Origin of the sequence: Chryseobacterium sp. ERMR1:04 (assembly GCF_001297705.1) — a bacterium.
Classification (GTDB): Bacteria; Bacteroidota; Bacteroidia; order Flavobacteriales; family Weeksellaceae; genus Chryseobacterium.
Window position 1 is genome coordinate 807402 of record NZ_LIRF01000008.1, and the last position, 400493, is coordinate 1207894.

The 400493-nt window shown below is 34.2% G+C and carries 355 protein-coding genes, 5 tRNA genes, 1 rRNA gene, 7 pseudogenes and 2 riboswitches (1 of these 370 only partly in view); of the genes and pseudogenes, 184 read left to right on the top strand and 184 right to left on the bottom strand.

Going from position 1 to position 400493, the window contains the following annotated elements; genetic code table 11:
- On the bottom strand, nt 1–101 hold the beginning of the coding sequence (locus AMQ68_RS20935; protein WP_054512526.1) for a DinB family protein. The gene continues 397 nt to the left of window position 1, outside the view; the window shows 101 of its 498 coding nt (coding positions 1–101); the start codon lies at nt 99–101; its stop codon lies off the left edge, out of view.
- Nucleotides 102–293: 192 nt separating this feature from the next.
- Here AMQ68_RS20935 and AMQ68_RS20940 point away from each other — a divergent pair, with 192 nt between their 5' ends.
- The 8 genes from AMQ68_RS20940 (at nt 294) to AMQ68_RS20975 (ending at nt 9888) form a co-directional block, all read left to right on the top strand.
- Entirely contained in the window at nt 294–1238 is a 945-nt protein-coding gene (locus AMQ68_RS20940; RefSeq protein ID WP_054512527.1) for a GLPGLI family protein, read from the top strand.
- A 132-nt stretch (nt 1239–1370) separates the two neighbouring features.
- Nucleotides 1371–1625: a FeoA family protein gene (locus AMQ68_RS20945; protein ID WP_262483920.1), complete on the top strand. Its 255-nt coding sequence runs from the start codon at nt 1371–1373 to the stop codon at nt 1623–1625.
- Nucleotides 1625–3658, top strand: coding sequence for a ferrous iron transport protein B (gene feoB / locus AMQ68_RS20950; RefSeq protein WP_054512528.1), 2034 nt, complete (start codon nt 1625–1627; stop codon nt 3656–3658). The genes AMQ68_RS20945 and feoB overlap by 1 nt, the downstream gene beginning before the upstream one ends.
- Nucleotides 3659–3878: 220 nt before the next feature.
- Complete coding sequence (locus AMQ68_RS20955) at nt 3879–4901, top strand: DUF4421 family protein (RefSeq protein WP_054512529.1); 1023 nt, start codon at nt 3879–3881, stop codon at nt 4899–4901.
- A 72-nt stretch (nt 4902–4973) separates the two neighbouring features.
- Nucleotides 4974–6356 (top strand): phosphoglucosamine mutase, encoded by a 1383-nt coding sequence (glmM, locus tag AMQ68_RS20960; RefSeq protein WP_054512530.1) that lies wholly within the window; start codon nt 4974–4976, stop codon nt 6354–6356.
- Between the two features lie 47 nt (nt 6357–6403).
- Nucleotides 6404–6982 (top strand): Crp/Fnr family transcriptional regulator, encoded by a 579-nt coding sequence (locus tag AMQ68_RS20965; protein ID WP_054512531.1) that lies wholly within the window; start codon nt 6404–6406, stop codon nt 6980–6982.
- A gap of 343 nt (nt 6983–7325) precedes the next feature.
- A complete protein-coding gene (locus AMQ68_RS20970; protein WP_054512532.1) occupies nt 7326–8297 on the top strand; it encodes a zinc-binding alcohol dehydrogenase family protein in 972 nt (323 codons plus the stop codon).
- Between the two features lie 211 nt (nt 8298–8508).
- Nucleotides 8509–9888 (top strand): tetratricopeptide repeat protein, encoded by a 1380-nt coding sequence (locus tag AMQ68_RS20975; protein ID WP_054512533.1) that lies wholly within the window; start codon nt 8509–8511, stop codon nt 9886–9888.
- 86 nt (nt 9889–9974) lie between these two features.
- On the opposite strand, the gene AMQ68_RS20980 is transcribed toward AMQ68_RS20975, so the two are convergent.
- The 3 genes from AMQ68_RS20980 to AMQ68_RS20990 form a co-directional block, all read right to left on the bottom strand.
- Nucleotides 9975–10859 carry a DMT family transporter gene (locus AMQ68_RS20980; protein ID WP_054512534.1) on the bottom strand — a complete coding sequence of 295 codons (885 nt, stop codon included), beginning with the start codon at nt 10857–10859 and terminating at the stop codon, nt 9975–9977.
- Nucleotides 10846–11499 carry a leucyl/phenylalanyl-tRNA--protein transferase gene (gene aat / locus AMQ68_RS20985; RefSeq protein ID WP_054512535.1) on the bottom strand — a complete coding sequence of 218 codons (654 nt, stop codon included), beginning with the start codon at nt 11497–11499 and terminating at the stop codon, nt 10846–10848. The genes AMQ68_RS20980 and aat overlap by 14 nt, the downstream gene beginning before the upstream one ends.
- 61 nt (nt 11500–11560) lie before the next feature.
- Nucleotides 11561–11938, bottom strand: coding sequence for a DUF3127 domain-containing protein (locus AMQ68_RS20990; RefSeq protein ID WP_054512536.1), 378 nt, complete (start codon nt 11936–11938; stop codon nt 11561–11563).
- 178 nt (nt 11939–12116) lie between these two features.
- Here AMQ68_RS20990 and AMQ68_RS20995 point away from each other — a divergent pair.
- From AMQ68_RS20995 to AMQ68_RS21005, 3 genes are all read left to right on the top strand, one after another.
- A tRNA-Leu gene (locus AMQ68_RS20995) sits at nt 12117–12198 on the top strand.
- Between the two features lie 8 nt (nt 12199–12206).
- Nucleotides 12207–12282, top strand: a tRNA-Gly gene (locus AMQ68_RS21000).
- Between the two features lie 6 nt (nt 12283–12288).
- A tRNA-Leu gene (locus tag AMQ68_RS21005) sits at nt 12289–12372 on the top strand.
- Between the two features lie 116 nt (nt 12373–12488).
- Here AMQ68_RS21005 and AMQ68_RS21010 read toward each other — a convergent pair.
- Nucleotides 12489–13577 (bottom strand): ImmA/IrrE family metallo-endopeptidase, encoded by a 1089-nt coding sequence (locus AMQ68_RS21010; RefSeq protein ID WP_054512537.1) that lies wholly within the window; start codon nt 13575–13577, stop codon nt 12489–12491.
- Between the two features lie 51 nt (nt 13578–13628).
- The gene (locus AMQ68_RS21015) at nt 13629–14279 is read right to left on the bottom strand and encodes a hypothetical protein (RefSeq protein WP_054512538.1); all 651 of its coding nucleotides are present in this window, start codon (nt 14277–14279) and stop codon (nt 13629–13631) included.
- A gap of 469 nt (nt 14280–14748) precedes the next feature.
- On the opposite strand from AMQ68_RS21015, the gene AMQ68_RS21020 reads away from it, so the two are divergent.
- The 4 genes from AMQ68_RS21020 (at nt 14749) to AMQ68_RS21035 (ending at nt 17164) form a co-directional block, all read left to right on the top strand.
- Nucleotides 14749–14967 carry a hypothetical protein gene (locus AMQ68_RS21020; protein ID WP_054512539.1) on the top strand — a complete coding sequence of 73 codons (219 nt, stop codon included), beginning with the start codon at nt 14749–14751 and terminating at the stop codon, nt 14965–14967.
- Nucleotides 14951–15433 (top strand): hypothetical protein, encoded by a 483-nt coding sequence (locus tag AMQ68_RS21025; RefSeq protein WP_054512540.1) that lies wholly within the window; start codon nt 14951–14953, stop codon nt 15431–15433. The genes AMQ68_RS21020 and AMQ68_RS21025 overlap by 17 nt, the downstream gene beginning before the upstream one ends.
- A 198-nt stretch (nt 15434–15631) precedes the next feature.
- On the top strand, nt 15632–16510 hold the full coding sequence (locus AMQ68_RS21030) for a DNA-processing protein DprA (protein ID WP_054512541.1): 879 nt from the start codon (nt 15632–15634) through the stop codon (nt 16508–16510).
- Between the two features lie 3 nt (nt 16511–16513).
- Nucleotides 16514–17164 (top strand): hypothetical protein, encoded by a 651-nt coding sequence (locus AMQ68_RS21035; RefSeq protein WP_054512542.1) that lies wholly within the window; start codon nt 16514–16516, stop codon nt 17162–17164.
- Nucleotides 17165–17684: 520 nt separating this feature from the next.
- On the opposite strand, the gene AMQ68_RS21040 is transcribed toward AMQ68_RS21035, so the two are convergent.
- The 23 genes from AMQ68_RS21040 to AMQ68_RS21145 form a co-directional block, all read right to left on the bottom strand.
- Nucleotides 17685–18830, bottom strand: a complete 1146-nt coding sequence (locus tag AMQ68_RS21040) for a hypothetical protein (protein WP_054512543.1) — start codon at nt 18828–18830, stop codon at nt 17685–17687.
- 63 nt (nt 18831–18893) lie between these two features.
- Entirely contained in the window at nt 18894–19070 is a 177-nt protein-coding gene (locus AMQ68_RS25385; RefSeq protein WP_160318002.1) for a hypothetical protein, read from the bottom strand.
- Between the two features lie 25 nt (nt 19071–19095).
- Nucleotides 19096–21000, bottom strand: coding sequence for a type IV secretory system conjugative DNA transfer family protein (locus tag AMQ68_RS21045; RefSeq protein WP_054512544.1), 1905 nt, complete (start codon nt 20998–21000; stop codon nt 19096–19098).
- A gap of 12 nt (nt 21001–21012) precedes the next feature.
- Nucleotides 21013–21774, bottom strand: coding sequence for a DUF5712 family protein (locus tag AMQ68_RS21050; protein WP_054512545.1), 762 nt, complete (start codon nt 21772–21774; stop codon nt 21013–21015).
- A complete protein-coding gene (locus AMQ68_RS21055; protein WP_054512546.1) occupies nt 21764–22180 on the bottom strand; it encodes a BfmA/BtgA family mobilization protein in 417 nt (138 codons plus the stop codon). Before AMQ68_RS21055 ends, AMQ68_RS21050 begins: the two co-directional genes overlap by 11 nt.
- A gap of 106 nt (nt 22181–22286) precedes the next feature.
- Nucleotides 22287–23174: a toprim domain-containing protein gene (locus AMQ68_RS21060; protein WP_054512547.1), complete on the bottom strand. Its 888-nt coding sequence runs from the start codon at nt 23172–23174 to the stop codon at nt 22287–22289.
- Between the two features lie 412 nt (nt 23175–23586).
- The gene (locus tag AMQ68_RS21065) at nt 23587–24675 is read right to left on the bottom strand and encodes a hypothetical protein (protein WP_082384239.1); all 1089 of its coding nucleotides are present in this window, start codon (nt 24673–24675) and stop codon (nt 23587–23589) included.
- Between the two features lie 279 nt (nt 24676–24954).
- Nucleotides 24955–25233, bottom strand: a complete 279-nt coding sequence (locus AMQ68_RS21075; protein WP_054512550.1) for a helix-turn-helix domain-containing protein — start codon at nt 25231–25233, stop codon at nt 24955–24957.
- Nucleotides 25234–25372: 139 nt separating this feature from the next.
- Entirely contained in the window at nt 25373–26797 is a 1425-nt protein-coding gene (locus AMQ68_RS21080) for a hypothetical protein (RefSeq protein ID WP_054512551.1), read from the bottom strand.
- Entirely contained in the window at nt 26788–28011 is a 1224-nt protein-coding gene (locus AMQ68_RS21085) for a site-specific integrase (protein WP_054512552.1), read from the bottom strand. Before AMQ68_RS21085 ends, AMQ68_RS21080 begins: the two co-directional genes overlap by 10 nt.
- A 353-nt stretch (nt 28012–28364) precedes the next feature.
- On the bottom strand, nt 28365–28520 hold the full coding sequence (locus tag AMQ68_RS25850) for a tyrosine-protein phosphatase (protein ID WP_160318003.1): 156 nt from the start codon (nt 28518–28520) through the stop codon (nt 28365–28367).
- A complete protein-coding gene (locus AMQ68_RS21090) occupies nt 28517–29263 on the bottom strand; it encodes a tyrosine-protein phosphatase (protein WP_082384203.1) in 747 nt (248 codons plus the stop codon). Before AMQ68_RS21090 ends, AMQ68_RS25850 begins: the two co-directional genes overlap by 4 nt.
- Nucleotides 29264–29410: 147 nt before the next feature.
- Entirely contained in the window at nt 29411–29995 is a 585-nt protein-coding gene (locus AMQ68_RS25750) for a hypothetical protein (RefSeq protein WP_241775194.1), read from the bottom strand.
- Nucleotides 29983–30702 carry a hypothetical protein gene (locus AMQ68_RS21100; protein WP_054512554.1) on the bottom strand — a complete coding sequence of 240 codons (720 nt, stop codon included), beginning with the start codon at nt 30700–30702 and terminating at the stop codon, nt 29983–29985. Before AMQ68_RS21100 ends, AMQ68_RS25750 begins: the two co-directional genes overlap by 13 nt.
- A gap of 58 nt (nt 30703–30760) precedes the next feature.
- The gene (locus tag AMQ68_RS21105; protein WP_054512555.1) at nt 30761–31963 is read right to left on the bottom strand and encodes a hypothetical protein; all 1203 of its coding nucleotides are present in this window, start codon (nt 31961–31963) and stop codon (nt 30761–30763) included.
- A complete protein-coding gene (locus tag AMQ68_RS21110; protein ID WP_054512556.1) occupies nt 31944–36230 on the bottom strand; it encodes a DUF4280 domain-containing protein in 4287 nt (1428 codons plus the stop codon). The genes AMQ68_RS21105 and AMQ68_RS21110 overlap by 20 nt, the downstream gene beginning before the upstream one ends.
- Nucleotides 36231–36247: 17 nt before the next feature.
- Nucleotides 36248–37042, bottom strand: coding sequence for a hypothetical protein (locus AMQ68_RS21115; RefSeq protein WP_054512557.1), 795 nt, complete (start codon nt 37040–37042; stop codon nt 36248–36250).
- A 22-nt stretch (nt 37043–37064) separates the two neighbouring features.
- Nucleotides 37065–37481, bottom strand: a complete 417-nt coding sequence (locus AMQ68_RS21120; protein ID WP_123905750.1) for a hypothetical protein — start codon at nt 37479–37481, stop codon at nt 37065–37067.
- A 97-nt stretch (nt 37482–37578) separates the two neighbouring features.
- Complete coding sequence (locus tag AMQ68_RS21125; RefSeq protein ID WP_054512559.1) at nt 37579–38025, bottom strand: hypothetical protein; 447 nt, start codon at nt 38023–38025, stop codon at nt 37579–37581.
- A gap of 14 nt (nt 38026–38039) precedes the next feature.
- Nucleotides 38040–39383, bottom strand: coding sequence for a DUF3289 family protein (locus AMQ68_RS21130; RefSeq protein ID WP_054512560.1), 1344 nt, complete (start codon nt 39381–39383; stop codon nt 38040–38042).
- 1 nt (nt 39384) lies between these two features.
- Entirely contained in the window at nt 39385–41289 is a 1905-nt protein-coding gene (locus AMQ68_RS21135; RefSeq protein WP_241775195.1) for a type VI secretion system Vgr family protein, read from the bottom strand.
- A 215-nt stretch (nt 41290–41504) separates the two neighbouring features.
- Nucleotides 41505–41909, bottom strand: a complete 405-nt coding sequence (gene tssD, locus AMQ68_RS21140) for a type VI secretion system tube protein TssD (protein ID WP_054512561.1) — start codon at nt 41907–41909, stop codon at nt 41505–41507.
- Between the two features lie 362 nt (nt 41910–42271).
- Nucleotides 42272–43249 carry an AraC family transcriptional regulator gene (locus tag AMQ68_RS21145; RefSeq protein ID WP_082384208.1) on the bottom strand — a complete coding sequence of 326 codons (978 nt, stop codon included), beginning with the start codon at nt 43247–43249 and terminating at the stop codon, nt 42272–42274.
- Between the two features lie 98 nt (nt 43250–43347).
- Here AMQ68_RS21145 and AMQ68_RS21150 point away from each other — a divergent pair, with 98 nt between their 5' ends.
- The gene (locus AMQ68_RS21150) at nt 43348–45732 is read left to right on the top strand and encodes a TonB-dependent receptor (protein ID WP_054512563.1); all 2385 of its coding nucleotides are present in this window, start codon (nt 43348–43350) and stop codon (nt 45730–45732) included.
- On the top strand, nt 45733–46893 hold the full coding sequence (locus AMQ68_RS21155) for a PepSY domain-containing protein (RefSeq protein WP_054512564.1): 1161 nt from the start codon (nt 45733–45735) through the stop codon (nt 46891–46893).
- A gap of 113 nt (nt 46894–47006) precedes the next feature.
- Here AMQ68_RS21155 and AMQ68_RS21160 read toward each other — a convergent pair whose 3' ends face one another.
- From AMQ68_RS21160 to AMQ68_RS21190, 7 genes are all read right to left on the bottom strand, one after another.
- Nucleotides 47007–48860 carry an alkaline phosphatase family protein gene (locus tag AMQ68_RS21160; protein ID WP_054512890.1) on the bottom strand — a complete coding sequence of 618 codons (1854 nt, stop codon included), beginning with the start codon at nt 48858–48860 and terminating at the stop codon, nt 47007–47009.
- A 330-nt stretch (nt 48861–49190) separates the two neighbouring features.
- Nucleotides 49191–51044, bottom strand: a complete 1854-nt coding sequence (locus AMQ68_RS21165; protein ID WP_054512565.1) for an alkaline phosphatase family protein — start codon at nt 51042–51044, stop codon at nt 49191–49193.
- A gap of 178 nt (nt 51045–51222) precedes the next feature.
- Nucleotides 51223–51894: a phosphonatase-like hydrolase gene (locus AMQ68_RS21170; RefSeq protein WP_054512566.1), complete on the bottom strand. Its 672-nt coding sequence runs from the start codon at nt 51892–51894 to the stop codon at nt 51223–51225.
- Between the two features lie 4 nt (nt 51895–51898).
- The gene (locus AMQ68_RS21175) at nt 51899–53053 is read right to left on the bottom strand and encodes a TIGR03364 family FAD-dependent oxidoreductase (RefSeq protein WP_054512567.1); all 1155 of its coding nucleotides are present in this window, start codon (nt 53051–53053) and stop codon (nt 51899–51901) included.
- Nucleotides 53054–53065: 12 nt separating this feature from the next.
- On the bottom strand, nt 53066–54367 hold the full coding sequence (locus AMQ68_RS21180) for a DUF5690 family protein (protein ID WP_054512568.1): 1302 nt from the start codon (nt 54365–54367) through the stop codon (nt 53066–53068).
- Nucleotides 54368–54377: 10 nt separating this feature from the next.
- Nucleotides 54378–57203 (bottom strand): TonB-dependent receptor, encoded by a 2826-nt coding sequence (locus AMQ68_RS21185; protein ID WP_054512569.1) that lies wholly within the window; start codon nt 57201–57203, stop codon nt 54378–54380.
- A gap of 391 nt (nt 57204–57594) precedes the next feature.
- Nucleotides 57595–58170, bottom strand: coding sequence for a helix-turn-helix domain-containing protein (locus AMQ68_RS21190; RefSeq protein WP_054512570.1), 576 nt, complete (start codon nt 58168–58170; stop codon nt 57595–57597).
- A gap of 245 nt (nt 58171–58415) precedes the next feature.
- On the opposite strand from AMQ68_RS21190, the gene AMQ68_RS21195 reads away from it, so the two are divergent.
- The 10 genes from AMQ68_RS21195 to AMQ68_RS21240 all read left to right on the top strand — a co-directional run bounded on the left by AMQ68_RS21195 (nt 58416) and on the right by AMQ68_RS21240 (nt 67798).
- The gene (locus AMQ68_RS21195; RefSeq protein WP_054512571.1) at nt 58416–59123 is read left to right on the top strand and encodes a response regulator transcription factor; all 708 of its coding nucleotides are present in this window, start codon (nt 58416–58418) and stop codon (nt 59121–59123) included.
- A 4-nt stretch (nt 59124–59127) separates the two neighbouring features.
- A complete protein-coding gene (locus tag AMQ68_RS21200; RefSeq protein ID WP_054512572.1) occupies nt 59128–60537 on the top strand; it encodes a HAMP domain-containing sensor histidine kinase in 1410 nt (469 codons plus the stop codon).
- A gap of 273 nt (nt 60538–60810) precedes the next feature.
- Complete coding sequence (locus AMQ68_RS21205; RefSeq protein WP_054512573.1) at nt 60811–61305, top strand: hypothetical protein; 495 nt, start codon at nt 60811–60813, stop codon at nt 61303–61305.
- A 27-nt stretch (nt 61306–61332) separates the two neighbouring features.
- Complete coding sequence (locus tag AMQ68_RS21210; protein WP_054512574.1) at nt 61333–62172, top strand: YoaK family protein; 840 nt, start codon at nt 61333–61335, stop codon at nt 62170–62172.
- Between the two features lie 244 nt (nt 62173–62416).
- A complete protein-coding gene (gene mutL, locus AMQ68_RS21215) occupies nt 62417–64198 on the top strand; it encodes a DNA mismatch repair endonuclease MutL (protein ID WP_054512575.1) in 1782 nt (593 codons plus the stop codon).
- Nucleotides 64199–64203: 5 nt separating this feature from the next.
- Nucleotides 64204–64935 carry a rhomboid family intramembrane serine protease gene (locus AMQ68_RS21220; RefSeq protein ID WP_054512576.1) on the top strand — a complete coding sequence of 244 codons (732 nt, stop codon included), beginning with the start codon at nt 64204–64206 and terminating at the stop codon, nt 64933–64935.
- A 9-nt stretch (nt 64936–64944) separates the two neighbouring features.
- Complete coding sequence (locus AMQ68_RS21225; RefSeq protein ID WP_054512577.1) at nt 64945–65934, top strand: endonuclease/exonuclease/phosphatase family protein; 990 nt, start codon at nt 64945–64947, stop codon at nt 65932–65934.
- Between the two features lie 80 nt (nt 65935–66014).
- The gene (locus AMQ68_RS21230) at nt 66015–66989 is read left to right on the top strand and encodes an endonuclease/exonuclease/phosphatase family protein (protein WP_054512578.1); all 975 of its coding nucleotides are present in this window, start codon (nt 66015–66017) and stop codon (nt 66987–66989) included.
- Between the two features lie 4 nt (nt 66990–66993).
- A complete protein-coding gene (locus tag AMQ68_RS21235; protein ID WP_054512579.1) occupies nt 66994–67353 on the top strand; it encodes a hypothetical protein in 360 nt (119 codons plus the stop codon).
- Nucleotides 67354–67393: 40 nt separating this feature from the next.
- A complete protein-coding gene (locus AMQ68_RS21240; protein WP_054512580.1) occupies nt 67394–67798 on the top strand; it encodes a hypothetical protein in 405 nt (134 codons plus the stop codon).
- 19 nt (nt 67799–67817) lie between these two features.
- Here AMQ68_RS21240 and AMQ68_RS21245 read toward each other — a convergent pair whose 3' ends face one another.
- The 17 genes and pseudogenes from AMQ68_RS21245 to mraZ all read right to left on the bottom strand — a co-directional run bounded on the left by AMQ68_RS21245 (nt 67818) and on the right by mraZ (nt 87525).
- Entirely contained in the window at nt 67818–69341 is a 1524-nt protein-coding gene (locus tag AMQ68_RS21245; protein ID WP_054512581.1) for a GH3 auxin-responsive promoter family protein, read from the bottom strand.
- A gap of 103 nt (nt 69342–69444) precedes the next feature.
- Nucleotides 69445–69855 carry a BrxA/BrxB family bacilliredoxin gene (locus AMQ68_RS21250; protein ID WP_054512582.1) on the bottom strand — a complete coding sequence of 137 codons (411 nt, stop codon included), beginning with the start codon at nt 69853–69855 and terminating at the stop codon, nt 69445–69447.
- A 382-nt stretch (nt 69856–70237) separates the two neighbouring features.
- Nucleotides 70238–70684 (bottom strand): GatB/YqeY domain-containing protein, encoded by a 447-nt coding sequence (locus AMQ68_RS21255; RefSeq protein WP_054512891.1) that lies wholly within the window; start codon nt 70682–70684, stop codon nt 70238–70240.
- Nucleotides 70685–70775: 91 nt separating this feature from the next.
- Entirely contained in the window at nt 70776–72686 is a 1911-nt protein-coding gene (ftsZ, locus tag AMQ68_RS21260; protein ID WP_054512583.1) for a cell division protein FtsZ, read from the bottom strand.
- Between the two features lie 14 nt (nt 72687–72700).
- Nucleotides 72701–74080, bottom strand: a complete 1380-nt coding sequence (gene ftsA / locus AMQ68_RS21265; RefSeq protein WP_054512584.1) for a cell division protein FtsA — start codon at nt 74078–74080, stop codon at nt 72701–72703.
- Nucleotides 74081–74103: 23 nt separating this feature from the next.
- Nucleotides 74104–75090, bottom strand: a complete 987-nt coding sequence (locus AMQ68_RS21270; protein ID WP_054512585.1) for a cell division protein FtsQ/DivIB — start codon at nt 75088–75090, stop codon at nt 74104–74106.
- Between the two features lie 23 nt (nt 75091–75113).
- On the bottom strand, nt 75114–75428 hold the full coding sequence (locus AMQ68_RS21275; protein ID WP_054512586.1) for a hypothetical protein: 315 nt from the start codon (nt 75426–75428) through the stop codon (nt 75114–75116).
- Between the two features lie 3 nt (nt 75429–75431).
- On the bottom strand, nt 75432–76790 hold the full coding sequence (gene murC, locus AMQ68_RS21280; protein WP_054512587.1) for a UDP-N-acetylmuramate--L-alanine ligase: 1359 nt from the start codon (nt 76788–76790) through the stop codon (nt 75432–75434).
- Nucleotides 76791–76795: 5 nt separating this feature from the next.
- Complete coding sequence (gene murG, locus AMQ68_RS21285; protein ID WP_054512588.1) at nt 76796–77914, bottom strand: undecaprenyldiphospho-muramoylpentapeptide beta-N-acetylglucosaminyltransferase; 1119 nt, start codon at nt 77912–77914, stop codon at nt 76796–76798.
- Nucleotides 77915–78008: 94 nt separating this feature from the next.
- Nucleotides 78009–79247: an FtsW/RodA/SpoVE family cell cycle protein gene (locus AMQ68_RS21290; protein ID WP_054512589.1), complete on the bottom strand. Its 1239-nt coding sequence runs from the start codon at nt 79245–79247 to the stop codon at nt 78009–78011.
- 44 nt (nt 79248–79291) lie between these two features.
- Nucleotides 79292–80617, bottom strand: a complete 1326-nt coding sequence (gene murD / locus AMQ68_RS21295) for a UDP-N-acetylmuramoyl-L-alanine--D-glutamate ligase (RefSeq protein WP_054512892.1) — start codon at nt 80615–80617, stop codon at nt 79292–79294.
- A gap of 85 nt (nt 80618–80702) precedes the next feature.
- Nucleotides 80703–82049 (bottom strand): annotated as a pseudogene (mraY, locus tag AMQ68_RS21300) (phospho-N-acetylmuramoyl-pentapeptide-transferase).
- Nucleotides 82050–82063: 14 nt separating this feature from the next.
- Complete coding sequence (locus tag AMQ68_RS21305; RefSeq protein ID WP_054512590.1) at nt 82064–83524, bottom strand: UDP-N-acetylmuramoyl-L-alanyl-D-glutamate--2,6-diaminopimelate ligase; 1461 nt, start codon at nt 83522–83524, stop codon at nt 82064–82066.
- Nucleotides 83525–83719: 195 nt separating this feature from the next.
- Nucleotides 83720–85711 (bottom strand): penicillin-binding transpeptidase domain-containing protein, encoded by a 1992-nt coding sequence (locus AMQ68_RS21310; protein ID WP_054512591.1) that lies wholly within the window; start codon nt 85709–85711, stop codon nt 83720–83722.
- On the bottom strand, nt 85695–86063 hold the full coding sequence (locus tag AMQ68_RS21315; RefSeq protein ID WP_054512592.1) for an FtsL-like putative cell division protein: 369 nt from the start codon (nt 86061–86063) through the stop codon (nt 85695–85697). Before AMQ68_RS21315 ends, AMQ68_RS21310 begins: the two co-directional genes overlap by 17 nt.
- Before the next feature lie 71 nt (nt 86064–86134).
- Nucleotides 86135–87028 (bottom strand): 16S rRNA (cytosine(1402)-N(4))-methyltransferase RsmH, encoded by an 894-nt coding sequence (rsmH, locus tag AMQ68_RS21320; protein WP_054512593.1) that lies wholly within the window; start codon nt 87026–87028, stop codon nt 86135–86137.
- Nucleotides 87029–87066: 38 nt separating this feature from the next.
- Nucleotides 87067–87525, bottom strand: coding sequence for a division/cell wall cluster transcriptional repressor MraZ (gene mraZ / locus AMQ68_RS21325; RefSeq protein WP_054512594.1), 459 nt, complete (start codon nt 87523–87525; stop codon nt 87067–87069).
- 272 nt (nt 87526–87797) lie between these two features.
- Between mraZ and AMQ68_RS21330 the strand changes: the two genes are divergently transcribed.
- The 3 genes from AMQ68_RS21330 to AMQ68_RS21340 all read left to right on the top strand — a co-directional run bounded on the left by AMQ68_RS21330 (nt 87798) and on the right by AMQ68_RS21340 (nt 89690).
- Nucleotides 87798–88559, top strand: a complete 762-nt coding sequence (locus tag AMQ68_RS21330) for an alpha/beta fold hydrolase (RefSeq protein WP_054512595.1) — start codon at nt 87798–87800, stop codon at nt 88557–88559.
- 62 nt (nt 88560–88621) lie between these two features.
- Nucleotides 88622–89245: a ribosome biogenesis GTP-binding protein YihA/YsxC gene (gene yihA / locus AMQ68_RS21335; protein WP_054512596.1), complete on the top strand. Its 624-nt coding sequence runs from the start codon at nt 88622–88624 to the stop codon at nt 89243–89245.
- Nucleotides 89238–89690: a GNAT family N-acetyltransferase gene (locus tag AMQ68_RS21340; protein ID WP_054512597.1), complete on the top strand. Its 453-nt coding sequence runs from the start codon at nt 89238–89240 to the stop codon at nt 89688–89690. The genes yihA and AMQ68_RS21340 overlap by 8 nt, the downstream gene beginning before the upstream one ends.
- 73 nt (nt 89691–89763) lie before the next feature.
- Here the strand turns inward: AMQ68_RS21340 and AMQ68_RS21345 are convergent, their stop codons facing one another.
- The 9 genes from AMQ68_RS21345 to AMQ68_RS21385 form a co-directional block, all read right to left on the bottom strand.
- Nucleotides 89764–90057: a hypothetical protein gene (locus AMQ68_RS21345; RefSeq protein WP_054512598.1), complete on the bottom strand. Its 294-nt coding sequence runs from the start codon at nt 90055–90057 to the stop codon at nt 89764–89766.
- A gap of 26 nt (nt 90058–90083) precedes the next feature.
- Nucleotides 90084–91154 (bottom strand): type I restriction endonuclease, encoded by a 1071-nt coding sequence (locus tag AMQ68_RS21350; protein WP_054512599.1) that lies wholly within the window; start codon nt 91152–91154, stop codon nt 90084–90086.
- A gap of 9 nt (nt 91155–91163) precedes the next feature.
- Nucleotides 91164–91496, bottom strand: coding sequence for a YegP family protein (locus AMQ68_RS21355; RefSeq protein ID WP_054512600.1), 333 nt, complete (start codon nt 91494–91496; stop codon nt 91164–91166).
- A 13-nt stretch (nt 91497–91509) separates the two neighbouring features.
- Complete coding sequence (gene yidD, locus AMQ68_RS21360; protein ID WP_054512601.1) at nt 91510–91791, bottom strand: membrane protein insertion efficiency factor YidD; 282 nt, start codon at nt 91789–91791, stop codon at nt 91510–91512.
- Entirely contained in the window at nt 91763–92026 is a 264-nt protein-coding gene (locus tag AMQ68_RS21365; protein WP_054512602.1) for a hypothetical protein, read from the bottom strand. Before AMQ68_RS21365 ends, yidD begins: the two co-directional genes overlap by 29 nt.
- A gap of 125 nt (nt 92027–92151) precedes the next feature.
- Nucleotides 92152–92817 carry a response regulator gene (locus tag AMQ68_RS21370; RefSeq protein ID WP_054512603.1) on the bottom strand — a complete coding sequence of 222 codons (666 nt, stop codon included), beginning with the start codon at nt 92815–92817 and terminating at the stop codon, nt 92152–92154.
- 12 nt (nt 92818–92829) lie between these two features.
- On the bottom strand, nt 92830–94470 hold the full coding sequence (locus tag AMQ68_RS21375; protein WP_054512604.1) for an ATP-binding protein: 1641 nt from the start codon (nt 94468–94470) through the stop codon (nt 92830–92832).
- A 73-nt stretch (nt 94471–94543) separates the two neighbouring features.
- A complete protein-coding gene (locus AMQ68_RS21380) occupies nt 94544–94726 on the bottom strand; it encodes a hypothetical protein (protein ID WP_054512605.1) in 183 nt (60 codons plus the stop codon).
- 57 nt (nt 94727–94783) lie between these two features.
- Nucleotides 94784–94966 (bottom strand): hypothetical protein, encoded by a 183-nt coding sequence (locus tag AMQ68_RS21385; protein ID WP_054512606.1) that lies wholly within the window; start codon nt 94964–94966, stop codon nt 94784–94786.
- A gap of 385 nt (nt 94967–95351) precedes the next feature.
- Between AMQ68_RS21385 and AMQ68_RS21390 the strand changes: the two genes are divergently transcribed.
- Nucleotides 95352–96191: a hypothetical protein gene (locus tag AMQ68_RS21390; RefSeq protein WP_054512607.1), complete on the top strand. Its 840-nt coding sequence runs from the start codon at nt 95352–95354 to the stop codon at nt 96189–96191.
- A gap of 74 nt (nt 96192–96265) precedes the next feature.
- Entirely contained in the window at nt 96266–98065 is a 1800-nt protein-coding gene (locus AMQ68_RS21395; RefSeq protein WP_054512608.1) for a metallophosphoesterase, read from the top strand.
- Between the two features lie 289 nt (nt 98066–98354).
- Here the strand turns inward: AMQ68_RS21395 and AMQ68_RS21400 are convergent, their stop codons facing one another.
- Nucleotides 98355–99422, bottom strand: coding sequence for a phosphatidylinositol-specific phospholipase C1-like protein (locus AMQ68_RS21400; protein ID WP_054512609.1), 1068 nt, complete (start codon nt 99420–99422; stop codon nt 98355–98357).
- 333 nt (nt 99423–99755) lie between these two features.
- Here AMQ68_RS21400 and AMQ68_RS21405 point away from each other — a divergent pair, with 333 nt between their 5' ends.
- On the top strand, nt 99756–102800 hold the full coding sequence (locus AMQ68_RS21405) for a TonB-dependent receptor (protein ID WP_054512610.1): 3045 nt from the start codon (nt 99756–99758) through the stop codon (nt 102798–102800).
- A gap of 18 nt (nt 102801–102818) precedes the next feature.
- A complete protein-coding gene (locus tag AMQ68_RS21410) occupies nt 102819–104585 on the top strand; it encodes a RagB/SusD family nutrient uptake outer membrane protein (protein WP_054512611.1) in 1767 nt (588 codons plus the stop codon).
- Nucleotides 104586–104735: 150 nt separating this feature from the next.
- Here AMQ68_RS21410 and msrA read toward each other — a convergent pair whose 3' ends face one another.
- The 10 genes from msrA to AMQ68_RS21460 form a co-directional block, all read right to left on the bottom strand.
- Complete coding sequence (msrA, locus tag AMQ68_RS21415) at nt 104736–105290, bottom strand: peptide-methionine (S)-S-oxide reductase MsrA (RefSeq protein WP_054512612.1); 555 nt, start codon at nt 105288–105290, stop codon at nt 104736–104738.
- Nucleotides 105291–105660: 370 nt separating this feature from the next.
- Entirely contained in the window at nt 105661–106629 is a 969-nt protein-coding gene (locus AMQ68_RS21420) for an ROK family protein (RefSeq protein ID WP_054512613.1), read from the bottom strand.
- 87 nt (nt 106630–106716) lie between these two features.
- On the bottom strand, nt 106717–107925 hold the full coding sequence (locus tag AMQ68_RS21425; protein ID WP_054512614.1) for a PepSY domain-containing protein: 1209 nt from the start codon (nt 107923–107925) through the stop codon (nt 106717–106719).
- Nucleotides 107926–108451: 526 nt separating this feature from the next.
- Nucleotides 108452–110563 carry a TonB-dependent receptor gene (locus AMQ68_RS21430; protein ID WP_054512615.1) on the bottom strand — a complete coding sequence of 704 codons (2112 nt, stop codon included), beginning with the start codon at nt 110561–110563 and terminating at the stop codon, nt 108452–108454.
- Nucleotides 110560–111768 (bottom strand): PepSY domain-containing protein, encoded by a 1209-nt coding sequence (locus tag AMQ68_RS21435; RefSeq protein ID WP_054512616.1) that lies wholly within the window; start codon nt 111766–111768, stop codon nt 110560–110562. The genes AMQ68_RS21430 and AMQ68_RS21435 overlap by 4 nt, the downstream gene beginning before the upstream one ends.
- A gap of 41 nt (nt 111769–111809) precedes the next feature.
- Nucleotides 111810–114029, bottom strand: coding sequence for a TonB-dependent siderophore receptor (locus tag AMQ68_RS21440; RefSeq protein WP_054512617.1), 2220 nt, complete (start codon nt 114027–114029; stop codon nt 111810–111812).
- Between the two features lie 37 nt (nt 114030–114066).
- Nucleotides 114067–116268, bottom strand: a complete 2202-nt coding sequence (locus AMQ68_RS21445; RefSeq protein WP_054512618.1) for a TonB-dependent siderophore receptor — start codon at nt 116266–116268, stop codon at nt 114067–114069.
- A 149-nt stretch (nt 116269–116417) separates the two neighbouring features.
- The gene (gene secA, locus AMQ68_RS21450; protein WP_054512619.1) at nt 116418–119489 is read right to left on the bottom strand and encodes a preprotein translocase subunit SecA; all 3072 of its coding nucleotides are present in this window, start codon (nt 119487–119489) and stop codon (nt 116418–116420) included.
- A gap of 126 nt (nt 119490–119615) precedes the next feature.
- Nucleotides 119616–119837, bottom strand: a complete 222-nt coding sequence (locus tag AMQ68_RS21455) for a DUF2795 domain-containing protein (RefSeq protein ID WP_034756280.1) — start codon at nt 119835–119837, stop codon at nt 119616–119618.
- Nucleotides 119838–119979: 142 nt separating this feature from the next.
- Entirely contained in the window at nt 119980–121002 is a 1023-nt protein-coding gene (locus AMQ68_RS21460) for a GDP-mannose 4,6-dehydratase (RefSeq protein WP_054512620.1), read from the bottom strand.
- 88 nt (nt 121003–121090) lie between these two features.
- Here AMQ68_RS21460 and AMQ68_RS21465 point away from each other — a divergent pair.
- Together AMQ68_RS21465 and AMQ68_RS21470 are read left to right on the top strand one after the other, a co-directional pair.
- Nucleotides 121091–121887, top strand: a pseudogene (locus tag AMQ68_RS21465) (DUF2797 domain-containing protein).
- Nucleotides 121888–121924: 37 nt separating this feature from the next.
- Nucleotides 121925–124585, top strand: coding sequence for a hypothetical protein (locus AMQ68_RS21470; RefSeq protein ID WP_054512621.1), 2661 nt, complete (start codon nt 121925–121927; stop codon nt 124583–124585).
- An 89-nt stretch (nt 124586–124674) separates the two neighbouring features.
- Here the strand turns inward: AMQ68_RS21470 and AMQ68_RS21475 are convergent, their stop codons facing one another.
- Nucleotides 124675–125025 carry a hypothetical protein gene (locus AMQ68_RS21475; RefSeq protein WP_054512622.1) on the bottom strand — a complete coding sequence of 117 codons (351 nt, stop codon included), beginning with the start codon at nt 125023–125025 and terminating at the stop codon, nt 124675–124677.
- A 173-nt stretch (nt 125026–125198) separates the two neighbouring features.
- Here AMQ68_RS21475 and AMQ68_RS21480 point away from each other — a divergent pair, with 173 nt between their 5' ends.
- Together AMQ68_RS21480 and AMQ68_RS21485 are read left to right on the top strand one after the other, a co-directional pair.
- On the top strand, nt 125199–125393 hold the full coding sequence (locus tag AMQ68_RS21480) for a hypothetical protein (protein WP_054512623.1): 195 nt from the start codon (nt 125199–125201) through the stop codon (nt 125391–125393).
- 128 nt (nt 125394–125521) lie between these two features.
- On the top strand, nt 125522–126568 hold the full coding sequence (locus AMQ68_RS21485) for a PA0069 family radical SAM protein (protein WP_054512624.1): 1047 nt from the start codon (nt 125522–125524) through the stop codon (nt 126566–126568).
- A 134-nt stretch (nt 126569–126702) separates the two neighbouring features.
- Here the strand turns inward: AMQ68_RS21485 and AMQ68_RS25160 are convergent, their stop codons facing one another.
- The 3 genes from AMQ68_RS25160 to AMQ68_RS21490 all read right to left on the bottom strand — a co-directional run bounded on the left by AMQ68_RS25160 (nt 126703) and on the right by AMQ68_RS21490 (nt 128267).
- Entirely contained in the window at nt 126703–126861 is a 159-nt protein-coding gene (locus AMQ68_RS25160) for a bacteriocin (protein ID WP_123905751.1), read from the bottom strand.
- A gap of 221 nt (nt 126862–127082) precedes the next feature.
- Nucleotides 127083–127244: a hypothetical protein gene (locus AMQ68_RS25440; protein WP_185113412.1), complete on the bottom strand. Its 162-nt coding sequence runs from the start codon at nt 127242–127244 to the stop codon at nt 127083–127085.
- Nucleotides 127245–127316: 72 nt separating this feature from the next.
- A complete protein-coding gene (locus AMQ68_RS21490) occupies nt 127317–128267 on the bottom strand; it encodes an isopenicillin N synthase family oxygenase (RefSeq protein ID WP_054512625.1) in 951 nt (316 codons plus the stop codon).
- Nucleotides 128268–128354: 87 nt separating this feature from the next.
- Between AMQ68_RS21490 and menD the strand changes: the two genes are divergently transcribed.
- Nucleotides 128355–130025 carry a 2-succinyl-5-enolpyruvyl-6-hydroxy-3-cyclohexene-1-carboxylic-acid synthase gene (gene menD, locus AMQ68_RS21495; RefSeq protein WP_054512626.1) on the top strand — a complete coding sequence of 557 codons (1671 nt, stop codon included), beginning with the start codon at nt 128355–128357 and terminating at the stop codon, nt 130023–130025.
- A 2-nt stretch (nt 130026–130027) separates the two neighbouring features.
- Here the strand turns inward: menD and AMQ68_RS21500 are convergent, their stop codons facing one another.
- Together AMQ68_RS21500 and AMQ68_RS21505 are read right to left on the bottom strand one after the other, a co-directional pair.
- A complete protein-coding gene (locus AMQ68_RS21500; protein ID WP_054512627.1) occupies nt 130028–130654 on the bottom strand; it encodes an aminotransferase class IV in 627 nt (208 codons plus the stop codon).
- The gene (locus AMQ68_RS21505; protein WP_054512628.1) at nt 130638–131615 is read right to left on the bottom strand and encodes an aminodeoxychorismate synthase component I; all 978 of its coding nucleotides are present in this window, start codon (nt 131613–131615) and stop codon (nt 130638–130640) included. Before AMQ68_RS21505 ends, AMQ68_RS21500 begins: the two co-directional genes overlap by 17 nt.
- Nucleotides 131616–131662: 47 nt before the next feature.
- Between AMQ68_RS21505 and AMQ68_RS21510 the strand changes: the two genes are divergently transcribed.
- From AMQ68_RS21510 to AMQ68_RS21525, 4 genes are all read left to right on the top strand, one after another.
- Nucleotides 131663–132385: a hypothetical protein gene (locus AMQ68_RS21510; protein WP_054512629.1), complete on the top strand. Its 723-nt coding sequence runs from the start codon at nt 131663–131665 to the stop codon at nt 132383–132385.
- Nucleotides 132386–132454: 69 nt separating this feature from the next.
- The gene (locus AMQ68_RS21515; protein ID WP_054512630.1) at nt 132455–133192 is read left to right on the top strand and encodes a hypothetical protein; all 738 of its coding nucleotides are present in this window, start codon (nt 132455–132457) and stop codon (nt 133190–133192) included.
- Nucleotides 133189–134286 carry an AI-2E family transporter gene (locus AMQ68_RS21520; RefSeq protein ID WP_123905752.1) on the top strand — a complete coding sequence of 366 codons (1098 nt, stop codon included), beginning with the start codon at nt 133189–133191 and terminating at the stop codon, nt 134284–134286. Before AMQ68_RS21515 ends, AMQ68_RS21520 begins: the two co-directional genes overlap by 4 nt.
- 18 nt (nt 134287–134304) lie before the next feature.
- Entirely contained in the window at nt 134305–134559 is a 255-nt protein-coding gene (locus AMQ68_RS21525; RefSeq protein ID WP_054512893.1) for a DUF3820 family protein, read from the top strand.
- A 57-nt stretch (nt 134560–134616) separates the two neighbouring features.
- On the opposite strand, the gene uvrB is transcribed toward AMQ68_RS21525, so the two are convergent.
- The 3 genes from uvrB to AMQ68_RS21540 all read right to left on the bottom strand — a co-directional run bounded on the left by uvrB (nt 134617) and on the right by AMQ68_RS21540 (nt 138443).
- On the bottom strand, nt 134617–136608 hold the full coding sequence (gene uvrB, locus AMQ68_RS21530; protein WP_054512632.1) for an excinuclease ABC subunit UvrB: 1992 nt from the start codon (nt 136606–136608) through the stop codon (nt 134617–134619).
- Nucleotides 136609–136672: 64 nt separating this feature from the next.
- On the bottom strand, nt 136673–138070 hold the full coding sequence (locus tag AMQ68_RS21535) for a M56 family metallopeptidase (RefSeq protein WP_054512633.1): 1398 nt from the start codon (nt 138068–138070) through the stop codon (nt 136673–136675).
- Nucleotide 138071: 1 nt separating this feature from the next.
- On the bottom strand, nt 138072–138443 hold the full coding sequence (locus AMQ68_RS21540; protein WP_054512634.1) for a BlaI/MecI/CopY family transcriptional regulator: 372 nt from the start codon (nt 138441–138443) through the stop codon (nt 138072–138074).
- 108 nt (nt 138444–138551) lie between these two features.
- Between AMQ68_RS21540 and AMQ68_RS21545 the strand changes: the two genes are divergently transcribed.
- On the top strand, nt 138552–139769 hold the full coding sequence (locus AMQ68_RS21545; RefSeq protein ID WP_054512635.1) for a PQQ-dependent sugar dehydrogenase: 1218 nt from the start codon (nt 138552–138554) through the stop codon (nt 139767–139769).
- 48 nt (nt 139770–139817) lie between these two features.
- On the opposite strand, the gene AMQ68_RS21550 is transcribed toward AMQ68_RS21545, so the two are convergent.
- The 6 genes from AMQ68_RS21550 to AMQ68_RS21575 form a co-directional block, all read right to left on the bottom strand.
- Entirely contained in the window at nt 139818–142259 is a 2442-nt protein-coding gene (locus AMQ68_RS21550) for a TonB-dependent siderophore receptor (protein ID WP_054512636.1), read from the bottom strand.
- A 219-nt stretch (nt 142260–142478) separates the two neighbouring features.
- Nucleotides 142479–143855, bottom strand: coding sequence for a tryptophanase (locus AMQ68_RS21555; protein WP_054512637.1), 1377 nt, complete (start codon nt 143853–143855; stop codon nt 142479–142481).
- 86 nt (nt 143856–143941) lie between these two features.
- The gene (locus tag AMQ68_RS21560) at nt 143942–144559 is read right to left on the bottom strand and encodes a DUF502 domain-containing protein (RefSeq protein WP_054512638.1); all 618 of its coding nucleotides are present in this window, start codon (nt 144557–144559) and stop codon (nt 143942–143944) included.
- A gap of 21 nt (nt 144560–144580) precedes the next feature.
- Nucleotides 144581–145159, bottom strand: coding sequence for a tRNA-(ms[2]io[6]A)-hydroxylase (locus AMQ68_RS21565; RefSeq protein WP_054512894.1), 579 nt, complete (start codon nt 145157–145159; stop codon nt 144581–144583).
- Between the two features lie 74 nt (nt 145160–145233).
- The gene (locus AMQ68_RS21570) at nt 145234–146322 is read right to left on the bottom strand and encodes an acyltransferase family protein (RefSeq protein WP_054512639.1); all 1089 of its coding nucleotides are present in this window, start codon (nt 146320–146322) and stop codon (nt 145234–145236) included.
- 114 nt (nt 146323–146436) lie between these two features.
- Nucleotides 146437–147324, bottom strand: a complete 888-nt coding sequence (locus AMQ68_RS21575; RefSeq protein WP_054512640.1) for a metalloprotease — start codon at nt 147322–147324, stop codon at nt 146437–146439.
- A 184-nt stretch (nt 147325–147508) separates the two neighbouring features.
- On the opposite strand from AMQ68_RS21575, the pseudogene rplU reads away from it, so the two are divergent.
- From rplU to AMQ68_RS25390, 3 genes and pseudogenes are all read left to right on the top strand, one after another.
- A pseudogene (gene rplU, locus AMQ68_RS21580) lies at nt 147509–147889 on the top strand (50S ribosomal protein L21); the annotation flags it as partial.
- A gap of 29 nt (nt 147890–147918) precedes the next feature.
- A complete protein-coding gene (gene rpmA / locus AMQ68_RS21585) occupies nt 147919–148176 on the top strand; it encodes a 50S ribosomal protein L27 (protein WP_034701234.1) in 258 nt (85 codons plus the stop codon).
- Between the two features lie 217 nt (nt 148177–148393).
- The gene (locus AMQ68_RS25390) at nt 148394–148546 is read left to right on the top strand and encodes a hypothetical protein (RefSeq protein ID WP_160318004.1); all 153 of its coding nucleotides are present in this window, start codon (nt 148394–148396) and stop codon (nt 148544–148546) included.
- Nucleotides 148547–148724: 178 nt separating this feature from the next.
- Here AMQ68_RS25390 and AMQ68_RS21590 read toward each other — a convergent pair whose 3' ends face one another.
- The 6 genes from AMQ68_RS21590 to AMQ68_RS21615 all read right to left on the bottom strand — a co-directional run bounded on the left by AMQ68_RS21590 (nt 148725) and on the right by AMQ68_RS21615 (nt 154636).
- On the bottom strand, nt 148725–151250 hold the full coding sequence (locus AMQ68_RS21590) for a DUF5686 family protein (RefSeq protein WP_123905769.1): 2526 nt from the start codon (nt 151248–151250) through the stop codon (nt 148725–148727).
- Between the two features lie 309 nt (nt 151251–151559).
- Nucleotides 151560–151633, bottom strand: a tRNA-Asn gene (locus AMQ68_RS21595).
- A gap of 246 nt (nt 151634–151879) precedes the next feature.
- Nucleotides 151880–152431 carry a GNAT family N-acetyltransferase gene (locus tag AMQ68_RS21600; protein WP_198408896.1) on the bottom strand — a complete coding sequence of 184 codons (552 nt, stop codon included), beginning with the start codon at nt 152429–152431 and terminating at the stop codon, nt 151880–151882.
- A gap of 149 nt (nt 152432–152580) precedes the next feature.
- Nucleotides 152581–152654: transfer RNA gene (locus tag AMQ68_RS21605), tRNA-Asn, on the bottom strand.
- Between the two features lie 81 nt (nt 152655–152735).
- The gene (gene rseP, locus AMQ68_RS21610; protein WP_054512642.1) at nt 152736–154091 is read right to left on the bottom strand and encodes an RIP metalloprotease RseP; all 1356 of its coding nucleotides are present in this window, start codon (nt 154089–154091) and stop codon (nt 152736–152738) included.
- A 104-nt stretch (nt 154092–154195) separates the two neighbouring features.
- Complete coding sequence (locus AMQ68_RS21615; RefSeq protein ID WP_054512643.1) at nt 154196–154636, bottom strand: DUF6646 family protein; 441 nt, start codon at nt 154634–154636, stop codon at nt 154196–154198.
- Between the two features lie 105 nt (nt 154637–154741).
- On the opposite strand from AMQ68_RS21615, the gene AMQ68_RS21620 reads away from it, so the two are divergent.
- On the top strand, nt 154742–155491 hold the full coding sequence (locus tag AMQ68_RS21620; protein WP_054512644.1) for a nitrilase-related carbon-nitrogen hydrolase: 750 nt from the start codon (nt 154742–154744) through the stop codon (nt 155489–155491).
- A 140-nt stretch (nt 155492–155631) separates the two neighbouring features.
- Here the strand turns inward: AMQ68_RS21620 and AMQ68_RS21625 are convergent, their stop codons facing one another.
- From AMQ68_RS21625 to AMQ68_RS21640, 4 genes are all read right to left on the bottom strand, one after another.
- A complete protein-coding gene (locus tag AMQ68_RS21625) occupies nt 155632–155931 on the bottom strand; it encodes a co-chaperone YbbN (protein ID WP_054512645.1) in 300 nt (99 codons plus the stop codon).
- A gap of 37 nt (nt 155932–155968) precedes the next feature.
- The gene (locus tag AMQ68_RS21630) at nt 155969–156334 is read right to left on the bottom strand and encodes a rhodanese-like domain-containing protein (protein WP_054512646.1); all 366 of its coding nucleotides are present in this window, start codon (nt 156332–156334) and stop codon (nt 155969–155971) included.
- Between the two features lie 9 nt (nt 156335–156343).
- Nucleotides 156344–157753, bottom strand: coding sequence for a rhodanese-like domain-containing protein (locus tag AMQ68_RS21635; RefSeq protein ID WP_054512647.1), 1410 nt, complete (start codon nt 157751–157753; stop codon nt 156344–156346).
- Between the two features lie 118 nt (nt 157754–157871).
- Complete coding sequence (locus AMQ68_RS21640) at nt 157872–158930, bottom strand: hypothetical protein (protein ID WP_054512648.1); 1059 nt, start codon at nt 158928–158930, stop codon at nt 157872–157874.
- 140 nt (nt 158931–159070) lie between these two features.
- Between AMQ68_RS21640 and AMQ68_RS21645 the strand changes: the two genes are divergently transcribed.
- The 14 genes from AMQ68_RS21645 (at nt 159071) to AMQ68_RS21710 (ending at nt 175403) form a co-directional block, all read left to right on the top strand.
- Nucleotides 159071–160597 (top strand): helicase HerA-like domain-containing protein, encoded by a 1527-nt coding sequence (locus tag AMQ68_RS21645; protein WP_054512649.1) that lies wholly within the window; start codon nt 159071–159073, stop codon nt 160595–160597.
- Between the two features lie 348 nt (nt 160598–160945).
- Complete coding sequence (locus AMQ68_RS21650; protein WP_054512650.1) at nt 160946–162169, top strand: PolC-type DNA polymerase III; 1224 nt, start codon at nt 160946–160948, stop codon at nt 162167–162169.
- Nucleotides 162170–162430: 261 nt separating this feature from the next.
- The gene (lysA, locus tag AMQ68_RS21655; RefSeq protein WP_185113413.1) at nt 162431–163630 is read left to right on the top strand and encodes a diaminopimelate decarboxylase; all 1200 of its coding nucleotides are present in this window, start codon (nt 162431–162433) and stop codon (nt 163628–163630) included.
- 213 nt (nt 163631–163843) lie between these two features.
- Nucleotides 163844–165577: a thiamine pyrophosphate-dependent enzyme gene (locus AMQ68_RS21660; RefSeq protein WP_054512652.1), complete on the top strand. Its 1734-nt coding sequence runs from the start codon at nt 163844–163846 to the stop codon at nt 165575–165577.
- Nucleotides 165577–166821 (top strand): MFS transporter, encoded by a 1245-nt coding sequence (locus AMQ68_RS21665; protein ID WP_054512653.1) that lies wholly within the window; start codon nt 165577–165579, stop codon nt 166819–166821. Before AMQ68_RS21660 ends, AMQ68_RS21665 begins: the two co-directional genes overlap by 1 nt.
- A gap of 97 nt (nt 166822–166918) precedes the next feature.
- On the top strand, nt 166919–167404 hold the full coding sequence (locus tag AMQ68_RS21670) for a hypothetical protein (RefSeq protein WP_054512654.1): 486 nt from the start codon (nt 166919–166921) through the stop codon (nt 167402–167404).
- Complete coding sequence (locus AMQ68_RS21675) at nt 167404–167784, top strand: energy transducer TonB (RefSeq protein ID WP_054512655.1); 381 nt, start codon at nt 167404–167406, stop codon at nt 167782–167784. The genes AMQ68_RS21670 and AMQ68_RS21675 overlap by 1 nt, the downstream gene beginning before the upstream one ends.
- Complete coding sequence (locus AMQ68_RS21680; RefSeq protein WP_123905753.1) at nt 167777–168547, top strand: hypothetical protein; 771 nt, start codon at nt 167777–167779, stop codon at nt 168545–168547. The genes AMQ68_RS21675 and AMQ68_RS21680 overlap by 8 nt, the downstream gene beginning before the upstream one ends.
- A gap of 104 nt (nt 168548–168651) precedes the next feature.
- The gene (gene miaB / locus AMQ68_RS21685) at nt 168652–170100 is read left to right on the top strand and encodes a tRNA (N6-isopentenyl adenosine(37)-C2)-methylthiotransferase MiaB (protein ID WP_054512657.1); all 1449 of its coding nucleotides are present in this window, start codon (nt 168652–168654) and stop codon (nt 170098–170100) included.
- Nucleotides 170101–170162: 62 nt separating this feature from the next.
- The gene (locus AMQ68_RS21690; RefSeq protein ID WP_054512658.1) at nt 170163–170597 is read left to right on the top strand and encodes a hypothetical protein; all 435 of its coding nucleotides are present in this window, start codon (nt 170163–170165) and stop codon (nt 170595–170597) included.
- A gap of 126 nt (nt 170598–170723) precedes the next feature.
- Nucleotides 170724–172019 carry a sigma-54-dependent Fis family transcriptional regulator gene (locus tag AMQ68_RS21695; protein WP_054512659.1) on the top strand — a complete coding sequence of 432 codons (1296 nt, stop codon included), beginning with the start codon at nt 170724–170726 and terminating at the stop codon, nt 172017–172019.
- A 6-nt stretch (nt 172020–172025) separates the two neighbouring features.
- The gene (locus tag AMQ68_RS21700) at nt 172026–172724 is read left to right on the top strand and encodes a glycerophosphoryl diester phosphodiesterase membrane domain-containing protein (RefSeq protein WP_054512660.1); all 699 of its coding nucleotides are present in this window, start codon (nt 172026–172028) and stop codon (nt 172722–172724) included.
- Between the two features lie 8 nt (nt 172725–172732).
- Complete coding sequence (locus AMQ68_RS21705; protein WP_241775196.1) at nt 172733–173248, top strand: LptE family protein; 516 nt, start codon at nt 172733–172735, stop codon at nt 173246–173248.
- A gap of 1 nt (nt 173249) precedes the next feature.
- Nucleotides 173250–175403 carry a hypothetical protein gene (locus tag AMQ68_RS21710; RefSeq protein WP_054512662.1) on the top strand — a complete coding sequence of 718 codons (2154 nt, stop codon included), beginning with the start codon at nt 173250–173252 and terminating at the stop codon, nt 175401–175403.
- A 53-nt stretch (nt 175404–175456) separates the two neighbouring features.
- Here the strand turns inward: AMQ68_RS21710 and AMQ68_RS21715 are convergent, their stop codons facing one another.
- The 4 genes from AMQ68_RS21715 to AMQ68_RS21730 all read right to left on the bottom strand — a co-directional run bounded on the left by AMQ68_RS21715 (nt 175457) and on the right by AMQ68_RS21730 (nt 178068).
- Complete coding sequence (locus AMQ68_RS21715) at nt 175457–176065, bottom strand: DUF4126 domain-containing protein (RefSeq protein WP_054512663.1); 609 nt, start codon at nt 176063–176065, stop codon at nt 175457–175459.
- A 156-nt stretch (nt 176066–176221) separates the two neighbouring features.
- Nucleotides 176222–176605 carry a ribonuclease P protein component gene (gene rnpA / locus AMQ68_RS21720; RefSeq protein ID WP_054512664.1) on the bottom strand — a complete coding sequence of 128 codons (384 nt, stop codon included), beginning with the start codon at nt 176603–176605 and terminating at the stop codon, nt 176222–176224.
- Between the two features lie 118 nt (nt 176606–176723).
- Nucleotides 176724–177449: a ThiF family adenylyltransferase gene (locus AMQ68_RS21725; protein ID WP_054512665.1), complete on the bottom strand. Its 726-nt coding sequence runs from the start codon at nt 177447–177449 to the stop codon at nt 176724–176726.
- Nucleotides 177442–178068 carry a TatD family hydrolase gene (locus AMQ68_RS21730; RefSeq protein WP_054512666.1) on the bottom strand — a complete coding sequence of 209 codons (627 nt, stop codon included), beginning with the start codon at nt 178066–178068 and terminating at the stop codon, nt 177442–177444. The genes AMQ68_RS21725 and AMQ68_RS21730 overlap by 8 nt, the downstream gene beginning before the upstream one ends.
- A 99-nt stretch (nt 178069–178167) precedes the next feature.
- On the opposite strand from AMQ68_RS21730, the gene AMQ68_RS21735 reads away from it, so the two are divergent.
- The 9 genes from AMQ68_RS21735 to AMQ68_RS21775 all read left to right on the top strand — a co-directional run bounded on the left by AMQ68_RS21735 (nt 178168) and on the right by AMQ68_RS21775 (nt 187580).
- A complete protein-coding gene (locus AMQ68_RS21735; RefSeq protein WP_054512667.1) occupies nt 178168–178797 on the top strand; it encodes a TetR/AcrR family transcriptional regulator in 630 nt (209 codons plus the stop codon).
- A 103-nt stretch (nt 178798–178900) separates the two neighbouring features.
- Nucleotides 178901–179896: an outer membrane protein assembly factor BamD gene (locus AMQ68_RS21740; RefSeq protein ID WP_054512668.1), complete on the top strand. Its 996-nt coding sequence runs from the start codon at nt 178901–178903 to the stop codon at nt 179894–179896.
- 42 nt (nt 179897–179938) lie between these two features.
- A complete protein-coding gene (locus AMQ68_RS21745) occupies nt 179939–180262 on the top strand; it encodes a DNA-directed RNA polymerase subunit omega (RefSeq protein WP_027378789.1) in 324 nt (107 codons plus the stop codon).
- 120 nt (nt 180263–180382) lie between these two features.
- On the top strand, nt 180383–181588 hold the full coding sequence (coaBC, locus tag AMQ68_RS21750; RefSeq protein WP_054512669.1) for a bifunctional phosphopantothenoylcysteine decarboxylase/phosphopantothenate--cysteine ligase CoaBC: 1206 nt from the start codon (nt 180383–180385) through the stop codon (nt 181586–181588).
- A gap of 36 nt (nt 181589–181624) precedes the next feature.
- Entirely contained in the window at nt 181625–182536 is a 912-nt protein-coding gene (locus AMQ68_RS21755) for a DUF4835 family protein (protein ID WP_054512670.1), read from the top strand.
- 76 nt (nt 182537–182612) lie between these two features.
- A complete protein-coding gene (locus tag AMQ68_RS21760; RefSeq protein ID WP_054512671.1) occupies nt 182613–184262 on the top strand; it encodes a DNA repair protein RecN in 1650 nt (549 codons plus the stop codon).
- Between the two features lie 158 nt (nt 184263–184420).
- Complete coding sequence (locus tag AMQ68_RS21765; RefSeq protein ID WP_054512672.1) at nt 184421–185887, top strand: DUF5687 family protein; 1467 nt, start codon at nt 184421–184423, stop codon at nt 185885–185887.
- 1 nt (nt 185888) lies between these two features.
- Nucleotides 185889–186611, top strand: coding sequence for an ABC transporter ATP-binding protein (locus tag AMQ68_RS21770; RefSeq protein ID WP_054512673.1), 723 nt, complete (start codon nt 185889–185891; stop codon nt 186609–186611).
- A gap of 33 nt (nt 186612–186644) precedes the next feature.
- On the top strand, nt 186645–187580 hold the full coding sequence (locus tag AMQ68_RS21775) for a Dyp-type peroxidase (protein ID WP_054512674.1): 936 nt from the start codon (nt 186645–186647) through the stop codon (nt 187578–187580).
- Nucleotides 187581–187652: 72 nt separating this feature from the next.
- Here the strand turns inward: AMQ68_RS21775 and AMQ68_RS25165 are convergent, their stop codons facing one another.
- A complete protein-coding gene (locus tag AMQ68_RS25165; RefSeq protein WP_123905754.1) occupies nt 187653–187850 on the bottom strand; it encodes a hypothetical protein in 198 nt (65 codons plus the stop codon).
- Between the two features lie 138 nt (nt 187851–187988).
- Between AMQ68_RS25165 and AMQ68_RS21785 the strand changes: the two genes are divergently transcribed.
- From AMQ68_RS21785 to AMQ68_RS21795, 3 genes are read left to right on the top strand one after another with little or no spacing between them, the layout of a single operon-like run.
- Nucleotides 187989–188555, top strand: a complete 567-nt coding sequence (locus AMQ68_RS21785; RefSeq protein WP_054512676.1) for an RNA polymerase sigma factor — start codon at nt 187989–187991, stop codon at nt 188553–188555.
- The gene (locus tag AMQ68_RS21790) at nt 188536–189150 is read left to right on the top strand and encodes a hypothetical protein (RefSeq protein ID WP_123905755.1); all 615 of its coding nucleotides are present in this window, start codon (nt 188536–188538) and stop codon (nt 189148–189150) included. Before AMQ68_RS21785 ends, AMQ68_RS21790 begins: the two co-directional genes overlap by 20 nt.
- Before the next feature lie 29 nt (nt 189151–189179).
- Nucleotides 189180–190220, top strand: coding sequence for an outer membrane beta-barrel protein (locus AMQ68_RS21795; RefSeq protein ID WP_054512678.1), 1041 nt, complete (start codon nt 189180–189182; stop codon nt 190218–190220).
- A 311-nt stretch (nt 190221–190531) separates the two neighbouring features.
- Here AMQ68_RS21795 and AMQ68_RS21800 read toward each other — a convergent pair whose 3' ends face one another.
- The 4 genes from AMQ68_RS21800 to fumC form a co-directional block, all read right to left on the bottom strand.
- Nucleotides 190532–191176 carry a GLPGLI family protein gene (locus tag AMQ68_RS21800; protein WP_123905756.1) on the bottom strand — a complete coding sequence of 215 codons (645 nt, stop codon included), beginning with the start codon at nt 191174–191176 and terminating at the stop codon, nt 190532–190534.
- A complete protein-coding gene (locus AMQ68_RS21805; protein ID WP_054512680.1) occupies nt 191157–192035 on the bottom strand; it encodes a hypothetical protein in 879 nt (292 codons plus the stop codon). The genes AMQ68_RS21800 and AMQ68_RS21805 overlap by 20 nt, the downstream gene beginning before the upstream one ends.
- A gap of 33 nt (nt 192036–192068) precedes the next feature.
- A complete protein-coding gene (locus AMQ68_RS25395) occupies nt 192069–192236 on the bottom strand; it encodes a hypothetical protein (protein WP_160318005.1) in 168 nt (55 codons plus the stop codon).
- Between the two features lie 237 nt (nt 192237–192473).
- Nucleotides 192474–193868 carry a class II fumarate hydratase gene (gene fumC / locus AMQ68_RS21810; RefSeq protein ID WP_054512681.1) on the bottom strand — a complete coding sequence of 465 codons (1395 nt, stop codon included), beginning with the start codon at nt 193866–193868 and terminating at the stop codon, nt 192474–192476.
- A 332-nt stretch (nt 193869–194200) separates the two neighbouring features.
- Here fumC and AMQ68_RS21815 point away from each other — a divergent pair, with 332 nt between their 5' ends.
- Nucleotides 194201–195808 carry a fumarate hydratase gene (locus tag AMQ68_RS21815; RefSeq protein ID WP_054512682.1) on the top strand — a complete coding sequence of 536 codons (1608 nt, stop codon included), beginning with the start codon at nt 194201–194203 and terminating at the stop codon, nt 195806–195808.
- A gap of 181 nt (nt 195809–195989) precedes the next feature.
- On the top strand, nt 195990–196268 hold the full coding sequence (locus AMQ68_RS21820) for a hypothetical protein (RefSeq protein ID WP_054512683.1): 279 nt from the start codon (nt 195990–195992) through the stop codon (nt 196266–196268).
- Between the two features lie 97 nt (nt 196269–196365).
- Here the strand turns inward: AMQ68_RS21820 and AMQ68_RS21825 are convergent, their stop codons facing one another.
- Nucleotides 196366–197235, bottom strand: a complete 870-nt coding sequence (locus AMQ68_RS21825) for a helix-turn-helix transcriptional regulator (protein ID WP_054512684.1) — start codon at nt 197233–197235, stop codon at nt 196366–196368.
- A gap of 151 nt (nt 197236–197386) precedes the next feature.
- Between AMQ68_RS21825 and AMQ68_RS21830 the strand changes: the two genes are divergently transcribed.
- Nucleotides 197387–199441: a T9SS type A sorting domain-containing protein gene (locus AMQ68_RS21830; protein ID WP_054512685.1), complete on the top strand. Its 2055-nt coding sequence runs from the start codon at nt 197387–197389 to the stop codon at nt 199439–199441.
- 145 nt (nt 199442–199586) lie between these two features.
- Here AMQ68_RS21830 and AMQ68_RS21835 read toward each other — a convergent pair whose 3' ends face one another.
- Both AMQ68_RS21835 and AMQ68_RS21840 read right to left on the bottom strand, forming a co-directional pair.
- Nucleotides 199587–200018 carry an organic hydroperoxide resistance protein gene (locus tag AMQ68_RS21835; RefSeq protein WP_054512686.1) on the bottom strand — a complete coding sequence of 144 codons (432 nt, stop codon included), beginning with the start codon at nt 200016–200018 and terminating at the stop codon, nt 199587–199589.
- A 186-nt stretch (nt 200019–200204) separates the two neighbouring features.
- Nucleotides 200205–201209, bottom strand: a complete 1005-nt coding sequence (locus AMQ68_RS21840; protein WP_054512687.1) for a hypothetical protein — start codon at nt 201207–201209, stop codon at nt 200205–200207.
- 87 nt (nt 201210–201296) lie between these two features.
- Between AMQ68_RS21840 and AMQ68_RS21845 the strand changes: the two genes are divergently transcribed.
- The 5 genes from AMQ68_RS21845 to AMQ68_RS21865 all read left to right on the top strand — a co-directional run bounded on the left by AMQ68_RS21845 (nt 201297) and on the right by AMQ68_RS21865 (nt 208980).
- A complete protein-coding gene (locus AMQ68_RS21845; protein ID WP_054512688.1) occupies nt 201297–202058 on the top strand; it encodes a hypothetical protein in 762 nt (253 codons plus the stop codon).
- 270 nt (nt 202059–202328) lie between these two features.
- A riboswitch (SAM riboswitch) is annotated at nt 202329–202435 on the top strand.
- Between the two features lie 109 nt (nt 202436–202544).
- A complete protein-coding gene (locus AMQ68_RS21850; RefSeq protein WP_054512897.1) occupies nt 202545–204986 on the top strand; it encodes a TonB-dependent siderophore receptor in 2442 nt (813 codons plus the stop codon).
- Nucleotides 204987–205237: 251 nt separating this feature from the next.
- Complete coding sequence (locus AMQ68_RS21855) at nt 205238–206530, top strand: APC family permease (protein ID WP_054512689.1); 1293 nt, start codon at nt 205238–205240, stop codon at nt 206528–206530.
- Nucleotides 206531–207130: 600 nt separating this feature from the next.
- The gene (prfA, locus tag AMQ68_RS21860; protein WP_054512690.1) at nt 207131–208216 is read left to right on the top strand and encodes a peptide chain release factor 1; all 1086 of its coding nucleotides are present in this window, start codon (nt 207131–207133) and stop codon (nt 208214–208216) included.
- 92 nt (nt 208217–208308) lie between these two features.
- Nucleotides 208309–208980 (top strand): hypothetical protein, encoded by a 672-nt coding sequence (locus AMQ68_RS21865; RefSeq protein ID WP_054512691.1) that lies wholly within the window; start codon nt 208309–208311, stop codon nt 208978–208980.
- Nucleotides 208981–209088: 108 nt separating this feature from the next.
- On the opposite strand, the gene AMQ68_RS21870 is transcribed toward AMQ68_RS21865, so the two are convergent.
- Nucleotides 209089–210966, bottom strand: coding sequence for a T9SS type A sorting domain-containing protein (locus AMQ68_RS21870; RefSeq protein ID WP_054512692.1), 1878 nt, complete (start codon nt 210964–210966; stop codon nt 209089–209091).
- A gap of 71 nt (nt 210967–211037) precedes the next feature.
- Nucleotides 211038–215924 (bottom strand): PKD domain-containing protein, encoded by a 4887-nt coding sequence (locus tag AMQ68_RS21875; protein ID WP_054512693.1) that lies wholly within the window; start codon nt 215922–215924, stop codon nt 211038–211040.
- A 359-nt stretch (nt 215925–216283) separates the two neighbouring features.
- Here AMQ68_RS21875 and AMQ68_RS21880 point away from each other — a divergent pair, with 359 nt between their 5' ends.
- Entirely contained in the window at nt 216284–218392 is a 2109-nt protein-coding gene (locus tag AMQ68_RS21880) for a prolyl oligopeptidase family protein (protein ID WP_054512694.1), read from the top strand.
- Between the two features lie 68 nt (nt 218393–218460).
- Here the strand turns inward: AMQ68_RS21880 and AMQ68_RS21885 are convergent, their stop codons facing one another.
- Nucleotides 218461–219264 (bottom strand): T9SS type A sorting domain-containing protein, encoded by an 804-nt coding sequence (locus AMQ68_RS21885; RefSeq protein ID WP_054512695.1) that lies wholly within the window; start codon nt 219262–219264, stop codon nt 218461–218463.
- 222 nt (nt 219265–219486) lie between these two features.
- Here AMQ68_RS21885 and scpA point away from each other — a divergent pair, with 222 nt between their 5' ends.
- Together scpA and AMQ68_RS21895 are read left to right on the top strand one after the other, a co-directional pair.
- Nucleotides 219487–221607, top strand: a complete 2121-nt coding sequence (gene scpA / locus AMQ68_RS21890) for a methylmalonyl-CoA mutase (protein WP_054512696.1) — start codon at nt 219487–219489, stop codon at nt 221605–221607.
- A gap of 289 nt (nt 221608–221896) precedes the next feature.
- Entirely contained in the window at nt 221897–222877 is a 981-nt protein-coding gene (locus tag AMQ68_RS21895; RefSeq protein WP_082384214.1) for a M28 family peptidase, read from the top strand.
- Nucleotides 222878–222917: 40 nt separating this feature from the next.
- On the opposite strand, the gene AMQ68_RS21900 is transcribed toward AMQ68_RS21895, so the two are convergent.
- From AMQ68_RS21900 to AMQ68_RS21910, 3 genes are read right to left on the bottom strand one after another with little or no spacing between them, the layout of a single operon-like run.
- The gene (locus AMQ68_RS21900; protein ID WP_160318006.1) at nt 222918–224078 is read right to left on the bottom strand and encodes an FtsX-like permease family protein; all 1161 of its coding nucleotides are present in this window, start codon (nt 224076–224078) and stop codon (nt 222918–222920) included.
- Nucleotides 224079–224082: 4 nt separating this feature from the next.
- Nucleotides 224083–224730 carry an ATP-binding cassette domain-containing protein gene (locus tag AMQ68_RS21905; protein WP_054512698.1) on the bottom strand — a complete coding sequence of 216 codons (648 nt, stop codon included), beginning with the start codon at nt 224728–224730 and terminating at the stop codon, nt 224083–224085.
- Nucleotides 224723–226177 carry a hypothetical protein gene (locus AMQ68_RS21910; RefSeq protein WP_054512699.1) on the bottom strand — a complete coding sequence of 485 codons (1455 nt, stop codon included), beginning with the start codon at nt 226175–226177 and terminating at the stop codon, nt 224723–224725. Before AMQ68_RS21910 ends, AMQ68_RS21905 begins: the two co-directional genes overlap by 8 nt.
- A gap of 600 nt (nt 226178–226777) precedes the next feature.
- On the opposite strand from AMQ68_RS21910, the gene AMQ68_RS21915 reads away from it, so the two are divergent.
- The 7 genes from AMQ68_RS21915 to AMQ68_RS21945 all read left to right on the top strand — a co-directional run bounded on the left by AMQ68_RS21915 (nt 226778) and on the right by AMQ68_RS21945 (nt 232482).
- A complete protein-coding gene (locus AMQ68_RS21915) occupies nt 226778–227515 on the top strand; it encodes a hypothetical protein (RefSeq protein WP_054512700.1) in 738 nt (245 codons plus the stop codon).
- 27 nt (nt 227516–227542) lie between these two features.
- Nucleotides 227543–228934 carry an RtcB family protein gene (locus AMQ68_RS21920; protein WP_054512899.1) on the top strand — a complete coding sequence of 464 codons (1392 nt, stop codon included), beginning with the start codon at nt 227543–227545 and terminating at the stop codon, nt 228932–228934.
- Nucleotides 228935–229051: 117 nt separating this feature from the next.
- Entirely contained in the window at nt 229052–229639 is a 588-nt protein-coding gene (locus AMQ68_RS21925) for a hypothetical protein (RefSeq protein ID WP_054512701.1), read from the top strand.
- Nucleotides 229618–230316, top strand: a complete 699-nt coding sequence (prfH, locus tag AMQ68_RS21930; RefSeq protein WP_054512702.1) for a peptide chain release factor H — start codon at nt 229618–229620, stop codon at nt 230314–230316. The genes AMQ68_RS21925 and prfH overlap by 22 nt, the downstream gene beginning before the upstream one ends.
- A complete protein-coding gene (locus AMQ68_RS21935) occupies nt 230303–230791 on the top strand; it encodes a hypothetical protein (RefSeq protein ID WP_054512703.1) in 489 nt (162 codons plus the stop codon). The genes prfH and AMQ68_RS21935 overlap by 14 nt, the downstream gene beginning before the upstream one ends.
- Nucleotides 230792–230844: 53 nt before the next feature.
- Nucleotides 230845–231486: a hypothetical protein gene (locus tag AMQ68_RS21940; RefSeq protein ID WP_054512704.1), complete on the top strand. Its 642-nt coding sequence runs from the start codon at nt 230845–230847 to the stop codon at nt 231484–231486.
- Nucleotides 231487–231489: 3 nt separating this feature from the next.
- The gene (locus AMQ68_RS21945) at nt 231490–232482 is read left to right on the top strand and encodes an enolase C-terminal domain-like protein (protein ID WP_054512705.1); all 993 of its coding nucleotides are present in this window, start codon (nt 231490–231492) and stop codon (nt 232480–232482) included.
- Nucleotides 232483–232527: 45 nt separating this feature from the next.
- Here the strand turns inward: AMQ68_RS21945 and AMQ68_RS21950 are convergent, their stop codons facing one another.
- Complete coding sequence (locus AMQ68_RS21950; protein WP_054512706.1) at nt 232528–232818, bottom strand: c-type cytochrome; 291 nt, start codon at nt 232816–232818, stop codon at nt 232528–232530.
- Nucleotides 232819–233247: 429 nt separating this feature from the next.
- On the opposite strand from AMQ68_RS21950, the gene meaB reads away from it, so the two are divergent.
- Nucleotides 233248–234243 carry a methylmalonyl Co-A mutase-associated GTPase MeaB gene (gene meaB, locus AMQ68_RS21955; RefSeq protein ID WP_071254922.1) on the top strand — a complete coding sequence of 332 codons (996 nt, stop codon included), beginning with the start codon at nt 233248–233250 and terminating at the stop codon, nt 234241–234243.
- A 61-nt stretch (nt 234244–234304) separates the two neighbouring features.
- Here meaB and AMQ68_RS21960 read toward each other — a convergent pair whose 3' ends face one another.
- Nucleotides 234305–234829, bottom strand: coding sequence for a DUF4251 domain-containing protein (locus tag AMQ68_RS21960; RefSeq protein WP_054512708.1), 525 nt, complete (start codon nt 234827–234829; stop codon nt 234305–234307).
- A 109-nt stretch (nt 234830–234938) separates the two neighbouring features.
- On the opposite strand from AMQ68_RS21960, the gene AMQ68_RS21965 reads away from it, so the two are divergent.
- The gene (locus AMQ68_RS21965) at nt 234939–235745 is read left to right on the top strand and encodes a M48 family metallopeptidase (protein ID WP_054512900.1); all 807 of its coding nucleotides are present in this window, start codon (nt 234939–234941) and stop codon (nt 235743–235745) included.
- Nucleotides 235746–235837: 92 nt separating this feature from the next.
- Nucleotides 235838–236149 (top strand): hypothetical protein, encoded by a 312-nt coding sequence (locus tag AMQ68_RS21970; protein ID WP_054512709.1) that lies wholly within the window; start codon nt 235838–235840, stop codon nt 236147–236149.
- A gap of 39 nt (nt 236150–236188) precedes the next feature.
- Here AMQ68_RS21970 and AMQ68_RS21975 read toward each other — a convergent pair whose 3' ends face one another.
- The 13 genes and pseudogenes from AMQ68_RS21975 to AMQ68_RS22030 all read right to left on the bottom strand — a co-directional run bounded on the left by AMQ68_RS21975 (nt 236189) and on the right by AMQ68_RS22030 (nt 247200).
- Nucleotides 236189–236806, bottom strand: a complete 618-nt coding sequence (locus AMQ68_RS21975) for an outer membrane beta-barrel protein (protein WP_054512710.1) — start codon at nt 236804–236806, stop codon at nt 236189–236191.
- On the bottom strand, nt 236790–237605 hold the full coding sequence (locus tag AMQ68_RS21980; RefSeq protein ID WP_054512711.1) for an ABC transporter ATP-binding protein: 816 nt from the start codon (nt 237603–237605) through the stop codon (nt 236790–236792). Before AMQ68_RS21980 ends, AMQ68_RS21975 begins: the two co-directional genes overlap by 17 nt.
- Nucleotides 237605–238426: pseudogene (locus AMQ68_RS21985) on the bottom strand (MlaE family ABC transporter permease). The gene AMQ68_RS21980 and the pseudogene AMQ68_RS21985 overlap by 1 nt, the downstream one beginning before the upstream one ends.
- A gap of 35 nt (nt 238427–238461) precedes the next feature.
- On the bottom strand, nt 238462–239832 hold the full coding sequence (locus AMQ68_RS21990; RefSeq protein ID WP_054512712.1) for an exopolysaccharide biosynthesis polyprenyl glycosylphosphotransferase: 1371 nt from the start codon (nt 239830–239832) through the stop codon (nt 238462–238464).
- Nucleotides 239833–239876: 44 nt separating this feature from the next.
- The gene (locus AMQ68_RS21995) at nt 239877–240506 is read right to left on the bottom strand and encodes a 7-carboxy-7-deazaguanine synthase QueE (RefSeq protein ID WP_054512713.1); all 630 of its coding nucleotides are present in this window, start codon (nt 240504–240506) and stop codon (nt 239877–239879) included.
- Nucleotides 240507–240513: 7 nt separating this feature from the next.
- Nucleotides 240514–241398, bottom strand: a complete 885-nt coding sequence (locus AMQ68_RS22000; RefSeq protein ID WP_054512714.1) for a bifunctional 5,10-methylenetetrahydrofolate dehydrogenase/5,10-methenyltetrahydrofolate cyclohydrolase — start codon at nt 241396–241398, stop codon at nt 240514–240516.
- A gap of 7 nt (nt 241399–241405) precedes the next feature.
- Nucleotides 241406–242137 (bottom strand): FkbM family methyltransferase, encoded by a 732-nt coding sequence (locus AMQ68_RS22005; protein ID WP_054512715.1) that lies wholly within the window; start codon nt 242135–242137, stop codon nt 241406–241408.
- 2 nt (nt 242138–242139) lie between these two features.
- Entirely contained in the window at nt 242140–243780 is a 1641-nt protein-coding gene (pgi, locus tag AMQ68_RS22010) for a glucose-6-phosphate isomerase (protein ID WP_054512716.1), read from the bottom strand.
- 219 nt (nt 243781–243999) lie between these two features.
- Nucleotides 244000–244146, bottom strand: a complete 147-nt coding sequence (locus AMQ68_RS25400; RefSeq protein WP_160318007.1) for a hypothetical protein — start codon at nt 244144–244146, stop codon at nt 244000–244002.
- A gap of 5 nt (nt 244147–244151) precedes the next feature.
- A complete protein-coding gene (locus AMQ68_RS22015; protein ID WP_054512717.1) occupies nt 244152–244748 on the bottom strand; it encodes a hypothetical protein in 597 nt (198 codons plus the stop codon).
- Entirely contained in the window at nt 244738–245247 is a 510-nt protein-coding gene (locus AMQ68_RS22020; RefSeq protein WP_054512718.1) for an RNA polymerase sigma factor, read from the bottom strand. Before AMQ68_RS22020 ends, AMQ68_RS22015 begins: the two co-directional genes overlap by 11 nt.
- Nucleotides 245248–245272: 25 nt before the next feature.
- Nucleotides 245273–246142, bottom strand: a complete 870-nt coding sequence (locus AMQ68_RS22025; protein ID WP_054512719.1) for a TraB/GumN family protein — start codon at nt 246140–246142, stop codon at nt 245273–245275.
- 155 nt (nt 246143–246297) lie between these two features.
- Nucleotides 246298–247200, bottom strand: coding sequence for a DUF4349 domain-containing protein (locus tag AMQ68_RS22030; RefSeq protein WP_054512720.1), 903 nt, complete (start codon nt 247198–247200; stop codon nt 246298–246300).
- 295 nt (nt 247201–247495) lie between these two features.
- On the opposite strand from AMQ68_RS22030, the gene AMQ68_RS22035 reads away from it, so the two are divergent.
- Entirely contained in the window at nt 247496–248854 is a 1359-nt protein-coding gene (locus tag AMQ68_RS22035; protein ID WP_054512721.1) for an acyl-CoA dehydrogenase family protein, read from the top strand.
- Nucleotides 248855–248953: 99 nt separating this feature from the next.
- Here AMQ68_RS22035 and AMQ68_RS22040 read toward each other — a convergent pair whose 3' ends face one another.
- A complete protein-coding gene (locus tag AMQ68_RS22040; protein WP_054512722.1) occupies nt 248954–249331 on the bottom strand; it encodes a MauE/DoxX family redox-associated membrane protein in 378 nt (125 codons plus the stop codon).
- A gap of 154 nt (nt 249332–249485) precedes the next feature.
- Here AMQ68_RS22040 and AMQ68_RS22045 point away from each other — a divergent pair, with 154 nt between their 5' ends.
- The gene (locus tag AMQ68_RS22045; protein ID WP_054512723.1) at nt 249486–249731 is read left to right on the top strand and encodes a hypothetical protein; all 246 of its coding nucleotides are present in this window, start codon (nt 249486–249488) and stop codon (nt 249729–249731) included.
- A 54-nt stretch (nt 249732–249785) separates the two neighbouring features.
- Here AMQ68_RS22045 and AMQ68_RS22050 read toward each other — a convergent pair whose 3' ends face one another.
- Both AMQ68_RS22050 and lon read right to left on the bottom strand, forming a co-directional pair.
- Entirely contained in the window at nt 249786–250898 is a 1113-nt protein-coding gene (locus tag AMQ68_RS22050) for an AI-2E family transporter (RefSeq protein WP_054512724.1), read from the bottom strand.
- Nucleotides 250899–251047: 149 nt separating this feature from the next.
- Nucleotides 251048–253453, bottom strand: coding sequence for an endopeptidase La (gene lon, locus AMQ68_RS22055; protein ID WP_054512725.1), 2406 nt, complete (start codon nt 253451–253453; stop codon nt 251048–251050).
- A gap of 259 nt (nt 253454–253712) precedes the next feature.
- On the opposite strand from lon, the gene AMQ68_RS22060 reads away from it, so the two are divergent.
- The 12 genes from AMQ68_RS22060 (at nt 253713) to serS (ending at nt 266588) form a co-directional block, all read left to right on the top strand.
- Nucleotides 253713–255863 carry a SurA N-terminal domain-containing protein gene (locus AMQ68_RS22060; RefSeq protein WP_054512726.1) on the top strand — a complete coding sequence of 717 codons (2151 nt, stop codon included), beginning with the start codon at nt 253713–253715 and terminating at the stop codon, nt 255861–255863.
- A gap of 142 nt (nt 255864–256005) precedes the next feature.
- Nucleotides 256006–256956: an MlaD family protein gene (locus tag AMQ68_RS22065; protein WP_054512727.1), complete on the top strand. Its 951-nt coding sequence runs from the start codon at nt 256006–256008 to the stop codon at nt 256954–256956.
- An 8-nt stretch (nt 256957–256964) separates the two neighbouring features.
- On the top strand, nt 256965–258299 hold the full coding sequence (locus AMQ68_RS22070) for a (Fe-S)-binding protein (RefSeq protein WP_054512728.1): 1335 nt from the start codon (nt 256965–256967) through the stop codon (nt 258297–258299).
- A 20-nt stretch (nt 258300–258319) separates the two neighbouring features.
- On the top strand, nt 258320–258727 hold the full coding sequence (locus tag AMQ68_RS22075) for a hypothetical protein (RefSeq protein ID WP_160318008.1): 408 nt from the start codon (nt 258320–258322) through the stop codon (nt 258725–258727).
- Nucleotides 258724–259344 (top strand): hypothetical protein, encoded by a 621-nt coding sequence (locus AMQ68_RS22080; RefSeq protein WP_054512730.1) that lies wholly within the window; start codon nt 258724–258726, stop codon nt 259342–259344. The genes AMQ68_RS22075 and AMQ68_RS22080 overlap by 4 nt, the downstream gene beginning before the upstream one ends.
- Nucleotides 259334–260113: a (Fe-S)-binding protein gene (locus tag AMQ68_RS22085; protein ID WP_054512731.1), complete on the top strand. Its 780-nt coding sequence runs from the start codon at nt 259334–259336 to the stop codon at nt 260111–260113. Before AMQ68_RS22080 ends, AMQ68_RS22085 begins: the two co-directional genes overlap by 11 nt.
- A 110-nt stretch (nt 260114–260223) precedes the next feature.
- Entirely contained in the window at nt 260224–260712 is a 489-nt protein-coding gene (locus AMQ68_RS22090; RefSeq protein WP_054512732.1) for a hypothetical protein, read from the top strand.
- A 6-nt stretch (nt 260713–260718) separates the two neighbouring features.
- Nucleotides 260719–261834: a glycosyltransferase gene (locus AMQ68_RS22095; protein WP_054512733.1), complete on the top strand. Its 1116-nt coding sequence runs from the start codon at nt 260719–260721 to the stop codon at nt 261832–261834.
- Complete coding sequence (locus tag AMQ68_RS22100) at nt 261834–263480, top strand: asparagine synthase-related protein (protein WP_054512734.1); 1647 nt, start codon at nt 261834–261836, stop codon at nt 263478–263480. Before AMQ68_RS22095 ends, AMQ68_RS22100 begins: the two co-directional genes overlap by 1 nt.
- Nucleotides 263481–263483: 3 nt before the next feature.
- Nucleotides 263484–264731: an oligosaccharide flippase family protein gene (locus tag AMQ68_RS22105; protein ID WP_054512735.1), complete on the top strand. Its 1248-nt coding sequence runs from the start codon at nt 263484–263486 to the stop codon at nt 264729–264731.
- Between the two features lie 18 nt (nt 264732–264749).
- Nucleotides 264750–265253, top strand: coding sequence for a hypothetical protein (locus AMQ68_RS22110; RefSeq protein WP_054512736.1), 504 nt, complete (start codon nt 264750–264752; stop codon nt 265251–265253).
- Between the two features lie 66 nt (nt 265254–265319).
- Nucleotides 265320–266588: a serine--tRNA ligase gene (gene serS / locus AMQ68_RS22115; protein ID WP_054512737.1), complete on the top strand. Its 1269-nt coding sequence runs from the start codon at nt 265320–265322 to the stop codon at nt 266586–266588.
- Nucleotides 266589–266738: 150 nt separating this feature from the next.
- Here serS and AMQ68_RS22120 read toward each other — a convergent pair whose 3' ends face one another.
- The gene (locus AMQ68_RS22120; RefSeq protein ID WP_054512738.1) at nt 266739–267815 is read right to left on the bottom strand and encodes a PLP-dependent cysteine synthase family protein; all 1077 of its coding nucleotides are present in this window, start codon (nt 267813–267815) and stop codon (nt 266739–266741) included.
- Between the two features lie 156 nt (nt 267816–267971).
- Between AMQ68_RS22120 and AMQ68_RS22125 the strand changes: the two genes are divergently transcribed.
- On the top strand, nt 267972–268433 hold the full coding sequence (locus AMQ68_RS22125) for an Lrp/AsnC family transcriptional regulator (protein ID WP_054512739.1): 462 nt from the start codon (nt 267972–267974) through the stop codon (nt 268431–268433).
- A 130-nt stretch (nt 268434–268563) separates the two neighbouring features.
- Here AMQ68_RS22125 and AMQ68_RS22130 read toward each other — a convergent pair whose 3' ends face one another.
- The 6 genes and pseudogenes from AMQ68_RS22130 to ccoO all read right to left on the bottom strand — a co-directional run.
- The gene (locus AMQ68_RS22130) at nt 268564–269331 is read right to left on the bottom strand and encodes a sulfite exporter TauE/SafE family protein (protein ID WP_054512740.1); all 768 of its coding nucleotides are present in this window, start codon (nt 269329–269331) and stop codon (nt 268564–268566) included.
- Nucleotides 269322–269774: a FixH family protein gene (locus AMQ68_RS22135; RefSeq protein ID WP_054512741.1), complete on the bottom strand. Its 453-nt coding sequence runs from the start codon at nt 269772–269774 to the stop codon at nt 269322–269324. The genes AMQ68_RS22130 and AMQ68_RS22135 overlap by 10 nt, the downstream gene beginning before the upstream one ends.
- A gap of 94 nt (nt 269775–269868) precedes the next feature.
- Nucleotides 269869–271323, bottom strand: a complete 1455-nt coding sequence (gene ccoG, locus AMQ68_RS22140) for a cytochrome c oxidase accessory protein CcoG (protein ID WP_054512742.1) — start codon at nt 271321–271323, stop codon at nt 269869–269871.
- A gap of 102 nt (nt 271324–271425) precedes the next feature.
- Nucleotides 271426–272307 (bottom strand): cbb3-type cytochrome c oxidase N-terminal domain-containing protein, encoded by an 882-nt coding sequence (locus tag AMQ68_RS22145; RefSeq protein WP_054512743.1) that lies wholly within the window; start codon nt 272305–272307, stop codon nt 271426–271428.
- A gap of 10 nt (nt 272308–272317) precedes the next feature.
- Nucleotides 272318–272515: a cbb3-type cytochrome c oxidase subunit 3 gene (locus AMQ68_RS22150; protein WP_034740204.1), complete on the bottom strand. Its 198-nt coding sequence runs from the start codon at nt 272513–272515 to the stop codon at nt 272318–272320.
- Nucleotides 272516–272533: 18 nt separating this feature from the next.
- A pseudogene (gene ccoO, locus AMQ68_RS22155) lies at nt 272534–273490 on the bottom strand (cytochrome-c oxidase, cbb3-type subunit II); the annotation flags it as partial.
- Nucleotides 273491–273541: 51 nt separating this feature from the next.
- On the opposite strand from ccoO, the gene AMQ68_RS22160 reads away from it, so the two are divergent.
- Together AMQ68_RS22160 and AMQ68_RS22165 are read left to right on the top strand one after the other, a co-directional pair.
- Entirely contained in the window at nt 273542–273895 is a 354-nt protein-coding gene (locus AMQ68_RS22160; protein WP_054509276.1) for a hypothetical protein, read from the top strand.
- 28 nt (nt 273896–273923) lie between these two features.
- Entirely contained in the window at nt 273924–274868 is a 945-nt protein-coding gene (locus AMQ68_RS22165) for a transposase (RefSeq protein ID WP_054509277.1), read from the top strand.
- Nucleotides 274869–274892: 24 nt separating this feature from the next.
- Here the strand turns inward: AMQ68_RS22165 and AMQ68_RS22170 are convergent.
- The 3 genes and pseudogenes from AMQ68_RS22170 to AMQ68_RS22180 all read right to left on the bottom strand — a co-directional run.
- A pseudogene (locus tag AMQ68_RS22170) lies at nt 274893–276203 on the bottom strand (cbb3-type cytochrome c oxidase subunit I); the annotation flags it as partial.
- A gap of 5 nt (nt 276204–276208) precedes the next feature.
- Nucleotides 276209–276433: a cbb3-type cytochrome oxidase assembly protein CcoS gene (gene ccoS / locus AMQ68_RS22175; RefSeq protein WP_054512744.1), complete on the bottom strand. Its 225-nt coding sequence runs from the start codon at nt 276431–276433 to the stop codon at nt 276209–276211.
- Nucleotides 276434–276542: 109 nt separating this feature from the next.
- Nucleotides 276543–278921 (bottom strand): heavy metal translocating P-type ATPase metal-binding domain-containing protein, encoded by a 2379-nt coding sequence (locus AMQ68_RS22180; protein ID WP_054512901.1) that lies wholly within the window; start codon nt 278919–278921, stop codon nt 276543–276545.
- Between the two features lie 89 nt (nt 278922–279010).
- On the opposite strand from AMQ68_RS22180, the gene AMQ68_RS22185 reads away from it, so the two are divergent.
- The 15 genes from AMQ68_RS22185 to AMQ68_RS22255 all read left to right on the top strand — a co-directional run bounded on the left by AMQ68_RS22185 (nt 279011) and on the right by AMQ68_RS22255 (nt 291010).
- Entirely contained in the window at nt 279011–279724 is a 714-nt protein-coding gene (locus tag AMQ68_RS22185; RefSeq protein ID WP_054512745.1) for a Crp/Fnr family transcriptional regulator, read from the top strand.
- Nucleotides 279725–279787: 63 nt separating this feature from the next.
- A complete protein-coding gene (gene panB / locus AMQ68_RS22190; protein WP_054512746.1) occupies nt 279788–280603 on the top strand; it encodes a 3-methyl-2-oxobutanoate hydroxymethyltransferase in 816 nt (271 codons plus the stop codon).
- A gap of 9 nt (nt 280604–280612) precedes the next feature.
- Nucleotides 280613–280933 carry a hypothetical protein gene (locus tag AMQ68_RS22195; protein WP_054512747.1) on the top strand — a complete coding sequence of 107 codons (321 nt, stop codon included), beginning with the start codon at nt 280613–280615 and terminating at the stop codon, nt 280931–280933.
- 3 nt (nt 280934–280936) lie between these two features.
- Complete coding sequence (locus tag AMQ68_RS22200) at nt 280937–281614, top strand: RluA family pseudouridine synthase (protein ID WP_054512748.1); 678 nt, start codon at nt 280937–280939, stop codon at nt 281612–281614.
- 14 nt (nt 281615–281628) lie between these two features.
- A complete protein-coding gene (locus tag AMQ68_RS22205) occupies nt 281629–282471 on the top strand; it encodes a hypothetical protein (RefSeq protein WP_054512749.1) in 843 nt (280 codons plus the stop codon).
- A gap of 216 nt (nt 282472–282687) precedes the next feature.
- On the top strand, nt 282688–283275 hold the full coding sequence (locus tag AMQ68_RS22210; protein ID WP_054512750.1) for a glycoside hydrolase family 19 protein: 588 nt from the start codon (nt 282688–282690) through the stop codon (nt 283273–283275).
- A gap of 19 nt (nt 283276–283294) precedes the next feature.
- Nucleotides 283295–283672, top strand: coding sequence for a hypothetical protein (locus AMQ68_RS22215; RefSeq protein ID WP_054512751.1), 378 nt, complete (start codon nt 283295–283297; stop codon nt 283670–283672).
- A 138-nt stretch (nt 283673–283810) separates the two neighbouring features.
- Nucleotides 283811–283908, top strand: a riboswitch (TPP riboswitch).
- Nucleotides 283909–283972: 64 nt separating this feature from the next.
- Entirely contained in the window at nt 283973–284179 is a 207-nt protein-coding gene (gene thiS / locus AMQ68_RS22220) for a sulfur carrier protein ThiS (RefSeq protein ID WP_054512752.1), read from the top strand.
- Nucleotides 284180–284203: 24 nt separating this feature from the next.
- Nucleotides 284204–286015: a phosphomethylpyrimidine synthase ThiC gene (gene thiC, locus AMQ68_RS22225; RefSeq protein WP_054512753.1), complete on the top strand. Its 1812-nt coding sequence runs from the start codon at nt 284204–284206 to the stop codon at nt 286013–286015.
- Entirely contained in the window at nt 286012–286596 is a 585-nt protein-coding gene (locus AMQ68_RS22230) for a thiamine phosphate synthase (RefSeq protein WP_054512754.1), read from the top strand. The genes thiC and AMQ68_RS22230 overlap by 4 nt, the downstream gene beginning before the upstream one ends.
- Entirely contained in the window at nt 286572–287315 is a 744-nt protein-coding gene (locus AMQ68_RS22235; RefSeq protein ID WP_054512755.1) for a hydroxymethylpyrimidine/phosphomethylpyrimidine kinase, read from the top strand. Before AMQ68_RS22230 ends, AMQ68_RS22235 begins: the two co-directional genes overlap by 25 nt.
- Nucleotides 287316–287365: 50 nt before the next feature.
- A complete protein-coding gene (locus AMQ68_RS22240) occupies nt 287366–287983 on the top strand; it encodes a thiamine phosphate synthase (RefSeq protein WP_054512756.1) in 618 nt (205 codons plus the stop codon).
- Nucleotides 287976–288752: a thiazole synthase gene (locus AMQ68_RS22245; protein WP_054512902.1), complete on the top strand. Its 777-nt coding sequence runs from the start codon at nt 287976–287978 to the stop codon at nt 288750–288752. The genes AMQ68_RS22240 and AMQ68_RS22245 overlap by 8 nt, the downstream gene beginning before the upstream one ends.
- A gap of 102 nt (nt 288753–288854) precedes the next feature.
- Nucleotides 288855–289973, top strand: coding sequence for a 2-iminoacetate synthase ThiH (gene thiH / locus AMQ68_RS22250; protein ID WP_054512757.1), 1119 nt, complete (start codon nt 288855–288857; stop codon nt 289971–289973).
- A 326-nt stretch (nt 289974–290299) separates the two neighbouring features.
- Complete coding sequence (locus AMQ68_RS22255) at nt 290300–291010, top strand: HesA/MoeB/ThiF family protein (RefSeq protein ID WP_054512758.1); 711 nt, start codon at nt 290300–290302, stop codon at nt 291008–291010.
- Between the two features lie 142 nt (nt 291011–291152).
- Here AMQ68_RS22255 and AMQ68_RS22260 read toward each other — a convergent pair whose 3' ends face one another.
- Together AMQ68_RS22260 and AMQ68_RS22265 are read right to left on the bottom strand one after the other, a co-directional pair.
- Nucleotides 291153–293369 (bottom strand): outer membrane beta-barrel family protein, encoded by a 2217-nt coding sequence (locus tag AMQ68_RS22260; RefSeq protein WP_054512759.1) that lies wholly within the window; start codon nt 293367–293369, stop codon nt 291153–291155.
- A gap of 71 nt (nt 293370–293440) precedes the next feature.
- Nucleotides 293441–294277 (bottom strand): DUF5694 domain-containing protein, encoded by an 837-nt coding sequence (locus tag AMQ68_RS22265; RefSeq protein ID WP_054512760.1) that lies wholly within the window; start codon nt 294275–294277, stop codon nt 293441–293443.
- A gap of 181 nt (nt 294278–294458) precedes the next feature.
- On the opposite strand from AMQ68_RS22265, the gene AMQ68_RS22270 reads away from it, so the two are divergent.
- Complete coding sequence (locus tag AMQ68_RS22270) at nt 294459–295466, top strand: sensor histidine kinase (RefSeq protein WP_054512761.1); 1008 nt, start codon at nt 294459–294461, stop codon at nt 295464–295466.
- Nucleotides 295463–296149 carry a LytTR family DNA-binding domain-containing protein gene (locus AMQ68_RS22275; RefSeq protein ID WP_054512762.1) on the top strand — a complete coding sequence of 229 codons (687 nt, stop codon included), beginning with the start codon at nt 295463–295465 and terminating at the stop codon, nt 296147–296149. The genes AMQ68_RS22270 and AMQ68_RS22275 overlap by 4 nt, the downstream gene beginning before the upstream one ends.
- Before the next feature lie 50 nt (nt 296150–296199).
- Here AMQ68_RS22275 and AMQ68_RS22280 read toward each other — a convergent pair whose 3' ends face one another.
- Both AMQ68_RS22280 and AMQ68_RS22285 read right to left on the bottom strand, forming a co-directional pair.
- The gene (locus AMQ68_RS22280; protein ID WP_054512763.1) at nt 296200–298467 is read right to left on the bottom strand and encodes an aconitate hydratase; all 2268 of its coding nucleotides are present in this window, start codon (nt 298465–298467) and stop codon (nt 296200–296202) included.
- A 319-nt stretch (nt 298468–298786) separates the two neighbouring features.
- Entirely contained in the window at nt 298787–301567 is a 2781-nt protein-coding gene (locus tag AMQ68_RS22285; protein WP_054512764.1) for a bifunctional aconitate hydratase 2/2-methylisocitrate dehydratase, read from the bottom strand.
- A 450-nt stretch (nt 301568–302017) separates the two neighbouring features.
- Here AMQ68_RS22285 and AMQ68_RS22290 point away from each other — a divergent pair, with 450 nt between their 5' ends.
- The 8 genes from AMQ68_RS22290 (at nt 302018) to AMQ68_RS22325 (ending at nt 311558) form a co-directional block, all read left to right on the top strand.
- Nucleotides 302018–302788, top strand: a complete 771-nt coding sequence (locus tag AMQ68_RS22290; RefSeq protein WP_054512765.1) for a WG repeat-containing protein — start codon at nt 302018–302020, stop codon at nt 302786–302788.
- Between the two features lie 263 nt (nt 302789–303051).
- Nucleotides 303052–305166 carry a TonB-dependent receptor gene (locus tag AMQ68_RS22295; protein ID WP_054512766.1) on the top strand — a complete coding sequence of 705 codons (2115 nt, stop codon included), beginning with the start codon at nt 303052–303054 and terminating at the stop codon, nt 305164–305166.
- Between the two features lie 151 nt (nt 305167–305317).
- Nucleotides 305318–306082: a hypothetical protein gene (locus AMQ68_RS22300; protein ID WP_054512767.1), complete on the top strand. Its 765-nt coding sequence runs from the start codon at nt 305318–305320 to the stop codon at nt 306080–306082.
- Entirely contained in the window at nt 306070–306609 is a 540-nt protein-coding gene (locus tag AMQ68_RS22305; RefSeq protein WP_054512768.1) for an acyl-CoA thioesterase, read from the top strand. Before AMQ68_RS22300 ends, AMQ68_RS22305 begins: the two co-directional genes overlap by 13 nt.
- A gap of 377 nt (nt 306610–306986) precedes the next feature.
- Nucleotides 306987–307916 (top strand): 2-hydroxyacid dehydrogenase, encoded by a 930-nt coding sequence (locus AMQ68_RS22310; protein WP_054512769.1) that lies wholly within the window; start codon nt 306987–306989, stop codon nt 307914–307916.
- Between the two features lie 127 nt (nt 307917–308043).
- Complete coding sequence (locus tag AMQ68_RS22315) at nt 308044–309300, top strand: serine hydrolase (protein WP_054512770.1); 1257 nt, start codon at nt 308044–308046, stop codon at nt 309298–309300.
- A gap of 25 nt (nt 309301–309325) precedes the next feature.
- Entirely contained in the window at nt 309326–311092 is a 1767-nt protein-coding gene (locus AMQ68_RS22320; protein ID WP_054512771.1) for an Ig-like domain-containing protein, read from the top strand.
- 7 nt (nt 311093–311099) lie between these two features.
- Nucleotides 311100–311558: a heme-binding domain-containing protein gene (locus tag AMQ68_RS22325; protein ID WP_054512772.1), complete on the top strand. Its 459-nt coding sequence runs from the start codon at nt 311100–311102 to the stop codon at nt 311556–311558.
- A 99-nt stretch (nt 311559–311657) separates the two neighbouring features.
- Here the strand turns inward: AMQ68_RS22325 and AMQ68_RS22330 are convergent, their stop codons facing one another.
- The 5 genes from AMQ68_RS22330 to AMQ68_RS22350 all read right to left on the bottom strand — a co-directional run bounded on the left by AMQ68_RS22330 (nt 311658) and on the right by AMQ68_RS22350 (nt 315919).
- Nucleotides 311658–312173 carry an NUDIX domain-containing protein gene (locus tag AMQ68_RS22330; RefSeq protein ID WP_054512773.1) on the bottom strand — a complete coding sequence of 172 codons (516 nt, stop codon included), beginning with the start codon at nt 312171–312173 and terminating at the stop codon, nt 311658–311660.
- The gene (gene xerD, locus AMQ68_RS22335; RefSeq protein ID WP_054512774.1) at nt 312173–313084 is read right to left on the bottom strand and encodes a site-specific tyrosine recombinase XerD; all 912 of its coding nucleotides are present in this window, start codon (nt 313082–313084) and stop codon (nt 312173–312175) included. Before xerD ends, AMQ68_RS22330 begins: the two co-directional genes overlap by 1 nt.
- Before the next feature lie 8 nt (nt 313085–313092).
- Nucleotides 313093–313515 (bottom strand): dCMP deaminase family protein, encoded by a 423-nt coding sequence (locus tag AMQ68_RS22340; protein WP_054512775.1) that lies wholly within the window; start codon nt 313513–313515, stop codon nt 313093–313095.
- Between the two features lie 42 nt (nt 313516–313557).
- Nucleotides 313558–314325, bottom strand: a complete 768-nt coding sequence (locus tag AMQ68_RS22345) for an enoyl-CoA hydratase/isomerase family protein (RefSeq protein WP_054512776.1) — start codon at nt 314323–314325, stop codon at nt 313558–313560.
- A 106-nt stretch (nt 314326–314431) separates the two neighbouring features.
- Nucleotides 314432–315919 carry a catalase gene (locus AMQ68_RS22350; protein WP_054512777.1) on the bottom strand — a complete coding sequence of 496 codons (1488 nt, stop codon included), beginning with the start codon at nt 315917–315919 and terminating at the stop codon, nt 314432–314434.
- Nucleotides 315920–316051: 132 nt separating this feature from the next.
- Here AMQ68_RS22350 and AMQ68_RS22355 point away from each other — a divergent pair, with 132 nt between their 5' ends.
- From AMQ68_RS22355 to AMQ68_RS22395, 10 genes are all read left to right on the top strand, one after another.
- Nucleotides 316052–317002 (top strand): LysR substrate-binding domain-containing protein, encoded by a 951-nt coding sequence (locus AMQ68_RS22355; protein WP_054512778.1) that lies wholly within the window; start codon nt 316052–316054, stop codon nt 317000–317002.
- 239 nt (nt 317003–317241) lie between these two features.
- Nucleotides 317242–318522 carry a methionine adenosyltransferase gene (metK, locus tag AMQ68_RS22360; RefSeq protein ID WP_054512779.1) on the top strand — a complete coding sequence of 427 codons (1281 nt, stop codon included), beginning with the start codon at nt 317242–317244 and terminating at the stop codon, nt 318520–318522.
- An 81-nt stretch (nt 318523–318603) separates the two neighbouring features.
- On the top strand, nt 318604–319089 hold the full coding sequence (locus tag AMQ68_RS22365) for a hypothetical protein (protein WP_054512780.1): 486 nt from the start codon (nt 318604–318606) through the stop codon (nt 319087–319089).
- A gap of 198 nt (nt 319090–319287) precedes the next feature.
- Nucleotides 319288–319878 (top strand): RNA polymerase sigma factor, encoded by a 591-nt coding sequence (locus AMQ68_RS22370; protein WP_054512781.1) that lies wholly within the window; start codon nt 319288–319290, stop codon nt 319876–319878.
- Between the two features lie 44 nt (nt 319879–319922).
- A complete protein-coding gene (locus AMQ68_RS25855) occupies nt 319923–320057 on the top strand; it encodes a hypothetical protein (protein WP_262483922.1) in 135 nt (44 codons plus the stop codon).
- A 20-nt stretch (nt 320058–320077) separates the two neighbouring features.
- Nucleotides 320078–320773 (top strand): YjjG family noncanonical pyrimidine nucleotidase, encoded by a 696-nt coding sequence (locus tag AMQ68_RS22375; RefSeq protein ID WP_054512782.1) that lies wholly within the window; start codon nt 320078–320080, stop codon nt 320771–320773.
- Between the two features lie 205 nt (nt 320774–320978).
- Nucleotides 320979–321428 (top strand): PepSY-like domain-containing protein, encoded by a 450-nt coding sequence (locus AMQ68_RS22380; RefSeq protein WP_054512783.1) that lies wholly within the window; start codon nt 320979–320981, stop codon nt 321426–321428.
- Between the two features lie 55 nt (nt 321429–321483).
- Nucleotides 321484–321654, top strand: coding sequence for a hypothetical protein (locus tag AMQ68_RS25405; protein WP_160318009.1), 171 nt, complete (start codon nt 321484–321486; stop codon nt 321652–321654).
- Nucleotides 321655–321755: 101 nt separating this feature from the next.
- Nucleotides 321756–322427 carry a response regulator transcription factor gene (locus tag AMQ68_RS22390; RefSeq protein ID WP_054512785.1) on the top strand — a complete coding sequence of 224 codons (672 nt, stop codon included), beginning with the start codon at nt 321756–321758 and terminating at the stop codon, nt 322425–322427.
- A complete protein-coding gene (locus AMQ68_RS22395) occupies nt 322427–323704 on the top strand; it encodes a HAMP domain-containing sensor histidine kinase (RefSeq protein ID WP_054512786.1) in 1278 nt (425 codons plus the stop codon). The genes AMQ68_RS22390 and AMQ68_RS22395 overlap by 1 nt, the downstream gene beginning before the upstream one ends.
- Nucleotides 323705–323775: 71 nt before the next feature.
- Here the strand turns inward: AMQ68_RS22395 and trpS are convergent, their stop codons facing one another.
- The 7 genes from trpS to ileS all read right to left on the bottom strand — a co-directional run bounded on the left by trpS (nt 323776) and on the right by ileS (nt 330704).
- Nucleotides 323776–324744, bottom strand: coding sequence for a tryptophan--tRNA ligase (gene trpS, locus AMQ68_RS22400; RefSeq protein WP_054512787.1), 969 nt, complete (start codon nt 324742–324744; stop codon nt 323776–323778).
- 292 nt (nt 324745–325036) lie between these two features.
- Nucleotides 325037–325681: a vancomycin high temperature exclusion protein gene (locus tag AMQ68_RS22405; protein WP_054512788.1), complete on the bottom strand. Its 645-nt coding sequence runs from the start codon at nt 325679–325681 to the stop codon at nt 325037–325039.
- A 15-nt stretch (nt 325682–325696) separates the two neighbouring features.
- On the bottom strand, nt 325697–326335 hold the full coding sequence (locus tag AMQ68_RS22410; protein WP_054512789.1) for a lipoprotein signal peptidase: 639 nt from the start codon (nt 326333–326335) through the stop codon (nt 325697–325699).
- Complete coding sequence (locus AMQ68_RS22415) at nt 326335–326523, bottom strand: hypothetical protein (protein WP_054512790.1); 189 nt, start codon at nt 326521–326523, stop codon at nt 326335–326337. Before AMQ68_RS22415 ends, AMQ68_RS22410 begins: the two co-directional genes overlap by 1 nt.
- Before the next feature lie 19 nt (nt 326524–326542).
- Nucleotides 326543–326788: a DUF6576 domain-containing protein gene (locus AMQ68_RS22420; protein ID WP_054512791.1), complete on the bottom strand. Its 246-nt coding sequence runs from the start codon at nt 326786–326788 to the stop codon at nt 326543–326545.
- A gap of 80 nt (nt 326789–326868) precedes the next feature.
- Complete coding sequence (locus tag AMQ68_RS22425) at nt 326869–327249, bottom strand: TraR/DksA C4-type zinc finger protein (protein WP_054512792.1); 381 nt, start codon at nt 327247–327249, stop codon at nt 326869–326871.
- A 59-nt stretch (nt 327250–327308) separates the two neighbouring features.
- Entirely contained in the window at nt 327309–330704 is a 3396-nt protein-coding gene (ileS, locus tag AMQ68_RS22430; protein WP_054512793.1) for an isoleucine--tRNA ligase, read from the bottom strand.
- Between the two features lie 506 nt (nt 330705–331210).
- On the opposite strand from ileS, the gene AMQ68_RS22435 reads away from it, so the two are divergent.
- The 4 genes from AMQ68_RS22435 to AMQ68_RS22450 all read left to right on the top strand — a co-directional run bounded on the left by AMQ68_RS22435 (nt 331211) and on the right by AMQ68_RS22450 (nt 335628).
- Nucleotides 331211–332890 (top strand): M23 family metallopeptidase, encoded by a 1680-nt coding sequence (locus tag AMQ68_RS22435; protein ID WP_054512794.1) that lies wholly within the window; start codon nt 331211–331213, stop codon nt 332888–332890.
- Between the two features lie 148 nt (nt 332891–333038).
- Complete coding sequence (locus AMQ68_RS22440) at nt 333039–334331, top strand: phenylacetate--CoA ligase family protein (RefSeq protein WP_054512795.1); 1293 nt, start codon at nt 333039–333041, stop codon at nt 334329–334331.
- 19 nt (nt 334332–334350) lie between these two features.
- Entirely contained in the window at nt 334351–334953 is a 603-nt protein-coding gene (locus AMQ68_RS22445) for a hypothetical protein (RefSeq protein WP_123905758.1), read from the top strand.
- A 69-nt stretch (nt 334954–335022) separates the two neighbouring features.
- Nucleotides 335023–335628, top strand: a complete 606-nt coding sequence (locus tag AMQ68_RS22450; protein ID WP_054512797.1) for a hypothetical protein — start codon at nt 335023–335025, stop codon at nt 335626–335628.
- A 34-nt stretch (nt 335629–335662) separates the two neighbouring features.
- Here AMQ68_RS22450 and AMQ68_RS22455 read toward each other — a convergent pair whose 3' ends face one another.
- Entirely contained in the window at nt 335663–336913 is a 1251-nt protein-coding gene (locus AMQ68_RS22455) for an NAD(P)/FAD-dependent oxidoreductase (protein WP_054512798.1), read from the bottom strand.
- Between the two features lie 99 nt (nt 336914–337012).
- On the opposite strand from AMQ68_RS22455, the gene hutH reads away from it, so the two are divergent.
- The 11 genes from hutH (at nt 337013) to AMQ68_RS22510 (ending at nt 350144) form a co-directional block, all read left to right on the top strand.
- Nucleotides 337013–338536 (top strand): histidine ammonia-lyase, encoded by a 1524-nt coding sequence (gene hutH / locus AMQ68_RS22460; protein ID WP_054512799.1) that lies wholly within the window; start codon nt 337013–337015, stop codon nt 338534–338536.
- Nucleotides 338536–339648, top strand: a complete 1113-nt coding sequence (locus tag AMQ68_RS22465; RefSeq protein ID WP_054512800.1) for a WG repeat-containing protein — start codon at nt 338536–338538, stop codon at nt 339646–339648. Before hutH ends, AMQ68_RS22465 begins: the two co-directional genes overlap by 1 nt.
- 18 nt (nt 339649–339666) lie before the next feature.
- The gene (gene fabG / locus AMQ68_RS22470) at nt 339667–340398 is read left to right on the top strand and encodes a 3-oxoacyl-ACP reductase FabG (protein ID WP_054512801.1); all 732 of its coding nucleotides are present in this window, start codon (nt 339667–339669) and stop codon (nt 340396–340398) included.
- Between the two features lie 97 nt (nt 340399–340495).
- On the top strand, nt 340496–341716 hold the full coding sequence (locus AMQ68_RS22475) for a beta-ketoacyl synthase (RefSeq protein WP_054512802.1): 1221 nt from the start codon (nt 340496–340498) through the stop codon (nt 341714–341716).
- Nucleotides 341717–341720: 4 nt separating this feature from the next.
- Nucleotides 341721–341975, top strand: coding sequence for an acyl carrier protein (locus AMQ68_RS22480; protein WP_054512903.1), 255 nt, complete (start codon nt 341721–341723; stop codon nt 341973–341975).
- A gap of 119 nt (nt 341976–342094) precedes the next feature.
- Complete coding sequence (locus AMQ68_RS22485) at nt 342095–342979, top strand: lipid A biosynthesis acyltransferase (RefSeq protein WP_054512803.1); 885 nt, start codon at nt 342095–342097, stop codon at nt 342977–342979.
- A gap of 162 nt (nt 342980–343141) precedes the next feature.
- A complete protein-coding gene (locus tag AMQ68_RS22490; protein ID WP_054512804.1) occupies nt 343142–344674 on the top strand; it encodes an NAD(P)/FAD-dependent oxidoreductase in 1533 nt (510 codons plus the stop codon).
- Nucleotides 344664–346427 (top strand): C45 family peptidase, encoded by a 1764-nt coding sequence (locus AMQ68_RS22495; RefSeq protein WP_082384219.1) that lies wholly within the window; start codon nt 344664–344666, stop codon nt 346425–346427. Before AMQ68_RS22490 ends, AMQ68_RS22495 begins: the two co-directional genes overlap by 11 nt.
- Nucleotides 346424–346789, top strand: a complete 366-nt coding sequence (locus AMQ68_RS22500; RefSeq protein ID WP_054512805.1) for a hypothetical protein — start codon at nt 346424–346426, stop codon at nt 346787–346789. Before AMQ68_RS22495 ends, AMQ68_RS22500 begins: the two co-directional genes overlap by 4 nt.
- A 225-nt stretch (nt 346790–347014) precedes the next feature.
- Complete coding sequence (locus tag AMQ68_RS22505) at nt 347015–348106, top strand: hypothetical protein (RefSeq protein WP_054512806.1); 1092 nt, start codon at nt 347015–347017, stop codon at nt 348104–348106.
- A 25-nt stretch (nt 348107–348131) separates the two neighbouring features.
- Entirely contained in the window at nt 348132–350144 is a 2013-nt protein-coding gene (locus tag AMQ68_RS22510; RefSeq protein WP_054512807.1) for a CRTAC1 family protein, read from the top strand.
- Nucleotides 350145–350216: 72 nt separating this feature from the next.
- Here AMQ68_RS22510 and AMQ68_RS22515 read toward each other — a convergent pair whose 3' ends face one another.
- The 23 genes and pseudogenes from AMQ68_RS22515 to AMQ68_RS22625 form a co-directional block, all read right to left on the bottom strand.
- On the bottom strand, nt 350217–351389 hold the full coding sequence (locus AMQ68_RS22515; protein WP_054512808.1) for a DUF2062 domain-containing protein: 1173 nt from the start codon (nt 351387–351389) through the stop codon (nt 350217–350219).
- A gap of 4 nt (nt 351390–351393) precedes the next feature.
- Nucleotides 351394–351870, bottom strand: a complete 477-nt coding sequence (locus tag AMQ68_RS22520) for a hypothetical protein (RefSeq protein ID WP_054512809.1) — start codon at nt 351868–351870, stop codon at nt 351394–351396.
- Nucleotides 351867–352247 (bottom strand): 3-hydroxyacyl-ACP dehydratase, encoded by a 381-nt coding sequence (locus tag AMQ68_RS22525; protein ID WP_123905759.1) that lies wholly within the window; start codon nt 352245–352247, stop codon nt 351867–351869. The genes AMQ68_RS22520 and AMQ68_RS22525 overlap by 4 nt, the downstream gene beginning before the upstream one ends.
- Before the next feature lie 4 nt (nt 352248–352251).
- Nucleotides 352252–352848 carry an outer membrane beta-barrel protein gene (locus AMQ68_RS22530; protein ID WP_054512810.1) on the bottom strand — a complete coding sequence of 199 codons (597 nt, stop codon included), beginning with the start codon at nt 352846–352848 and terminating at the stop codon, nt 352252–352254.
- Between the two features lie 8 nt (nt 352849–352856).
- Complete coding sequence (locus AMQ68_RS22535) at nt 352857–353327, bottom strand: hypothetical protein (protein ID WP_241775198.1); 471 nt, start codon at nt 353325–353327, stop codon at nt 352857–352859.
- 130 nt (nt 353328–353457) lie between these two features.
- Nucleotides 353458–354084 carry an outer membrane lipoprotein carrier protein LolA gene (locus AMQ68_RS22540; protein ID WP_054512812.1) on the bottom strand — a complete coding sequence of 209 codons (627 nt, stop codon included), beginning with the start codon at nt 354082–354084 and terminating at the stop codon, nt 353458–353460.
- A 23-nt stretch (nt 354085–354107) separates the two neighbouring features.
- Nucleotides 354108–354977: a hypothetical protein gene (locus tag AMQ68_RS22545; RefSeq protein WP_123905760.1), complete on the bottom strand. Its 870-nt coding sequence runs from the start codon at nt 354975–354977 to the stop codon at nt 354108–354110.
- Between the two features lie 113 nt (nt 354978–355090).
- Nucleotides 355091–355858, bottom strand: a complete 768-nt coding sequence (locus AMQ68_RS22550) for a polysaccharide deacetylase family protein (RefSeq protein WP_054512814.1) — start codon at nt 355856–355858, stop codon at nt 355091–355093.
- 161 nt (nt 355859–356019) lie between these two features.
- Entirely contained in the window at nt 356020–357081 is a 1062-nt protein-coding gene (locus tag AMQ68_RS22555; protein WP_054512815.1) for a beta-ketoacyl synthase N-terminal-like domain-containing protein, read from the bottom strand.
- A pseudogene (locus tag AMQ68_RS22560) lies at nt 357078–358264 on the bottom strand (beta-ketoacyl-[acyl-carrier-protein] synthase family protein). The gene AMQ68_RS22555 and the pseudogene AMQ68_RS22560 overlap by 4 nt, the downstream one beginning before the upstream one ends.
- A gap of 84 nt (nt 358265–358348) precedes the next feature.
- Entirely contained in the window at nt 358349–358606 is a 258-nt protein-coding gene (locus AMQ68_RS22565) for a phosphopantetheine-binding protein (protein ID WP_054512816.1), read from the bottom strand.
- Nucleotides 358607–358712: 106 nt separating this feature from the next.
- Entirely contained in the window at nt 358713–359252 is a 540-nt protein-coding gene (locus AMQ68_RS22570) for a 3-oxoacyl-ACP synthase (protein WP_054512817.1), read from the bottom strand.
- 4 nt (nt 359253–359256) lie between these two features.
- Nucleotides 359257–360411, bottom strand: coding sequence for a beta-ketoacyl synthase N-terminal-like domain-containing protein (locus AMQ68_RS22575; RefSeq protein ID WP_054512818.1), 1155 nt, complete (start codon nt 360409–360411; stop codon nt 359257–359259).
- Nucleotides 360408–360833, bottom strand: a complete 426-nt coding sequence (locus tag AMQ68_RS22580; RefSeq protein ID WP_123905770.1) for a thioesterase family protein — start codon at nt 360831–360833, stop codon at nt 360408–360410. The genes AMQ68_RS22575 and AMQ68_RS22580 overlap by 4 nt, the downstream gene beginning before the upstream one ends.
- Nucleotides 360823–362094 carry an ABC transporter permease gene (locus AMQ68_RS22585; RefSeq protein ID WP_054512820.1) on the bottom strand — a complete coding sequence of 424 codons (1272 nt, stop codon included), beginning with the start codon at nt 362092–362094 and terminating at the stop codon, nt 360823–360825. The genes AMQ68_RS22580 and AMQ68_RS22585 overlap by 11 nt, the downstream gene beginning before the upstream one ends.
- Nucleotides 362081–362836, bottom strand: coding sequence for an ABC transporter ATP-binding protein (locus AMQ68_RS22590; RefSeq protein ID WP_054512821.1), 756 nt, complete (start codon nt 362834–362836; stop codon nt 362081–362083). The genes AMQ68_RS22585 and AMQ68_RS22590 overlap by 14 nt, the downstream gene beginning before the upstream one ends.
- A gap of 1 nt (nt 362837) precedes the next feature.
- The gene (locus tag AMQ68_RS22595) at nt 362838–363833 is read right to left on the bottom strand and encodes a BtrH N-terminal domain-containing protein (protein WP_054512822.1); all 996 of its coding nucleotides are present in this window, start codon (nt 363831–363833) and stop codon (nt 362838–362840) included.
- A 55-nt stretch (nt 363834–363888) separates the two neighbouring features.
- Entirely contained in the window at nt 363889–364293 is a 405-nt protein-coding gene (locus tag AMQ68_RS22600; RefSeq protein ID WP_054512823.1) for a hypothetical protein, read from the bottom strand.
- A gap of 5 nt (nt 364294–364298) precedes the next feature.
- The gene (locus AMQ68_RS22605; RefSeq protein ID WP_054512824.1) at nt 364299–364742 is read right to left on the bottom strand and encodes an ABC transporter permease; all 444 of its coding nucleotides are present in this window, start codon (nt 364740–364742) and stop codon (nt 364299–364301) included.
- Nucleotides 364743–364747: 5 nt separating this feature from the next.
- The gene (locus AMQ68_RS22610) at nt 364748–365179 is read right to left on the bottom strand and encodes a FabZ (RefSeq protein ID WP_054512825.1); all 432 of its coding nucleotides are present in this window, start codon (nt 365177–365179) and stop codon (nt 364748–364750) included.
- Entirely contained in the window at nt 365179–366318 is a 1140-nt protein-coding gene (locus AMQ68_RS22615) for a beta-ketoacyl-ACP synthase III (RefSeq protein ID WP_054512826.1), read from the bottom strand. Before AMQ68_RS22615 ends, AMQ68_RS22610 begins: the two co-directional genes overlap by 1 nt.
- Nucleotide 366319: 1 nt before the next feature.
- On the bottom strand, nt 366320–367234 hold the full coding sequence (locus AMQ68_RS22620; protein ID WP_054512827.1) for a hypothetical protein: 915 nt from the start codon (nt 367232–367234) through the stop codon (nt 366320–366322).
- A gap of 42 nt (nt 367235–367276) precedes the next feature.
- Nucleotides 367277–370930: an MMPL family transporter gene (locus AMQ68_RS22625; protein ID WP_054512828.1), complete on the bottom strand. Its 3654-nt coding sequence runs from the start codon at nt 370928–370930 to the stop codon at nt 367277–367279.
- A 211-nt stretch (nt 370931–371141) separates the two neighbouring features.
- On the opposite strand from AMQ68_RS22625, the gene AMQ68_RS22630 reads away from it, so the two are divergent.
- The 22 genes from AMQ68_RS22630 to AMQ68_RS22735 all read left to right on the top strand — a co-directional run.
- Nucleotides 371142–372278 (top strand): EpsG family protein, encoded by a 1137-nt coding sequence (locus tag AMQ68_RS22630; protein ID WP_054512829.1) that lies wholly within the window; start codon nt 371142–371144, stop codon nt 372276–372278.
- 481 nt (nt 372279–372759) lie between these two features.
- Nucleotides 372760–373683, top strand: a complete 924-nt coding sequence (locus tag AMQ68_RS22635; RefSeq protein WP_054512830.1) for a glycosyltransferase family 2 protein — start codon at nt 372760–372762, stop codon at nt 373681–373683.
- Entirely contained in the window at nt 373640–374149 is a 510-nt protein-coding gene (locus AMQ68_RS22640) for a hypothetical protein (RefSeq protein ID WP_123905761.1), read from the top strand. The genes AMQ68_RS22635 and AMQ68_RS22640 overlap by 44 nt, the downstream gene beginning before the upstream one ends.
- 42 nt (nt 374150–374191) lie before the next feature.
- Nucleotides 374192–375013, top strand: a complete 822-nt coding sequence (locus AMQ68_RS22645) for a hypothetical protein (RefSeq protein WP_123905762.1) — start codon at nt 374192–374194, stop codon at nt 375011–375013.
- 299 nt (nt 375014–375312) lie between these two features.
- Nucleotides 375313–376773, top strand: a complete 1461-nt coding sequence (locus AMQ68_RS22650) for a hypothetical protein (protein WP_123905763.1) — start codon at nt 375313–375315, stop codon at nt 376771–376773.
- Complete coding sequence (locus AMQ68_RS22655) at nt 376743–378836, top strand: T9SS type A sorting domain-containing protein (RefSeq protein ID WP_054512834.1); 2094 nt, start codon at nt 376743–376745, stop codon at nt 378834–378836. Before AMQ68_RS22650 ends, AMQ68_RS22655 begins: the two co-directional genes overlap by 31 nt.
- A gap of 298 nt (nt 378837–379134) precedes the next feature.
- On the top strand, nt 379135–381696 hold the full coding sequence (gene topA, locus AMQ68_RS22660; protein ID WP_054512835.1) for a type I DNA topoisomerase: 2562 nt from the start codon (nt 379135–379137) through the stop codon (nt 381694–381696).
- 140 nt (nt 381697–381836) lie between these two features.
- The gene (locus tag AMQ68_RS22665; RefSeq protein WP_054512836.1) at nt 381837–383297 is read left to right on the top strand and encodes a T9SS type A sorting domain-containing protein; all 1461 of its coding nucleotides are present in this window, start codon (nt 381837–381839) and stop codon (nt 383295–383297) included.
- Nucleotides 383298–383488: 191 nt separating this feature from the next.
- On the top strand, nt 383489–384559 hold the full coding sequence (locus AMQ68_RS22670) for a formimidoylglutamase (RefSeq protein ID WP_054512837.1): 1071 nt from the start codon (nt 383489–383491) through the stop codon (nt 384557–384559).
- Between the two features lie 3 nt (nt 384560–384562).
- The gene (locus tag AMQ68_RS22675) at nt 384563–385567 is read left to right on the top strand and encodes a glycosyltransferase family 2 protein (RefSeq protein ID WP_054512838.1); all 1005 of its coding nucleotides are present in this window, start codon (nt 384563–384565) and stop codon (nt 385565–385567) included.
- A gap of 110 nt (nt 385568–385677) precedes the next feature.
- Complete coding sequence (locus AMQ68_RS22680; RefSeq protein ID WP_054512906.1) at nt 385678–386796, top strand: glycosyltransferase family 4 protein; 1119 nt, start codon at nt 385678–385680, stop codon at nt 386794–386796.
- 36 nt (nt 386797–386832) lie between these two features.
- On the top strand, nt 386833–387699 hold the full coding sequence (locus AMQ68_RS22685) for a polysaccharide biosynthesis/export family protein (RefSeq protein ID WP_054512839.1): 867 nt from the start codon (nt 386833–386835) through the stop codon (nt 387697–387699).
- A gap of 1 nt (nt 387700) precedes the next feature.
- The gene (locus AMQ68_RS22690; protein ID WP_054512840.1) at nt 387701–390358 is read left to right on the top strand and encodes an exopolysaccharide transport family protein; all 2658 of its coding nucleotides are present in this window, start codon (nt 387701–387703) and stop codon (nt 390356–390358) included.
- Between the two features lie 214 nt (nt 390359–390572).
- Nucleotides 390573–391466, top strand: a complete 894-nt coding sequence (locus tag AMQ68_RS22695) for a DUF6089 family protein (protein WP_054512841.1) — start codon at nt 390573–390575, stop codon at nt 391464–391466.
- Between the two features lie 6 nt (nt 391467–391472).
- Nucleotides 391473–392222: an isoprenyl transferase gene (locus AMQ68_RS22700; RefSeq protein ID WP_054512842.1), complete on the top strand. Its 750-nt coding sequence runs from the start codon at nt 391473–391475 to the stop codon at nt 392220–392222.
- A 28-nt stretch (nt 392223–392250) separates the two neighbouring features.
- Entirely contained in the window at nt 392251–394788 is a 2538-nt protein-coding gene (gene bamA / locus AMQ68_RS22705; RefSeq protein ID WP_054512843.1) for an outer membrane protein assembly factor BamA, read from the top strand.
- 8 nt (nt 394789–394796) lie between these two features.
- Nucleotides 394797–395360, top strand: coding sequence for an OmpH family outer membrane protein (locus tag AMQ68_RS22710; RefSeq protein ID WP_054512907.1), 564 nt, complete (start codon nt 394797–394799; stop codon nt 395358–395360).
- A 67-nt stretch (nt 395361–395427) separates the two neighbouring features.
- Complete coding sequence (locus AMQ68_RS22715) at nt 395428–395928, top strand: OmpH family outer membrane protein (RefSeq protein WP_054512844.1); 501 nt, start codon at nt 395428–395430, stop codon at nt 395926–395928.
- Between the two features lie 70 nt (nt 395929–395998).
- Nucleotides 395999–396484 carry a thioesterase family protein gene (locus tag AMQ68_RS22720; protein WP_054512845.1) on the top strand — a complete coding sequence of 162 codons (486 nt, stop codon included), beginning with the start codon at nt 395999–396001 and terminating at the stop codon, nt 396482–396484.
- A gap of 66 nt (nt 396485–396550) precedes the next feature.
- On the top strand, nt 396551–397411 hold the full coding sequence (gene rfbD / locus AMQ68_RS22725; protein ID WP_054512846.1) for a dTDP-4-dehydrorhamnose reductase: 861 nt from the start codon (nt 396551–396553) through the stop codon (nt 397409–397411).
- 11 nt (nt 397412–397422) lie between these two features.
- Nucleotides 397423–398109 (top strand): hypothetical protein, encoded by a 687-nt coding sequence (locus AMQ68_RS22730; protein ID WP_054512847.1) that lies wholly within the window; start codon nt 397423–397425, stop codon nt 398107–398109.
- Between the two features lie 1299 nt (nt 398110–399408).
- A 16S ribosomal RNA gene (locus AMQ68_RS22735) occupies nt 399409–400493 on the top strand; the annotation flags it as partial.

The following is a 400493-nucleotide window of genomic DNA, read 5'->3' on the forward strand; positions in this document are numbered from 1 at the left end:
GGAGCGTATTCATTTTTTCCTTCAGGAAAAAGATCAATGAACTTTTTTGTTGTTTGATACTCGGTCTCCAGTTCGGATTTTAATTGTGATAAAGTGTCCATACTATTTGTTTTTTAGGTAGCTTAAAGTTAGAGGTTTTGATGGCAACAAAAAGATAATGAAATCATAAAGTTTAAATAAGAGGCTTTAATAAAGTATTTCATATCAGCTGTATAAGATTGCACACGGAATAAATTTCAAAAAAACTGTAACAAAATAATACAAGTGCTCACTAATTAATAAACATTTCAAAAATGAAAAAGTTCTTCTCAGTATTTTTTATCGCTCTTGTTACTTTTGTGAGTGCTCAGGATAAGGATTCTAAAGAAACTGCCAACCGTTTTTTCTACGAATTATCTTTTAAGCCTAAAAAAGATTCGGCAAAAATAGATAAGGTCATTACGATCTTAGATATTACAGATAAAAACAGATCTATTTATCAGGATTACACGGTTATTTCTCAGGATTCTATTGCCAAGATTGAAATAGAAGCCATGAAAAAAGCAGGGGCAATGAAAGATTTATCTAAAATCCTTAAAACGCCAAAAATTTCTTCGAGAATATACAAGATGTATCCAAGCATGAAAATTGAGTATGTAGATAAGATCGCAAGTGGATTTACACCTACCAATATTGGATATGATGAAAATTTGAAATTCAATTGGAAAATACAAAATGAAAAGCAAAAAATAGGCGAATACAATACGCAAAAAGCAACAACTGAATTCGGAGGAAAACAGTGGACGGCTTGGTTTAGTGCAGATCTTCCTTTTCAGGATGGACCGTATAAATTTTATGGACTTCCAGGCTTAATTGTAAAAATTGAGGATGCAGATAAAAACTATTCTTGGGTGTTACAAGGAAACAAGAAAATAAAGGATTATACAGAGTATTCTTATATCGAAACCTTAATGCAGGCAAAAGGAGGAAAAGTAAACGTTCTGTCTCGAGAAAAGTTTGAAAAAACATTTAATGACTTCAAAAAAGATCCTTTTGCAACAGTAAGACCAATGATGACACAGGAAATGATGTCTAAATCTATTCCGGGAATGGATGGTACCATTGGAGACATGATGAAGAAAGAAGAGAAGCGATATAAAGACTTTTATAAAGCAAATGACAATCCTATTGAACCGGATTATGGGACATTAAGCGTAGGAAATGTAGAAAAGGTCGGAAAAGAGAAAGAAAAAAAATAAACATTCATATCAACTAAATTATATTTAATAAACCCAAGTGTAGCAATACGTTTGGGTTTGTTTTTTTTAACATTTTCCGTTATTTAGATTAAATTTAAATAGAGTATATTTGCATTCATAAAAGATCAGGCTTTGAAAGAGAAGGGTTTACATAAATTGAGCGGATTTCCTATGAACAAAATGGGAAAAATATTGGGGTATGATGACGACGAGATGAAGATGCCAAGTAAGATCATAGAAATGGGTCTTTTGCCGGATACTGCTTTCAGGATATTGTATCAGGCTCCGTTTAGTGGCCCAATGTATGTGGAATTTGGAGAAGAAAAAAGCCGAATTGCCCTTCGTGAAGAAGAAGGTAATTATATCATTGTTGAAGAATTGAATTAATGCAGGATACTCAAAAAAAACAGGTACTTTTAGTCGGAAATCCTAACGTAGGAAAGTCAACGGTTTTCAATACGCTTTGCAACAAAAAACAGAAAACTGGAAATTATGCGGGGGTAACCGTAGCAAGTCATTCAGGGAATTATGTTTACAAGAATGAAGAGGTTGAGGTAGTTGATTTACCGGGTTCATACAGCATGTATCCAAGTTCGGAAGACGAGGCTATTTTTTCTAAATTCCTTATTGATGAGCAGAAAAATTATGCAGGAGTTGTTTATATTCTGGAAGCTTTAAGTTTAAAAAGAGGACTTCTTCTTTTTCAGCAAATTCAGGATTTAGGTATTCCGATGATCTTGGTGGTAAACCAGATTGATCAGGCGGAGAGAAGAGGGGTGAATATTGCTGTTCAAAAATTTTCTGAAGCACTGGGAATTAAGATCATCCAGACCAATGCTAAAGAGCAAATAGGAATTGATGAAATAAGAGAGGCCGTTTTAAATAATGAGTTTTTAAAAACAGATAAAGCATCCTTTGAAACACCCAACGAGCATGCTGGTTTTATTCAAAAATTAGTTTCACATAAAGGTTTTACTAGCGAATATAAAGCTTGGATATCAGTATCTTCAGGAGTTGAGTTGAGTAAGATCGAATCAATGAAAGATGCATTAAATGATTCTGAGGTTAAAAGTTTAGTACCCAAAAGATTACAGGTTAAGGAAACCATAAGAAGATATCAGAATATTGATAAGATCTTAGCGAATGTAATCACTAAAAAGCCACAATTCAAAGAATTATTGACGGAGAAATTAGATAAAGTTTTAGTTCATAAATTCTGGGGCTATGTCGTTTTCTTATTAATTCTATTGATCATTTTCCAAAGTGTTTTCTTCTTGGCGGAATATCCAATGAATTGGATTGACGATTTCTTTGCTTGGTTCTCTGCCTTCACAGGGAAAAACCTTCCTGAAGGACCTCTAAATTCATTGATTTCTAATGGAATTATTCCTGGATTAGGAGGAATTATGGTCTTTGCACCACAAATCGGAATTTTATTATACTTCCTGTATTTACTGGAAGATTCAGGGTATATGGCGAGGGTTATCTTCCTGATGGATCGTTTTTTACGCCCATTTGGATTAAACGGAAAAAGTATTGTACCCTTAGTTTCAGGAACAGCTTGTGCCATTCCTGCGGTGATTTCTACAAGGAATATTGAGAACGTAAAAGAAAGATTATTGACCATTTTGGTGACGCCTTTCATGACGTGTTCTGCAAGACTTCCTGTTTACAGCATCATCATCGGATTGATTATTTCAGACGGAACCTTCTACGGAATTCAGTATAAAGCATTGGTGTTATTGGGAATGTATCTTTTAGGATTCATGGTAGCCTTGCTTTCTGCAGCTATTCTTAAGGGTTTCATTAAAAATAAAGGAAAGACTTACCTGGTAATGGATTTACCAACGTATAAAAAGCCACTTTTCGGATACGATTTTAAAATGGTATTGGGGAAAGTTTGGGAATTTATAACAGGAGCGGGTAAAATTATCTTCATCGTAAGTATTATTATCTGGTTCTTAAGCTATTTTGGACCGAAGCAGAATCCTAATGAAATAGTGGCAACAAATGTTCACCTTGATCATTCTTATTTGGCAAAAATGGGAAAAGCAATTGAGCCTGCCATTGCACCATTAGGGTATGACTGGAAAATGGGTGTTGGGATTATCACAAGCTTTGTCGCAAGAGAAGTTTTTGTAGGAACCATGTCTACATTATACAGTTTAGATAACGATGCTCCCGAAGGAAAGGTGATTGATAAAATGAGACACGATGTAAAACCAAACGGTGAAAAAGTTTTCAATTTTGCAACCGGGGTTTCCGTACTTTTATTTTATGCATTTGCAATGCAGTGTGTTTCTACACTGGCAGTAGTTTACAGAGAGACCAAAAGCTGGAAATGGACTGGCTTTCAGGTTGTGATGATGACAGGTTTGGCATACTTTGTGTCGATGATAGTATATCAAATATTAAAATAATGAACTCTTCATTAATTTTTCAATATGTAATTGTTTTAGTGGTAGTTGGGTTCGCTTGCTACTCGCTTTTCAATATTCTTAAAAAGAATTTTGCCCCTAAAAAATTTAGCTCTAAAAAAACGGGTTGTGATAAAGATTGTGGATGTTCGTAATCTTATCTTAAGCCGATAATTGCAAAAATTGTAGTATTTTCATTTTTTAAAATTAAAATGAATTCAATTTGAGCCTGAAAGCACTCTTTCTTTTTGTCTGCTGCCTGTGTGTTATTCTTGGAAAAGCGCAGGTTGATACTGCTATTATTAAATCTTACGCAGATCAGGTCATGATCCGTGCTAATTTGGATACCAATATTGAAAGCTATATTTTTTCGGAAGGCGATGCTAAAAATGCAAAGCAGACCATACTTTCAATCAACAACAAGACAAAAACCTCTTTATCTCTGGATTATAGAATTATAAGTGCAACAATATCATTTGCACCACGATTTATTCCCGGGAATAATGACAACGCAAACAAAGGAAACAGTTCTTATACAGACTTAAGGTTTAGGTTTTTCCCAAAAAGATTTACACAAACGCTTTATTATAAAAGGGTAAAGGGGTTTTATATCGAGAATATGAAAGACTTATTGCCTGAATGGCAGGAAGGAAGAGATCCTTATCTTCAGTTTCCCAATTTAAAAATCCAAAGCTTTGGAGGTTCTACTTCCTATACCCTCAATAAAAATTTCTCGTTAAACAGTATTTATACGCAGGGAGAATGGCAGAAAAAGAGCAGCGGTAGCTGGGTGCCATTTTTAGATTACGACCGTACAACCTTCTCTAATGTAGAAGATAACCAGAAAAGTAAAGAAATTCAATATAATATAGGCGCCAATATGGGCTATTTTTATAATTGGGTGATTGCGAAAAAAGTTAATATTTCTCCCTATGCATCCTTAGGGTTTGGGGGTAAATTCTCCAGCTATAGAGATTCTCTTGAAGACGGAACAAAAGGAGCAAAAGAAAATACACAGTATCTAGCCGTAAAATTTACCGGCGGACTTCATGTAGGATATAATACGGATCGGTTTTTGTTTGGAGGTAAAATGAATTTTTATGCGGATGCTTACAATGAGGAGAAGAACTCTACCGTAGAAAACAATAATATCTATGGGTTGCTTTATATTGGCTATCGTTTTGCACCTCCGAAAGTTGTAAAAAGAAACTATGATAAGCTTCAGGAAAAAATACCTATTCTATAAATTGAAAGTCTTTTAAGTATCTTTGCAACGAAAATTTAGAACTAAAATAATTAATCAAAATATAAAAACATAATGTCGTTAATCAAATCTATTTCAGGGATTAGAGGTACAATTGGAGGGAGAGTAAATGATAATTTAACACCCCTGGATGTAGTAAAATTCGCTTCCGCATTTGGAACTTGGCTTCAGAATAATAAGAATAAAAAAGATTTAACTTTAATCATTGGTCGTGATGCAAGAATTTCAGGATTAATGGTTAATTCATTGGTTACCGCAACTTTACAAGGGTTGGGAATCAACGTGATTGATCTTGGACTTTCTACAACGCCAACCGTTGAGATCATGGTTCCTGAGCTGAATGCAGACGGAGGAATTATTCTTACCGCTTCTCACAATCCAAAACAATGGAATGCGCTAAAACTATTAAACGAAAAAGGAGAATTCATCACCGGAGAAAACGGGGCTGAAGTGTTGGCTTTAGCTGAAAGTGAAGATTTCAATTATGCTGAAGTAGATGATTTGGGAAAATATGAAACAAGAGATGACGCTTTTGATATTCATATTCAGCAGATTTTAGATTTACCGATGGTAGATGTAGAAGCAATTAAGGCAAAGAAATTTAAAGTAATTTTAGATGCCGTAAATTCTACGGGAGGGATTGCGATTCCAATGCTTTTAGATAAACTAGGATGTGAAACCGTAAAGCTATATTGTGAACCAAACGGACAGTTTCCACACAATCCTGAGCCGTTAAAAGAACATTTAGGAGATATCTGTGAATTGATTAAAAAAGAAGGTGCTGATGTTGGAGTGGTTGTAGATCCTGATGTTGACAGATTAGCTTTAATCGATGAAAAAGGAGAGATGTTTGGGGAAGAATACACATTGGTTGCTGTTGCAGATTATTTATTGAAAAATAAAAATGGCGTGGCAATTTCAAACCTTTCTTCAAGCCGTGCATTGAGAGATGTTGCACAGAGTCATAACTCAGAATATTTTGCAAGTGCTGTCGGAGAAGTAAACGTTGTTACTTTAATGAAAGAGAAAAATGCAGTAATCGGAGGGGAAGGAAACGGAGGAATTATCTATCCTGAACTTCACTACGGAAGAGATTCTCTGGTAGGGGTAGCCTTATTTTTAACTCATTTAGCAAAAGAAAACAAAACAGTTTCTGAACTGAGAGCGGGATATCCAAGCTATTTCATGGGGAAAAAGAAAATAGAATTAACGCCGGAAATCAATGTAGATGATATTTTATCTAAAATGGAAAAAGAATATCAAAACGAAAATGTTTCTACGATTGACGGAGTGAAAATAGACTTTGAAAACAATTGGGTTCACCTTCGTAAGTCGAATACAGAACCAATAATCAGAATTTATACAGAAGCTAAATCTCAGGAAGAGGCTGATAAATTAGGAGATGATATCATCGCTAAAATTAAAAGTTTGATTTAATATTATAAAAAGAACGGGGCTTTGGTTCCGTTCTTTTTGCTTGCAACATGTTTGAACATCTAAAAAACAGATTCCCTTTTCCGAAAGAAACTTGTGAGAAATTTACAAGAAGCTTCCAACGTATGGAAGTTCCGGCAAAAACGACTCTTCTTAAAGAAGATGAAGTTTCATTAAATGCCTATTTTATTGAAAAAGGAATTGTAAGAGCTTGGTATAATAACGACGGAAAAGACGTAACCTTCCAGTTTTTTATGGAAAACACCATGTTTTCTTCCCTCGAAAGTTTCAGAAAAGGATTGCCAAGTATGGTTTCGTTTGAGACCATTGAGCCTTGTGTGTTATGGCAAATTGATAAAGCTTCTCTAGATTCTATTTTAGAAGAGATTTATGAGATTCCTGAGTTAAGGAGCAAATTCATGGATTCTGTCTTTGAAAGAGTATTCGATTATATGAAACACTTTTTCTCATTCATTAAAAATACACCACAGCAGAGGTATATTGATCTTAGCCAACAGAAACCCGAAATCATCAAAAGAGTTCCCCAGCATTATATTGCTTCCTATTTGGGAATTACCACTGTGCATCTCAGCAGAATAAAAAGCAAGATTTTGAAAGACAGGCTTTGAAAGGCTGGAATATGGAAGTTTCTTTGCGACTGCATATAATTGAATTAATAAAGAACTTTTTCATTTTTAAACGCAAAGTTTTAATTTAAAAATAAAACATATCTAAGTGAGCAAAAAAGAATCAACGAGTTGATTTGATGAAGCGATGTTTTCAAGCTTCGCGAAGCAAATTTATTTGCCTTTGCCCTCTAAAAATAATACACAAAGAAGTATAATCTTTGCGTCAAAAAAGTTATTTTCTAAATCTTCCACCTCCAAGCATCCAACTTTCATCTCAACTGATAACAAATGTTATCGCTTCCTGACAAGCTTTCTCTATAATTTTGTATAAAAATATAAAACAATGAAAGCAGCCGTAGTATTTGAAAAAGGAGGAATTCCACAATATGCAGATTTCTCTGATCCTGAAGTAAATTCTGAAAACGAACAACTCATCTCCGTAAAAGCAGCATCTATTAAACATTTGGATAGAGCAAGAGCAGGCGGAACCCATTATTCAAACGAAAATGAAGTACATCAACCTAAACTTATCGGGAGTGATGGAGTAGGAATGCTCGAAAATGGAGATAAAGTATATTTTTTCAGTAAAAAAGGAACCGTAGCAGAAAAAGCTGTCGCAGATAAAAAGTTTATTGTTCCCATTCCTGATGGTCTTGATTTTCCTACCGCTGCCGCTTTGCCCAATGCGGTGATGGGATCTGCCATGGGACTTAAATTCAAAACAAAACTAAAATCGGGAGAAACTATTTTAATTAATGGAGCGACAGGAATTACAGGGAAAGTTGCGATTCAGGTTGCTAAATTATACGGTGCTAAGAAAGTAATTGTTACCGGAAGAAATGAGGAAGTATTGGCCTCTCTTTATGACCTTGGCGCAGATGAGGTTGTTTCTTTGCAATTAAATGACGAAGATTTTAAACAAAAAATAAAAGAGATCCACAGCGAAACACCAATTGATGTTGTCTTGGATTACATTTGGGGGCATTCGGTGGAACTTCTGTTATCTGCATTAAAAGGAGACGGAACGTTTTCCCACAAAACACGATTGGTTTCAGTGGGAGGTATGAGCGGAGACACCATTCAGCTATCATCCCAAATTTTAAGAGGAACAGATATTCAGATCTCAGGTTCGGGATTAGGAAGCTGGGCACCTGATGAGTTTAAACTTTTGTTAACAGAAATTATTCCCGAAATGTTTCAGGCAGCAGCAAATGGCACCTTAAAAATAGAAACAGAAACTGTTCATCTAAAAGATATTGAAACCATTTGGCAGCATGAAATCAGCAGCAGAAAGAGATTGGTTATATTAATTTAATAATAACTCCAATTTATTTATCCACAATTCTTTCACCTTCGTATTCTTTTCACTATCTTTAGGATAGAAATTAACGAATAATGTATGTCAAAAAAAAATTGCAACTTTGCATACATTTTGAAATAGTGAATTTCAGAAGTAATATTAATTTAAGAAGTTTGTCGATGTTTGCAAGTATATTCAGACGTTGGGCCGACGATAAGACACTATATTGGAAGAATATTTTGGAAATGAACTTGTGAAAAAGTTCGAAGAAATGATGGAAAATAATGATGAATTCTACTTTGATACAGAAGAGTTGGAGGATATCATTGTTCATTATCTGGAGTTGGGCGACTTTAATTATGCAGATAACGCAATAAATTATGGTCTTAAACTTCATCCTAATTCTTTGGACATCAAGATTAAAAAACTTGAAGTTCTTTTAGAATGGGAAGAGTATAATGCTGCAAAAGAGCTTATCGATGAGTTGAAGGCTGCATCTATGGAGAATACAGACTTTTTGGTTTGCTATGCAAAGTATTATTCGAATTTAGGAAATCCCAAAAGATCTATTGAAATCTGTAAAAAAGCATTAGAATTAAAAGAAGAAGAAAATTTTCTTCACAATTTTATTGCAGATGAATATGTGAACTTAGGAGATCCTTTTAACGCTCTTAAACATTACAAAAAAGCATTGAAAGAAGATCCTACGGATGAATATCCGTTGGAAAATGCAATGATATGCTTTAGCGAGTTGAATAAGAGTGAGGAGGCAATTGCCTTTCTTAATGAATATTTAGATGATTTTGCGTATTCTGAAACCGCTTGGTTTGAATATGGACAGTTTTATTTCAATAGAAAGAATTACGAGGAAGCAATAAAAGGCTTTGATTATTTATTGGCAATCAATTCAACCGCGGTTGGAGTATATGCAAATAAAGCGGCTTGTTATGAAGCTTTAAATCAATACAAAAAATCAATTGAAATATATGAAGAGATGCTTGAGTTGGAATATACAAAGGCGTTTACATTTTATAAAATTGGTTTGTGCTATAAAGCATTAAAACAGCCGGTTATGGCTTTGAATTCATTCCAGAAATCATTGAGAGAAGATCCTCAGTTTTATCTTTCTATGATGGAGCAGTCGTATTTATACGAAGAAATGGGCGGAATGTCAGAAGCTTTACATTTTGCACAGGAAGCAACTAATTTGAATGAAACCAATCTTGATTATCAAAAAAGATTAGCATTCTTATTTATTGATTCCGGAAAATTCGAAGAAAGCCTTGTTTGTTTGAAAAAACTGGTTGAAGCTGAGCCTTCAAGATTTTATAACTGGTATGCTTACTCAGAAGTATTGATGCTTTTAGGGGAGTATGATGAAACGGTTACTCTTTTAAATGATGCTGTAGTATTGCATAACAGAGCAGAATTGTATTATCAGTTAAGCAACTGTTATTTCATCCTTAAAAATCAGGAAAAAGGTATTGAATCTCTTCAGCTGGCACTAAGCTTAGACCCTACACTTGCACCGGATATGCAGAAAAAATATCCTTACATCAAAGATGAGGTGAAAAAGGCAAAAGCTAAAGTAAGAAAGAAAAATTAAAAGGCTGAAAGCTTGATGATAGGAGAGATTTCTCCTTCGTCAAAATAACAGACTCAATAAAAGAAAATCCTGCAGCAATGCAGGATTTATTTTTTTATAGCAGGTTTTGCCCTTAAAAAGATCAATCCGGCAATAATAATACTTGCCCCTACAAATTGTAATATGGTTAGCGTTTCACCGTCTAAAATACCCCAGATGATCGCAACAATAGGCATTAACAAAGTAACTGTTGATGCAAACAGTGGAGTAGAGACTTTCAGTAGTCTATAGTTCATCATCATCGCGAGGCCTGTTCCGAAAATAGATAATAAGCTTACAAACATCAATCCTGTCATGGTATCCTTCGAAAAACTGAAGGTAGAAAAGAATCCGGTGAAGCTTAGAGCCAATAATGACGGGATAAATAATACGAATGAGAATACAAAAGCAGAAAGTACCGTAGAAGAAACGTCCATGAGTTTAGATTTTACCGTTGTTGTACTCACGGCATAACATAAAGTTGCCAATAACAGCAAAAGAATAGGAATAAGCTTAAAAGCCGCCCCATCGTCTCCTCCAAAAGCTAATATACATACTCCTGTAAAGCTAATAAACACGCCAATTAACTGTTGTTTTGTCGTTTCAAACTTCCAGACCAGCGCCCCCACAATAATGACGAAAATGGGCATCATTGAGTTCACGATTCCTGCAATGCTACTGGTAATTTCCTTTTCTGCGATGGGAAATAGAAACATTGGGATAAAACTTCCTGTAAATGCTGCTAAAATAAGCCATTTTACCTGTTTCTTCGGGAACAATTTATATTTAGAAATGGCGATTGGCATTAAAACAATTCCTGCGATAAGAACTCGTAAGGCTCCTACCTGAAAGGGATTGAAATGATCTAAAGATTTTTTGATCAAAATAAAAGAAGAGCCCCAAATAAGGCTCAATATGGTTAAAAGAATCCATTTCTCTTTATCGGCGTTCATTGTTTTCGTGTAAAGTTTTTAAAAATTCTTTTTTAGGAATCATCCTGGCGCCCAGGCTTTCCAAATGTTCTGTGTGAGACTGACAGTCAACGAGTTCAAGGTTGTCTTTATTGCTTTCAACAAAATGAATAAAACCTGCTTTTGAAGCATTGCTCACTTTCGCAAACATACTTTCTCCGCAGAATATATTTCCAATCTGTAAACCGTAAAATCCGCCAACCAACTCGCCCTCTTGCCAAACTTCAATGCTTTTTGCCAATCCGTATTCGTGAAGTTTTATAAAAGATTCCATGAGTTCATCAGAAAGCCAAGTTCCGGATTGCCCTTTTCTGCTTATTTCCTGACAGCTTTTAATGACTTCTCTGAAATTTTGATTTTCTGTGAAGGTGAAAACATTTCGATTTAATATTTTCCTCATTGATTTTGATACTTTCAATTCTTCAGGAAATAATACAAACCTCGGATCGGGGCACCACCAAAGAATTTCTTCATCGGGATTATACCACGGGAAAATTCCCAATTGGTAGGCAAACCATATACGCTCGATAGATAAATCTCCACCAAACGCAATAATTCCGTCATGACCATCATACAGAGCAGGGTCGGGAAATGAAATCTCGTTTTCGTCTAATCGAATCATTTTTTGTGAAAAAAAATCCCACTTAATAAAGCAGGATTTATATTTGATCGTTGTCTTTTAATTAAAAAGGTAAATCATCGTCTTCGTCACCAGCAAATGGGTTCTCATTAGAAACCGGAGATGCAGATTGTGATGGGGAAGCTTGAGTAGGTTCAGAACCATTATCTAAAACTTTCTCTATTTTCCAACCTGTAATAGAGTTGAAATATTTAGTTTCACCTTGAGGAGAAGTCCATTCTCTTCCTCTGATGTTGATTCCCACCTTAACATTTTCTCCTTCTCTAAGATTATCAAGTAAATTTATCTTATCAGACAAAAATTCTATGTTTATAGGTTGTGGATACTGTTCTTGGGTTAAAATAACCATTTCTCTTTTTTGAAACCCGCTCGCAAATGTCTGAGCATCAAAAAGTTTCTTTACCGTTCCTTGTAATTCCATATGTAAATATTAACGATGTAAAAGTAAGAAAATGAATCGTAATAAAGGGTACGAGAGAAAAAAAATTAAAATATTTTAATTTTTTTTTGTGAAAAGTTTGGAAGTAAAGGAAAATGTCCTATATTTGCACTCACAAAAACGATACAAGCTCTTTAAAAATATAACTTAACAAAACAATGCGGATGTGGTGTAATTGGTAGCCACGCCAGACTTAGGATCTGGTGCCGTGAGGCGTGGGGGTTCGAGTCCCTTCATCCGCACAGGTTTTGCGAAAATAGCTCAGCTGGTAGAGCACAACCTTGCCAAGGTTGGGGTCGCGGGTTCGAATCCCGTTTTTCGCTCCACTCCATGCCCTGGTGGTGGAACTGGTAGACACGCAGGACTTAAAATCCTGTGTTCGTAAGAACGTGCGGGTTCAAGTCCCGCCCGGGGTACTAAAACCCTCTGTAACTTAGGTTAACAGAGGGTTTTTTATTTTTATGGGTGGTCAAAAGGGTGGCTAAATAAATAAAAAAAACCTTCCAATTCTATTGGAAGGTTTTTTTTATATCTAGTCTAGAACTATTTTTAATTTTGGTTTAAAAGGGATGTTGTCTTTACCGAATAATTCTGCTCTCATTTTCTCTGTAAATCCTAGATGTTTATAGATGCCATGATCTGTTTGTTGTTCTAATACTTGGAACAGCTTTTTTAAAAGTTTAGGGCTGTCAATTTCAAATTCAAGAGGTTCATTTTTTCTAATAGGTGATAGTTTCATCATCCAAAATCGTAATGTTTGTTGTGAGATTGTACCTAAAGTATAAGCCCTGTAAACTAAAGAAGAAATTGACATATTCCATTCAATTTTTAGAGACTTTAGTTTTTCAATATTTAATTGTCTTAAGGAGCTTTTAATATCTTTTGCAGGGGCTAAAAAAGCAGATGCAAAGTTATTAGCTTCGCTTTCTATGTCACGCTCTATAGCGATCATATCATCGAAATGAAGTAGTAAGTGACCAAGCTCATGAGCAATGGTGAAAACTTTTCTAGAGTTGGGTATTTTATTATTAACTAATATAACCGGAATCCCTTTAACATAGAAGCTTACCCCATCAAATTTATTGTTATCGGAAGAAATAAAATCATAGTCAAAAAAGTGTATAATAACACCTTTCTCCTCTAGTAATTTAATAATATTAGGAATAGGACCTCTTCCCATTCCAAATTTTAATCTAACTTCTGTTGCAATATATTCAAAGTCAGTTTTATATTCTCCATCTACGTCTCTGTAGTAGTCATCAATGTCAATTTTTGGAAGCTGATCAGAATCTAAATCTACAATCTCCAATGCTTCTAAGATAGTGTTATAAAATAGATTCAAGCGTGACTCGAACATTCCTAGTTTTGATTTTGTTACAGAGGATAACTTTCTGTAAAATAATTTAGGGTTAACATTTTCGACATTTCTTTTAAAAAAATTTGCTTCAAAATATTCACTAAAATTTTTAATGTGATTTTCTTCAAGGTTTTTATCTCCTTTTTCTAGTTTGCTAATTACAGGTTGTGAAATTCCTAAAAGTTTTGCAAATTGAGATTGGCTAATTCCGTAAAAGTCTCTTACAACTTTTAAAGAGAAGCCGTTGTAAGCTGTATTTTCCATAATGATGTTAGATAGTTTTTGTTCTTTTATTTTCGGTCTCTTCGGTTTATCTTAAACGGCTAGTGATGAAGATTGTTCATCATCATTATTATTATTGTTTTTTGGTTTAATTCTGTCTTTTGAAGTAGAAGTATATTCTTCTCTAATTCCATATTCTAAAGAGATGTTTCCTTCAGAATAATATTGCAGATTAATAAAATCAATATAATCGGTTGTTTTCTTAAATCCAACAAAAATAATTGGAGGCAACCCCTTTAAACTAAGCTTACTAAGCTCCTGATTCATTTTTTTTGATATACTAAAAGGCTTCCCTTGTATTATATCTTCAAATCTTTTTGTCTTCATTCCTTCAATGGTATTTTCCTTACCAAGAGCTTTAAAACATAAAAAGAATTTGTCATCTACTAAAGCAAAAGTCATTCTATAAGTTTCGAAAAACTTAACTCTATGCTTTGTTTTTTCACTCGTTAAAATTTTTGTTCTAAAAATGTCAATCATCGCATTGTTGAGCAATAATGATTTTAACGTATTTTTACTAAAAAGAGTTGGCTCTCTCTTAACGAGATTACTAACCTTAGTATTACCCTCTAAAGCCGATTCGTACGCGGCTTCTAAAATATCCTTGTAAATTTCTGGTTTAAAATTTGCAAGATATCCTCCTAAAAGTGTATTTTTACACTCTGAAAACTTAATATTCTTCATTGAAATTTTTTATTAATGAAGAGACCGAAAATGTAAAAGAACTTAAAAGCATCTTGTTGACGCAAGAAGCTTTTTTTTGTCCATAAAATGAACAATACAAAAATAAAAAATATTTTTGTATTAAACAAATCGGTTAAAATTATTTTAATATTATTTTATCCACATTCTGTTAATTGTTCTTTAGTAAGATTTAATATTTTTAATTAGTTGATATTCAGCGTTTTGTATTTGCTTAAAAAAAAGGAAATGACAGTATTTAAACGGTTGTTTAAATGTCTTGGTGTTTTTTTTGATTGTTTTTCTATAAATTGGAACTCAATATAGAATCTTTCTCTAGTAAAAAGCAAAGTAAATTCTTAAAATACAATAAATAAAATATAATATTTATAATAATAATTGATTTGATCATTATAATGAATTAGGTTAAATCTGGAAAAAACTGTATTTTTGATAGACAGATTATAAAAAAATGAAAAAATTAAATTTTAAAATATCGCCCTCTACCATAAGAAAAGCGAATAAAAATCTAATTTTTAATGGTATTGACGCAAGTGTTAAAGAGGCTTATACTGGTATCATAACTGCTAGAAGTAGATTGAATGGAGTTGTCAAAGTTAGAGAGATAAGCAAAGATAAAATAAGTGAGGCTTATGGTAAATCTCTAAAATCATATGCAGAGAAATTATAACTACATCTACTCTAAGCTGATAGAGAAAGATTCTGACCTTATTGGACACATTGCTTATTCCCTTTACAAAAAAAGTAAAATAGAGTATATTGAACAGCAGCAAACTGGCGGTAATCAATTAACAGATTCCGACTTAGTTCCTTTTAATGCGTTTTCATCTTCAGATAGTTCAATTGATAGCTATAAGCTTAAAGCAGAATTAATAGTACAGGGATTTATTGAAAATGTATTAGAGGAAGAATTGGAAAATTATAAAGAGCAGGCAGTTAATCAACAAGCTGAAATTTTAAAAGGTATTATTAAGCCTTTAACATCGGGATTTTGGGGAAATGTATTAGCAGGATTGGTAAGTGCATTTATATTTGCTGCTATCTTAGCAATAATTGGATTTATCATCCAATTTAATGGTTCTACTTTTTCTATTAATGTAAATAAGGCTGAAAAAGAAAGTGTTCAGAAAAAATAAAATTATTTTTATAAATAATAGAAAAGGCAAGATCTGAATGATTTTGCCTTTTTAAGTTATGTTATATGAAACTAATATTTGCTAAGTTGGATAATTTAAATAAAACGACATAATTTTACGTTATTAAAATATATCTTTGAAATATCATTTCTATATAACTCTATATTTGTTATTTAACACAAATCTAAATTCGTAAAAATGCTTGTATTTAAGGAAGCTAATAAGAGATTTATTAATTATCTTTCACCAGTTGAAGAGATGATTGCTTATGAAGCTATTTGGGATAATTATGATAAAGCAAGTTTTAAAAAGTTATCTCAATTTTTTATAGAACGAGATCATAAACTTCCTACTCAATTAGTTGATTGTAAGAAGGTGGAAGATTATAGGTCAACACTTTTGAAAATAATGAAAGATCATGATTTTGGTATTGTGGTCAATCATACACTTAATTATCCAGAAAAACTTAAAGATGCAAAAGAGCCCTTAGAAGTATTTTATTATAAAGGCAATTTGGAATTGTTGAGAGGGAAATCTCTTGCTATAGTTGGATCCCGTAAGGCTAGTGAGGAGGGGTTAAAACGAACAAGAATGATTGTTCGTGAATTGGTCAAAAATAATATAACTATTGCGTCAGGTCTAGCTGAGGGAATAGATACTATGGCACATTTATCAGCTCTTCATTATCAAGGAAATACTTTTGCTGTAATTGGAACACCAATAAATCAATACTACCCTAAAAAAAATAAAAATCTTCAAGATTATTTAGCAAAACAATTTTTGGTTGTAAGTCAAGTTCCTTTTATAAAATATTCCAAACAAGGAATTCAAGGTAATAGATTGTTTTTTCCAGAAAGAAATAAAACTATGTCTGCACTTACAGAGGGGACTATTATAGTTGAGGCTGGAGAAACTTCCGGTTCACTAATTCAGGCAAAGGCTGCAATTGCCCAAGGAAGAAAGCTATTTATTTTAGAGAGTTGTTTTAACAACAAAAATATTTCATGGCCTTCAAAATTTGAGGAGCAAGGAGCGATTAGGGTAAAAAAAATGAGTGATATAATAGATAATATTTAGATTATGATAATTCAATTGGCTCCTGAATATTACCACCATCATGATTATCTGAATGTAAATGAAGATGAAAATGCAATATATTACTTCTTTGATGATTATGTTCCAAGAGGAACATTCAAAGCAGGGAAAACAAATAGTTTAATTTCTAATTATAAGAAAAGTGTTGATTCTTCAGATAGTGAGTTATGGTACAAGAAAAAAGCGATAAAGGAAGTATCATTATTAATAAAAAAAGATTTTGATGAATTACGAAATGAGTTTACTTTTGTTCCCATTCCTCCTTCAAAAGCGAGAAATGAACCCTTATATGATAATCGAAATCTGAAATGCCTTAATCTTGCCTTAAGCTGCAATGTTAAAGATATTATTTCATTTAGAGAAACACATGAGCCTTTCCATATCACAGGACATAGGCTTCCTCCTGATGATTTAATCCATGGGTTAGAGTTGAATGAAGAAGAAATAACTACAAATAATATTATTCTCTTTGATGATTTTTTAACTTCAGGAAGCCATTTTAAGGCTTGTAAAAATTTACTATTACGATATTATCCAGATAAAGAAGTTTATGGTCTTTTTATTGCCAGACGTAAGAAAGATGAACCATTTCTAGATTTTGATATAGATGATTATTTTACGGATTTTGATGATTAATACTTGTAAGTTAGGCTTTAATTACATTGTATGTTCTATTTGTTGAAATTTCACTTATATAAGACTTCACAAAAAAGATTTATAAAATAAAATCTAAAAAGTAAATAATAATTTAGCGTATGTAATCAAACTTTTTTTTTCGATTATATCAAAATTTAAACTTTCCTTACTTTATGAATGTAATTTTAATATTAGGAAATTTTGAACAAAGAAACAACGAATGACAAGCGTTTTCAAAAAACGAGAAGGCTGAGGAAGTGACGACTGAAAAATTTAAAAGTAAAAAAGAGCTCCTGCATGAGGAGCTCTATATAAAAGCAGTCCCTAAAAATGGTGTATTCAAAATACACTTATGATATGATATCACATTTACTTTAGGATTTACCCGCCATATTTTAATCCAACAATTGTAATAAAATATTGATGGATAATTTGAATTCTATAATTCATACATTTCAAAAAGTGACCGATTGATAATGAATAAAAAAAGTACTCGACGATAGATTAGAAGTAATCAATTCTATCTTATCTTTTTTAAAATAATTCTTTTTTTCACAATTAACGGAACATAATTTATTTTATAAAAATTCAATGAAGTATTGTACTTTTTATATGTTTCTTGCCCATTATTAATTTTGGAAATGAAATTATCTATTAAATTTTCAATATTATGATATTCGTAAAAAGGAATTCTTAAAATATTTATTCCATTTTTTAAAGCATATCTGTTTTTAATCCAGTCGCATTTAATTGTTTTTTTAAAGCTTTTAAACCCTTTAAAATAGTCAACAGGATAATAATGTTGGTGTCCGTCAAACTCAATTATTAAATTCAGTTTTGGAATAAAAAAATCACATTTTAGTTCCTTTTCATTTTTCAATCCAGGAAATTTTTTTTGCTTTTTAAAAGCTAGTTTTAGAAAATTTAAATATTCTATGACTCTACTCTCACCTGTAGTATCATTTGGATAACAAACTTTACATTTTACTGACGAAACATACTTTTCCCTTTCCCATTCGGAGCAACCACAATTTTTACAAATTAAATCATAGAAAATAATACTTTTATCATTTCGATCTATGGAACCGAAGAATGAAAAAGAATTGTTCTTTTCTCTTAAAATATTATTTATTTTTTCAACAAGATTTTGTCCAGCTTTCTTTTTGTATTCTCTCGTTTTAGCACATTCCGGACAGATATTATTTTTTCCTATTGAAACAGCTGTTTGCGGATAAAGATTTTTGTGATGACCAAATAAATTACATTTCACTATAACCATAGTATTTTTTTCATTATGAAGATGATCTTCATATCTGATCACAATTTGCTTGTCTCGGATAACAGGATTTTTGGAATTTTTTATCCTATTATTTAGTTCTGAAATAGTAATACGGTTGTTCCCACTTTGAATTATAGAAAGACACTCAGGACATTTTTTAGAACGTCTCAATATCATTGCATCTTTTATATCCTGCTCAAAAGGTTCACAATAATGATCATTACAAGTAAGTAAAGCCCACTTTTTAAATTGATCACCTGAAGGCTTATAGTAGACATCTACAGGAGTGTAAAAGTGTTGATTTTCAAGGTGTAAAACCTTCAACTCTTCAAGGGATTTTTTACAAATATTTATTTGTTTTTCGGTCATTGTAAACTTATTTTCCATATTAAAAAATTTTTACAAAATTATTTCTTTAAATAAATTTTTTAATTTTTGTCAAAAAAGATTTTAATTATTTTCTGTAGTTCCAAATAAAGCTTTGTCAAGTTCTTTATAATCTATTTTCGGCTTTTCTGCTGCTGTTTTGACTGAATCTTTTCTTATAGCAATTGAGATCAAAAAGATCATTACTATTAATAGGGTTACAATTCCCCAAACTGAAATTTTGCTCTGTAGTATTTTCATAACTTTTTATTTTTTTTATAATGATTTATAGACTCCTGCTTGAAAAATTAAAGTTTCTTTCATTCTCTTCAAGTTCAGCGGATGAATTAGCTTCTTCATCTTCAATTATATTGATTCCGCTAAATTCTTCAGAACTATTATCGGGAGCTGGATTCATTTGCCTAGATCGGTCTTGCTTGCTTTCATTTTTATTAATTTTGCCCTTGAAAAGAGAAATAATTCCATTGACTTCATCCCGAACCTTTTCATAATAATCAGTAATGACGAAATCAGGCTGATTCTTAAATTGACTGTCTATCTTATACGCTAATTTCTTTCTCTTAACAGGTAAAAACTTTTCGTGAATAAAAGATTCAGAGCTTTCGGCGATCCTCCCCACGAATACACCAACCGGTAACTCCATAAAGACAGAATTTCTGAAAACGTCTCTTTCCTGTACAGATCGGCTTTGACCAACATTTCTTTTAAATGGATTTAGAAAATGACGTGAAGTATTATTACTTTCAAAATATTGATCTTTTTTACCAAATTGTTTACTGAGAATATCTGCAGTATGACTACTGGAAACCTGACCGTAAAAATGATTCAGACAGCTTGCAAATAATACATCTGCTTTTTCTTTCGTGTAACCATCAGTAAGTTGTGAAAGATCCTGACAGAAAAACATACTTGCAATTTTATTGCTTCTACCTGTATTTGGAAGAGTTTGGATATCGTTAATAAAAACAGTTGGAAATTCATCCAGTAATACAAAAGAATGGTGTTTATGTGGTTGATTCAATTGTTTTGCAGCAACTGAGATAACCAGACTACACAGGGGAGCTAATGTAGTCGCAATTGAAGGATTATTACCTACCGTTAAAACAATCGGATTATCCGGATTATTAATATTCAGATCAAAATCCTCTCCTCCGAAAATATACATGAACTCCGGAGTATTAATTTGTGCTACTGCGCCCTGTAATGATCCAACTACTCCCGCTAATTGTGAATTTGCTTCACTTTCTAAAGCTGTAGCAAGTGACAATATCATTGCTTTAGTTTCGGAATTTGAAGACAGTAAAGCAATTAAATCAATGTGATTTGTCGCAATCAATGCTAATGTATGCGGAAGATCACAATATTCTGGATATTCTTTCTTCAGAAACCAAATACAGGCTGTCAAAAGATCTGTTGCAGAACGTGACCAAAAATCCTCTTTCTTAATAGATTCTTTCATCAAATTTTTGGTGATGGCAGAAGCGTATTCTCTTGCATACGCTGAATGAGGTAAATATTTTGGATTTAAAGGATTACATCTATGGCTTTTAAGTGAATCATTAAAATTCAAAACATAATGCTTAATACCTGAATCTGAATAAAAAAGCTCTATATCATTTGCAAGTGCCGGATATTTAAAATCATAACAGATACCTGAAAACTGTTTTTGTGCTAACTCTCGTATAAAGGGGACTGCAAAACTTTCAGATTTTCCTGCTCCGGGACCGCCAATTACTAAAATTCCACGAAAAGGATTCTGAATTTGAACGGTTCTTTTTTTGGTTTGTAAAGTTAATCCCTGAAATTTTTTCTTTGAATCTTTCAATAATGAAAAGCCTGTAAATTGTTTATTAATAAAATCAAAAGGGTAAAAAATTAATTTTCTATAAAAATTGAAAGGTGTTTTCAGTGGCGGAATTAGAGATTTTACAATCCAAAATTGAATCATAATGTAAAAAAGTTCTGCATATCCGAAACAAATTCCTACAACTAAAAATTTTAATCTTGAAAAAACATTTGCCTCTGGAGATATCATTACTGAAAATCCGTGTTGAGATATATTGTATAAGAATAAATTAACACCTATAATCTTCACTCCTAGCATATACAATAAAAATAAAGACATTGCAACAATGATAAATTTTATCATTAAGATTGGATCTTTTTCCATGTTTATTAAATTTTATAGGCTAAAGCCCTGGTTATTTTTTTTATTTTGTTCGACTGTTTTTTTAATTTCATATTGCTTTGCGGATTCCTGCTTTATAGCTGTTTCTATAACTTTTTTTCTTTCTTCAATTGTACCATTTATTATAGCATTACAATATTCAAAAGACTGTTTATAGTTTCTTTGGAAGGCGAACTTCTTATCAAAAGCATCTTCGGATTTTTGAATGAAATTTTTACGATCAAAACCTCCTTTAACCTGTCCTCTTGTTGTATTTTTATGGTTCGTCATTGGAGAAAGTTTCATTCTTTTATCTAAAGATTTTCTGCTAACAACTATATGAACATGCATATCAATATTATTTTTCATGTTTCTTTCGTGATGAATTTTAGCGTAGTACATAATATCTTTAGCCTGTAATCCTTTGCCAAAATTTTCAGCATATCTTTGCATTACTTCGTTTCTTACATAATCTTTTAGTGCTTTGCTTCTTTCTTGGGAAGTTTTGCCAATTTGTTGCAATTCTTTTTCTGAAGGACTCACGGTAATGACAAAGAATTTTGCATCTTCTTTTGTCAGCTTTTGTTTATTGTTGTCAAGGGATTCAATAACTTCAGCTGAAGAAACTCTATTCTGGTCATGAGAAAAAAAGTGTTCAACCTGTTTCCCCTCCGTCATTCTTTCCAGGTCTTCATGTTCTAAATAATCAATCAGGTTTGATGAACTTCCGGAATTTGAATATTTACCACTTTCGCCACCCTGAATTTTAATGTTCATTGTGATTGCTTTGATTTAATAATTTCAAAGAATTTTTTGTTTCCATAGCAAAAGAATTAAACCCTCTGATGAACTCATTAAAATGTTCAATTTTCAGAATTTTTGAAAGATCATTTTTAATTCTTTCCTCACTCGAAACGATTGCTTCAAAACTTGGACGTATAGTTTCTTTCTCCTGAGTTTTTATAAAAGCAATAATCTGATCTATTCTTTTTATCACTTTTTCAAGTTCAGCTTTTGGAGATTCATGTTTAACTGGATCAAGTCCGGTTCTCTCAAAAAAATCTAATGAAACCGTAATAAATTCTTTCTTGGAAAGTCCTTTTTTTCTTACAAAGCTCTCCAGTCTTTTCAGGTCTTGTTGAGAAATAGCAATTGTTGTATTTGGCTTTTTAATAGACTCCATTATATTGATTTATATGTAATAACTTAGATGAATAAAGCTTTTCAAGAGATTTATATATCCTTGATATATAGTTTCAAAAAGATTAAATATTGTAATTTATTGACGGTCAGTTATTTCCCCGAAGGGGCAAGATGAAACAGTGGCTCTGCCCAGTTTCGTCTTGCTGGATAAATCCACCTTTATCAGCTACGAAAAACTCATTAAAATCCTTGTAATCTTTATACATGAAACTATAATCTACTGCATTGGAAAAAGAAGACAATAGTTCATCTTTTGTCTTTTTTCCGGCAGGATCATTGTCGAGAAAAAGTAATATTTCCGAATAGTTTTGAAGATAATTTTTGGCTTTGTTTAACATCGAAATTGAGTTGAGAATTAGAATATCTTCTTTCAATTTTTCTTGAAATTCGATATAAGAAAGTGCATCAAAAAAACCTTCAAAAACAACAATTTTATTGCTGTCATTTTTAATTATCGAAATATCCTTTTTCAAAAGTGAACCTTTGTAAAATGAATTTCTAAGCTCCCATCCTCCGGATAAATTTTCAAATCCAACAGCATACAATTTTTTATTATTGATTGTAAATTTTATCTCTTTTAAAAATCTGAATGATCTTTGAGTTAGACCTCTGTCAACTAAATATTTTTTCAGATTCCAATTTTGAATTTCCGCAACTTCAGTAATGTTATAATTTGGCTTCTCAATTTCCGTCTGCTGATGAAAAGAAGAAAAACTTTTCTCGGATGCCCAAGAGAGAATTTCATTGATTGAATAATTAAAATATTTCTTTAAAAAATCGATGTTATTTCCGCCAACACCTTCAGAATGTAAATACCAAATATTTTGGCGCTTATCGAGCTTAAAAGATGCTTCGGTTTCGGTTCCGAAAGGATTGAGAAACCAAGCTTCTTTTTCATTTTGTTTTTTTGGAAGGTGTCCGAGAGAAAGGAGGACTTCTTCCAATTGTACCGAATTGAATTGTTTACAGTTCATTTTTTTTATTTTGATTAGCAAAAATTCCTTTTAATAAAAAAGAAAACTTTTAAATACTTTTAATATATATTTTAGTAATTCCCGCAAACCCTTTACAGATAGTCGTTTGAGTTAAAAATGACAGGAGTGCAATACCGCAATTGACAGGAGCGCAATACCGCAAAAACAAGAGTGCAATACCGCAAAAACATCAATTATGTCCGAGCGCAATACCGCAAACAATTGGTGATTCACCAAGATTTTTCCTAATTGCTGCTTTTCAATTAAAAATTTGATGTGGAAAAGAGTGCAATACCGCAAACCTGATATTTAAAACTTATATTTTAACATTTCCTTAACTTCAGAGAGTGTAATACCGCAATTGGAGAGAGCGCAATACCGCCAACACAGGAGTGCAATACCGCAAACTAAGTTATATTATAACCGGATAAGCATCTGGAAATCTTTTTCCTGTTTCCGATTCCCTATAAATTTCAATGAGGAATTTTTGTAATTCTTGAAGAAAGTAAATACCTCTTACATTAGTAGAAGTTCTTCCTTTAGTCCTATTTTCTTTAATAAATCTTTTATAAGCTTCCTCAATCTGAAGTCTTATTTTTAAAATATTAGAATAACTATACAAAAACCTAGTTAAGTCAATGTTTTCCAAATAATACCTTTTTCTAAAGTATCTTATTCTTTGATTTATAAGTCTAGCATCATTAGCTTTTTCTGTTAGAAGTCCTCTCTCAATATTTTTGTTTAAATAAGGAATAATGGAAATGGCTTCATACTCGTATTTATAATTGAATGATAAATGGTTTAATTTATTGAGGTTTAGCCTGATTGGCTTTAAAAACTTGGTACAGAAATCATTTGGATTCTTATAATTAAGATTAAATTTCTGATTAAAGGTCGAAAGTTTTAAAGTCGTGCCATTTTCAGGGATCTTTGATAGCCATATTGCAAATAAAATATGTTTGTTATTTCGTATTTGATAAACCAATTCATACATTATATGATTATATTCTGTTAAGACAATTAGTTTCTTAAGCCAAAAACTACTTATTAAAAAAGAAGTATATCCTCTTTCTTCATAAGTTGGTAAAGAAATCAGCCCCCCAAAGGTTTTAATGTCCTTGCCTGCTATGTTTTTTGATGTATACCATCCCATTCTAAACCTTGCAAGATATTCATACGCTTCAATAATCTGCTTACTGGATCTTTTTCTTGAAATTTTGTTATTTCTGATCTTCATTGATATGAATACATTGTTTTCAGTTTCAAATTCTTCATCAAAAAGAGTAAGTTGTCTAACCTGCTTTTCAGGCATAAATTGATCATTTCTCAGAATTGAGATTATATTGAAAATAATTCTTAAAGCATTTATGGGTATATCCGTTGCTTTATTATCTTGAAACAAAAAGTCATCGGCAAATTGATTACCTATTCTTATAAATTCAACCTTCTGAATGTCATCATAGCTTTTCTTAACAATTTTTCTACTTTGATCGGAAACCATATGAGTCATTTTTAATTTCTCGTTAACTCTTTAATAATCTTTTGAAAAATTGAAATTGTTTTGAAAAAAATTTCTTCAATATTTCACTTAAACTTTTTTTATAGTACTTCTCTACGAAATTTTCCTGAACCAGAATGTTACAAGCTAATCTACGAAGATGGTGTCTTGATAGTTCCGGATCTCTTTGAATAGAATTCAAAAAATCTTTCCTAACTGTATTATTAGGTAGAGAATCTAGCTGTTTAATCAATTCGTGTAATTCGTTCATTACAAGTTTGACTATTTACGATTTCTTCTACCGTATTCCAGAAGCTCTTTTTTAGAATAGTAAAATCTCCCACTGAAATTATAATAAGGAAGATTCTTATTTTTTCTCCAGTCAATAATTGTAGGAATAGAAACGTGTAGGAATTTTGAAGCTTCTGTCTGAGAAATTAGATCTTCAGGTTGACTTTCTTCATTTTTTGAAGGAATTATAAAATTCTGTGCTTTATTGAGAATAATCTCAACTGCTTTTTCTAAATCACCCTTAGAATGTGAATAAAGTTGTATTGACATTTTAATAAACTTTTATTGGTTTTTCTAATGCCAAAGTTCAAGTTTAAAAAGACAAAAAAATAAATTCCGCTAAAAAACGGAATTTAAAAACATTTTAAAGCAATGATAATCAGATAAATAATTTCATAACATGAAATTACTATCGGACTAATGAGTTTAGCTCATTTTGTGTTTTTCTGTCTAATTTAAATCTATCCATACTATGGGCTTTATATATAGAAGTATTTTTTTCATGCTCAGGCTTATTGGCAAAATGAGTTAACAAATATTGTAAATCAGAAATATTATAATCAAACTCCAAACTTTTATAATTATTTAAAAAGCGCATAATATATTTTATATTTTCAACAGTCAGTTCATTAGTAGTAGGAAATATTTTAATAGATTCATTGGTGACAAACTTAAATAAATCCTTAAAATCTCTTTTCAACTGTTTATTACCAGGTAAAATTTTGTCAACTAAACCTTCGAATAACATAATAGTTTTTTTAAGATCAATATTCACTTTAAGTAAATTTTTGTAATTGCTACTGTTGAGCATATTTTTAATATCATCTTTTAATAAATTCTCATTTTTAACTTCATCATTGTAAATAAGTAATTTCTTATAACCATGAACACTATCGTAAATATTAATATTATCATCACAATAATATTTTTTATCATAGTCTTTTACAAATTCCAAATCAGGTAATTCAAAATCTATCGAAACAATAAAAAAAGTAATATAGTATTGAGGATCATATTTACTAAGTTTTCTTGGAAAAAAGTATTTGTCTAAATATGTTAGCAATTCATCATTTTCATCTGAATAGCTTAATGCACGACTTCTAAAATCAAAGTAGTTATAACACTTAATATAGTTACATTTTGTTCTCGAAGTAATTTCTTCAAAAGCCAAATGAATTTTATTATTAATAATTTGAAAATTATCTATAATTTTATCCTTATCGAAAAAATTGAATTTCTCCGAAATAATCTTCATATGATTCTCTAATTCTTTTGTGCCTTTGAATAAATAAGGATAAAGATTGATTACATCCAAGTCACTAAAAGCAATATCATAGTTTAAAAATTGTGATCTTCCGTAATTAGAATGATCTTGATATCGTTCCATTACTCGTCTCATTATCTTATTAAGTTCTATATTAAAAAACAAATCAATAATACATACAGAACTATCATTATCTGTGAGTCTGTATTCAATATTAACATCTTCAGGAAAAGAATGATCTATAGGAATTACATAACCAAATTCTCCGTATGCTTTTTCAAATATCGAATTATTTTCATGCCTATAACCATAAGTCTCTAACTGGAATAATAGCCCCATGACTGATAATAAATGATCTGAATGCTTATTAAGAATTTCATGGTTCCTATTTATAAATTTTTCATGCTCTTTAAATAAAAAGAAAAATTTTTCTGAAGCACCTAAATATGAAATTTCTTCATATTTTTCTAAAATCGAATATGTACGTGAATCCTTTTCCAAATAAGAGCTTAAAATATTAACAGATTCAGGTGTGATATATTTTAAGATAGTTAAGTCGTTTATTTCCATGCCTTATCCATTTGATCGTCCGTAAATGCTTCAGTAACTTTCATATATTTATCTAAAACTGCATCTTTTTTAATATTTGCAATCTTCTTAATTGCTTTTGGCTCCATTCCTAAAAGAAGAGAATTCGTGATAAATGTTTTCCTAGCTGTATGGCTTGTAATAAATTTACATTTAGGCTGTGTTAAAGATTTTTTTTGATTGCCAACAAACCAATGTATTGTAAAAGGTTGTGTAATTTCAGCTTCTTCACAACACTCTTTTACATATTCATTAAATTTTTGAGATGAAATATGGGGTAATGGTTCGTAAATAGTACCTTTATACTTATTCAAAATCTCTTTTGCGTATTTATTTAGCTTAATCGCATGATTTTGAGTTTTCGTTTTTTGAATTGATAGAATTATATGTTCTTCAGAGATATTTGCTAGGTGAAGTTTTGAAAGGTCTGAAAATCTTAATCCCGTGAAGCATCCCATGCAGTAAAAATCTCTAACATGGCTCAATCGTGCGCTTTCAAATTCTTTATTATAAAGAATCATTAATTCTTCAAAAGTTAGATAAACAATATCGATATCATGCTCAGTGGCAATAAATTTTTCATACTCTCGATTGGAATGATAACCCTTTTCTTCAGACCATTTAAGAAATGATTTTAAGACTTTAATGATTTTGGCAAAGTAGTTTTGTTTAACTTTCTTATCCTGGTATGAATATTCCATTAGAGTCTCAAAGAATGGAGTGTTAACTTGGTCAAAAGAGATAATAAATCCGGAATCATCACAAAAATTTTTAAGATAATTTTTTACTGTAGTTTGCCCCTTGGTTGTATTAGGAGTTTTCGTAAGTTTCCCTTTTTCTATATACTCATCAAAACATTGAAAGAAGTCAAATTTATTTTCAACTAATTCTTGTCTTTTTTCAAAAAGCTCATTAAACTTTTCTGATGAAAACTTAATATCATTGACTTTCAAATAAAGAAAAAGCTTATTCACCTTATCCTCGATCTGTTGTAGGTCGTCATTAATGATCTGGTAATTGTTATCTTTTTCTTTCTTCAGGTTGGGTTTAACTCTATGTCCCGTCCAATGATTTTCTAAGACAGATAAACCGGTATTTTTCCTAATTCTTTTCCCATCATGACGTACAATAAGCTGTATTGGAATTAAGCCATCTTTATTTATTTTTTCTTTTCTTAATTCAAAAACTGTCTTCATTCTTAACTTAAATTAATTTAAACTAGATAAAGGGTGGCTAAATAGGTGGTTAAATTTGATTTTAAATTAGCTAAAAATGATTATATTGACTATTTAGAAATCCTTTATAATTCAAAGTTATTGAATATAAATGAATTAAAGATAAAGAAATTTTAAGAAAATTATATAGTACCCCCGCCCGGGGTACTAAAAACCCTCTGTAATTTTATTACGGAGGGTTTTTTATTTTAAGATGGTTCCTAAAAAGGTATTTTTACACTTTTACTATCTTATTCTAATAGTATCTCATTTCTAAAGATGAGCGTAATCTAAATACTCCTTATAAGAAACTACTTTTCCTTTTTTAATTAATTTTATCTAGAAAGAAGAATATTCTTAATTTTTTCTTGTGTGGCCTTATCAATATCAAGTCCTTTTTCAAAGTAATTTTCTATTGAACCATAATTTTTCTGAACTGTGCTAAAAGAAGCGTCTAAATATTCTTTTTTTACACCAAGTACATCAATCAATATATTTTTTTTCCTCCTGCAGCTACAAAAGAATCGATCTGTTTCTTGTAGGCAGGGATTAAATAGGTATTTGATTCTAAATAATTACTATAAATCTGATCTTTTGGAACTCCTAATAAGCTTAGAAGAGAGGCAGCAGCCCAGCCTGTCCTGTCTTTTCCTGCTGTACAGTGGAAAAGGGCAGGTAAATTATTTTTATTGGCAATAGACAGGAAGAAATCATGATATGCTTTTTTGGCACTTGGTAGTTCTACAAGGTCTACATAAATTTCTTTGAACAACTCTGCAGCCTTGCCATTCCCCATTGCTTTATTGACCTCTGCAGGATTTTTCAATACCTTGGATAGAGTAGCGGCACCTACCGTGCTTTTATCTTTCAAGACATCCAGCCATATTTCTTTTGTGTGGTTGGGTAATTGATCTGGAGATTCTTCTCTTTCTGCAGCTGTTCTTAAATCATAGACGGTTTTTAGGTGTAGCGAATCTAGCTTTGACTGATCTTCCGCAGAAATAGGATTCAGCTGGTTGGAACGATACAATAAACCTTCTTTTATTGTTTTGCCGGTTGTGGTAGAATAGCCTCCCAGTTCCCTAAGATTGGGTACCGAATGGATGTTCAAGTTTGCGCCTGCAATTACGTCTTGGGTAGATTCTATTTTTACGGTCTGGTTGTTATGACAACCTAAAATTGGAATGATCATTAAGGGTAAAATAATTTTTTTAATACTGGTGTTTCTCATCATTTATTTTTTAGATTAAAAAACATTTTTTCTAAAGTCTGGTTGTGACTTCCTTACTAATTTACAATATTATTAAGTTCTGAGAAAAATTTTACAGCCATTTTTTTGGTGTTATCTAAAAAAGCATACCTTTTCAGATATGCTTTTGTGTTATTTTTTAGGATGTTGTTTCCGCCATTCTGTGATGTTTAATGGTTGATTATCTGTTCCACAAGTGCCATTGTATTCACACTCTTCAACAAAGTATTCATCATAGTCAGCATTATCCCACCATTCTTTAAACTTTGGAAGGCTGAAGTAATTATTTTTTTCTAAGATGTCAATATCTTTTTGATTTAGAAAAAAGCGTAGCCTTCCCATTATTTTAGAGTGGCTGTCATAAGAAGGGTTGTATTTATATTGTTCTGCAAAATAGGCTAGATTGGCCATTATTTTTACTCTGTCAGCTTCTGTTAAAATTTTTGATTCTGTGTTTCCGTTATTTCCCAAATATTCTAGATATTGTTTGATATTATTCAGCGTGAATCTATTTTCTGAGGCATCATTTGGAAGGTAAAGCTTTTGTAATACTTTAAATGTATTGGCGTGTAATCTTGCCGTTCCATCACAATCCTTTGTCCAAAATAATTTCCCAAAGTCTGTTGGATTATTTTTATCAAACTTTGTCTTTTCTATTACCCATTTCAATAAATCAGTATCTTGAGTATATCCGTAAGTTTTTACTAAACCTTCCATGAAATACTGTCATTTAATATTAACCATTTGTATTGAGCTTTGTTGTCATTGAACAAATACATATTACGGGCAATAATTGTTTGTATATTATGGTTGCGCTTTACTTTTAGATCATATTCATCTGAGCGATTCTCCAGATCTCGCCATTGCTCAATATTGTATTTCTCTTTGTTATAGATGTATTCTTTAGGTAGCTCTTTTTCTTTATTGGCAATGTTTGGATATTGTGACTGATAGTCTAAAATTTCAGGGAGATAATAAAAATCGGCAATAAATTTTTGATCTTTAATAATATAAGTTCCATTATAATCAATAAAGTTATTAGGTTCCAGAATGAGATCTCTGCTACATGTATCAAGATAATTAAGATAAAGGTATTTCTTATCTGAGTTAGGGATAATTATCCTTCCAAAAACGGTTCTGATCTTTTGATTAAAAGCGTCATTGCTTATAGTTTTATATCCATTATCCTTTAAAATTTTCGCAACTGTTCGAACTTCTGTATCTAATTCTTCTATAGCGAATGATTTTTTCATTATTTCAACACCCGCTTCTTTATTATATTGATTTGCGCCCTGCCTTAATTGCTTTTCTAATATTTTTTCTTCTGTAGTTTGTGATTTAAGTAAGATATTAATGAGCAGAAAAATGAAAAGAATAAGTGGAGGTGATGGAAATGGGGTTTTAAGGCTGATTTTTTTTTTCATAATACTCATTGTCACATTTTTCAAAACACACAGATATACTAATTGTCTGGTTCTTTTATTATTGAGAACTGTGCTCTATTATTCCTTCTACTCTCATACTACTTTCTTTTAAATCAGGGAGTCCATAATAATTGTTTTTCTGGAATACAGGAATGATATTTTTATCACTTACTACACTATTATAAAGTACACTTTCGGCATTCCAAATTGCATTGCCTGAATTAATACCTGCAAAATCTAAGTAAAAAGGATCAACTGTATTACCGATGTACGCTAATATTTTGTATTTTTCATCTTTAGTAAATGTGCTATTATCTTTTAAAGCATATCCAAAATTCTCTAAAGCTGTTAGCAACCTGTTTTCATTAGATTTAGTATGATCTTTGATATATTTTAGTAATTCTGTTCGTATTTCTAATTCTCCTTTGCAATTTTTAACGAAAATAATATCTCCTATATCAGAAGCTGTTTGATATTTTTCAAGATAATCATTCATAGCAAGATCGGTAAATTTAGGCTCTCTAGTATAGCCAAACTGTTTAACTAATGTTTTAACAAATATAGGATCTTGCGTAACCAGCCAGGTAATGTATGTTTTATTCTCATTAAACAGATACATGTTACGGGCAACTATTATTTGAGCATTTTTTTTCTGTTGCTCTTTTAAATTAGGAATGTCTTTCCAGCGTTTTACATGCTGCGGACCATCATTGGTTGTTATATCAATAGTATTTTCTTCCAATTTTTTTAAATCTGGATATAGTTTTTGATAATCAATCAATAAAGGAATAGGATAGAAATAGGATATTAATTTATTTTTTTTTGAAACATATAAATTCTGATTTTCAGAAGAGAAGGGCAAAAAGTTTAACTCTTTATCACATGTATTATAGGTGTCTAATTTTAAAAAATTAGTGTTGGAATTATAATCTATTTTTCTTCCAAATATATTTTCAATCTTTGCTCCGAATTGATTGTTATCTAGGGTTTTATATCCGTTAGATTGTAAAATAGAATCTTCAATTTCAATTAAAGCTTCCAAATCTTTTTCAGAATAATTACTAAAACTTCCATATTCTTCGGCAGCGCCTTTTTTTAATTGTTCGGCCAAAATAGAATTTATTTCCATTTTTTCTGTGTTTTTAGCATTTGCATGTTGATTGGTTATTTCTTGCTTTTTTTGCTGACATTGGATGAGACAAAAAAAACAAGAGGCAATTAAAATCTTTGTTATAACTAGTTTACGTTGAACTTTCGCCATTGTCATCTGATTTAATATCTAAATTTAACGCTTTTTTACTTGCTTCATCAGCGGATGAATAATTATCATTATTATTTAACTTATCAATGTCTTTAATAACGTAACCCTTCGGCTTATAGAAGCCTCTAAATATTTTGTAGTGTACTGTTCCATTTTTTTCTGTCCAAGATACAAACACACTACCGCTGCAATTATAGCTTGACATCTTAAGCTTATCTGATTGATTTCCTCCCAGACACGCATAAACATCAGTTCCTGGCAATTTTCCGAAAACAAATGTTGCATGCCCTGAAGTTTCTATTTTAGATCCTGTAGAATTACAATCAGAAAATATAGCTACAGCGCCAAAAAAGACCTCACATTTTTCTGCTTTTGGACTATCCAAGAACATTCTTGAACCGGCTGAATGAGGGCTGGGAAGATTTTTTTGTTCAATACACCAGCAAACAAATGATGCGCACCATGCAGTACCACTTCCTGCATCTGTACCGCCACCATCTTTATGATAGGTTTTGATTCTGCTGTCAATAGTACTTTCATCTTTTCCTCCATAGGTTTTAGCTTCAGCAATTGCGTTTTCCATCCAAGGACTTCTTCCTGCAAGGTTGATATCTACAGCTTTGCCCCATTCACACTCAGAGGTTTTAAATGTTTTTGAAGTATAATCATCAAATGCTTTTTGCTTTTCCTTATAGTTGTCGGACGCTTTCCCATCTTCATCTTTTGTTGCGACCATTTTCCCTACTTTTTTACTTACGGGTAAAGTGTCTTTTGAACCATTAACGATGGTGTTAATACCTTTCCATTTGAAAAAAGCCATAGAAGATATGACTGATACAGCAATGTTTGTTAAAACCAGATCGGGATCTATAATGATATCTGCTCCTTCTTTTTTTGTATACGTATTGGCATATGCATAGGCTTTTCTCCCTGTCAGCTGTATTAAACCTTTACCTCTGAAGTTCCATCCATCTCCCTCTTGTGTATTACCGATTTCTTTTCCTTTATCACTCGTAGGAGAGTACGCCCAATTGGCTATATTTTTCTGGTTTTCCTGAGTAACTCCTGGGATAGCTGGAGTTTCCACTGGACGTCCCCAAAGCTTTGCATTTTCTCTTCCTTCAGTTGTCTTAAATGCTGCAAAAGTGGTTGGGAGTTTTTCCCAGTACCAGTTAAAGTTTTCTCCCTCTTTCAGATGGAGAGAAGTTCCTGTTTCCACTCTTGCTTGGGCAAACAGGTGAGCTTTATTCCAGCAACTATTCATTCCAATCTCTTTCATATATTTTGTATATGCCGCAGCTACTTGGGCTAATACGGTAGGGTCTGCATTGGGAAATATTTCTTTTAACTGATCAGCAGTTATGGGAGCATTACATCGCGGACATCCTCCTCCTTCTCTTTTCACCTCAGCCATTTCCACCACCACAGGCATCACTTCATTATCTATAGCTTCGGGTGTTGCCTTCTGGGAAACTTTTAAGCAACCAGCTTCATAAAAGATAAACTGTTTGCGGAGCTCCAACATTTCTTCCTGAGTGAAAGGGGTTCCATCTTGTTTGTAAGCTTTGATGCCTAATTTTTCCATGTCTTCGGTACGGACCAAGCTAGCAGGAAGACTATCATTGAGGGTAACCTGCATTTTTTCTGCTTTCCAGATTTTTTTGTTGGGATCAGCAGGATCTTTCAGCTGCCTGGAAACCTGTGCTATATAATAATCGAAATTTTTAGGTGGCGTTTTCCATTCTTCCTTTGCTGTAAAAGAAACTTCTAGTAACCCATCTTTACCTGTTTTTTCCTCTTTGTAAGTTTCTTTGCTTTCATGGGTATAGACGATGTGGTCTCTTTCGTTCAATCCTTCTTTGGGAACTTCCTTGAAGACATCAATTTTCAAAATTTCTTCCGTCATATTAACGGTGTGTACCCAAATTTTATGAGTTTTACCGTAGAAAGTCTGTTCGCGCTGAATACTTTTCCCGTCTTCAGACGAAAACATAATAGAAACAATTTTCTGTTCAGAAGTAATAACTAGCTCTTCATTAGAGTCTAATACTTCAAGATAAGTCGTAGTGGCATCTATCACCACGGGACGTGTTCCTTCTATTGAAATATTGGCAGGGAGTACAACGTCTGTTGCGGTTCCGGATTGTAGCTCTATGGTAAATACCAATCGATAAGTTGGGGTAGGGTTTTCTGTCGTTTTCGGGATGGTCTCGGCTAGTTTTTTCTTATAATCCTCGGTGGTATTGATCATGAAAGAAGCTTTACCTTGGCTGTCTAGCGTTACGCTTTTTTCTTCCAACATAAATTGTTCTTTCTGTTTGTAAAAATCATCACCTTCGCCTTTTACCCAGATTTTTACTTTTAAGGCTTGATTTTGAAGGCCGTCAATTTCAACAAAACCATAGGTCTCTTCCCCGAATCCTGTTTCTGTACGTTTAACGCCCGTTCCGTAGGCCCAAAGTGCCCTTTTTACAGTGGGTTGAGAAACTTTTATTTTGGTCTCTATTTTTTTATTATCCGTATTACTACCGGTTAGATAAGCGGAAATAGTATATTCACCCAATTCGTTGAAGGTGAGGGTACCATCTCCATTGTCGGTCACGTTTTGTGGAACTTCTACTTTTATGGCTTCATTTCCAGCGAGGGTTGCAATTCTTGCGGTACCTGTATATTTTACTTTTGTTCCTTTGGGAATGTTTCCTGCAGGGAGTGTGAATTTATCAATTACATTGTTAATGATCTCAAAATGAAAGGTATCTGATCCTGTGAATGCCGGCTGTTTTGTTGATCCTAAAGGACTGGCATACGCTTCCATTATATATTTTCCGATATATTGTCCGCTAGATAGGTGGGCATCTTGGCTTAGGAAAGCATCTGCTTTTTTATTGATGACAGCAGTTTTAAAGGAAGAGGAGCTTTCAAATGCGGTAATCCTTCCTGATCCTTCTCTCTTCAAATACCAATGCACCGTTTTTCCTGCGGCGGGAAGATAGGCTACATTAAACTTTGAGGCCTGAATTTTAAGCATGTCTCCAGAACGTAGCAATCCGGGCTCGCCGCTCACGCCCATTACACTTAGAGTATTTTCAATTTTTATTTCTACAGATTCAGGCTTGGGATCATTGGGATCAGTGAAAGCTTCCAGTGTATATTTCCCCGCATTTTTAAAGATCAAGCTTGCGGTTCCTCCCAAACTTCCCACTGCGACCAGATGAGGTGAAGCGATGCCTGAATCACTGTTGTGTAGTATGGTTGTCCCTTGTTTAATACGCCATTTTGCCATGGTCGTTAGAGGCATGAATGCGTTTCCATTCAGCATTTTCATCTTATCAGCTTGGCTCGTGAGTTTATATTCTACAGAGACAGGAAAGGGAATATTTACCAACGTAGAATCTCCGGGAACAACTATTTTTTTAACAAAATCTTTTACCACTTCAATAATGATGGCGCAGTTTTTATCACCAGCTTTTTTTCCGTAAGCTTCTATTCTGTATTTTCCTTCAGAAAGATTATCAAAAATTTTACTTAATGATTGGTTGAAAACACTTCCCAACCCGATAAAAGTTTTCACTTTGTCTTTGGTATCTTCGCCTTTGAAAATGGCCCAAATAATTTTTGTAGCGTCACCTTTAAATTGGGCAGTTAACGTTAAATTATCTGAGGATAAAGGATTAAAAAAAGAGGTTAGAGGATTTGATGGAAGCTTGACATAGTAATAAGTTCCAGCTGGTTTAGCAACAGGAATAGGAAGGGTCATTGCAATAGAATTCACTGATGTAGTGGCGGAAGATGTTCCTGAGGTTTCCCATTGCGGAGAAGTGTTGGCTACAGAAAACTCGTCTGCTTCTTTTACATCGATCTGTGAAACATTGTTGGCCTGTCCGGTAGTTGCAAATGCCACCGTTCCGGGAACTCCATAGCCAGGGCATGTAGCGGTAGAAACATCCAATAATACTTTCATACTCTTATTGAATTCTACATTTTCGTAATAATCTTTATATTTAAGGCTGCATTTGGCTTTGCATGGATAAGGCTTGCCGTCCGATCCTTTACAGTTACCGAACCCGTTGCCTCCTCCAAAACTTTCAGCTTTATCATCCAGATAAGTGGCTACAGGTTTACTCTGTGCGAAATATTTGTTTTTGCCGAGTTTCTTTTTCTGGCTTTTTACCTCCATCGGAACAGCTGTTCCTTTAGCATTGTTGGCTACAGAGCTGCTACAATATGCGGTAGCTCCTTCTACAATAATAAATCCTTTATCTGCCATGTCATGTGTTCATGAAGTTAAATAATACTGCTTATTTCCCTGTATACTATTTTATCTCCTTCCGAAAGGGTAAAATCAGCTTTCTTCTTAGAATACTGCTTTTTAGGAGAATTATATTCCATTTGTATGGTAAGTTTTGCTTTATACTGCGCTGCTTGGTGCAGATATTTTTTATTTATTTCTTCTTTAATGTTTTCAGGAACAATAGTTTCTGAGGTAAAGAAAGCATCAAACCCATAATCTCTTTGTTCAGCGTTGATGGTTCCTGTGCATTCTATATTTCCGATTCCTTTGATATTCCAGGTGATGGATTCTTGGTTTTTTCCGCCATTGTCTACATAAGAAGGTGCAAAGAACAGAAGGTTCCAAAATGGTTCTCTGAGTTTATTTTTGTAAAAAAGCTCTTCATCTTCTAATATGGTAAGATATTGACTCCTGAAGACCTCGGCATTTTGATATTTCTCCTGTATTCCGGAGGTTTTCTGTTTCCAGTTTTCTATATGTTTTTTATGGTCTGCAGCATGAAGAAAAACACCTTTTTCATCTACTTTTATTTCTACAGGATAAGATCTTTGCTCAAGCTCATGAAGAATTTCCATAAAACTATTTTCCGATGGGAGCGGGGCTTCTTCTATTTTTTCTATCAGCCAGTTTTTGGTATGATCTTCATTTTCTATTTCCTGTATATTGAGCTTGCAGGAAGAATGGAAGCCTTTAGTTTCTCCAAACCGTACTTCAAGCGAACTTTCAGCATGATAAAGATGCGTTCCTGATGAATATTTCTGAAAAGGTTTTACTTGGTTTTCTTCCATGCTGAGGTTTTGTTATTTTACTTTATAGGTCTTTTCTTACATACTGAAATGAAATTCCATTGGGGTTATATAGCTTACAACAGAAAACAAGTTTGTATTTATAAAACTTTGGATCCAGATCTATTTGGTTAATTTCTTTTGCAATCTGCATTGAACTTTCTTTCACCGAATCGGTTTTAATTTCACAAAAGTTTTTACTGTACAGATATAAAGTATAGGTGGCTGTATCCTTTTCTATAATGTCTTTTTCATATTCTGGTGTACGCTCTATTTCCTGAATGTTATATTTTGTTTTAATTTTTTCTAATACTTTTTTTTCCTGTACATTTTCAATTCTTTTAGGATTGGAGAAATAAATTAGCCAAGAAACTGCAAAAAAGCTAATTCCAAAATAGAGTATCACACAGGTTAAAACTCCTATAAGTATCCATTTTGCCATTTTATTCATTATCTAATGCTATCAGTATTTTAGTATCCTTTAGATTGACCCATCAGAATGTTTTATTTGAAAAGTCAATTATTTATTACTATTCATTTTATTTAGCTTTTTCAAATATTATTTTGCCATTCTTGAAAATGATAAGATGCTCTTCAAGCTGGGTATCCACTATATCATACCATACTTTAATGACCAGATCATCCTGATGTCCTTCAATACCTCCGAATTCATTATCTCTTGCAGATTCCCTCATATTTTTTTTATAATTGGCAAAAAATGAATCTTTATAGAATAATATCATTTTTGCATTTTTCACTATATTTTTATTTTGATCCAGATAATTATGGATGTATAAAGCAAGATCTTCGGACTTGTAATCACTATAGCCGGAGATCGTATAATATTGAATTCCGAATTCCAGTTGTGAATTAAATTCTTTATCTACCGGTTGTATGCTGATATTTTCCATTTTTGTATTGTTATAAATAATGATGCCTGCTATAACGGCCAGTGCAAGAATGATAATGTAAATTTTTTTGCCCATTGCTTTTACTCGTTTTAAAATGTTCCTTTGAGTTCCCCTACAATATCCAGCTTGGTAATAAAGGGTTTATAGCCTCTGAAATGCTGTAAAATAAACCAACTGTAAAAGATATCCTTATCATATTTTTGAATGTCCGGATAATCCAGACCAAAATGATCATAATAAATATATTCCAATCCCATTTCAAAACTGCGTCCGTTTTTTTTATACCGCGTAATATAGATCTGATAAGCCCATACATCATTAATCGTAATACCTAGTCCACTGAATTTATCGCTAAATTTAGGATTGTCTACTCCTCTGTCAACAAGGTATTTATATAAAATTCCGTTTGATGAGTCTGTGATTTCTAAATTCTGAATATCCCCATTGTTTTTAGTAAGATAAGATTGAATTACAGATTTAATAGAAGAAATAAAAGCTTGTGATTTTTCATGTTGAACTACTGCATCAGTAAGATCCTTATCTGAAAATTCACCTCCTGAATTGGACTGCATTTTATCAACCATTTTTTTTGCAACGGTTTCTAATTTACCTTTTGAATACCATTCAATATCGCTTTTGAAAATTTTAAAAAGATCATCGCTAGATTTTTTACAGAATTCTTCTACTTTTTTTAGAGTATAGTCTGCATTTTGTGTTGCATTATCTGCTCTGGAAGTATTATTATACCAGCTATCCTGTTTTTCTGCATCATAGTTTTCTGAATATAGTTCGGCTCTTAGTTTATCAAATCCTGTTTTGTTTTCTGGATAGTCATTATAAAGCATATCAATTGCGGTATCATTACTACTGACTTTTTTCCCATCTTTAACGACTATTTTTTTTCCTTTTCTTCTGGTTCCCTGTAGGATAAGCATTGGGAAAGTAAGACCTTTTACGGCTACATCAACACTTACTTTGTCAATAGGACTTTTGAAATAAGCATATGCGCGCATAGAATAGCATGGAAGTTTTACCTGTATGGTTTCAGTGCTTCCTTCTATGGAAGAATAGTCAAAAGAGAAAGGAATAGAAACTCCATTGATCTTTAATTTCCATAACAGTTTTTTATACTCGTTCTTTGCTGCAGACCTGTTAAAAGTTGCTTTAAACCAATGTTGTTCACCTTCTTTTGGTTTATCTATGTTTCCGCCATTGTCATCTAAAGGACCCTCCACTTTTGTAACGAGTAGAGTATTGTCTTTCTTTGCCTGATAATCATCCAGTTTCTTCCCTCCATTTTTTCCATAAAAGGTGTTTTCCTGTGGAGATTTAAAGTCAAGAGCTCCCTGAGAAGCATCTTTCATGATCTGCTCTGCTTCTTTATAAGACTTTCCAAAGACATTCCGTATGATATTTCCGCCTTCGCCTGCCATTTTACTGCATTTTTACCTGTTTACCACTATTGATGTTCACCTCCTTAGCGCTTTCTACATTAATCGCATCTTTTGTGCTGATGTAAGAGCCTGCTTCCATATTTTCGGTGATGTTTTTAGCTCTTGAGCTTCTTCCTGCTTCTGCGGTTTCAATGATATTGCTTGCTGTTAAGTTATAATCATCATTGGCCGTTTCGGTAATATCTTCACCCGCCATAATGTTGATATTTCTCTGGGCGGAAGCAATAATATTTCGGCCTGCATTCATCTGTATATTTTCGCCTGCAGTGAAGGTCATATTCTTTGGAGCATTCACGGTAATATTTCCTTTTCCGTCCATCAAATAAGTATTTCCACTTGGATCTTCTATAAAAATACTGCCTTCCTGATCATTAAAAATGACTTTATTTCCGCTTCTGGTTTGTATCGATTTAATATGATTGTTTACATTTCCTCCAAGACCTACTTGCCCGTGAAACATACCTCCCATCGCAAAAGGGAAATCTGGATGATGATACTCGAATCCTACCATTACCTGATCTCCAACTTCAGGAATTGCTACAAATCCTCTGTTTTGGGTAATAACGTCTGTTCCTCCTGCATCAGGACTCATCATTCGTATAAAATGAGTGGCATCAGGATTCCTTTGCCAATCAAATTGCACCTGTATCCTTCCCTGGTTGGTAGGATCTGTATTGGATATTACGGTCGCCACCTGAGGCTCAGCTTTAGGAAGGGTAAACTCAGGTTTCGGCATAAATCCTGTTCCTTCAGCAATGGCTTCAAAAGTTCCTGTGTAATATCCTCTGGCATTCACTTCATGGGTAGCTTCTGTAATCGTAAGCTTGGTGAAATAAGAGGTCTGGCTGGTGTCTGGTTTACGCATTTCAATATCTGCATGACAACCGGGATATAGAAATGGAACCGTTGTGTTTCCTGAAACGGTAAATACTTCTACTGCGGCACTTCCTGCGGCGCTTTTCTGCGAATCTCCAACGTCCATAAACATATTAGGATTTACAGGAGCAGGAGAGAGTGATCTTGTTTTGAAGATGTTGTTGTTTAATTCATAGGCTTTTGCCGGAATTTCTCCTAAGTGTCTGATATTGCTTTCAGAACCTGCCATTTTAGTATGACTAGTGCTGCTGTATCCGAAAAATTCAGGTTTAATGTGTACGGCTTTCAGTTCTACCTGAACATCGCTCACATTACTTCCATAAATAAGACGTACCGCTTTTTCAGAAGAGGGTAGTTTTCCAAAATGAAGAACCTCACCATCATAATAAAACTGTTCACCATAAGCTTCTGCTGTTCTGGCGAGATAATTATAGTGCGTTTCGTTATACTGAGAGCTGTAGTTGATGTAGCCATTGTTTTGGGGTTCAACCCTAAAATCAAATTTAGTGGAACCTAGGGTTTCTTTAATAATACTGTCGGCAATAATTCCCGTATTTACAGATTGGCTCCCTCCGAAACTTTGGGTATGGGGAGCAGAATCCATTAAAATAGTCGGACTTTGACCTTTTAATACAATATTCCCTAAGCTCATTTTTTCTTGGCTGAATGCGGCTTTGGTAATAACTCCTACGAAAGTTCTTTCAGGGCTGTCATTTTCATAATCTTTGTATTTAAAAACAACGGTTATACGCTTTCCTAAAAACTGACGGGCTTGTTCTAAGTTATGATTCTGAACTTCTCCTAAAGAATCATGAGCCAGAATCAATTCGAAATTGTGATGTCGTCTTGCGCTCTGTTGCAGGCGGAAGTGTTTGAAATGTTTTACAATTTTCCCTTCGACCACAATATCCAGTTTCACCACACGGTTGATTCCAGGGATGTTATTCTCTGAGATCTTATCTGAATTTGAAGTATTTTTATTCATATTTAAAGTGTTTCTGGGTTTCATTATTTTTAACGCTATTGTAAAAACATACGAGGTGTATTCTATAAAAAGGAAGAGGTAGAATGCATTGGATATGTTGTAAACAGAGTAGGCGTTTCATAACTGCTACCGTTAAGAAGATGATCTTCAGGACGAAAGTAGTAACCAGCGAAAAAAGACAGAAAGGCATCCTTATGCCAGGGGACCTTTCTGTATGAAGTTTTTAAATACAGATATTCTTAAGAAGTAGGCCAGATTCCTTCGTACGCAGAATTACCATAATTAATTTTTTCTGCGCTCACGATAAAACTGATCAACATGCTGTTTTCATCCACTGCATCGAAATCTACTTCGTGCTGAATGACATATCCGTTTTCCCAGTTTAAAGTGATGAGTGTGCCTTCTTCATGTGATTTGTTGAAGGTGATCTCTCCAGAGGTAGGCTTGTATTTGCCATTTAACAAACTTTCAAGAATCTCAGATTTCTCTGTAGCTTCTATTGTTAATTTAATTAATGCATTAGATGGGTCTGATGCCACGCGTCCTGATACATCGGTAGATCTTGAAACGCTGTAGTTAAGTTTAAGAAGTTTTTGACCTTCGCTTCCGTTGAATTTTAAAATTCCTCTTGAATTTGCTGCCATGATTTGTAAATTTTAATTATTAATATTTCAATGAGTTGTAGTTGATTATGTGTCAAATATATATCGTTCGCTATTATCTGCAAAATATTTTACATTAAATCTCAACTTTTGTAGTAGTTCTACTACTTTTGAATTTGAAACAAGAGTAAAAACCTGTAAATCAAAATGTTAATTATTATTAAATCAGGCAAAAAAGAGTGAGAGAAGACCAATTTGTAAGGATTTTTCATCTAAAGAGGAATAATGACAACCAATAGAAATGATAAAAAGCGATGATGCTTTTTAATAAAAACCTTTTGAAGAAATTTAAGCTTTGCGTTTAAAATAAAATAGCATAAAAAACTAAGCTGAACCTACATTCTTCAATGTTTACGGTAATAGCTTGGTCCAACACCTATTTCATTTTTAAAAGCGACACTGAAAGACGATGGGGAAGCATATCCTAAATGATACGCTATTTCTTTTATGGAGAGATCTGAATTTTTAAGCAGATGAAGGGCTTCTTTCATCCTGAGTTTAGCTGCATAATGAAAGACACCGTCGCCAAATAATTCTTTGAACCCCTTTTTTAATTTAAACTCGTTGATCCCAAATCGTATAGAAAGCTGTTCTATTGTATAAAATGATTTCAGGTTTCCTTCAATAAATTCCTTGATCTCCATTAGCGTATGAATGTCAGAAGTATTAATGGAGGATTTATTCTGTACTAAAGGCTTCTCTTCCTGATTTTTTGCAAACTCAAAAATAAGCAGCAACAGGCTTAAAATTTTACTCTTGATAAAATAGTCTCTGTAAAAACCGTCCAGCGTACATTTTTTAATCTCCAGTAAAATACTCATCATCTGCGGGGTTATGGGAAGACCTTCAGGGAAGAGGCTCGCAGACTTTCCTAGATCTACTTTTGCGATGAAATTTTGCAGCATAGGGCTGTCTTCTGCCAGTTGATGAAAATAATCTTTGGAGACGTAAATATCTAGATTTTTATAACAGATTTCTTTTTTAAAGAAAATTTTAATATCAGCATTTTCTGGAGTAAAATAAATATAGTGATGATGAAGCTTATACGCTCCGGGCTTACCATTTACCGAATCTCTGATAACATCTGCACCATCAAGAAAAAAAGCAAGTTCTATATACTTCACTTTTTCCGTTCGGAATTTCATCGTATAATCTGCATGATAAGAATATCGGTATTCTTTTACTAAGAACTCATCATTATTATAATGGGTAAGGGTTTCAAATTTCCCCAAATCATTGGTGAAAACCTCATGTGCTCCATGGCTGTTGTCTTCACCGAAGAAATCTAAAATCTGTTGTGTTATTGTATGTTCCTCTCCCAAAATCTAACGTATTTATCCCAACCTCAAAAGTTTTTCCTGCCCACAAAAACTAATTTTGCGTCAGTAAATTTAATTAAACTAATTCTAAATAACAATTTATGAATAAGAACAAACTCCTTTTTTCAGCGTTGCTTTTTCCTGCTTTAGTTTGGGCGCAGAATACGTCACAAATTACAGGAAAGGTAATGAGCTCTCAGAATAAGCCGGTTTCTGCCGCTAAAGTAATCCTGAATAATGGAGAATCAGAAACTTATACCGATCAGGATGGAATATACCGCTTTAATAATATACCCGCTGGAAATTATGTACTTCAGGTAGACGATCCGGAGGTACCCAAAACATATTCTTTTATATTGAAAGAAAATGACACCATTACCCATAATTTTACACAGTCTTCTGATGTTTATCAGATTATGGAGGTCAATGTAATTGCTAATCGCAAGACGATTCCTTCTTCTACTTTGAGGTTGGGTGAAAACCTGCTTGTTACCCCGCAGAATATTCAGGTAATTGATCAGCGGCTTTTGAATGACCAGCAGATTTTAACTACCGCTGAAGGACTCAGCAGGAATGTGAGTGGTGTACGTACGATTACGCATCAGGAAGAAGGAAGTGTGGGAATTGCTGTTCGCGGTTTTCAGGCCTCTAACCTCCGGAACGGGATGGATGTAAGCGGAAGTTTTGGGCCGCTTCGTGAGGATATGTCTTTTGTGGACCGTGTAGAATTTGTAAAAGGTCCCGCAGGATTTATGATGGGAAATACACAGCCGGGAGGATTTTATAATATTGTAACTAAAAAACCTGTAGGAAGAGAAAGAGGGAATGTTCAACTTACTTTGGGAAGTTTTAATCTGTACCGTGCTGCAGCAGATGTAGAAAGAAAACTGAGTAAAGATGGTAAATTCTGGGGAAGACTGAACGTGATGGGAACCAAAAAAGGTTCGTTCCAGCAGTATGTAGAGCATGAGCAGTATGTCATTAATCCTTCTTTCAAGTACATTGCCTCAGAAAATACAAATGTAACCCTTGAATATATTCTTTCCCAAAATAACTTTCAGGGAGGGTTTGCTAAATATGCCTATGGAATTGACGGTTTTAAAGATGTCAAAAGATCTTTTACCTTCTCCGACCCCATTATGGACCCTACAAGATCATGGGAACATAATGTGTACGGAACCATCAATCATAATTTTAATGATAACTGGATGATCACCGGTCAGTTTGGATATGTACGGTCGGAAATGCAGGGAGAATCGCTGTACGCAAAGTATAATACGATTGCTTTGGCAGATGATTCGGTAAATAAAAAAACGAAAGGGGATGTAAGCCGTGGAATCAGTATTAATGATGCCTTAAATACATCCACAATCGGGCAGGTATTCACACGGGGTAAGTTTTCAACAGGAAATATCAACCATACTATTCTGGCAGGAATCGATATGGGAAAAAAATTCTATGTTGCGGACTGGACGGCTATGCCCCAAACGGTAGGACCGTTATTTAATATTTACAATCCGGTCTATGGAAATCTCAGAAAAGCAGATATCCCGGAATATGATCGTTCCAGATCGCTTCGTGAGCGTGGGGCGAATTATCTCACCAACTATTCTTACACCTCATTCCATATTCAGGATGAAGTCCGCTTCCTGGAAGATAAATTGAGAGTGGCGGGAGGGTTTCGCTATACTTCTACTTCGAAAACGAGTGCTGCAGACAAAGGAGCCGAAGTTAAAAATACAGCGGTAACACCACGTTTCAGTATTACAGGGCTGTTGTCTCCTACTTTCACAGTGTATGGCCTGTATGATGAAACATTTCAAGAGCAGACAGGAAGATTACTGAACGGGAGTACGGCCGATCCTTCTTACGGAAAGAATAAGGAAATAGGAGTTAAGAAAACCTGGTTTAATGGGCAGCTAATGACGAATCTTACATTTTATCACCTTACCAAAACCAATATGCTGACCGCTGCGGGAGTAGATAATCCTGGCCTTTTTGAACAGACAGGAGAAGCAACATCCAAAGGAATTGAGTTTGATCTCAATGGAAATATCAGTAAAAACTGGAGTATCCTTCTCAACTATGCTTATACCGATGCTAAAGTAAGCAAAGACAATAATCCTAAGAATGTTGGAGGCATGCTGTACGGAACGGCTAAACACATCACCAATGGATGGGTGAAATATACCATTGCCGAAGGAGATTTGGAAGGACTTGGTTTCTCATTTGGTTATGAATATCAGGCTAAAAGAGCAGCATGGCCTGTGGTAACAGGGTATCCATATCTTCCGGACGATTATTTTACGCTTGATGTTGGCGTTTCTTACAAAAGAGACAGTTATCAGATCTCTTTCCTTGTCAATAACCTGACAGACCGTTACAATTATGTAGGCTTCTATCCCGGAGCATGGGGCTACAGCCATTACGGATGGAGAGCTACAAACCCAATTAATTTCAGGATGAATATTTCATATAATTTTTAAATGAATACCGGAAAAGCAAAATCTAAAAAGAAATATAACAGAAGCTTATTCTATAGGATTTCGGCCTGGCTGCATTTGTGGCTAGGCCTTGCTTCTGGAATTGTTGTTGTCATTATATGTCTCACAGGAATTACGTGGTCTTTCCGTGATGAAATCAAAGACTGGCTCAATCCTGAATTAAAGGTTGAATATCTTCCCGGAAAAGTAATGCTCAATCCTGCATATCTTTATGGGAAAGCGCAAAAGCTTTATCCCGAGCAGGAAATATCTTTCGTATGGCGTCCTACGGGTAAGGCTGCGATGGTTGGCTTTGGAAAAAGAAATCCGGGTTTTATTATGTATTTTCATCCTTATACCGGGGAAATCCTACGCAAGCCGAGTTTTAAAAAAGAATTTGATTTCTTCGAATGGACGTTAAAAGGACATCGTTTTCTATGGTTACCATCAGAGATCGGACGGCCGATAATTAATTATTCCACTTTTATATTTTTTATCACACTGATTACTGGACTTGTGCTTTGGTGGCCAAAGAAATGGACTAAGGCCATGAAAAAACAGAGCTTTTCTGTAAAATGGGGCGCAAAGACCAAAAGACTGAATTATGATCTTCACAATGTTTTCGGATTTTATTCCATCATTATTCTGTTGGTTATATCAATGACCGGAATGTATTACGGGCTTCCATGGTTTAATAAATTCCTGTATTTTACAACTTCACTGGGGAAAACACCTGCAAAAGAGCAGCAGGAACTCAAAAATATAGCTTCTTATAATCCAGAGAACCTGCAAAGATCAATGCATATTGCTTGGGAAGATGCAATAAATAAGGCAGATGCAAAAGGGTACTATCTGTCTGTTCCTAAAGATTCTACAGGAACTATAGGTTTGTTTCTCTATCAGTCACATCGAAAGTTTTATGACCTGCAGAGTTTCAGCTATGACCGGAATTCTGGTAATTTACTGGCTAATGCTTCTTCATATGCAAACTCATTTGAAAACGCGGATTTTCCGATTAAGGTACAGAAACTTAATTATGACCTTCATGTAGGCTCAGCATTCGGCGGAATATGGGGAAGGGCTTTGTATTTTTTTATAACAATTGTTGGAGCTTCACTTCCGATCACTGGCTTTCTGGTATGGTGGTTCAAGAAGAAGAAATAAATATTTCAAATCCTGTTTATAAATAAAAAAAGATATTAGAACTTGGATCGTTTTATCCTCGTTCTAATATCAAAATTAAATCTACACTGATGATGTATTTAAAAACCTCTTATTTATTTTTTGATAAATGTTTTTGAAATTGATTTTTTGTTTCCGTTAATTTTTATAAAATATACTCCGCTAAAAAGCTTTTCTATATTAATCGTTTGGTCATAGTGACTTGTTGAAGAATTTAATTTTTGAGAGGAAACAATGGTTCCCTTTGAATCAATGATTTCCAGTTTAACCTCTCTTTCCTCTGAGGTAAATTTCACATTAATCTGTTGATTGGCAGGATTAGGATATATAGAGAAGTCATTTGTTGAGGTTTCAAGTTCTTTGCTGGATAAAGTTCCATTAGAACATAGCGGAATTCTATTCACCCCATCTATTCCCCAAGAAGCCTGAACCGGAATGCACAGCCAGTTTAGGACAGTTGGGAAAAAGTCTGTTTCTCTAGGGGTAGACAAATAATTATAAATTTTAAAATTAGTTGTAGTATTCAAATTTCGATTAGGATTACCATTAATGATAGAACTGTTATTGCTGGGGCTAGAATCTATTAAAGTGTTCCCTGAAGTTTCATTACATTTCCAGTTTGCGAGTAATTGCGAGTAATAAGGATGAGAAGTCGTAATATTTTGATTGGCCCAGTTGATTAAAACATCATTAGGAAGTACAGATTTCCAGATTCTAATATCTCTATAAGAAGCAGGAAAGTTTATTCCATAAACAGCCAGACCATCTTGATTAATAGTAAGAGGAAGTCCGGAGTCTATGTTTCCGATGATATTCATTTTTTCAAAAGAGACCACTACACCATTTTCATATAAAGTTACAAACCCATCTCTGTCAAAACTTACGGCAACGTGTTTCCATTTATTGATTTCCATTTTTCCACCCACCATATCTATTCTGTTGGTGCCATCACCTATATTTATTTTATAAGTTTGTCCATAGAATCCAGAAATTACAAAACCTTTATTTTTACCATTTTCCCAGTTTTTATTGCTCATCATTACTGGGTGATCATTGGGAATATTTCCATTGGCTTTTACCCAAAATTCTATTGTAAAATCCTGAGTTGCTCCAAAATTAAAAGGCGCTTGGTTTGTTGGTCTGGCGTAGGTTCCTGCAGGAAAATTAAGTTGATTGAATGTTTTAGTGGATTCAAGAGTGGTTTTGCTAATTTGTTGAGGGGTAAAATTAGGATTAGAAAAAATAGTAAATACATTTCTTTCTGCAATATCTCCTCCGCCATGAGTATCTATTCCGCCATGATCTGTGGCTAGTACTACCATCCATTCTTCGTTATTATAATTTGCTCTGTTTTTCATAGCATTTACAATTTCTCCAATATAAGAGTCCGTTTTCTGAATGGCAGATACATACTGTGGAATGCTTGATGAAAAACCATATCCATGACCTGCATAATCTGTATCAGAAAAATCCAGAAATAAGATATCAGGATTGTCATTTTTTAAAACATTCACGGCTGTGTTTTTCACGGCTAAATCTGTGGTTAATTTAATTTTAACACTGGCATTTTTAATAATTTTATCACTAATATCGTCCCAGGTTGTTAATGAGATGGTTCGTAAATTAGGATTGTAAGCTTTGGCTCTTGTTAAAAAATCTGGATAATTAATAAAATTCGGGTTGCCAAACGCATTATCTCGAACGTTATGTTTGGTATGCCAAACACCGGTTAACATTGTGCTCCATCCATTTCCGCTGATGGTGGGCATAGCAGAAAGTACGTCTACAGAATATATTGATTTTGAAATCAAATTCTTTATATTGGGAACGTTGGACGCCATCATCACATCAGCTCGGCAGCCGTCCATACCAATAAAAAGCACTTTTTTTGTTTTAGCATTTAGTAAGCAGTTTACTGCAATTATGAATAAAAATAATTTTGCTTTCATAAGGTGAATTTTTTCAAATATAAAAAACATTAAATAAATAAAAAGGCATTTTTCTTGTTTAAAATACCGTTTAAGATGTTTTTGTTGTGTTTTGTTTAATTTTATTTGTGTTATGGTGGTAATTTTGTAATTTGAAATTTAAAATAGATGTAGAAAATTATTTATTTGAATTTTTTAACAAATTAATGTTAAAGTGTTAAAATAAAGCAGACGAACAATAAAAATATCCAGGTTGTATATAAAAAAAGATATTAGAACTTGGATCAAACAGATCCTCATTCTAATATCAAAACTAAATCTACTAATGATATGTGTTGAAAAATCTGTTATTTATTTTTTGATAAATGTTTTTGAGAGTGATTTCTTATTTCCTGTTATTTTAATGAAGTAAAATCCTGTGGAAAGGTTATTAATATTGATTTTTTCATCATAATACCCTTTCGAAGAATTGATTTTTTGAGTGGATACTATACTGCCTTTAGCGTCAATAATGTCCACTTTTACTTCTCTTTCGTCTGATTTGAATTTTACATTGATTTCCTGATTGGCAGGATTTGGATAAATAGTAAAATCGTTTGTTGAGGTTTCAAGTTCTTTGGTAGATAAAGTTCCGTTAGAACATAGCGGAATTCTATTCACACCATCAATTCCCCAAGAAGCCTGAACCGGAATACACATCCAGTTTAAAACAGTCGGTAGATGATCTGCTTCTCTGGTAGTAGACAGGTAATTGTAGATCTTGAAATTATTGACCGTTCCCACATTACGAGTCGCAGAACCTGTAACTGAAGCATTATTATTGTTCGGGCTCGAATCAACAAGGGTATTTCCTGATGCTTCATCGCATTTCCAGTTGCCTAATAACTGAGCATAATAAGGATGTGAAGGCGTAATATTTTCATTCGCCCAATTCACCAAAACGTCATTGGGAAGCGCCGATTTCCAAACTCTGATGTCTTTGTAAGATGCGGCTAAATTTTGCCCATAAACATTGGTTCCATCCTGATTGATCGTGAAAGGAAGGCCTGAATCTATATTTCCAATGGTATTCATTTTAGCAAAAGTTACCGGAACTCCATCTTCATATAAAGTCACAAGACCATCTCTATCAAAGCTTACGGCAATATGTTTCCATTGGTTGGTTTCCATTTTTCCTCCCACAAGATCTATTCTGTTGGTCCCGTCACCAATATTTATTTTATAAGTTTGCCCAGAATATCCTGAGATGATTACCCCTTTATTTTTACCGTTTGCCCAGTTTTTGTTACCAATCATTACCGGATCGCTGGAAAAACTTGCATTAGGTTTTACCCAAAACTCAATCGTGAAATCCTGTGTGGCTCCAAAATTAAAAGGGGTCTGATTTGCTGGTTTTGCATATGTTCCTGCAGGAAAATTAAGTTGATTAAATGTTTTATTAGATTCAAGAATTGTCTTGCTGATTTGCTGAGGAGTAAAATTGGGGTTAGAATAGATTGTGAAAATATTCCTTTCCGAAAGATTGCCCCCACCATGAGAACTTTCAATAGCACCGTGATCGGTTGTTAAAACCACCAGCCAATCTTCATTGTTGTAAGTAGCTCTGTTTTTCATGGCGTTTACAATTTCTCCAACGTAAGCGTCTGTTTGCTGAATCGCAGAAACATATTGCGGAACAGATGCAGCGAAACCGTAAGAATGCCCTGCGTGATCTACATCATCAAAATCAACAAATAAGATGTCAGGATTATCGGTTTGTAAAGCATTGATGGCTGCGTTTTTAACCGCTACATCGGAAGTGAAATTACTCTGAACATCTGCATTCTGAACAATTTGATCATTGATTGGAGCCCAGCTTGCTAAAGAGATGGTTCTCAGGTTTGAATTATACGTTTCTGCTCTGGTTAAAAAGTCAGGATAATTTACATAATTCGGGTTGGTGAAACTGTTATCCTGAACATTGTGTTTGGTATGCCAAACGCCTGTAAGCATCGTACTCCAACCGTTTCCGCTCCAAGTGGTTGCTGCGCAAAGTCCATCTGTAGAATAGATTGATTTTGAAACCAAATTCTGAATGTTAGGAATGGCAGACGACATCATCACGTCAGCGCGGCATCCATCGATACCAATAAAAAGAACCTTTTTTGTCTGAGCGTTGAAAAAACTACTCATAATGACAGCAAGAGAAAATAGTTTTGTTTTCATAATAATTAGATCGTTTTAAAAATAAAAAAGTTTACAAATAGTAATTTTAATTTGATAATTGTAAAATTAATTGACTATTTGTAAACATGTATGAACTTAAAATTAATTAATTGATAATTAAAAAGTTGAATGCTAAATCAAAAAAAGAGGCTGAATAAGTAAACTTAGTTTGAAAGAATTAGCAAAGAATTTCTTCAGCCTCAGATAAAGTGTTTAAAATATAATCGGGGTTAGATTTTTCCAGTTCGGCTCTGTTTTGCGCCCCTGAAAGAACAGCAATGGTCAGCCCGCAGCCTGCATTTTTACCTTCTTCAATATCAATAACAGAATCGCCTGCTTTTAATACTCTTTCGGCATCATTAATATTAAACTTCTTCATAGCAAGATGGATCATTTCGGGGCTTGGACGGCTTTCTGAAACATCATTGGCGGTGATTAAAACATCATAATGAATGTTTTCTTTCCAACCCAGTTTGTCTATAAGCTGTTGCGCTATTTCGGAAGTATAGCCTGTATTCAAGGCTATTTTTTTGTCTTTAGCTCTCATTTTCAGCAAGAATTCCTCAACACCAATAATGGGTTTAACCTCTAGGTTTTCGTAAGCATCTTTTAATTGGTCTGAAAAATTTTCAAAAATAGCCAGGGCATCGTCTTCGTTTCCGTCAATCTTTTTTAATAAACTGCTGATGGCTTCCAGTTTCTCCATTCCGGCACACGTGGATAAGACTTTTTCTAAAGAAACCTGATAGCCATAATCATTCACGGCATTTGTTAACGTTTTGTATACTACATTGTCTTCATTGATCGTAGTTCCGGCCATATCCAGAACCAATAATTCTATATTCTTCATTTATTTAAGTGTAAATTTTATCGATGTTAAATTTTGAAAAGCCTCCGCTTGCTGTCATTCCCTTACCGCCAATTGCAGTAATAATGTAGATATTCGGAGAAGGATTGTATTCGAAAATATCTTTTGTTTTGCATTGAGCGTAGACCCCAAACCAACGTCTCTGAATTTCATAAGTCGGCAGGTCTATAATTTTTTTTGCTTCGTTGATCATGAATTCATCAATTTCCATATTCAGATCATATCCTAAATTGTCGGCATCTTTTGCATTAGCATATTCATGGGAGTCGCCTAAAATAATGGAACCGTCCAGCGCTTGTTTGAATAAAATATGAACGCCAAATTTTTTCTCAAAAGAATTCGGATCTTCCTGTGATTTGATTTTTTCAAAAGAAGCACATTCTGCAAAAGCTTCATATCTTCTGATGGATAATCCGGTAAGAATATTTCCCTGTAAAGAATAGATCCCTTGTGGTTTTGTCTGAAGCATTTGAAGCTTACTTACTTCGATATCACTTTCGTTAAAAACGGTTGGATAGAGTGTTTTAAATTCATGTCCGCCACAGATAATAATCTTAGCAGCATTAAATTCGGTTCCATCTGAAGTAACGGCAGTACATTCTCTATCATCTTCATACGTTTCCAGAACGGTGGTGTTATAGAATATCTTTAGTTTGAATTTTTCCTTTAAAAGAGCTTGAAGTTTTACAATCATTTCAATAGGATCTACGGACAGCTCTTGCGGGAAAAACAAACCTCCTTTGCAATAATCTGAACGAAGTCCATCAAATTTATTAATGCATTCGCTCTTTGATAAAAGAACAGATTCGTAGCTGTTATTTTTATTGATTTCGTATAATTCATTGATCAACTGCATTTCTTCATCATTGGAAGCGATGTATACCGAACCGTTTTTTCTTATGGTTAAATTGGTTTGCTCCTGAAGTTCATTATAAATTGCTAAACTTTCTCTTCCGAAGTTTTGCCATTTCAGATCCATTCCGGAAGGTACCACTTGGCCGAAGTTTCTTACGGTAGCCCCTTGAGGCAGAGAATTCTTTTCTAATAAAGCTACGCTAAGACCCCTTTTTAAGGCATGATAGGCGTGGAATGTTCCTAAAATTCCACCTCCTACAACGATTAAATCGAATTTTGTTGTCATTTTTACTGTAATTTATATCCTTTCCGACGTATCGAAATTGATGTATGGTTGATTATTAATCTTATTTTTTCTTGATTTTCTTCTGAACGCGATAAAAGCAATAAGAGAAGAAATTAATGTAACGACTACGATGATGTAGTTCAGTTTAATATAAAAGTTAAGCCACGAGGTTTGTGAAGAGCCGAAGTTCTTATAAAGCAGGATTAAAACACTTCCCAAGTATCCAAAAGAATCTACAAAATAGATGAGAAAGCCCACGTTTCCTTTGATGTTAAAGACAGCAATCATTCGGTCAAAATAAATTCCGTTGAAAGGGATGTAGCATAAATACATTCCAAAACCAGAAAGAACCATCCATGGAAAAGGTGATAACAAGCTGTTTTCAAATAGATAGGTTGAAAAGCCGACTGTTAATATTCCTCCAAAAAGAATGTAATGATAATAGGCAAAGGCTTTTTTGTTGTTCTTCACTTTTACCATGAAGCTCAGGATTAAAAGTACCATGATTGCAATTGGAACTTCCGTTAAGGTAAAAACTGAACTATCAAATTTGATATGTAAATTATCCCAGATTTCCCGATTAAAATTATCTCTGAAATCTCTTAAAATCGTCAAGCTTACATATAAAAAGGTGATGCAAAGCATCGGAACAAAAAACTGTTTGATGATTTTTTTTCTTTCTATGGTGTTGAGAGGGAGTCTTTTGTTTTTTAAAGCAATGTCTTCTTCTGTTGGTTTTGGAAGCTTCTCTAGCATGGTTCCGAAAATTAATAAAGGAATAACAAAGAGTAATCCTGCTGAAAAGGGCATCCAGAATTCTGAAATATTGAAAGTGTCCATTAAAAACTTTCCGACAGATTTTGTAAATCCTGAAGAAACCACAAAGCTTGAACATAAAAATAAACCAATGATCTCTGTTGTTTTTCTTCCTTCGATGTAGGAAAATACAATTCCCCAGATCATTCCTAGCGGAACTCCATTAATAAACATAAAAAGAATATTGTAAGGAGCAGGAACAACTGCAAAGCCTAATAAAGCAAGCTCAGCAACGGCAATAAAAGTGAATAAATAGAAGATTCTTTTCTCTGGTTTTAGTTCTGAAATAAATTTAATTCCGATGAATTTCGAGATAAAATAGCCCATTACCTGAGCAATGATGATCAATACTTTATAATCAACTCCGAGATAAGAAAGACCTTCGAAAGAAGCTACTGTAAAAGGTTTTCTAAAACCGTACATGCAAAAGTAGACCCCAAAAGCAGCGAAAGCCGCTTTTAGAGTTACTCCTGATTTTTTATTATTACTTTCTGCCATGGTGATGAGGTTAGAAATTAAGTTTTATACCCAAATTGCATCGTACGCCATAGTATTCAACCTGCTCCGGACGTGTTTCATCTTTTCCGAAATGATAGATCAAAGGCTTGTTCAGAATGTTGTTTACGTCTGCATAGAGAAGCAGATATTTTGTGAATTGATACGATGTTCCGAAGTCTAAGCTGCTGTATTTTCCGTAGTAAGAATCGTTGATGTCTTGTTCTGCATATTCTACAGCGTATTTTCCTTTATGATTGTAAGCCAATCTTGCATTGAATCCTTTTTTCTCAAAGAAAATCTGGATGTTGTATAATTCTTTTGCCTGATACGGAAGCTTTACTTTTCTACCGCTTGGTTTTTCCATCTCCGAATTCATGAAAGTGGCATTCAGCTGGGTTCCGAAATACTGAAGAAAACCGGGTAAGAAATCGAATCTTCTGTTGATTCCCAATTCAATTCCGCTTAGCCAAGCTGCTTTTCCGTTGTTGGGAGCAGAGAATTGTACACCGCTATTTCCATTGTAAGTACCGATGAAAGAATCTTGGAAGATAGGATCTGTGATTGATTTATAGAAAACGCCACCACTCAAAATCCCTACATTAGAGAAGTAATATTCTCCCATTAAATCGAAGTTTAAAGAGTAGGTAGGATTCAGATTTGGATTTCCTCCTACAAATTTATAATCTGCTTCAATGTAAGTTCCTCCAGGAGTTAAGTCTCCGAAATTGGGTCTTGAGAATGTTCTGGTTGCTGCAAAGCGTAGATTGGTTTTATCATTTAAGGCATATTTAATATGTAGCATCGGTAAAACGGCAAGATAATTCTTGGTGTTTTCTACGGGCGTTAGTACATCATCCAACACGTTATACCCTCTTACTTTAGTATTGGTATTTGATAATCTGATTCCTCCTAAAATGGTCATCTGATCATTTACTTTATAGGTTCCCATTCCATAAGCGTCTGCGTGTTTTTCAAAAACATCGAAGTTTCTTCCTAATGCTTTATTGAATTCAAGAGATTCTGAATCTGCAGGATTTATTTTTAAGTTTCCCTGATTTTGAAACCAAAACTGATTCATTCCCGTTGTTGATAAAACCGGCCCGAAAGTATTCCCAATGTGGGCATTCATTTCGCTTAAATATTTTGTGCCGTTTGGCTGCGTGGTGATAAATTGACCAGAATCTGATAAGTAAGGAGCAGAACCATTATTCCAGTTGTAAAAAATATCAGAAAATCTTGCATTACGCTCCTTGTCTCTGTATTTGAACCCGTATTTTAAGGTCAGCTTATCAGAAGTATTAATTTCATGGTTAAAAGTGGCTACAATTTTATCTTTTTCATCAACAAAAACTTTGTAGAATTCTAAATCGGTGAATTTCATTTTAGAAGCGTCCATTTTGAAATTAGGATCACTATAAAAACCAAATAAGGCATCTGTGTTTTTATAATCTAATTTTCCGCCGTCTGCCTGCCAATATGCTCTTGGTCCGTTTCCATGATCTGAAATGTAATTTGGATTGATACCAACACCAGATTGAGTGTATTTGATGACATAATAAGAATTGTTCTGTTTGTCCGGAATGTTCCCGTATTTGAATCTGTTGTCGTAATAGGATAGGTCCCAATCTATTTTTCCTTTGTTAAGATTATGAACGGCTCCTAAAGAAACAGAAGTTAGTTCGGTAATAAGTTTATTGTGAATGTTTTGTAACTCAACTCTTACCGTATTATCTGCCGAATTGAATTTATCAAATCTGATTCTGTGCTTGTAATGGGTTTCGTCATCAGACAGTGTTCCGTACATTCCTTTTAGGTAAAATGTAGTTTTTGGAGATAAAACATATTCAAAAGCGGTATTGATTCCTGTGGTTTTTCTAACCCCGTTGTAATCGCGAAGTTCAAGCCTGAAAACACCTTCGTCACCACTTCTTCTTGCTTCAAAATTATCTGTTGACCAGTTTCTTGTGAAATGAGCCACATTAAATAGGTAACCAAACTTTTTATCTTTTGTTCTTCCACCGTAAAGTAGCCCCAAATTATATACTCCTTTATCAGCTTTTGCGTTATATCCACTTCCTAACGTAATTTTCAGTTCAGGTTTCATCGGTAGCGTTTTGGTGATGAAATTCACGCCGCCGCCAATTCCATCTGCTTCCATATCTGGAGTAAAAGATTTATTAACATGCACGTAGGAGATCAATTCTGTTGGGAAAAAGTCGAAAGCCGTCGCTCTAGAGGTGGTTTCTTCTTCTGCGGTCGGAAGTCTGTTTCCATTGATGGTTGTAGAAGCCCAAAACGGGGGTAATCCTCTTAAAGAAACGAATCTTCCTTCTCCCTGATCTCTTTCAATAGACACGCCCTGTACACGTTGTACGGTTTCTGCGGCGTTTCTGTCCGGTAGTTTTCCGATTCCGTCAGAAGCAATAACATTGCTGATGTTGATGGCATTTTTTTGAAGATTTAATGCTCTTGCCTCGGTGTTTTTTAAAGTTCCGGTTACTATAACTTCATCAATGCTTTTGTGTTTTTGAGATAAATTGACAGTACCTAGATCTTTAGTTTCTCCCGATGTTACATCTACATCTATATCTTTAGTTTCATATCCTATATAGCTTATTTGCAAATGATACTGCCCGGTTTTTACATCACTGAGGATGAATTTTCCATCAACGTCTGTGGTGGCAGTTTTAGAAGAACCTTTTATTTTGATGGTGGCTCCGGGAAGTGGCTGGCTTTCATCCAGGACAACTCCTATGATAGATTGTTCTTGGGCTGATAGCAGCGTAATACAACAGACAAAAACAAGGATAAATAGTTTCTCAAATTTTGCTCGCATTTTACAAATATTAAATTTCTACTGCAAAACAAGCTAATAATTTTAATATATGTAATAATTTGAGATTAAGTAATAATTAACAAATTCATGAAAATATAACCAGTATGTTGGTGTAAATATTTCTATGAATACAATGTTTAAATAGTGTTATATGAGTCTATTTAATTGATTCTGATGTGTTTTATTAATTTAAATGAAATTAACTGTTAATAAAATTAATTAATAATCTGAGTGGCTTTTAATTAATTCTACGTTAATTTTGAAATGCCTCTAAAAAACAAAAGTTGAGTATTTGTAAACTTTTGGATTTGAAATGGCACTTTGAAAAGGGTGTAATTAGTCAGAATAAGGACGAAAAAACACTTAAAAGTTGTCTTATAGTAAAAAGGGATTAATGTTTGTCAGAATAAAAATAAAGAACAAGCATGATGCAGCTTTCATTGCTGATGCTTACAGGAACATGAGGAAATTTCCCATTGAAATACAAAGAGTCTCCTTCTTTTAGGATGATTTCTTCGTTATCGATTACGTATTTTACCTCTCCCTTTAGAATGTATTTAAATTCCCAGGCGTCGGTGATTACTTTTTCTCTTTTCGCATGAGGTTCAATGGTTAATAAAACGGCTTCAAAACCTAATGAATGAAGACTTTTACTGAAAATATGCATATACTTGAAACCTTCTGCTTCAACTTCTTTTTCAATAACTTGTTGGTTTTCTTTAGGTAAGTGGATGAATTTTGCGTGTGATTTTTTCTCTACGCCTTCAAAAAAGTAGCTGGCATCAATTTCTAATGACTGAATAAGATCCAAAAGAACGGGAAGAGAGGGAATGGTTCTTCCATTTTCGATTCGGGAAATAAGTCCATTGCTTACATCTGCTCTGAGAGCCAATTCGTTAATGGTTAAATTATTTTTTTTTCTAATATCCTTTAATCTTTTTCCGACACCTATTAAAAAATCGTTCATAGTATTTAGAATTTAACCCGAATTGTTTTGAATGTTATTAATTGAGAACAAATTTAGTATTATTATATAGAGTGTAGGCTACGTTTAAAATCAATTAACTGAAAATTTTTATTGTTATTTTAAAATGTCGGAGCCATTAAATGGAGTCCAAATAAGAAAATCTATCCTCTAAATCTTGCTTTCTTCTCACATCAGGCTTCCGGCTCAAAATAAAAAACGCTATTTTTGTGAAATTCGTTACTCTTATGAAAAAAATTATTCTGATCGAAGACGAAACCAGTGTAGTCTCTTTTATAAAAAAAGGACTTCAGGAAAAAGGCTATGAAATTTCAGTAGCCTTCGATGGCCGTACCGGAGTTCAATTGGTGCAGGCTAATGATTTTGATCTCGTAATTCTGGATATCATGCTGCCGGAAATGAACGGGTTGGATGTCTGTAAAGAAATCAGAAAAACGAATAAACATGTTCCTATTCTGTTTTTAACGGCGCTGGGAACTTCCGAAAATATCGTTTTGGGATTAGAAAATGGGGGAGATGACTATCTGGTAAAGCCATTTAAGTTTATTGAACTGGTGGCTCGTATTAAATCCTTATTAAGGAGAAGTAATAATAGTCCGGCTCAGGAAATCGCAGAACCGGAGGTTGATAATGAGCATGTTTTTCAATTCTCTGATTTAATGGTGAACGATTATACTAAGAAAGTGACCCGCTCGGGAGAGGAGATTTCTCTTACTTCTACAGAATATAAATTACTCTTGTATTTCCTTAATAATCCTGAAAAAGTAATTTCCAGAGCAGAAATTCTGGATGCAGTTTGGGGTGTAAACTACGAGTTGGGGACGAATGTTGTAGATGTTTACGTTAATTATTTACGAAAAAAATTAGATCAGCAAGATGATAATAAATTAATACATACCGTGATAGGAATGGGGTATGTATTGAAAAAACCATAATTGAATGTTTAATAAAGTTGTCACAAATCAAACCAAAACGATGGTGCTTTTAATGCTGGTTTTTACCGCCATTATATTGTTGTTTAGTGGATTGGTTTATTTTTCAATTGTCAACTTTTCACATCAGAGGTTTTATGAGTTGCTGAAGATCCGTACAACAACCATTGTGCAGATTGAGAAAAGCAAAGACCATCTTGATCTTCCTGAAAATTATGTTCTGAACAGTTCGAATGACGAAGAACTTCCGATGGAAAAGGATTATGTTTTCGCGGTTCCCACGGATTCTAATTTCAAGAAAATCTCCCAAGAAGTACATATTCCGGATTATTTTTTCAAGAATATTGTAAAAAAAGGCGAGGCCAATTATAATGATAAAGAGTTTTATTACATCGGGCAATCTTTTAAGTCTGATGATAAAGAATATATCGCCATTGCTTCTGCGAAGAACCATTACGTGGTCTATTATTTAGGTTTTCTAAAAAGAACGTTGATGGCCTGTGTTGTGCTTTCGTTGTTCTTTAGTATGATCTTTTCTTTTTATTTATCTAAAACCTTGTTTAAGCCGATTTTAAAAATCACAGGAAAGGTAAAGGAAATCAGTTCTGAAAACCTTCACTTAAGATTGGAATCTCAGCCGGATAATAAAGAATTGAATGAATTGGTAGATACCTTTAACGGAATGCTTAACCGTATTGAAACCTCATTTGAAACCCAAAATCATTTAATTGGAAATGTTTCCCATGAATTGAGAACGCCGCTTACTTCGATTATGGGAGAAGCTGATGTAGCCCTTTCTATCAACAGAACAGCCGATGAATATAAAGAAACCTTAGAGATCATTTTAGATGAAGCCGAAAAATTAGATAAAAAGATCAAGGCTTTATTGATGATCGCTCAAACCGGGTTTGATGGTAAGATCCAGAAAATGGATAAGGTAAGAATTGATCAGTTGCTTTGGGATGTTATTGAAACATTGCGAAAAATTGATGTTCGAAATAATATCTACCTGGATATAAGTATGTTGCCTGATAATCCTAAGAAATTAAAAGTTCAGGGTAATGAGCAGTTGTTGCATCTTGCGGTGGCTAATATTATTCAAAACGGATGTAAATATTCTAATTTCCAGCAGGTGAAAGTTTCGTTAGGCGCTACAGATACAGATGTTTATATCATTATTAAAGATGACGGAATCGGTATTCCTGAAGAGGAAATGAATAAGATCTATGATCCGTTCTTTAGAGCTTCCAATACAAAAAACTACGAAGGCTACGGAATCGGGCTTCCTTTGGCAAGAAATATTGTCAGAATGCATCGTGGTGAACTCATCGTAAGTTCCCATGAAAACCAAGGAACGACTGTTCAGCTTCGTTTTCCTAATTTCTATAGTACTCAGCAGGAGGAAAAATTAGTATAAAATTAAGAGATGCTTCGACTTCGCTCAGCATGACATCGCTAAAAAAATGGCTGTTACAATAGGCTGTTAGTATTAGAAGTGTCATGCTGAGCGAAGTCGAAGCATTCGGATAAATCTCCTAAAAAGTCCTCAATATTAATTCCCGTTAACAATTTTCTAATCTCATTTTAATCTCTTTAATGACATTTTAATTCTATTCCAAAGAGCTTCTAATTTGGTCGCTATAGTTTTGTATTATCAAAAAAGATAAACACGAAACTAAATCTTAAAGATATGACTAAAACAATTTTAATTGCCACGGATTACTCTCTTGAGTCTTTAAATATATTGAAAAAAGTACTAAAAGAGAAAGATACAAGAGGGGATGAAACTCAATATAATATTTTGCTTGTATCGGGATATGAAATGGGAGATTCTATCAGAGATCTTTTATTCACAACCAAAAGCTCAATCTTCCATAAAATAAGACCTCAGGAATTTGTTGATGCGTACGGAATTATCAAAAATAAATACCCTCATTTAATTAGCAAAGTAGTCTGTGATATTTTCACGGGAAGCTTCCAAAGGACTTTTAATAATTATGTGAAAGCAGAAAATATAGAAGAAGCCTATTATTCTCCGGCTATTAAAAGCAAAGGAAACGGGAAATTCGATATTGCTTCTTATATCAAAAAATGCAAAGATCTGCAAGCTCAGGAAATAACCGTTGAGATTGCTAAAAGACTTCCAGAAAGAGGAAGGCTTGCAGAGGTCTTTGTTGAGGTTTAAAAAACACAACACTTAAAAAAACAAAAAATGTTAAGAAATTATAGTAACAGCAGGACGTTAGGAGACAACATTAGGTTGGGGACGCTGACCGCCTTCACGGCAGGGACTATAAATATAGCATCTCTATTAATATTTCTCTCTTTTACCTCAAACGTAACAGGACATTACGCCATTTTGGCGGCAGAGATAAGTAAAGGAAACTGGACGCAGGTGGCAGTGGTAGGAGGTTGGATCTTTCTGTTCTTCTTCGGAGGTTTTGTATCCAATTTTATTGTCATCAATTTCAATAAAAAGAGTAAATATTTTGCGCACTCAATGCCTATTGTATTAGAAATACTATGTTTATTGTTTGTAGGAGTGTATGGGCAGTTTTTCTATCGGAAAACATTAGAAGAAACAGAATTTTTGGTCGCCTTGATGCTTTTTGCAACCGGTTTGCAGAACGGGCTGACGGCAAGTATATCAAATTTCTCGGTAAAAACAACCCATCTTACGGGAACAACAACCGATTTGGGGATCCTTTTTTCCATGTTTACCCAGAAGAAATTTAGAAAAAACGGAGAATTGATCGCAAGGGCAAAATTACTAACGAGTATTATGTTTGCGTATGTGTTAGGAGCTGTTTTCTCAGGGTTAACATATTATTATTTGGAGTTTAGGGTGTTCTATGTCATTAGTTTATGTCTTTTGATTGTTATTGGATATGATATGTATAAAATCCATGTCCGACATTTCAAAACGCAGTATAGATATAGTAAAATCTATAAAAAACCGACCCTTGTGGCATATTTGTATGACAAGATCCACGGGATTCCGGAAATAAAGGAAAAGAGACAGGAAAAAAGAAAGCTTGTATTTGAAGATTAAATACAAGAATAAATATAAAATATCAGTATTATTTTTTTGTGTAAACTAGCTGTGAATCAACCCTCTATTTGTATAAGGCAACTAGAGGGTTGTTCTTTTGTGAAAATGTGATTGTTGGGAAACGCTGTTTAAAGAGCTTTGCGGCAAGATTGTTGATTTGTTGATAATTAAATTTTAATTCACGGGTTTAATGTTTTTATTCCCGTTTTCATTGACTATTTTTGTAAGTCGATTTAATGTTTTTATGTCAGATATAATTCAGCTTTTACCCGATCATGTAGCCAACCAAATAGCGGCAGGAGAAGTGGTGCAGAGACCTGCGTCCATAGTGAAGGAACTTTTGGAGAATGCAATAGATGCAGATGCTAGCAAAATTGAGCTGATCATCAGAGATGCCGGAAAAAATCTGATACAGGTTGTAGACGATGGAAAAGGAATGTCTGAGACGGATGCGAGAATGGCATTTGAAAGACATGCAACTTCCAAGATCAAAGGAACTGAAGATATTTTCAAGATTATTACAAAAGGTTTTCGTGGGGAAGCTTTGGCTTCCATTGCAGCAGTTTCTCAGGTTGAATTGAAAACAATGCAGAGAGGAGCGGGTATCGGAACGAATATTTACATTGAAGGCGGAGTTTTCCAATTCCAAGATCCCGCACAAACGGTGGAGGGTTCTAATTTTTTAGTTAAAAATCTTTTTTACAACGTTCCTGCACGAAGAAAATTTCTTAAAAACAATAATATAGAATTCCGTCATGTCATTGATGAATTTCAGCGCGTGGCATTGGCTCATGAAAATTTAGAGTTTTCTTTATTTCATGATGATGAACCAATTTTCAGATTAAGAAAGGGAAATCAGATGCAGCGTATTGTTGATATTTTCGGAAGAAAATTACAGCCGCAACTTATTCCTATCAGAGAAGATATTATCTGGTGTAAACTTCACGGGTTTGTTGCAAAACCTGAGGGAGCGAAAAAGACAAGAGGCGAGCAGTTTCTTTTTGTAAATGGGAGGTACTTTAAAAGCCCATATTTTAATAAAGCGGTTCAGGAAGCATTTGAAGGATTGCTTCTTCCAGGGTATGTTCCTACGTTCTTCCTTTTCTTAGATCTTGATCCTGAGAAGATAGACGTGAATATTCATCCACAGAAAACAGAAGTTAAATTTGAAGACGAGCATCTTATTTTTGCTTTGCTTCGATCAACCATAAAAAGATCTTTAGGAATTTATAATATTGCACCAAGTTTAGATTTTGAAAGAGATCCTGATTTGGATCAGATGATGAATAAGACCTATCCAAGCAAAGGAAATGGTGGCGGTACCATTAAAATGCCTGAAATTGTTGTAGATAAAGACTATAATCCATTCTTGGAAGAAAAAGTGGTTAATTTATCACAAATTCAAAATATTACAGAGATGTATCATCAGAATATCACTGCAGCACCTTCAAAAATTAATTTATTTGAAGATGAGGATTTTGATGAAGATTTAATGAGACTTCCAAATGGATATTGGCTGTTCAATAAAGGAGATCGCGCACTGATGATGGATTTAGGAAGAATCCATAGATTATTGGTTGCTGAAAATAATAAACCGGTAAAAAGAGGAGCTACAAATAGTCATTCTCTTCTTTTCTCTTTGGAATATCACATGAATGAAATTGAGAAAAGTAAGTATAACTCAATTAAAAAATATCTTCCCGAACTTGGTTTTGAGACGAAAGTAGCCCATGAAAATGTACTGAGAATTGATTCGGTTCCTGAAGGATTGAAAGAAACTCAAGTGATGAAATTCCTGGAAGATCTGTTTGAAATTTTAGAATATAAAACGGAAGAAGAATTTTTGCAATTTTATAACAACCAATGGAATAAATTGCAATCTAAATCCAGATTTGATTTTATCTATAAAAAAGATGCGGAACAATTGGTAAAAGACTTTACAGCATTAGGATTCCCTGAGTTTTTACCCGATGGAAAACGATGTTTTTATGAGATTCCGTTCAATGATTTTAAGAATAAATTTTAAAAAACATGTTTAATAATATACCACCGATTACAAGAAATATTATCATTATAAATATTATAGTGTTTATTGTTTCAAATTTTTTATTGAGAGATCAGTTAACGGCTAGCCTTGCTGCTTTTTACCCGTTTTCACCTTTTTTCCATTCTTGGCAGATTATTACACACATGTTTATGCATGGAAGTATTATGCATATTTTGTTTAATATGTTAACCTTATATAGTTTTGGACCTATATTAGAACAGAGTTTGGGTGACAAAAAATATTTGATTCTCTATTTTGTAAGTGGACTGGGTGCATTCTTCCTTTTTAATTTATGGAATTTCGTAGAAGTACAGCAAATTTCTAATGAGCTACAACAGTTAGGCTTTAATGTAAATGCTTATTTGTCGGGAGCTCAAGGCGTTTATAATGGAACAGCAGAATCTGTCCTTAAACAACAAGGATTAGTACAAGACCTGAATGGTATTGTTGCTACTCCTATGGTTGGAGCTTCGGGAGCTATTTTTGGGGTTATCGCAGCTTTTGCGACGTTATATCCGGATTCAAAAATCATGATCATGTTTATTCCGGTTCCTGTTAAAGTAAAATATATATTACCAATAATTATCGTTGTTTCTGTCTTTTTAGGAGTTTCTGGAAACGGAGGAGGAATTGCTCACTTGGCTCACGTTGGAGGAGCTTTGGTAGGATTTTTGTTAGCTTGGATCTGGAAAAAACATTTATACAGATTTAACTAAACTTCTTTTGTGAAAATCCTTCGCCTCATATTTTTAATACTGCATGTCGGGATATTCCTTCTTTTATTGGGAATGTTGCTTAATGCCTATGTTCCACCTAAGGTATTTCCTTGGTTTAATTTATTGTCATTAGGATTTCCTGTTTTAATGATTGGATATGTTGGATTGATCTTTTTCTGGATCTTCAGTTGGAAAAAGAGAGCTTTTGTATTTATGTTATTAGGCTTGATTTTTACCAATCCTGTAAAAAGATGGGTTAATTTTTCTACGGATAAAAAAGAAATCGCCAATCTCAAGATTATTACTTTCAATACTAAGGGAGGCGTTTTAGGTATTAAAAATATAGAGAATTATATTGATGAACAAAATGCTGATGTGGTTCTTTTGCAGGAGGATGGTGAACAAAAGTATAAATTTAAAGGGCTTAGTGAGGGTAAAATAAATTATGCTGTTTCTACTTATTCTAGACACAAGATTATTTCACAGAAAATATTAATTAAGGGAAATTATGACTTTTTTAATGCCTATGCAGATCAGACTGACATTGAGATCAGAGGAAAGGTATATCGTTTTGTGAACATTTATCTTCAACCGTTCAAGTTTGAAAAGTCAATGGTGAAGCTCAATGGAAACAGTGATGAAGATGAAGAAAAACTAAAGAATGTTGTTAAAAGATTGCTGCCAACTTTTAAAATGCATCAGGAACAAGTTCAGATTATCAGGAAAAGTGTTGATGAGTCTCCATATCCTGTAGTTTTAAATGGTGATTTTAATTCTGTTCCCAATTCTTATGAATATTACCATCTCTCAGAAGGGCTACAAGATGCTTTTCTAGAAGTAGGTAAAGGGAGTGGTACAAGCTTTCATGATTATAAATTTCCATTGAGAATCGACTATATTTTTACTTCAAAATCAATACAACCAATTACGTACAATGTTGACCGCTCCGTCAATATTTCGGATCATTATCCGGTAATAGGTACTTTCAAACTACAATAGCTGTTTCATAAAGTTCGTTAAATAATCTGGCATTGGTAGGGTTTTTGCTTAAATAGGATGTACCCTAAGATCTTTATTCCATGAAGTTGAGCCAGATAGTATTATTTTTCCATATTACAATTATTGTTTTACTCCTCTGTACATTAGGAAATGCATGGATTCCGCCTAATATTTTTGGCAATCTTAACCTTCTTTCTCTTGGGTTCCCTTATCTTATCATTGTACACATTCTCTTGACCTTGGTTTGGGTTATCAGAAGAAAAAAAATAGCAATTGCCTTCATACTAAGCACTTTTATTTTTTATAATCCGATCAGAAGATGGGTTAATTTTACTCCTAAAAATGAAAATTCGAAATCAATAAGAGATATTAAAGTGTTGACTTTCAATGTTAAATATGGAGATTTTGGTTGGGATAAAGTAAAAAAATATATTAATGATCAGGATGCAGATATTATTTTAGTACAGGAAAGAGATACCAAAACAGCTTTAAGAGATGATCTTATTAAATATCCTTCGGTTATTTTAAAAACTAAGCATAAAATTGTAAGACAGGAAAATCTTGTTGAAGAAAAAGACCGTGGAAATTCTTTCTATGCAGATATAGATATTAATGGAAAGATTATACGGGTTGTTAATGTTTATCTAGAACCTTTCAGACTGCATAAATCGATGCTTAAATTTGACGGATTTGGCAAAGAGGGCGGAAAGATAAATACCCTTCTTTCTCACATGATTCCTACCTTTAAAGCACATGAAGATCAGATTAGAAGAATTAGAAAAGTGGTAGATTTATCACCTTATCCTGTGATTTTAGCAGGAGATTTTAACTCTGTTCCTAATTCTTATGAATATTATAATTTGGGGAAAGATCTACAAGATGCTTTTTTGAAGGTGGGAAATGGAAGTTCTTCCAGTTTTTATGATTATAAAGTTCCTTTAAGAATTGATTATATTTTTAGTTCAAAATCAATTATTCCTTTAAGCTATAAAGTGGATAATTCTGTGAAATTATCGGATCACTATCCTGTAATTGCAGAATTTCTGCTAAATTAGTTCCATGAAAAATTTAGTTTTTATAATTCTTACTTTCCTTGTTTTATGTACGGCCTGTTCCAAAAAAGAACCTGTTAATCTTAATGTTGATCAGGAAGTTAAAGTACACTATGACACGGTTGCAGTAGATTCTTTTTCTGCGGGAGCCACTTCAATTGATGTTGTACGTAAAATAAAAATGTCTTCTCAGCGTTATCAGGATTCTATAAAAGAGGTCGTTAAAGTTCAGAAGGAAGAAAAACGAATAAAAGACGAGGTAGATAAAGAAAACAAAAAGAAAAAGGACGAAGAAAAGAAAAAAGCCGACGAAGAGAAAAAGAAGAAAGGGGCAGAAACTTCGTCAAATGACACTAAAACTGAATAAAAATATTTAATTTTAAAAACTCATTAAAAAAATATACAATATGAAAAAACAAATTTTAGCAGCATTAATGATCTCAACTCTTGTTGTATCATGCACAAAATCAACAACAAAATCTGAAACTACTGAGAACCCTGATGGTTCTGTCACTACAGAAACTACAACGGTAAGCGAAAGCGGAGTTGATACTTCAAAAATCAGTAAAGCAAAAGAAGACGTTAAAACTAAAGTTGATGAAGCAGGAAATAAGATTGATGATGCCGCTCAGAAAGCGAAAGATAAAATAGACGCTACTGCAGATAAGACCAAAGCAGATCTTCATAAGGCAGGGCAGGATATCAAAACTGAGGCAAATAAAGTAGGAAAAGATGCTAAAGAAGCCGCTGCAAAAGGAGCTTCGAAAGTGGAAGACGCTGCTAAGAAATTAAAAGATGATTTAAACAAATAAAAAAATTAAACCGCAGAACTTACTGCGGTTTATTATTTAATGCCAATAAAGGTTCTATATATTCTCTGTCATTGCTTAATCTTGGGACTTTATTTTGTCCGCCCAATTTTCCTTTGGATTCCAACCAACAATAAAACAGGTTTGGTTTTGCAATATGCACGATAGGTCGTTTTAGGGTTAAGTTATTATACCTCTTCGCTTCATAATCTGAATTGATTGTTTTCAAGTGCTGATCAAAACAGTCGATAAAATGGTCTAAATCGCTCGGTTTTTCACTGAATTCGAAGATCCACTCATGAGCACCACCTTCATTTTCTTTCATGAAAATAGGGGCTCCTGTGAAGTCGGTTATACTGGCACCTGTAGTTTGGCAAGCTTTAGAAATAGCCGATTCTACATTGGTGATCATCAATTCTTCTCCAAAAGCATTAATATAATGTTTTGTTCTTCCTGTAATTTTTATTCTGAAAGGATTGGTACACGTAAATACCACTGTATCACCAATCAAATATCTCCATAATCCACCGTTGGTGGTGATGACCATTGCATAGTTTTTGCCCACTTCAACATCTTCTAGGCTTACCACTTTTGGATTTGAAAAATGGAACTCATCCATCGGAATGAACTCGTAAAAAATGCCGTAATCCAGCATTAAAAGCATTTCGTCACTATCCGGTCGGTCCTGAATTCCGAAGAATCCTTCCGAAGCGTTATAGATTTCGTAGTAATTTATTTTTTTTCCAATGATTTGCTGGAACTGCTCTTTGTAAGGTTTAAAGCTGATTCCGCCGTGGAAGAATACTTCAAGATTCGGCCATAACTCTGAAATGTTTTTAACATCAGTCTCCTTTAAAACTCTCTGTAAAAGAACCATCATCCAGCTGGGTACTCCTAAAATACTTCCTACATCTTCATTTTTAACTTCAGAGGTAATGGCCTTCAGTTTGCTTTCCCATTCGCCCATTAATGAAACCTTTTTGCTTGGAGTGGTGGTAATTTCTACCCAAAACGGAAGATTATCAATTAAAATAGCAGATAAATCGCCAAATTTTGTGTTAAAATCGGCATAAAGCTCCGAGCTTCCTCCTAAACGTAAATTCTTATTGGTAAAAAGTTGATTTTCAGGATGGTTGTTGGCATAGATTGCCACCATGTCTTTTCCTGCTTTCATGTGGCAGTATTCTAAACTTTCGGCAGAAATAGGAATGTATTTACTTTTCGCATTGGTAGTGCCCGAAGATTTAGCAAAATGCTTTATATAACCCGGCCAACTTACGTCTTTATGACCTTGCCTTGCTCTTTCGATATAGGGCTCAAAATCTTCATACGTAACAATGGGAACCTTATTTTTAAAGTCCTGATAACTTGAAATAGAGTTGAAACCATATTTTTTTCCGTACTCAGTATCTTCAGAATGAAACAATTGGGAGAATAAAATCCCTTTTTGTGTTTCAATAGGATGATCCATAAAATTCTCTATCTGATCTATCCTTTGGCGGATGAACCAGTTGACCACAGTATTAAAGAGTGCTTTCGTTGCCATTTCCAAATATAATGATATTTGACTTTTCTAAGAATATTTTATTGCGATAAATAAAAAAACCGCTACAAAATTTGTAACGGTTAGTATTTAGATTTATTGTTTCTTAGCAATACTCATCATAAGCAGCCTGAAGATTCGCTGCAATAGCTCCTGCAGGATTCCCTTCAATATGATGTCTTTCTAGCATATGAACCAATTCTCCGTCCTTAAACAAAGCTACACATGGTGAGCTTGGAGGGAATGGTGCTAAGTGCTTTCTAGCCTCTGCTACAGCTTCTGTATCAAAGCCAGCGAAAACTGTTGTTAAATGATCAGGTTTTTTATCTCCTGTTAAAGAATATACAACTCCCGGTCTTGCTGCACCTGCTGCACATCCGCAAACAGAATTGATCACCAATAGAGTAGTTCCTGATTGTTTTAATGCTTCTTCAACCTGTGTTGGTGTTGCTAAGTCTTGGAAACCTTTATCTGTAAGTTCTGCCTTCATAGGCATTACTAAATCTGTTGGATACATATTTTTGTTTTTTAATCTATGCAAAGTTAAACAATTCTTTACTTTTCTTCAATATATAAAAACTATCAAAGTATTCGTAAAACAAAATTAATAATTCAGTAATGATTTAATAATACTCAGTAAATAATGAAATAAGATTAGGAATAATTAAATATAATTGTTAAATTTGGAATGATTCTGAAAACAATAACCATGAAAAAAACATTTACATTTTCCCTCACTTTAACGAAATATTCAATTCTCTTTTAGAATCGTAAAAAACATTGAATATCTCAAGATAAAAAATGAAGCCCGAAACTGGAAAGGTTTCGGGCTTCTTAATCAAATCGATATGCAAATATTAAATATCCTTATTTATTGCTTGGAAATCACGCCAAGACTTTTATGAAAGGAGTTTTTTGGCCATCTCGGAAATACTCTTTCCGTCTGACCTTCCAGCAAATGCTTTTGAGGCAACTCCCATTACCTTTCCTAAATCTTTTATAGACTCAGCTCCTGCTTCTGAAATGATCGTTTTCATTTCAGCTTCTAGTTCTTCTGGTGAAAGCTGTTGTGGCAAAAATTTCTCAATAACTTTCATCTGAGCTTCTTCTACTTCTGCAAGATCATTTCTGCCTTGTGCAGTAAATTGTTCGTAAGAATCCTTACGCTGCTTGATCATTCTTTGTAAAATAGCAATTTCCTGCTCTTCTGAAACTTCTGCACCTCTAGCTTCTGTTTTTAGAAGTAGGATCTGAGATTTTACAGCACGAAGAGAATCCAGAGCTACTCTGTCTTTTGCTCTCATTGCTGTTTTTATAGCTTCGCTAATTATAATTTCTAAACTCATGGTTTTTCTTGCTTTTGGCTTTTGGCAGTTGGCTATTAGCTTTAATGTGGCCATAAAAGCCATTTGCTAGCAGCCAATTGCCAATTGCAATTTAATCTACATCTTTATTTAAAAATCTGTTTTCTCTGATTTGCATAGAACCATTGTTGTCAGATAAATAGGTGTTTATATTTTGATCTGAAGCATTAGTTCCGTCAATAGAAATATTTTTTCTTTTGAAAGCAGGAACAGATTCGAACTCACTTGCGCTATCAAAGCTTTGGTAGCGAGAGTTGAATTCTTTTAATTTATTTCTTCTTTCTATTACTCTTTCCTGTTCTGCTGTTTTATTCACAAAAGTGAACTCACTGTCGGAAGAAGTTTCAATTTCAGTTTTGCTTTCATAAGCAGGTCTCTCTTCCGTTCTTATCTCCTCTTTGGGTTGATAAAAACTTTCAATTTTTGGAGCTACTTCTTCAGTTACCTGACTGTATGTATTCGTTGGAGTGCTAAACTCTGCTTTTGGCTGTCCAAAATCAGTTCTAGGCTCGCTGATGGGTTCGTTTACAAAGAAGCTGAACTCAACTGGCTTTTCCTGAGAATAAGAGGGAGTAGAAATACTTGTTTTGGGTTCTTCTCTTCTGTCTTCTGTTTCAAATGAGAAAGATTGAATTTCTAAGTCATTAGGATCCGTTTCTTCATCAATAGCGAATAAGCTGTATGCATCTTGCTCTTCTTCATCACCTCTCCATCCTTGAGTAGCGTTTGCTAATGTATCTTCCTCTCTATCAGAGAATTTTACTTCTGTTTTAATGCTATCATCTTCGATAATCATTTTTTTTTCAGTAATCATAGACTTAAACTGTGGACTGTCATGGTCTTCGTCGTCTAATCTGAAATGATTTTTTCCTCCAAAATCGTATCCGTGCTCAGGAGCAACCCCTCTTTCTTCTCTTGTTTTAAACGGAGAAGTTTTATGTGAATCTAATTTGTCATTAAGACCAATTCTGATTTTTTCTGTTGGGCCTGCGAATTTTTTATCGTCATTAGAAAAACCTGTTGCGATCACAAGAACGCTTATTGCATCTCCTAATTCTTCATCAGCACCCACCCCGAAAATAATATCAGCTGTATTTCCAGCTTCTTTCTGAATGTAATCCATGATGATACCGATCTCATCCATCGTAACTTCTTCTACACCACTTCTGATCAACAATAATACATTTTTAGCACCTGTAATCTTATTGTCATTCAATAGAGGGGAATCCAGCGCTTTTCTTACCGCTTCATCCGCTTTGTTTTCTCCTGAAGCTGTACCTGTAGACATCAAAGCTGTCCCTGAATTTTGAAGGACAGATTTAGCATCTCTAAAGTCAATGTTTACATCAAAGTAACCTGTAATAACCTCTGCCATTCCTTTTGCAGCGTTGGTTAATACTTCATCGGCTTTTGAGAACCCTTGCTTGAATCCAAGGTTACCAAACTGCTGTCTTAGTTTATCGTTATTGATTACAATAAGTGAATCAACATTATTTCTTAATTTTTCAAGACCAATTTCAGCTTGTTCCAGTCTTCTTTTCCCTTCAAAACTGAAAGGAACGGTAACAATACCTACCGTTAAGATTCCCATATCTTTAGCTACTTTAGCGATTACAGGAGCAGCACCGGTTCCGGTTCCACCGCCCATTCCGGCAGTGATAAACACCATTTTGGTATTATGTCCCATCGCAGCCTTGATCTCTTCAATACTTTCAATTGCTGATTTTTCTCCTACTTCAGGATCGGCACCTGCGCCCAGTCCTTCTGTAATCGTAGTTCCTAACTGTACTTTGTTTGAAACCGGGTTATTATCTAACGTTTGAGCATCTGTATTACAAACCACGAAATCTACTCCGTGAATTCCTTTCTCGTACATGTATTTTAGGGCGTTGTTTCCACCGCCACCAACACCAATTACCTTTATGATCGCTGAGTTACCTTTTGGTAAATCAAATGAAAATCCTTGTGTACCTATATTTTCCATAATATCTGTATTTACTATTCTACTTCTTCAAAGAATTTTTTTACTTTTTCCATAAGCGACTGTCCGAAAGTCAGTCTTGCCGCTCTTTTATTTTCCTGTGGGGTTTTAACTTCTTGTTCCTGAACAGGTGCTGTGTGCTGAGCCATTGTATTGGTTTCCACCACTTCCTCTGCAATTTCCTGCTTAGGAGCTTCCTGAACGATCTCTTCTTCTATTATAACCGGTTTTTTGTCTCTGATTTTTAAACTCTCCATTAATAATCCAATAGAGGTTGCAAATTCAGGACCTTTTAAATATTGATTTTTATCATTAGCAATATACTCATTTGCAAAACCAATTCTACTATCAAAACCGGTAGTATAATTAGCAAGCTGACGAAGATGTTTCAAATTAGATCCACCGCCTGTAAGAACAATTCCTGCAATCAGTTTTTTCTTTTGTTCAAAAGCACCATACGCCTTTAATTCTGTATTTACCATCTCAAGAATTTCTTCTACTCTTGCATTGATAATCTGTGCTAAAGTTTTAAGAGAAATCTCTTTATCTGGTCTTCCATGAAGTCCCGGAATAGTAACAAATGTGCTGTCTTTTTCCAACTCAGGAACTGCAGAACCGAATTTTACTTTCAGTTGCTCTGCATGTTTTTCTATAATGGAACAGCCTTCTTTAATATCTTCTGTAATAATCCCTCCACCGTAAGGAATTACGCAGGTATGACGGATAATATTATCTTTAAATATAGCTATATCTGTAGTACCACCACCAATATCTACGATGGCAACTCCTGCTTCTTTTTCTTCTTTTGTAAGAACCGCTTCTGAAGATGCTAAAGGCTCTAAGGTAAGAGCTTCCATTTCCAAACCGGCTTCTCTTACGCATCTTGCAATGTTTCGGATGCTGCCCATTTGTCCCACAACTACGTGGAAATTAGCTTCTAAACGTTTCCCGTGCATACCGACAGGCTCCTGAATTTCACCTTCGGAATCCACTTTATATTCTTGGGGAAGAACATGGATAATTTCTTCTCCTGGAAGCATAACCAGTTTCTTGACCTGATCTTTCAGTGCTTCTATATCATCATCTGTAATAAATTTGTCGGGGTGCTCACGCATAATATAATCGGAGTGCTGGAGAGAGCGTATGTGCTTTCCTGCAATACCTACCGTGACTTTACGGATAGGAACTCCTGCGCTTGATTGTGCTTCTGACACAGCAGCCTTGATAGAGTTAATGGTTTGCGAAATATTATTCACAATGCCCTTATGAACTCCAAGACTTTTGGCCTTCCCAACACCGAGAATTTCGATTTTCCCGTGTGCATTCCTCCTTCCGACAATCGCGACTATCTTTGTTGTCCCGATGTCCAGACCTACTGAATACTCTTGATTTTCCATTGTTTATATCGATTTGATTTTTTTTATTCTACTTTAACTTTTGCTTTTGCCTTGGCAGGAGTTATTTTCTTTTCTGTTTTTTTAGTTTCTTTTGCTTTTGGCTTGGCTTTAGCCTTTGGTTTTGTACTTTCCTTCGGTTTTTTAGAAGTATAGTTTGGTTTATTAGTTTCTTTTTTTACGTCTCCTATTTTGAGCTTGGCCTCTGTTTTTCTAGCAGGAGCCGGCGTTGATATTTTTGCCAGTTCTAAATTTCCTACTTTTAAAATACTGTCGTTTTCTTTAAAATAAGGATTTAGCGTGGTTACAATCTGATTCTGATATTTAATAGAGATCATATTGTATTTTAAAGGATCCTGATACACGAGGTATTTTTCTACAAAAGCTTTAAATCCTTTTACTTTTAATTCTATATTATCCAGATCACCCAATTCAACTTTATAATTTCCTTCGCTTGTGAGAAGATTATAATCTCCGTTGTTGTCTTTTGATATTCCTATGAAATATTTTTTACTGAAATCATCTTTGTCGATTTTCTCAACCAGTTCCGCTAATTTTCCATATTCATCGGGTTTTACATTTCCTGTAACCAACATACAAGGGTGTGAGTACGTTTTGGAGATCGGAAATTCAACTCCTTTATCATCTACATAAAAATCTCTTCCATCTTTATTTAATCTGAAAATAGGGACCCTTTGTTTAATATCCAGATTAAGTTTTCCATTAAGGTTTAAGTAGACATTGGCACTGTCAATAGCTGGAAGTGCATTGATCTTTTTTTCCAAGGCCGGAATATTAAGGTCTCCTACTTTTCCTGATGGATTTTCTTTATTTACGATGGCTCTGATATCTTTTTCATCAACGAAATAGACCGGAGTTTTTTCATTCATTTTCACAGAAATATTATTATCCGTGATCTTCTGACCCCCAAATTTCTTCAACGAGAAACTTAGCAGGAACCCAAGAAGGATCACTGTGATAGCAATTTTTAATATTCTGTATTTATTTTTCATTTTCTTTTTTTGTCTACTTTAAATTAAATTTTTTCTTTTAGAATAGATTTTACACTTGCAAAATCTTCGGTCAGAAAAACTTCATAAAGAGATATTATTTCTTTTATATTTTTAAATTTTCTTTTATAATTTAACCCATTGTTGTCTTCAAAAATACCTGTAACATCAAGGTTTTTACTCATTTCTAAAACATTTTCATCATGAATAATAATACTTACCCAAAATACACCGTGCTCGTCATCCATTTTTAAGGCTTCATTAATAGCTTCTTTAATATCATTAATGTTGACATTATCAATACTATCTCCCCATGCTTTTTGTAAGTAGTTTTCTGACATTATTTAATTACTGTTCATCCATTCACAAATAGGATCATACAGGGTATCAATATTTCCTGCGCCAACTGTGAGAAGGATGTCAAAATCTTTTTCTTTTATCTTTTCAAAAGCATCTGATAAATTTGATACTTCTTTTTTATCTAAATTAACTTTTTTCAATAACCAATCTGAAGTTATTTCTTTAAAATTTTCCTGAAGTTCTCTTGCTGGGTAAATATCTAACAAAATCAATTCTTCAGTATCACTTAAACTTTCTGCAAAACCGTCTGCAAAATCTCGGGTTCTGCTAAACAAATGGGGTTGAAAAACCACCAATAATTTTTTCTCAGGGTAAAAAGTTCTGATCGATCCCACTACAGCATTAATTTCTGTTGGGTGGTGTGCATAATCGTCAATGTAAATTTTACCGGTATTATAAATATGTTTAGTATATCTTCTTTTAATCCCTTTAAAATTGGCAATTGCTTTCTTTAATGTTTCGAAATCAACGCCTAAATTATTTAAAATAGCTAATGCAACGGTTGCGTTTTCTACATTATGAATTCCCGGAATTTCCCAAACAAAATCTTTTATTGTTTCGGTTGGCGTATGAAAATCAAAATAGATCTTATCATGATCCATTCGAAGATTATCTGAATAATAATCTGCTTTTTCATTGACTGCATACGTAATATGAGGTCTTCCGATCTCAATTCCTTTTCTTACAAAAAGCTGTTTGTCTTTTGGAACTAATGCAGCAAATTGTTTAAAGCCTTCTTCAATTGTATTTTTATCGCCATAAATATCCAAATGATCTGCATCTGTGGAAGTGATCACTGCCCAATCCGGAGAAAGGTTAAGGAAGCTTCTGTCATATTCATCGGCTTCTACTACAGAATATGTTGTTCCGTTATATAAAAAGTTGGATTTAAAATTCTCGGAAATTCCGCCCAAAAAGCAAGAAAAAGGTAAATCGGCTTCTTTACACAAGTGAGCGACTAAGGTAGAAGTTGTTGTTTTTCCGTGCGTTCCGGCAACAGCAATACAATTTGTATTTTCAGTAATTAGCCCTAAAACTTTTGCACGTTTTAAAACTTCAAAACTATTTTGATTAAAATAATCTAAGATCCCCAACGTTTTGATTGCCGGAGTATAAATTACCAATGTATTTTCTTTTTCAAGAGAAGTTAGTCTTTCGTCAATAAGATCTTCAAAAACAATATCAATTCCCTCATTCATCAAATTCTGAGTGAGTTTGGTGTTGGTTTTATCATAGCCCAAAACTTTTTTACCTGAAGCATTGAAATAGCGTGCCAAAGCACTCATCCCGATACCTCCGATTCCAACGAAGTAAAAATTTTGATATGTTTCTAAGTTTTTCATTCTCCTTACATTAATTTAAATATCTCATCTACAATCTCTTTTGCTGCGTTTGGCTTGGCAAAATATTTCAGATTTTCAGACATTTCTTTTCTTAAGCTTTCATTTTCGCAGATTTCTGATAATGTATTCCAGAATTTCTCCTGCATTTCAGAGTCTTTTACCATTTTGGCTGCATTTTTTTCAACCAAATTCAGCGCATTTTTTGTTTGATGATCCTCTGCCGCAAAAGGGAAAGGAACCAATAAAACAGGCTTTTGTGCTACCGCCAACTCTGAAATGGCAATGGCTCCTGCTCTTGAAACAATGATATCGGCTGCTGAGTAAGCGGTTTCCATATCTTTAATGAATTCCTTCAGTTGGATGGAAGCTGGAAGCTGGAGAGTGGAAGATAATTCATTATAATCCAGTTTTCCGGTTTGCCAGATCAGTTGATATCCTTTTCCTTTAAGGCTTTCAAGATTTTCTTTCCAACCATTATTTAATGTTCTTGAACCTAAAGAACCTCCAACAGAAAGTATCGTCAGTTTGTCTTTATCCAATCCCATTTTTTCTTTTGCCTGAGATGTTTCCTGCATTCCTGAAATAATGGTTGAACGAATAGGATTTCCTAAGAATTTTATTTTTTCTGCAGGAAAACCTTCCACTGCTGGATAGGCTGTAAAAACAGCTCTTGCTTTTTTACTTAAAATCTTATTTGTTACTCCTGCATGTGCATTCTGCTCCTGAATAAAAATAGGAATTCCCATTTTACTTGCTTCATACAAAGCGGGTCCACTTGCAAAACCACCTGTTCCAACCGCAAAGTCCGGAGCAAAGTTTTTAATTATTCTTTTGGATTTAGATAAGCTTTTCAAAATTTTGAAAGGCAAACCTAAATTGGATAGCATATTTCCTCTGTCGATTCCTGCGATATCAATCCCTTCGATTTTATAGCCAGCTAGTGGAACTTTTTCCATTTCCATCTTACCGTTGGCACCAATGAACAAAAATTCTGCATCAGGAAATCTTTTCTTGATCTCATCTGCAATAGCAATGGCCGGGAAGATGTGTCCTCCTGTTCCGCCGCCTGATAATAATACGCGAATGGCTTTTGGCTTTTGGCTATTTGCTGATTGATTGTCCATTTTTTTTATTTAATCAAATTAATCTGATTCATTTTGATAGGGTTTGCATCCTATTCTGTTTTAAGTTATCCTTTTGGGACTCTTTTTTTTCCTTCTAAGCGATATCGTTTATTTCTGCTATACTTTGTTTTTTGCCCATTCCTTCTTCATCGTATATCTGTATTCTTGAGCTTATATTTAAAATAATTCCTAATTGTAAATACGTCACCAACATGGATGTTCCTCCATAACTTATCAGCGGCAATGGCTGTCCCGTTACCGGAATTAAGTTGATGGCTACGGCAATATTTACCGAAAGCTGTATAAAGATCATAACCCCGAGACTGAGAACGAGTAAAGACCCGAAAAAGGCGGGCATTTTACTGGCGATCATTACAATCCTGATCATCATAATCAAATACATACAAATAAGAAATGCAGCGCCTATAACGCCATATTCTTCAACAATTACTGCAAAAATAAAATCGGATGCAGACTGTGGAAGCATTTGTTTTAATGCACTTTTTCCTGGTCCCATCCCGGTAATTCCACCATTAACGATCGCCGCTTTGGCCTGCATTACCTGATAATTTTTTGCCTTTAAGCTTTCATCATCTACATCAGCAGATTTTGCTTTGCTTGAGGTAAATGTTTCTATACGGCTCATCCATGTATGTACACGGTTTCCGCCAATCATGTTGGTATTTAAAGCAATGATTAAAAAGAAAACAATGGCAACGAATGATGAAGAGATAAATCCGGCAATATATTTCCAATGCAATTGTCCTATAATCAAAACAATTACGGAAACTAATAATATCATTAACGCCGTAGAACCATTATCTTTTGCAACCAATACGAAAACCAGTAGAATAGGACCGAAGATGTACATGATGTTCTCTATCGGCAGCCTTTCCCGAGTTATTTTCTTGGTTAGATATCTGCATAAATAGATAATCAACATTAAAAAAGCAAAGGACGAAGGCTGAAATGAAATGGGTGTTCCCGGAATTTTCAACCATCTGGAAGCACTGGCTCCATCAATGGTTTGTCCTGTAAACATGGTGATAACCAATAGAATAATCATTAAGCCAAGCAATATACTGCTGAGCTTTCCTATGTATTCGTATTTTATTGTTCCTACCACCCTCATAATGGCCAACCCCAGAAGTACAAAGAACATGTGTTTCATAATGTGACCAGTTGTTGTCCCATTATTAACAATATATTCAAGATTTGAACTCGCAGAATATACAGGGAAAATAGAGAAAATGGAGATCACAAGAATGACCATCCAAAGTACTTTATCGCCCTTTAGGAATTCAAATCTGTTATCTGTATTCTGTTCGTCCATATTGTTTTGTATTCATGTAAAATGTACGATGTACTTTTTTACATTTACTTTACTACTTGTTCTTTAAACTGACGACCTCTGTCTTCGTAGCTTTTGAATAAATCGAAACTTGCACAACATGGAGATAATAAAACAGTATCCCCATTTTTAGCTAAAGATTTTGATATTCTTACCGCTTCTTCCATACTTGAAGTGTCATAAATATATTCTTTCTTGTCTTTAAAGAAATCTATAATTTTTTGATTATCAATTCCTAAACAAACAATTGCTTTTACTTTTCTTTTAACGAGTTCCTCAATTTCTGAGTAATCGTTTCCTTTATCCTGTCCGCCAACGATCCAAACGGTTGGCGTTTTCATGCTTTCCAATGCGTAATAGGTTGCATTAACGTTGGTTGCCTTGCTGTCGTTGATGTATTTTACACCATCAATTTCAGATACCAGTTCCAGTCTGTGTTCTACAGCCTGGAAAGTCATTAATGAATTTCTAATACTTTCATTATTGATCTGCAATATTTTACCCGCGATAGATGCTGCTAAACTATTGGCAACATTATGATTTCCTAACAATGACAGCTCTTCAATTTTCATTGAGAATTCATCTTTTAATTTTACTGTAAGTTGATCTTGGTCTACAAAACCTCCTTCAGATAAACTTTCTTTGGTTGAAAAAGGAATCATTTTCGCTTTTACTTCTAATTTTTCAAGAATGTTTTTACTCATTTCATCATCTTTATTATAGATGAAGAAATTATCATTCTCCTGATTTTCAACGATTCTAAATTTTGCTAATGCATATTCTTCATAGTTGTAGTTATATTGATCTAAATGATCTTTTGATAAATTCAACAATAAAGAAATATAAGGTCTAAAATTCTGAATATCATCTAATTGAAATGAACTTACTTCCAATACATAATATTCATGATTTTCATCTGCAACTTGTTTTGCAAAACTGTAACCAATGTTTCCGCCTAAACCTACATTCAATCCGTCATTTTTCAGGATGTGGTAGATTAAAGAGGTTGTTGTTGTTTTTCCATTACTTCCTGTAATGGCAATGATCTTGGCATTCGTAAATTCCGATGCAAATTCAATTTCAGAGGAAAGTCTGATTCCTTTTAAATGAATTTTATTGATGATATCCGCTTTTTTCGGAATTCCCGGGCTTTTTACGATCCAGTCTGCATTTAAAATTCTTTCTTCATCGTGGCTTCCTTCTTCAAAATCAATTTCATTCTCCGTTAGAAATTTCTTATAGTTATCCTTAATGACTCCTTTGTCTGAAAGAAATACTTCCAAACCCTTTTTTTTAGCCAAATAAGCAGCGCCGCAACCACTTTCTCCTCCTCCTAAAACAACTATTTTCATATTAATCTTTTGGTATTTATGTATATTGTATTGATGTATTTGGTGAATCATCCATACGCTGATACATTTTACTTTTTACAAAATCTTATCTCATTTTTAAGGTGATAAGACATACAATTGCCAACATTACACCAATAATTATCATTCTGTTTACGATTTTACTTTCGTGAAAACCTTCTTTCTGATAATGATGATGTAGAGGTGACATCTTAAAAAATCTATTGTTCTGAGCATATTCCAGCCCATATTTTCTTTTTCTGTATTTGAAAACCACGACCTGTAACATAACAGATATGTTTTCTATTAAGAAGATCCCACATAACACAGGAATCATTAATTCTTTTCTTAAAATAATGGCTAACACAGCAATTACTCCACCCAACATTAAACTTCCTGTATCTCCCATAAAAACCTGTGCAGGATAGGTGTTATACCAGAAGAAGCCGATAACAGCTCCTACCATGGCGACCACAAAAATGGTGGTTTCACCCATATTGGGGAGGAACATAATATTGAGATAATCTGCAAAAATGATATTCCCGGAGACGTAGGTGAAAAATGCTAAAGCCATTAATATGACTGTACTTGTTCCTGCTGCGAGACCATCAATCCCATCCGTAATATTGGCTCCGTTGGAAACTGCTGTTACAATGAAGATCACGATTGGAATGAAAACAATCCATGCCCATTCATGAGCGTCTTTATCGTTCATCCAAAATAACATTCCACTATAATCGAACTCATTATTTTTAGCAAACGGAACGGTAGAAACAGTGATTTTTCTTGTAGAGCATCAATAGCACATCATGCACATCATGACTCTTGCACAATATATTCATTCCAAATCATTATTTTTAGCAAACGGAACGGTAGAAACAGTGATTTTTTCTGTAGGCATAAAATTCTGCTCTACATTATTTCTGTTCACTACTTTTGCGTCTGCATACTTTCTTTTAACCGTAATGTCGGGGTGAAAATACATTGTAACTCCGATAATTAGCCCTAATCCGACCTGTCCTACAATTTTAAATTTACCACTTAGTCCGTCTTTATTTTTCTTTACCTTTTTTAAATAATCATCTAAGAAACCAATGGCTCCCATCCAGATCACAGTAACAATTAAAAGAACAATATAAATATTGGTAATTCGGGTAAATAAAAGAACCGGAATAAGCGTTGCCAAAATAATGATAAGACCTCCCATGGTAGGAGTTCCTTCTTTTTGTTTTTGTCCGTCTAAACCTAAATCACGAACTAATTCTCCCATCTGTTTTGCTCTCAGATAGTTGATGATTCTTTTTCCGTAAACAAGAGCGATCGTTAAAGACAACAGAACAGCCATTCCGGCACGAAATGAAATGTATTTTAACATTCCAAGTCCCGGGATGTGAATTCCATGGGCGGTTAAATATTCGTATAGGTAGTATAACATGTTTTCTTTTTAATTTACTTACTCATTAACTTCCAGAGCTCAATAATTACTTCTTTGTCATCAAAATGATGTCTTACACCATTTATCTCTTGATACGTTTCATGACCTTTTCCGGCTACCAAAACAATATCTTTAGGTTCTGAGAATTTTATTGCCATTTTTATGGCTTCTCTTCTATCGGGAATTGAAGTGTATTTGCTGAAGTTTTGAGGTTCAACGCCTGCTTCAATTTCTTTTATAATTTGTGCGGGATCTTCTGTTCTTGGATTGTCTGAAGTGATAATCGCCAATGTTGATTTTTTACTGGCAATATTTCCCATTTCAGGTCTTTTAGAATGGTCTCTGTCTCCTCCGCAACCGAAAACGGTGATCAGTCTTTCATTTTTTGTTCTGATGTCATTAATGCTATCCAGAATGTTTTCCAAGGCATCCGGAGTGTGTGCATAATCTACAATGAAGAAAATTCCGCCATCTGATTTGAATGTTTCAAACCTTCCCGAAACCCTTTGTAGTTTACTGATCGCCTGAAGAATTTCATCCTGCTCAAAGCCAAGCTCAGAAGCAATTCCGAAAACCAACAGTAAATTGTAAACATTAAATCTTCCTGTTAATGTAGTCCAGAATTCTTTTCCATTGAAATTCAACAGCATTCCGTTGAAATCAATTTCCAATGATTTTCCGTGAAAATCTGCCATAGTTTTCAAAGCATAAGACTTTTTCGTAGCCTTTGTATTTTGAAGCATAACCATGCCGTTTTTATCATCTACATTGGTGATCGCAACAGCGGTATCCTGAAGTTCGTCAAAAAATCTTTTTTTCGTTTTTAAATACTCATCAAAAGTTTTGTGATAATCTAAATGATCGTGGGTAAGATTGGTAAATCCTGCTACTTTAAAATGAAGACCTTCAATTCTGTTTTGAGAAATGCCGTGAGAACTTACTTCCATGAAAGCAAATTCGCAACCTTCTTCAACTGCCTGAGCCAAGATTTTATTAATGGTAATAACGTCCGGAGTTGTATGCGTCGCCGGAATTATTTTTTCTCCAATTCTGATTTCAACTGTTGAAAGTAAAGCCGAATCGTAGCCTAAATTTTTAAATACATCAAAAAGGAGTGTAGAAACAGACGTTTTTCCGTTTGTTCCTGTAACTCCAATTAATTTCAATTTTTCAGAAGGATTTCCGTAGAAATTAGAAGCTAAATGACCTAAAGCTTTAGAAGAATCTTTTACTTTAACATAGGTAATGTCTTCATCCAAATTTTCAGGAAACTCTTCACAAACGATTGCTTTTGCTCCTTTTTCAATAGAAGATGCAATAAATGAATGTCCATCTACAACCGTTCCTCTCATTGCAATGTAAAGAGAGTTTTCCGTAACCTTTCTGCTGTCGAAAACCAATTCAGAAATCTCACGAGTGTTTTCACCGTGAATTTCTAAGACTGGAATTCTATTTAATAATTCAATTAATTGCATTTCTTTGATGCTTTATATTCTTAATAATTTTAACAGGATTTTATCCTGTCTATATTTAATTGTCTTTTCGGAATTCAATTCCATAAGTTTTACTTATGGCTATTAATATTGAACCCTTCGGGTTCTTTATCATTTAATTTTTAAATAGGATTATCATCCTATTCTTATTTAAATCGTCTCTTTGAGACTCTTTCCTTAATTCTGCAGAGACAAATAAATTCTCTGATTTTTACTAATTGTTGTGCCTTCTATAGGGAATTGTTCTTTGATTCTACCAACTCCTTTATAATCTACACGGTATCCTAAGTTTTCCAATTGTGGGATAATATTTTTACCAATTAATCCTACCACGCTTGGCATTTGCTTATTGTTTACTGCTATTTTCACATTAGGTTCCACCATTTTGTTAAGGTTTACCTTTCTGTCGACAAGCATTTCTTTTTCAACATTTTGAGGCGTCTTTAAGAATGTTTTTCCTGCAATCTCTTTAAACACTGGTGCAGAAACGGCTCCTCCGTAAAAACTTTTAGCCGTATTGGGCTCACTGATCATCACATAACATGTGTATTTCGGATTATCAGCCGGATAGAAACCTGCGAATGAAGCTCGGTATTTCATTGGACCAGGAAGCCAATATTCAAACCTTGCGGTTCCTGTTTTCCCTGCCATTTTTAGGTTGGGAGTAAAAATACTTCGTCCTGTTCCTTTTTCTACCGCCTTCGTTAATGCGCTGGTCATCATTTTAATTGCCTTTTCCGATGCTATTTTATTAACCATTACTTCAGGTTTTGCGCTATACATTACCTTTCCGTCCTTCATGATTTTGTCTATGAATAATGGTTTTAACATTTTACCACCATTAGCAACTGCGTTGTAGAAAGTTGTTAATTGTAATAAATTAATGTTAGATGAATATCCATAAGAGATAGAGGCTAATGTAGCCGCATTCCATCTTTTGTTTTCAGGTGTTAAGATCTTCGGTTTTGTGATTCCCGGAAGTTCGATGTCCATTTTATCAAACAATTTCCAACGTCTCAGATGATCAAGGAAAATCTGTGGTTTGTTGGCATAATACTTTGTGATCAGTTTTGAAGTTCCTACGTTACTGGATTTCGCCAATACATCACTGATGTCATAAACTCCACCACCATGACCGTCTGAAATCCTTTGTTTTGCATAGGTCCAAACTCCATTTCCTACATCTACGGTTGTATTTTCATCAATAAAACCATCATCCATTGCTGCCAATAAAGAAATGGTTTTGAATGTAGAACCCGGTTCGATATTATCCTTTATCGCATAGTTATAAGAATCTTCATAATTACCTTCTTCGTTTCTTCTTAAATTAACCATAGCACGAACTTTTCCGGTTCCAACTTCCATTACAATCACCGTTCCGTGTTTTGCTTCGAAAGAGATCATCTGTTTTTCTAATGCTGAATGGGCAATATCTTGAATTCTAAGATCTAATGTGGTGTAAACATCTTCTCCATCAATAGGTTCCTGAACTTTCCAGAAGTCGATAGGTTTCCATTGAGAAGAATTAATTCTCTGTTCCAATCTTTTTCCGTCTGTTCCTGTCAGATATTTTGAGAAAGCACCTTCCAGACCGGCTTTTAATTCGCCATTATCGATTCCGATTGTTCCGGCGCCGATTTCTGAGGTCGCTAATTCTCTTTTATAATTTCTATCGACAATAAAACCTCCTTTATTTTTCCCTTTTACAAAAATTGGGAAGTGTCTGATTCTGTCGTATTCGTCAAAATCAAGTCCTTTAACTAAAGTGTAATATTGATTCTTCTTTTTCTTTTGTTCGTCAAACTTTTGTCTGAATTCAGTTTTCGGCTTGTTGAACATTTTGCTTAAAGAATCTGATAAAGCTCCGATGTTGTTGTGATAGATGGTATCTTTCATCGTTTTGAAGTCTAAATAGATATCATAACGCATCACGGTAGTTGCCAAAATGGAACCATCAGAAGCAAATAAATTTCCACGAGCTGCTTTTAGGGTAGCTTCGCGGTAATTTTTATTGATATAATCGTCTTTGATCTCCTGAACATTGGTATTTTGAAGAATGATGATCCTTGCAATGAACATTACAAATACGCACAAAGCCACCACTGCGAAGAGGTAGCCCCACCTTAAGGTTCTTTTACGTTTGTTATCGTATTCATTTTGCTTTTGCATCTGTACTATCCAATTTTATTAGCAATTTATGAGGATGGTTTTCCAGTGTCATCAAAGAATCCCGGGCGACTTCTTTTCCCAATTGAGATTCCATTTTTACTTTAATCAGCTTACTTTGTGCGTAAGCGTTTCGAGATTTATATTCTTCTGTTTCTTCTTTTAGGGCGTTTACAATTTTAATTTTCTTATTGACGAGATGATTGCTGTAAATCATGGCCATCATTAAGATAAACAACAGTAAAAAATACTTGTAATGTATTTTTATCTCATCACGATTCAGGAAATTCCCTTTTATAATATCTATAAAAGTGAGTTTCTTCTGAGGGCGGGATGTTGTTGTTCTTTTTGCCACTTTATTTATTAGTAATTGGTAATTAGTAATGTGTAATATTTAAAAATTGCTTATTACCCATTACTCATTATTTATATTTTAATTCCTGTTCTCATTTTAGCACTTCTGGCTCTTGAGTTTTCTTCAATTTCCTTGTCATCAGGAATAATTGCTTTAGTCTTCACCAGTTCAAATACTTTTTTATAATTTCCGTAGATGTCTCTTGTAGGTTCCCCTTCGAACATTCCGTTTTTCAAGAATCTTTTTACCAAACGATCTTCTAAGGAGTGATAAGAAATCACGACCAATCTTCCTTCCGGTTTTAAAACATTGTATGCCTGAACAAGCATTTCTTTTAAAACTTCCAATTCCTGGTTTACCTCAATTCTAATCGCCTGGAAAAGCTGTGCATAAAACTTATTAATTTTATGCGGCGGAAGAAAACTGAAAAGCTTTTTCAAATCTTCCGTCGTATTGATGCTTTTAATTTTTCTGTGGTGAACGATGTCTCTAGCTAATTTCCTAGATTCTCTTAATTCTCCATAGTAATAAAAAATATTAGCCAGCTGTTCTTCCTCGTAATCATTGATTACTCTTTTGGCATCAAGGCCTTGCATTACATTCATTCTCATATCCAAAGGAGCGTTGCTTCTTGTGGAGAATCCTCTTTCGGCCTCATCAAACTGATGAGAAGATACTCCAAGGTCTGCAAGAACTCCATCAACCTGAGAAGCTCCATACATCAGTAAGGAGTTTTCTAAAAATCGGAAATTCTGATTGATCAACGTAAATCTTGGATCATCAATCGTATTTTTAAGTGCGTCTAAGTCCTGGTCAAAACCGAATAATCTTCCTTTATCAGAAAGTCTACTCAATATTTCTTTTGAATGGCCTCCGCCACCAAAAGTGCAGTCCACGTATGTTCCGTCTGGATTCGTTACCAAATCATCAACACTTTGCTTTAACAAAACGGGGTTATGATACATGTTTAAGTTGTGTTTTTTTCGCTTCTATTATTTAGCGGTTATTCTTCATCTAAAGAGCCCATCACGTCTTCGGCAAGGCTGGCAAAATCTTCTTCGTTGGTAGCGATCACTTTTTCGTAAGCGTCTTTATCCCAGATCTCAAACAATTCACCTGCGCTTGTTATCACAATATCTTTCTGAAGATTTGCGAAATGCATCAGGTCTTTTGAAATCTGTAATCTACCGGCATTATCCAATTCTACAGTTTTTACTCCTGCCGTAAACATTCTAATGAAATCAGCATTCTTTTTAATGAATCTGTTTAGTTTATTAATTTTGCCCATCAATTTATCCCATGCATTCATAGGATAGACTTCTAAACAAGATTGGAACACGGATCTTTTAACTACAAATGCCTTGTCTTCAAAGTCTTCCATCTGCTTTATAAGAGATGAAGGAACTTTTAAACGGCCTTTGTCGTCAATTTTGCACTCATATGTTCCAATGAAACTTTTCATTTGGGACAAATTTATATAATAATTTCCAAAATCGCCCACTTTTTCCCACTTTTTGACATAATGTTAATAAGTTTTATTAAAGATTGAAGATTTGCTATATAAGTTGTTGATAGTATTACCGTTGTATATTATGTTATTCGGCCCATAGGAAAGAGATTTTGAAAAAAAAGAATAAAAAGCGTGTTATTATATTATTTTTACTTTAAATTAGGCATATCAAAATATTTTTGAGGTTTAATTTGTATTTTTGCAAGGCTTTATTAAGGCATTTTATGATATTTAGTACAAAAAAAGAAAAGAAATATACCTTTGTAGAGGCGGGAGAAGGACATCCATTAGTGCTGTTGCACGGTTTAATGGGTGGTTTGAGTAATTTCGATAAGATGGTGAATTTTTTTTCCGATAGAGGATTTAAGGTCTATGTACCTCAGTTGCCGATCTACGATTTGCCAGTACTCAATACTAATCTTACCACATTAGCAAAATATATTATAAAGTTTATAGAGAGCCACATCGAGGGGCCGGTAACCATTGTTGGAAATTCAATGGGAGGTCACATTGGGCTTATACTTACTTTAGCAAGACCAGATTTGGTAAGCAATTTGGTTTTAACCGGAAGTTCCGGATTATATGAAAGAACATTTGGAGATAGTTTTCCGAGAAAAAATGATAAGTCATATATAAGGAAGAAAACAGAAGAGGTTTTTTATGATCCTGCTGTAGCAACTGAAGATCTTGTAGACGAGGTCTTTGGGGTGGTGAATGATAGAATGAAGGGAATAAAAACCGTAATGTTGGCCAGAAGTGCCATCAAACACAATATGTTAAATGATCTTCCTAAAATTGTAACACCTACGTGTTTGATTTGGGGGAAGCAAGATAATGTAACACCTCCGGAAGTTGCGATTGATATGCACAAGTTTATTCCTAATTCAGATTTGTTCTGGATTGATAAATGTGGGCATGCCGCAATGATGGAAAAACCAGACGAGTTCAATGAGGTTCTCTACAGCTGGTTAAAAGATAAAGTTTAAAAAAATATATTAAACCATTAAGAGTTTTTCTTAATGGTTTAATTTTCTAAAAAATATTCGAAATGGTTATTAAGACAGCAGAGTTCGTAAAGAGTAGTGGTAAATGGCAGGAATGTCCGGAAGCGACAATCCCTGAATATGCTTTTATAGGAAGATCAAATGTTGGGAAATCATCTTTGATCAATGCAATGCTAAACAGGAAAGATTTGGCAAAAACTTCGGGAACCCCAGGGAAAACTCAGCTTATTAATCATTTTATAATCAATGAAGACTGGTATCTTACTGATTTACCGGGATATGGTTATGCTAAGGTTTCAAAGGTAATGAGAAGGGATTTTGAGAAACTGATCAATAATTATATTCTGAACAGAAAGAATCTTGTGAATCTTTTTGTTTTGATAGATTCAAGACACAGCCCTCAGAAAATAGATCTTGAATTTATTGAATGGTGTGGAGAAAGTGGAGTGCCTTTTTCAATTGTTTTTACAAAAGTGGATAAATTGAAACCCAACATCGCAATAAAAAATGTAGAAGATTACCGAAATGAGCTTTATAAGACATGGGAAGATCTTCCGGAAATATATGTGACTTCTGCTGAAAAGAAAGAAGGATGTGATGAGATCCTAGATTTTATACAAACAACCAATGAGTTTTTAAAAAATAACAGTGTAAATTTCGATGAGTAATATTATTTGGAAAATTAAAACGTTTGAGGAATTTACCGTTCCTGAATTGTATAATCTTCTTAAGGCTCGCAGCGAAGTATTTGTAGTAGAGCAAAATTGTGTATATCTGGATGCGGACGGTTATGATCAGCAGGCGATTCATGTTTGGGCAGAGGAGGAAGATGGTGAAATTTTGGCGTATTGCCGAGTTTTCGACAAAGGCATTAAGTTTGAAGAAACTTCATTAGGTCGCGTTATAACCACACAAAAAGGACGAGGAAGAAGCTTGGGTAAGCAGCTTATACAATATGCTGTTGAAACCATAGAAAACCGTTATCATACTTCTGAGATCAGAATTTCTGCACAGGATTATTTATTAAAATTCTATGGAGATTTTGGTTTTATAGATACCGGAAAAAAATATTTAGAAGACGATATTCCGCACACGGAAATGATCAGAAAATAAAGAAAAGCGAAGAATAATTTCTTCGCTTTTTTGTTGATATATGTTGAGTGTTTTTAGTTTTTTTGTGATAAGATTAGTTACAACCAGAACAATAGGATCTGTCTACATATACTTTACTACTTCCCGAATAGTAATAACATCCGCCTCTAGATCCTACGTTTAGAGAATTTCCATTGTAAGTACATCCTTTACTTTGAGTGTATGACTTTGAGCTTTTCGTTTTGTTTCTTTTAGCTTTCGAAGTTTTTTTCTTTGGAGTTTTATTTGCATACTCCGTTTTAGAAATACTGCTGTTGGTTGCCGCTGAAAAGCTGGCAGGCCATAATAAGCTTATACCTAAAAGGCTTGTAAAAATTAGTGTTTTCATGGTTATTAGTTTTTAAATGGTTTTTATTAGTTATAGTTTTCTAGTGTTTTATGGAGCTCTTCTTTGAAATTATATATTTCATCAAGGTTATTGAGCAGAACTTTTTCTCCAGATTCTTTACCATTATGAAATGTTTCCAGATATTTATTAGCCGTATTAAAATGTAACCTGCACAGAGGCTTTCTGTTATTATCATCCAGCAAAATTCCGAAATAGGATAATGTGTCTCGATAGGCAATTCTTGATGAAGGTATTCTCTCTCTTAAAATAGCTTTTACAATTTGAAATCCTTCTAATTCTTCGTCTGTAGTGACAATTTTAGAATCAATATTTTCATCAATAGATTGAGAAGTTTTTACTCCTTCATCCTGTTTTTCAATCTGCTCATTGATACTTAATGCAGATTTAAGCCTGAAACTGATAGATTCGTTGATCGAAGTTGTTAACGCTTTCTTTGTATATTCTTTAAAAGAAATCATTCTGTTGGCGGTCATTGGTTTTTCAAAAAATCTGCTTACCAGAAGTTTTACCAATTCATCAGACGGTGCTTCAATTTCTTTTTCGAATTCTTTCCTGATGGCTTTGATATATTTTAATGCCTCTGCTGAATCTAAAATACTTTCAAGGTTGTAATCTTTTTTAGTAAAGCTTTCTAAGATTTTAATGGAGCTGTCTTTTAAGTCTTCAATATTGATGGTAAAAAAAGGCTTCTCATCCATAATATTGGGCTTTTCGAGATCAGTATAGAAATTATAGACAATTCCATTCGTAAGAACCCCAAATCTGGTTTTTGATACATGATAATATCTGTGAAGTTGAGAATTATGGGCATCAGCACTTTCTTTCCAATGTTTACATTCTATAATGAAAATAGGATTATCATTATGCTTAATTACATAATCTACTTTTTCACCCTTCTTCGTTCCAATGTCACAAGTGTGCTCCGGAATAACTTCGGTAGGATTAAAAATATCATACCCTAAAATTTGTATAAAAGGCATAACAAAAGCATTTTTTGTTGCTTCTTCAGTGCCTATATGATCTTTTAAGCCAACTACTTTCTGATGTAATTGTTCAAGTTTTATTTTTAAATCCATTGCTTTTTTTTAAATAGTTTCATCAACGATTTCGGCATATGGTGCATTGGTTTTCACTGAAACAATACCAATCTCCATAGACGCTTTTGAACTGTAGTATTGGCTTTTACCAATAATTTCACCGTTTCTAGCTTTCAGTACAAAATAATCTTTATCATTTACGGCAACTCTTCTGTCGTACCTCGCGTCATCTATGGAGTTGATTCTTACAGATTCAATTCCTTTAAGGCAAGATGCTTTTTGAACATAGCCTTCACTGGTTAAAATAATCTCGCCGTTTCCTGCTTTTAAGTTGAATTGATATTCGTTGTCTTTTCTTTTAGTGATAATAAATTTTCCCATGATTAATATTTTTTTAGTTTAAAAACCTTTTTGAAATTTCTTCTTCTTCAAGGATTTGATTTCCAGGTAAAATAATTTGAAGTTTTTTTGTAATTGGGTTTTCAATAATATGAGCTCCAGATCTGCAATTTTGGAACCTATATTTGAATGCTTTTAATCCTGCAATAAAGCCTTGATGTATTGTTTTTTCATAAACATGTTTTGAACAGCTTATTCTGAAGATACATTTTTTCCTCTTTTGGGCAGGAATACAAAACCAGTATATTTTAATGAGAAGAATAAGTAGATTTTTCATTTTCTTCTTTTGAGAATACAATCATTTGATATGAAGTCATGTAGCCTTTTTGAGTTTCAGTTCCAAAACACCCTGTTATGGGTTGAACATAAGTAGAAACACTTTCTAATCTTACATAATTCCAGCCTTGGTTGGTTTGAGCTGCTATTAAGTCTTCTAATTGTTGAGCAATGTTACTTGAGTTCATATTTTGATGATTTGCTGTTGCTACAAATGGGATTACTTTATATTCCATGATTCGTTTTATTTGATATTCCAAAAATAGAACTATATAAAAATCAATCCTTACGGGAATCCGTAAAACGAAAAAACCTTCCAAAAAAATTGAAAGGTTTAATAGAATATGTTTTAGAAATCTCGTTAAATAATCCCCAGATCTTTACAAAAAGCAACCAATTGTTCATTGCTGGTGACCTCCAATGCTTCTTTTAAGCTGTTTAATCTTTTCTCTACACTGCTTAAACTATTGGGTCTGATGTTGTTGTTTTGAAGATAGACAGGAATGTTTTTTTGCAAAACGCCTTGTGATAGGAGGGATACTAACGTAATGTCATAAGTAGAAAACTCATAATTGTTGAGCTTTTTTACTTCCTGTTTAAGATCCAAGGATAGGTAGTTCTCATTAACGTAGACAGAAGCAATGGCCTTTTTTAAATCTTTTGAATCATTTCTTGCTTTGCGTACATAGCCGTTGATTTTAGATTCTGTAAAAAGAGAATGGATTACTCCAGATCTGTGTTCTGCGGAAAAAACAATCACTTTTAGCGAAGGCTGAATAGCTCGTAATTGCTGTACCAGTTCTATTCCGTTTTTTATATTTTGCTTATGATGATCTTCTTCGTAATAAAGATCTGTGATTAATAAATCATAGGTATCTTTTTCGCGGATAGATTTTTGAACTTTAGCCAAGGCGTCATCACAATAGGAAACATAGTCAACATTGGGAACATTCAATTCTTCTAATGTTTTTTGTATAGAAATACTGATACTTTCGTGGTCTTCGGATATTAAAATTTTTTTAAACATTGTTTTCTTTTTTTAAATAGGAAATGAAATAGTAATCTTCAATCCTTTTTCGATTTCGGTATCAAAAATAATTTCTCCGTGGACATTTTCAATACGGGAAACCGTACTCGTGAGGCCATTCTTATAAATTAATTCTCCAGAGATGCCTATACCATTGTCTGTGTAGGAAATGGTGATGAAATTATTTATTCTTTCAAATTTGAATACTACTCTGTCTGCCTGACTGTGTTTTTTCATATTGACCAACAGTTCTCTAACGATTTGGTAAACTTCCTCTTGGGTTGATATTTTTAAATCTTTCCAAATTGTTTTGTCATTTCCGGCTACATAAGTGTTAATTGATTCATTTTTAAAGGAAGCAATAAGCTCTGATATTTTTTTACTGAAATCTTCCTCCTCCTCTTTTGAATCTATTTTTTCGTAAGAAATATCTCTGGATTTTTCATAAACAAATTCCAGTTCATCCAGCATTTCATTTTTATCAATATTCTCCTGATTTTCAATTTTAGCCATTACCTGATAGATGCCATTGGCAACAACGTCGTGAACTTTTTTGGAGAGTTTAAGTTGGTTGTTTTTTATTTTTAATTCGTTTTCTTGCTGGAGTCTTTTCTTTCTTCTTTTATATAGAAAGAAGCCGCCGATTAATAGTAAGGATAAAGCTGCTAATCCAATATTTCGCTGGATAAGCCCTACTTCTTTTTCTGCGTTTTCAGTTTTTAATTTTTCAGAATCAAATCTTATAAGTGCAAATTGATTTTTAGAATTATTTCTTACAGTTTGAAGGCTATCTTCTAATTTAGAATATCTCTGAAAAGAGATTTTGTAGCTTTTTGAATCTAATTCAATAATTTTTTTTAATGCTTCTAGTTGATCATCAGGACTTTTTATTTTTTTTGAAACTTCATACATTTTGGATGCATGAAATAATGCTTTTTCAGAATTTTTATTTGTAAAATAATCGGCAAGATGAGAATGACTGGAATTTTGGCCCCATAAGTCATTCTCGATTTCTCTTATTTTTAAAGCTTTTAAAAGATCTGGCTCTGGATTGTAATTTGGATTCGCAAGCCATTTAGATACAGCGAGATTTGTTAATGCAGTTGGATATGTTTTATTATTACTTTTAGAATTAGTTAGTATTGTCTTATAGATTTTAATTGCTTGGCGATACTCTTTGTTTTCCTTGTACACATTTCCAAGATTATTTAATGCAATTATCTTATTAGGTTCATCATTTGCAAATTTTAAAGCCAGATTATGAAATCTAATCGCATTTTTATAGTCTTTCAAATTATCACTTGATATTCCAAGATTGTTGTAGTTTGAATATATATAAGAGAATTGATCTTTATCATTTTCATTAAAATATTTAATTGCTTGAGTAGAAATTAATTGCCCGCTATAATAATCCCCTTTATTAGTTGATATTATTGCGATATTAATTAGGCACTTGCCCTCCATTACTCTATTTTTATGTTCCTCAAAAATATCTTTAGCTTTATCAAAATAGACATATGCGCTATCTTCATTTTTTTTCTCTAAAAATTCAAAAGCTCTATCATAATAAGGATTAGGCTCATTACTATTCTTTTGTTTGTCTGAACAATATGTTAAGGTAAATATGATAAAAAATAAAATGTATGATTTCAAGATTGTTAGTTTTAATCTAATTTAAATAAAATAAGCGAAAGAATTTCTTTCGCTTATTAATTAATACTACTAATTATTTTCTGGGAGGTGTTTGCCCAGTATCTCCTCCAGTATCTCCGGGGTCAATACCTACCTCCGGATTGCTTTGTCCTCCAGTTTGGTTAATCAACATATTTTGATTGTTATTGGATGTTGTTGTATTTGCATTATTATTTCCAAATACTAAACCTAGTAGCATTATGATAAAATTGATCATATTTTTTAATTTAAAGTTTATTACAAAAATATGAAAAGTAGAAATGCCTTTCTCTTTTTATTTTTTAGGAGGGACTTGTATTGTATCTCCTCCTGTATCTCCCGGATCAACTCCACCACCTGGATTACTCGGTCCTCCACTTTGTATTGTTATTGGATCTTGATTGTTATTACACGTTGTTGCATTAGCGTTGTTATGTGAGAATGCTAAACCTAATAGCATTAATATAAATTGTAACATAGTTTCAAAAAATTTATTGTTAAAGCATTCGTGTTCTTCCCTGCGAAACAGATCGCAGATAGTTTGACACGGTTAAAAAAAATTGAAGCGCTTCTAAAATTTTTTGGGAAGTGAACCTTCAAAAACGGAAGAGAAACATCTGCTTCCCAACCCGGAGTTTTCTTCCGTTTTATCTGGTGATTTAGAAATCAGTTTTGTACATTTGTTTTTGTAATGTTTTGTTTGTCACTGATTTCTGAAGCAAAGATGCGACAATGGAGGAGGCGGGTGTTAGACAAAACATAGACATCGATAGACAAGAAATGGACAGGAGTTTTGTTACGGAAACCCGTAATGCGACATGATGAAAAATCACCTATTTTGTAATAGCCTATAAAAACTAATTATGTCCAAGAAAAAACTACTAATTCAGGAAGTATTTAAGCGTGCAAAAGATGAATCTCAACGAGATACTAAAAATGGCTTAGCCTCTTATTTATGGCTCTATTTTAAAGAGGATCTAGGTTTTCCAATAAATGATAAGAGTTTTGCAAGATATTATGACGCCTACATACTAGGAGACGGAGATATTAATATTCAACCAGATAGGCTCGATAAATTAAGTGAATATGTTGGTTTCAAAGATTTCGCAGACTTTTCCAGAACTTTTATTAAGAAAGACGAAGAAGCGAACAAAACCACAGTCAAAATAAGTGTGGATGAAGATGAGGAGTCTTTAACAGAAAAGCTTTCAAAAATTATTATCAACATAACGAATGAACAGCACTTCAAAATGCCAGACTTGATGAAGAAAAATGGACTAGGCATTATGGAAATCGGTTTATTGTTGTGTCTTGTAACAGGGAATGTTGTTTTTTCTAATAATAAAAAGATATCTCCTATGGGTTTTATGTCAAGTGGAAATCCGGCTATTGAGAAAAAGTATATGTATTGGGACGGGGAAAGATATATGGCAACAGACAGCAGTTATATTAATCCTGGGATTGATATCGTTGCGATGAACGCGCACAAATTTTTACACTTTAAAAAGATCATGAGAAAAGATACTTTGACTGAAATGAATGCTTTGGGAAAAACATGGTATTCAAAATACAACAGCGGAGTAGAATTTTTTACGGATGATGGGGTAGATCCGGAAACCGGAAGAGAATTAAGAAGATCAACACCGCTTATTATATTTAAATATGCAGGAAAGCCACAAGATTCAATAGAGGTGCAAGAATAAATTTCATTCACAATTATTTAAAATTCAATTAAAACAATTCACATGAGAATCGCTTACTTTCGTCTTATTTTAAGATGAACAAAGGAATATTCTCACTTTTACTTTTTGCTTTTACTTTATTTTCGGCTCAGGAGAAACCTGTGCAAATTGCATTTCTTTCAGATGTGCATTTTCAGGATTTGTATGGAAGCTTTTCGGATAATGATTTTAAAGGAATTATCAACCCGAAAACAGGAAAGCCAACCATTTTGAGAACAATGGATTCTCAACTACATTCCACAAGGGTTTTTAATGAAAATTATTTTGCCTTTCTAAAAGCATTAGATGATATTGCTGCAAAAGGGATTAAAATAGTTGCCATGCCCGGAGATTTTTCAGATGATGGACAAGCCTATAACTTGCGTGGGCTCCGTAAAATTTTAGATCAGTATCACCAAAAATATGGAATAGATTTTTACCTGATCACAGGAAACCATGATCCTGTTGGTCCGTTTCGACAGGACGCAGGAAAAGATGATTTTTTAGGGGAGAATGGAAGCTCATTAGGGATTTACAGCAAAGAGAACTTGGGTAAAACAACACCTAAGATCATCACAAAAGATATTGCAGAATCAGGGTATTTGGATATTTTGGATGAATTAAAAGACTTCGGTTTTTATCCGAAAGAAAAAGATCTGTTTTGGAGCACTCCTTTTAGTCAAGATCAAGATTCATATATAAATTATTCCTATCCAAAAGCTATTCAACAAGCCGTATACACCCAAAGAATGTATGACGTTACCAAAGGATTTTCTGTACCGGATTTAAGTTATGTTGTTGAGCCCGTAAAAGGAATTTGGATGTTGGCCATTGATGGAAATACTTATATCCCTAAAAACCTCAACGGAAATTCTAATAATCCTTCTAACTACTATGGAGCAAGCATTGGGTATAATAATGTCTTGACGAATAAACAACATTTGATTAAGTGGGTGAGAAAAATTGCAGATGAAGCGAAATTGAATGGTAAAACCCTGATCGCATTTACGCATTACCCAATGATTGATTTCAATGATGGAGCTACCAACGAGATCAAAAATTTGTTGGGTGAAAAAAAATGGCAACTGGAGCGTGTACCAGAAGAAGAAGTAGCCAAAGTATTTGCAGATGCAGGTTTACAAATTCATTTTGCTGGACATATGCATATCAATGATACAGGAATAAGAAAGATTGATGGTAAAATGTTAGTCAATGTTCAGGTTCCTTCATTGGCGGCCTATTTGCCGAGCTATAAAATTCTCACTATCCATTCTTCTGACAAAATGGAGGTACAGACAGAAGTTTTGAATGATGTTCCTCATTTTGATGATCTTTTTCCTTTATATGAAAAGGAATATCAAGCATTAAGTCAAAATAAAAACACTACACTTTGGAATAAAGACATTTTGAAAACAAAATCTTATCATGATTTCATGCTATTTCATTTAAAAGAATTGGTTCGCTTAAGGATGATTCCGAATGATTGGCCTAAAGAATTTATAGAGAAAGCAAAATCTTTAAATGGAGAAGACTTGCTTGTGATGGGACAAAATTCAGGATCTGAAGTAACACAAAAAGGAATTCAATCAAAAGGATTCAAGAAATGGAGTTTTGAAGATTTGTTACTTGATCTGTATAAATTTCAATCAGCGGATGAGTTGGCGAAAAAAGATATTCCAAGAGAAAGGCTACAGCAATATCAGCAATTGGAAAAGCTGTATGAAGCTAATACTTCTCAAGATCCTTTTGTCAAACAATTAAAATCGGTTTTTAAAATTCTTTCTTTGCTCTCAAACGGAGATCCGGCAGATCATTTTGAAATTGACTTGAAAAAGCAGGAGATAAAAAGATTGTAGTTTTTTAATTCTCGCAGATTTTAGAGATTACGCAGATGTTTACCCTTGTCAAGGTTTTAAACCTTGACAAGGGTAATTTATTGAAAATAAAACAATTAACAAGGTAAATGTTCTTAAATTTCTTATTTAAAGTTTTTTTAAGGATAAATAATTTTACTACTTGAAGCTTTAACGTAAACTTAATCCAATCAATGTGTTGATTCACCTTTGCGTTAAAAGATCAGACAAAGCAACCAAATTAAAAAGACTGCCCAAAAGTTAGACAGTCTCTCCTTTACTATGATTTTAATTATTTTCCTATCACAGGATTTTTCCTTTCATACGTATTGTTATCAAAGCTGATTGTATAGTTTGATTTAAAAAGTTTACTCGGAAGATAATAATCTGTAGTGATAACCTGAGCACCGCTTTCTTTAGCTTTTTCAAATCTTGAATAATCTTCTTTTCTGGCTTCCATGGTATCGGCATCGGCCCTGGTACGAATGATATAGCCTTGTTTTACGAGAGCATTAATCTCAGGACTTGGGTCATTCCTAAATAAAACCGCAGATTCTGGTGTTCCAGGGGTAGAGTTGGTAAAGACCATTCTTCCTTTTAATGATGGATGATCTTTCATATAAAGATCTCTGTTTTCACTGTTATTATCCAGTACAAAAAAAAATTTACCTTTCGCATCTTTTACTTTTGGCCAATTCTTTTTAAGAACCGCTTCATTCAATGTGTTATAAGAACCTCTGATTTCATCAGGAGTAATGATTTTATTTTTACCTAAATATTTTTTCAACTCATTATCTAAATCATCAAATAGCTGAGAAGTATAGTGTTCAGGTTCTGTCCCAAATGTATTGGGTTCTCCGTCTTTGGGTTCCAATGTAATGAATACAGGATCATGGTCAGGGTGGGCGTCTGACCACTTTTTCAAATCTTTCAGGCAATCTTCCAGCGTGTAATACCAAGTCTGATAATCAATATCTGTAATGTGAATCATTTTGTAACCCGGCTTTTTCATTTTTCCTTCAGGATCGAAAGGCTGTGTTGTTTTAACAAGATCTAAAATCTTTGGATGAGCATATTTTCCTCCTTTACTGTCTGCGTAGACATCAATTTCAAGATTTCGAAGGCCTAAATCTAATTGTTGAGGTATAGGGATGTGTTCATATTGAATTCTAGGCAGAAAATTCATAGAATCTTTCTTCGATAAATAGCTATAAACCTCAGGAAGAATAGCTTTTTTATAACTATTATGAGAGCCAATTACCTGAATTTCATTAATTTTTAAATCATTAAGGTTTTTGGACTGCGCCCAAAATAGGTTTAAAGAAGAGAGGTATAAGACTATAAAAACGGGATTTTTCATTTCGTCAATTTTTGTAATGGCGAAATTAATGACTCTTCGTTTCTGACGATTTACATATTATGTTAAGTGTTCTTTAAGATTGTGTGAATGAGAAAAAACACAACTTTTTAAGTTGTTGATAATGAGTGTGTTTTTATTTTCTCTTTTTGAGATATTTATGTTTTGTTGATTTTAAGATAATATTATGTTAAAGTGATTTCGTGGAAGATCATTTTACTTTGTATGCCGAAAATGAAACGAAGATCAAGTTAAAAAAAACCACTGTTACGGGAATAACAGCGGCTTTTTTACTAAGCAAAGCAACGTTTATTACAATTTACTTTACTTAATGATATGTACCACAAAATTATTTTTTTTAAATTTAAAAAGCTAATTCCGATCGCATTGATATTTTTGGTGTCCAATCACGCCAATGCAGAAGGATTTACAACAAGTTATCCTGCTTTTTCGCAGGTGAACGAAACTATTTCCGGCCTCGTGCAGGATCAGGAAGGATCGGCTATTGAAGGCGCAAAGATCTCTGTTGTAGAAACAGGGGCTACAGCAACTACAGATGCTCTGGGAAATTTTTCTATTTCCGCTTCTGTAGGGCAAACGTTATCTATTTCTTATGATGGATATGAAGTTCAAAAAGTGAAAATCACCTCTTCTTCAGTTTCGATTAAGCTACAATCTAAAAAAGGAGCAACTTCTATTGAAGAGGTTACTTTGGTAGGGTATGGTTCCCAGAAAAAATCTGATTTAACAGGAGCGGTAAGTCAATTGAAAGCAGAAAATTTCAAAGAAGGAATGAATATTTCAGTTGATAATTTGATGCAGGGAAAAATCGCCGGTGTTCGTATCGTTCAGTCGAGTGGAGAGCCTGGCGCAGGAGTGAATGTTTCCATCAGAGGGATTGGCTCTATCAGAAGTGGTAGTACACCTTTATTCGTTGTGGATGGGGTTCCTTTGAGTAATGATGCGGTAAGTGCACAAAGTCCGAACGTTGGTTTGGGAAATGCTCAGGCGAAAAACCCGTTAAATTTCTTGAATACATCAGATATTGAATCAATCACTGTTTTAAAAGATGCCTCTGCAGCGGCTATTTATGGAGCAAGAGGATCAAATGGTGTTGTTTTGGTAACGACCAAAAGAGGAAAGAAGGGAGAGCCGATGTTTACGTATGATACGTATTTAGGTTTTTCTTCTGTGATTAAAAAATTAGATTTAATGACTGCTGATGAATACAGAGCAGCAGGCATCAATAAATTATATGACCATGGCGGAAATACTGACTGGCAGGATGAAATTTACAGAAATGCAGTTTCATCGAATCATTCGGTATCGTTCTCAAAAGCTACGGAAACTGGGAATTATTTTGCGTCAATTTCTCATATGGACCAAGATGGTATCGTGCTGAACAGTAGCTTCAAAAGAACAACTGCCCGTTTGAACGCCGAAGAATCTTTCTTTGATAGCAAAAGATTAAAGATTAAAGTAAATCTTACAGCAAGTGACATCAAAGAAACAGGAATTCCGAATGGTGGAAATGCAGGATCTGATGGTCAGGTAATTATTCACGCTTTAATGGCGAATCCTACCCGTTCTGTATATGATGAAAATGGAAATTATACCAATTTCAATATGAATGCTCACTACAACCCGTTGTATTTGTTAAGTGTTTACAGTGACAAAACCAATACATTCAGAGTGTTGGGGAATACGGAAGCTACGTTGAGAATTTTACCGGGATTAAATTATAAATTCAATTTAGGGATCGATAAAACAATGTCGGAAAGGAATACAACAATGTATCCGAATGTTACCGACAGAACCCCAAAAGGATCGTATGTTCAAGCAAACCTAGATTCTTATAATGTGCTTTTGGAACATTATTTAACGTATGACCTTAGCTTAAATAAACACAATTTCAGCTTATTGGGAGGGTTCTCGTATCAAAAATTCAAATCTACAGGAACTTATTTTGGAGTAAAAGATATTGCAGCTCAGGGAGCGGGAGTTGCTCCGGAACTTAATCCTGGATATTCTGGAACAGCATTTGTTCCGGGAGCTGGATACGCTCAGGAGAACGAACTGCAGTCGTATTTCGGAAGAGTAAATTACAATTTTGATAAAAAATATTTATTAACGGCTTCATTAAGAGCAGACGGATCTACACGATTTGGAGATAATAATAAATATGGATATTTCCCTTCAGTTGCTGTAGGTTGGACGATTTCAAATGAAAATTTCCTGAAAGATTCTCAGTTTGTTAATGAATTAAAATTAAGAGGAAGCTGGGGGCAGACAGGAAATCAGGAGGTTATCAATAAGATTACGAAGGCAAGTTCTTCATTGACGCAGGCTGCGGGGTATTATTTATATCCTAATTTAGATTTGATCAATGGAGTTTCTATCAACAGAACTGTAAATCCTGATCTGAAATGGGAGGTTGTGGAGCAAACCAATATTGGTATGGACTTTAGTTTATTTAAAAACAAATTATACGGATCATTGGAATATTATCACAAGACAACAAAAGATCCGATCTTAAATATTCCTTCAACTCCTTTAAGTCCTACAAGTACAGTTTGGAGAAACGTAGATGCAAAGATTGTAAATAAGGGTTTTGAATTGTCTTTAGGTTCAGAAATTATTAAAAATGAAAATTTCACATGGAATTTTGACGTAAACGGGGCAACAGTAAATAACGTGGTGAAAGATCTTCCTGTTTCTGCAATTTATACTGGAGAAGTTTCAGGGCCTGGGCTTTCAGGAGTTACAGCTAATATTTACAAAAATGGGTATGAAGCAGGATCTTTTTATATGTACAATTATTTGGGAGTTGATGCCAATGGAAAATACATGTATGAAGATCTGAACGGAGACGGAAAAATTGACCAAAATGACAGAAAAATTTTCGAAGGAGCTATTCCAAACTTTACGTTCGGGATCAATTCTTACATGAAATACAAGAAGTTTGATTTTTCATTCTCTTTCATCGGACAGACAGGAGGTTATTTGGTTAATAATACCGCGTTAGATTTAAATATCAACAACTTAGCTTCAGACAGAAACGTGTTGAAAAACTTCTATGATTCGGGAGCGAGCTTTACCAACCAGCCGCAATTATCTTCATTATATCTTGAAAAATCGGACTTTATTCGTCTGAATAATGTAAGGCTAGGATATACTTTCGACATGACTCAGTTGAAATTTTTGAAAAGCATCAATTTGTATGTAAGTGCACAGAATTTATTTACAATTACGAATTATACAGGTTACGATCCACTTGTTGATACGAACAAACAGGTTGAAGGAAACCAGTCTTTAGGGATTGATTATACGACGTATCCGTCTGCGAAAACTTTTATTTTGGGAGCAACTGTTAAATTTTAATTTAAGTTAAAGGAAATCATGAAATCTAAATTTTTAAATATTAATAAAATTGTTTTATCCATTAGTGTACTGGCTTTAGTTGGATGTACAAATCTGGATGAACAAGTGACCGATGAGGTTTTGGGATCTGAGATTGCAGATTCTGAAGCTGCTTTGGCTGCTGCCTACAGTCAGCTTGGTGAAGGAACTTTTGTAGATCACGGAAGTGTTTTTGCTTTGCAGGAATATTCTACAGATGAAGCAATTTTACCAACAAGAGGAAGTGACTGGGGAGACGGAGGAAAATGGAGAGCAATGCACGAGTTTTCTTGGAACGCTAACAGTGATGTTGTAAAAACAACTTGGAATCAACTGAATTTCGGAATTACAAAATCCTTAACAGCAATATCAAGTGCCAGCAAAAGTACAGGAGCCAATAAAACACTGTTTTTAGCTGAAGCGAAAGGGTTATTGGCTTTTTATACCTACACAACAATTGATTTATTTGGGCAGGCGCCTTACAGAGATCCGGATAATATTAATGCACCGATTCAGATCAGAAAAGCAGAAACTACAATTGATGCTTTAATTACTGAGGTTGAAGGGCTTATTCCAAACTTAGCAGATATTAAAACTCAAAATACACATGCTGGAAGATTTACAAAACAGGCAGCTTATGCGCTTTTGGCGGATATGTATCTGAACAGAGCAGTTTTGAAAAATAAAACGGCAGGTGATTTCAACTTTCTAGAACAAGCTGTGAATGGAGTAGGAACGGATATGGATAAAGTGATTGAATATTCTAATTTGTTAATTAGCAATCCTAATTTTAACTTAGAGTCTAATTATTTCCACAATTTTGATATCAATAATGATACAAGTAAGGAAATGATTTTTACGATTGTTCAGAAGAAAATTGCGAATTCAGACAAAGGTTCAGATAATGACCTGGCGTATATGTCAATGGAAAGAATTCAGAAGCCTTCGCCTGACAATAGAGGAACCAATGCAAATTGTATCACTCCGGAATTCTATTATTCATGGAATGGAAATCATGATGATCCTCGTTTCCAAAGAACATATCAGTATGAGGACGGAACTTGGTTCAAAAATGATGGGACGGACGTAAGTGTACCGTCAACGAGTAAAGTGGAAGGAACAGGAAAGCCTTGGTTCCATTTCAACAGAGGATTGCAGGTTGGTCAACAATATGGGCCTAAAATTCTTGCCAACGGAAACTTTGATATGACCGCAGACGGAAGAATTAAAGTGTATAAATTATTCACAGAAAAAAACACTACTCTTGCAGCTGATTTTACTCCTGAATTAAATTTTGATAGTCCTTCAGAAGCGGTATTTACACAGGCTCAGATCAACAGAGGGGTAAGAAACTTCAAGTTTGAATTTGATCCGGGTTACGGAAACAACGGAACAAGCGGGATGGATGTGCCATTGTATAGACTTGGAACAATCTATATGATGAGAGCAGAAGCATATTTTAGAAAAGGAAATGTTGGGGCTGCTTTAGCAGATGTCAATAGATTGAGAACGAGTAGAACGAATGATGCTTTAAAAGGAAATGCTCCTGGCATTGCGCTTGCTTCTCTGGATGCAAATACGTTATTGAAAGAATCTGGATTTGAATTGTATTGGGAAATGTACAGAAGAAAAGCGTTGATCAGATTTAAGAAGTTTGATCTGGCGGGAACAGCAAAACCGGCTTCTCAACCTTACAGAAGAATTTTCCCGATTCCTCAGGCGACAATTGATGCATCGAAAGATTTTACCCAAAACCCAGGATACTAACAGTCTTCATATTAACATAATTTGTAAACAAAAGCGAAGAGAATCAATCTCTTCGCTTTTTATTTTTTAATGAATACTTATACATTTTGTTTGTCATTAACTTCGCCGAATCTATGATTTCTGGAGGAATCTCAACAAACAGATATAAGATTACTCTGCATTCAACATTCCCAATTCCCCGAAATGTTTTTTAAATTTCTGAATTTTTGGTCCTACAACCGCACTGCAATAGGGTTGAGTAGGGTTCACATTATAATATCCTTGATGATACTGTTCTGCCGGCCAGAATTTCTCGAAAGGTGTTAATTCTGTAACATAAGTTCCAGACCATCTTCCTGATTCTTGTGATGCTTTAATAGCTTCTTCAGCTTTTGCTTTTTCAGCATCGTCTTTATAATAGATTACTGAACGGTACTGTGTTCCGATATCGTTTCCTTGTCTGTTTAATTGCGTAGGATCGTGAAGGAAAAAGAAGACATCCATTAATTGCTCGTAAGAAATGATTTTAGGATCATACGTGATCTGTACTACTTCTGCATGACCTGTTTCTCCTGTGCAAACCTCTTCATAGGTTGGATGATCTTTATGACCTCCCGAATATCCTGAAATTGCAGATTCAACGCCTTTTAATATATTGAAACAGCTTTCTACACACCAGAAACATCCGCCTCCGAAAGTAATTTGCTCTAAATTATTGTTATCCATTTTAGGTTGATTATTGTATTTAAATATTTTCTCTTTTTAAGTATTGAATATGTTGAGAAAGACCAATCAAAAATAAGAAAAAGTTTTTCATTTTCTGTTGAAAAGGGTGGTTTAAACACAAATTACACTCATAGATTTCACAAATAATCACAAGAAAAATATAACGCAAACATCTGTGCAAATCTGGGAGATCTGTGGGAGATTTTTAAACACCAATAACACTAATTTTTTCACAAATAAACACAATGATCCTTGTCAAGGATTTTACATGTAAAATAAATTATAACGCAAACATCTGCGTAAATCCGTAGGAGATTAAAAAAAAAGCATCCTCAAAAAGGATGCTCAATTATATTTTAAATGTTTTCAATTATTTTTCCCAAACCAAAGCACTTGCTCCTAAAATAGCAGCGTCTGCTTCGTCTAGTTCACTGAAAACCAATTTTACTTTATTTCTGAATATCGGAAGAAGGTTTCTTTCCATATGAAGTTTAGCGGGTTTCAGGATGAAATCTCCGGCTTTAATTACGCCTCCAAATAAAAGAATCGCTTCCGGTGAAGAAAACATCACAAAGTTGGCTAATGCTTCTCCTAATTTCTGACCTGTATATCTGAAAACTTCAATAGAAATTGCATCACCTTTCAACGCACATTCGTGTACTGTTTTGGAGTTGATAGATTCTTCAGGATATTGGCTCAACATCGATTCTGGGAATTCGGCTCTCATCTTTTTTGCAGTGATTGCAATTCCTGTTGCAGACGCATAGGCTTCTAAGCTTCCTTCAGATCCTGTGCTCCAGTGTTTTCTTCCGCCTGGTTTTACAATGGTATGCCCCAATTCTCCTGCGAAACCATCATGTCCGTAGATCAGTTTTCCGCTGGATACAATTCCGCTTCCTACCCCTGTTCCTAATGTGATCATGATAAAATCTTTCATTCCACGTGCTGCTCCGAAAAGCATTTCACCAAAAGCTGCTGCATTAGCATCATTGGTTATTGTAGTGGGCAAGCCAAACTTAGCCGTCATTAATTCACCAAAAGGGATTACTCCTTTCCAGGGTAAATTGGGAGCCTGTTCTATGGTACCGGTATAGTAATTTCCGTTGGGAGCACCCACGCCAATTCCGTCAAAGTTTTTCTCTTTTCCGTATTTATCCATCAGCGGATGCACTTTTTCATACAAAGCATCTATGAATTCTTCAACTGTAGCGTATGCATCAGTGCTTAGATTGCCTTTTTCAAGAACTTCACCTCTGTGGTTTACAACACCAAATTTGGTATTTGTACCACCAATATCAATTCCTAGGGCAACGTGTTTTGATAAATCTATTAATGACATTTCTATTCTTATAAATTCTAAAAGGTTAAAAATATAAAAAAGATTGTATTAATGGATGATTAACTACACATTTCTTGCTATTTTTTTTTACACTACTTTTGCCGTTTTCTTTTTTCGCCTTCCCCACCAAACAAGGAAGCCAGTAACTGGTAATGAGGCACATATCAAACTTACTACAAATGCAATGATCTTTGTGGGCAGTCCTAAAATAGATCCTACGTGAATGTCATAATTGGCTCCTACTGCTTTTTCTCCGAAATTTTTGTCTTTCATGTCGTGGGTATGAAGAAGTTCTCCTGAGTTTTCATCAAAAATAAGACTGCTGCTTTTATGATAAGAATAAGATAAATGTTTTACATAAACCTCAAAATTCGGGTGCTCATGATCATCCATGTGTTCGTGTCCTAAATCTATAGCGAAACCGAAAGAGTCTGGATATTTTGCTTTAACGGTATTGCTGATCTTATCTAAAGTACCTTCTGTTCTTAGCTCTATCGGAGCTTTGGTTTTGATATGAGAGAAATCCGGATATTTTGTTTCGCCTCCTGAGAAGATCACATAGATGGCTGCCTGAACAATAAAGAAAGCATAGAATAATCCTGTGATAGAGAAAATCAAAGCAAAGATAGAGGCATAAAATCCTAAGATATTATGAAGGTCGTAATTCTTTCTTTTCCAACTTTTGATATTTTTCCATTTGAATGAAAAACGTTGCTTTCTCGCTGCTTTGTTTTTAGGCCACCATAAAATAATTCCTGATATCAACATGATGATAAAGATAATAACAGGAATTCCCACAACATATGTTCCCCAATCTTGTTTCAACAAATAACTCCAGTGAATCATTTTTACAATTTGGAAGAATCCGTTTTTCTCGTCGTAGGTTCTTAAAACTTTTCCGTCGTAAGGATTTACGTATGCTACTTTATAAATAGGGAATTCATCAAAGTAATTCCAGGCATGTGTATTATGCTCGTACCAATAGAATTGGTAAGACATTTTTTTGTCGATAGGAATATTTACCCAGTGAATAGGGTATTTCTCTTTCACCTGAGCGTCCACAGATTTTTCTAACACTCGGATGGGAAGAATCTGCTTCTGGTCAATATTTTGTGTATTATGATAGATGACATCTTTTCGGGTAATGTTTTCAATTTCATCTTTAAAAACATACAGTGCGCCGGTAATGGAAATAATGAAAATCAAAAATCCAATACCTAAACCAAACCACAAATGCAGTTTTCCTGTCCATTTTTTAAATACGTTTGGCTTCTTTTTATGATGTTTCTTTTTCATAATTTTTTTAAGTTCCGCAAAGATAAGTTTTTAATTTTTATTTAGAATATTTATAATTAACGAGCTTTGAATGAAAAATATTATTCTTTAAACGCAAAGTTATACAAAGGTTTTTTCCGAATTTTTATTGTATTTAAGATAAACAAAGGCGTTTGAATTAATTTCGAAATACAAATTGAATGTCTTGTTAAGTGAAGCACCTTTAGTTTTATTTGAGTGTTGTTTATTTTTTCTTCAAATTATTTTCATCTAGTTTGTCATCCCGTAGGGATCTAGACGCGAATCTTTCCATACAATTTTCTAATACTATGCTTGGATCCCTACGGGATGACAAACTGAGGATTGATTTTGCGATGAAAAAATGATAACCAGACAAATACCCTAGCCCCGATTGACTCCTGTATTTTATTTTTTTAATGGAGTCGTCGAAACTTGTTCCTCGTTTTGCAACGACATCCTTTTTCTGAAATGGCTTAAAAAAAGCGTGGGCGAAAAAGATACAGTGGAAAGCGGGAAAAAGCTTCAATTAAAATTTATATTCCACCATAAACGTTCCTCTTAATCCTAGCGAATTGGTAAAGTCGGCATCTCTTGCTGCCCACCATGCAATAGCAGGTTGATAGGTCTTGTTGAAAAGGTTTTCGATCCCTAAAGAAACTTTCCAGTTTTGACTAACTTCATAACTCGATCTTAGGTTGAAAACAGTATAATCCGGCACTCTTCCTTCTCCATAAGCATACACTCCTTTGGCATTGGGCTCGAATCTATTTTGCCCAAAAGCGTGTAACATATCAAGACCCACAGATAAAGCTTGAATTGGTCTCACTTGAACATAGGCTAAGACTTTCGGTGCAGAAATTCTGCTGTTGTTGATTTTGGTTGAATAATCTCCGTCATCTTTTACAGAAGTAATCCCTTCCATCCAGCTGTAGCTTCCTCCGAAGTTGATCCATTTTGTGGGTGTGAAATGTAAAAACCCTTCCACACCATACACAACTTCCGGTGATCTTTGAATCATTAAAGCTCTGTCCGGACTTTGAACAAAAGTTGCTCCCAGTTTGGAAGTACTTACATAAGATGTGATCTCGTAGTTGATCCATTTTGAGATTTGCCCTGTTGCCCCCAATTCATAGTTGTTGACAATAATGGGTTTTGTTTCTAAATTTTGAATGGTTCCTTCTGTTGAGTTTCTTAAGATTCTTCCTAATTCGTTGATAGAGTAGGCTTGAGAAAAGCTTCCAAAAAGATTAATCATTGGATTGATATTATAACGAACACCAATATTTCCCACTAAGGCATTGTATTTTAAATCTCCGCCTGTTACAAAAATACTTTTGGTGAAGGTTCCGTCACTTTTAATCGTAGAAAGCGTGTTGAAATCTCCAACTTTTACGGCAATGTTTTCATATCGTAAACCTCCTTTTATCGTTAATTTTTTCATTAAATCAACTTTAACCAAAAGGAATGGAGCGATGTTGGTCATGTTCATATCCGGTGTCCAATAACGGCCGTCTTCCAGTTTTTGAACGGTTTGATCATTCAAAACATCTAATCCGTAAATCATTTCAGCCTGAGAATTTTTACCACTCCAAAGCTGGGTATCGAAATTGGCTCTTGCGCCTGATTTTTTTGAAATGACATTTGATTGGCCACCATTCAGGAAAGTATCGCTGTATCCGTAAACGGTTCTGAAATCCTGTAAGTAAAGATTTACGTTTAATGAAGTTCCTTTCCACAGGTTTTTGTTATCATAACTTAATTTGAAATTGTGGTTTCTTGGGGTACCTTGCGGAGTGGTTTCCAGATTTTTTCCTTCTCCTTCTCCAATCGTTGGGGTAATACCGTATTTGCCTGTTTTTAAGCCTAAATTTAAATCAGATTTGGCAGCATAGCCGATGTAGGAAGCTTCAATTCTTTGGTTATCATTAATAGTGTAGCCTAATTTCAACATTCCGTTGTAGTTATTCATTTTGGCTGTACTGTATGTCGGACTCAGATTTACACCATCTGCATCTTTCATATAGCCTGTTTTTTCATAAGCCAATGAAACTACGTAATCGAACTTACTGATCTTTCCGGATAAAAGCTGACTTGCTCTATAGCCTAATGTTCCGCCATATGGCTGACCCGTAATTCCAAATTGTGAAATCCCCGAGATCTTCTTGTCGGATTTGCTTCTTCTTGTGATATAATTGATAATACCTCCATCTGCACCGTTTCCGTAGATGGAAGATGCACCTTTGATCACCTCAATTCTTTCGATAACTGAAGGGTCGATAGATCTTAAATCTCTCGCTCCGTTTCGAAGGGGAGTAGATTGTGGAATCCCGTCAATTAAAACCAAAACCTGGCGCCCACGAAGCGTTTGCCCTGTATTGGAAGTTTGCCCGGAACTTGTTGCCAAACTCGGAACCGTATATTGTAAAATGCTTGTAATATCTGAGTTTACCGTTAACTGAGACTGCACTTGTTTTTCGCCAACAACGGTTATAGAACTCGGTATTTCTTTAATATTTTCTCTTTTTCTGGATGCTGTTAGCACAACCTCATCTACATCTCTTGTGTTGATGCTGTCTTTTACCTGTCCAAATGCTGAAATAGTAGCCAAACAAGCTACAGATAGAGTTAATTTTTTCATTGTACGTTCTTAATTCCCTTTTTCTTTTGTTTTCCTAGCCATACTAAAAACCCTGTAACAGGTAATGATGTGCAAATGAGTCCTGTGATAAACCAAATAATTTTCCCGAACAGTCCAAAGTATGATCCTGTGTGAATGTCATAGTTGGCGTTGGCGTATTTCTCGGCGTTGTTTAATTGTTGATGAGGTTTGTTGGCTAATAATTTCCCTGAATATTTATCAAAAACCAACTGATTACGCTCACTAAATCTTCCATCTTGTCCATACACTGAGATGGGAATGTTTTTTAATTCTTTCCCTTTTTTAGTTTTTCCGTTTAATGGAATTCTAAAACTTGATGAGGTGGCGTATCGTTTTCTTGTTTCGGATGCGGTAAGATCAAAAATTGCATTGTTTTTTGCTAACAGTGAATCCGGAGATTTTATTTCCTTTTCCTTAGGCAGCTCGGTTGAACCTGATAAGGCAACGTTGAATGTGTTTTTCACCCAAGGATAGGCAAAATAAATTCCTGTAACACTCATTAATAAGGCAATAAATGAAGCATAAAATCCTAAGATATTATGAAGGTCGTAGTTCTTGCGTTTCCAGGTTTTTACATTTTTCCAATCGAAAGAAAAACGTCCTTTTCGCATCTTCTTATTCTGTGGCCACCAAAGAACAATACCTGTGATGAGCATGATGATGAATAATACAACCGGAATTCCTACCACATATTTTCCCCAGTCGGAGTTCAGAAGAAGCCCCCAATGGATATATTTTAGAAGGGTAAAGAAGTCATACTTTTCATTATAAACAGATAAAATTTCTCCTGTATATTGGTTTACATACACCAATTTATTGATCAGAACTTCATCAAAATAGTTCCATCCTTTTTTATCTTTTTCGTAATACAGAAATTTGTAGGATTTTGCTTGGTCTAAAGGAATCTCAACAGAGCTCAGCGGAAACTTTTCATTAAGTTCTAAACTGACTTTCTCCCGAAGAATCTCAATAGATAGCGGTTTGCTACCTATATTTTCTTTCTGTACATAAATTGCTTCTTTACGTAAACTGTTCTGAACCTCATCTTTAAAAACATATAAAGTTCCCGATAATGAAACAATAAAAATGATAAGACCAACGGATAAACCAAACCACAAATGCAGTTTGGCAGACCATTTTTTTGTTGAAGAAACCTTCTTTTTATGGTGATGTTTTTTCTTCATATCAAAAAAGTTAACCCTTGGAAGGGCTAACTTTTATTTATTTAAAATTTATATCCTATTGATACTCTAAAGTTTCTTGGAGCTTCTGCTTGATAATAGTAACCTCCTCTTTGTGTATTGTCTGACATTGTAAAATTGATGCTACTTCCACTATATAAATATCTATTGAAAAGATTAAAAACATTAAGACCTATTCTGAATTTAGAATTTTCCCAAGAGGCACCTGCATCAAATTTTAAATAATCATTCATTTCTAAGGGAGCATTTGTGCTACCCCAATTCCAACTACTTCTTCCGCCTAAGAATGTACCTCCAAAGCTTAATCCAAAACCTTCTAAATCACCTTGTGTGAAAGTGTAATTTAACCAAGCGTTTGCTGTATGTTTAGCATATCCCGGAACTTTATCTCCCTTATTAGCTAAAGGAGTAGTTTCAGTAAATTTATTTTCTGTAAATGCATAATTGAAGATTGCATTGAATCCTTTAGTGATTTCACCTTTTAGATCAAATTCAACTCCCTGCACTCTTGTTTTGCCCAAAAAGATTGAAAACATTCCGGTAGGGTCTGTTGGATCAGTACCAATTGCATTGTTTTTATTAATGTTATATAATGACAATGTAGTATTCCATTTCCCTGCGAACCAATCTTTCTTTACACCTACTTCCATGTTATTCCCTGTAATTGGTTTTGCAGTTGTTCCATCTCTAAATAAACCAGATTGGGGTGAGAATGCTTGGTCATATAATGCATAAGCAGACATACTTTCATCAATAGAATAGCTTAGACCAACTCTCGGAGTAATTTTATTAGCTTCTGTTTTTGTTCCGTAGCTATTTTCTTTTACGTTTGTATAGCGTGCTGCAAGTGTTAATCTTAATGCATCATTAAAAAAGCCTAATTCATCCTGTAAATATAAACCGGTATAGTTTTGTTCAATTGTACTTCCTGCTCCGGCTCTTACAGAAAGAGGTTTTGTCTTATCGAAAGGTTTGTAAGCGTCGGTATTGTTAGGACCATAATAAGCGCCTGTTGGACCATTACTATCATAGCTGTTGGTATCGATATTATACCAATAGTTATGATCAGCAGCTTTAGTATAATTATCATTAGCATTATATTTATCAAGGTTATATCCCTGAGACCAATCTGCCATATATTTCTTGCTTCCTAAATCAAGCCCTGCTAAGATTTTGTGAGAAACAGAACCTGTTTTTGCAAAACCGTTTAAGAAAACCTGTCCGAATTTCATGGTATTATCAGCTTCCCAATAATTTAAACGACGGATCATATAGTTTCCTTCAAATTTACTAGGCCAAAGGTCACTTCCCATCGTGTATTCATTCACATAGGTTAATTGAGAAGTTAGTTTCCAGTTTTCATTGAATTTATGTTGTAAATTGATGTTTACGGTGTTGTTATCCACTTTTGTAGGATCAATACCCGGATCAGTTGTTGTGTATTCTACAGGTTTTGTTGCATATCCATCAAAACTGAATACATACGCAGAACCTACTTCAGACATTTTTGCCTTTTGATAGATATATTCTGCTGTTAAAGTCGTTTTATCAGAAAGTTTTACTTTCAATGAAGGGTTGATAATATATCTGTCATTGAATTCATAATCTCTGAAACTGTTTTTGTTCTGAGCCATTAAATTCAATCTGAAAGCTACTTTATCGGTGATTTTAGTATCAATGTCTGCTTCTCCTCTGTACATATTGAAGCTTCCAAGAGTTACTCTTGCTGTTCCGTTTAGGGCCTGTCCGGTTGGCTTTTTAGTTACGATATTGTAAATACCGCTTGGTTCTCCGTTTGACATTAAGAATCCTGACGGCCCTTTGATGAATTCAATATGATCTACAAAAGACATATCTTCACTTAGAGGTCCCCAGTTTGATGTAACGTTTACCCCGTTCATAAAGGCTGCAGCTCTGGAGCCTCTCATGTTTACTCTTGTATACATGTCTCCCCAGTGCTCTAATCTTTGTGCTCCGGCAACGTTTCTAAGAACACCGTCACTCAAGGTTGTAACCTGCTGATCTTCTAATGCTCTGCCTGTAATGATTGAAATGTTTTGTGGAATTTTTATTAAAGCTTCATCTAAACGCATAGAAGAAGAACCTTCTTTTTCTACGTATTTATTGTAATATTTTCCTTTTACAACAACTTCTTCAATATCGTTAGATTTGATAGAGTCTTTTTCCTGTGCAAAGGTCATCATTGTTGCTAATAAAGCTGCTCCTATTGTTAATTTCTTCATTGTTTATTTTTGTAAGACAGAGTCTGTAATTATTTGATTAGAATTTATAAGTAACACTTCCGATTATATTCATCAGTTTCTGAGGATTTGCTGTGGTATAACCAATCCAGTAATGTTCGTTGGTGAAATTGTCTGCTTTTATCCCAATTCTGAATTTCTTGGTGTCATAATAAGCATTGGCGTTCAATACGATATAAGAAGGTAATGTGAAGACATTATTTGTATTTGTGGCCGTATCTAGATTATTTACAATTTTATTTTCACTGGCGTAATTTCCACCAATTCCGAATCCTAAGCCTTTTAAATTACCATCTAAAAACTGATAACTTGCGTAAAGGTTAGCCAAATAAGGGGAACCTGCTGTATTAGGTCTTCTGTTCTCTACAGACGCATCTGCTTGGGTATATTTTGAATCATTATAACTGAAACCAACAATTGCCGTAAAACCTTTTACCAAATAAGCATTCACTTCAAGCTCAACTCCTTTGCTTACAATGGTTCCGTCCTGTACTTGTGCGCGAGGATCATTAGAGTTTATTGCATTTCTTAAAACATCTTTTACCTTGATGTTATAGTAACTTAACGTAGAAGAAATTTTTCCGTTAAAAAGGCTGGTTTTGATCCCTCCTTCCATTTGGTTAGCTTGTTCAGGAGTCGGAGTTCTTGTTAAACCTGCAGCATCTTTATAGTAATCAAGATTTTTAAAGCTGTTTTGATAGTTTCCAAAGACTGAAAACTTATCTTTTACCACTTCATAAACGATTCCAAGTTTTGGAGAAAAGAAAGTCTGATTAAAACTTTTGCGCTCCTCAGGATCTGGAGTTGCCGGAACTCCCGGCTTGTTGTTGAAATTATCAACACGCAATGCCATTAAAACATTTAAGTTATTGGTGATGCTTAAAACGTTGGAAAGGTACACCGCATAATTTTCCTGTGTTCCGTTGATGAGGTATGGAGTTTCGTTTCCTGCTACTGCATCATATTTTGTATGTAATGCGGTACCGTTGAAATTGGTATAATTAAAACCTGGTTGGTGCAAAGGCACCGGTATTGGTTCTCCGGCAGCATTTCTGTCAAAACCATTGATGTCATAAAAATTCTGATCGTTATTCACTCTTAAATAATCAAATCCTAAAACAACACGGTTTCTTAAGTTTCCGATACGGAAATCTCCATTGAAATTTTGTTGGAAATTAATTGACTTTTTTCTACTGTCTCTGGTTGATTGGTCGCTTCTGTACATGCTGGTAGCATCATCACCTGTAAAGAATAAATAAGGCATAAATCCATTAGAATAACTGGAAGAAGTGCTGATGTTCGTAGAAGACTTAATGTTGTTTGATATTTTATAATTAACCTGTCCGAAAAAATTGATGCTTCTTCCTGTATTGGTTAAATCTTTTCCTAAATAAGAGTTCTTATAATCAAGATTCAGATCTTTAATATTGTTGACTTTCTGTAAATATTTTCCTGAGTAAAAGAAAAAGGTTTGATCGCTCATACTTTTCATTTGGAATAATTCCATTTCGAAGTTGATGTTTAAACGATCTGTTGGATTATAAGTAAGGCTTGGAGCAATTGCTAAATTTCTTTTGAAACCTTCTGTTTGAAATGTTCCTTCGTTGGTATACGCAGAATTTAGCCTGAATAATAATTTTTTATCTTGAGTAAGGGGAGCATTAACATCTACAGCAGCTCTGTATGTATCGTAACTGCCGCCTGATAAATTGATGTTCCCGCCGAAAGTTTCAAAAGGCTTTTTGGTAACCCGGTTGATTACGCCTCCATAACTTGTTAATAAACTTCCGAATAAGGTTCCTGATGGGCCTTTAAGTACTTCTACTTTTTCTAGATTAATGGCATCTATAGCTCCTGTTACAGATCCTAAGACACCATTTCTCAAAGAGTTTGAAGAAACAAATCCTCTTAAGTTTACATAAGCACCGCCGTCACCGGCTCTTCCATTGGCTGTCCACATAGTTTGCAGACCCGGAATATTTCTAAATGCTTCATCAACGGTATAAATCCCTTGGTTCTCTAAGATTACTTTATCTATGCTAGAATAGACCTGAGGGTTTTCAATAGCCTTTAAAGTCATCTTATTTGAATAGTCACTGTCTTTTTTGATGTAAGTATTTATAATCACTTCATCAATGCGTTTTGTGTTAGCAGAATCCTTTTCCTGAGCTAAAGTCAGGACGGAACCTAACAGAGAGGTGCAGATCAGTACATTTTTCATGAAAGCCAAATTTTCTGCAAATATATTGTTTTTAATTATTCTAAATAAGTTTCATCATTGATATTTATCATACAATTATTATCCATTAAATACAAAAAACCGCTCCATGCAGTGCTGGAGCGGTTTCTATTCTATAATTAATTTATTTCTTACGCAGGAATTTCTCCTTTATATAAGAATGAAATAATTTCTTTGTTTAATTTATCCATCATTTCGCTGAATAAGTGGAAAGATTCTTGTTTGTAAATAACAAGCGGATCTTTTTGCTCGTAAACAGCTCCCTGAGAAGATCTTCTAAGATCATCCATCTCACGAAGGTGAAGCTTCCAGTTTTCATCGATGATTGATAAAGTGATATTCTTTTCAAAATCGTTAATCAAACTTTCACATTTCGTATCGTAAGCTTCTTTAAGATCAGCTACAATAGTCATTGTTTTGTGTCCGTCTGTGAAAGGAACCTGAATCATTTTAAACATTGAACCTTGATTTTGATATACATTCTCAATAATAGGGAATGATTTTTCTCTCAATAAGTTCAGTTTCATGTTATAATCTTCCTGAGCCGCTTTGAATAAGATATCCGTTAATTCCGGAACTTGCTTATTACCAAAGTCACTTTCAGAAACCGGAGAACCCATTGTGAAATGTTTGATGATTTCAAATTCAAAATCTTTATAGCTTCCGTTTGCTTTTCCTTTCGTTACGATAGAATTAGAAACATCGAAAATCATGTTGGTGATATCGTATTTCAAGTGATCTCCGAATAGAGCATTCTTTCTTCGCTTATAGATAACGTCACGTTGTTTGTTCATTACGTCATCATATTCAAGAAGTCTCTTTCTTGTTCCGAAGTTATTTTCTTCTACTTTTTTCTGCGCTCTTTCGATAGATTTACTGATCATAGAATGCTGAATAACTTCACCATCTTTATGACCCATTCTGTCCATCATTTTAGCGATTCTCTCAGAACCGAATAAACGCATTAAGTTATCTTCAAGAGATACATAGAACTGAGAACTTCCCGGATCTCCCTGACGTCCCGCTCTACCTCTTAACTGTCTGTCAACACGTCTTGAATCGTGTCTTTCTGTACCAATAATTGCTAAACCGCCAGATTCTTTTACCTCTTTGGCCAATTTAATATCCGTACCACGACCTGCCATGTTGGTTGCAATGGTTACTGCTCCTGGCTGTCCTGCTCCTGCAACGATCTCTGCTTCCTTCTTGTGAAGTTTCGCGTTCAATACCTGGTGCGGAATTTTTCTTAATTGTAGCGCTTTTGAAAGCAACTGAGAAATTTCAACAGAAGTTGTACCTACCAATACAGGTCTTCTTGCTGCTGTTAATCTTTCAATTTCTTCAATTACGGCGTTATATTTTTCTCTGTTAGTTTTGAAAACTAAATCTTGTTTGTCATCTCTTATAATAGGACGGTTGGTAGGAATTACTACAACATCTAATTTGTAGATTTCCCAAAGTTCGCCTGCTTCAGTTTCAGCAGTACCCGTCATCCCCGTAAGTTTGTTGTACATACGGAAGTAGTTTTGAAGCGTTACCGTTGCAAAAGTTTGCGTTGCTGCTTCAATTTTTACGTTTTCTTTAGCTTCAATCGCCTGGTGTAGACCGTCTGAATAACGACGTCCTTCCATGATACGACCTGTCTGTTCATCAACGATTTTTACTTCACCATCAATTACTACATACTCATCATCTTTTTCAAATAATGTATATGCTTTCAATAACTGACTCATGGTGTGAACACGCTCAGATTTTTCAGCAAAATCAGAGAATAATTTTTCTTTAGCTTCGAATTCTTCTTCTTTCGTTAAATTTTTAGCTTCAACTTCAGCAATCTCAGTTCCGATATCCGGAAGAACGAAGAAATTATTATCTTCATTTCCCTGAGACATATATTCAACACCTTTGTCTGTCAAATCAACCTGATTGTTTTTCTCCTCGATAACGAAATAAAGATCTTTATCTACAATCGGCATATCACGGTTGTTGTCCTGCATGTATTGACCTTCAACTTTCTGAAGTAATGCTCTGTTTCCGCTTTCTGATAAGAACTTGATTAATTGTCTGTTTTTAGGCAAACCTCTGTAAGCCTGAAGTAATTTGAATCCTCCTTCTTTAGTATTTCCTGCAGCAATTAATTTTTTTGCTTCATTAAAAATTGCAGAAACGGTTTTCTTTTGAACTTCAACAATTCTGTCGATTGAAGGTTTAAGAACATCAAATTCTTGTCTGTCTCCCTGAGGAACCGGACCAGAAATAATCAATGGCGTTCTTGCGTCATCTACCAAAACAGAGTCAACCTCATCCACGATAGCAAAGTTTAATTCTCTTTGTACCAATTCTGAAGGTGAAGTTACCATGTTATCTCTCAAATAATCGAAACCGAATTCGTTATTTGTTCCATAGGTAATATCTGAATTGTATGCTTTTCTTCTTCCATCTGAGTTCGGCTGGTGATTATCGATACAATCGATTCTCATTCCGTGGAACTGATACAATGGACCCATCCAAGCGGAGTCTCTTTTTGCAAGATAGTCATTCACGGTTACCACGTGAACCCCTCTTTCAGGAAGTGCATTTAAGTAAATAGGTAATGTTCCTACTAGCGTTTTACCTTCACCCGTTGCCATTTCGGCAATTTTACCGCTGTGAAGAATAACCCCTCCAATAAACTGAACATCGTAGTGGACCATATCCCAAACTACAGGAGTTCCGGCTGCATCCCATGAGTTTTTCCAAACAGCAGTGTCTCCCTGGATCTCAACGAAATCTTTAGTTGCAGCAAGTTCTCTGTCCAATTGAGTCGCAGCTACACGAATTTCTCCGTTTTGCGCCCATCTTCTTGCTGTTTCTTTTACTAGTGCAAAAGCTTCAGGAAGAACTTGGCTAAGAACTTTCTCCTCGATTTCGTATGAATCTTTTTTAAGAGACTCTATTTGAGAGAAAAGAGCTTCTTTTTCATCAACATTAGCCGAATTTTTTATCTGCTCTTTAATCTGTTCTATCTGCGCTGTGATGGTACTTGTTGCTGATTTTATTTTATCTTTAAATTCAGCAGTTTTCTCTCTTAAGCCATCATCAGACAATTGCTGAATATTGGGTTCAACAGCTTTGATTTTTGTTACAACTTTTTTTACTTCCTTTAGGTCCTGCGCTTTCTTGTCTCCCAAAAACCCTTTAAGAACTTTGTTTAAAAAACTCATAAATTTTTACTTTATGCCTAAAGCGATATGCTTTAAGCGTTTTACTAAATACGCTTACTGCGCAAAAATTGATATTATAAAAAGGGGAATAAGCTTTAAGCTTATTGCCTAAAGCTCATGCCTTATTTAATATTCGTCTTCGTTCCAAAGATAATCTTCGTCCGTAGGATAGTCTGGCCAGATCTCGTCAATGGCTTCATACATTTCACCTTCGTCTTCAATAGCCTGAAGGTTTTCCGTTACCTCCATGGGTGCACCAGTTCTGATTGCATAATCAATAAGCTCAGCCTTTGTCATTGGCCAAGGTGCGTCACTTAAATATGAGGCTAATTCTAATGTCCAGTACATAATATTCTATTTTTTTTGCAAAAGTATAAAAATAGGCTATATTATAAGCTTTTTTATACCTGATTTTCAATTCTTTTTATTAATTTTTTACTCATTGCCCGTCACAGACTGTATTAGAGCTGTGTCAGCAACTTGTTCGATGTCATTTTCTCAAAAACCATTCCACAAATTTTTTTATGCCATTTTGGAAGTCTGTAGTAGGGTTGTAATCAATTAAAACCTTCGCTTTTCCTATATCAGCATTGGTTTTCTGTACATCTCCAGGTTGCATTGGCAGAATTTTTTTGATGGCAGTTTTTCCTAAAGCTTGCTCAATGGTAGAAAGCATTTCATTAAGAGTAATTACCTGACTTTCTCCAAGGTTGATGATTTCATATACTTTTGAATGATTTTCCAGATAGCGGATAGACTTTGTAATACCATCAATAATGTCATCAATATAAGTGTAATCTCTTGCGGTACTTCCATCGCCGTAGAAAGGGATTTCCTGATCTTCGGAAATTAATTTTGTGAATTTATGTATCGCAAGATCAGGTCTTTGTCTAGGTCCGTAAACCGTGAAAAACCTTAGTTGAATCATGTCTATAGCATATAATTGATGATAAACATGACCTAAAATTTCTCCACATTTTTTGGTGGCTGCATATGGTGAAATAGGATTGTCTACATTGTCTGTTTCGGCAAAGGGAACTTTCTCGTTGTTTCCGTAAACGCTTGATGAAGACGCGCAAACAAATTTGTTGATTCTGAATTCTTTACAGAGTTCCCAAAGATGCATCGTTCCACGAACATTTACTTCTTCGTATTCCAAAGGTCTTTCGATGGAAGGACGAACGCCGGCAAGGGCGGCCAGATGAATGATCACATCAATTTTATGGGTTTTAAAAAGGTCTTCAAGCCCTTTTTTATCTCTGATGTCCTGATAATATAAGGTATAATTGTTTGATTGTGAAAGGGAGATTAATTTCTTAATGTCGGTCTCTTTGTCAGAAAAAGTAAAATCAGAAAAATCTGCAATAGATTCTAATGTATTTTTAATTTTTATCCGATAATCGTAGAAATTATCAAAGTTGTCAATGTTTATGACAGAATGTCCTTCTTTCAATAATCGTTCTACTAAGTGAGAACCAATAAATCCGCTTCCTCCTGTTACAAGATATTTCATTCGTGTTTTTTATCTGTGCAAAAATATAAAATTCCTTTGTGAAAAATATAATCATTAAATTTACTTAAAAAAGTAATATAAAATTAATATGCAGTTTCAAGGGCAAATTTTAAAGATGACGAGTTATGATGCTCAGCCAATTCAGTATTATCTTAACCTTTCGGGTGATCTTATTCACATGAATGAATTGTTTGGAAAAGAATTGACGATAAAGCATACCGGCTTTCAATGTGTGAATTGTGGAAAAAATAAGCCTATTTATAGAATGGGATTTTGTAAAAGCTGCTTTTTTGAAAGTCCTTATGCAAGTGATACGATTATCCGTCCGGAGCTTTCTACCGCACATCTTGGGGTTGCAGAGCGAGATCTGGAAGTGGAAAAACAAATTCAACTTCAGCCGCACACCGTGTATTTGGCTTATACAGGAGATGTGAAAGTGGGGGTCACGAGAAGTTCACAAATTCCTACACGATGGATTGACCAAGGAGCAACTTTCGCGTTACCGATTGCCAGAACAGAAAACAGATATGAGGCGGGAATGATAGAAGTTGCGCTGAAAGAGCATTTATCAGATAAAACAAATTGGAGAAAAATGCTGCAGGATGATTTTGAAGGAGAAATGGATCTTGTAGATTTTCAACAAAAAATAAAGCAATATTTTCCTGAAGATTTCCAAAAGTTCTATAGCGAAGGGGAAGGTGTATGGAAATTTGATTATCCGTATGAAAAACCGGAAAAAGTAAACTCATTCACTTTAGACAAAAAACCTGAGTTTACAGGAAAGTTAGTTGGAATTAAAGGACAATATTTAAGTTTCGAAGGAGGAGATTTATTAATGTAAGAGGACATGAAGGATATGTGATTGATTTAGGTGTAAAAAATTAATCTTATATTTAAGATATAATTAAACCAAATCACAAATATGAACAAATGGGTTAAAAAGCTACTGATTGGCTTTGGGGTTTTGATGGTGATTTTCTTGTTGGGAAACTTCGGCTTAAATTTTTGGCTCAAAACCCAGCTGCCTAATTATATCAAGAATAATACAGATTATAAAGTTTCCTATAAGACATTTGATGTTGATTTGGGAACAGGAAATATTGTTGCTGTCGGAATTTCTGTGAATAGCAAGAATCCTCAAAATATCAGTGTTTTGGGGCTGCAAGGAACGATTGATACATTAAAGATCAACCGTTTTGGAATTTACGATGCTATTTTTAATAAACAGATAAGTACTTCCGACATCGTATTGTCTGGGCCTAATTTGAATGTAATTCTTCCTAAGCCTGCAGATCTTAAAACAGCTAAAAAAAGAAATCCTTTGGCCTTTGAAAGTATCAGGATTAACAAAGGAAGCTTCAATGTTTTTAAGTATACAAAACAGAAACTTTTATCGGTTCAAAAACTCGATTTGTACGTTGAAAATCTACAGATGACGGAAGAATCTGTAGGAGATCAGTTACCTGTTACTTTTGATAAATATGATGTTAAAGGAAAGAACTTCTTTTTCCGGCCAGATACTGTGTATGCTTTAACAATAAGCCAGATAACGACAGTTAATGGGCAAATGTCTGTAGATAATTTTCGGGTGATTCCTTTGTTGAGCTTTAATCAGTTTACGAGATTTTATCCAAAAAAGCCAAAATTATTTGAATTTTCGATTCGGAAAATGGCTTTTAAAGATATCGTTCTGGTGAAGAATAAAATCTCTTTAAGCAATGCCAATTTTGAAAATCCTAACCTGACCGTTTATAATACCAATGCCGTTGCTAAGAAATCTGAAAAGCCTTTGAATTATGAAGTCAATTTAGGTCAGATTAAAATAACAAATGCAGCGGTTCAGGTTCTGAAGGCTGATGGGAATCAACTTTTATGGGCGAAAAATTTTACGCTTAATGTTGATCAATTAATATTTGATAAAGAAACAAGGGAGCAAGTAATCCCCGTTGGATACAAAAGCTTTCAGTTTTCAGGAAAAGACATTTTATATTCCAATCATCAGAATTTTAGTGTTGGAAGTATTGCGCTGAATCCTAAAAGTGGGGAATTAAGAGATGTTTCTGTTACTCCAAACATATCAGATCCGGGTAGAAGATTGATGACTTTTAAAGCAAATCTTGCTGCTTTTAATATCAATACTTTACAATTTATAGATAAAAAGTTAAATCTTGATATTAAAGATGTGTTGGTGGATCATGTAAATGGTACCATCAAAGAAGGCGAAATTAAAGCAAAGAAAACTCCGAAAGAAAATACGATAAACTCGATTGTAATTCGAAAAGTTTCTCTTAAAAATTCTAATATTACTTACGATAAAGGAAATCAGCCTCTGGTTTTTAACGATCTGAATGCGACTATTAATAATATTGAAGTGAAGCCTAAGCCCAATAATTTAGGGCATACTTTTAATGCTAAAGATTTTTTTTTAACGACCAAAAATTTTGCTTATCAAACGCAGTTCTATAGGATGAGCGTTGGACTTTTAAAGCTTAACAAAAATAAAGTTCAGATCAGTAATTTCGCGATGAAACCTCTGGTTTCGAGAGCTCAGTTTATCAAAATGATTCCTGTAGAAAGAGATTTGTATGATCTTAAAGCAAATCAAATTACAGCAGAAGGAAATTGGGATCTTTTTTCACAGAATAAAAGTATTAACGCATCAAATGTGGTGATTCAATCTGCAGATGCTAATATTTTCAGGAGTAAAATTCCTAACGATGATTTAAAAGAAAAGCCACTGTACTCTAAATTATTGCGATCGATTAAAATTCCGATGTATGTCTCTAATTTAGATCTTAAAAACTCCGTTCTAGTGTATGAAGAAGATACACCGGAGAGTACGGGACCAGGAAAGTTGATATTCGGTAATTTTAATATGAATGTTAAAAACCTGAATTCTTCCAAAATGAAAGGTAAGCCAACGAAGGTAGATATCAAGATCAATTGTTCATTTATGAATCTTGCTCCTTTGGCTGTAAATTGGGGATTTGATGTAGCCAATACAAATGATGTATTTACCATTTCTGGCCGTGCAGCAAATCTTCCTGCGAATGGAATTAACCCTTTTATCAAGCCTTATCTTCATGTTATGGCCACTTCGGGGACAATTCAGGAAATGCTTTTTAATTTTAAAGGAAATCCTAAAGGTTTGAGCGGAACTTTTAATTTAAAACATAAGGATTTAAAGATCGCAGTTTTAAATAAAGACAATCAGCAGAAAAAAGGGATTCTTACCGCGATTGCCAATTTGGTAGTGAAATCCAGTTCTGGAAGTCTTCCTGAAGATGTTACGGTAGAAAATGTTGAAAGAGACCCTACAAAATCTTTCTTTAATTTGTTTTGGAAAGGAATTGAGCAAGGGTTGAAGAAGACTTTGATCGGAATTAATGTTGATAAGACAGAGAAAAAAGTAAAAAAGGCAGTTTCTTCTGTAAAAGAAATGAAGAAATCGGTAAAAGAATTGAAACAAAATATTAAATCAAATTCTAAAAAACCGGAACAAAAAGCTGAACAAGATCCTCAAGAAAAGAAAGGCTTTCTAAAGAATATATTCAAGAAAAAAGATAAACCCGAAACTGAATAATTTCGGGTTTATCTTTTAAAATATGTTAAAATTGTTCTTTTTGAATTATTGCTTACCAGTCTCATTAACCGGCAGATTATATTTGATTTTTAAAGATTAAATTCTTCGCTCTCCTGAACGGGGATATCTCTTAGGAATTTATCGAATTCTTCGCCTGGATAATTGCTGTCTGCTCCATAAGAGTCTATAATCATGCCACGGTTTCCATCATTATCTTTTAAAACATATAGCACTGCATTGTCGTCCGGATTGCTATCGCCTTCAAAACGATATGTTTTTAAGATGGTTAAGTCAGTGGGTGCATAGTTTTTTTCTGAGTTATCTAGCTTCATTTCACAGCTTTCATTCATTCTGAATTCTCGGTGTATGCCTCGTTCAGATAAGGTTTTCATTACCTGACTTAGAGTTGTCATACGATCCATATATTCTGAGCTATCCATAATAATATTTTATTGATTTACTACAAGAATTAAACCATTAGCACTAAAACATTGATTTTTTGATGAATTATATTTTTCTTGAAAATTAAGTTTAATGTTAACAAAATTTATAATTAAAATAAATAAAATAGGTACACTTTTTGCAATATCCCAAGTAATAAATCGGGCAAAATATGAAAAAAGAAGTCGGAGTTATACTGGCAGGAAGTGTTGGGCTTTTGGCAGTATTAAGTTTTATAGGCATTAAAAAAGTATTAGGTAAAAAAAATAAACAATACAGTGATTCTTATTCAGATTATCACAGACATTTTGATGGTAAAAATCAAGATGACGAATATCATGGAATAGAATTTTATGCGCTGAAGTAGTAAAAATATATATTTAATCAGTTTTTTTTAATATCCAATACTTTTTTAGTGTTGGATATTTTTGTGGAAAACTTTAGTGTTAAAACGCATTATTTTTTGAAGATTCCATTCTATTTTTACATCAGAAAATGCAGAACGAAAACAGTATAAAAGGTCAAGGCGCTCAGCGAAATATTATCAACCGTTTCGACAGGTTTACCTATGAGCCCGATGAAGAAGATTTTGAATCTGTAAAGACCTCTTTTACGGAGATTTTTCCGAAAACGATTGTGAATCAGGTGAAGAGTGAAGATCTTCCGATGGAATATTCAATGAATCCTTATCAGGGTTGTGAGCATGGATGTTCTTATTGTTTTGCAAGACCTACTCATGAATACTGGGGCTATAGCGCGGGAATTGATTTTGAAAGAAAAATTATGGTGAAGAAAAATGCACCAGAATTATTAGAGAAATTTTTCCAAAAAAGAGGCTATAAACCTGCGTCAATTTTGCTTTCTGGAAATACGGATTGCTATCAGCCTGCCGAAAGACAATTTGAGATTACTAGAAAATTACTGCAAGTTTGTCTTGATTACAGACACCCTGTCAATATTCTGACAAAAAATGCTTTAGTTTTGAGAGATCTGGATATTCTAAAACCCCTTGCTGAACAGAATTTAGTTTCTGTTTCTTTAAGCATTCCTACGATGAATGAAGAGTTAAGAAGAAAAATGGAGCCACGGACCAGTTCTTCCAAGAATAAACTAAAAGCAATTGAAACTCTTTCTGAGAGTAAAGTTCCTGTACATGTGATGGTTGCGCCAATGATTCCGGGGTTGAATAGTGATGAGCCTTTAAATATTTTAAAAGCGATTTCTGATGCCGGGGCTCAAAGTTTTGGGTATAATTTAGTAAGATTGAATGATACGGTAGAACCTGTTTTTGTACAGTGGATTGAAACTCATTTTCCGGACAGAGCTCAGAAAGTTTTAAACTTAATTCGTTCAACGCGAGGAGGAAACTTAGGAGATAAAAGATATTTTGAAAGACAGAATGGACAAGGGAATATTGCAGAAATGATTCACAATACCTTTAAAATAGGAAGAAAGAAATTTTTTGATGGCAAAGAGTTTCCTAAATTATCAACGGCTAATTTTACGGGAGCGAAAGATCAGCAATTGAGGCTGTTTGATTGATTTTTTTTCCGCAGATTATAAGAATTTTCACAGATGATTGTGTTTTATTTGTGAACAGTATTAGTGTTTAAATAATAAGGAACAAAAAACCGCTCCAAAAAGAAACGGTATTTTATATAGCAAGTTTGTTATTTCTAAACGGGTTCGCCTTCAGGGCAGATAAATTCTCGTCTACACAATTCGCGATACATAATTCCATTACATATATAAAAACATTCTCCGGGAAAAGGATAGCTTTCTCCCCCTGAAATGCTTTTCAATTTGTCTTTGCTTAATTTCTTTAGATTTTTCATATTATTTTTAGTTTGATGGTAAAATAAAGATACTCAAAATAGTCATATGTCAATCTGTTTTGAATTATTTTTCATGGAAGTCTTTCTATGGCTAATATTGCCCATGTTTTATCTCATAATTGAGTTAAAACTGATCCTTTTTTTAATGTAATCATAGCAACGGAAAACAAAAAACCGCTCCAAAAAGGAACGGTTTTCTTATACATGTTTTTGAATTTCAATTACATTGAATTGTCCGGACATTTGAAATCATTGCTGCAAGCTGCACAAATGACAACTCCGCTGCAGTAATAGTTACAAAATTCAGGTTCTGGAAGTTTAATTCCTCCTGCTCCCGAAATGCCTTTTAGTTGGCCTTTACTTAATTTCTTTAAATTTTTCATATTGATTTAATTAAAATTTTGATAGTAAAGTAAATATAATTAAAAAATTATATACCAAATAAGGTTTTTGGGTTATTTTTTTATTAACCCTAATTCAATCAATCTTTCGTGTAAAAACTCTCCTGCAGTTGTATCTTCATATAACTTAGGGTTGTTTTCATTAACACAATTTTCAAGAGCGTTTAATGACATTCCGCTTACTGGATGCATAAAGAAAGGGATAGAATATCTTGAAGTTCCCCACGATTCTCTTGGTGGATTTACCACTCTGTGAATCGTAGATTTCAATTTGTTGTTGGTATGTCTTGATAACATATCTCCAACGTTGATCACCAATTCATCTGGTTCGGCAATAGCATCAATCCATTCACCATCATGGTTTTGAACCTGAAGTCCTTTTCCTTGAGATCCCATCAAAAGCGTAATCAGATTGATGTCTCCGTGAGCAGCTGCTCTTACCGCATCATCCGGCTCCTGAGTAATAGGTGGATAATGAATAGGTCTTAAAATAGAGTTTCCTTCTGCAATTTTGTCATCAAAATAAAACTCATCAAGATCAAGATACAATGCCAACGCCTGTAAAACAGATTTTCCTGTTTTCTCAAGCATTTGGTACGTTTCTTTACCTACTTCATTGAATTTTGGAAGTTCATCAACAATCACATTGTCAGGATATTCTTTTTTGTATTTTGAATCATCAGACACATATTGTCCGAAATGCCAAAATTCTTTTAAGTCTCCTTTTTTGAATCCTTTTGCAGTTTCTTTACCGAATCCTACATAGCCTCTTTGGCCACCAATTCCTGGAATTTCATACTGTTGTTTAGTCTCTGTGGGAAGTTCAAAAAAGTTTTTCACTTCTCCGTACAGGTCTTCTACCAATTGGTCATTAAGAAAGTGTCCTTTTAAGGCCACAAAACCAATCTCTTCGTAAGCTTTTCCGATTTCATTTACAAATTTCTGTTTGCGTTCCGGTTCACCCGAAAGGAAATCACGCAGGTCTACACTAGGTATTTTATCCATTTTTAGAAATTTAACGTGGTGCAAAATTACATCTTTTTTGAATTAAATTTTTTTAGAATTAAGGATTTATAAGTTAAATTTGTACTCATGAAAAAATATTCTTCTAAGAGAAGTATTCAAATACTTGCGCACCTCCTTCAGCAGTACGGAATTTTAGATATTGTTATTTCACCGGGATCTAGAAATGCCCCGTTAGCGATTCATTTTTCAGAAATGGATAGTTTTAACTGTTTCAGTATTGTAGACGAAAGAAGTGCCGCTTTTGTTGGAATAGGGATGGCCCAAAGCGAAAAAAAGCCTGTTGCAGTTACCTGTACAAGTGGTTCGGCTGTTGCCAATTATTATCCTGCCGTTACAGAAGCATTTTATCAGAATATTCCACTTTTGATATTAAGTGCAGACAGACCCACAGATTTTGTAGATATTTTTGATGGGCAGACCATTAGACAGCAAAATATTTTTCATCAGCATTCTTATGGTGATTTCCAACTCTTAGAAGACAGTAAGGAAAACGCCGAGGAGATTAATTTTGATATTATTAAAAAAGCAATTGAGCTTTGTTTTGAAAAACAAGGTCCGGTTCATATTAATATCCCGTTGGAAGAGCCTTTGTATGAATTGGTTTCTGAACTTCCTACTTTTCCTACGGTTGAGAAAACAATTAAGCACAAGGAATATGAAATTCCGTCTACCTTAATTGCAGATTGGCATACTTCACAAAGAATTCTTCTTTTGGTTGGAACAAAAGACTACAGTCCTGAATTGGAAAGTCAGCTTTCTCAGTTGGTTAAAAATCATTCTGTGGTGGTTTTAAGTGAGGCAAATTCTAATGTGCATCATGATAAATTTTTTAGACATATTGATCGTTATATTTTCAATTTTACGGAAGAAGACTATAAAACATACGCTCCTGATCTCTTAATAACCATCGGGCAGAATGTAGTTTCTAAAAAAGTAAAACAATTTTTAAGAAGCGCACGCCCAAAACAACATTGGCATTTGGATGAAGTTTGGCAGCCTGATACTTATTTTTCATTAACAGAAAAAATAGAAGTTAAACCAGAATTGTTCTTTTCTAAATTGTTGAAATTCATTAATCTAGAGCCAAGGCCTTATTTTAATCTTTGGGATGTTTTACGAGATAAAAAAGATGCTAAACATCTAGAATTTTTAAATACCGTAGAATATTCTGATTTCTATTTCTTTAATAAAGTTTCAGAAACGGTTCCTGAGAATTATAATATTCATGTAAGCAATAGTTCGGCGATAAGATATGCGCAGTTATTTGATTTTGGGAAAAGAAAAATATACTGTAACCGAGGTACAAGCGGAATTGATGGTTCTACCTCAACGGCGATGGGGTTTGCTATTAAAAATGCCAATCCGACATTGTTAATTACCGGAGATCTAAGTTTTTTCTACGATATTAATGGTCTTTGGAATCAATATATTCCACCATTTGTAAGAATTATGATCTTCAATAATGGGGAAGGGAATATCTTTAAGATTATTCCGGGGCCTGGAAATGCCAACCCAAATACTTTAGACGAATTTATTGCAACGAAGCACCGTAAAAATGCGGAACACCTTGCCAAGCATTTCGGATTCTCTTACACAAGAGTGGAAGATGAAGCAACGCTTGACCGTGTGTTAGATAATTTCTTCAAACCGGATGCACAACCTAAAATATTGGAAGTGAATACGTATGGTAAAAATAGCGCCGATGTTTTAAAGGCTTATTTTGACTTTATGAAATAGTATTAAAAATCTAAATATTCTTGATTACCCGGTAGATTGATAATTCGATCTATTGGGTAAATAAACATATCATCAAAATCATTCATCGCATTGATGAGTTGAAAATGGGTGTATTGTTTGATATTTTGTAAAGTAATTTCCTGCTCTTTTATCTTTTTATTCTTCAAAAGGTTCTGTCTTTGAACTCCGTTTAACAGATAGGTTGTTGGCGTAAACCAATCTTTCCCTTTTAAGAACAAAATGTTAGAGAATGAGGTGTCTGTGATATGATTATTTTTTACAATAATGATTTCTTCAGCCTTAGACTTCGTTTTCATTCTTTCCAACTCTTTTCGGTCTTCAAATTTGAAAGAATAGTCGAAACTGTTGTTTTCAACCAATTGGAAATCCTGTATTTCAGGAATCGCATAAGGAATCATTTGGGTACGGATTCTTTTGTCTAAATCGTAAGAGATTCTTAGTTTATACATTCCGTCTTCATCATGCTCCAGGCTTTTAAAAATTTTAGCCAAATCAATAGAACCTTCTTTCCCAAAGTGGGCAAAGGTTTGATTTACTCTTTTTTGATGAATGTCTAACAGGAACACTTCCTGATCTTCTACTTTAATACTTTCAATGAATTGGGACATAAATTTTATTTTTCATTTCCTGATACTCGTCTTCTAATCTACTCATGTGCGTTATTCCGCCTCCGCTTTTAAAGTACAATGTACTGTTTTCTTTTTCAATAAAGCGAATCATTACACAACTGTCGAGGCTTTCACCATCAAACCAACCGCAAACTCCTGTATAATATCCTCTGTCATATCCTTCTGCCTTTAGGGTTATCTCTAATGTTTTGGGCTTTGGAGCTCCTAAAATAGAACCTGCCGGAAGTAGTTTTTTCATAATACTTCCTACTTTTCCTCTAAATTCGGTTTTCAAATTTCCTGAGATCTCTGAACTCATGGCATACAAATCTTTTTGTTGCGTCTTAATGAAATCAATGTGTTGAAATTTATCAACCTTCACCTCATTTGCCACCATGCTAAGATCATTGCGAAGTAAATCTACAACGGTATAATGTTCGGCCTTTTCTTTTTTATCATTTTTCAGGGTTTCTGCTGCATTTTCCAAGGAAGCATCAATGGTTCCCTTCATCGGATAAGTCAAAATTTTGCCGTCGATAATCTTCACAAAAGTTTCAGGAGAAAAAAATACAAAAAAATCTTTATAAAAAACCTTGTATTTTGCATTTGAGTGATAGAAAATTTCTTCAAGGGTCAAATTGGTCTCTATTCGTGTTTTTCGGGTATAGTTGGTTAAATAAGAATTTCCAAGACGAATGTTTTGCTGAACTTTATCAAAGCCTGATTTAAAGCTTTCTAAGGTTTCAGGAAATGATTTCCATTCTATTTTTTTATGTAATTCCTGCTTGTTTTTTGCGGTTGAAAATGTTTGAAAATCAATTAATAAGCCTGATTTTTCAATTTCATTCTCTTTATAGATTTCAACATTCTCTGTAAGGAAGTCGATAACAAAAAAATAGGGAACCTTCTGAAGAGAAAGTTCGTCCATTTCCATAAATTTTTGATGATTCACTGAAAACATTCGGCAAAAGTACTTATTGATGTTTACTTTTGCACAAAATATTTTTAATGCAGAACAAATATCCTCAGAAACCGGGAATTGACTTTATACTAAAACAAGCTTTTTTTTATTGGAATAAAACATTGATCTATCAATTGATGTTTTCCATCATATATTTTGCGATATTTTTTACCTCAATCTCATTCTTTGCAGCTAAGTACGGAATTTGGGAAATGAATCAGGAATTGGTAGAGGCTTTCAAAATCGGAACAAGCGAATATTTGGCAAAAACTTCTGAAATATCACAAACGGATAATTATCAAAAGTTTATGTATGGGATTTTTGGGACCATCATTTTCCTTTTTCCTCTGAATCTTGGATTATTTCAGATTTTTAAAAAAATGGATTTAAAAGAAAAAATTGTTATTGGCGATTTATTTGCGGGATATAACGGTCTTAATTTCTTTAAATATATTGGATATTATATCTTTTGGTTTTTCACGTATTTAATGGTTGCACAGACAATCATTCTTCCTGTGGTTTGGGTTTTTATTACCATTTTCGTTGCTCCGCTGATGTTTTTTACAGACAAAAGAATCTTTGAAGCTATTTCATTAAACTTTAAAGCTTTGAAAATGTATTTCTTAGAAATATTTGTTTGTATTCTTGTGGCATTCTTTTTTAAATATTTAGGTTTTGGTTTATTTTTAATTGGAGGACTGTTTACATTTCCGTTTTGGAATGCGATGATTTATTCACTTTATAAAACAGTTTTTTCAGAAAAGAGTTAAATTTTGGATTGTTTACTGTGTTTTTATCAAAATAAAGTTAAATTTGGTAAAATCATAAAATAATTAACCATGTCTGAATTTGACGAGTTTGACCAACAAGGTTCTGTTCCTAGTAAGGAAGCAGGATCCATTATTTCTCACGCTTTTGAAATGTATAAAGGGATTTTTCTCTATGCATTAGTTTCAATGATTATCTATATTATAGGAGATTTTATCCTACAATCTATTACAGGATTCAATTCTTGGAGTGGGTTTAGTGATTTTAGAGATCTGGATGGTGATTATACAAATTACGAATACTGGAGAAAGCCTGGGTTTTCATTATACTACTCATTTTCGAGTATTTTGGGAATTTTACTTTCGCCTATTTATGTTGGATTGATCTATATTGCCAATAAGTTTAATACTAAAAACGCGATAGAATTTTCAGACCTGTTTATTGGGTACCGTCAAAATGTAGGAAATATTTTGTTGTATAGTTTAGTTACATCAATCATATTAGGGGTTTCTGCTGCGATGTGTGGAATTCCGTTCTTCTTTGTTTTCCCGTTTTTCCTTTTAGGATATCCTATTCTTTTGTTTGAAAATGCAACAGCAATGGACGCTATTAGCAAGACTTTTAATATCGCAAAAGAAAATTACGGTACGTTTTTGGGAGTAGCATTATTAGGATTATTAATCAGTGTTTCGGGTCTTGTGCTGTGTTGTATTGGGATTATCCTTACGGCTCCGTTCATCATGATCGTAATGTACTCAGCATATTGTGCTTACCTGGGAAAACCGAGACAACTCATATTTAAAAAATAATAGGATTGAATAAAGATAAACAAATAAGCAGTGTGGTGATAAAGCAGGTTTCATTACTTGCTATCATTTTGGTGTTGGCGGGATTAATTTGTTTTAACCTTGCTCTTTTTATACCTTCTGTGTTGGGAGCAATTACCATTTATGTTCTTTGCCGAAAATATAATTTCTACCTGCAGGAACAAAGAAAATGGAAACCGTGGCTTTCATCATTGGTGCTGATGCTTGCGAGTTTGATTATTCTTATTTTACCTATTTATTTTATTGCCGAGCTTTTAATTGAAAAGTTTGGAAATGCGCAGGTTTATATGACGAAGTTTAATGTGTTTTTGGAAAAGATACACACGTATATTTTTTCGGAAACAGGCTTTGATATATTGAGTAAGGAAAACATGGGCAAGTTGAAAAATTCTGTAGGACAGGTTTCAACGAAAGCAGTTAGCGGGACATTTAATACGCTTACCGTAATCATGTCTATGTATTTTATTCTTTATTTCATGTTGGCTACCCCTCGTTTTTTTGAACGTATTCTTGCATCATCTGCTCCGTTGAAAAGATCTAATGTGTCTTTGATAGGGGAGAAGATGAGAAAGCTAATCATGGCCAACGCCATCGGGATTCCTGTGGTAGCTCTTGGGCAAGGTTTGGTGGCTTTAATCGGTTACTTTATTTTTGGGGCGCCCAGTCCTGTTTTACTTTTTGCATTAACTGCAGTAGGCTCAATGATTCCAATCGTGGGAGCGGCAATTGTTTATATTCCTATCTGTATTTTTATGATTGCAGAAGGAGATACCGGGCACGGACTTGGTTTGGCTGCTTACTGTTTAGTGATTGTAGGTTTAACCGATAATTTATTACGCTTTACGCTTCTTAAAAAGTTGGAAGATATTCATCCCTTAAATACCGTATTTGGAATTATCATGGGAATGAATCTGTTTGGGTTTATGGGATTGATCTTCGGACCGATTCTGATCTCTCTTACGCTTCTCCTAATCCAAGTATATAGAAATGAGTTTTCAGATGAAGATACGCCTCCGGATCTGCAGTTGTCCGATAAAGATGAAGAGCAAGACAATAAAATTGATTTAATAGTTTAAAATAAAATGGTAGAAGGAATAAACCCGGAAATATTAAAAGAGATTTGTGTAATGAAGATGCCTTTCGGGAAGCATAAAGGGGTAATTCTTGCAGATCTTCCAGTAAGTTATCTTGAATGGTTTCATAGCAAAGGAATGCCACCAGGAAAACTGGGAATGCAACTTTCAACGATTTACGAAATAAAAATAAATGGCTTAATGGATTTACTGACGCCTCTTCGAGGAGGAACGGTGAATTATGATAAGCTAAAAAATAAGACGTATAAGTTTTAGTATAAAGTTTCGGCGGCACCTTTGGTGCCGCCGAAACTATTTTATATTTAAATCAAATTAATCCTTTAAGACAGCAATTTCATCTCTAAGTTTGGCTGCTTTAATGAAATCAAGGTTTTTAGCTGCTGCTTCCATTTCTTTCTGCTTTTGAACGATCATTTTTTCAACATCTTCGCTGGCGTAGGTTGCTTTTACTTCGGCAACTTTTTGTAAGATCTGTTTTTGAGTATATTTTTCATCAGGGAAATCTTTGCTTCGGCCGACTAAATTCTCAGAGATCTTCTTATTCAAGGCAGTTGGAACCTTGTTATGGTCTTTGTTGTATTGAATTTGTTTTTCACGACGATACGCAGTTTCATCTATCGTTGCCTGCATAGATTTTGTCATTTTATCGGCATATAAAATCGCTTTACCATTAAGGTTTCTTGCAGCACGACCAACCGTCTGAATCATTGATCTTCTGCTTCTTAGCATTCCTTCTTTGTCGGCGTCTAAAATAGCAACCAACGAAACTTCTGGTAAATCTAACCCTTCTCTCAATAAGTTGACCCCAATAAGAACATCAAAAAGACCAACACGCAGATCATGCATAATCTGAATACGTTCCAAGGTTTCAACGTCTGAGTGAATATATCTTGTTCGAATTCCGAATTTTGTGAAGTATTTGGTTAATTCTTCCGCCATTTTCTTGGTTAAAGTAGTGACTAAAACCCTTTCATCAAGATCAGTTCTTTTCTGGATTTCCTCCATTAAATCATCAATCTGATTTTGGCTTGGTCTTACTTCAATTACAGGATCCAATAATCCGGTTGGGCGAATAATCTGTTCAATATAAGTACCTCCTGATTTCTCTAATTCATAATCGGCAGGGGTTGCAGAAACATAGATGACCTGATTTTGGATTGATTCATATTCTTCAAACTTCAAAGGTCTGTTGTCCATGGCTGCGGGAAGTCGGAATCCATATTCTACCAAAGCTTCTTTTCTGCTTCTGTCGCCTCCGTACATCGCATGAACCTGGGGAACGGTAACGTGACTTTCATCAATCACCATTAAATAATCTTTAGGGAAATAATCCAATAAACAGAAAGGTCTGGATCCTGGAAGTCTGCCATCCAAATAACGAGAATAATTCTCAATACCAGAACAATAGCCTAATTCTTTAATCATTTCAAGATCGAGTTCGGTTCTTTCCTGTAATCTTTTGGCTTCTAAAGGTTTTCCTATTTCGCTAAAGAAATCCACTTGTTTTACCATGTCATCCTGAATAGATTTAATGGCTCCATTCAAGGTTTCTTTGGAGGTCACAAAAAGGTTGGCAGGATAAATTTGTATTTGATCAAAACTAGCCGTCACATTTCCAGAAACAGGATCAAAGCTCTGAATTTTTTCAATCTCATCCCCAAAGAACTGAATTCTTACCGCATTGTCTGCATACGCAGGAAAGACATCAATAACGTCTCCTTTTACCCTAAATGTACCTCGTTGAAAGTCACTTAATGTTCTGGAGTATAAAGCATTAACTAAAGAGTGTAAAAGCGATGTTCTTGTTATTTTTTCTCCAATGGCAAGTGAAATTAAAGACTTGTGGAATTCTGCAGGATTTCCCACCCCATAAATACAAGATACAGAAGCTACGATCAAAACATCTCGTCTGCCGGAAAGTAAACTTGCAATGGCAGAAAGACGTAGTTTTTCAACCTCTTCATTGATGCTTAAGTCTTTTTCAATATAAGTTCCGGTTGTGGCAATGTAGGCCTCCGGTTGATAATAGTCGTAGTAACTCACAAAATACTCAACAGCATTGTCAGGAAAAAACTCTTTAAATTCCATGAAAAGCTGTGCCGCCAACGTTTTATTGTGGGCCATAACAATTGTTGGCCTTTGTACGTTTTGAACAACGTTGGCCACCGTAAATGTTTTCCCGGATCCGGTAACACCCAATAAAGTCTGATATTTCTCACCAATTTCAATTCCTTCGGTAAGTTTTTCAATGGCTACAGGTTGGTCGCCGGTTGGTTTATATTCTGATTGAAGATTAAAATTCATATATCAAATTTATGAAATAAAAAAGAGTCCTGAATCGGACTCTTGCTAAATTTATTCATAAACTCTATTGAAAGCTCATTGTTATTGGAAGTCTCATGGTGTAGCTTATTACTGTTCCGTCTTTTGTCGCGGGTTGCCATTTTGCACCTTCATTTGCTTTTAAGAAAGCTGTTTTTACTTCATTATTGAAAATTTCATTGTCGCCATTGATCATTATATGTTCAACACTTCCTTCTTTGTTAATAACGTATTCAATTTCAGTTTTTATGAACGCTTTACCTGTTGAAGGCTTCATTTTTGAAGCATCAAAAATATTCGCAATATTTTTTCTCAACTGATTAATACCTCCGGGATACTCAGGATTTATAATGTTTTCTGATGATGTAGTTGTCGCAACCGTTTCCTGTTTGGGTTGTGCAGATTCGGGAAGTGATTTTTTACTTTTCGGACGAATGGTGTCTACAGCCTGCTTTTCCTCATTTGTGTGTTTTACCTCCTTGCTTTCTAGCAACTGTTTTGTGTCTTCTACAATTTGCTGAATTGGTGTGATATTTTGTGCTTTTTTAACCTCTGCTTTTTTTGTAAGCAATGGTATTGTAGGATTTGAATCATTGGCGTACGTTTTTTGTACGAATAGTCCAAAGGCAATGACTAAGATTGGAATGCTAATCACTTTTTTCAATCCAACTAATTTTGTTTTTTTTCTGTTCATCATAATAAATCGTTTTTTGGTGTTATTAAAATTGAATGTATGCGTAAGGTTATAGTTTTGTCCAGAAATAAGTTCGTTAAGTATTAAATTTTGATAGTCTTTAATATTATAATTATTTTTCAGAACATATTCGTCGGCCAAAAACTCATGATTGGTCACCATTGCTTTTTTGTAAAAATATAGCGCAGGATTAAACCAAGTAACTATTTTCAGAATTTCAATTAATAATAGGTCGATGCTATGTTTTTGTTTTACATGTCCCTTTTCGTGCAGGAAAATTCTCGAATCTATCTCATTATTTTTGAAATAGTTTTTCCCCAGATAAATCGTTTTCCAAAAACTAAAAGGAGAAATGTTTTTATGAGTTATTTTTATTTGTTGACCTTGATAGTTGATTTCTTTTCCTTGTAAATTGTTGATTCTTGCAACAGAAATAATTGCTTTTATCAAAAGAATGCAGGTTACGATTCCATAAACTATCCAAATGATATTCATCCAGTTAAAACTTTCCTGTTGTGAGGGATGGGCCGTTAACTGATGTGTTGCTTCTTCAAAGATTAGCTGTGGATTGTTGCTGGGCTTTGGAAATTCTGTTGTGATCGTTATAAAAGGAATCACATAAGAAAATACCAGTGAAAAAATTAAATAAAATCGGTTAAACTGATGCATTTTCTCTCTTTCCAAAAACAAATAATACAAAGCAATAAGCAGTGTAGTGCATAAAATTATTTTTAGAATAATCGGGATCATGTTATTCGTCTATTTGTTTGTCAATAATTTCGCGAAGTTCTTTCAGTTGGCTTTGAGACAATTCTGCGTTTTTTGTAAAAAAAGAGGCAAACTGTGTCACCGAACTATTGAAAAAACGGTCAATCATAGAAGTCATTTCTTCCTTGAAATATTCCCCTTTGGCTACTTTTGGATAGTACTCACGGGAATTTCCATATAATGTGTATCCTACCAGATCTTTGTTCTGCATTCTCTTCAACAGAGTAGCAACCGTTGTTGTAGCTGGTTTAGGCTCAGGATAAATATCTAAAATTTCTTTCATGAAAGCTTTTTCTTTTTCCCAAAGAATTTCCATGAGGTCTTTTTCAGAATCTGTTAATTTTATTTCGTTCATATTCTACAGTGTTACATCTCGCTCTACAAATGTAGAATAAAAAATTAAATTCACAAATTTTTATGGCACTATTTTTCCATTTCTTTGATTATCACTAATTGTAATACTATGAAAATCAATAAATATTATGTGCCAGCTTTAAGTTTGTTTTTACTATTGTCGTCGTGTAAAAAGAATAATGCGAATGCGCAGCAAATAAGTAAAGACGGAAGTGTAGAAACAGAAAAGCCAAATTCTAATTATAAACCCGCATTTGTAGGGCAAACAAGAATAAAGGCTGTAAAAACTTCAACGGCATATAGTGTCGAAATCCTCAGTAAAGATCTTGGAAAACCTTGGGGAATCATCAACTTACCGGATGGCAAATTTTTAATTACTGATAAAAGAGGCTATATAAATGTGGTTTCAACGGATGGAAAGCAAGTTTCTAAAATTGAAGGATTTCCAAAAGTAGATTCAAAAGGGCAGGGCGGAATGCTTGATGTGGCGCTTGACCCGGATTTTAAAACCAATATGATCATTTATTTTAGTTTTTCTGAGCCTTTTGGTGATGGGAATTTAACTTCTGTGGCTAAAGGAAAACTTTCGGCAGATTTAAAAAACATCTCCGAAGTAAAAGTAATTTTCCGTGCGGAACCTTCTTATGATGGAGATAAGCATTACGGAAGCAGATTGGCTTTTGATAAAGACGGAAATTTGTTTGTAAGTATAGGAGAAAGATCGGATAAACAGACAAGAGTGTATGCTCAAAAAACAGATAATTATTTAGGTAAAATTTTAAAAATAACAAAAGATGGTAAGCCTGCTCCAGGAAATCCATTCATTGGAAAGGCTGGATTCAAGCCTGAGATTTATGCGTATGGAGTGAGGAATCCTCAAGGAATGGCGATTGATCCTAATGGAAATTTATGGGATGTAGAAATGGGACCGCGAGGTGGAGACGAGATTAATTTAATCAAACCCGGAAAAAATTATGGTTGGGGAGATGTTACCTACGGAATTGAATATTCAGGTGAAAAAGTAGGAAAGGGAATTACTCAAAAAGAAGGAACCGAGCAACCTGTATATTATTGGGATCCTGTGATCTCACCAAGTGGCGTTACTTTCTATACCGGAAATATGGAGGAATGGAAAGGCAACCTGATCATCGGTTGTTTAAGTGGTGAACATATTAACAGAATTGTGATGAAAGATAATAAAGTAGTAGGAGAGGAGCGTCTTTTAGCAGATCAGAAAGAAAGATTCAGAGATGTGTTAGATGGCTCAGATGGAAATCTTTATGCGGTAACAGATAGTGGTAAACTCTATAAAATTTCAAAAAAATAAAAACATAATGCTTCTGATTTTCAGAAGCATTATTGCTTAAAATATATATTAAAATCTGAAATTAAATCTTGCAAAGGCTTGTCTTCCTGCGAATCCCATTTGTACAGGGTCGAAAATACCTCCAGATTCGGTATCTCCATCAGAAACAGCCGCTTTTTGTAATGTTGGATATCGGTTGAATAGATTCTTACTTCCAATGGTTAAGCTTACATTTTTAGTGAAATCATACCCGAAAGATAGATCGGTGGTAACTCGAGGATTGTAGATCTGGAAATCGTCCGCACCTCCGTAGCCTATTAATGTTACTTTGTCAAATCTTACCAACTGAAGATTGGCATTGAAGCCTTTTATTTTATAATTTAAATTTAGGTTGATCTTGGTTTTAGGAGCAGAAGCCAATATAAAAGCTCTTTCTCTTGGGCTTATATAAATGTCTTCTTTTCCGGCTAATAATGGAGAAGTGTGTACTTTTGTAATTTCCATTTCATTATAATTTCCGGCGAGTGTTGCCGTTAATTTTCCTTTGCCCAAGTTTTCATTGTAATTAAGAATAATATCTACCCCTTTTGTACGGGTATCAATAGCATTAGAAAAAAATTGAGCCTGGTCAATAAAAGGATATTCGTCTTGTGCTTCTTGTGGAAGATCTGCTTTTGCAAAATTACCAGTTAACACAATTCTGTCTTTTACCTTGATGTAATATCCGTCAATTGTAGCGGTGAATTTTCCTGCATTAAAGGTAAATCCGGCACTTCCGTTCAACGACGTTTCTTGTTTTAATTGAGGGATTCCTGCTGCTTTCGCTAAATTACTGTCATTAGAAGGAAGCTGGATGGTTACTAATTGGCCTCCTTGGAAATTGGTATATTGTAAACTATAATATTTCTGTGCTAATGAAGGAGCTCTGAAGCCTGTGGAAGCAGAACCTCTGAATGCCAATTGAGGCGTAATGGCATATCTTGTTGCAATTTTTCCGTTAATGGTACTTCCAAAATCATTGTAATTTTCAAATCTTCCGGCGATACTGATCATCCATTTTTTGGTAATATCCAGTTCGGTGTCTACGTAAGCAGCAAAATTATTCCTGCTTTTATTGACCTCCTGAGAATATCCAGGGAATCCTTGTGAGCCACCGGGTCTATATCGTAATGGAGAGGAGCTTGGAACAGTTACCAAAAGACTTGGATCTGTGTTTTGGGTAACAATGTTTCCATTGATGTCATACATCGCATAAGAGCCTTCTTCCCCTTTGATAACATTAAATTTTTCATACCTGAACTCAGATCCGAAAGCAATATTTAATCCTTCTAGAACATCAAAATGTTTTGAAGCGTTAAAACCTGTGGTATTTTGTAAAAGTGCATGTCCTCCTGCATTAAAACTTGTCGGTGAATTTACCCCTAAAGTAGCATTAATGGTATTATCGATCTGATACGTAAATCTATTGCTGCCAAAAGCATTGTAGAAATCTACATCCCAATCGGCGACTTTAAATTTTAAGCCATTATCAAACGTAAAATCTGTGATGCTCGTATTCTGAATAGGATTAAAACCGTTAGGATAAACTTCAGGCACGTTTCCGTCTGCATCCGCAGTTCTTGTCCATGCATAAGAATTTGTTCTTCGTTGAGAAAAGCCTTGGCGGGAATAGAATTTTAGCCCATCAGATAAAGGAACTTCTATGTTTCCGAAGAAATAAACGTTCTGAGATTTAGCATCCCCAAAGCGTTGTCTTGGAGCGGTATAGAATTCAGGATTTGCATTTCTGATAGAATGTTCTTTATTGATAAATTCTAAGGTAAAATTTCCGAATCCTCCCTTTGATCCTATTTTAGTTCCTAGATTTCCACTAAAATCAAATGTAATTCCATCTATTTTTCGATCTGATACAACATCTTTGTTTCCTGGACTCTTAAAAAGATTCATTCCGTAGAAAGCATTGCCTTCAAAACCTTTGTTGCGGTCGTTTAGAATTACATTAATCACCCCTGCGATAGCATCAGAACCATATTGCGCGGCAGCGCCATCACGAAGAACTTCTATTCTTTTTATGGCTCCGATCGGAATGGTATTCATATCCGATCCTGTGTTTCCTCTTCCTTTTGTTCCGAAAAGATTGATCAATGATGATTGGTGGTACCTCTTACCATTTAATAAAAGTAAAGTTTGATCAGGACCTAGGCCTCTTAAGGTTGCAGGGTCTACAGCATCAGCTCCATCTGATCCGGATTGTTTATTAGAATTGAAAGAAGGTGCGGCGAACTGTAAAAGTTGGTTAACTTCTACTTGTCCTGTGGCTTGACTGACTTGCTTAATGTCGATGATATCAATAGGAACAGGCGTATTGGTTACTGTTCTTTTTTTGTTTCGACTTCCTGTAATCGCAACTTCCTCTATTTTAGCTTCTTTAGAAATAGTGTCTTTAATTTCCTGAGCATAAAAGAAAGCTGATGCGCCAAGAAAAAAGGCACTCACATATCTTTTTCTCATATTTGATGATTGGTAATTATTTCAAATGTATTGATTTTTGTTTTTAAAACGCTATTAAAAAGCAATATATTTTAATAATTCACTAATCAAGTATTGGTTTTGATGATTATTAGTAAAATTTAAATAATTATAAATGTTTGGTAGGTAATATTTAAGTTGATGGAATTTGTTTTTCTCTATGAAATAAAAAAAACCGAGAATAAATCTCGGTTTTCATTTTTATGCTTCTTCCAGTTGTACGGTGAAGTGTCTTAAAAGCTCTGGTTCCCATGTTATTTTGTAACCTTTTGCAATTTCATCACGTCTTTCGTAAACGTTTTTGATTGCGGCTGCAATATAATCCATGTGATTATTTGTATACGTTCTTCTAGGAATTGCTAAACGAACCAATTCTAGTTTAGGATAACGGTTTTCTCTTGTTTGAGGATCTCTGTCTGCCAATAAAGTTCCGATTTCCACGGTTCTGATTCCGGCTTCTTTATAGATCTCAAGTCCTAAAGTCTGTGCAGGGAATTCTGAACGGTCAACATTAGGTAAGAAATTTAAAGAATCAATAAAAACTGCGTGTCCACCGATGGGTTTCTGAACAGGAATTCCGTATTCAATTAATTTGTGACCAAGATATTCAACCTGAGAAATTCTGCCTTCCAAATAAGCAAATTCTGTTGCTTCATCAAGACCTACTGCTAAAGCTGCCATATCTCTTCCAGCCATACCACCATAGGTAATAAAACCTTCGTAGATAATGGTGAAGCTAGATGCTTTTCTGAAAATTTCTTCGCTATTTAACGCAATAAATCCTCCGATGTTTACCAGCCCGTCTTTTTTAGAACTCATCGTCATTCCGTCTCCGTAAGAGAAAACTTCTTTACAGATGTCTTTAATCGTTCTATTTTCTTGCCCTTTCTCTCTCTTTTTGATGAAATAAGCATTTTCTGCGAATCTTGCTGAGTCGAAGAAAACAGGAATTCCATATTGATTAGAAAGTTCTCTTACTGCTTTCATATTTTCCAGAGAAACCGGCTGCCCTCCTGAAGAGTTACATGTAATGGTAACTAAACAGAAAGGAATTTTTTCTTTTGGATGACTTTTATAAACTTCTTCCAGTTTTTCAAGATCAATATTTCCTTTGAATGGATGTAGATTATTAATATCAAAAGCTTCATCAATCGTACAGTCGATTGCGTGTGCTTTTCTTAATTCGATGTGTCCTTTTGTTGTGTCAAAGTGAGAGTTTCCTGGAACTACATCACCATCTTTTACTAATACTGAAAACAAAACGTTCTCAGCAGCTCTTCCTTGGTGTGTAGGTAAAAGATATTTGAAACCTGTGATATCCTGTACAGTTTGATGTAATTGTTCGAATGAACGAGAACCTGCATAACTTTCGTCTCCTGTCATCAACGCTCCCCATTGTCTGTCAGACATTGCTCCTGTTCCTGAATCTGTTAAAAGATCAATGTAAACCTGCGAAGATTTTAGATTAAATAAATTATAGTTAGCATCTTTAAGCCACTGCTCTCTTTCTTCTTTGGTTGATTGACGGATTTCTTCAATCATCTTAATGCGGAAAGGTTCCGCGTACGGTAAATTCATGATATTTTATATTAGATTGTTTGTAAAGAAAATTTGTTTGAAATAAATTCAAATTCATCAAGTATATTTAAAAAAGTAAAAGAAGCTTACTCTGGAGCTTTAAATATATTATCGTCTGAATGGAAGCCTGCTACACCACCACTTACAGCAAATTTCATTGCCGAAGCCGCAGTCATTCCCACTACAGGTTTGATGTTTTTTTCTTCAGTCACAATTACCCAACCGGAAATAGCGTACGAATGTGGAAGATAAACGGCAACATAATTATGTTTGTCTACATCTTCCATTTCTTTTTGCGTTAAAAATCCGATTCTCCAGATCTCTGGGTTTTCATTGGTTTTTACCCAAACAGGATCATTGAATTTCTTTTTGTCTCCTACAAATGAAGACATTACGTCTTTTGTAGGGGTGTAAATATGTTTTACGCCGGGAGTTTTCTCTAGTAAACGATCTACCAGATCGAAAAAGAATTTTCCGACAACAAATTTATTCCCTAAAAATCCTAGAAGAGCAGTAATTAAAATCGTTGAGATAAAAACCAACCCCGGAATTTCTTTGGCAACCGACGGAATAATATTGTCAACCGAGGTGATAACATACCAAATCACAAAAATGGTAAGTCCGATAGGGCCAATAATGACCAATCCCTGAAAGAAATTTTTCAGAAAGAAATTGGTTATATTCTCGAAAGTGAATTTTTTCAACGTCTGTTTACTGTATTTATTTTAACCGTGTATTGTTTCTTTGTTTCCGTATGATTTGATGATATTGGCTTCATATTCCAGCCATTCTTCCCAACGTTTGTTTACTTTTTCAGGATCTCCCAATTGTCTTGCAAACCCAATGAAAGTAGTATAATGATTGGCTTCTGAGATCATGAGTTCTCTGTAGAAAACAATCAACTCTTCATCTTTAATATTTTCAGTAAGCACTTTGAACCTTTCACAGCTTCTCGCTTCAATCATGGCAGCGAAAAGTAATTTGTCAACAATAAGATCTTCCCTTGTTCCCTGAACGACAAATTTAGCCAATTCATTGACATAATCATCCTTTCTTGCCTTTCCGAAAACAAATCCTCTTTTCTTAATAAATTCATGAACCTGACTAAAATGGTCAAGCTCTTCCTGAGCGATGGCAATAAGTTCCGTTATAATTTCTGGATGTTCAGGAAGCATATTGATCAAGCTAATAGCATTTGTTGTCGCTTTCTGTTCACACCAAGCATGGTCGGTCAAAATTTCTCCGAGGTTTCCTTCTGCAATATTAGCCCATCTTGGGTCGGTAAGAAGTTTCAACTTAAACATATTCTGAATTTTCTGTAAAATTAAAATAAATTGCGATAAGAAATATGATTTTATTTGAAATTGATAGCAGATAACTATGAAGCTGTCTTTTTTCTTAGAAATTCTAATATACGCCATCCAAAATTATCAACTTTCTTCAATCCTGTTGAAATTATAAAAGCTAAAATTATATTAATAGCATAAATTAAGACCATCAAAATCCACCAAGGCATGTTTTCTTTCAATGGAACCACCAGAAAATAGACCAAAGACGAGCTGATTCCCTGAGCAAAATAGAAAAAGATGGCATTTTTCCCAATGTAAGTAATAAAGCTTTCTTTCGTGATTTTTAATCTGTTGTAAAAGACGAATAGGGTAGTCAAAGAAAATAAAGTCCATATGATATAAGGAATCTTGGGAGGGAATTTGTTTTTATTGATTTGATAAAAGATCTCAGTTCCATAATACCAAAACATCCAGGCTAGTGCAGCAGCAACAATTCCGTAAAGAACGGGAATCATTTTAGTCGGAACTTTTTTACCTCGCATTCTGTTCGCGATTAAGAAAATCGCCATATAAAATGCTACATAACCAACTTGTCCTGTAGGATAAAACCATGGGAATATATTAAATAGTAAAGTCAGAGCAATACAAATTCCGATGAACCAATTGATATGCTTTGGGAAAAATCTTAAAATTAAAACGCCGAAAACGGTTAGAATAAAATATACTTTTAAATACCAAAAACTTCCCATCACAACAGGGAAAGTATCTGCGTTTGTATATTGATGAAGATACCAATTTCCTAAGTTTTGCCATTGCGGTTCCATTGAAATACTCGTGGTGGCATATTTTGAACCGAATGTTGAATAAAATTTCTGTAACCATTCTAAAGAGAAAAAGTTGAGTCCAAAAACTTTAAAAAAGTAATCAAGGAAAAATAAAAATGTTACGAAGATCATGTAGGTGATCTGTAGTTTTAATAGCCTGTAAAGTGTTTTTTCAATATTATTACCAGATGTAATTCCACTTAAAGCGTAAAATAGAGCAACATCAAAAACTAAAGAAAATACCCTTACCTCCGTAGGAATATAAAATTGTCCGGACCAGAAAGCGGTATGAATAAATATAATGGAAAGCGTTGCTAATCCTTTTGCAAAATCAATGTAGAGGTCTCTATTCATGAGTATATTATGATGAAGGTCAAAATTAATTAAAGTTTGGGGATTTTTTATATAAATAAAAGGAGGTAAAACGAATCGTTTACCTCCTTTATTAAATATACTAAAAATGAATGTTTACTTAAGTTGCTTAAATTCTTCTGCTGAAATTTCTCCAGACTGAATTTTTCTTAATTCATCCACATATTGACTCATGTAAGCGTCAATTTCAGGATTTCTGGTATTTTTTGCCTGTTTGTAAGTTCCATTTAAAACTCCTTGATAATAATAGAAGAAGTTATAATCGAAATCGGCAGCTGTAAGATTGTATTGCCCTAAAAGGAAGCCTAAACGAACGGCAGATCTTCTTTGTGGTGGGGTTCCGTGATGGCCAGGACTTGTGGTTTGATTGTCTCCGATGCTTTGTGCAAATTCATAAGCGGCAGCAATTTGGGTGAAATCTGTTTTGTTATAACCGTTTGGTCTTCTTAAATAATATCCGGCAAAACCATCAGCTTCTAATTCGTTTGGTCGTGCCGTAGATTCACTTACAGAAGGTAAATTATAACGGTATTGAAGTTGGTGCCCATATTCATGAGCAAGGATCATGGCGTTTACGATGTCGCCACCTTTTGCTTTTGCATCATAAAAAATGGCGTATCCATAGTAGATTTTTCCATTGGAATACGAAATTGCATTGTACGTTGAGTTAGGATTTGATGCATCATCAACAAATCTGAAGGTAAGGCTGGTTCCTCCCCAAAGACTGATGATGTTGGACATTTGTGCATTCATGAAATTGGTTTCTGCTGTTGTTTTAAGGGTTGTTTTTAAAACAGCGGTAGAGCTCCAGTTCTGATCTACATAGGAACATTGCTTTTGCAAATCTCCGGGTTGATCAATTTTTAAATTTTCTGTTTGAGATTCAGGAAGAACGGTTTCTTCCATTTTGTCGTCGTTACATGCTGTCAATGAGAATGCAGCAATTGCCCCTGCTAGTAAGCAGAAATTAAAGTTTCTTTTCATGTCAAATTTTTTTTTGGTGAAAACGAAGGTATAAAATAATCTGTTATGAACGTGTATTTTACCATTGAAAATTATTCAATACATAGTGAAATGTTTATTGGTTGAAAAAGATTGTTCTGGTTGTTAGTTAATTGGAAATTAATTCTTATATTTGCACCTCGAATTAACTAAAAATTTATAAACAATGTTTGCAATTGTAGAAATAGCAGGGCTTCAATATAAAGTTGAGCAAGACCAGAAGTTGTTTGTGAACCGTTTGAAAGGAGAAAAAGGAGATAAAGTATCTTTCGATAAAATTCTTCTTACTGTAAATGGTTCTATCACTGTTGGCGCCCCAGCTGTAAGCGGTATCGTAGTAGATGCTGAAATCTTAGACCACGTAAAGGCTGATAAAGTAATCATTTTCAAGAAGAAAAGAAGAAAAGGTTACCAAGTTAAAAATGGTCACAGACAATCTTTAACTCAAATTCAAATCACTGGTATTACTGGTTTTGATGGAGCTAAAAAAGCAGAAAAGCCTGCTAAGAAAACAACTAAAAAAGCTGACGCTGCTGAAAGCGCAGAATAATTTAAACCAAAAAACCTTAAAATAAAATGGCACATAAGAAAGGAGTTGGTAGTTCCAAAAACGGTAGAGAATCTCATTCTAAAAGACTAGGTGTGAAGATTTTCGGAGGACAAGAAGCTATTGCCGGTAATATTATTATCAGACAAAGAGGTACTCAACACCACCCAGGTACTAACGTGGGAATGGGTAAAGACCACACTTTATTTGCTCTAGTAGACGGTAAAGTAGTTTTCAGAAAGAAAGCAAACAACAGATCTTTTGTATCTGTAGAACCAAACGCATAATTATTTAAGCGTTTTATACAAGTTAAAAGTCTCAACGATAGTTGAGACTTTTTTTGTGCCTATTATTTAAATTGGAATTTATTAAATTAATATTCCTTTGTTTGTGAAATATTTTTATATTTGTAAACAATCAAATAACAATCTCTTCGCGGAAGCCGAAAAGCAAATAGAGTAGGCGCACAAATTAAAACAAAATATTATGAAAAATTTGAAAAAATTGACAAACAAGAATTTGAAAGACATCAATGGTGGTGCAGATTCAAGATGTCCTCCTTTAGCAAACTGGTGTGCTGAATGGTGTGCTTGGACTGCATGGCAAAAAGCACATTGTCTAAATGCTGTTCTTGATCAATGTGATACTTGTTCTTAGAAATAAGTTTTATAAGAATAACTTCCTCAACTATGTAGTTGAGGTTTTTTTATTAAAAAAAATAGAATGTTAATACTAGTATTTCAGAGAGTTAAGTTGTAGTTTCATAAAAAAACAGCCAATATTTAATAGAGTATAATAAGCTAGATTTAAATAAAAAATGCAAAAAGTTTATATTTTAAAATCCTACCTGGAACCCCGCTTTGATACCAAATTTAGAAATATCAGGTCTGTTGAGATAATTTCCTCTCCAGTTGAAATCAACTCTGAAAATTCTTAAGTTTCCAAAACCAATATTTTCAATTCCGACACCATATTCATAATAAATTTGCTGATCAGGCGCTGAATATTTGAATCCTTCAACATTGATGCTTTTTGAAGCATCGCTTAATGTTCCGTATGCTCCTCTTATAAAGGCAACTTCTCTCAGTTTTAACTTTTTAATTAAAGGAATGAATGAAAGGATCTTTCCATTAAAATGATGCTCTAAATGAAGTGTAGTATAAGTGTCTGCAACGAATTCATAATAATTAAGCTGCGCAAACGTATTTCCTACCAAGCTGTAAGATTGGTTACCCGGAATAACATTTTGTAATGCTAATGGAACGGTATTGAAATTTTTACCCGCCTCAAAATTAATTAATGTTTTACCCCAGCTTCCAATCAGGACAGGCTTGTAAAACATGAATTGAAGCTTGTTGTAATTGAAATCTGCATTAAATAGACCTTCGATACCTCTTGTATATTTTAAAACGATTGTTGGGGCTAAAGTTCCATGCTCGTATCTGTCGATACCGGTTTGTGAAAACTTAGCACCGGGTCTTGCGATTAAACTAATGGTAACATGTGAATCATTAACTGTTTTTCTTAGATCACCATTTCTGTAATACATTAAATTAAATCCTTCAGGGTTGGCAGATTTAATACTTTGCATGGTTCCGTCTACTCTGATCTGGAAGTTTTTCCATGGTTCAATAGACGTGAATATATTGGTTTGATTTAATGAACTCAGTGATGCGTTTTCTCCTCGTGCAAAAACGGTTGATGAAGCAAATGAACGAGCCATAATACCATCATCGGTTGTTAATTGTACCCCAAGTTGCAAAATATCTCTTCTGTTTCCTCCTCCGATCATGAAACGATTCACTCTGTTAAACATATATCGGCCTTCAACTCCATATTTAACTTGATGGTCTTTAAATCCGTAAGCGGTATAAAACTGAACTCTCCAAGGGTCATTTTGAGTGAAATAAGATCTGGCTCCTAATCGTATTCTGTCGCCTTCTACTTCATTTTTTCCGTAAATGGAGAATATTGGACCTATATCGATTCCTTTTGTGACGTTATAATATCCGGAGCCTAATGTTTCGTATATTTTTACAATTCGGTTGAATTTGGGAGTCTTTTGAAGTTTCTCCAACATTTCATAAACACCTTGTTCGCTTTTAGATAAAGAATCAGGTCTGGCCTTCAACCAGTAAGCATCATCTTTGTCTACGAATTTACTGTCATATTCTTCTTCCTTTCGAACAAAGACTTTGTCTTCAAGTGGTTTATTAAATTCATATTCAGAATAATCTACAGATCTTCTGGCAATGATACTTTTAGATGTTTTCTTTTTGGCAAAAGGGGTCATTTCAATTTCCGTGACAAACTTTTTAGGTAAAAAAGTGTTCTCATCAGGATTATCATATTCCAACTCGGTTGAAATAGCGTTAATGAAATTGACGTTGATTTTTTGCGTTGATTTTAAAGTAGCTCCTAAAACAGCATAACTGTCGGTGTCAATATAAAGATATCCCTGAAAGGCTAAAACCTCCGTTCTCTTGGGTTGATACCTGATTTTATAAGCGTTTTCTCCATGGATGGCAATGGTATCAACAAGGTTGTAGTCGTAAGTACTGAAACCGCTTTCTCCAACAGGACTTGGAAATCCAATATCGAAATAATTTAAAGTGTTATCATAAATATTAATATCACGATAAAGGTTTTTTGCCGTTAAAGTAATAATTTGATTATCCTGAAAACCAGATGTTTTTTGGGCAATTAAAAGTCTTTTTGTTTTCTTCCCAGGTTTGTTTTCGCCATAGTTTTCATATATAGCTTCGTTTAAGAATACGGGAAGTGCCATTTTTCCACTTGCGGTAGAGTCTGCGTAATCAAAAATAAAATCAAGTTTATTAAAGATTTTTCGCTTCATGAAAGTGCTGTCCAGATTGTTGGCGTCAAACTGAATCTTTTCATATTCTTTATAAGTATAGGTGTCAAACTTGTCTAAGCCGTTATTTCTTTTTCTTTTCCACACCTCCTGCATAATAGCGTAAGCAGGATTTTCCTTTTTATTCTTGTACTTTGGTTTTTCGTTATGAATAACAACTTCCTGAATACTTTCTACTTTTTCCTGAGATAATTTTACAAAAAGATTGTTGGCATTTTCTGCGGTAATATCTACGCTTTCCAATGCATAATTCTTTCTTAAGAATTTTAATTTATAGATAATGCTATCTGACTGTATGCTAAAATTCCCTGTATTGGTCGTTAAAGTAGGTTTATCGCTATCATTAATGAAAATATCTACACCACTAATTTCTTTGTTTGTTGTTGCATCTAAGATTTTACCACTTGCGGAGTTTTGTGCAGATATAAGACCTGTAAAAAATAGGAAAAAAGAGAGAAAGTAATATTTGGAATTATTAATTGGCATTTGTTGTTTCTTCAAGCATTTAGCATAAACAAAAAGTATGCTGCTTATTTATAAAATATTAAAATTTAAAAAGATTTCCGTAAATAAATACAAAACGACAAAGGTAACAAAAATAACACCATCATTTTGATGGTGTTATAGATATTAATTTGTTAAAATGATAAAGTTTTAAATAATTTATTTCTGACGTTATTGAAAATGCGTTTTTACGCTCTATCCTTTTTTCAAGAAATGTGAATTAATGTAAAATATCTTGTATATAGACATAAAAAAAGAGTTACAAAATATTTGTAACTCTTCAAGCTTTCGCTCCTCCTCTTGGGCTCGAACCAAGGACCCTCTGATTAACAGTCAGATGCTCTAACCAACTGAGCTAAGGAGGAATTTTCCTTTGTTTTGGTGATGCAAATATAATATGAATATTGATATGAAGCAAGTGTTTAAAGCAAATTATAGAGAAAAAATGATTTTTTTTTAAATGACTTGGTGGTGGGAAAAATTTGATGTTTTTATCTGTCTATTTTTCAATGTTTTGAAGTTTTAACTGAAGGTGTGATGTTAAAACAAAAAAATGAAAATATTTTTCAATTTTGCTCAAAAGTAATTTTGAGAAGCTATCTTTTGGTTAATTAAACTTGAAAAACGACCAGTTGAAATGTTTCATTCTGGTAATTAAAAGGAGTTAGAGTAGTCATTCCTAAACCTTGTATATGAACTGCAAGAGAATGTGGATTTTTATCATTTATGAAAGCCGCTCCTAAATCGTACTCTTTTTTAGTGAAATCCTTCACGGCAGCAAATAGTTTTTTCAAAATTCCTTTTCCTCTCCAATTGAAATTTATTAAAACAGGTCCGTAGATAAAAACTCGATATTCTGTTAATGGTTTATGATTGAATATCTGATTAGGGAAGCTTTCATACATCGCTTTTACCACAGGATGTCCCGGTAGAGGATTAGTTGAGGCAAGACATACGAACCCCGCTAGTTTATCATCTTCAATAGCAACGAGAACGCCTAGGTTTTTATTGATGCCATCCAATGTCTCTTCAGTCATGCTGGAGACCACGAATCCCTCTTTCTTTTCTTGTTCTGTTAACTGATCCGGAGTATTGGCATTTTGTAGTTCAATGATTGCCTTGTAGTCCTTAGGTTCAGCTTGTCTTATCGTAATTGAGCTCATTGTTTCATCTATTTATATAAAGTTAGTCTTTATAGGACTAAATGAAATAAGCCAGTTTACAATTCTTTATTAAATTATGGAAAATAGAAGTTGAATTGTATGCAATAAAAAAGAGTTACAAAATATTTTGTAACTCTTTTTAGCTTTCGCTCCTCCTCTTGGGCTCGAACCAAGGACCCTCTGATTAACAGTCAGATGCTCTAACCAACTGAGCTAAGGAGGAATGTCCTTATTTTTAAGTGGTGCAAATATAGGACGAATATTTATACCAGACAAATGTTTTTAAAAAATATTTTAAATATTTCTATAATTTTCCTGTGAACACTTTAAAGATATCACTTCCAAAGATTAGTAACATTAAGCCTAACAAGAAGATAACACCAATCATCTGTGCGTTTTCTAACACTTTTTGCGGTACTGGTTTTCCTACAATAATTTCATATAAAGTAAAGATTACATGTCCACCATCCAATCCTGGGATAGGAATTAAGTTCAAAAATGCCAACCAAATAGAAAACATAGCTGTAAAGCTCCAGAAAGCAGGCCAGTTGATTGCGATGCTTCCGTCAGCAGATTTATCTACAGGCATATTCTTAACGATTGCAATGGGTCCTCCTACATTTTTATATCCTTGTACTTTAGAATTAAACATGATCTTGAATTGCTTAACCTGCATGGTTAATGCTTCAATAGTTCTTGTAAATCCTCTAGGAATAGATTCTCCGAAAGAATATTGTTTAGTGGTAACAATTGATTTAGCCAGATTTTTCGTTGAAAGCTGTACGCCTAATTTTCCGTTTGCATCAACAGGAACAGTAGGGATTGTTTGAACAGCTCCGTTTCTTTCAACATCAACAGAAATCGTCTTTCCTTTATTTTGATTTAAAAGAGCACTTACCTGATCAAAGAATGAAACTTTTTGACCATTAATCCCAACAACTTTATCACCAGAAGCTAATCCTGATGCTTTAGATGAAGGAGTTGCCAAAGAATCGATAACCATTGGCATTCTTGGGCCGATGTATAATTTTGCTTCTCTTTGTTTAAGAACTTCTGCAACGCCCTCAGTATTTACAGGGAAAGTAACTTCTTTACCGTTTCTTAATACGGTTACGTTATCACCTAAAAGAATATTAATAGAGGCATTTTCTAGTCTTTCATTAGGTTTTCCGTCAATGCTGACAATTTTATCACCATTTTCAAAGCCCATTTTTCTACCAGCTTCTGTTACTTCTATACCGTTTTCGAATTTTGTAAGATCTGTATACGTTTCTCCGTTAAAAAGAGAAAGACAGCTATAAATTAGCCAAGCCAAGAAAAAGTTTACCGTAACTCCACCCAACATGATGATTAATCTCTGCCAAGCCGGTTTTGCTCTGAATTCCCAAGGTTGAGCCGGTTGCTTCAATTGCTCAGTATCCATGCTTTCATCTACCATTCCGGCAATTTTCACATATCCTCCGAAAGGAAGCCATCCTATACCGTATTCTGTTTCACCGATTTTTTTCTTTGCTATTGAGAACCATGGATCAAAAAACAGATAGAATTTTTCTACCTTGGTTTTAAAGTATTTTGCGGGTAAAAAGTGTCCAAGCTCATGAAGAACCACTAAAATAGAGATGCTTAAGATAAACTGGAAAATCTTGATTGCTAATTCCATTAATAAAATTTAGATTTAATTTGCAAAGGTAACAATTATCAAAACTATGCCAAACAAAAAAGCCCCTCGAAACGAGAAGCTTTGTCATATATTAAGACTAATTTCTACAAATTGATAGAAACTCCGAGACTGCCATTGTTTCCTACTTCTGCAAATACTCCGATTTTCTCTGTGAAAAAGTATCTTGCTCCGATATGAGCGCCAATTCCAAAGTCTTTTCCAAGAACTCCCAAATTTACACCGGGATAGATGTCTAATTTCTCTGGTAAATCTAGCGCTTCACGAAGGTGAAAATTCAATCTTCCGAAAATAAAAACACGGTTGTCTTTGTCATTATCTTTATATCCTCCGAAATAAGCATTCGCTCCTGCTCCTACAGATATTAATTTATTTAAACCATAGTCATAAGTTCCTGTAACTCCCGTTCCATATCCCCAAGCATTAAGACCAAGCTGTACTTTTTGATCTCCTTTTCCTGTCCAGGCTTGTGCATTAGCAGTAGCTCCCCAGAAGATTAACATAAACATAAAAACCAATTTTTTCATAAATTATAAATTTGTCGTGTTAGTATTAAAAGAAATAAGACCATCAAAAATAAAACCGAAATCAATTAAAAACTGTATTTTTATGGAAGTTATTGAATAAGATCTATGAAAATTATAGCATTAAATTTAGATATCATTTGGAAAAATAAGACTGAAAATTTTAAATTAATTGAAGAGCAGCTGAAAGATCAGGAAGCTGATGTTTTCCTTTTACCAGAGATGTTTTCAACAGGTTTTTGTATGGATGCTTCTGAAGTTTCAGACCGAAATGAAGAGTCTTTAGCGTTTTTAAAAAAGATATCGAAAGAGAAAAATGCGGCATTTTGTGGAAGTGCTCCTGTAGAAGAAAATGGGAATTTTTATAATAGGATGCATTTCGTAAAGCCAGATTCTGAGGTTGTTTTTTATGATAAAAGACATTTGTTTTCTTTCTCAGGAGAAGATAAAGTATACACGCCAGGAAAAGAAAGAGTGATTGTGAATTATAAAGGAATAAGGTTTTTATTGCAAGTATGTTATGATCTTCGTTTTCCTGTTTTTGCAAGAAATAATGACGATTATGATGCGATTTTGTATGTTGCCAACTGGCCTGAGAAAAGAGTAGGAGCCTGGGAACATCTCCTGAAAGCGAGAGCTATTGAAAATTTATCTTTTGTATTTGGGTTAAACAGGATCGGGACCGACGGAAATGATCTGTTTTATCAGGAAAGTTCGCATTGCTTTTTTGCAGATGGAAAAGAAATTGCTGCGAAAAATGGAAATATTGTTTCCGCGGAATTAGATATCAATGAATTAAATGATTTCAGAAAACATTTTCAGTTTTTGAATGACAGAGATTCTTTTTCGATTGAATGATAAATTATTCATCTTTTAAATAAAGTTTTTCTCGCTGATTTTTTGTTTTTAATAATCCTTGTCAAGGTTCAAAAACCTTGACAAGGATTACAAATTGAAATTTTTCACGTAAAAATAAAAAACTGTGATTTCTCACAGTTTTATTCATATTGTTTTAAAAGTTGAGTCAGCGTATTTACATCATGCACCCCACTTTCTTTCCAGAGTAATTCTCCTTGTTTGAAAATCGCTAAAGTAGGAACTCCGCGTACTCCATATTGTGAAGCGATGGCTGGATACTGATCCACATCTATTTTTATAATTCTGGCTCCTTGACCTATATTTTCTTTTACTGTATTTAAAACCGACGACTGAACTTTGCATGGTTGGCACCAGGTTGCAAAAAAGTCGATCAATACAGGTCTTTCAGATTCAATAAGTTCTTGAAATTTTTGTGACATATTTTTTGGTTTTAGTTCAAGTTTTGGATATTCATCATTAAAGACTGGAATCCTGAATACCTTTTACATTTCTCCAACTCGTTCCGTCATACACTTCAACACCATTTTTCTTTAAGATCTTAACAGCTTCATCTGCCTGTATTCCTTTATTACAGAAAACAACTACTTTTTTCCCTTTTAGTGAGGTCGGATTGTTTATGATTTCAGCCAAAGGAACGTTAATGGCGTTGTCGGCTGTTCCTCCTGCAAATTGTTCAGGGGTTCTTACATCTACCAAAGTAACATCCGGATTATTGATTATTTTTCTAATACTTGCATTGGAAACCTCTGAGTTTGTTGCTGTTTTACAAGCGCTTAATGCTAAGGCCGAGACAAGGATTAATCCAAAAATTTTATTTTTCATATAGAGATCTTACAATGTTTTTGATTGACAAACGAAGTCTGAAGTGGGGAATTTCTCTGTTTTTTTGATTCCGTTATATCCGCCTTCTATTTCGGTGAAATTTCTGATTCCGTGAGAGTTAAGAATGCTTGCTGCGATCATACTTCTATAGCCTCCCGCACAGTGAATAAAGAAATGTTCAGAATCATCAATAGTACTTACCCAATCACTGATGGTATCCAATGGTTTGTTATAAGCGTTGTCAATATGTTCCGCAGAATATTCTCCTAGTTTTCTTACATCAATAACTTTGGTGTCTTCAGTAAATTGTTCTGCAAATTCGGAAGGTGAAATTCTTTTTACTTCATCCATTTCTTTGCCTGAATTTTTCCAAGAATCAAAACCTCCCTGTAAATATCCTACCACATTATCAAAACCAACTCTGCTTAATCTTGTAATAACTTCCTCTTCCATTCCTTCGTCGGTCACTAATAATAAAGGATGCTTTACATCTACGATCAGCGTTCCAACCCAAGGGGCAAAATCTCCTTTTAATCCGATATTGATAGAGTTTGGAATAAATCCTTTTTGGAAATCAGCAGGCCCTCTTGTATCTAAGATCAAAGCTCCGGTTTCTTCTGCAAAGTTTTCGAAATCTTCAACAGAAACAGGATTTAATCCTTTATCCATAACGACATCAAGGCTTTCGTAACCTCCTTTGTTTAAAGCCACGTTCATTCCGAAGTATTTAGGTGGAGCTGTTAATCCATCTAAAACCTCTCTGATGAATGATTCTTTATCGGGTTGATTTAATGCGTAATTGGTTTTTCTTTGATTTCCCAAGATATCAACAGTTTCTTTCTGCATATTCTTTCCACACGCTGAACCTGCTCCATGAGCCGGATAAACCGTAATACTATCGTCTAAAGGAAGTATTTTGCTGTGTAAACTTTCGTATAATATTCCTGCAAGGTCTTCTTGGGTAAGATTGGTTGCTTTTTGAGCAAGGTCGGGTCTTCCCACGTCTCCTAAAAACAATGTGTCTCCTGTAAAAATGGCTGTTTCAACACCATTTTCATCAATGAGAAGATAGGTGGTACTTTCCATGGTATGACCTGGAGTGTGCAAAGCCTTTATTTTTACTTTTCCTATTTCAAAAATCTGATCGTCTTCTGCAATAATGGCTTCAAAATCAGGGTTTGCGGTTGGTCCGTAAACAATAGGCGCTCCTGTTTTCTTACTTAAATCCAGGTGTCCTGAAACGAAATCTGCGTGAAAATGGGTCTCAAAAATATATTTTAAAGTTACATTGTCTTTTTCCAGGCGATCCAAATAAGGTTTTACTTCTCTTAGAGGATCTATAATTACAGCTTCATTTTCTGATACTATATAATATGCTCCTTGAGCCAGGCAGCCTGTATATATTTGTTCAACTTTCATCTTATTTCTTTAACAATTTTGTTGTTATTATTCAATCTACAAAAATCGTGTTTTATTTTTTAAAAATGGGTTAAAATAAAATATCGATACTCATAGAGTAAATCTATAAAGTTTTTATTTATTCTAATTTATAAAAGATCTTGTAGAAAATTTCATTCGTGTCTTCAGAGATATTTTTATCTATTTTAAACTGAATGTAATTTTCTTGTTGAGATTCTCCTTCGGGATAATTGATGATTTTATGGAATTTTTCATAAATATGATCTTTTATTTTTCCGTTATCGGCTATTCTTATCATTTCATTGAAATACTTTTGGGTATCGCCGTGAAGTTTCCAGTTTTTTTGATAAGCTTTATAAAAATCAATCATTCTTTCGGTGGCATACACTTCGGAATCTATTTGCATATCGTTAAAACCGGTCAAAAGTTCTTTTTTATCTAAATGACTTTCTATCCATTCTATTTTGGCCTCTGCAGCAGCAATGGTAGCATTCATCATCATTGTGTCTCTTCTTATAACAGGTGAAAGAACCGTATCGGGAGCTTCTTGGATAGGTAAAGGTTTTATTGAAGCGATATTTAATACTCCAAAATAGTTTTCAGCTTTCTCTTTAAGTCCGGCTAATTGATCATCTGTCATATCATCACTGGAAACTCTTATTTTGAAACCCCAGCCTCCACATTCATAAATAGCCAGGAGAGATTTTTTATCAACATATTTAACGCCTTTAAAAAAATCGGGTTGCCCTAACGTATTATTAAAGATTGAGTATATATAGTTAACCTTCAGGTTTTCATTGGAAGTATTTCCGAATAAAGGTTTTAGATTAACGCCTTTATTTGAGTTTTGATTAATGGCATATTGGTATGAATAAAATTCGTCTCTGAGTTGTTGATTATCCAATTCTTTTTTAGGATAAATGTAAAGAGTCAAGACTGTTTTTATTTTTTTAGTTTTCTGTTGAACATAGCTTATGGCTACATTTTGATTTTGCAGATCATACGAAACTACCTCTTCTCTTTGAAAGCCCGACCATAATAAAGGGAAAATAGTTTTTGTAAATGGATGGGTGTAATCTTCTTTTACAGGTAAATTAACGGGTTGCTTTCTTTGTTGGGAAAAAACCGTAATGAAAAAGAAGGATAAAATAAAGAGTAAATTTTTCTTAATGATCATGGTGTGTTAGAATGTTGTATTTTCATATACTAAATTACGGAAAATTTATAGAAATTGAAAGGTGAACTTAATCATGAATATTCTTTAGATGATTAAATGTTTATAAAAAATTTTATATTTATAAAGTTAAAAAAGATCAAATGGCAGATAAGGCAAAATTTATTGAAGATTTAAATGCAAAATATACTCCTAAAGGAGAACATATTATACTAGGAAAAGGAATGCTGGATGGCGAAGTAGTGCCGGAAGTAAACGTAAGTATTCCTTTAAAAACAATCAACAGACATGGGCTTATTGCCGGTGCTACGGGGACGGGTAAAACCAAAACGTTACAGGTTTTTGCAGAGCAGCTTTCTCACGCAGGAGTTCCTTCTTTGGTATTGGATATTAAAGGAGATTTTTCTGGAATTGCAGAGGCTGGCCAGATGAATGCTATTATTGAAGAAAGATATGCTAAAACGCAGCTTCCATATAATCCACAAGCATTTCCGGTAGAATTAATGACGATTTCTGGTGGAAAAGGAGTGAAATTAAGAGCTACGGTTACAGAATTCGGCCCTGTTTTATTAAGTAAAATTTTAGAATTGAATGATACTCAGCAAAGTATCATGTCTATTGTTTTTAAATATTGTGATGACAAAGGATTGCCTTTGATTGATCTTAAGGATCTTAAAAAAGTACTGCAATATGTAACAGATAATGCACAAGGAAAAGCTGAGCTGGCATCCAACTACGGTTCTATTGCTTCTGCTTCTTTGGGGGCTATTTTAAGATCAATAGTCGCTTTAGAACAGCAGGGAGCAGGAGATTTCTTTGGGGAACTTAGTTTTGATGTTCATGATTTGCTTGAAACCAGAGATGGAAAAGGCGTCGTGAATATTTTACGAGTAGCAGATATTCAAAGTAAGCCGCAATTGTTCTCTACTTTTATGCTTTCTCTTTTTGCTGAAATTTATATGACTTTTCCGGAAGAAGGAGACAGCGGAAAACCGAAATTAGTTTTATTTATTGACGAGGCTCACTTAATGTTTGACGAATCTTCAAAAGCATTGCTTTCGCAGATTGAAACGATGGTGAAATTAATTCGTTCTAAAGGAGTTGGTATTTATTTTATTACTCAAATTCCGGGCGATGTTCCAGAAAGTGTGCTTTCTCAGTTGGGGCTGAAGATCCAACATGCGCTAAGAGGTTTTACGGCAAAAGATAAAAAAGAGATATCTAAAGCAGTTGAAAATTATCCGACAACGGAATTTTACGATGCGTCAAATTTAATTCAGAATCTAGGAATCGGGGAGGCTTTTATTACGGCTTTAGACGAGAAAGGAATTCCTACACCGTTGGTTCATACGTATTTAATTTCCCCGGAATCCAGAATGGACGTTTTAAATGATGCTGAAGTTTCAGATCTGGTAAACAAATCTGCTTTAGTAGCTAAATATCAGGAAGATATTGATAGAGAATCTGCTTACGAAATGTTAACCACGAGAATGGAACAGGCGGCACAAAATTCTACGCCAACCCAAAAATCGAGACCTGTAAAAGAAGAGCCGGGAATGTTTGAGCAAGTTTTGAAAAGCCAAGCGGGAAGAACGTTTACAAGTACTCTGATGCGTGAAGGAGCAAAAGCGATCTTAGGAATGTTTGGATTGGGAGGAAGAAAAAGATAAGAATAATTTGGGATGAATTATCATTAAAGATATCGTCAATTTATTTCATTGAGTAAGTAATTTCCAATTCAATTATGGAGAGTTTAAACTCAAGATGTACTTTTTTTGATATAATTTTTGTTAATTTAGCAGGACTGCCTTTATTTATCAATACAAATTGGGTGTTTTAGCTGTTTGAAAGATTGATTTGACGGATGAATCTGAATAATAATCAAGAAAATGAGCTACAACCATTTTGTACGCGTTGGCATAGGTTATGTACTTCGTACAGTATCATATTGTAAGTATTTTAATGGGGCAGGAATTATTAATATTAATCATAAAAATTAGCTGTAAAGCAAAATTGTAATGTATTCAATAATAGATATAGAAAGTAATGGTGCAGGTTACAGAAAAGAATGCATTATAGATATTGCGATCTACCGTTATGATGGACATAAAATTGTTGATCAATTTATTTCTTTAGTAGACCCTGAAGGAGATATTACTCCTTTTGTTCAGAAATTGACGAATATCACCCCAAAAATGGTGAAAACGGCCCCGAAATTCCATGAAATTGCAAAAAGAGTGATAGAAATCACTCAAAATACAACCTTGGTAGGGCATAATATAGATTTCGATTACAGAATGCTGCGCCAGTCGTTTGCAAGGTTGGGGTATGATTTTAAAATCAATACCTTAGATACCATTCCTTTGGCTAAAAAACTCATTCCTGATGAAGCAAGTTATTCATTAGGAAAATTGGTTAGGTCTTTAGGAATTCCTCTAACAAACCCTCACAGAGCAGAAGGTGACGCGCGAGCTACTTTAGAATTGTTTAAACTTTTGGTGTCAAAAGATATTAAAAATGAGATCATTCAGGAGCATCACGAGGAAGCAAATGCTAAAACGTACATCAATAAAATTAAGCAGCTAACGCAAGATCTTCCAAGTGAGAGAGGGTTTGTATATTTTCAAAATGAAGAAGGAAAAATTATTTTTTCCGACTATGTGCAGGACATTAATAAGTTCTCTAAGAAAGTTTTTAATTCCAAATCTAAAAGATGGGAAGAAATTCAGTTGGGGGTTACTCAGATTAATTTTGAGCTTACAGGAACAGATATCATTGCCAAGCTGATACTGAATTCAAAAAATATCAAAAGAAGAGAAGTATATCCTTTCGGACTTTATTTTAGAAATAATAAATATATTGTTGAAAAGAATAAACTCAATAAGCTAGAAAAACCAATTCTGAAGTTCAAGTCTTTCACTCAGGGCACAAAAGCAGTTCAGTTTATTGGCGCGTTTGAAGAGTATAATGATATTAATGTCTTTAAAAAGAAAATAGAGTTCAAGAAAAGAAACGAACTTTGGCTAGGGCAAGGAAGAAAATTAGGGGAGAAGTTATTCTTAATTATCGAAAACGGAAAAGTTGTTTCCTACGGTTTTTACGAGCTTTTCACTCAAATTCAAACGTTGAGCATGATCTCTAAATTAAAAATAGATCTGCCATTATCATCGGTAGATTTACATAACGATTTGCAGCTGGCGTTACTTCGTGGAGATTTTGAAACCTTACCATTACCCAAGTAAAAGAACGTTTTAAAAGCGTAGGAATTGTTATCAAGAAGGAAACGCTTTGCAAACAATTTTCTCAAACTAAAAAAGAATTAGTATTTTTGTAAAAAATAAAACGAAGCAATGCAAAATTTTAAACAAAAAAGAACTGGAAAAAAGGGAGCCGTAAGGTTTTCTAAGGTTTGGAATATTTAAAAGAGTTGTCTTGCATAAAAATAATTATTGCGGCAGACTCTTTTTCGGAAGGATCTGCCCTTTTTATGTTAAAATGAAATTATGAATTCAAAAGAGTTATTAAAGATTGCCAATGAGTTTGGCACACCGGTGTACGTTTACGACGCAGAATCTATCAAAATTCAATACGAAAAACTTACATCGTCTTTTTTAAAACACACAAGGTTCTTCTATGCAGCGAAGGCGTTGACAAATATCAACATCCTGAAGTACGTCAAGAACTTGGGTGCTTCTTTGGATTGTGTATCAATTAATGAAGTAAAGCTTGGTTTAAAAGTAGGGTTTACTAAAGACAGAATATTATTCACTCCAAACTGTGTTGATTTAGCTGAAATTGAAGAAGCAATGACACATGGCGTACATATTAATATTGATAATATTTCTACGCTTGAGCAATTTGGAAACAAATACGGGAATACCTACCCAATCCTTGTAAGAATCAACCCCCATATTTTCGCGGGAGGAAACTATAAAATTTCAACGGGACATATCGATAGCAAATTTGGTATTTCTATTCACCAGGTTCGTCACATCGAAAGAGTGATGAAAAGTACAAACCTGAATGTGGAAGGTCTTCACATGCATACAGGAAGCGAGATCAAAGATCCTGATGTTTTCCTACAAGCATTAGATATTATGCTGGAACTTTCTGAGCATTTCCCAAACCTGAAATATTTGGATATGGGAAGTGGTTTCAAAATCCCTTACCAAGACAGCGAAGAAGAAACTGATGTGAAAACATTAGGTAAAAAAGTGGAAAAAGTAATTGCTGAGTTTTCAAAATCTACAGGAAAGAAATTTGAACTATGGTTTGAACCAGGGAAATTCTTGGTTGGAAAAAGCGGATATCTTTTAGTGAAAGCAAATGTGATCAAGCAAACAACAGCAACAGTTTTTGTGGGCGTTAATTCAGGGTTTAACCACTTAATTCGTCCAATGTTTTACGATTCTTACCACGCGATTGAAAATTTATCTAATCCCAAAGGAGCAGAAAGAATTTACACTGTAGTTGGAAACATTTGTGAGACAGATACTTTCGCTTGGGATAGAAAACTAAACGAAGTAAGAGAAGGTGATATTTTAGCGTTCCATAATGCGGGAGCGTACGGTTTTGAAATGAGTTCAAACTTTAATTCAAGACTAAAACCTGCTGAAGTGTTGTTCTTAGATGGAAAAGCTCTTCTAATTCGTAAAAGAGATGAGTTTGATGATCTATTAAGAAATCAGATTGAAGTAATTTAAATTAAAATATACCTACTCCGCAAGAAATTGCGGAGTATTTTTTTAGGCCTATTGCAGGATATTCTAATAAAACTTTAACATTGGGTTGCGGTGAAAATCCTAAATTATTAGTTAAATTTGGTAGAGGTCAATCTTTAAACAAGAAAACAATCTTAACTGATCTGTACCATTTCTGGATTTCTAATTAGAAAAATAACCACCAAAAATATAATTATGGCTAAAAATATAGCTGAGCAAATTGTTGAAATGCTCGAAAAAGCAAATGTGAAAAGAATTTATGCCGTAACAGGCGATAGTCTTAATCATTTAAATATCGCCGTTAAAAAAAGCAGTATTGAATGGATTCATGTAAGACATGAGGAAGTGGGTGCGTATGCAGCAGCAGCGGAAGCGGAGCTTGATGGTTTTGCAGTTTGTGCAGGAAGTTGTGGCCCGGGACACGTTCATTTGATTAATGGAGTATATGAAGCGCACCGGTCTCATATTCCAATGTTGGTGATTGCCTCTACCATTCCGAGTGAAGAGATGGGGATGGATTATTTCCAGGAAACGAATACCATAAAATTGTTTGATGATTGTAGCTATTACAACCAAATGATCACAAGACCAGAGCAGGTACAAAGAACGATGCAGACGGCCATTCAACATGCGATTTCTAAAAAAGGAGTTGCGGTAATTGGCCTTCCGGGAGATGTTTCCGAATTGGATGCTGAAGAAGCTACCACTTCCAATCAGATATTTAAAACAAATCCTATTATCCGACCTTCTGATGAAGAATTGAATCAGCTGGCAAATTTGATTAATGAAAGCGGAAAAGTAACGATCTATTGTGGAATTGGGGCAGAAAATGCCAATGCTGAAGTCGTAGAACTTTCGAAATATTTAAAATCTCCCGTAGGATATTCTTTCCGTGGAAAAATGTCGATACAGCCTAATAATCCTAATGAAGTAGGGTTGACGGGTCTTTTAGGTTTTCCTTCTGCTTATCATGCCATGCATGAAGCAGACTTATTGCTTCTTTTGGGAACCGATTTTCCTTACCAAAAATTTATGCCTGTTAAAAATAAAATCGTTCAAATTGATGAAAGTCCGGAACGATTGGGTAGAAGGGCTAAGTTGGAACTAGGTTTAACAGGTGATGTTAAAGAAACGATCAAGGCGTTATTACCTTTATTAAAAGAGAAAACAGACGTTAATTTCCTAAATCAACAGTTGGAGTTTTATGAAAAAGTAAAAGAGCAACAATTGATCTACGTGAAAGATGCGGGAAAAGAAGATGCTATTCAACCGGAATATGTAGCGCATACGTTAGATAGATTGGCGAAAAATGATGCTATTTTCACTGTAGATACAGGAATGTGCTGTGTTTGGGGTGCAAGATTCATTACAGGAACGGGCGAACGTAAAATGTTAGGATCATTCAACCATGGTTCTATGGCGAATGCAATGCCAATGGCTATTGGAGCGTCTTTAGCACATCCGAATCGACAGGTTATTGCGATGTGTGGTGATGGTGGATTATCGATGTTATTAGGAGATATGGCCACTATTTTTCAATATAAACTTCCTGTGAAATTGATTGTTTTTAACAACAGAGCACTGGGAATGGTAAAATTGGAAATGGAAGTCGGTGGGATGCCCGATAATGAGACCGATATGATTAATCCTGATTTTGGAATGATCGCACAGGCAATGGGCTATCCTGGAAAAAATGTTCATCAACCGGAAGAAGTTGAGTCAGCTATTAATGAATGTCTGAATCACGACGGTCCTTATCTTTTAAATATTTTCACCAATCCTAATGCGTTGGCATTGCCTCCAAAAATTGAATTTGATCAGATCATCGGGATGACAAAATCGATGGCTCAGTTGATGCTGGGTGGTAAAATGGAAGAAGCTTTGGAAACAGTAAAAAGTAACTATAAACATATTAAAGAATTATTGTGATGAGTAGTTCTTTAAAAAAATTCTACATTATTGCGTGGGCATTTGGGTTGATCTTTTATTTTTTAGATTATGTGATCAGGTCTGCCCCCGCGGTGATGATTCCTCAATTGGTTAATAATTTTAACACCACCGAACTGAAGCTGATCAGTATGGTAGGAACCTATTATTACACCTATTCAACCTGTAGTTTAATTGCCGGAATTGCTTTAGATAAATTCGGTGGCAAAAAATCTCTTTTCGTTGGAACTTTGATCTTAGGATTGGGGTGTTTATTATTTTTAATTTCTAGCCAGGTCGCCGGAATTTCCGGAAGATTATTACAGGGCGCAGGTTGTGCTTTTGCTTTTCCTGGCTGTGTTTATTTGGCGAGTAAAGGTTTCTCTTCAAAATCTTTGGCAACAGCCATTGGTTTCACACAATGTATAGGAATGTTGGGTGGAACGGCAGGACAGTTTGTGGTAGGACCTTGGGTAGAAAAAGGAGTCAATATTGATACCTTCTGGCTATGGTCAGGAATTACAACAATTGTTACGGCTTTCGGTTTATTCTTTGTTATTCCTAATGAAAATAAATCTCAAGATTCTGAAAAAGCTAAAACGCAACATATTGGATATTTAGAACCCTATAAAATTGTTTTTAAAAACCCTCAGTCTTGGCTTTGTGGGATTATTTCGGGGTTATTATTTGCTCCAACAACGATATTTGCCATGACTTGGGCGGTTGCTTTTTTTCAGAAAGACAAGCAGTTTGTTTTTCATGAAGCAGCCATTACAAGTGCCATGGTTGCCTTTGGGTGGGTTTTTGGATGTCCGCTTTTAGGTTTTATAACCGATAAAATAGGAAGAAGAAAGCCTGTTTTGGTAGGTGGAGCTGTAATTATGATCGCAAGTTTATTACAGTTGATTTACTTACCGGAGTTATACCCTGCAAAAATAAGCATGTTTATTCTTGGGCTAGGTTCCGGAGCAGCGATGATTCCGTACTCCATTATTAAAGAAGCAAACCCAGATTATGTAAAAGGAAGTTCTACAGGAGCTATTAATTTTATAACATTTGGGGTTACCACTTTATTGAGCCCTATTTTCAGCAGATGGTTCGGGAAAAGTTTAGATATTTCGGCTGGAGATCTGCATTTTCAAGAGTCTATCTTATTTTGGATTGTGGGCATTGTTTTAGCCATTTTGGTTTCATTAATGCTGAAAGAAACAGGAAGCAAAGCTCAGAATCAGCCAATCACTTCATAGTTTTTACATTAAAATTTAATTAAATATTTTAATCAGGCTTTACACTTTTGTGTGAAGCTTTTTTTTGATGTAATTTTGCTCTAATAAAAATATATTCATGAAAACTTTAGCATTATTCATCGGGCTTTTTGTTGCAAATTTTGCTTTTGCACAACAAGATGTTGAAGAGAGAGACAATACATTTACTCCAGAAGCAAGCAACAATATTCTGAAAATAGATATCAAAGAACCTTTATTACAAATTGCTGCAAAAAACTGTAATGATTTTAAAGCTGCAGCCTTTGAAGGAGGTGTTTTAGTATATAAGGAGATATTGAGAAAATATATGTTTGATTATCTTAATTCTGATTTTTATGTATTAAATGGTGATTTTAATTTTATATTAACGATCGATCAGACAGGAAAAGTGACTAAAATTGAAGGATCTCCGAAAGTAGCCAACAGCCAGGTTTTTTTTGATGATATGAAGTATGTAGTAAGAAGAATTAAACAAAACTGGATTCCGGCATCTTGTAACGGACAGCCGATCACTTCACAGGTTAAAATAAAAATGAATCTATCATCTATTTCAACAGATATGTAATGAAAAAATATATTGTAATTTTATTCTTCTTTCTTTTCAGCAGTCATGCTTTTTCTCAAGATACAAAAGCTGAATTTCCGGGAGGCGATGAGGCGTTCAAAACAGAATTTATGAATATGGTTCATGCCTATGTAGACGTTGCGTTGTATGCGATTCAGGGGGATGTAACTTTTATCTTTAATATTGACGAAAAAGGCAAAACCAACAATCTGGATGTACTTCCAAAGTTTAAAAACAATGAGATGTTCATTGATGATATGAAGTATGCCATGAAAAAAGTAAAAAAGAAATGGACGCCTGCCACAAAAGATGGAGTTCCCGTTAATTCAAAATATATTTTGAAGGTTAAGTTTAGTTCAAATGTTTATGATCATGATTAGGAAAGTATTTATTCTAATTTTTATTATTTCAACGGTTTTAATATCTGCTCAAAGAGAGGTTCTAGATCAATACCCTCATGGACAATATTTTTATGCTGGTGGAATAAATGAATTTAATAAGGAGGTTGTCAAAGTAGTGAAGCAACAGAAACTACTACCTTGTGAAAATGTTGGAGAGAAATATACTATTCCAATTATTGTAAATGAAAATTCTACGATTAATTATATTAAAGATTTTGATACGATAACAATTCAGAAAAATAAATGTGCATTTGATTTCGCACGTAAAATTATGCCTCATTTAAAAAGATGGATTCCTGCAAAGGAAAATGATAAATATATTGCATCAATTACAAAAATTGAAATTAAACCTTTTTATTTGTACTACTCGAAAGATGATCCAAGAAGTAATGAAATGAAAAATCCGGTATATGAGAAAGGAATGAAAAGTTTTGCAAGTGAAATAATATTTATATTCAATAAAAAAGTTAAGAAAAATGAGGATAAATATGCTAGCTTGACATTTGTTGTAAACGAAAAAGGAGAAATGGAAGGGTTTGAAATTGAAGGTAATTATACTGAAAATGAAAAAAAAGATATTGTTGATGAACTTTCTCGAATAAAAGGAAAATGGAAGCCCGCTTCATTTAATGGTATTCCCCTTAAATTTAAACTAAGGCAACCATTGCGTCAAAACTTTGATGTTCAAATAGAAAATGAGGAAAATATGAAATCTATGAATCAAATGATGTATAATAGATAATGATATCATCCTGCCATTATGGCACAATATTTTGTATCTTTGCAAACTAAACTATTTTTAGCATTGATATAAAACCCAATTTCTAAAATTTAATTTCTACAAAAGTGCAGGAAAAATATATAGACGAGACCAAGCAGGGAGAAGCTTTTGCTATTACTGAAAGAGATGGGAATTCTAAAAAATTATTTTTAGAGAGCTATGGTTGTCAGATGAATTTCTCTGATTCTGAAATCGTTGCCTCTATTCTTAATGATCAGGGTTATAATACAACTCTTAAAGTAGAAGAAGCAGATCTTATCCTTTTAAATACATGCTCTATTCGTGAGAAAGCAGAGCAAACAGTGAGAATGCGTCTTGCTCAGTTCAAAAAACTGAAAAAAGAAAAACCAAACATGACGGTTGGTGTTTTGGGCTGCATGGCGGAGAGATTAAAAACCAAATTTTTAGAAGAAGAGCAGTTGGTTGACCTTGTGGTTGGCCCTGATGCTTACAGAGATTTACCTAATCTTTTAAAAGAAACAGAAGATGGTAGAGATGCTATTAATGTGATTCTTTCAAAAGAAGAAACCTATGCAGATATCAATCCTGTTCGTTTAGGTGGAAATGGAGTAACAGCTTTCGTTACCATTACCAGAGGTTGTGATAACATGTGTACATTCTGTGTGGTTCCATTTACGAGAGGTAGAGAAAGAAGTCGTGATCCACACTCAATTCTTGAGGAATGCAAAGGCCTTTGGGATAACGGATATAAAGAAATTACATTGTTGGGGCAAAACGTAGACTCTTACCTTTGGTACGGAGGCGGGCCTAAAAAAGATTTTGCCAAAGCATCTGAAATGCAGAAAGCTACGGCCGTTGATTTTGCACATTTGCTTGATCTTGTGGCTAAAGCGGTTCCAGATATGAGAATCAGATTCTCAACGTCTAATCCTCAGGATATGAATTTGGAGGTGTTTAGAATTATGGCAAAACACGAGAACGTCTGTAATTATGTTCACCTTCCTGTTCAGAGTGGAAGCAACAGAATGCTGGAAGCGATGAACAGACAGCACACTCGTGAAGAATATTTAGAATTAATTAATAAAGCGAAAGAAATTGTTCCTGATATTTCTTTTTCTCAAGATATGATTATTGGTTTCTGCGATGAAACGGAAGAAGATCACCAAGATACTTTAAGCTTAATGAGAGAAGTAGAATATGACTACGGTTATATGTTCTCTTATTCGGAAAGACCGGGAACTCCTGCTCACAAGAAGATGGAAGATAATGTTCCTGCTGAGGTTAAACAAAGACGTTTGGCTGAAGTTATTGATTTGCAGAGAGAATTATCCAGACAAAGAATGGAAGGATATGTTGGACGTATTCACCGTATTTTGATCGAAGGTGTTTCCAGAAAAAACCAAAAACAGTGGAAAGGAAGAAACTCTCAAAATGCCGTTTGCGTATTTGATATGCTGGAAGGGCAAAAATTGGGTGACATTGTGGATGTTTTCGTTTACGATAATACACAGGGCACGCTTTTAGGGAGAAAAGTAGAACATACGCTGAACTAATTTGTTCTCCAAAGAGACCCATATATATTCAAGAATAAATAATTATCAATAATAAACAGACAATGGAAAAATTTCAAAAATATTGCCTTAGTGTTTTATTGGTAATCATTTGCAATAATATTTCGGCGCATGTTCATAACGGGACCATCGAAAGTGATGACTGCAAAAGACTGCGAGAAGTTTACAGCAAGTTTTTAGGAACTCAGGATTATGACCAAGTCTTTGAGTTTTTAGCTAAGAAAAAAACAAGCGAATATTGCACGTTAAATCAGAAACAAAAAGTATTTGATGCTATTGGAGAAACCATTGTTCCCAATCATCATCATAATTTTTATAATGATTATCTTGGATTAAATTATTCTCAGAGGAATAAGCACAATAAAAATTTAGAAAATTTTGAACGACAAAATAAAGAATACAATTTTGTCGAAAACATATATTTTACAAGTAAAGTTTCGAAAGTCAGAAACAAAGATTATTTAGATTTAATAAGTTAGAATTAATAATTGTGATGAAAATAAGCTTTAAAAGCTTACAACATCGTTTTAGAAAATCAACAAGCCTTACAGAGCATACATTGAGTGTTTGTAGGCTAAATTAAATCAATAATCAAAAATTTACTTATGAGTAACGACTTACAAAATATAAAAAACCGCTTCGGAATTATCGGAAATTTTCCGGCTTTAAACCGTGCCTTAGAAAAATCTATTCAGGTGGCACCCACAGATATCTCTGTGTTGGTGATCGGTGAAAGTGGGGTAGGGAAAGAATTTATCCCTAAAATTATTCATTCAGAATCTAAAAGAAAACATCAGCCTTATATTGTTGTCAACTGTGGAGCGATTCCTGAGGGAACAATCGATTCCGAATTATTTGGACACGAAAAAGGAGCCTTCACCGGAGCTACCGCTACCAGAAAAGGATATTTTGAAGTGGCAGATGGTGGAACAATTTTCTTAGATGAGGTAGGTGAACTTCCTTTACAGACGCAGGTTCGTCTTCTAAGAGTGTTGGAAAGCGGTGAATTTATGAAGGTGGGTTCTTCACAGGTTCAAAAAACCAATGTGAGAATTGTTGCGGCTACCAACGTGAATATGATGAAGGCAATTCATGACGGAAGATTCCGTGAAGATTTATTTTACCGTTTGAATACCGTGCAAATAGATATGCCGCCTTTGAGAGAAAGAAAAGGTGATATTCATTTGTTATTCAGAAAGTTTGCAATAGATTTTGCTGAAAAATACAGAATGCCGGAATTGGAATTAGAGCCAAGCGCTGTGCATTATGTTGAAAATTATTCTTTTCCCGGAAATGTTCGTCAGCTAAGAAACCTCGTTGAGCAAATGACGGTAGTAGAGCGTGAAAGAACGATAACGGTAGAAAAATTATCAGAATATATTCCAATGGAAACGCATTTACCTATGGTGGTAAATACGCCTAATAATCAAAAACAGAATGATTTTGGGAGCGAAAGAGAAATAATGTACAAGATTCTCTTTGATATGCGTAATGATATAAATGATTTAAAATCCTTAACTTCGGAACTGATAAAGAACAGAGGAACGGCAGATTTGAGCAATCAAGAGAAAAATCTGATCAGCAGGATTTATACTCCTGAAACGCAGCAGGCGGTACCAGCTAATTCTTTATTGTATTTTGAAAATAATAATAATGGCCCAGCTGTTCAGACGCCAACAATCATATCAAATTCAGATAATGAGGATAGCTATGAAGACTTTGAAGATATTGAAATTGAGGAAAATAAACCTGAATCTTTATCTCTTCAAAACAATGAAAAAGATTTGATTATCAAAGCGTTAGAAAAGCATAAAGGACGTAGGAATAAAGCGGCCGATGAGTTGGGAATTTCACAAAGAACTTTATACAGGAAAATAAAACAATATAACCTAGAAGACTAACGAACCATGAATTTTGACTTAATTACTAAAGGAGGATACAATTTTAACATCGGAAAATATATTTCTGACGGATTTGAACTTTTCAAAAAAGATATTGGCGGATTTATAGTAGCAACTATTCTCGTAGTTATCATGAGTATTATCCCGTTTTGCGGATTATTGGCATTGGGTAATTTTTATAAAATTTGTAGAAAAGTAGATCAGGGGCAGAAAGTTCAGGCTGGTGATATTTTTGACTTTACAGATTTTTGGGTGTATTTCAAATTTATGCTGCTTATTTTCGTAGCAATTGTTATATTAATGATTCCTATCCAAATTTCTTTAGTTCCTATGATATTCGCAGCTCAATATGGAGATGGAGCAGGTGATTTAGGATCAGCTTTATTTGCAGGAGGAATGGGGATCTGGATGATTCTGTTTATGTTGCTAATATTTGCGTTTGCTATTTCTTTTTACTTTGTACAGCCTATTATTTCATTATACAGAGTACAAAGTGTAAGACAGGCTTATTCGCTTTCTTGGAAAATAGCTAAGAAAAACTTTTGGATGATTTTGATCTTCAGCCTTGTTGTAGGAGTCATTTCAGAAGTAGGAATTATCGCTTGTGGAATAGGAATATTGTTTACTGCGCCAATAGGAATTTGTATTAAATATGCTAGTTTTAAAGATGTTTTAGAAACACAAAATCAAAAGCAGGGTTTATGATAAGTAAAATGAAAATTATATTTGGATTTGTAATTCTTTCATTGTTTCAGCAATGTTATTCTTTTACAGGTTCATCTTTAACAGACGAAAAGACGGTACAGATCAATGAATTTCCGAATAATGCTGCATTGGTGAATCCTACATTGGCACAGCAATTTTCAACAGATATTCAAAACAGATTTTTACAGAGAACGACGTTAAAGGGAACCAAAGAAAATCCGGATATTTTGATCGAAGGAGAGATTACAGACTATTCTATAACGCCTACCACGATTGGTTCTAATACAACACAGAATCAAGCTACAGGAGGTATTGTTCAGGACTCTCAAAATAAATTAACAATTACGGTGAAAGTGCATTATGAAAATAAAGTGCATCCAGATTCCAGTTTCGACAGAACCTATTCTGATGAAGCGGTTTTCAACAGTAATTTATCACAGTCACAAATAGAAACTTCACAGGTGAAGATTGCAACAGATAGAATCATTAACAAGATATTTAACGATATTGTAGCGAATTGGTAAAATGAATCCTAGAGTTTTAGAATTATTAAAGAACCCCAAAAATATACAGTCAGAAGATCTTAATCTTTTGAAAGAGGAGATTAATTCTTTTCCCTACATTCAAAATATCAGAGCTTTACACCTGTATGGAATTCATCTTTTTGATAAAGAAAATTATCAGAAAGAGCTTTCTACAACGGCGGCATATACAACAGATAAGAAAATTCTTTATCAGTTGATCAACGGTAAAATTCAGCAAAAGGTTAAACCCGAAATTGTTGAAGAAGAAAAGCCCGAAATTCCTAAGAATACATTCAAGTATATTTATAATAAAAGTAATTTCCCGATTAAAAGAGAGGAAATACAAGAGGAAATAACCGACAAAAAGCAAGAAGAAGCTTTTACGTTGCAGCCTCATGCCACTCCGGAAATTAAACATATTCTTGTTAATGGGGAAAGAAACCGTATTTTATTTGAAGGGGAAGAAAACTTCCTTGAAGATGATACGGTAGATACTATTGATTTGGAATCAACGCTGGAATCAGGATCTATTGTGATTCAAAAATTTGAAAAACAACCTGAAGAAGTGGTCGTTGATAAATTGGATCCTATACATGAAGAATCCGTTTCTGAAGATATTCAGAACGAAGATCAAGTTGAGGAAACAGCAGAATTACATCCTGAAATCATTATCAATGAAGAAAAGATTGATTCAGCAGTAGAGGAAGAAAAAATAGATAATGAATCTGATGTAAGTTTTCATGAGATAGAACCTGTTTTAACGGAAGAGGTTGCTCAGGAAAATCAATTAACGGAAGAAGATCAATCAAATACGGCAACAACAGAAGAGTTTGTTGAAGCCGAAGCTAAAATAGAATTTACCCCGGAGGAAATCATCAATGAAGAAGAAATTGCTTCAGAAAGTGAAACGGAAAAGGTAAACAATGAGGCTGAATTAAGTTTCCACGGAACAGATTCTTTCTTGCCAGAGGTAAAAATTCAATCCAATACGATTGATGAAACACTAGCAGAAGAAGAGATTGCTCAACCCAGCAACAAGCATGAAGATGAAATGAGACGCTTGATAGAAGAGGTTGAGAAAAAAATGAAGGCTACAAAAGTGATTTCTGAAAAGGAAGATACCGAGCCTGAAGTGGTAGGACATGAAATAAGTTTTGCTGAAACTCAATATTTTAATGTCGAAACAAAAGAAGAAAAGAGTGATTCAGAAATAGAAGTCTCAAAAGTTGAAGAAAATGTATCTGAATTAATTGGAAATAAATCTGAAGAGACTGAAACTGTTGAAGAACCCAAACAGGAAATTCAAGAGGAAAAGCCTGTAGCAGAAGAACAAACAGAAGTTAAATCTGCTTGGAAACCGATGAGTCTTGAGTCTCATGTTCCGGATTCTATGCTTAATAAATCAATTGAAATTCTTCAGCCAAAAGCTGAAATCGTAAAAGAAGAAGCACCAAAACAGGAAGAGATTGTACCTCGCGTTGAAGAAATTATTGAGCTTCCAAAGGATAATGTAGAAGCTGTTGAAGTTATTGACGAGCCTGTTAAAGAGGAAAAGATTGTTGAAACTGAAGCATTGGAAGAAAATGATGAAGAGGAAGAAGCTCCGGCATTAAATGTGTCTTTCTTCAACTCTGATATTATTTCAAGTTGGGCAGTAGAGGTTAATGAAGGGAAAGAAGAGAAAAAATCTAAAGAAGCAAAAGAAGAAATTCCTGCTGAACCAATAGCTGTAAGTCCTATGGATAGCAATGTTCCCGGATTTATCAACACTTGGCAAAGCTGGCTGAAAATAGACAGGCCTTTAGAAGAAGAAGAAAAAGTAGAGGCAGAGCAAGAATCAGAAGAGCCGGAAGTAGAAGAAATACAGGAGGTAGAACAAGAAAAGATTGAGACTAAAAATAAGGTAATTGAATCTTTTATAGAAAAGAATCCTAAAATATCTCAATTAAAAGATGAAGTTAATTTTGTGGTAAAAGAGAAAACGGATGATATTTCACATTTGATGACGGAAACGTTGGCTACTTTGTATTTTGAACAAAAATTGTACACAAAAGCAATTAAAGCATTCAATATATTGATTCTTAAACATCCTGAAAAGAAAGCACATTTTGAAGGAAAAATTCAGGATATAAAAGATGTCCGAGGAAAGAATTAAGATTAAAATAAAATATAAAAAATGCTGAGTCTCATAGATTCAGCATTTTTGTTTTATGTGTTGTGAGCTGTATTTTTTTTACCTCTTAACTTTCGCAAGGCCTTCCTGCCGTAGACAATAACGAGAACAACTAAGATAAGGGTGCAAATGGCGGCCAAAATAGGCATTGCTATGGCTAACACAGTCATTATTCCTGCTCCGGCTGTTTCAGTGGTTCCAACAACGGAATTTCCCAATCCACCTGTGGTTGCGGTAGAAGCGGCCCGAATTCCTGCAAACCCAGAGCTTATGGTTGCTGCAGTTCCTCCTCCTGCAATCAATGCCAATGCCCATTGCGGAAATGTTCCTAAGTCTGCAAACTGACTTGCAAATAAAATAGAACCCGCAACAGTAGCCATAGGAATAGAGATTGTATCCAATAAATGATCAATAAGAGGGATGTAATAAGCCAGAATCTCTGCGACGGTAGCAATTCCTGTGGTAATAAGTGTTGGAAGGCCTGAAAGCCATTCAAAATTCTCATTCATCGGGATCCAATTAAGGTAGGATGCCAGGCTTACCGCAAACATGGGAAGAAAAACTCTAAAGCCCGTAGCGGCGGCTAGTCCGATGCCAATAAATGCACTCAAGACATAAGGTAAGTAGGGAACATGGTCTAACATTTTAGTTTTCAGATTAATTGTGTCCTTTAAAGTTACAAAAAATGAGAAAACACTTTATTAAAATTTAATCTTGTATGAGTTAGGTTTAATCTAAGAGAAAAGATATGCACAAGCATCCGTGTAGATCTGTGTGATCTGCGGGAGAAAAAATGAATTTTAAGCTTTTTTCTGAGGCTGATTAGATTGGCAAAGCTTAATAAACTGTTCTTCCACATCTTGAAATTTTGCAGGCATTTCAGAAGAAACCCAAAACATCATCGCAATGGTTTTTTCTCCGAATGATTCTTTAAAAAGATCTTTGTTTAAACGGTAAGATTCTCTGAGTAATCTTTTTACGCGATTTCTGTACACCGCTTTTTTGAAGTATCTTTTAGAAACAGAAACCCCAAATTTTAGAGCTTCTACCGGTAAAGTAGGTTTATCTTTTAGGATGATAATTCTCAAATTTCCGCAGGTTCTCCATTTACCTTTTTCAAAAAGTAAAGTGATCTCATTGTCTTTTTTGAGTTTTTCGGCTCTGGGATATTTGAAATTTGTCATTTACAGCGTGTAAATATAGGCTTATTTTGAATTTTTCCCACAGGTTTCACAAATTCTCATACAGAAATTACGCATAATTAGGTGAGTTGATCTGTGAAATCTGTGGGAAAATAAATTTTTATTCTTTTTTCAATAAATGATTAATAACTTCCGAAGCAGTATATAACCCAAAAATTGCAGGCATATAACTTATCGTTCCATAAAAAGATCTTTTATAATTGGTTCCGTCTGTCATTTTCAAGCTTTCTTCATCTTGGATGTCGTTGGCAAAAACGCAACGAACACCTTTATCAATTTTCTCCTTTTTTAATCTTTTTCTTACCTGTCTTGCAAGATGGCAATGCTCGGTTTTGCTGATGTCTCTTACCATCACCTTACTAGGATCGGTCTTTCCCCCAGCGCCCATTGAGCTTACGATTTTTACCTTTCTTCTTCTTGCGGCAATGATTAAACAGATTTTTGGAGTTACACTGTCGATACAGTCTAAAACATAATCAAATTTTGCAGAGTCCAGAACTTCATCCATTCTTTCCGGATTTAGAAACTCATTGATTTTGGTTAAATTAAGGTTGGGATTAATATCTAAAAGTCTTTCTGCAACAACCTCTACTTTATGCTTTCCAATGGTTGAGTGCAAAGCAGGTAATTGTCTGTTAATGTTGGTGATATCTACCGTGTCGCCATCTACAATGGTCATGGTTCCCACTCCGGCTCTTGCCAAAAATTCTGCTGCAAAAGAACCTACTCCGCCGAGCCCGACAACCAAAATAGTTGCTTTATTCAATCTTTCCAAACCTTCTTCTTTGATGAGAAGTTCCGTTCTCTCCAACCAGTTTTTATCCATTTTTTATTGTCTCTAAATTTTCTATAATCTGTTCGTTCAATTTTTCCAATGAAATTCCCTTGAGCTCTGAAGTCTTTTTGTATAATTCTTCGAGGTTAAAATCTTCATTATCAGTTTCTAAAAAGATTCTGTCTAAAGGCGTGATTTTCAAAATTTGTTGCAAAGATAAATTATACAAAACAGGTTTTCCAAAACTCAAATAAAAATTATTTTTAAGGAGATCTTCGGCAACGTTTTGTTTTTTATTAAAACCATGAATGATCATCGGCTGTTCGGCATATTTTTTAAAGGAAATCACTTCATAAAATTTTCTTACACAATGAATAATCACTGGCTTTTTGAGTTCATTGGCAATCTTTATTTGTTTCAAAAAAACGTCCTCCTGAATTTTTTGATCAATAGAAACCAAAGAATCTAATCCGCATTCTCCGATGGCAAAACAGTTTTCATGGATGTTTGATTGTAACCAATCAAGTTGATTATTTATTAAATTAATATCAATATCTTTTGGGTGAATACCGATAGAATAGGGAATACTTGGCGGAATAGTAGTAAGTTCCGCATTATAAATTCCGTAAGGCACATTTTTCTTATGATGGTGAAAATCAAAAAAATCCATGTACAAAAATACTAACTATTTAGAATTAATATAAAATTCTTAAACGAACGTTTATAAATATGTTAAAAATTTCTTAACTTTACTCAAAGTGCACTTCACATGAAGAAAAAATTTACAGAAAAACAAATCCATATTTTAGATATTGCTGAAGAGCTGATCGCGAAAAAAGGCTACGAAGGAACATCGGTGAGGGACATTTGTTCCAAAGCAAATATCAACGTTGCCATGATTTCTTATTATTTCGGTTCTAAAGAAAAAATGATGTCTTATCTCTATCAGTACAGAGTGTTGAAGACGAGAGAAACTTTTTCAGAATTTGCAGATACCATCAAAGAAGGGAAACCGGAAATGCAAATGAAGGAAATTATTAAATATATTGTTTCTCAGTTATTTAAATATAATTATTTCCACGGATTTGTGACGCAAGAACTTCGACACACAGAAAATTTAAAAGATGAACTGCTTGATTTTTATCAATTATTTGTTAAAAAATTAGATGAAGTCATTAAAAAAGGAGTGGCGTCGGGAGTTTTCACATTTACCCCAAAACCTGAGGATATTTTGACAACAATTCTTGGGTCTACCTTGTTTGTTATTCGTAATAAAAACTTCTATGAGCTCTATGTTCCGAGTAAAAATGAGGAAACTTATGCGAAAGAAGCAGAAAAAAAGGTAAGAATGAATCTCTTACTCAGTGTTTTTGCAATTTTGGGATACGCTGCAGACTAAAATTACGTTAAATATTCATAAAAAAAAATCTATTGATAAAAAAGTTATATTTTTGCAAATTAATAGATCGGTCATATAATCCGAAAACTGTTGAATTTTTTATATGAAAAAATATATTTTAGGTCTTTTTGCTGTGGCTGTGGTAACTTCATGTGCGAGTCAGCAAGATAAAGCAATGAAAAGTGCTGATAAAAACTACATCTTAAAAGTTGCAAACGAAAATTTTGCAAAAAAGAAGTGGAAAAATTCTTTGGCTCTTTATGACAGATTAGCTAATCTGGTTGCAGGGACAGACGATTTCCCAAATGTAGGTTACAATACGGCGTATGCTAACTATTATGATAAAAATTATAAGTTGGCAGGGCATCAGTTTAAAAACTTTGCAGTAAGTTTTCCAAAAGATGCTAGAGCAGAAGATGCGGCTTATATGTCGGCTTTATGTTACTATGAAGGTTCTATGGATTATAATTTGGACCAGTCAAGTACTCAAATGGCTATTAATGAGCTACAGGATTTCTTGAACAACTATCCAAATTCTGAGAAGTCTAAAAATATCAGTACCCTAATTGATGAATTGTCTTACAAGTTAGAATTCAAATCTTACGAGAATGCAAAGCAATACTTCAGTATGGGAGATTACAAAGCTGCCAATACCTCATTAGAGAATGTATTAGAAGATTTTCCAAGTACAAAACTTCGTCCGAAAATTTATGATTATATCATGAAAGCTCGTTATGCGCTGGCTCAGAAATCTATTTATGATCTTAAAGACGAACGTATTGAAAGTGCATTGTCATTTACAAAAGTGGTTGAAAAAGATCTTCCTAATACAGAATATTCTAAAACTGCCCTGGATCTAAGACAAAAATTAGAGAAAGAAAAGAAAGATTTCGTTATTGTAAAAAAAGAAACTGAAGCTAGAATTGCTAATTTAACGGCAAGACAGAAGAAAGAAGTAGAAAAGCAGGCTGAAAAGAACAAAACGGAAGAGCAGATTAAAAATCAGATAGATGCTGAGAAGAAAGCAAAGCTGATCCAGAGGGATAGTGCGGTGCTTCAAACACCTCCACCGGCGGCGACTTTCAAAATCCAAAGATAATTCGTAAATTTGCGACCTTATAAATAAATTAATTTTCTCAAAATGAGTGTAAAAGATACAAAAGCAGAAGTAAATACTATTACTTACGATAAAGATAAGATTGAAGATAAAGTAGGTTCAATCTATGAAGCTATTGTTATCATGGGAAAGAGAGCAGAGCAGATCAATGCAGAAATTCGTACAGAATTGCATAACAAATTAGACGAATTTGCTGTTCACAACTCTACATTGGAAGAAGTTTTCGAAAACAGAGAACAAATTGAGATCTCTAAACATTACGAAAAACTTCCAAAACCAACTTCTATCGCTATCGAAGAATGGTTAAACGAAGATATTTACTTCAGAAAAACTGAAGAAAGAAAATAAAAACCAACTGGTTTTTAATAGATGAAGGTCATAAAGGAACTATTTCTTTTATGACCTTTGTTGTTTAAATGGTTTGTGAGAAAAAATAAGTATTTTAGTGTTTTAAAAAATTAAAACTACATGAGTGTTTCTGGGAAGAAGATTCTTATTGCCGTTTCTGGAGGAATTGCAGCCTATAAAATTCATTTTCTGATAAGAGATTTTATAAAGAAAGGAGCCGAGGTTCAGGTGATTATGACTCCTGATGCTGAACATTTTGTAACGAAGCTAAGCTTGTCTACGTTGTCTAAAAAACCTGTGTATACAGATTTTTATAATGAAAACGGAACATGGAACAGCCATGTGGAAATGGCATTGTGGGCAGATGTAATGATCATGGCTCCGTGTACTGCTAATACATTGGCGAAAATGACACACGGAATGTGTGATAATTTGGTGATTGCCACTTATATGTCGGCTAAATGTCCTGTTTTTATAGCACCCGCAATGGATTTAGATATGTATCAGCATCCTTCCACCCAACAGAATTTAGAGCTGGCCGAAGATTTCGGACACTTTATTATTCCTGCAGAAAATGGGGAATTGGCGAGTGGACTGATCGGGCAGGGAAGAATGGCAGAACCGGAGACGATTGCTAATGCTGTTGAAGAATTTTTTAATGCAGCTCACCATGAAAAGACGTTAGAAGGTCAAACCGTTTTAATTACGGCCGGCCCCACCTATGAAGCAATTGATCCTGTAAGATTTATAGGAAATCATTCTTCTGGTAAAATGGGGTTTTCTTTGGCTGAGGAGGCTTCAAAAAGAGGAGCAAAAGTTATTTTGATCTCAGGGCCCACTTCTCAGGTGATGAACGATAAGAATGTGGATGTATATAAAGTGACTTCTGCAAAAGAAATGCTGGATAAGGTATTTGAATTTTATGATACCATAGACATCGGGATTGCTAGTGCTGCGGTTGCAGATTACGCTCCAAAAGAAGTGGCTAAGGAAAAGATCAAAAAAAATGATGATAGCTTAACCATTGAATTAATTAAAAATCCGGATATCCTCAGAACAATGGGCGATAAAAAGACCCACCAGTTTTTGGTAGGTTTTGCCTTGGAAACTCAGAATGAAGAAGAAAATGCAAAGGGTAAGCTGGAAAAGAAAAATCTTGATATGATTGTCCTAAATTCTCTTCGCGATGAAGGAGCAGGATTTAAAAATGACACTAATAAAATAAAAATATTCACCAAAACGGAGAAAAAAGAATTTGAATTAAAATCTAAAGACGATGTCGCAAAAGATATTCTCAATTTTGTGGAGTCTCAGATTTTAAAATAATTTTAATAAATTTCCGTTCTCAATTTTTACTAGATAATGAAAAAATACATAAGTTTATTTTTACTGCTTTTCCTATTTAATCTTAGCTTTTCTCAGGAATTGCTGGCAACCGTTCAGGTGAATGCACAACAACTGGGAGGAAGTAACCAACAGGTTTATAAATCGTTGGAAAAAAGTCTTAGAGATTTTATCAATAATACAAGCTGGACAGGCAAAAAGCTTCAGAATTTTGAAAAAATAAAAAGTAATTTTTCTATTGTTTTGACTGAGAGTCCTGGTGGAAATAAATATAAAGGGAATATTGTAGTGCAGGCGGTACGTCCTGTTTATAACACGGTTTATGAATCCCCATTATTAAATGTTCAGGATCAAAGATTCTCTTTTGAATATATTGAAAATGAGAACCTTATTTTTAATGAAAGACAGTTTTCCGGTAAAAATTTAATTGATGTTATTAGTTTCTATGTCTATACGATTTTGGGATATGACGCAGATAGCTTCCAGTCTTCTGGCGGAACGCAATGGTTTCAAAAAGCACAGCAAATCGCTCAAAATGGCGAATCTCAAAATATTTATGAAGGATGGAAGCAAATTGCTGAACCTAGAAACCGTTCTCAGTTGATCAGAGAAATCATGAGCCCGAATATGGTACAGCTAAGATCACTCTTTTATTCTTATCACAGAGCCGGTTTAGATAATTTATTCAATCAGGATCAAACACAGGCGAAGAAAGTAATTTTTGATGGTTTAATGCAGTTAAAAACCTATGAAAGCAATTTTACTCAGAATTATTATTTAGATCTTTTTCTAACCAATAAAGCAGATGAGATTTTTAATATTTTCAATTCAGGAAACAACGGAGGAATTGCATTGGGTGATCTGAAACAGTTGTTAATCCTCATGAATCCAAAAAATACGGACAAATATTGGAGCCAATGGAAACAATAAAAAACTGATTTTTTCGGTCTTGAATTCTGAGTTTTAAAGTTCTATATTTGCATTACCTAAAGTAACTGCTACATCAATGCTTTCGAGAATTTACATTAAAAATTTTGCCCTTATTGATACGTTAGATGTATCATTACACAACGGTTTACAAGTAATCACTGGGGAAACTGGTGCGGGTAAATCGATAATTTTAGGTGCTCTTAGACTTATTTTAGGAGAAAGGGCAGATGTGAAATCCATCTCAAATGCAGCTGAAAAAAGCATTGTTGAAACTGAATTTAATTTAAATAATCAGTTCAAAAAATTTTTTATCGAAAATGATCTCGATTATGAGCATCAAACGATTATCCGCAGAGAAATTTCTCCTGCAGGAAAATCCAGAGCGTTTATTAATGACGTTCCGGTAACGTTGGATGTTTTAAGAGAATTATCTTCGCAACTTATCGATATTCATTCACAGTTTGAAACGTCTAATCTTTTTACGTCAGAATATCAGTTTAAAATCATTGACGGACTTTCTGAAAACAAAAAAATCATTGAAGAGTATCAACATGAATTTTTAGAATTTCAGAACCTGAAAACGCAGCTGAAGAAATTAAAAATTCAACTTTCTGAAAACAATAAAGAAAGTGACTATAAACAATTCTTATTAAGTGAATTAGAAGAATTGAATTTAGATGGTGTGGATTACGAAGAATTAAAGAACCTCCTTTCTATTCAGGAAAATGCAGGAATGATCTCAGAAAATCTGTCTCAGGTTTTATCAAGATTTCATCAGGAAGAAATCGGAATCTTATCTTTCTTTAATGAAGCCAAACATAAATTGTCAAAAATTTCTGAGGTTTCAAATAGCTTTGCAGAACTTGATCAAAGATTAGAAATATCTTTTGTAGAATTAAAAGACATCATTTCCGAACTGGAAAATGAATCTGAGAAAATTGAAATTAATCCTGAAAATCTTGCCGTACTTTCTGAACTGAATAATAAACTCAACAGTTTATTTATTAAGCATAATGTTTCTGATGTTGAAGAATTAAAAGAAATAAGAGATCAGTTATCAGGAGAGCAACAAGGTGCTTCAGAATTGGAATCATCCATTACAGACATTGAAGAAAATATTTCTAAAAAAGAAAAATCTCTTCAATCAATTTCTGAGAAACTTTCAAAGAACAGAAAGAAAAGCGTTCCTGTTTTCATTAAAAAAGCAGAAAACTTATTTAAAAAACTGGGTCTTGAAAAAGCTAAAGTAGATATTGAGCTTCAGGATACATCAGAATTTAATCAATTTGGAAAAGAAAATATTCAATTGTTGTTTCAAGCCAACTCTGGGTTTCCTTTAAAACCGATTCAAACAGCTATTTCAGGCGGTGAAAGATCACGAGTAATGCTGGCGGTGAAAAAAATCATTGCTGAAAGTGATGAGCTTCCAACGCTTATTTTAGACGAAATCGATAGCGGTGTTTCAGGAAAAGTAGCTGAAGAAATTGGAAATTTGATGCGTGAAATGTCTCAGGATATGCAGCTGATTGTTATTTCTCACTTAGCGCAGGTTGCTGCAAAAGGAAATAATAATTACAAAGTGGTAAAGCAAGATGTACGGGGGAAAACGCAATCTACGATTGTTACTTTGAGTAATGAAGAGAAGCTCAACGAAATTGCCCAATTACTTTCCGGAAGTAAAATTACTGAGGCGGCTTTAGCGCAGGCGAAAGAATTGATTGGATAATTAATTAGAACTTACTTAAATATTTAGTATTAGAAATGTCATCCTGAGCGGAGCCGAAGGAATCTCAAACTAATTAAATTTTCATCCTGTTTATATGATTTGCCTTGAAAATCTGTAACATATTTTGCATTCTACTTACTAATGTAGAAAAGTAAGCTATGTTTTTAAAGTTCCTAAGGTTAGAAATAAAAAGTTTTTTTCGCGGTACTTCTGTAGGCGTAAATCTTGCCATGAAGATTTTTCGATTTATCGGGATTCTTTATTTTATGGCATGTTTGGTAGGAGGAGCTTTTGCTGTTTTCTATTTGGTACAGAATAAGATGCATGCAGATCCTATAAAAGTAGTTTCAAAATTCATGATTATAGTCTGGGTGGTAGATTTGATTGTCAAATACATGTGGCAGGAAATGTCTACCCAAAACATTAAGCCTTTTCTTACACTGAATATCTCTAAGAAAACGTTGGTCAATTATATGTTGATTAAAACATTTTTATCGGCTTTTAGTTGGTTAAATTCTTTGTTTTTTATCACATTTTCTATCATTGCGCTATTCAACGGATACGGATTTTTGGAAGTTTTGTCTTGGTTTATAGGAGTTTCCTTACTTTTTTATCTTAATAATTTTATCAATATACTTTTCAATAATAAAGAAACGATTGCTATTATAATTGGGTCTGTATTTATTGGATTAGGACTTTTAACGTATTATAATATCATTCCGCTTCTGTCTTATTCTGAGGCATTTTTCTATGGTTTTTATACAAAACCTTATTTAATTTTAATACCCATTGTTTTGTTTTCAGGACTTTGGTGGATCTGCTTTAAACATGTTTATCAGGAGTTTTACTTAGATCAAGGATTAGAAGCTAAAAAGGAAATCGGAAAAACAGAAAATATTGCCTTTTTAAATAAATACGGTGTACTCGGAACTTTCATTAACAATGATATTAAGCTGCTAAGACGTAATAAAGTGGCCAAAGGAATTGTATTGGGGAGTTTCCTGTTTATATTCTACGGAATGCTTATGTTCTCCTCTTCAGTCTATAAAACACCTTATATGATGATGCTGATGGGGCTTTTTGTAACGGGTGGTTTTCAATTTTTATTTGGGCAAAAGGTTCCCGCTTTCGATAGTTCTTATTATCCTTTGATGATGACTTTAAATGTTCCCTACAAAGAATATTTAAAAGCAAAATGGTGGTTAATGAATATTGTAACGGGAGTTTCAATGATTATCGCCCTCTTTTATGCGTATTGGGGTTGGGAAGTATACATTACTTTCTTTGCGGCAGGATTATACAATATTGGAGTGAATTCTCAGTTTACCTTGTGGTCAGGAGCTTTTAATAAAACTCAAATCGATTTGAATTCCAGAGAAAAAAGAATTGGCCAGAAGAACAGTTTTAATATGAAAGCTTTGCTGCTATTAATTCCAAAAATGCTTTTACCGATAGCTGTTTTCGGAGCTTCAAAATATTTCTTCGGAATGACGGGAGGTGTAATCAGCATTGCTATTTTAGGATCAATTGGATTTTTATTGAGAGAAAAAATATTCGATACCATCGTAAGACATTATAAAAAAGAGAAATACAGTACGTTAGAGGCATTCAAAAACAAAGATTAATATGATTACTATAAATAATTTATCTAAAACATACGGAACTGCGACTGTTCTGAATATCGAAAATATTGAAATTCCAAACGGCGAAACTTTCGGCCTTGTCGGAAATAACGGAGCCGGAAAAACAACTTTATTCAGCTTGATGTTAGATTTAATTCAGGCTACCACAGGCTTTGTAAGCATTGACGGAATTAAAGTAAATGAATCTGAAGCCTGGAAAAGTAAAGTTTCGGCTTTTGTAGATGAAAATTTTTTAATTGGCTATCTTACTCCGGAGGAATATTTCTATTTCATCGGTGAACTGAGAGGCCAGAATAAAGCTTCTGTGGATGAGTTTTTAAAGCAGTTTCATGATTTATTTAATGGAGAAATCTTAAACTCAGGAAAATATGTTCGTGATCTTTCAAAAGGAAATCAGAAAAAAGTGGGGATTGTGGGTGCAATTATAGGAAATCCTGAAATTATTATTTTGGATGAACCTTTTGCCAATTTAGATCCTTCCACACAAATCAAACTGAAGAATTTAATTAAAGAATTATCAAAGCAGGACGGAGTGACGTTCCTTATTTCAAGTCACGATCTTTCGCATACGACTGAGGTTTGTAACAGAATTGTTGTGGTAAATAAAGGGCAGTTGGTGAAAGATATTCAAACGAATCCTGAGACGTTGAAAGAATTGGAACAGTATTTTGCAGATCAGGTTTCTACGCCGATTGAGGTTATTTAATTCAAATGTTTAAGTCTAATATTGATTGAATCCATGAGTATAGAATCACAAAACGTTACCGATTATCCGAACAGCAATACCATTTTCATGGTTTGGAAACTGAATAATAATCCGAAGGTAAAAAATGTCTTTCAACAATTGTGTGCTTTAGTTTTAAATTTGAATAATTCTGTGTTTAATAGATTTCCGGACAGCAGAGCAAGTTGCGTGATGGGAATTGGTTACGAAGCATGGAAAAAATTAGAGCTTCCAACACCAATACCTAAAGAATTAGCCACTTTTGAAGAAATTAAAGGCATAAAACATACGGCTGTTCCTACGCCGGGTGATCTTCATTTTCATTTGAGAGCAGATAATAAAAGTTTGATTTTCGATATGGCGATTGAAATTTCAAAATTGCTAACTCCTGTAGCTGAAAGTATAGTAGAAATTAATGGTTTTAAATATTGGGATGCCCGCTCGATCTTAGGTTTTGTTGATGGAACCGAAAATCCGCATGGTGATGACAGAAATTATTTCGCAAAAATTGGCGATGAAGATTTGAATTATAAAGGCGGAAGTTATCTTTTTGTTCAGAAATACCTTCATAATATGGATGCTTGGAAAGGTCTTTCAACGGAAGAACAGGAAAAAGTAATCGGAAGATCAAAAGAGAATGATATTGAAATGTCGGATGATGTAAAGCCGTCCAATTCACATATCGCTTTGGCTAATGTGGAAGGGGAGAATGGTGAAGAATTAAAAATTGTAAGAGATAATATGCCTTTTGGAAGTCCATCAACGAATGAATTTGGAACTTATTTTATAGCTTACGCAAGTACATTTACAACGACGAAGAAAATGCTCACCAATATGTTTATCGGTGATCCTGTTGGTAATTATGATCGGATTTTAGATTTTAGTACAGCGATGACAGGAACACTTTTCTTTGTACCAACGAGAGATATGCTGGATGATTTTTCAGGATAAACAGAGTGAAGAAAATATAAAAGGTCAGAATATATCTGACCTTTTTTGGGTATCAATTATTTTAAGTAGAGGTTACATCGGGTTTCCGTTATCACACATGTCAATCGGGATTAAGCAAGATGTCCCTTTGCAAGGATTTCCGCCTGCCGGTGCTTTTATACAGCAAGCATGATATCCGTTCCATTCAAGATGAATAAGATTACCGTGGCAAGTATGTCCGCCTAAAACTTCTTTTAAATTCTGTCTGTTTAATTTCTTTAGGTTTTTCATAATGGTTTGTTTTATAGTTGTTTGTAATTATTCACTAAAATAGGAAAAATATTAATTCGAAAACTTTTTTAATAAAAATATATTTTTGTGTAACCTTTTCAGGTTTACGTTGTCATTACAATAGAAACAGTTTTAAGAATGAAAATTTTGTTCGGAAATAAAAAAGAAGATTTGATAAGCCGTCTTAAGAAACAAGATCCGGCTGCTCAGAAAGTTTTTTATGAGCAGAATGTTAAGAAGTTTCTGAGCGTGGGCAAAAGCTACATCACAGACTTATATCAGGCGGAAGACTGTATCATCAAAGCTTTCTGTAAAATTTTTAAACATATTGAAAGTTTTCGGGGTGAAGGTAACCTCGAAGGATGGGCCCGAAGAATTGTGGTGAATGAATGTCTTAATTTTATAAAAAGCCACAAAACGGTTTTTTATATAGACGATATCAACCCCTCTTTTATGGTAGAAGCTCAGGAAGATGAAAGTACCGTTGATTTCGATGCTCAGGAACTTTTAAATCAACTTCCGGATGCTTACAGAATGGTTTTCAACTTGTATGTTCTGGAAGGTTATTCACATCAGGAAATTTCCGAGACATTACAGATCTCTTTGGCGGTAAGTAAGACGCAACTGTTTCGGGCTAAAGAGAAATTAAGAGTACTTTATCTTCAACAACAAAAAACAAAGAGAAATGAGCATGCACAGGGATAATTTAGAACATCAGATAAAAAAACAGATTGAAGAAAGAGAAATTACTCCTTCAAGAGATCTGTGGTCTGAGATTGCATTACAGAAAGAGCAGAAACCATCCGGATCTTATATGACCTGGGTTTGGGCTGCGGCAAGTATTGTTCTGGCTTTTGGTTTGGGATTCGTTCTTTTTTCAAATCATTCAGGGAAAGAAAAAATTCAGCATATAGAAATTGCAGACATAAAAAATAGGCCGGCTCAGGAAAAATCTCTTGAAGATGTGGCTGAAAATGTTGATCCTGTATATGCAGATAAAAATATAACTCCTAAAAACAAGCCTGTTTCAACTAAAATCATCGATGAAGTTCAGTCATCTAAAGTTTTAGCAGAACAAAAACAAATACTTCCGAGAAAAGAAGGTGCACAAATAATTGTTCCACAGCTTCCTAAAATTAAAGCGGAACAAATTATGGCTCAGGTAGATTCTTCAAAGGTTCCTACGAAAAGGAAAAAATATGTAGATCCTTCCACATTGCTTTTTTCAGTAGAACATAAAGATGTGATTGAGAAAACGAAAGAAAGCAACGTGGCAAGCGTTGATTTAAACAGAAAATAAAACTCTTTTAACTATAAAAAATTAATAATATGATCAAGAAAATTATCATGATGGGATTCCTGTGTCTGTTATCCACATCAGCCTATTCACAGAGAAAATCATTATCCTTAAATCTTCAGTCAAAAAATGATACCGAGGTAAGTCCTATTGTAAAGGAAAAAGTAGATGAATATGCAAAAAAAATAGATGCTATCATTCAGGAAGAGAAAAAATTGATGGAAGCAGAATTACTTACGCTTCAGTCACAAAACCTTGACAAAATAGAGTTTGATAAACAGAAATCACTCATTGCCGATCGTTTTTCTGAAAAAATTGATGAAAGAATTGAAGGGTTGGGTTTTGATCTTGACAGTGTTATTCAAAAACAGGTAAGATATTCACTTCTTAATTCTGATGTTACTTCTAATGAAGAATTAAAAGTAAAATTGATGAAAAAATTCAGACCAACGAAAACTCTTGAAGGATATTTTTCTTATGGAATTATGAATCTTACGAATTCTAAGGTTGATAACGACTTAGATAAAAATATAGGATATGCTGGAAATTTTGAATTTGGACTTAAGCTCAACTATCAGTTTGGAAGAACAAGCCCGTGGGGATTGATATCGGGAATTGGTTTTTCTTGGAGAACGTTAAATATTGATAACAATATGTTTTTCATGAAAGATATTAATGCTAATCCTGTCCTGTCTCATTATGATAAAGGATTGAGCAAAAGTAAACTGAGAACGGGTTACATCATGGTTCCACTGGGAATCCAGTATAATTTTTCGAAGATCAAAAATGCAGGAATGGATGTTCAATACAGAGATTATAACAAAGGTTTCAAAGTGGGAGCGAACGTTTACGGTGGGGTGAAAATGTCTACCAATAATATTATCAAAGGAGAAGGAATCAGTGATAGAGAGAGAAGTAATTATCAGGTAAGTCCTTTTATTTACGGTGGGCAATTCACAGTATCTTACAACGAATTCAGCATTTTTGTGAAAAAAGATTTTGGTAATTTCTTTAAAAACGGAAATTTTGAAAATGATAAAGCTTTAGTTTTTGGGGTAGCATTTTGGTGGTAGAGAACAGGTAATCAGTCATATTTTTAAATATAACATATAAAGCGAAGAATACTACAAAGCATTTTTTTTGATAGGATAGTGAATTAGAACTTGATATTCCTATTATAACATTTTTTAAAATGTTATAATAGGAATATCCTTATCTGGATAGTTATTGAATTTTTGAATTATATTTTTTATATTTTCATTTGTATCATGATAATTTTTATCCTTTACACCTCCAAATTCATAATTAAAACTATCACCTTTATCATTTTGAAAATTAATTTTATGAGAAGCAGGATCATTTATAAAATCATTAATACTTTTTATTAGTTTTTCTTTTTTATATTTTCCTTATTCTCTGCTAATAAATATTTTTCCTCAAGTTTTTTAATTTCAATTAGCTCAAAAGTATAATCCCCATCTAATGACTCGGCTTTGATAATCAAACCAGGTAAGCCTGAAAAAATATAAGGCCCATCATTAATTGGAATATCATTAGTGTATATAAGATACCATTTTCTTTTCCCAAAGTCTGTAAAAGCTTCGCTGGCTGCATAGTCTTTATATTTACCATATTTCTTTAGATTGTAATACTTAATCTTCTTTTCTTTATACCAGTAATTGAATTGATTAAAATTACCTCCTACAGTATTATAATCTTTTGAAAAATTTTTAAATACTTTTATTCTTAATAATGAACTGTTAATCGAAGATATGGCCTTAAAATTATATTTGCTAGCTAATGAGTCTATTTTATTTTTATTTAAATTATAAAAAATACTTTGATCATTAGCTATTTTTAGAACCATATTTTCTTTTATAAAGGAATCACTTTCTTTTACAGGCTTAAACTTTACTTCATACGTAATCTGATAATTTTGTGCTAAAAAACAGTTACATGATGACCAAAAGACAAATATAATAATGATGATATTTGGTAAGGTAGATTTATTAATCATTAAATTTTTCACTTAAAACTTTTTTATAATATTCTTTTTGAGGATTGTCGATGTGGTCAAGATATTGATATTTACCCAGAAAATAATACTTTTGACAGTTTTTAGGAAGAAACTGGTTGAACTTATCTTCATCAGTGTTTTCAATGATAGGATAAATGGGCATTTTAATCTGTAGTAGGTTTTTATTTTTTGCTAAAATTTGAATAACATGATATTGAAAAAAGCCGTTACAGCTATATTGGGGAATATCAGATTCTATATATTTTTTGTAATAATAATTAATAACTTCTTTTTTTAAAGTTTTATTTTTTTCTTCTCTATCAATTGTAGAAAAGATAGTATAAAGCCAATTATATTTAATGTGATTTTTTAATTTTTTTGTTGCCTCTTTGTCATCATGAAAAAAAAGTAGGCTTGATAACTTAACTTTTTTCATTACATCTAAAATTAATAATTCTGATGTGTTTTTTAGCTCTTCAATATTTTTCTTTTCAATAACATTTTGATAGATATTCATTTTTCCAAAGGTTTCAATATTTAATCTTTCATTTAGGTATTCATGAATGGCTGCTTGATTTCCTGTATAAATAATTCCATCATCTTTTTTTATGGTTATAATAATTGTATCAGTAGGATCAAGAAATAAATTTATAAACCTGTCTAGATTTTTATTGTTTTTAAGTGAGATTCGATCGTTAATGTTGGAAATTTCTTTTCTTTCACGATCTTTAATAACTATATCTTTTTTGCGGTTATTTACTGTGATAGATTCATCACTATTATTGATGACTAATATTTTTTGAGCATCTAAAGCTGAAAAATAAAATAAGAGGATAAAAAATATCCTCTTAATGATGAATGAGTACTTCATATATTAAAGTATAAACTTTATAGTATGTGAAATTTATGAGTTTCTATATCGTTCACAAGCATCAAAGCAGGCATCAGCATTTGGTGCAATTGTATTTAATGGTGGTTTTCCTGATCCCATTGGTGCACAATAGCAGTTAGATTCAGCTCCTCCTTTTACTGATTTCATTTCGTTTCTTGAGATTGACTTAAGATTTTTCATAGTTATAATGATTTTGTTGTTAGATCGCAAATATATAAAAATAATTCATTCCTAAGGGAGTTTTATAAGCTATATTAAATTTTATTATCTAAAAGAATTATGATTGTAAAAATGAAACAAATCTTTGCAACAGTTTATGTAATTTTTCCACATATCATAATCTTTTGCCTTTGTAAAAAACAAAAAACGCTGGGAAAATTTTCTCAGCGTTTTTACAATATAATTAAATCTAATTCTCTATTTCAAACTTCCCACCATATCTTCAGGCTTCACCCACTCATCGAATTGTTCAGCAGTTAAAAATCCAAGATTTACCGCTTCTTCTTTCAACGTTGTTCCGTTTTTGTGAGCTGTTTTTGCAATTTTTGCCGCATTTTCATAACCGATGTGCGTATTTAAAGCAGTAACCAACATCAGAGATTTATCTACCAATTCTTTAATTCTTTCATTGTTAGGTTCAATTCCAACAGCACAATGATCATTAAATGAAATACATGCATCAGCGATTAACTGTGCAGATTGTAAGAAATTATATGCCATTACAGGTTTGAAAACATTCAGTTCATAATTCCCCTGAGTCCCTGCGAATGAAATCGTAGTGTCATTTCCTAAAACTTGCGCGCAAACCATTGTTAATGCTTCATTTTGGGTAGGGTTTACTTTTCCGGGCATAATGGATGAACCCGGTTCATTTTCCGGAATATGAATTTCACCAATTCCTGAACGTGGACCAGAAGCCATTAACCTAATATCCTGTGCAATTTTAAATAAAGAAACTGCCAATTGTTTTAAAGCTCCGTGGGATTCTACAATAGCATCGTGAGCCGCTAAAGCTTCAAACTTATTCTCAGCCGTTACGAAAGGAAGATTGGTGAATTTTGCAATATATTCAGCCACTTTTACATCATAACCTTTTGGTGTATTTAATCCCGTTCCTACTGCAGTTCCGCCCAAAGCAAGTTCAGAAAGGTGAGGCAATGTGTTTTTTAATGCTTTTAAACCATAATTTAACTGAGCCACATATCCTGAAAACTCTTGTCCTAAAGTCAAAGGAGTTGCATCCATTAAATGCGTTCTTCCAATCTTTACAATATCTTTAAAAGCAATTGATTTTTCTGCTAACGTATTTTTTAGTTTCTCAACAGCAGGAATTGTTGCTTCCATTACTTTTTTGTAGGCTGCAATGTGCATTGCTGTTGGATAAGTATCGTTGGATGATTGTGATTTATTCACGTCATCATTGGCGTGAATTTCAGATTTATCACCTAGATTTCCTCCATTATTAACGTGGGCTCTGTTAGAAATTACCTCATTCACATTCATGTTAGATTGTGTTCCTGAGCCAGTTTGCCAGATTACCAACGGGAATTGGTCGTTTAATTTTCCTTCTAAGATTTCTTCGCAAACTTTAGCGATCATATCTCTTTTTTCAGCAGGAAGAACTCCCAGATCAGTATTGGTGAAGGCAGCTGCTTTTTTTAAATAAGCAAAAGCTTCGATAATTTCGTGGGGCATTGAGCTTTCCGGACCAATCTTAAAATTGTTTCTTGAACGTTCCGTCTGTGCTCCCCAAAACTTATCAGCAGGCACTTGAACCTCACCCATGGTGTCTTTTTCTATTCTGTAATTCATTGTGATTGAAATTTTTATAATTTTAATTAAACCACAAAAGGAACAAAAGATTTAGTTTAAATTTATCAATAAGAACCTTTAAAGTTCACAAAAATGAAAATCATAGATTTTCAAAAGCTAATGTGTTCTTTTAAAACATTATTTAATTAAACTTAAATTACTGATGTGTTTAAAAACTTTTGTCCCTTTTGTGGTTAAAAATACGTTTCTATAAAATTAATCATAAACTCAGAATCCCACAATTTATAATCATTATAAATATCAATTCAAGTCAGTGATTTTACTCATGTTTTTTTAGGTAAGGCGTATTTTTGTACCAAGAAAAAATTGAAATGGAATTTAGATATCAGGATCCGTACCCGATTCAAAAGGACGATACGGTTTATAAAAAGTTGACTTCAGAGTATGTGAAAGTTGAAAAACTAGGAGACAGAGAGATCTTAACGATTGATCCAAAAGGATTGGAGTTATTGGCTGAAGAAGCCATGGCAGATGTTTCTTTTATGCTTCGTTCGTCTCACTTAGAAAGTTTGAAAAGAATTATTGATGATCCTGAAGCTACCGATAATGACAGATTCGTTGCCTATAACTTATTACAGAATGCTGCTGTTGCAGTAGAAGGAGCACTTCCTTCTTGCCAGGATACAGGAACGGCGATCGTGATGGGTAAAAAAGGAGAGAACGTTTATACAGGCGTTGATGACGGTGAATATTTAAGCAAAGGAATCTACAATACTTATCAAAAAAGAAACTTAAGATATTCTCAGGTAATTCCATTGAACATGTTTGATGAGAAAAACTCGGGTTCAAATCTTCCTGCACAAATTGATTTGTATGCTAAGCAAGGAGATTCTTACGAGTTTTTATTCTTAACAAAAGGTGGTGGTTCTGCCAATAAAACATTCTTATATCAAAAAACAAAGTCTTTACTCAACGAAAAATCTTTGGAAGCTTTCGTAAAAGAGAGAATTTCAGATTTGGGAACTGCTGCTTGCCCGCCTTATCACTTAGCATTAGTGATCGGAGGAACTTCTGCGGAAGCGAATTTGGCTACAGTAAAAAAAGCATCTGCAAAATATTATGACAATCTTCCGACTGAAGGAAATGAAGCGGGTCAGGCTTTCAGAGATCTGGAATGGGAGGCTAAAGTTCAGAAAATCTGCCAGGAAAGTGCTATTGGAGCGCAGTTTGGTGGGAAATATTTAACGCACGATGTTCGAGTAATCAGACTTCCTCGTCACGCGGCTTCTTGCCCTGTTGGGATGGGCGTTTCTTGTTCAGCGGACAGAAATATTAAAGGAAAAATTAATAAAGACGGTATTTTCTTGGAGCAATTGGAGGAAGATCCAAAAAGATTCTTACCTGCAACGCCGCCACATTTGGAGGAGGCAGTGGAAATCAATTTGAATAAGCCAATGCCTGAAATTTTAGCAGAGCTTTCAAAATATCCAATCAAAACAAGATTAAAATTAAACGGAACATTGATCGTTGCAAGAGATATTGCTCACGCAAAGATCAAAGAATTATTGGATGCAGGAAAACCAATGCCTGAATATTTCAAAAATCACCCGATTTATTACGCAGGGCCTGCAAAAACTCCGGAAGGAATGGCTTCAGGAAGTTTCGGACCAACAACTGCGGGAAGAATGGATGTTTATGTAGATGAATTCCAAAGCCACGGCGGAAGTATGGTGATGTTGGCAAAAGGAAACAGAACGAAAGACGTTACCGATGCTTGTCACAAATACGGTGGATTCTATATTGGCTCGATTGGAGGACCGGCTGCGATCTTAGCAAAAGATAATATTCTGTCTGTTGAGGTGGTTGATTTCCCTGAATTAGGAATGGAAGCCGTAAGAAAAATTGAGGTGAAAGATTTCCCTGCATTCATCATTACCGATGATAAAGGAAATGATTTCTTCGCAAATCTTGCTCATTAAGAATAGAAAGTTGTACGATATTATTTAGATTTTTTTGTGATTATTCATCTTTTATCTAAATAGCTATTGTCTTACATCTATAAGAATTAGTTTAAAATAAAAATAAATAATGAAAATAGGGCACTGATCTTTTGTTTAAAAAAGAAAAAAGTTCTATTTTTGCCTAAAATATATAAGAAAAATGATGTTATCAGCATTTTGGCCGTTTTATCAGTTCCTTTGGACAATCTACTTTGTTACAATGTTCCTTGTAGGATTCTGGTGTATCTTTATGTTTTTTGGATTGGTAATCCCAATGTGGTTAAGTGAAGGTTTGATGGAGTACTTCGGTAAAGTAAAACCTTTTGATCCGGAAGATATCAGAAGAAAAGAACTGAATGAGCAACAAGGAGTTGAAGTGATCTTCAGCAGCCCTAAAGGACACGGACCTTTCTTACACGATAGTCACGGACATCATTAATTGATTGTCATTGCTTTTTCACCTTAATTCTGAAAAAGTAATATCAAAGCAAAACAACATATATAAACCACTTAATTTATTAGGTGGTTTTCTGTTTTTACCCATTTCTTAAAGTCTCAGGAGAGACTCCGTATTTTTTCTTAAATGCTCTTGTAAAGTTTTGAACATATTCATAACCGCATTCAATGGCGATTTCTTTGATCATAATTTCTTTATCGATGATCATTTTTTTTGCTTTAAGCATTCTTAGTTCAGAAAGATAATCGGTAACGGTGATATGATATTGGGCTTTAAACTCCTTTCTTATTTTGTTCTGATTAATTCCTATCAACTTTCCGATTTCTTCAACTTTTATATTCTTGTGAAAATTTTCATCAACGAATTTTTTAATGATCGATGGCGTTTGCGGAGAGGTTTCAATCGTATTTTTTTCATTGAATTGCTCAAAAATTAAAATCAGAAGTTTAATGATCTTCGCTTCAATGAATAATTTCTGCATTACCCCTCTTTTAGTATAGCTTACAATTTCTCTTAAAATAATATGCATTTCTACAGTCATATCCGGTGGCGTTTCTTTATGAAGGAAAATGTAATTATTCTCGATCATATTTTCGAGAATTTCTGCGCTTTCTCGATTAGATTCAGGGTTGATGAGATTGAATATATACTGATAATTAATCTGAATCTGAAGATATTTTAAGGTCTCCTGATTTTCTGTCCAAAGTTCAGCCGTACTTTCCTGAGGAGAATAGTGGAGAATGTATTGATTTTTCTTGAATATAAAGTGAGTTCCACAATCTTGGGCTTCCAGATTGATATTCGGACTCAACAAAAAGATTAAGTTAAAGCTCGATTTTCCTTCGATCATACTAGATCTGGAATAGGTTTCAGGGCACGAGTCTTCCTGCATTATGATTTTAATGTCTTCGGATCTGAACAATAACCCATTTTTAGATTGATTCTTCATACGACAAGTTTTTACGAGCATGATACAATTTAACATGAAAGCCAGACATCAGATAACTAAAAGTTTGGAAATGATAACTTAGGGTTAAGAATGTCAACTAATTTTGCGCAAAATTAAATTAAATTTAGAATAAATAAAAATAATATTCATTATGTTCGGAAATTTATATTTTGCGATTAAAAAAATTGGAGTGGGATTTGGGTTGCTTGCTATCGCAGGAAATTACTCATACGCACAGCAATGGGAGAATGTTGGCTCGGTGCAACCGATATCAGCAGCAGGATCTAGCCATAATAATTTGGTGGTAGACAATGCAGGAAATTATTTTATTTCTTATTACGATGCATCTGTAACAAAGGGGTCTGTACAGAAATTTAACGGAACATCTTGGTCATATGTTGGAGGAAGTGCCGGGATTACATCAGGAACGGCATTGTATAATTCTTTATCAGTGGATGGTTCAGGAAATGTTTATTATACCAATCAGGGAAGTGGTTTAGAAGTTCGCCAGTTTAACGGAGCGGCTTGGTCTCAGCTACCAAGTGCAACGACTAACACGATTAATTATCATGCTTCTGCCGTATCTCCGGCTAATGTATTATTTACCTACAGTACTCAGAATTCAGGTACCGTTCAGCGTTATGTAAACGGAGCTTGGGAGCAGGTAGGAAATGCAGGTTTCTCAAACGGAGCTTCATTTGCAGAAATGGTCATCGGAACCAATAACAAAGTGTATACTTGTAATGTAGCAAGTGGGGTAAACGTCTATGAAAATACAACGACAGCAACCACTTCTAATAACTGGACTTTGGTAGGAGGAAGTATTGTAGATGCTTCATCTTCAGGAGAAAGTTATACCTCAGATATTGCCATTGATGCCAATAACAATCTATATGTTGCATATGTTTCCAACTCTGCAAACTCCAGAAAAGTGAATGTTAAGAAATTTAACGGAACTTCTTGGGTACAAGTAGGAAATGCCTATTTTTCTTCAGGAGGAGCACAGCATGTGGCTATTGCGGTAACTCCGGCGGGTGAACCTTATGTGGTGGCTAGCCGTTGGGAAAATGATAATTTTCTAAGAAATACAGTATACAAATTAGATACAGCATCCCAAACTTGGGGAACATTAGGAGGCACTTTTCTTTCTGATGGAGAAGCGACTTATAATGAATTAACAATAGATAAAGTAAACAACTATCTGGTATTAGCATATACAGAAGGAGGTCTAAAAGTAAAAAGAATTACTCTTACGCCTACCCCTCAGGCTTGTAACGGTACAGATCCGGGAAATAATATTGGTGACCTGGGTTGTGTTAAATTCAATTATAAAGGGCAAGTTGTTTCCTATACTACGGTAAGAGGAGCAGATGGGAAAATCTGGCTTCAACAAAACTTAGGAAGTTCTCAGGTAGCCACTTCTCAGGCAGACGCAGATTCTTATGGAGATCTTTTCCAGTGGGGAAGATGGGATGATGGGCATCAGCTCAGAAACTCGGCAACCGCCTCTGCGCCTTCATCTAATAATCCGACCGGAGTAGCAGGGATAGGTTATGTGATTGGCTCTCCGGCTTGGTGGGCTGGAAGTGCTTTAACAGATCAATGGAACATAGAAAATGCAAATTCTGTATCTATTGCAAAAGGAGCAGACCCATGTAAAGCAATTGGCTCAGACTGGAAAATGCCATCTCAGAGTGAATGGACCACTTTAGTGTCTTCTGAAGGGATATCAAACCCTGCAACTGCATATAACAGTAAATTAAAATTGCCTGCTGGTGGATTCAGAAGCTCAAGTGACGGTGGATTTACCTATGTAGGACAAAGAGGATATTTCTGGAGTTCAGATACGGCTACTTCCGGAGGGAAATATCTGTATGTAGGAGCTACGATTGCTAATCCGGCTTCTGGAGGACCTAGAGGGCAAGGGCATTCTGTAAGATGTATCAAAGAATTTACAACGCTGGGAACTTCTGATATTAAGGCTAAAACGTTAGGGATTTATCCAAACCCAACAAGCGGAATTCTCTATATTAAAGGAGATTCAGCAATTGAGAATGTAAATGTAATGAATGTAGTAGGACAGAAAATTAATGTTCGATTTTCTAATGACCAGATCGATATGCAAGGACTTCCAAAAGGAATTTACATTGTAGAATTGAAATTAAAGAACGGGCAGACCTTCTCTAAAAAAATCAGCAAAAACTAAAGTCCATAGATATTTGATTGATGAACAAAAGGCTTTTTTAAGGCCTTTTGTTTTTCTTAATTAGTTTATATTAAATTGCAGAAACCCGTTGTGTTTGAAAAAAACACAGCGGGTTTTGTTTAAATATAAAATAGGTTTTAATTCTTTAAATAATATTAATTTCTACATTAATATTTCCTCTTGACATTTTAGAATACGGACAAGTCTGGTGGGCTTCTTCAGTCAATAATTTTGCAGTTTCAACATCGATTCCCGGAAGACTTACATTCAATCGAGCCTGTAAAAAATAAGTATCATCACTCATACAAAGATCAACTTCTGCATCTATAGCTGTCTCGGCAGAAAGTCTGATTTTTCTTCTTCTCGCTGCAATTCCAAGAGCACCTATAAAGCAGGCCGACCATCCCGCTGCGAAAAGCTGTTCCGGATTTGTTCCTGCTTCATTACCACCCGGAGTTGAAAGTTTTATGTTAAGATTTCCGTCAGAGCTTTTAGAAAATCCTTCACGACCTCCTGTAGTGTGAGTTTTTCCGGTGTATAATACTTTTTCTGATTGTAAGGTTTTATTGTTTTCCATTTTGAAAATATTAAATTGTTATTAAATTATGGAGCCAAAAGTAGACAGTAGATTCCCTAACTGCCATCGGAAAGTTATTCAACCAGACAAAATCGGGCTTGAAGTATACATTTAAAAGCCATAATGTCTTCGGTCTTTGTTCTTTATTGAAAATAAAAGGCTTATCAACTTGATAAGCCTTTGTTGTTAGTATTCTCCGTTGATGCTGTTTTTTATGTGCTTATCGGAAATTTTAACCTGATGAGGTGTATTGTCGGGAACGGTATGATAATAAAGGATAGCTGGATTTGAGCTTTCTGTTTTTATAGCAAACCGCTCTTTATAATTTACCTTTTTATTTTTTGAAAGCTTCCATTCTTCTCCTTTTTGTGTTGGGATTAAGCTGTCAATCACTGCATCTTTACCGTAGTTTACATATTCTGAATAAAATGAAGATTCTGCTTCTACAGGCGTTTCATTTTTAAAATAAGCATCTTTTATAATATAAATATCTCTCATTTCTAAAGGAGAGGGATCTAATCCTTTTATTGAAATAGGTTTAAATAATTCTTTGTTCGGAATCGTTTTTTTAATTTCATTTTTACTGATCCAAATACTGTCTTCAGTCTGTCCTCCGCCTTTTAGAAGGGCGTAAAGTCTTATTTGGGAAGGAAGGTTATAGTTGATTTTATTATTTTCATTTTCTGTGATAGGTTTTATTAAAAGTCTATTTCCTTCTGTTTTTAAAACAGCATAATCGAGATCTTTATAAGCTGAAGCGTCATAAAGAGATAAGAATGCAGTATTTTCATTATTAATAGAATCAAATGTTTTTATCAATCCATTTCCTTTAATCTGAAGATCTGCTGCGGCTCTTTTCTGATATTGGTAATCTGATATTTTACTTGAAATGGAATAGATAATAACTCCTAAGATTAATAACAAAGGCAAAGCAAATGCTCCAATATGAACCCTTGAAGGATAGTTGCGATGCAAAATAGCTTTGACATCTGAAGTAATAACATAAGATTTTCCTTCTTTTCTTAAAATCCATTCTTGTCCCATAGGAAATACAGGAATGAAATACAGATGTGCAAATTTTTGAATTAGTCTTATTTCTGCATTTTTCATATGTGGATCATCTTCAATGCCCAGCTCTTTGGGAGCTACTCTTTTTATCACAAAATTATTGTGACCAAAAATTATTCTCATGGTTAATTTTTATAAATAGTCGCGCAAGATAAAAAAATTAACTTTATTTGTAAATAAAATTATAATTGTTATTAAAAAATTGTTTTTATGAGATTTAAAAGTGCTTTTTTGTTGTTTATTTTTATTTTTTTACTGGTTTCTTGTAGTAAAATTAAAACAAGGGTGGAAGTAAGCTACAATCCTTCTACGCAAAAGGGAACATTGCTGGTTGATGATGAATTTCCTTTTAAACTTTCAGCAGACTCAACGAGTGTTTCGATATTACTAGATCCTGGAAATCATAAATTCAAACTTAATAATGGCAAAGAATTTATCCAAAATATTCCGCAGAAAGGAGGACTTTTGAATCTTAATGATGAGAATTTTGTTACTCTTATTCAGCCTTATGGATCCGGAGGAGATGAGAATTCAATATTTGGGAATAACAAAGACATCAGTATGAATGAACATTTTGTAATCATCGACAGTATGATTTATTTTTATAAAAAAGATACACTTCAGGATATATCCGATGCTCATATCAAGAAAGTATTGGAAATAAATAATAAGAGTAGGGTACAAAATAGTTTTATGGAATATTATGAAAAGAAAAAGTTCATTCCAAAAGATTGGGATTTTGGTTTAAATGAAGATTTTCCGGAAACAATTAAAGAAAGATCGAGCAGTTCAGGTTCTATGAGGATTAGTCTTACCTATAAAAGTAAAATAATTCAAGCGCCATTATTTAAATTATACGCAATGATGACGCCTCAATATTTTGTAGTAAGAAATCTGAAAGATATTGAAGAAAATAAACTGGATAAAAATGATGATGATAAAAAGGTGAAGGAGCAAATGAAATTCGATTAAAAATAAAAAACATGGAAATAAAATTTTCCATGTTTTGTTGTCTAATAGGACTTTGTTTTTTTACAGAGCAGGTATTCATTTTACAACAATATTCAGGATTGTTGTACCAATGGAAGATTTTAATAAATAGGTTATCATTTAGCAGGAGATGTTTATTAGTTACCATTTATTCCGACAACGTTTTATCAGAGAAGAGAGATAATTAAAATTCATCATAGACAATTTACCCTCCTCTTTGTCATTTGAAAACAATAGTCTACTTTTGCAATAGATTTATCGAGAAAGGTGGAGGGATTTGGCCCTGTGAAACCTTAGCAACCGACACAATTCCAGTGTGTAAAGGTGCTAATTCCAACCCAATTGGGGGAAGATAAGTGAAGCAATATTCTAAATATTCATTCCATTTCTTGACAATCTTTGTTGATGTTTGCAGATGTTACTGTGAGCATATTATTTATTTTAAAATTTGAAAGAAATACCCGCGAAATGAAAAAGCTCAGCATAAGCGTACTCCTTTTAAGTGTAGGATTATTATCTGCACAGGAATTGGAAAAGGAAAAACAAATCGAAGACGTCATTATTGTAGGTAATCGTAATGCGAAAAGAACAAAACTGGAAACTCCGGTTCCGGTGGATGTTATTAATATTGAAAAATTACAAAAATCTGCCCCGCAAACATCGGTTCAGGATCTTTTAAACTATGTAATTCCTTCTTTTAATGCAGTGAGACAATCGGCTTCTGACGGTACAGAACATATTGATCCGATGACATTGAGAGGAATGGGTCCCGACCAGGTGTTGGTTTTAGTGAATGGAAAAAGAAGACATACAACCTCTTTAGTTAATTATCAAAATACAGTCGGAAACGGTTCTGTTGGGACAGATTTAAGCACCATTCCCGTGATTGCGATCGATAGGATAGAAGTGTTAAGAGACGGAGCAGCAGCACAATATGGCTCCGATGCCATTGCAGGCGTTATTAATATTATTCTTAAAAAAGATATCGGCGCTTCTGCAAGTTTAAATTACGGATTATCAGGAAGAAATGACGGGGAAACCTATCAGGGAGCCGTTAATTACGGAACTTCTTTAGGAAAGGAGAAAAGTTATATGAATTTATCATTACAGCTAAGTCAAAGAGGAAAAACAACAAGAGCTCAAAATCACAATTTAGATATTTTTGGAGATAACTTTGCATATGATTTTGCCAATGATCCTGATGCTGCAAGAGCTTTAGATGATGCTGAGATTAGTAAAAGAGGCTTAACCAGAGATGATTTCAATTTCCAGATTGGTGATGCTCAGATAAAGCAGGCTCAAATGTTTTTCAATGCAGAATATCCTTTCAATGATCATTTTAAGCTGTATAGTTTTGGAGGCTTCAGTTTAAAAGAAGGTGAAGGTTTCGGGTTTAGAAGGCTTCCAAGTGAAAAAGCTAATATTGTTTCTTCAATTTATCCAAATGGTTTTCAGGCTAATCTGAAATCTCAGGTCTACGATCTTTCTTACGCTGTTGGAACAAAATACAATGTAAACGACTGGTTTTTTGATTTGAGTAATACTTTCGGAAGCAATACATTCAATTATAATGTTAATAATACCAATAATGCTTCCCTAGGGGTAAAATCGCCCACGAGTTTTTATGCAGGAGCGCACAGCTTTCTTCAAAATACCATTAATCTTGATGTTTCTAAGAACTTAAATAATTTCAATGTTGCCTTCGGAGGAGAATTTAGATTTGAAGAATATCAAATCAAAGCTGGTGACGAAGCATCTTATGCGACCTATGATATTAATGGAAATATTGCAACTCCAGGATCTACAGTGGTTGGAAATGGCGGATCACAGTCTTTTATGGGTTTTTCTCCTGATAATGCGTTGAAAAAATCAAGACATTCTACGGCTGTTTATGCAGATGTTTCTTATGATTTAGCTAAGAAATTAAATATCGATGCCGCTGCAAGATTTGAAAATTATTCTGACTTTGGAAATACATTGAATGGGAAATTAGCCATTCGATATGAATTCATAAAAGATTATGCCATTCGAGGAGCGGTAGGAACAGGCTTTAGAGCACCTTCTTTGCAACAGCAATATTTTAACAACTCGTATGCAGATATTTCTACTTCGGGGATGAAAATCGTTAGAAAAGGAATATTTACCACAGACAGTAAAGCTGCTGAGGTTTTGGGGTTTGATAAATTAAAGCAGGAAACTTCTGTCAACGCCAGTCTTGGATTTACTTTAAAACCAGCTAAAGGACTTTTCGTTACGCTGGACGGATATTGGATCGGGGTGAAAGACAGAATTGTTATCACCAGCAATATTACAGATAAAAGATTGTCTGATCCCGAATTGGTGGGCGAAAATAACGTTGCAGAAAGCGGCAGATTCTTTGCCAATGCCATTGATACAGAAACAAAAGGGGTGGATCTGGTTGTTTCATACGACTGGAAATTAGCAGGTGGAAATTTAAATATCAATTTAGCAGGAAACTACACGGAAACAAAGATCACGGGCTTCCATTTTCCTCAAAATTTGGATACTCCTCAGTCAGAATTTTTCGGACCGGATCAAATCAATATTATTGAAACGCTTTCTCCTAAGGCAAAAGCGACGTTAGGACTTAATTATAGTATTAATAAATTCAATTTCTTAGTGCGAAATACGTATTTTGGTAAGGTTATCAGAGATGGGTATCCTTTTGGAGGGGTTCAGGAATTTTCTCCTAAAATTGTTACGGACGTAAGCGTTGGGTACGATATCACTAAAAATGTAAACCTTACGATTGGAGCCAACAATTTATTGGATGTTTTCCCTGATTTGCAGATCTATGAAAATTCTTATTACGGAGTTTTCAAATATGCGCCGGTTCAGATGGGAACATTGGGAAGTTATTTCTTCGGGAGAGTTAACTTTAATTTTTAATATTGAACTTTTTAATTTCACCACAAAAGACACAAAAGATTAAAAATGTTGCTTATTTAAGTTTATAATGATCTGTAAATAAGAACACATAAGTTTTTTAAAAATCTTTGCATATTGAGCGGAGTCGAAATATTATTCTTTTGAGGACTTTCAGTTTGAAAATAGCTAAATTTTAAATCAAAGCTTTTGTACCTTTTGTGGTTAAATTTTTAATGAATTTTTAAGTCTAAAATCTAGCATCTATAATAAAAATGAGTACGACTTCACATCAAATAGGCTGGAAAACAGCAGTTGCCATTGTGGTATCCAATATGATTGGGACGGGAATTTTCACGACTTTGGGTTTCCAGTTGGTAGATGTTACCAATACGTACAGTATTTTTCTGCTTTGGATGATTGGTGGAGTATTGGCTTTATTTGGAGCATTCTGTTATGCGGAATTGGGCTCTCATTTTAAAGGAAATGGAGGTGATTTTATTTATCTTAAAGAAACCTATCATCCGCTTTTAGGCTATTTGGTAAGTTGGATTTCTCTGATCATAGGGTTTTCTTCACCAGTCGCATTAGCGGCTTTGGCCATGTCACAATATCTCTCGGCTTTTGATTTTACTTTTGGAACTTGGTTTTCGATTGTCGTCATCTTTTTAGTGGCGTTGTCTTTATCATTTAGTTTAAAAGCGTCGAGCAGATTTCATAACTTTTTTACCTTTATTAAAGTAGCTTTTATCATTGTCCTGATTATTTTGGGTGTTGTCCTTTCTGAACCTCAAATTGGGAATAGCCTGAGTTTCACCGACAGTTGGAAAGACGAAATGATGCTTCCCGCATTTGCAACCTCTTTGGTTTTCGTAACGTATTCTTATACGGGTTGGAACTCTGCATCTTATATTGCAGGAGAGATCAAAGATGTTCAAAAAAATCTTCCTAAAGCATTGATTGTAGGAACAGTATTCGTGACGGTTTGTTATATTTTGATCAATTATATTATGTTAAAGCATGCTCCGATCCACCAATTGGAAGGAAAAGAAGATGTAATGAGAGAGGCAGCCAATAATATGCTTGGTCATTCTTTTGGAAAAATAGTAAATGTTTTTATTGCCTTACAGTTGGTTGCCACGATTAGTGGATATTTATGGGTAGGTTCGAGATTAACACAGGCTTTTGCAAAAGAAAACAGACTGTGGAAATCGTTATCGGTTAATAATAAAAAAGGAATTCCGGTTCGTGCTATTTTTGCGCATGCTGTTATCGCAACTTTGATTATTTTGACAGGAAGTTTTAAAGAAATTTTTGTGTACACCTCGTTTATACTTCAACTGTTTGCAACGTTGGCTATTTCTACGGTTTTCTTTCTTAAAAAAAGTCAGCGAAAAATATTTAAATCGAATGTATTCTATGTTTTTCCTACTGTTTTTATGTTGTTTAGCAGTTACATTTTATATTTTACGTTTGTTCATAATCCTAAAGAAAGTCTTATCGGATTAGGAATCGTAGCCTTGGGAATTGTTTTGTATTTGATTGATAAAAAGCTTTCTAAGAATTGACCACAGTAAGTTTAATAGTTTAAATCGACCTAGAAAAATGGAGCGTTAAGAAATCTCGAAGAGATTCGTTGATTCCAATAAAAAAATAAAAATTATTGAGACAAAATAAAATATGTGAACGTTAAGAAAATTCTACTGTTTGAGTGCGGGACAAATACTGAAACAAAACAACAAAAGTACATCCGCACGAATTTTAGAATTTTTAGAGAACATAATTTATTTTTAGCGGAAGTTTCCAGTCTTGAATTTTTCGTTCTTTTGTTTCAAGACAAAAGGACTACAATATTGAATTGTTTAGATTCTTCCAGAAATCGAAGATTCGACGAAGTCAATGACAAAGATGCTGTTGAATAATGTGAGTTTTTCTGATTGTAACGTTTTTGCAAACAAAAAAGTAAACGGTCAATAGAGTTTTGCTTCGGTTGCTTTAAAATAGATCTTCATTAGATTCACATGACAAAAAGGATAACTTATTTTACAACCAAACCAAGATAATATTAATTACAAGACAAAATTATATATCAAATAGTTAGAGTTTATGTAAAGACTATTGAGTATTGAATTAATAATCCTTATCTTTGCCCCCACAAAATTTCTACAATGTCTAAGTCGTTAATTCCAAAATTAGAAGCTATAAAACAAAGATATAATGAGGTGGCAGACCTTATTATACAGCCTGATATCATTTCAGATCAAAAAAAATATTCTTCATTAAATAAAGAATACAGTGATTTGGGCAAAATTGTAAAAGTTTACGATCAGTACAAAGGTGCTTTAGATAATATTGCAGAATCTGAAGAAATCATCGCTGATGGTTCAGACAGAGACTTGGTTGATATGGCTAAAGAAGAAAAAGTAGAAGCTCAAGGCAAACTTCCAGGTTTGGAAGAAGAATTGAAAGTACTTTTGATTCCTAAAGATCCAACTGACGATAAAAACGTAATCGTAGAACTTCGTGCCGGAACTGGTGGAGATGAAGCTGCCATTTTCGTGGAAGATGTGTACAGAGCGTATGCAATGTATTTCAAAACCAAAGGATGGAAGCATGAAATCACAGATTCTAGTGAAGCATCTAAAGGATATAAAGAATTAATTATTAAAATTGAAGGAGACGGCGTTTACGGAATCATGAAATTTGAGTCTGGTGTTCACCGTGTACAACGTGTTCCTGAAACGGAATCTCAAGGTAGAGTGCATACTTCTGCAATTACCGTGGCTGTTTTACCGGAAGCTGAGGAAATTGATTTTGAATTGAATCCTGCGGATATCGAAATGCAGACTTCACGTTCAGGTGGAGCGGGTGGACAAAACGTAAACAAGGTTGAAACCAAAGTACAGCTAACACACAAACCTTCAGGAATGGTGGTTGTTTGTCAGCAGGCACGTTCTCAGTTGGCCAACAGAGAATTGGCGATGGAAATGCTTCGTACCAAATTATATGATATCGAAGTACAGAAATCTGTAGGAGATATTGCTGCACAACGTAAATCTATGGTTTCTACAGGTGACCGTTCTGCGAAAATTAAAACTTATAACTATCCTCAGGGAAGAGTTACAGATCATAGAATCAACAAATCGATGTATAATCTTGACGCTTACATGAATGGAGATATCTCTGAGATGATTGATGCCGTAATCATGGCTGAAAATGCAGAGAAGATGAAAGGAGAGGAAGATAATTACTAAGAAATATAAAAAGATATTCAAAACCTCTGATTTTTTCAGAGGTTTTTTGTTTTCAAATCATTAATTTACACCCTCCAAAAACGAAATAAGTTATGAAAAATTATAAGATCATTTTATTTTTAATGTTGGCCTTGTTTGCCCAAAATTTTAATGCCCAAGAAGTTAAAAAACCAAGTGATGTTTTTGGATTTTACTTTGATACTTTCGTGAAGTATGACGATGCAGCTCTTGCAAAGCTTAATGAGTATTTGAAGCCGACCGTAGAGGGGAAGAATGCGTATGAAATTAATCTAAAAGAAACGGCAGACGAAACTTTGAAAGCAGGAGTTGACAGTTTTTTATCTACTTTTCATAAGAATACAGCCAATGATTGCAGAAAAGAAGCTGAAGATTATTTCAAGATTATGACGGATAATTTCAAAAACGGAAAGGTATCGATAACGAATGTGAAAATGATTGAAAATGAATATGTAAAAGATCAAAAAATAGCTTTGATCAACTATTCTGTTAGTTTTAAAGTGCCTTCTAAGTTATCTGATATGCCGATTACAAATCCGAAAAAAGTAAAGTCTGAGGATTTGAAAAAGTATTTAATTCAGATTACGGAAGAGTTTAAAAATGCAGATAAAACGGTAACAACAGATCAGGAATTTAGTTTATATCAATTATCAGAAGGTGGAAAAGTTTACTATTGGAACGGCAGCCCCGATGATATTGTTTCTAAATTAACTGATTTCTATTTTGAGAGTTTTGAACCAAAATAATATTTCTTACAATACTTAGAATTTAATATTTAAGTATTGCGTCTCATAAAAAAAGCAGTGTTCTCTTTACGAAACACTGCTTTTTAATTCTTAATTAGAATTTGTATTTTACTTTTTAATAAATTTCTCCGTCACGGTAGAAGATTTAGTTTTAAGTTTGATATAGTAGATTCCTGTTTGAAGGGATGATACTCCCAATTGTTCTTGTGTAGTACTAAAGCTTCCTTGTTTTACCAATTGTCCTGTAGATCCGTAAAGCTCATAAGACACTAAAGGTTCTTTACTTTTTATATTGAGAATATCCTGTACAGGATTTGGATATATTTGTATTCCCGCCTGAGCGGCCGTTTCTTCTACAGAAAGTGCGTTACATGTTGATTTGGAGTACTTTGTAAAGAAATTTTGAGATTTGCCTCCCGCTACGTTGACTGCCATTGTATTGACATTGTCATTCGGATCAGTAAATAATTGCTGATGAAAAAAGCCTCCTAATATATAGTTCCCATCTTTATCTACCGTAATTGCTGTAAACTCATCTACCATTCCATAATTACTAAGGATATTTCCCAATCCCAGTATGGAGCCTGTATCCTTGTTAAAACGAACTAATATTGGGTCTGCGCGGTCTCCGCTAGGACGTGTCATGGTATAACTACCCCAAGTACTTCCCCAGCTTCCATGGGCAAATGCTATTTCATTTCCATTAAGAGCAATTGTTCCTTTCATAAAACGGTAGCCTTCATTAGTCAAATTGGGAATTCCGTCAGGAATTTTAGCCCATTGCACCACGCCATCAGAGTTAAGCTTCATAACAAAAGGTTTTTGCCCTCCATAGGCAGGTATAGGGAACGTGTAATTTCCAAAAGTTGCAGCATCTGTTGTTGAAACATAGCGTCCAGAAATATAAAGACTAGAAGAATTGGGCTCTTTTATGATAGAATGAATTTCGACATCTGGAAAATTTGGTAAGTTATTATCAAGTTCTTTTCTCCATACTTCTGCGCCGGTACTACCGTTAAATGCCAACATATAAGCAGGCTTAGTAAAAGAAATACCATTATAAGAAAAATCTGCCAAAACACCAGAATAGTCTCCTGCCATTCTTTTACCTGCCAGATAATATCGGTTTAAGCTTTCATCATATACTAAATTAACTTTTCCATCTTCTGCTCCAACCCTTAAATCTCCAGTAATAGGAAGTAATAAAGGGGCAGCGGGGATCATATCCCCAGTGTTATAATCGTAGTTAAATTTAACCAAATAATATTGAAACGATGACGTATATGTAGAAGGTACGGTAATTAATCCTCCTAAATGAGTACCTGCCCTAAAGCCTAAAATTGTATGAATATTTTTTGAAGAATCCATATACATCATTTGAGAATCGACAATACGGGTTGTTATGCTGACGTCTCCCTGTAAGGATTTACTCCATGCAAGTTTTCCGTCAGCGGTATTGTATTTCAATAAATAGGCTGATTTATATCCTGGGTCAGGAGTCGTCTGATTAGTGTATGTATATAGAGGTATTGTATGAGTGTCATCAAAATGCATAGGGACAGCATTCGGATCATTACTATCAGAACCATTATAAATGGTAGCCATTATATAAAGCCCTCCATTATTATCTACCTCAAGATTCCAAGCGTTTTCACCATCTCCAGAACCCCCTATGGTTCTCGACCATCTTACGTTTCCTTGACAGTCGGTAGAAAAAAGCAAAAGATCACGAAGGCCATAATTATTTACTGCTACAGCATCTAAGTTCTGATTTTGTGCCCATACAGTTGCTAGATAATAAGTATTATTGTTGCTATCAACTACAATATCCCGTATAGATTCATCATTTAAATAATTAAATCCTGGATCGACAGAGCCTGTTTGGCCACCAGCTTGTTTAGCCCATTGCCATTGGTAATTTTGGCTAAAAGATAATACGGGTATTATCAAAAATAATGTCCACAGTTTGTTTTTAAATTGTATCATAAAATTTTATTTAATTATTACATACTATAAAAAAACAATGTTCTCCGAAGAGAACATTGCATTATATATGATTAGTTTTTAATCAATTTGCCTTGTAGTGATGTATCTCCTGTTTGTACAATGACAATGTAAACACTCTGCAGCCAACTGGAAACTTCTACGTCTACCTCTCCAGAGGACGCTTTAAGCTCCTTACGGAATTTGATATTGCCTCTGGCATCAAAAATCGTAATTTGTTTTGCCTGCAGTTTTTCACTGCCTGTATTATAAGAAATTCTCACTTTTTCCTTTGCGGGATTTGGTGCTATTTTCAGAGAAGAAAGCGAAGCTGTACTCTCTGACTTAGAAATTGCCAATTTGTTTTCAAAATTTGGAACCTCCACTTTTACAACAATCTTGCAATCTTGAGTCTGAAACAATATTTCATCAGCTCCTCCAGGGAAACTATTGTTCGGATAGAATGCCAATGGATTAGCAGACATATCATAGGTACCTCCTGCAGGAATTGTAATGATAGATGGAATATAACTTCCATACCCGTTAAGACTGGAAACCGTAAGAGTTATTGGTGAAGTTGCTCCATTATAAATGCTTCCATAGACATTATAATGATCTTTATCCCATTTCATAGGATCAATTTTTGCTTCCAATTTACACTGTGTCTCTATTCCACATTCTTTACCTGGGAAGAAATTCATCGTTCCAGCAGTATATTGACATCCAAAATGCTCAATGTATAATTGATAAGATCCCGGCGTATTGATAAATAGCGGATTAATCAAACTGTTATTTCCGCTTTGGATATTGTTTCCAAATAACTGCCAATCATGATGATTGAATATTCCTTTTGGACCTAAGATACTGCGACCTTCTCTTGTGCATTCATCATAGCAACCTGTAGGGAATACCCATATTAAGCTTTCAATACTTAATGGTACTTGTACCTGAGAAGATGAAGTACAACCGCTTGGTGCAGTATAAATAACCTGATAAGCGCCTCCCTCATTAACGGTAATGGATTGTCCACTCATACCATTACTCCAGTTATAGTCTCCATTAGAAGGTCCAGATGCTGTTAATTTGATAGCGTAAGGCTGACAACTTTCTTTAGTGTACGTTATGCTTGGCGCTGCCGGTGGATTACTAACGGTAACGGTAAAGTTTTTTGAACCAATACATCCAGATGTTCCGGGAGTTCTTACTTCAAGAGTATATACATATGTTCCTGTAGATAATGATCCTGTGTTAAGAACGATAGGATAAGGTGATGAAGCCCATGGTAACGATACTAATGCTCCATTCTTTTTCCATTGATATTGCAATGTGTTATCCGTTACAATACCGCTAAGTACTACTGATTGTCCCGTACAGATGTTAGCTTTTGCCGATATATTAACATACGGAACTGTTTTCAATGTTACTATTGCTGGATTTTGACTCATAACATATGACTTACAACCAAGTGAAGATACTAATACGGGCCAATAGCTTCCTGATTGCGTTGGAGTAAAGCTTATAGAATTGGGAGCTCCTACAACCGGTTGAGAACCATTCATCCAGATATAGCCTGTAGGAGATGTAAATGATGTATTATTATATATAATATTGGGATTATTTCCTACACATTCAGTAGAATTGAGAGGTGAAAGGAATCCAGTGAAATTAGCTACATTCACATTGATACTTATAGGAAGAGATGTGTATGTGCACCCATTAGGTGTAGTAACTTCTAATTGTATTGATTTGAATCCTCCTGTATTGTAGGTGATCTGAGCATTTGCTCCTGGAGCCACATAAGAAGTTCCATCAAAATACCAAGTATATTTATTGAGAGGGCTATAGCCTATTGGGCTGAATGTAACTACATCGCCAACACATATCCAAGCGGGAATTAAAAAGTCTAAATTTGGTATTGGAGCTAATGTAATAGTCTGTGTCGTGGTACATACTGGTTTACCTGGGGCGGATATTGTCATGGTAAAGGTGTAAGTGCCTGGTGCCAGATTATTGTACGTAGCCGTTTGTCCATTCTGAGTAGGCTGACCACCTCCACTGAATGAGTAGGAAATAGAACTTCCGTTAATGTTAAATATTGTAGATGTATTGTGCAATGTGACATTATATCCATTACCATTACAAACCTGGCTAACATTAAACTTTGGTTCATAATTTTTCTGTACTTCTATTCCTTGGCTATACCAACATGTACCATATCTAAGCCTCACAAAAACAATATGTGCCCCTGCAAGAGTGGTCTGGAACGTAGCATTAGTTGCTCCCTGTGGCGAAACTAAATTTAGGACACTGTTAGAAACCCATTGGATCTCGTCCGGTGTTCCAGAATAGGTTAGGTTACTTGCTGTAATGGTGTTACAGTCTGTCCATTTTGGAATAAAACTAATCTGAGGATTAGCATTACAGTTGCTAAGAGGGCAATCTTGGGTTACTTTTATATCTTGTGAGTAAACCGTACATCCATTAACGTCTTTTGCTTTTACTTTATATGTACCAAAGATACCTGCTCCTGGTAGTATTGTAAAAGAATTAGTTATGGCTCCTGAAATGGGTATATCATTATGAGACCATTGCCAAGAAACGATATTTGTAAGTCCTGTAGAGCTATTGGCCATAAGGGTATACGGAGAAAAGGTTGAAGGGTCGCATACTATAATATTATATACGGGTGAAACAGTAATGATTGTTTCAGGGTATACAATAAAATTGGCTACAGCTTTAGGTCTGTAGTTACATCCGTTAGTGCCTACAAATTCTACAGTAACTTGCTGAGAAATGTTAGCTCCAGAGTTATTTTGAATATATCCCGAATTTGGAAAAGTATAATTTCCTAATGCATTGAACGTTGCTGGGTAAGTCGTTCCATTAGCAAAAGTAAAGATCACACTTGTTGCAGAGGTAATTGTCCCCTGGTTGACAGAAAATGAAAGATCTGAACCTAAGCAAATATTTGCTGTATTGGCAAAGCTAACCGTAGGGAGTGTTAATAATGAGACCGGAATGCTAATCTCTTTTACTATTCCACATTTTGTAATTTTTAAAATTAAATTAGTATGGTCTGTACTAGAAATTTCATTGAAATTCACAACAATATTACCTGTACCTTGACCGTTTGCAAAACTTCCAAAATTAGGGCTTTCAAACCTCCACTCCATAACATCAGGAACAATACCATTTAAATTGGCACTGAACGATTGCGTACTACTTGGGCAGAAAGGCCCCGGATTAGGATTAATGGTAATACTATTGAGATCTATAGGATTTATAGTAAGTGTGTTGGGGGGAGAAAGACAACTTACTGTGCTTGAAGCTAATCTGGTGCGTACAGATACAGTATATGATGTAGCTCCAGAATTAAATATAACAGTTACCGAAGTTCCTGTATTGCTTCCTTGAATGGTTCCGTTGGTAACTTCCCAAACGGGTAACATGCCACTTTCAACAAAGCTAATTGTATAGGTATAGGGCTTCCCAGGACATACTTTGATGTCACCTAATATAGGTGCTGCTGGTCTTCTCGGAATTGATATTACTTTAATCAATCTAGTATTACTTTCACAGCCTCCTCCTTGTTTGGTTGCTATAACGGTGTAGGAACCTGCTGTTGGAAATGTGTAATTGAAAGGACCAGTGGTTGGAGGGGAAGTATATACTGAGCTTCCTGTGGATATTTTCCAAATAACAGGTACATTAGGTGTAGCAGTAAATGTCTGGCTTGTTCCCACGCAGATTTCTTCTGCTCCTCCACTTATGACTACAGGCTCTTCTACTACAATAGTTATTGATGCATCTCCTTTACATAATAGTAATGTATTATTATAATTTGATGTCAGAGTATAAGTTCCTGGTTGGCTTGCAGAAAAAAGCACTTCATTTCGTTGCTGATTATAATTCAATTGAGCTCCGGAAGGACCTGATACATTCCATTGGAAATTGGTAGTAGGCCACTGAGGAAGTGTATATTTATACTGCTTGTTAGCGCATACAACGGATTCCCCTTTAATTTTCGCGTGAGCTAAAATTACAGGAATTTTTATAGTAGTCCATTCAGGACAGCCACACTCGGATTTATACATTACATAACCGAATCCGTCAGTTGGATCTACGTGATCCCATTTCACTTCGATGGTATTTCCATTGTGGCCTACGATTGTACCCCCAATTACTTTCCATTCTCCGTTACATCCATCTTCCACGCTATACGTTTCAGTACTGCCTTCACATACTACAGAAGCACAGTTGATTTGTACAGGAGTAGCTCTGATTACCCTAAATTCTCTCTCCACAAAATTAGAACAACCGCACTTATTGGTAACAGTTAATCTTACCGTGTGTGGTCCTTCATCTGTGTAGGCATGAGAAGGTTCAAAAGCTGTAGAGGTTGTTCCATCTCCGAACTCCCAGAAATAATTTACAATATCCGTACCTCCATTTTGGTGAGAAAGATTGCTAAAATGGATTATTGTATTTTTACATACAGTATCATCCATATTCAATATTTCGAATTTAGCACTAGGACTGTTGATTTTTTCTATACATATTGTCTGAGTTTCGACGGTACCATTGGTATATGTTATTACTGCTTGTATAGAACCGCTTCCTGCAGTTGCATCCCAAGTAATTTCAGGTTGAGTATTTGCTCCTCCTATAACAAGGTTTCCGAGGGTTCCCCCTGAAACACTCCATTGTACGCTTGAAATGTTTGGGCCAGTAGCTGTATATTTCACTGTACTGCCTCCACAAACACGGACACACTGTGAAGTATCAATGGACTCTGAAGAATTTCCATCTTCTTTATCGCCTCGATACTCTTTGCATCCAACTTGGGAATCCCATGTGATATGTGTTAAAGATTGTGCTTGTAGTACCCAAGGGACTATAAGCCAAATGAGTAGGAGTAGTCTAAAGACATACTGCCTACCAAAATAGGTGTTGTTTTTCATAGTTATTAAAAAAGTGTATTAATTTTTTTCGAAAATAATAAAAATAACCAGACAAAATTCATTTTATAGTGAAATAATAAGAATTATTTATTGTTTATTTTATCTAAGTAATGTTTTGTGTTTGAAATCAATAAAAAATAAGAATGGCTTAATATTGTTAAATAATCAGTGAGGATTAATAGTATAGGCTCTGGTATTACTTTTTAGATTGGTTTTGTATTAAATATATAATTGTTGAATTAGATTCTATTTTCATAGGTAAGAATTATTATTTGGCACGTAGCTATAGATGAAAGATAGCTTGAGATATCTGTTTTTTTATTTAACCAGATTCCGTATTTTTGAGAAAATCGTTCAATATGAATTTTAAACCTATCTTATTAACAGCTGGAGTTTTGTTTTCAGCAACATTTTATTCTCAAAAAATGAATTATCCTAAAGCATTAAAAAGTAATCAGACAGATACTTATTTTGGAACTGCTGTAGCAGATCCTTTCAGAGATTTAGAAAATGATTCTGAAGCTACCAAAAAATGGGTTGATGAAGAGGTGAATTTTACTCAAAATTATCTTTCAAAAATCCCTTTTAGAGATCAGATTAAGAGCCAATTGAAGGAAATATGGAATTACGAAAAAATTTCTGCACCTTTCAAAGAAGGTGATTATACCTATTATTCAAAAAATGACGGTCTACAGGCGCAGTCAGTTTACTACAGAACAAATAATAAAACCAAGGCAACAGAAGTTTTTCTAGATCCGAATAAATTTTCAGAGAAAGGAACGACTTCTTTAGCTCAGTTATCATTTAATAAAAAAGGAACATTAGCCGGTTACTCTATTTCTGAAGGAGGAAGTGACTGGAACAAGATTATCATCATTGATGCCATTACAAAAAAGCAAATTGATGAGACTTTAGTTGATGTAAAATTCAGCGGAATTTCTTGGTTAGGCGATGAAGGGTTCTTTTATTCAAGCTATGATAAGCCAAAAGAAGGGACAGTGCTTTCCGGAATGACAGATAAGCATAAAGTATATTTCCATAAATTAGGAACAAAGCAGTCTGATGATAAATTGATCTTTGGAGGTGAAAAAACGCCAAGAAGATATTTGGGAGCCTATGTGACGGAAGATCAAAAATATTTGGTTATTTCGGCAGCAAATGCAACCAATGGAAACGAATTATACATAAAAGACCTTAAGAAAGGAGGTGATTTTGTTCAGATCAATAAAGGATTTGACATCAATGCTAATATCGTTGATACGGATGGAGATGATATCTTTATTTCTACCGACAAAGATGCACCCAACATGCGATTGGTAAAAACAACCATCAAAAATCCAACCCCTGAAACTTGGAAAAATGTAATTCCTGAAACAGAAAATGTACTTGGAGTTTCTTCTGCAGGTGGATATTTCTTCGCAACCTATATGATTGATGCTATTGATCAGGTAAAACAATATGATAAAACGGGTAAATTGGTTAGAGAAATTGCTCTTCCCGGAAAAGGAACAGTTAATGGATTTGGCGGAAAGAAAACAGAAAAAGAACTGTATTTCTCATTCGGAAATTATATTACGCCGGGTACAATTTATAAATTCAATGCAGATTCCGGAAAATCGGAAGTATACCAGAAGCCAAAAGTGAAATTTAATCCTGAAGATTATGTTTCAGAGCAAGTTTTCTATACTTCAAAAGACGGAACGAAAGTTCCAATGATGATCAATTATAAAAAAGGAACTAAACTTAACGGCAAAAATCCTACAATCCTTTATGCTTACGGAGGTTTCAATGTAAGTTTACAGCCAGGTTTCTCTGTTTCTAATGCGATCTGGATGGAAAATGGAGGAGTTTACGCCGTTCCAAATATCCGTGGAGGTGGAGAATATGGGAAAAAATGGCACGATGCAGGAACAAAACTTCAAAAGAAAAATGTTTTTGATGATTTCATTGCTGCAGGAGAATATTTACAAAATAAAGGCTATACTTCTAAAGAATATATGGCTATTTCCGGAGGTTCAAACGGAGGTTTATTAGTAGGAGCTACGATGACGATTCGTCCTGATTTGGCAAAAGTAGCATTTCCTGCGGTTGGTGTATTGGATATGTTGAGGTATAATAAATTTACTGCTGGCGCAGGTTGGTCTTATGACTACGGAACAGCAGAAGATAGTAAAGAGATGTTTGAATATCTAAAATCATATTCGCCTTTACACAATGTGAAAAAAGTTTGCTATCCATCAACAATGGTGACAACAAGTGATCACGATGATAGAGTAGTACCTGCCCATTCATTTAAATTTGGAGCAGAATTACAAGAAAAGCAAAGCTGTGATAATCCTGTTTTATTAAGAATTGAAAAAAATGCAGGTCACGGTGCAGGAAGGTCTACGGAACAGATCATTGGTGAAAGTGCAGATAAAATGTCTTTTGCTTTGTATGAAATGGGGATTAAGCAATTAGGAAAATAATTCTTTAAATCCTTTGAAAATATAAATCCGACTGAATATTCAGTCGGATTTTTTTATGAGGCTTACAATTAGTTTTTGGTAAACTTAGAACTTAGTTCTCCTACTTTGTAAATATAAATTCCCTTTGGAAGGTTTTCTACATCAATTGAAATTTTATTTTCAGATGTTGAAAAAGATTTGTCTACAACCAGCTTTCCCGTTGTGTCGTAAACCTGTATTTTATTGGCTCCGTTTCCGGGATTAACAATATTTAAGATTTTATTTGTTGGAATTGGAAATGCGGATAATTTAGTTCCTGCTTGAATTTCTTTTGTTGTTAATACAGATGTCGGTAGCGCATAAACGTCTGTTTGGGGGATAGGATTATAATTAATAGTAGTAATATAAGACTCATTGTGTACAACCAGCTTATTAACATTCAATACTGAATCATGGAAGATTTCAAATTTTTCTGCATAGCTTATAGAAGCAGGATTTGGATTGAAATCTTTAAGCAAAGTTCCGTCTTCATTAATTAAAAGAAGCTTTGTTTCATAACTATTACTATTGTTATTATAATTATAAACAGCAATTAGAAATTCGAATTTACTATCAGTATTAAAAATGTTTTTTGAGATAATATAATCTAGATTATCTGACGCAAAACTTAGTACGCTGTAGTTTGCCGGCATTGGTACGTTCACCGTTTTATAAAGAGTATAATTCGAATTATAAATTTTAAGCTTATTGTCTACCGTTTTAGAAACGTAATATGTTTCGGATGGAGTTGAATACGTCAAAGTCCGTTCCTCTGTAAAAGAATGTTCAAGAGTAAGCTGTCCAAAAGCAAAATTAGCAACAATTAGGGATGCAGAAAATAATAATTTTTTCATGTTTTTATTAATTAAAGTTTAAAATAATTTGAATTGACAAAAATAATAAAAATTTATAAGGAGATAATAATTGAAATATTGAATAACAGGCAAATGATAGTAGTTTGAACAAAATGTAATAGATCATAACTTTATTTTAAAGTTCACTTAATCATAAGATTATCAATAGTAATTTATTATTTCAAAAATGTGTAATTTTAGGCATCTAATAAATCTGAAAGTATGAGACGGGAAGTTCAAAACAAAACTCCTCAATTTAATATAACTGGAAAACAAACCGAAGTCTATCCATTCGAAAAAGATGGATTAGAATTAAAATCATCTTATACAAAAGACGATGTTAAAAATGAATCTTTAACACAGACTTCTCCGGGAATTGCACCTTATTTAAGAGGTCCATATTCTACGATGTATGTTCAGAAACCTTGGACGGTTCGTCAGTATGCAGGTTTTTCTACGGCAGAAGAGTCTAATGCATTTTACAGAAGAAACTTAGCGGCTGGTCAGAAAGGACTTTCGGTAGCTTTTGATTTGGCAACGCACAGAGGATATGATTCAGATCACGCAAGAGTGGTTGGTGATGTTGGGAAAGCAGGTGTTGCGATTGATTCTATAGAAGATATGAAAATCTTGTTTAATGAAATTCCATTAGATCAGATCTCGGTTTCTATGACGATGAACGGTGCGGTATTGCCTATTTTATCTTTTTACATTGTAGCAGCCGAAGAACAGGGTATAAAGCAGGAACTTCTTTCAGGAACTATTCAGAATGATATTTTGAAGGAATTCATGGTAAGAAATACTTACATTTATCCACCTGCACCTTCCATGAAAATTATCGCTGATATTTTTGAATATACGGCACAGAACATTCCAAAATTCAACTCAATTTCTATTTCAGGCTATCACATGCAGGAAGCGGGAGCAACTCCGGTTTTGGAGATGGCTTACACGTTAGCAGATGGATTGGAATATGTAAGAACAGGAATAAAAGCAGGAATGAAGGTAGATGACTTCGCGCCAAGATTATCATTTTTCTGGGCCATCGGGATGAATCACTTCATGGAAATTGCTAAAATGCGTGCGGCAAGATATATTTGGGCAGAACTATTGAAGCAATTTAATCCTCAAAATCCGAAATCGTTAGCATTAAGAACGCACTCACAGACTTCTGGTTGGTCTTTAACGGAGCAGGAACCTTTTAATAATATCACAAGAACGGCGATTGAAGCATTGTCTTCAGCGTTGGGTGGAACACAGTCTTTACACACGAATGCTTTGGATGAAGCGATTGCCCTTCCAACAGATTATTCTGCTAAAATTGCAAGAAATACACAAATCATTCTTCAACAGGAAAGCGGAATTTGCGATGTTGTAGATCCAATGGGTGGAAGTAATTTAGTGGAAAGCTTGACCCAACAGATGATCGAAGAAGCGATGAAATACATCGATGAGGTTGAAAAGGAAGGCGGAATGACAAAAGCTATCGAAGCAGGAATTCCAAAAATGAGAATTGAAGAAGCAGCAGCCAAAAAACAAGCTAAAATTGATAGTGGAGAAGAATTTATCATTGGGGTAAATTCATTCAGATCTTCATTAAAACAGACTCCAATAGAGATCTTAGATATCGATAATACGGAGGTTCGTAGAAAACAGATCGAAAGATTAGAGTCAATAAAAAAAGAAAGAAATAACGAAGCTGTTGAGCAGATTTTAAATGAAATCAGAGAATCAGCAAAAACAGGAAAAGGAAATTTGTTGGCATTGTGTATCGAAGCGGCTCGCAGAAGAGTGACGCTTGGCGAAATGAGCGATGCTATGGAAGAAAGCTTCGGCAGATATAAAGCAAATATTAGAACAATTTCTGGAGTATATGCTATGAATGCAGGGAAAAACGAATATTTCGGACAAGCCTTAGCTCTTACTCAAAAATTTGAAGAAGAAGAAGGGCGCCGTCCAAGAATTATGGTGGCTAAGATGGGTCAGGATGGTCATGACAGAGGCGCTAAAGTAGTGGCTACAGCATTTGCCGATATGGGATTTGATGTGGATGTTGCTCCGTTATTCCAGACTCCGGAAGAGGTGGCCAAACAAGCGGTGGAAAATGATATTCATATTTTAGGAGTATCTTCTCTGGCAGCTGGCCATAAGACATTGGTTCCGCAAGTGGTGGAAGAATTGAAAAAGTTAGGCGCTGATGACGTTACAATTGTTGTCGGGGGTGTAATTCCGCAACAGGATTACGAATTCTTGTACGCCAACGGCGCAGATTTTATCTTCGGTCCTGGAACTAATCTTCCAAAATGTGCAGTAGATATTTTGAAGAAGTTTTTAGGCGAATAAATAAATTTTATGATTATCCATAATTTGATATAATTGAAAAATAGGATTAAACTTTTTCTTTTTACCACAAAAGGAGCAAAAGATTAATATATTAGTATTTAAGTAATAAGCCGAAAATAAGACCATATTAGTTTTAAAAAATCTTTGATTTTTATTATTTTGATAGCTTTTGTTTTCTAACAATTAAAACAGTTTTAGCCATACAAATAGCTTTAGCCTCTTTTGTGGTTAAATTTTCAAGAGTGTTAACAGAGTAATTATTAAAAGTGGACATTCAAAATAATTTGTAATGAATTTCAAAAATATAGTAAAACCCACGAAAAGAAACATCATTCTTTTCGTGGGTTTATTTTTTATAGGAATTGTATTCTTTAATCCTTTTAAAAGAGCTCAAGTACCGGAAAAATCTCCTATTCCGGCTGATATAAATTTGGTTAAAGAACATTTAAGAGCACTTACTCAAACTCCCGAATTTCGAAACTATAAAAATCTTGATCAGCTTAATACTATTGCAGAATATATTCATCAAAACTTCAATAAATACAGCGACAACACAAGCTTCCAAGAATATCAAGTTGGAGAAGAAACGTATAAAAATGTAATCTGTTCTTTTGGGACGGAGAACAAAAAGAGAATCATTATTGGGGCTCATTATGATGTCTGCGGAGATCAGCAGGGAGCGGATGATAATGCAACAGGAGTTACGGCCTTATTGGAATTGGCAAGAATGCTTAAAGGGCAAAAACTCAATTACAGAATAGATTTGGTCGCTTATACTTTAGAAGAACCTCCGTATTTCAGAACTGAAAATATGGGCAGCTATGTTCATGCAAAATATCTGAAAGACAATAATATCGAGGTGTACGGAATGGCAAGTGTAGAAATGATTGGATATTTTAAAGACGAAGATAATTCTCAGGACTATCCATTGGGAATTCTTTCGTGGTATTACGGAAATAGAGGAGATTATATTACGTTAGCTAAAAAGTTTGGAGGCGGAGAGTTTGTAAACAATTTTAGTGATCATTTTGTAGAAGCCAATCAGGTCAAAACAGAAACCTTTTCAGCTCCACAATTTATTAAAGGAACCGACTATTCTGATCATTTAAACTATTGGAAATTTGGATATTCCGCGATGATGATTACTGATACTTCTTTTTTCAGAAATAAAAATTATCATCAACCAACAGACACATTAGAAACACTGGATTTAAAAAGAATGACAAAAGTAATTGACGGCATTTTCCTCAGCTTGATTCATTTACAATAAAGAAAAATGACTACCAAAAATTGATAGCCATTTGTTTATTTTATATTTTCCATGATCGGAGCAACCATCGGTAAATCAATTCTTTTACAAAGAAATAAACCAAGATCGGAATAATAATAATTGCTGTCCAGAGCCAAGGATTAATATAGATTGATAACAATCCGTTCGATACACTGGATTTCGCCAGAAAATACTGTCCGGCAGCTATTAAAATTAAACTTAAAGCTAAGACGATCATTAAATGAATACTGAAACGTCTGCTGATATCACTCACCATTTTTTTCGGAGAATAACCCAAGCTATTTTTAATGGAAACTTCTTCCTGCTTTTCTAAAAACTGAATCTTAATAAAGCTTACAATAATGTAAAGGCATAATGCAAAAATGAAAATACCTAATACGGCAATTGCTTTTAATACAAGGAAAAGTTTAGACTTTATCTTGGCTGAGCGCAAGCTTTCCTGATTAGATTCATAATTGTTTTCTTTCATTTTTGAAATCAAACCTTCATCTCCGGAATCCTTCACCTGAACCAAAACTCTGTTATAGATTTTAGGTTGATTTGCTAGTTGAGGTTTTTCTGCCAAATTCAAGGAGTCAAGAAATTTTTTCGGTATCAAAACGGAGTGGATACGGTCGGAAAGTCCAACCAATCTTCCTCTATAGGTTTTGTTTTGTTTATTGACGATGATATTAATGTTGATCTCAATTTTCTTGGCGAAATCTTCTGAAATTTGTGGAAGCCCTTGATTTAAAGCAAATCCATAATTATAAAGATTCAGATATTCCCTTGAAATAATAATCGGAATTATGTCTCCTTTTACCTGAAATTCATCATCTGTCAATGGAACATCAATTGCTTTTAAATCCAGACCTTCAAAATAAAGATCCGTATAAAAAGGAATAAAATCGCCACCGTTTGCAGATGCTTTAAATTCATTCGCTGAAAATGGATAAACGGTCTTTATTTCATCCCATTTTCTCAGTTTTGCAACATCATTTTCATTAAAACCGAGAAGTTCTTTTCTTCCGATATTATCAGGCGTCAGTTTTTTACTGAACGTCAGCCAGTAATTGCTGTCACTGCTTTTACTTCCGAAAAGTCGGTTGGCATTTTCGTACAGTTGCAGGCAAGAAACCACAAGAATGAATGCAATAAACAACCCTGCGTACAATATGATTGAGTTAAAAATTTTCTTCATAAGCTTATAAATGAAGAATTTGATAATCATGCTCAAAAGGGAATTCATTCAGTTCAAAAAATAAAACTGAACTTCCACTTTTTTGAGACACTTCATTAATTAATGAAAAAGCAATCTTTTTGTTCTCCATATCCAGGTGACTGAAACATTCGTCGTAGATCAGAAAATCGGTAGGATTCACCAAACTTCTTACGATGGCACTTCTTTGTCTTTCTCCATACGAGCAGTTTTCTGCCTTCTTGTTTAATAAACTTTCTACGCCTAATCTGGATGCATATTCCTCCATAAGCGGAATGAATTTTTTTCGATCCTGATTAAAAACACGCAACAGAATATTCTCAGAAATCGTAAGATCTTTAATTAATCTTACGTCCTGAAATAATAAGCTTACGCCGTCTTTTCTGTTTTCTACAATTTTCTCAAGATGAAGGTTTTTTACAATCTGCTGATCATATTTTATATTTCCCTCATACTGAAAATGGGTTCCGAGAATAGCAGTTGCCAAAGTAGATTTTCCACTCCCAGAGGGTGCAACAATCAGGAATTTCTTCCCTTTCTGGAAAGTGATGTTCTTTTTCCAGATCTGTGACTGTTCCAAATCTTTGGGAGTGAAATATTTAGGAGAAATATTTTCTAGAATAATATTATCCATTCATTATTAAATAATACAATGCGTTTTCGTCTTTTTTATCTAAAGTAAATACCGTTTTAGAAACCATGTTTCCTCCGTCTTCCTTAGTCTCGTTCACCATATCTATGATCTTCACCGCAGGTTTTTCTTTGGTATTGTATTCTTTACCATCAGACCAAGAATAAGCCGTAACACCTGATTTCTTATCAAGCTTAGCATTTTTTCCTGCCTTTTTATTTTGGAACTGATAAATTACATTGTTGTCTTCAGAGAAAATAACCTGATTGTCAGTAATCATATACTTTTTACTTTGACCAAGAGGGCCGGCCAATAAAGACGTAAGATCTGCCTTTTTCTTTGGATTAAATTCTAATACTACCGCATTTTTTGTTCTGTAATAATCTATAGAATCTGTAGGAGAAGATTTGAAATCTACAAATGCATAATCTCCCGTAAAAGTAGAAGTAATGTCTTCCAATGTTTTGTCGGTTGAAGATAAATAATGATTGATCGTAGCTTCAAAACCGGCTTCTTTAATCAGATATTTCATAAAATCTAAACTGAAAAATCCGATAGAGAAAGATTTAGCATTATCTAGTTCTACATTTTTTACCAAGTCGTAATTGATCTTGTTTTTATTGTAATATTTTTCAACAATCTTCTTCATGTCTGCATTGAAGAAAGTTTTGGTATCCATTTCAGATTTCCCTTTGTCAAAATTAAAATCGAAACCAATTCCGGAATCTTTTATTAATTTATTTACGGCAAGGGTCTCGATATATCCCTTTGATGCATAGCTGGCAACAGCGGCAAGATTTACCCATCCGCTAATGTCTTTATCACTAACCAAAGATTGGTCTACCTGATCTTTTATCGCAGAATTTGAAGTTCCTTTACGGCCCCAGAAATCTGTGAAATATTTTTCATTAAGCTTAGAAGAGGTATCAATACTTGGGGTATTCATAGAGTCATAACCGCCTGGATAAGGACTATAGCTCTTATCGGTTGTTACGATGGCCATATCACCTTTTATACTTCCGCTTAGTTTACCATCTACATAGATGTAATCTTTTTTGTCGATCGTTACTTTACTTTTGGTAAGATCAGACATGCTTTTTTGAAATTTTGCCTTGTCATCAACCCAGAAAAAAGCTTTTACATCAGGATCATACGTTGATTTTCCTTGGTCAACGATAAAATAAAGAGGTTTGTCAATATTAATCCCCGATTCTTTGGGTTTACTTACCAATTGCAAGAAGAATTTTTCTTCTTCTTTTAGGTCTTTCTTCTCTTTCAGGATTTTTTCAACTGGGATCTTATCCGAAATTGTTTTAAGATTTACTCTGGATAAACCTAAGGTGGCATCCGTCGTATAATTCAGGATATCACTATTCTTGTTAGAATTACAGGAAAATAGAATCGCAACTGCGAATACATAAAATAATGTTTTCAATAAAGTGTTTTTCATAATTTTTAGTCTAAAAAACAAATATACTCTTTTGTGTGCTATAAGAATGAAATTTCATGAGAATGAGACTTATTTACAGATAAATAGCAAAAAAAATAAAAATAAAATATTCATTTTCGGGAAATTTTATATATTTGCACCAGAAAATAAAGTTTAACCAATTAAAAAACAACGAAGCAATGTTCAAATTAGATCATATTTCTCCTTTCGGTTTGCCACTTATGGTGGTGAGGCTTCGTGGTTTGGTACACTCTTAGAATAACAGTACAATGATATATCAAAACCCGAAGTCGCAAGATTTCGGGTTTTTTATTGTGCAATAATTCAATCTTCAAATTTCCCTGAAATCATTTTTAATACAATTTAGGAGCTATTTCCCGCTTTCCGCTATATCTTTTTTGCCTTTGCTTTTTTCAAGCTATCGTAAAAAAGGATGTCGCTGCAATCGGGGCTAATGATAACGCTCTGCCAATAAACCTCATAGGTTTCAAAAACCTATGAGGTTTGAAGAACTTATCAACTAAAATATTAGTTGGACAAGATTTAATGTGAAGTACTGGCAAAAAACCACCAATACTTCACCTCTAATATCTATAATTAATGGAAAATGATAACCTTCTGTTTCATCGCTTAAGAAGCCTGAAAAGCAGAAAAAGAATAAGTAGAAAAGATGTAGAAAAGCAGATAAGAAAAAAGTATAAGCGTAGTAGAGAACTTTGGGAAACAAGAAGAAAAATTCAGTTAGTTCCATTGGAAAATCCTTATCAGAAAGGTTTTGCAAGATTCTTTGTCGTCAGGGATGATGTAAAAAGAACTAAAGATGGAAATTTTTTTGAAGGAATTCTTGCGAAGATCAACACCTACATGTATTCTGAAACACGGAAATTTTTAAAAAAGAAAAGAAAATTCGGAAGAAAAATATATGTACCAAGAGATCAGAAGCTAGATCGTCTTTTACCCTACCAATGGAATGATCCAAAATTGGGATTAACAACCAGAGAAAAACAATACTTTCTGAAAAGAGAAGAATACGATCCGTTCAGGAAAAAGTACGATACATACTACGAATTCATCGAGCCATGGAGATTTACTTTACGAGTAAAACCTTATATGATTACTCATTACAAGCCTTTAAATTCAGAACTGGAAAAAGAATATGCAGAATTAGAATCATATCTGAATCAAGGTAAAATTAAAGGGATTATTCAGACAACAATTAATGGTAAATCATACTCGTGGAAGGGTGAATACAAAACACATCTTATCGAAAGTAGAAAATACTTTCACTACAAAAAAATGTCCGCAACAGAATTTGCAGATTATTTTATGGACGAATGAGTCCAATAAATGTTTAAAATAAAAACAATGGGAAATTTAAAATTAAAAGGAAAAGATATATTAAAAATAGGATATCCAAATAATCAGAGTGTTAACATCGCTTTGGAAGTCATGAAAAGAAATTTTGCGACTAAAAATATTCATCATGTGAAATCTCTTTTAAAGGAAATTCTGGATAATCCGGAGAATTATGAAAAAGATTTAACCTTCGGACAAATTGCAGAAGCCTTGCTTTCATCCAAGAAAACAGAAAAAAGAATGTTGAATGCCAACCGTACTTCTTTTCATATTTTTGGAAACAATATTTCAGATGAAGCGAAGAATCAATTATACACAGGATTGAAACTTCCGATTGCGCTTCAAGGTGCCTTGATGCCCGATGCCCACAGCGGCTACGGACTTCCAATAGGTGGAGTTCTTGCGGTAGATAATGCCGTAATTCCTTATGGAGTCGGGATGGATATTGGTTGCAGAATGAGCCTCAGTATTTTGGATACTCCGATTTCATATCTGGACGGTGCTAAAGATAAATATGAAAAAGCACTGGCCGAACACACCAAATTCGGGATGTATGAAACGCATAAATCTCACATTGATCATGAAATTTTCGACAGAGATACGTTCGATATGATCCCGATTTTGAAAAGATTAAAAGGAAAAGCTATCAAACAAATGGGGAGTTCCGGCGGAGGAAACCATTTTGTAGAATTCGGAGAAGTTGAAATTACGGAAGAAGACATACAAATAGGACTCCCAAAAGGAAAATACCTCGGAATTCTTTCACACAGCGGCTCGCGTGGATTGGGCGCTGAGATTGCCCAATATTATACGAGAGTGGCAACAGAACAATGCCCGTTGCCAAAAGAAGCACAAAACTTCGCCTGGCTGGATTTGAATACCCATCTCGGTTTAGAATATTGGACAGCGATGAATTTGGCAGGAGATTATGCTTCGGCCTGTCACGATGACATTCACCGAAGATTGGTGAAAGCGGTCGGAGGCAGAGTAAAAGCTAAAATCGAAAACCATCACAACTTCGCTTGGAAAGAAATTCACAACGGAAGAGAAATGATTGTCCATAGAAAAGGCGCAACTCCAGCCAATGAAAATGAATTGGGAATGATTCCGGGTTCAATGACCGCAAAAGGTTTTATCGTTCGCGGAAAAGGAAATCCAGATTCTTTGAATTCAGCTTCACATGGAGCGGGAAGAGCTTTTTCAAGAGGAGAATGTAGAAACCTTTTCACTCAAAATGACATCAAAAAAGAATTAAAATTAAAGAATGTCACTTTGATGGGCGGGAATACCGAAGAAGCACCAATGGCGTACAAAGACATCAACGAAGTCATGAATGCCCAAAGCGAACTGGTAGATATCCTCGGAACTTTTCAACCTAGAATTGTGAGGATGGATAGATAAATTGGTTGATAGATTTTAACTGATGATTATCAAAATGGGTCTAAACCTAACAGGTTTTTAAAACCTGTTAGGTTTGAATATCCTTTGTCGTAATGACAAAAAGAAGAATTTAAAAAAATGAAAAAAAGATACAAACAAGAATATTTTAACTATCACGAAAACACCCTCGTTGTCTGTCCAGATTGTGGAGAAGATGCTATGGTTAAAAATGAACACAGCTACCAACAAGCAATACTAGAATGCAGGCATTGTGATGTGAAAAAAAGTGGATTGGATTTGGTCATTTATAAAGCGATCATTAAAATTAACTGTCCTGTCTGCGGGCATCATATTCATAATGAACAGGGTAATTTAAAGGGACCTCCTAAAAATGCATCTGTTCATTGCAAGGAATGCGATTCAAGGTTTCATATTCAACCAAAAGTTGAGAAATATCTCAATTCTAAGGTAAGAGAAGAAGGGTTGATCCATGATCAGGTTTTTGGATGCTCCTATTATTTTCAGGAAGATTTCAAAGGGAAATTATTCTGGGCTAGAAATAGAGAACATCTGTTGGAAATGGAAAACTATGTTTCATCAGATCTTAGAACACGATTACCTTACAGAATGCGAATGGTAGAAAAATTACCAACATTTATTAAAGAAGCAAAAAACAGAGATGCGATCTTAAAAATTTTACAAAAATGGAAAAACTCATACAAATAACCTCAGGAAGAGGGCCTTTAGAATGCCAATGGGTAGTGGCAAAAGTGCTGAAGGCTTTCCTTGAGGAAGCAAAAAATAATAATATAGACTACGAAATCATACACCGTGAAAATGGGGATGAAAATCTGACATTGAAATCCGTAACCATCCTTTTAAAAGCTAAAAATATAACTGAATTTTTAAAAACCTGGTTAGGAAGTATTTGTTGGATAGGAAAAAGTACGTTCCGAAAACTGCATAAAAGAAGCAATTGGTTCATTGGCATTTTTGAATTGGAAGGGTTGGAGAAAATCAATTTCAATGAGAAAGATATCCAGTTTCAAACAACGAGAAGCCAGGGAAGTGGCGGGCAAAATGTGAATAAAGTAAACACGGCAGTTCGCGCTACTCATGTACCAACGGGGCAAAGTGTTTTCGTGCAGGATACGCGTTCACAATTGGAGAATAAAAAATTGTCTGTCACAAGATTAAAAGAAAAAGTGATGGAAGTCTACATTCAGCAATTGGAAAAAAGAATGCAGGAAACCTGGAACAATCATTTGCAGGTGCAAAGAGGAAATCCGACCCGTACGTTTTCCGGAACAGATTTTAAAAAGAATTATCAGGAGAAATCTTTCAAAAAACAGAGAAACGTCCTGAAAAGCGAATTAAAAAACCACAAAAATGACCTTAACTAAAAGTAAATATTACTTCGAGGCTTTAGATAATTATCCTTACAGCTTACCAGATTGTCTGGAAGCGCTTAATTATGCGCTTTCTTACGATCCTGAAGATGCAGATAGCTTGTGTCTGATGGGAAGAATCTACAGCGAAATGTTAATTGATTACGAAAAAGCAAAGCTGTATTTTGAAGAAGCCATGCTGTACGATGTGACAAACTTGAATGTTCCACAATACTACATCAAATGTCTTTTGGATAACGAAGATTTCCATGAAGCTGAAAAGCTGATCCATTATTCATTAAAAATTAAAGGGATTGATAAATCAACCATATGGCTTTATAGATCTTTGCTTTCCGAGAAAAGAGGAAGTCTAAAAAATGCGTTGAAGTTTTTAAATGAAGCAGAAAAGTATTGTTTCACATCCTGCAGTTTTGATTTAGTAAAAGAGCGCAAGAGATTTGTGAAATCTAAAATGGCGAAGAAAAAATGAACTAAAAAGAAGGAGGAGACTTATTTAGTCTCCTTTTTTTGTAAATTTAATATATGAAACACTTTATTTTTCTATTCTTACTAATAATTATTTCGTGTAAAAAGAATCATCCAAAGGTTAGCATTACTCCAAAAGATGAAAATTTAGATTTGAGATATGAAGTTTTGAATCAATTGATAATTGACGAACAAAAAGGAGATAGTTTGATGCTGGCTAATGAGAATTTCGGACATGATTATGTTTACAATATTTCGTGTAAAAAGATTTATTTAGAGACAGAGATCAGTAATGCTGACGAACCGCCTCCACCTCCTGGATTGGGAATTAATTTAGAATATGATTCTATTTTTTCACAAAAAGATTCTGCTTATTATAAAAAAGAAGAAAAAATATTATCTCATTTTAAATTTAATAAAAACAGGATAAAGACAAATCTACAATACACGACTGATGAAGAAATTTATAAAATAAGACAAATCAAGCCTAATGATTTTTGGACTGAATTTGATAAAAGATATAAGAATAAGTGTATAAGAACTTTTTCTGTACCATTTTTCAATAGAGATAAAAATATTTGTATCATTCAAAATTCTATGTCATGTAGACCTTTATATGGAGGAGGTGCTATTACCATTTATCAAAAAATTAATGGTAAGTGGAAAATTATAAATTCATTTGATCATTGGGTAAGTTAAAATATGAAGATAAATTTCACAATAAAAGAATTACGTTTAAAAGAAACATTTTCAATTGCTTACGGGAACTATGACAAAAGAGAGGCTTTACTCATAGAATTGTCTCATCAAAATTGTAAAGGATACGGAGAATGTGTTGCGATAGATTATTATCAAATCAATCTTCAACATTTTGTTTTAAAATTAAAGGAAATTCAAACTAGAATTGAGTCCCAGAAAATCATTCATCCCAAAGAATTTTTCAAGTTTTTACGGAGCTTAGATCTTCATCCGTTCTTGCTTTCTGCATTGGATTGTTCATATTGGGATCTTTTCGGAAAATTAGAGAACAAAAGTTTTATAGAATTAAATCAGCTTCCTTCTGAAAATTTAGTGGAAAGTTCAATCACGATTTCCGTCGGAGATATTAATAAACAGATTCAGAAAATTGAAAAAAGCAGTTGGAACAAATTCAAAGTGAAATGTAAGGGTTTAAACAAAGCTGATATTGAAAAACTGCTGGAATTAAACTCCAATATTGCATTAGATTCAAACGCAAGTTTTACTGATGAAGATTGTATCTGGCTTCAGGAAAATATGGAGGTTCAGAAATTCTCTTACTTGGAGCAGCCAAGACCAATTGATGAATATAAAATATTAAAGAAAGATGGTTTTGCCAATTGGATGGCAGATGAAGATTGCCAAAATGTAGATTCTTTGGACGACTTAATTCCTTATTATAGAAGCATTAATATCAAACTAATGAAATCGGGTGGTCTAACCCCTGCTTTAGAAATGATAAAAAAAGCTCGAGAATTAAATTACAAGATCATGATTGGCTGCATGACAGAATCTACCGTAGGAATTTCTGCGGGTTGTGCTTTGGCAGGACTTGTTGATTACGCAGATTTAGATGGAGCAAGCCTTATTTCCAATGATTACGCAACAGGCAGTTTTGTGGAAAATGGTAAAATAATATTGTCCGGAAAACCTGGATTAGGAATTGAGTTAAAATAAAAAAAGCCTTCATAGGAAGACTTTATATTTATTTAATGTAAAAGATTACTTTTTCACAGAAACGATATAATCGTAAACCCACTGATGCTGCTCATCTGTTAACTTCGCTTTTGGAGCCATAGAGTTCATAATTCCTACCCATTTCACCGCTGTATGCGCTGTAGGATCTGGTAATTTATGACATCTTGTGCATGAGTTTTCAAAGATTGTTTTCCCTTGAGCAATCTGCTCTGCTGTAGAAGTTGAAGCCATTGGAGCGGTTGCTGTTGTAGCTTTTGGTGTACAAGATGCTAATAAAACAGCAGTGAATGATGCTATGGCGAATATTTTTTTCATGTTTAAACTATTTGATTGAAACAAATGTAGGAAATTCCCTTTTTCATTGATGATGCAATAGTTAATTTAGAAGAAATACAAATTAGCAGGAAAAGTGAATGATGAATTTGATTATTTTTAGAAGCTATTTCCTGCTTTCCATTATATCTTTTGAGTTACGGCTTTCGCTTCGCTTCAGCCGCAACTCAAAAGGATGTCATTTCAATCAGGGCTAGGTTTTGTCTATCAATTCAACATTTGGAACTATCTATTCTGTTGGTCATCCTGTAAGGGTCTAAGCATCATATTAGAGAAAAGGATGGAAAGATTCGTGGCTGGATCCTTACAGGATGACAATACGAAATGAAAATTATATTCAATATTAAAAAATTAATAGGCAAAGTACATTCACTATTGACCATTCCCCGTTTAATTCTTATTTTTGAACTAATGAAATTTTCTACAGAAGAGCTTATAGAAGGAATACGGTCAGGCAATAAACGTTTGATTGCAAAAGCTATTACTTTGGTTGAAAGCAAAAAAGCGGAACATAGAATTCAGGCCGAAGAATTATTAAAGCAAATTATGCCTTTAACAGGGAAATCTGTTCGTGTTGGAATTACGGGCGTTCCGGGAGCTGGAAAATCAACCTTTATAGAAAATTTCGGGAGACTCGTGATTTCTCACGGTAAAAAAGTAGCTGTTCTAGCCATTGATCCAAGTTCAGCCATTAATAAAGGAAGTATTTTGGGTGATAAAACCAGAATGGAAGAGTTGTCAAAAGAAGAGAATGCTTTTATTCGCCCTTCTCCGAGTTCCGGATTTTTAGGCGGTGTTGCCAATACCACTTTTGAAACGATGATGATCTGCGAAGCGGCTGGTTATGATTATATTTTAATTGAAACCGTTGGGGTAGGGCAATCGGAAGTGTTAGTTTCTGATATTACTGATGTGTTTTTATTTTTAAAAATCATTGGGGGTGGAGACGAACTTCAAGGGATAAAACGAGGAATCATGGAAATGGTGGATCTCATTTTCATTAATAAAGTAGATCAGGATAATCTTCAAAAAGCAAAAAATACAAGATTAGAATTAAAACGAGCACTTGATTTTATTCCTCCCAAAGAAAAAGACTGGAAAATTCCTGTTTTACTCGGTTCTGCTTTACATAACGAAGGTCTTGGCGAAATTTATGCTAAAATTGATGAATTTATTGAGTTAAAAAAGAAAACGGAACGCTTTGAAATCGTACGAACTCAACAGGCCGAAAAACGTTTTGAATATTGGGTTCAGGAATACATTTTAGCCATGATGAAGAAAAGCAATTCTGTTGAAGAGGCTTATCTGGAGCATAAAAAAAATGCTTCGACAATGGTTTCAAGCCCAAGTACCGAAGCAAAATTATTTGTTGAGAAATTTTTAAAAGATCCAAAATCCGAGTTTTAAAATCCTGAGCATATTTAATATTCAGTTTAATCTCACATTGCGAATCACGTATCGATTATAATTATTTCGTTTCTTCACTTTTTGAAATATAGCCATCGTAAGAAATTGGCTGTCTGTCATTACCTCTTACAGAAGTAAAAGCTTTCCCATTTTTAAACACTTCTATGATGATTTCATCTACGTTATTAACGTCATTAGGTTTGATCTTGATGGTCCATTTTCCTTTTTTATTCTGAGATTTAGTTACGGTGTAATCTTTTGAGGTGAATCTGTAGCTATTATCGCCTCCAATATTTGCTTTAAATGATCTTCCAAAATAAGGAAGCACAACCTCCAACATTTTATCTTTTACGATAATGGTGTAATCTCCATTCAGGTCCAGAATTCTTGTTGATGTAGAATTAGGCATAGAATTCATGACCTTAATCACATCATAATTCGTAGGGTTTGCTCTTTGTGCATGGAAGGTAAAGTCCTGAGAATTTACAAGGGCATCAACTGTTTTAGAATCCATTTCCTGCGCAGAATAGCTCTGAAAGAAAAACAAAAATCCAAAAACAAATAAGATTGAAATATACTTTTTCATAATTGTAAAATAATAGTTAAATTTATATAGCAAAATGTATGCAAATATATGGTTTGTAAAATGTTTTGGAATAGAAATTGTTAAGCTTGAATTAATAACACTCGAAAATATGAAAATAACACATCTATTAGGAATAGGAGCGGTTGCTTTATCGGTTACAGCTTGTACAACAAACCCAATTACGGGGAGGTCTTCTTTACAGATAGCGAATAATTCTGAGATATTAACAATGTCTGCTCAGGAATATAAAACGACATTGTCTAAAGGCAAAGTAATCACCGGAACAACAGATGCAAAAAGAGTGGTAAGCGTAGGCAGCAGAATTAAAAGTGCCGCTGAAAGATACTATCAAACCATAGGAAGATCTGCTGATCTGGCTAATTACAGTTGGGAATTTAACCTTCTACAAAGCAACGAACTGAACGCATGGTGTATGCCGGGCGGTAAAGTTGCTGTATATACCGGAATTTTACCGGTCACTAAAAATGATAACGGACTTGCCGTAGTAATGGGCCACGAGGTTTCTCATGCGTTGGCAGGTCATGGAAATGAAAGAATTTCCCAGGCAATGGTTGCTCAGTATGGAGGATCTATTTTGGGAGGCACTATTTCAAACTCTCAGTGGGCAGGAATCTTTCAAAAGGTATATCCTATAGGTTCTCAGGTTGCCTTATTAAAGTACGGGAGAAACCAAGAGTCTGAGGCTGATAAAATGGGATTGTATTTGATGTCTATGGCAGGATATGATCCAAGAGAGGCTGTCCCTTTTTGGGGTAGAATGGAGGCTGCTTCTACAGGTGGCAGACAACCTGAGTTTTTATCTACGCACCCAAATCCTGAAACCAGAATTTCAGATATTAATAAAGATTTACCAAAAGCTTTAGAATATTATAAGGCTGCAGGAGGGAAAATCTAAATAACGATAGAATTTTAATCTTGAATGAGGCCTTATTAAATTTTTAGTAAATTTGGTAAGGCTTTTTAATTTAATCACCTAAACACAATATTATGAAGAGTTTATCAATTACAGGATTGATCCTTTTAGCCGTATCGGCATTACTTTTTTATCTTACCACAGATTTTACTGTTGACAAAATAGGTCTTCCTCACATCATGGGCGTTATGGCTGGGGTTGGAATTGGTTTAATTATCGGAGGAATGGTAGGCTATGTAAGCAAAGGAAGTGCAATAAAACAAGATCAGAAAAGAAAAGAATTCAAACAGTTACAAAAAGATAAAGAAGATCTGGAAAAGCAGGCTGCAGAGATTGCAAAACGCGAAGCAGAACTTCAGGCACAAAATAAAACTCCTCAAATTTAATATTTGAGGAGTTTATAGTTGATATTTTCAGTTATTTCATTAAAACTTATATCCTACACCTACCATAAATAGGTTGGGTCTGTTGTCATATCTAATTTCTTCACCAGATACTTTGCTGATAAAGTTTCTTGTATCCTTGCTAAATGCACCTTCGTATTTTGCATTTACAATTAACTTTTTAATTTCAAGTTGAGCTCCAAATTGGTAACCTACTGTAAAGTTATCTCTTGAATTTTCTTTAAAGTCATTGAAAGTGTCTTCTTTGCTCAAATTGTAGCTTGCAACAGGCCCGATAAATACACCAAGCATGTTTCCTAATACTTTATGACCTACAAGTACAGGTAAATCAATTCTGTTGCTTTTAACATCAAAAGTAGTATTTGAGGTAGGATCTGTAAAATCACTTTTAAAATGAGTGTAATATAGTTCCGGCATTAGGAAGAAAGACATCGGAAGGTTAGCTTTCAAGGAAAGACCAACATTAAAACCAACATTGTTTTTCCCTTCACCTTCAATTGCATTGTTCACTGTTCCTTTAATGTTTTTCCATGAAGGAGATCCCGTAGGAAATATTAAATTTGCTTTACCTGCAAGAGAAATCTGTGCAGTAGCAAGCATGGAGAATCCTATTAGTGCTATACTAAATATCTTTTTCATTATCGTCTATTTTATGTATTGTATTCTCAATCGTTTTATTGTTTTCGAGTAAATACTCTCTCAATTCTTTGAATAGCTCTGAAGAATAAACGAAGTCAATAAGGTTTTTATTGCCTGCCGTAATCAGAACATCTTTATTTCCTTCCCATTCTTTGATTCCTAATCTTAAATAAACGATCTTTTGACCAATCGTCATTACAGAGTTCATATCATGGGTATTGATAATTGTTGTCGTGTTGTATTCCTGTGTGATCTCAAGCAGTAGATCATCAATAATATTAGAAGTGTAAGGATCCAAACCAGAGTTGGGCTCATCACAGAATAAATATTTTGGATGGTTTACAATCGCTCTTGCAATCGCCACACGTTTTTGCATCCCTCCGGAAATTTCAGATGGATACTTTCTGTTGGCTTTATCTAAATGTACTCTTCCGATTACTTCAAAAACTCTTCTCTTTTTTTCTCTGAAAGTTAAGTTGGTGAACATATCCAAAGGAAACATAATGTTTTCTTCTACAGTTAAAGAGTCAAACAAAGCACTTCCCTGAAATACGGTTCCGATTTCAGAACGCAAATGCTGTTTTTCTTCTCTGTTCATCACATTGATATCTCTTCCATCAAATAGAATTTCTCCCGAAGAAGGCTGATATACATTCAAAAGACTTTTAAGGAAAACGGTTTTTCCGGATCCACTTTGTCCAATGATAAGGTTTACTTTTCCTTTCTCAAAATTTGTTGAAATCCCTTTAAGTACTTCAACTTCTTCAAAACTCTTTCTAAGATTTTTTACCTCGATCATTAGCTTAATATTAATTGGGTTAATACTAACTCAGAAAGGATAATGAATACCATTGTCCAAACCACAGCCTGCGTACTCGCTCTACCCACTTCTAGTGAACCTCCTTTTACATTATATCCGAAATACGATGGAACTGTTGCAATAATAAAGGCGAACACGGCTGTTTTAGTAAAGGCATAGTAAATGAACATGTTGGGCATGTACATTTGAATACCGGTGATATAGTCAGATTGTGTCCAGTTTCCTGTTATCATTCCTGCAAGATAACCTCCACCAATACCAAATACGATACTAATCGCGATAAGTAACGGATTGAAGATAACACAAGCAATTATTTTTGGAAGGATTAAGAAGTTAGGGGAATTTACACCCATAATATCTAATGCGTCAATTGATACCAGCAATTTTTGATAACATGGAATTTAACTCAGTATAGATATTCCCATATCTAATGCGTCAATTTGTTCTGAAACCCTCATGGTTCCTATACTTGATGCAATATATGAGCCCACTTTTCCCGCTAAGATCAAACTGATAATAGTAGGTGCGAATTCCAAAATTAATACCGCTTTTGTTGCATATCCTACAAATGCAGGAGGAATAGGAAAGGAAGAAGAATCAAAGTTATTAAACATTTGAATGGCAACTACCGCCCCTACGAATATAGATGTAAAGATAACCAACCCAAAAGAGTTGACTCCTAAATCATTAATTTCTCTCATGAACAGCTTCCAGAATACCCTCGATTTCTGAGGCTTCTGCATTGATTTACCTAGAAGGATAATGTATTCTCCTATCGCTGTAAAAAACTTTTTTAACATTCTGCTAAATTAGACTTTTTTTATTAAAGCATTATTTATTTTGCATTTTTGTCTCCGCCGATTACTAATAAAATAGTTTTCAAAATGATCACCATATCTAAGACAAAACTCCAGTTTCTAACGTAAAAGGTATCAGCCAAAATACGTTTATTCATCTCCACTTCTATATCTCCGGAATCACCGCGTAACCCATTGACCTGTGCAAGGCCGGTAATGCCCGGACTTACCATACTTCTTAAGCTATATCTTCCTATTTTCGGTTTGTAATAATTGTCAACAGCCAACATATGAGGTCTTGGTCCTACAATAGACATTTCTCCTTTCAATACATTTATGAATTGTGGCATCTCGTCTAGACTCGTTTTCCGTAGGAATTTTCCGATTTTAGTTATCCTGCAATCATTTTCTTCGGTTGTTTTGGTAGAAGATTCTTCATTAACGATCATTGTTCGGAATTTAATACAATTAAAAACCTCTTCATGAAAGCCATATCGTTTCTGCAAAAATAAGACCGGACCTTTAGATGTTGTTTTTATTAATATCGCAATAATGGGAAACAACCAAGAACAAACGAATATCAATATAACAAGTGAGAAAAGGATATCAAATGTTCTTTTTAATAAATAATTTGAATAATAATCTAAAGGATATCTTGCCTGATTTAATACGGGCTGAGTCTGGATATAGGCCAAATCATAAAGGAAAAAATCACTTTGCGTAATACTTGGAACTAATGAGATGTGAACTTTATTAGCCTCTGCCAATCTAAAAATCTCATCTTCAGTTTTTTCATCAAAAGAGTTTTCTGATGGAAAAAATAAAGTATGAATCCCGTGATATTTCCAAAACTCTACCAATTCAAAAGAATTGATTTCAGATTTATTGTATTCGAAAATCTTGTACCCGTAATCTTTTCTTTCGCTGAATATATTTTTTAATATCTCCGTAGAACTGTTTTCGTTCAGAAACATGATGTTCCTAAAATTGATCCCTAAACTACGGAAATATTTAATCCCGAAATAAATGATAGATTTAGCGAAAAATATAAAGAAAAACAGGTAAAATGAAAGCCAATAAATATCAGAATTAAAAAAAACATTGTAGCTTACTTTTCCTATTAAAAGCACTCCAAGGATGAAGAGTAAAAAGTGAATGAGTAGCCGTTCAAGAAATATAGTATAAGTTAAATTCCTGGAAATATTATAAATTTTTGTTCTGCCACTCAAGAGCATCCAGAACATAAATAATAAGACTAAGGAAAAAATATTCTGATACCAGGTTTCCTGATTATACTTTAAGCTTTCATTTCTACTGATAAAAAAGAATACGAAGACAGACGCTATAACCAAAAGGTCTAGCAAGATAATAATCGATTTTAAATATCTAGAGTATCGAATTCTTTGCATCTATCGGCTTTATAACGGATACGAAGAGCTAAATTACGCTTTTTTTATGGTATATTAAGATATTTATGAGTCTGAACTGATGCCTGCCATTCCGGATGTTCTAAAATGAAATCTGTAATTTTAGGATACATCTCATCACGCTTGCTCCATTCGCTTTGAAGATACAACTTACAGTTTGCTGAAACTTTTGCGGCCTGCTCTTCTGCAAATTTAAGATCGTTGTTATTGAAAACAATTACTTTAAGCTCGCTTGCTTTCTCATAAATTTCCTCTTTAGGAAGTCCTGTTTTCTTTGGTGAAAGCGTAATCCAGTCGATATGTCCACTCATAGGATAGGCTCCCGAAGTTTCGATATGAATGGTACATCCCAATTCTTTTAATTTGGATGTTAAAATATCAAGATTCCACATTAATGGCTCGCCACCTGTTAAAACAACGGTTTTACAATGTTTGGCAGCGGTTTCTGCAATTTCTTCTGCATTCATTAGCGGGTGTAAGGTTGGGTCCCAACTTTCTTTTACATCACACCAATGACACCCGACGTCGCAACCTCCCAATCTAATGAAATAGGATGCTTTTCCCGTGTGTGCTCCTTCTCCTTGAAGAGTGTAAAAATGCTCCATCACAGGGAGCATTTTACCTTCTTTTAATAAAATATCTTCTTCTTTATTCATTTTAAAATTAGTCGTTATAGACTGAAGTCTTATAAGCAATGATGGTATTTTTCATCAACATCGCTCTTGTCATAGGTCCAACTCCTCCCGGAACCGGCGTAATCCAGCTTGCTTTTTCTGCACAGCTGTCGAAATCTACATCACCAGCCAAATAATATCCTTTAGGAGAATCATTATCTACTCTTGTGATCCCTACGTCAACAATTACCGCTCCGTCTTTGATCATTTCACCTTTTAAAAAGTGAGGATCACCTAAAGCTGTAATTACGATGTCTGCTTTTTTAGTATATTCTTCAATGTCTTTTGTATAAGAGTGTGTAAGCGTAACCGTTGAATTTCCTGGGAAATCTTTTCTTCCCATCAAGATACTCATTGGTCTTCCTACGATTTTACTTCTTCCGATGATAACACAGTCTTTTCCTTTTGTTTCGATATTGTATCTTTCTAATAAAGTTAAAATACCAAATGGAGTTGCAGGTAAGAAAGTATCCATTTCCAATGCCATTTTCCCAAAATTTGTAGGGTGGAAACCATCAACATCTTTTCTTGGATCAATCGCATTAATGATTTTCTCCTGATCAACCTGATCGGGTAAAGGCAACTGAACGATAAATCCGTCTACAGATTTATCCTTATTAAGTTCCTCAATTTTTTCCAATAATTCAGATTCAGAAACGGTGCTTGGAAATTTAACTAAACTAGATTGAAAACCTACTTCTTCGCAGTCTTTCACTTTAGCATTTACATACGCCTTGCTTGCTCCGTTGTTACCAACAAGAATTGCAACCAAATGGGGTGCTCTTCTTTTGCTTGCAAGAATCTTATCAACTTCGACCTTGATTTCTGCTTTTATTTCTTTGGATACTTTTAGTCCGTCAAGAATTTGTGCCATTTTACTTTTATTTACTTTTTATTAGATTCTTATTGATTAATGATATCTCATCATAGGTTTCAGAAATACCAAAGATTAGAAAACCATGTTCTTTTAGTTTTTCTAATATATCTATTGTTTTCTGCTTTCCATTGGGGAAAAAACGATCATGAAATTCAACAAGAATTTGTCCAATTTCAATGTCAGAATTCAAAATATTTTCTAATACCTTATATTCTGCGCCCTCAATATCCATTTTTAAAACATCCACTTTCTTGTGTTCTAATAAAGACATTGTATCATTCAGAGTTTTAAGTTGAACCTCAATCTTTCGATCTAAATTGATATTACTCTGTTCTACTGTACTTCCAGAAACAAAATCAGGGTTTTTAGGAAAATAAAAAAAATCTGTTTTTGTTGTGTCCCCAATGCCAAAATCGAAAAACTTAAAATTTTGAGACAATTGGTTTGATTTTACCCAATTGATTGATTTTGGCGTAGGGTCAAATCCAAAAACCATACAATTATATTTATCAATTATTTCTGTGTCAAAAGAAATATCTTCTCCAACCCCAAAAGAATACACAATAGAATCTTTATTTAAAAATTCTGTTGCTACCAAAAAACCACCATAGTCATTACCAAACCATTTTTTCTTTAGCGATACATCTTTTTTCAAATGATTGGTCTCGCTACTCAAAAATAACTTGATAAATTCAATTTTTCTTTTGATTTTATCTTTTGTTTTTCTGCTAAGCATTTTTACTTATTTCCTTTATAATAGTTTATCAACCCATTTGTAGAGCTGTCGTGAGAGCTAATAGCCTCATTGTTTTCAAGTTCTGGTAAAATCTTATTAGCCAACACTTTTCCTAATTCTACACCAAATTGGTCAAAGCTAAAGATGTTCCAGATAACGCCCTGAACAAAAATCTTGTGTTCATACAATGCAATTAACTGTCCTAATGAAAATGGAGTTAATTCATTGAAAATAATTGAGTTAGTAGGGGTGTTTCCTTGGAAGACTTTGTAGTTTAATAAAAAGTCAATTTCTTCCTCAGATTTTCCTGCGCTTTTCAATTCTTCTTCCACTTCTTCTTCTGTCTTTCCGAAGGCAAGTGCTTCAGTCTGAGCGAAAAAGTTAGCTAATAATTTATCCTGATGATCAGAAACTTTGTTTGGACTTTTCGCATACGCAATAAAATCAGCAGGAATTAATTCTGTTCCTTGGTGAATCAATTGATAGAATGCATGTTGTCCGTTTGTTCCAGGCTCACCCCAGATGATTGGTCCTGTTTCGTACTCTACGAACTCACCGTTTCTGTCAACACATTTTCCATTACTTTCCATATCTCCTTGTTGAAGATACGCTGCAAACCTATCTAAATATTGAGAGTAAGGAAGAATAGCATACGTTGTTGCCGCGTAGAAATTACGGTACCAAATTCCCATTAATCCCATTAAAACAGGAATGTTTTCAGAAAAATCTGCGGTCTGGAAATGTTGGTCGCTGTCAGAAGCTCCTTTTAATAATTGTTCGAAGTTTTCATATCCAACTGAAAGAACGATGCTTAAGCCGATTGCGCTCCAAAGTGAATATCTTCCGCCAACCCAATCCCAGAATTCGAAGATGTTTTCTTCTGCAATTCCAAAGTCTTTAACTGCCTGAACATTAGTTGATAAAGCAACAAAGTGTTTTGCTACATCTTCCTGTTTTCCTACTTTTAAGAACCAGTCTTTTGCCGAATTAGCATTCGTCATTGTTTCTTGTGTCGTAAACGTTTTAGAAGCAATGATAAATAAAGTGGTTTCAGGATTTAAGTTCTTTACAACTTCTGCGATATGATTTCCGTCTACGTTTGAAACGAAATGAACGTCTAATCTTGTTTTAAAATGCTTTAAAGCTGAAACTACCATCACAGGTCCTAAATCTGAACCTCCGATTCCGATATTCACAACATCAGTGATTTCTTTTCCGCTAAAACCTTTATGATCTCCTGAAATAATTTTTTCAGAGAATGATTTCATGTGGTCCAAAACTCTTTTGATCTGTGGCTTAATATTGTCACCATCAACCAAAATTTCTTTGTCAGAAAAATCCCTCAAAGCTGTATGTAAAACTGCTCTTCCTTCAGTTTCGTTGATTTTATCTCCTGAGAACATTTTAGAAATAGCGTCTTTCAACTGACATTCTTCTGCTAGGTTCAAGAGAAGTTCTTTTGTTCTTGAGTCAATCAAGTTTTTAGAATAATCAAAAAGAAAATTGTCTCTTTTTAATGAAAACTCTTCAAAACGATTCTGGTTGTATTGGAAAAGAGTTCTTAGTTCGAAATCATTTCCTGCAAAGTGTTCATCAAGAGCTTTCCAACTGTTTGTTTGTATAGGATTTATTTTTGATAGCATATATTTCTAAAGGATTTAGATTATTAATTTTAGAAATTAGTTTTCTGAATAAAAATTTCTAAAAAATTTGGTGTCGTTAAATTTCTAATTTGCAAATTTAAGGAAAAATAAAACCTCAGATAAATTTGAGCGTTATAAATAACAATTTTTTAAAAAACAAACCCCAGATCAAGTCTGAGGTTTAATAGTTCTTATTATTTTGATAGATGAATGATAAAATTATTCGTCTATTTCGTTCAGTATATTCTCAAGTTGTTTGGCATTTTTTCCATAGAAATATTGAGTCCATAAAATAATACCTGCTATAATCGCGATAGTTCCTATGACAACGCTCAGTATTAAAACCTGCTGATTATGGCTTGACATATTTACTAAAGACTCTCCTTTTTTCGCCAATACATTATAAAAAATGAATAATATTGAGTCCATAAAATAATACCTGCTATAATCGCGATAGTTCCTATGACAACGCTCAGTATTAAAACCTGCTGATTATGGCTTGACATATTTACTAAAGACTCTCCTTTTTTCGCCAATACATTATAAAAAACGAGTCCTAATGTGATCATAAAGTGAGGAAGAAGGAGAAATCCTAAAGATTTATATCTTTCCATGTTCAGTTTCAGTTCATGGTATATTTTCCAGAGGCTGTTTTGGGTATTTCCGGTATACAGTTCGGTTTGTTTATAAAATTTATAAAATCCTAAAAAGTAATAAGAAGATATTACCACAAATAGGGTGTAAGAGGTGTAATAAATAATATGCTGCGATACAGGGAAATCCAGTTGTTGTGGAAAGAATCCGATAAGAATGATGCCAATAATCTGGAATGGAAGTTCCATCTTCATGCTTTTTTGGATCTTTTCAATAGGATGTTTACTCTTTTTTAGCTGTTCTATATTGTTGGGAATGTTTACGCTGTCGGCGTCTTCGTTATTCCATTGTTCTTTTAATCGATCAAAATTCATAGCCTGATTTTTTTATGATTTGCTGTATTTTTTCTTTGGTTCTGTTCAGTTTTACACGGGCATTGCCTTCACTAAGTCCTAAATTGTCCCCGATTTCTTTATGTGACATTCCTTCCATAAAGTAAAATATAACGGCTTTTTCTAGAGGTTTAAGTTCTTGGACTGCGGTGTAAAAAACTTCTAATTGCTTGTCTTTTGCAGGATTGTAATCTTCGTTTTGGACTTCAAAATGATGGGGTGCATCCGAGTGATTATTTGTCCGTTTTTTTTCTTTTTTTAAATAAGTAATGGCGGTGTTAATGGCTACGCGGTACATCCAGGTGGAAAATTCACTGTTACCCTTGAAATTCTGATACGATTTCCAAAGCTGAATAAGAATTTCCTGCTGTAGATCTTCGCGGTCTTCCAAAGAATCTGCATAGATGCGCGAGGCCTTATACAAAATGCCTTTGTGCTTGTTCACGAGATTTAAAAAAGCGGTTTCGGTTGGATTGCTCACGGTGATTTCATGGTTTGGTTATGTGCTAAAGGCTTGATACAGGTTTCAAGGTATATCCTTTCGATTTTAAAAGCTGGATCACTCCGTTTTTACCCATAAGATGAGCGCCTCCTACTGCAAAGAACGAACTTTCTTTTTTCATAATTTCCGGCATTTTTTCTGCCCAGTTATTATTTCTGTCCGTAAGCATGGCTTTTTCTTGTTTGGCATTCATTATTTTGTCATTTTTAAAGTGGGTGTAAAGAGATGCTACATCTTCATTTTTAAATGCAACGACCATTTTCTTAAGAAGGATTTCATATTCCTTTCCCATTTTTAGTTGCTCAATGACCGCTTTCAAATCATAAGCTTTATTGATGGATGTAAGCTGTTCTTCTACTTTTTCAAGCCCGTAAACTTTCTTTTTACTTTTAATAGCATTTTTAAGAAGTTCTATTTCATAAAATTTCATTTCAGTTTGAGGACATGGTGTAGATTTCAATGCAATAAGTGAATATAAAGCTTGTGAACTTGAATGATCCATTTTCTTTAAATCTGTTCCATAATCGTTGAGGATCTTGTCTAACTCCTTTGCTTCTGCAGGAGTAAGCTGATCTGATAGTTTTTTATCCGTCTGATACATTTTCTGCATGGTTGCCATTTCAGCAGGATCTGTATAATTAACTTCCATTACAAAATTATCAGATTTTTCCAGCGCTTTCATCACTTTCGATTTTATCTCAAAATCCGAACTACACATTGTATGAAACGTTCCTGCAATATAAGAAGGTTTTGTGAGCCCGTTCCCTGAAACTTCCCAAAGTGTACTGTTTTCCGGGTTGGTACTCTGCGCTTTTGCTGTTGTGAAGGTTGATGATAATAATACTGCGAACCCAAGTTTTACTAAATTTTTCATGTGATTAAGTTTTTAATTCTTTATTCTTTAAACAGTAGGTAAGGGTGGTATTATAATCGTTACAGTTTTTTTTGAGAAAAATAAAAAACCTCCTGAAATGGAGGTTTGAAAATCTAAAATTATGTTGATAACCACTAAGGTTAGGATAGTTTTAATTAAATCTGATCAGGCTTTTTAAAATATTTTCTTTTTCTCAATACATACATAATAGCTGCTGCAATAAGTAGAATAGGCCAAATGGTAATTAATCCGACCGCAATTCTTTGAATTAAATAAAAACCTTCCACAAAAGCATTTTTTGCATCGTAAATGAAATTGAATTTATATTTATTGTCAATGCTTTTGGTATTGGTAACCGCAATTTCTGCGATTCTAAGTTTGGGTTCTTTAATGTAAATGTCAACGGTGCTGTATTTGATGTTGTCAACAATATTCATGCTTTCCAGCTGTTGCTGATTTCCTTCTTTCATATTATCATTACCCATGTTTACTTTGTCTTTATTGACTTTCATTTGAGCAATGGTTTCGTTGGTTTTTTTATTTCTTTGGGTTTCTAATTCTGCATATTTAATGCTTGCGGTTACATCTTCTGCATTAATGATTCTTGAATTCAGAAATAATTTTTTATCATTAATTAAGGTTAATAATTCTCCCAATTTATCTGTCGGAACACGAACCTGCATCGTGTTTTCAGTTTGAAATTTTTTCACCAACATTGAATTTTCGTTGGATGTGTTGTAGGTATCTTCTGAAACGACAGTACTCTGCAAATTACTTTTTGTAACAAATCCGCCAAGCTCCTGAATAGATTTTTCAATGGAAATTGTTGCATCATAAACATCTTTCACTTCCATATTTACTTCTGCAGTTTTGATAAACTGTTTGTCTTTCACTTTGGTGGTTGCGGCAGAGGAAACACTATCTGAAACCACAACTGCTGCAGAATCTGCTGCGCCTTCAAGTTCATATTTACTTGCTGTAGCTTCTCCCTTTTTACAAGAATAGATTCCTAATAAAAGAATACTGGCTAGGGATAATTTGATGTACGTAGTTTTCATATATAGATATTTTTTATTTTCAATTGTTGAAGGTAATCGCCATTTTTAAACTGAGATAAGCAATGGGATTTATTGATAGCGATTTCGTCATCTTCACTTTTACTGTTTTTGCTTATTCCAAAGTTCAGGCTGAATGGGTTGTAATGTTTGAAAATCACGAGTAAAAAAGTTGTAAAGCGAAAAAGTTGATTTAATTAATTTAAAATCAGTGTTTTGTAAATTAAACAAAGGTATTAGAGCTAATTTTCGGATTGATTTTTGCATATTTTTTACAAATCAAAACCACACGATAACTATGTCTAATACTTTTTCCAAAATCAGAAACACGATAGAATTATTCAGATCAATAGATTTTGATCAGCTAAGTGCTATTTCTCAAAAGGTAGATTTACCTAAATTGATGCAAAGCTTCTCCAAATTAGATGATAAACAATTGGGAGGATTGATGAAAATGCTTGATCCCAATAAAAAGAAAAAAGAGCTTCCGCCGATTGACGGAGATTTCTACGATATTTATCATACGCTGACTCCCGAGCAGAGAGAAATTCAACTTAAAGTAAGAGAATTCATGGAAAAAGAAGTGAAGCCTCTGGTAAATCATTATTGGCTGAGAGACGAATTTCCTCATGAATTAATTCCAAAATTCCAAAAATTAAATATCTGTGGTGTAACCTATGAAGGATATGGTTGTCCGGGAATGCCTTTCTTGATGGAAGGAGTTATTGCAATGGAAATGGCTAGGGTTGATGCTTCTATTGCTACATTTTTTGGGGTGCAATCTGGTTTGGCGATGGGTTCTATTTATATTTGTGGATCTGAAGAACAAAAGCAAAAGTGGCTTCCTCAAATGCAGAAGTTCGAAAAAATTGGAGCGTTTGGGTTAACGGAACCTGAAGTTGGATCCGGAGCAGCTGGCGGATTAACGGTAACCTGCAAAAAAACTCCTGAAGGCTGGATTTTAAACGGGCAAAAAAAATGGATTGGTAACGCAACTTTTGCAGATTTAATTATAATTTGGGCAAGAGATCTTGATGGTGGTGAAGTGAAAGGCTTTATTGTTGAGAAAGATAATCCCGGATATTCTGTTGAGAAAATTAAAGGAAAAATGGCGTTAAGAATCGTTCAAAACGGATTAATTACGCTGACGGATTGTTTAGTGACCGAAGAAAACAGATTGCAAAATGCCAATTCATTTAAAGATACAGGTAAAGTATTGAGAATGACAAGAGCTGGAGTTGCCTGGATGGCGACAGGCTGTGCGCGGGGAGCATATGAAAGTGCTTTAGCCTATACAAGAACTAGAGAACAATTCGGAAAACCGATTGCTTCTTTTCAAATGATTCAGGGGCATCTGGTAGAAATGCTTTCTAATCTTACGGCAATGCAAACGATGGTTTTCAGATTGTCTGAAATGCAGGATGAAGGAATTTTAAAAGATGAACATGCTTCTTTGGCCAAAGTTTTCTGTACGCTGAGAACAAGAGATATTGTTTCCAGAGCAAGAGAAGTTTTGGGTGGAAATGGGATTTTATTGGAATATGATGTTGCAAGATTTGTTGCTGATGCAGAAGCAATTTATTCTTACGAAGGAACAAAAGAGATCAATTCACTGATTGTCGGAAGATCAATTACGGGTTTCAGTGCATTTGTATAAAATATAAAATGTGAATGGTGAATGATGAATTTTGCTTCGCAAGTGAATTTTTAAAATTAATAGGCAAAGCGGATTGGCTATTCACCATTCACATTATTTTCAGCTTACTAAAGCTTTATATTTCTTTTCGTTATCAATAATGATCCAAAGATTAATTAAAAATAAAACTACCGCAATTGAAATTCCAGGTGAAGACGGGGCTCTGTAAACATTGTGTAAAAGTATTCCTACCATTACAGGCAAAATTACGATGGCACCTAAGGCTCTTGTTTTTGGAAAGATAAATAATAACCCTCCAATAACTTCTACGGTACCCACTAAAGGCATCAGCCATCCGATTTCTCCGAAAGCAGCGAAAAGTTTTGTTTGATCGGCTGTAAGAGGTGGCATTGGCATGTAGTGTAAAAACTTGTCGAGACCTGCATTAATAAACATAAGTCCGAAAAGTAGGCATAGAATAAATTTTACGATTTTCATAAGTGATGGATTTTTATCAAATGTAAATAAAATTCTCATTCGTTAATTAATTCGAAATAGATTGAATTGAAATTTATTTTTAACGGAATATTTTTCTTTAATATCATTGAATTTTATATATTTGTTTTACAAGTCAAACTAAACAAATAATATTATGTTGAAAAATTTTCAAAAGTTAAATCGCGAGAATTTAAAAAAAATTAATGGAGGAGGAAAAGAGCTCTGTGATATAGGACTAGAAGGATGTCCTTGCAAAATTCCACCGGGACACCCTTGTTTAGGTGGCGGCGGTGGAGGTACAGATCCTGGATCTAGTTTAGGATACTGTCCGGATAATCAGAGTTATATTCCTTGTGATCAGGCCTGTCCGAGCGGAATGAGCCCATATTGCGCACCGTAGTATAAATATAAAAGCCCTCAATTGAGGGCTTATTTTATATATATTATTTACATATCAATCCATTTCCTTCAAAGTAATATTTTTTGATATTTTGTAGCTTTTTTTCTTTTTGTGAGGCTTGTCTTCTTCACCCAGTAATTTCCCCCAAGGTTTTAACCCATCAACTCTTTCAAAGATAATTTTAATAATGGCAATTGCCGGAATACAAAGAAACATTCCTGCAATTCCCCAAAGGTGCTCTCCTAAAAGAATTCCGATAAAAGAAAACAATGCGTTGATCTTTACTTTTGAACCCACAACAAAAGGGAGAATAATGTTTCCGTCAACAATATGTACGGCGATATAGCCTATGAATACATAAATACACGTAGATGGAGTAGCGGTTGCAAAAGCGATAAAGCATGAAATTAATAACGAAATACAGATTCCCAAATAAGGAATAACATTTAATAATCCGGTTAAAACTCCAAGAAGGATTGCATATTTTACGCCTAAAACTGTCAATACAGTTGAAGAAAGAATAGATACGATAAATACCTGTAAACAAAGACCGAAAATATATTTTTTGGTCATAATTCGTACTTCATTTACAACTTCCTGTACGCTGGCTTTATGTTTTTCGTTAAAAACGGTAAGGATGAAATTATTTAATATTCTTCTGTAATTTAATATGAAAATGAAAAACAGAATAAAAAATACAATAAAGCCTAAACCGGTTGAAAATATACTAAAAGTAAACCCTAAGATAACGCCTGATGAAGATAAAAGCTTGCTTAAGCCTTGGTCAAGGTAATCTAATTGTTCATGGATTTTAACATGAAAAGTGTCTGAAACCCAATTTTGAAGGCTATTAAAGACAGTCGTGAATTGTGTTCTTAAATGAGGAAGGTCTTTGCTGAAATTTGATAATTGTGATCCAAAGAAGTAGATAAGTCCGGTTAACATAATCAACATAATCATTACAGAAGTCATGGTTGAGATGCTCCTTGGGAATCTCAGTCTTCTTTCCATAAAAGTGGCAATAGGTAAAAATAGCATCGCCATTAAAAATGCCAAAAAGAAAGGAGCTAAAATACTTTGCCCCAATGCAAGCAGATATCCAAGTCCAATGATTGAAATGATAACCAAAGTAAGCTTAACGAGGAAAGGAAGTTTAAGAAAGTTCATAATTCGAGTCTGTAGTATAAAAATAGTAAAACCCTCCGAATTGAAGGTCTTTTAATTTAATTAACTTGAATTCTTTTTTAAGTGAATAAAAAACACGTCCCCAATTGTGGAGACGTGTGGTATGTATTGAGAAGTTAATCTATGTAAATTTATTTTTCAAGGGCAATTTCTACCACTTCTTCCATTCTGTTAACGTAATGTACATTCAGATTTTTAAGATAATCTTTTTTAATTTCTTCTACATCTTTTCTGTTGGCCTCACAAAGAATGACTTCTTTAATTCCTGCTCTGGTTGCTGCCAAAAGTTTTTCCTTGATTCCACCCACAGGAAGTACTTTTCCTCTAAGGGTAATCTCACCTGTCATAGCAAGATGCGGTTTTACTTTTTTATTTTTATAAGAAGAAACCATTGATGTCAGCATAGCAATTCCTGCAGAAGGTCCGTCTTTTGGGGTAGCACCTTCAGGAACGTGAACGTGGATGTTTTTTGTTTCTATATCTTCCTGAGAAATTCCTAGTTCATCATGCTTTGCTTTGATATATTCTAAAGCAATGGTAGCAGATTCTTTCATTACTGTACCCAAGTTACCGGTCATCGTCAAAGCGCCTTTTCCATTGCTTAAAATACTTTCAATGAATAAAATGTCTCCACCTACGCTTGTCCATGCAAGGCCGGTTACAACACCAGGAACTCCTGTGATCTCGGATAAACTTTTTGGTCTTGGAACTCCTAAAATTTCATCTACTTTATCAACAGAAATTTTAACATCATATTCTCTTGATAAAGCAGTCTGTAAAGCTACCCAACGGGCAATAGAAGCAATTCTTTTTTCTAAAGATCTTACTCCACTTTCAGAAGTGTGCGCTTCGATGATATGTTTCAATTCAGGATTTCCAAGTTTGAATGATCGTATTGTCAAACCGTTTTCTTCCTGTTGTTTTTTAATTAAATGTCTTTTAGCAATCTCTATTTTTTCTTCCAGTGTATATCCAGCAATCTGGATAATTTCCATTCTGTCTAACAATGGCGTTTGAATGGTTGAAAGTGAGTTGGCTGTAGCAATGAACATTACTTTAGAAAGGTCATAGCCCATTTCTAAGAAATTATCGTAGAATGCATTATTTTGTTCAGGATCAAGAACTTCAAGAAGTGCCGAACTTGGATCTCCATGCATGCCTTTTCCTACTTTATCAATCTCATCCAACACAATCACAGGGTTTGATGTTCCTGATTTTTTGATGGATTGAAGAATTCTTCCTGCCATCGCTCCGATGTATGTTTTTCTGTGCCCACGGATTTCACTTTCGTCATGAAGTCCACCTAAAGAAACACGAACATATTTTCTTCCCAAAGCATCAGCAACAGACTTTCCTAAAGATGTTTTACCAACTCCCGGAGGCCCTACCAATAATAAAATTGGAGATTTCATGTTGTTTTTTAATTTCAAAACAGCCATGTGTTCTAAAATTCTTTTCTTAATATCTTCTAATCCGAAATGTGCTTTATCTAAAACTTTTTCGGCTTTTTCAATATCAAAAGTATCTTTGGTGAATGTATCCCAAGGCAGATCTGTAAAGAAATCTAAATAATTTCTCTGAACATTGTAATCTGGTGAATTCGGGTTTTGGCGTTGTAATCTGTTGATTTCCTTTTGAAAATGCTCCTCAACTTCTGCATTCCATTTCTTTTTGCTTGCTTTTGCAATAAGGTCTTCAATATCATTTTCCGGTCCGCCTCCCAATTCTTCCTGAATCGTTCTAATCTGTTGATTTAGAAAGTATTCTTTCTGTTGCTTGTCAAGATCTTTTGATGTTTTTTGATGAATCTGATTTCTTAATTCTAATTTTCTGAAATCTTCATGCATCATTTCATAGCACGTGTTCGCTCTTTCCATCAAGTTCTTTTCTTCAAGCAAGCTTTGCTTTGCACTAGATGAAAAATTAGCGTTGGTACAGATGAAATTTAAAAGATCATCATTATTGTTGATGTTTTTGATGGCAAAATTAGCTGCGTTAGGAATATTCGGGTCAAGCTCAATTATTTTTAATGCTAAATCTTTAACATTCTCTAATAAAGCTTCGTATTCTTCTTGGTTTTTAGCCTTTCCATCTTTTAATTTTGAAATCTCAGCTTTAAAATAAGGTTGAGTTTCAATGATTTTTTTTATCTTAAATCTGTGGAAACCCTTAGTAATAGCAGTGATATTCCCTTCAGGAAGTTTTATTATTTTTATAATCTTGGCTAGAGTTCCTGTTTGGTATAGATCTTTTTCTGTAGGCTGTTCTATATCTGAGTTTTTCTGGCTTACAATTCCGATAAAGTCTCCGTTTACCTGAGCTTCTTCAAGGAGTTGTATAGATGCTTTTCTTCCTGCAGTAATAGGAATTACCACATTAGGAAACATTACCATATTTCTTACAGGAAGGATAGGGAATATCTTTTGTTCTGAGTTTTTTTCAGTCTCCGCAAGATCAGAAAGATTGATTTCCTCGGCTACAATATCAAATCCGTCACTTATCATTTCCTCTAAACTTATATCTTCAAATTCTGTCATAGTTAATAGAATGACAAATTGTCATTTCCGTTTTAAATCGTTAAAGTAGAATTTCATAATATGCCTTGAAAACGTATCGCATATTATGATGTTGTAAAATGCACAATACTTATGCCATTTGTTTTTTGTTAAAAAATCTGGTCAAAATTTCCTTTTTTGCCCAAATTAAATTTTAAAAATTAAAATAAAGAACTAGGATTTCCGTAATTTCTTAAAAATGTGTATTTTCGCAAACTGATAAAAAACTATAATTTATAAAATGGCAATTTTAGGACAGATTAGGAGTAAGCCTTGGCTTTTGATGGGAGTAATTGCACTAGCGCTTTTAGCGTTCTTGGTGAATCCCGATAGTATTGAGAAGGTTTTTGGTAAAAATCCTGATGTTTTAGGAAAAGTAAATGGTGAGAAAATTACTCGTGAAGAGTATAATGATCAGCTTTTCGTTCTACAACAGCAGGCTGAGCAGCAAAATCAACCGAAAAATGGTCTTGAAGAACAGGCTTGGCAGTTATTGGTGCAATCCAAACTGATTAAGCAGCAATTCGAGAAAATGGGGTTTGAAATGACGGAAGATTATTTCTGGAATCAGATCCAGTACGATCAAATGTTTGCTCAAAACAAACAGTTCTTTGACGAAAAAGGAAACTTTAAGACTCAGGAGCTTAAAAAGCAAATCGAAGATTTAAAGAATACAAGTCCGGAAGGGTATAACCAATGGATCAAAACCAGAAAATCTGTTGAATACAGATTGATGGCGAGACAGGTATTTGCAAATGTTTCTACAGGTGTTACAACAGGTAAGAAAGAAGCAGAAGAATTAATGAGACAAAGAGATCAGTTAGCTGATATCGATTTTGTGAAAGTTGATTACGCTGCTTATCTTCAAAAAACTAAAATAAACGTTAAGACGGAAGACTTAGCTAATTATATTAAACAGCACCCTGTGATGTTTAAGGCTGAGGCAAGCAGAAATATCGGTATCGTATATTTCCCTTCTCAACCAAGTGCAGGTGATGATGCAGCAGCTCAGAAAGAGATTAATAAATTATTCTCTGGAGGTACTGATGCAAGTGGAGGAAAAGAAAACTTCCAAAATACAACGAACGATTCTATGTTTGTAATGGCTAATTCTGATATGCCTTTTAATAATCAGTATTTAAAGCCAGCACAATTACCACAGGCTGTACAAGCTCAAATTGCAACGGCAGCAGTGGGACAAACTTTTGGACCTTACAAAGAACAAAACTTCTATGTAGTATCTAAATTAGTTGGTAAAAAAACTTCTGACTCTACATTGTCTAGACATATTCTTATTGCATTCAAAGGAAGTCCTGCGGGAGAGGGTGTTACAAGATCTAAAGAAGCAGCTAAGAAATTGGCAGATTCTATTGGGGCTATTGTAAAAGCTACTCCGGCTAGATTTACAGAATTCCTTAAGTTATCAAATGATCCAAATTCTGCTGCTCAAGGTGGTAGCTTAGGATGGACGACTCCTGAAACTCCTTTCGTTCCTGAATTCTTAACGTATTTGGCGAACAATCCTAAAGGTGCTACAGGTGTTGTAGAAACTCAATTCGGATACCATATCATCAATATTGAAGATAAGAAATCTGGATCTATGGGATATAAAGTGGCTAACTTAGTAAAAGCAGTGAAGCCTTCTGATGCTACTGAAGCTGATACAGATAAGAAAGCAAGAAGATTTATCCAGCAGGTTCAAGGGAAATCTTTCAACGATTTCGTAAATATTGCTAAAAAATCTAACTTCCAATTCTCAAACCCTAAATCTGCTAAGAGATTCGACGGTCAGTTACAAGGTTTAGGTACTGATAAAGATGGTGAGATCCTTTCTTGGGCTTTCGATAAGAAAAGAGAAAAAGGAGATACAGAATTCTTTACTGTAGAAGGAACAGGAGATAAAATTGTAGTTTACCTAAACGGAAAACAAGAGAAAGGTCTTGCAGATCCTGAATCTGTAAGAGATCAAATTGAAACAATTGTTAAAAATAAATTAGCAGCAAAACAAATTTCTGATAAAATTGCAGCTGCTAAAGCAACGAGCTTAGATCAGATTGCTGCATTATTTACAACAACAAAACAATCTGCACAGGTTAATTTATTAAACCCATCAGTGGCAGGTTCAATGGAGCCTAAAGTAGCTGGTGCTGCATTTGGTGTTGCAAAAGGGAAGTTATCTAATCCGGTTGAAGGTGGAACAGGAGTTTATGTTTTAATTAAAAAGAACGAAACAACTAACAAGCAGCCTGGAGACCTTAAGCAGTTCACAGAGTCTGTTACTCAGAGAAACTCAGGAATGTTCGGTCAGGCTTGGTTGAAGAGCTTACAAGACAATTCTGATATCGATGATTACAGAATCGAGATCTGGAATAAAGTAGGATCTCAAAAATAATTAAGAGATTTAATTTCATTATATCAATGCGGCAAAGTTTTTTGCCGCATTTTTTGTATTTGGTACAGAGTAATAAGCAGAGTAATAAAAGGAAACATTAATTTAAAATGTATTATATTTGCTTATTAGAAAAAATTAGCAAGTGAAGTTCAGTAAAGAATTAAAAGCTGGTATAATAGCAATTTTAGCCATTATTGGTTTCGTGTTGTTGTTCCAATTTATGAAAGGCAGAAGTCTTTTTACTACCGATAATATATTTTACGCAAAATATGATAATGTTGAAGGATTATCTCAATCTTCTCCTGTTTCAATCAATGGATTGAAAGTAGGACAGGTTGATAAAATCATTCCGGAAAGATCAAAGGATGGAAAGATCCATTTTGTGGTGAAAGTAACGGTTGATAATAATTTTGAGTTTTCAAAACAGTCAACTCTTGAAATTTTTGAACCAGGCATTATGTCCGGTAAAGAAATGAGAGTAAATCTTACCTATGGTGGGGCGACTGCAAAAGATGGAGATACATTACAAAGTGCTTTCAAGTTAGGTACTTTAGGTAGCCTTTCTGCTCAGGTAGGTCCGGTTAAAGATCAGTTACAGTCTGTTTTGTATCGTGTTGATTCTTTAATGGCCAATGCCAACCAAGTTGTGAATGCGCAAAACAGAGAAGAGATCAAAGCGTTGCTTGCGAATCTTAACAAAACTGTAGGTGCCTTACAGACTACTGCAGGAAATGTAAGTACTCTAGTGGGACACAATGACCCGAAACTTCAAAAAGTATTGGATGATGCAAGCATAACCATGCAGACAGGTAAAGTTACTTTAGATAAATACGGAAACTTAGCAGAAAGCATCGATACTAAAAAATTAAATGCGACTATCGCCAATTTAGATGCTACAGTAGGCAAACTAAATCAAGTGATTGGAGGTATTGATAACGGACAAGGAAGTTTAGGGAAATTGATGAAAGATGAGCAGCTTTATAACAATCTGAATTCAGCATCTACCAACTTGAACTCATTGATCGAAGACATGAAAGCCAATCCGAAAAGATATATCAACTTCTCGGTTTTCGGAAAGAATAATAAAGACTAATATACCTTATGCAATATATCGATAATATTATTTTTCTAATTTTATTAGTTGCTGGTTTTGGCCTGTTTGCAAAAAGTCTGCAAAAGATATATAGAAATATCAAATTAGGAAGAGAAATCAACCGCAGTGATAATAAATCTGAACGTTGGGGAACCATGGCACGAGTTGCGATGGGACAGAGTAAAATGACAGCGCGCCCTGTTGCTGGAGTTTTACACCTTTTTGTATACGTTGGGTTTGTTATTATTAATATAGAACTTGTAGAGATCATTGTTGATGGGATTTTTGGAACACACCGATTCCTTTCGTCAATTTTTGGACATACTTTTTATAATTTCTTTACCGCAACATTAGAGGTTTTAGCCCTTTTGGTTGTGATTGGAGTTGTATTATTCTTCATTCGTAGAAATTTTTATGGGGTTAAGAGATTAACCATGAAAGAACTTTTCGGATGGCCAAAGGATGATGCCAACTGGATTCTTATTATTGAATTTGCTTTAATGATGGCATTCTTTAAAATGAACGCTGCAGATTCTATTTTGCAAATGAGAGGTGTTTTTCCAGCGCATGGAAGTTTCCCGATCAGTGAAATGATTTTTGTTCCATTTTTAGAAATTTTCAGTTTCGATAACGGATTCTTGATGTTTACTGAGAAAGCGGCTTGGTGGTTCCACTTTGTGGGAATCCTTTTCTTCATGAACTATCTTTACTATTCAAAACATTTACACATAATTTTAGCATTTCCAAGTACTTGGTTTGCCAACTTAGATAAGAAAGGAAAATTCAACAATTTAGAATCTGTTACTAAAGAAATTAAATTGATGATGGATCCTAATGCAGATCCTTACGCTGCTCCGGCAGAAGGTTCGGAAGCTGATGTTCCGTCTAAATTTGGCGCTGAAGATATTTTTGATCTTAACCAAGTTCAATTACTAAATGCTTATTCTTGTACAGAATGTGGAAGATGTACTTCTGTTTGCCCTGCGAATATTACAGGTAAAAAACTATCTCCAAGATTGATCTTGATGAAAACAAGAGACAGATTGGAAGAAGTAGGTAGAAATATTGACAAAAACGGTTCTTTCGTTGATGATGGTAAAAAGCTGTTGAATGATTATGTTACCAAAGAAGAACTTTGGGCATGTACTACTTGTAACGCTTGTACAGAAGCTTGTCCTATATTATTAGATCCGCTTTCTATCATTTTCGAAATGAGAAGATTCTTGGTAATGGAACAGTCTGCTGCTCCTCAGGAATTGAATCTTATGATGACGAATGTAGAGAATAATGCTGCTCCTTGGCAGTATAATCAGGCAGATCGTTTGAATTGGGCGAATGATTAATGTGATCAGGGATGCAAAAAGTGGTCAACTTTATTGAGAGAAATGAACTGGAAATTAGATTGTCTTTTTATCTGATAGTTGTTAATATCATTTGGATGCCTTTTATAGTTTATCTATTTTCTCAAAGTAATTTTTCTGATCATGTAGGTAATTATTTTTTATGGATTCCGTCAATATTTTTTGTCATTTATATCATCGTAAAGAAAGTTAAGTCTTCAGAATTTTTATTGTTTCCACCCATTAGATTTATCTGTTTTTATTTTTTATTTCAGGCTTTATTATTTGATGCATCATTTTCAATAAATAATGCCATTTTAAATCGTCAGAAATATGATAATTTAGATGAATTTATTACCGAAACCAATGACGAAGAAATAGAAGAAAAAGAAACACTTGTTGAAAGGATTTATAAAAAGATATTTAAATGAAAAAAATATTCTTCATAGTACTCCTGTTAATTTCTGGTTTTGTGTTGGCTCAGTCAGCAGAACAGAAAAAGATTTTAGCTGATACGCAGTCTTTTTTAGACTTATTTCAGAAAAAAGATTATGAGGGAATTATCAATATGACTCATCCAGCGGTGGTAGAAAAGTTTGATAAACAAACGATGATCGCCGGATTTAAAAATGTTCTTGAAGGAAATGAGGCCTATAAAATAGAACTTAAAAATGCGGATAAGAACGCAATCAATGTTTCGGATATTTTTAAAACTAAAGAAACAGAATATGCATTTGCCACTTATCCAATTACAATGATTGTAACTTTCATGAATGAAAAACTAGACGAAGCCAAACAAGAAGCGGTGAAGTCTGTTATGAAGTCAAAAGGGATGAATCCTAAATTTTTAAACGATAATACTTTGGAAATGGCGAAGCAAAGTATGGTAATTGCCTTGAAGGATAAGTCTACCGGTAACGAGTGGAAGTATTTGAACTATGATGAGTCTAATATGATGCTTCTTTTCGTGGTTCCAGTAGATGCAATGGCAAAAGCAAAAGAATACTATGCCAATTTTTTAAATAAACAAAAAGAAAATGCAAATTAAAACAATGGCAGAATATGCTGCCGAAGGAAAATCACCGGAAGTTTTGTTTTGGGTTGGCTGTGCGGGAAGTTTTGATGACCGTGCAAAAAAAATAACGAAAGCATTTTGCAAAATACTAAATAAAATAGGCGTTGAATTTGCTGTTCTCGGACAGGAAGAAAGCTGTACTGGAGATCCTGCAAAAAGAGCAGGAAACGAATTTGTGTTCCAGATGATGGCCTTAACGAATATTGAAGTTCTGAATGCTTACGATGTAAAAAAAATAGTAACGGCTTGTCCGCACTGTTTCAATACGCTTAAAAATGAGTATCCGAGCTTAGGAGGTAATTTCGAAGTAATACACCATACCCAATTCCTTAGAAAGTTAATGGAAGAAGGTAGGTTGAAAATTGAAGGCGGTGCTTTCAAGGGTAAAAAAATTACTTTCCATGATCCGTGTTATTTAGGAAGAGCAAATGATGAATATGAAGCACCAAGAATGTTGCTTGAAAAATTAGATGCTGAGCTTGTAGAAATGAAGCGTTGTAAGACCAATGGTCTTTGTTGTGGAGCTGGAGGTGCACAGATGTTTAAAGAGCCTGAAAAGGGGAATAAAGACATCAATATAGAAAGAACAGAGGAAGCTTTATCTTTCGAACCTAAAGTAATTGCTACAGGTTGTCCATTTTGTAATACAATGATGACCGATGGGGTGAAGCATTTTAATAAAAATGAAGAAGTTGTTGTTAAAGATATTGTAGAGCTTTTGGCTGAAGCCGAAGATTTGTAGACTATTGCAACTTTAAAATATAATAATAAGACTCAAGATATTCTTGAGTTTTGTTATTTAAAAAATATGTTAATTATAATTCTTAATTTTATACTTTAAAATTACCAGAAATGAAGATTGAAGAATCAAGTATCGTAGAAGCTAACGACTATAGAGTTATTATATATCCGGCATCAAGACCTTTTACAACGAAGGAAGCAAAAACCATTACTGAAAAACTATATGATTTTTTGGCCAATTGGGCTGCACACGGAAAACCGCTTTCCTCTTCTTTTAAAATCGAAAAAAATCAGTTTATTGTGGTTTGTGTAGATGAAGAGAAAGAAATGGCTTCAGGATGTAGTATTGATGCATTAGGAAAGATCATGAGAGAGATTGATGAAGAATACCAATTAGGATTATTCGACAGAATGAAAGCGAGCTTTGTAGAGAATGGAGAGATTAAAACGTTGAAACTTATTGATTTTAAAACAAAATTGAGAAACGGAGAGTTATCAAGAGACATTGAGGTTTTTGACTTTTCAAAAAACACCTATCTAGATTTCTTAGGACACTTTCTTTTACCAATCGATAAAAGCTGGGCGGCTTCTATAAAATAATTTCTCTTGAAAATACTTTTTATTTCCTCATGGTTCCCCAACAAACTGGAGCCTACTAACGGCAATTTTGTGCAGCGTCATGCGGAAGCAGCGGCATTATTTCATGATGTTGAAATATTGCATGCAATTGGAGATATCAACCAAAAAGGAAAGTTTATTTTTGACGACAACATAATAAATGGGATTAGAACGCTTGTTGTTTATTATAAAAATACGAGTAACCCTATTCTCAACTTTATAAGAAGAATAAAGGCCTATAAAGAAGGTTTTCAGAGAATGCAAAAACCGGACTTGGTTCACGCAAATGTTCTTCATAATAATATGCTTTTTGCGGTGTATCTGAAGAAGAAATATAGAATTCCTTTTATTGTTACAGAACATTGGACAGCCTTAAGAAGTAAAAATTATAATATCACATCCTCTAAAATTAAAAGGATAGCGAAATATATTGGAAATCAAGCATCAGTAATCTGCCCGGTAAGCGAAGATCTAAAAAAAGGAATAGAAAATATAGGTGTTAAAAAACCGATGACTGTAATACCGAATGTAGTAGATACACATCTTTTTTTACCCAGATTAACAGAGAATACCACTTTTAATTTTATTCACATCTCTAGCTTAATTCCTAGAAAAAATGCTGATAAAATATTGAAGGTAGCCATTAAACTTTTGAATAAGGGGTATAATTTTACCTTACAAATAGGAGGGGATGGTGATTTCTCAGAATTAAAAAATAGTGTAGAGAAAGAAAATTTACAAAATAATATTGAGGTGTTTGGTATGCAAACTTTGACGCAAGTATCTCAAAGAATGCATAATGCAGACTGTTTTATACTTTTTAGTGATGATGAAAACCAACCATGTGTAATCGCAGAATCATTTGCTAGTGGTATACATGTAATTTCAACAAATGTGGGTGGTATTTCTGAGTTTTTCCCTGAAAATAGCGGAATACTTTTGGATCATGCAGATGAAAATCTATTGGAAAATGCGATGATAAAGATGCTGTCAGACCATAATTCTTTTTGCAGAAAAGATATATTGGTAGAGTATGCCGAGAAAACTTTTTCACAAGATACTATTGGTAAACAATTTACTGAAATTTATCATAAAGTAATATAATGACAAAGGGATTTTCTATATTTATTCATAATGATCAAGTTCAAATTAATCACTATTTTGAAAATAAAACTTATGATTCAGTTTTCATAGAAACATCTGAAGTTACTATTTTACTTGAAGGCGTTATTCTCAATAAAAAAGATTTACTTAAAAATTCATCTGATACTTTTAAGGACTATTTAGTTCAAAGTTATTTGGAAAAGAATTGGAGGGTTATTCAACAATTAGAAGGTGAATTCAGAGGCTGTATTTGGGATAAGCAAAAGAAAAAAATATTGATTTTTACCAATCCTACTTCTACCCAAAGAGTTTTCTATGCAAAAATAAATAACAAATTTTCTGCAGATTCAGATTTAGTCAGATTAAGTAAAACCATCAAAGAACATCGTATTTCTTTGGCTCCGGACATGATTTCGTTGTATCAGTTGCTTGCTATAGGTTATCTTTTGGAAAATAGAACTCCTATTGAAGACGTTTATAAAATTTCAGATTCTCACTTTCTAGAAATTGATTGTGAACGCAACATAGTTAGTGAAAAAGAATATTTTAATGTTTCTGAAATTGAATATTATTCTAAAACTAAACAAAATGCAGTTGATGATATTCATGAAGTTTTTACAGAAGCTGTAAAATGGGAATACGAAAAAGATATCGAGCTAAATACGTCTCATTTAGCATTTTTAAGCGGAGGATTAGACAGTAGAATGGCAATGTTTTATGCTATTCAAAATAAATTTGATATCGGATGCGCACTTTGCTTCTCACATTCAGGATATCTTGATGAAAAAATTTCTAGAGAAATTGCTTCTGATTATAAATTACCTTATGAATTTGTTTCTTTAGATAATGGAAGCTTCCTTAAAAAAATAGATGAACTGACGAAAATTTCAGAGGGAACGAGTGTTTTTTCTGGAGGAATTCATGTGCAATATGCTTTGGATAATCTTTCCTTTCAGGACTTTGCAATTTTTCATGGCGGGCAAATTGGTGACGGAATTTTAGGAGGATTTAATTCTGAGCCTAGAGCAAAATCTCCTACAGAATATAAAATTATAGTTAATCAAAATTTTCTTCCAAAGATTCAATCTGATTTGCAAAAAGTGATGAAAAACTATGAAAGAGAAGAAATATTTTTATTGAAAAATTTGGCATACAATAGAACTGTTCTGGGAACTCAGGTATTACAGCAGAAATCTTATCATCTTTCTCCTTTTATGACGAAGGATTTTATTAAATTATCTTTAAGTCTTCCGGAAGAATGGAAATATAAACATAAGTTTTATTTTGAATGGATGGCAAAACATTGCAAAGAAGCTACAAAATATACTTGGGAAAGAACTCTAATGAAACCTGATGCCCATTGGAAAGTGAAGTTTGGAGATACATTTTTGAAAAGGGGATATTTGCTTTTATATAATAAGATTTTACAATCGCCTGAAAAAGCCAGTATGTATCCTTATCAATACTACTTTGATTCTACGCCTGATATTCAACGATATTACCAGAATTATTTTAATGAAAATATAGGAAGACTGGAATCCTATCCTGAGCTGAGAGAAGAGGTAACCAATTTATTTTCTAAAAACACATTTTATTATAAATGTCAGGCAATTAATGTTTTATCTATTTTTAAACTTTACTTTTAGTGAATGAAAAGTCTCCCGAGTTTTTTACGAAATTTTCTTAAAAATCAAGGACAATATATTCTTGCCTCTCTTTTGATTGGGAAAATTTGTGCTTTTCTTTCTTCGTTATTCATCATTAAGCTGTTACCCATAGAAGACTTTGGTAAAATGAGTATTGTAGCTGCTATTTTTGCTATTTTTTCATCATGTGCAGGTTTTGGAAGCAATCAAAGTTTACTGAGGTATGGATCTATTTCTGAAAGTCAGATTGATAAAGAAAAGCTTTCGGCTTATCTTTTGAGACAAGGTTTTATTTATCAACTTATTCTTACGGTAGTTTTTTTAGGAAGCAGTTTATTTTATGTGAATAAATATGAAGATATCATCTGGATATTTATATTTTTTGCGGTACGTTTTGTCGGATTTTATTTTTTCAATTATGTTCAGACAGAATTGAGAATTAATAATAAAAATCGTAAATTTGCTAAATTAAATAATGTCATAAACATTGCCGGATTATTTGTAACACTTATACTGACATATTTTTTTGAGTTAAAAGGATATCTTATTGCAATCGCTCTGATTCCATTTTTATGTTTTTTTTGGTATGAAAAAACAGATTTATCCGTAAAAAAAGTTCCCAATATTTTTAATTCAAAAGATATTTGGAAATATGCATTTAATACGTCGGGAACAACAGTTCTATCAGATGCTCTTTTTTCTTTAGATATTCTTCTTCTGGGGTTTTTATTAAATGAGAGCTACGTTGCAGATTATCGTGTTGCTATACTTATTCCATCTAATGTAACTTTTCTTGCTTTGGCTTTTATGCAAAGTGATTTTCCTGTTTTAGCTAAAAATTATAATAATAAATATTTTCTTAAAGAGTATATATCAGGGTATTATAAGTTTTTTATTCCAGTTTGTTTATTGATTTTTTCTGTTTGTACATTTTTTAGTAAAGATATTTTGAAAGTATTTTTTAACGAAAAGTATGCTGAAAATTCATTACTATTTGTCATTTTTACATTTACTTTTTTAATGAATATTCTCTTTAGAAATTTATATGGAAATTTAATGTCTGCTGTCGGAAAAATGGCTATTAATACAAATGTTTCCTTATTTTCTTTGCCACTTTTAATATTACTGTCTTTTATTCTAGTTCCTAAATATAAATTGATGGGAATGACGATTAGTGTTTCTGTTACATTGCTGTTTTCAGGTTTCTTTTTGGCTTTCTTCTTTTATAAATATCTTAAAGAATTAAAATAAGTTTTTATCTTTGTTGAAATGAAAAATGTTGTTTTCGGAATATTGGTCGTATTATTTGCACTTTTAAGCTGTAAAAGAGAGGATGACGATTCTATCCAAAAAATAGATCAGATACTTGATCTTTACATGAAAAATAATGCAGGACAGGATTTGCTTAATGGAAAAAAAGCAGGTTCCTTTTCTTCGTATGCGGTAAATGATATTTTTGGTGATGCAGATAATTCGCCGGTTAGTATTCCTCTTAAAATGACCTCCGATTCTTTATTTTACATGGAATATATTACGGGAGCTAAAAGAAAAATTTTAGATTCAGTAAGTCCTGAAAACAGAACGTATTATTCTAGATTAGCACTTTCTTTAAGAAGAACAGTTAACAATGTTGCAGATACAGTTAATGATGTTGTAGAGATACAATATCACTGGACGCCAACTGTTTTTGAAGTCTCCAAAGTATATTACAATGGCACCTTAAGGTTTACAAAGCAACCTGGTGGGCTAAATGTAGTTACAATCGTAAAATAATTTTTAAATTTGCATAACTTGTTAGGTAATTATATCTAACATTCTAATAACTAACATCTAAATAAAATGTTACAAGTCAATTTTTTGCGCGATAATAAAGAACGCGTTTTAGAAGGTCTGAAAAAAAGACAATTCAAAAATCTTGAGTTGGTAGATGATGCTATTGCTACTGACGATGAAAGAAAAAAAATCCAATTTGAATTAGATTCTCAACTTTCGGAAATCAATAAAATCTCCAAAGAAATTGGAATTTTAATGAAAGAAGGAAAAAAAGAAGAAGCGGAATCATCAAAATCTAAAACAGCACAGTATAAAGAGTCGAGCTCAGAATTGAAATCTCAGTTAGAAATTAAAGAAAAGGCTTTATTAGATATTTTATACCAGCTTCCGAATATTCCCAATGAATTGGTAAAAAGCGGAGCGTCTGCAGAAGATAACGAGATTATTTATCAGTCTCATGATGTAGAAGGTCTTGGTGAAGGAGCAATTCCTCATTGGGAGCTTGCTAAAAAATATAATTTGATTGATTTTGAATTAGGCGTTAAAATTGCTGGTGCTGGTTTTCCTGTTTATTTAGGAAAAGGAGCGAGACTGCAAAGAGCTTTAGTTCAATATTTCTTAGATAAAAATGTTGAGAAAGGGTATATGGAAGTAAATCCTCCTCACGTTGTGAATGAAGCTTCAGGATACGGAACGGGTCAGTTGCCGGATAAAGAAGGGCAGATGTATTATATTCAGGCTGATGATTTATATTTAATTCCAACAGCAGAAGTTCCGGTGACGAATTTATACCGTGATGTCTTGTTGGAAGAAAAAGATCTTCCGATTAAAAATACCGCATTTTCTCAGTGTTACAGAAGGGAAGCGGGAAGTTACGGAGCTCACGTAAGAGGTCTGAACCGTCTTCACCAATTTGAAAAAGTAGAAATTGTAAGACTTGAAAAGCCTGAAAATTCTTACGCTGTGTTGGAAGAAATGGTAGAGCATATCAAAGAGATTTTAACAGATCTTGAACTTCCTTACAGAGTATTAAGACTTTGTGGTGGAGATACAGGTTTTGCTGCTGCAATGACGTATGATTTTGAAGTTTGGAGTGCTGCTCAGGAAATGTGGCTAGAAGTAAGTTCAGTTTCAAATTTTGAGACTTTCCAGGCAAATCGTTTGAAATGCCGTTACAAAACGGATGGTAAATCTCAATTGGTTCATACTTTAAATGGTTCAGCGATGGCGTTGCCAAGAATTATGGCAGCTTTGCTTGAGAATAATCAAACAGAAGAAGGTATTAAGCTTCCTAAAAAGGTTGCAGAATATGCAAGGTTTGATGTGATTAATTAAACTATTATATTGTATAATAAATAATCCCCTTTCATTTTTGAAAGGGGATTTGTTTTTATAAAGAATTGTATTAATGTAGCTAGTATTTAGATTGTTATAATTGTTTACATTGAAGAATATTACCGATAAGATTTTAAAATCATATCATTTTTAAAACCCCAATAAAGGTTTTTCTAATCGGGCAATAGGTAAGAATCCGGTAAAATCAAGATCTTTAGCTATATAATCTTCTTTCATTGGCTGTTCTTTCACTAAATCGGTACTTAAATATTTTTTATTATCATCAGGAAGTAATGTTACAACTACCGCATCGCTCCCCAATTCTTCTTTTAGTTTTATAGCTCCAATGATATTGGCACCAGATGATATGCCCACTGCTAAGCCCAATTGTTGTGCTAGCTTTTGAGCCATAATGATGGAATCGCCATCTGATGCACAAATAACTTGATCTAGCTCATCCAATTTAACGATAGCCGGAATAAACTCATCTGAAATTCCTTGTATACGATGGGAACCTATTTTGTAACCAGTTGTTAGAGTAGGACTTTCCAAAGGTTCTAAAGGATGAATTTTAACGTTTGGATTATTATTTCTTAATTGTTTACCTATTCCCATAACAGTTCCGCCTGTCCCTACTCCTGCAACAAATGCGTCAGCCGTAAGTCCTTTAGATGCTAGCTGAAGGACTATTTCTTTTCCAGTTGTTAATTCATGAGATTCAGCATTGTATTGATTTTCAAATTGACGGGGTAAGAATACTCCTCCTTTGGAAGCTAGCTGTTCGCTTAATGTAATACTCCCTAGAAAACCTCCATCTTCTTTTGATACAAGCTCTATATCGGCGCCCATACTTTTTATAATATCAATACGCTCCTTACTTAGCCAATTAGGCATAATGATTTTTACTTGATGTCCTAAAGCTTTTCCAATTGCAGAAAAGGCAATGCCTGTATTACCACTCGTCGCCTCAATGATTGTATCTTTGGGATTAATCTGGCAATTCATGTAAGCTTTGTATAAGATATATAAAGCCATTCTATCTTTTATACTGCCGGTAAGATTATAGTTTTCGCATTTTACATATATTTTTCCAGGTTTGCCTTTGTAAATATATTGCAGCTCCAGCATTGGAGTATTTCCAATTAAACACCATAAGTGCTTAAATCTACTATCTAACTGAGGAGATAGACATTTGTGAGATACATTTTTTTCAACGGTTAACATCATGTGTTTTTTTATTGTTATATCAACAAAATTATATTTATTCCGTTATTTATTCAATAGGTTGCAGAAAATTCAATAAATATTTTGGAATCTACATATTTAACAAGAAAATTTACAGATATTTTATTAAATTGAGATTGTAATCAATAAAAAGTCAAAATGAAATTAGATCAAACTGACATTAAATTATTAGAACTTCTACAAGAAGATGCAACACTGAACAATAAAGAATTATCTCTACATCTGCATTTATCTGTTGCAGCTACGCATGAACGTGTGAAAAAACTTAAAACAAATGGGTATATTATAAAGACCGTAGCTTTATTGGATAGATATAAAATAGGTTTAGGACTCATCTCGTTTTCTCAAGTGTTTTTAAAAGCGCACACTTTTGATGTTTTACAAGAATTTGAGAAGGAAGTTATTTTACTTCCTGAAGTGATGGAATGTTATCAGATCGCCGGTTCCTATGATTTTATGCTGCGTATAGTAACTAAGGATATGGATTCGTATAATATATTTCTACGTCATAAATTGTCATTACTTCCCCATGTTAATACGGTACATACGTATTTTGCTTTATCGGAGGTGAAAAGTGTAACGGCTTATCCTTTAGAATAATATTTTGCTATTATTTTAGATTAGAGCTTTATACCGTGATAGCGAAAATTTTCTTGTTTATATTTTTGAGTTTTACTTCTTTGTTTTACGCTGTTTTAAGTGCATACTTCATTCAGCCACCTAGATTATCTTAGTGACAATTCGTTGCGCTATGTTTGTGCGTGCTGTGATCTCCGGGTAAATGGCAATCTCCTTGATTATCTTTAGAAATGGTCATCGCTTCAGCTCTTGGAGAAATGTAAGGAATTCCGAGTTCCAGACCTCTTACAATAAATAATCCTCCTAGAATGATCATAACGACTGGAATTACTTTTAAAACTTTCACTCTAAAAGCTTGATTCATCAAGTTTCCGACCAAAACTACGGCAAACATGAATGGAAGTGTTCCCAATCCAAATAAAGCCATATATGAGGCTCCCTGCCATATTCCTCCGCTTGCTAGGCTTGCTGTTAGTGCCATATAAACCATTCCGCATGGTAAAAAGCCGTTAAGAATGCCTGTTGTAAACCTAGAACGGTAATCTGCTTTTTGTAGTAACCTTCCTAAATTTGATTTAACTTTAAATAAAAATTTAGAAAAGAAAGGGATTTTTGACGCAAAATCTTTTCCTCCAAAAGAAAATACGGCCATTATGATAAGCAGAATTCCAACAGCTATGGTTAAGTATCGCTGAAAGCCTGCCATTTCAAAGCCCTGACCAATAATTCCCAACACAGCTCCCAAAAGAGCATAGGTGAAAATTCTACCAAATTGATAAGTAAGATTTTGCAGGTAAAAATTAGTAGCCTGTTTTTTTGTTAATCCCATCGATAAAGCAATAGGTCCGCACATTCCGATACAGTGAAAACCGGAAGCAAATCCCAAGCCTATGGCCGATAAAATAAGTGCTATTTCCATATCACATCATAATCCAATCTGTAGTCTGTTTTATCTTTCGTCCACATCAATCTTAGTGTATAATTTCCTGGTTTCAATACTTTTCCTGGTATTGAAATAGATTGATTTGCATCCAGCTGTTCAGATTTTTTAATATCTAAATTCTGGTCATCCGTTCTATTTAAAACAAATTTTACTGTCGTGTTAGAATTGTCATATCCTTTTGGAAAAAGGACTTTAATTCCGTTTGTATCTTGGCTGTAAGTAGGTTTTTCCTGTAGGTCGTCTGCTTTTTTCTTCGCATCAATTACATCTTGGTATTTTAATTCTTCTTCATAATAATTATCGGTTACCATTTCAGAATTTTTTTGCCCGTTCGGGAAAAGAAATAACATCGATAAAATAAAAACTATGAATGCAAATAATGCAATTACAACACCGTGTCCCCAACTAAAGTTTTTCATATGTAAATTTTATTATTTTTTAAAGGTCATAGGGAAAATATGTCCATCATTGGTGTTTATATTTCCAAATTAAGGAAATTATTATTGCTGAAAATTAAAATTGTAATTTAAATGGTCCCTCAAAATAAGTTTTGTAAGAATCTACCAATTTACCTTTCATATCATAAACACCAATGGTGATATTTTGTTTTGAAAGCTTCATTTCGTCTTCAGGGAAACTGATGTTGATGGTTCCTTTTGACATTTTATCTCTTTCTACAGTAATCTTACTTGATGCGCTGTAGGTGATTTCTCCATGAGTAGGTTCAATGACTTTAATCGTTACGATTTTCTTATCATTGGTCTTGTTTAAGAAGGTATAATTGTAGGTATTGGTAATTTTTCCGTCTTTTACAAAGAATGTACTTCCTGCAGGTTTAATGAATTTAGCTTCCATCTCTCCACGATTATAGAGTAAGAATCCTAAGAATCCAACCAATAAAGCTAGAACGACTGCGAAGCCTTTCATTCTTCCGGTGAATTTAAATTGAGTTCCTTGTTCAATTTCATTTTCAGAAGCATATCTGATCAATCCTTTCGGAAGACCTACTTTTTCCATCACTTCATCACACGCATCGATACAAGCTGTACAGTTAACGCATTCCAGCTGTTGACCGTCTCTGATGTCAATTCCTGTAGGGCAAACAACCACACATTGATGACAATCGATACAATCTCCTTTTCCGGCAGCTTTTCTGTCTTCACCTTTTCTCCATGAAGATCTGTTTTCTCCTCTTTTAAAATCGTAGAAAACATTAATGGTATCTTTATCAATTAAAACTCCCTGTAATCTTCCGTATGGACAAACCAAGGTACAAACCTGCTCTCTAAACCATGCAAATACAAAGTAAAATGCTGCGGTAAAAAGAACCATCACGATGAAATTCGTAGGATGTGCAAATGGCCCTTCAGAGATAATTCTAAGTATTTCCTGATATCCAACAATATACATAAGCATAAAGTGGGTGATAATCAATGAAATAATCATGTAAACAGTCCATTTTAAGCTTCTTTTCCAGATCTTTTCGGTATTCCACTCTTGTCTGTCAAGTTTCATCTGTCTGTTCCTGTCACCTTCAATAAGATATTCTATTTTACGGAAAATCGATTCCATAAAAATTGTCTGAGGACAAATCCACCCGCAGAAAATTCTTCCGAACGCAATCGTAAAAATGATGATAAATATTAAAGAGGCGATGGCACCTAATGTAAGAATGAAAAAGTCTTGTGGATAGAAGGGTTGTCCGATGATAAAAAACTCTCTATCAATAACATTAAACAAAAAGAATGGGTTGCCATTGATCTTAAGAAATGGCACTGTAAAATAAATAACTAATAAGCTGTAGCTTACAATATCTCTATAGTTGGTAAACTTCCCTTTTGGTTTTCTAGGAAAAACCCATTTCCTTTTACCAGATCGTTCCATTGTCCCTATAGAATCTCTGTAAGTTTCAGGCTCCAGAACCTGTCCTTGCCCGCCTTTTACTTCTATTTCTTCTATGTCTGACATTTTGTGATGTGTTTAATAAAAAAAGAAAAGCATAATTCGTTACTATTTTTTCATTTAATAACAAATTATGCTTTTCATATACTTTCTAATTTTCTTTTTAACTTATTCTTTCTCCCAATGAGCTTCTGTTCCCTGAGGAGCAGCTCCACCTTGAGCCGGTGTCACTGGAGGTTGCTCTTGATTGATGTGATATACATACGCTGCAATCTTCTCAATCTCCGCACCAGAAACTTCACCGTTTTTACCAAATGCTCTCATGGCAGGGTTAGTAGGTGAACCATTCCAGTCCATATGGAAAACGTTTTTGAATAAAGTTTTCTCTGGCTGGTTGATCCAGTAGTTATCCGTCAAGTTTGGACCGATACCACCACTACCATCTTCCTTGTGACATGAAGCACAGTTGGTTTTGAAAAGCTCTTTACCTTCTGCGATATTATCAGCAGAATATTTTGCTGTTTCAATAGTTACAGGAGGCTGATTTTTTTCGTATTCAGCAATACTTGCAATCTGCTCTTTGTATTCTTGTTCGTATTCGCTTAATGGGTGAGCAAAATCTGTGAAAGAGTATGCACATATATAAACGATACAAAAAGCGGTCCCAAAATAGAATAAACCTACCCACCATTTTGGTAATTGGTTATCCAGCTCCATGATTCCGTCGAAACCGTGGTCAATAAGGATATCTTTCTCTTCTGTTTCAGATTGCTTCTTGAATGCAGCATCGTACATTCTTCTTAGGAATGGTACTTTCTTTTCTGCTAAATAAGCTGCTTTTTCTTCTGCAGATAATTTCTTGAATTTATTATTTTCAATTAAATCTCCAATTGAACTGTGGATATAAGCTAAAATAGCACCTATTACAACAGTACCCCAAAAATATGGTGAGGCTAAAAACGCGTAGCTCTGTACAAACAAATAATAAAAAACTATTAGAAGTCCAATTATTATTATAATGTTTACAACAACCGGTGTCCTTTGTTTCATAATAAATAGTTTAATTTTTTAAATTAAAATCATCTTCATCATCCCCCAGAGGAGCTTCTTCTTCTTCCTTATAATATTTTTTAGGCCTGCTAAAAACATATATTATTAGGGCTACGAAGAACATCATAAAGAATATCAGTGCCAATGTTTGATACAAGCCTGCATTTTCTGTATTGGATAATATATCTTTAAAGTTCTGAGGAATCATTTTTGAAGCTTTTAATGTTTAGTTATTACTTGCTGTTTTTATTTCTGTTGTTTTGATATCAGTTCCTAATCTTTGTAAGTAAGCGATAAGAGCTACAATCTCTTTCTTCTCTAATTCTCCTTTAGGTCTCTTAGCATAAGCGTCTTTTAAGTCGGCTGCTTCAGAGAAAATATCTTTTACAATTTTCGAAGCCTGATTATCTGCCCATGCATCAGCAGAATCTATCTGAGGTTTTGTATATGGAACCTCGAAAGTATTTTTCATCAGTTTCATTTTATCAACCATTTTAGATCTGTCTAAGTTAGTAGCAATTAACCAAGGGAAACGAGGCATGATAGAACCTGCAGATGTAGATCTTGGGTTATACATGTGTTTGTAGTGCCAAGAACTTGGGTTTTTACCTCCTTCTCTATGTAAATCTGGTCCTGTTCTTTTTGATCCCCATAAGAATGGTCTGTCATATACGAACTCTCCAGCTTTTGAATACTGTCCGTTTTTACCATTGAATCTGGTAATCTCATCTCTGAATGGTCTGATCATTTGAGAGTGACAAGAGTTACATCCTTCACGGATATAAAGATCCCTACCTTCTAATTCAAGCGGTGAATAAGGTTTTACTGCTGAAATCGTAGGTACACTTTTCTTTAAAGATAGTGTAGGGATGATTTCCACAGAACTACCAATTGATATTGTTAAGAAAGATAAAATACCCAATAATACTGGTGTTCTTTCTAACCAAAGGTGAGTTCCTTCTCCTTCTTTTCTGTTTTTTCCAATGTTTGCTAATGCTGGAGCTTCTGCTGGAACTTCTTTTTGGAATGATCCTTTTCTTACAGTAGCTACAACGTTTACAACCATTAAGATTGCTCCAGAGATATAGAATAGACCTCCTGCAAATCTCATTTTATAGTAAGGAATAATAGCAGTAACGGTATCTAACCAGTTTTTCCACAATAGTGTTCCGTCTGGGTTAAACGGATCAGTTCCAAAACTTGGGGAGAAAATAAAAAATGATATTTTTGTAGTATGTTAAATGATGCCGAACTGCTTAAATTATTTTTACCTGAACTCTTGATTGAATATTTTGAGATTGTAAAATTTGAAGAGGAAAACAAAATTCTACATATTTACTTTGAAGAAAAAAATACAGTTCCAAAAGAATTTTCTTCGCTCATATTACAGTCAAAAGGTTTTGTTCCTGAAATTATGGTAGATGATTTTCCTCTCCGCGGAAAAACAGTGAAGCTCCACATCAGACGTAGAAGGTGGACTGATACTAAAACAGGAAACATCATTCAAAGAGATTGGAATCTTATTGCCAAAGGAACCCGCATGACACAAGATTTTGCAGAGTTCTTAAAAAAAATCAGCAGATACTAAAGCGCTTCCCTGTAAAACCATTGGTGAGATGTACGGCGTAGATGGTAGAAAATTCCAAAGACAGTACAAACAAAGCATCAGTAATTTTAAAGATTGGGAACAAAAATCGCATGCAGAAGATTGGATTCTCTACCCTGAAAACCTCTCCGAGCAGCTTTCCTTGGACGAAGTTGCCCTTTCTGATGGAGAACTGTACAGTGTTCTCACTTCCAAAAAAGCAAAAGGCAAAAAAGGTTCTCTTGTAGCTGTAATCAAAGGTACAAAAAGCAATATCATAGCTGAATATATTTTAAAAATCAGCAGAAGGTCGAGAATGAGAGTGAAAGAAATAACACTCGATATGGCTGGTTCTATGAAACTCATCGCCAAAAGATGTTTCCCCAAAGCAATACAGGTTATCGACCGTTTCCATGTTCAGAAATTAGCCATAGAAGCGTTGCAGGACATCAGGGTAAGCCATCGTTGGGAAGCTATTGAACAAGAAAATAATCTTTTGTTGGAAGCAAAGCAAAAGAAAGAAAATCTCCAAATTGAAATTTTCCTAAACGGTGACACTCGAAAGCAACTTTTGGCAAGAAGTAGATATTTACTTTATAAAACCAGAGAAAAGTGGACTCCATCACAAAAACAGAGGGCGAAAATCTTGTTCTCAGAGTATCCAGATTTAGAAAAAGCGTACAATTTATCAGATGGGCTCAGGAAAATCTATAATCAAAACATTGAAAAACCAGTAGCCATGTTAAAGTTAGCCCATTGGTTTAAAGATGTGGAAGAATCCGGATTTAAATCCTTCAATACCTTAACTAGGACAATTATATTAAACTATGATGGTATTCTCAATTATTTTAATGCTCGTAGCACGAATGCTGCAGCTGAGTCTTTCAATGCCAAAATAAAAAACTTCAGATTACAACTTAGAGGTGTGCGAGATAAATCGTTTTTCCTATTTAGATTATCTAAACTTTTTGCCTAGTCCCCAACTTTTGGTATTGATCCGGTTAAACTGCTTCCACATCAATCCTTGAGTGAAACCTGCAATATACATTGGTACTGCATAGAAAATAATTCCTAATGTACCTAACCAGAAATGCCAGTTAGCTAATTTTACAGACCAAAGTTTTGTTCTCCACAAGATAGGTACTAAGTAATAGATAACCCCGAATGCCATGAAACCATTCCATCCAAGAGCTCCTAAATGTACGTGACCAATAACCCAGTCCGTAAAGTGACCTATTTTGTTGATGTTTTTAGTTGCTAAAAGTGGTCCTTCAAATGTTGCCATACCATAACAAGTAACTGCAACTACGAAGAACTTCAAGATAGGATTTTCTCTTACCTTATCCCAAGCTCCTCTTAATGTAAGAAGCCCGTTCAGCATTCCTCCCCAAGATGGTGCAATAAGCATGATAGAGAAACCTGTTCCCACTGCCTGAGCCCAAGCCGGAAGTGCTGTATACTGAAGGTGGTGAGGACCAGCCCAGATATATACGAAGATTAATGACCAGAAGTGAATAATAGACAGTTTGTATGAGAAAACCGGTCTGTCAGCAGCTTTTGGTAAGAAGTAATACATCAAACCTAAAACCGGAGTTGTCAATACGAATGCTACTGCATTGTGACCATACCACCATTGTACAATAGCATCTTTTACCCCAGCATATGCTGAATAAGATTTCCAACCTGTGAAAGATAATGGAACTTCTAAGTTGTTAAAAATGTGAAGCATTGCCACTGCGATCCAAGTACCAATGTAGAACCAAATAGCTACATAAAGGTGTCTTACTCTTCTTTTTGCAATTGTTAAGAACATGTTTGCTCCGAAGATGATCCATGAGAATGCGATTAATATGTCAATTGGCCACTCATGTTCTGCATACTCTTTAGAGGTGTTAATCCCCATAAAGAAAGTAATGAACGTAGCAACAATCATAAATTGCCAAGTCCAGAAATGTAACCAAGACAATGTATCACTATACATTCTTGTTTTTAATAATCTCTGTAATGAGTAATAAATACCGGTATAAACGATATTACATACGAATGCAAAGATTACGGTGCTGGTGTGTAACATTCTAATTCTACCAAAACCAAATGCACCATGAGTGTTTATCAACCCTTGAATATTCCCAGACGATAAACTTCTTATGGTTGTATCATCAGTCCCGAATAAAAATTCAGGTAATTCAGGATAGAAAAGCATTAATGCCGCAGTAAGTCCGAACGTAAATCCTATAAGCCCAAAAACTATGGTCGCGTAAAGGAATGCCCGAACAATACTATTGTCATAACTAAACTTTTGTGTCTCCATATCAACTATTCACTTTTTTCTTCAATTTTATTATTTTCTCCTATTTCTTTCTTGTCGGGGTTGTTGTCATTATCATCTTTTTCCTTGATTTCGCCAGAGTCAAAGAGGATTCGTACAGCAGGAGATTCATCATCTTCGAACTGTCCCTTCCTTGCATTGACTATAAAAACGACCAAGAAAATTGCAGCCAAAGAAACACTGCAGAGGATCATTAAATATAGAATATCCATTTGACAACAAAATTAACCTATTTTCAGGGCTCAAATTTAGTGAAAAATAATGATATTAATCACGAAATAGCGGTTCTTGCTAATTTAAAATCAGTCTAAATAAGGGCTTTTAAGCGTGTTTTTTGAAATACTTTCTTCCCAATATCCATGTTGAAACGGTGGTGAATGTAACTACGGTGATGGAGCTTGCAGGCATTATCAGTGCTGCAAAAAGGGGATGCATGTGGCCTGTCACGGCATAGCTTAATCCTACAATATTGTATAGAAAACTAATTATGAATGTCATTTTTACAATAGTGATTGAGCCTTTACATACGTTCAGGTAATTGTCCAGATTTACCACTTTGTCCCCATTCATAATAACATCAGATGAAGGAGTAAAACTATTGGTGTCATCGGCAATTGCAATTCCTACATTGCTTTGTTTAAGGGCCCCTGCGTCATTTAGTCCATCTCCAAGCATCGCTACTTTTAAGTTTTTGTCTTGAAGATTTTTGATATAATTCAGTTTGTCTTCCGGACTTTGATTAAAAGCCATGGCCTGACAATTTGGAATCAATTCTTTTAATTGATTTTCTTCTGAAGAGTTATCTCCGCTCAGAATATAAATTTTGTAGTTCGTTAATTTTTTAAAGAGGTCTTTAAGTTTGGCACGGTATTCATTTTTAAAGATGAATTTACCTATGAACTCATCATTTTTGCTGATGTATACAGCAGTTTCAAGATTTTTAGACTCTTGATTGTTATAACGTGCAGAACCAATTTTATAGGTGTTTCCTCTTACGCTTGCTTCGTAGCCTTTTCCTGAGATTTCCTGAAAACGGTCAACAGGGAAATATTCGTCCTTCGACTCAATGAATTCGTATAAAGATTTTGAAAGCGGATGATTGGAATTTTTTAATAAAGTTTTGATATTTAATACATCGAATTCCTGCATTTCAGGACCTTCGTATTTGATATTTGATTTTTTTCTGTGCGTAATGGTTCCTGTTTTATCAAAAACAATGGTGTTGATCTTTGCAATTTTCTCAATTGTTAAAGTATCTTTTACATAGAATTTGTTTCTACCTAAAATCCTCATGATATGACCAAAAGTGAACGGAGCCGACAACGCCAATGCACATGGGCAGGCAATAATCAGAATTGCAGAAATAACCTGGAACATTTTATCTAAATCAATAAAATACCAATAAGTTCCTGCAACTACAGCGATCCCTAAAATAATGAATGTGAAATATTTGCTGACATTATTTGTTAATGTGTCAAGTCCAGTTTCATGTTTTTTGAAGGCTTCTTTATTCCAAAGTTGTGTTAGGTAACTTTGATCCACATTTTTGATAACTTCCAATTCTAAAGAAGATCCAATTTGTTTTCCTCCCGCGAAAATTTTATCACCCGGATGTTTGCTGATGCTTTCACTTTCTCCGGTAATAAAGCTGTTGTCGATATTTCCTTCTCCATTAATCAAAATAGCATCAACAGGTATGATTTCCTGATTTCTAACTAGAATTCTATCACCAACTTTTATTTCAGACAGTAAAATGTTATCCTGTTTTCCTTCGAAATCAACTTTTGTTACGGCAATAGGGTAGAAAGATTTATAATCTCTATCGTATGAAAGAGCGCTATAGGTTCTTTTCTGGAAAATTTTCCCCAAAAGCATAAAGAATAAAAGTCCACAGAGCGTATCGAAGTATCCTGGACCGTAATCGGTAACCACTTCGTAAATACTTCTTCCATATAGAACGAAAATCCCTAAAACAATCGGGACGTCGATGTTGACAATCTTATTTTTTAATCCGTACCAGGCAGATTTGTAATAATCTGATGCGGAATAAAATACAACAGGGGTGGCTAGTAGAAAAATCAAGGTTCTGAATAAACCTTTATAATGTTCCATCCAGTAATCTTCACCTCCAATATATTCAGGAAAGGCAAGGAACATTCCGTTACCAAAAGCGAAAGCTGCAATCGCAAATTTCACCAATAAAGATTTGTCTAGATGATCTTCGTTTTTGTCTGCTGTTTCAAGGCTGATGACAGGTTTGTATCCTAGATTGGTTAAAAATTTAGCAAGTTCACTTAATTTCAGGTCGTTATGATTGAATGAAACCTGTAAGGTCTTTCTTGTGAAGTTAACCTGAGAATATTTAATGTTTTCATTTAATGTATGAAGACTTTCCAGTAGCCAAATACAAGAAGAGCAGTGTATTACTGGAACTTTAAATGTAATCAGGCTGGTGTTTCCTTCCGAGAAATCTGTTACTTTGTCGAAGATTTCCGGGGTGTCTAAATAATCAAATTGGGAAGCGTTTTCATCACTGGGACGAATTCCTGCCGTTTTATTTAATTCGTAAAAATTACTTAGATTATTGGTATTTAGAATTTCATAAACAGATTTGCAACCGTTGCAACAGAAGATCCTTTCGTCAAAAAGAATTCTTTCCTTTTCTATACCTTGTCCACAATGAAAACAGTTCTCGCTCACCTCCATAAATTATTGACTTACAAAATTATAACATTTTTTTTTGTTTATCGTTTTAAAATGTGCTATTTTTGTGATAAATGTCATATAAAATGTCGCAGGAACAACAGATTGCAATTGAAGAGAGGTTCGCCAGAGTTTTTAATGATAAATCATTCAAGGAAAGACTTAATAGTGCAGATTTTGAGAAGTATATTAACGGTAAAAAAAGGTTAACTTTTCAAAAGCATGACACTATTTTTGAAGATGGAGAAATTCCAAAAGGAGTATACTTTTTAGATAAAGGTGCTGCTAAGCTTTCTAAATCGGGAGCCTTCGGGAAAGACCAGATTTTGAGATTTATTAAAGAAGGTGATATCATCGGCTACCGATCTTTGCTTTGTGGAGAAAATTTTCAAGCCAAAGCAGAAGCAATGACAGATATTGAGTGTATTTTTCTTCCTGCCGAGGTTTTTATGTATCTTCTGGAGGTAGATCCTCAGTTATCTTTCGTAATGCTTCAAAAAATATCTTATGAATTAGGAGAGTCTTCAAACACGATTACTTTCTTAGCTCAGAAAACGGTAAGAGAAAGGTTAGCTGAAATTCTGATTCTATTGGAACAGAAATTAGGCGTTGACCCTGAAGGATTTATTAAAATCTCTTTAACGAGAGAAGAGATTGCCAATATTATAGGAACGGCAACAGAAAGTGCCATTCGTTTGATTTCCGAATTCAAACAGGACAGTTTGATAGAAGTAGACGGAAGAAATATCAAAATTCTGAATCACGACAAACTAATGAAACTAGGACACGTAGTTTTATAAATCATACCAAAAAACTTAAGTCGGCGAAAGCCGACTTTTTAACTTTTAAACAATAGATAAATTATGTCTGTTCACTCTGAAATTAAAAAAGTTACGACTGAAACCTTGCGTAAAATGAAATTCGACAAGGAGAAAATTACCATGCTTACTGCATATGATTTTACTACGGCTAAAATGGTAGACGCAGGGGGAATTGATGCTGTTTTGATAGGAGATTCTGCAGCAAATGTAATGGCGGGTTTTGAAACTACCTTACCTATCACATTAGATCAGATGATTTACCATGCCCAAAGTGTTGTTCGTGGAACAAACAGAGCATTGGTGGTGGCAGACTTACCTTTCGGAACTTATCAGAGTAATCCCGAGAAAGCGTTGGAATCTGCGGTGAGAATGATGAAAGAAGGTGGTGCTCATGCGGTAAAGATTGAAGGAGGGAAAGAGATTTCAAAATCTATCAAAAAAATTATCAATGCAGGAATTCCTGTGATGGGACATTTAGGATTGACGCCTCAGTCTATTTATAAATTCGGAACCTATAAAGTAAGAGCAAAAGACGAAGCAGAAGCTGAAAAGTTAATTGCTGATGCTCAGATTTTAGAAGAATTAGGATGTTTTGCTATTGTTTTAGAGAAAATTCCGGCTAATTTGGCTAAGAAAGTATCAGAAAGCATTTCTATTCCAACGATCGGAATCGGTGCTGGACCAGATTGTGACGGTCAGGTTTTGGTATATCACGATATGGTTGGGATGAACCAAGGTTTTAGCCCAAAATTTTTGAGAAGATATCTAGACCTTTATACAGAAATTACAGGAGCTGTGGCTCAATATGTAAAAGATGTGAAAAACGTTGAATTTCCAAACGAAACTGAAAGCTACTAATATTATTTAATGAGAAACCAACAAACGATACAAGGAATTATTTCCGTAATTGCTGTGATTTGCCTTGCAGCGGGATGGTTTAATATATTTTCTCCGGACGTAAGTAATCTACTTTCCAAAAGAGTATTTTATATAATAATAGGAATAAGCTTTGTTCTTCAGGCTCCTTTTCTTTCCAATAAAAATTTTATTTATCCAATGTATGCGGCGGCAGGTCTATGCATTATCGGTGCATTTTTACCGTTGGACTCAAGATTGGCAGGAATGAAAACATTAGGACTTCTGGGAGGGATTATTCTTTCTTTTTCCAACAGACAAAGACAAGCTTAGAAAATGGAGGAGCAAATTGTTTATGAAGACAACCATCTTTTGGTGATAAACAAAAAAGTAGGTCAGCTTGTACAAGGTGATAAAACGGGTGACGAATCGTTATTAGATTCCATCAAAAACTTTATAAAAATAAGAGATGCTAAACCGGGAAATGTTTTTCTCGGTTTGGTTCATCGTATAGATCGCCCGACTTCTGGGTTAGTGATTTATGCTAAAACGTCCAAAGCGCTTTCCCGTTTAACGCAAATGGTTAAAAACAGGGAGGTTAAAAAAACGTATTGGGCAGTTGTGGCGAAAGAAATGATTCCGCAAAGTCAGCGTTTGGTGCATTATTTACAGAAAAACGAAAAAAATAACAAAGCAATTGTCTTCATAAAAGCAACAGAAGGGGCAAAAGAAGCAATTCTTACCTATCATGTTATTAAAAAGCTGGACAATTATCTTTTACTGGAAATTGATCTTGAAACCGGAAGACATCATCAGATCAGGGCACAACTATCTAAAAGTGGAGTTCCTATTAAAGGAGATCTAAAATACGGTGCTCCTCGTTCCAATCCCGATGGCGGAATTAATCTTCACGCCAGAAAATTAGAATTTATACACCCTGTCACCAAAGAAAATATTGAAATCATAGCTCCTGTTCCGCAGAATGATGCGATTTGGAGAGCTTGTGAAAATTAAAAAAAATACACAAAATGAAACTTAAATTATTACTCTTTTCCACATTGTTGGCTTTCGCCTCTTGTTCAAATAATGATGATGAAATAACGACTGAGATTACTCAGCCAGCTAATACAAACACAAGTAAAGTATCTTGGAATTTTCCGGTTTTATCAGAACCATTCTCAGGAAATGAGTTAAATTACACTTTTGAGTATGATGCTCAAGGAAGAGTAACTAAAAAAATAGGAGGAAAGGTGGAGCTTTCTGGAGGTACAGGATATTCTTTCTTTTACTCGAAGTCAGTTTATACAACAATATCTTACACAGGAAATACGGCGATTATGAAAAATTATAGTTCTGATCCTAGTTTTACGGTTAAGTTGGAAGAAAGAAAATTTGAATTTGATAGTCAAGGAAGAGTTATTAAATTAATTATTCCTCAAGTTAATAATTCATATATGGACAGGTATTTGACCTATACTTATGACAATTCAGGAAAATTAACTGAGATTTTAACTCAATATCCTAATGTTCCATATGATCCGAATGATCCTGCTGATTATATTTTTACATATGTAGAAAAGTTTACTTATAATAACTCAGGAAATTTAGAAAAGGCAACTAAAACTGAAAAGCATAATAATATTGATGCTTATGTTACGAATGAAACTACATTTGATAATTTTGATTCTGCACAAAATCCATTTAAGAGTTTGGGTATTTTTGAAGATTATTTCTATTTTTCATTATCAAAGAATAATCCTCAGAGAAGAATCTCGAAAGAGTATCAACCTAATAGCTCCGAGTTTTTTCTGAACCAATCAAATTGGACTAATCAATATAATTCTGATGGAAGCTTAAAGCTTTTTTACTAAAAAAATATTTAAAATAAAAGTGAAGACTGTCTCATCCCGAGATGGTCTTTTTCATTTCAAGTAGAATTCAAAATCTAAACCTGTTAGGTTTGCCTTATATAAGCAGTCTAATAGACAATATTCAGTAGAAATACCGAACTTTAAAGCAGTACTTCCACTGTACCCATATTTGTTTTTTTAGGATAGCTTTATCCTATAATTTTAAAGAACAATATTATGCTTACACTTGGACAGCTTAAAGAAGCTACATGTTCTAAATCAACGTATGCTTCAGGATTTTTACCCCATATTATAGAAAATTGTGAGCACTTTTCTATAAATACCCCTTCAAGAATTCTTAATTTTTTGGCACAACTCGGGCATGAAAGTGGTGGGTTATTTTACACGGAAGAACTCGCAAGCGGAAGCGCTTATGAAGGAAGAAAGGATCTGGGAAATATTCAAAAAGGAGATGGCGTAAAATTTAAAGGAAGAGGGTTGATTCAAATTACAGGTAGAGCCAATTATAAAGCGGTATCAAATGCTTTAGGAACCGATTTTATTGTAAATCCAACTCTTTTAGGAGGGAAAAATGTCTCCAAATGCAATAATATACAATTGAAAAATGCAGCGCAAAGCGCAGGATGGTTCTGGAATACGAGACATTTAAATGAATTGGCAGACCAGATAGATATCCATAAAAGTATTGATACGGGAAATAATCTTCTTGTCTTTAAAAAAATCACAAAAACAATCAATGGTGGATATAATGGTTTACCAGACAGGCTTAACAGATATAAAGCAGGTTTAAGTTATTTTCTTTAATTCTAAAAATAATCTCGCCATGAAATATTTACCTTTATTGATCTCATTTTTCGTGTCATGCAGTTTTTTAGCACAAAAACCTGTTCTTCACGATTTGAAAGATCCTAAAATGCACGCAGGATGTTATATCGACGGAAAGAAAAATCCGGTTGCTAATTTATCTGAAGAGGATGGAGTGCTTTTTAATTTTAAAGGAAAAGATGAAACTTTCCCAAGTATAAAAGGAACAAAAGAATATCCTGAGGCTTTTGGAAATAAAACGTACAAAATCTATATAAAAGTAATTAAATCAACGAAAGTTGAAGATTCTTGTATAGAAGAAAATCAATATTCAATAAAAATTATTTATAAGAAAAAAGCTTATTTCTATACAAAAAAAGGAATGTGCGGCTGCTAATCTTATTATAAATGAAAGCTTGAAACCTTATTAGTAGGTGTGCTTTAAAAAATACAGGACCATCTCGATTTGAAGATGGTTTTTTTTATTTCAAATAAAATTCAATTTTGCGTATTTCAAAAAAATAACTACCTTCGCCCTATACTTTAGGGGTGTCTGTTAACAAACAGACTGAGACTTTACCCTTTGAACCTGATCTGGATCATACCAGCGTAGGGAAAAGTGAGATGACTTTTTGTTGTGCTTTCTATGCACAATGATGGCCATTCCTAAAGTGAAATGTTTAATTAAAACTTTGGAATGGAACTCACAATCAACCACACCCGAAAAACTTTCGCTGAACTTCCCGAAAATCTGGAAGCACTTTTGGCTATGGAAATCCCTGGAAAAAAGAAAGGTATTGCTGTAGCACTCAACAATCGTATCATTCCGCAGTCGGCCTGGCTGGAAACATTTCTCAAAGACAACGATTCTATTTTAATCATTACTGCTACTCAAGGCGGTTAATTCTCATAAATACCCAATCATTTTATGGCTCACAAGATCACACGTTCGCCGTTTCCGAACTCAAAGAAAATTTACGTTGAAGGGAAAATTCACCCGATTAATGTAGCAATGCGAGAAATACACTTAAGTCCGACGAAATTGACCAACGGGACTTTAGAAGAAAATCCTCCGGTGACTATTTACGATACCTCCGGAGCTTATACGGATGAAAATTCAGAGATTGATATTTTAAAAGGTCTCCCAAGAATCAGAGAACAATGGATTCTGGATCGTGAAGATGTTGATGTTTTAGATACTATCACTTCAGAATATGGTAAAAAACGTTTGGCTGATCCAAAATTGGCTGACTTACGATTTTCGTACAATCACAAACCAAAAGTTGCCAAAGAAGGAAAAGAAGTTACCCAATTGTATTATGCAAGACAGGGAATTATTACTCCGGAAATGGAATATATCGCCATCAGAGAGAATCAGCGCATCGAGCAATTGGAAACTGTTTCAAAAGATATGGCTTTTCAACATCCGGGAAATAGCTTTGGAGCAAGAACACCGAAAAGCAAAATTACTCCTGAATTTGTAAGAGAAGAAATTGCGAGAGGAAGAGCAATCATTCCAAACAATATTAATCACCCGGAAAGTGAACCGATGATTATCGGAAGGAATTTCTTGGTTAAAATTAATGCCAACATAGGAAACAGTGCTGTTTCATCGAGTATTGACGAAGAAGTTGAAAAGGCGGTTTGGGCTTGTAGATGGGGAGCTGATACGATCATGGATTTATCTACAGGGAAAAATATTCACGAAACAAGAGAATGGATCATCAGAAATAGTCCGGTTCCCATTGGAACGGTTCCAATTTATCAGGCATTAGAAAAAGTAAAAGGAGTTCCTGAAGATCTGACTTGGGAAATTTTTAAAGATACTTTAATCGAGCAGGCGGAGCAGGGCGTTTCTTACTTTACGATTCATGCCGGCGTTTTGTTGAGATATATTCATTTAACAGCCAACCGAGTAACAGGAATTGTTTCCAGAGGAGGTTCCATTATGGCAAAATGGTGTCTGTATCATCATAAAGAAAGCTTTTTATACACTCATTTTGAAGAGATTTGTGAGATCATGAAAAAATATGATGTTGCATTTTCTTTAGGGGACGGTCTTCGTCCTGGGTCAATTGCAGACGCCAATGATGCCGCTCAGTTTGCAGAATTAGAAACGTTGGGAGAACTCACGAAAATCGCATGGAAACATAATGTTCAGGTGATGATTGAAGGTCCAGGACACGTTCCGATGCACATGATCAAAGAAAATATGGAGAAGCAATTGGAAGTATGTGATGAAGCGCCATTTTATACATTAGGCCCTTTAACGACAGATATTGCACCGGGTTATGACCACATTACTTCAGGAATTGGAGCGGCAATGATTGGCTGGTTTGGTTGTGCGATGTTGTGTTATGTGACGCCGAAAGAGCATTTAGGACTTCCGAACAGAGAAGATGTAAAAGTTGGGGTGATCACGTATAAATTAGCGGCTCATGCTGCCGATTTGGCGAAAGGGCATCCAGGAGCACAATACAGAGACAATGCTTTAAGCAAAGCGAGGTTTGAATTCAGATGGGAAGATCAATTTAATCTTTCATTAGATCCTGAAACGGCAAGATCTTATCATGATGAAACATTGCCGGCGGACGGTGCAAAGATTGCCCATTTCTGCTCAATGTGCGGACCTAAATTCTGCTCAATGAAAATCACACAGGAAATTCGTGAGTCTGCAGAAAAAGGAATGTTTGACAAATCACAGGAGTTCATCGAAAAAGGGAAAGAAATCTATATATGATCATTGTTATCACGCCCGAAGAAATGATGAAGAATGAGACTGAATTGATTAACGAATTATTTCAGGAAGGATTGGATGTACTTCATATCAGAAAGCCTTTCATTAATTCAGAAGAAATGACGGATTTTATTAATCAGATAAATTCAGGATTTCATAGTAAGTTGGTATTGCACAGTCATTATGATTTGGCGAAGAATTTTACTGTTTCAAGATTTCATTTCAGAGAAATTGATAGGCAAAATGGTTTGTTTAAATCTTTTACAGATAAAATAATTTCAACGTCTGTTCACGATATTGAAACATTTAATGAATTAGATGAGGAATGGGTGTACGCTTTTATCAGTCCGATTTTTCCAAGTATTTCTAAAAAAGGGTACGGAGAGAATTCGACAATTTTAAATGATATTAAGAAAAGAACTCATTCTAATGTAAAACTGATGGCTTTGGGTGGAATTAATGAAAATAATATCAACAATGCTTTTGAAAGTGGAGTAGATGGAGTGGCTTTATTAGGCGCAATTTGGGAGAATGATGAACCTTTAAATGTATTCAAAAAATGCAGACAGAACGTCCTTTCGTAATGAGTATTGCGGGCTTTGATCCAAGTGGTGGAGCAGGTTTATTGGTAGATATTAAAACAATGGAACAATTGAAAGTCCAAGGGTTAGGAATTTGTACAGCAATGACTTTACAGACAGAATCTCAATGTTTGAGCTTGAATTGGCAACCATTATCTGAAATCATACAATCAATTGAGGTTTTAATTAAAAAGTATGATGTTCAGGTTGTTAAAATCGGAGTCGTTAAAGATGCGTGGATGCTTGCGGAAATAGTAAAAGCAATTAAATTGAATAATCCTGAAGCAAAAATAGTCTGGGATCCGGTGTTGAAAAGCACATCTGAGTTTTCTTTTTTTGATTTGAATACAATTACCGAATTGGAAAATGTATTAAAACAAATTGATTTGATCACCCCAAACTACAATGAATATCAAGTTTTAAAAGAAGCTCATCTTTTATCACACTCAGAAAATTCATGTTCAATTTTAATTAAAGGAGGTCATCGTGAAGATAAATTAGGAACAGATATTTTAATTGAGAAGGGAAAAGAAATTATCATTGAATCCAATGATAAAGCTTCTGTTTTCTATTCAAAACATGGGTCAGGCTGCGTGCTTTCTTCGGCTATTGCAAGCTATTTAGCTTTAGGCAACAATTTGGAAAAAGCCTGCAAACAAGGAAAACTATACATCGAGAAATTTTTAAAAAGTAATCCAACTTTACTAGGATTTCATTCTTAATGCTTGGTATTTAAAATTTGCGCTCTTTGCGTTAAAATTAATATAGAAAAATGGAAAAATTACAATACATATCTCAAGGATTTACCATAGAAGATCAGGAGCTGAATATCCGAAAAGCTCTTGATAATGGAGTGAAATGGATTCAAGTCCGTTGGAAAAATGCTCCTGAAAATGAATTCATCAAACTTTGTGAAATTTCAAAAAAGCTATGCTCGGACAATCAGGCGGTTTGTATCATCAATGATCATGTTCAGATTGCGAAAGATATTGATGCAGACGGTGTTCACTTAGGTTTGAATGATCAATCCATTGAAATAGCAAGACAGGTTTTAGGAAAAGATAAAATCATAGGGGGAACAGCCAACACGCTTTCAGATGTTTTACAAAGAATGAATGAAGGGTGTGATTATATTGGTTTGGGGCCGTTAAGATTTACCTCAACGAAAGAAAAACTCAGTCCTATTTTAGGTTTTGAAGGCTATGAAAAAATCATTCAGGACTTAAAAACTCAGTCATTGGAAGTGCCAAAAATCTTTGCAATTGGCGGGGTTATCCTCAATGACATTGAATTACTACAGCAAATCGGAATATACGGTGTTGCCGTTTCAGGTTTAATTACGAACGAAACCGCTACCGTACATGAAATTAAACTCGCATTACATGAATAATCAACAATTAATAATAGCAGATAGAGTCTTCGAATCGAGATTGTTTTTAGGAACAGGAAAATTCGGAAGTCTTGAAGAAATGGCAAAATCAATTATTGCTTCAGAAACCAATATGGTAACGATGGCTTTGAAACGAATAGATTCTCAATCCTCGGAAGATGATTTGTTAGGTTCATTAAGATCTACAAAAGCACATCTTTTGCCTAATACCTCAGGTGCAAGAACAGCCAAAGAAGCAGTATTGGCTGCACAATTGGCAAGAGAAGCATTGGAGACGAATTGGGTTAAACTAGAAATCCATCCCGACCCCAAATATTTGTTGCCCGATCCTATTGAAACATTGTATGCTACGGAGGAATTGGCAAAATTAGGATTTATCGTAATGCCTTACATTCATGCCGATCCTGTTTTATGCAAACGTTTGGAAGATGCAGGAACAGCAGTCGTAATGCCACTTGGAGCACCAATTGGTACGAATAAAGGCTTGAGAACAGTAGACTTTTTAGAGATTATTATCAGTCAGAGTAATGTTCCGGTAGTGGTGGATGCAGGAATTGGCGCTCCTTCTGACGCGGCAAAAGCAATGGAAATGGGAGCGGATGCAGTTTTGGTAAATACAGCGATTGCCGTTGCTAGAAATCCAATAAATATGGCGTTGGCTTTTAAAGAAGGTGTAATTGCAGGAAGAAGAGCCTATGAATCAGGATTGGGAGCAATTGGAAATCATGCAAAAGCCTCTAGCCCGTTGACGTCTTTTTTGTTTGATTGAAACGAAGAATATAAAAGTCCCAAAGGGACGATTCAGTAAAGAATAGGATGAAGTCCTATTACAAATAATAAATAATGATTATTTGGATTAAAACCGAATATTATGAACAGCTTTAAAGATATTTTTGAAAATTATCACTGGGATGATATTAAAGCCAAATTGGAGAAAGTAACCTTATCTGATGTTGAAAACAGCCTGCAAAAGAGTACGAAAACAATAGAAGATTTTCTGAATTTTCTTTCTCCTGTTGCGGCTCAGAAATTAGAACTGATGGCTCAGATGACGCAGAAAATCACACAGAAACGTTTTGGAAAGACGATTCAGCTGTATGCGCCATTGTATCTGAGTAATGAATGTCAGAATATCTGCACTTACTGTGGTTTTAGCTTAGATAATTCCCTTAAAAGAAAGACACTTTCCAGTACGGAGCTTATTATAGAAGCTATGGCGTTAAAAGCAATGGAGGTCAATCATGTATTGCTGGTAAGCGGAGAAGCGAATAAAACAGTGGGACTTTCCTATTTTTTGACGGCGGTTCGTTTGTTGAAGCCTCATTTTGCCAATATTTCTATTGAAGTTCAGCCACTGTCGGAGGAAGAATATCAACAACTTCACGATGAAGGCGTGAATGCGGTGTTGGTATATCAGGAAACGTATCATCAGGAAGTCTATAAAGAATATCATCCAAAAGGGAAGAAGTCCAATTTCAATTTTCGTTTAGAAACGCCTGATAGAATAGGAAAGGCAGGAATCCATAAAATGGGCTTGGGTGTTTTATTAGGTTTGGAAGATTGGAGAGTTGATAGTTTTTTCAACGCCCTTCACATCGATTATTTACAGAAGCAGTATTGGAAAAGTAAGTTTTCAGTTTCATTTCCGAGATTACGACCTGCGGAAGGTATTATTGAGCCCAATTTTATTATGGAGGATAAAGATTTATTACAATTAATCTGTGCTTATCGAATTTGGAATGAAGAGTTGGAGATATCCATTTCCACCAGAGAAAATGAAAAGTTCAGAAATAATATCATTTCATTGGGCGCAACAGCGATGAGCGCGGGATCGAAAACCAATCCTGGAGGGTATGTGGTAGATCCGGAATCGTTGGAACAGTTTGAAACCAGCGATGAAAGAAGCATGAATGAAATGCGCAGTATTATTAAACAAGCGGGCTATGATCCAGTGATGAAAGACTGGGATGCTATGTATAGTGGAATTTAAAATGTAAAAGATTTTAAACCATTAAGAAAATTGAAGAGATTAAGTTTAGTTAAGAAAAAATCAGATAGATTTTAAGTACTAAAAGCAATGTTCTTTACAACGAAATTGTTTAAGCTCTTTATTTTAACCGCAAAAGACACAAAAGATTAACACATTGTAAGCTTATTTTGAAATGCAAAAAAAGAATACATAAGTTGAAAAAATCTTTGATTTTTACTCTTTTGCGGGCTTTGTTTTCAAAATAGTTAAACTTTAAATGATTCAATAATAGCTTTTGTGTCTTTTGTGGTTTAATTTAAATAAGCTTATTGGTTCAATAAAAAAATATGAAAAACGAAGATATTTTCTCACGATACAGCCGCCAAATTTTTATTGAAGAAATAGGCTTGGATGGGCAACGAAAAATAATGAACTCCAAAGTGCTTGTGATTGGAGCAGGCGGATTAGGAAGTCCTGTGATTCAGTATTTAGCAGCGGCAGGAGTTGGAGTTTTAGGGGTAATGGATTTTGATGAGGTTGAATTACATAACTTAAACCGACAAATCATTCACAATGAAAATTCGGTGGGAGTTTCTAAGGTTAAAAGTGCAGAACAATTTGTAAGCAAGCTCAACCGTCATGTTCAGTTTATTGGAATTGAAAAAAAATTAGATGAATCCAATGCAGAAGAAATTATCTCTCAATTTGATGTTGTTATCGATGGTTCAGATAATTTCAAAACGCGATATTTAGTCAATGACTTTTGTGTAAAATTAAGTAAACCTTTGATTTACGGGAGTATTTTAGGGTTTTCTGGGCAGGTTGCTATTTTTAATTATCAGGGGAGTAAACATTTAAGAGATCTGTTTCCTGAGCCACCGATTGATGAAGATCTTCCGGATTGTGATAGCCTTGGCGTTTTGGGCGCGTTGCCGGGAATTGTAGGAAGCATGATGGCGAATTTAACCCTAAAATTGATAACCGATTTACCTTTAGATATCAATCAACTCACATTGATTGATACATTAAACTGGAGATTTCAAACTGTTGATTTTTGATTAAAAAACAATATTCAATAGGGTTTGGCTAAAGCCAGTTTGAATTTTTGCATAAAAAAACGGACTAAAGTCCGTTTCTATTGATAAAGTATTCGTGTTATTCGTGTAAAATATTCGTGCTGATTTGTGTTTAAACAAAAAATTATTGTGCTTGCTGCATCACACCAGTATCTTCTTTCTTCGTTTGGTTCAGAATGTTTGAATCTTCTTTAGCCAATTTATTTTTGGTAGGAATTTTATAATTAATTGATAATCCGAAGTTTCTGCTGTCATATTTATTTCTCAACATTACTGTTTCTCCTACAGGTGGATTAGAACGTACCTGCATTACCTGACCATTGAAAATATCATTTGCAAAGACAGAAACCGTTAAGCGATTATCCATAAACTTCTTTGTTAAGGTAATATCAACATTGTTGTTGAATGGCTTTTCTGCAGTAAAGTAAAAATATCCCGCTTGTGGAGTGAGGTAACTGTAATTAGCGGTTAGTTTTATTGCTTTTGGTAAGATAACCTGTGTTGATACATTGAAAATCCAGAATCCTTTATTGTTCAGATTATCAATTTGATGCTTCTGATATCCTGCATAGACATACATAAAGTTGATTTTATCAGGATTAAAATTAAACTTCATGATCTCACTTAGTGATTTACTGAAGATCATAAACGGAATAGGAAGCCCAACATTGAAATTATGAATTTTCATATTGGAAATATTTACCTGCTCGTTAAAGAGGTTTTTACCATCTTTTCTGATGATCTGCGCTACTTGATTCGTTGCAGAGCTTACGCTATAGCCAATAAATGCATAATCAAAAGCCGAGATCTTTAATTCATAATTATCAAAAATGGTTGGCTGTAGATTGGGGTTACCTGTTACTTGAGTATTGGGACCTTGGAACGTTGTATTGTTCGGGTTTAAGGCTGAAATACTTGGTAAGCTTATTTTTTTGTTATAGTTAGCAGCAATATAAACCTGATTCATCATGTTATACTGCATACTTGCGTTAGGGAATAATTTAAACTTATTAAAAGGAGTTAAATCATCTTGAACCAGATTTTCTTGTTTATTAAAGAATCGGGTAATCCCGGAAATATCATAGTTTTCAGCACGTGAACCTAAGGTAAAATCAAACTTTTTCAGTTTTGCCTGAAACTCTAAATATGTTGAAGCTGTTTGCCTTTGATATTCTAAATTGGTTAATCCAAAACTTTCAGTATCATAATCCTGTCTTTCGTATAGCCCTCCAAAGCTCATTTTTCCACCATCAAGAAGTTTGATAGGTTGTGAATAATCAATTTTAAAGTTAGCGATTTTCATGTCTGATGTGTTATTCAGAACATTTCCTTTCACAATTCTTGGCAGTGTAGTTTCAGGATTTTGATAAAATAAATCTGTGAAAATATTATCCTGATCAAATTTACTGGTAGATCTTGTATATCCAAATTGAAAATCTAATTTTTGAGACTTATCTGCAAAACGTTTTTGATAGGTAACTACAGCCTCTTGTCTTAAATTGTTGGTATTTGAAGCATCGAAATTATTAAATTTAGTTTCTCTATAAAGAGCAGGATTTTCCTGAATTAAAATGTCCGTAAGTCCGTTGCTTGCAATATAATTACTATTGTTGTTGTGATAAATATCGTAGTTTAATAGTAATCTGTCCTGTCCAAGATCAAAAGTTACCCCAGATTTTGCAAAATATCCTCTTCCAACCCTGTCAGTATTACTTAAGATTAAGTTATCCTGATTGGTGTCCATCATACTTTCTCGGTAGTTCTGGCCCACATTCAACTGCCATCCGAAATATTTATTTCTGGCATTTAAGTTTAATGAATTACTGGTTCGGCTTCTGTATTTATCGTAATTGGTAAAAGAATAATTTCCTGAATACGTTGCTGTTAAGTATTTATTAGCATTCTTATTCGTGATGATATTCATGATGGCACCTCCTGATGTGGCAGGAAACTCTGCGCCGGGTTGCGTGATTACTTCGATTCTGTCAACAGAATTAGCGGGCATTCCCTCAAGGAAAGAATTCAGTTCGTTGGTGGTGATGTTTAAAGGTCTTCCGTTAAGGTATACTTCAAGCATTTTCCCCTGATACATCATTCCTGCGATGTCTGTGGAGACAAGACCCGGAAGTTTTTTTATCCCTTCCAACACATTTCCGTTATTAAGCTGAGGTTGTTCAGAAAAATCAAAGATTGTACGATCTGCTTTTTGTTCAACGGCTTTTTTAGTTTTGGTGATGACCACCCCTTCAATTTCCTTTTCTTTTACCTGACTATTGGTCTTCTCCTGTGCATAGGTAAACATAGAGCCTATCACAGAAAGAACGAATATAGTTTTTTTCATACTATTCTTTTACTACTATTCAGTTAGACGCAGAAAAGGAAATTTTGTTACAAAAAGCTTTTGTGTGGGTGTTATAGGGAATTGAATTCTACATAATCAAACTCAGGAGATGAGGTAAATAGCTGTCTTAGCACGGATGCATGACCATTTCCTGCAATGACAAGTATTCTGTCTTCTGTATTGTGAGGGATATTCTGGATATTGCGGAACATTCTAAGGTTTCTGTTATACCAATATAATGAAAGCATATCTGCACCGTCGTGGTCTCTTAATTTAAAATCTCCGGTAAGATAAGCGCCATATTCATACTGGTGATATTCTTTACTGTTCATATACTTAAAGTTTTCTAGAATAGATGTAAAGCTTTTAGGTTCACTACTTTTAAAAAAATCGTTATATTGATTAGATATCGCGTCATCACTCTGAAAATCATAATCTTGGCTAATCTTATTGAAATAGGCAGAATCTTGTTTTCCAAATTTTTCTTCAAAGTCGCCCCAAGCAGATGCCGCATCTATACTGAATAATTCATTGAGCTTAAGTTCGGTAGCAATACGCATTGCAAGTTGATAACGCTCATCTCTTTTGTCTTTGTATTTTCCTTCGCTATATTCTTTTAGCTTTTGGTTGGCGTTCCATTTTGGCCAGGCCTCGATGGCTATTTTTGTAGGTTTAAATTTTTTAATATACTCCACAAGTTCTGTTACTTCTTTGGCTGTTTTAGGAGCAAGAACATCTACTTGGTCGCTTTTTTCTGTTTTATGAGCATCAAGATTAGGATAATCAAAATGGAATGATCCTACGACCAAAACTTTGGTTTTAGGGTTGCTAAAATACTCTGATGGTTTTTTCTGAGCCGAAACAAAAGTAGAGAAGCATACAAGTAGGCTATAGATAAATGTTTTCATAATTATTTTTTTTGTTAGTTATTTTATTTTGATAGTCCAAAGGTAGATTTACAGGAAAACCTATGAAATAGCGTTTAGATGAAGCCTCTGTTTATCGGGGTTAAAAGATTTTCGTCGGAGAAATGAAGGTGTTCATCGGAAATTAGAGCTCATAATTTAACAGATATCCTATTTTTGCTTTATGAAAGCGAACAAACTTATTTATCTGCATATTTTCTTCTGGGGGATTTATAGTATAGGATCGGTTCTTATTCCTTATTTTGTATTTCATACGGAGAGAATCATTCTTAATATAACTTTCTTCCTCACGAGCTTTATTTGCTTTTATGTGAACTATTTTATGGTAGCTCCCAACTTTTTTGATGCAAGCAAATGGTATAAATCGGTGATTGCATTTTTGTTGAGTGCTTCGTGTTTTGTTTTTGTTCGATATTCTGTGGAAGAGATCTTATTGCCTGCAACAATAGGGTTAAGGAATTATAAGGAAGGAACTAACTTGGGATTTTACTTTTTCGATAATATTTTCTACAGCAGTACCACCATTTTTATCAGTACTACTTTTTGGTTTTTTAAATACTTTGTTGATGTAGAAAAAGAGAAATCGGAATTAATTGAAGCCAAAAAAACAGCAGAATTGCAGGCGTTGAAAACCCAGATCAATCCGCATTTTATTTTTAATTCTTTAAATAATATTTATTCTCTAGTATATCAAAAATCAGATAAAGCTTTGCCTGCACTTGAAGAATTGAGCCAACTCCTGAGATACAGTACCAAAGATTTGGAGAAAGATTTTATAACATTAGATAAAGAAATAGGATATATTGAAAGTTTAATCGCGTTAGAAAGTTTAAGATTAAAAAATCCGGAACTTTTGGTCGTTGAAAAAAATATCAATTTCCCTAAACTTAATATTTCTCCTATGCTTATTGTTCCATTCGTAGAAAATGCCTTTAAACATGGTGATTTTAGAGAGAAGGGTTTTATGGTGAAGATGTCTGATGATAACAAAGTCCTTCATTTTAATCTTCATAATTTCAAAAAAGATAAGATGAAAGATTCTACGTCGGGTATTGGAATTGAAAATGTAAAGAAAAGGCTGGAAATTTTATATCCCAAAAAGCACGAACTCAATATAACAGAAACCGAATCGGAATTTATTGTAGATTTGAAAATCAATTTTGCTGAATGAATAAGATAAAGTGTATGGTCGTAGATGACGAACCATTGGCAATTTCCCTGTTGGAAAACTACGTTCGGAAAATTCCGTTTCTAGAATTGGTCTTTTCCACAGAAAACCCGATAGAAGCTTTAGATTATATTCAAAATAATGAGGCAGATCTGGTTTTTCTTGATATTCAAATGCCTGAATTAACGGGAATAAATTTTATGAAAATCGTCGGCGATAAATTAAAATATATTTTAACGACCGCGTATTCCGAATATGCATTGGAAGGCTATGAACACAATATCGTAGATTATCTTTTAAAACCCATTTCTTTTGAACGTTTTTATCAAAGTTCATTGAAGGCTCAGGAACGTTTTTCTTTTGTGGAAAATAAAGTAGATTCCCATTTTTTTGTAAAATCTTCCGGCCAGCAATACCGCATTAATTTTGAAGATATTCTTTATATAGAAAGCATTAAAGATTATGTAAACATCAAAACAGCCAACCAGGAATATATTGTGTTGGACACCTTAAAATCTCTTGAACAGCAACTTTCTGAATGGTCTTTTGTAAGAATTCACAAGTCGTTTATTATCAATACCAATCAAATAAAAAGCATCAGTGCTAAAAAAGTGAATTTATTTTCGGAACAGGAAATTCCAATCGGAGATATGTATAGAGAGAATTTTCTAAAGAAACTGAAATAAAAAAAGCAACTTCAATTGAAGTTGCTTTTTAGGATATATTAATCTAACAATTAATGTTCTTGTCTTTTGATTAAGTTCAGCGCAGAACCTGCCTTAAACCAATCAATCTGTTGATCGTTATACGTATGATTCGCCATAATGATGTCTTTAGTTCCATCAGCATGTACAAATTCTAAAGAAAGTTGTTTTCCTGGAGCGAATTGATCTAAATCTAAGAAGTTCACCGTGTCATCTTCCTGGATTTTATCATAATCAGCCTCATTAGCGAAAGTTAATCCCAACATCCCTTGTTTTTTAAGGTTCGTTTCATGGATTCTTGCAAATGATTTTACCAATACCGCTTTTACACCAAGATGTCTTGGCTCCATAGCAGCGTGTTCTCTTGAAGAACCTTCACCGTAGTTTTGATCTCCCACAACAATCGTAGGAATTCCTGCAGCTTTGTAAGCTCTCTGTACAGCAGGAACTTCGCCGTGTTCACCTGTTAATAGGTTTTTCACACTGTTTGTTTCCATGTTGTAAGCGTTTACAGCTCCAATCAACATATTGTTTGAGATATTATCTAAATGGCCTCTGTATTTCAACCATGGTCCAGCCATAGAAATGTGGTCAGTAGTACATTTTCCGAAAGCTTTGATTAAAACTCTGGCACCTACAATGTTTTTTCCGTCCCAAGCAGGGAATTCTTCTAACAACTGAAGTCTGTCTGAAGTTGGGCTTACGTTTACCTGAACACCAGATCCGTCCGCAGATGGCGCTTGGTATCCGTTATCATCTACAGCGAAGCCTTTTTCAGGTAATTCAAAACCTTTTGGCTCATCTAGTTTGATTTGCTCCCCGTTTTCAGCAGTTAAAGTATCAGTGATAGGGTTGAAATCTAATCTTCCTGAGATAGCAATAGCCGCTACCATTTCAGGAGAAGCTACGAATGCGTGCGTATTTGGGTTACCATCTGCTCTTTTCGCAAAGTTTCTGTTGAAAGAGTGAATGATTGAGTTTTTCTCTCCTTTTTCAGAACCTTCTCTGTCCCATTGTCCGATACAAGGTCCGCAAGCGTTAGTAAATATTCTTGCGTTTTCAAATTTTCTGAAAGAATCTAAGAAACCGTCTCTTTCTGCCGTGAATTTCACTTGCTCAGATCCTGGGTTAATTCCTAAAATAGCTTTAGGTTTTACTCCTTTTGCTACTGCATCTTCAACAATAGAAGCTGCTCTCGATAAATCTTCATAAGAAGAGTTTGTACAAGAACCAATTAATGCCCATTCTACTTCCAGAGGCCATCCGTTCGCTTCAGCTTTAGCTTTAAATTCAGAAACTGGCGTTGCCAAATCTGGAGTAAAAGGTCCGTTTAGGTGAGGCGTTAATTCAGAAAGGTTAATTTCAATAACTTGATCGAAATATTGTTCTGGGTTAGCGTACACTTCAGCATCACCCGTTAAGTGGTCAGCAATGACGTCAGCAGCATCCACAACATCTTGTCTTCCTGTAGAAGCCAAATATCTTCTCATAGAATCATCGTACCCGAAAGTTGAAGTGGTAGCTCCAATTTCAGCACCCATGTTACAGATGGTACCTTTTCCTGTTGCAGATAAAGATTGAGCACCTTCTCCGAAATATTCTACGATACATCCTGTTCCTCCTTTTACGGTAAGGATTCCTGCAACTTTTAGGATAACATCTTTTGCAGAAGTCCAGCCAGACATTTTACCGGTTAATTTTACCCCGATAAGTTTAGGCATTTTAAGCTCCCAAGCCATTCCTGCCATTACGTCTACCGCATCAGCACCACCAACTCCGATTGCAACCATTCCTAATCCTCCCGCATTTACCGTGTGAGAGTCAGTTCCAATCATCATACCTCCTGGGAATGCATAATTTTCCAAGACAACTTGGTGAATGATTCCGGCTCCTGGCTTCCAGAAACCAATTCCATATTTATCACAAACAGAACCCAAGAAATTGAAAACTTCTGAATTCTTATTAAGACCTTCTTGTAAATCTGCCTGTGCACCTACTCTTGCCTGAATCAGGTGATCGGCGTGAGCAGTTGAAGGAACAGCTACTTTAGCCTTTCCAGCCTGCATAAATTGTAAAAGCGCCATCTGTGCCGTTGCATCTTGCATGGCAACTCTGTCTGGTGCAAAATCTACGTAAGAGTTTCCTCTTTCATGTGCTGATGTAGCATTTCCTTCCCACAAGTGGGTGTAAAGGATTTTTTCTGAAAGTGTAAGAGGTTTTCCCACGATTTGTCTTGCCGCAGCAATTCTTTCTGGGTAACGCTCGTATACTTTTTTGATCATGTCAATGTCGAAAGTCATATCTATTTTAATTTTTCTTTTTCAATAATTTTTTTCCGGACTTTAATTTAAAAGTAAAGGCGGAGATTTTCTTAAATATAACTCATCAAATTCTGTTCCTACCACCTATAAAGCAGTATAAATAAGATGAATAATTAATATTATTTATAACTATCAAGTTAAGGAAAAATAATTTTTGAGTCATTGACATAGGTTAAAATAATTCTCATGACTCTTAAATGGAAAGGTTCTAAATAAAAAAAGAAAGATTTTAAATCCAATGGACTAAAATCTTTCTTATATAAGTTAAAACAGTCTTTCGACTTATCGGTAAGCTTTATTAATGACCAACCTGAACCAACTCCTTAATAGGTGGAGCGAATTTAGTAAGGTCAATACCTTCAACAGCTGTTTTATACTCATCGATATTAGGAATTCTTCCCATGATCGCAGAAAGTACAACAACCGGAGTTGAAGCCAATAAAGATTCTCCTTTTTTACGTTCAGAATCTTCCACAACTCTTCCTTGGAAAAGACGGGTAGAAGTAGCTAAAACAGTATCTCCTTTTTCAGCTTTTTCCTGGTTACCCATACAAAGGTTACATCCAGGACGCTCAAGGTACATCATGTTTTGGTATTGTGTACGAGCTTCACCTTTTGGAGTGTTGTCGTTAAATTCGAAACCTGAATATTTTTCTAAAAATTCCCAGTCACCTTCAGCCTTTAATTCATCAATGATATTGTAAGTAGGCGCAGCCACAACCAATGGAGCTAGGAATTCTACTTTACCATTTTGCTTTTCAAGGTTTCTAAGCATTTGAGAAACGATTTTTAAATCTCCTTTGTGAACCATACAAGATCCAACGAAACCAAGATCTACTTTTTTCTCACCTCCGTAATACGTAAGATCTCTGATAGTATCGTGAGTATATCTCTTAGAAACATCATCATTGTTTACATCTGGGTCAGCAATCATTGGTTCAACGATGATATCAAGATCAACAACTACTTCAGCGTAATATTTAGCGTTAGCATCAGGAGTTAAAGCAGGTTTATCACCTGATCTGATTTCCTCGATTCTTTTATTAGCTTTATTAATTAATCCTTGAAGAACCTTGTTGTGATTGTCCATTCCTTTGTCGATCATGATCTGGATTCTGCTCTTAGCAATTTCCAATGATTCGATCAAAGTATCGTCTTCAGAGATATTGATTGAAGCTTTAGCTTTCATTTCTGCAGTCCAGTCTGTAAATGTAAACGCTTGGTCAGCAGGAAGTGTTCCGATGTGAACCTCGATAATTCTACCTTGGAATACGTTCTCCCCATCAAATTGCTTCAACATTTGAGCCTGAGTTGCGTGAACTACATCACGGAAATCCATATGCTCCTTCATATCTCCTTTGAAAGTCACTTTCACAGATTCAGGGATTGGCATTGAAGCTTCACCTGTTGCTAAAGCTAATGCTACTGTTCCAGAGTCAGCTCCGAAAGCTACCCCTTTAGACATTCTTGTGTGAGAGTCACCTCCGATGATGATTGCCCATTCGTCAATCGTAATATCGTTAAGAACTTTGTGAATAACGTCTGTCATCGCGTGGTATTCACCTTTCGGGTCACGTGCAGTGATTACTCCGAAATCGTTCATGAATTTCATTAATTTAGGAATGTTAGCCTGAGCTTTTTTATCCCAAACTGAAGCAGTATGACATCCTGACTGATAAGCTCCGTCAACGATTGGAGAAATTACAGTTGCAGCCATAGATTCTAATTCCTGAGCAGTCATCAAACCTGTTGTATCCTGAGAACCAACAATGTTTACTTCAACTCTAACATCTGAACCTGCGTGCAATAATTTACCTTCAGTAACACCAACGGCATTTCTGTTAAAGATTTTTTCAACTGCAGTAAGACCCTGCCCTTCGATAGAGATTTCTTTAGAAGGAGCAAAAACAAGAGGCGTTTCAATTCCTAAAAGTTTTGCGGCAAATGTTTGTAGTTTTTTACCAAATACGATGGCATAAGAACCACCCGCTTTGATGAACTCTAATTTTTGAGGAGTAAATGATTTTGAAATATCTTTCAATTCAACATCCCCGTTATATAATTTCTTTTCTTTAGTATTGATTGTAAGAACTGTTCCTGTAGCTACAGAATATGCTTCTTCTAAAACGATGTCACCATTCTCGTTACGAACAGGATTTCCGTTTTCGTCTAATTTTTTCACCCAGTTCTGAAGGTCGATTCCGATACCTCCTGTTACATCAACCGTTGTAAGGAAAATCGGAGAAATGCCGTTTGTTCCTCCAACAATCGGAGCGATGTTTACAAATGGAATGTATGGGCTTGCTTGTTTACCAGTCCAAAGAGCTACGTTGTTTACTCCCGACATACGAGATGAACCAACACCCATTGTTCCTTTTTCTGCAATAAGCATTACACTTGCATCAGGATGTTGAGCCTGTAACGCTTTAATTTCTTCCTGTGCTTGAGGAGTGATCATACATTTACCATGCAATTCACGATCTGATCTTGAGTGAGCCTGATTTCCCGGAGAAAGTAAATCTGTAGAGATATCACCTTCACCAGCAATAAATGTTACCACCTTTACTTCTTCAGCAACTTCTGGAAGTTTTGTGAAGAATTCGGCTTTTGCGTAGCTTTCAATGATTTCTTTTGCGATTTCGTTACCGCTATTGAATGCTTCCTTCAAACGGTCAGTATCCGCATCATAAAGGAAAACTTGAGTCTTAAGAACATTTGCAGCTTCTTTGGCAATAGCAGTATCATTACCTAAAGCTAGATCTAGCAATACCTTAATTGAAGGTCCTCCCTTCATGTGAGATAATAATTCAAAGGCATATGCTGGAGAAATTTCTTCTACAACAGATTCACCTAGAATGATTTCTTTTAAAAATTGAGCTTTTACACCAGCCGCACTTGTCGTTCCTGGTAATGTGTTATAAATAAAAAATTTAAGAGAGTCTGCCCTGTATTCATTAGCTGTATCTTTAATTTGCGAAATAATTTCGCTTAATAATTCAGCACCATCAATTGGCTTTGGATGAAGTCCTTGGTCTTTTCTTTCTTCAATCTCTTTAATGTAATCCTTATAAATATTCATATAGAAGTCTTTTCAATATTAAAAGTAGATATTGCTACTTTTTCTCTACAAGTCTGTATAAATATTCAATGCTATTTTGAGCGCTCGCATTTAGATACACATTATAGACCCGAGTAAAGTCAGCATAATCTACACCTTTTTTTAAAATGTGAGATAATATATTGTTATAAAGGGGAGTATGAATGGACTTTTATTGAAACTGTAATTGGCTTACGGGTACTCTTTTTTTGTCGCAAAACTCTCTTTCGGAAACGTTCGTATACTTTGTTGATTCTATCTGTATCAGGTGTTGTATCTTAAAAACGCTTTTAAATTATCAAACAATTAAAAAATTGTTCCCAAAATTACGAATTTTTAATATTTTATCAGGAAGATATTATTTAGATTCTTTATAAATATGAATTTTATATTTTCTATTTTTAGCCGTATTTTTGCAAGCAAATGATGAGTATGAAAAAAGTAATTAATTTTCTGAGTGTGTTTATTTCTATTTTTATTTTTTCCCAGGTAAAAACGGTGAAGAAAGTTCCTGTAAAAAAAGCACCAAAGAATATTGTTAAAAAGGCTGCTGAAGAGCCTAAACCCAATCCTGAACTGGTGGTCATTAATAAAGATATTCCTGTTTTAATTCCAAAAAAGAAAGACGGAAAATTCGGATATATTAACCAAAAAGGGAAAATTATCATTCAGCCTGAATATCATATTGCCGTTTTTTTTGCTGAAGATTGTAATCTTTTAAACTCTCCCAACGAAAAAATCAGAAAATTTGGCACAAAAGATTACGCGACTGTTGAAAAAGATTTAATATCCTACCGGGTTGATCATGCAGGAAAAAGAGTGTATCAGTTCAAAGATGCTGATTTAGGGCAATGTAAATTTGGAGATTATAAGCAGCAATTATATCAGGCGTATATTTTAAATGGCTTTTATGGCATCATTGAAAAAGCAAAATTTGTAAATGCGGCAGATTATCGTGATTATCAAATTTACCCTCAATACCAATATTTATTTATCATGGAAGGAGATGATGTGGCAGATCCGATGATTGTGGCTTCTCAGAATGACAGATTTGGAGTGATTGATGTTAATAATAAAGTAATTATTCCTTTCGAATATTCGAATATCAAAAGGAATTTCAGCTGGAAATTGGGTAAAATGTTTGATGTTACCAAAGACGGAGTTAATTACTATTACATTGATGCCAATAATAAAGAATATTAATGATTTGAGTCTTTTTAAGACTTCAGAATTTCCTTTCCTGAATTCAAAGCAGATATCTCGTACATTTTTTGTAATTTCGCGGCTGAAATAAAGGGGTGCTGTAACAAGCTGAGATTATACCCAATGAACCTAGAACGGATAATGCTGTTTAGGGAAATTAAAAATGAGTAAATAAGTACTTTTCAAATTATTACTTATTATCAATTACTCATTATCCATCATAATCCGCCCCTTTTATTCATTAAATTTTAAAAATTTATAGAATGAAAGGATTATTTTTTTTAGGGCTTACCGTAGGCTCTTTTGCTTTTATACAAGCACAAAACACTGATTCCTTAAAAATAAAGGAAATTGAAGCCGTCAACTTTACCAAAAGACTTCCTGTTGCTAAGGAAATTATTAATGTTCAAAAAGATTTAGACAGTAGAAATCTTGGACAGGATTTACCGATGTTGCTTAAAAATCAAACCTCAATTATTTCGACTTCCGACGCCGGAAATGGAGTAGGATATACAGGTTTTAGGATTCGTGGTGTTGCCGGAAGAGGAATCAATGTAATGATGAACGGCGTTCCGTTCAATGATTCTGAAAGTCAGGGAACGTTTTTCGTTAATGTTCCGGATTTAACGAGTTCGGCATCACAAATTGTTATTCAAAGAGGGGTTGGGACTTCCAATAACGGGGTTTCTGCTTTTGGAGCGAGTATTAATGTGATCTCAAAAGATCCTGAAGACAAGCTTTATTTTAAAACGGATGACAGTTACGGATCATTCAATACTTATAAATATTCTGCTGAGGTCGGCTCAGGGAAATTCTGGAAAAACAGACTTTCTGTGATGGGAAGATATACCAATATTCATTCTGATGGATATATCGACAGAGCTGCATCTGATCTTCATTCATACAATTTTACAGCACTTTTCGAAGAAGGTAAAACGAGAATTCGTTTGATGGCTTTTGGAGGGAAAGAAAAAACGTATCAGGCATGGAATGGAATAGACCGAAAGACTTGGGAAACAGACCCGAAATTTAATGTTTCAGGAGCTATTCTTGATGCAGATAAAAATATTATAGGGTTCTACGATAACGAAACAGATAATTACAGACAAAACCATTATCAGTTACTTTGGGAGCAGAAATTCAGTGATCATTGGAATTTAGAAACAACTTTGCATTACACAAAAGGGAAAGGGTATTATGAAAACTATAAGCAGAATGCTAAATTTTCGAAGTATAACTTACCCAATATAATAGAAAACGGACAAACATTACAACGTACCGATTTCATCAGAAAAAAATGGCTGGATAATGATTTCTACGGAATGGTTTCAACGCTTTATGGAAAGTTTGAAAATCTTGACCTTAATTTTGGAGCAGTAGCCAATCAATATTACGGAAGACATTTTGGAAATGTGACGGGTGTGTTTTTGCCTCAGATTAACGAAAGTGAGTATTACAGAAACCGTTCTGTGAAAAGTGAAGTATCTGGTTTTGCAAAGGCGTTGTTTAAAGTAAATAATTTTGAATTCTTCGGAGATCTACAGCTTAGAAATATAGATTATGATATAAAAATCATACAGGATGGCGATGGTGAAGGAGGCAACCTGACGAAAAACTGGTTGTTCTTTAACCCTAAAGCTGGGGTGAATTACAGAATAGGAAACGGAAAGGTCTTTTTATCTTATGCGCACGCTCAACGTGAACCGAACAGAGATGATTTAACCGCTGATAATAATGTGAAAGCTGAAAAGCTTCATGATTTTGAGGCTGGTTTAGAAAAGCAATTCGGAATTTTATCGGTTACGGCCAATTTATATTACATGTACTATGTTAATCAGTTGGTTTTAAATGGAGAACTGAATAATGTCGGGGCATTCATCAGAACAAATTCCGGAGAAAGTTACAGAAGAGGAATTGAAATCGGAGCGTTGGCTAAATTGTCTAAACAATGGGAGATTTCAGGGAATGTAAGTCTTAGTCAGAACAGAAACCTTGATTTTAAAATAGAAAATGCAGATGGAATTAAAGATCTAGGAAATACACAGATTTCTTTTTCACCGGATGTGATCGCGAATGTAGGATTGAAATTTAATCCAAATAAAAATTTCCAGTTTGCATTGATGAACCAATATGTGGGAAAACAATATTTAGATAACGTGGAAGATAAAAATTTACAATTGAAAGATTATCTTCTGACCGATTTTAATGCGCAGTATCAATTCAAGATTGCAAATAACGACGTTGCATTAAAGTTATTGGTAAATAATATTTTCAATAAAAAATATGTGAATAACGGAGCAGTTTCTGAAGGACAGCCTTTCTATTTTTCTCAGGCAGGAACTAATTTTATGTTCGGAATAAGCTGGAAAATTCAATAGTAAATAGGTAAAGATAACTCAGAATTGTTTTCAATACCTCAATAAAGACATTTAAACAAGTAATATTATATTTTAGAGACTGTTTCGGCAGTCTTTTTTATGTCAATAAATCATCTAAAAAGTCATGGAAAAGTTATAAATTTGCCATCAAATGAATATTTCAGCTTACATTTTAGAATATCTGAAACAATTTGGTACTGTTACAGTTCCAAGCTTTGGTGTATTTTCTCTTGAGAATTCTAAAGCAATTATCAACTCCGAAAACGGAAGTATCCTTCCTCCGGCAAGTCAGATTGCTTTTATGCCTGACTTTGAGATTCAATCTGATGATTTAATCGCTTTTATTGCAGAGCAAAAGCAAATGTCTTTTGCTGCGTCCAAAAGTGATTTAAAAATTCAGACCGATTTTTGGAAGAAAAAACTTCAGGCAGAACAGACTTTAGAAATTCAGAATCTCGGAACGATCTTTATTGAAGAGGGTCATACCCATTTTAAAGGAAAGAGAATAGAATCCGGACATCCTGATTTTTATGGATTGGAAGAGATTAAATTTTCTGATATTAAAACAAAAGATAAATCCGTTGTTTCTGAAAAATCCGGAAAAGAATATAAATTCAGCAAATCACTCCTTTGGATCTTTTTAATCGTTATTCCTGTTTTAGGGATCGTTTATCTCGCTTTTACGAACCAAGAGCTCCTTTTTGGGAAAGAATCTTTTAAGAAAGAAAAAGATTCGCTCAAGGTTAATGCAAAAGTAGCAGTATTGGTAAGAGACACGGTAAAAGTAGACTCTGCCAAGATAAGAATGGCAGATTCTTTGAAAACATTGAAAAAAGATTCAATCGTAAAACCTGCTGAAAAAGCGGTTCAAATTCCAACAACCCCAAACAAGACTAAGGCTACATGGCAAAAATAAAAAAAGCGTCAGAATCTCTGACCATCATGACTAATATCGTACTCCCTAACGAAACCAATTCTCTAAGAAATCTTTTTGGAGGTGAGTTGCTGGCAAAGATGGACCGTTGTGCGTCTATTTCTGCAGCAAGACATTGCGAAAGAAGAGTGGTTACCGCTTCTGTGAATCACGTTTCTTTTAATCACCCGATTCCGGAAGGTGGAATTGTGATTTTAGAGTCTAAGGTTTCCAGAGCATTTTCTACTTCTATGGAAGTGTATGTTGATGTTTGGTTAGATGATCCTATCAGTCAAAAGAAAACGCATACGAATGCTGGAATTTACACGTTCGTTGCGGTGGATGAGTTTAATCGTCCAATTCCAATTCCTGAAATGGTTCCTGAAACCGAAGACGAAAAAGAAAGATTTGCTGCGGCATTCCGTAGAAAAGAATTGTCATTAATTCTTTCAGGAAGAATGAAACCATTGGAATCTGTGGAGCTGAAGAAATTATTCCAAGAGCCACAAGAGCCGGAAACAGATAAATAATAAATTAAGTTTAAACAAGATATCAATGCTTTTAATCTTTGCTGAGTGTAACGTCTTTGCGAGCTTAAAAGCATTTTTTAGTTAACAGATATATTGAAGCATTTTTTTTGAAGCTTTTTCCCGCTTTCCATTGCAATCTTTTTTTGCAAAAAAGGATTTCCATTACAATCGGGGCTAGGGTTTCAGTCGTTTATTTAAACATTGGATAAATAATCACAAAGTTTGTCATCCTGAAAGGATCTAGGCTCGAATCTTTTTGTAATACTTTGTTGAGATGCTTTCAGCATGACAAACTTTATGGGAAAAAATAGTGAAAAACATAAAAGCTAAAAAAAATTAATAAATCTTCTCAAACGTTACGTTAAAATATTTACAATATGAAAATCCTACTTTTAGATAAAAACCACCCTCTTATCACTGAACAGCTTTTAGCGAAAAATTTCATACTGGAAGAAGATTTTACGTCTTCTTACGATGAGGTTTGTGCTAAGATTGAAAACTATGATGGAATCATTATCAGAAGCCGAATTCCTTTAGACCAAAATTTTTTGGAGAAAGGCAAAAATCTGAAATTCATTGCAAGAGTAGGTGCGGGCATGGAGAATATTGATATTCCTGTTGCTGAAAAACTGGGAATTCAATTGATTAATTCTCCTGAAGGAAACAGGGATTCTGTGGCAGAACATGTTGTCGGAATGTTGTTAATTTTAATGAACCGACTTTTCATTGCTTCTCAGGAAGTGAAGAACGGAATCTGGTTGCGTGAAGAAAACCGTGGTGATGAATTATTAGGAAAAACAGTTGGACTTATCGGTTACGGAAACATGGGGAAAGCTACGGCGAAAAGACTTTCGGGTTTTGGCTGTAAAGTGATCTTCCATGATATTCTGCCAGATCTTTCTGATCAATTTGCAACACAGGTTTCTTTGGCAGAATTAAAAGAAAAAGCAGAGGTTTTAAGTTTACATATTCCTTTGACAGACTTGTCATATTATTTAGTTGATGGACCATTCCTTTCTGATATGAAAAATGATTTCTATTTCGTAAATACAGCGAGAGGAAAAAACATAGAAACGAGAGCTTTAGTTGAAGCGTTGAAATCTGGAAAGGTAAAAGGAGCATGTCTTGATGTTTTGGAATATGAAAAGTCTTCTTTCGAAAATATTGAAACAGAAAATGAAGATTTACAATATCTTTTAAGCTCTGAAAAAGTAATCGTTACGCCTCATATCGCAGGCTGGACGCACCAAAGTAAAGAAAAACTAGCACAGGTGATTGTTGATAAGATTGTTGCTTCTTTTTGTTAAGAGGTAAAAGGTGGAATTTACAATTTCCCGATTTTGCTCTTGTTTATGTTAAATAATTCATAATATGTAATAAGAATTCAATATTTATTTTGAGTTTTATTAAATTGCCCGCTCATTTTTGAAACTCATGAAGAAGCGTAATTTTGTCCTTGTTTTATCCGTTTTTTTACTAATTTTTTCTTGTAAAAAAAAATCCGAATCCAAAGAATCTGTAACTGAAAATACCACCAACCTTCCTAATTATGGAAGTGTAGATTTGGCTGATGTTTTCACAAAAGGCGACGGGCAGCTTCCTAACAAAGCTTCTCTTGTTCGTTATATCGATCAGTATTATAAAAAAGTTTGGGAAGCGAGTGATCTAAGTGGTGGAATATTAGTGGCCAAAGGCGATGATATCATTTATGAAAATTACAGAGGTTTCGGAAGAGCAGGAGGCCAAATGCCAATTGATAAAAATACACCTTTGCATGTAGCTTCAGTTTCAAAAACTTTAACGGCGATGGCGATGATGAAATTGATAGAAGCGGGAAAAATAAAATTTTCGGATCATTTAACTCAATTTTTTCCAGGATTTCCTTATCCGAATGTAACGGTACAGACTTTATTGGATCAAAGAAGTGGTCTTCCAAAGTATGAATATTTTATTACTAAAATTCCACCTGCAGCGCCAGAACTTTCAAAACCCTATATTACCAACCAGGATGTATTGGATATGATTATTAAATACAAACCTGATCTGGCAAGAGATACAGACACAGGTTTCATGTATTGTAATACCAATTTTGCATTGTTGGCTCTGTTGATAGAGAAAATAACAAAAACGCCTTTTCCTCAAGCGATGAAAGAAATGGTTTTTACACCATTGAAAATGAATAATACCTATATCTTTCAGGAAAAAGATATTCCTACAGCTTCACAATCTTTTTATTACACCAATAAACTATATCCTTTAGATAGATTAGATCTTATTTACGGAGATAAAAATGTGTATACAACGCCAAGAGATTTATATAATTTCTCAAAAGCAATGTTCTCAAAAAAATTCCTAAAACCGGAACTGATGGATATGGTGTTCTCTCCTTACAGCAATGAAAAAGTAGGAATGAACAATTATGGGCTAGGATTCAGAATGAAGATTTTTGATAACGGAGAAAAACTAACGTATCATAACGGATGGTGGCACGGAACAAACTCTGTTTTTGCCCATTTACTAAAATCAAAAGTAACTATTGTTGCCATTGGAAATAAGTATTCAAACAAAGTCTATACGGCGCTTGCTTTATCAGGTTTGTTTGAAGATTTCCCTGTACAGAAAGATAAGCTTCACAGCATCATGAATGACAATAAAGATTCTTTAAATGGCGGGCAGGATGTTCCAGAATAATGTTTACTTTTGCTTAAACATATTCATGAAAAGACTTCTTCTCTTATTTATTATAGGTTTTCTTGTGCAGTCGTGTGCAAGGGTAGGCTCTCCGGTTGGTGGACCTAAAGATTCTTTAGCACCGAAATTTTTAAGCTCAAATATTGATTCAACAAGGATCAATGTTAAAAGAGATATTCGCGAACTGCGTCTTGATTTTGATGAATATATTACGTTGAAAGACATCAATAAAAACCTGATTATTTCTCCGCCTATTAAAAATATCAAGCGTATTTTACCTTCAAATATTGCCAATAAATTTATTTTGATCCAATGGACGGATACTTTGAAGGCCAATACAACATATAATTTCAACTTCGGAAACTCTATTGTAGATAACAACGAAGCGAATATTCTGCGTTATTTCAATTTTGCTTTTTCTACAGGAGATAAATTAGATGATCTGTATATCAGTGGTGAAGTAAAAGATGCATTAGCTATCAAAAAGCAAGCCTCAGGGACCGAAAATAAGCTGGTTGTTGGGCTGTATCAAGTAAAAGATACCATTAACTATAAACAGAAACCTTACTACATCACGAAAGTAGATGCCGATGGGTATTATGAACTGAATTATCTGTCACCCGGAAAATATAAGATTATTGCTTTCGAAGATGAAAACGGAAATTCAATGTATGATCCTGGAAAAGAAAAGGTTGGTTTTCAAAAAGAACCTGTAGATGTTGAAAAATCTATTTCAGGGTTGAATTTAAAAGTATATCCTTCTAAAAAAGCATTGAAATATGTTGAGATGAAAGAAATGCCGGGCGGAGTGATGATGACATTTGAAGGGCATCCTAGTGAAGTGAAAGTTAAGCCTTTGAGCGAAAAAATTAAAGATTACAAGATTACTCATACTCCAAAATCTGATACCGTGAGAGTTTGGTTTGATGCGGTAAAAAGTGATGTTGGACAAACTGCAACAGAGAACTTAAAGTTTGGGTATAATGCTGACCAGAAAAAGGATACGCTTTATAATGCCTCATTGTTCTATAAATACAATGCGAAAAGTGCTATGGAGATCAGTAGTGATAATGGAGGTGGAATGTTACCCCCGAAAACTGATTTCAAGATTACCTCAAATTATATCATCGATAAAATAAACCCTGAAAAATGGGTGTTAAAAAGTGATAGTTTAACGACTCAGGATTTTACGGCTCAGATTTCTGAAACAAATCCGTATCAGATTTTAATAAAATCAGATTTTATTATTGGGAAAAAATACCAGTTAACGGTTCCTAAGACTACGGTTTCTTCATTCTACGCTAAAACGTCGGAGTCAAAACGTTTCGATTTTGAAGCAGATAAACCTGAGAATTACGGTAGCCTGACATTTAAATTAGAAAATGCTCCTGCCTCCAACTATTGGATTCAGTTGCTAGACTCATCAGAAAAGGTTGTTTATCAAAAATATACCAAAGGAGACGAAATAAAATTTGCAATCCTGAAGCCTGCTGAGTATATCGTAAGGATATTGGTAGATAATAATGACAATAAATATTGGGACGAATCAGACTTCCTCAATGAGGTTTTTGCTGAAGATTCTTATGTCTATTATAAAGTTGCTCTTATAAGACCGTTGTGGGATACTAATGAAACTTGGGATTTAAAAGATACCAGAACATTAGACAGCCCTAAAACTTCTACACCTTCTAAAACGGTAGTTCCGAATGAAAATAAGGATAAACCGGTAAAACAAGATGCAAATAATCGTGAGTTGAAATCTGGAGGGGCTATTTTAACTCCTGTGAAGTAAGAAAATTATGAAGACTGCAAAAAAAATTGTGTTTTGGACGTTGGTAGCTTTTGCGATGATCCAGTTTATTCCAATCGACAGAGTGAATAAACCCGTAGATCATGCTGTAAATTTCGTGGAGGCTAAGAATACCCCGGAAAAGATCAGAGGATTGATAAAAGGGGCTTGCTATGACTGTCATTCTAATGAAACAGTATATCCGAAGTATGCTTTTATCGCACCTATTTCATGGTCTGTAAAAAGCCATGTTAATGACGGTAGAGAACGTCTTAATTTTTCTATTTGGGGTACTTACAATAAGGAGTTGAAAGAGAATATGCTGAGCAGAGCTGCAGAAACCGTTCAAAATAAAATGATGCCTTTGCCAGGATATATTGTTTATCATAAAGAGGCTAATTTATCTGAAGCAGAAAGAAAGCTATTGTCTAATTACTTTGAAGAAATGCTTAAGAATAAGTCTTACTAGCAAATAAAAAAACTCTCGCAGATCTTACAAATTAGCGGATGATTATATTTAAAAATCTGCATAACCTGTAAAATCTGCGAGAGATATATTGATAAAGAATTATATTTTCTTTAAATACCTTTCAAAAAATATCTTCTGAGAATCAAAAGCGATATCATCGAGGTTGATTTTATTTAAAGGAATCCATTGGGTCTCTGAGATCTCAGATAACTCAATATTCACTTCAAATTTTTCCGAAACAGTATATTCATAAAATAAATCAATTGTATTATAATCAATTTCTTTGTATTGATAAACGTTTGGAAGACTCGTTACGTACTTTAAGTTTGAAATATTGATATCAAGCTGAAGTTCCTCGAAAAGCTCTCTTTTACAAGCTTCTTCTGCGCTTTCTTTGGGATCTACAAAACCTCCGGCTAAATCTAGTTTTCCTTTTTTAGGCTCCTGATTTCTTCGGGTAAGGTAAATTTCATCACCACATCTTATTACTACGGCTACAGCGCCGGCAACGTTATTGTAGAGTCTGAAATCACAATTTGGGCAGCTCCATTTCTTTTCGCCGTCCCACTGTAGAGTTTCTTTGCCACAGCTTGGGCAATATTTCAATAGTTTCATTACGCAATATTACTATTTCTCGGGTGATAGGTTAAGATCACATCGCGAAGTTCTTCAGTTTTTAAGTGAGTATAGATCTCTGTTGTTGTAATACTTGAATGCCCCAGCATTTCCTGTATATAACGTAGATCTGCACCGTTTTGTAATAAATGGGTAGCAAAAGAATGTCTAAACGTGTGTGGAGATATTTTCTTGCTTACACCTGCTTTATCGGTAAGTTCTTTTATAATTAAGAATACAATTACTCTAGACATAGAGGTACCTCTGCTGTTCAGAAATAGTGAGTCTTCGTACTTTTTATTGATCTTGCTTTTTGAGCGTGTTTCCTGAATATAGTTTTGTAACAAATCTGCAGTATAATCTGCTAATGGAACGAAACGGGTTTTATTTCCCTTTCCATTCACTTTGATATAATTTTCTACAAAATTAATGTTTGAAATCTTCAGATCAATAAGTTCCGAAACGCGAAGGCCGCATCCGTACAATACTTCAATAATACACTGGTTTCTCTTTCCAAGATCTGATGATACTTCTATAGCGCTGATAATTTTATTGATATCAGGTAGGCTTAAGGTATCAGGCAAATATAATCCCAACTTGGGACCCTCGAGCAAAGCTGCCGGATTATCTTCACGAAACTCATCTTCAAGTAAAAATTTGAAGAAAGCTTTTATAGAAGATATCCATCTTGCTTGTGATCTTTCGCTGAATTTCTGTTTAGAAAGATTAAAGATGTATTCTTGCAGATTTTCATACGCTATAGAACCCGGACCGATATTTTCCAGATCCACTACTGCGTATTCTTTTAGTTTTTTAATGTCCCGAACGTAGGCGTCGAGCGTGTTTTCTGAAAAATTTCTTTCGAATCGAAGAAATATTTCAAAATCCTTAATTTTTTCATCCCAAGTCATGTTTGTGCTTATTTTTTTAGTTCACAGTCCGATATTTGTTCTATTTCAATGTTATGGTTCCTCAAGAACGATATCCCATCATCGTCCGAATATTCATTAATATACACAAGTCTGGAAATTCCTGCCTGTAAAATAAGTTTACTACATTCTTTGCAAGGGGATAGCGTTAAATATAACGTTGCTCCTTTTGCAGATTGTGTAGAAGAGGCTAACTTTAATATAGCGTTAGCTTCTGCATGCAGTACATACCAATGTGTTGTTCCCCCTTCATCTTCACAGCAGTTTTCAAATCCCGAAGGAGTGCCGTTGTACCCATCTGAAATAATCATCCTATCTTTTACGATAAGAGCTCCTACTTGTTTTCGTTTGCAGTAGGAAAGGTTTGCCCACTCGAGGGCCATTTTTAGATAAGCTTTATCAAACTTATTCATACAGCGTCATTGTTTTTTTTCGAAATAATTGGATTAATTTTCTTAGAAGTTAGGCTTTCTTTTCTCAATAAAAGCAGAAACTCCCTCTTTTTTATCATCAAGTTCAAAAAGTTCCCCGAAATATTTGATCTCAGTTTCAAAACCTTTATCCGTATCAGATAAGTTTACGGCATGTATTGCCTTTGATATTGCCATCGGTGAGTTGTTGGCAATTACATTTGCTAGTTCTTTTGTTTTTGTTAGTAATTCTCCAATAGGATATACTTCATTTACCAATCCGATTTCTTTAGCTCTCTGAGCGGGGATCATTTTGGCTGAGAAGATCATTTCATTGGCAATACCTTTTCCTACAAGCTTTGGAAGCCTTTGTGTTCCTCCGTACCCAGGAATTAATCCTAATGTAACTTCTGGAAGACCCAATTTAGCATTTTCCGATGCGTATCTGATGTGGCATGCCATGGCAAGCTCTAAACCTCCACCTAAAGCAAATCCGTTTACGGCTGCTATCACTGGTTTAGATAAGTTTTCTATTGTATTAAAAATAAAGTTTTGCCCGTTTCTGGCTAATTCTTCCGCTTTTTCCTGTCCAAAATCACTAAATTCTTTAATATCAGCTCCAGCTACGAAAGATTTTTCTCCGCTTCCTGTAATAATAATGACTCTGCACGATTTATCTTCGTTTAGTTCGTTTATTGCTGAACTAATTTCTTTAATCGTTTTTGCGTTTAAAGCATTTAAACTTTCAGGTCTATTTATGGTGATTATTGATAATTTATCTTCTTTAGTTAATAATATGTTTTCGTAACTCATTTTTCCACTTTAAAATATTATTTGTGCAAATTATAAATTTTTTACAAAAAAAAGGAAAAAATACTGTTTTTTTTTCCTTTAAATTGAAATTATTATTCAAATATGTTTATTTTGAATGATTCATCATATTTGCATCAATATTAACATTTAGTTGTGATGCTACTTTCATGCCAAGTTCAATATTTGCTCTAAAAAAATGGCATAATTGTCTATTTATGATTTCATCTCTCTTTGGACCATCAATTCCTTTCATGCTTCCGATGATATTTTGAATCAGATGTTCTCTGTCTTCATTGTTCATTGCTTTTGTATACAACAAGCCTGGCTGAGTGTAATGATCATCATCGTTTTCATTTCTATTGTAGCTGGCAACGTGGTTGCTGTCTAGCTCATATTCGAAATTTTTATAGGCTGAATCTGGCTTAATATCATCAAAACTGTTAGGATGATAATTTGGTTGGTCCTGATATTGGCTTGAGTCTGCCATATAACCATCTCTTTGGTAATTGTTAACGGCAAAAGGACAACGGTTGACTTCTAACTGGTGAGCATTTACGCCAACTCTGTATCGGTGTGCATCCGGATAAGAAAATAATCTTCCCTGAAGCATTTTGTCCGGAGAGAAACTAATTCCGTCAATTAAATTACTTGGAGAGAAGGTAGATTGTTCTACGTGTGCGAAATAATTCACAGGAACTTCATTCAATTCCATTTCACCCACTTCAATCAATGGGAAATCTCCCTGGAACCAAACTTTAGTAATGTCAAAAGGATTCCATCTGAAATCTCTTGCCTGCTCTTCTGTCATTACTTGGATATACATCGTCCATTTTGGGAAATCTCCATTATCAATAGCGTTGCAAAGATCTTCCTGAGCAAAATCTGGATTTTCTCCCGCCATTTTCACAGCGTCGTCATTGGTGAAGTTTTTAATTCCCTGTTTTGTTTTAAAATGGAATTTTACCCACACTCTTTCATTATCTGCATTAATCATGGAGAAGGTGTGAGATCCGAAACCATGCATATGTCTGAATCCGTGAGGAGTTCCTCTATCAGACATTAAAATTAAAACCTGATGAAGTGATTCTGGGTTTAAACTCCAAAAATCCCACATCATGGTTGCGCTCTTTAAGTTGGTTTTAGGAACTCTTTTTTGGGTATGAATGAAATCCGGAAATTTTTTAGCATCCTTAATAAAGAATACCGGTGTGTTGTTTCCAACTAAATCCCAGTTTCCGTCTTCTGTATAAAATTTTAAGGCAAATCCTCTAGGGTCTCTTGCGGTATCTGCACTTCCTTTTTCGCCACCTACGGTAGAGAAACGAGCAAACATTCTGCATGAATTTCCAACTTTTGAAAATATTTTTGCTTTGGTATATTTACTAATATCATGTGTTATGGTTAACGTTCCATAAGCGCCACTTCCTTTAGCGTGAACAATTCTTTCAGGAATTCTTTCTCTTACAAAATGCGCAAGGTTTTCCTGAAGGATAAAATCCTGTAATAATACGGGACCTCTTGGACCCACGGTCTGAGAATCCTGATGCTCAAAGTAAGGAGCACCGCTGCTTAATGTTAATTTTTTAGAATCCATATAGTTATGATTTGAATGATTGATTTACGATTTATATACTATTATGTAAAGGTACTAATTATCAAAATTACAGGAATTTTTAATTGCTAATTGCAAAAACATCATATCTTTGTAATAGATAATATTAATCAGATGAACATTCAGCAATTGGAATATCTTATCGCTGTAGATAAGTATAAACACTTTGGAAAAGCAGCTCAAGCTTGCTTCATTACACAGCCTACATTGAGTGCAATGATACAGAAATTTGAGGATGAACTGGATGTAAAGGTTTTTGATAGAACTACCCACCCGATTCGTACAACAGATGTAGGACTTCAGATCATTGATCAGGCAAAGGTAATTATAGAATCCGTCAATGAATTGAGGAATAAGGCTAATCTTTTAAATAATATTTTAGGAGGAACCATTAATTTGGGAATCATTCCTACGGTGTCGTCTTTCATTTTACCTACTGAGATTTTTGCATTCTTGGAAGAGAATCCGAAAATTCAGATGAATGTAAAAGAAATGACCACTGATAGTATTATTAAGGCTTTAAAAGCGGGAGAATTGGATGCAGGAATTATTTCCACTCCTTATGATACGGCTGATGAATTTTATCAGGACTTCTTATTTAATGAAGAATTGATGATCTACAGCTCAAATACTGAAGCGAATAAGAAAAATTCTTATGTTGTTCCTGAAGATCTTAATGTTGAAAAGGTTTGGTTGCTTGAAGAAGGAAACTGCCTGAGAAACCAATTTGAAAATATCTGTCACCTAAAAGAGAATACCTTAAAACCTAAGAATTTAGATTTCTTGGCGTCTAATATTCAGACTTTGGTACACATGGTAGATAAAGTTGGTGGAATCAGTATTTTACCAGAATTGGCATTGAGTCAACTTTCTGAAGAACAAAAAGGAAATGTGTTCAGATTTAAGAAGCCTTTCCCTTACAGAGAGATAAGCATCATTTATTATAAGCCAACTTTCAAGCAAAAAATTATTGATGAATTGTCTAATTCTATCAGAATATCTTTAAAAGACAAACTAAACTATAACGAAAGCCCAAAAGAATTCGTAAGTATAAAACCACAATAGTTTATTTTTCTTAATAAAGGTTGATAAATCATTAATTTAAAGAAAATTATAATTAGTAAACAAAAGTTTTGAGTATTAAAAAAATAGTACTTAAATTTGTCAACGTTTACGAACGAGGAAAAATTTGACCTGATTGCAACCTCTATAAAAAAAAGCTAAAACAGTATTTCTATTTTGAGCTTTTCTGGCAATTATTCAGGTTTTTCTTCATTTTTTTTAATCTAAAAATACAGAATAATATGTCTTATTTATTTACGTCTGAATCAGTTTCAGAAGGGCATCCAGATAAAATTGCCGATCAGATCTCTGATGCATTAATCGATCATTTCTTAGCATACGATAAAAGCTCGAAAGTAGCTTGTGAAACTCTTGTTACAACAGGGCAGGTGGTATTGGCAGGTGAAGTAAAGTCTGATGCCTATTTAGATGTACAGACTATTGCAAGAGAAGTTATCAACGGAATTGGATATACAAAAGGAGAATATATGTTTAATGGTGATTCTTGTGGAGTTATTTCTGCAATTCACGAACAATCTCCGGACATTAATCAAGGTGTTGACAGAGCTGTAAATGACGAGTCTTTCGAAGCGAAGGCAAATGCACAAGGTGCAGGAGACCAAGGAATGATGTTTGGGTATGCTACCAACGAAACAGCGAACTATATGCCTTTGGCATTAGATTTAGCCCACACTATTTTGAAAGAACTTTCTGCGATCAGAAGAGAAAATAAAGATATCGTTTATCTTCGTCCGGATGCAAAAAGCCAAGTAACAATTGAATATTCTGATGATCACAAACCAGTAAGAATTGATTCTATTGTAGTTTCTACTCAGCATGATGATTTTGCAGCAGAAGAAGAAATGTTGAATAAGATTCGTGAAGACATCAAAAATATTTTAATTCCTAGAGTAGTCGCTTTACAGACTGAGGAAATTAAAGCGTTATTTAATGATCAGATCAAATATCACATCAATCCAACAGGGAAATTCGTAATCGGAGGACCTCACGGAGATACAGGTCTTACAGGAAGAAAAATCATCGTTGATACTTACGGTGGAAAAGGTGCTCACGGTGGTGGTGCATTCTCTGGAAAAGATCCTTCAAAAGTAGACAGAAGTGCTGCTTATGCAACAAGACACATCGCTAAAAACTTAGTAGCTGCAGGTGTTGCTGACGAAGTTTTGGTACAGGTTTCTTATGCTATTGGTGTTGCTGAACCTTGTGGTTTATACATCAATACTTACGGAACTTCAAAAGTAGCGATCAACGATGGTGAAATTGCTAAAAAAGTATCTACAATTTTCGATTTAAGACCCTATGCGATTGAGCAAAACTTAAAATTGAGAAACCCTATCTATCAGGATACTGCTTCTTATGGGCACATGGGAAGAGAGCATTATGTAGCTGATAAAACTTTCAATAAAGGTCACAAGAATGAATTAACGCTTACAGGGCTGGAATTCTTTACTTGGGAGAAACTAGACAAAGTAGACGAAATTAAAGCTTCTTTCGGAATTTAATTTTTTCTCAACATAATAAATTACTGCTTTATCTTTCAGGTAAGGCAGTTTTTTTTAATTTTACACTTAAATAATTTAAAGATGATGAATTTTCGAGTTGCAATAACCATTCTATCGGTATTCTTTCTAAGCATTTTTACCCAAGCTCAATATACGATGCATAAGATGCTTACGGTAGGATATACGTACCAAAACCAGAGTTTTGGAGAAGTGGGAGGGAAGTTGCTTTTCCTGAAAAATGATGATGTTATTTACAGGCTGGGAGCTTCTGCATTGATGGGCTCTACGCATTCTGAATTTGCCATAATGCCGAAATTACAGGCAGACGTTTTATTAAATTTCCAAAAGGATGTAGATTTCTATCATTCTTACTATTTGATTATTGGAGCAGAAGGCACAAATAAATACGTTGCACCGAAAATTGGGGTAACTCTTTTCGGAATTTTAGATCTTACGGGGGGATATGCCTTCCCAATTAGCAATTTAAACGGTAAAGAAATGAAAGGTCTGAATGTTAATTTTACACTAAATATCCCTACAGTGTTCATTCATGACATATTTAAGTGATTTTTTTTAAATTTTTCGTGTAAAAAATTAATAATAGGTTAACAGTTATTAAAAAATTATTATATTTACACCAATAAATAATGTACCGCCTATTGATTTTACTTTACTCCAAAGAACTGTTTTGTATTTACAGCTAAAGCTAGATTAATTATCTAGATGTAAGCTTGTCTACAAATTTTTTTATTATTGAGAAGAGTTATGAAATCAAAATCGGATAGTTTACTAATTTCCCTTTACCAGGAAGGAGACGAATCAGCATTATCAACGCTTATTCACCGTCACCAGAGAGAGCTTTTTACATTCATTTTTTATAAAATTAATGATGAGGACTTGGCCAATGATGTTTTTCAGGATACTTTCATGAAAATCATCTTAATGCTAAAAGAAGGCCGTTACAACGAAGAAGGAAAATTCATCCTTTGGGCAAAAAGAATTGCCTACAATCTTATTATAGACCATTTCAGATTAAAATCAAAAAACATTAAAGTTTCAGAAACTACTTTCGAAACGGATGAATATTCTATTTTTGATCTTATCAGAGAACCCTCTGAGAATATTGAAGATCAATTGGTAACCAATCAAATTCAGGAAGATTTACTAAGAATGTTGCAATTTCTACCTCTTAATCAGCAGGAGGTAATTAAGCTTAGATTCTTTGACGGACTCAGCTTTAAAGAAATCGCAGATCATACCGATATGAGTATCAATACCACGTTAGGAAGAGTACGTTATGCGCTAATAAACCTGAGAAAAATCATGGATGAAAATAATATCATCCTAACGAGATAATAATTCTTAAAAATTCTCGTTTTAAGGAAAAACATTTATCGCCTATGAAAAAAAATGATTCCTTAAAAGTGAAAGCTTTGAAACCTAAGAAAGAAACTATTGATTTTTTACTCAATTTTTCTAAAAATATTGATGTAGCTAAAACTAAGAGTAAGAATTATCTGATCTCTAAGAATTAAAAGTATTAATTTTGTGCTGTATGAAAATTCAGCACATTTTTTTTGATCTTGATAATACGCTTTGGGATCATCGTAAGAACGCTTATCTTACCATCAAAAGACTTTTTGAAACAAAAGAAATCTCTTTAGAATACAATATTGATTTTGAAGATTTTCACGCAGTTTATCATGAAATCAACGAAAAACTGTGGGAAGATATAAGAGACGGACTCATCGGAAAAGAATATTTGAGAGAGCACCGTTTTTATGATACTTTCAAACATTTTGGAGTAGAAAATAAAGAGCTTTCTCTGTATTTTGAAGAGCATTTTTTAGATAAAATACTTAATCATAACGAATTGGTAGAAGGAGCAGAAGATATCTTGGAATACTTAAAATCTAAGAATTACACGCTGCACATCATCTCCAATGGCTTTAAAGAAGTAACAGAAAGAAAATGCATTCTGTCGGGTATTGCCCATTATTTCCATACCATTACCAGTGCTGATTCTGTAGGCGTGAGAAAACCTAAACCTGAAATTTTCGAATATTCTTTAGGCTTATCAAATGCTAAAAAAGAAGAAAGTATTTTGATAGGAGATGATTGGATCGCTGATGTTGTAGGATCTCAAAACTTTGGTATTGATGTTATTTTCTTTGATGTATACAAAGAGAACAAACAGGAAGAAGGGTTGAAATCAATCACCCATCTTTTACAGATCAAAAATTTCTTGTAAAATTTTTTAATTAATACAACAGTTATCCTTGTCAAGATTCAAAATCTTGACAAGGATAATCTTTAGAAAGTGAAGAATAAAAAGTATCAGATATAATTTTGTATTTAAATTCTTCATATTTTCAATTCACTTCCAATTTTTCCTAATTCTTTCCTAATTTGATTTAGATCTTTGCTCCATAATAATTAACAAACAATATTTAATTATGGAAAAAAGAAATAAAATAACCGTGGTGCTGGCTTTAGTACTTTTATTAATGATGGGCTTTGTTTACGGACAAGACCGAGTGATAAGCGCTAATCAATTACCAAAAACCGCTAAGAATTTTCTATCCGTTAATTTTAAAGGAATTGCAACAAGTTCTGTTATTGAAGACAATGAAATTTTCGGAGTTGATGAATATAAAGTTTTTTTGACAAACGGAATAAAAGTTGAATTCGACAGCAAAGGAAACTGGAAAGAAGTAGATGGTAAACATCAGAAAGTCTCTTATGGTTTCATCCCTGCAACAATAAGAAATTATGTTGCTAAGAGTTTTCCCAATACTCATATTGTAAAAATAGAAAGAAAAAGCTGGTCTTATAAAGCTGAACTTTCTAATGGAATAGATCTTGAATTTGACAAAAATGGAAACTTTAAACGAATTGACGACTAATCATAAAAATCACACACAAACAACACAAACAAAAGATATGGTAAATTGGAACATAATGACAGGTAAGGCAATTAGAAAAAGTATTCTAAGCTATATTACAAGAAATCACGCTGGAAGCTGGATTGCTTCTATTGAAGAGAAATACAATGCATACAAGATTAATTTGATGAATGGGTCAAGCCTTATTTTTGATGCAAAGGGGAAGTATATAAAAACAAATTCTTAAATGCATACACAAGCCTCCTGCCTTCAGGAGGTTTTAATTTTATATATTTGATAGAGGCTAAATAGGGCCTGTAAAAGTATTATCAACCAAGAAGCACAGATATGAAGATTTTAATTATAGAAGATGAACCGGAATTAAGAAATGTAGTGCAAAGTTTTCTTGAAGCAGAACATTTTATTGTTGAATATGCTGATGATTATCAATCGGGGTTAGAAAAGATCATCTCTTATGAATATGACTGTATTCTTTTGGATATTATGCTGCCCAACGGAAATGGAATGGATCTTCTGAAGGAAATTAAAGCGATGCATAAAAAAGATCCCGTAATTATTCTATCTGCGAAAGATTCTGTAGATGATAAAGTGAACGGATTGGAAATTGGTGCAGACGATTATCTTGCCAAGCCTTTTCATCTGGCGGAATTAATGGCAAGAATTAAATCTGTCATCAGACGAAAAAATCAGGATGGCGAAAATACCATTAGCTATAAAAATATTCATATTGATCCGGAAAGCAGGGTTGTGAAAATTGATGATAATGAATTGATCCTTAATCGTAAAGAATATGATCTTCTCTACTATTTTGTGGTAAACCCGGAAAAGACGTTGCAAAAAACGATGCTTGCAGAAGCGATTTGGGGAGATTACATTGATCAGGCAGACAGTCTGGATTTCATTTATTCTCAAATTAAAAATCTCCGTAAAAAATTAAAAACACTCAATTCACAAGCTGATTTTCAGGCTGTTTATGGGATTGGCTATAAATTTATTTAATGAAAGTTTCTCTAAAATATTACACCATAAAGTACCTCATCACGATCTTGTTATTGATCATTGCTGTTTGGGCTGCTTTGTTTTACGCCTATATTTTAGATGAAGTATATGATAATGTAGATGATGGGTTAAAAAACAGGAAAATACAAATTATTAAGGCTGTTTATTTTGATGAAAACCTGTTAAAGAATAATGAATTTGGTTTTAATGAATTTAAAATAAATCCAATCTCGGCATCCGACTATAAAGATAAGAATAGTCTGTATAATAAAATGTATTATATGGAATATGATGATGAAGAACAGCCCTACCGGGTTCTTAAAACAGATTTTATAGATCAGTTTGGAAAACATCAGCAATTGACCATCAGAACATCTACGGTAGAAGAGGATGAGCTGGTGTACGACCTTACAACTGCCTTAATTGTTTTATATCTGTTATTGGTCGTAAGTATTATTGCCGTTAACGGATTTTTGCTTCATAAAGCCATGAGACCGTTTTATTTAATCCTCGATAAGCTTAAAAAATATCAGTTTGGTGTTTCTTCTTCTTATGAGCCTCAAAATTATTCTATAAAAGAATTCGAGGAGTTGAATATTGAGATTAATGAAATGATTGAGCGTAATGAACTTGTTTTTCATCAGCAGAAACAGTTTATCGAAAATGCTTCTCACGAATTACAAACGCCATTGGCAATCGTGATTAATAAAATTGATCTCTCAATTCAGAATGATGAACTGGATAAGAAAAATCTCAACTTTTTGAATGATGTTAAAAACGATCTCAGAAGAATGGCAGGATTGAATAAATCTTTGTTAATGCTTTCTAAGATTGAAAATAATCAGTTTAATAAAATATCTAATGTCAATTTTAATGTATTAATTAATGATTTAGTAAAAAGCTACGAAGATTTTATTGAGTTCAAAAAGATCAACATCAATGTTGTAGAAAAAGAAATTTTTGAAGCGGTTTTTGATCCCGATTTGGCTAATATTCTTTTGTCTAATTTGCTTAAAAATGCGGTGAAGTATAATAATCAAAATGGAGTCATCAATATTATCACCGAAAAACAAAAACTGATATTTCAAAATACAGGTTCCGGAATTCCTTTGGATCAATCTCAGATTTTTAATCGTTTTTATAAGCAGGGTTCAGATCAGGGATCTACAGGATTGGGGCTTTCTATCATTAAGACGATCATAAAACAATATCCCAGATTAGATATTACCTATGAATTTAAAGAGGGAATGCATTGTTTTGTTCTTTCGAAGAATTAATACCAGATTAAAATGACAAAAAACAAAAGCCTTTCAATGTGAAAGGCTTTCTTATATTTTAAAAGTTTGAATTATATTCCTAAACTTTCTCTTACTCTTTTGATTGTTTCAGTGGCAATGACTCTCGTCTTTTGCGCACCTTCCTGAAGTTTAGCCTCCAGTTCATTAAGATTGCTCATGTAATAACTAAACAATTCTCTTTCTTTGGTAAAGCGAGTCAGTATTAAATTAAAAAGCTCCATTTTAGCATGTCCGTAACCGAAATTTCCGGCTAAATATTTAGCTCTTAATTCTTCAGTCTGTTCAGGTGTAGCAACCAGTTGATAGATCGCAAATGTTTTATCTGTTTCCGGATCTTTAGGTTCTTCTAAAGATTTTGAGTCAGATTCAATGCCCATTATCTGCTTTTTCAATTCCTTTTCAGGTAAGAAAATATTGATAATATTTCCTCTTGATTTAGACATTTTGTGTCCGTCAAGTCCGGGAACATATTTTGTGTCTTCCTGAAGTTCAGATTGAGGTAAAACGAAAACTTCACCCATCTGATTGTTGAATCTTGAAGCTACATCACGGGCGATTTCTAAATGTTGAAGCTGATCTTTTCCTACAGGTACAATTTCAGCATCGTACAATAAAATATCGGCAGCCATCAAGATAGGGTACGTAAACAAACCTGCGTTTACGTCCTGTAATCTGTCTGCTTTATCTTTAAATGAATGCGCTAACGTTAATCTCTGATAAGGAAAAAAACAAGATAAATGCCAAGATAGTTCACAGGTTTCAGGGATATCACTCTGTCTGTAAAAGAATGTTTTTTCGGTATCTAGTCCACAAGCAAGCCAAGCCGCAGCTATTTCGTAGGTATTTTGTTTCAATTCTTTCGCGTCTTTGATCTGCGTTAATGAATGAAGATTCGCGATGAATAAAAATGATTCATTTCCTTCCTGTTTTGATAGCTCAACAGCGGGAATAATTGCACCCAACAAGTTTCCAAGGTGTGGTGTTCCGGTGGCTTGAATGCCGGTAAGAATTCTTGACATTTGTTTAAATTATTTATAAAAATTAATGAATTGCAAATTTAATTATTTTCCCACTGATTGCACAGATTTTCACAGATGATTGTGTTTTTCTTTATTTAAACGCAAAGATTTTATTTCCAAACCTATTATTTTTAGAAGGCAAAGGCAAATAAATTTGCTGCGTGAAGCTTGAAAACAGAGCTTCATCAAATCAACTTATTGATTCTTCTTTGCTCACTTGAGATTAATTATTATTAGATTAAATCTTTGCATTAAAAAAAGCATAATCTGCGAAATCAGAATGAGAAAGAAGTTAAGGAATTAAAATTTTCTCTCCTCCAAATTTCGGTTCAACTCCCAACAGAAGATCCCAATAGGCTTTTGCTTTAGCAAGGTATTCGCGCATATTGGTTTTAAAACCTGCATATTTATTCACATCTTTAGCGTTGTAGCCAAAAGCTTCAATTCCGTTTTGTTTGGCTAAAAATACCGCTCTTTCATTGTGGAATTTTTGTGATATAATAACCAACTTCGTTTGTCCAAAGATTTCTTTAGCTCTTACCACAGAATCAAGGGTTCTGAAACCTGCATGATCCAGAAAAATATGGTCTTGTGGAATTCCGTATTTCATTAAGGTCAATAGCATATCTTCAGGCTCGTTATAATCTTTCGTGCTATTGTCTCCGCTTACGATGATGTATTTGATCTTTCCGCTTTTATAGAGATCTATTGCGGCTTGTATTCTGTTGTAGAAATACGCATTGGGAAGTCCGCTGTTTAAATTTTTGCTTGTTCCTAAAAGTAACGCTGTTTTTGTTTCAGGAACATCAGCAATATTATAGGATACGGACGCATCACTTTCTTTTTTGATGCTGTAATTCGCCCAGGCAATAAAAATAAATCCTGCAACAATAAGAAGCAGGAATATTTTAAATATAGTTTTGATTATTTTATTCATCTTGTATAATTCTTTTTAGAATTCAAGGCCATTGGGAAACGCCTTCTTTCTGAAAACTAATAATAAAACCGCACCAACGGTGATTGCAGAATCTGCAACATTGAAAATATATTTGAAAAACTCCAGGTGCTTTCCTCCGATTAGTGGAAAACTCTCAGGAACGTTCCAGTCTACCAAAGGGAAATGGAGCATATCAACCACACAACCTCTCATAAATGTAGAGTAACCTTGTCCTATCGGTACAAGCTTAGAAACTCCGCCATACCCGATCCATCGGTCTATACTAGGATCATATATTGTTCCGCTGTCGAAAAGTAATCCGTAAAACATTCCGTCGATAAGATTTCCTATGGCACCGGCAAAAATGATAGCCATTGGGATAATAAGATAGTTGGATGCTCCTTGTTGTAACCACTTTTTGAACATATACACCATTCCTCCTATTAAGAATATTCTTAAAATAACAAGGAAGTATTTACCAATAACTCCTCCAAAATGAAGGCCGTAAGCCATCCCCGGATTTTCTACAAAAGTAAGTTTGAAGCCTGGTAAAACGGTAACGCTGTCATCTAGATTGAAATGAGTTTTAATATAGATTTTTGAAGCCTGGTCAATTAATAAAATAAGAAAAGTGATAAGTGCAATCTTCTTCATTACAATCCTTTTGGTTTATAAGGTTTTCCTATTTTTTCGTTTTTCTTACCAATGACTTTCTTAATCGTCTTAGTGTTGTGATGCATCTTGGTATGGAATTTCTCGAACTCGATGTTCATATCTTTTAAAACACTTTTCAGCGCATTCAATTCCATTGCATTTTTAGTGTGTACTATTATAGACTCCATCTTTATTTTATTTAAATATTTACTTTTTAGACAATTCGTCTAACCTTCTTCTGTCTTTAGCAGACAAATCATTGACTCCATTTTTGCCCATTTTGCTTAAAAGGTGGTCAATTTCTTTTTCCCTGTCGCGTTTATCGGAATTAAATTGATCATCAATTGTATAGTGGGTATGTTTCTCAGGAAAGAATCTGTTTTTGATCCAAACTCTGTTGAAAAACCATAACACGACCATAAGTATGACCCCTAAAATTAACAATTCGTTCATGGATATAAATTAAAAATTAGGTTTATAAAGTATTTCATGAAATACGATATAAACCCAAATTTATTTTACAAACCTTACGGTTATTTCTGCATATTTTTCGCTTCGATGCTTAGTGTAGCATGAGGAACGGCTAATAATCTTTCTTTAGGAATCAGCTTTCCTGTTACTCTACAAACACCGTATGTTTTATTCTCAATTCTGATTAAAGCATTCTTAAGATCGCGCACGAATTTTTCTTGTCTTCCTGCCAAAATAGAGTTTTGTTCTTTGCTTAGTGTCTCAGCTCCCTCTTCAAATGCTTTGAATGTTGGAGAAGTATCATCCGTCCCATTATTCTGGTCGTTGATGAAGCTTTCTCTGATCAGCTGCAAATCTTTTTCTGCTTTCTCTATTTTCTCTTTAATGATCGTTTTAAACTCTTGTAAATCAGAATCATTATATCTTACTCTTTCGTCTGACATGTTCTTTTCTCTTTTTTAATAAAATTATGAAATGGGATTTGAAAAACAATAACTATATATTAATTTTTTTCAACATTTATCTTAAATTTAACCTCATCTATCTCGATTTCGTTAAAATTTGGAAGTGAAGATACAATTTCTATTTTATTTGACAAGACCTCGGATGAAATATATTCTTCATTTTTCTGAATATCATTCAGGAAAGGTGAATTTTCTTCTACAAAGATCTTTATCTTATCCGTTAATTCAAAATTTTGCTCTTTTCTAATATTTTGAACTCTATTGATAAACTCTCTTGCAATCCCTTCAGATTTTAACTCATCTGTTAGCGTCAAATCTAATGCCACAGTTAATTTTCCTTCACTTGCTACCGCCCATCCAGGTAAATCTGTCGTGATAATTTCTACATCTTTAATGTCAATCCAGTGACCTTCAATACATAATTCTTCATTTAGCTCAAGCTCAAAAATTTCTTGTTTAGTTAAAGTTGCCAATCTATTTTTAACAACATTCATATCTTTTCCAAGTTTTGCACCTAATTTTTTGAAATCAGGTTTCACAGATTTTTCAATCATGTGATTTGCTTGCTGAACATCCATTGTTAATAATTTTTTTACATTGACTTCTTGCTCAACTAAATTCGCAATGCTTAAAATTTTATCACCAAATTTATCATCCATAACTGGAACTAAAACTCTTGAAAGTGGCTGTCTAACTTTAAGATTATGTTTTTTTCGTATTGAAAAAACTAATGATGTGATTGTTTGTGCTAAATGCGTTTTTTCAACCAAATCCTGATCGATTAAACTTTCATTAGCAACAGGGAAATCTGTCAAGTGAATAGATTCAGCATTTTCTTTTCCTGTTACTTTATTTAAATCCTGATACAATTGATCCATAAAGAACGGAGCGATTGGCGCAGATAATTTAGCAACAGTCTCAAGACAAGTATATAAAGTTTGGTAAGCAGAGATTTTATCTTCTGAGTAATCTCCTTTCCAGAAACGTCTTCTACACAATCTTACGTACCAGTTACTCAGGTTATCGTTCACAAATGTGTTGATGGCTCTTGCAACTCTTGTAGGTTCGTAGTCTTCGTAGAATGCCTTTACTTCTTTTATTAATAAATTTAATTCAGACAATATCCATCTGTCGATTTCTGGTCTGTTTTCAATTTCTTTTTCAGAATAATTGAATCCGTCAACATTCGCATACAATGCAAAGAATGAATACGTGTTGTATAATGTTCCGAAGAATTTTCTTCTTACTTCATCAATTCCTTCAACATCAAATTTCAGGTTTTCCCAAGGATTCGCATTCGAAACCATGTACCAACGCGTCGCATCAGGTCCGTAATTGGAAAGCGTTTCAAACGGATCAACTCCATTTCCTTTGGATTTTGACATTTTTAGACCGTTTTTATCCAAAACAAGTCCGTTACTCATTACATTTTTATAAGCAACTGAATCAAAAACTGCTGTTCCGATCGCATGAAGCGTGTAGAACCAACCACGAGTCTGGTCAACACCTTCCGCAATGAAGTCTGCAGGGAATGCTTTATTATTGTCAATTAATTCTTTGTTTTCAAAAGGATAGTGCAACTGCGCATAAGGCATAGAACCTGAATCGAACCAAACGTCAATCAAGTCGCTCTCACGATTCATTGCTTTTCCTGATTCTGAAATCAAAACAATTTTATCAACGATATTTTTATGTAGATCAACCAAAGAATAATTTTCTTCAGACATATTTCCGATCTCAAAACCTTTGAACGGGTTTTCTGTCATCAATCCTGCTTCGATAGATTTTTCGATCTCGTTGTATAGCTCTTCTACAGAACCGATGATGATCTCTTCTTTCAGATCTTCAGTTCTCCAGATTGGTAATGGAATTCCCCAATATCTTGAACGGGAAAGATTCCAGTCGTTTACATTTTCTAACCAGTTACCGAAACGTCCTTCTCCGGTTGATTTTGGTTTCCAGTTGATTTCTTTGTTTAAATTAACCAATCTGTCTTTTACAGCAGTCATTTTCACAAACCAAGAATCTAGAGGATAATATAATACAGGCTTGTCGGTTCTCCAGCAGTGTGGATAACTGTGAACATATTTCTCTACTTTGAAGGCTTTATTTTCTATTTTTAATAAAATTGCCAGCTCTACGTCCCAAGATTTTTCAGGTGCAGTGCCTTCATCATAATATTCGTTCTTGATGTATTTTCCAGAGAATAATTCCGGAACATTTTCTCCTGTGATGAATTTTCCCTGAAGATCTACTAGCGGAACTAAATTGTCGCCTTCATCCTTTATTAACATTGGAGGGATTTCAGGCTTAGCCATTTTAGCCACTCTCGCATCATCAGCACCAAATGTAGGGGCTGTATGTACGATACCTGTACCATCTTCTGTTGTAACGAAATCACCTAAGATTACTCTGAAAGCATTTTCAGGATTGTCATTTGGTGTAAACCAAGGAACTAATTGTTCGTATCTTGTATCAACAAGTTTTTCTCCTGTAAATTCCTTTAAAATTCTAAATGGTATTACTTTGGTTTCCGGAGTATAGTTGGTAAAATCTTCATCTGTACCTTCAGCATATTTCTTACCAAATACTTTAGGTAAAAGAACGCGAGATAATACAACAGCTATCGGTTCAAATGTATATTGGTTAAATGTTTCAACCAAAACATATTCAATATCTCTACCTACGGTAAGGGCCGTGTTAGATGGCAACGTCCAGGGAGTTGTTGTCCATGCAAGGATGTGTACATCTCCATCAACATCGTTGAATAAAGTAGATAAATCTTTTTTAACTTTAAACTGAGCTACAACCGTTGTATCAGAAACATCGTGATAAGTTCCGGGCATATTTAATTCCGCAGAAGAAAGTCCTGTTCCTGCTTTTGGAGAATAAGGTTGGATGGTGTACCCTTTGTACAATAAATCTTTGTTGTACAATTGCTTCAACAACCACCAAACAGTCTCCATGTATTTTGGCTTGTAGGTGATATAAGGATCATTAAGGTCTACCCAATATCCAATTTTCTCGGTAAGGGTATTCCAAACATCCGTGTAGCGCATTACTGCTTCACGACATGCTTTGTTGTAATCTTCAATAGAAATTTTTTTGCCAATATCTTCTTTAGTGATTCCTAATTCTTTTTCTACGCCTAGCTCTACAGGAAGTCCGTGTGTATCCCAACCCGCCTTACGGAAAACCTGTTTTCCGTTTTGGGTCTGATAACGACAGAAAATATCCTTTAATGCTCTAGCCATAACATGGTGAATTCCGGGCATACCGTTTGCTGAAGGCGGACCTTCATAAAAAACAAACTCAGGTTGCCCCTCACGAATCTCAACACTTTTATTGAAAGTTTTATTTTGTTTCCAAAATTCCGCTACATTGTCTGCTACGTCAATAAGGTTGAGGTTTTTGTATTCTTTAAATTGGCTCATTGTAATATCTCAATATCGTTGATTAATTAAGTTGGCAAATTTACTAAAATTTGTCGGTTTATAATATATGTTTTATTTTGATATTTCCAATTAAAAAGTTCTGTTTCAGAAATATAAATGTTGGAATTAATTTTTTGTGCATTGTGCATTGTGAATTGTGAAGTTTTTGATCTGAATTTTAAACACAAATAACACTAATGTTTTCACAAATGTCACAATTTTATAGAGTGTTGTATCAATAGGAGTACGCTTTAGCCCGCTTTCAAAATGAATACTTTGAATTTGGTTTTAACCAAAATTTAAAATATTTCTCACAGATTTTATTTTAGCGCCAAGTTTTTATTGAATAATAATTAATTTGAATTAAGGAAATAAGAATCAACTTGTTGATTTGATGAAGCTGAATCGTAATCCTCGTCAAAGAAATATGCATAATGATCTACGAAAATCTACGGAAAATAAAAACAAAATTTTGTAACTTTAATATAACACTTAAAACCATTTGTATGAAAGTCTTTTCCCGATTGATAATTCTTTTTTGTCTTGTCAGCTACATTACAATGTTTTCCCAAAATAATTATCCACAAGGTTACTTTAGAAATCCTTTAAATATCCCCATTAATCTTGCAGCCAACTTCGGAGCAGTTCGTTCCAATCATTTTCATATGGGGTTGGATATCCGAACCAATAGCCAGGAAAACTTACCAGTCGTTGCCGCAGCAGAGGGTTATATAAGCAGAATAAAAGTAGAGCGATATGGTTTTGGAAATGCGGTGTACGTTACTCATCCGAATGGGTATACCACAGGTTATGCTCATTTAAATAAATATTTTGATAAGCTGGATGAATTCGTAAAAGAAAAACAATACAAAGACGAAAAATGGGAGCAGGATATTGTTTTTTCAGCGAATCAATTTCCTGTGAAGAAAGGACAATTAATTGCTCTGAGTGGTAATACAGGAGGTTCAGCGGGGCCGCACTTACATTTTGAAATCAGAGATACAAAAACTGAAGTATGTCTCAATCCTTTGCTTTTTGGTTTTACTATTCCGGATACTATTGCCCCGATTATTAGTGGGTTGTATTGGTATGACCGACGTTTCAGTACGTATGAACCCGGAGCTAATGGAGTTGCGGTAAAAAAAACAGGAAATAATTATACCGCAAATGTCGTGCAGGTGAGTTCTCCCACCATAAGTTTTGCCATAAAAGCGGTGGATAAAGCCAATCAGGGTTTTAATTTAGGAATTTATGATGCAGAATTGTTGATGGATGGGAAGTCGGTTTATCATTTTAAAATTGATAAAGTGAGTTATGAAGATACTCGCTATAGTAATGGTTGTATTGATTATGCAAAGTTCGTTCAAGATAAAATGAGTATTCAGCATTTATCGACTTTGCCGGGAATGAAATTGGAGAATTATAGTGTTGGTTCAAACGGGATTATCAATCTTAAAGATGAAGAGATTCACACTATTGAAATTGTTTTAAAAGATGTGAATGGAAATACAAGTCGGCTTGCTACAAAAGTGCAGTTAACTAAAAGTTTAGATAAGATTTCTTCTAATGATAAAACGGTCACCCCAAATCAAGCAAAAACCATTAAAACAGAAAATGCAGAAATTAATTTGAGCAAGAATGCTGTGTATGATGCCGTGAACTTCAATATGTATGAAAAAAATGGAGGTGATGCCATTTCAAATGCGGTTGTGTTAAATAGTCCATTAATTCCAATTCATGATAATTATATGGTAAAAATAAAGGCTAACAGGAAATTAACCAATGAAGAAAAAGATAAAGTCGTCATGCAGCTCGATTATGGGAGTGATGTCAGCGCAGTAAAAGGAAAATGGAATGGAGATTGGGTAGAAGGCGAGTTTAACAGATTAGGCACAGCGAAATTATTATTAGATACCAATTTGCCTTCTGTGTCTCCCAGTTGGAAAGATGAAATGCTTCTTAACGGTAGTTTTTTACGATTAAAAGGAGCAACCAACATTGGTGATATTGTTTCATTCCGTGCAGAGCTTGATGGTAAGTGGCTTAGGTTTGCGCGTGTAAAAGATGATTTTGTTTATAATTTTGATGAAAAATGCCCAAAAGGTTCGGGTTTGCATACGTTGAAAGTGACAACAATCAACACTGCGGGGAATACAAATACTCAAACTTTTACTTTTCGTAGATAATTTTATTTAAACACTAATGTCACAAATGGGTTTCACGAATAAGCACAGAATTAAACCACAATCATCTGCGAAAATCTGTGGTTAAAGTTTCCTAGGAAGCAATCTTTTAATTTTAATTAAATAAATTTGTCACTTAAAATAAAAACCATTGGAATTCTATCCATCAATCGAAAAATCAAATATTCAGGAAATTAAACAATTTCAGGAGCAAAAACTTCAGGAGCTTTTAACTTATCTTGAAACTAATTCGCCATTTTATCAGAGATTATTTAAAGAAAATAATATCAATATTGCTGATGTTCAGTCTCTAGAGGATTTACAAAAGATCCCGACGACAACGAAAAACGATATTCAGCAAAATAATGACGATTTTTTCTGTATTCCAAGTCATAAAATCGTGGATTATAGTACGACATCAGGAACATTGGGAGATCCTGTAACTTTTGGTTTGTCAGACAACGACCTTGAAAGATTGGCTTATAATGAGGCGATTTCTTTTGCCTGTGCAGGAATTCAAAAAGGAGATGTTGTACAGATGATCACAACCATCGACAAAAGATTCATGGCCGGATTGGCTTATTTTCTTGGATTGAGAAAAATGGGTGCAAGTGTCGTGAGAATGGGGCCCGGAATTCCCGAATTGCAATGGGACTCTATTTTTAGATATAAACCTAAATATTTAATCACCGTTCCTTCTTTTCTGTTGAAGATGATTGATTATGCTGAAAAGCATGGGGTTGATTATAAAAACTCCAGTGTTTATGGAGCGGTTTGTATCGGAGAAAGTATCAAGAATCAGGATTTTACGGATAATATTCTTTCACAGAAAATTAAAGAGAAGTGGAATATTAAATTATTTTCAACCTACGCTTCTACAGAAATGAGCACTGCTTTTACGGAATGTGAATTTCAAGTTGGAGGACACCATCATCCTGAATTAATTATTACAGAAATTCTGGATAACGAAGGGAATTTGGTTCAGGAAGGAGAAAGTGGGGAATTAACGATTACAACCTTAGGCGTTGAGGCGATTCCGTTATTAAGATTTAAAACCGGAGATATTGTAAAAGCCCATTATGAGCCTTGTGAATGCGGAAGAAATACAATGAGATTAGGCCCTGTAGTTGGAAGAAAGCAGCAGATGATTAAATACAAAGGAACAACCTTGTATCCGCCTGCAATGAATGATATCTTGAATGATTTTAATAATATTTTGTGTTATCAGATCGTTATTCAGTCTAATGAAATTGGGTTGGATGAAATTATCATTAAAATAAGCACAGACAGCAAATCAGAAAATTTTGTAAACGAAGTAAGAGATCATTTCCGCGCAAAATTGAGGGTAAGTCCAAAAATTGAGATCATAGATTTTGATGTTTTATCTAAAACAGTGTTTAATCCAAACAGTAGAAAACCCATTACATTTATAGATTTAAGATAATACAAATACACAAACACACATGAAAAAAACTTTATTTCTACTACTAATTAGTCTTTCCATAGGTTTGATGGCTCAAAGAGTCAAAGTTATTTCAGGAGATTATAACTTTTTAAAAGACCAGAAATTTGTAAAAGTCATTTTTAAATATGATCATATGAAGTTTGATAAAAAGAACTTAAATGAAGCAGAGTTTATGGCTAGAAGAATGGCTGAAGTTGAAAAAGCAAGCGGTAAAGATGAGGCAGAAAAATGGAGAGGAGATTGGGAACATAATAAAGCTCAAACTTTTCAGGATAAATTTTTAGCATCTTGGAATAAAAATACCAAGATTGAAGCTTCTACAAAATTTGATAAAACAAAGTACACACTAATCGTAGAGCCTACATGGATTTATCAAGGTTGGTTCGGAGGTATCATTAATGATCCTGCACAGATGAATTCCAGAATGACGTTTGTAGAGACAGAAAATCCGGATAATATTTTGATGGTTGTGGAAGGGATCAAAGCGGTGGGCGATAATGTTGTAGGGATTCCGAATAATAATTACAGAATTGCAGAATGCTTTGCAAAAACTTCAAAAATGTTAGCAATAAAAGTTGAATATTACATTCATAAAAAATAGATACATCAAGTTTTTTTTGGCTGTTTTTTTACCTTTATATTTACAAGCGTTAAAATAAAATTATAAACTATGAAAAAATTATTATTGCTATTGTTTATGGCAATGGCAGCAACAACTTTTGCACAGAATCAAATCAACTTTGAATCGGGGAATTTTGATTTCCTGAAAGATCAAACTGAAGTAAATGTTCAACTGAAATTTGATAATGCCGTTTATCAGGAGAAAAATTTAACAGAAACAGAATATGTTGAAAGTAGAAAAGCTGAAATTACTGCTAGAAAAGGTGAAGTGGTATGGCAAAGTTGGACTAGAGAATGGGAAAGATTTAAAAACACACAATATTTAGAATACTTTTTCAAAGGAGTTAATAGCAAATCAAAAAAGGTAACTTTTAGAAATGATGTTAAAGCAAAATACACCTTAATTATTGATGCAAAATGGATCTACGCTGGTTGGTACGGAGGAATGATCGGTTCTCAGGAAGCAAAACTAACTGCCAATTTGATTTTTGTGGAAACTGATAATCCTGAAAAAGTAGTCATGAAGTTACTTGCGGATAAAATTCAGGGGAAACAAATGAATCCAGATTTTTCGTGGGAGTACGGAAGAATTGCTGCGGCATATGAAGTTACCGGAAAGAAGTTAGGTAAAGAAATTAAAAGTAGCATAAAATAAAAACAACAAACGGTCTGAAATTCAGACCGTTTGTTTATAACTGTTCTTGCTGTTTCTCAAGTTTGATGAGGTTGGCAAGATTTTTAATCACGGTATCGTGCTTTTTTACAAAAGGATTGTCTTTATTCCATACATATCCTGCTAAAACTGCACATATTTTTTTCTTTACATCTGGATTTTCAGGTTGATGGAAAAATAATTCCTGAAGATTTCCGGTGTACCATTCTTTCACATAGGTCGTGAAAACATCTACCCCATATAAAATATAGTCTGCGTATTCTGTTTGCCAATTTACTTTTTCGCCATTCAGTTGTTTGATGGCCAGTTTTGCAGCGAGCATTCCTGATTCTGTAGCAAAAGCCATTCCTGATGAGAAAACAGGATCTAAGAATTCTGAAGCATTTCCTGTCAACGCAAATCCGTCACCGAATAAGCTTTTCACGGAACAAGAATAATCTTTCAAATGTTTAGGTTCAAAAAGAAAGTCTACGTTTCCGAAACGTTTGACATAATAATCAGAAAGCGAGATTGCTTTTTTCAACGCTTCTGCGGTATCACCATTTTCGGATAATTGATCAATATATTCAGTCGGGCCCACAATTCCTACACTTGTATTTCCATTAGAAAAAGGGATAACCCAAAGCCAGACTTCAGTTTCTATAATATCAAAAGAGATCAAGGTTCCTTCTTCACCTTCTTCTCTGTTAGAATCTTCTACATGAGCGAAGATTGCAGAGTGGGGAGATAGTTTTGAAGGTTTTTCCAGATCTAATAATCTGGGTAAAACTCTTCCGTAACCACTTGAGTCAATCACAAATTTTGCGTGGATTTCCTTCGTTTCTCCGTCTTTGTTTTTTACAGTGGTGATAGAATCTGTCCCGTTAAATTCAATTCCGATCACTTCAGTTTCAAATTCTAGGTCAATTCCTTTATTAATCACTTCCTGAGCCAACGTATTATCAAAATCAGCTCTTGGAACCTGCCAAGTCCAGTCCCAGCCTTCACCGAATTTATCACTGAAATCAAAGATGCAAACTTCGTCACCTCTTAAGAAACGGGCGCCCAACTTTTTCTCAAAGCCCATTTTGTCGAGCGCAGGGAAAAGTCCGGCTTCATCAAAATGATCCATTACTCTGGGAATCAAGCTCTCGCCAACAACTAATCTTGGGAATTTTGTTTTTTCGACAACTTTCACGTTGATATTGTTCTTCTTTAAGTATGAAGAAGATACGCATCCGGAAGGTCCAGCACCGATTACGAGAACATCAACAAATTCTTTGCTCATCTTTGATTTTTTATTTTAATAATAACTTATATCTTTGCCGCAAAATTAGTGACAATTAATTAATATTTTATAAAATTATCTACTATTACTTTTTAATTAATGAAAATAAATAGCTTTTTAGAACTGAAAGATTTTCAGGATATCGTCGTAAATAATGAAAAAATAGAACTGGATGACACACTTTTAGCCAGAGTGGATGCGAGTTTTCAGTTTTTGAAAGAATTTTCTAGGAATAAAGTGATATATGGTGTGAACACAGGCTTTGGACCGATGGCTCAGTTTAAAATCAGTGATGAAGATACTCATCAATTACAATACAATTTAATAAGAAGCCACTCTTCAGGGATTGGAAATCCGTTGCCTCCACAAGAAGTTAAAGCTTGTATGCTGGCAAGATTAAATACGTTGTCTCTTGGAAATTCAGGAGTTCATCATTCTGTAGTTAATTTACTTAAGGAATTAATTAACAGAGAGGTTACTCCATTGATCTTCGAACATGGAGGAGTAGGCGCAAGTGGAGATTTAGTGCAATTGGCACATTTAGCTTTAGTCCTTATTGGGGAAGGTGAAGTGTTCTATAAAGGAGAAAGAAAATCTACAAAAGAAGTTTTTGAGATTGAAGGACTAGAGCCCATAAAAGTAGAGATTCGTGAAGGTCTTGCTTTAATGAATGGAACTTCTGTGATGTCAGGAATTGGAATTGTAAATGCGTACAAAGCCAATCAATTAACTGAAATCTCAATTAAATTGTCTTGTGCAATAAATGAGATTGTTCAGGCGTATGATGATCATTTATCTGAAGCGTTGAACGGAACAAAAAAACACTACGGTCAACAAAAGATTGCAGAAAGAATGCGTGCGCATTTATCAGACAGTCAGTTGATCAGAAAAAGAGAAGATCATTTATATACTCATTTCGAAGAACAGGAAAAGGTATTCAAGGAAAAAGTTCAGGAATATTATTCACTAAGATGTGTTCCTCAAATCTTAGGACCTGTTTTAGATACATTGGAATACACGGAGAAGGTTCTTGAAAATGAAATTAACTCTGCGAATGATAACCCAATTATAGACGTTGAAGGTCAACATGTTTACCATGGCGGAAATTTCCACGGAGATTATATTTCTTTGGAAATGGACAAACTTAAAATTGTGGTAACCAAACTAACAATGCTAGCTGAAAGACAATTAAACTATCTTTTGAATGCTAAAATCAACGAAATCTTGCCTCCTTTCGTAAATTTAGGTAAATTAGGCTTTAATTTCGGGATGCAGGGGGTTCAGTTCACTGCAACTTCAACAACAGCAGAAAGTCAAATGTTGTCTAATTCTATGTATGTTCACAGTATTCCGAACAACAATGATAACCAGGATATCGTGAGTATGGGAACAAACTCAGCGGTAATCTGCAGAAAAGTAATTGAAAATGCTTTTGAAGTATTAGCAATTGAAGCCATCACGATTATTCAGGCCATTGAATATCTTGATTTTAAGGATAAAGTTTCATCTTCTACAAAAGAATTGTATGATGAAATAAGAAAGATCATTCCTGCGTTCTCAGATGATATGGTGATGTATCCTTATTTGGAAAAAGTAAAACAATATCTTAAAAACGGAAAATAATGAAAAAAAGGTTGATTTTATCTCTCGTACTCTTACTAGTCGGACAAGTGTTTTTTGCCCAAGAATTGGCTTTAGTCAAGGAAAAATCTAAAATTGGGTATATAAATAAATCCGGAAATTACGTTATTCAACCAAGCTTTGAAACTGCAAAAAGTTTTTCAGACGGGTTAGCCGCTGTGAAGGACGGTAAGGCTTGGGGGTTTATAGGAAAAGATGGGAAATTAGTCATTCAACCTTCATTTTCAAATATAAAAGATTTCCACAATGGAATTTGTATTGTGGAAAAAGACAAAAATTGGTTTTATATCAACAAAAAAGGAGAGAAGCTTACAATGCCGTATTCAGACAAGTTATATGACTTTAATGATGGGTTAGCTTTTATGAAAGTTGGGAATAAGATTGGCGCTTTTGATACGGATGGCAAAGTGGTTATTCATGCAGAATATGACATCATCAAGCCTTTTCAAAATGGTTTTGCAAGAGCTTCTAAAGATAGCCGTTGGGGAATTATTGATGCGAAAGGAAATGTAATTGTTCCTTTTGAATATGGTGATATCGGAGAATATGCAGATGGAACAACCTGGGCTAAGAAAGGAAGCTTATACGGAATTATTGAAGGAAAAGATTTTAAAATCATGGATGAGGTTGATCGAATCTGGGATTTTCAAGGTCAATCCATTACGTATGCCAAGAAAAAAGGAAAAATAGGATTTATTGATAAAACAGGAAATTGGGTAATTGAACCTAAATTCGATAAGGCGAGATCTTTTAATCAAAATTTAGCTCCTGTTTGTGTAAATAGTAAATGGGGATATATTGATACTACTGGAAATTATGTGATAGAGCCTACTTACAATGATGCTGAGGTTTTCAGTAATGATAATCTTGCTCCGGTAAAAGGAAAAGATTGGGGCTTTATTGATAAGACAGGAAAACTGGTTATTCCAATGGATTACGATATTTCTAAAAGCTTTGGATTTACAGAAAAAAATAAAGGATTCAATGATGGAGTCTCAAGAGTGAGAAAATCAGGAAAATGGGGCTTTATTGATAGATCTGGGAATCTATTAGGAAACAAATGGTTCAATAATGCAGAACTGTTTCAAAATTAAAAAAACTACGACTAAGAAATGAAATGTGCAATCATCACAGGTGGCTCAAGGGGAATCGGAAGAGCAATCTGTATAAAACTGGCAGAAGAGAAAAATTATCATATACTCATCAACTACACTTCAAACGAAGTTGCCGCTAAGGAAACATTAGCTAAAGTAGAAGAACTAGGCTCTACAGGAGAAATTCTAAAATTCGATGTAGGCAATGCTGAAGAAACGCTAAAAGTTCTTGGAGAATGGCAGGAGAAAAATGCTGATTCAGTGGTTGAGGTTATTGTAAACAATGCCGGAATTACAAGAGATGGACTATTCATGTGGATGCCAAGTGAAGACTGGAACTCTGTGATAAATACAAGTTTAAATGGATTTTTCAACGTAACCAATTTCTTTATTCAAAAATTGTTGCGTAATAAATATGGTAGAATCATCAATATGGTTTCTGTTTCCGGAGTAAAAGGAACAGCCGGCCAGACGAATTATTCTGCAGCAAAAGGTGCTTTGGTTGGCGCTACAAAAGCATTGGCTCAGGAAGTTGCCAAAAGAAATATCACTGTAAATGCTGTAGCACCAGGGTTTATCAGAACAGATATGACGCAGGAATTCAATGAAGATGAATTGAAGGCGATGATCCCTGTCAACAGATTTGGAGAAGCAGAAGAAGTAGCTGATTTAGTGGCATTTTTAGCCTCTAAAAAATCTTCTTACATTACAGGTGAAGTGATTAATATTAATGGAGGAATCTATTCTTAATGAATGTAACAATCTATCAATGTAACAATTTAACAATAGAGATTCAATTTAAAAATTGTTACGCTGGTAAACTGATACATTGTTAAATTTGAAAAACATGGAAAATAGGGTTGTAATTACCGGAATGGGAATTTATTCTTGCATCGGAACTTCTTTGGAAGAAGTAAAGGAATCCCTGTATCAAGGAAAATCAGGTATTGTTTTAGTAGACGAAAGGAAAGAATTTGGTTTCAGGTCAGGCCTTACGGGCGTGGTTCCAAAGCCGGATTTAAAAAGTCTTTTGAACAGACGTCAGCGTATAAGTATGGGCGAGGAAAGCGAATATGCTTATATGGCAACCAGCGATGCACTAAAACAGGCAAAAATTGATCAAGACTTTTTAGATAACAACGAAGTAGGAATTTTATACGGGAATGACAGTGTTTCTCAGGCAGTAGTAGAATCTATTGATATTGCAAGAGAGAAAAAAGATACCACTTTAATGGGTTCTGGGGCGATATTCAAATCAATGAATTCTACCGTAACCATGAACCTTTCCACGATATTTAAATTAAGAGGAATTAATCTTACCATTAGTGCAGCTTGTGCTAGCGGATCTCATTCGTTGGGATTGGCTTATATGATGATTAAGAGTGGAATGCAAGACATGATTGTTTGTGGAGGCGCTCAGGAAACCAACAAATATTCAATGGCGAGTTTTGATGGATTAGGTGTTTTTTCAGTAAGAGAAAATGAGCCTACAAAAGCATCAAGGCCTTTTGATAAAGACAGAGACGGCTTAATCCCAAGCGGTGGAGCGGCCTCTTTAATTGTTGAAAGCTTAGAATCTGCACAGAAAAGAGGGGTAACTATTTTAGGGGAAATTATCGGATATGGATTTTCATCCAATGGCGGACATATTTCAACGCCTAATGTTGACGGCCCTGCGTTAGCGATGAACAGAGCCTTGCAACAGTCTGGTTTAGAGGTGAAAGACATCGATTATATTAATGCTCATGCGACTTCCACACCAATTGGTGATGCGAACGAAGCAAAAGCTATTTACGAGATCTTCGGGAGTGATGTTCCGGTGAGTTCTACAAAATCAATGACGGGTCACGAATGTTGGATGGCGGGCGCAAGTGAAGTTATCTACTCAATTCTGATGATGCAAAATGATTTCGTGGCTCCCAATATCAATTTGGAAAACCCTGATGATGAGGCGAAAAGGATAAATTTGGTCTCTGAAACGAAAAATCAAAAAATTGACGTATTTTTGTCGAATTCTTTTGGATTTGGGGGCACCAATTCCGCATTAATTGTTAAAAAGTTTGATTAAAAACATGGAAAGGGAAAAAATTATTGCTATCGTTAATGATTTTTTGGTTAATGAATTCGAAGTTGACGGGGACGAAATCCGTCATGACGGGAATCTTAAAACGACACTGGGCTTAGACAGCTTAGATTATATTGATATGGTAGTGGTTATCGAATCTAATTTCGGCGTGAAATTAGGCGAAGCAGACTTCAAAAAAATGATCACATTTGATGATTTTTATACGACAATTCAGAATAAAATCACGGAGAAAAACGCTTAATTATCGATTAAAATTTACTCTAAATTAAATATTATAATATACCAATTTAACAGTTTACCAATGCTTTACGTCTGATAAATTGTTACGCTGTTAAATTGATACATTGCTAAATTGGTACTATGAACAAGTGGAAAGGTAAATCTAAAGGCACAATTCTAGGATATCAAATATTCGTCTGGTGCATTAGAAATATTGGAGTCCGAAGTTCATATTTTGTCCTGTATTTCGTTGCTGCTTACTACTTTATATTCGAAAAAAAGAGCAATCAATACATCTCTTATTACTTTAAAAAACGCCTTAATTATACTTCTTGGAAAACTAAATTTTCAATATTCAAAAGCTATTTTGTTTTCGGAAAGGTATTAATTGATAAAACGGCTATTTCTGCAGGGCTGAGAGATAAATTCACATATGAATTTGACGGAATTGAAAATCTTAGAAACCTTTTAGCAGAAAAAAAGGGTGGGGTTCTTATCAGTGCACACATTGGAAATTTTGAAATCGCAGAATACTTTTTTGCGGATATTGATTTTGATTGTCAGATTAACTTAGTGACAACAGATCAGGAAGTTACAGTGATTAAAGAATACTTGGGAAGTGTTTCAGTTAAAGAAAGTAATATCAAATTTATTTATGTGAAAGATGATATGTCCCATATTTTCGATATCAATGAAGCGTTATCTAAGAATGAATTGATCTGCTTTACCGGTGATCGATATTTTGAAGGGTCAAAATTCCTTGAAGCTGAGCTATTAGGGAAAAGCGCCAAATTTCCGGCGGGTCCTTTTCTGATTGCTTCCAGATTGGGTGTTCCTGTTGTCTATGTGTATGTAATGAAAGAAAAGAATCTTCATTATCACTTGTATGCAAGAGTTGCCGAGGCTGTGAAAAAGCGTGATGCACAAGGTCTTTTGCATTCTTATGTACAAAATCTTGAATCCATGATCAAAAAATATCCCCTTCAATGGTTCAATTACTTTGATTTTTGGGATGATATTGATTAATTTTCAATATTTTTAGGGCAGCTTTTCCGTCTTCCGCTCCCAATCTTTTTTTGCTTTGGCAAAAAAAGGATTTTCGCTCAAGTCGGGCTGCAAACAATTCAGCGTTGAAAAAGCCTTGTCAAGGTTTTAAACCTTGACAAGGCTGATGAAAAATTAATCTCCTTGAAAAAAACATACGACATATTAATTATCGGTAGCGGATTGGGAGGTCTTGTTTCGGCTCTAATTTTGGCGAAAGAAGGCTTGAAAGTCTGTGTCTTGGAGAAAAACAATCAGTATGGCGGAAATTTACAGACATTTTCCCGGGATAAACTAATCTTCGATACCGGAGTTCATTATTTGGGCGGACTCTCAAAAGGGCAAAACCTTCATCAATTCTTTTCTTATTTAGAGATTATAAATGATCTTGAACTTCATAAAATGGATGTTGACGGATATGATAAGATCACTTTTGGAGACGATGACATTGATTATCCCCATGCACAAGGGTATGAAAACTTTGTTAATCAACTCTCTCAATATTTTCCGGATGAAAAAGAAAATTTAGAAAATTACTGTGAAGAAATTCAGCGAATTTGCAATCAGTTTCCCAGATATAATGTCGTGGGAAAAGATAATTACAATGAAGAAATTCTCCATTTAAATACAAAGAGATTCATAGAATCCATTACTTCAAATACAAAGCTGCAATCGGTTTTATTAGGTTCAAATTTTCTCTACGCGGGAGATTCTGAAAATATTCCTTTTCATGTGCATGCTTTAACGGTGAATTCATATATCCAAAGTGCGTATAAATGTGTGAAAGGAGGAAGCCAGATCTCAAAACTTTTAATCAGAAAACTAAGAGAATACGGCGCAGAGGTACACAAGCATGCAGAAGTTTCCGAATTTATTTTCAATGAAAAGAATGTTTTAATTGCTGTAAAAACTAAAGCAGGAAAAGAATATGCTGCAAAACAGTTTATTTCCAATATTGAAATCCGTTCACTCATTACATTAATTGGGCAGCAAAGATTAAAAAAATCCTTTCTCAATAGAGTGTTAAGCTGGGAGCCTGTTTCTTCGTGTTTCAGTGTTTATCTGGTCTTAAAACCTCAGTCTATCCCGAATTTTAATCATAATATTTACCATTATTCATCCGAAGAATTGGTTTGGAATGCCTATCGATACGATAAAAACAGTTGGCCGGAAACATATATGCTTTCTTCAACCCCTTCAACATTGCATCCTGAATTTGCAGAAAGTTTAACCGCTATTTCCTATATGGATTTTGCTGAAGTTAAAGCTTGGCAAAAAACAGTAAATACAGTTGTAGAAGAGCATGAAAGAGGAAAGCAATATGAAAAATTTAAGCAAGAGAAAGCCGAAAAAATGATTGATGCGCTGGCAAAGAAAATTCCAAACTTGCGACAGTCTATTAAAAAAGTATATACTTCTTCACCCTTATCTTACCGTGATTATATCGGAAGCTTTGAAGGAAATATGTACGGATATATAAAAAGCTCGGAGAACCCCTTAAAAACAATGGTTTCTCCAAGAACAAAGATCAATAATCTTTTTCTAACAGGACAGTCCGTCAATATGCACGGAATTTTAGGATGTACAATTGGTGCCTTCAATACCTGTGCTGAAATTTTAGGAAAAGAACTTGTTGATGAACGTTTGACACAAATGATTAATAATAATGAAATTTAAACATACTCTTGTCATTCTGAATGGAGCAAAGCGTAATGAAGAATCTAAACTTGTAAAAAGAGATTCTTCCTATCGTCAGAATGACAAATACCGTAAAATAGGAGTCTCATTGTGTTTATTTTTCATTCTTAGTCTCACATCTTGCGGTATCAGAAAATCCATCAAACATATTCCTGAGGTTAAGCAATATGCTTTAGAAGTTCCTACAGTTCATAAGATGAATGATTCAACATTTAATTTTAATCAAAATTATCTTACCAAAAACAAACAACAGCTTTGGGAATTATATATTAAAGGAAATCCTTTACAATTAGGCTATAACAACGGAGCACTGACTCAAAACTTAATGCAAAAACAGGAAGAGATTTTCTTTTCTAAAGTGGAAGGTTTTGTTCCGTCTAAGTTTAAGCAGAAATTATTGAGAGGTTTTCTAAAATGGTATAACAGGAAAATGTATCTCAATGTACGGGAAGATTATCAGGCAGAATTATTCGGGTTATCTCGATATGCATCAGATAAATATAACTTTATTGCACCTAAATATTTAAGAAGTTTATACTTACATGGCGCTCACGATATTGGTCATGCGATGCAGGATTTGATGGTGGTAGGATGCACTTCTTTAGCGGTTTGGAATGAAAACTCTGAAGACGGAGGTCTGTTGATTGGTAGAAATTTCGATTTTTATGTGGGAGATGATTTTGCTAAAAATAAATTAATAGAATTCGTAGAGCCCGAGCAGGGAATCCCCTACATGTCGGTAAGTTGGCCAGGGATGATTGGGGTTGTTTCGGGAATGAATAAAGAAGGTATTACCGTGACGATTAATGCAGGAAAATCTAAAATTCCATTAACGGCTAAAACTCCGATTTCTTTTGTAACGAGAGAGATTCTGCAATATGCTAAAAATATTGATGAAGCGATTGCCATTGCTAAAAAGAGAAAAGTTTTTGTTTCTGAATCTATTTTGGTGGGAAGTGCAAATGATAAAAATGCAGTGATTATTGAAGTCTCACCAAACAATTTTGGTGTTTACAGGGTTGAAAATACAGACCGAGTTTTTTGTACCAATCATTTTCAATCAGAAGCGTATAAAGATGATAAAAGAAACCAGAAACACATTCTGGAAAGCCATTCTGAATACCGCTATGAAAAGCTTGAGGAGCTATTACAGGAAAATAAAAAACTTAATCCTGAAAAAATGGCTTCTATTCTTAGAGATAAATCAGGCTTGAAAGGGGAGAAGATTGGCTATGGAAATGAGAAGGCTATTAATCAGTTATTGGCGCATCATGCTGTGATTTTTTCGCCGGAAAAGAGATTGGTTTGGGTGTCGTCAAATCCTTATCAGTTGGGAGAATTTGTTTGCTATGACCTTAATAAAATCTTCTCAAACCAAAAATTTCAAAATGATGAATTGGCAACTTCCACCTTAAATATTCCCAAAGATCCTTTTGTAGATTCTCAAGAATTTAAAAATTTTGAGGTTTCTAAAATTATAGAATCTCAACTCAGCGATGCAATTTCAAAAAAGGATGTTATGTTATCTGATGATGCAATTGGACATTATCAATCGTTGAATCCAGATTTTTGGTTTGTATATTATCAGGCTGGAAAATATTATTTTGCGAGAAAAGAATATTCAAAAGCAAGAATGGAGTTTGAAAAGGCGCTGACAAAAGAAATCACGACCGTTCCCGATAAAGAGAATGTTGAAAAATATCTAAAGAAAACATTAAAAAAACTACAATGATCCCCAAAAGTATACAGTATTTATTTTCAATTCCATTCCTTATAATCGTTTGTTATTCTGTGTATTTGCTAAGTAAATACAGTTCAATTCCAGACACTATTCCTATTCAGGGATACGGAAAAAATACAGGGGGATCCGGAAGTAAATTATTCCTTTTTTCTCCGATTATATTAAACCTGATCATTTTATGGTTCATTTGGCGAATTATTAAAAATCCGGGTAAAATTAATTTTACTTTTGAAGCGAAAGAAGAAGATCAGGAGAAAGCAAATTTTACCGTACAACTTGTGTTGGTGATTATTGCGATATTTGTCACTGTTTTTACAACCCTTTTGTTGTTCTCGGATGTTGTTTATAAATAATATTAATTTCCAAAGTCGTTACCTTTATTTTATGTGTTTTTTATTTTAAATGTTGCTTTCTTTAATTTGAGTTTTATCTTGTGTTTGTGGTGTATTTATTGAGTAATTAATAATTTAATATTAGTTTTGTTTTATTATTTTTATTAGTTTCTCTATTTTGGTGTAAAATATTTGGCGCGTAGTTGATTTATTATTTATATTCGTTTCCTTAAAACCATGAAACGAATGAGAAAAAAATATTTTTTATCTCTTGTATTTTTATTGATGCTATTTTCTTGTAAAGATGAGAAAATGGAAGGGGTAGAAGTTGAGAGTTCTTTTGTTAATTTTGACATCAATGCAGTTCCTTACGCTAAACTGTCTACATATGCATTTTTTACCGGCGAACTAAAAAACTTAACGCCATCTAGCAAAGTAATTCCTTATGAACCTGCCAGTTCGCTATTTACAGACTACGCTCTTAAAAAAAGATTTATTTGGATGCCACAAGGCGTAAAAGCGACTTATGACGCAGATGATAAAACACTGAATTTTCCTGTAGGAACTGTTTTAATAAAAAGCTTTTATTATAATACCGTACAGCCTAATAATACGACCAAAATATTGGAAACCCGATTAATGATTAGAAAATCAAGCGGTTGGGTGTTTGCAGAATATGTGTGGAATGATGATCAGACAGAGGCCAATCTGGTAGCCGGAACAGATTTTACGAGTGGGAGTTCTAAAAATATTACTTTCAAGAAAGAGAATAATGAGGTGATGGCAATAGAGTACAGAATTCCTTCTGAATCAGAATGCCTTGCTTGTCATAAACTGGATAATAAGCCGATTCCCATTGGTGTAAAACCTCAAAATCTAAATACAACTTACACGTACTCAGGAGGAGTTAAAAATCAATTACAAAAATTAGTAGATGAAGGCTATTTGCTAAGTTATCCTTCTAGTATTGTTTCTACGGTTAATTACAAAGATACCAGTAAGCCTTTAGATATAAGATTACGCTCTTATGTAGACATCAACTGTGCGCATTGTCATCAACAGAATGCGCGTTGTGATTATCGTGCTATACGCTTGGGTTTTAGTCAAACGACCAATCTTACCAATATGGGAGTTTGTGTGATGGCAGATGAGCCGCAAGGTCCTTCATTAGAAAGAATTATAACACCGGGAAATCATAATAAGTCGGTAATGAACTTTAGACTCAACTCTGTAGATGAGAGTAATAGAATGCCTTTGCTAGGAAGAACCATTGTACACGATGAAGGGGTAGAACTTTTAAAGCAATGGATCAATTCACTGAATCAAAACTGTCCTTAAAAACGAATAACCAAAATGAAAAAATATGAGAAAAATAGTATCCTTTTTTGTTATATTATGTAATATAACATGGGGAATAGCTCAACTTACATGTGCTTCCGCAATAGATATTACTCCAGGAACTTATACGGCTCCTTTAATTACGGGAACACCACCTCCCACAGTTTGTAATTTGGGTACTCCCGCACAAGCAGCAATTTGGTATAAATATACAGCTACAGCAAATAAGAGTGTTACTGTTTCTTCGGTAATTGCAGGACAAAATGTAGATACAAGATTAATGGTATTTGCAGGAAGTTGTGGAGTATTAGCATGTGTGGCCGCGAATGATGACTCTACCGGGACTTCTTCAAAGGTTACCTTTGGAGCTGTTGCCGGAAATACCTATTATGTGGTATTCGATAGCAGATGGACTAATTTAGGGTTTAATTTTACCGTGGCTGAAGGGCCACCTATTATCAATAGGCTTTCGTTTAATTCTCAGCCGGTTACAGCATCCGGTAGTTACAATAACTGTGTGGTAGATATGAATGGAGATTATTTGGATGATATTGTCTCTGTAGTAAATAATACTCAAATCGTTATCTCTTATCAACAGCCGGGAGGCGGATTTAATAATGTTACCTATGCAATTCCTAGTTCTATTATATTGCCTTCATGGAGCATTGCAGCCGGAGATTATGACAATAACGGTTTTAATGACCTGATGTATGGATCGGGAAGCGGGATTGCTTTTGTAAAAGCTAATGCTGATGGAACGGGCTTTACTATCGATAGAAAACCGCAATCTTTTTTAGTTCAGAGAACTAATTTTATAGATATCAATAAAGATGGAAAACTAGATGCTTTCGTATGTGATGATAATGCTCCGAACAGGTTTTATTTGAATGACGGAACCAATATGAACCATAATCAGGGAGGGCTAGGTGATTTTCCTTCCGGAGGAAACTATGGTTCTATTTGGGTAGATTATGATAATGACGGGGATATGGATCTCTATATAGCCAAATGCAGTGGAGGAGGCTCTGGGCCTGGTGGAAATATTGATGAATTGCTGAGAAATAATGGTGATGGAACCTTCACAAATGTTGCCGCCGACGCCAATATGGCAAATCCTACTCAGACATGGTCTGCTGCTTGGGGAGATTTTAATAATGATGGTTGGATGGACGCTGTTGTAGGAATCAATGCTACAACCAACGGGCTGAGCAAAGTGATGAAGAATAATGGGGATGGTACATTTACCGATAAATCAGTAGGTTCGGGTTATGATATAATTAATACTTCGAGCAGAGAATATGTTGCTTATGATTTTGATAATGATGGATTTCTGGATGTTTTAGGCGCAGGAAATACAATCATGTTTGGAAATGGTGATTTTACTTTTACTCCGAATGCTACTGCTTACAACGTAAATACGATTAAGCGTCCCATTGGAGATCTTAATAATGATGGTTTTCTGGATATTCAGAATGGAAATACCATTCTTATGAATGCAGGAAATACCAATAAATGGCTTAAAGTAACCTTACAGGGAACCCAAAGTAACAGAAATGGGATTGGGGCAAGAGTGGAGATCTATGGAGCTTGGGGAAAACAAATTCGAGATGTACAAAGTGGAGTAGGATTCGGAAATATGAATACACTGAATACTCATTTCGGCATTGGTCAGGCTACAGCCATTACAAAAGTGATTGTGAAATGGCCTTCAGGTTTGGTTGATACCATTTATAATGTAACACCTAATACAACATTACATGTGGTTGAAGGATCTTATTTAGGAGTTAAAGACGTTCAGGCTACTCAGGAATTATTCACGGTGTATCCAAATCCGAGTGATGATATTGTTAATTTTAAAACTAAAAATGATCTTATCCTAACGGATGCGAAAGTATATGAAATGAGTGGTAGAATGGTTTTACAGGCGAAAGTTGAAAGAAATTCAATCTCAATCAAACAATTAAATTCTGGTGTGTATATGCTTGTTTTAGTTGATAAGAATGGAAAGACATATTCTCAGAAGCTAACAAAAAAATAAAACATAATTTATTCTTCATAACTCACTGCAAGGTCGAAAGGCTTTGCAGTTTTTATGTAAAAGAGTGTTGAATTATTTATTATCAGGGCTCACTTTATTCAAGAACAGGAAAGTGGCCGTTCCTAAAATCAAAGACATTGAACTTGCCAAAATCAGACTTCCGATTACATATTGAAGAAGATTATTTTTAATAAGCTCAAAGTTAAGTTCACTGCTTAAAATATTACTGTCTCCATGCACAAAAGGAGCGCCTAAAAATAGAGAAGCAGCAATAACAAAAGGAATTAATGGAGGTAAGCTCACATTGGATGCAACAAAAGCCAAGACCTTGTTCAGTTTAAAAAGCACGGACAAAGAAATCACCAATAAGGTCTGAAATCCCCATAACGGGCAAAGGCCTATAAAAACCCCAAGCGCGATGGAGAAAGCTTTTGTACGGTTGCTTCCATCGCTTTCTAAAACATCTTCTTTGATGAATCTTTTAAAACTCTTTTTTCTGAAATTATTTATGAAATTTCTCGGAATAATATAAAGCAAAGTAATGGTTACCAAGATGGTATTCAGAATACTGATTCTTGTGAAATCTTTGAATGGTCTGAAATGCGAAACCCTTTCTGCAGGATCATACAACACTTTTATAGGAACATTTTTTACCGGAACGTGCCTCCAGGCTGTTCTTACAATAATTTCAATCTCAAATTCGAATTTTGGGGTAAAATATTTCTTTGGAATTTTATGTAAAGGATATAAACGATAGCCAGATTGGGTATCTTCCAGCTTAATACCAGTTTCAAACCAAAACCAGAAATTAGAAAAACGATTTCCAAAACTGCTTTTCTTTGGAATTCCGTCTTGCGACATATTTCGGTTTCCGATGAGTAAAACGTCCTGCTCTTCATTTAGTAAAGCTTCCACAAAAACCGGAAGGTCATCAGGATAATGCTGGCCATCAGAATCAATCGTTATTGCATAATCAAAACCTAATTCCTTTGCCTTTCTGAAGCCTATTTTAAGTCCATTTCCTTTGCCTTTATTCTCAGGCAGGGAAATCGTTGTAATTTGAGAATAATGACCGAGGATTTGATGAGTAGAATCCGTAGACCCGTCATTGATCACAATGATATTTTCGGTATACTCTAAAACACCATCAATTACTCTTCTCAGAGTTTTCTCGTTGTTGTAAGTAGGGATTAAAATACAAATCTTTTTTTCAGAAATTGCATTTTGTACTTCAGGAAGGGTCATTGTTTTATTTTAATGATGCTTTTTCAGTATCAGACATGGTTTTAGATTGTACAGCAAACTTTTTGATATAACTTTTCATGGCTGTATTCTGCTTTCCATAGTTGCTTAAAATGAATGCTTTATCATCTTTCAATCCGCCTCTGTATCCTACAATTTTGGGGATATTTTCCTGAACGCTTAGTCTTATCAAATGTAATTCAATATTGTTAGGATTAGATTTAATAATACTTTCAAGATCCGTTGCTCCGGATTTTACAAGTGCTTTTCTGTTTTGTTTAACAATTTTAGCCTCCATGATTTTTGCAGCAGCTTTATAACCAGTCGTCACCGCATCGGAACCAGATTGTTTTTCGGCATTACTAATAAATGCCTGTGTATTTTCGTTGGATTGATTGGCCTTTGCATAGCTGTTTCTTAATGACTCCAAATCATTTTGAAAGAAAAATATAAAAGCTGTGATGAATGATAAGATCAATTTCATGATGTCAATTTTTTATAGTGTACAGACATTTTTAGTGCAATTGTCTCGCCAAATAAAGTGGTGTTTTTTACTTTCACTTCATCATCACTTTCATTAATATCCAATTGTAACGTTAAATCTGGGGTTTCAAATGGGTTAATAATCGCCATGAATTTCACATTCGAAGCAGATTTTAAAAATAACGATGCACCTGTAAATTCTTCAGTTAATTCTTTTACGATCTGCATCATGCAAACTCCTGGAGTTACAGGATTTCCCGGGAAATGCCCATTAAAAATATCATGATCTTTATTGAGCGTGATATGAGCAATGAAACGTCCGTTTTCTTCTTTTTCTGATGATTGTAAGGTGTAAAAGTCTGTAAGAATAGTCTGCATAAAATTATTTTTTCATGTTAAATGTATAGTAAACGCCCGCCTGAAAAGTAACGTTTGTATGATTGTCATAGAAGCTGTAAACAGGAACAAAGCCTTTTTTTACTCTTGCTTCAACCCCAAAGTTTTTTGTAATGTCATATCCTAAACCGGCTGTAATTCCTAAATCTATTTCGCTTTCCGGATCAAAATTTTTCTTGTCAACAACAAATTCCAAGGTTGGCCCTACAAGAACGTTGAATTTATTGAAATAAAATTTATTAACCAATTGAAGTCCTAAATAAGAAACAGAAAGTGTTTGTCCGTTCCAGTTGTTAACATTGGTTTCAAACTTTGCTCCCTGTCTCGAATAATTAATTTCCGGCTGTAAAGCATAAAATTTTGCAAAACGAATATTTCCTAGAAATCCAATATAAAACTCGGTTTTAGTTTTAAAATCCATGCTCATATTCGCGTTTGGAGAATCTGGCCAGTAGAATGTTTGATTTTCATTATTGGTAAAATGCGAAAAATTCGCTCCTGCTCTTATTCCCGGGTTAAAAGTCACCTGAGCAAAAGATAAAGTGGCAAATAAAGCAAAGAGTAAAAGTGCCGTTTTTTTCATGTTAAAAATTATTCGGTTTCGGTTATTTGAAATAGTTTTATATTGATCTTGAAATCTTTATGTTGAAGATTCAAACTATCCGCGAAGATATGTTTTTTTGCTTCAAAAGTGAAATCGATTTTTTCCTTATTGTTTTTGGTATAAATGATCTGATTCAGCAATCCATTTTCTTTATTGAAGAACAGATAATATTGTTTCTTATCCAATTTTGAAAGATAAATTTTCGATTTTTCATTCTCAAAACTTTCACTAACAGGGTATTTCTGTTTTAGCAATTGCTGAAAATCATTCTTTAAAAAATTAATGACAATCTTTTTATCTAAGTCTGCTAAAACATAATTCAGTTTAAAATTATCTCCGGAAATTTCAAAATCAATTAATTTATTTCCAAAATCAGAGGTTAATACAACACGGTGTGTCGCATCATTGATCTTTTTGATAATCAGAATTCCGCTTACATGGTTTTTATAAATATCCATCTGACATTTATATATGTAATCTTCATTTGACGAAAAGTATAAATTTTCAACGGTCTTCTCAGAAGTTGAAACTGATTTTGCATCTGAAAGTTTATAGGTTTTACACGAAACAAACAGAAGAAAAATTAGGCTATAAAGAAAATTCTGAAGCAGAAATCGGCGCATTGATCTTCGTATTTTTAAAAACAATATTTGTGGTGTCTCCTGAGGCTTCCGTCATATTAACCTGCGAAACGGTTGATTGACCTTTAGGAAAACTTAGTTCAATCTGTTTGATGTATTTCAGTAATTGCGCAGATTTAGGAGTGAATTTTGCGATGTTATAATTTGCATTTTTCAAGTAAGCTACGGAAAATTCAGGATCGTTAAACATTTGTCCGTTTGAACTTCCTACAATCAGTTTATTGATCTTTTCAAAGGTTTTACTTTTAGCATCCACAGAAGATTTCTTTCCCTGATCGTTGATGAATATCTTATTGTCCTTAAAGATAATGCTGTACTGGTAAGGCTTTGTATATTTCCAGCTTAAAATGTTGGGTGTTTTTAAAGACATTCTTCCATACGTCACAATGTTTTTATCCAAAAAATCCATCTTTTTGGTTTGGGTAAAATCACTTTGTAATGTTTTTATTTCCTTGGTTTCAGATGAAACTTTGGTTACGAATGCTTTTGCTTCAGGTCCTGACATTGCTGTGTTCTGAGCAAAAAAGAGACTTGAAACTAATAAAAATGCTCCGAAAGCAATATTTTTAATCATTGTTTAATTTTTATTGATAATATTCAATTTTTTTTTTTAATGGTAATCTTCTCGACTTTTGGATTGATTATTATTTTTATAGTCCAATTTTTATTTTTATCATACTGTTCGTAAACTTTAAAATCTTTATCGAATTTGTGTTTATGAGATTCGCTATGAGTACCATCAGTATTGAATAGTGTTTCCTTTTTAACTTCTCCTTGGTCATCATACTCATACACCCAACGGACTTCTAATTTTCCATTTTTTTCGTATCTGTGATTTTCCAATTTTTGTCCAAATTGGTTATATGTGTAAATATTGTCAAACCGGAACTCATTGTCTTCGTGGTGTACAATTCTAACTTGGTTTTTATCTTCACTATAGCTATATAGCCATATCTGTTTGTTTACATATTGTTTGATGAGATGTCCAGATTTATTATACTCAAATTTCATATCGCCAGGAAATGCAAAATCATCACCTTCTAAATTATTTCTAACAATAGTCAGTTGATTATTCTTGTCATAAAATAAAGTATCCGTTTCAAGAGATTTGCTACCAAACCTTTCTCTAAACGAAATTCTGTTTACAATATATCCGTTTTTATTAAAAGTGACCTTACAATCGTTATCCATTTCTGCAAGATTAAAGTATTGATGCTCTTTATTCATATCAATAAGTTCAAATTTACTAAAATCTGTAATAGAATCCTTTGAGGCAGAAGAAGTTTTCTGTTCTACCGTTTTCACTTTCCCTTTAAGTCCGTATTTTCCTACTGTTTCATTTACATCATCTTTAGTTACTTCATAGATGCTTTTTAATTTGAGGTTTGTTTTCGTTTCATTTTTTTGTGCACAACTTTGTAAACATAATAAAATGAGTAGAAATGAAAATGTAGCTGTTGTCTTCATATTATTTGGTGGAGAGTGCATCTGTTTTTAACGAAATTGTTAGAAAATATTCTTTATTGGTGGCTGGTTGGTTGTGTATGCGTTGGTAATAATTGCCACCAACACCAAAATTCTTATGCATTAAAAGCTTTTGCGCCTTTTGTGGTTGAAATAGTATCTATCGTAAAAGTTGAATACTTTTCACGTTCCAAAAATACTAATAAATCTGTCAAAACATTATACGTTTTTTCCGAAGTATCGTGAAGGAGAATGATGCTTCCTTTCTTTAGATTTTTTGTAACTCGTTTATAAATTTTCTTTTCGTTGTCTGTGATCGTATCTAAAGAACGGACATTCCAGCCGATGCTTTCTTTATGAGTTTGTTTAATGGCTTTAGCAATATTCGGATTGGTAACGCCAAAAGGAGGACGGTATAAATTGGTTTTAATATTTCCCACTTTCTCCATAATTTGATCACATTGCTCAATCTCCTCAATCATTTTTGAGGTAGATAAAAATCCTGTGTTGTTGGAGTGAGATAAGGTGTGATTTCCAATTGTATGACCTTCTGCAATAATTCTTTGGAAAGTTTCGGGATATTTTTCAATCTGTTTTCCAATACAGAAAAAGGTTGCTTTTATCTGGTTTTCTTTTAATAGATCTAAAAATTTTGGAGTAAACTCGGTCGGACTATCATCAAAAGTCAAAGCAACTTCCTTGATTTTTGTTCTTTTATGCGTCAAACTATTGACAAAATATCCTAATTGAATGTCAAAAGATCCCCAAACGACCACCGCCGAAAAAAGTAAGAAACAAAACAGATATACCCAAAAAGTCCCGTGAAATGCATAAATAAATACATTGCAGAAAAGATAAAATAGAATAAATGGATAGTGTTTCATCTTTTTATTATTTTGAGTTTTTGGTTTAAAATTTTCTCAATCTGGACATTCGTTCTGTCATTCTGAATGTAGCAAAGCGAAATGAAGAATCTAATATTGATGTTGAGATTCTTCCTCCGTCAGAATGACAAACAGATCGTCTTAATTCTCTACGTTAAAACTTAAGCTCTCTCCAACAAAACCAAACTATGATCACTTCCTCCCAAATGATTATACAAAAGAATGTTTTTAATACTTTCTTTTTTCACTTCATTAATCATCATCACTTCCGGAATCTGCTGATCTTTCAGAATATGACAAGCCATAAATGTTGAGAAACCACTTGCTGTATTGAATTCTCCACTTAGATGCTTATAATATAATAACGCTGAATTGGGAAATAAATCCATTGCTTTGGTATAATAGGCGTCCGATTTAGAATCTCCGCTAAAACCTAAAATCACAGCGTCAATTTCTTCAAAGGTAAGATGGTTTTTTGTTAGTAAGTCTCTGATAAACTTTTGAATTTCATCTTGTTCTAATCTATTGTTGATTTTAATATCTCTAAGCTGAGCGTAAGAACTTTCTGCCTTTTCTTTTCCTAAAACAAAAAAGCTTGAACCTTCTCCCCAAATAACGCCTTCTGTTGTTGAGTGTAAATAATCAACAGGAAGATTTTCTTCTTTTTTAATGGTATTGTTTAATTTATACAATTCCATTGTTCTGTCGGTCTGCTCATCTGTTGAACCCACCAAAACATGATCAGCCTCACCATCATTAATTTGAAGTTTGGCGTCTAACATGGAGAATTCTAAAGAAGAAGAAGTATTCACATAGGTGAAATTGTAAGCGTGGCATTGTAATGCTAAAGCTATTTGCCCGGCAACCGTATTGTGAGTGGATTGGATAAAATAAGTTGGAGTCAGAAACTCTTCATTATTATCAATTACATTTTTTAAAAACTTTTCAGAATCCTGGGAACATCCCATTCCTGTTCCGACAATAATCGCATCAGGATTTTCAATTCCGGCTTCTTTTAAAGCGTATTTTGAGGCTACAGAACTCATTTTTACAGTTTTAGACATTCTTCTGCTCATTGCAGGGGGAATGAATTCTTTGTAATTAGGTTCAATAGCTTTTACGATCTGAATTGAATTTTCAGGCGTAAGATTTTGGATGAAATTTTCATTTAAAGTGTCCTGAACCGAGATGCAGGCTGCACTGTTGATATACACTGCGCTCATGATTTTGAGAAAATTAAGGTTGAACAATTTCCTCCGAACCCAAATGAGTTGGAAAGTACATGATCGATATTCTTCTCTTTCAATTCGGTAACGGGAGTTAGATCAAATTCTTCCATTTTCGTTTTAAAATTCAAATTGGGGAAAATGATATTATTTTGAATGGCCAACAATGAATAGATGGCTTCAATTCCCGCCGCTGCAGCTAAAGTATGACCTGTAAACGCTTTTGTAGAACTGAATTCCGGAACCTGATTTTCGCCAAAAAGTCTGATCATCGCAATTCCTTCTGAAAGATCATTATTGGGAGTTGCTGTTCCGTGAGCGTTGATATAATCGATATTTTCTTTCTGTAAACCTGACACTTTCAATGCTTTTTCCATGGCTAAATAAGCGCCTTGTCCGTTTTCCGAAGAAGCGGTTTGATGGTGGGCATCGTTGGCATTTCCATAGCCTGAAAGATAGCCGAGTACTTTTTGACAAGTTCATCAGATTCCAACACCAAAAAGGCTGCTGCTTCTCCTAGATTTAATCCTTTTCTGTCATTGTCGAAAGGCGTATTATAAGCATCAGTAAGAATCATTAGGGTACTGAATCCATTCAAAGTAAATTTTGAAAGAGAATCTGTTCCACCAACAATCACGCGGTCTAAGACTCCATTTTTAATAAGCTTTGCGCCAATCATAATCGCGTTGGCAGCAGATGAGCAAGCCGTACTGATGGTAGAAACCATGCCTTTAAGGCCTAAATAATCTGCAATGGCTAATGATGAATTTCCTGCATCATGAGAGTCTATATATTTTTGCTTTTCAGGAAAGTCTTCGTAGGAGTAGAAATACTTTTCGGTGATATCCATTCCGCCAACGCTTGTTGAAGAAATTAACCCCGTTTTGTAGCCGTTGATATCTGATATACCGGCACTTTCTACCGCTTCTTTTGCAGCAACCATACCTAATAAAGCGGTTCTTGTTACATTATTATCTTCATTAAGCTGAAGTTTTTGTACCAATTCTTCATTAGATAATTTGATCTCGCCTGTTTTAATATTTCCGGTGTGACGGGTTTCAAACAACTGAATATCTGAAATTCCGTGTTTTCCGGAAGTGAGCGAAATGAAATTTTCTTCCACATTGTTACCGATGGAAGAAATGATGCCCATTCCTGTTATGGCAATTTTTTGACTCATTTTTATACAAAATTTACCAATGTATCAATGTAACAGTTTACCAATAATTGCTAGACTATTACATTGATACATTGGTAGATTAACTTATTTTGTTCTGTTTTCTTCGATGAATTTTGCCATCGTATCGATAGATTGAAAAATTTCCTTTCCTTTTTTAGGATCGGCTAATTTTATTCCATAATCTTTGTCAAGAAGAACGATCAACTCTAAAGCGTCGATAGAATCTAATCCTAAACCTCCTCCGAATAACGGATCAGTATCTTTGATTTCTTCTATAGAAACATCTTCAAGATTAAGTACTTCGATAATTTTGTGCTTCAATTCAGTTTGTAGGTTTTCCATAAATAAATTTCATTTATAATTTATCAATGTATCAGTTTAACAATGTAATAATAATTATAAGCATTATTTAAAAATTGGTAAATGGGTACATTTTTATATTGTTAGATTACGTAGTCAGCAAATATACAAAAGCTTTGTAACTTTCCTGATATAGCTCTACCCAGCCACAGAGTACCTTTTCAGCCTTTCCTGACTGTAAAATCTGTTCTGAGTAATCATTTAAAAATTTTTCATCAAATTCATCCAAAACAAAAAAAGCATTCTCTGTCTGCATTGTATGTCTGATGCTTATTTCACCGACGCAGATGTTGGGCAATGTGTACACAAAAACAGCCGGGCTCGGGAAGAAATTGTCCTGAGAATTGATGCTTTCCTGATATTTAAAATCAGTATCTAAACTTGATGATCTGTTGGCCAAAACAATTGCTGTTTTGCTATGATCTCTGTCTTTTAAAATCATTTCGGAAGCCAGAAAAGCGAGTTTGCTTAAGTTATCCATTTTATGAAATTTAGGATAATTCACTTCTAAACTTTTATAAGCTTCTTTGGCAAATTCTGAAAATACTTCAGATTGACTTTCGAAAATAATTTCTCCGTTGACGGTTATTTTTGAGTTTTCTATGGTGCAAATGTCTGTTTTCTTCATCGTGTTAACATTTTTCTAAAACAATTGCTGCATTACACCCACCAAAACCTGAAGCCGTTTTCAAAATATATTTGATTTCCGCAGGTTGGTTTTCTTTAATAATATGTAAAGGCTGGGAAACTCCCATTTCTTCAAAGTTTTTAGATGAAATTAAGGTATTATGAAGAGCACTTTCCATAGAAATAATACTTTCCAGTAAACCTGATGCTCCTAAACAGTGTCCGTAAAAACCTTTCATGCTGTTGAGAGGAACATTCTGTAATTCCATTCTGTTGAAAGCGATGGCTTCCATTTCGTCGTTGTATATTGTTGCTGTTCCGTGAGCAGATATAAAATTGATTTGTTCTGTTGAAACTTGTGCCTCTGTCATTGCATTTTTGATGCTTGCATACAATCCGTCTCCCGTTCTTGAGGGTCCGGAAATGTGATTCGCATCGTTAATAGCTGAATCTCCGGATATTTTAAAACTAAAACTTTCGTTTGAGATTGCTTCGTCACTTCGTTCCTCGCAATGACCTGTAATAAAAGCCGCCGCTGTAGCTTCACCAATATTGATTCCGCTGCGGTTTTTGTCATAAGGTTTACAAGGTTCGCTTCCTATGGCCTGAAAAGAATTGAATCCTGAAATCACAAATTCTGAGATCTCATCTCCGGCAACGACAAACGCATCTTTATATCTTCCTGCCTGAATCATATTTTTAGCAACAGCAATCGCCATTACCCCTGAAACGCAGGCATTGGAAACTACAATGGGTTTGGTTTTAAATCCGAAAAAGTCTGCGATTTTTTGTGCTAAACTTGAAAGATAAGCACCTTCCGGTACAGTCACTTTATTTTTTAATAAGCTTATATTTCCTTTTGTTGTTGATAAAATAAAAGCCGTTTCTTCTGTAATGTTATGTCTTTCTACCAAAGGTTTTAAGCTTAACAAAAACATTTTTTCCAGTCTTGTGAAATCCTGATTGTCGAAGTTCTTATTGAATTCTTCTTCCAACTTTTCAGAATCGATGATAGAAGCATAAAAAGCTTCCTGATTTTCGATCACTTTATGTTTGGCGACCCCTGATTTTCCTTGTAATAAAGCATTCCAATTGGATGCAACATCAAATCCTAAAGGAGTGACGCAGTTGTAATCTGTGATGTAAACTTCTTTTCTCATAATCCCATTTTATCTTTCCAAGCTTGAAAAAACTCGGGATTATACAAACATAAATTATTGTCAGAATCTAAGAAAACCTGAATGGTTTCTCCGCTGCAAACCAATTTGTTGTCTTGATTAAAAAGTTCGTATCTGTAAATCAATTTTGCAGCAGTAGAATTAACAAAAGTGGTTACGATATTGAAGGTTTCTCCATATTTTAAAGGCAGAAAATGTTCGCAGGTACTTTTTATGATAGGGGTTACGAATCCGGCTTTCTGAATATCAAGATAAGTTAAGCCATGCTGTCTGCCGAAAGCTTCTCTTCCGTCTTCGAAATACACAATGTAATGGCCATGCCAAACAATTCCCAACGGATCTGTCTCATTGAATCGTACTCGTACTTCCTCAGTACACTGGATTGGTTTTTCGTTAGACTGCATTTTGTTTCCTTTCATAAAAAATTGAAATAGTGACCATGGCAATATAAAATAAAAATAATAAAGCCAGCTCTTTTGCTATACCAGCGATTCCGCTGTTTCTTAAAATAATATCGTAATAGGCATTCAGTCCCCAGTTCATGGGTGAGAATTTCGCAACGGTCTGCATGAATTCAGGCATTAAGAATACAGGAACCCATATTCCTCCAACAGCTGCCAATACAACCACAGAAGTCGCTCCAAACGGCGCAGACTGTTCCTGAGTATCGGCCAGTGTTCCTAATAAAACACCGAAGCCAATAGCTGCCAATCCTGCAAAAATGGTAACGATAATGAGGTGGAACATTTTTCCAGTCACATCAAACTGAGGTAAATTCATATAAGGGAAAAGGTAAACTCCCACCGCTACCATCAATAAAAACTGAATGATACAGATGATTAAATACGTACACGTTTTTCCTAAAATATGAATATAATAAGGCGTTGGGCTCACTCTTACTCTTACACTGGTTCCCTGACTTTTTTCTTTCACTAAATTAATAGAAAGCGGAACGACGATAAAAAATATGGCGAATAGCGCCCAAGCCGGAACATTATGCTGAACAGAATTCGGTATAATGTCCATTTTCCCTTTTGTAGGCGTAATTTCTTTAAAACTGATTAAGTTTTTATTTTCATCCAGATTTTCGGTGGTTCCCAATTGATCCTGAAAGGCTTTGTAGATCTTTTTGTTTTCGATCTCAAAAACCATTTTATTAACGGCATTCATGACATTGTTTTTGAAACCGATATTGGTTGCCGGATCAAAGTACAAGTGAATGTCTTTGGCTTTTATGTCAACATTCTTTTTTGCAGAAGCAGCATCTGCCTCAATTCCAAATGAACTTACAATGGTCTGAACCTTAGAGTCAATATTTGCATTTAGATCTTTCGTTAAATTTTCAGGAATGACGATGGCCATCTGATAATCCCCTGAAAAAACAGCTTTTTGGGCAGATTTTTCATTGTAATGGGTCACTAACTCGAATGTTTTACCATTTTCGAGCTCATGTTTTATATTTTTTGAAATTTCGGATTTGTCGTTATCAATAAAAATAATTGGAATTTTTGAACCTTCCAGATTTTTAAAAGTAGAATCCTGAATTAAAGTGATCGTAATAATCAACAATAAAGGCATCACAAAAATAATGACGATTCCACCGATATCTCTTTTCAGTAAAAGGATTTCCTTAACGAAACTTCTCCACAATTTATACAACAACATCTCTTAATTCTTTTCCGGTTAATGAAATGAAAACATCTTCTAAGTTTTCGGCACTGGCAACTCTGTTCACCAATTCTTCAGGAGTTCCAACAGCGTGGATTTTCCCATGATCAATGATCGCAATTTTTGTACAGAATTCTTCTGCCTCAGAAAGGTGATGTGAGGTGTAAATGATGCACGTTCCTTTTTTATTTAAATCTAAAAGATAATCAATAATTGCTTTTTTAGATTGAACATCAACGCCAACGGTTGGTTCATCAAGAAACAAGACTTTCGGATTATGAAGTGTTCCTGCTATCAAATTGCAACGACGTTTCATTCCTCCAGAGAATTGTTCTACTTTTTTATCAGCGAATTTTGACAATCCCATAAGTTCTAAGGATTCATCAATCGCAATTTTTAATTTTTTATGAGGCAAACCATACAAGCTACCGAAGAACATTAAGTTTTCTTTTGCCGTAAGCGTAGGATATAATGCATATTCCTGAGGAACGATCCCGATGATCTGTCTTAATTTAAAACCATCTTTTTGGGGAGATAGTCCGTTGATCTTAAAAGTTCCTGACGTAGGTTTTATCAACCCCGAAAGTATAGAAATCAAAGTTGTTTTTCCTGCTCCGTTGGGTCCCAGTATTCCGTAGATTTCGTTTTGATTAATATTCAACGAGATATCATTTACAGAAAACTCTTCTGCGTGCTTGTATTTTTTATACAGGTTTTTTATTTCAATGATGTTCTCCACGTTAAATTGCTTTTCTCAGTTTTTTATAGAAAGCTTCTTCCAGATCAGCAATATGAAGCATTGATTTTGAAAGCTCCTGATAGATATTGCTTTTTGAATTTCTGTTTTTGTAAACTCTTGCAATATCCACGGCAAAATCTCTCCAAAGATCACCGATTGCGGTAATTTCTTTAGACAGTTCTTTTAGTTCATCATTCTTAAGAATTACGGAAGCTTCCTGTAAAAAAGCTCCATAAATAAATCTGAAACCGCCACCGCCTGTTCCGATTTCCTCTTGCATTCTGATCAATTGGCCCAAATAATGATTGGTCACTTTTGTACCTTTTTTATCTGCCCATTTCGGGATGCTTTTTGCGACCCATCTCATGGCTTTTACGCCGATAAGTGGAACGGGAGCCAACATGTTTTTACAAGTATCTTTAATTCCTTTTTTTATGGCTTCTTCTATATTTACATTCTCAGGAATATAAGTAGGGTAGTACATATGGCCTTTGGGAGGAAGTGCTCCTTTGGCATATCTTACTTTTTCCAATTCGGCTTCAGAAAGGGAAGTGGTGTAATCCATCACGGGATCACTGATCAAAAATCTTCCGTCTTCTTTTCCGTAAACGACCAAATTGTGGGCGTTGAAATGGAATTTATATTCTTCAGGAAAATACGTAAGGTTAAAAACCCCAACCTGTAAACCTGTTGGGACATTATTTTCTAAGTTTTTCTCTAAAGCTAATTGAGCGTCTTTAGGATTCGAGAATTTTTCTCTTTTAATTTTAATTCCCAGTCTTTTTGCGGCTTTGCTGAAAATAGCTCCCGGCATTGGCCTGTAGCTGAAGCCTGGGGCGAAATTTACTTTTAAAAAAGGTAAATACACGAAAAATAACCCTGAACCAATTCCGAAGATCATCGGTTCGCTGAGTTTGAGCCCTTTGTTTATGAGTAAATTAGAGGCAACACCGTTTTCGCAATGCGCAGTTTGATGGTGTTCAAAATTAAGTTTCATTCGTTGCTTGATTTTACCAAACCTTCAAGGTTTTTAAAACCTTGAAGGTTTCTATTTATTTACCGTTGAAATTTTTTAATTCATCCACTGAAATCCCGAATGCATCGGCATATTTTTTCAGTACGGATTCGCTTAGTGTCTTAAATACTTTCGGTTTTGCATGTCTTTTTACTCTCCATTGCCACATTCCGGCGTAGGAAGCAAGAACCTGTAAATCCATTTTGTTCAGTTCCATGAAATAAACAATTGGACTCGCTATATTATTGGCAACATCTTGTCTGGCTTCTTCTATTCTTTCATTAATTAAGGCTAAAGATTCATCCAAAGCGGCTTTCTTAACGTCCCAACCAATGCTGTTTGCCGTTGTATAATTATTGTTTTCATCAGTCACGTATAACACTTCGGTCATATTAGCTGACTTCAAGTTGCTTTCGTCCTGAGGAAGGTCTTGTTTTTTCATTCTTTTTATTGTTTTACTTCCTGAATAAACAAATTAATCTCAGCTCTAATTAATAATTCATCATTATGAAAAGTCTCACAAAAGATATTGCAGATGTTTTCATACTGAGAAATCAAAGATGCTTTTGAAATGATCTGGTCACCCACTTTAGGTAAGGCGAAAACTTCAATCTTTTTGATATTGGTAATAAAGCCAATCACTTTTGTGTCGGCTTCAGGATTTTCGAAGAAACTTTGTCCAAGAATGGATGAGCAGGTTTGTGCGAGGTTTTCAATTAGCCCCGCTTCAACAAACTCATTGTTATGAACAAAAATATTGTCCTCGAGTATTTCAAAGGAAGTCACCACTTTTTCTTTAGTCAATTCTAAAATATAATCTGCCATCAACATTGGATGACGATGGGGTAAGAATTGATGAATATTGATGATGTTTTTTTCCTTGATTTCCATGAGAATTATTTTACAACAGTTTTCATTTGAGAGTTGGCAATCTCAACATCATTCAGTTTCGTAATAATATTGACAAGCGTAACGCCCATTACTTCATTAAGAATAGTAACTTCAGACTTCAGATGATCTCCTACTTTTGGCAATGCCTCAGCTTCAAAAGACTTGATTGCACCAATATATCCTGTGGGAGCATCTTTTCCCAACAGATAGTATTTGTAGCCGGTGTGTAAAGCCACACTTTGTGCCTGATGCTCGATCATTCCTGAAGCCTGAAAAATTCCGTTCTGAACAAAAATATTGTCTTCTTTTATTTCAAATCCTGAGATTAGGTGACTTTCAGAATATTCAGCAATCTCATTCACCATTACAAAAGGAGATCTTTGTGGAATTAAGCTTTCAACGAAATTTTGATCTGATGTTGGTAGTCTGTTTTCCATTAGCAAACCGTTAGTAATGAACAAGAATATGCAAATCTTCCACTTTCAGGAACACAAAGAAGTATTTTTTCTCCTTTTTTCAATTTCCCTGAGTTCATCAACTCTTCTAAAGCTACGAATATAGAGCCGGCACCAATATTTCCGATATCAGAAAGATTATAATACCATTTTTCCCAAGGGAAATCTAATCCTACTTTGTCAAATTCCTCTTTAAGGCCTTCTTTAAAATACCCTGAAGAGATATGCGCCAACACGTGATCAATAGAATCCGGATCTAAACTGTGTTTGTCAAAAGATGATCTTAAACTTTCTGCACCTTTTACCAAGATGTATTTGTCAAGAATTTTAGTGTCTTGTTTTATCGCAAAAATAGACTGCTTCAACCATTCGTCTGAAGGGTAATCTGCCCAAGATTTTAAACTTCCGTCTTCTTGTTTCTCACAACCTGCATACATACAAGCTTCGATTTCGTGAGCGTAAGAATAGAAATCAATGAAATCAATCTTCAAAGAGATTTCGTTTTCTCTTGGTTTATTTTGTAATAGGAAAGCACCCGCTCCGTCAGAAAGCATCCATCTAAGGAATTCTCTTTTGAAGGCAATAATTGGTCTTTCTTCCAATAAAATTAAATTTACTGCTTCGTGGTTGAATTTATCAGCGGTCATCCATGCAGACATTCTTTCAGAACCTGCACAAACTGCTGTTTCCTGAACTCCTGCTTTAATAGATAGGAATCCGTAATTCAAAGCGTTCATCCCCGAATTACAAAGGCCTGTTGCGGTGTTAATCTCAATAGATTTCCCGATGTTTAATTCCCCATGCACCATAGAAGCGTGTGAAGGCTGAATCTGGTCTGGAGAAGTGGTTCCCACAGACAGCAATTTCATATCTGATTTTTTGAAATTTTCATCAAAAAGTCCTTCAATAGCTTTTGCGGTAAGCTGTGCATTGGTATGCGTTGGGTTTCCTTTTTTGTCTAAAGCGTAATATCTTGTGGTGATTTTATTGTTTCTTAAAATAATAGATTTCGCTTTAGATCTCGCCTCATTTATATAGCCAAGATACGTTTCCATTTCATCATTAGAAACAGGCTCATTGGGTAAGTATTTTGATGCTTTTGTTATAAATACGTCGTACATTCTATTTTAAATTAATTCCTTGTAAATATTTTTTTTGTTTCTGTCTTTTAAACCAAAATATAGGTGTTGTCAGCAGGTGTAAAACTAAAACGATGGGTGAGATTACCCAGATTGCTGCCATCAAATATACCTTAAAGAATTTTATCAACAATGGTCGTTTTTCTTTTTTCTTGATAATCAGGTTAGACCATATGGTGAAAATCTTGTTTCCTACCTTTTCTACTCTTACTAAAAAAGGGCGAATTTCTACGGCTCCGTTTTGTATCAGATCAGGCTGAAGATTGTCCAAGTCATTGTTTTTAAAATGCTTTTTAATGACTTCTCCGTATTTTACAGAACCAGTAATTTCTTCATCTGAAACGCCTGCTGCGGGAAGCAACCCTGATTTTTCTTTTTGCCCGGTTGTTAGCCATCGTAAAATGGTTAATACACTTGTATAATTGTCATGTCGGTCTACCAAAGCGATATTTCCGACAAGTTTTGATTTCATGTCTTTTAAATACACCTTTAGTTTCTCCTGAGAAAGCATCCACATGTTTCTTGTTGCAGAAATGGTAACTACTGGGGTGTCTTTCAATAGCTTTTCAGCATATCCGCTTTTCAGGAATGATATAATAGGAATGGAAGGTGTTAAATACCAAACCTGATATCCAAAAATAATAAGGTCATATTTTTTATTCAACACTTCCTCCGAAGGCGGAAGGATCTCACTTGGGATCTGTAAATAAGATTCCGGAAAGGTGTCGAAGAATACATCGCTCGACCAGGGGAAAGCAAAGTCTTCCTTTAACTGAATATTATAATACGTAACATTGTATTCTTCTGTATTACTTTCAAACGGTTTTGCAACATTTTTTACAATGTCTTCCAATTGCCCGGTTTGTGAATAATATATAACAAGTATGTTTTTTTGCATTAATTTTTTTTATCGGTTACAAAAATATGCTTTTCATATTTATTATGTATGGTGAAATACTTTTATTGATTCTGAACTGAATTCCAGTTTATAATTATCATTTTCAAATGAAGTATTTTTTATATTCAGAAAAATAACAATCTCTGGAAGTTCCGTACTATTTCTTATATCAAAATTCTCATCAGAAACTAAAAGGACGTTTGCTTTTTTATCGATTTCAGAGAGGTTACTGATGTAATTGATCTTTCTTCTTTTCACAATATAACTCTGTTCCGCGATTTCACGTTTTTCGTGATTATTAATTAAACTGAATATTTTTCTGCTTGCTTCCTGTAGCGTTAATAAAACATCTTTTTGTCCAAAATCATCAGCGATATGTAAAACAACCGCATCTTTTGGAATATGTTTATTCAATTCGAAGTAAACAGATTTATTCTTTTTGAAATCCTTTTTCAGTTCTTCTACAACATCAGTTTCTTTATATAGGAAGCTTAGGAATAACTTCTTTTTAAAATAATTTTCGTCTTCGATCTGATTTCTCAATTTAGCAAACTCATCTCTGAAATAGGCATTGATCTTTTTTGTTCTTTCCGAATAGTTTTTACCAAAGCTAAGGTCATCATTGTTAATTCTATCTCCAACTTTTACGGTAATGCTGCCATCATAAATAATGAAGTCACCTTTTGGTAATACTTCAGAATTTCCATGAATGTAGACAGGAACTATATCTAAGCCAAACTCTTCGGCAATATAAAAGGCTCCTTTGTGAAATCTTTTTACATCATTGCTATAAGAACGCTCAGCCTCGGGGAAAACCATTAAAGAATAGCCTTCATTTATTTTTTCTCGAAGTTGATCCATTCCATTTTCGATACCTTGAGATACAGGGAAGAAGCCTAGAGCTTTTACCAATTTTCCAAAGACAGGAGATTCATATACCCAGTCATTTACTAAATAGACAATCTTATGGGTGGCCATTGCCATTGCTAAAGTGTCTAGGAAAGAAGTGTGATTGGCAATAATTACACAGGGCTTACTAAAATCTTCATTCGGATTTCTAATCACCGTTTTCTTGACAAACGGACTCAGATGTAAAACGGACTTTAAAAATAATGCAATAGACTTTTTGATCGTACTCAACGTTTTGCCTTTTGCTTTTCTCACAAAGAAATGTCCGAAGAAAGAAAAGAAAATTCCGCCTAAGCCGTAGTAAAAGAAAGATATAATAGAACGTAAGAACAATCTGAAAGTAATAGGCGAAAGTCCTTTTTTAGCTCTGTTGGTAATTAATAATCTAAACCAGAACGGATATAATGTTGAGGTGATAATAATGACAGAAAACATTCCGATCAAAGCAACCAAAGCGAGCGAATGTAAAGCCGGATGTTTGGCGAAAATTAAAGATCCGATGGATAATATCGTGGTGAAAACAGCCAGAATGATTGAAGTTCTATACGTTGGAAGTTCATTTTTCCCAGTCGTATGCTCTTTTTGCATGGCCTTGGTAAGGAAAATACTGAAATCGTCCCCGACTCCAAAGACTAAGGTACACACAACGGTGCTGAAAATATTTAATTCTAATCCTAAGAAATAGAGAATTCCCGCAGTTACGACTCCTGTTAAAACAATCGGAAACATCGTAAGAACAGTAAGTTCAAAATTTCTAAAGAAAACAATGATCGTTAAAACGATTGCTAATAGTGAGTAATTAATTAACGTATTGAAGTCTCTTTTCAATAAGCCTAAAAAGTTTTCGTTCATCTGTTGACGATCGATTGCTAATGCCTCGTGTTTCTTTTCAACATCTTTGATGAAGGCGTCTCTTTTGGTTTCATCTACTTTCACTACATTAGAAACAGTATAGAAGCCATTTTCATTACTTAAAAACTCGGAAATTTGTAATGCCTTTATTTTTTCGTAGTCTTCTAAGCTTAACGTAGCATAGTCTTTATTTAAATTGTCATTGAATTGATTAAAAGCCGAACTGTTAAATCCGAATTTGTTTCCATTGCTTATCAATTCAGAAATTGTCTGATTCTTTTTATGACTGTCCCAGAAATTTTTCCAGATTTCAATTTTCTTTTGTTGGTCTTTTTCCGATAAAACAACATTTCCAATGGAGTTGTAACTTAATATTTTCCCGTCTTTCTTTTCTTTTTCAAGGAATTGAGAAAGTTGAGAGTTCCTTGCCAAGGCTTCGTTCTCAGAATTTCCATAAGAAATGGTGTAAATAGATTTTGAAGTAATGTCAGAAAGTTTCTCCAACTTAGCCTCGCTTATTTTTAAATCTTTTGGAATGTAATTCAGATCTCCAATATCTTCATTAAAACCAACGTGTCTGAAACCAAAGATACACGCGATAATAATGATAGAGCAGCCAATAATTAAAGGTTTATTTTTCTCATATGGGTAAGATCCTATTTTATCGATAAAGTTGGTGCTTACTTTTTCGTCCTTTTGTTTAGGCTTGTAAAGTTGAGGAACGATGATTAATGCCGTAATCGAAGAAAGGATAACGGTAATTGCAGCAAAAAGGCCAAGATCTTTCAAAGCTTCAGATCGAACAAAAACCAAACATAAAAATGAAACAGCCGTTGTTGCACTACTTAGAATAATGGGTTGTGTAATCTCTTTATACAGCTCTTCAATATTATTGTTGTGCTTGTAATGGGTAAGAATATGAAGCGCATAATCTATTGTAATTCCAATCAAGATGGCTCCGACACTTAAAGAAATTGCCGAGATTTTATCTTTGATGAAGTATAAAATCAATAAAGCCAGTAAAACCGAAAATACAGTCGGAAGAAAAACGATGATTGGTGTAAAGAAATTCCTGAAATAATAGATCAACAATATCAAAAGCAACGTCATAGAGATGATTACCGTATTCTGAATATCTTTTTTGATCTGTTGAGCATTGGCCACAGCAATTACTGGCGAACCAAAATAACTAAGCTCTGTTTTTCCTTTAAACTGTTTGTTGAGGTTATCTTTTATTTCGTTAAGCTGATTGATAAAAGCCTCGTTATTTTTGGTATCATTGCTTTTGTTTTTAGGTTCAATAAAAAGCAAAAGATTTTTTCCGTCTTTGGTAACGATGTAATTATCTTCAAGTTTAAAGTCTTTGCTGATATTTAAAGCATTCAGTTTTTTGATTCCCAAAAACGTGATTCCAAGCGGATCTTTTTTTATAAAATCCTTAGTCACCAAGCTTGTCGGTGAAACCAGTGAAACATAATTGTTTTCTACCTGTTTGGCAATGCTGTCTTTCTGAAGTTTTCTTTCAATTTCTTTGTAATCGTTTTCATTTAAGAATAAAGGAAGGTTTTGATTAACGAAATCAAAGGTTTCTGAAATTTCGCTGTCATTTACTTTTCCCTGAACAGAACCTATATATTTTTGTAAAGGGTCAATCTTCTGTAAAAAAGTATCTGCTGTTTCAGAGAGCTGAAAATTGTCTTCTTTAGATTTATTTTCAATAATGACGATGATCTTATCTGAGAAATTAAGCTGTTTAAGAACTTTTGCAGTAAGATCAGATTTTTCATTCTTAGGGATTATCTGGTTAATATCTTCTTCGAAATTAATCTTTGATGCGAAAAATCCACATACCAAAGCAATACTTAAAGTAATAAATACTGAAAGTGTTTTGTTTCTGGAAATGAGATAATATAGAAATATAAAAAAACGGTGCATTGCGTTATGAAATCAAGTTTGCAAATTTAATTTTTTAAGTATAAGTTCAAAAGATTTAATATATAAAGTTTTAGCTTAAAATATTCGGGACGAAATAAAAAAAAAATCTACTTTTGCAGAAGTTCCCTATTGATGAAAAAAAAATATAAAAAAACTTTTGAGTAATGAACTTGGTTTTTGATATGTTTTTAAAACACAGATACATTAAATAATGAGTTTACTACACCCCTATTTTCTAATAGCAATTTTTTTTCTGTTTATTTTAAGTTACCAAGAAGTATTTCGTGGTAAAGTAGATCGTAAATATCTTTATATTTTATGTGGTTATCTGGTTTTGATTGCGGGCTTTCGAGATGCAGGTGCAGATTATGGAAGTTATAGGGAAATTTACGTTTATGCCGATACGCGAGATTATCTCAGTATCTTTTATAAAGGTCTTCATTTAGACAGTCCGCAGGACGTTGCAATAGAGTGGTTGTATGTATTGATTAATAAGTTTATGCTTAATTTTTTCAATGCACCTTTCTATATGCTTACATTTGTTGTAGCGACGTTAGCTATATTTTTTAAGGCTAGATATGTAGAAGATAATACGTTTTATCCCTTTACCTATATCTTATTTATGTTTATTCCCGGTTTTTTTATCGGTGAATGTGGACAAATGAGACAGAATTTGGGGGTTTTTATAGCGTATTTTGCAGTGCGATTTATAAAAGAAAGAAAATTATTCTATTATCTATTATGTATTTATCTGGCAGGAGGTATTCATAATATATGTTATGCATTTTTGCCAATGTATTGGGTGGCACGTATCCCAGTAAATAAAGGGATTATGCTTGGAGCTATATTAGTATCTATCGTGATGTCTCCGTTTGAAGTATATAGGGTTTTCGGAAGCTTTTTAAATGGAATTACTTCGGACAGTATTGTTATTAATGGTTTTAATGCATACATGGAGGAAACTGCAGAAAGGCTTAATGGGGGAATTGGTATTCCGGAGATTATGACAGCTATTCTTACATTTTTCCTCTTTTTCTTTGATACTAAAATGGTAGAAAAATATCCTTATTATGAATATCACAGGAATTATGCTCTTGTGGGAATATGCTTTTATTTTATATTCAGAAATAATCCTGTTTTCTCATCCAGATTGGTTGGTGCATTTACTGGGTTTGGGCTTTTAATTATACCAAATGCTATGTATGTAGTTTCAAAACAAACAAAAGTACGAGTATATCTCTTTATTATATTTTTAGTTATTTTCAATTTTGTGGTTTTTTCTAGTTTTAGAAATATTGTTGCGGGTAGATTTACCATTGATCTTTATAGGAACTTTCTTCTTCCTTAAAAGAAAAAAAACAGTAGTATGCTATTTTTATGAATTTTGACGTTATCGAAAAAAAATAACTTTATTTCCCAATTCTGTAAGAAATATTTTAGATGTCAATCCCGATGAAAAGGAATATTATGATCAATTTATAATGGTTTCATATCAACTTGTATAGTAGGGGGAATTTGAAAATAGAATAGCCTATGTGTCCTCTTTAACGGCAGAATTTTTTTCAATAAAAATAAATTATTACGAAAATGTATTCTGATTATTAAAAAATAATGGCTTAATACGATAAAACCTAGACTGGTACCTAGTATTAAGAGTGTTTTATTTATATTAAGTTAAAAAACTTTCAATAGTTTTTTATTATTTTTACCAAAAATTTATAAAGATCAAAGATGAAAAGAAAAAACATTTTTCACAGGATGAATCATACATCCGTGAAAATCCCTCAGCAAAAAAAGGAATACTGTAGAACAAAAAAAGTTTTTTGCTAATGGTATCTCCTAAAATAGCTGTACTTGTTCCCTGTTATAATGAAGCTTTAACGATCGAAAAAGTTGTAAGAGATTTTAAAACCTTTCTTCCAAATGCTGAAATTTATGTCTTTGATAATAATTCAAAAGACGGAACAGCAGAAATTGCAAAAGAAGCCGGAGCCATTGTACGATTCGAGAAAAAACAAGGAAAGGCGAATGTTGTCTTTAAGATGTTCCGAGAAATAGATGCAGATATTTATATCATGATTGATGGTGATGATACTTATCCGGTAGATTGTGTTCAGCAGATGTTGGATCAGTTTATTGATAATAATTGTGATATGCTTGTTGGTGACAGACTTTCTAATAACAGTTATAAAAATCAGAATAAAAGAGCATTTCATAATTTCGGAAACAATTTGGTAAGAAGCCTTATTAATATGTTTTTTGGTTCAGAGTTGAAAGATATCTTGTCTGGATATAGAATTTTCTCAAACAAGTTTGTAAAGAATTACGCGAGTACCATAAAAGGATTTGAACTGGAAACTGACCTCTCTATTTATTCTCTGAATTATGAATTGGTAATAGATGAGTATTCTATAGACTATAGGGATCGTCCGGAAGGGAGTGTCTCAAAATTAAATACTTTTACTGATGGTTTTAAGGTAATAAAACTCTTCTTTAATTTGGTAAGACTTTATAAACCTCTTTTATTTTTTGGAACCGTGTCTGCTGTTTTATTTGTTCTGGGGCTTTTATTTATGACAATTCCTATCAAGGAATATTTTGAATATAAGTATGTATATAAAGTTCCAACTCTTATATTTTCTATTATGCTGGTTATATTGTCTTTGCTTGCCTTCATGACGGGGCTTATTTTGGATAATATTAGCATAATTGATAAAAAGAACTTTAAAGTACGATATAATAGCACGAGATAACATGAAAAATAAGTTTACATTCCTGCTTTTCATTATTTTGTTTTTTTGTAATAGTCAGTTTAATTTATTTCATTTTATTCCAAAAGAAAGATTTGAATATAGTAAAATTGAGGTATCTGAAACATTGGTCATAGGGAAACTTTTAAACTCTCAGCAAGGAGGTGTATTTGCGGATGGAGGTTTTACCGGGATTTTTTTTCCTGATGCTAATTTGTCTTCTAGATTTTCTGCCGGGAAAAAATCTTATATTAAATACCTTAATAATGAGCGGCCTAAAAAATATTACTATTGGGCGTATAAGTCTCAAATTGGAGGGCAGGCCATATTATACAGTGTTTTTGATAAGATATTTGGCTTAGATAATAAAGTTAACATCTTGATTTTTAGAGTTTTGAATTCATTGTCATTAAGCCTGCTATTAACTTTAATTTTGTTTTGGATAAAAAGTTTTGATTACAGTCTTTAGCTATTAACTTTAATTTTGTTTTGGATAAAAAAGAGGTTTGGAATGATGACCTGTATTATAAGCTTTCTGCTTATAATTCCGAATTATTGGATCTTTCTATATGGTAAAAGTACTTGGTGGTGTAATTGGGTTTATTTTCTTCCTTTTGCTTATTCGCTTTTGTTTTTTGAACGACATAAAGAAAACTATAGTATAAAGAAATATACCATTGCTTTTTCATTGTTGTTTTTCATTAAATTTTGGTTTACAGGTTTTGAATTTATTACGGTATTCTTAATATCTTCTTCTATCCCATATATTTATTATTTATTTGAAAATAAATGGTCATTTTATTTCAAATTCGTAAGAACTCATTTGCTAATAGTGATCGTTCCATTGGTGGTTACGATTTTATTTCAACTCTTTCAGTTTAAGCTTTTAACGGGTAATTTTGAAGATGGAATTGCTCATCTTGTGGACGCTTATTCAAGAAGAGCTAATGGAGAATATTCATATAATGGAGAGTACGCTTACCTAAATACATTGAAACAATATCATTTGGATATACTTCTTAGGTATGTTGGTGGATCATTTATCAATGAGGATTTTATTAAATTACCTTTTATTGTAATTATTTTTTGTGGCATTTTATGTTCTGTCTTTTTATATATTAAGAATATTGATAGAAAACTAGTGGCTACAACATGGTTTTCGATTACCGCACCACTAAGTTGGCTTATCTTATTTAAAGAGCACGCACATATTCATACCCATATTGATTTTTTTATTTGGTATTGCCCATTTTTACTTTTATTGATTCTTGTAATATCTTTAACAATCACTTCATTGTTAAAAAAAACAGTTCCAGAAGTTGTTTTAAAATAGAAAATGGCATTGGTTATATCGCTTGCCATTCTTCAATGTTTTTTCCTTAAAATTTATAATAAATAATATCAAAAGAGACAGTATATAAATTACTGTCTCTTTTTCTGTTGTTATAATATAATACATTTTGTTAATCTAAAATGCATAAGTTGGGAATTGGTTATTTGTGATTTTATATTAATATTTGTTAATAATCGTTAACATAATGTATTTATGATATTGTAATTGATAAAATAAATAACGTTTCTTTGAGAGAGGCTTGGTAATTGTTCTTTAATAGGTACACATAATTAAAGGATATGAAAAAGTTATTAAAGAATGTATTGGCAGTGCTTTGTCTGTTGTCAATAAGTGTCTATTCTAGAAGTAGGCTAGATATAAGAAACTCTTTTTCCTCTCAAAATGTAAAAGATTTGTATTTGAAAAGGTCAGATACTACTGTTAAAGACTTACAAAGGGAAAGGAATGGGGAGCGTAATGTTATTAATAGATCCTCTATTAATTCAAATGTAAAAAATCTGAGTAATACACGGGTTAAACCTCCCGTTATCCCATTAGATTGGGCAAAGGCACCGAATAGTTATATTTTTGATCCCAGTCAGAATAGTGAGGGTTTACTTGTGCCTGTGAAAAAGGCCTATGTAATGTGGGAGAAAGATAAATATATTGGGGGAGCGAGCATACCCGGCGGAGCAATTACTGCCGATGTATTATGGGAAGATACCGCTGGGTTGATCAAAACAGGAGCAGGGTATTCTCTTGAGGTCTTAGATGCCGGCCTCAACGGAAAGATCAAGGTTCCGATTAATAAATCTAAAAAAGGAAATGCGGTGATTACATTTAGGATTAATGGTGAGATTTACTGGTCTTGGCATATTTGGGTTACTGATGATCCTACCAACGGGCTAACGTATAAAAGTTTTAGCAATATCAGAAGAGAATTAAATGATGGTACTATAGAGTCTGTTCCAGATTCTGATTGGAAATGGATGGACCGGAATTTAGGAGCTATTGGTAATTCTATGACGAGTAATGAATGGAGTAGAAGTGGCGGTTTGTTATATCAATGGGGAAGAAAAGATCCTATTCCTCCATTGGTAACTAAAGTAGATGACTTTTATGAAGCAAGTGGTTCTGTTGGCAGAGTGAGGCATAGGGGCGCTAAAAATTTAACGAATGCAATTAAAATAGATGATCTTACGAAGTATGTTTTATTATCAAATGCTGAAGTAGGTAATAATTTGAAGCTGTCTATTAAAAATCCTTTAAGCCTCATTTATATAAACAAAGATGATAATTCTGGGCCCGCATATTATAATGGTAATACCAATCTTCCGATTAATTGGTTTGGTAAATCAACAGGTTTAGTAGATAGTCAGCTTACGGAACTTAATCTATGGTCCGATAATTCTCAGGGTAAAATTGCAGCTAATTATAATAGTGATGACAGTGCAAAGCCCTACAGAAATAAGTCTTCTTATGACCCCTGTCCCAATGGATGGCGCATACCTTCTGTTTTAGTGGCTAATCTGGGTTCTGCAACATATGCTGATGATATCAGGGTTGATTTTTCTCCATTTGGAGTAAGAACAAATATGGGGAAAGATCTTTTTGAAACCAATAAGTATCATATTATAAAGCCTACAGATGTTGGGGTACCCAGTTTTATGACAGGATTTAGAGTGTATTCTAATTACGGATTTGATCTCTCCAATGTAGGGGGGATAATATGGGCGTATTTCCCGGCACAGGTCAATTGATACAGATTGCACATCAGGGGCAATATAGCGATCAGCATCATACAGGTTTATGGACAGCAACTATGCCGCGAAATTTTGATGCCTCTCCTTCTGTAAATGCCCGAATGCTGTTTATGGTTCCGGATAAAGATCAGCCGGATATCCCTGATACTGGACTTTCCAATGTGAAAGGAAGGTATTTTTATATGCCTTTAATGACAGGGAAAACATCAGATGCTAATGGATGTAGGTGTATAAAAGATCCGGTATATGTTGTTAATAGTTACGATTTTCCTACAGAATATTTGCCTGAAGTAACAGAGTATAGAGAGGGTATTAATAATCCTAATACCTATCAGATTGTTAAAAATACTACCATCTCTACTATTGAGATTCCTGTGAGTAAAGCTTTTTCGGTTCAAAGTCAGCTTTTGAATAATCAGGAGATTCTTAATTCGTCTAATTTTAATAATTTAAAAGCGAATGTTCTTTGGACAACAAACTCTGGTTTAGTAAATAAACTTACGGTTGTAAATCCTTCTCCGGGAAGTGTTTCTGCGATTTCAGCTTCAAAGATTTTAGTTGATATTAACCCTAATCAAAGTGGTAATGCAGTGGTAACTTTACATAACGGAAGTATTACCAATCCTGTATATTGGAGTTGGCATATCTGGGTTACAGATACTCCTATTCAGTCTAATTCTTATACGACAGAGCTACCGCTAACTAATGTTACTAATTATGTAAATTATGTTGCCAAGGCCAGGTATGTGCTACAGACAGAGTTTATGGATAGAAATTTAGGTGCTACAGATGCATTTCCTACCGTTGTAAATCCTCTTACGCCTACAGCTGCTGAGCTTGCAGTAATAAAAGCGTCTACAGGATTACATTATCAATGGGGAAGAAAAGATCCGATTCCTATTTTTCAGTATGCAGATAACAGGGCCTCTTATGGAGTTTTTTTAGGAGCCACCACAGCTAGTGGAACACTGAATTATACCTCTCTTCCTTACGCAACTTATAATAATTTGTCAGGAGCTTATATAATCCCATACAATACCTATTCTAATCCCGCGAATGCAAATATATTAACAACTGATAAAGTGTCGGATAGGGTTGCTAAAATTTTATCTTATTCGGTTAAAAATCCTTTGGTGTATATGATTCCGAGTTCTTTTGCTTCTTATAATAGTGCAATGCCTCTCTATACGAACGGTACAGACTGGTTATCAACCGAGCCAAATTTAGCCGCAGACAGATGGGGGAGAGGTGGGAAAAAATCACCTTTTGATCCTTGTCCGGAAGGTTGGAGAATTCCTGATATAATGAATAGTGCGTATGATTCTAATCAAGATTTTGGAATTACTCCTTGGTATAAAAAAGATAAAAATGTAGGAACGGCATACAGTGTCCTTACAGATTATTTAGGGGTAAGAGTAAGGAATCCTAATACGACAAGTACAATAGGGTATACCTTTAATGATCCTTCATATAAAATAGGCAATTATCCTAATTCCGGTTCTAGAGGTTTTAGAAGTGTTATTGCTAATCAAAACTCTGTGGGGACTTTTAATGCAGTTAATTTCCAATTTCCGGGAGTATGGACTGCTGCGTTGAATTCAAATTATATAGGTCGACCTATTGATGTTATATTTGATGCAGCCTCTACTGCTAATCGTATGACCGCCCTCCATGATAATAATGATCCTTATTTTGCAATGAGCTGCCGTTGTGTTAAAATAAAATATGATGCCAATGGAGATGAAAAAGGAGTTCTTCCAAAACTTCAGATTACTTCGCTGCCTGCGGCAAAGGCAGCGGCTCCTTTAAGTGAAGTTGAGATCGTGCAAAAAGTTAAAGACAATAAAATTATTTTGTATCCTAACCCTGTGAAAAACATTCTTTACATTAGTACAGCTCAGGGGCAATCCTATTTCTATCAAATTTACAATATGTCTGGACAGCTTGTGAAATCAGGAAAGTTTGAAAGTGGAAAAACAGATGTTTCTTCTTTGGTTTCCGGGATTTATTTGGTAAGAATTAACAATTCGGAAAGTGTTGTTAAGATTGTCAAAGAGTAATCTTTTTTAAAGAGGAAGTAACAGTAAAGAAGGGAATAAAGCAAAATCTGTTTTATTCCCTTCTTTTACAAAAAAGCTTGAAATTATAGACATCTATTACTATGGACGAAAAATTCTATATCTTTTTATTTAAAAATAAATATTCTGTATAATTTGAGCGTAAACTACCATTTATAGAGGGATTGATGGTTGGGTTTTCTTTTTACTGAGTCTTAATAAAACTCATTTGATTGCCAAATTAAAATTGGATAACAAAAAGTATATAATAAAAAAGCTTTACTTTTGCAAAAATTTTAGAATGTCGAAAAATTTAGTAATTGTAGAGTCTCCGGCGAAAGCAAAAACTATTCAGAAATATTTAGGGAAAGATTTCGAAGTGAAATCCAGTTTTGGACACATTAGGGATTTGCCTAAAAAAGGGATGGGTATCGACCTTGAGACTTTCAATCCAGATTATGAAGTTTCGGCAGATAAAAAGAAACTGGTAACAGAATTAAAGTCCGCTGTGAAGAAAGCTGAAATGGTTTGGTTAGCTTCCGATGAGGACCGCGAGGGTGAGGCTATTGCTTGGCACTTAGCAGACGAATTAAAACTGAAACCTGAAAACAGAAAAAGAATTGTTTTTCACGAGATTACTAAGAATGCGATTCTAAAAGCAATCGAGAACCCAAGAGATATAGACCAGAATTTGGTAAATGCTCAACAGGCAAGAAGAATTTTAGATAGAATCGTAGGTTTTGAAATGTCTCCGGTACTTTGGAAAAAAGTAAAACCGGGATTGTCAGCAGGAAGAGTTCAGTCTGTGGCGGTAAGATTAATTGTTGAAAGAGAAAAAGAAATCCGCGCGTTTAAGCCAAAAGCTAGTTTCAAGCTGGATGGAGTTTTCTTAAATAATACAGAGCAGGAAATTGCGGCTAAACTTAAAAAAGACTTCGAAAAAGAAGAAGATGCCGAAAAATTCCTTGAGCAGGCAAGAACAACAGAATTTAAAGTTCTGAATGTTGAAACCAAACCGGGAATGCGTTCTGCATCTGCACCTTTTACAACATCTACGTTACAGCAGGAAGCATCTTCAAGGTTAGGATATAACGTAACCAACACGATGCGTATTGCCCAAAGATTATACGAAGAAGGATATATTACGTATATGAGAACGGATTCAGTAAACCTTTCTCAGGAAGCTATTGAAGGCGCCAAAAAACAAATTACATCAGAATACGGATCAGAATATTCTTCTCCAAGAAATTATACAACAAAATCTGCTTCAGCACAGGAAGCTCACGAGGCGATTCGTCCGACTGATTTTTCAGTAAAAAGTATTGGTGATGCTCAGTTGAGTAAATTATATCAATTAATTTACAGAAGAACACTAGCTTCTCAGATGGCCAATGCTAAAATAGAGAAGACGGTTATTGAGATCGGAAACGCAAAATTGCCACAGCATTTTGAAGCACAAGGAGAAGTTATTATTTTCGATGGTTTCTTAAAAGCATACGGAATTGTTAAGGCTGAAGATGATGATGACGAAAACAACGATAAACTACTTCCAAAAGTAAGCATTGGTGAAGTTTTGGAATATAAAACGATCACCGCTACAGAAAAGTATACAAGACCTAGTGCAAGATACACGGAAGCAGGATTGATCAAAAAACTGGAAGAATTAGGTATTGGTCGTCCGTCAACGTATGCACCGACAATTCAAACCATTCAGAATCGTGAATATGTAGATAAAAGAGAAATAGAACCACAAATGAGAGAAGTGGTAAAGATCTCTTTAGCAAAAGATAAAATTCAGAAAGTAATCCTTGACGAGAAATTCGGAGGAGATAAAAATAAATTCGTTCCTACAGATATTGGAGAAGTGGTAAGTGATTTCTTAACAGACAACTTCAAAGAAATCTTAGATTACGGTTTTACAGCAAGAGTAGAAGAGAGTTTTGACGAAATTGCAAATGGTGCGCAGAAATGGAAAGAAATGATGACCGATTTCTATTCTAAATTTCATCCGAGAATTGCAGATGTTGAAGAAAACGCAGACCGTGCAAACGGGGACCGACTTTTAGGAGTAGATCCAAAAACAGGTAAAAATGTTCATGCAAGAATCGGAAGATTTGGAGCGATGATCCAGATCGGAGAAACTGAGGATGAAGAAAAACCAACTTTTGCATCTTTAATGACGGGGCAGAATATTGCAACGATTACTCTTGAAGAAGCTATGGAGCTTTTCAAATTACCTTTCGAGTTAAGTAGTTTTGAAGATCAGCCGGTATCAGTTGGTGTGGGTAGATTTGGTCCTTATGTAAAATGGGGTGAGACATACATCAGTATTCCGAAAGGAGAAGATCCTTTGTCTGTAAATCAGGAAAGAGCGGAAGAAATTATTAAAGAAAAGAAAATAGCTGATGCTCCGATTGCAACATATCAAGGGGAGCCAGTAACAAAAGGAACAGGAAGATTCGGACCTTTTATTAAATACAAAAGTATTTTTGTAAACGTTCCTAAGAAATATGATTTTGACAATCTTTCTCAAAGCGATATCAATGAATTAATTGATGCTAAGCTTGAAAAAGAGGCCAACAGATATATTCAACAGTGGGAGAAAGAAAAAATCTCTATTGAAAACGGAAGATGGGGACCTTTTATCAAATTTGGAAAAACGATGTTTAAAATTCCAAAGAAAAATGATGATACAAAATATGAAGGAGAAGAATTGAAAGAAATTTCTTTAGATGAGGTTAAAAAATGGATTACAGACCAAGATCCTAAAGCGTTTGCCGAGAAAAAGAAACCAGCTGCTAAAAAAGCTACCACTGCAAAGAAAACAACAGCAGTAAAGAAAGCACCTGCAAAAAAGAAGTAATATTAAAATAACAATACAAAGCCGTTGACAAATAATGTTGACGGCTTTTTTATGAATAAGACTATCTGTGTTTAATTTTTATACATTTGCGACTTATTTTATAAAAATAATAGTAACCTGAAAATATCGCTTATTGAACTATGTATAAAATTCTTTCTTTTCTAGGACTTTTCGTTTCATTGAACATTTTTGCCCAAGAAAATCTCTTGGATACTTCTTACGGTCAGAGTGGTGGATGTACCAATTTTGCCTTTTATAATGGCAGTCAGATGTCTGGAGGGTTACAGATACATTCAACAGTAAAGCTTCCCGATGGAAGAGTCTTGGCAGTTGGGGCTAACTTCATTGCCCGATTTACTTCTAACGGTATGCTGGACACAACTTTTAACGGAACGGGATATAAGTTAACCTCTTCAGAAAACTATGCACATATAAAATCTGCCGGAGACGGAAATTATATTATAATGGATGTGGGGTATGGTGGGAAAGTTCAAAAAATTGATATTAATGGAAATTTTATCAGCGACTTTACCACTTTTAATCAATCTGCATCATATGCTGATATAGAAGTTGACCAGAGTGGAAGAATTTATCTTTTAAAATATACAACTACTAATGCTGGTTCAGATTATAGCCTTGTACGTCTTTTACCCAATGGAGTTCTTGATGCTACTTTTGGAAATAATGGGATACTTGCCTTAGGTTTTACTTATAAATATAGAAGAGTGGAAGTAAATAGTAACAACGAAATTTTTATGGCTGGTCAGAAAATCGTTGCGGTTAGCGATCAAAGAATAGTGGTTACAAAACTTCAATCTGATGGAAGTTTTGATACCTCTTTTGGAACCGGAGGAACTTTTCTATACTCATTTGGCCAGAATGTAGATAGCAGTGCTCAACTGATGTTTCTTGACAATGGAAAAATATTAGGCTTAACTTCTGGAAGTATTTGTAATGGTAATAATTGTTTTGGGCTTATTACCTATCGTTTAAACGCAAATGGAACTTTGGATAGTACATTTAAAAATACAGGAATAAGTGTTATTCCTGTTCAGTCAAATTCAACTCCTAAGAAGATAGTACGTCTTCCAGATAACAAGTTTATAATCTCTGGAACGGGCTGGTACAATACTTATGCTTTGAAGATGGATGAGAATGGAGATCTGGATAATTCTTTTGGACTGAACGGTAAAATCATAACACCACAAATGCTTAATAAGAGTGTATACAATGAAGGTTTTGAATTATATGGAAACTCAATAGTATTATTTGGAATTTATTCTATTGTCTATGGTGGGCAAACTCAATATGTAGGTACAGCACGTAAATATTTTTTTAATGAGAGTTACTTGGGGACTTCTGATTTGGATTTCAGAGACTTAAAGATTTACCCAAATCCTGTTAAAGATTTCTTGTATTTTACAACAAACGAAAAGGTAATAGGATATGAGATTATGGACTTGAACGGTAGAAAAATAATCTATTCAAAATCTAAACCTTCAGATAATAAAATTAATGTTGATAACTTGTTGCCCGGGATTTATATTATTAATGTCATGGCAGAACACAAAATAATTACAACTAAATTTATAAAGCAATAAAATAATAATATCTAATATTAAAATAATACTACCCAAATACTAAAAAGCCGTTAACATTAAGTGTTAGCGGCTTTTTTTGTCAACAAAAAACGTGACACAATACGAACTTGATGAGGTTTTTTGTATGTTTGTGAAAATGTTCTTTAGAAAACATTTTTTTGAAGTAAAATAATTTAAGATTATTATATACAATGAATTTTGAAGATTTTATCATTTCCCCAAGAAATTTCAAAACAGAAAGTTGGCAGATAGGAAATCGTATTACGAAAGAAATAAAGGAAGACAGTATTGTTCTTTTGTTTATTTCGGATTATAGAGGTTCTAATGGTGAGGCAGAAGTACAGGATTTTACATCAGTAAGAGAGGAGTTTTATAAACTTTCACAACTTGATTTTGAAATTCCTATTGTAGATTTGGGAGATCTGGTTTCAGGGAAATCTGTTCAGGATTCTCATTATATCCTGCAGGAGGTGTTGTCGGTTTGTCATTACAAAAGAGCAATTCCGGTGATTATAGGAGGTTCAAATGATTTTGCTTTCTCTCTCTTTTCTGCATTAAATTTTCATAAGAAAAATATTAATTATACTCAAATTAGCAATATTATTTCCCTTCAACAGGGTGAACATATTAACGAACATACTTTTTTGAGTAAAATGTTTGCGACGAAGAGCTTCTCTATTAAAAATTATCATCATTTAGGATATCAAAAACATTTAAATGAAGCTGATTCTATAAGGCTAATCAAAGAAGTAGAGTTTGATATCATCCGCTTGGCTGAAATGATGAACTCTACAGAAAAAACAGAACCTTTTTTCAGAAAAGCAGATTTGGTAACTGTAAATTGTGATGCTATTGAAAGTTTCAGCGAACCTTTTTCCATGAATCCACAAGTGAATGGACTGAATCGCAGAGAAATTTGCGCGTATATGAAAGAGATAGGATTGAGCGAAAATCTTAAATCCGTAGGAATCTTTAATTATAATATTTACTCTGAAAATCAGCTAAACCACCAACTTTTAGCGCAAATGATCTGGTATATGATTGAAGGAATTAATATCCAGCAATCGCATCCAAGAGAAAGACATTACGAAATATTCTATGTTTTGATAGATGATAGACAATATGCTTTCAAACGTGATACTTTCAGTAATTTGTGGTATTTTGGTGATGATGAAAATATAGAAAATTGCATTCCATGCTCAAGAAAAGATTTTGATGAAGCCAAAAAAGGCTGGCTGAGTGCAAGACTGACGAAAATATAATGTATGATAGACCTTGTTCCCCCAAAAGTTTCCATAATTGTTCCTGTTTATAATGTTGAGAATTACTTGGCAAAATGTCTTGATTCTTTAGTGAAACAAACCCTTGAAAATATTGAGGTTTTGGTTGTAAACGACGGAAGTAAGGATGGTTCTCAAAAAATAATCGAACAATACGCTCAGCAATATCCGGAAAAAATAAAACCTTTCTTTAAAGAAAATGGAGGCTTAAGCGATGCTAGAAATTTTGGAATTGACAGAGCTACCGGAGATTTTATTGGTTTCGTAGACAGTGATGATTATGTTACAGAGACGATGTTTGAAGAAATGGTTAATCTGGCAGAAAAACATCAATCAAAAATGGTCATCTGCAACATTCAAAAAGTTGATCAACACGGCAATGTAACCCAAAAACTGACACAGATTCCTAATATGCCTGAGAAAATTGATCTTGAAAATAATTTTTCTGTTTTCTCTGATTTAAGCTATTTTGCCTGTAATAAATTATTCAGAAAAGAACTTTTTGACCAGAAAAGATTTAAAAAAGGAGTTCATTTTGAAGATATACAGCTTATTCCCCAGCTTTTATTAAATTGTGAAAATATAGCTCAGACCCAAAACTTTCATTATCAATATCTGGAACGTACCGATTCTATTACAAAAACTCATACAGAAAAAGGATTGGATATTCTGAAAGCAGTAGAAGATGTTGAAGCTGTTTTTGAAAAATCTCAATACGCTGATAAGAAGCAAGAATTAAAAAACTTTCAGATTTTTGAGGGAGTTTATTCCTTTTTGGCGTACCTCGCTTTTGTGAAAAGTGATGATGTTTTTTATGAAATGGCTCATAAACTAGAGCTTTTCGTGAAAGATAGGAATATAAAATTAAAAGATATATTAAACTATAGTCGTTTTGATAAAAATTATCTTTTATCTTTGCCTCTGAAAAAAAAGATTTTTTATCTATTGTTTTTTGCAGGACAGAAAAAATTGATAAGAATATTAATGTAAACACAAATGTAGTACGGTTGTTTCGATTGGCAGAAACTTTTTATAAAACCAATTTATAAAGGGGTTCTCTAAAAGTTATAAGGAAACACATGTACTTGATTAGGAAAAAAATGAAGAATTTTGAATTGTTCTTAACCGAAACCGGAATTTCTATTTTCTACGTGAAGATAGGATTAGGTTTTTTGTTCTCTTTTTTAATCACCTACTTTTCAGTACCAACCATTATCAAGATTTCCAGAAGGAAAAACTTGATGGATGAGCCTGGAGTTAGGAGTTCCCACATGAGAAAAATACCGAACTTAGGAGGTATTGCTATTTTCTATTCCATAGGAATATGCACTTCTATCTTTGCGTATGAGCTTTTTGATCTCTATAAATTTTTATTTGCGTCACTTGTTATCCTCCTATACATAGGGGTAATGGATGATATTGTGGTGATGAGGGCATATAAGAAATTAGTGGCACAGATTGTAGTTTCTGCATTTATTGTGATAGGCTCAGACATAAGAATAAGAAGTTTATTCGGTATATGCGGAGTATATGAGCTTGGTTATTTTATAAGTATTCTATTCAGTATTATTACTTTTATAATTCTTATTAATGCTTTTAATTTAATAGATGGAATAGATGGTTTAGCAGGTAGTTATTCTCTGATATGTTCTGCTCTTTTCGGTTTAAGTTATTACAGATTAGGAGAATATAATTATCCATTGGTCGTGCTTTCGGGGATTATCATTGGAGCGGTACTTGCTTTTCTATATTATAATTTATCAAATTACAGGACCAATAAAATATTTATGGGCGATACAGGTTCCATGTTATTGGGATTCTTACTTGCATTTACAGCTATTTGTTTTATCGATATTTTTATCGATAAAGACCTTCCCAATGTACCAAGATATCATTTGCAGTCTGCTCCTGTAATCGCAGTTGCAATATTGATTCTTCCCATTGTAGATACACTAAATGTCATTTTCATAAGGCTTTGGAATAAGAAGTCGCCTTTTGATGCAGATAAAAATCACATACATCACAAATTATTAAAGCTTAATCTTACCCACAGAAGATCTAGTTTTTATATTATTGTATATTATCTTTTTATTGTCACCATTGCTTATTGTTTAAGACATACCAATATAAATTTATTATTATTAATCATATTAGCATTGGGCTTTTTAGGGGCTTATCTGCCCGATTTTATATATGCTTTAAGAAATAATAAAAAGTAACAATTAAATTTCTATTTTTGCAAACAACTTGAAAATATGATGAAAAATTATAAGTATTTATTCCTTTTAATATTCCCTTTTCTCATTACATCTTGTATTACTACAAAAGATGTAAGGTATATGCAGCCTAGTGAAAGCCTTGTCATCAACGAAGAGGGGTTGATACCGTATAATGTACCCGTATACAGAATCACTAAAAACGATATGTTAAACCTTAATATTGTGACTACTCCTAAAGGTGATGCTGCACAATTTTATTCTTCTTTAAATTCTAGTGGAGCAAATGGCGGACAGGCTTTGCCAGGTGGCGGAACTGCTGGAGTAGGTAGTGGGGGAGGTAGTGGCCCTGGTGGAAACGTTAGTTTCTATTTTAATGGGTTAAAAGTTGACTCCAATGGTGATATCAATATATTTGGTATTGGTTATATTAAAGCTGAAGGAAGAACGATTGAAGACCTAACAAAAGAAATTCAGGATAAAGTAAATGAGAATTTCCAAGAAGGAAAATCAGAAGTAAGACTCAATACTAACGGTATTACTTATTATATTTTGGGTGATGTTGAAACAACAGGCCTTACAGGAGAAAAAGTAGTTCATAAAAATATACTTACAATAACTGAGGCTTTAGCCATTAATGGCGGAATGAACAGAACTGTTGATAGAAAAAATATCGTGATTCATAGAAAGTTGCCTGAAGGAATCAAGGTTGCAAAAATAGATCTTACTCGTGAAGATATTATGAATTCACCGTATTACTATGTGCAAAATGGTGATGAAATTTATCTTAACACAAGAGCAAAGAGCTTGAACGGATTTGGAAAAGATCCAATTCAGACTTTAATATCGGGAGTTTCTGTAATTACTACAGCATTGTCAATTTATCTACTTCTAAAAAACCTTTAGCATGATTCCAGGAAAAGACACAACTGTAGAGAAAAACGATTCTCAAAAGGAAAAATTTGGTTCTTTCTCATTTTTTGATATTGAGCACTTTTTAAGAAGAATAGTAAAGAACTGGTATTGGTTCGTATTTATGTTCTTGATTGGATATGTAATTTCGTGGGTGTATAGTAAATATTACGCACAAAGTATCTATGCTTCAAATTTGTCTTTAAGTATTTCAAGTAATACTTCTAGCTATTTTACACCCAATCAGTCTATTAATTTTATATATGGCCAAACTGGAAATCAGGACGGGATTTATTTGAAAAAAATGCTTTTATCGAGATCTCATAATGAGTTTCTTGTAAAAGGGTTAGATCTTTTTGTGAATTATTCTACAAAAGGATCTATAAAGTCTACTTATTTAGATAAAGATGATTCTCCTGTTTTAATACAGATAGATAAAGGGCATGCACAGCAAATTAACTATCCTATTACTTTGATGCCTAAAGGCAATGGTACTTATGAAGTTGTTTTGCCTGAAGAAGGTCAGTCTACAAGCTTATATAGTTACCAAAGTGAAGGTTTTCAAAGTATTAATGCATATGAAAGACCAGCTAATAAAATCATCAAAGTAGGAGAATGGTATACATCACCAAATTTAAAATTTAGGCTAGTTCAGAACCCTGTAAAATCTAAAATTGTATTAGATAAGATTATTGTTAGTCTTAATTCTGTAAATCAGTCTGTTAATGATATTGTTTCTACTATTGGAGTAGAATTTGATAAAGAGATTAACAGTATTATGATTATTACTAAAACAGGGTATAATCTAAATAGTACAGTGAATTTTCTAAATCAATCAGTAACTGAATTGCAGAAAAAAAGATTTGCAGATAAAAATACGGTAGATAAAAATACAGAGTCTTATCTCCAGGCAAATCTTGATGGAATCAGAAAAAAATTAGATTCTAGTGCAGCAGTTTTAAATTACTTAAAAACGTCTGAAAAACTTTATGATATCAAGGATAGAGATGAAAAATCTTTAATTAAAATAAAGGATTTAGAATCAAAAAAAGCAGATTTAGAAAGTAAATTAAGCTCTCTTAATACAATAAAACATACACTTGAAACACAGAATTTTGATAAAATGATCAGTACCAATGCTGCTGGTTTTGAGGATGGTCTTTTCTCAGCTTCCGTGTCAGAATTAAAAGCTCTTTATCTTAAAAAAAGAGAGATGGCTTCAATTTATAAACCGAATTCGGAACCAATGCTTGAAATTAATAGACTTATTAATGATGCTAAGTTAAGTTCTTCGAATTCATTAAGAAATTATTATACGGGATATTATACTGAGATTAATAAAATAAATCAACAGGTTTCGGATGCTAACTCAGACTTGGCTTCTTATCCTGAAAAACAAAGGAGGTACTTAGATGCGGAGAGAGGATATAGTATGATTGAGGCAACTTATAATAGCTTATTGGGAAGACAGAATGAAACCCAAATGAGAATGGCTACCAATCAGTCTGATATAAATCAACAGGTTTCGGATGCTAACTCAGACTTGGCTTCTTATCCTGAAAAACAAAGGAGGTACTTAGATGCGGAGAGAGGATATAGTATGATTGAGGCAACTTATAATAGCTTATTGGGAAGACAGAATGAAACCCAAATGAGAATGGCTACCAATCAGTCTGATATTACAGTTATTGACCCTGCCAAAAATCTTGGTCAAGCTCCAATTGGCCCTAACGTAAAAGGAACCAAAGCTACCATTTTAGGAGCACTATTGGTTTTACCTTTGTTGTTTCTTTTGATCGGTGAAGTGCTTGATAACAAGATTAGAAATATTAAAGAATTATTGAATGCGACCAGAATTCCAATGCTTGGAGTTATTGGAAATAACAATAATGAAAATATGCTTACCGTTTTAGAGCAGCCTAAATCTTCTGTTTCTGAAGCATTCAGAGGAATAAGAGCAAATATGAGGTTCTTATCTGGGGAAAATGGTAAAAGCAAGACAATATTGGTAACATCATCAATTGGAGGTGAAGGAAAAACATATGTTTCTATTAATTTAGCTTCAGTTTTAGGCTTAAGTGATAAGAAAACAATCCTTTTGGGGATGGATTTAAGAAAACCAAAGATTTTTGGAGATTTTAAAATCGATAATAAATATGGAATTTCTAATTATCTTACCGGAGAGGTTTCAATAGATCAGATTATTAATAAAACATATATTCCTAATCTGGATGTTGCTACTTCAGGACCAATTCCTCCAAATCCTTCGGAACTTTTGATGAGTGATAAGAATATTAAGTTTATCGAAGAGCTTAAAGAGATCTATGATTTTATAATTATTGACTCTCCGCCAGTAGGTTTGGTAGCAGATTCTTATGAATTAATGAAATATTCAGATGCTAATATCTATGTAGTTCGTCATGAATACACAGAAAAGTATATGCTGAAAATGATTACAGAGAAGTATCACAACAATGAAATTGAGCATTTAGGCTTAGTTTATAATGATTATGACGTAAAACATGGGTATGGATATGGTTACGGGTATGGTTACGGATATGGTTATGGATATTTCGATGAAGATAAAAATTATAAAGAGCCATTGTTAATAAGAATAAGAAATAAGGTTCGAGCAATCCTTAATAAAAAATAGTGTTTTTAAACCCTCATTTAATGGGGGTTTATTGCATATTTGAGTATTTTGAATCTATTAAAAAAAGAATATTTTTGCTACTTTGCCGTTTACTTTATAACAAATTATGTTTTTTTGTTTATTTTTAACTAAACATTAAGATTATCATTAATATAAAAATGTTTTATATTTGCAAAAATTAAATTTTAAAATAACCATAAATCCGTATTCTTTTATGAATAAAAAATTATTATTTAGCTTCCTTGCCGTTTTGGGAACTGTGGTAAGTATTAAAGCTCAAAGGAACGAATTGGGGGTTCGTCTGGGGATGAGTAACCTAGTTGGCGACATAGGAAGAACGAATTATATTTTACAAAAGCCGCTGGATTTAAGCAAGACGTCAGATTTTGGGATTCCTTTTTATGGAGGTATTTTATATAGGTTTAATTTTAACCCTCATCAAACTGTTAGATTAGATCTAGGATATAATCAGATTCAATTTAGTGATAAAGTTGCTAAAGAAGAATACAGACAGAATAGGAATGCTATGGGGAAAAACAATGTATATGAGGCTAGCTTAATGTTCGAATACAATTTCTTCCCAGTGAACAATGAGCAGAAAGGTATGCTTAGCCCTTATATATTTGGTGGAGTTGGAGCTTTAATGTTCGATGCTCCGAAAGCAACCATGGTAAATGATTTTAGAAGAGATGCAGATGGTGTAGCACAGGCTCCTATTAATGAGTTGGATTTTACTACTTCTGCGGTATATACAACAGGTAGAAAGACAACAATGCATCTTCCTTTTGGAGTAGGTTTGAAATATAAATTTAACTATAGTTGGGCAATATTTGCTGAAGCTACATTTAGATACACAATGACAGATCAGCTGGATTATAGCCAGATTCTTAATAAAGATGTTGTTGCTACTTATAATGGAGATATTTTAAATCCTGCTACAGGTGGATCTTTGCTTCAGTCAGATGCTTATTATGTAGTATCGAAGGAAAGAGAAGAGAAGTTTATTAAAGAAAGAAATATTGGAGATAGTAAGTCTAAAGATTGGATGAATACGGTAAGTTTAGGCCTTACTTATTCTTTCGGAAGACCACCATGTTATTGTGATTAATTAATTATGTCGTTGATTAAAGATAAAATAAATTCTGAGAATTTACCGCAACACGTTGCTATCATTATGGATGGTAACGGAAGATGGGCAAAATCCCGTGGCGAAGAAAGGACCTTTGGTCATAAAAATGCTATTGATGCTGTAAGAAATGCTATTAATGCATGTAATGAGATCAATATCCCATACTTAACGCTTTACACGTTTTCTTCGGAAAACTGGAACCGACCTACTGATGAAGTAGATACTTTAATGAATCTGCTTACAGAGACATTACTGCTGGAGGCTGAGGAGATATTCAGTAAAGGATTAAGAATGCATGTTATTGGTAATTTAGACAAATTGCCGTCACTTGTAAAGGATCAGTTGCTTCGCGTGGTAGAACTTACAAAAGAAAACACAAAAGGTAATTTGGTATTGGCAATAAGCTATGGCTCACAAAATGAGATACTGAATGCCGTAAAAAATATTAGTACTGATGTAAAAGAAGGAAAAGTAGAGGTAGAGAATATTGATGAAAAATTATTCGAAGACTATCTTTATACGAAAGATTTTCCACCTGTTGATTTATTAATAAGGACCAGCGGTGAGACTAGAATAAGTAATTTCCTCCTTTGGCAGATCGCCTATGCAGAACTACAGTTTTTAAATGTTCTGTGGCCGGATTTTTCAAAAGATATTTTCTTCCAGTGTATTGTAGATTATCAAAACAAAGAGAGAAGATACGGCTTAACCGGCGAGCAAATAAAGATTCAGTAAAATTTAAGAAAAGAAAGACTACGATAAAATGAAGTTTAGACTATTACCCATCATTATGTTTGTTGCTTCTGCACATTTTTATGGACAGGTAACGCCACAGGACAGCACAAAAGTGAATAATCCTGTGCATGCAGACAGCCAAATAGGCTCTTACATGCTTAAAGACATCGTTGTAGATGGGGTTAAAAAATACACACCTGCACAGATCTTAAGATTTACAGGATTGTCAAAAGGAGAAAGTGTAGATATCCCTGGGCAGAAAATCAGCAATGCTATTAAAAAACTTTGGGACACTCAATCTTTTTCGGAAGTGGAGGTCTATGTACAAAGTATTGAAGGCGAAACTGTAGTTTTGAAATTCTATTTACAAGACTTAAAAGAACTTGGAGAAGTTAAATTTAAGGGTAAAGGAATTGGGAAATCTAAGAATGAAAAACTGGCAAAAGACAACAATCTGAAGCCGGGAACGAAAATTACCCAAAATTTAGTTTCAAGTCTTAAAACAAATATTCCTAAAGATTACATCAAAAAAGGATTTGCAGATGCTAAGATCACCATTGAGGATAAAGTAAATGCGAATGATCCTGCTTTGGTAGACTGGACGATTATTGTTGATAAAGGCAAAAAAGTAAAAATCAACCACATCGAGTTCGAAGGAAACGAGAAAGTGACGGATTCAAAACTTAGAAATAAGGCTTTTAAAGAAACTAAACAAAAAAGGTTTAGTATTGGAGGAATCTTAAAGCCTTCAAAATTCATCGCAGAAAAATATCAGGAAGATAAGCAAAGTCTTATCAGCTACTATAACTCTTTAGGATATAGAGATGCAGCTATTGTTTCTGATTCTGTGTGGAGAAATAAGAAAAACGATTACGAAATCAACGTAAAATTAAAAGAAGGTAAACAATATTACATTGGTGATATTACATTTACTGGAAATACCGTATATCCTACAGACTATCTACAAAGATTGTTAGGATATAAGAAAGGTGATATTTACGATGCAGTAGGATTCAACAAAAAAGTTGGAGAAGATGGAGGTAAAGAAGATGATTCTGATATCAAGTCGGTTTACATGAATAACGGTTACCTTTTCTCTAACGTTACTCCTGTTGAAAAATCGGTAGATGGAGATAAGATTAATCTTGAGATCCGTATCAACGAAGGTGAAAAAGCAACTTGGAATAAAGTAACTTGGCAAGGGAATACAACAACGCATGACCACGTTATCCTTCGTGCTTTAAGAACGAAGCCGGGAAGTCTTTTTGCTAAGAGTGATATTAAAAGAACATATTTTGATTTAGCGGGAATGTCATTCTTTGATCCACAGCAGGTAGGTCAGGATATTCAGCCAAATCAACAAGATAATACAGTAGATATCAATTGGAAATTGGTGGAGAAAGGTTCTTCTCAGGTTCAGTTACAGGCAGGTTACGGTGGTAACAGCTTTATTGGAACTCTAGGATTAACGTTCAACAACTTCTCATTGAAGAACTTCCTTAAGTTTAAAGACTTTAGACCTGTACCACAAGGGGACGGACAAACATTATCTCTTCAAGCGCAAGCTGGACAGTATTTCCAAAACTATGGAGTATCTTTCACAGAGCCTTGGTTGTTCGGAACAAGACCAACTGCACTATCTGTAAGTTTAAATACTTCAAGAGTAAAATATTCTGACCAGTATGGTAATGCACAGAAGTTGAATATCTTCTCCGCATCAGTAGGTTTAAATAGATTATTGAAATGGCCGGATGATTATTTCTCATTATACACAGGTCTTCAGTATCAGAAATATGACTTTAGTAACTATCCATTTGAATTCGGTGATACTACTGAATATTATGGAACAGCAAATAACTTAAGTCTTAATATCGGATTAAGTAGAAACTCTGCGGGTATTGACCCAATTTTCCCAACAACAGGTTCTAATATTGAACTTTCCGGGAAATTTACAGCGCCATATTCATTGTTTAGCAATAAAGACTATTCTACAATGAGTCCTACTGAAAAGTATAAGTGGATGGAATTCTATAAAATTAAGTTTAAAGCGGACGTTTATAACGAGATTGCTGGAAAACTAGTCTTAAGATCTTCTGCTGAAATGGGCTTCATGGACGGATACAACAAAGAATTAGGAGCTCCGCCATTTGAAAGATTCTATGTAGGAGGAACAGGACTTTTCGGAGGTAGATATGATGGTAGAGAACTAATTCCTTTAAGAGGTTACGAAAATGCTTCTACTTATGGTGGAACTGTTGACGATATTACTCAAAAAGGAGGAGGTACAATTTATAACAGATTTACGTTAGAATTAAGATATCCAATTTCAATGAGTCAAACCGCTAAAATTTATGCATTAACATTTGCTGAAGGAGGTAACGTTTGGAACTCATGGGGTAACTATAATCCGTTCCAGTTAAAAAGATCAGTTGGTGTTGGGGTAAGAGTTTACATGGGTGCATTTGGATTGATCGGATTTGATTTTGCTTACGGATTTGATAAAACAGTTCTTGGAACTGAGCCTTCAGGATGGAAGACACACTTCTTGATGAACCAATCATTATAATTCGCAATATGAAATATTTTAAAACAGTTCTCACATTTATAGTATTCTTACTTTTCGGCTTGAGCAATGCTCAGAAAGTCGGCGTAGTAGATACAGAATACATATTAGATAAGTTACCTCAATATAAAGAAGCTGAAGCAAGACTAAATTCACAAATTGATACTTGGCAATCTGAACTTCAAAGTTTGCAGTCTGAATTTGAAAAGAAAAGATCAGCTTTTGAAAACGAAAGAGTTTTGTTAGTCGGAGACCAATTAAAGCTTAGAGAAAAAGAGGTGATGGATTTGGATAAAAACGTCAAAACTACTACGAGTTTGAGGTTTGGAGCCAATGGTGAGATCACAAAATTAAGAACAAGCTTAATCGTGCCTTTCCAGGATCAGATCTGGACGGCCATTCAGACGATGTCTGAGAAAAATGGCTTGGGCATAGTTCTTGATAAAGCCAATAATGTTAATGTTATTTTCCTTCAAAAAAGATTTGATTATACAGACAAAGTGCTGGATATTTTATTAAAAGGTTCAACAGGGGCCGATAAAAAGGAAAAAACAAATACAAAAGGTAAAAAGTAATTATTAAAGTTAACTTTTTCCTATATTTAAAATCTAATAAACAAATTAAATTATTTATTTACCAGTTATGAAAAAATTAAGTGTATTATTTGCAGCAGTAATGATGGTTGTATCTGTAGGTATGGCAAAAGCTCAAAAAATTGCTACTTTAGATGTTATGGGTGTTCTTGAAGCAATGCCTGAAAAGAAAAAAGCAGATGCAGATTTAAAAACTTTCTTAGATGCTAAGCAAGCAGAAATTAAAAAGAAAGCTGACGCTGGACAAGCTAAATTAAAGCAATATACTGAAGAAGCTCCAAAGAAAACTGCTGACGAAAACAAAGCAAGAGAAGCTGAATTGTCTAAAATGAATGACGAGATCAACCAAATGCAAGATAAAGCTCAAAAAGATTTTGTTGCTAAAAGAGATGCAGCTTATGAGCCGGTTGAAAAGAAACTAAACGATGTTGTAACTAAAGTTGCTAAAGCAAACGGTTATGATTACGTTATGGATGCTAACTCTTCTGCGTTTGTTTACAAAGCAGGTACAGATGCTACTCCAGCTGTAAAAAAAGAATTAGGTCTTTAATTGAAACAAATTAACAAAGATTTATAGAACAGACCACCTCTTTTAGAGGTGGTTTTTTTATTTTTGCCAAATGGAAAAAGAAGTATCAACTACGGTAAAGGTCAGATTTAGTGATTGTGATCCGATTGGGCATTTAAATAATGTGAAATATCTCGATTACATGTTCAATGCAAGAGAAGATCATGTCGAAACATTTTATGGTTTCACTTACGAAGAATATACTAAAAAAACAGGCTGTACCTGGATTGCCATTCAAAACGAAATAGCATATTTAAAAGAAGTAAGATATAATACTCAGGTAGTAATCAGTAGCAAAACCATCGAAATCCAAGACAGAACAGCGAAGGTGGAAATCTTAATGAAAAGCTTGGATGAGAAAACAGTGCATGCGGTTTTATGGGTTACGATTATTTACTTCAATATGAAAACTAGAAAATCAGAAGTTCATCCGGACGATATAAAAGAAACATTCCAAAAATTCCATGTAGAGTTGGATCAGAAAGATTTTCAGTCACGAGTGAAGTTTTTAAGATCACAAAACGCAAAAAATTCATAACAAAAGGAAACATTGAAATATTTAATGTATATTCCATAAGACAATATTAAAAAGTAAAAGTAATACATGAAAAAAATAGTTGTAATAGGAAGCAACGGACAGTTGGGAAATTGTATAAGAAAAATTGCTCCCGATTTTGAACTTGATTATGAATTTGTATTCGCAGATTCACAAACGGTAGATATTACGAACGAAGATCAGGTAAATATTTTCTTCAATAATGAAAAACCAGATTTCTGTATCAATGCATCGGCTTACACGGCGGTAGATCTTGCGGAAAAAGAAAGTGAGAAAGCTTTTGCTGTAAATGCAGACGGGGTAGCAAATCTGGCTCAGGCTTGTGTAGACCATAAAGCGATATTAGTTCACGTTTCTACAGATTATGTTTTCGATGGAGAAACTAATTTAGATTATTCCGAAGATGATTTCACAAACCCGATAGGAGTTTACGGAGAATCAAAATTAAAAGGAGAAGAATTGGCTTTAGAGATTAATCCTAAAACCATTATTCTAAGAACATCTTGGTTATATTCAGAGTTTAATAAAAACTTTGTGAAGACCATGCTGAATTTGTTTCCGCAAAAAGACGAATTAGGAATTGTTGCAGATCAATATGGCCAGCCTACAAATGCAAATGATCTGGCAGAAGCAATCATGAATATCATCGGTGCTCCAACGAAAACCTTCGGTGTTTTCCACTTTTCAAATTATCCGGAAACAACATGGTTTGAATTTGCTAAAAAGATTGCTGAATTTTCAAACGCTTCCGTAAAATTAAATGCATTAACAACAGAACAATATCCAACTCCGGCCAAACGCCCGAAAAGAAGTACAATGTGTTTAGATAAAATTGAAGAGACCTATAAAATTGAACTAAAACATTGGGAGAATAGTTTAGAAGAATGTGTAGAAATCCTTTCACAATAAAATAATATCTCATGAAAAATTTAGGAATAATCATTTTTGTTTTTTTTGCCCAGGTTTTCAGTGCTCAGAATGTTTATTTAACGAAAGTTGAAAAAACAAACGAGAACACAGATAAATTTCTATACAGAATAAACGAAGAAGCCAAGCAGGCCGAACTTTTAGGAGAAGTAGAAGTTCAGGGATTCTCAAAAGACGACGCTGAAGTTTTTTCTTTAATCTATAAGAAGGCAAAAGAAATTGGTGCCAACGCGTTTTCATTAAAACCATTTGAAAATATAGATGGCTCGCCGCAAGCTTTCAATCCTTCCAATTATAAACTTGCTTTATACTATTTACCAAAAGACAAGTTTTTAAATCAAACGGGGAATATCTTTTTATTTGCGTCATCAGACAAAGACCAAAAGATAGGCGTAAACAAAAAAGATTATACATTATCTCCAAGATCATACATCATTATAAAAGTGGTGCCGGGAGAATTGTATGTAATTTCTACAAAAAAACTTTTGGGTTCTACCATTAAGCTACAGCCCAAGCAGGGAGAGATCAGTCAATATTTTCAAATCTCAGCCACAAAAATTAAATCAGACGACACAGGAGTCGGCGGTATAAACTTAAAATCTGGCGACATTATAGGGTTAGAGAAATCCTATGGCGAATTTTTAAGTACCATATATAATAAAGAAAAGCAGAGTAATTAAACTCTGCTTTTTATTTTTCCAAACAGTCAATTGCGAGAAGTGAAGCGCCGAAGCAATCTCAAAAACATAACCTCTATCATACTTTCCAACTCTCAAACCCTCCTTCCTCTAGTTCAAATTTTTTCAGTAGCTTCATCCAGCTCTCCACTCATACTCCTCACTCCATCGCGCTCCAACGCTCAAGCCCTCTCACGCTCCCATCCAATGTTGCGGGGTACCCGTTTCTATCTGGGCTAGGGTATTGGTCGTTCTTTTCAACAGTCACTATCACCATAAAGTTTGTCATCCTGTAAGGATCTCAACAGGTAAACTAAAAAAAGGATAAAGATTCTTCACTCCACTACATTCCATTCAGAATGGCAGTTTCACAAAATATTCAGAGATAAAATAAGACAACGATGTATTCGAAGATAAATACCTCAAGGTCTGCCCCGGGGATGGGATTATTTATTGGTAATCTTCATCGCCTTTAAACCTAACAGGTTTCAAAAACCTGTTAGGTTTGATTTAAGAGTAAAAAAATCAACATTTCATCCATCCACTACTGCCTATAATCAATTCGTTCAATATCCAGCCCCTTCAACATCTGCGAAAATCTGTGGGAAACAAAAAACAGTAATTCCTTGAGGCCTCACATCTAAGCCCCAACCCAAACCTCATAGGTTTCAAAAACCTATATATAATAGGAATACTTCCCAAAAGTATTTTAAGCAGTATAAAGCAGTCTTATAACATATTCAAAACTAAAATCGAACAATGTGGATAACTACAAAATATCACATAACGTTAATAAAATCAATTATTTAGTATGCCTAATTCTCCACAAAAAACCAATTATCTCCACATTAAGTTAATAAAGTTTGGAGTGGTGGGTAAAAAGAGAGTACTTTTGCCCCACTGAAAAACGATATGTTGATTGGTAGCGCAGAAGACAGTAAGACAATATCTACACAACAAAAACGAATCAAAAAATAACTTAAACTTTTTCTTAGAAAGAGTTGGAAAAGTTAAAAAGATTTGTATCTTTGCAGTCCGGTAAAACGGGAGCAGAGGAGTAGAAGATAAGGAGTGTTGAAAACGAGGTTAGGGTTATTTACAAGACACTAAATTAAGTTAGAAAACGCTTTGTCAATTAGAAATAAAGTTTTACTTTTGCACACGCAAATCTATACTGAAAACGACAGAAAATTAGGTATAGTAAAAAGCGTAAGATATAAGAAGATCATTGAAAAATAGATATAACAACCAAGTAAGGAAAATACTAGAACGTTAATAACTTTGAGTGAGTCAGACAAACATACAATGGAGAGTTTGATCCTGGCTCAGGATGAACGCTAGCGGGAGGCCTAACACATGCAAGCCGAGCGGTATTTGTCTTTCGGGACAGAGAGAGCGGCGTACGGGTGCGGAACACGTGTGCAACCTGCCTTTATCTGGGGGATAGCCTTTCGAAAGGAAGATTAATACCCCATAACATATTAAGTGGCATCACTTGATATTGAAAACTCCGGTGGATAGAGATGGGCACGCGCAAGATTAGATAGTTGGTGAGGTAACGGCTCACCAAGTCAATGATCTTTAGGGGGCCTGAGAGGGTGATCCCCCACACTGGTACTGAGACACGGACCAGACTCCTACGGGAGGCAGCAGTGAGGAATATTGGACAATGGGTGAGAGCCTGATCCAGCCATCCCGCGTGAAGGACGACGGCCCTATGGGTTGTAAACTTCTTTTGTATAGGGATAAACCTTTCCACGTGTGGAAAGCTGAAGGTACTATACGAATAAGCACCGGCTAACTCCGTGCCAGCAGCCGCGGTAATACGGAGGGTGCAAGCGTTATCCGGATTTATTGGGTTTAAAGGGTCCGTAGGCGGGCTCGTAAGTCAGTGGTGAAATCTCATAGCTTAACTATGAAACTGCCATTGATACTGCGAGCCTTGAGTAAGGTAGAGGTAGCTGGAATAAGTAGTGTAGCGGTGAAATGCATAGATATTACTTAGAACACCAATTGCGAAGGCAGGTTACCATGTCTTAACTGACGCTGATGGACGAAAGCGTGGGGAGCGAACAGGATTAGATACCCTGGTAGTCCACGCCGTAAACGATGCTAACTCGTTTTTGGGGCTTTAAGCTTCAGAGACTAAGCGAAAGTGATAAGTTAGCCACCTGGGGAGTACGTTCGCAAGAATGAAACTCAAAGGAATTGACGGGGGCCCGCACAAGCGGTGGATTATGTGGTTTAATTCGATGATACGCGAGGAACCTTACCAAGGCTTAAATGGGAATTGACAGGTTTAGAAATAGACTTTTCTTCGGACAATTTTCAAGGTGCTGCATGGTTGTCGTCAGCTCGTGCCGTGAGGTGTTAGGTTAAGTCCTGCA

Coding starts and splice junctions, on each gene's coding strand:
- AMQ68_RS21480 (WP_054512623.1), top strand. CDS start 125,199: ATGAAAAAAGAAGTCGGAGTTATACTGGCAGGAAGTGTTGGGCTTTTG.
- AMQ68_RS21150 (WP_054512563.1), top strand. CDS start 43,348: ATGAATAAGAACAAACTCCTTTTTTCAGCGTTGCTTTTTCCTGCTTTA.
- AMQ68_RS22035 (WP_054512721.1), top strand. CDS start 247,496: ATGTCTAATACTTTTTCCAAAATCAGAAACACGATAGAATTATTCAGA.
- AMQ68_RS22505 (WP_054512806.1), top strand. CDS start 347,015: ATGAGAAAAAAATATTTTTTATCTCTTGTATTTTTATTGATGCTATTT.
- AMQ68_RS22630 (WP_054512829.1), top strand. CDS start 371,142: ATGAGTTTACTACACCCCTATTTTCTAATAGCAATTTTTTTTCTGTTT.
- AMQ68_RS22070 (WP_054512728.1), top strand. CDS start 256,965: ATGCAATATATCGATAATATTATTTTTCTAATTTTATTAGTTGCTGGT.
- AMQ68_RS22315 (WP_054512770.1), top strand. CDS start 308,044: ATGAAGAAGCGTAATTTTGTCCTTGTTTTATCCGTTTTTTTACTAATT.
- AMQ68_RS21175 (WP_054512567.1), bottom strand. CDS start 53,053: ATGACAACAAAATTCGATTTAATCGTTGTAGGAGGTGGAATTTTAGGA.
- AMQ68_RS22610 (WP_054512825.1), bottom strand. CDS start 365,179: ATGGAAAACAGACTACCAACATCAGATCAAAATTTCGTTGAAAGCTTA.
- AMQ68_RS21815 (WP_054512682.1), top strand. CDS start 194,201: ATGGAATTTAGATATCAGGATCCGTACCCGATTCAAAAGGACGATACG.
- fabG (WP_054512801.1), top strand. CDS start 339,667: ATGAAATGTGCAATCATCACAGGTGGCTCAAGGGGAATCGGAAGAGCA.
- AMQ68_RS22310 (WP_054512769.1), top strand. CDS start 306,987: ATGAAAATCCTACTTTTAGATAAAAACCACCCTCTTATCACTGAACAG.
- AMQ68_RS22000 (WP_054512714.1), bottom strand. CDS start 241,398: ATGGCACAAATTCTTGACGGACTAAAAGTATCCAAAGAAATAAAAGCA.
- AMQ68_RS22215 (WP_054512751.1), top strand. CDS start 283,295: ATGAAATATTTACCTTTATTGATCTCATTTTTCGTGTCATGCAGTTTT.
- AMQ68_RS20980 (WP_054512534.1), bottom strand. CDS start 10,859: ATGAACGCCGATAAAGAGAAATGGATTCTTTTAACCATATTGAGCCTT.
- AMQ68_RS22325 (WP_054512772.1), top strand. CDS start 311,100: ATGAAGACTGCAAAAAAAATTGTGTTTTGGACGTTGGTAGCTTTTGCG.
- AMQ68_RS21125 (WP_054512559.1), bottom strand. CDS start 38,025: ATGGGCAAAAAAATTTACATTATCATTCTTGCACTGGCCGTTATAGCA.
- AMQ68_RS21040 (WP_054512543.1), bottom strand. CDS start 18,830: ATGGAAAATAAGTTTACAATGACCGAAAAACAAATAAATATTTGTAAA.
- AMQ68_RS21085 (WP_054512552.1), bottom strand. CDS start 28,011: ATGAAGACAGTTTTTGAATTAAGAAAAGAAAAAATAAATAAAGATGGC.
- uvrB (WP_054512632.1), bottom strand. CDS start 136,608: ATGAATTTTAATCTTCAATCAGAATATAAACCAACCGGCGACCAACCT.
- ftsZ (WP_054512583.1), bottom strand. CDS start 72,686: ATGGAAAATATAGGTACACAAGGATTTTCATTTGATTTACCAAAAGGT.
- AMQ68_RS21080 (WP_054512551.1), bottom strand. CDS start 26,797: ATGGAAATAAACGACTTAACTATCTTAAAATATATCACACCTGAATCT.
- AMQ68_RS21370 (WP_054512603.1), bottom strand. CDS start 92,817: ATGTTTAAAAAAATTTTAATATCCGAAGACCACGAAAGTATCAGTATT.
- AMQ68_RS21350 (WP_054512599.1), bottom strand. CDS start 91,154: ATGGATTTAAAAATAAAACTTGAACAATTACATCAGAAAGTAGTTGGC.
- bamA (WP_054512843.1), top strand. CDS start 392,251: ATGAAGTTTAGACTATTACCCATCATTATGTTTGTTGCTTCTGCACAT.
- AMQ68_RS22375 (WP_054512782.1), top strand. CDS start 320,078: ATGAAAATTCAGCACATTTTTTTTGATCTTGATAATACGCTTTGGGAT.
- AMQ68_RS22605 (WP_054512824.1), bottom strand. CDS start 364,742: ATGGAAATCAAGGAAAAAAACATCATCAATATTCATCAATTCTTACCC.
- AMQ68_RS22675 (WP_054512838.1), top strand. CDS start 384,563: ATGATAGACCTTGTTCCCCCAAAAGTTTCCATAATTGTTCCTGTTTAT.
- AMQ68_RS21115 (WP_054512557.1), bottom strand. CDS start 37,042: ATGGAAGAAAACCAAGTAAAACCTTTTCAGAAATATTCATCAGGAACG.
- aat (WP_054512535.1), bottom strand. CDS start 11,499: ATGATTCGATTAGACGAAAACGAGATTTCATTTCCCGACCCTGCTCTG.
- AMQ68_RS21090 (WP_082384203.1), bottom strand. CDS start 29,263: ATGATGAGAAACACCAGTATTAAAAAAATTATTTTACCCTTAATGATC.
- AMQ68_RS21010 (WP_054512537.1), bottom strand. CDS start 13,577: ATGGAAAATACAGCTTACAACGGCTTCTCTTTAAAAGTTGTAAGAGAC.
- panB (WP_054512746.1), top strand. CDS start 279,788: ATGTCTGTTCACTCTGAAATTAAAAAAGTTACGACTGAAACCTTGCGT.
- xerD (WP_054512774.1), bottom strand. CDS start 313,084: ATGACTTGGGATGAAAAAATTAAGGATTTTGAAATATTTCTTCGATTC.
- AMQ68_RS21015 (WP_054512538.1), bottom strand. CDS start 14,279: ATGAAGAATATTAAGTTTTCAGAGTGTAAAAATACACTTTTAGGAGGA.
- AMQ68_RS21365 (WP_054512602.1), bottom strand. CDS start 92,026: ATGGAATATAAAGTAATCCCATTTGTAGCAACAGCAAATCATCAAAAT.
- AMQ68_RS21735 (WP_054512667.1), top strand. CDS start 178,168: ATGAAGAAAAAATTTACAGAAAAACAAATCCATATTTTAGATATTGCT.
- AMQ68_RS22150 (WP_034740204.1), bottom strand. CDS start 272,515: ATGATTCCTCAGAACTTTAAAGATATATTATCCAATACAGAAAATGCA.
- AMQ68_RS22535 (WP_241775198.1), bottom strand. CDS start 353,327: ATGGATATTTATAAAAACCATGTAAGCGGAATTCTGATTATCAAAAAG.
- AMQ68_RS22365 (WP_054512780.1), top strand. CDS start 318,604: ATGATGAATTTTCGAGTTGCAATAACCATTCTATCGGTATTCTTTCTA.
- AMQ68_RS21390 (WP_054512607.1), top strand. CDS start 95,352: ATGTCCAAGAAAAAACTACTAATTCAGGAAGTATTTAAGCGTGCAAAA.
- murC (WP_054512587.1), bottom strand. CDS start 76,790: ATGAAAAACTTAGAAACATATCAAAATTTTTACTTCGTTGGAATCGGA.
- AMQ68_RS22145 (WP_054512743.1), bottom strand. CDS start 272,307: ATGAAACAAAGGACACCGGTTGTTGTAAACATTATAATAATAATTGGA.
- AMQ68_RS22040 (WP_054512722.1), bottom strand. CDS start 249,331: ATGAAAATCGTAAAATTTATTCTATGCCTACTTTTCGGACTTATGTTT.
- AMQ68_RS21420 (WP_054512613.1), bottom strand. CDS start 106,629: ATGTCATTAATAGATTTATCAAAACACGTTGCCCTAGGAATTGATATT.
- AMQ68_RS22510 (WP_054512807.1), top strand. CDS start 348,132: ATGAGAAAAATAGTATCCTTTTTTGTTATATTATGTAATATAACATGG.
- AMQ68_RS22690 (WP_054512840.1), top strand. CDS start 387,701: ATGATTCCAGGAAAAGACACAACTGTAGAGAAAAACGATTCTCAAAAG.
- AMQ68_RS22235 (WP_054512755.1), top strand. CDS start 286,572: ATGCAGACAGAACGTCCTTTCGTAATGAGTATTGCGGGCTTTGATCCA.
- AMQ68_RS21995 (WP_054512713.1), bottom strand. CDS start 240,506: ATGAATAAAGAAGAAGATATTTTATTAAAAGAAGGTAAAATGCTCCCT.
- AMQ68_RS21635 (WP_054512647.1), bottom strand. CDS start 157,753: ATGAAAGTTGAACAAATATATACAGGCTGCCTGGCTCAAGGAGCATAT.
- AMQ68_RS22240 (WP_054512756.1), top strand. CDS start 287,366: ATGGAAAAATTACAATACATATCTCAAGGATTTACCATAGAAGATCAG.
- AMQ68_RS22615 (WP_054512826.1), bottom strand. CDS start 366,318: ATGTACGACGTATTTATAACAAAAGCATCAAAATACTTACCCAATGAG.
- AMQ68_RS21130 (WP_054512560.1), bottom strand. CDS start 39,383: ATGGCAGGCGAAGGCGGAAATATCATACGGAATGTCTTTGGAAAGTCT.
- AMQ68_RS22715 (WP_054512844.1), top strand. CDS start 395,428: ATGAAAAAATTAAGTGTATTATTTGCAGCAGTAATGATGGTTGTATCT.
- AMQ68_RS21060 (WP_054512547.1), bottom strand. CDS start 23,174: ATGAACTGTAAACAATTCAATTCGGTACAATTGGAAGAAGTCCTCCTT.
- AMQ68_RS25400 (WP_160318007.1), bottom strand. CDS start 244,146: ATGTCAAGCCATAATCAGCAGGTTTTAATACTGAGCGTTGTCATAGGA.
- AMQ68_RS21505 (WP_054512628.1), bottom strand. CDS start 131,615: ATGTTTTCAGTGAATCATCAAAAATTTATGGAAATGGACGAACTTTCT.
- AMQ68_RS22570 (WP_054512817.1), bottom strand. CDS start 359,252: ATGAAGAAAACAGACATTTGCACCATAGAAAACTCAAAAATAACCGTC.
- AMQ68_RS21220 (WP_054512576.1), top strand. CDS start 64,204: ATGTTTAATAATATACCACCGATTACAAGAAATATTATCATTATAAAT.
- rfbD (WP_054512846.1), top strand. CDS start 396,551: ATGAAAAAAATAGTTGTAATAGGAAGCAACGGACAGTTGGGAAATTGT.
- secA (WP_054512619.1), bottom strand. CDS start 119,489: ATGAGTTTTTTAAACAAAGTTCTTAAAGGGTTTTTGGGAGACAAGAAA.
- AMQ68_RS21715 (WP_054512663.1), bottom strand. CDS start 176,065: ATGTTAGACCATGTTCCCTACTTACCTTATGTCTTGAGTGCATTTATT.
- AMQ68_RS22435 (WP_054512794.1), top strand. CDS start 331,211: ATGAAAGTCTTTTCCCGATTGATAATTCTTTTTTGTCTTGTCAGCTAC.
- AMQ68_RS21675 (WP_054512655.1), top strand. CDS start 167,404: ATGAAAAAATATATTGTAATTTTATTCTTCTTTCTTTTCAGCAGTCAT.
- msrA (WP_054512612.1), bottom strand. CDS start 105,290: ATGGATAACAATAATTTAGAGCAAATTACTTTCGGAGGCGGATGTTTC.
- AMQ68_RS22595 (WP_054512822.1), bottom strand. CDS start 363,833: ATGAAACTTAATTTTGAACACCATCAAACTGCGCATTGCGAAAACGGT.
- AMQ68_RS25165 (WP_123905754.1), bottom strand. CDS start 187,850: ATGAAAAACCTAAAGAAATTAAACAGACAGAATTTAAAAGAAGTTTTA.
- AMQ68_RS21850 (WP_054512897.1), top strand. CDS start 202,545: ATGAAAAAGCTCAGCATAAGCGTACTCCTTTTAAGTGTAGGATTATTA.
- AMQ68_RS21120 (WP_123905750.1), bottom strand. CDS start 37,481: ATGGCAAAATGGATACTTATAGGAGTTTTAACCTGTGTGATACTCTAT.
- AMQ68_RS22275 (WP_054512762.1), top strand. CDS start 295,463: ATGAATAAGATAAAGTGTATGGTCGTAGATGACGAACCATTGGCAATT.
- AMQ68_RS21515 (WP_054512630.1), top strand. CDS start 132,455: ATGTCTGAATTTGACGAGTTTGACCAACAAGGTTCTGTTCCTAGTAAG.
- AMQ68_RS21510 (WP_054512629.1), top strand. CDS start 131,663: ATGCAGAACAAATATCCTCAGAAACCGGGAATTGACTTTATACTAAAA.
- AMQ68_RS21385 (WP_054512606.1), bottom strand. CDS start 94,966: ATGTTACAATTTATATTAATGCTATTAGGTTTAGCATTCTCACATAAC.
- AMQ68_RS22285 (WP_054512764.1), bottom strand. CDS start 301,567: ATGAATATTTATAAGGATTACATTAAAGAGATTGAAGAAAGAAAAGAC.
- AMQ68_RS21590 (WP_123905769.1), bottom strand. CDS start 151,250: ATGCCAATTAATAATTCCAAATATTACTTTCTCTCTTTTTTCCTATTT.
- tssD (WP_054512561.1), bottom strand. CDS start 41,909: ATGGCAGCAAATTCAAGAGGAATTTTAAAATTCAACGGAAGCGAAGGT.
- AMQ68_RS25440 (WP_185113412.1), bottom strand. CDS start 127,244: ATGAAAAATTTAAAGAAATTAAGTAAAGGCCAACTAAAAGGCATTTCG.
- AMQ68_RS21435 (WP_054512616.1), bottom strand. CDS start 111,768: ATGAAGAAAAAACATCACCATAAAAAGAAGGTTTCTTCAACAAAAAAA.
- AMQ68_RS22350 (WP_054512777.1), bottom strand. CDS start 315,919: ATGGATTCTAAAAAATTAACATTAAGCAGCGGTGCTCCTTACTTTGAG.
- AMQ68_RS25160 (WP_123905751.1), bottom strand. CDS start 126,861: ATGAAAAATCTAAAGAAATTAAGCAAAGACAAATTGAAAAGCATTTCA.
- serS (WP_054512737.1), top strand. CDS start 265,320: ATGTTACAAGTCAATTTTTTGCGCGATAATAAAGAACGCGTTTTAGAA.
- AMQ68_RS21195 (WP_054512571.1), top strand. CDS start 58,416: ATGAAAAAAATTATTCTGATCGAAGACGAAACCAGTGTAGTCTCTTTT.
- AMQ68_RS22685 (WP_054512839.1), top strand. CDS start 386,833: ATGATGAAAAATTATAAGTATTTATTCCTTTTAATATTCCCTTTTCTC.
- AMQ68_RS21235 (WP_054512579.1), top strand. CDS start 66,994: ATGAAAAATTTAGTTTTTATAATTCTTACTTTCCTTGTTTTATGTACG.
- AMQ68_RS21440 (WP_054512617.1), bottom strand. CDS start 114,029: ATGAAGAAATTAACAATAGGAGCAGCTTTATTAGCAACAATGATGACC.
- AMQ68_RS21630 (WP_054512646.1), bottom strand. CDS start 156,334: ATGAAAAATAAAATTTTTGGATTAATCCTTGTCTCGGCCTTAGCATTA.
- AMQ68_RS22600 (WP_054512823.1), bottom strand. CDS start 364,293: ATGAAAAAACAAGACCTTCCTCAGGACGAAAGCAACTTGAAGTCAGCT.
- AMQ68_RS22475 (WP_054512802.1), top strand. CDS start 340,496: ATGGAAAATAGGGTTGTAATTACCGGAATGGGAATTTATTCTTGCATC.
- AMQ68_RS22425 (WP_054512792.1), bottom strand. CDS start 327,249: ATGTCAGACGAAAGAGTAAGATATAATGATTCTGATTTACAAGAGTTT.
- AMQ68_RS21775 (WP_054512674.1), top strand. CDS start 186,645: ATGAGTATAGAATCACAAAACGTTACCGATTATCCGAACAGCAATACC.
- murG (WP_054512588.1), bottom strand. CDS start 77,914: ATGGACAATCAATCAGCAAATAGCCAAAAGCCAAAAGCCATTCGCGTA.
- AMQ68_RS21980 (WP_054512711.1), bottom strand. CDS start 237,605: ATGATCGAGGTAAAAAATCTTAGAAAGAGTTTTGAAGAAGTTGAAGTA.
- ccoG (WP_054512742.1), bottom strand. CDS start 271,323: ATGTCAGACATAGAAGAAATAGAAGTAAAAGGCGGGCAAGGACAGGTT.
- AMQ68_RS22060 (WP_054512726.1), top strand. CDS start 253,713: ATGGCAATTTTAGGACAGATTAGGAGTAAGCCTTGGCTTTTGATGGGA.
- glmM (WP_054512530.1), top strand. CDS start 4,974: ATGTCGTTAATCAAATCTATTTCAGGGATTAGAGGTACAATTGGAGGG.
- AMQ68_RS21485 (WP_054512624.1), top strand. CDS start 125,522: ATGCAGAACGAAAACAGTATAAAAGGTCAAGGCGCTCAGCGAAATATT.
- AMQ68_RS21025 (WP_054512540.1), top strand. CDS start 14,951: ATGCAGAGAAATTATAACTACATCTACTCTAAGCTGATAGAGAAAGAT.
- AMQ68_RS22165 (WP_054509277.1), top strand. CDS start 273,924: ATGTACGGCGTAGATGGTAGAAAATTCCAAAGACAGTACAAACAAAGC.
- AMQ68_RS21555 (WP_054512637.1), bottom strand. CDS start 143,855: ATGAATTTACCGTACGCGGAACCTTTCCGCATTAAGATGATTGAAGAA.
- AMQ68_RS21935 (WP_054512703.1), top strand. CDS start 230,303: ATGACCTTAACTAAAAGTAAATATTACTTCGAGGCTTTAGATAATTAT.
- AMQ68_RS22260 (WP_054512759.1), bottom strand. CDS start 293,369: ATGAAAAAAACTATATTCGTTCTTTCTGTGATAGGCTCTATGTTTACC.
- AMQ68_RS21155 (WP_054512564.1), top strand. CDS start 45,733: ATGAATACCGGAAAAGCAAAATCTAAAAAGAAATATAACAGAAGCTTA.
- AMQ68_RS22545 (WP_123905760.1), bottom strand. CDS start 354,977: ATGAAGACAACAGCTACATTTTCATTTCTACTCATTTTATTATGTTTA.
- AMQ68_RS21050 (WP_054512545.1), bottom strand. CDS start 21,774: ATGAACATTAAAATTCAGGGTGGCGAAAGTGGTAAATATTCAAATTCC.
- AMQ68_RS21960 (WP_054512708.1), bottom strand. CDS start 234,829: ATGAAAAAGTATATTTCAATCTTATTTGTTTTTGGATTTTTGTTTTTC.
- AMQ68_RS21915 (WP_054512700.1), top strand. CDS start 226,778: ATGGAAAATGATAACCTTCTGTTTCATCGCTTAAGAAGCCTGAAAAGC.
- fumC (WP_054512681.1), bottom strand. CDS start 193,868: ATGAATTACAGAATAGAAAAAGACACCATGGGTGAGGTTCAAGTGCCT.
- rseP (WP_054512642.1), bottom strand. CDS start 154,091: ATGGAATTAGCAATCAAGATTTTCCAGTTTATCTTAAGCATCTCTATT.
- AMQ68_RS21790 (WP_123905755.1), top strand. CDS start 188,536: ATGAGCATGCACAGGGATAATTTAGAACATCAGATAAAAAAACAGATT.
- AMQ68_RS21405 (WP_054512610.1), top strand. CDS start 99,756: ATGTACCACAAAATTATTTTTTTTAAATTTAAAAAGCTAATTCCGATC.
- AMQ68_RS22390 (WP_054512785.1), top strand. CDS start 321,756: ATGAAGATTTTAATTATAGAAGATGAACCGGAATTAAGAAATGTAGTG.
- AMQ68_RS21540 (WP_054512634.1), bottom strand. CDS start 138,443: ATGAACGAAATAAAATTAACAGATTCTGAAAAAGACCTCATGGAAATT.
- AMQ68_RS21875 (WP_054512693.1), bottom strand. CDS start 215,924: ATGAAAAACAACACCTATTTTGGTAGGCAGTATGTCTTTAGACTACTC.
- AMQ68_RS21970 (WP_054512709.1), top strand. CDS start 235,838: ATGAAGAGTTTATCAATTACAGGATTGATCCTTTTAGCCGTATCGGCA.
- AMQ68_RS21925 (WP_054512701.1), top strand. CDS start 229,052: ATGAAAAAAAGATACAAACAAGAATATTTTAACTATCACGAAAACACC.
- AMQ68_RS22230 (WP_054512754.1), top strand. CDS start 286,012: ATGATCATTGTTATCACGCCCGAAGAAATGATGAAGAATGAGACTGAA.
- AMQ68_RS22290 (WP_054512765.1), top strand. CDS start 302,018: ATGAAAAAAGTAATTAATTTTCTGAGTGTGTTTATTTCTATTTTTATT.
- AMQ68_RS21275 (WP_054512586.1), bottom strand. CDS start 75,428: ATGTCAGAAAACTACTTACAAAAAGCATGGGGAGATAGTATTGATAAT.
- AMQ68_RS22305 (WP_054512768.1), top strand. CDS start 306,070: ATGGCAAAAATAAAAAAAGCGTCAGAATCTCTGACCATCATGACTAAT.
- pgi (WP_054512716.1), bottom strand. CDS start 243,780: ATGCTATCAAAAATAAATCCTATACAAACAAACAGTTGGAAAGCTCTT.
- AMQ68_RS21535 (WP_054512633.1), bottom strand. CDS start 138,070: ATGATCCCGATTATTCTAAAAATAATTTTATGCACTACACTGCTTATT.
- AMQ68_RS22195 (WP_054512747.1), top strand. CDS start 280,613: ATGAGAAACCAACAAACGATACAAGGAATTATTTCCGTAATTGCTGTG.
- AMQ68_RS21395 (WP_054512608.1), top strand. CDS start 96,266: ATGAACAAAGGAATATTCTCACTTTTACTTTTTGCTTTTACTTTATTT.
- AMQ68_RS22580 (WP_123905770.1), bottom strand. CDS start 360,833: ATGCAGTCTAACGAAAAACCAATCCAGTGTACTGAGGAAGTACGAGTA.
- AMQ68_RS22465 (WP_054512800.1), top strand. CDS start 338,536: ATGAAAAAAAGGTTGATTTTATCTCTCGTACTCTTACTAGTCGGACAA.
- AMQ68_RS22665 (WP_054512836.1), top strand. CDS start 381,837: ATGTATAAAATTCTTTCTTTTCTAGGACTTTTCGTTTCATTGAACATT.
- AMQ68_RS22635 (WP_054512830.1), top strand. CDS start 372,760: ATGGTATCTCCTAAAATAGCTGTACTTGTTCCCTGTTATAATGAAGCT.
- AMQ68_RS22420 (WP_054512791.1), bottom strand. CDS start 326,788: ATGAACGAATTGTTAATTTTAGGGGTCATACTTATGGTCGTGTTATGG.
- topA (WP_054512835.1), top strand. CDS start 379,135: ATGTCGAAAAATTTAGTAATTGTAGAGTCTCCGGCGAAAGCAAAAACT.
- AMQ68_RS22710 (WP_054512907.1), top strand. CDS start 394,797: ATGAAATATTTTAAAACAGTTCTCACATTTATAGTATTCTTACTTTTC.
- AMQ68_RS22130 (WP_054512740.1), bottom strand. CDS start 269,331: ATGGAAATAGCACTTATTTTATCGGCCATAGGCTTGGGATTTGCTTCC.
- prfA (WP_054512690.1), top strand. CDS start 207,131: ATGTCTAAGTCGTTAATTCCAAAATTAGAAGCTATAAAACAAAGATAT.
- AMQ68_RS22585 (WP_054512820.1), bottom strand. CDS start 362,094: ATGTTGTTGTATAAATTGTGGAGAAGTTTCGTTAAGGAAATCCTTTTA.
- AMQ68_RS22370 (WP_054512781.1), top strand. CDS start 319,288: ATGAAATCAAAATCGGATAGTTTACTAATTTCCCTTTACCAGGAAGGA.
- AMQ68_RS22185 (WP_054512745.1), top strand. CDS start 279,011: ATGTCGCAGGAACAACAGATTGCAATTGAAGAGAGGTTCGCCAGAGTT.
- ccoS (WP_054512744.1), bottom strand. CDS start 276,433: ATGGATATTCTATATTTAATGATCCTCTGCAGTGTTTCTTTGGCTGCA.
- AMQ68_RS22280 (WP_054512763.1), bottom strand. CDS start 298,467: ATGACTTTCGACATTGACATGATCAAAAAAGTATACGAGCGTTACCCA.
- AMQ68_RS25750 (WP_241775194.1), bottom strand. CDS start 29,995: ATGGAAGGTTTAGTAAAAACTTACGGATATACTCAAGATACTGATTTA.
- AMQ68_RS21905 (WP_054512698.1), bottom strand. CDS start 224,730: ATGGATAATATTATTCTAGAAAATATTTCTCCTAAATATTTCACTCCC.
- AMQ68_RS22625 (WP_054512828.1), bottom strand. CDS start 370,930: ATGCACCGTTTTTTTATATTTCTATATTATCTCATTTCCAGAAACAAA.
- AMQ68_RS21245 (WP_054512581.1), bottom strand. CDS start 69,341: ATGGCAACGAAAGCACTCTTTAATACTGTGGTCAACTGGTTCATCCGC.
- AMQ68_RS21920 (WP_054512899.1), top strand. CDS start 227,543: ATGGGAAATTTAAAATTAAAAGGAAAAGATATATTAAAAATAGGATAT.
- hutH (WP_054512799.1), top strand. CDS start 337,013: ATGAAAATAAATAGCTTTTTAGAACTGAAAGATTTTCAGGATATCGTC.
- ileS (WP_054512793.1), bottom strand. CDS start 330,704: ATGAGCCAATTTAAAGAATACAAAAACCTCAACCTTATTGACGTAGCA.
- AMQ68_RS21205 (WP_054512573.1), top strand. CDS start 60,811: ATGACTAAAACAATTTTAATTGCCACGGATTACTCTCTTGAGTCTTTA.
- AMQ68_RS21250 (WP_054512582.1), bottom strand. CDS start 69,855: ATGTATCCAACAGATTTAGTAATGCCTATGAAGGCAGAACTTACAGAT.
- AMQ68_RS22135 (WP_054512741.1), bottom strand. CDS start 269,774: ATGAAAAACTTTAGTTGGGGACACGGTGTTGTAATTGCATTATTTGCA.
- AMQ68_RS22050 (WP_054512724.1), bottom strand. CDS start 250,898: ATGAACTTTCTTAAACTTCCTTTCCTCGTTAAGCTTACTTTGGTTATC.
- AMQ68_RS21870 (WP_054512692.1), bottom strand. CDS start 210,966: ATGATACAATTTAAAAACAAACTGTGGACATTATTTTTGATAATACCC.
- AMQ68_RS21950 (WP_054512706.1), bottom strand. CDS start 232,818: ATGAAAAAAATATTCGCCATAGCATCATTCACTGCTGTTTTATTAGCA.
- AMQ68_RS22110 (WP_054512736.1), top strand. CDS start 264,750: ATGAAAAATGTTGTTTTCGGAATATTGGTCGTATTATTTGCACTTTTA.
- AMQ68_RS21240 (WP_054512580.1), top strand. CDS start 67,394: ATGAAAAAACAAATTTTAGCAGCATTAATGATCTCAACTCTTGTTGTA.
- AMQ68_RS22650 (WP_123905763.1), top strand. CDS start 375,313: ATGAAAAAGTTATTAAAGAATGTATTGGCAGTGCTTTGTCTGTTGTCA.
- AMQ68_RS21200 (WP_054512572.1), top strand. CDS start 59,128: ATGTTTAATAAAGTTGTCACAAATCAAACCAAAACGATGGTGCTTTTA.
- AMQ68_RS21840 (WP_054512687.1), bottom strand. CDS start 201,209: ATGAGAATAATTTTTGGTCACAATAATTTTGTGATAAAAAGAGTAGCT.
- AMQ68_RS21455 (WP_034756280.1), bottom strand. CDS start 119,837: ATGTACTGGACATTAGAATTAGCCTCATATTTAAGTGACGCACCTTGG.
- AMQ68_RS21565 (WP_054512894.1), bottom strand. CDS start 145,159: ATGTTTAAGTTGAAACTTCTTACCGACCCAAGATGGGCTAATATTGCA.
- AMQ68_RS22525 (WP_123905759.1), bottom strand. CDS start 352,247: ATGCAGACTATTCTTACAGACTTTTACACCTTACAATCATCAGAAAAA.
- AMQ68_RS21990 (WP_054512712.1), bottom strand. CDS start 239,832: ATGCAAAGAATTCGATACTCTAGATATTTAAAATCGATTATTATCTTG.
- AMQ68_RS22205 (WP_054512749.1), top strand. CDS start 281,629: ATGAAACTTAAATTATTACTCTTTTCCACATTGTTGGCTTTCGCCTCT.
- AMQ68_RS22670 (WP_054512837.1), top strand. CDS start 383,489: ATGAATTTTGAAGATTTTATCATTTCCCCAAGAAATTTCAAAACAGAA.
- AMQ68_RS22550 (WP_054512814.1), bottom strand. CDS start 355,858: ATGAAACACTATCCATTTATTCTATTTTATCTTTTCTGCAATGTATTT.
- AMQ68_RS21330 (WP_054512595.1), top strand. CDS start 87,798: ATGATATTTAGTACAAAAAAAGAAAAGAAATATACCTTTGTAGAGGCG.
- AMQ68_RS22160 (WP_054509276.1), top strand. CDS start 273,542: ATGTTAAATGATGCCGAACTGCTTAAATTATTTTTACCTGAACTCTTG.
- AMQ68_RS21665 (WP_054512653.1), top strand. CDS start 165,577: ATGAGTAGTTCTTTAAAAAAATTCTACATTATTGCGTGGGCATTTGGG.
- AMQ68_RS21785 (WP_054512676.1), top strand. CDS start 187,989: ATGAAAATTTTGTTCGGAAATAAAAAAGAAGATTTGATAAGCCGTCTT.
- AMQ68_RS25385 (WP_160318002.1), bottom strand. CDS start 19,070: ATGAAAATACTACAGAGCAAAATTTCAGTTTGGGGAATTGTAACCCTA.
- AMQ68_RS21765 (WP_054512672.1), top strand. CDS start 184,421: ATGTTTTTAAAGTTCCTAAGGTTAGAAATAAAAAGTTTTTTTCGCGGT.
- AMQ68_RS21110 (WP_054512556.1), bottom strand. CDS start 36,230: ATGGCAGATAAAGGATTTATTATTGTAGAAGGAGCTACCGCATATTGT.
- thiH (WP_054512757.1), top strand. CDS start 288,855: ATGAACAGCTTTAAAGATATTTTTGAAAATTATCACTGGGATGATATT.
- feoB (WP_054512528.1), top strand. CDS start 1,625: ATGCAGGATACTCAAAAAAAACAGGTACTTTTAGTCGGAAATCCTAAC.
- AMQ68_RS22015 (WP_054512717.1), bottom strand. CDS start 244,748: ATGAATTTTGATCGATTAAAAGAACAATGGAATAACGAAGACGCCGAC.
- AMQ68_RS21160 (WP_054512890.1), bottom strand. CDS start 48,860: ATGAAAGCAAAATTATTTTTATTCATAATTGCAGTAAACTGCTTACTA.
- AMQ68_RS25395 (WP_160318005.1), bottom strand. CDS start 192,236: ATGAAAAATCTTAAGTCAATCTCAAGAAACGAAATGAAATCAGTAAAA.
- AMQ68_RS21670 (WP_054512654.1), top strand. CDS start 166,919: ATGAAAACTTTAGCATTATTCATCGGGCTTTTTGTTGCAAATTTTGCT.
- AMQ68_RS22320 (WP_054512771.1), top strand. CDS start 309,326: ATGAAAAGACTTCTTCTCTTATTTATTATAGGTTTTCTTGTGCAGTCG.
- AMQ68_RS21340 (WP_054512597.1), top strand. CDS start 89,238: ATGAGTAATATTATTTGGAAAATTAAAACGTTTGAGGAATTTACCGTT.
- AMQ68_RS22415 (WP_054512790.1), bottom strand. CDS start 326,523: ATGGAGTCTATAATAGTACACACTAAAAATGCAATGGAATTGAATGCG.
- AMQ68_RS21620 (WP_054512644.1), top strand. CDS start 154,742: ATGAAAATTATAGCATTAAATTTAGATATCATTTGGAAAAATAAGACT.
- AMQ68_RS20990 (WP_054512536.1), bottom strand. CDS start 11,938: ATGGAATTACAAGGAACGGTAAAGAAACTTTTTGATGCTCAGACATTT.
- AMQ68_RS22025 (WP_054512719.1), bottom strand. CDS start 246,142: ATGAAAAATTTAGTAAAACTTGGGTTCGCAGTATTATTATCATCAACC.
- AMQ68_RS22255 (WP_054512758.1), top strand. CDS start 290,300: ATGAAAAACGAAGATATTTTCTCACGATACAGCCGCCAAATTTTTATT.
- AMQ68_RS21400 (WP_054512609.1), bottom strand. CDS start 99,422: ATGAAAAATCCCGTTTTTATAGTCTTATACCTCTCTTCTTTAAACCTA.
- AMQ68_RS21625 (WP_054512645.1), bottom strand. CDS start 155,931: ATGTCACAAAAATTTCAAGAACTTATTGAATCTGAAAGACCTGTATTG.
- AMQ68_RS21500 (WP_054512627.1), bottom strand. CDS start 130,654: ATGTCCCAATTCATTGAAAGTATTAAAGTAGAAGATCAGGAAGTGTTC.
- AMQ68_RS22345 (WP_054512776.1), bottom strand. CDS start 314,325: ATGAGTTACGAAAACATATTATTAACTAAAGAAGATAAATTATCAATA.
- AMQ68_RS22530 (WP_054512810.1), bottom strand. CDS start 352,848: ATGAAAAAAACGGCACTTTTACTCTTTGCTTTATTTGCCACTTTATCT.
- AMQ68_RS21600 (WP_198408896.1), bottom strand. CDS start 152,431: ATGAGCTCAATTACGATAAGACAAGCTGAACCTAAGGACTACAAGGCA.
- metK (WP_054512779.1), top strand. CDS start 317,242: ATGTCTTATTTATTTACGTCTGAATCAGTTTCAGAAGGGCATCCAGAT.
- AMQ68_RS22450 (WP_054512797.1), top strand. CDS start 335,023: ATGAAAAAATTATTATTGCTATTGTTTATGGCAATGGCAGCAACAACT.
- AMQ68_RS22540 (WP_054512812.1), bottom strand. CDS start 354,084: ATGATTAAAAATATTGCTTTCGGAGCATTTTTATTAGTTTCAAGTCTC.
- AMQ68_RS20940 (WP_054512527.1), top strand. CDS start 294: ATGAAAAAGTTCTTCTCAGTATTTTTTATCGCTCTTGTTACTTTTGTG.
- AMQ68_RS21230 (WP_054512578.1), top strand. CDS start 66,015: ATGAAGTTGAGCCAGATAGTATTATTTTTCCATATTACAATTATTGTT.
- mraZ (WP_054512594.1), bottom strand. CDS start 87,525: ATGAAAAGTTTCATTGGAACATATGAGTGCAAAATTGACGACAAAGGC.
- AMQ68_RS21270 (WP_054512585.1), bottom strand. CDS start 75,090: ATGAAAAATAAATACAGAATATTAAAAATTGCTATCACAGTGATCCTT.
- AMQ68_RS21740 (WP_054512668.1), top strand. CDS start 178,901: ATGAAAAAATATATTTTAGGTCTTTTTGCTGTGGCTGTGGTAACTTCA.
- rsmH (WP_054512593.1), bottom strand. CDS start 87,028: ATGTATCATAACCCCGTTTTGTTAAAGCAAAGTGTTGATGATTTGGTA.
- AMQ68_RS21730 (WP_054512666.1), bottom strand. CDS start 178,068: ATGGATTTTTTTGATTTTCACCATCATAAGAAAAATGTGCCTTACGGA.
- AMQ68_RS21355 (WP_054512600.1), bottom strand. CDS start 91,496: ATGGGAAAATTTATTATCACTAAAAGAAAAGACAACGAATATCAATTC.
- AMQ68_RS21135 (WP_241775195.1), bottom strand. CDS start 41,289: ATGAAACCCAGAAACACTTTAAATATGAATAAAAATACTTCAAATTCA.
- AMQ68_RS21945 (WP_054512705.1), top strand. CDS start 231,490: ATGAAGATAAATTTCACAATAAAAGAATTACGTTTAAAAGAAACATTT.
- AMQ68_RS22245 (WP_054512902.1), top strand. CDS start 287,976: ATGAATAATCAACAATTAATAATAGCAGATAGAGTCTTCGAATCGAGA.
- AMQ68_RS21975 (WP_054512710.1), bottom strand. CDS start 236,806: ATGAAAAAGATATTTAGTATAGCACTAATAGGATTCTCCATGCTTGCT.
- AMQ68_RS21725 (WP_054512665.1), bottom strand. CDS start 177,449: ATGGATAAAAACTGGTTGGAGAGAACGGAACTTCTCATCAAAGAAGAA.
- AMQ68_RS21045 (WP_054512544.1), bottom strand. CDS start 21,000: ATGGAAAAAGATCCAATCTTAATGATAAAATTTATCATTGTTGCAATG.
- AMQ68_RS22620 (WP_054512827.1), bottom strand. CDS start 367,234: ATGCAAAAAAACATACTTGTTATATATTATTCACAAACCGGGCAATTG.
- AMQ68_RS21680 (WP_123905753.1), top strand. CDS start 167,777: ATGATTAGGAAAGTATTTATTCTAATTTTTATTATTTCAACGGTTTTA.
- AMQ68_RS21490 (WP_054512625.1), bottom strand. CDS start 128,267: ATGGATAAAATACCTAGTGTAGACCTGCGTGATTTCCTTTCGGGTGAA.
- AMQ68_RS21695 (WP_054512659.1), top strand. CDS start 170,724: ATGAGTAACGACTTACAAAATATAAAAAACCGCTTCGGAATTATCGGA.
- AMQ68_RS22720 (WP_054512845.1), top strand. CDS start 395,999: ATGGAAAAAGAAGTATCAACTACGGTAAAGGTCAGATTTAGTGATTGT.
- AMQ68_RS22700 (WP_054512842.1), top strand. CDS start 391,473: ATGTCGTTGATTAAAGATAAAATAAATTCTGAGAATTTACCGCAACAC.
- AMQ68_RS21470 (WP_054512621.1), top strand. CDS start 121,925: ATGAACAAATGGGTTAAAAAGCTACTGATTGGCTTTGGGGTTTTGATG.
- AMQ68_RS21170 (WP_054512566.1), bottom strand. CDS start 51,894: ATGAAGAATATAGAATTATTGGTTCTGGATATGGCCGGAACTACGATC.
- AMQ68_RS21900 (WP_160318006.1), bottom strand. CDS start 224,078: ATGAAGAAAATTTTTAACTCAATCATATTGTACGCAGGGTTGTTTATT.
- AMQ68_RS21795 (WP_054512678.1), top strand. CDS start 189,180: ATGATCAAGAAAATTATCATGATGGGATTCCTGTGTCTGTTATCCACA.
- AMQ68_RS21545 (WP_054512635.1), top strand. CDS start 138,552: ATGAAAATCAATAAATATTATGTGCCAGCTTTAAGTTTGTTTTTACTA.
- AMQ68_RS21825 (WP_054512684.1), bottom strand. CDS start 197,235: ATGAAGAATCAATCTAAAAATGGGTTATTGTTCAGATCCGAAGACATT.
- AMQ68_RS21290 (WP_054512589.1), bottom strand. CDS start 79,247: ATGGACGAACAGAATACAGATAACAGATTTGAATTCCTAAAGGGCGAT.
- AMQ68_RS21640 (WP_054512648.1), bottom strand. CDS start 158,930: ATGATCATTAAGAAAAATTTACTCTTTATTTTATCCTTCTTTTTCATT.
- AMQ68_RS22410 (WP_054512789.1), bottom strand. CDS start 326,335: ATGAAGAAGATTGCACTTATCACTTTTCTTATTTTATTAATTGACCAG.
- AMQ68_RS21570 (WP_054512639.1), bottom strand. CDS start 146,322: ATGAATAGAGACCTCTACATTGATTTTGCAAAAGGATTAGCAACGCTT.
- murD (WP_054512892.1), bottom strand. CDS start 80,617: ATGAAAATAGTTGTTTTAGGAGGAGGAGAAAGTGGTTGCGGCGCTGCT.
- AMQ68_RS22210 (WP_054512750.1), top strand. CDS start 282,688: ATGCTTACACTTGGACAGCTTAAAGAAGCTACATGTTCTAAATCAACG.
- yidD (WP_054512601.1), bottom strand. CDS start 91,791: ATGAAAAATCTACTTATTCTTCTCATTAAAATATACTGGTTTTGTATT.
- AMQ68_RS21660 (WP_054512652.1), top strand. CDS start 163,844: ATGGCTAAAAATATAGCTGAGCAAATTGTTGAAATGCTCGAAAAAGCA.
- lysA (WP_185113413.1), top strand. CDS start 162,431: ATGAATTCAAAAGAGTTATTAAAGATTGCCAATGAGTTTGGCACACCG.
- scpA (WP_054512696.1), top strand. CDS start 219,487: ATGAGACGGGAAGTTCAAAACAAAACTCCTCAATTTAATATAACTGGA.
- AMQ68_RS21855 (WP_054512689.1), top strand. CDS start 205,238: ATGAGTACGACTTCACATCAAATAGGCTGGAAAACAGCAGTTGCCATT.
- AMQ68_RS22445 (WP_123905758.1), top strand. CDS start 334,351: ATGAAAAAAACTTTATTTCTACTACTAATTAGTCTTTCCATAGGTTTG.
- thiS (WP_054512752.1), top strand. CDS start 283,973: ATGGAACTCACAATCAACCACACCCGAAAAACTTTCGCTGAACTTCCC.
- AMQ68_RS21105 (WP_054512555.1), bottom strand. CDS start 31,963: ATGGCGAAAGTTCAACGTAAACTAGTTATAACAAAGATTTTAATTGCC.
- AMQ68_RS21575 (WP_054512640.1), bottom strand. CDS start 147,324: ATGAAAAGAAACTTTAATTTCTGCTTACTAGCAGGGGCAATTGCTGCA.
- AMQ68_RS22500 (WP_054512805.1), top strand. CDS start 346,424: ATGATCCCCAAAAGTATACAGTATTTATTTTCAATTCCATTCCTTATA.
- AMQ68_RS21185 (WP_054512569.1), bottom strand. CDS start 57,203: ATGCGAGCAAAATTTGAGAAACTATTTATCCTTGTTTTTGTCTGTTGT.
- AMQ68_RS22655 (WP_054512834.1), top strand. CDS start 376,743: ATGGGCGTATTTCCCGGCACAGGTCAATTGATACAGATTGCACATCAG.
- AMQ68_RS22200 (WP_054512748.1), top strand. CDS start 280,937: ATGGAGGAGCAAATTGTTTATGAAGACAACCATCTTTTGGTGATAAAC.
- AMQ68_RS22265 (WP_054512760.1), bottom strand. CDS start 294,277: ATGAAAACATTTATCTATAGCCTACTTGTATGCTTCTCTACTTTTGTT.
- rpmA (WP_034701234.1), top strand. CDS start 147,919: ATGGCACATAAGAAAGGAGTTGGTAGTTCCAAAAACGGTAGAGAATCT.
- AMQ68_RS21965 (WP_054512900.1), top strand. CDS start 234,939: ATGAAAATAACACATCTATTAGGAATAGGAGCGGTTGCTTTATCGGTT.
- AMQ68_RS20970 (WP_054512532.1), top strand. CDS start 7,326: ATGAAAGCAGCCGTAGTATTTGAAAAAGGAGGAATTCCACAATATGCA.
- AMQ68_RS21425 (WP_054512614.1), bottom strand. CDS start 107,925: ATGAAAAAGAAACATCATAAAAAGAAGCCAAACGTATTTAAAAAATGG.
- yihA (WP_054512596.1), top strand. CDS start 88,622: ATGGTTATTAAGACAGCAGAGTTCGTAAAGAGTAGTGGTAAATGGCAG.
- AMQ68_RS22355 (WP_054512778.1), top strand. CDS start 316,052: ATGAACATTCAGCAATTGGAATATCTTATCGCTGTAGATAAGTATAAA.
- AMQ68_RS21650 (WP_054512650.1), top strand. CDS start 160,946: ATGTATTCAATAATAGATATAGAAAGTAATGGTGCAGGTTACAGAAAA.
- AMQ68_RS22645 (WP_123905762.1), top strand. CDS start 374,192: ATGATGACCTGTATTATAAGCTTTCTGCTTATAATTCCGAATTATTGG.
- AMQ68_RS21805 (WP_054512680.1), bottom strand. CDS start 192,035: ATGAAGTACTCATTCATCATTAAGAGGATATTTTTTATCCTCTTATTT.
- AMQ68_RS21690 (WP_054512658.1), top strand. CDS start 170,163: ATGGAAAAATTTCAAAAATATTGCCTTAGTGTTTTATTGGTAATCATT.
- AMQ68_RS22080 (WP_054512730.1), top strand. CDS start 258,724: ATGAAAAAAATATTCTTCATAGTACTCCTGTTAATTTCTGGTTTTGTG.
- AMQ68_RS22515 (WP_054512808.1), bottom strand. CDS start 351,389: ATGACCCTTCCTGAAGTACAAAATGCAATTTCTGAAAAAAAGATTTGT.
- AMQ68_RS21550 (WP_054512636.1), bottom strand. CDS start 142,259: ATGAGAAAAAGATATGTGAGTGCCTTTTTTCTTGGCGCATCAGCTTTC.
- coaBC (WP_054512669.1), top strand. CDS start 180,383: ATGAGTGTTTCTGGGAAGAAGATTCTTATTGCCGTTTCTGGAGGAATT.
- AMQ68_RS25855 (WP_262483922.1), top strand. CDS start 319,923: ATGAAAAAAAATGATTCCTTAAAAGTGAAAGCTTTGAAACCTAAGAAA.
- AMQ68_RS21035 (WP_054512542.1), top strand. CDS start 16,514: ATGATAATTCAATTGGCTCCTGAATATTACCACCATCATGATTATCTG.
- AMQ68_RS21940 (WP_054512704.1), top strand. CDS start 230,845: ATGAAACACTTTATTTTTCTATTCTTACTAATAATTATTTCGTGTAAA.
- AMQ68_RS22270 (WP_054512761.1), top strand. CDS start 294,459: ATGAAAGCGAACAAACTTATTTATCTGCATATTTTCTTCTGGGGGATT.
- AMQ68_RS21445 (WP_054512618.1), bottom strand. CDS start 116,268: ATGAAAAATGTACTGATCTGCACCTCTCTGTTAGGTTCCGTCCTGACT.
- AMQ68_RS22485 (WP_054512803.1), top strand. CDS start 342,095: ATGAACAAGTGGAAAGGTAAATCTAAAGGCACAATTCTAGGATATCAA.
- AMQ68_RS21310 (WP_054512591.1), bottom strand. CDS start 85,711: ATGCAAAAGCAAAATGAATACGATAACAAACGTAAAAGAACCTTAAGG.
- AMQ68_RS22030 (WP_054512720.1), bottom strand. CDS start 247,200: ATGAAAACTACGTACATCAAATTATCCCTAGCCAGTATTCTTTTATTA.
- AMQ68_RS22005 (WP_054512715.1), bottom strand. CDS start 242,137: ATGCTTAGCAGAAAAACAAAAGATAAAATCAAAAGAAAAATTGAATTT.
- AMQ68_RS21075 (WP_054512550.1), bottom strand. CDS start 25,233: ATGTCAATACAACTTTATTCACATTCTAAGGGTGATTTAGAAAAAGCA.
- AMQ68_RS21745 (WP_027378789.1), top strand. CDS start 179,939: ATGAGTGTAAAAGATACAAAAGCAGAAGTAAATACTATTACTTACGAT.
- AMQ68_RS21020 (WP_054512539.1), top strand. CDS start 14,749: ATGAAAAAATTAAATTTTAAAATATCGCCCTCTACCATAAGAAAAGCG.
- ftsA (WP_054512584.1), bottom strand. CDS start 74,080: ATGGAAAATCAAGAGTATTCAGTAGGTCTGGACATCGGGACAACAAAG.
- AMQ68_RS21345 (WP_054512598.1), bottom strand. CDS start 90,057: ATGAAAACACTAATTTTTACAAGCCTTTTAGGTATAAGCTTATTATGG.
- AMQ68_RS21460 (WP_054512620.1), bottom strand. CDS start 121,002: ATGAAATATCTTGTAACAGGAGGAAGCGGATTTATTGGTTCTCACTTA.
- AMQ68_RS21885 (WP_054512695.1), bottom strand. CDS start 219,264: ATGAAAAAATTATTATTTTCTGCATCCCTAATTGTTGCTAATTTTGCT.
- AMQ68_RS22045 (WP_054512723.1), top strand. CDS start 249,486: ATGTTGAAAAATTTTCAAAAGTTAAATCGCGAGAATTTAAAAAAAATT.
- AMQ68_RS22085 (WP_054512731.1), top strand. CDS start 259,334: ATGCAAATTAAAACAATGGCAGAATATGCTGCCGAAGGAAAATCACCG.
- AMQ68_RS21865 (WP_054512691.1), top strand. CDS start 208,309: ATGAAAAATTATAAGATCATTTTATTTTTAATGTTGGCCTTGTTTGCC.
- AMQ68_RS21305 (WP_054512590.1), bottom strand. CDS start 83,524: ATGCAATTAATTGAATTATTAAATAGAATTCCAGTCTTAGAAATTCAC.
- AMQ68_RS21830 (WP_054512685.1), top strand. CDS start 197,387: ATGTTCGGAAATTTATATTTTGCGATTAAAAAAATTGGAGTGGGATTT.
- AMQ68_RS22295 (WP_054512766.1), top strand. CDS start 303,052: ATGAAAGGATTATTTTTTTTAGGGCTTACCGTAGGCTCTTTTGCTTTT.
- thiC (WP_054512753.1), top strand. CDS start 284,204: ATGGCTCACAAGATCACACGTTCGCCGTTTCCGAACTCAAAGAAAATT.
- AMQ68_RS21845 (WP_054512688.1), top strand. CDS start 201,297: ATGAGATTTAAAAGTGCTTTTTTGTTGTTTATTTTTATTTTTTTACTG.
- AMQ68_RS21880 (WP_054512694.1), top strand. CDS start 216,284: ATGAATTTTAAACCTATCTTATTAACAGCTGGAGTTTTGTTTTCAGCA.
- AMQ68_RS22380 (WP_054512783.1), top strand. CDS start 320,979: ATGGAAAAAAGAAATAAAATAACCGTGGTGCTGGCTTTAGTACTTTTA.
- AMQ68_RS21030 (WP_054512541.1), top strand. CDS start 15,632: ATGCTTGTATTTAAGGAAGCTAATAAGAGATTTATTAATTATCTTTCA.
- AMQ68_RS21410 (WP_054512611.1), top strand. CDS start 102,819: ATGAAATCTAAATTTTTAAATATTAATAAAATTGTTTTATCCATTAGT.
- AMQ68_RS21895 (WP_082384214.1), top strand. CDS start 221,897: ATGAATTTCAAAAATATAGTAAAACCCACGAAAAGAAACATCATTCTT.
- AMQ68_RS22575 (WP_054512818.1), bottom strand. CDS start 360,411: ATGAGAAAAGAAGTTTACATCACAGATTACAACTGCGTCACTCCTTTA.
- AMQ68_RS25405 (WP_160318009.1), top strand. CDS start 321,484: ATGACAGGTAAGGCAATTAGAAAAAGTATTCTAAGCTATATTACAAGA.
- AMQ68_RS21910 (WP_054512699.1), bottom strand. CDS start 226,177: ATGAAAAACACTTTATTGAAAACATTATTTTATGTATTCGCAGTTGCG.
- AMQ68_RS21475 (WP_054512622.1), bottom strand. CDS start 125,025: ATGGATAGCTCAGAATATATGGATCGTATGACAACTCTAAGTCAGGTA.
- AMQ68_RS22680 (WP_054512906.1), top strand. CDS start 385,678: ATGAAGAATTTTGAATTGTTCTTAACCGAAACCGGAATTTCTATTTTC.
- trpS (WP_054512787.1), bottom strand. CDS start 324,744: ATGTCAAGAATTCTTACCGGCATTCAAGCCACCGGAACACCACACCTT.
- AMQ68_RS21055 (WP_054512546.1), bottom strand. CDS start 22,180: ATGGAGTCTATTAAAAAGCCAAATACAACAATTGCTATTTCTCAACAA.
- AMQ68_RS21165 (WP_054512565.1), bottom strand. CDS start 51,044: ATGAAAACAAAACTATTTTCTCTTGCTGTCATTATGAGTAGTTTTTTC.
- AMQ68_RS21065 (WP_082384239.1), bottom strand. CDS start 24,675: ATGGTTTCCGATCAAAGTAGAAAAATTGTTAAGAAAAGCTATGATGAC.
- AMQ68_RS21615 (WP_054512643.1), bottom strand. CDS start 154,636: ATGAAAAAATTGGTTTTTATGTTTATGTTAATCTTCTGGGGAGCTACT.
- AMQ68_RS21705 (WP_241775196.1), top strand. CDS start 172,733: ATGAAAATTATATTTGGATTTGTAATTCTTTCATTGTTTCAGCAATGT.
- AMQ68_RS22565 (WP_054512816.1), bottom strand. CDS start 358,606: ATGGAAAACCTACAAACTGAATTGAAGCACAAAATTATCGAAGTACTT.
- AMQ68_RS22330 (WP_054512773.1), bottom strand. CDS start 312,173: ATGAAACTATTGAAATATTGCCCAAGCTGTGGCAAAGAAACTCTACAG.
- AMQ68_RS21380 (WP_054512605.1), bottom strand. CDS start 94,726: ATGATCAATTTTATCATAATGCTACTAGGTTTAGTATTTGGAAATAAT.
- meaB (WP_071254922.1), top strand. CDS start 233,248: ATGAAATTTTCTACAGAAGAGCTTATAGAAGGAATACGGTCAGGCAAT.
- AMQ68_RS21760 (WP_054512671.1), top strand. CDS start 182,613: ATGCTTTCGAGAATTTACATTAAAAATTTTGCCCTTATTGATACGTTA.
- AMQ68_RS21755 (WP_054512670.1), top strand. CDS start 181,625: ATGAAAAAATACATAAGTTTATTTTTACTGCTTTTCCTATTTAATCTT.
- AMQ68_RS21255 (WP_054512891.1), bottom strand. CDS start 70,684: ATGAGTTTAGAAATTATAATTAGCGAAGCTATAAAAACAGCAATGAGA.
- rnpA (WP_054512664.1), bottom strand. CDS start 176,605: ATGACAAATTTCAAATATCCCAGAGCCGAAAAACTCAAAAAAGACAAT.
- AMQ68_RS22090 (WP_054512732.1), top strand. CDS start 260,224: ATGAAGATTGAAGAATCAAGTATCGTAGAAGCTAACGACTATAGAGTT.
- AMQ68_RS22730 (WP_054512847.1), top strand. CDS start 397,423: ATGAAAAATTTAGGAATAATCATTTTTGTTTTTTTTGCCCAGGTTTTC.
- AMQ68_RS22520 (WP_054512809.1), bottom strand. CDS start 351,870: ATGAAATTGATCTTATCATTCATCACAGCTTTTATATTTTTCTTTCAA.
- AMQ68_RS21820 (WP_054512683.1), top strand. CDS start 195,990: ATGATGTTATCAGCATTTTGGCCGTTTTATCAGTTCCTTTGGACAATC.
- AMQ68_RS22100 (WP_054512734.1), top strand. CDS start 261,834: ATGACAAAGGGATTTTCTATATTTATTCATAATGATCAAGTTCAAATT.
- AMQ68_RS22555 (WP_054512815.1), bottom strand. CDS start 357,081: ATGAGCGCAGTGTATATCAACAGTGCAGCCTGCATCTCGGTTCAGGAC.
- AMQ68_RS21700 (WP_054512660.1), top strand. CDS start 172,026: ATGAATTTTGACTTAATTACTAAAGGAGGATACAATTTTAACATCGGA.
- AMQ68_RS22300 (WP_054512767.1), top strand. CDS start 305,318: ATGAATATTTCAGCTTACATTTTAGAATATCTGAAACAATTTGGTACT.
- AMQ68_RS22395 (WP_054512786.1), top strand. CDS start 322,427: ATGAAAGTTTCTCTAAAATATTACACCATAAAGTACCTCATCACGATC.
- AMQ68_RS21190 (WP_054512570.1), bottom strand. CDS start 58,170: ATGAACGATTTTTTAATAGGTGTCGGAAAAAGATTAAAGGATATTAGA.
- AMQ68_RS21645 (WP_054512649.1), top strand. CDS start 159,071: ATGGCAGATAAGGCAAAATTTATTGAAGATTTAAATGCAAAATATACT.
- AMQ68_RS22120 (WP_054512738.1), bottom strand. CDS start 267,815: ATGATGTTAACCGTTGAAAAAAATGTATCTCACAAATGTCTATCTCCT.
- menD (WP_054512626.1), top strand. CDS start 128,355: ATGAAAAAATATTCTTCTAAGAGAAGTATTCAAATACTTGCGCACCTC.
- AMQ68_RS22405 (WP_054512788.1), bottom strand. CDS start 325,681: ATGAATAAAATAATCAAAACTATATTTAAAATATTCCTGCTTCTTATT.
- AMQ68_RS21430 (WP_054512615.1), bottom strand. CDS start 110,563: ATGAAAAAATTAACTCTATCTGTAGCTTGTTTGGCTACTATTTCAGCA.
- AMQ68_RS22495 (WP_082384219.1), top strand. CDS start 344,664: ATGAAATTTAAACATACTCTTGTCATTCTGAATGGAGCAAAGCGTAAT.
- AMQ68_RS21710 (WP_054512662.1), top strand. CDS start 173,250: ATGAATCCTAGAGTTTTAGAATTATTAAAGAACCCCAAAAATATACAG.
- AMQ68_RS22695 (WP_054512841.1), top strand. CDS start 390,573: ATGAATAAAAAATTATTATTTAGCTTCCTTGCCGTTTTGGGAACTGTG.
- AMQ68_RS22340 (WP_054512775.1), bottom strand. CDS start 313,515: ATGAATAAGTTTGATAAAGCTTATCTAAAAATGGCCCTCGAGTGGGCA.
- AMQ68_RS22105 (WP_054512735.1), top strand. CDS start 263,484: ATGAAAAGTCTCCCGAGTTTTTTACGAAATTTTCTTAAAAATCAAGGA.
- AMQ68_RS21835 (WP_054512686.1), bottom strand. CDS start 200,018: ATGGAAAACAATAAAACCTTACAATCAGAAAAAGTATTATACACCGGA.
- AMQ68_RS22480 (WP_054512903.1), top strand. CDS start 341,721: ATGGAAAGGGAAAAAATTATTGCTATCGTTAATGATTTTTTGGTTAAT.
- AMQ68_RS21770 (WP_054512673.1), top strand. CDS start 185,889: ATGATTACTATAAATAATTTATCTAAAACATACGGAACTGCGACTGTT.
- mutL (WP_054512575.1), top strand. CDS start 62,417: ATGTCAGATATAATTCAGCTTTTACCCGATCATGTAGCCAACCAAATA.
- lon (WP_054512725.1), bottom strand. CDS start 253,453: ATGACAGAATTTGAAGATATAAGTTTAGAGGAAATGATAAGTGACGGA.
- AMQ68_RS20965 (WP_054512531.1), top strand. CDS start 6,404: ATGTTTGAACATCTAAAAAACAGATTCCCTTTTCCGAAAGAAACTTGT.
- AMQ68_RS21180 (WP_054512568.1), bottom strand. CDS start 54,367: ATGGCAGAAAGTAATAATAAAAAATCAGGAGTAACTCTAAAAGCGGCT.
- AMQ68_RS22455 (WP_054512798.1), bottom strand. CDS start 336,913: ATGAGCAAAGAATTTGTTGATGTTCTCGTAATCGGTGCTGGACCTTCC.
- AMQ68_RS22125 (WP_054512739.1), top strand. CDS start 267,972: ATGAAATTAGATCAAACTGACATTAAATTATTAGAACTTCTACAAGAA.
- prfH (WP_054512702.1), top strand. CDS start 229,618: ATGGAAAAACTCATACAAATAACCTCAGGAAGAGGGCCTTTAGAATGC.
- AMQ68_RS21210 (WP_054512574.1), top strand. CDS start 61,333: ATGTTAAGAAATTATAGTAACAGCAGGACGTTAGGAGACAACATTAGG.
- AMQ68_RS21100 (WP_054512554.1), bottom strand. CDS start 30,702: ATGAAAAAAAAAATCAGCCTTAAAACCCCATTTCCATCACCTCCACTT.